Genomic DNA, 461373 nt, shown 5'->3' on the forward strand with positions numbered 1-461373 from the left:
GCCTTTTAAAAAAATCTATATTCCTCCGGCTGGACATGACGCCGGAACAGCTATCGGCGCAGCATTATGGGTTCATAATCAAATTAGAGGAAACGACAGAACTCCTCCTATGCTTCATGGATATTTTGGAAGCCGGTATAGCAATCAGGAAATTAAAAACTTACTTATAGAACGCAAGATAAATTTTGTTCAACCAGACGTAGACGATTATTTCGATCTGATAATTAATTGTCTTACAAACGAGGGAGTTGTAGGATGGTTCCAGGGCAGGGCAGAATTTGGGCCGCGTGCACTTGGCCATCGTTCTATTCTTGCCGATCCCCGAAATGCGAATGCAAAAGATATTTTGAACGCCAAGATTAAAAGAAGAGAATCATTTCGCCCATTTGCTCCATCCATTCTCTCTGAATATGTTGGAGAATACTTTGAGCAAATTGACGATGTTCCGTTTATGGAAAAGGTTTTTAAAATTAAGGAAGAAAAAAGATCTGAAATACCCGCCGTTACACATTTAGATGGAACTGGCAGATTACAAAGTGTTCATAAACAAACAGACGAGAAGTATCACAAATTAATTGAAAATTTCTATAAGAAAACAGGCACGCCAATTCTTTTGAATACCTCGTTTAATGAAAATGAACCGATTGTAAATACCCCTGAAGAAGCGCTCAACTGCTTTTTAAGGACAAAGATGGATATGATTGTATTAGAAGACCTAATTGTCATTAAACAAGCAGAATCTCTGCAACAATAATAGCTTTGGCGTTTAAAAATGTTATCCCCAAGTCTTTGCAATAGCAACTGTTGTCTCCCCAAAAGCATATTCTAGCCCAAAAAAGATTAATATAATTCAGTAGCAATCAATTTGGGCTAGTCATTCTTTTATTTTAACAATTGCTCTCTACTGTACTAATCCATTTCAGCTTTGTTCTGATATTCCCCAATTGTATTAAGGAAGCTATGGCATTTAATTCCTACACACAGATCTTTACTTTCAGAAATTATTTTCCCCTTCCCGAGAGCCCCTATCCGCATGGTATTCGAAAGCTGGTAATCCATACCGATTTCCTAACGGTGTTTATCGTTTGTGCAGTAACAATACCATCTTCTTTTCCTTATGGTCATTTATGGAAGAATTTCAATTGCAGGCTCGCAGTTTCTAAATGACTTCAATCTCTGACAAAACATAAATAATAAAACCCCCAACGATATTACACGCTGGAGGTTTTATTATTTATCCTCTACCCTTTCTTCCCCTTTCCTCGCTTTTACCGCCGTTATGTCCACGCCCTGAATTCGCGTTGTTTTGTTTAGCAGAATTGATTTTGCCATTATTGTAATTGCCAGAAGGTTTTGCTGACCGGTTCTGGGTTGTACGATTGTTTTGCGCCGGGCGAGCAGTTTGAGCGGGTCTTGAAGTTCTTGCATTTACATATTTACTATCTCTGCTATCGCGAATTAAAGGTTGTCTTGAATTACCTCCTTTATACCTCGAATATTGTGTAAGATGTGTATTGTGAGACAAATATGGCTTTGGCGTATTCATCACAACCTTATAGCCATTGTACAAATCATACCCGCTAAATCTTGATGGAAGACTATTTCTCCATACCCAACTGCCATTTAACAGATAAATATATTGCGCGCTTGGAACATAATAATATGCATCAACATCTGGTAAGTAGTAATAATCTACGTGATCATATCCTGTAGGTCCCCAAGCGGGCTGCTGACCAATATTTATACTTAAACTAACCTGCGCTTTTGTGCTAATGCTGTTCATGGAAGCTACTCCCAATAAAACAGCTACTACTAGTGTTTTCATGTTTATTTGTGCTTGTACAAGTAAGATTAATCAAACAGAGTACCATAAAACACCAAAAAGTGTCTCAATGATACCAAAGCGGCAAGTGTATCGACCAATCAGGAGGATGTCGCGACGAATGCAACGAGTAGAGGCTCATTTTTTATCATTTATGAATCGTAGGATGTGCTAAAAATTAAGCTGCAAACTATCAATACTAGTCAATTCCGTATCAAAATAACTTATAAGATACGGGCTTTGTAAAAAGCTCTTAAATAATTTAAATTGTTATTATGTCACTTCTTAAAAACCAACGGCTGAAGATGGAACTTCGTATTTCTGAAAGCTTTATCGCTTTGGTCTGCTTTGTGCAGCTTGCTCCATTTGACTCTGATCATTTTCACTAAAAATTTTCGTTGCATGCTCTGAAGATTGGGAAGGTGCAGATGATGCTTGTGCAATTTGATTTGTAGTCTGATAAATCGGCTTCATATCCAAAGTAAATAAATCCAAAACCTTGTGCTGAGGGTTGGCTCTGGTGAAAACTTGCTCGATTGCACCAGCATGATCAATAGGAAGCTGAATGAGATTTCCGAACCTCAGCGCTTTTATTGCGGAACTTTGCTGCTGAGCATCTAAATTTGCGAATGGATATTTTAAAAAGGTTTGCTCAAGATCAAAGCCATAACCGGGGTAAAACCGTAGCAATGGCCTGTTTCCGTTTTCATCCCGAACCGATCCATCTAGCTTAAACCAGACTTGCTGCTTTTCTGCGATTTGGCTAGAAGAGGATTTGACAGTAATTTCTTTCTGCAGGGATTGACCACAGAGCAATTTGTAAGCTTGCAAAGCGCTCATGCGATGGTGCCTTTCCAGAGAAAATTCCTGTATGCGTGCCGGGGAATTATCATATCGCTGCAGCGTAAGGATAAACCGGTCTAAAAAGTAATTTCCACTTTGCCCAGAGCGGTTGAAATGAAGTTGAAAATGCGCAAGGTCTGATTTAGCCTCTGTTCCTGGCTGGGATTCCGAAGGGATGTAGCTTTGATTAACACCTAAGGAAAAATGACTTAATTCACGGTAAACCGCCGAGGTGAGCACTTCATTCAAACGCGTTCCAAAACCAAGGTAATCGAGCGTCTTTTTCAAATATTCTAAATTATTTTCTTCCATGACATTTGCTTTAAAATGATCTATAAATATTTCGTATTCTGTTTTGCGCTGATGGCTGGAGCTGAACGCTATCGGGGGATATTTTCTGGTTATTCAAATTTGAATTCTGCCCCTTAAACTGCTCCATCGCGCGCGAGAATCCTTGGGTATTTTCTGGCAGTTGGCTCTTTTGAGGGTCAAGGGCGCCCAGTGCGCGGAGCAGCAGATAGGAAATCCCGCCATCAAAAAATATAGATAGTATTAATGCAGGACGGTTAGACAAGATCCCGCTGGGCGCATTAGCGCTGAAGCGAAAAGTGGTTCCATCATCTAAGCTAACCTCTTCACCTCGTTGAAAGGCTTGCTGCTGCTCTTTTGAAAGCAGGCTGGAGTTAACCCTATCGGGTGTTTGTACTGATGAGGGACGGTAAGAGACAAATTCTCTGCATAACAAATCATATTCATAATTCACCATTTCCCAGCGTCCCTGCTCAAGTTCAACGCGCTTACCTAAAACCTGTTTCTCACCAGAAACCAACATATCCATTTCTTTTTGAGTGAGCAAAGGGTGGATTTTGGCAGCATGGTAAATGGGGTGAAGCCGCAGTTCTAAATCTCCACGAGGATTTTTCTCCAAAGAAAGCTTGGCATCTAAACGCGATACATCCAGGCCCTGAACCTTCAGCTCCCGAAGTTCGATCAGTGCACTGCGGCGACCGCTCAGCATGGCGTTGAGATCTGAAGGCTCTAAGAGTAATTGGCCGTTATGATAAAGGCCAAGCTTTTTAAAATCTTCCATCGGAAGCTCCTTATGAGCAAATAGTGTTTTCATAATCTACTTGTTTTTATTGGTGATACTGGAATTTTGTGTTCCTCAGTGCGGTGCTGCTGCTTATTTCTTAATAAAGTTTCATACAGGCGATCCTGTGGGGATAAGGCAAAATTAATCCCGCTGGGCTGCTGCTCAATGCGAACCAAACCTGCTTTTAAGTGGCCTTTTACCTGGTATAAATTCCCTTTGTAGGCAATTTCATCTCCGGTAGATAAATACGGTAGCGCACGCTGCGGAATGGTTTCTAGCTTTTCGGAATTACTGATTAATCTTTTTTGTTCAAAAGAGGTGATAAAAGAGAAAATCGCCTCGGCATCTCGGCTTGCAGAGTGGATTTCAAAGGGGGTATTTTCCAAAATATCAACCCAGCTTTGAATGTAGGCCGCATGTTGAGAAAAGTCATGGCCTGTCTTTAATTCATCACCCAGCATGATCGAGGAAATTTCAGCCCTAAGTTCTTCCCGGGCATAAGAAAGGGAATCGCCAGTTAACATCTCATGGCGGTTAAGCCTGCTTTGATGACCGCTCCAGTGTGAGAGCTCGTGAAGCAGCGTTGCATAATACCCTTGAGCAGAAGAAAACTGTTCTTTTAAAGGCATACTAATTAGATCCGCTTTAGGCGAATAATAGGCCTGCGCTCCACTACTGTGCTGCACTAAAGCTCCGCAAGCTTGAATTAATTCCTCGGCTCTGGAATGCTGCGTCCAAAGGGGAGGCAATGATTCTTGGATTAAAGGATTAATACCTTTTACCTGAGTGGCATTAAAGACATAGGCGTTAGAAATAATCGGCCGGTTGAGCTGCTGGGATTTTGTGATCCACTCCCCCTTTTCATCCAAAAGCGGTTTTCCTGAATCATCCCTTGATTTTATCAGCTGATGGGTTTTTACAAACTGAATCATCGTGGCTTTTTCACCCGCCTTCACCGAAATCCCCGAAGCCTGAGCTTGCTTAAAAGTCATCCATCTGGGATCAGAATAGCCGCTAAGCATTAAGTGTACCGCATTAATTCCTTTATAGCGCTGCCCGCTTTGTGCGTTGTAGGGCATAGAAAATTGTTTTGCATTTTCCCAGGGCTGCTGCCAGGGGGAGGTACCTTGTTTCAATTGATCGAGCAGTTTATTTGCCACCTGCACATATAAAGATTTATCCATGGTCATGCTCTTGAGTTTCAGTTTGCGGTAATTCATCAATCAAATGCGTTCCATACTCCTGCGCCTGGTGCGGAGATAAAATCAGTTCATCGTTTTCTCCCATATGGCTTAAAAGAGTAGTTAGGGCTATTGTCTCATTGTGGTGTATCATAATTCTTTAGTGATTAAATAGAGTTTTAAAAGAAATTTTAGCGGATCGATCGTTTGGGCTTTGATGCGAACAGTGAGGTGAAGGTGTGCCCCGGTCAGCGTTCCTGAATCTCCTGATATGGCTATCACATCGCCGGCATTAATCTGCTCATTCCTCTGGCGAAGGATGGTTGAAAGATGTGCATAGCTGACTGAGAAACCATTATGTGAGATTTCAATAAATTTTCCACTCCGGGAATTTTCTCCTGTTTTAGCAACCCTCCCTTGCGCAATAGCGTAAACTGTGGCAAACCTGCAGCGCAGGTCTACCCCGTTGTGAAATGTATCCTTACGAAAAACGGGATGAATGCGCATGCCATATCCGCTGGTAATTACCAGGGTATCTAATGGCAGAGAAAACTGAGCAAAACTTGAGCTGAACTTTATGCTTATTGTCAGCAAAATTATTAACATCCTCATCTCTTGAATTCACTCGAGGGTCTCAACATCGCATAGTGCTCATCTAATGAGCGGGTAGCCTGTAGCGCAGCGGATGGAGAATTTGCCAGCATAGCGGTAGCAGAAATCAACTGATCTGTACTAGGGCTTTCCTGAAGCATGTTTACCCTAAGCAAAACTTTAAAATCCCTGGAGGAAATCTCCTTTGAATCTGGAGGAAATCTCCTTTGAATTTTGAAGAATATAGCGGTAAAGCTCAGCAGGATTTTTTAACAGTAATACCTTTTCAAAAGGCATTTCCAACACACTCAGATCTGAAAAAGCAATGCTGGCTCTGCGGTTATTATGGTCTATTTGTCGAATTGCCCCGATGCGAAAGGGATTTTCTACGCTATTTCCCTGCAGGGAAATGAGCACTAGATTTCCTATAAAATTTTCCATAAAATTGATTTTTAAAGATTTAGCCCGTGCAGTCGGCAACTATCTGGGATACCTGTAGATTAATTGCGACAAAATTTTCGCTCAGTACCTGATCTTTTCTTCCTTTAAAGTCATAGTATACCGGCATATCGATATAGCTGGATTCTTCCGCCTGTATGGTTTTTTGGTTAAGATTGATCCTGCATTTTACTGCTGAAGTGAGGTATTTTCCCTCGGAGCTTACAGGATGATCAGCGGCCAACATGCCAACGATCTCTCCTGTTGCAAGAGAGGCAATTTTACCTGCGGGAATTAATGCTTCCATGCGCTCGGATAAAGACACCGAGGTTTTACCGCGATCAATTGATAGGCTTTGCGAGGTTTGTTTGACTTTACCAAAAAGCTTTTCCAGCCAGTCCAGAGTTTCTTTATTGCGCACCGAGCCGCTTAACACGTTTCCCACTACCGCGCAGATGGTCGCAGATACATCCTTTCCATATTGCTGCTGAAACTGTGGAAGTTCTTGAAGGCCCATTAACACGGCAACCTTATTTGATCTGGCCGTAGCGATTAAATTTTCAATGCGGTGGACATAAATCGTAGGCAACTCATCTAAAATGATTGCGCTGGGCAGATTTCCTTTAGAATTGAGCAGTCTGGTGAGCCGGTTTAAAACAATGGAGTAACAGGCTGAATTGATATTTTGTGTATTTGGATCGTTCGCCAAAATCAAAATCGAGGGATCTAAAGGATCGCTAAGCTTTAAGTTGAAATCGTTCCCTGAGAATACCCAGTAAGTTTCCAGGGTAGCAAGTCTGGAGATGAAAATTTTTAGTGTGCCTACCTGCCCTTCCAACTGATCAAATGCCCGGGCGCGAAAAGCGCTCATAAAAGGAGAAAGCAGACTCGACAGCTCACTGTTGGTCACTAAAGTTGAAAAGATCTGTTCATATGAACAGTTTAAAAAGGACAGTACATGTGGAAGGGAAGAATAGCGGCCAGACTGATATCTTGAAAAAAAATAAATGCAGGCTGCAAGAAAATTCACCGCGCTTTGCGTAAAAAACTGATCACTTCCCCCACTTTTTTCCCCTTTTTTTAAGGCCTCTACCAATGCTTCGGCAGTCTCTGCGGCATCAGCCAAAGTTATTATGTATTCTTTTTTTAATACATTCACCCTTTGGCTTTGCTCAATGTTGTTCAAATTCACGACATGGAAACTGTGATTTCTTAAAACGCCCGAAGCCACCCCTTTCAAGTAATGGTAATACCCCAGCTGAGCTAAATCAGGATACTTAAAATCATACAAACACATCGAAAATCCCTTAGCGAGCAGTTGTCGGATTACCGGCATCACCACCCCATAACTCTTCCCCGATCCAGGCGTACCGATGAGCAGTGTGCCACGGAAAATATTGCCGATATTGACAAAACCCTTTCTTAGTTTTCCCTTAAAATAAAACAGCGAAGGTAGGCTAACTGCATAGGGTCCGCTAAGGGGTGTGGTGGGCTGCTCAAATGATTCCTGTTCAATATTCCATCTATCGCTGCCAAAGGTTGAGTGGAGAATTTTAGAAAGATTGTCTGCTGCGATATTGATCATCAGCGTTGCGCAAAAAAGGCTTAAAGCATAAGCGTGAGGTATGAGCTTTCCGCTGCAAAAATAATAGAGGAAAACATTTAGACTCATCAGCCCAACCCCACAAATCATGGGCAGAGAAATGCTGCGAAGGGTGTCCATTTGGACCTCTTTCTTTGCTACCGTACCCACTGATGATAAGCAAAGCAGCACGATCAAAAATAACCGCGAGTGTACTGGGCTATCCAATATCCAAAGCCTGGAAAATACCAGGTGTAAACGGTCCAGTAAATCATTCAGGCCCTTAAAGCCGGCAGATTGCAGGGGCCAAAAATAAAAGTAGAGACAATCTATTGCCACCCATAAATACAGCGCAAACCTGAACATTTTATGCAGCAGATGCTGCGCAGAGGTTTCTTCCATGATCTAAAATTTTAAGGTGTGTCAGCGGATAGCAGCTTTGCATAGTCCACTTTTAGCATCAGCATTCTCGATGAGGGCTGCTTTTCCTGCACCGAGATTTCAAGGACTCTGGAAGGGGGAAAACTTATTCGCTTAATCACGTAGATATTCCGGTAGAAATGCATAAAGCTGTTTCTTCGATCCAGGGAATACACAATTTTTAAATTCGTAGACTGGCTATTGGTTGCTTTAAGTGCTTTTTTATCTTGCAGGGAATATCCGATTGAATCAATTTCAAAAGGCATATTGGTAGGATTTTTTATCCCGAGGTCAACAAACAAGAGATCTCCCAGCGCATATACCGCGTAAAGCTCTGCCTGAAGACCATAGTTTTTTACACGCAGCAAAGGGCTTTTGGTCTTTTTTGCGCGGATTTGCCGGCAAACTTCACTGATCTGACTGATGGAAAATTCGGACTTTGAAGGCAGTAAGGGCAGCATATCCTCAGCAGAAATTTCCAGCTCACTCAAAGTTGCCTGGGAACTTGCTACCAGGTGATACTGAACAAAAAAACGTTCTGCTGCAATACTGATCACACCTAAATCCTTTTCTGTAGCGCAAGAATCGGTGAGAGAAATTTTTAAAAGGTTATCCAGCACCAAACTTCCCTTAATTGCCTTGGAAGAAAGATCCACATAGCGGATTTTTTCAGGAGAGCGCAAATGGATCCCCCGGGAAGGGGAGATGTAAATTGTTTTGGGCAGATTTTGGCCAGCACTGACCAGCGCCGCCAATAACAGCAGCGAACATGATAAAACGATTTTCATAATGATAAGAAGTTTAACGTGGAGAAATAGAAGATTTATTATTATCCACCAGATAAAGCCGGGTAGATGAACGAAGGGTTGCTTTATTTTCTTTTAAATACCGGTCGACTGCAGAGGCTGAAGATTGAAACATCCGGGAGAAAAGCCCCCGGAGCTGCTGCTGATCAATACCTGGATTTACCCCGGAAACTTGCTGGGATAAAGACCCCAAGTCTTTGGTATATTCCCGGAAAGATGAATTGGGAACATAAATGCCGGTGATTCCGTCAATGTCATAGGCTTGCAGGTTTACAGGAATAATTTCGCCTTGAAAGCTAACCGAGGACACCAGTAGATTTACCCGCTGCGCAGAGAAAGCACTGACCTGCGCGTATATGCTGCTGGCTTTGGGAATAATAATTCCCCCGGCAGAAATTTCACGAAGGAGTCTGAGCTTTACCCTTGAGCCTGCCCGCACTAAAACACTTTCTTCAATAACTGCGGGTATACCTTCTTCATGCTCCACTTCAGGGTACAGGATATTTTCACCTTTGGTAGGCTTTGCTGTGGCAGATACAGAAAATGAGCTTTTAGATGAGGATTCAGATTGAGTTTTCTTTTGTTTGGAAGCGCTGGAAATAGAATCTCTAAAGCGAAGCTGAGCGGTAAGGGAAGCCAAGGGATCAACTGCGTTTTGTTGCTGCTGAGGTTTTTGTTGATTTTCCCTATATGCGAAATTAAGCACTTTAGCGATTTCTTTATCGCTTTGATTGGCATTGTTGTAAGGGTTTTGCGTATAACCAGCTATCCGGGCTTTATGGCTTAATAAGGCTATTGAATCAGCCATTTTGTTGCTTTTTATTGAAAAGCTACGGTATTGCTCGAGTTCAACAGGTGAGTTAGATGGGATAAGTTCAACAGCTGAAGAGCCGTCCCCGGTTTTATAGCTTTTACGGTAAGCCTGGAGTTTTTCAGGAATTTCGTTGTGTTCTGATGAGCCAGGGAGCTGAGCAATACCACTATAAGAGGTTGGCTTTTCAGCCTGAATGGGAGAACCGGTGAGCTTGAGATAGAGGTAGAAAAAAATAAAAATAAATGGCAGAGCCAGCAGCGGAAGAATATATCTGGGCTGCTTGAGATTGATAAATTTCATATTATCGAAGGTTATGGTGTAAACTATCCAGCGATCTGGCGGTATGGATGATTAACGTCGAATCACTTATTGAACTATGGATATGATTTAGGCTTTGCGCCATAGAAAAAATTTCCCAAAGCGAAGAAACTGCACCTATTGGAAATTCTGGAAGGCCAATCAAGGAGTTTATTTGCTTTGAAGGCGGGGTTTTATTCGAATAAAGATATAGATTCACTCCAATTGATACGAGAAGAATTAAAGCCATTGCTTTTAAAACCTTTACCGGAGCGTGATGTACTAGGTAAGCAGCATGCTTTTTTAGGTTAAGGAAATAATCAGCGATTTGACGAAAAGTGTTTAGTAGCTTTTTCATAGCGGATTCCTTTCGCTAAGGGATAAATCCTTGTTTTCTAAAGTCTTCCAGCGGGTGATCAGCAGCGCATGTGGATTATTTTCACTCCTTGTACCTAAATCTTTAAGGTAGCCCTCGGTAATTAATGAGCGGATAATCAACCGGCTTCTCCGGTCGATGCGCTGAGAGGCGAAGTAGCGAAAATATCCGTTTTCCGGATTAACCTGTACAGAATCCACTTGCACAGAAATCACTGCTGAAGAAGAAAGCAGCGAAGAAAAAAAACCGCTTTCCTTTAAATTATTGTACTCTCTCACCCCACTTTCATCAATCAGGTACATTGCCCTGGACATTTGGGATTCTATAAACTTTTCATCGGGCACCATCGAAAAAAAAAGACTGTGAAACTGCACTACATGGGCTTTATATTCGGCAAGACGATTATCCAGCCCAGAAGATTTATGAGCCAGTAGCGGTAGAGATTCCTGATCCAAAACATAAATGTTTTTGGTGGATTCCTTGACCTGCAGATAAGCGATAATCCCGCTAAGGGCACATAGGGAGAAACTTAAAACAAAGCTCATAACCGATAGCCGGCCAGCAAGGCGTACCTTGCTTTCTATATTTGCAATCAGCATATCTCCTACCCTCCCAGTCCTGCTCCGGCTACCCGGGTTATTGTTGATGCGCCGCCACCCATTGCACTTGCCGCTGAACTTACGCCCGAAGTACTCACAATCCAGGTTGAAATGCTCGGAACAGCGAACATCGTGATCGCACCGATTATAAAGGTAATGATGACCATTCCAAAAGATAGAATGCCATTGGATGCAAACCAGCCCAGCTTTTCCAGATCCGGACTTCCATTGCCCAGGAGTTCGGTATAGCGCGTGATCTCCGCCTCAAGCGCAAAATGCTGAAAGAGTGAGGAAATATACATCACCAGATAGCCAATGCCCGAATAGAGGTTTACCGAGATGAAGCGGGCTATCCAGGAAGAAAATGAATCGCGAAATATTGGAAGAATGCTCGCAGCAGCACTAAATGGTCCTAAAATCAAAAGAATAGTCGAAAAAATAACTTGCATGATAAAAATGATATAAACACTGATCCTCAGAATCCACACCGCGAGCGTTTCCAAAAGGGAGCTGCCTAGCAGCTGCAAGCCCACTTGCAACCTGTTGCGCATTTCTATTACTGGATTCCATACCTGAGCGAAGCCATCTTTGACCGAACTTTTCACCTCCTGCCATGCATTTTCATACCAGGTATCTGCTTCTACCTTTGCCATTTCGCTATCGGCCTGAACTTTCAAAAGGGCATCGGCAACATCCACCATAAGTTTTGCCCTTTGGATGCGCAGATCATTAATTTCAGTCTGGCTGTCTTGAAAAAGCTTGTGGGTGCTTTGCTCGATGAGCTCGCAGGGAAAGGCAACAACTTTTGTGAAAGCTCCCCACCAGACAATAATCATAACCAGACCGAAAGGGCGAAGCAGGGGCATGATTTCAAGCTTGCGGTCTCCAGATATCAGCTCGTAGCTTTTAATGCCAAAGAACATCAGCATAAATATGCAGGCAAGGGCTTGAGCATCAGAAATAAAAACATCATAACTGGTCCAGACAGAATCTTTCATCTGTGCTAAAAAATGCATCATTCCATCTTCATAAACCCCGTTTCCCTGAAGAAAATTGAACGTGTCCTTGAATGAGTCTCCCGTAGTGACCTGGGCAATGGGGATTAATAATAGTGCTGCACTCATAATTTTGAAGCTTTAAGTATCCGGTCAGCAATCTCAATATCTTTCTGCGCCCATTTATCACTTGAGGGAAGCGCTGGACCTTGCCCGATGCGCTTGGTAGGCGAAAACACTCTGTGAAATGAGCTCTGGGAAGGAATAGAGGATAGCAGTTTTCTATACCGTTGCAGTATCGACTGATACAGTAATATCCGGTTACCCCTTTCCAAATCGGCTTGCATTGCCCGGTGAAGAGATTCAGAGAGTTCAGACCACTGGTCATTGTAGTGATCAAGCAGATTCATAGTTTTAAGGGTTTGCAGACTTTTTGCATCTAGAGAGAATAGGGCATCTATTGGCGAAGAAGAAAGCAAGGGGGAGAGTTCATTGCGGTAGTAAAGCAGCCATAATGGGTCTAGCGATGCATAAAGCGGGGAGTATAAGGCATACTTTTTCTCAGCGGTAGTAAAAGTTGTATCTGCATGTTTTTTTAGCGCATGATCTGACAAAGACATCTGAGCCATTGAAGCCAGTCGCATGGTCTGCGGACCGGTACGTCCTAATGGCCGAAGATCGGTTTTGGGATAATCCGGGTGCAAAGCCCAGGTCATCCAGTATTCTGGATTAAGGTATAAAAATCCCGGAGTGGGCGTAAATTTATCTTCATCCCATTGCTTAAATACCATCCGTTCCTGCTGATTGACAATATGCTTGTCAGTTATGGCCAACTGGCAAAAGCTGCTAAATCCACTAGCAGAAAAAGCAATAATAATTAGAAGTTTTTTCATTTTTTTAGGGTTTTAATTTGTTGAATGATCCGCCCGATGGCCCGCTCATCACTGGCAATCTGAGAAGAAAATGGATTTACTGATTTTAAAAGTCCCCTCTGGGATGCCCAAAAAATGCTTTTTTGGATACTATAAATTCCCGCACGAATCACCCGAAGCTCCAGCAAGACTTTTCCCAATAATGCTTCCCGTTTTTCCAGATCCAAAATGAGCGAAGATTGCTCTTTTAAAATGAGTTCAGAAAGTTCCATCGATAGCTTTATTGAGCGGCTATAAAGGGCATCTATAGATTGATTGGCAAACGGGATGAACTGGGGATGCTGCGCGGCTAAACTGGAAAGATCAGCACAGGAAGAGAAAATTTCAGAACACAATTGCCCCACCTGCGCAACGCGCAGCGAAGAGCGAAGGGCAGCATCTACCTGCGTTAATGAACGGTAAATAATAAGCTCAATAGCCGCGGTTGCAGCCAACTTGGTCTGAACGGCTTCCAGGTGGTCTTTGGATTCATCTAATAGGGCATGTCCGGATAGCTCGGCCGCTTGCCGAACAGTAGCATTTTCAATAACTCGGGTGAAGTGTTCGCGGTCAAAAACCGTTTGCTGAGCGGACACGCAGATAGTAATACTCAGTAGCCATAACTGCAAAATGATGGTTCTCATAGGCTAAAAGTTTTTGATTTTTTTAATGATTCCCTCAGCAGTGTGGCGATCTCTATTGGTCATATCTGAAAATACCCCGCCCCTGACTTTCCGCAAAGATGCTTTAGCGGTGATGAGCGTACCCTGACAAGCGGACCTTAGCCCCCGCAACTGAACAAGGATTTCCTCAAAGAGAATTTTGCGATCCGATGATTTCATCTGATTGAGTAACCCTGAGCTGATGGCCAGGGCATATAGATAAGAGATGAGGCTATCCATTTTAAAAAAAAGGGAGACCTGCAGATCTGCTACAATCGGGATCAGTTGCGGATGCGAAGCGCTCAGATCGATGAGCTGCTTTTCGCAGTTGTAGAGTTCTTCTATAATCGGAGAAGATTCCAAAGCAACCTCCAGGGCTTGTAACGCTAAAGAAATACTGGAGAATCTGGAAGTGATTTTTGCGTAACGGGTTTTAAGTTTTGATAATGATGAAGCATTAGTTTGAGCATTCAAAGAGGTGGTGAGCTGTTTACTTTTGAGCTCATCTTGCTGAGCATATTCGGATTTACTTTCAGAAATTAATTGGTGCAGCAACGCTACATTAAGCTGGGCAGATGTTTTGAGCGAGAAAAACATCAGCAGGAATAAAATTCGTTTCATTTCTTTAGCTGCTTTTGTTTAGATAGAATATCATCTGCAATCTTTCTATCCAGGTTAATAAAGGAAGCATAAGGATTTAAAGCATTCAGCAATCCCCGCTGTTTGGCCCAGTACATACTTCGGTACATTCCGTAAGCTATCCCGCGAAGAATCGCCAGCTGGGTAGAAATCATCCCCAGCAGCTTTGCCCGCTCTCCGGAATCCATCAGATTATCTCCCCCGGATTTCAGAACGAAGCTGCTTACCTGGGTCGAGAGGCGTACCGCCCGAGAAGAAAATTCCTTTGCGCCCCCTTCAGCAAACAAGAGTAGTACGGGACTAGATGCACCCAGAGCAATTGCTTTAGATAAGTTATCGGTGATGTCGCCGGAAATAGCATAAATATCGGAAATGGCCAGTAGTGAAGATAGTGCGGATGAAACCTCGCTGAGCCCGCGATACAGTTGGTTCTGAATGGTGTTGGCTGCAGCAAGCTCGGCGCTGATGGTGAGCTGTGCGCGTTGCAGGCTGCTGAGCTTTTCGGAGGTGCTGCTCATATCCCGGCTTAAAAGAGCGGAACCGCTTGCCATGGCCGCGGAGGTGAGCGGATCGACATAAATCTGCGCCGAAGCGCCTGCGCAGAGCATTAGCCCTGCGCAGAAGGAGATTGGTTTGATTTTCATAAAATTTAGTTTTAATTAAAGCTTACCGCGCGTTTACTCGGGAGACAAATGCATGAAGAGGCAATCCGGATTGCATGAACTCACGCAGGAAGCGCTGTAATCCCAGTTCAAAACTCTCTTCGAGTTGGGCATAATGCTCCAAAGCAAGCTTTTCAGGCTTTTCCGTTGAGAACGTTAAATACTGTGCAATTGATACCTCTACACCATAAACCTCTCCACGCTGTCCTCGCTTAATGTAAACCTCTTTAAACCGCGACCTGTTAGCGGTATTGTCGAGTTGATTGATGGTGAAAATCTTCTGCTGCTCGGTGTGGTCTAAAGATAAAAGGGCAGCAACATTTTGATAATTATCTCGAAATTTTGCCTGATCCAGCAAGCATATGGTATCGGAATTTGCAATAATGCTTTCTTTTACTATGGGATTGCCGAGGATATCGGAGAGTTCCTGGGTGACAACAATTGCCTCTCCCCAGAATTTACGTACGGTTTTATACAAATAAATTAAATATGAAGCCATCATCGGTGAGGCTATTGCTTTATCGGGTAGGTTAAGTGAATTACTCCACCTTTCCCCCCTAAGAACCGTACGTGAGCGTTTCCACTCATACGGCTCAAGCAGCTTTATAAGTCCAGTCTGTCCAGACCGGCTCATTATGGGTTTTTCTTCATTGCACTTATGCTAAGTTCATCACCTTTGGCTAAAAATATATGCTTTCGCCAATCAGATAAATTTTTTGAGCATGAGTTGAAGATTGGAATGAGCATCTTTTGCACCAAAAAGCCACTTCTTTTGACCTGTAAAGAAAAAATAGCGCTGATAAATCCACCTTGTACCTTTTTTGGGGTGCCTTCTTTTTGCCCAAGGCCAAAGCTTACTGACCAACAGGCGATCCAGTGCTTTTAATTGCTTTCTAGGGCAAGCGCTAAATACAGATGTATAAACGCAGATCTGCATATTAATGAGGCGTATTACTTTTAGCGCGCAGCTGGAGCGGTTATTGCCAAGGATTTCAGAAATTTTCCTCGAAAATGCGTTCCTCGCCTGTTTTGATGGTTTGACAACTAATTTTCCGCCGGCCGTTTGTGTGATGTGCAATCCGCGAAGGCTGATTCCACGATTCCCATCTACGATATCCAGGCTGTTAATAAAATTATGTTTTACACGTCCTTTATCATCTGAATCAATAGCACTGGTAACCCATCGGCCAAGCTCACGCTTTGCTCCAAGTAAAAATGTTTGCTGCCCCACTTTAGCCAGTATTGGTTGCAGTGATTTGGTGCAACCGAATCTCTTCCCGGCGCCTGAAAACGCTTCAGCAAAAAAAGAAAAGTTGAGTAACGAAGAGATCGCGCTTTCGAATCTGTGATTAATTAGAAAAGGCTGGCGATGCAAATCTGTCCAGAAAGGCTGCCTTCCATTTTTTTTATAGAGCATTAGCGCAGTCCGGTCTGCAAAAACTCTTGCAGCGAAAGATTTGCTTTCCAGCAGCTTTCTGTAAAACTTAAAATTCAGCGCAAGCATACTCTTATCAGAGCAGATCTGAGCATGACCCTGGGCATCGAATCTTCTTTGATTTTGCTTTAAAAATAAGGCATAGGCATTCGTTTTTAATATTGGCGCAATTGAAAAATAATATAGATTCATCATCGCCTGATCTTTATTGCTAACTTGTTTAATGGATAGATTTCTCTTCAGAGGGAGCCTGCGAATTTTCGTAGGCTGATATGCGCGGCGTTTTAATCCCCGGGCTAAACTCAAGTGCTGATCAAAATTATCCAGGGATTTTTCTTTAGGCCCAGAAAATATTCCTTTGTGTGGAAGACGGAGAAAATTTACAGCCTCCATCTTCGCATAAAACGAGTGAGTAAGTAACCATTGCAGCGCTTTAACTTTTCCATATTTCCCCATATTATGAGCCTTTACAATCCTATCCTGCAGCTTTCGAATCCCCGCTTGGCGAAGGTTGGAATTATTTTCGCTTCTTCTGTTGCGGGGAACAACTGATGCACACGTATGTATAAGTACGTTCATTTGCTTTTCAATTTTAAAAAGTTCTACAAGAGAATTGTAATTAAGCTACCATGCAGAAGTCTGCCTGCTTTCGCAGCGGGACAAAAATCCCTATCCGCCTTATTACCAGGCGGCATTTGCTTTTTCTGCACTCTTTTACCCGCAGCACCATGGGCTTTTTTTACAAAAAACTTTCCTAAAATTAGGAGCGCTACGGGCTTACCGGTTTTACTAAAAAAGACAATAAGTGGCTTAGGCCCTGTCTATCCACCGGCAGCATTTTCGTTCGTGTACCCCGTGCATAGAGAAAGGGCATCCTTGCTGCGCGCATTTTGCGCCGGGCGTAAAAGTATAATCAGCCCGCTGGAAATAACGATGGTTCAACCAACAGTTCACCTTAAGTTGACCATACCACTAAAAACCTAAATCCCCAACCCTAACACTTTCAGGTTCTCAATGTTTCCCTCACAGGAACAGTTCGCTAAAATATTTAAAGGGATTTATTTTCTCGGCAGCTTCACACCGCATCCTTACGGACGGCCGCATGTGCCGATAGGTTACTGCTGACGAAACAGCAGGTCTGATCTAAATATATCAGTCAGACAATCTTTTTAAGCCGCTTCCCGTCGCACCCATGCCTCTTCCAGAATCAATGCCTTTCGCTGGGTATTTCGAAGGCGCATTTTTTGAAGAAATACATCCATGATCACCAAGGTCAAGATTGGAAAAAGTACTTTGTGATCTGCTACAGCATCAATTTCAAAACAAATTAAACGCTGCGAAAACAAAGATTCGTCCATTTTTTTATTCAATAGCTCCCCGTATTCCTTGCCGGAGGTAAATTTGGATAGAACATAGGAATAGGTATGCAAATCAAAATGAATTTTGCGTTTTTCGATGAGCTTTTGTATTTCTTTTATGGAGTAGTGATAAAATACATCAAAGCTTAAGCTAAGCTGATCAGAATCAGAAAATGCCTGTCCATAAAATGAGGCAATAACTTCTGAAATCACGGAATCTTCAATCTGGGAAACTTTTTCGCCGCTTCCTTTAAAGAGTAAACAAATTAAGGTTTTCAAAAAATCGCGCTTTTCAATGTTGTATTCTTGCCTGGAAAAATCAAAGGGATTCATGGTAATGGGGTTCTGCTCACTATAGCTGATATAGCTTCCCTGATAATAATTGCATATCCCACTATAAGAGTGACCAGTGTCGATGATCACTACATCCATGTTATAACGTAAATACTGTTCTATGACCGCATTCATAAAAAAGGATTTTCCACTGCCCGATCCACCAAGTACGAACTTTGAGCGGTTCGATATCCTTCCGCTGCGCATGGGTTCATCGCTTAAGTCAATACCGATGGGAATCCCCTGACGATCGGTGAAGTATATTAAAAAATCTGACTGCTCACTCGCCGAAAGCCTTTCTTTAAAAAATAGGCACAAGGCTGCCTCGCAGCTAAGCAAAAAACAATCGTATGGTTTTAGCCCCACCGCATTCCCTGGCAGCACTGTCCGAAAAAGCTCCATCTGGTTGTATGCGTTTTTAGAGGGAACAATGCCTAAGGAAAATAATGAGGACTCTATAAAGGCAGTAGCTTGCGCCAGGTTTTGCTTTGGGCCCGCAATGCAGATGTTAAAATGAGCAAGTACGATTAAGCGGCCTTCCCTGGCCACCTCTTCCATCAGCGCATCAATATCCTGTACGCTCATCCGGTTTTCAGCATCAGAAATCCCCGAGTGCCGTTTACGCTTTAAAGAAAGCTTGGAAATGGTAGAACTCTGAAAAGGTACTTCTATGACCTGGTTGTAAAGAGTTGTTGTACTGGCAGGAATTAGAGATAAAAAACTTAAGTTGTCCACAGCAAATTCGCGAAAGGCTTTACCGTCTGTTTTTCTCTGATAAGCGCCTAGAACAGAGGGCAGCTCCATTCGGTCAGTATCCACCAGGGTAATATTTTTTACGGCCAATTCTCCGATTTCAACCTGATCGGCACTTACGCGGTAATTTTCAGCTGATGGACGCTCTGGGCTAAAATCCATCACTGCCACCTTTCCTATATATCGCTCAATAGCACCCTGATCAAGCACGCAAAGGTTTATCCCGGATGAGCGAAGCATATCCAAAGCCTTAGCAGCCCGGTCAATGAACTTGTCTAGCCGCTTCTGATCGAAAGAAAAAAAAGAATTTCTGGGCGCCTTACAGGTTAATATCATATAGCAATGATGCTCGATATATTCCCGGTTGTGAAAATGCGACCAGTAGCTTTGCTGCAGGAAATTTTCTGCTTCCTTTTGGCTGAATGCCTTTCTGGAAAAGATGTCTTGCTTTTGGATGATATGCCCTTCTCCCAAAATGTTTACCACCGCTTTGAGTTGAGATAAAAAATCATCATATCCCCGCTCATCCGCACTTAAGGCAAGAACCGGATTTTCAATGGAGATAAGTAAAGAAATGTCGCCCATTTCTCCGCACAGCAAATCAAACCCCGAACAGCTTGATATGCCCAGGTAGGGCCAGGATAATTCATGTTTTTGTTCCATAATTATAAAAGATTTTTGCCCCGGGAATATAAATCCCTTTATAACGGGTTTTACTGTGTAGCCCGTTTTTTTGGCGATTAGAAATAAAATAGAGCGAAGCAGGCAGGCATACGACCAGACTGCTGCAGCCTGAAAACATACTCAGCGAAGCACCGAGAACTCCTGCCAAAAGCAGCGATAATGCAACGCATGCTGCCCCCCATGCAATAAACTTTCCACGGAAGCCCCTAAAAGAAAGCGGGGACTGGAGGCCTTTGTATACCGAATATTGTCTCATAATGTTATACCCCGAAAAATGCTTTAATGACAACTGAGACAAGGACTAAAAATAAACAGGAGCCCCCCCAGCTCATCACCTCTTTGGAAATATCGCGGTCTCCGGAATTCCACTTAATGTACACCATTACCCCACCAATAATACCCACTACTGCGCCGATGGCCAGAGTCAAAGTTGTGACCGGATCGATATAGCTGGTTAGCGTAGAGGTCGCTGCATTAATTCCGGTTGTTCCGCCTCCTGCCTGCGCGGAGGCAGAAAGGGAAAATAAACTCATCATGCCTGGCAAAAGGAGTTTTAATTTGTTAGATTTATTCATAATGTTAGGATTTGATAATTTTAAAGCGAAAAAGTTCCACGAAGAAAAACGCCGCAAAGCAATAGAAAGATTGCGGAGAAGAACCATCCAACTACTTGTATATCCACGCGGTATTCTCTGTTTTGCCAGTTGATAAATACTCTAAGGCCACCCAGAATTCCCAAAATGGCCCCAAGGATTAATGAGAGATCTGAAAGCGCATAATATATTGACTTAATCTCTTCACTGGCTGAATTTAGTTCGCCAATACCGGGCTGGGCACTTCCATGGAAAGGAAAAAATATTAAGATCAGTGAGAGGCTTAGCGGATTTAGAAAGGGATTTTTTTCACAAACTCTATCGATTCGCTCTGACAGAGTTCTAAAATCTCCCCCAGGCTTACTCCTCCACTGGATTCACACCCCCCTGCGATCGCCCCCTGCTGCAATTCTTCAAAATGATGGCTATCTACGGACTTAACCTGAATTGATTTGGCAGAGATCTCTGGAGAAATCCCCGCAGACTGCTTTTTGGAATATAAGAAATCGTAGAACAGATTTGCTAAATAATACAGGCTGTAAAAAATAAGTACAGCCAGAGAAAACGTACTGAATTGATTCATAGATTTTAAGATTTGACAAAAAATGAATTATTTTAAAACATATTTGCAAAGTTCCTCTAGTGCTAAAAGGCACTTCTGAGTTAATAGATCGCCAACATTTAAACTTCTGAGTGAGGTGAGCTTTGCAGAGAAAGGAATGGGCTGGCTTACATACGCCAGCGAAGAAAGGGCGGAATTTAAATCATAGGAATACAAAAAACCAACTTTAGACTTCTCCACAGGAATAAATGCAACCCTTGAGCCTGGATTAATTCTGATACTTCTTAGCGCAGATTCCATTGCCTTGGTAACTGAAAACACATGACCATCAAATGGAATGAGTATACACGCACTCTTTCGTTGAATCTCTTCTGCCACCTTTGCACTTAGCGCGCAGGGAAAGTCAATAATCAAAATCTCCGAGCTGGACTCAAAACGAGAAAAAACTGCTGATAGCTGATCTATTGAACACGATAAGAAAGAAAACTCAGGATGATCATCAAGAACCAATGACCGCTGTTCTAACAAAGAGAGTTCTGTGGCTGGTTCCACTGAAAGAAGCGTTACTTTATTTTTCTTCAAACTCATAGAATAAGAGAGTAACAGTGAAAGCGTTGATTTCCCACTCCCCCCTTTTAAGCTGTAGATAAAAACAATCATAATAAAAAATTTTATCTCTTAAGCTGTAATGGCTTTTGCGTAGTTTGCATCTGCACTACAGGCAATGCATAAAGTTCACTGGAAGAAATTAGCCTTTGCGCTTTCTGATCATATAGGGTAAAACTGCTAACGCCAATAGCGTTGAAATGATAAATCATCTGCAAGCCATACTTTAATAATGCCTCAGAAAGATCTGAACGGTAGGCAATGATTTTTCTACGGTTTTTGTGAGCGATATTGCGGAATATTGGGGACGGCTCAGCGCTGTGTAACAGACTTTCTTTTTGTAATATAAAACTAATTCTATGTGCATATTCTTTTGGTAGCTTATGATTGATTAGTTTTTTAGATGCGGAAGAATATAAAAGCTTGATGAGGGTTTTACCCGATTTCTTTATGTAGTAATAATCTTTATGCTGAAAGCAGCTATACCCTTTTAACTTTAGCAGCGCGGAAAGAGAAGATAGCCCAGTGAGTTTTAAATGCTGCGCTTTAGATAAAATTGCATCAAGTTCTGCACGATCATCGATCCCGCATATCTTATTTAAGATATCAATAGCCCTCACCCGATCAAAGCTATCGGATATTTTCGAGCGGTTAGCTTTCACATCTGTAGATACAATATGAACGTGGTTATTATCTGAATCCTTATGAAAGAATATCAATACCGGCTGGTGGGAATATCCCATTTCAGCAACCCATTCAACAGCAATATGCTTTAATCCACTGCAGCCAAGGCTTCTTCCCTTAGCTGAAATCACAGCATGAAACTGATTGTTTTGACTTTTGGTATTTAGCGAAGCCTGGGCTAAAAAGTAGTTTTCGTAATCTTTAGCTCTAGGCGTCTGAAAATAATCAAGGATGCCAAATCCAGAGGTGTAAATCAGCTCAGCATCTCCTTTTTCAAGCTTCGAAAAATTATAGCTTACAGCAGGAAACCCCGCTGAACTGGTAAACAGGATCACATTTAATCTGCCCATATTGATTTTCGCTTTTATCTGAGTTCTTCCAGAAGTTTCCGCAAGAGGCTTTCTAATTGAGCCTGGATTTTTTCAACAGAATCTGTATCCGCTGGCGTGCGAGCATTTTGATTGTGATCGATTGCTGCCAGAGCAGTACAAATCTGATTTAAACTGATGAGTACCTGGGAAGCATCAGCATTGAAAAATTTATGCCCACATGTCATTTTTCTAATCAATTGAGATAGAGATAGCCCAAGCTGATTTGCTTTGTTTTCGAGTTTTAATTTTTCTTCCATGGTAAAAAAGCCCTTGATGGGCACGTTATGCCGCTGCACCTTTTTTTCTCTTCCCATAATTAATATTTTCTGGTGCCCTTGGTCTTATATCCCCTGATATTCTGTAGCCAGGATCGCGACTGCTTATCCAGAGCCATAATTTTACTATTGTAATCTGCATGGCCTTCATATAACCGGGAGCGGTCGCGGGCGGTTGGAACGGCTGCTAAAAATTCTACTGTGGCTTTTTTCCCCGCTGTATCGTGATCAAAAAACAGCTCAACAGATGATTTTTCTTTGCACAGCTCCACTGCTTTGGAAAGCAGCGAAACAGAGTTCAACACAATCACGGAAGCTTCAGAAGAAGGAAATTCTCTTTTATATGACAAATAATCCATTAGCCCTTCAAATACGGCCACGTGGTTTTCACTGCCAGAAAACACGCTCAGGTCTTTTTTACCCAGACACCCTTTAAAAAACTCATTTCTCACTTCCCAACCTTCACTTCTATTTTGCCACGCGGCAGCATAGCGCTGCTTTTTCTCCTCACCTCTGCTGGTAAAGTAGTATAGTTCGCTAATAATTCCCTGGGCTTGGGGAAGTATTCCCCTTGAATTTAAATAGGCTCTGATTAAAAGGTTAGATCCAAGCGGTCTGGATTCTTTAATCTGATAACTTGGAGTGCGCAGTGGTGTTTCTACTTTGCCGGATTGCTGGAATTGCGAGGCGGGTAGCGCTACTATATGTTGCAGTTTTTCCATTGCCTCTCTAAAAGAAAGTTCTGGCCAGTAGTGCATTGCCAAATCAATTACAGTTCCTCCTTTGCCCAGGCCGTGGTCATACCAAAATCCCAAACTTTCATTTACGCAGAATGAGGGGGTTCTATCATTATCTCTTAACATAGAAATATAAAAGAGCTCTCCGCCAGAACTACCTTTAGGGTAGTGCCCAAGCGCTTCCAAAAGTGAACGAAGGGATATCTGGTCTTTGAGGGTGGCAAGATTTACTTTTTCATTCTTCATCGCAAAATTTATTTACTGGATAACTAATCCTTTACTTTTAACTCATAAAAAAAGCAACCGAGCCGAACTTGCTTACCACATGCCGGCTGGATTGCTTTTCACCAGCAAAAAATACGCTGGTATTTTATTATCGAAGGTACTCACGTCAGTCCATACAGACCGGGCCATTACAGCCTGCCAATGCGTTTTCGTGGATAAGTCTACGCTTACCACTTCGCAAAATTTTTAGCTTTTGCCAAATAATGCTTTCCTTCCTAATGTCAAAGATCTGAGCAGGGTAAAACTGAAAATTTTCCAGCTTGTTAATACGTTTCTGCTTTTGTCCCAACTGGGACCACATTTACTTTTCATAGGAATAAAGTTATCAATTGAATATTTTCAGAGGATATTTTGAGCCATAATGATCTTATTATGAGCTAGTTTAAAACGTTCGAATACAGATTGAACTTGCGGGGATAATTCTATAATGCCGTTGAGTTGTAGCGGGTACTTCTTTTCCAGTTTTATGGACAAGTGCATGATTCAGGAGCCGGGAAATACCATAGAAAGGATAGTAGAAATTTTAGACTTGGATAAAAGGAAATGGTTGTTTATTCTCTGGTGATCGCTATTCTAAAACTCATTTATTGTTAATTGGAAACCCTTATACGGCTCGGCGTTAATAAATTTAAAGCGGGGCGGATAACCGAATACTAAACCTATCACCACCCATTAAAGATTAGCCTAGCTGATCTCACCGATTACATCTTAGAAAATTCACATGGTAAATTGATATTTTTTTCTTGATTCAATTTTGCCTGCTGTGTTACTGCTAATTCAACTACAGACGTTTTCAGGAAAAAATTTTTGCGCTAATTTATATCCGTCCCCTTCTAATACTTTCACGGTATTCTTCTTCCAATTGACTTTTATAATATCTGTCGCCACCAGGCATTTTTAGCGGCCTGAGCTTTCCCTCTTTCACTTTCCGCTTATAAGTAGCCTCGCTAATGTTGAGGTAATCTTTTACCTGCTGCCTGGTCATCTGCTCATCTAATAAGTGAATTTGTTTGCCTTCATAATTGCCGGTATGATGCAGCAATAGAAAATATATTTTATAAAGCACATCTAATAAAGCATCAATCTTATTCATAACTTTAAGCTTAAAGTTTATTGCTCTGAAGCAGTTTTTCCGCCACATGCACCGAATTTAAGCAAGCAAAAATTTAATCCTTAATCTTAAAATGAACCAAACTGGTTTTGATTGTAAGTGAATCTATTTGACTTCAATTGCTAAGGTCCCGAGGATATTTATGGGAATTGAATATTCAGATAAGAAAAACGCTCATCCTGATATCTTGATATCCCTGCCAAAGAACCATACTGTTGATCTATGCGGATTGAAACATATTCTATAGTTCTTTCCAGAAGCTGTGACTGCGATGCAATAGGATACTTTAGAAAAACGTTAATGCCAACCGATGATAAGGAAAATTTAAACAATGGTACCGATTGATCCTGATTTGGATACATCCTGGTTAAACTCTCAAATAAAGGAAGCAAAACTCCTGAAACGATTTTTTTAGATAGCACGGCACTTGGGCATTCAATTTCCGGGGCTAAGAAATCTGAAGAGCGGATTTTTCGCATCCGCACGCGCAGCTCCATCTGAGCAACTTCTTGCTGAATTGTTCGAGGCGCAGTAAAATCACTGCGGTTAGTCAGGTACCTAAGGGTATCGGCAATTCCAATTAACATTTCCCGTGAGTTATGATCATGTTGTGGAGTTTGACTCAACAGGTAATTTAGTGATCCATACAAAAAGTGTCCGTCCGCAATAACGTTGAAAATTTCTGAATTGCCGTAATGGTGCTTACCTCTAGCCTTATCGGTTAACTCTTGGTTAAATTTAAATTCAAGCAATTTATACCGCTGTTCGCGTTCATCAAAGAACCTACTTAAATAAAAGTAGGCGAACGCACTGAAAATATAAAAACTAAACCGGTAGAGGTAGCCGCATGCATCCCTAACGCTCAGACCCCCATCACTCCACTTGGTGTGGTAAAAGTAGTTCAATAAATAATCCAGCGAATATTTGGATAAAACATACAGGCCCAAAACGCCTAATAATGCCATCGGGATTTTGTAGATGGATATATATATATTCCGTGCAGCCCACGGGAGTGCAACACGGCAGAGAAAATAGAAGAAGACAATATTAACTGCATAATGAAACAATGAAAGAAAAAACGGTGGTGTTTCTGCTAAAAACCCAAGGGCTAAAAGCTGATCAAACAGTATATATATAATCCAGTAAACGTAATGCCAAAAAAATTGGGGCAACTTTTTAGTAAGAAGGTTATGTTTCATAATACATGTATTTAAATCCACTATCAAGGCAACTCATCCCAGATGTTAAAAATGCCATTCTTAGCTATCTAGGTTGCCGGGATGACACCAAAAATCAAGCTCAAGGTAAAGACAGTCTTTATCTTCAGGCCGCCACAGCATGTGAAGATTACTACCTCGACAGATCCTACCGTAACGACTTCATCTGTTCTGACGCATTAATTGTTTAGCCAGTCCTTAGGGACTGGTTGCTCATCTTTCTGGATACATAACCCATAAAACGCTCACGATAAGCAGTACCGATAACCACGGTCTGCGAAAAGAGATGAATCTGGTTGCCACTAATCTCTCTAACTGTATCCAGATTGATCATCTCGCTTCTGCTTACCCGCATAAAACGCGAATCCCCATCAAACAACCTTTCTACGTAGTCAAGGGTCGCACGTATTTTATAGCTTTGCTGATTGGTAAAAATTTCGAGGTAATTGCTTCCTTTTAAAGACCTTACCAGTTGAATGGATTCGATTTGCACTCTTGATATTTTCCCTTTGACTTCTATTGGAAGATAAAGGCTATCATCTGCAAATTGTTCACTCTTTTGAGGAATCTCGCTTTGCTTGGATAAAATTCTGATTATGGTGCTGTTGAAATCTAATTGTGAAATTGGTTTGAGTAGATAGGCATCTGCATTAACGGTATAACCTTCAACTGCATATTGATCATAAGCTGTAGCAAAGACCAGATATCTGAATTTATCCCGTAATTGCCGGGCAAGATCTATTCCGGATATACCAGGCATCTGAACATCAATAAAAGCAATATCGATGTGATCCGAAGAACTAATGTCTGCCATAGCTCTTAAAGAATCAAAATACCATTTGTAAAGGTATAGCCTGGGATGATCCCTGACCAATTGATGAATTAATTTGCCATCCGCGATTTCATCATCAACAACTACACACCTGAGCATTTTCTCCATATCTGTTAGTTTTGGAAGGCCATAAATTAAACAATTCAGGAATATCACCAAAGTTTGTATATCATTAATTTACATTCCGAACCTTTTTTAACATTATATTGAAATTTAGCTTTCATAAAAGAGCAATTCGCCCCACAATACAGCTGATTCATCCCAAAAGGCAATATTGGTTTGCTTTTTTTTATTATTTCATGCAAAAAATTGCGAAATCAAGTTAAAGTTGAGATTATTCAGCTGAATCCCGGCTGTCAAATTCTGGCAGCTGGTAATACCATTTTCCTGAAATCCTTTTGGCAGGGATCAAATTATTTTTCTTTATTCTATAGAGTGAGCTGTCGCTAATTTTGAGCAACTGTTTTATGTCAGCGCTATCTAGCCATTGTGATTTAATTGGGGGTATGCTGCTATTGCGCTCATCTACCTTTGAAAGGATTTGAACGAGCAGGTTTGTTAATTCGTCAAGTCTGTTGAGGAGTTCTTGGTACATAAACGATGAGTTTAAGGTGATGTGGAAAAGGTATGATCCGGCCGTACAACAAAGTTCCGCAGTTTCTTTAAAGAAAAAATTCACTTACCAAAAAAGGAACACCGATGGAGATCAAAATTTTTAAAGAATACTTAAGTGGCCTCGCGCAGCTTTCCCAGCAAAGCGAAACAAACCTGTTTTCCAGAATGAAAACACTACACCTGGATAAAGGTGCACAGATACTTTTTCCAGGTGAAATGTGTAAAAATCTATACTTTATCACTGAAGGCTTTTTCAGGATTTATTCCTATGCCAGCGGGCAGGATATAACAGTTGAATTTTTCGGTCCGGGAAGCCTGATGACCTCACTCGAAAGTTTCTACAACAGGAGGCGCGGTAATGAGGGAATCGTATGTGAACAGCCTGGAAAGCTACTACAATTCAATTATTACGACTGGCGGGCGATGGAAGATCAATCCCCTGATTTTTTATTTCTTTCCAATGCAATTCTTAAGCAAAATCTCCTTAGAAAAAACCAGGAGGTTTCCCAATTACGAGGGGGATCATCAAAGCAGAATTTTTTAGAACTACAACGCAGATTTCCGCAAATAAACCGTTTGGTCAGCCAAAAACATATCGCCTCCTATCTGGGGATTTCTGAACCGACCATGAGCGGTATTTTAAAGGATTTACTTTTTCAACGGAATTATTAGACCGAGTTTTTCTTTGATTGTCGATGTGCCAGTTTCCTTGTTCTCGAAGAACTTTGGTCAAACAAGGAGGATTTTATTATGCCATCCCACAATCAAAAGCTACAAGATATACTTTTCCTGGTCAAGCAAAAACGTCTGTTAAACGCCCGGCATGCCGCTATGATGCTTGGTTGCAGCGAGCGAACAATAAAATCCTATTTAAAACGGCTTAGGGCGTCCGGGTACGATATATCATATGAAAAATCTCTTGGACGCTATCACCTCGATCAAGAATGAAAAGTGTAAAAACCGGCCGATAGGGTGTTAAAAATAAATCAATATGAATAGTTCTGCTACAAAATCTTCAAAAAAATTTAGCCTGCCTGGAGGGAACCATGTGGCAGGTTGTAAAAGCATGCTGTGGCAAAAAGGACATCTAATAAAAAGGATTTTATTGCTATCATCCATTTACACACACAAAAAAATTATATCCCTGTTAAGCTGTGCAAATTGTCTGAGTGTTCACGACCGGAAACATACCTGCTTCACGGGGTACCCGGACGGAACCGCTTCCGCCCGGGAAAGGGATGACTATATAAATAAAAAAATACGTCTCCGGCATACTCCGCCTCAGGATAATCAAATTATTAATCACTTCTCAATTAAAAAACAATGAATAAGAATTTCAAAATAAAAAGAATCGCTGCAGCAGTGGTACTTTCATTAACCACCATCGTAGGCTTTAGTGCATTTACAGCAAATCACCAGTCCAGTAAGAATGCTCGGGTTGATTACTACTGGTACGATGCGCAAAGCGGAACATTGCTTTCTGAAACGCCAAGCGCGGTATCACCGAATGATTGTTTACAGGAGGGACCGATTGAATGTGCCAGGGGATTTTTGCAGCAAACCGATCAGCCGCAAACTGACACACCAGATCATATCGAATATAAAATGAACCCTTAGATTCGATAAATACTTATGCCCTGGAAGTAGGATGTTACCTTCCAGGGCATTATTTTTTTCAATTTATTCTCCGTAAAGAACAAGATAGGAAAGTGTCCTTTGTTCCTCTACAAACTCAATTCCATATTTTTTAAGTTGTTTGCGTACGTTATCCAGGTCATTGATCTTTCCTTTAAGGGAAATGTCAAAAGTGCCGTCATAATCTGCCTCGTTTAAAACGGGAAGACCATACTTTCTACCGGGATAACCTACAGTGGAACTAAAAAATTCGCGCATAGAGACATGCTCCAATTGATAATCAGAATCATCATCCACTTTGAAATGAATTACACGTTTGGTCTTTTCAGATTTAAGTTTACTCCTATCCACCAATTTTAAGACCAGTACCGGTGAGGTGCGTTCTTCAATTTTTGCGGATAGAGAGAAAAATCTTTTCATATCCATGAGCATGGATTCCTTGATTTCCTGTTCACTTGCGTTTTGGTGATAAAGTGCATAACAGTAGGAATGTTCCATCGACCATTCTTTACTTATTTTATCCGGAAACTTATATTCTTTTGCCTTTCCTTCCAGCACAACCCTTCGCCAGTCAGAGAAAGTATTTTTTTTATCCTGCATTGCTGCGATCAAAATGGTAAGCGGATTGCAGTTTCTAGCCTCATAACCTATAACTTTAAGGTTTATAGAGTCCCGCGTGTAACCGCTGGATGAGCCAGTGGCTTCTATACGTCTGGTTACAATAGAGGTATACAAGGGCTGCACAGAGGTTTTATTTAACTGTTTCCATATTGGCTGATTTCTTGAAAAATCTGTTATTCCCTTGCCCATAGTGACAGGGCGCTTCTGGAAGTATTGCTTTAAATTTTCAGCGTTGCTGCTTTCCCCGTCAGTTGCGTAAAGATAAGTCCCATTTTCATCAATCCAGATGTGGGTGGGTACCACCTGAAAAGGAAATAGTTTTTTTAGCTGCTTATCTGCTACGACCATGGGCAGGGTATTTTTTTTAAAGATGTCAGATGTCTTCTTTAAAGCTTCTACTTTTTCAACACCGTCAGAGGTCACCATGATTACTTCAAGCTGGTTTTTAAATTCATTTTGCAGGGCTTGCATTTTAGGAATAGCGGCAATGCATGGCACGCAACCGGTTGTAAAAAAATCTATGATAATCAGTTTATTCTTTTTTTCCTGGAAGTCAAAGGTATTTGTTGAACCATAGATTTCAAGCGGAGTGACTTCGGGCATTTTGTTACCAGTTTGCAAAGGGGATAATTCCTGGGAAAACAGGTTGATTGAAAGCAGCAAAGAGGCAAGCAGAGTTGTGATATTTTTCATTTTGATTGTATTTATAATTAATTGTAACCTGGATTTTGGGTTAAGAGTGGGTTTCGGATAAGTTCATTGAATGGGATGGGGTAAAGACTATAAGCGGAAAGCCAGGTTGACTTTATCTCCCTCATAACCGGATCGATAGTACCTGTTCTTTTTAGATCTAGCCATCGGTGTCCCATTTCGCAGAAAAATTCCTTTTGCCGCTCGATGAGAATCAGCTTAATTAATTCCTCTTTCGAAATTTCTGGTGACTGTACAGATGCCAATGGAGTTCCTGCGCGCTTTCTGATTAAGTTTAAGTCGGTTATTGCTGAAGATAAATTGCCAAGTTGAGCCGCGGCTTCAGCCCGAATAAGTAGTATCTCTGCATAACGCAAAAACATATAATATTCACTAATGGATGATCCATTTTTAACTTTGTATTTATAAGGGTAGCTGTAGCTCACGTTAGATACTACAGCAGAATTTATCCAAAGCGTTCGCCGCTGGTCACCGGCAGTAAATAAATTAAGTAAGCTAGCGCTTATCCGGTATTGCGGCACGGATCCGCTGGCAGGGATAAAGGTGTTACCATCCCAGGTATTTATAGTTGTTGCAGTGATTGCGCCGGTTGGAAGCAACTGAAAAATAGCCTCATTACTACCTGCTAAAAATACATTGTTTAAATTACTGACAAGGGAATATTGATTAGAAGCGATGAGCTCGTTGGATGCCTGATAAGCATCATCCCATTTTTCAAGGTATAGATAAACTCTCGAAAGCAGCGCAGTCGCAGCCCATTTATTCACCCGCACGCGTCCTGTGGATGCATATGTAGCGGACAAGTTATTTTTCGCATCCAGTAAATCCGATAGGATCTGTGCATACAATTCTTCTTTTGAAGATCGTCCAACAGCTGAGCTTTGTTTATATTCAATAGTGGTGATCAGTGGTACGGGCCCGAAAAGGTTGTAAAGATAAAAATGGTAAAAAGCCCTGATAAACTTTGCCTCGCCAGTGAGCTGGGCTTTAACGGCTACAGAAACAGACCCACTGTTTTCCAGGCCCTGGATAATGCTATTGGCTTGAAAAATTAGATTATACGCTTTATTCCAGATGTAAGTACTCAGCAGACTATTACTGCTGGTCAAGGCATTATTGCTAAATTCATCGTATACCGCAATAGAAGAGGTTCGCGATATCTCCCCTGCTGAGAGTGAAGGATATAAAGAGAGTCCAAAATTTCCGACTGCACCATTTAAATTGGTCATGTCCTGATAAAGGCCTAATACTGCCGAAGTCGCTGTTGCGTCATCAAGAAAAACTTCCTGCGCAATTATGCGGTCTTTGGGCGCAGATACCTCAACAATTTTCTCGCAGGATGAGGCAAAAAACAGGGTGAACAATAGCCCGCTAATGATAAAATTTGTTATGTGATTTTTCATGCTAAAATGTGGTTTGAATTCCGAAGGTTATGTTTTTTAATGGACCGGTTTTGAGTAGCGTTTGCGTTTCGGGATCGGCATATTGATATCCGGTAATCAAGAATAGATTCTGCGCATTTGCATATACCCTCACCCGGTCTACCCCTATTTTACCGGTCAACTTTTTAGAGAGTTCATACCCCATTGCTACGTTTTTTAACCGAACATAGGATGCATCACCTATTTTGAAGTTAGAACCGTATAAGCGGATGTTGTTGATTGCGGTATAAGCGGCAGATCCAACTGTGCTAGTATACCTGGGTAGCGTTGACTCAGGGTTTGAGGCTGTCCATCTGTCTAAAGCCAATACAGGTTGATTAAACATTGTTCCGGGATATGTGGCGTTGCTAAACATATTGCCCATTACCGTAGTCCCTAACTGCTTCTTAAACTCAAACAGGAAACTTAAACTAAAATTACCATAGCTAAATTCATTGGATAATCCGCCATAAAATTTAGGATCTAAATTTCCCAGGTTTGTATTTTTATCTGTGGCATAAACTGGGCTTGTAGTCAAAGTTCCATCTGCCTTTTTAAATTGAGGAATACCTGTCGAAGGATCAATTCCAGCATAATCAAATCCATAAAGGATGCTAAGGGGCTGACCGATTATTAAATAATTATAGCTCGAAGTGGTTAAATTTTCAAAATGGATCAACTTATTTTTAGGAATGGAAAAATTAACTGAGCTTGTCCATTTAAACTTACCCGATAAAACATTTGTACTTCCGACTTCTATTTCTACTCCGCTGTTTTGAACAGTTGCCGGAAAATTTGCAATAATGGAAGTCGCACCAGTTTGAGCAGGGAGGGCAAAACTCAAGAGCTGATTGCTGCTTCTGTTGTTATAATATGCAGTATTAACAGTCACTCTGTTATTAAAAAGTCCAAGTTCTAAGGCCACTTCAAACTTTTTATTTTTCTCCCAAACATAATCTGCATTTGGAAGCCCGGTTGGGTATAATCCAAATACGCCTTGAAAAGCAGTGGTTTTAGCACTATAGGTGTTCAGGTATGCATAGTCTCCAATTTTATCGTTACCAGTCAAACCAAAACTTGCCCGAAGTTTTCCAAAGCTTAAAAATGGAATTAGATCTCCCAAGGCTTCTTTTGAAGTAAAGATGTACGCCGCACCTAATGAACCAAAATTTGAAAATCTCCTGTTAGGTCCAAATCTTGATGATCCGTCTCTTCTTGCTGTGAGGTTTAAAATATAGGTATCACTATAATTAACATTTATCCTGCTAAACAGCGCAGCGTACTTATAATCTGCAGAAGAAGCGGAAACCGTACTACTTGCAGCTGAAGGAGATCCCAAAAGCAAATCATTAGTATAGCCCGTTGCAATTATTGAACTGGATTTATTGCTATTTACCTGATAGGTTCCCCCCAATAAAATATTAAGCTTTATTTCTCCAAAGGATTTACTGTAATCCAGTTGAGGTTCAAGGATTACTGAACTATAGCTGGCATCTGAAAATGCTGAGGAACCGGTCGGATTGGTGGATGGATCTAGTGAGCGGATTGGAATCCGGCTGTCTTCAGTACTTTGGAGCAAATTATATCCTGCGCTTGCTTTAAACCTCAGGGTTTCTGAAATCTTATAACCCGCTTGTAGATTAGAAACTAAATTTCTAGTGGTGCCTTTAAAAACCCGCTCTAAAAATGCCAACGGATTGGTAAAGCTGTAGCCATTTGACGACCAGTTCAGCTTCCCATCTTCGGTATATAAACTCGGCAGATTGGGTGGCAAATTTAAATAAGCGGCCAGATCGGTTGAAGTCAGGTTATTGCTGGTTGCTGTAAAATTCCCCGAAAAATTTAGGTCAAACTTTTTGTTGCCTGAAGTATGTCCTAAATTAAATAACACAGACCCTCTATTGTTTCCAAAATCACCGGGAATAACTGCGCCTTGTCTGTTATATGATCCGCTAAGCAAAAACTGCGTATCGTTATTTCCCCCAGAAATGGATAAATTGGCATTGGAGGTTTGTGCAGTTTTATCCATCAAAAGTTCTTTGAAGTTGGTGTAGCGCGTAGTATCCCAAACTAGAATATCATAAGCATTTGCCATAGTCATTGCTACATTATCATTCCTGAATGCTTCTTTACGCATTGATAGATACTGGCTGGTATTGAGCCAGTCGCTGGACCTTGTGATTCGGCTTAATCCATAGTTAAAATTTGCATCAATTTTAGTTTTGCCTGCCTTTCCTTTTTTAGTGCGAATGAGAATTACACCGTTTGAACCTCTACTTCCATAAATAGCTGTCGCATCGGCATCTTTCAAAATGTCGATTTGTTCGATGTCATCGGGATTTATGCTGTTGAAAGGGCTTATCGATCCCGCAGCATTCCGACCTACAACACTTAAATCACTATTATTAGCAGCAAAAGGAATCCCATCGACAATAAATAATGGATCATTTGAAATCGTAGAGCTAATGGATGTCCTCCCTCGCAATTGAACTTTTACATTTGCCCCTGGAAGTCCCCCAGTCGAGGTTACGATTAGTCCCGGCACTTTGCCATACATAGTTTCCAGCGGATTTGAAACAGGCTGCTTAGATATATCAGCGGCCGAAATTGTAGCATTAGATCCTGTGTTTAGTTTCTTGGTCGTCGTCCCATAGGCGATCACAACAACATCGTCTAATGAACCGCTAGATTCTTCAAGAGTTATATCAAATAAAGTTTTTGGCCCATAAGCTATAGTAACTGATTTATAGCCAACGCTAGACACTATAAATTCACCAACTGGCTTAGATGTGACGAGTTTAAACCTCCCGTCATTGTCGGTAATAATTTTATGATTGTTATCGCCATTAATGACAATAGTAGATCCGGAAATCGCTCGACCATTCGTGTTGGTTACACGTCCTGATAGTTGAGTTTGAATGGGCTGCGCATGGGCATAAAAGTTTAGGCAAAGCTCCGCCAGCAGAATAAATTGTAATATTTTTTTCATGATGTTAGTTTGTTTGGTAAAAGAAAACTGGTCGGGGGGGAATTAAGACAGGTTAATATCAAGAAATATTAAAAATTCCTGCCTTAATTGAATTGCTTAAACTGGATTTTTAGGCTTTAGCGCGTAAAGCCTATCAAATAAAAATTGTTTGTACAGGCTCATTATATAAGTTCGAAGGAATCTAAAAATCAACATTAAACCAGCCCTTCCTGCATAACCAAATGCAGGTATGATTTACCATACTTGGAATTAGGGAAAAAGATTACTACCTTGGAATTGCGAAAAACCATGTATTGCACTTTTGCCTAATCCGCAATAAAGGGCTGGTACCAAGCTAAATTATATCTAAAGAGGCATTGTCCGCTCTCAACAAAAAAGCCTCTACTGATTTGATATATTTAAACTTGGAATTCTATTAGCTCGCACTACGAGGGGGAACAAATAATGTTCTTAAATAATAGCTGTAAGGAACAATTACGGATCACTTCCTGGAGGTGAATCATTTTGTTGGCGCTTAACTTGTTCGTTTTCATAAATGGTTAATTTTTATGTAAAACGATGTGGACTCAATAAAAGCAAATAGGAAACCATATTGGAAGAAACCAATAGGGCGAAACTCAATGCTTTCGAGTGAGGTACCGCTAAGAACCACACAAACCTTAGTTTGTGTTCCACAAAAGACTGACATGAGCTCCGCCCTATTGAATAAGATATCACGAAGATAGCAAAACTCAATAGTATTGGCGAACTCACGATCGGCTCATGTGGAAATTTAGCGGTTTTCACTCATGAGAGACATCGTTAAAGCTAGGATATCCTAACCCTACTTGTCGCTATAAATAACTGACAACAAATATAATAATAATAATATAATTAAAAAATTATTTCTATTAATTATTGATGAATGACATGGATGTTGCTTTCGAGTATGCTCAACAATTGAAACGTTATATGAAACGCTTCGGCCTGCATAATGTAGATATCGCACATCTCGCCAAAACTAATAGTAAGGTTATATCGGGGATTTTAAAAGGACAAAAAGGAGCTGTTTTAAAAACGCTAGAAGGAATATCAAATATATTTGGTTTAAGGTATTTCGAGTTTGGTAATCCAGACTATCCTATTCCCTCTTCTGAAACCATTCCTGAAAATACTAAGCAAAGAATAATATACCGTAAAAAAGCGGGAACTCCGGAGGAGATCACTTATACTCAAAGCGATATTAACGAACGAATAAGACAGGTACTTGCCAACTATCATATTAGAAGTGAATTCTTGGGTCAGGAAATCGCCAATAGCATTTTAGAAAAATATGGAGAAAGTTACTCTGTAAGTGAAATAATAGACCGTCTTAAAAAAACATTTAAGGGAAATATTGAAAAGACGAATAGAAAACATACCGCAAGAAAAGGACGAGGACCAAAGCCTGTGTATTATAAATTAACCAAATCTGTTAAAAAATAAACGATGGCAAAAATTATTGTACAGTGTTGAGGAATACCCGTTTGGGCAACCACAAAGGTTTAGCGTTGGAATTAACGGCAGCTTGTTAACCTTCGGTAATGGCATGTACCCGGTCTGAAAGCGTTCTGTTAAGCCTGAATTCCAGTTGTTATGGATCTCAAGAAGCTGGATGATGTCCTGATCCACCAGCGGAATGATGAGACCGCGCTCATCGGCATAGGTATCCCGGCACCGGCGGATGAAAAGGGACATGTCCTGGATGGTTCTGCAAATAATAAAACCAACCTTTCCACGTCTCTGGGAGAACCGGCCGCCAATCTGATCGAGTTGGTGCAAAGAACGGGGTGTTATATTTACCTAGAAAAGTATACGAGGAGATATTTGTCGAGACTATTGCGGATGCTTACCAAAATCAGGTTGGTTCCATCCTATATGAACGAAAACTGGATTCTAAGCGAATACAAGATCTGAATAAAAAAAATGAGAGGGCAAGGGATTTACTATTAAATAATGACATAGATGCTGAAAATTTTAGAGCAATAAAAAACGAGTGCAGCGACAAAATCTCTATTGTAGAGTCTAAACTATCCGAACTCAACTTAACAAATAAGGCTGTATTGAACATCCGACCAGTTGCTGAACGGGCAATTGAAAATTTAAATAAACTTGATTTATTTTATGAAAATTCCAGCGTTGAAGACAAAAGATACTTAGTAAGCTGCCTTTTTTCTGAAAAATTGTTATACGATGGAGACCGATATCGAACACTTTTGTTAAACGAAATAGAAGAGCATATCTATCTGAAAAACAAATAATTAGTAGCAAAAAAAAATGGGGCAAAAATCTTCGAAAAAATCTTTGCCCCACTGGGGGTCCTTGGGAGGACAAATTTCGAATATTTTTATCGTTCAAATGGCTGCAATCGCAGATTTGCCATCAAAAATTGAATACATTAAAAACGATTTGTAACTTACTTAATTACAAACTTTGTTATCAGCCAGCGTCGCTAAGTGAATGACATGACCAACAAGAAAGGCATCAATCAATGATAGTGCATAATTGCGATCAATAGGTAGCATATCTTGATTTAACAATTCTTCGTCAATGTATCTCTCTGCATTCCACAGCAGAAGTGTCAATTCTGGATTCTCTGGTTCAATATCCATGAAAATCCGTTCAAATGACTGATTTGCTACGTCTATAAATTCCTCCCTATCTTCTTTAGTTAAGGGAAGTGAAGAAATTTTTACTACAGTGCTCTGCGAAACCGGAAGGTCTCTTTCCCATTCAATTTCTGCTTCTTCCTCTTTTAGAAGTCGATAATCTTCGTAATAAGTATCCTGTTCTTGATCTAAAAATCTCTCTTTAAAAATTTCCAATTTAGTATCATCATCAAGCTTGAAATTATTCAGATTTTCAATATCCGAAACGTACTCGTCCCAATCCCGAACTTCAAGCCTATCCATGTTGGTAAGCAGCAAAATCGATAATTCAATTTTCGCTGGTGATGCATCAGTTAATTCTTGCCATTTAGTCAATCCGCAGAGCTTTGCTATAACATGCTGGGCATTACCCAGCTTAAATTTTTCTTCATTAATGAAGAAATCAGTTATTAGCAAATCGATTTTAAAGAACTTTTCGTCGTAATGGTGCACATTCCGTTGAAGTTCAGAGTCAAATGAAGATGTTTGTGTTTTAAAATCTTTGAGAAGATTTTTTGCTTGGCGTTTTAAAAACTCAATAGGTGTCATAATACATTCCTGTTTATACCCACTTATTTACCCTGGAATTTGCGTTCGTAATCTTTTTGGATAATAAGCGAGCAGGTGTGCATTATTAAACAGTTAATGGCTGAATAGATCTTCGCACGAACGGGCTAGCTTGCCAAAAGCGTACGCAATTATAAGCATAATTGTTTATCGTGTCAATAGTTCAGACCTTTTTTCTCCCTTCATAAAACTCAGGCTAAATAATGTCTTTAAATCCTGGGGTAGTAAAAGGCTCAAAAATTAACTTAAAGCCCGTTAGGAGTAAGTTTAAATCATCCAAAAAGTACAATATTCGAGTGCACATTTTTTGGATCTGAAAGTAAAATCCACATTAACAACCCACTACACTTCTGTTATCATATTAAGTCCAAGGAAACATCATCAGTTTTTCGGGAAAAAATCTAAATTTAAAGATCTAAAGTTAATGCATGATATGAATAAAATTAATAACCCTGCTTCTTTTCCTTCTGCACGTGTCGTCCACTGGGAAAAATCCGATGGTGTCAATTTTGCAATTGCGCTCGCCAGAATTACGGGTTGGATGCTGCAGGTAGACTGGCTGACCGGTGAGCAGGAAGCCACCGAGAAAGACATGATTCCGGTGCGGGTATATGTGGAAACCAATCAGGATGTAGTTTTTGACTTCACGGGTAAAAAGGGCATATTCGCTTTTAATAAATATATTATCCAACCTGTAGCTGGTGGTAGAGTCAGGGCTGGTAAGACTTATATTTCGACTCGCTGTTACCAAGAGGAGGATTTACTATTGATGCCGTTAAGAGTTCAGGCAGATGAACAAGAGATCGAGCGTGCAAAGCGGGCTATCCTGGCTAACCTTCCGTTTCTTCACCAAATCCCTAAAAGGCAAAACCCTGAAATCCCGGCTTATCTGGCCTCCAAATATTCCCATGGTAACTGTATCCCTTTTGCGCAGGCCTTGTCAGATCTAACCGGGTTTCCAGCTATGGGCATTTCGGTCTCGCGTTTTCATCCTGACTGCGGAAATAATCCCGGTTTCTGTCACGCTATAGTGATGCATCCGGATGGGTCCGTGGAGGACTCGTGGGGAAAACAAACTTTACAGCAGGTACTCGATAGGTTTTATATCCTGGAATATACCATTTCAACAAGTATCTACCAGCAGCATAAGCTTCGTCAACAGATGCAATATGAAGAGCTATATCAACAGGCATTTACGACTGCAAAATCTTTACTCGAAACCGGGCACTGATATTCCTCGATCGGCAACGATGAAAATAAAAATCATAAAAAAATGATAAAACCTAAATCATATAGGCTACAAAACAGGAAGCAGCGGCTGGATAGGCTTAAAAAGCCATTGAGATTGGCGGTAAAAACTTTACTATTTATCATCGTCTTTGTCCCCTTCCTAATTGGTCTGTTTAAATTTTTCCTGCTGCTGGCTAAAGATGATGCTAAATTTGTTACGCTCACCGGTTATGGATTTGCGATTTTCCTCGGGGTTTCGACAATGCTCTTCAACTGGCAACGCAGTACCCAGGATAAGGCCTTGGCTAAAAAATTATACAGATATGCCGTAGATTCAGTTTTGTGCTGCTTTTGTTTTATAATGGCCATGGTTTGTAAATACCTCTTTTCAGAAAAGCAATCAATGGCTATTGTACTTTTTGATTTCTTGAAAAAATATTATTTTATCCTTAAGTGGACATCTTTTCTTTGGTTGATTGCTGTCATGTTACTTGCAAGCGATATCTTCATTAGTTTCTTCTACCTTTATATTAATGAGAGAAACAGTGAGGATGAAACAGGCTAACTGTTTCTCTCATTTTAACCGGAAAATACACCTGTGTGTTAATCTTCCCAAAACGAGTTTAACAACTTCATTGTCCTCCCCTATCCTGGATCTTAGTGAGTGGAAAAGTCTCAGGCATTCATGGTTTGATAGTTAACATATATATATTAACTAAAGCTATAAGTTTTTATCACTTTTGTTGTACCCCCGTTGCTTAGTGGATAACTTGTTTAGCTTGAAGGGCAGATTGTTATTAAATTCGCATCAAATGCTTTTCTAATGACAGATTATCCTAATTTACTGCAAAAACTACGAACCAAACTTGGCAACAACCAGATGTCGGTAATGGTGGGTTCAGGATTTAGCAAAAATGTCAGCAATTTATTTCCTACCTGGTATGAATTACTGCTAGATCTGATGCATGCACAGTATGGTGCAGAACTTTCACGTGAGTATTTCACCCTTCCCTCTTCAAAACGCAAAACGGTCAAGGAAAAAGCTTACATCGAACTTAGGTTTAAGGATTTGCTCAGGCAAAAAGGTTACCTGCAGGTAGTCTCAGAATATATCCGGGAGCACTCAATAGAATCTATCACCACCTATATCGAGCAAAGAACCCCTTTGGTCTATCAAGATGGTTCAGAGCTAATATTGTCTATGGGCGGACACAGTCAGTCCCTGGATTTCGAAGTTCTGGACTTACACAGGGCTTTAATTGGCTTGGGCTGGAATAATATCTACACGACCAACTATGATCATTTACTGGATATATGTGTCAGCGACCAACTTCCAAATGATCTCAGAAAGGATATCGAGTATTTAGAAAAAGAAGTTGCAATACTCTCCCGGAAATACAGTACTCTTGAGAAATCCCTCAACGAAGTTGAGGTTAAAATTTATGAACAGGAAAACAATGTAGCCATCCAGGGCACCACTGGCTTAACTATTCCGATCCCGGATGATTTGCAGTCCCTAAAGGAGGAGAAGAATGAGCTATATGCACAACTCAGATCAATCGAAAGGCAATCGAGTCTGAAAAGTATTCAAATTGATAAAAAAGAAAAGTTACTTAATGACTGTTTTACAATTGTTACTGAAGCTAGTAAACTTAAGATTAAACGGAACAAAAATATCATCAAGCTCCATGGTTCTTTACGGAGTCCTGATCAGATCGAAAACTTTGAATTTGGTTTCGATGGTGACCATAAATGCCAGTATGTAATTTCTCAGGAAGATTATGACCGATACCCAAACCTTCACGAACCCTTTACCCAGTTAATGCGAATTTCCCTCTTACAGGAATCTTTTTGTTTAGTTGGTTTTTCTGCAGATGATCCCAATTTCATTGCATGGATCACTTGGGTCAGGGATGTATTGCAAAGAGGCAACAAGAATGGAGAGCCAAGGGAGGTCAAGATTTACCTCATTGACGTGAATAGCGGTGAGATTGCACCAGATCGCCAGTTATTTTTTGAAAATCATAATATCAAGAGAATTCCTTTGCAGCACTCATCGGTCCAAAGCCTCTTTGCCCGTTTTCTGGAAGACAAAGCTGGCCCCTTGAGCTATAAAGATTATTTGAAAGCATTTGTTTCATTTCTGGCAGATGATGAGAACGCTGAACCTATGATCCCTTTAGCGGATACCAGTCATATTTCGGAATGGCGGGACATCTGGAAAGACAGGACGACTTTAAGGCATGAACCTCGTCAAGATCCGGATAAAATAAAGGAAAATTTAATGCGGCTGAAAGCACTCGCAGTTACCATCTCCATTCCGGATTTAAACTACACAGATACACAGCTCAGTTTGATTCAGTTTTATGACAATTACCGCCTTCGAAAAGAAAGTAGTAAGAAATCCCGTAAGGTTAAAGCTGTTATTGATCCTATTGAAATGGAGCTATTGGTTTTTGCATTCAAAGATTCCATGCTTCCACTTGATTATGCTTTCAGTTTGGATATTAAAGGTGATCTCCTAAACTCGGGCGACAATGCATCATTCCTGAAGGAATCAGTAGGGCTTTCTAATGCGATGAACAGGGGCGAAAGATCAACAGATAGTATAAGTGAAGAAATTTACGACCTGGCTTTCAGCTTTAATTTCAGACAACTAAAGAAAAAGCTTGATAACTGGGATGCAAAAGGAACGGAAATCCTTCAAAAGGCAGGTCTGTTATCACTTTGGGATAGATCAAAAGCTGATTCGTACATCAAAACAATGTTGAGCCCAAAGCATTCTCTTGAACCAGAGCTACGTCTATATTTATCTGAACTACTAATCTGCTGCAGTGATTGGCATGACAGAAAGAAGTTAGCTCAGATTGTTTCCGCATATTCCAAGCAAGGTTTTACCCAGCTTTCAAATAACTTTAAATATTTAAAAAATTCGCCCCAACCAAGTTTGCAAAAAATGGAAACTCTCGGTTCCGGCCGGTATTCTATTAGCCGTGACGATGACCATTGGGATAAGGTAAGGTACAGGGTAGCTGCGATCAGGTTACTATATTTGATGGTATGTAGCGGCACACAATTTAGCCATGCACCAACGCTTCAGTTGAAGGCAACTGACTGGTTTGAACTAATGCGCCATGGTTACGAAATTTATCCTGAAGCCTTTCTGTTTTACTCCCTTCAAGTAAATGAGCGGGATTTTTGTATTAGAGTAGCCCAGGAATATGCCAGTAACGAAAAAATCAGCCAACGGGTTAAAAACCGTATCGCGAAGAATCTTTTCGCGGCCATCTGGTCTGCACCAGAAGAAATGAGTGATAACATAATCGCCTTTCTATCAGCTTTCCTAATCGTTATTCCCCCCGCTGTTTGGCAGAACAGGTTTATGAAAGAGTGGAGGATGAACGTTTCTAAAAAACTGGCCTTTCGTGAGCAACACCGCAATCCATTATCAAAACTAGTTTACACCGCTCTCAGGTACATAGAGGATAAAGATTTAATATTGCAGCTTGTTTCAGATTGCCTTTCTGCTACGATTAATGAAAGCAACGAAATCCAGCTGAATTATACTTACAACATCCAACGGAACTATTTTTACAATCGCATTTCCAGAGAAGAAGAAAATTTTACAACAATTGATAATGATATATCTAAAATTATAGGATCCATCTCCAAAACACGACTAAATAGCCTGTATGTTTTAGCTAACTTGAACGCTATACTTACTGATGAGCAAGTAACTAAAATTAAAGGTGTGCTGGTTTCGATGGATTTTAGTCAAATTTCAGATAGCCGTTTCTGGGATGTTGTTGTTTACTTTTCGAGTGGAGATCAGTTACTAACTGAAAAAATTAAAAAGATTGTTCTTGATTCACCTAGATTATGGGACACAGGTTTTAGAGGAAAGAATGAAAACGGCCGTACCAGCTGGGGCCGTGCCGACCCAATCAATCTGAAGAATTTATCATTAGCACAAAACATATCAGGGGGTATAAACTGGAACGATACTGAGCTGACAAAACTGTCAGACATTTTACTTGGTAAGGAAGATGAACTTGACCTCATTATGAGTCAAAAGGAGCAAATGTTTAGTTATTTTAAGCTTTCAGAGGTGATGGATTGGTTCTTGTTCCAGTACCGGGAATTTCTCAGTACTTATAGAAATTATAATTCAATTAAAGCATTAGTAAAAAAATTTCACAGGTATAATTCTAATTTTGATGGTCTGGAAGATGGTCTGACCAGTCTTGAAAAAGCCGATGTGGTTTGGGCACTTGGAGATTTGGCTGCCAATTTCAATCGTGGGGAAGCAGAAGACAGGCATGTTGTGATGGTACTAAATAAAATTTTATTTCAAGCAGAGCCTGGTGTAGAGGCATCCCTGGGATACATGGTATACTGGATAGAAACAGAAGCGGAAGGTCGAAAAGAGTTTTGGAACAGCAAGGAAGTAATTCTGAATATTTTAAGAAAATACCGTTATCATCCCCTACCAAATACAGAAAAAGCGTTTAGTGATTATCAGCTTTGCAGGATCGCCCTGGCTCTTAAACCTTATTCCAAGAATGATGAAGATTTAGACTGGTGGATTGACCAAGCTAGAAATTCAGTTTATAATTCTATAAAGCAACTGGTGAACAGAAAAAATGACAAAATGGAACTGGAATAGTGAATTTCCCAATTATCAGCAGCTATTCTAATAGAGAGTCACAGAAAAGTTTATGATGTTGTTTAAAGGTCAGGGTGAAGGGAATCTGCCACCTTTCAATTTGGTGACCTAGATCAAGGTTTTTGCGCTTTGTCGATATAGTTTTGCAAAAAACTTAAGGAGGTTAAAATGATGTCTAAATACAAAGAGGGAAACATTGGAAAAAGTCTGCTAATAATTTTTTTATAGTGCTTTTTGAATTTCTGATTATGGGAATCTCCTTGGGTACACTTCCCAGTTTTATACATGAAAAATTGGGTTTGACAACCTGCTGTAGTCGGTAATAAGGAATGTAGAGTTTTTGGTAATTAGGAATACAGTATTTTTGGCAAGAATGGTGCAGAGAAAATGGCACTAATAAATACAGAGTCCGTTCAAAAGTAGGTTAATATTTTTACGATTCAAAAAAAGTTTGACGGTTCTGAAGCCTGAAACTATCACCTGTTAGATTCACCACTTCACACTTAAAAAGTAACCTGTCTAGCAGCGCGGTCGCAATAACTTCATCCTCTAACATTTTGGCCCATTCGGTTGGTTTTTTATTGGTTGTAACCACGATTGAAGTGGACTCATAAATGTGGTTTATAAAGTTAAAAAAAGCCACTGCCATATTTTTTTCCAGTGGAAAAAGCATAATGTCATCCAACACGAGCATATTGGCTTTAGCCAATTTGTTGTATTCAAGCATTTGAGATTTTACAAAGTCCTTTGTTCTGAGCGTATTTATAATCTCATCCATTGACCTGAAATAGGCCTTGTAGCCCGCTTTGACTGCATCCCGGCACAATCCCGCTGCCAAATGTGTCTTCCCTGTTCCTGATGGCCCCATTAATACCATATTGAACAATTGATCCATCCAGTTTAGCTCTCTGAGTTGTGCTAGCCTTTCGGTTCTAAGCCCATTTTTTTCCGGATCGTAATGTTCAAGATCACTGCTTCTGGGCAACCCTGCTGCCTTCATCCGCTTGGCTTCATCTTTTTGTTGACGGTGCTCCACTTCGCTCTTCAATAGACGCAAAGCGAACTCCATAAAACCAATCCCATTTTTTTCGGCATCATTTACGATGCCCTCCAGACTTGCACCCATGCCAGTCAGCATAAACTTGCTGCAAAGCTGTCTGATCTCCTGTTTCTGTACTTCCATGTTTTTTGCTTTTTTAGTTACGGAGCCATATCAAATGACTCCGCTTTTGTTATTTTTGATTAAATATTTCATCGTAATCATCCAGATCACTCTGTTGAGGAACGGTGTCCGCATTTCTGCGGCTTTCCCCACTCAATGGGTTGAGCTGGATTATTTTTACCTCAGATGCATCTTCAGATTTGTACTCCCGGAGCATACTCTTTACAATTGCCTTAAAGTCTGTTGCGCTCACAATGTTATGGCTGCATGCATAATCCAATGCACGTGAGGCAATCACAGGATCCAGACCAACTACTGTGGACCTTAACAACTGGATCTGATCCCGTATATAACGTGGCTTATGGTTTCTGATCTGACTAAGCCAGTTTATTGCTTTGAGTTTGTTTTCCATAAGATCACAGAAGTCCTCCATCATTTCCACGATAGCGGTTTCTTTATCCCGCCCATGGTCTCTTGAAAGGATTTTCTGTCCTTTTAGCCTGGAGAGCTCGTGCCTGCATATTTCGGTAAGGCTGTGGTCCATGATAATTATCTGCTCATAGGTAACTTTGACCAATACTGTTTTTGATTTTTTATAAGTCCCCAATGGAACACTGTAAACATTGCTTTTATAGGAGATCTTATTGTCCTTGTGAACGGTATAGGCAGGATATTCTATTGGCCTGGTTTGAGTTGGTTGCCAGGGGGTTAAAAAAGCTTGCTCAATTATGAATTCCTCCAGTGGAATAAGTTTGGTTGTGCCATGTTGCATTAGGTTTGCCGTTCTGGATAGCCATGCCAGCGCATCGGAATTCAATGTTTCCATATCTCTGAAAGAGCGGTTGTAAAGAAAGTTCTGTTTTACATACTTGACTACGTTTTCTACTTTGCCTTTGCTTTCAGGATCGGCCTTTCTGCAGAAGTGGGTGGTAAAGCCGGATGAGCGGACATACGCACGGAAACCAGCGGTCATAATGATATCACCCAGGTTTTCTGAAACTATAAAAAGCCGATCCTGATCATAAACGATCTCCAGTGGTTGCCCTCCAATGAACTGAAAAGCTTTTTCATGAGCATTTATAACCGATTCGGTGGTGAAAGGGGTATCACTGAAATAAATATATTTGTAACGGGACCGCGCCAGTACAAAAGTAAAGAACTGGACTTTTTTGGTTCTGCCCTGAGTGGTTGACATATTGTAGAAACCAAAGTCGACCTGTGCCTGCTGACCATAGGGCAGTTCCGGAACAGAGGAATAATCTCTTTGAGGTTCAGTCTTTGGAAGGTTGTACTTGTTCCTGACAGAACGCACAAAGTTGAAGGCGGTCTTTGGGCTAACACTTGGGAAATTTAGATTGTGCTCCTTCAACCAGTCATGCATCTGGGCGGCAGAGGTAGCTGGATACAGAATTAGCTTTTCCCGGACGAACTCCTCATACGCATCCAGGGAACATTTTCTGCCAAGTGGCGCTTCCAACTGTTCAAGGTAAGCTTCTTCACTCAGCAGTAATAGCCGTTTGACGGTACGCCAGTCCATAACCAGGTGCTCGGCAATCTTCTGAATGGAAAAACCAGCTCTTTCCATTTGGTGGACTTCATGATAGATCATAAGTTTGTTTAAATAATAGTTCATTGAATCCCTTGTATTTTGTGGTGAAAGACAAAGGTGTTCTAATCTTTTGGGGCTTCGCCCCAAAAGGTGAACTATGTATTTATTCTTACCAATTTCTCGACATCATTCTTGCCAATTTCCCTGTATTCTTGGTTACGAAAAATCCTGTATTTTTAATTACCGATCACACCTGCTGGTCGGGATTGTTATTGGCATTCAATACCTTTCGACCTTGCTGACAAGGCATCAAATATGAACAGGTTATGAGAAACGTTCGTTTTCTGAGTGCTATTTGAAATATGTTAATTATTATTAGCGACTGTAAAATTAATTACGTCTCCCCATTTTACTTTTCGGTAACCAACGAGAGCAATGATAAATAATGAACCTGTATTTAACTGGATAATATCGCCATTACTCGCAGATCTATTTTTTGAATCTTCCTGAGAAGCAGTATAAAGTTCGCCGATTGTCTTCACTGGATAGTCAATTGCTGAAAGGTAGTTCTCTTTTTTTAATATGTATCTTTCCTCTAAAATTATCAGGGGGTTGTATTCCTTAATAAGCAATAACTTCATTAATCATTTTTTTTAATATTAAATTCTTTCTGCCGATCGTTTTTTGAGACAAACCTATATTTTTGTAAAAATGCTAAAAAAAGAAATAAATAGATATTACACTGTTTTTAAAATAACTATTAATTAAAGAGAAAAATCAGTCTTTTAAATTTCTATTTAGCTCTTCTAGAAGTTTATATACTGTCGTACATGGACATTGGTCTGCATAATTTTTTGCGGACCCAAACTCTTGATGTAGTTTTTTTGCACGTCTTATAGCAAGTTTTTGTGATGCCCCGTTAACATCTAAAGGATCCAACATCAATGCCTGCTGCATTCGGATGGATAACCTTAAATGAATTGTCGTGCTTTCCCATAATTCATGGATTAAATAATTAATGACCTCAGGGAATGCTATCGATAGTTAAAAGTTTTCTGTACGGGATTCTCTTCCGAGATCACCAGTTTATTCATCAAATGTCCACCGAAATGGTGCACATAAAGCATCCGGCCCAGATTTTAAGAAGGACTCGTTAAGTACCATTAAAGGCGGGGGGCTCGCTGAAAGTCAGTTCAATTTACGGATTTTTGGCAGTTTGGTTGTATTGGCAATTCCACAGGTACTGACGCTCTAGAACGATTTTAATATGTCGCGTTCCATCTGTGTATCACGCAATTCCTTTTTTAGTCGTGCAAGCTCCTGCTCGGTCTCACTCAATATCACCTTGCCATTTCAAGGGAAGCTGCTACCTTGTTTCGCTGAATATTCCTTTCTCCAACGATATAATAGCTGGGGTGTAATATCTAATTCTTTGGCCAGGACCGTCAGATCAGTACGAGTATTACTCAATTCAACACTCATTAATTTAAACTCCTTCGGATATGTTTTTCTCTGTTGTGACATAATTTCTGTTAAGATATATAATTCTCTTAACTTACTGTCCGATCAAATGTAGCAACTCCACATCAACATTCCCATATTGTGATAGAAACGGCTTGAAATTAGTCTGAACTAAGAACTGATGGGCAGGAGTATGTCGATTACCTCCTTCTAATTTTTTGCATTCTTTGCAAATGCTCGGTGTATTTACTTCATCAATATTTGCCATTTTTCTTAATAATTATTGTTTTCTTGTTTTTTATTAAGAATTTTCTTTTATCCTGGCCATCCTCTTTCGCCTGACTCATTGCAGATCTAATCGAGGGCAGCAGGAAACAAGGTTCAGGTTATTAATCTTTATCTGGGACTGAATCTTTCAAATCTGAGATTTTTTCGGTATTGTTTTTATTATTTCACTGTTCTTCAAGAAAGGAATAGACATTCAAGAAGAAAATCAGCTTACCATTTAATTATGCCGATTGTAATTAACTTAGATATAATGATGGCTAATCGAAAAATGTCTTTTAATGAGCTTTCTCAAAAGGTAGAGATCACACCTGCCAATCTGTCCATATTAAAAAATGAAAAGGCAAAAGCAACACGCGTCAGTACACTTGAAGCAATATGTAATGCATTGAAATGCCAACCCGGGAATTTATTAAAATATCAGGAACACGAAAGTAAAAAATTATGATTATTATTTTACAACCTGAGTTATCAGGAAGTGTAGCCTTCCCTCTTAGTGATGAATACAAGAGATGCATGCTGAAAAATTAAATAAGCAGTCACATTACCTTCTTCTATTTATAAATCTGTCAAAAATCTGTATTAGATGTTTTGTATTATAAATTGTATCTTCTCTTAACTCGAATTCCATCTTTCTTCTTGGAGCATCAATATTGAGTCGTTTGTTGTGCGTAGGATTATAGATAAAGATCACCTTGTGAACTTTATAACCATTTTTTTGTTTTTCTAACTCCGAAGAGAAAGAATAACCAAAATTTGAATTGTTTTTTTTTAAATAAAAAATTGTGGTATCGGCGTAACTTTCGTCAAATTTCTTCCTGGGAACATAAAATTCTACATAGTTTTGGTCATTTTCTTTTCTTGTTAATACCAGCGAATCATTCTTCTGATCATAAAAATTAACACCTTTGTATGCATTTTTTTTGAGTAATGAGTCTACGTCAAAGATAGTAGTAATAGAGTCTTTGTAATTAGAATATTTAATTCCCGTTTCATCTCCATCCTTAAATACAAAAAGATTATGAGTAGTATCACTTTTAATTTTTTCATTTAAAATATCACCACTTCGATTTACTCGCACAACTGTTGCCTCGTTGTATAATGGAATCTCGTACATCTTTGTATTTTTAAAACAGTAGATGTTAACGGATTGCCGCAAAGTACTTATACTCGCCCCGTCAAGAAGTTCAATAGAGCTTGCCAATATTTGTTTAGTAGGGTTTTCATTATCTATATTCCTTCCTACGCAGCTTATTCCAATAAAAACAAACAAAATGAGCCATCGGAATGGCTTATTTTTCTTTTTACCTTCTGAAATCACCATTAGTCGTTAACGTAGAATAATTTGCTTGCCGAGTAATCATTGGAGGTTGTGATCGGAGAACCTTTGCATGCAATTGAGGCCATTAAATTAAATTTAACCTCCATTACTGTATTATAAATTCCCATTGTGGTTGTCGCGCTAATTTCGGTTATGGAAATATCCCCGCCAACAACCGCACCAGTTCTTGTGATAGACTTATGTTCTAAAGACTGCCACCTCCATTCGTTATTAGTAAAAGCATGTGTTCCTTGCTCATGACTTACATAAGACCACAAACCCAATTGTTGTTTTGCTATCTTCCAATCGTAGTTTTTTACTCGTGTCGTTGCATTTTGCCCTACAATCTCATTACCAACTGTTTCGTTTGTAATCATAAAACGCATACTATTTGTTTCCGAGCTACAATCAGTTGTTGGTGTAACGCCACCTGTCCCACCATAATCTGGAACAAATTCTTCAATGTCGCCGCTGCAGGTTACGCCAATGGTCTGCTCCGTTTGACCTACCCAAACACCATCTACATAATAATCAGTAGTCAGGACCCATTCTGTGCATCGTACAGCCATAGTTTTCTCTGGGATTGACATTATAGACTGTCGGTTGGATTGTGAGGTCGGGTAAGCAGAAATAGATGGATTTAGAAATGAAATTGATAGATTGGACATATCTGCGCTTGAAAACACTTGCTTATATAAAAATGAATAATTGATAGTATTCTTATTAGTTTCAGCTGCCAGATCGATCAATCGGGAAGAGAATTTTCCATTCTTTCGTTCAATCATCAATATCAGGTTACTACCTTTTTTGATAACGATATCAATGTTGCTTTTTACCGGTAATACGACTATATGAGTTTCTTTATTTATCAAAATGTCTTCTGCAGATTGCCAATCTGGAGTCATCGAAAATTTGATGGAATCTCCATAATTAGATTTTAAGAACATCTTGCTTGATTTTAGCTGGTTATCGAACCAATCTTTCGCTTGAGTAAGATCAATCGGGTTATTCATATCTCGATCTTTTTTGCAAGAATTAAGAACAAACAACATCAAAAGGAGGAAAAAAATTCCTTGAACGGGCATAATTATAGAGCGCTTCATATAAATGATTAGTTAAAGTAAGAAGCTAAATATAGATAAAAAATTTGCTTTTTATGTAAATAACTAAACAAAATAAAGACTTCTAAACAATTCTTCATCACTCTCGCAGACTTTAAAACAAACTCTTTTGTAACCCTACCGGATTTCGAACCGATCTGTCGACGAGAATCCAAATTTATAATATCTGTTCAAATTAATCCAAGATTAAGGATGACAACTCAACGATTCTGAAGCTTCGGGAACTGGCGGAAGAGCATCCAACTGAAGGGCAGGATTTGTATTATAGGAGTATCCGTAGAGAAGACTTGATATTGAATTATAAACGGGTACGCCGCATTTATCTGTTATTGGGCATGGACCGCCACAGGAAAGTGCGTAAGCGAATCCCAGGGCTTGTAAAACAACCCTTGTTGCAGCCTTAAGAGACAGGAGTAACTTGGTCCCTAGATTTTATGAGTGATGTATTAACCAACATGCGAAAGTTTAGGACATTTAATATTATAGATGATTATAACCGAGAGTCCGTTGCGTTGGAAATTGCTCATAGTATGCCCGCAACTACGGTAACCAGATTATTGGAAAGAATTACCAAGGAACAAGGGAAAGCAAAGCGTATCAGGAGAGATAACGGGCCAGAATTTATCAGTAAAGAATCTCGGGATTCGTGTGCGGGAAAAGATATTGTGATTCAATATATACAGCCGGGTAGGCCGATGCAGAATAGTTATATCGAGAGGTTCAATAGAACCTTCCGGGAAAATATTTTGGATGCCTATTTATTCGAGGACACCATGCAAGCACAGGTACTGGCCGAAGAATGGATGCATGATTACAACTATTGCAGACCGCATGAAGCGCTAAATGGTAAAACACCCATGGAATATAAAGCCCTGCCGGCGGCATGTTCAAATTACTCCAACGAGAAAAAAGTTCATTTTTTGAGACATTTATCACTTAAAATGGCCAGGTTCAAAAGCCATTACTTAAGACCAAAAGAATCAGTCATTTAAAATAATTATAATATTAATAACTTTGTGATTTAAAAATATAAATTATGAAATTAAAAAAATTAACTCTCTTATCTATCTTAAGTCTGTCAGTCGGACTTAGTGCCAATGCACAAGATGCAATAACTTGGAGTACATACCGAAATGGCAGCAAGGTTGCTGACACTGTTGCATTAGGTGATTATTTGCCTCTTAAAGATAACGAAGTGTATGTGGAAGCCATCGTCGAGTTACCAGGTATTTCTAAGGTGGAAATGTTTTCTCGTGCTAAAATAGCCATTCAAAAAACTTTCACCAGTAATAAAATGGGAACATCAAATTATGATATCGAAGCCGGTATTTGCAGCATAAATAACTTCTATGATATTAGTGATATGACTGCCTTAAGTGCGTTAGGATCAAACCCGAGTACAGATCAGTATTACTTTAATGCGCTGCTTTCTATTATAGTCAAAGATGGAAAATATAAGATCAAAATGGAAGTGCCAAAATATACATACGGTCAGACATCGCGATACAGATCATATTCTGACTTTCAATCACAAAGCATGCCTGTTTCAGCCCTGGCAAATGCTCGACAAAATGGCAAACGACAAAGAATGAGGGTTTTAAAAACTTTAAATGATAAAATGTTAGCAACCTTTAACTTGGTTCAGAGAGAAATGAGTAAAAAACTTGATAACGATTTTTAGTTTCTTTGACAACTCATTGGTAATTGCCAATGAGTTGCTTTTGTTCGTTTTGTGAGACTGATAATTATTTATTTTTGCTAGTCTAAGTACTACTGTAGTGTAAAAGAATATAAAATGGGTCGAAATACTATTAATTTCTGGCACCATCGAAATCTTCGCCTCGTGTGACATTTATTCTATTTACCAAAATTGGTGCTCATAAATTTACATCTGAAAGATTAATATACACCAGTGGATGGATACCTTCAACTTTTGTCCGGTGATTTTAACATTGTTCAAAAGGAAATGAGTAAAAAAATAGGTACAGATTTTTAGTAAAGCTAATACCTCAATGAAAAAATCGTTGAGGTATTTCTTTATTTGTTAAGATAATAAAGTCGTAAAGCTGTCACATTCTATTTATCAGAAACTTTCAAAATAACTTTATTCTTATCTAAGCTTTGAAATAATGTATTAACTGCGTCTTTCCCAAAGATGGAATTATTAAATTTTCCACTCATGTCTCGGTATAACCCCTGAAGTTTTTTCTCAATCTCCAATTTTGTTGTCGGCGTTAATTCACTTGTTTTGAAATTATAATAGTAAAGGATTTTCATCATTATCGAATATCTGAGTATTGGCATTTTGATAGTTGAAATGCTTTCTTGTATATATTCAATATTATGTATAAGGTCAATATCTGCCAATAGGTACAGTAGGATAAATCTCTTAAATTGATTTTCTTCACCAGGAGTATCTATATTTCCTTTTAGCTTTAGCTTTATTATTCCTTGCATATTACTAGCTCCAATCATATCAGAAATTCTTGTTTGAACAATAATGGGCAATAGTGCTTTCATAAGATTTACAAGTTTTATTAGATTTTGTTTTTCACCAGACTCTGAAAGCTCTTCAGGTTTGAATGACTGAAATAACTTAAATCCCCAGGCAATTGCTGTGTTAATTAAATAGTCAAACATCTCATCAATAAGCTGATTATTTTTTATGTCGTCAGCATTCTTATAAACTCTTCCTAGAATATAAAGAGATCTCTCTAATGAAATAACGTCTTCCTCATCAATTGGCATCGGCTGTTTTACTTTTACCTCACAATTTTCATTCAACGCTATGCCTGTGGATTGAGCCATTGATTCCTGAAAGTCATCCACTTCTTCTTCGGTAAAACTTTCTTGCAACAATTTTTTTGCTGTTGTATTCATTTGATTAGCAATATCATCAAAGTGAACCTCACTTAACATTTTGTCAATTAACATACGATCAAAAGTACTCGTCACATTATTAAAGATAGTTTTTGTCTTGTCAAATATTTTTTGGACAAAGTCTTCATCTCCTCTATTTGATCCAGCATACATTTCAAGCTCATTCTTGAAACTCAGATAGACGTTGTCATCAGAAATTATTGTATTTCTAAACTTTTCATCAAGTTTTAGGTAATGTGCTAGGAAATATTCAAAAACCCCATTTAATCTAAAAGTAAAATAGCCTGGTTGAATTTCTTTGATGATTTCTTTAGTTTCGACGTACTTCCATACTGTTGAAGCATCAGTATTGTTTCTAGGATTTTCAGCTAAATAAGTTCTTGTATAGTCTAGAATTTCATCGCGTGTTGCAGAATAAGCTGTATCTTTTTTAGAAAGGAGAAATTTGCTCAAATAAGCAAGGTATTGTTTATATTTTTCATAGCTGAATGAACCCTTATTCTTTATCAATTTCTCCCTTTCAAGGATAGACTCCACATACAAATCAACTAAGTCAACATCATTTGTGATATCTTTATTACTTTCTTTAAAGACCCACATGAATAAGGAAACACTCCAGAAATTGAAGGGTATTGCTAACATTGTAAATATGTCATTTATCCTTGTAAGAACTTCCTGCTTGCTATCCGAGTTTCCATAAAATTTTTCTGCTAATTCTCTTACTTGTTTCTTTTTAAGTGAGTGAAAATAGATATTAACTACATCCTCTCCCCCAATAGTTACATTTTGGTATTTAGATATTGAATTTTGTTCAGTACATATAATAATTTGTGGTAATGCAAAACAACGAATCAATTCTTCAAGCCACTCTTGCTCCTCTTGATTTTTTAGTTCTAGATTATCAAGTAATAGCATGAACACAGTTGAACTCATTAAAATTTGTGCACCAGCTCTGCTTGTTGCATAATATGTAATTATTTCCTTTTCTATTTTATTGACTATTGAAGCTGACTTGTCAATCTTTTTTGTGTCAATATAAAGAGGGATTTTTTCATAAATATTATAGTTATTAAAACAATCAAGTTGAATTTTTTTTAATAAAGATGTTTTTCCACATTTATCATCTCCCATTATCAAATAGCTTCTATTTGATTTAACAAATTCGTCGCAATTGAACTGGGTATATACACTTGCGTTTTTTGCCTCTTCAGGACTCTTAGTACTTATAACTGGGTTAGTCCAAAGATCCTTAAACCCTTTTCGATCCTTATTAGTTTTGCCACTTAAAAATAAGTCATCTGCGTTGTCAAGTTCCAAATCATGAAGTTCTCTCAACCTCTGTCTAAACTTATTTTGCTTTTCTTTTTCCTTAGAAACAGGGAGCTGAACGTCAATTTCCTTTCCCGTGTAAAAAAATTCACTTTGTCTATCATACCTATAATTATGTCCCCGTACTGCAAGGCTTTCTAGGTCGAAGTCCAATAATGAAAAACCTACGGTTGATCCATCAAAATCAGCAAGAGTGGCACCTGATGATAATTTTAAGATTCCATCACTATTAGTGAGCATTATAGATTTACTGTCTTTGTGTAGATGTCCACTGAAAGAAACATTGAAATTATTATAAATCATATCCTCTACTTCCAATTGATTATATATCGCAAGCTGTGATAATGGATGATGGTGTATAATAATTTTAAAATCACAACCTTTTACTTCAAACAGCGCTTCTTTAATATGTGAAAGAGGTAATAAAAGTCTACCTTCATCTTGGTTTCCCACAGCTCTCCAAGCAGTATTCGCACAAAAAATTCCTATTTTCTTACCATCTACTGTTCTTCTATGTGTTGACCAACCATTTCCAAATGTATTGCCACCTCCTCCTTTACCAAAAATTTGCGTTACAAATGATTGATAATTTTTTAAGGGCTGTAAACTATTTTGGTAATCTAGTTCTTTAGGAACAATATAATTATCTAAATCATGATTTGAATTGATTTTATCTAATTGACTAATAATTGCTTTACTGACAACCTTTCTACTGACATCATGATTTCCTGGGCATATAAATAATTGATTTGTATTAAGATCTAATTCCTTAAGAATTTTATCTATTAGAATTTTTCGAACCCTATCAAAGGCCCCCATTTCATCTCCATTAAAAACGAAATCGCCAGTAAATAACAACAAGTCGACTTTTTTAACTGATTCTTTTACTTGTTTAATTATGTCATCAATAATTTTGGTTTGTTGATGATCGTGCTGTTTTTGAAGCTTAAAGTGAAAATCTGTGAGATGTAGTATAATCATAGCGTTAATGTATTTTCTCTAAAATAGTTTTTTTTGGTTATAAGTTGATGAATATATATCATTCATTTTAATTTCGGAATTCTATGGTAATGCAAAGCTTACCTCATCAAGAGCGATGCAACTGTATGCCTTATTTTATTACCAAGCACTGGGTGAGTATTCCAGTTTATTCTCTGCCAACAAGTTTGCTTATTTTCTACAGAGAATGGGTGAAGATCTTAAACTCCAATTCAAGGCTAGCCATTATGATCCCTATGCACAAGGTGTCGGTTATGTTCTTTTCGCAATGAATGGCACCTATCTGAATGATTTGGAACAGAATTCCGCAGGTGTATTTGAGCCCCTGAAGCTTAATTATAAAAAGGTGGACGAAGTAAAAAAATATGTTCATCAGAACCTAACATATACCCAGACTACAAGGCTCAAATCACTAATTGGTTTTATCAAAGGATTCGAAACTGAACTTTCACTGGAAGTACTTTCTTCGGTGCCTTTTTGCTGAAAAAAGATCCAAACCAATCACTCCAAGACATTGTTAGCGGCATATCCGGCTGGAGTGTGCGAAAAAAAGAACTGTTCAAAGAAAAATACATCCAGATTGCCTATGACTATTTATAATCCTACAAGAACGAGACATATACACCAATCAAAATTGGGATTAATAAAAATAACCCAAAAACTATAATTGATTTTTCATTACTAATTGCAGTCTTTTAAGTCCATAAATTGTTGATATGTTACGACATTTCCATTTAATTCACTCAAAGAAGATTGCTTTTTGGCAGTTAATGCATAAATGAAATGTAGCGCATTGGATAGCCTTGCAGAAATGCAGGGCTTTTTAATATACTAATTAAAAAAGAAGGGATACATAACCGAAGTAATGTACCCGTATCTAAATTAACGCTCTCAATGGTAAAACTAAAAAAATATATAAATGTTTGAGTATTTTCACCTAAAAAATGCAAAAGCGAACTTTCTAAATTGAATGAATTTCGTTATTTCAATTGAATACTATTAAGCAGATCCTCCAAAGTCATTTTGGCTTTTTCAGCATCTTTTTGCTTAAAGGCGATATATCCTTCAACACCTTTTAACTCTTTGGATTCAGAAATAAACCAAATAAAAGATTCATCACCCTTAGATAATGTTTTTACGTAGAAATCCTGATACTTGAATTTTTGGATCTTTCCGCTCCAAACAATTTTCCTATTGTAATATGGCTCAGAAAGGTCATATGCTCTTTCTTCAAACGACTTCAAGGAAACGGCATAGGGCAATGTAAAATCCTGAAAAGAGACAAGAATATCTCCAATCTGATAAGTTGTGGACATTACTTTTGGAAATGGCAAAAGTTTAAAATTTGATGTAATATAACTTTGTCCCTCACTTTGCAAAAGAATCTTTGATTTTTTCGGACTAGCCAAGGTTGCAACTTTGCTTAGCGACTGTTGACCAAATGTGAGGGATGAAATAAATGTGAATATTATAAATAATATCTTTTTCATAATTTAATTATTACAGGGTTTATCAATAACGGCATTACTATTATTTAGTTGCAAAGGCGTGTAATCATTGGAACCAGGGTTAGATTTGTACAGGTTTAGAAAAGCTCCAAATTTTAACAGAAACCGAACTCCTGGTGCGACATTTCCTTCTCCACCGAGTGCAAGATATGCCGCATTATATTGCGTACTAGGTGTATTATTGTAATTCTGGTATGCAACTAAAAAAGCATCCCAATCCTTGACTGTAACTACATAATTTCCATATGCAGTGACAACTGTAGTAGACACGTTGGCTTTATAGTAATCAACCCCAACTCCACTATTTGCAACAGTTGCTAAATCTTGAGCCATGTGCATCACATCTGATGGAGACGGAGCATTCCCGTCAAGATGGGTATGAGCCTCGCCAATTTTAAATCCATCTGTCATATTCCAGGTAAAACTAGGTGCCTGCCATATTGTACCATTATTGGTGGTTATTTGTGTATTCTTGTATCCATCAGCAGAACCCAAGCCAGTCAATTTGAATGCTGTTCCACTTTCAGAAGCACCATCATCCAGACTCGTACCAACGATAGTTTTCTTCAAAGAATCCATTGCGATGGAAATACGGGCAATCATTGCTTTAGTTTTAATCTTGGCCTTTCCCACGCAAGGGTCTGTATCTAGCACTGGATCTGGACCTTGTACTGTTTCTTCATAACCGCCACTGGTATTCTCGCCGTAATCAGGTTCAAAACTCTGGATGTCACACATCTTTATGTCATAACCAATAATGCTATTGGTACAGATGTCGGCTCCACCATTCACATCACTAAAACAAAAGGTAGCATAACGAGGTGAACTGCCGCAAGGAATCATTACGGCCACTTTAGAGCCTGGAGTGGGTATTTCATACCGAGTATACTTGATGTCTATTTTTCCTTGTTTATAATGCCATCCTACATTATATTTCCCATTCAATTGGTAATACTGGACAATACCGGAAAAGCTTCCTACATTTTTGTAGCGAACGCTCGCGAAATCTTGAGTGGGACTATCAGAAACCAAATTCATGAAATTGCCAGTTATGTTACCAGTTTCAATGTTTTTCACAATGACCAGACGAAATCGGTTCCTCTTTTGATATTCTTCAATTTGCAATGTTTCAATTTCTGTCTCTGCTGTGATGATATGGTTTGGATTCAAAACTTCAATCTCATGGATAATGCTGTTTCCAGCATAAATTGTTGACATTCGATCCCAATCCGGCTGGATACCGGGTAATTGCTTATCTAAACCACTAGTTTTGTTTTTGAGGTACCAGGATTCAAGTTCGGTAAGTATTGGGCCTTTTTGGATTTCTTCAGAATTGTAGTTTTTCTTACATGCTGAGAATACCATAAGATACGCGAGCAAGCCAATACCGATTTTTTTCCAGTATAGACTGAAAGCCTTTTGAGAGTGTTTCATTTTTAATGATTAGTTATTTTTTGTCCAAATGTCGTTATTATTTAGCAAATAAATATGCTGTGTATTGGCATATAATCCTAATTATGATAGTAATAAAGCTCAAGCATTGGCACAAGGCGGGAGTATCGAAATGTCGACAAGCAATATGTTGTTAATACTCAAGAATGAGATACAACTAAACCAGGCTACACAGGTACTAAATACCCCTAGATATTGTTTTACATTTTTACGGTTTAATTATATGAATATTAAAATAACAATGAAGATATTAAGAGTAACACTATTTGTTCTGACTTTAGGTATTTCAAGCTCAACTTGGGCTCAAAAAACACCAATCGGTGACAACTCGACTATTGTCGGGCAAATTTTTAAATTGCTTGGCCACCAGTGTAATGTGTCGCAACTAAATGAATCTAAACAGATTTATATGTTTAATCTTAGCTATACTGTATCCAAAGTTGGTAACTCTATAAAGGTTACTAACTTCATCGCTTCTGGCGATCATGAAATGTTATCGGAGTTGTTCATCCAGATTTTAGTAAAATAAATCCATTTCATCATTGTTCTGTAACGTAAAAAAAATACAATCAAGCCTTCACATCCTCTTTTTAAATACTAAATCTGAGTTCGTACATTATAAATTCAATTTTTATCAGACTGGATTCTCTAAAAAAAATGATAAACGGTACCAGCTTAGATCCTGCTGCTTCTGAAAGTGGGACCGCGATTAAACTTACCGGTTTGGGATCGGCCGATGGATATAAGAACACGAGTATAACAACCAACACAGGCGCGAACTGGTTTGCACCAAATTTCTCTTGGAATGTAGCCAATGGTTTTAAAATTGGTGAAGCACATACCCACATGGATGGAAATGCTCCTTCACCATCAGACATCATGCACATGGCTGCAGACCTCGCTACGGTGGAAAACAGTGGTGTAGGCATTGCCTATTATAAGGCGATGGTATCCACAACAGTCGTGACTGCTTATGGAAATTATGTTGTGACAGTAAAAAATTGGCCCGGGTTTTTGGTTGAATATAACAATTACAAGAATTCCAATTCCAATGAGTATACCAACAATTATTACGCTCTAGGAGGCGAAGGAAATGTTGCACCCGGGGTCCGGTTTTTGCTGAAATTTGGAGCTTTTTTGAACTTGTATAAATCAGATCCAGGTTCAAATGATTACAAACCGCTCAAATTAAATAATAATAATGCTATTATTGAAATCCCTTGTAACAATTAAAACTATGAAAAAGATATTATTTATATTGCTCACATTCATTCCTTTTCTTTCACTTGCCCAACAGCCATTGAGCAAGGTAGCCCAACTACAGGTACCAAAGAAATCTGAAGTATTAACACAGAGCGCAGGAATAAGTTATACAAAATCAAACTTTAAGCTTCTCTCTGTACCTAATAATATGGCCAATACCTATCAGGTTGATAACGTAGTCGTTTCCTTTCAGGATTTTAAGCTACCTTATCCTGTTGATTTGGAACGGATAAAACAGAGTTCATATGGTGATCCGGAATACTATTTTAAAAGAAAAATAACCTTTTCCGGAAGCATCCAAAAGTTCAAATATCTCAGCTTCTTTGTAAAGACCGTGAGTAAGGATGATGAATCTTATTTCTGGTTTATTTCCGAATCTAAAAACTTAAAGGGTATTGAAGGCTGCATAGCTTTCAAGCTAAAGGATGCGGAACAAGCAAAACAAATTTTAGATAATTTGCTAAACAGTATAGAATTGAAATAATGATAACAAAGCTTCAAGTGTCACTAAGATTAAGTCTCTCAAAAATAACCTTAGTGCAGAAGCATTATTTCAAACATATTTCAAGAAGTAATAAAGCCGCTACCAATCGAAATAATAAGTGAAAACAGTGCTTTTAAATTAATTAAAAAATGTAGGTTTACTATCGTGAGTATGAGAAACTCACATCTCAAATTGAGAGCGTTAATTTCTAGAGGTAAGCATGTAAATATGCTTACCTCTTGTTAAAACTTTCTCAACTCCTTCTTCCTAATCCAGGATATAAAATTCAGTGCTCAAGTTGCTTAGCACAGTCCTATTACATTAAACCCAATAGCATTATTTTTATAAATACTACCCTCCCATTTTCTATTTGGCAGGGCACAACTTCGCTAGTCTCCCTGTCGATGTAATGCATTTGCTTGCCAGCAAAATCAACAAATAGCTTATCTCCGGCAAGGTGTTCCAGTGTCATACCGGGACGCCTGGCCACCAGTTGCTGCCTTAGATGGAAACAAAACTGGGCATAGCTGTATCCAGGCTTGCATCCAGCCTGGTATTCCTCATAAAGAAGTAGACGGGTCATCCCGACCGATTCCAGTTCCTTCGCATAATAACTTAGGTTCGCGCGAAGGTATTCGAACCGTGGATCTTTATAGGCAGGACTTCCGATATGGAATTTTCCCATTAATAATGGGTCTTCCATTTCCAGAAGTTCCGTAATTGGAATCTTTCCAGCCTCCAGCTTGGATATATATGCCTTAACAGTATTCTTGCTGATCCCAAGATTCCGGGCTATGCTTTTTATAGAATCACCCTGTTTGTGAAGTCTTAATAATTGTTCGATCTAACTCATTTCTTTCGATTTTCCGGCCATCCTATTCTACTTTAGGTAAAAGGTTATTTACCTAAGTAAGCCAAATCAAATTAAAGAATGGGGTCAACATGTTCCATTACAAAATCTTAAATACCCAAGGGTAGGGTCAATATCCGCCGGAATGTCAGTAAAAGCTTTAAATGGTTTTACCTTAAACCGAAATTAGGAAACATAATTGGGGGGTCAACATACTCCAGAATATCCAGATACAAAAGTTACGAAACTCTGTAGATAAATTGCTGGCAATGTAAACTGAAATCGTTTTAATTTGTCTTGTCAATCTTAATCTAATTGCCATTATTTGTATCACCACTAGGCAGATAATTTCCATACGATGGTTTAAAAAACAAATTATTATGATACTAATAGTATTATTTTTTATTTTTTTTTAAACTAGATTTTGGACTAGGTTTATTTTATAAGTATTTTTGATACTAATAGTATGAAAAATCAGTCTAAAATAAACAAGTTGCTTCACTCCCAGCCTTATGGTACAATATTTACCAGTGGTTGGATGTTACGTAACGGATATAGCCACGCACTCCAGCAAAGATATAAAGAAAGCGGTTGGCTAGTGCCTATCGGCAATGGAGCAAGCAAGAGGTCTGGGGATGAGGTCTCGGTAGAAGGCGCCTTATATACTCTTCAAAAGCAGATGGAACTTTCAGTACACATTGGAGGAAAGTCAGCCCTAGCAATTATGGGTAGGTCCCATTATCTGCAGATGGGTAAAAGTCGGTTGGTACTTTTTAGCAGAGCCGATGAAAAGTTGCCTAAATGGTTCGCTGAATATGATTGGAAGGTAACGATAGATTATAATAGCTCAAATTTTCTTGAAGATGAAATTGGAATGGTGGAGTCCAACATCCAGAATTTCAAAGTGAGGATTTCTGGTGAAATAAGGGCATTACTGGAATGTCTTTACCTTTCTTCGCGGGACCAGAATATCATGGAGTGCTATGAGATATTAGAGGGGATGTCAAATCTACGACCACAACTGGTTCAGAAACTTCTTGAGGGCTGTAATTCTGTGAAAGTGAAACGGCTGTTCCTCTTCATGGCTGAAAAAGCCGGTCACGCTTGGGTGAAATATTTAAAACAGGACTGTTTGGATCTGGGTTCAGGAAAAAGAAGTATTGTGCCTAACGGTGCTTATGTGAAGAAATACCAGATCACAGTACCTAAAGAACTAATGAAAAATGGAGAAAGTATATAAGAGCCAGGTCAAGCTTTTGCTTGACGTGCTGCCGCTGGTGGCTAGGGAGAAGTGTTTTGCGTTGCACGGTGGAACGGCGATTAATCTTTTTGTTCGTAACATGCCAAGGCTTTCGGTAGATATTGATCTCACCTATCTACAGATTGAAGACTGGGATACTTCGATAGGCAAAATCAACAATGCATTATCTAGAATTAAGTCGGATATCGAAAAGTCAATGAACGCTACCGCGGTCTTAAAAGCAGAAGTCTCCAAGTTGTTGATCAGTACAAAGCAGGCATCTATCAAACTCGAGGTGAGCAGGATGGGAAGGGGGGCATATGAAGAGCCAGAAGTTAGAGTGCTGTGCGAAAGAGCGCAGGAAGAATATAATACATTTTGTGAGATTGCAGTAGTGCCGCTAGGGCAACTCTATGGAGGAAAGATTTGTGCAGCCCTAGACCGCCAGCACCCAAGGGACGTTTTCGATGTAAAATACTTGCTTGAAAACGAAGGGTTTAATGATGAAATTAAAAAAGGATTTCTTTTCTGTCTGTTGGGTGCAAAACGCCCACTTTTTGAAATGCTCAATCCAAATTTTATTGACCAGAAATCTGCATTACAAAAACAGTTTAACGGCATGACATCGGAAGCCCTCAGCTATGAAGAATACCAGCAGATAAAAGTAAAACTTGTTGAGACAGTTACCAACGGACTTGATAAAATAGACAGGGAGTTTCTCCTTGCGTTTAAGAATGTGACCCCTAAGTGGGAAAAATACGCATACTCACATTTTCCGTCAATCAAATGGAAGATGAAGCATCTTCAGGAGCTAATGGAGAAGAATCCCAACAAACACAAGGACATGCTCGAGGAATTGAAAAAAGCACTTAAATTACCATAGAAGAATATGAATAATACATGCGCTCACTTACCATGTTTAAGGATTATGTTGCAACTTTCAATGCCAGTAATCCTCACGGCGATAGACCGATTTCTCCGGATAGATTTACTCCTTTTATAAAACACCTACAATCTCAAAATTTTTTATGCAACCTGGTCTGGTCGACGAACTAGGCTCTGGCATATTAAATTTGAATAAGTATTTAAAATATTATTCATCTGGAAAACCTGAGTTTATAGAGGAGAATGTATTTAGAGTTCCTATTCCGTTAGGAGACCAAAAAGGTGAAGGTACAAATGCAACAGTAAATGATCAGATTGTCCATGCTTTTGGGAAATAAATACAAAAGTGAGAGAAAGGCTAAGCAGGATAGTAAGTTTTATTGAGAATGAGCCCGGAAGTAGAGCGAATGCTATTACAGAAGGAGTTGAGTTGAGTTGAGTAAAAGTATTGTAAGAAGGGAGCTAACCAATTTAATTAATAATGATGTAACAGTTTTACTCAATATCTAATTGATTTTATTCGTTTTACAAACACTAGATTTGTTTTACTTAATGGAAGCTCTTTTATACTCATTGTATTGATTTTTTAATTATTTTACTGGCTTATATCGGTATTTTATTAAATTTACTGAAAAAATATACGTTTTACTGAAAAAAATGGCGAAGAACAAAGTAGGTAGTGAATGGTTAAAAGAACATTTGAATCTGGAAGGGTACGGAGTAACAAAACGGTCTTTTATTGGGACTCAAAATAAGATAGAGATGGCTGCTGATGGTACTATAGATCAGCAGTTTGGGCCGAAATACGCTCCTGGGGGCAATACGGTACCGAACCATCTAGAGTTCCTTCTAAAATATGAGGATATTAATTTTGACTTTCTAAGTGCGGTATTTGCACGTGCAGACCGAAAAGAACTGGATAAGTTTATTTCCGCCAGCCCCTCAGGTAAGTACAGCCGGAAGCTGGGGTTTCTTTATGAATGGTTGACTGGTAAACAACTTGACCTTACTACTGAACCCAGCGGCAACTACGTGAATTTATTGGATGAAGAACAATATGTTACAGGAAAGCAGATCAAGAATAGCAGGTGGAGAATTAATGATAATCTCTTAGGAGGACGAAAATTCTGCCCAATTGTCCGTCGTACAAAGGCCATAGAGGATGTATTAGATATTGATTATAGAGCAGAGATTGAAGAATTAAAAGAAGAGTTTTCACCTGAAGTCTTTAAAAGGGCAACCCAATATTTATATAGGAAAGAAACCAAGTCCTCATACGAAATAGAGAGTGAAAAGCCGTCGCCTGAAAGAATCGACCGCTTTATATCCATTTTGTATAAAGCTGGAACTACTCCGAGCGCTGAAGTGCTTGATGTCAAAAGCCTAACTGAATTGCAAAATGCCATTGTCGATCAACGCTATGCTCAGAAAGGTTTCCGAAATTTCCAGAACTTTGTTGGGCAAACCAACTATCGCATGGAGGAAATTTATCACTATATATGTCCTCCGCCTGATATGGTTAAATCTATGATGGAGGGTCTAATTGAGTTGGAAGAAAAAACAACTGGTGGGCCTGCTGTAGTGAGGGCGGCTATCATCGCGTTTGGGTTTGTATTTATTCATCCATTTGAGGATGGTAACGGAAGAATCCATAGGTTTTTAATTCATGACATGCTGACTCGTGATGGAGTGTCGGAGCATGGGTTAATCATACCTGTATCTGCGCATATGGTCAACAATATGAGAGATTATGATGCAGCGTTAGAGAATTATTCCAAACCTTTAATGCAGAGAATAAAGTTCAAACGGGACGAACGAGGAGAAATAATAATCACTAATCCCAATGAAGTCAATGCGTATTTTCGATACCCTGATCTAACTCAACAATGTGCTTATCTTGCTACTACTATACAAGCGACAATTAAGCAGGACCTATCTGAAGAACTTCATTTTTTAGAACGGTATGATGAGTTAAAGCGAGAACTGCAAAACCTAATAGACATGCCTGATAGAAGATTAAACGAAGTTATCATCTTCTTACATCAAAATAAGGGTGTTTTCCCAAAACGCAGGAAGAAAAATTTTGAGGAAATCACTGAGGAAGAGTTTGCGGAAATGGAAAAAATCTATAACGACATCTTTGATAACAACTAAACCAGGAATGCTTGAATTAGGCAGCATATATTCGGTATTTCACAATCTTATCTCCAGCGTTCAATTTAAAAGATTTTCAATTCGCGAATCGCGAATTGAGCCAAAAAAGGTAGTAGAAACTGTCACAAATATTTCATGGATTTGTGACAAAATAATTTATTTTAACAAGGAATATTCAGCACACAATCAGACAGTTAGTGTGATATTTAAGAATAAATACGGAAAGATATTTTTTCCATCCGAATTTTCAGATATTGGTAGTGCTGATGCGATCAGCAGCATCCTGTATTATAATGTTATTTAATATGATTATTAACCATAAACTAACAAAATGATATCACTTACATCTCCTTCAAAAGCACAGTCAAAAATTGCATATAATGTTCGAGCAAGACGTTTAGCAATGGAATTGACACAAGAGGAGCTGGCAAAACGCGCAGGCGTCCCCTTACCGACATTGCGGAAGTTTGAACAGAAAGGTTGGATATCTTTAGAATCCTTCTTTAAATTTCTCATGGTGGTCGGTGTATAGACGAAATGATTAATGCTCTAAAACCTTCAAAGCCAAATTTCAACTCGATAGATGATGTTTTAAAAGATTCAGATAGTAATTCACGAAAACGGGGACGTAAAAAATGAGCACTTCGTTAGCTGAGGTAAAAGTCAATGTTGTGACTGGCCTTGATTTTACAGTGACTCCTACCCAATGGCATGCCATAATCAGGTCGATATTCAGAGCTATGATAATGATGCATTATGGAAATACTTTTTTTTAAAGCTAATCTTAGCCTGACTGGTAGCCTGTAAGTTTTCTAAATTGGTAAAAAAAACGTTCAATCAAACGTAAGTCGTGTGTAACGATCTCGGCATTTCCCTTTAGCTCTTTATCGAAGGGAAGTATTTTTTGATAGGAAGTTTTCAAGCCCTTAGGCAGCAATACATCAAGATAGTAATTGCCTTTGTCATCAGGAGTGAAAGATATATTTTGAATTCTACCTTCAACAATACCATATTCCTGGAAGCGGTAATTGTCAAGCTTAATTAAAACTTTCTGCCCACGGGCGATTTTACCGGAATTGGCTGCTGCGACGAACATCCTTCCTATAAGCGAATGTTTCTGATGAGGTAAAATAGATAAAACAGGATCTCCACGTTTTACGAGTTGATTCTCACCCCAAAACTGCTGAAAACTTATTACACCATCTGTAGAAGAAATCACCAGGTAGTTTTGTTCCCATTCCCTTAGCGAACGTCGTAATTGTTCGAATAATTGTAAAGTCTGTGAAGCGAAATTGATTTTATCTTTCTCTGCATTAATGATTGTTCCACTTTTACTTTTATTAAGGTTAAAAATGGCTTCTTCAGTTTGTGAAAGCGAGATGTCAACGTTCTCTAAATTTTGTTGTGCCTGTAAAAATTTAATTCTTTCATTTTCGAATTCTGAAGCAGAAATCACCTTTTGACTGAACAAAAGCTGAGCACGGTTATAGTTTTTCTTTACAAGCTCGAACTTTAAACTTTCAAATGTTTTTTGCTTCTTCAACGTAACTATTCTGGCTTTGTTTGTTAGAATATTTTGAGCGGTCGCTACGTTTTCTGGCGCATAAGGTTTGAGTCTGTTAAATAACGCCTCATCCTGAAATGCCTTTGCAAATGCGTTATAATCGCCCTGCAAATCTCCCAGTTTAAATCTCGAAACCCGATCAACCGGAAACGTGAGTAATCCCGCAGGAGAAATAGAATCAACAATGGCTTTGAGGTGTAAAACATCGTTATAATTCGCTGTAGATTGTAAAACCATTAGTATCTGGTTTTTCTTTACCGCTTGATGGTCGGTGATGAAAATTTTTTCAATCTTTGAATCCATTCTAATCTGCAATTTTTCTGGCGGATTTTGTGAGGTAATCACAATTGTTGCAGGTACGAACTCCGGATATTTAATGAAATAACTCATCAGCAAAATCATTAAAATGATGAGGAGAATAACCATATTTCCCCAACGAATCATCCAGTGAGGTGGTTCAGATAAAATATCCTGCACACCTTCCGAGCGAAGCTGTAGCTCGTCTAGCTTATCTTTTTTAGTTTCCAAGTTCGAGCTGATTTTTAATTAGTTGATAATATTCCCCTTTTCTAGCGACCAATTCATTGTGATTGCCTTCTTCTACCACCCTCCCCTTGTCCAGCACAATTATCTTATCCGCATCTTTAACGGTCGATAACCTGTGTGCAATTACGACAGCGGTTTTTCCTTTAAAGAATTGGCCGAGGTTTTCGATAATTATCTTTTCGTTATTGGCATCTAATGCACTTGTGGCCTCATCGAAAAAAATATATTCAGGCGATTTATACACCGCCCGCGCAATAAATAACCTTTGTTTCTGTCCACCGCTCATGCCCATCCCTTCGTTACCAATTTTAGTGTTGTAGCTCAAGGGAAGCCGCTCGATAAAGTCCTGTATATTGGCAATTTCTATGGCTTTTCTTAATTTCTGTTTGTCAATTGAATCCTCGCCAATGGCGATATTATTGGCGATCGTATCGTTAAATACATAACTTTCCTGCATCACTACACCACAATGGTCTCGCCAGTATCTGGGAGAAATATATTTCATATCGGTATTGCCAATTTTGATTTCACCCTGATCGGGTTCATAAAATTTTGTCAATAACTTTAGAAGCGTAGTTTTTCCGCTACCACTAAGTCCTACTATAGCTGTTGTTTTTTGGAAAGGGATGGTTAGGTTTAAATTCTGGAAAACCAATGATTCAGCCCCGTTATACTTGAAGGAAACCGACTGAAGCACAATGTCTTTTTGCCCAATTTCCGATGCATATTCCGATTCAGTATTTTCTTCATTCTCCCGATCATGAATCTCCTGCAATCTTTCCAGAGAAATTTTGGCATCCTGTGTTTGTTTAATAAAATCTATGAGTTGCATTAACGGGCTGTTTAGCTGGCCAATAATATACTGTACGGAAAGCATCATCCCTAATGTTAGATTGCCGCTTAAAACCAGTTTTGCGGCCAGGAAACTTACCAGAATATCTTTTATCTGGTTAATAAAACTGCCACCAACAGACTGCCATTGTTCTAAAGAGAGTGCTTTAATTTTGATCTTGAATAACCTGATTTGCAAAAACTCCCAACCCCAACGTTTCTGTTTCTCGGCGTTGTGCAATTTTATTTCCTGCATTCCATTAATCAGCTCTATCACTGTACTTTGCTCCTGAGAAACCTGAGCAAACATTTTATAGTCGAGCTGTTTTCTTCTTTTAAGAAAAAAAACAATCCAGCCCGTATATAAAAGTGCGCCAAGCAGATAAACCATGAATAAGCGGTAATCGTAAATGAGCAGTATGATACTGAAAATGATCAGGTTGACCATCGAAAAGATGGTATTGAGCGAGGAGCTGGTGAGCAATTGTTCTATCCGATGGTGATCATTGATGCGCTGCATAATGTCACCTGTCATCCGCGTATCAAAAAAGCTGATTGGAAGTTTCATCAGCTTGATGAAAAAATCGGAAATGATTGAAATGTTAATTCGGGTAGAAAGGTGTAGCAAAATCCAGCTCCTAATGATTTCAATTCCCATTTTACCCACAAAAAGCATCACCTGAGCCAGTAAAACCAGGTATATAAAATTTAAGTCCTGGTTTTGTATGCCCACATCAACAATACTTTGGGTAAGAAAGGGAAAAATAAGCGACAATAAGCTTCCGGCCAACAGGCCAATAGCGAGTTGAAATATGAGCGATTTATATTTTAGTACATACCTGGAAAGAAAAGAGAAGCTGGTTTTGCTAGCTGTATCTTCAAATTGATTGTTATAAAATGCGGGAGTTGTTTCTAAAACAAGGGCAATTCCCTCTTCTGTATTTGAATCTGCATTTGCGCCAATCCAGTATTTTATAAATTCTGCTCTAGTGTAGGAAATCAGGCCGTAAGCCGGATCAGAAACATAGACTTTACCTGTATTATCAATTTTATATACAACCACATAGTGGTTTTTATTCCAGTGTACAATGCACGGTAGTGGTACATCGGCTAAAAGTGTATTAAAATTAATTTTAACACCCAGAGTCCTGAAACCTAAAGTCTCTGCGGCATTGCTCAAACCAAGCAGTCCACTTCCGTCTCTGGTTGTTTGGGCAAGGGTTCTTATTTGAGGCAAAGGAATGCTCTTATCGTAGTGTTTGGCAATTATGCGCAAACAAGTAGGCCCACAATCTTTAGCATCGGGTTGTTTATAGAACGGAAATTTTTTAAGCCCCATGTACCTGTACCGTTTGTAACAAATTATAATATTGCATCGCTTTTTGTTTAAGCGGATTCGTACTCCAATCTTCCCAATTATTTGTGAAAGGATTGTAGCCACATTTTAGTGGTTTAGATATATCTAAACCTGCAGCGTTGGTGTCTGTACGTTCTGTAAATGCCCTGCAGTCTGTACATACATTTCTAAATTCGCAAGACTTGCAAACCGCGATATCATTTTTAGTGATGTTCCAATACTTCCGAAATTCTGAATTATTTATTGCATCTTCCAGGGAAACCTCCTTAATATTCCCAAAAATTTCAGGCATTGCAGGACAGTTTTTAATGTTTCCATGTAGATCAATACCTATTTTTTTATTGAGGCAGGAATTGTGATTGAATGCTTCAGAAATCTTTAGGAGGTTTGTATCAAAATACTTGATATCTACTTTCCCGCAGGAATTAACTTTTAAATGCTGAGGGATAAAAACAAGATTAAATTTGAAAATATCGCTAACCTCAAAAGGAGCATTTTCACATTGATGAAAGACCAAACTGTAAATTCTCGCGCATTGTTCATTTAATTTGTTTATAAAATGCTCATCAATACCTGAATGGTATGGAGCAAAAATTTCAACACTTTCCACGCAAGAATTCCTCAACGACTCTTCTAAGCTCAGAAAAGCGGCTAACGAAAGCGGCTGTTCACAATAGATTACCAAATGCCTGATGCCCAGATTTTCGATAGATTGAATCAACCGCGGCAATAACAATAAATCAGCGCTTTCCATAAACATATTGGATATCGTGCTGGAATCTCTAAATTCAAGGCTTAGCGGCGGAAAGCTTAAATCCCAGTTATTTTCTGAAATAAACCCGTACTCTTTCTCCAGTAAAAAATCTAAATATTCTTGTACAAATTCTTTAGATCCTTCATCATAAAGGGCAAATACATCTTCAATAGAATCTGACTTCAACTCCTCAACTATGGTATAGAACTCTAAGGACTGCAGCTCAGAACTGTTTCTCTGCAGATCAGAAATGAGAACTCTGTTCGCTCCTTTTGTTATCAAAATAACGCTGAATAAATTAAAGTACCTCATAACAGTCTGCAAATCGGCTTGTTAGGTCTTACCAGCATTAGAAATTCAGTTTTATACCTGTCAGATGTACCGTAAAGCACATCATTAATTTTCTGATCAGTTTTATTGCCTCTGTATTCATCCACAAATTTGAACGTGAGTGGCAATTTATTTTTTTCTTCAATCTGGTATCTCATAAATATTCGGCTATTGCTTTCTCTGCTGCGTAATTGCATATAGAGGTTACTCCCAGAAATTGGCCAACGGTATTGACCTCTAAAAAATAAAATTTATCCCCGCTTTTGATAAAATCTATGGAACCACAATTCACATCAAGTAATAGCATCAATTGATGGGTTTTCTCCTCAATTTCTACAGGAAGATTGTATCTTATATTTCGGTTTGGTTTTTCGAGATTGTACTTTCTGAAATCTGTTTTGGTTCGTTCATCATTTTGAGACATTATGGCTGTGGAGAAGAACTTTCCGTTCAGATAAAAACTCCTGATCTCGAAATCCTTTTCAATTTTTTCTTGAAAAAATGTGATAAAAAAATCTGCTTCTTCACTATGATCTATAACATTGGTGTACATAATACTCTCTCCGTATTCTTTGTAGGCATCCAAAGTTATATTTCCGGTTAATGGCTTAATAATGGTCTTGTTCAACACCACTTCAGCGGTATCTTCAGCCAAATAATACGCCGGAACATCGAGCCCCAATTGTTTTGCCTGTTCCAAAACCCACAGCTTGTTTACAGCGCTTGTACTTTTCTTATTGATGTGCTTTTTAGATTCTATTTTTTTTATCACATAATCTTGCAGCCAGTGTTGATGCTCCTGCATGTGAATATTTACTGAAGGATTATCATATTGAAGGCTTTTAAATTTCAATCCACCCCTTCTATACCACACACTACTAATATCATCGATATAAAAACAGTTTCTCTGGCTTTCAATGTAGATGCGTTTTTCTTTGACTCTGATCTCAAACACTTCATCCTCATCTACCCGAATGAATTTTTTATCCATTGCTACAAGCCATTTTATAACTTCATTGGTTGTAGTCTCTTGCTTCTTGGATATAATTAATATCACTTTTTATACACTTTATACCGTGGAAGATGTAGTATGGGTGCTTGCATCAAACAAGCAGCCCATAGCTTTTTTCAAAATGTTTTTCAAATGAAGTTTTACCAGAATGAATGGCTAAAACTTTATTTAGGTAGATTTAGTAATTGTGGATAGGTTCTCCAGGTGCAAGACGACGGATTTCTCTGTAAATATATCCACCTGTACCATTTGCACCTTCATAGTGGTCATACTCAATACATCCTTCTCCTACGAAAACATTAGATTGAATTGAAGTATAGCCACCAAGAGCTCTTCCTCCGTTAATTGATGTCAAATCGTTAAGTTTTTGGTTTTCCAGTGAAGAAAATTCTTTCTTCATTCCGTTTAAATTTTTCATATTTTTTTAATTGATGTTTATGTTCGCCATCTTACCCTGGCGTTTAGGTTTTGTTATCTAAAATTCGACACAAACTAAAGCCTTTACAAATGGCAGTTGATATGCGGGCACTTTGAGGGTTTTTCCGTTAATTTTGCATGCATATTCGTAAAATATCAATTGCGATTAGAGATTTACTTCGGCCTCGTATAAGGAAATGACGTATTAAAATTTGCCGATATATTTAAAAGAATCTTCAGAAAAACATTAAACCCGTACAGATATAGAATGAAAGCCGACAGATATTTGTCTGCTGTTTTATTTAGGATTTAGTATTTATACTTTTAAAGAAATATTAATGCCTGTCATTTGGCGGTTTTATATGTATTATTAGCCAATCCCATATTTAATGAATGTCACTGCGAGAACACTTATACTTTGTACATTATGCTTTTCAATTGTTTTTGCCTGCAGGAATAAGAATGAAAATGCTAAGGTGGAAAAACCATTGGTTATAAAACCTGCATTCCAGGATAATTTATCGCTTATCTTGTCTTTCGACACCTTGTCGATCGCGGCAGTAAAAAAAATAGTGTATCAGCAAGACAGTGTATTGAGCAAGGATCCGGATAGAAATTCAAATCCATATTACCATTATTTTCGCGCCAGAAAATATATTTTCGAAAAGAAACGGGATAGTGGCTTAATTGCCTTTCAGAAAATGAAAGGGCTTAAAGCAAACGACGACATTGAGCTGTTAAAAACTTATCGCATTTTAACCCATAAAATGCCCCAGGGATCAATGGTAGAACCTGCTTTAATGAGCCAGATTTTTGCCGCTTTAAAAATTTCTGAACATAGCCACAGCCGGTTAACTTATTATTTTTATGATTTACTCGCGCAGGCCTATTTCCAGAACGGCAATGAAAAAAAATCTATTGAGTACGCGGCGAATTACTTTAAACATAATCCTTTTAACACACATCCCGTAATTAAACAGCGCTATTATGATATTTCATTTCTGCTTGCAACGCGGCTGGGCGACTTTAAAAAAATGATTTATTACAATACTCAAGCCCGGCGATTGGCTGAGCAACTTGGCGATAGCCTGGCAATGGCCCGCACTTATGATAACGAATCACAGATTTACAGCCGGCAGCAACAACCTGGAAAAGCGCTGTCCTGCAGCAGAATTTATTTCAACTTCCTTAAAAAAACCAACAACCTTAATGGCATTGCTTACAACAACCTTGCTACCGCATTCTCCCAAAATAATCAGCCCGATTCTGCCATTAAGTACTATAAAGCAGGAATCGCATTCGAAAAACGAGATCTCTCGGTCAGGCCGAAGGAATTTTATTACAATGGACTCATCGAAGCGTATAAAATAAAAGGAGATTTTGCACATGCGCTTCAGGCTGCGGATTCTGCATATTCTATCGAATTGAGCAACTACAAAGCCATCGAAGCGGTTAAAGTTGCGGAGATCCACGAAAAATATCAAACCGAAAAGAAAGATCGGAATATAGCAGAATTAAATAATCGAAACAAACTTAACGAAACCATTATAGAGCAGCAACGCTGGACGCTTGTATTAGCAATGCTGATGTTTATGATCATCGTCTTTTTCTTTTTTATAATCTACCGTCAGCAGCGACTAAAAGAAAAAAACAAATTACTTAAATCTGAAAACCAGAGGTTAGTTGTAGAGCAAAAAATGCTGCAGGCGCAACTTAATCCGCATTTTATATTTAATGCAATCGCCAATCTACAAAGCCTCGTAGCTTCTGGCCATATTGATGAATCGGTTTGTTATTTGCGTTCTTTCTCTGGTCTTTTGCGTGGTGTTTTGGAGCAAAACAGAAAAGATTTTATTGAAATTGAAGAGGAAATTAATTCGCTCAACAACTACCTTCAGCTACAGCAAATGCGCTATGCTGATGTTTTCGACTATAAAATTACGGTTGATGGCCGGATCGATCAGAATCAAACGCTTATTCCCCCTATGCTGGTTCAACCTTTTGTTGAAAATGCAATTGAACATGGTTTTAGAAATATTGACTATAAGGGTTTGTTAACCGTTTCCTTTGGCATTAAAAATAATCTCCTGGTGATTGAAATTGACGACAACGGAAGTGGTTTGACTAAAAAAACAGCAGAACATCATAAGAAACAATCCCTTGCCCAGATCATCCTCAAAGAACGGTTGGATTTGCTGTTCACTGCAAAAGGCCAGCAAGCTTGGTTTGAAGTAAAAAATAAAGAAACGGATACTGAATCAGGAGTATTCGTTGACATCATGATTCCAATAATTACCGATTAACTTATTTCTAATGAAACTCTATATTTTAGAAGACGAAATCCGGATTTTACAGCACATTTTACAAATTGTTAAAAAGATAGACTATCTGGAAGTAATTGGCACTGCCGCAGAAATTAAAGTAGCTTCGAAAGAGATACCATTATACAAACCTGATATTATTCTGGCCGATATCCGTTTGAAAGATGGAGATAGTTTTCATTTGTTTGATGAAATTGGCCTTCACGATTTTCAGGTCATTTTTCTCACAGCTTATGATCAGTATGCAATACAAGCGCTGAATTTGGGCGCGTTCGGATATTTACTTAAGCCAATTGATGAGGTACTGTTAACCATGCACTTAAATAAGTGTTACCATCACCGTGAACAGGAAACTTTAGGACAGCAACAGCTTGCCATTGCTAAAGAACATTACCTTGCGCAAGGTGTATCTGCCACGAAACGAATAGCACTAAAAAGTCTCGAATACATCGAAGTTGTAGCCATCGAAGATATTATGTATTGCAATAGCGATAAGGGTTATACCACATTTTATTTAAAAGGCGGCACCGAGATTCTGGTTTCGAAAGGGTTAAAGGAATATGAAAGTCTGCTCACGCCTTTTGGCTTTTTAAGATGCCATCAATCTTTCCTCGTCAATTTTAGATATGTCAAAAAATATTTCAGGGAAGGGTATTTACAAATGGAAAACAAAGAAAATATTTTGGTTTCCAGCAGAAAAAAAGAAGAGGTGTTGCGTTACCTAGAAAACATTGCATAAGTTAATTACGGCAAATTGGAAGAAGCATTATCCGGCGTCTCTTTAATATTTACCGCAGAGATTGAAGAGTAGTTTGGCGGATATTCTACACTTTAAAAATATCCGTATCAGGTTAAAATACACCCCCAGATACGGATAAATTAGAGTTTCTTAATCGGGAAACATTTATGAAATTTCCCGATTCACCAAAGCTGCCATTTAAATGAGTTCAGTCAATACAATTACTGGATTCTCCTGTAATTTCTCCTCAATTTGCTCAGCAAAGGCTTTTATGTAGGGCTGATTGTTGTGTAATTCCAGGCCTTCGGCACTTTTCCAGATTTCATAAAACACAAACACATTCTTAACCTCTAAACCTTGGTGAAGCGTATACAATTCACATGCTTCTTCTTTGCGTGTTTGCTCTACCATATTTTGGAGCACGGCACAGATATCCGCTCTGTATTGCTCTTTTGCTTTAATAGTGGCAACTAAATAAATTTTCATATCTCTGCATTTTTGAGTTCCAAAACAAATGTTTCTTCCAGATGATTTCTATAGCGCTCCATATCGCGGCTTACATCTGCATTTTTTTCTACATCATGAAAATGGAAACTCTTTAAAGGTTTCATTCCGGTAAAGGCATTCATACGATGAAAGCCGAACAAAGGTCCCTGATCTACACTACGCTGATCGAAAAATTCTCCCGGTAAAGTAAAAGCTGTTTCAGGAGCATTCCAACTTGTCGTCAACATATAGTGTTTTCCGTTCAGCATTCCGCCTGTTCCGTAATTGATTTCAGGGTTCTCAGCCGAGCGGCCGTCACTGTGGTAAATCCCTTTTTGATGCCCGGCAGTAAAAACCTCATCAATGTATTTTTTAAAACCATGAGGCAATTGAAACCACCAGATTGGTGTATGGTAAATGATTACATCCGCCCAAACAAATTTCTGAACTTCCTCATTACGATCGTATCCATTGGAGATAATGGTTTCCTTAACTGCAAAGCCTTCCTGATCTGCAAAAAAAGCAAGCGTCTGCTCAGTTATGGTATTGTTGAACTTCCCGCCAGAATGACCAAAATTTTGTCCAGCATTGATTATAAATATATTTTTCATCTTTATTTTATTCTGATTACGGAGCAAATTTACTTCGGTATTATGCATTATAAAAATTAGATGATTTATATATTTGTATCATAAAAATAATACTAAGCCATGGTTAATCTTGAATGGTACCGCACCTTTAAAGCAATTTATCATACCGGAACATTGACTGGCGCTGCCGGATCACTATTTATTTCCCAACCCGGAGTAAGCCTGCATTTAAGTTCTTTGGAAAACTATGTAGGCTATAAACTTTTTGAACGTTCTGGTCGGAAAATGTTACCTACAGAAAGGGGCAAAATTTTATACAATGCAATTGCTGAAAGTTTGAGTACGCTTGAGCAGGCAGAAAAAAATTTTCAGCGCAGTACAGAAAAACATACTCCCACAATAAGTATTGGAATGTGTTTCGAAACCTTTCAAATTACCCTGGAACAATATATTTCTTCTTTAGCATTTAACGTGATCATCCGCTTTGGCGATTACAATGAAATGCTAGACAACCTGGATAAAGGGATTCTGGATTTAATTATCACGCCACAGAAAGGAACTTCTGCAAGTATTGAGCATCAGGCATTTTCCTCAGAAACAATTGTGCTCGTTGCTGGAAATCAGTTCGACGATCAATCTTTCCAAAAACTTATCAAACAGAAAAAATATGCAGAGGCTGAAGAATTATTGAAGCAGGAAAAATGGTACGGTACCACCGGCGATATGGAACATCTCTTTCGCTTCTGGCAGCTGAACTTTGGCAATACCCCGGATTTCCGCCCCAATTATATTGTACCAAATTTGAATTCAATTGTCAGATGTTTGAGCAGTGGTAAAGGTTTAGCCGTAGTACCCGATTTTTTGTGCAATAGGGAAATTGAGAATGGGTCGGTCAAACTAATTTGGAAGGGACACAAGCAGCTCAAAAACACCCTTTATTTTGCCAACAAAAAAAACACTACACATTCCATCGAAATAGAAACTATAAAGACATTATTTAGGAAATTGATGAAGGAACCTTTATAGAAAATAAAGTGCGATTGCAATGGATGATGTCATTCATACGGCTGCAAACTGCCTCCAAGTTGGTTTAGTTTCTTTTGTAATTTTGATGTATCGTCTTGACAGAGAATTTATCCGGCATGAATGGAGAAATTATTTGGCTGCGTGACTTTAGTTTTCCATACAATATAGCCTAGTCTGCTGCAACGGTCTGAAATGAAGTTTTCAATGTGGAGTGAAACAGGATGTAAAATGCGGTAGCGAATTTTATATTTCGCATTGTAACTGAGCTGTAAATAGAGTTCACTGTTTTGAGATCTGATCTCGCTTAGTGCAACCAGATGAATATTTTGAAGTTCAGTTGCGGCGCGTTGCAACCTATTGTTCATAATTTTTGCTAAGGCCGGATCCCGATTAAACTCTGTTTCTATAACTGCACTTACCGTAACTCTCATGACACAAAATTATTCATCTTTAAGGCTTCTGCAATAAAGAATTTTTAACTTACTGGCAAACAGCTCCAATAGTTTTGAACATCAATTTATCTTCCCGGGGAAGTGATCTGATGCAGAGCTCGAAGCGTTTTTTTGAACAGAATGTGAGAAATAGTTTATGGTCAAATCACAGCTTGATTGTAAATATTCGTTGTCATAAATCGCACCGTAACATGTGTCAAAATGCTTTAAACAAGCTTTTTAGAATCTCATATACCATTATGACTTTACTTTGTCAAAACTATACCAGGCGTTAAGATCGAAAAATATTCTTTCTTCAATGCGAAAACATTCGCAAGTAAAACGTGTTGTACCCTTAAATAAAAAAATAACACTATGGGAAATATACTTTATTTAATTGCAGTGGTCTTAGTGATCATTTGGGCGATAAGCTTTTTCGGCGGCTTTTATACCGGTGGAATTATACATGCACTTTTAGTAATTGCAGTAATTGCGGTAGTGCTCAGACTCATAAAAAGCGCAGCTTAAATTATTTAAACCGGGGCAAACGTTCCGGTTTTTTTATTTGTATTTCATCTTCATGAAAGACATCAAAACACTCAAATTATAATAAAATAAACAATTAATCAAAAAGTGATGTTCTTGATTAAAACTACAATTATGAAAAATTTTCCATTTGCGCTAGCCATTGCCTTTTCAATTATATGTTTCTCTTGTTCTGGAGAAAAAGCAGATACAGCAAATGCCGACAGCATGTATAAATATACAGATACAACTAAAGTGATTGACTCTAATGCAACCGATAGTGCATCTGGAAAACTGCTTGCCGATACCATTTCCAACACCCCTGCGGGCGTAAAAAAATAAATAAAAAATGGCCGGATCTATGTTGATTCGGCCATTTTACATAAAAATTCATCATAGAATTTTTACGCTGCTGCTTTCCTAATTTTTTGTTGTTTCTTTAGTTTTACATATACTACTGCAGAAATTGCCGCCAGTATCAAAAACAGTACGTCTATAAAAAGGATGTCGTATTCGCCTCGCGCAAATGTTTTCCAGAACCAATTTCCGCGCCTAATTCCATCAAGTACGGGAAGTAACGCACATAACAAAACGGACAATAGTAAAGTTTGCGTATTGGTTACATTGAGATTTCTGCGCAGAATAAAATATATTGACAATAGCAGCCACGAGTAAAAGTAAAGATGATAAATATCTGCCTGACCAGCATTTTCTTTAAACAATAAAGCGATCATTGTAAAAGCGGTTACTGGCAGCATACTTAAACATACGGCCATAAAAATATTGGCTGTCCAGAAGTTAAAAATGCGTTTGTGCTTAGGCACATTATTTTTATCGCGCGCCACAAGCCAGATCAAAATTCCTGAAATAATAACCAGGCAGCCCATTGTGCCGAGTATGAAGAAAATAATTCTTAGCGGTTTTCCGCCAAAATCACCAAAGTGCAGATGGTAAATTAAACTTTTGACTTTATCCACGTAACTCGATTGCCCATTTGGCGATATGCTTTTAAGAATCTTTTGATCTTTTACGCGCATAATCAATTTGCCTGTGCCAGAAAAACTTTCTTGGGCAAGAGGTTTAGCCGTTAAAATCACGTGCATATTCTCATCACCGTAGTTTTTGATTTGCACTGAAGCAATGCGGCTATTTTCCCATTTTTTCCCGCTCTGATCCAGAAAAGTATTCAGATTAAAATCAGTTGATAGAGGCTTATAGCTATATGTAAATTTGGCGGTATCATTATATTCCAAATCCTGATATAATGCTGCACCATTGCCCTTATATACATATTGCGTAAATGGTGCAAGTAAAATTGAGTTCGCAATGAGCACCACGCCAGTTACCGCAAATACAAATTGAAATGGAAAACCAATTACCCCTATTGCCGTATGCAAATCGGTCCACACGTTTTTCCATTTTGCCCAGGGCCTGAACGTAAAAAAGTTGGAAATGATTTTATTCCAATGCAACATCAATCCGGTAATGAGCGCAAAAAGAAACAAAAACGACACTACGCCCGCCAGCAAATAACCAAAAGGAACACCAAGATGTACAGGCACTGCATTCAACTGCGCCAGGAAATGCAAACGGTATAAAAACTCGCCCATATCATAAGTGTCTTGATAATCTCCAGATTTCTGATTGGCAAAACTGTAAGTGAAGTACATCGAATCTCCGTCTCCGCCACGCCCGCGACCTCTTTTACCTTCGCCTTTTGGCTTTTCAATTTTCTTTTTTAACGTAGTATCATTGGATGCAGAAACGGAAACATATGCGCCCATATCGTGTTTTTGCATAAAGAAATCCAAATCACGCCCTTGCAAATTTGTTTTTTCGCCAAGTGAATCAATCACATGGCTAAAATCGCGTTTCACCGTTTTGCGGCTCTGTGCATAAGATGTATTTTTCTGCCAGGCGCTAATCTCTTCCTTAAAAAAAGACAGAGAACCTGCAAAAAAAATGACATACAATAGTGCGCAAATAATGATGCCACTTATGGTATGTGTATGAAAGTAAATATTGTATTTTCTATTGTCCATGTTTTAAACGATGAGATACAAACCCGTAAGTGCAAGGGTGATCAGGAAGTATAAGGCCAGAATTTTCCAAACATTTCTGGCAATAAATGCCATAAGCAGCAACACCGCCCAAAGGATATAACCGCTTATAAAAGCCGTTACAACCACATCTTTTGCCGGAAAAATTTTAGTGAGTAACAAATGAAAACTGAACATGACCGCATAACCGCCAATTGCGCCGGTAAGAATTTTTACCAGGCGAAGCCAGGGCGAGCGGGTTAAATGCTTTTTGTTGGCAGGCATAATAGTTAAATAAAAATTTCCAGGAGGAAGACACAGCCGTAGATTAGTATAATGTTGCCAGGTTTTAAATATGCGAACGGTTGCAAAACGACAATTAAACTGCCTGCAGCCATCAGCGAAATTACTGCCCCAAACAAACCACTTGCCCATCCGAAAATGATTACAAAACCAGTGGTAGCCAATAACAACAGCACCGCAGCACCTAAATGCGCATTTTGTTTGTTTGCCCGCAACTTTTGCAGATAAAGTCTCGGCTTTGATGGTTTATACTGTTCTGAGGTAACATAACAGATTTCAAATGCCAGAAGAAAAATTAAAAATAGGGTTGATATCATATCGAAACTTTTGGGTTAGAAAAATCTATTTTCTTTTTCCCAATCTTTCTGCAAATATAGAATTGAAACGGGTATATGACAATATTATTTATAATTATTTTAAATAATAACAGTGAAGCATATGCGCATCCTAATCTCATTATAGCAATTTCTATATAATCAGCGGCTTATGTTTCAATGCAGTTTTTTCACATTTTTTCAATCGATTGAAACTCTCACATCTCGTAGAAAAGAACAATTCTACAATGGTTAAATTTCATTTTCGGCAAATTGTGCCTAATATCGTTTCATTCTAACCGAATATTCTTAAAATGATACAACATCCCAACCAAACAGGCGCGGTATTTCCGTGCGAAGGAAAACTGTATTTAACAGCATATTTAGTACGCTTTATTGCAATTGGTATCTTTATTAACATATTCTTTGCTACCCTTACCAAAGCGCAGATTCCCGTTTTGATCAATGACAGCAATCCACACCAGATTTTAACTTTTGGGCAAGTAGATATCTTGGAAGATCGGGCTGGGAAACTTGAAATCGGGCAGATTTTAACCGCAGATATTCAGAAAAAATTCAGGCCCAATGCAAACAGGATCCCAAAAAACGATCACCTAAATTCTGTATACTGGTATCGTTTCAAAATTGGCCACAATTCTGCTTCATCAAAAAAATGGATTCTTGAATTTTTCGATCAATCCATTGCAGATTTGCGTTTATATGTTCCAGATGGTTTTAACAGTTACCAGTTAAACACATTTGGCACAGATTATAACTTTAACCAGCGCATTTACAACCACAAAAATTTCACTTATGATCTGGTAAACAAAACCGATAAACTGCTTACCTATTACGTGAGGATAAAATCTCCAACGCCTGCAAGTGCAATTTTTGTTGTGCGCGATTTGCGCTGGTTTGTAGCCTACGCACTCAGTGAATATTTCATTTTTGGTCTTTTCTACGGTATGATCATCGTTTTTTGTTTGTATAACCTACTGATGTTTTTCGCCATAAAGGGCAAACAATACCTGTATTATGTCGTGTATAATTTGAGCATTGGTTTATATGAAATGTGCAATGATGGCATCGCTTTTCAATATCTCTGGCCAAAATTGCCACAAATTAACTTATACGGTTTTGGTACAGCTTTGTTTTTAAGTAGTGTTTTCGGAATGCTTTTTACCGCAAAATTCCTTTATCTGGAATCTAAATCGCCACGTTTGTATACCGCAATTCTCGTTACAATCGCTTTGCGGAGTTTATTTTTCATCGCCTGCCTCATCAATCCATCTTTATTCAATTTTAAATTGTTAGAGTTTATTCCGCTTGTACTGGTTTTTTACGCTGGCATTTTGCTTTACCGCAAAGGCTACCGCCCTGCGTTATTTCTGGTGATTGGATATGGATTTCTGATTATTGGTTTCCTGGTTAAAATTTTGTTGCTGCTTAAATGGATTCCGTACGGAACATTGAGTTATTATAGTTTAAGCATTTGCTTTATTCTGGAAATGGTGCTGGTATCTTTCGCAATTGGCTATAGCATCCGCAGTTTGCGTAAAAAACAGGCTGGTGCACAAAAACGCATCATCAACCAACTTATCATCAATGAAAAACTAAATAAGAACCTCAATTCAGAATTGTCTTTATTGGTAGATCAGCGTACGGCAGAACTGAAAGCGAAAGCCGAAATTATCGAAAGGCAAAACGCCGAAATTTCTTCAATGAATGCCTTGCTTAAACAAGACAACCGCGAGCTGAAACTGAATATCGAAAAGGTAACCAAAGCGCGCGTAATGGCCAAAGTGGTAGATTTTGAAGAATTTTGCAACATTTACCCCGATAAGGACAGTTGTTTCAAATACATTTCTGAACTCAAGTGGAGCGATGGTTACAATTGTAAAAAATGCGGAAATGAGCATTATCTGGCCGGACAAACTTTATTTGCAAGGCGATGTACAAAATGTGGTTACGATGAATCTGTAACCGCATATACTTTGTTTCAGAACAGCAGAATCCCGATTAATAAAGCCATGTACATGTTGTTTCTGGTTTATAATTCCAAGGGTACAATCTCTTCTCATAAGCTTTCACAAATTCTGGCCATCAGACAAAGCACCTGCTGGACCTATAATTCCAAAATGCAGAAAGTGCTGGATGAACGAAAAGAGGAATTAAAAACTGTCGGCAACGGACAATGGAGTTTGCTGGTGCTGGATAAACAAACAAATCTAAATTACCAACGCAACGCAAGCTAAAATAATCGAAAAAAAATTTGTGTTTAAAGCGTATCAGTGCAGTTGTAATGTACAGCGCAAATGACATATAGAAAGCTTTTTAGCAAGTTTATCCTTGCGTATAAAGCGTATCATAAAAAATTACAACAAACTATATATCAGCGTTTTAAGTAATTTTTTATTTGTTTTTTGACGATAATTAAAATAGGTTTGCTTTATCTAATCATTTATAACCAAATAAAAAAATGAGTAAAAAACTTACACTATTTATCAGTATGGTGTGCTTTGTGGTTAACCTGTGTTTTGCGCAGGATATTAACGTCAAAGGAACCATCAAAGACAAAAACGGCGACCCGCTTCCTGGGGTTTCGGTAAAAGTTAAGGATTCAAAAATCGCTGTGTCTTCCGGCACTGCCGGAAATTTCTCCATTTCTTGTCCGCCAACAGCAACACTCATCATCTCTGCGGTTGGCTTTGCCACTCAGGAGGTTGCCGTAAACCGCAAAAACGAAATCAGCGTTACTTTACTGGAAGAGTCCAAAAACCTGACAGATGTTGTTGTAATTGGCTACGGAACCACAACCAAAAGAGATGCAACAGGCGCAATTTCCAGCGTAAAAGCCACTCAACTGGAAAATGAAAACCCCCAAAGTATTACCGATGTCCTTCGTGGAAATATTCCGGGTTTATCTGTTGGATTAAGCTCCAGTGCAAAGGGTGGCGGCGATCTTTTGGTTCGGGGAAAGTCTACGCTAAGTGCCGGAAGCTCTCCTTTAATTGTACTGGATGGCGTAATTTATAATGGTCAGCTGGCAGATATTAATCCGAATGATATTGATGGAATTGACGTTTTGAAAGACGCAAGTTCTCTTGCAGTTTACGGCGCTAAGGCCGCAACAGGGGTTATCGCAGTAACTACAAAAAAGGGGCGCGGCGAAACACCAACCATCACCATTAATACCAATGCAGGCTTTGCAGATGTAGCCAAAAATATGCGTCCGTACCAGGGCGAAGATTTTCTGGCCTGGCGTGCAGATGTAATGCGTAGCGGCGCCACAACACCAGAATATCTATACAATGATCCACGGGCTTTACCTGCAGGCGTAACGCTCAACCAATGGCTTAATGGCCAAAGCGGAGATCCTGTAGATTTATGGCTAAACAGATTGGGATTAGTTGCCAATGAAAAAGCAAATTATCTGGCTGGCAAAACAGAAAACTGGTACAATGACATTTTCAGAACCGGTTTCAGGCAAGACCACACTGTAAGTCTGGGCGGCAAAAAACAGGAAGTAACCTATTACATGTCGCTCAATTACCAGAAAAACCAGAATATTATTGAAGGTGGCGAGTATAGTGCAATACGTGCCCGGCTGAATTTAGAAGGAGAAGCCGCTAAATTTTTAACCCTTGGGATGAATGTTCAATTCGCTGATCGCGATGAAGCACGTACCGGAACGGGTTCATTAGAGGCAGACTGGTCTCAGCTCACTAACCTCTCCCCTTATGGCGATCGCTATCTTCCAAATGGCGAATTAAGAAGAATCCCGACAGATGATAGCGGACTAAATGCACGAAACCCATTTTTAAGCATGACTTACAATGAGCGTATGAACCGGCAAAATACCTTATTCGCCAGCTTATACGGTCGTTTAAAATTACCTTTCGGCATTACTTATCAGCTTAATTTTAGTCCGGGATTGGATTTTTACCGCACTTTCGACTATAAATCTTCCCGTAATCCGGATGTAGTTACGCCCGGCGGATCGGCAACGCGTGCTAATGAAACCCGTTACAACTGGCAGGTGGATAATCTGATTAAATGGAATAAAACCTTTGCTAAAATCCACAATGTGGATGTGACTTTATTGGCAAATGCCGAAAAATACCAAACCTGGTGGACACAGGCCGGAAATGAAGGCTTCGTACCCGGTGATGTATTGAGTTACCACAATTTATCCAGCGGAATAAAACCAACAACAAACAGCGAAGATAAAGTGTACACTGGCGATGCTTTAATGGCTCGTGTAAACTACAGTTTGCTTCAACGTTATATTCTTACATTATCGCTGCGCCGTGATGGATATTCTGTATTTGGTGTAAACTTTAAAAGAGCAACTTTTCCTGCTGCTGCTTTCGGCTGGATATTCACCGATGAGTCATTTATGAAAAACCAAAGTTGGCTCGGCTACGGGAAACTACGGATTTCTTACGGCGTAAACGGAAATCGAGATTTACGAAATCCGGATAATGGAACCGTTGATCCTTATGCGGCGCTTGCCCAACTGGTAAGCGGAAAATATCAAACCGTAACTCCCGGCGGTACCGCATCAGATGTAAATACCGTACAAATCAGTTCTAAAATGGCCAACGCGGATTTGAAGTGGGAACAAACTACGGCTTTTAACATCGGCTTGGATTTCTCGGTATTAAAGGATAGAATCAGCGGATCGGTAGATTTCTACGATAAAAAGACCAGTGATCTTTTGGTTAGGCAAACCCTTCCAAACGTAAGTGGATATTCAAATGTATATTCTAACCTTGCAAGAATCAATAATCGTGGTGGCGAGTTAAACTTAAATTCCAAAAATCTAATTAACGGTGCCGTTAAATGGAATACCAATTTCAACCTTTCTTTTAACCGAAATAAAATTGTAGCGCTGGCTTTACCAAGTGATGATCCGGGAAATGGATGGTTTATCGGGAAAGATATTGATGTAATCTGGGATTATAATGTTGTTGGCGTATGGCAGGCAAGTGAAGTTGCCGAAGCAGCAAAATTTACGAAAGCTGCAATTAAACCCGGAGATTTTAAGCTTGAAGATGTAAACGGAGATTACGCCTATTCTGATGCCGATAAAAAATTTCTCGGCTATCGCACACCGCGTTTCTTTTTAGCCATGCGCAATGAGTTTAATATCTTCAAAAATTTCGATTTTTCTTTTCAACTGCTTTCTAACTGGGGCCAGCTTAAACAATACAATCAGGCAAAAAACCAGCCTGGTAGCGTAGGTTTCGCGCGGGCATCGTCTTACGTTCTTCCGTACTGGACACCAAATAATCCCATCAACGATTATGCACGTTTAAACTCTGGTTCTAGCGGCACAAGTTTCAATGTGTATTGGAACAACTCTTTTATTCGCCTGAACACCGTTGCACTCTCTTATTCTGTACCGAAAGAAATTGCAGAAAAACTCCGTTTAAAAACCGCTAAAATTTACGCCAACGTAACCAACGCAGGCTATTATGCGCCAACATGGACATATTGGGACCCGCAGAACGATGGTCCGACACCAAGGTTTTACACACTCGGAATTAATGTTACCCTTTAAGCTCACAATTATGAAAATTATAAATCAAAATATATTTGCCCTGCTGGCCTTCCTATCGATGGTCGGTTTGGCAGGATGCAAGAAAACTTACCTCGATTCTGAACAACTATCGAGCTATGCTCCCGAAAACTTAAATAACCTTGTCGCGATGAAAGCGGCTTTAAACGGACTTGGTTTTGCTACGCGAAGAGAATTTTTCGGAGATTCTGCACCCATGCTTACCGAATCAATCTTCTCTGATGTAGCTGTTGAAGGAACTACAGATAAAAATACCCCAGCCCAGGATTTGGTTTCAAGGATTACTCCGGATGCGAACCTGAATAGCGACGATTTTAACAAAATTGGTTGGTATTGGGACAATGAATTTGTAGCCGTGCGTCAGGCAAACACTATTATTTCCAATATAGACAAACCAACTTACGGATCTGAAGCAGAGAAAAATGCGATATTGGGAAGCGCGTATTTTTACCGCGCATACAATTATTACAGATTGGTACACCAATTTGGTGATGTGCCTTTATTATTGCAGGATTTAGACGCGCCTAAAGCCGATTTTTATTCTACCAAACGCGAAGTAATCCTCCAGAAAATGAAAACAGATCTGGAATTTGCCCAAACCTGGGTTACAGACGGCGGCAATAAAGGCGATGTTAGCAAAGGTGCAGTTAGTCATCTGTTAACAAAAGTTAACCTTGCGCTCGGAAAATTCGATGACGCAGTTACTTCAGCCACAAATGTAATTAACGGCGGAAAATATGGAATGATGACTACGCGTTTTGGCAGCACCGCTTCTGATGCGACAAAAAATGTAATCTGGGATCTTCACCGTATGGATAATAAAGCCATTTCTACAAATCGCGAAGCGCTATTTCTGGTTATCGATCGCGAAGCTTTTGCCGGCTTTACTCCGCAAGGTTCTCAATTGATGAGAAATACTGTTCCAGCCTGGCATTTTGCCAATGTAAAAACACCGTCTGGTGCCACCGCAATTGTTGATGCTGTTACCGCAGAAATTCCTTTAACCAGAATGTATGGCAGAGGAATTGGCCGTTATCGTGGTACACCTTATAGCACCAAATACATCTGGACAGACAATACCGATTACCGCCATGCCAAAGGCATGTGGATGGATATGACCGATTTGGTTTACAATAATCCGGCATTAAAAACATCAAGTAATGCTGCAGATCGAGCGCTGTATGGCCAACCACTACAAGCGTATTCACAATCCAACTTATCTCAACGCTTTACAAACGGCGCATTAGATACCATTCGCCACTGGTTTGGCTGGCCGCATTATAAAGTATTCATCAATTCTACGAATGCTTTGGCAAATGATCCGTATTGGACACCTCCACGCGGAACCAATACCGATTGGTATGTATTCAGACTTGCTGAAACGTATTTGCTAAGAGCCGAAGCTTACTATTGGAAAGGCGATTTGGCTTTAGCAATGGCCGATTTGAATGTAGTGCGCAGCCGCGCAAATGCCGCTCTTTTAACTGATCCGAGTAAGGTAACTATTGGAACCATACTCGATGAGCGTGCAAGAGAATTGTATTGGGAAGAACCCCGTAAAACTGAACTTACACGCATTGCCTACATTTTTGCACAAACGGGCAAAGCGGCTTACAATGGAAAAAGCTATAGCCTGGCGAATTTTTCTGACAATAATTTTATGTACGACAGAATCATGGAAAAGAATGATTTTTACAAAAATCAGGTACCAACCTTACAAGGTGTAAATTACCGCATTGCGCCGTATCATGTACTTTGGCCAGTCCCGGCTAGCGCGCAAAGGTTTAACACCGGAGGAAGAATTAACCAAAATAAAGGTTATGCGGGTTATGAAGATAATGTGGCTCCGCTAGATAAACTGCCTTAAAGCTCATCACTTATGCGAACGGGTAACAAACATTTGTTACCACTATCCGCAGCCCGGCTCCGGGTTGCGGATTTTTTTTTAAAACCTAATTTTTTAAGAATACAAAATAGAAATATATTCCTGACAACCAAAAAAGCTGCCTAGGGTAGTTTTATGGTGGAAGCTAAAAAACCTAACCAAATTTTAATATAAACTTAAACCAAAATGAGTCAGAAAATCAATTTTTTCAAATTGGCAGCTATTGCTATGTTCTTTTTTGCCGCTGCATGTTCTAAAGACGAAACCAGCCCCGCAGATGAAAAACTTAATGCCGCGCACCTCGGCACAGCTGCCTATCCAAGCAATATCAACACACAGTTTAATCAACCAGATGGCCCCTATAGTTACGCTCAGGCGAGTGCAGATTTCGGAATGGCCAACCTAACGGGATGGAATCAAGACCGCGCATACATTTCAAGTGGATGGGCAAGAGCAACTTTGGCTCCAAATTCAGTATCTAACGGATTAATTGCGGGCGCAGACATTTCTGACGGATCCGCTTACGAAGCCACATTTAAAGTACGTTTTCACAGTCAGTTTGATTGGAGCCGTGGCGGTAAAGTGGGTTTTGGCTTTTTAATCGGTGAAGGGAACACAGGTTGTGATATTGCTACAGACGGCAACGGAGGCAGTTTACGCCTGATGTGGTACAACAGCGGAAGCCGTGTATATTTTCAACCTTATGTATACCATCGCGATATGGCTGGCCCTTGTGGAGATACTTTTGGCAAATCTTATCCTTCTAGCGGCAGTCTGGTTAAAGGCGAAACGTATACCGTACATCTGTATGTTAAAAGCAATACCGGTTCTAATAAAAATGGCTGGGTTCAGGTACTCATCAATGGAACCTCAGTACTTGACCAAGCCATTCGATGGACAACCAACGACGCACAACGACTAATTAACAGACTTTCTTTTCACAACTTCAGAGGTGGCAAAGATGTTGCCGTCTGGGGTTCAAGTCAAACCAGTTACATCTATTTCGATGATTTAGTGGTCAACAAAGTTCAGTAAAAAAAATGGTCATCAGTTGCTGAACTGATGACCATTCTATAATATGAGCTATGCCTGCTTAAAAAACGCCGGCATAATGATTATCTGTTTTATTGATCAATTTTGCACCTTTTGTTACAGCACCGGTTCTGCTATTTGATGATGTAAATATTCCGTCTTTACCAACTGGATTTACGGCAACAAAAACATTATTTTCATTAACCACAAAACCTTGATACTGGCCCCTGAAAACAGCGAAAGCATTTCTGAAATTTCACGAAAAAAGGGCTATCGTTATCCAACGCATTAAAAAGTATCTTGGTTACCTGCACAACAAATTAAAAAATTCCAGATTTGCATTATTGTTCTTTATGGAAGATATCTGGCTTTTGATGGAAATCTCCCTTAATGCCTAAAACACCCTGATGAAAGCAAACTCGTTATTTTTTCATTTAACCTGCAAGCCATAATTATCCCCATTTTCCACATTTGCTAATAGAATGCCACCAGAATTTTGTTGATGAATCTGATCTCAAAATGGCATATTAACGTAAAAGGTTATCGCCAAAAATAAATCCGATTACCCAATTCATTTTCAACAGGCTACAAAAATCAACAAGAAATACTCATAAATCTTCTACTGACAGAAAACAATTCTGGCATGATTTTGTATTGTAAGCATAAAAATTTTCCAGGCTTTTAAACAGCACTTAAAACGGGTAAATAAAGCAGTAAAAAAAGACTTACAACCGCCATACGGTCATAACGTCAAATCATTTTTTTTGCTTTTGTCTGTACGGATGTCGTGTTTAGATTGCTTGTAAAACAGTTGTTCGATTTCGTTTTTTAATCATTTAGAGTAAAAAAGGTCATTGTTTATTCAAATTCCAAATAGCGCTCAATGGAATGTTTTTTTTTAATTAACATCAGCAATAAATTAACTTGCGGTGGTTCAGGATCCGAACAGAACCAAAATACAGATGACAAAAGACAAAACTATCACAACGGGAGATGATCAACCAGAAAAACCTATTGGCAAATTTTCGTCCTGGTTTATCACACTATATGATGTATATCGCTTTATTGCGCGTTTTTTCAGGGAAGGTTTTTTGCCCCCTTATGAAATAAAGGAACTTATCCGCCAGTGTTACGAGATTGGTTACAGATCTGCACTTTTAATTTCTACCACCGGATTTATTACCGGCGTGGTTTTTACCAAACAATCCAGACCATCACTTGCAGAATTTGGTGCAACATCCTGGCTTCCATCTCTGGTTGGAATTGCATTACTAAGAACATTGGCTCCATTACTCACCGGACTTATTGCCGCTGGTAAAGTGGGCTCTAGTATTGGCGCAGAACTGGGTTCTATGAAGGTGAGCGAACAGATAGATGCTATGGAAGTTTCGGCCACCAATCCTTTCAAATTTCTGGTTGGATCGAGGGTTTTGGCTGCAACCATTACCATGCCTATTTTAACCTTCTACACTGCAATGGTAGGTATGTTGGGCGCATTGCTAAACGTATCTATGAGCGAAGGAATGAGCGCCGCAACTTTTTTTCAGAGCGCACTTGAAAAAATTACATTTTTAGATATTACAGCCTCAACTTTTAAAGCCATTTTATTTGGTTTTACAATTGCATTAGTAGGTTGTTATAAAGGGTACAATTCATCTAAAGGAACAGAAGGCGTGGGCCATGCAGCCAACTCTGCGGTGGTTACGGCAATGTTTCTGATTTTTATAGAAGAAGTAGTTTGTGTACAATTTTTTAGCTTGTTTAACTCTTAAAACCGATGGATATAGCTATGAACTTAAACGAACAGCGCGAAAAGGTTATCGAAATTAAAGGCCTTAATAAAGCCTTTGGCAATTACGTTGTACTGGAAGATGCTTCTTTAAATTTGTATAAAGGCGAAAATTTGGTTGTACTGGGAAAATCCGGAACAGGAAAATCTGTATTGATTAAAATCATCATCGGTCTGCTTCGCCCCGATTCTGGTTTGGTACGTGTACTCGGACAAGAAGTAGATCAGATTCCATATAACGAATTGCTTGCCTTAAGATTGAGGGTTGGGTTTTCTTTTCAAAACAGTGCATTGTACGACAGTATGACCGTGCGAGAAAATCTGGAATTTCCTTTAGTAAGAAATCAACGTTCCTTAACCCGCGGCGAAATTAATGCGACAGTAGAAGAAATGCTTGATGCAGTAGGATTGTTGCAAACCATAAATCAAATGCCTTCAGAACTTTCTGGCGGCCAGCGCAAACGAATCGGCATTGCCAGAACACTAATTCTGAGACCAGAAATCATGCTTTATGATGAACCCACAGCTGGCTTAGACCCAATCACATCTAAAGATATTAATGCGTTAATAAACGAAGTACAGGAACGCTATCGCACCAGTGCAATTATTATTACTCACGATTTAACCTGTGCAAAACAGGTTGGAGACCGTGTTGCCATGCTTTTTGAACGAAAATTTGACAGACAAGGCAGTTTTGAAGAGGTATTTACATCTGGTGACGCAAGTGCCCAGCCATTTTTTGACTATAATTTTATCCAATAACAATGACTGATAACAAAAAGAAAATCACGGTCGGAATATTTATCGCCATTGGCCTTTTTATATTTATTCTAGGCATCTTCACCCTTGGTGGCCAAAAAAAGACTTTTGTAAAAAGCTTTACCGTAAGTGTGGTATTTAATGATGCCCAGGGATTAAAAAAAGGGAACAACATTTGGTTTTCTGGCGTAAAAGTAGGAACCGTAAAAAGCATTGATTTCTTCGGCACTTCGCAGGTGAAAGTTCAACTGGATATTGAAGAAAATGTTCAGCGTTTTATCCACAAAGATGCTGGCGCAAGTATTGGTGCCGATGGATTAATCGGAAATAAAATTGTAGTGGTAAGTCCGGGGAAACCTCAATCTCCAATTATTGAAAATGGCGATCGTTTAAAAGTAGACAGTTCACTTTCTACAGAAGATATTATGAAAACCCTGCAGGTAAACAATAAAAATCTGGTAGAAGTAACCTCAGATTTCAAAACGCTTTCTCAAAACCTGGTTGACGGAAAAGGCGCAGCGGGTGCTTTGTTATCCGATGAAAAAATTGCGGCCAACTTTAAATCAATGGTAGAAAATTTAAACCGCACAACTGTTGCTGCTTCTAAAAGTGCGCAGGATTTGAACCATTTTAGCCAAACCTTGAATAACAAAGATGGTTTGATGCATAAAATGCTTACCGATACTGCTGTATTTTACAGTCTGCAACAATCGGCTGCAACTTTGCAAAAATCGGTGCAATCTGCATCTAACCTTGCCGCAAATTTAGATGCTGCTTCCGGAAAACTGACTAAAACCGATAATGCTGCCGGATTGCTTTTGAACGATCAGAAAACTGCAGACCAGGTTAAAGCTATTATGGCCAATTTGGAAAAAAGCAGCGCCACGCTTGATGAAGATTTAAAAGCTTTGCAAAGCAATTTTTTGTTTCGCGGTTATTTTAAAAAGAAAGCTAAATACTCACTGAAAAAAGCGAATAATTAAGCGTACAAAATAAACAACAAAACGGGGAGTAAAATCCCCGTTTTGCATATATAAAAATTTCGATGTTAACTGTTTTTAGTATGTCGAACAATGTACAGCTTGTTATTCAACTGAATAAATTTAACGGACAAGCGTTTTTCAAAACCGGCCGGCATTTTATAATACTGCAGTTCTGAATAGTAATCTGCATAATTAAACAGTAATGCATCATAACCAAAAGGCAATTTGAGTTTTAGAATACCATTCTCAAATTTAACATCGCAGTAAGCTGTTCCTTCCCAAATGCTCACCTTTTTATTTCCATTTATGCCACCAATACGGAATGGATTAAGTTGTGACAGGTTTACTTTCTTCTTTACAAAATGACGCACAAAAACCGGCGATGATTTTTCTTTCCAGCTTGGAAAGGGTTTCAACAAACCCGGCAATAAAACGGTATGCATAAGATGTTCTTCCGGTTTTATTTTCACATCAATATACGTTGCAATTAAAGTTCCGTTGCCAGTATAACTTTGTTGATTTATGTGGTAGTTATTGTTGGTTTCTACCGGTGTATATTTTTCTGTAGAGATAATTTCACCAAGCCGATTAAATGTTATGAAAGATGTTTCTTCGTTATCAGCATGCCCGGTATAGTTTTTCACGACAACTTTAAAGGTTAGCGCAAGTGTATCCAGATAAATTGAGCTCACATAATTTGCAGATGAATCTGTATGTTCAAAATCAAGTCTCCCCGAAAAAGGAATCTCATCAATTGCTACATTTTTCGATTTAACAGGGCTGCTTAATTCTGAATAAGAACGGTTTAAAATACCTGCATAAATGCGCTCGTATATAAATGGAACAAACAATACAGTTGCGACAATTGAGATTAAAACCAAGAGCATTTTCTTCTTTTTCATAGAGGTTTAAGAAAAGTTAATTATTAGATATTGCCATCAATCATTATATGTAGATCATATGCAATCAATTGCCGGCAAACTAAAGCTAACGAAAATACCAGAGGAATTGCTACTTAGGTTTTCTACTTCTCCAAACTGCTAAAATCTGAGCCAGAATACTAGTATGAAGCTTTGCCGGCAGATTGAAAAGAGTAAAAACCAGACCGAGAAACTTGATGTTGTACTCTTGATGATTATGCAAATCATTCCCTAAATCTTGAAAACATGAACAGTACAGAAAATACACCGAAAGAAGAAGAAATCATTAATCCAGAACAGTTTCAGGTTGGCCGTACACCGCAAGAAGATAAAGAGCAGGATGACAATGGCTACACCAGTGAGGAAATTCCTTTCGCCGATGGCGAAGGTACAGAACTGGATGAAAATATTGAGTTGGATGAAGACGACGAACTGGAAGCAGAGGATCCTGCAGGTGAAGAAGATTTTGACGATGAGGATGCGGATTTCGAAAATCCGGAAGACGATCCGGCATAAATTAAGAACCACAAAAAAAGCTCCACTTAAAAGTGGAGCTTTTTAACTAAGCGTTTGCCTAAACAGTTTAGTTTCCTGAATATTTTACAGTTTCTACAGCATCCTGAACAGATTGAGACAAATTAGAAAGCAAATTATAACCGGTTGCTTTCTCAATATCACGAACAGAAACAATATATTGTTTCCAATCGGCAAGAATAGAATTATTATTTGGTGTGTTGATGGCAATTATACGCGTACTTGCAGAAACGCGGTTCAAATCTCCGTTTCCTACCGGAAGAATTACTGCAACTTTCCAGACATTTGCCGGCACAGTTATTTTACCTCCATTAATGGTTGTTACAACTGCAGCACTTGCAGAACCTACACCTCCACTACCATAACTTCCCATAATGATATAAACTTCGTTACCACTTAACACCTGAGTGCGAAGATAGCTTTCGAAAGATTCCCATGTTTTTTGGTTATTATTTGGCGCCTGGGGAATCATATTGGTCATTAAAAACGTAGCCGAGTTGGCATCTACAGAACTTGTTCTGTCCCCACTTGGGCAATTGTGCCCACGGTCAAAACCAGATCCCGAATAACTGTTGTTCTGCACCTGGTACCAACCTGTCGGCAAACCAGAAAAAGCAGCAAAATTATCCTGACGAGTAGCCGCGCCGGTAATATTGCTTGCATCTAAGTGCCAGCTAACCCAGTTTGGTGTACCTTTAGTCATATTGTAGCTCTGCACATAATAATGCTGATCAATTAAATAATTGTCTGCAGTAACTACAGTAGCTTGTGCACCAGAAATATTCCCGAACAACAGGTTAGAATTGTCTCCCTGTGCGGGTGGTGCATCAACACCAGCAACAGGTGTACCTCTTCCAGGTGTAGCTGGTGTAGTTGTTCCTGTAGAATCTGCCGGATCTGTATCAGGTGCGCCCAGAGTTACACCAGATGCACCTGTACCTTTAAAGGTAATATCATCCAGGTTAACACGCGTTGTACCTGTTTTTTTAATCTGAAATCTTACTTTACCTGTAGCTGTAACTTTAAAAGAATCTGTTACAAGTGTGGTACTGGTTTCTGCAATATCGGTTCCAACTTGTGTGTATTTTACACCGCCGTCTGTAGACATCAGCAATTGCCATGTAGAGTTGGCATCGTTCCCGTATTTTGCGTGTTTAATATAAAGGGTATTTAAACCACTGATATCAAAGTTCATGGATATAAAACCGTTACGTAACCTGATCGATTTGGCTCCGTTTTTAGCATCTGCCGCTAAATTTCCGATCAAAGCATCGCTTAATGTCCATTTACCGGTATTTAGTTGAAGACTATCTACTGCATAAGAAGTTTTAGTACCCGACTCAAAATCTTCGGTAATTGTGTAAGGCGCAGGTGGCGTTGTAGGTTCTTCAATATCCGTAGTGGCTTTTTTCGAGCATGCGGCCATTACCAGCACAAATGCAGGTAAAAGCATAAATTTTCTAAATTTCATCATAATGATATAGGGAATTAATGATTACGTTCGAACTCCAACTGCCAGAAATAAGACATTTGCTTAGTCCTAACCAGAAGAATAAAAACGGCCACGAAGATAAGTATAGGATTTAGTCACTATGCTAAATTAACATTAACAATTTTGTTAAGATTGACTAAAAATAAAACTCCTGCAGAAAAAAAATTATTGAAGATGCTCAATATCATGCTTTGAACCAATTGCAATCAACTGTCCGTACTTTTCAAAACATCAACTTTAGGCAATCAAAATTCCCTATTTCATGATACCATTTTTTTTAAGCGACAAACTTTTTCAATTGTTCATCCGGTATTTTTCACTTTCCGTGGTTTTTCTTATTCTGTTTAGCCTTTGGGGCGAATACCGCTATTATGACTATTTTAACATCAACATCATCAATATTTGTGATCTGCCCGAATTGCTTTTTACAGAGCGTGCAATGTTCACTTCAGAAAAATTGACCGTGGCACTTGCCACGCCAATTCTTATTTTCTTGGTCCACGTATTGTACTGTTGGATGAGCGATGTTTTCGGCCATAAACTTTGCCACAGAGTGTTTTTTTTTAGTCTTCTTGTTTTAAACGTATCGATATTCTTGTCTATCTTCCAACCATTAATTTCTCTTTTTCCACTAATCTTCCTCATCTTAAACCTACTCGTCCTTTGGCTAGTTCTTTTCCAGGTAAAAAGATTTCACGGCAGAGGCATTCAGATCCACATTTTCATCACAATGTGCATTTACCTGTTCGTAACGGGCTTCAAACGCATTCAACAAGATTTTATCTGGCATTTGAACAGGCAACCTCGGGAAATTAAGACCGTAACCGAGCAACAATCAACCTCGTTCAATGCTCCTTTAATTTTAGTTGGCAGCACAGAAAATCTGGATATTTTTTACGATGCAGTAAATCGTCGCGGTATCATTTATCCAAAAACAAATCAATAAAACTGATCGAGACTGAAATCTGCTGGATACAAGTCTCAGAACAGATTTTTTACAAATTGACCAGCGTCAAAGAAACTATTGATAATTATCAAACTGATTTTCAATATTTTTTAGGAATTTTAAAAATTATCCAATTGCATCTGGCAGCAAACGAAGCATTAGTTTTAAATCAATAAACCCGGTTACCACCCGTAACAAACCGATGTTTAATAATGGCTAAAAATTGCATTTTATGCTTGCAAGGATAATCTTACCCAATTTGTATTGAAGCCGTTTTGTTCCCGGAAATGTTAAACATAACATCAACAAAAATGACTTTTTTTAACTTAATAAATCGATTTGTCAACGTAACGCGTAATATTCTATTATTTTTGCTGCCAGAATTAGGCAGTAAATCCAAGCAAACTATAGTGGACTATTTGCTTTTATTTTTCGGGCTCTCGCTATTCACTTACTTTCTTTTCAAAGGGATTCTCTATTCTTCCGCAAAAGAACTGTTCTTTAGCTAAAGGCCCTGAAACTGTATACAGCAAGTTTTGATTCACCTCAAATGGAAGATCAGACAAAAATGGGCGGCGGGATAAATATAAAAACTTGAATGGAAGGGTCTAAAATTTTGATCGTGCATGATGACTTTGAATTAAGGTCTAAGCTCTCCGACACGCTCATTCTCGGAAAATATGTTGTAGAGGCAACTTCGAGCGGAAAACAGGCTATGGATATTGTACGCAGCCGGCCGATAGACCTTTTGCTGTGCAGCGTTAACGTTGCTGAGATAGACGGCTTTGGCGTATTGCGTATGGTGAATAAATTTATGGAAACTGCCGGTATTGGTTTCATCATGTTATTGACCGATCATGATCCCATACATGCCCGCAGAGCGATGGAATTGGGTGCGGATGGCTACCTTATGCATCCTTACGACGACGGTGAGTTGTTAAACCAGGTAGAAGTACGACTTAGGAAAAAACGTTTCCAACATGAATTTTTCTTAAAACAACACATGCAATTCCGAACCTTACAGAACAGAAGCGACGAAGTAGCTTGGCTACGCAATAAGTTCCGGGAGCGATCACCTCGCAGATTAAAAAAAAATCAAATCTTATATTATCCAGGCGACCGTGCCTTAGGATTGCATTATGTATTATCAGGCCGCATTAAAACTTACTTGCGAGATGAAAACGGGCATACTATCATAACCGGAATTTACAACAAAGACGAGTATTTTGGTTTAAAAACGGTTTTACTGGGTGTAGAAATACAAGAAAGTGCAGAAGCCATAGATGTTTCTGAAGTGGCGACCCTGCCACTGGATGATGTTGAACGTATGCTATTGGACTATCCCGATCTTGCTCGTGTATTTAATCGGCACCTTGCCAGAAAACTGGTAGAACGTGAAGAACGTTTACTGGAGGCCGCGCATTATTCTGTCCGCAAACGGATTGCAAAGGTAATCCTCCGGCTTTGCCAGTCTAACCCAAAACTTTCGGCAAAAAACAGACTTAAAATATCCCGAAATGATTTAGCGAGCATTGTTGGCATTGCAACAGAAACTTTAAGCAGGGTTTTAAGCGATTTTTCCAGAGAGGGTTTGATTGAAAAAGATGGCAATGAAATCATTGTTCTTGCTCTTGATTTATTGAAAAATATGAAAAACTAAGTTTTATTTATTGCTTTCATCTACCTGTTTTATTTCTGCCGAAGATCAAGATATCTATTGTAGAACATCAACTTCTTTTGCGCATCATTTTCGCATTTTCGTTTACCTAATGAAACAAGATGATGCGCAAAAATGATAATTTTAAACTTGAAAGCCGGCAGATTACAGACCTTAAATCCTTTTTACAAATTTTCCAATCATTTGGCAAACAACAAAATGGTAGCGATGCTTTAAAATTTCTATATCAGCATACCTGCTTTCAATATTTAAATGCAGGTGAAATGTTGCATCATATTTCTGGCACATACAATGGTTCAATAATCATTGTGGTACAAGGTCTTTTAAACGGTTTTCTTGACAACGATCAACACATCGCGCAACAAAACATCTGGATTGGTGTACCAAACAGCGTTTTTTTAGTTAAAGGAAACTTACCAGCAAATAATGATGAAAAAATGAGCATTGAAGCACTCTCTCCCAGTTTGCTGATCATTATCCCATTTCAATTTATCGAGAAATCATGCGAAAAACATCCGGCATTAAATGCTATTTTCAATCAATTTCTTTATCCCAAAGCCATTAAAAGTTTAAATGACTTCACGCTTTTGCAGAAAATCACTGATCCGGGCACGCGTTACAACTACTTTTCCAAATTGTTCCCAGGTTTGTACAACATATTGCCCGTGCATTTACGTTACGCATACACCGGAACGGTAGCGAAGCCTTAATGTTAATAAGTTAAAAAGCGTAATGGGCGCAACTCCTATTTTTTTAACTCCACATATCTCATTAAACTGTATATTTGCCAAAGAGCAGTGCTTCTAAACCTATTGAGAATCCATAACTTATGAAACGTTTAATAGATCTTTTCCGCAATAAATATTTCCTGGCAACAGTTGCTTTTGCTTTATGGATGCTATTTTTCGATAAAAACGATATGATTTCTCAATATGAATATAGAAGTCAGGCGAACAAACTTCAGGAAGAAAAAGAGTATTACGAAAAAGAAACAACCCAGGTAAAAAAAGACCTGAACGAGCTGAATACCAACCTCAACACTGCTGAAAAATTTGCCCGCGAAAAGTACTTCATGAAGAAAGACAATGAAGATGTTTTCGTGATCATTCATGAAGATAAAAAGGATTAATCCTTAAAAAATATAATCATTTTTCCGGCCCATTTAAGTTTTCTAAAAACTAAACCAGTGCTGCACATTTTATATATTATTGCAATTACAGCTGAAGCAATGACGGCGGCCCTTTCTGCCGGGCGCCGCGAAATGGATTGGGTGGGCGTTTGTATTATTGCGTGGGTAACTGCGCTTGGTGGCGGCACAGTTAGAAATCTGCTTTTTGGTCACTATCCAATGAGCTGGGTTGAGCATCCGGAGTATTTGGTAATCACTGCAGCCGCAGCACTTGTTGCCGCATTAATTGCATCTGTGATGACTAAACTAAAACGCCTTTTTCTGTATTTGGATGCCCTCGGACTTGTAGTTTTCACCATAATCGGATGCCAGGTTGCACAGCAAATGCAATTGCCTCAACTTATTGTGCTTTTTAGCGGAATGATTACAGGCTGTGCCGGTGGCGTATTGAGAGACGTACTCTGCAATGAAATTCCATTACTTTTTCGTAAAGAAATTTACGCCAGCGCATCTATTGTAACCGGCGGTTTTTATATGGCTTTGCTGTATTTTGGCGCAAGTGATGTAGTTGCTACTTTTATTGCCGCCGCCGTAGGATTAGCATTAAGATTGCTTTCTATAAAATTTGCCTGGCAAATGCCAAAATTCGTTTATCGAGATGAATGGCATTGAACCTTATTGATAAAGTGTGGCAAGGAGAACTTACCTTGCCACACTTTACTTTACTATTTTTTCCCTTCTTTTATCTTTTCTTCAATAATTCTCCAATCGTAAAAATGGAAAGTTCTATCGGTACTCATGGCTACAAAAATGCCTTTTGGATATTGCGGACCTAAATTAACCGAAGTTGCATCCGCTCCATCTGTTTCCATCGCTTTTACAGGAATTTGTGCAAGTAACGGGTATTCATTTGCGTTTCCATTACTTCCTTCTCGCGGGTAAACCATGAATGTATGCGAACCTTGGTTTGATACCAGAATATAGCCGGTTTTATCGCCGGTTTTATAAATGGCAATCCCTTCATGATCTGCAGTGAATCCACTTTGTGCAAATAAAGCCAATTGATTGTCATTATGTGCATCAGGATCTGCCACGTACTTGCGTACGCCAGTTTGTTCATCAGAATAATAAATAAACCCGAGTTCATTATCCACTGCAATGGCTTCAATTTCTTTCTTACCACTATATTGCCCAAACTTACGCACAACCTTACCAGTAATGCCTCCGTTACCGGCATCGCTCAATTTATATTGCCATAAATAACCATCTGCGGGGCCAGTTTTACGTCCAACAATAGCAAAAATTGCATGATCTGTTGGTCTGGTATAAATAGAAATGCCCATAGGTGCACGCTCAGTTTCTCCTGTAAAAACTTCTATTCCGCCATTATCAATTGGCGTAAGGTCTGGCAAAGAAAAAATACGCAGTTTGTTGGTTTCGCGTTCGGTGGTGATGGCGATATCTACCTTCTTACCATGAAGCATAAATCCATATGCGATATCTACGTTATTTGGTCGTTGAATATTTGGAACGGTTTTCACTACCTTTCCAGCAAGATCGAACGCATACAATGCGCCGTCTTTATCTTTATCTGTTCCAATAATCAAACTTTTAGTTGCATCTTCCGGATTGATCCAAATTGCAGGATCATCGCTATCGTGCTTAACGGTCTCGGTAATTACAGTTGGCACAATACCATCTGGCCGAGAAACGATTTTACTTTTTTGACTAAAATTATTGTTGCAAGCAGAAAGAGCAATGGCAATTGCCGCTAAAAAAATCCGATTTGAATTGTTCATTTATTCTTTTTTTGATTGAGACAAAGTTGAATTTATCAACGTATCTGACCAAAATATTGGCGTTACAAATGGTTAACAAAGCAGCTTTGTGCGTAATCAAAAGGGCAACAAATGCGGATTAAAGTGTATTGACGCTATATTGATTGTATAAATGCCGTTAAACTGGAGCCTTGTTCCAGATTTAGCTTTTTCTTTAAACGGTATCTGGCAACGCGCAAACTATCTGTAGAAATGCCAAGTAAAGTTGCAATATCCGGCGCATTCATATTCAATTTAATCAGTGAGATAAATTTGATATCTGTTGCAGACAAACCAGGATTGATTTTCTGCAGTTCCTGAAAAAATTCCTGGTTAATTTCTTCAAAAATTCTCCGGAAATCATCCCAATAAACATCTTTATTAAAATTCTGATTGATCTTGTTCAGCAAACTGCGCAGCTCTTTTTTATAGCTCCGTCCATCGCTTTTAATCATTTCAGTTAGCGCTTCCCTGATGTCCTCAAGCAATTGGTTTTTTTGAATGGTCTGCAAGGTATGTGCGGTAATTTCTCTGGCTTTGGTTTGTAGATTTTCTTTTAGCTGGTCTTCCTGTAATTTCTTATTTTTCAGGTCTACCTCCATCAGCTGCTGCTCCGTTTTAAGTATCTGATTTTCTTTTTCGCGAATGGCACTTTCATTAATAATACGCTGCCGCTGATTTCTGATAATCACAAATGCAATTAAAATCAGCAAAACGCCAACAATTCCGGAGCTGACATATAAAACGGTAGAAATCTTTTTCTGCCGGGCCATTTCTGCAATTTGCATGTCTTTACGGTCTAAACCATAAATTACTTTTAGTAATGCTTCCTGGTTTTTAGTTTCTTCAGAATAAGAGTTTAGAAAATAGGTTCTGCTCAGTTCAAGGTAATAAAAGGTACTATCTGCTCTATTTAGAAAGTTGAAGGTTTTGCCTAAATCGCGGTATGCGCTGCTTAACCTGCTATTTGCCTTAACTGCACGTGCCAATTTTTCTGCTTTCCGGGTATACAGCAATGCTTCGCGATATTGCCCTTGTTTGCGGTAAACATCGCCCACATTGTTGTACGCATCTATACGCATTTCGGTATTATCACTTTGCTCAAACCAGCTCAATGCTTTAAAAAAATGAAAATGTGCTTTGGCAAATTGCCCTTTATCTTCATAAATGCTGCCCAGATTTTCATGAACTGAAGCAATACCTTCATCATCTGCAAGGGCTTGAAAAACCTCCATGGCCTTTTCCTGGTAAACATAGGCACTGTCGTAATTCAGTGTTTTTTCGTAAAAATGGCCAAGATTGGCATAGGTTTGAGCGAGGCCTTTTTTATTGTCTCGCTGTTGATAAATGGACAAAGCCTTGAAGAAATTTTGCCTGGATTCTTTTTCCTGTTTGGTAATTAAAAGAATTAAACCCAAATCATTCAGGTTTCCGGCCCGGAGTTCTTCATTATTTGCCGACCGGAAAGTTTCTTCTGATTTAAGGTGATAATTGAGCGATTGGGTAAATAATCCCATTTGGTAGCAAATCTGCCCCATGTTTTGAAGTGCTTTCGCCTGACCTACCAAATCTGAATTTAGTCTGGCTTTTTTATAGGCTTCATTTTCCTGAACAAATTGCGCATCCGATGGGCGCAGTGAACTGTGTTCAAGCCGGTCATTTATTTCTTGTATTGAAGCACCAGTTTGCGCATTGAGTAAATTACCCAATGCGCAAATCAGTGCAATGATTATTAAAAACCTTTGTTTACCCATATCGTAAACAAACTTAGATATTTTTCTAATCATACCCGCTTTTTAAGCGCTTTATGCCTAGAAATCAAATTTAACTCCCAAATTATACCGTGGGCGGTAGTATTCCATTTGCCTGGTTTGGTTTACCACGCCTTGGTAATAGCGTAAAGGCTGGTTGGTTAAATTAGTTGCTTCTGCAAAAATACGTGCAACTTTGGAAATTTTAAATGAGGCATTGGCATCAAGAAAAAACTGTTTATCGTAATAAACGTCGCCAAAAGGATCGCTACCCAATTCGTCAATATATGCAGCTGTATAATTTGCCGATAACCTTGCAGAGAAACGGCTGTTTTCCCAAGAAAGTGAAGCATTTAGCATATGCGGCGCTGTACCTGGTAATGTTACACCATCTCTTGGTTCTCCATCAGAGTTGGTGATTCCTTTGGCTTTTGATTTTGTATAGGTATAATTGGCATATACACCAAAACCTTTTAGAAACTTACCCGGTAGAAAATCCAGCTGCCGTTGAACGGCCACTTCCAGTCCGTATACATCTACACTTTCGCCATTTCTGTTTTGTGTAAAAGCCCATTGTGCGCCTGCCGGAATTGGATTGGCTAAATCTGGAAAGTCTGCAGCAAATTTTTCTGCTGTATACGCTCGGTCGCTATACGTGTAAATGAAATTTTTAAGACGTTTGTAAAAAACTCCTCCAGAGATAATTCCAACTGATTTAAAATACTGTTCTGCCATTAAATCAAGATTAAATGCATTTGTTGCATCCAAATCCGGATTACCTGCAGAAATTTCTTCATCGCCTGGTATTGTTCCAACAAATGGCGTTAGTGCGTAATAATTTGGTCTTGCTAAAGCTGTGGTTGCTGCTGCACGTAAAACCAAATCGTCATTTGCCTGGTATTTAAAACTTACGCTAGGAAGCCAGTCTGTATACGCATTTTTTGAACTCCGTACACCTGTCAGATCTTCTTCATTCTGGATAATATTTCCGGTATAGTTGATTGTAGTATGCTCCATACGTAAACCTACTATCGCAGATAATTTTGCATTAATATCCTGGTCCCAGCGCAGGTATCCTGCGTAAATATTTTCTTTAGCATTGTAATTCAAAGCTAAGTATTCACTTGCGGCGTCTTGAGCATTGAATACCGATGAGTTTGAAAGATTTAAACCAGCAAGGTAAGCGCGACTGGCAAACAGACCTGGTACATATTGATTTCCGGCCTGAAAATTACTTCCATTGAAATATGTATTTGGAATTTGGCCTAAACTTGGGATCAAATCTTCATTTACAGGCTCATATTCGGTAAAAGAGTTGTTTCTATTTTTATCTTTAATCCTTAATCTACCCCCGAAACGTAGACGCCCTTTTTGATCTTCGATTACCGAGAATGGAACACGGAAGTTTAATTTTGCACCAAACTCTGATTCTTTGGTTAAATCGGTATTTTCTGAAATAGTATTCAATCCGGCTGTACCGGCATCAAAATTACTGGCCGTAAAGTTTGGATAGTCGCTTGTTCCGGTAAAACTCAAATCCTGATCGCCTTCTCTGAAAAGCATGTAGCGTTCATTCGGGCGATATTCTCTGGCAGTAGAGTAACTAACGGACCAATCCATGTCTAAACCAGAACTGATCAAATGCTCGCCGCGAAGCGAATAATTCTGCACGCGTTGATCTTCTAACCTGGTCATCTGGTTGCGGTCATTATCTACGCCACCTTTAGTTTGCATACCAATACGGCCAGTGTAACCCACAATTTGGTTGCTTCCGTTATACTGTGGTTCAATATCATCTATGCGAAAACGGTATCTGTTTTCGCGGTCATCGCGCCAATTGTACATTGCATTGGCGAAAATGGTATGATTTTTTCCTAATTTGAAATCAAATGCACCTGCTACACTTCTTCTTATTCTTTGAACATTATACTGGCGGATGTCTTGCTCTTCGACATAGGCGTTTCCGAAATCGTCTTTTGCCCAAACAGCTTCTACGTTGTCAGATCCGTAAACATTATTGTTATAAGATCCGCTTAAAACCATTCCGATTGCATTGTTTGCAAAACGATTTCCGTAAACAAAACCGCCTGTATATAATGCTTTATCACGTATTGGATTGTAACCGGTTGATACCGTTGCAGAAATTCGCTCGCCATTTGGAGAAGCGCGGGTAATAAGATTTACAGAACCGCCGATGGCATCTGCATCCATATCAGAAGTTAAAGTTTTATTTACTTCAATGCTGGAAATCATATCTGAAGGAATTAAATCCATCTGAACGCGTCTGTTATCGCCTTCGGCAGATGGAATTCTATCGCCGTTAAGCATTACAGAATTGAGTTCTGGCGCCAAACCACGGATGATGATGTTACGCGCTTCACCCTGATCATTCTGCATAGTAACACCAGGAACGCGTTTTAAAGCATCTCCAATATTGGCATCTGGAAAACGACCTACCTGATCTGAAGAAATAATGTTTGTAATGTTTGCTTTGCTTTTTTGCTGGTTTAGTGCCCTTGCCTGTCCGCGTAAACGATCGCCCATAACCACTACTTGTTCCATCGCAATTGAGCCATCTTCAAGTGAAAAATTGATCACTGCATTTCCGTTTGCCTGCACATTTACGGTTTGTTTCTGGGTTTTATAACCCATATAAATTACCTCAATTTCATAGCTGCCTGCTGGCACACGTAGAAACTCATAATCGCCCGTCTGATCTGATGTGGTATACCGATTTCCGGTATTCAGCCTGATGGTAGCGCCGGGTAAAGATGCCTTTGTGGCCTTTTCAATAATTTTACCTGTAATTAAACCAGTGCCTTGTGCCCTGCAAATAACGACAGATAAAAGTAAAAGTACTGAAGTAAAGAGTGTTTTCATTTTTCGCAATTAAAACGGTTTGTATTGGAATACTTTTTTATCAGCACGAAATTGAAAAATCTCATTGCCTTAGCCCAATTTCAGCCGTTACAAAAAAGAAACCCCCGTGAACGGGGGCGTTAACACAAGAGATACAGAGACATAATATAAAAGTATAACAAACTGATAAACAATAACTTAAACTATATTAAATTATCCATTAAGCTTCTGTTTCCTAAACAATAAGAGAATGTTAAGCGATTATAAATAAAATGTTAAGCTGTTTTGTTACTAGCGTTCGCCGTTACGTTTGCGTAGAAACCATTCTGTAGAAAACAGTAGAAGAATCCCGAAAAACAAATACTTCATATTGATCAGTTCATCGTATTTGCGATCTTCATAACGGATGGTTTTAATGTTCTCGTTCTTCAAAATTTCATCGGCAATAGCAGAAATCCTATCAGCACTAAACATCTTTCCTCCGCTTTGTGCAGAAATGGTATGGAGCAATTGGTGATTGGCGGTAGTTTGCAGAAATTCAGAAACCAACGCATTTACGTAAAAGCTGCCTTTAGCTGTAAACTTCTCACCACCAAAAGTGGTATTGGCTATATAGCTGTAGTTGCCCGCAGGCATATCGCCAGCATTTAACTGGTAAGCATTCTCCGTTTTAGAAAATACGAAATTGAAAACCTTGCCGCTTTCGTTTTTCACCTGCAAACTTACTTCTGGCTCATTTACAGATTGATAACTTTGGTTATACAATGTTGCATTAAATTGAATTGGCTCATTTTCTTCAAATGCAGACTTGGAGGTAAATACCTTAAATCTTCTTTTATCGTCTTTAACAGATAGAAACTGAACGGCTTTAGAAATCAGATCATTTAACACAGAAGGTTGGATATTATTTTCGGCTTCAGAGAGTTTCCATCTCCATAAACCTTCTCCCATCAGATAGCCTGTTTTGCGGCCATTTTCTTGAGTAAAGAAAAGCAAAGGTTGCTGCGTAGTTATATTCCCAATCCGTTGGTAAAAAACGGTAAAAGAGTTAGCAGAAACGCTAAGTTGCCCAAACGGACTAAGCAATGGATCAAATTGGGCAAAACGCTTCTGATCTTCGTTTGTGAGGTTGAAGCTGGAAAAGTCTGTTGCATAAACAGGATAGGTTTCTTGAACTGTGCCGTTTGAAGAACTTAAACTAACCTGATTCTGAATTTGGTTAAATGCTGCAATATTACTTTGTGCGCCCACAATAAACCAAAGCGGGCTTTTAATATTTCTAAGTTTCTGCAGAAAACTGCTCGAAAAATTCTGTACATCCGGAATCTGATACAGCAAGATTAAATCAAATTTAGATGGTTCTGCGCTATTTAAATCGTCGCCAACTGCCAATTTGGCTTCGTAATGTTTATTGAGTGATATGGCTTCTTTCAAAACAGAAAGATCCGGATGTGGTCCGGCTGCAGCAATCAATACTTTCTGCCGCCCATCAATCACTTCTACATAAAAACTTTGAACATTATTTTTATTGGTAATCTCATTGGGTAAAGCATTCAACTGAACGTCAAATTTCTGAATACCAATTTTGCCCGCATGTAGTTTCAATGCAACAGTTTTAGTAAAGGAATTTCCGGTAATGGCAACACTTTGCTGCTGAATTTTTGAGCCATTCTGGCTTACCGACAAGTCGGCTTTTTCTCCGTTACTTTGAAAAGCCTGTATCTGGATTTCTACGGTAAAATCATCATCCAAATAAACGATATTATTGTAGTTGATATTAGAAATCAACAAATCGCGTTTCGGAATGGTATCGCCCAAAGCGACCGTATAAACAGGCGCATTAATCTGATCTAAACCATATAATGGATTACCACCGCGGTTAAAAATCCCATCGGTAGCCAATACGATTGCGCCAATATTTTGGTTTGCATATTCCTCTTTAACCCGTTCAAAAAACATAGAAGCATCGGTACGTTTGGCCTGATTTTTAAAATCAAAACCAGGTTCGACAGCATCGCCAAAGTGATATGTCTTTACTTCATATTGATCGGATAATTTCCCGGCAAGTGCGTTGAGGCCGTTTTGGTACGCACTTTCATTAAAACCTACTGCTTTCACTTGTGCTACAGAAGCAGAATTGTCTTGTGCAATTAAAATCAGTGGTTTTTGTAAAGTATAATTTATGATTTTCAGCAGCGGTGCAAAAAGTATCCAGGCAATAAGTGTTACAGAGAAAACCCGGAGAGCTGTTAAACCGTATTTCAGTTTCTGATTCAGATTGCTGTTTTGCCGGTAAAGTATCCATGCATACAAGATACCAAGTGCCAAACATCCCAGAAATGATAAAATTGTAGCGCCGGAAAACATACCAATCATAATTCATAAAGATGGTAAATTTGACGAGAATTTCAAGTTTTTAATCTCTAAAGCACATAAAGATATTACGTAAACCATAGGATTTGACAATAGATTTCTCCTTTTCGGAACTTTGTATTTTATCGAACAATGCAGCGTTTATATCATTTCCTGAATGAAATTATTTAGTTTTATAGCATAGAAATTTATGAAATTAATCGTCCTCGCATTTTTACTATTCTCGAATTTTATGGTTAATGCACAAAACAATTTTACCGGCACACAATTAAAGTTTGAGCGCGTAGAAAGTGCTTATCGCGAGAAATGGCCTGCAATACAGAAGAGTCTGCTTACACAGCACATCAATGGCGATTATGAGATGCTTGTGAATGCGTATAAGGCAGAAGGCAAATTGGAGGTTTGGTTAAAAGATAAAACGGCCAAACAGTTTAGCTTATTCCACACTTACGATTTTTGCGCCCACTCTGGAGTTTTAGGTCCGAAATTATATGAAGGCGATAAACAAACACCGGAAGGATTTTACTACATCAATATTTTTAACCCGATGAGCACCTATTATTTATCGTTGGGCATCAATTATCCAAATGCTGTTGATGTATGGCGAACCGGAGAAAAACGCTCGCCTGGAAGTGACATTTACATACATGGCAATTGTGTTACAGTAGGCTGCATTCCGCTAACAGACGATAAAATTAAGGAGTTATATCTTCTGGCTTTATTTGCTACCGATGCAGAAAACCACAAAATCCTGGTAAATATTTATCCTTTTAAAATGACTGATGCGAACCTAAGAAAATTTGGCAGTCAGTTCCCTGCAGAGCAAGAATTCTGGAAAAACCTCCAAAAGGTTTATCAGGCATTCGAGAAAAAGTATTTATTCCCCAAAATTAGTTTGGAAGCTGGAGCGTATGTTTTAAAATAGAAAGTTTTATATTTAAACTTTTTCGGCATAAAAAAAGCTACCAAGATATTTCCTGGTAGCTTTTCAGCTTCTAAAGAAATTAGATGCTAAATATTAAAGCATTCCGCCACAAACAGATAAAGTTTGTCCGGTTACGTAAGCGCTCATATCAGAAGCCAGAAAAACGCAAACATTTGCAATATCTTCTGTTTCGCCGGCACGTTTTAAAGGAATATCTTTTTCCCATCCTGCAACAACCGCCGGATCTAAAACTTCAGTCATTTCTGTACGGATGAATCCTGGAGCTACAACATTTGCACGGATATTTCTAGAACCCAGTTCTTTCGCAACCGATTTAGTAAAACCTATAATTCCGGCTTTAGATGCTGCATAATTTGCTTGTCCGGCGTTACCTTGTACACCAACAACAGAACTCATGTTAATGAAAACACCTTTACGGGCTTTCATCATCACTTTAGAAGCCGCTTTAGTTACGTTGAAAATTGATTTTAGATTGATGTTGATTACGTCATCCCAATTTTCTTCACTCATACGCATTAACAAACCATCTTTTGTGATACCTGCATTATTAACAACAATATCAATGGTACCAAATTCGGCAACAATATCATTGATTAACTGTTCTGCCTGATCGAATTTTGAAGCATCAGAACGATATCCTTTTACTTTTGTACCAAAGCTTTGCAATTCTTGCTCTAAAGCTTCTCCTTTTTCAACAGAAGATAAATATGTGAATGCGACGTTAGCACCTTGTTCGGCAAATTTTTCAGCAATTTTGCGTCCAATTCCTTTAGATGCTCCCGTAATTAAAGCTGTTTTTCCTTCTAATAATTTCATAACCTTTAAATCCCCTAAAGGGGACTTTTATATAATGTCTAAAAATTTAATTTCTCAAAGTTAATATTAATTGCCGTGTTTAGGCAATGTATTAAAGTGCCGGCTCTTGCTGGCTAAGACAATGGAAGCTTCCGAGTCCCCAAATAATATCTACAGAATTTATTCCGATGACTTTTCGATCCGGGAAACAACCTTGGATAATGTCTAATGCTTTCTGATCATTTACATCGCCAAAAACCGGAACAATTACCGCAGCATTGGCAATATAAAAGTTCGCATATGACGCTGGTAAACGCGTATCATCATAAATTACTGGCGATGGCATTGGCAATTCAACAATTTTTAGCGCACGGCCGTCTTTTAGTTTCATCGTTTTGAGCAACTTAAGATTCTCTTGAAGCAACAGGTAATTTTCATCTAATGGATTGCTTTCTACTACTGTCAAAACTGTATCTTCATTTACAAACCGGGTAATGTCATCTATATGGCCATCGGTATCGTCGCCTACAATTCCATCTCCTAACCATAAAACTTGTTCTGCACCATAATATTCGGTTAAATATTGTTCTATCTGATCCTGGTTTAAATGCGGGTTTCTATTCTCATTTAACAAACAAGCGGTGGTTGTTAATACTGTTCCTGCTCCATTAAATTCTACAGAACCGCCCTCCATTACAATATCTGGTGCAAAAAGTGGCAAATCGAAATGTTGCGCAATCTTAGTTGGTATTACATCATCCAGATCAAAAGGTGGATATTTTCCGCCCCAAGCATTATAACCCCAATCTACAACAGCTTTTACGCCGTCTTTTAAAACAAATGCCGGTCCATGATCGCGGCACCATGCATCATTGCTTTCATTGAAATAAAACTCGATCTGACTTAGATCTGCATCCACTTTTTCCAGTTCAGAGATTGCGAAAGCCTTCATTTCTTCATCTTTCACATTAATGCGAACTTTCTCGCCTTCGGCTACAGCTTTAATGAACTGGCAATAAGGGTTGTATATCGTTTCGATTTTACCAGGCCAACTTGCTTCTTTATGTGGCCAACTTAGCCAGGTAGCAGTATGTTTTGCCCATTCTGCCGGAAAGGAATAACCTTGTTTTTTCGGCGAATAATCGAATTGATTAAGGTTTAACGCCTTCTTTGGAGGAAAATTTGACATAGTTTTTAAGTCCGAAGTCGGGTGTCCGAAGACGGATGATATAAATTGTTAAAAAAAGTCCGACGCCGGTTGTCCGAAGTCGGATGATGCACTGTTAAAGCCTAAGGCCGTTGTTTGAAGTCAGAACGCGTTACCTCGAATTCAATTTAATGTTTTGATTAAAGCATAAATCATAACTAAAATCTCTTCGCATGTTTTTATAATGTTTCTGAAAAATTTCTTCTGTTATATAATTTCTTCTTTTGGCAAGATGTAAACAATTTACCACTTCTATGTCTGATCTTAGGGCATATCCTAAAAATCTTTTAAACTCTGGATTGGTTTGACCTGTACTTCCTTCGGCGATATTCATTGAAATCGAATCGGCAGCACGCTTTGCTTGAGATGTTAAAACATAAACCTCTTCTTTAGGAAAGGTTTTAGTCATTTTATCAATCTCGTCAGCTAAGTCTAATGCCTTCTCCCAAACTTTAAGTTTTTCAAATTTAAAAGCCATTTACCCACGGTTAAGTTCATTAAGCATGAAGATACTAATTTTGAACTATAATTAGACATCAAGTCTTCTGTCTCCGGTCTTCCGACCTCCGACTTATTTAATCTCCATCAATATACCTTTTGGTAATTGGTTGATAGGAATCAATTCGTCTATCGCGCAAAAATGGCCAATGTTTACGAAAGAAATCCGATTCTGAAAGATTCAGTTCTACAACTTCTGTTTCTTCCTGATCGTGGGACGCAAGGTACAATAACTTACCCTGTGCATTTGTAGCGAAACTACCGCCCCAGAATTTCATTGCGCCATCTTGCTCAAAACCTACACGGTTAACACTTATTACCGGAACGCCATTGGCAACTGCGTGTGAACGCTGAATGGTTTGCCATGCATTGTATTGATCTTGATTGGTTTCTTCGTCCTGATCTGTAGCCCAACCAATTGCTGTTGGGTAAAACATAATATCGGCACCCATTAAGGCTGTAATTCTTGATGCTTCCGGATACCATTGGTCCCAACAAATCAGAATACCAATTTTAGCGAATTTCGTTTCAAAAACTTTGTAACCTAAATCGCCCGGTGTAAAGTAAAATTTTTCGTAAAATGCCGGATCATCCGGAATATGCATTTTGCGGTATTTACCCAAGTAAGTTCCGTCGGCATCCAGAACAGCAGTTGTATTGTGGTACAAACCTTCTGCACGTTTCTCAAATAATGAAGCAATGATTACTACACCTAATTCTGCCGCAACAGTAGATAATGCGTCAGTAGATGGGCCGGGAATGGCTTCCGCCAAATCAAAATTATCATAATCCTCAACATCGCAAAAATACAGCGAGGTAAAAAGTTCCTGCAAACACACAATTTGTGCACCTTTAGCAGCAGCTTCCCTAACCTTGAAAATTGCCTTGTCTAAATTTTCCTTTTTATCTTTAGTACAGCTCATCTGCACCAAGCCAACTTTTACTTTCTTCATGTTTTTAAATTATTGAATTTGATCACGTGAATCAATGCGGTAATGTTCCATCAATACATTCCCAAATCTCCATTATTCAGATTTCGCCGCAAAGTTACTACTTTGCTAAAAAGAGAACGGCATATTTCTGTAATTGTTTTTGATTAAAAACACCAAAGCCAACTGCGTGTACAATTGGCTTTGGTATTACTTTTTATTTATCAATGCTTTCAATTCTGAACGTGTAACTGTTTTCATCGCTAACTGGCAGCTCATAGTCAGGTAGCGGACCTGGGCCGCAGCTGGCATTACCTATACCGCGTTGTTTATAATCCAGATTTAGGTAAGTTTCTGGCTGGCGATTTGTTTTTAATTTAAAACCATTTTTTAACTTCCACAAACTTTGGTTGGCAAAATGCAAAGCAGAAAAATTCAGATTTCCACCAGAACTAAATTTAAAACCACCCTCTGCACCTGTAACGGTAACCCAACGAATATCTTCCCGGTTGCCCATACTCTGCGCCCGAACGTAGTTTTCTTCCATTCCCGTTACCGTATTTTTATATATGCCAAGATTAGCGGATGTTTTTCTATCCACATAATTTTCTTGCGGACCGCGGCCGTACCAACTAAGATTTTCCATTTTTGGATCCATCACCAATTGAACGCCCAATACCGGTACTTTAAGTTTATCTTTTGTGTTATCTACCCTAACCTGCATATCTACTACGCCAGTGGTGTAAAATGTATAAACCAAAGTATAAGGAATGGCATTTGCGTCAGGGTCTGCAAAACGGGCCATCATTTCCATTTTTACTTTTATAGATTGGCCGTTGTTTACCAATGCATAATTAAAATCTTCCAGGGTAGTTTTTACCGCAAAATCCTCGCGCTGATCATTGTTGATGCTTCTGTACCAGTTTAATAAAAATCCCTTTTTATCGTATATCAATTCCCGGCCTTTAATTTTCAGGCTATTTAAAAATCCATTTTTTAGGTTGAAATCAGCATGGATCTGATCGCCCCTCACAGTAAACAAATCGTCTGTTCTATCCATTGTAAGCTGAACATCCGCATTAGCCGCAATCTCTGGCAAAGTGTTTTGTGGCGAGAGTTGAAATTGTATGTTTGCCACTTCTGTTCCGGCTTTTGCCCAACGCAAATCTTTTGCCAGCTCAAAATAGAGGTTTAACAAATATTCATGTCCCTGATTTTGGGTTATTTCTGCCGGAATGCTAACCTCAGCAGATTGGTTTGGAGAAAGATCCACCGTTGCAATTTCACCAGTTTTTACCGGCGAGCCATCTTCCAGAATACTGTAATGAATTTTGAAAGCATTCAGGTTGGTAAAATCGTATTTATTGGTGAGTTTAACTTTGAGTTTAGCCAAATCAACAGCATCTACTTTGATATATTGATATACCTTTTTTACTTCCAGCAATTTAGCCGTAATCTGCCTGTCTGGTGTCGTTAATCCATTCAGACAAAAATCACCATCATTGGGTTTATCGCCAAAATCCCCGCCCATATAATATTCGTTTTTCGGCGCGCCAAATTTGTTGATGCCCTGGTCTACCCAATCCCAGATACAACCGCCAATGGTTCCTTTAGAGTGGTTTTCAATAAAATCCCAATACTCTGCAAGGTTTCCAACCGCATTGCCCATCGCATGTGCATATTCACATAAAAAATACGGTTTAACGGTTTGGGCAGCATCTACTTTTTTCATATACTCAATGGTTGGGTACATATTCGAAACAATATCTGCCACATTATTTTTTCCTTCGTAGTGTACGGGGCGAATAGAATCCAGCTTTTTAATCGCTACGTAAACCGAATCGAAATTTGATCCGTTACCAGATTCATTTCCCATCGACCAGAAAATAACTGAAGGGAAATTTTTATGTTCCTGAACATTGCGGATATTCCGATCTAAATAAGCCGGCAACCAAGAAGCCATTCTGCTTATTGAATTGTTGCCGTGACATTCCAGATTGGCCTCTGCCATGGTATATAAACCATAATAATCAAACATGGCATACATCTTAATATCATTTGGATAATGACTGGTACGGATGGTATTGATATTGGCTTGTTTCATCATCAAAATATCCTGCTGCATAGATTCAACGGGCACCGCTTTCCCAAATTCCGGATGTATATCGTGTCGGTTTACGCCTTTAAACAAAACCTGCTCTCCATTGATCAATACATATCTGTCTTTAATTTCTATTTTTCTGAAACCGATTTTTGTAGAAAATACTTCAGTTGGCTTATCTGCACTCTCTGACAAAGTAAAAATCAATGTATAGAGATTCGGATTTTCTGCCGACCAGAGCAAAGGTTTTTCTACTGCCGTGGAAATGTTAACCGCATCAGACTGTGCGCCTTTAAAACTTTCTATTTGTTGTTGCAGCTTCGCGATTTCTTTCCCTTCCGGATCAATAACCGAAATCGTTAATTGAGCTTTTTTAGATCTTTTTTTCTCTGCATTGCGCAGAATTGTTTTGATTTTTAATGTTGAAGTAGAGAAATTGTTCCCCGCAAAGTCGGTCTGAATGGCAAAATCATTTATATGCGTTTTGGGCACAGCGTAAAGTGCCACATCGCGGTAAATACCGCTCAAACGAAACATATCCTGATCTTCAATATAACTTCCATCGCACCAGCGGTACACTTCTACCGCCAGATTATTGTCGCCAACGCGCACTTGATCTGTAATATTAAATTCGGCAATGCCATTAGAATCTTCGCTGTATCCAACCTTCATGCCATTTACCCAAACGTACATTGCGCTGTAAACACCATCAAAACGCAAGTAAATTGCCTTTCCATCCCAGTTTGCCGGAATATTAAAATTGCGTTTATAAGAGCCTACAGGATTGACTTCTTTTTCATTTGTATAACCTTCTTGCGGCCGAATAAATGGCGGAGAATTTTTGAATGGATAGGTAATGTTGGTGTAAATTGGCGTTCCGTAACCCAGCATTTCCCAGTTAGAAGGAACCGGAATTTGTTTCCATTGCGAAACATCATAATCTGCTTTATAAAATCCGATTGGCCTTTCTGATGGTTGTTTAACCCAATTGAAATACCAGTTTCCGTTTAAAAGCTGGTACAAAGTAGATTTATTTTTCTTCCAGGGCTGATTAAAAGATTCGTCGTTTTTCAAACTCTGCACATCCTCAAAAGGAATAATTGGCGTATGCGGTTTTTCTTTGTTGATTCCAAAAATTGCCTCATTTTCAATTTCTGTATCACCTACGCGCTTTTCGGCTATAATTTTTGCGGTAGACTCCCGAATATCCCAGATTGCGGCATTTGTTGTGTCTTTCAAATGGAATAATTTTCCGTCTTTCTCGCCAAGCGCATAATTACTGGCTTTAGAGATAATACTGAATTTGCCATTTTCATTTTTAGTAATTCTCCACTGCTGGTTGTTGTTGTAATTGTCATTATCCCATAAAACCGCGGCATTCCCGTCGCCCGTAGTTTTATTCGCATTGTCTATACTTTTAAAACCATCTGCGGTAGAAATGGTGTAAAACCCATTTCCAAGAGAGGAGAAAGACCAAGCCTGACTGGCAGAATTTTTGTCTTCTGGTTTTAAAGCTGGAGTATCATCATTCTGCGTATTTCCATTATGATCTACCGCAGTGCTTCCTTTAATCAGCTTATAGAAAACACCGGTTTGAAAATTTTGAGCGAAAATAAAACTTGGAAAGAAAAGCAGAATTGCGCTTAGAATTGAACGAAAATCTTTTACTGACATTTTAGGTTTGTTTGGTTAATGCTTATGGTTTCAAATATAACAAACTAAGCATAAAACGTTTAACTAAATCTTAAAACGCCAATAGAATTCTATTAATTGATGGGGTTCAAATTGAATCTAAAGATAGAAAAGTGGAAATTAGACAGACTTAAATTCTGCCAGATACGCAACAGAAAGATGTTTGGAATTACACACCAATATCCTCTCTATATTCTTGCTGCAGTTCAAAAAGGCACTTTGCACAGAGGCAGCCGTCGTATAATTCTGAAATATATTGAACTTCATTAATGCTTAATTGTACCACACTGCATTGGCATTTTGTATACGAATTGGCCTTGCATTCTATAGCAGTTCCGCAGCGCTCGCAGGGAATAATTTCGTGTTTGCTATGTTTTAAAGGATTGTTCATTTGTTCACTCGTTCATTAGTTCATTGCTGTTTGGCGCTTGATAAAATGAACCAATGGCCAATGAACTATTGAACTAAAACAAAAGTAAGGACAAAAAATAAGGTTTTGAGCGTTTGCCCAAAACCTTATCTGTTTTATTGCTTTATCGTGAAAAGGCATTGACTGTTGCAATAAGATTGCCTCGTCGGCTGAAAAAGCCTTCTCGCAATGACGACCTTCAGCCTTCCGCTCCGCTACCTTAACCAGAACAGCTGATACAGCCTTCTTCCATTGAACAAACTGGTCCGTCAACGATTTCTTCTGCAACCTGATCTTGAGTCATTTGAGCAGGAATTACCGCTTCTATAGCTTTGCCACCTTGATTTTCTACCGTAAATTTAACTGCTTGAGAAGCTGCTTGTGTACGCAAGTAATACATACCTGTTTTTAAGCCTTTCTCCCATGCATAAAAATGCATTGAAGTTAATTTTGAAGTATTTGGTGCGTTTACGAAAAGATTTAGCGATTGCGATTGACAGATATAAGCACCGCGATCTGCAGCCATATCTATAATGTTACGCATCTTGATTTCCCAAACTGTTTTGTACAATTCTTTGATATAATCCGGAATTTCTGCAATGGCCTGGATTGAACCGTTTGCCAATATGATTTTGTTTTTCATATCGTTGTTCCAAAGGCCTAGTGCAACTAAATCTTTTAACAAATGTTTGTTTACGACAACAAATTCTCCACTTAGTACACGACGGGTGTAAATGTTTGAAGTATATGGTTCAAAACATTCGTTATTACCCAAAATTTGCGAAGTTGATGCCGTTGGCATTGGCGCAACAAGTAAAGAGTTGTATACACCATCTTTCACTACTTTCTTACGTAAAGATTCCCAATCCCAACGTCCGCTGTCTGGCGTTACGTTCCATAAATCAAACTGGAACTGACCTTTAGAAAGTGGCGAACCTTTAAAAGTTTGGTAAGGACCATTTTGTACTGCCAAATCATGCGAAGCAGTCATTGAAGCGAAATAAATGGTTTCAAAAATATCTTTGTTCAAACGTTTTGCTTCATCACTTTCAAAAGGTAAACGCAATAAGATAAAAGCATCAGCCAAACCTTGTACACCTAAACCAACTGGTCTGTGGCGCATGTTTGAATTTTCTGCTTCCTGAACAGGATAATAGTTATGATCGATAATTTTATTCAGGTTTAATGTAGCCTGATACGTTACTTCGTATAATTTTTCATGATCAAATTGTCCATTAATGACGAAACGAGGCAAAGCCAATGAGGCCAGGTTACACACCGCAACTTCATCTTTAGAAGTGTATTCTATAATTTCTGTACACAAGTTAGAACTTTTAATCGTTCCAAGGTTTTGCTGGTTAGATTTGCTGTTTGCAGCATCTTTAAACAACATATATGGTGTACCGGTTTCAATTTGAGAATCTAAAATGGCGAACCAAAGTTCTTGTGCTTTAACTGTTCTACGGCCACGTCCTTCAGCCTCATAAGAAGTATACAATTTTTCAAATTCAGCACCAAAGCAATCTGCAAGTCCTGGTGCTTCATGTGGGCAGAACAATGTCCAATCGCCATTGTCTTTTACGCGTTGCATAAACAAATCGTTGATCCATAAAGCGTAAAATAAATCGCGGGCGCGCATTTCTTCTTTACCGTGGTTTTTGCGCAAGTCTAAAAATTCAAAAACATCTGCATGCCAAGGTTCAAGATAAATGGCAAAAGCGCCTTTACGTTTACCTCCGCCCTGATCTACATAACGTGCAGTATCATTAAATACACGCAACATTGGGATAATACCATTACTGGTTCCGTTGGTTCCACCGATGTATGATCCTGTGGCGCGGATATTGTGAATACTTAAACCAATACCACCAGCACTTTGCGAAATTTTCGCCGTTTGTTTTAATGTATCATAAATCCCATCGATGCTGTCATCTTGCATGGTAAGCAAGAAACACGATGACATTTGCGGTTTTGGTGTTGCAGCGTTGAATAATGTAGGCGTAGCGTGCGTAAACCAACGCTCGCTCATTAAGTTATAGGTTTTGATTGCGCTTTCGATGTCTTCTTTATGGATACCAACAGAAACGCGCATGAATAAATGTTGAGGGCGCTCAACAATTTTTCCGTTTACTTTTAGCAGATATGATTTCTCCAGGGTTTTGAAACCGAAATAATCGAAACCAAAATCGCGGTCGTAGATAATAGAACTGTCTAATATATCTGCATTTTTTGTAATGATCTCATAAACATCGTCTGCAATAAGTGGAGCTTCTTTCTTTGCCTTCGGGTCAATATATTCGTACAACATTTTCATTGTACCCGAAAATGATTTTGTGGTATTTTTATGCAAATTGGAAACCGCAATTCTGGATGCCAACAAAGCATAATCCGGATGTTTTGTGGTTAAAGATGCTGCTGTTTCTGCTGCAAGGTTATCCAATTCTGAAGTGGTTACTCCATCAAATAAACCTTCGATTACTTTTTTTGCAACATCAATTGGATCTACCAGATCTGCATTAAAACCATAGCACAGCTTTTGAATACGGGCGGTGATTTTGTCAAATTGTACCGCTTCTTTGCGGCCATCTCTTTTCTGTACGAACATAATTTATGAGATTTAATTTTAGTATCAAGTAGCGAGTATCATATTCTGATATCCGCATTAATTATTGTTAATTATATTTCAAGAGCGATAAAATTGCTTCGTGCCTCGCAAAGACGAACAGGCGAATGCTTTCTGCTTTGGTCGTTTTACTTTAAGTTTTCTTAAAAGTCTTCGTCTAAAGAAAATGCCTGGGCTTTATTGTCTGCAGCGGTTAACACACCACTTTTTTGATAATCGCCAACACGTTTTTCGAAGAAATTGGTTTTGCCTTGCAAAGAAATCATTTCCATGAAATCGAAAGGATTTGTAGCGTTATACACTTTTGAATAACCCAATTCTTGCAACCATCTGTCGGCTACAAACTCTATGTATTGACTCATTAGCTTGGCATTCATTCCAATTAATGCAACAGGCAATGCATCGGTAACAAATTCTTTCTCAATTTCTACTGCATCTTTAATAATGCTGTGTACTTGTTCTTCAGATAATTTATTGCTCAACATGCTGTACAATAGACAAGCAAATTCACAGTGAGAACCTTCGTCTCTTGAAATGAGCTCATTACTAAAAGTTAAGCCAGGCATTAAGCCGCGCTTTTTCAGCCAGAAAATAGAGCAGAAACTTCCACTAAAGAAAATCCCTTCTACTGCAGCAAAAGCAACCAGACGTTCAGCAAATGTTCCATTATCGATCCAGCGTAAAGCCCATTCTGCTTTTCTTTTTACTGCCGGAACAGTATCAATAGCGTGAAATAAGCGGTCTTTTTCTTCAGGATCTTTGATATACGTATCGATTAATAAGGCATAAGTTTCCGCATGGATATTTTCCATCATAATCTGGAAACCGTAGAAACAACGGGCTTCTGGCAATTGTACTTCACTCATGAAGTTAACAGCTAAGTTTTCATTTACAATACCATCACTAGCAGAAAAGAAAGCCAGAATATGTGAGATGAAATGTCTTTCACCATCATTCAGGTTATCCCAGTGTTTAAGGTCATCAGAAAGGTCAATTTCTTCAGCCGTCCAAAAACTAGCTTCAGTTCTTTTGTACATTTCCCAAATTGCCGGGTATTTAATTGGCAATAACACAAATCTGTCTTTGTTTTCTTGTAATAATAACTCCTGTTCCATAAGCTGATTCTTTAATGTATTCAATTCAATTGGCGCAGACAAAGCACCCCATCCATCATTTTTTGGATCATGGTTGTAATGTTTTGTTATTAAACGCTGTTGTGAAAGTGCTAACTCCCTTTGGCTGGCAAACAACTGAATTTTTAGTTTGGAATTTTAACGGTTTAATCAGGAAGATCACATGTATAAACTACTAAAAATTAAGCTTTTGTATCTGTTTTTAAGCGCAAGAAGTTAAAGAACTTTGTTGAAACAAATATAGAGATGGATGGTGCTTTTTGTGAATCAAAGTTGTTAACACCCTTTGGCTTTTTATGTCAAAAACGATCAGTCGATTCTAATTTTCTGGCGAAAAAAAAGCTAACGATTTCTTTTATAAGGTTTAACAAACAATTTTGAGTGTTAATAACTTAAATTTCGGACAAAAAAAAGGCCCGAAATCGGGCTATTGCATATTTTTATTCAACCGTATAACTGAGCTTGACTTTTGCTATTCCAAGACGATATATTCCAATCTTCTTGGCAGCACTTTCTGATAAATCAATAGCTAGTTTTTTTGAATATGGACCACGGTCATTTACCTTTACCACGACAGATTTTCCATTTACTGGATTGGTAACGGTTACCATTGTACCCATTGGCAAAGTGCGGTGTGCGGCGGTTAATTTTTTCGCTCTGTATCTCGCGCCGCTTGTTGTTCGATGGCCTTCGAATTTTCTGTGGTAATAAGTAGCCAGCACGCTTTTGGAGGTACTGTCTGCAACGCTTGTACTGTCTTGCAGGATGAAATTGCTTTGTAAAAATAAGAATACGCTACTGATTAACAGAAGGGACTTCATAGGCTAATTTTTTGTTTAACAGCCTGCAAATATAATCATTTAGTTTATTATCAATAATTTGTGGAAAAATCGGTGTTTTGATGGATAATGAAAGTGCCGATTTTGGCCACAAAAAAAGGCGTACAACTTTGCTGTACGCCTTCTCCTAACCCAACTCTATCGCCTTATTTTTTATCGGGAACAAAATTCATGGAAATAGAATTTACGCAGTGACGGGTGTCTTTATTGGTAAATCCTTCGCCCAAAAATACGTGCCCTAAATGAGCACCACAGTTGGCACAAACAATTTCTGTACGCGAGCCATCCGGATCTGGGATTCTTTTTACTGCTCCTTTAATTTCATCGTCAAATGCCGGCCATCCACAATGTGCATCAAATTTACTTTCTGATCTGTAAAGCGCTGCGTTGCAACGTTTACAGGTATAAGTTCCCTTTTCTGTAGTGTGTTCGTACTTACCGGTACCTGGATACTCTGTGCCTTTATTAACAATTACGCGTTCCTCTTCCGGAGTTAATGGATTCCAATTCATCTTATTTGTTCCTTTTATAGTTGTTGCCTCTGTTGCTTGCTTTTTATCGCCTTTGTCTTTTTTCTGCGCGCAAGCAGATAAAGATAGTGTTAGCATAACAGAAGAGACTAAAAATAGTTTATTTAACATCGCTTTCATGCATTAACATACGCAAAGATCTAAGTTTTGGTTTGTAACGCTGAGGCTTGGAATTAGTGTTTACAAATCAATGATATTGCACCACTGAATATGGAATGTTGATTCCATAAATCAATAAGAACTCCGCACAAAAGAGTAGCCACGGAAGGCACGGAATTATTATGTTAGAAAACAACGCGTTTTATCCCTAAGCTTGCCTAACGACATTTATAATTCAGTACAAAAAATAGCCACGGAAACACAGAAGGCACGGAAATTATTATGTTAGAAAACAACGCGTCTTATTTCTAAGGGTGCCTGATGAAATTAATTAATCAGTGCAAGAAAATAGCCACGGAAACACGGAAGGCACGGAATTATTATGTTAGAAAACAACGCGTCTCATTTCTAAGGTTGCCTGATGACATTAATCACTCAGTGCAAGAAAATAGCCACAGAAACACGGAAGGCACGGAAATTATTATGTTAGAAAACAACGCGTCTTATTTCTGAGGGTGCCTGATGACATTAATCACTCAGCGCAAGAAAAGAGCCAAGGAAACACGGAAGGCACGGAACTATTATGTTAGAAAACAACGCGTCTTATTTCTAAGGTTGCCTGATGACATTAATCACTCAGTGCAAGAAAATAGCCACAGAAACACGGAAGGCACGGAACTATTATGTTAGAAAACAACGCGTCTTATTTCTAAGGTTGCCTGATGACATTAATCACTCAGTGCAAGAAAATAGCCACAGAAACACGGAAGGCACGGAAATTATTATGTTAGAAAACAACGCGTCTTATTTCTGAGGGTGCCTGATGAAATTAATTAATCAGTGCAAGAAAATAGCCACGGAAACACGGAAGGCACGGAATTATTATGTTAGAAAACAATGTGTCTCATTTCTAAGGGTGCCTGATGACATTAATCACTCAGCGCAAGAAAAGAGCCACGGAAACACGGAAGGCATGGAACTATTATGTTAGAAAACAACGCGTCTTATTTCTAAGGTTGCCTTTCCAAAGTTCAAAACCAAACCTACCTTACACCCAGAGCATTTTAGATAGTTGATGGTTTGCGCTAGGTCTTCATTCGCTAGTGCGCTCTTACTTTTGATCTCTAAAATAACAGCATCAAAAACTACAAAATCGGCATTAAAGCTATGGGGCAGCAATATATCTTTATAATAAACTGAGTATTGTTTTTCTCTTTCAAAAACGTATTCTCTAGCACTAAATTCAATAGAAAGCGCATCTTTATAAACAATTTCAAGAAAACCACTACCTAAGTGCTTATGAACTTCAATAGCAGCATTAATAATTAAATCTGTTTCATTTTTATAGGGAAGATTATCTTGTCGTAGTTGATAATCCATTTCGATATTTTTTTTAGCTAATTTAAAGAAAATCCCGAAAACCTTCTTCTTATCTTTCCGTGTCTTTAGTGTTTCCGTGGCAAAAAACAAAAGTCACAACCTAAGTGCTTACAAACAGTTAAAGAAAATCCCGAAAACCTTCTTCTTATCTTTCCGTGTCTTCAGTATTTCCGTGGCAAAAAACAAAAAAAGCGTTTCGAACCAAATCGAAACGCTTTCCTATTATGTAAATTGTAAAATCTTATTTAGCCAATTCTTCTGCCATAGCAGCACCGATTTCAGCCGGACTTTCTACTACGCGAATACCGCATTCTGCCATGATTTTCATTTTAGCTGCAGCTGTATCATCAGCACCGCCAACAATTGCACCAGCATGTCCCATTCTACGTCCAGGAGGCGCAGTTTGTCCGGCGATGAAACCAACAACAGGTTTAGTTCCGTGTTCTTTAATCCAACGTGCGGCTTCAGCTTCCATACCACCTCCAATTTCACCAATCATGATGATACCGTGTGTTTCAGGATCGTTCATTAATAATTTAACAGCTTCAACAGTTGGTGTTCCGATAATTGGATCTCCACCGATACCAATTGCAGTGGTAATTCCCAATCCTGCTTTTACTACCTGATCAACAGCTTCATACGTTAATGTTCCTGATTTAGAGACTACACCAACATTACCTTTTTTGAAGATGAAACCTGGCATGATACCAATTTTCGCTTCATCAGCAGTAATAATACCTGGGCAATTCGGGCCGATTAAGGTTACGTCTTTGTCTGTAATATATTCTTTTACCAGAATCATATCTTTTGTTGGGATACCTTCTGTAATACAAACAATCACTTTAATACCACCTTCGGCAGCTTCCATAATTGCATCAGCAGCAAATGCCGGTGGTACAAAAATGATCGATACATTGGCGCCAGTCTTATCAACGGCATCCTTAACAGTATTAAAAACAGGCTTTTCTAAATGAAATTGCCCACCTTTTCCAGGTGTAACACCACCAACTACGTTTGTACCATAAGCCAACATTTGCTCGGCGTGGTAAGTTCCTTCGTTTCCGGTAAAACCCTGAACGATAACCTTAGAATCTTTATTTACTAAAACGCTCATGTATCAATTTTTTTTGTGCAAAGCTAATATTATTGAGTTGTAAATCAAACCTAATCTTAGAAATTTTGACCTTAAAATCTCAAGAAAATTTAAGGAAATTAAATCAAGGACTTACTTTTTCCATTTTTTTGTCCACTCGGCCTGAGCATCATCATCATGGAAAGTCCAGGCAACAAAGCGGCTTATCTTCTGCCCTTGTGACATCTGTACCGTACGCACTTCAAAAGCATTCGCTTTTACTAATGCATTATAAATGCTTTTTAAATTCGCGCTTTTGGATACCAATGAAGAAAACCACAAACATTTTTTTGCAATTTGTGCGCTCTGAACAATTATTTGTTCCACAAAAGCACGTTCGCCACCCGGAAACCAAAGTTCGGACTTATTGCCACCAAAATTTAAAACATGTTTAATTTCTGCTTCGCCTTTAAGGTTGCGCCATTTCTGGCGAGTTCCGTGCTCTGCTTCTTTTAATGATGCATGGAAAGGCGGATTACAGATTGTTAGATCAAATTGCTCATCAGCGCCAACAATACCTCTAAAAATACCCATTTTTGAACGTTGCAAACGCGCATCTACCGCACCTTGAAGTGGTTTGTTTGCATCAACAATCCGGTTTACTGATTCTATGGATATTGGATCTACATCAGAACCGACGAAATTCCAACCGTATTCCTGATGGCCAATAATCGGATAAATACAGTTTGAACCTACGCCAATATCCAGAACCTTAATTCCAGAACCTGTAGGAATTACTCCTTTGTTGCTCGATCCCAATAAATCTGCAGCATAATGAATATAATCGGCACGGCCCGGAATCGGCGGACACAGATAATCTTTAGGGATATCCCACTGGGCGATACCGTAAAACTGTTTTAACAATGCTCTATTGAGCGCACGTACGGCCTGTTGATCTGCAAAATCTATAGATTCTTCATTGTGATCATTTAAAAATACGTATTTCTTAAGTTCTTTAGAAACCGAAACAAGTTGTTTAAAATTGTAGCGCGAACGGTGTTTGTTCTTTGGATGGAGTTCGTTCTTCTCTGAACGGGAATTTTCTTGTTGAGCCAATGTATATATGCATTAACGAAATCGCTGTGTGCTGATCTCTGTTGCAAAGATAGTCAAATTGTTTAAACGATTAAGGCTGAAGATGTAGGGATTATACGTCTAACGACGTAGGCTTATCAACCCTTTCCTAAATAAACCAAGGCTTAAATATCAATTATCCTAACTTTCTTCCGTTTTTTCAATCATTGCCGGCTGGATGGCTTTCAAATATTTTTCCTGATCAAATTGATTTTCACTTTTAGCAATTACAACTGTGGCAATTCCATTGCCGATTACATTGGTGATGGCGCGAGCTTCACTCATAAAACGATCTACACCAATCAAAATAGAAATGTGCTCGATCGGCATAATTTTCATTGCAGTTAGTGTAGACACCAGAACGATAAAACCGCTTCCGGTTACACCTGCGGCACCTTTTGAAGTTACCATCAAAATACCCAGAATAGTTAGTTGCTGCCCAACATTCAAATCGACGTCAAATGCCTGACACAAAAAGATTACAGCCATTGCGAGGTAAATTGCAGTACCATCCAGATTGAATGAGTATCCCGTAGGAATAACCAATCCGACAACGGATTTATCACAACCGAAAGCTTCCATTTTTTGCATCATACTGGGCAAAGCCGATTCTGACGATGAGGTGCCTAATACAATTAGTATTTCCTGCCGGATGTATTTCAGATATTGCCAAAGGCTGAATTTATAATAACGGGCAATTCCATTTAAAATCACAAAAATAAATAGAATACAAGTAAGATACACCGATCCCATCAATTTGGCCATTCCAAAAATACTCTGCAAGCCATGGGTTCCAATACTAAAAGCCATCCCACCAAAAGCGCCAATTGGTGCCAAACGCATTACTACTTTCATAATTTTGAACAATACTTTCGATATTTTATCGAAAGCATTAAGTACCGCAGTTCCTTCGCCGCCCAGTTTATTTAAACCGTAGCCAAAAAGAATTGCAAAAAATAGAATCTGTAAAATATTTCCTTCGGCAAATGAGGCAATTACATTGTGTGGTATAATATGCAAAAAAAATTCCGCCCAGTTCATACCTTTAGCCTGCTCTGCATATCCGGCAATTTTATTTCCGTCTGTATTCCCGGTTGCCACACCAGCGCCAGGTTTGAGAATATTGGCAACTAGCAGTCCAATGGCAATAGCAACTGTACTCACAATTTCAAAATATAGCAAGGCCTTTCCACCAACGCGGCCAACTTTTTTCATATCGCCCATATGGGCAATACCCAATACAATGGTAAAAAAAATGATCGGCGCAATTAACATGCTGATCATATTGATAAAGCCCTGACTAATTAATTTCGCTGTTGAAGCAAATTGCGGAAAGAATGCACCAACCAGAATACCAATTGTTATGGCAATTAGCACCTGGAAAGTTAGATTAGAAAAAATTGATTTCATTTTGCTTGTTTGAAGCTGTAATATATGTTTTTTTAATTTATCAATATACAGTTACTGAAGTGGGCAAGCATGTGCACATACTATTTATAAATAAACACTTCAATTTTTCCATCTTCAGTTATTGCGCCGCGGTACATGCCTTCAGTATTAAAAGGCATGGTCATATTTCCTTTTCTATCTAAGGCAATCAATCCGCCGTCTCCGCCCATTTTACCAACTTTATCCAAAGCGGTTTTAGATGCTTCCACAACAGATAAACCTTTATATTCCATTAAATCTGAAATGGTTTTGGCCACCACATTTCGAATGTAGAATTCGCCCCAACCGGTACAGGAAATTCCGGCAGTTTCATTGTTGCAATAGGTTCCGGCGCCAATTATTGGTGCATCGCCTACCCTTCCATATTTTTTATTGGTCATACCTCCGGTTGATGTTCCGGCAGACAGATTGCCGTCTTTATCGAGCGCAACACAACCAACAGTACCAAATTTGTAATCGTGATTCTCTGTTCCCAGAAGTGAAGTTTTTTTGTTGCCATGATCCAGAACTGCTTTTAAAGAATCTTGCTTAATGGCTTTTTGTAATCCATCCCAGCGTTCCTTTGTCCAGAAATATTTCGGATCTACCAGTTCCAGTCCGGCTTCTTTGGCAAATTCTCCTGCACCATCTCCAATAAGCATTACATGTTCAGATTTTTCCATTACAGCACGCGCGGCAGAAATTGGATTTTTAATGGTGGTTACACCAGCAACAGCTCCGGCCATTAAATTTTTACCATTCATTATAGCAGCGTCTAGCTCATTTCTCCCTTCATGTGTAAACACTGCACCTTTACCAGCATTAAAATGAGGATCATTTTCCATTACATGAATGGTTGCTTCCACCGCATCTAAACTGCTTTTCCCTTCCTGAATTTTTGCGTAACCTGCTTTAAGTGCCTGTGTAAGCACAGTAATATATTCGGCTTCTTTCTCGGCCGACATATTCTTTTTCAAGATTGTTCCGGCACCGCCGTGAATAACCATTACATATTTTTTCTGTTGGGCAGATGCAGTTAGCCAAAGGCCAAATGCAAAAAGAAAGGGAAGTAGTTTCAGGGCTTTCATTATATTTTGTTTGAAGGCCTTAAAATAGTCATTTCTGATGGATTATTGTTTAGAAATTCCTTCTGAGGAGAATTGCAGATCGTACAGTTTTTTATAGTATCCATCAAGTTTTAGAAGCTCCTGGTGCGTACCTTTTTCTTTGATTTCGCCTTTATCCAGTACAATAATCTGGTTTGCTTTTTGAATAGTAGACAAACGGTGAGCAATAACAATTGACGTACGGTCTTTCATTAAACTGTCTATCGCTTTCTGGATCAGCAATTCAGTTTCGGTATCCACAGAGGAAGTGGCTTCGTCCAAAACCAAAATGGCAGGATTATGTACCAGCGCGCGGATAAAAGAAATCAACTGTGCCTGTCCGGCAGAAAGTGTTGCGCCCCGTTCCATCACTTCATATTGATAAGCTCCGGGCAAACGCTCAATAAAGTCATGTGCGCCAACTTTTTTAGCGGCGTCTACCACATCTTCCAATTTTATATCTGGATTATTGAGTGTGATGTTATTGAAAATGGTATCAGAAAACAGGAACACATCTTGCAACACCGTGGCAATATTGCTGCGCAGATAATCGAGCTCAAAGTTCTCTATGTTTATCCCATCAACGGTTATCGTTCCTTTTTTAATGTCGTAAAACCGGTTTAAAATATTTATGGTTGATGATTTCCCTGCACCTGTTGCCCCAACAAGCGCAACGGTTTCGCCCGCTTTGACAGAGAAACTCAGGTTTTTAAGCACAAAACTTTCGTCATTATATGCAAACCAAACCTCTTTAAACTCGATGTTGCCATTTAATACTGCTGGCGTTTCAGTTCCGTCGTTTAGCGTTCTTTCATCCGTATCCAGCACTTTAAATACACGTTCTGCACCAACCATTCCCATTTGCAAAGTATTAAATTTATCTGCCAATTGGCGAATAGGCGTGTATACCATACCCAGATAAATAATAAAATTCATGATGGTACCTGGAGATACATCTAAAGGATGATTAAGGATTTGTTTTGATCCGTACCAAATCAGTAAACTAAGCGAAAAGCCAGAAATTAATTCTACAACCGGGAAAAATATGGAATAATACCAGTTAGATCTGATGTTTGCATCGCGATAGCGTTTGTTAATGGTTTTAAATTTTCTAAACTCCTGATCCTCACGTGCAAAATATTGAATGATAGATACTCCGGTAATATGTTCCTGAAGAAAGGTATTCAGATTACTGACTTCTGCACGGATTTGCTGAAAAGCAACTTTAATCGATTTTTGAAACTTACGTGTAGCCATTACAAGTAAAGGCACGGGCAATAAAACCACCAATGTGAGTTTCCAATCAATCCACAGCATCCAGCCAATAATGACCACAACCTGTAAAGAATCTCCAATCATGGAAATCAATCCTTCAGAAAAGATATCGGCAATGGTTTCCAGATCGGAAACGGTACGTGTAATGAGCTGGCCAATTGGTGTGCGGTCAAAAAACTTTAGTCTTAACCGGGTGATGTGGTTAAATACATTTATGCGCAAATCGCGAATTACCGATTGGCCAAGTGTATTGGTAGCCAGTGTTTGGCTGTATTGGCAAAGGGTTTGCAGAACAAGCACCACAATAAGCAATATGGTCATACGCTGCAAGCCGCTATAATCGCCACTTAATATAAATTTATCAACTGTATAGCCGATTAAAAACGGACGTACCGGCGATATTGCCGCCAACAGTACAGTCAAAACCACCGACCAGATAAAAATGCCACGATAAGGTTTTACATATTTAAAAATACGTTTTAATAACCCTGTGTTGTATACATCGCCCGTTACTGCCATCTTTTTCTAATTTTGGTTGAGTGCGTTTTAAATGCCTGAGTTTTTGCGAAAGAACGCTGCTGTTCCAAATCTTTTCTGTTTTAGAATTGGCGCACCATCTTTCCAATGCTTATTCCTCATTCCTTTATATAAGGATATGCTACTTTTACTAAAAATAATCCGCAAGCGGGAACAGATTGTCCGGCCTTGCTTCTATTTTTACTTTCAATTATATCTTTTAAATCGTTAAGATCAATCTCTGCTTTTCCAATCTGCACCAATGTACCTACAATTGCCCTAACCATATTGCGCAAAAATCTGTCGGCTTCAATCGTAAAAACCAAACCGTTGGCAACCTCTTCAAAATACGCTCTAGTAATTTTGCAGTTGTTTGTAAATGTTTGCGTATGCGCTTTGCTAAAACACGAAAAATCTTCGTAGCTCAATAGTAAATTTGCCGCAGTATTCATCAGTTCCACATCCAGTGTATCTTTCAAAAGCCACGATCTGTTCAGTTTAAAGGGATCTTTATGAAAATGCATGTAATATTTGTACGCACGTGCTTTTGCGTCAAAACGCGCATGTGCATCGGCATGTACCAAAATAATCCGTTTTGCTGCAATCTGATATGGAAGTAATGCGTTTATGCCAGAAAGCGAAGTATCCACTTTATTGTCTTCTACATTTTCGAGATCAAAATGTGCAAAAAACTCTGTTGCATGCACGCCGGTATCTGTGCGCCCGCAACCTAAAGTTTCTACCGGTTGCCTGAAAACTGTCGACAATGATTTGTCTAACAATTCCTGAACTGTTAATGCATTGGGTTGTGTTTGCCAACCGTGGTAAAGTGTACCATCGTAAGCAATCTCTATGAAATACCGTTTTTTAGTCAAAGCGTTGCAAAAATACTTTTTTCATTGTATTCTGTAAGGTGATTGTGGCGATTAAAATATATTCACACTGTAAATATTTTATTATTTGTGGGGTTTCTGGCCGCAAAACAATGCATTGATGAAATTTACAGAAACCGAAAAACAAATACTTCCATTTGTATTTATAAAGTAGAAATGTATTATAATGTAGAAATACATCGGCTTCGCCGGATAACCTGGCGGCGAAAAAACACAGATATATAGCCTTTGCAAGCAAATGCAATTTTAGCTAAGTTTGCGCAAACATAAATTGACATGATACAAAGAGTACAATCCATCTGGCTGCTTTTGGCCACACTTGTTTTGGTTTTAATGTTGTTTTTTCCAATTGCCTCAAAAGAGGTAAATGGCTCAACCACCCAGGCGTTTACCAACGGTCTTCATTATTATGATACAACAAAAGCCGGCAAACCTTTAACAGTTGATGTTTTCTTACCTCTGATCATTATTCACGTTGCCATTATTCTAATGTGTTTCATCAACATATTCAACTTTAAAAGAAGAACTTTTCAAAAAAGAGCCTCAATTATTACCATAATATTTATTGGCGGATTTGCTTTTTGGTGCAGCATATTTGCTAAAGATTTGCCTGGCGGAGTTGAAGGTGCAACTTTTGGCGTTGGTGCTTACCTACCTGCCGTAGCCATTCTATTTATTGTATTGGCCATTTTTGGTATTAATAAAGACGAGAGATTGATTCGTTCTGCTGAGCGATTAAGATAAAAGCACAACAATTCGCAGCTTTTTTCGAGGCACAATCAAACGTTACAATTGCATTCTTATGTTAATATGTAAAATCTGTGCGTAACGTTTGAACAAAATTCTACAAGCGTCTGTAACAAAATGACAAAACCCCACAAAAAAAATTAAAAATTTCTGCACATTTAATCTACCCGGAGAATAGCATTACGGCACATTTAAGCGAGAGCAGCGCGCGCAAAACTTTACTAACTCGTTTTCAAATAGTTAAACCAAAAAACTATTTATTTGATTATCTGTAAAATACGGATTATTAACCGTACCTTTGCGGCTCAATTAAAAAATAAAAGACGAATGACAAACCCATTTCAATTATTGGGGATAAGTGATGACGTCGTTAATGCCGTAAAGGACCTTGGATTTGAAAATCCAACGCCGATTCAGGAGCAAAGTATTCCTGTACTGTTAGAAGGCACTAATGATTTTGTTGGTTTGGCCCAAACAGGAACAGGAAAAACAGCCGCATTTGGTTTGCCGCTGTTAGAACTAATCGATTTCAAAGTAAATAAACCACAGGCATTGATTTTATGCCCTACACGTGAGCTTTGTTTACAAATCGCTAACGACCTTAAAAACTTTTCTAAAAACATTGCTAATGCCCACGTAGTTGCCGTTTACGGTGGTGCGAACATTATGCAACAACTACGTGAAATACGCAATGGCGTACAAATTGTAGTGGCCACGCCCGGCCGTATGTTGGATATCATTGGCCGTAAAGCCATTGATTTTTCAAACGTTAAATATGTTGTGCTTGATGAAGCTGACGAGATGTTAAACATGGGTTTCCAGGATGACATCAACGATATTTTATCAACTACTCCTGATGACAAAAAAACCTGGTTATTTTCGGCAACAATGCCTGCAGAAGTGCGCCGTATTGCTAAAAAATACATGCACGAACCTGTAGAATTAACTATGGGCACAAAAAATACAGGTAACGTAAACATTGAACACGAATATTATATTGTACGTGCTCGTGATAAATATGCTGCTTTAAAACGTATTGTAGATTTTAATCCTGATATTTTCGGTGTTGTTTTCTGTAAAACAAAACTAGATACTCAGGATATTGCTGAGCATTTAATTAAAGATGGTTACAATGCCGATGCTTTACACGGAGATTTATCTCAACAACAACGTGATAAAGTAATGCAACGTTTCCGCGAGCGTAATATGCAATTGTTAATTGCAACTGATGTTGCTGCACGTGGTATCGATGTAAACAACGTAACACACGTAGTGAATTATTCATTACCTGATGAAATTGAAAGTTATACGCACCGTTCTGGCCGTACCGGTCGTGCTGGTAAATCTGGTATTTCAATCTGTATCATCAACTCTAAAGAACTAGGTAAAATCCGTCAGTTAGAGCGCATCATTGGTAAACAATTTACCAAAGCTGAATTGCCAACCGGATTTGATGTTTGCGAAAAACAACTGTTCTCGTTAGTACATAAAGTACATAACGTAGAAGTTAACAACGAACAAATCGATCAATACATTCCGCGTATTATGGATGAGTTTGCTGATTTATCTAAAGAAGATGTAATCAAACGTTTTGCTTCATTAGAATTTAACCGTTTCTTAGATTACTATTCTAAAGCACCTGATTTGAATGCAGCTGCTGGAGATGATCGTGGTGAAAGAGGCGAACGTGGCGAAAGACGCGGACGCGGTAGCGAAGGTTATACCCGCTTATTTATCAACTTAGGTTCGGTAGACGAATTTACACGTGGCGATATGTTATCTTTCATCTGCAATAACGGTAAAATTGCTGGAAAAAGCGTTGGCAAAATCGACTTAAAAGGTGTTTTCTCTTTCTTTGAAGTTGAAGACGATGTTGCTGATAAAGTTTTTGAAGGCTTTAAATCTGTTGAATTTAATGGTCGCCAGGTACGCATTGAAAAAAGCGGCGATGGTGGTCGTGAAGGCGGCGGCGAAAGACGCGGCGGCGGACGTAGCTACGGTGGTGGCGGCGACAGAAGAAGTGGTGGCAGTCGTGGTGGTTTCGGCGGAGACAGACGCAGCGGAGACAGACGGGAAGGCGGAAATCGCGAAGGTGGTTTCAGAGATTTCTCTGGCCGCAAACGTGAAGATCGCGGAGAGCGTGGCGGAAGTCGTGATGGCGGTGGACGCAGAGAAGGTGGCAACCGTGAAGGTGGCCGCAAAAAATGGTAAGATCATCCAACCAGATATATTTAAGCCAGTTTCGAATATTCGAAACTGGCTTTTTTTATTTCCGTTATTTTACATTCCATTTGTAACAGATTAGGCAATCAGACTTAAAAAATTAGCAATTACGTTTAATTCATCATCCCTCAAAATGGGATATATTTACGTTCAACTAAACCGCAAAACATGCCTGTAAAGAAATCATTCCTAACCGCTATCCTATTCCTCCTGTTATTTCAGCTTAATGCACAACAGAAAGAAAATAAAATGAATTGGTTTGCCGATGCAAAACTTGGCATTTTTATCCATTGGGGAATTTATTCGGTAAATGGAATTTCTGAATCCTGGTCATTTTTCAACAACTACATCAGCTACCCGAATTATAAAAGCCAACTTTCGGGTTTTACCGCAGCAAAATACAAACCCGAAGAATGGGTAAAACTCATTCAAGAAAGTGGTGCAAAATATGCGGTAATCACCAGCAAACATCATGATGGTGTAGCGCTTTGGAACAGCAAAGCGAAAGATGCTTTAACTATCCCACAAAGTGGCGCAGCAAAAAAAGATGTACTTACTCCGTTTGTAACAGCCCTGAAAAAATCTGGCCTGAAAACCGGAATCTATTTTTCATTACCAGATTGGTCTTATGGAAATTATGACGTTTTTACCAGAGAACGCAAACGCTACGACAGCAAAAAAGACCCTGAAAAATGGAATGCTTTTCTAAAATATCAGCAAACACAACTCAAAGAATTAGCCGAAAATTACAATCCGGATTTGTATTGGTTTGATGGCGATTGGGAGCATAGCGCCGAAGAATGGCAAGTACCCACGATTAAAAATATCCTTACAGGGAAAAACAAGAATGTAATCTTCAACTCGCGTTTGGGCAATTATGGCGACTACGAAACACCAGAGCAAGGTATTCCGGTTCTTAAACCGAAATCGCCTTACTGGGAATTGTGTTACACCATGAACGATTCCTGGGGCTACCAACCTTATGATACACATTACAAATCTGCAAATATGATTATCCGCACATTGGTTGACTGTATCAGTATGGGCGGAAATCTTCTTTTAGATATCGGGCCAAAAGCCGATGGTACAATCGCACCAGAACAACAAGAAATTTTAAAACGTTTGGGCAAATGGACAAACAAACATGCTGAAGCCATTTATGGAGCAGTTGCAGGTATTGACGGAGATCATTTTAATGGTAAAACAGCACAATCTAAAGATGGCAAAACACTTTTTCTTTATGCAGATTACAAAAGCAAAAACGGTTTTGAATTAAAAGGGATTGAATCCGTTGTGAAAAACATGGAAATTGTTGGCTACTCTGGAAAAATCAATTACAAAAAAATCGGCGAAGGCAATTATCTGATCGAAATTCCAGATGCAGCAAATGATTCTGATGTAACCGTAATTGCAGTACATTTTAATGAAAGATTAAAACGCAATCTCCCGAAAAAAAGTACAATTCCACTAGACTCTTTACTGGCAGATAAAAGGCTTAATTCTACGCAAAAAATATCAGCTATAATCAATCAGGTTGCGGAGCACAATAATCCATTTGATCGGATAAAACTTAATGCAGATGGAAGCCAATTTCAATTAAAAAATCCAGAAACTGATAAGATCAGCTATCAATGGATCTTAAAAAATGCAGAAGCATTATCTAACACACAGAATGGCATTCCAAGTGGACATTTTCAGGGTAAAACTTTTTTATCGGCCGATAAACAAAATCTCTATTTGGTGGTAGAAGGTAAACCCAGCGGACCAATTGCTTTAAAAGGATTGAAGAATAAGATTAACCGCATCCGCATTGTGGGCGAAGGGACAATTTTACCGTACGAGATTTACAATAAATTGTACTGGAGCAAAATTCCGGGTATTGTGTACATTCCACTTCCGTCAGATCGTTTAGATCCAGATTTTACGATCATAAACGTATTGTTGGATGGCCCTGTTGACCTTTATCGGGAATATGTTGGTGTATTGGATCAAAATAATTAAACTTCGCCCTTGCGCCATTTTATCTATCCTTTGTAAAATATAGTTGGTAAAAATAATTTCTGATTAAATTTACCTTAATTCGCAAATTATGCAGGCAAAGTATATTTCGTATCAGGAAACAGGATCTTTTTCTAAGCTTGTTCTCGATTACATTAACAACAAAACAGAACTTCATCCTTTCTATTCTTATCGGCCAGATATGGACGGTTTGGCAGAAGCGATTGAGAAAAGAAATTTTCTGGGCAACCGCGAGGTTCTGGTCAATGTTCTTCACCAACAATATCAAAAACTCAACGTCAATAAATCGGTATCGAAAAATATAGATTTGCTGGCCGATGCAAATACATATACGATAACAACGGGCCATCAACTCAATTTATTTACCGGTCCGCTGTATTTCATCTATAAAATTGTAACGGCAATTAACCTCGCCATTGAACTGAAAATTGCACATCCGGATAAAAATTTTGTACCTGTTTATTGGATGGCAACAGAAGATCATGATTTTGATGAAATTAACCACGTAAGTGTTGATGAAAAAAACATCAGCTGGATTCAGCAAACCAATGGCGCAACCGGCCGTTTAAGTACAAAAACCGTTGCCGCTGCTGTTTTGGCGTACAAAGGTTATCTGGGTATTTCTAAAAACGGCAAACACATTGCCAAATTGGTAGAACAAGCTTATCTGGAACACGATAACCTTGCCGATGCAACGCGTTTTCTGGTAAATAACCTTTTTGAAAAATACGGACTGGTGATTGTAAACGCCGACGATCATCAACTGAAAAAACAATTTGTACCAATCATTCTTGCAGACATTACAGAACACAACAGTTCAAAACTGATTGAACAGACATCCGCAAAGCTTGAAAATGCCGGTTATAAATCTCAGGTAAACGGCCGCGACATTAATTTCTTTTACCTGAAAGATGATTTACGCGAGCGCTTAATTTTTGAAAACAATGCGTATACTGTAAACCATACCGATATCCGTTTTTCTGCTGAGGAACTGAAACAGGAAATTGAACAATATCCAGAACGTTTTAGTCCGAATGTAGTGATGCGACCAATGTACCAGGAAGTGATTTTACCGAACATTGCTTACATTGGTGGCGGCGCCGAAGTTGCCTATTGGATGCAATTGAAGGCCAATTTTGATTTCTACAAAGTTGACTTCCCGGTATTGTTGTTGCGAAACTCTGCATTGCTGATAGATGAGCGCAGTGCGCAAAACATTTACAGTTTAGGTTTTGATCTGGCTGATTTTTTCCTTCCGGTGGAAGAATTAAAAAACATCTGGGTACGCAAAAACTCGACTATGCAGTTGAGTCTTGCCGATGAAATCCGATCCGTAAACAGCATTTTCGATCAGATTAAACTAAATGCATATAAGATAGATAAAACACTTTCTATCTCTGCAGATACGGCCAAACAAAAAACGGATAAATTACTCGCCAACTTGGAAAAGAAACTTTTCCGGGCAGAAAAACGCAAACATAAAACGGCACTAATACAGATTGAAAACGTTAAAAAGAGGTTATTCCCGAATGGAACCCTCCAAGAACGGATTCTTAATATCGCACCAATGTATGTAAATTATGGAGAAGATTTTCTTTCGTCTTGTATAGAAAATTTTGAACCGCTTGGAGGCGATTTTACTCTGCTTTTACCATAAATAATAGGTTCTTGTGAGGCACGAAGCAATCCTACAACACTTGCTGACCTACCTCACAATTACGATAAACGATAGAAAATGAACTTCATAACTTTCACCGAATCTCATCTCAGAACATTTACCTACAACGTTTTCAAAAAAATGGGTTGTTCTGATGCGCATGCACACCTCGCAACAGATGTTTTGGTACGCTCAGATTTACGGGGAATTGATTCGCACGGAGTGGCCAGATTAAGTGGTTATGTACGTTTATGGGAAAAAGGCCGCATCAATCCTACGCCAGATATTAAAATCGTTCACGAAACGCCTACAACAGCAACTGTAGATGGAGATGCCGGATTGGGTTTAGTTGTTGCGCCATTTGCGATGCAAATTGCTATTCAAAAGGCAGAAATGTATGGAAGTGGCTGGGTTTCTGTGAAAAATTCTAACCATTTCGGTATTGCAGGTTACCACGCATTAATGGCTGTAGAAAAAGATATGGTCGGAATTAGTATGACCAATGCCAGTCCGCTGGTAGCGCCAACATTTTCAAATGAGCGGATGTTGGGTACAAACCCGATGTGTTATGCTTTTCCGGCAGGCAAATTTCCGCCGGTTGTGGTCGATATGGCAACTGCTGCTGCTGCAAACGGTAAATTAGAAATTGCACAACGTGCCAATAAAAGCATTCCGGAAGGATGGGTACAAGGTCAGAATGGCGAAATCTCCAGTGATCCGAACACATTAAAAACTGGCGGATCTTTGCTGCCACTTGGAAGTGATAAAGACCACGGCAGCCATAAAGGTTATGGTTTAAGCGCAACAGTAGATATTCTTTCTGCTGTACTTTCTGGCGCCAATTACGGCCCTTGGGCGCCACCATTCGTGGCTTTCCTTGAACCCTCGGCAAATCCGGTTGGCGAAGGATTAGGACATTTTCTGGGTGCAATGCGTGTAGATGGATTTCGCCCTGCAGAAGATTTTAAAAACCACCTCGACAACTGGATCGATCGTTTTAAAAACGCGACTACATTTGATCCGGAGAAAAAAGTAATTATTCCCGGAGAACCGGAATACAACTTTGAACAAGAAAGAAAATTACAAGGAATACCGCTGATTGATGTTGTGATAAATGACCTGAATGAACTTGCAGGCAAACTACAGATTTCGCCATTACAGTAAACAAAAACTCCGGAAACTAATGAATTTCCGGAGTTTTTGACAGACAATAATTACTTTGAAACAGTAAGGTTTTCTTTGAGATACAAAGCCTTGCTGGACGAACCGATCATAAGCCGATATTCGCCAGGTTCAACGTTCCATTTGTTCTCATCATTGAGCGTTTGTAGTATTTCTTTATCAATTTTAAACGTTACGGTTTTACTTTCACCTGCTTTAAGGTGTACGCGCTGAAATCCACGTAATGCAAGAACGGGCTGTGCGCGTTTACTCAAAACCGGCCGCATATAGAGTTGTACAACTTCATCACCATCAACCGTACCAGAATTGGTTAACGTAAAACTCATTTCTGTTGAGCTATTTTTTTGGATATTTTTCTTCGCCAGCAGAAGTTTATCATAGGTAAAAGTGGTGTAACTTAAACCGAAACCAAAGGGAAAAAGTGCTTCTCCGCTCAGGTTATTATAATCATCACCTCTTCCTGTAGGTTTATGGTTGTAAACCAACGGAAGCTGCGCTTCATGAATGGGATACGTAATTGGTAGTTTACCAGAAGGATTTGAAATGCCGAATAACGTTTCTGCAACTGCAGCTCCGCCAACTTCTCCCGGATACCATACATTCAGTACCGCATCAACTTTATGCAACCAAGGTTGCATATTTATTGCGCTTCCACCAACCAAAACAACTACAACAGGTTTACCGGTTTTTGTCATTTCATGAATTAATTCTTCTTGATTTCCGGGTAAATTTAACATCGCACGGTCTAAAAATTCACCTTCTTTTATTCCGGCAACGACCACAATAACATCACTTTTTTTGGCTGCATCTACAGCTTCTTTTATTTCGTTGTTGGGCTTAACCAGATAATCCCAGATCAGTTTTATTTTCGCATTGCCTTTAGGTTCATAAAATTCTATCCTGATGGCATATTTTTCATTTTTATTAAAATGAAAAGGAACCATTTGCGTACTGAATGATTTTTTCTCCCAATGATCAATATACAATTTATCGTTTAGATACAGCCGAAAGCCATCGTTTCCTTGTAATCCGATGTTTACGTCGGCATTTTCAGGTAGGGAGATTTCGCCTTTCCAGCGAATAGAATAATCATCTAAAGCCAATTTTGAATCGGCTGGATAAAGTGTCCAGCTAAAATCTACAGCTTTATCTATACGATTTAAAACAGCTTCTTCTTTTAAGTTTAAGCCCTTAAAATATTCACCATTTAAACCCCGCTGACCATTTGTTTGTAGATACTGACTATCTACAACTAAGTAGGATTTTGGCTCGCGACTATTTCCTTTCAGGTAATTGATTTTTGAATCTTTGCCTGCCAATTCTTGTAAGCCTTGAAAAATGCTGATCTTATTATTCCCGGTGCCGCTGTAACCGCCTAAACGCGCTTCAGCAGCATCTTCTCCAACAAGAAGAATCTTTGCAGAATTGATTGGCAGCGTTTGTTTATCATTCTTCAAGAGTACAAAAGACTCTAGTGCCGCCTTTTTTGCCAATTGACGTGCATGCTGATCTTTTAACAAACTGGCTGCAATACTTTCATCTACATAAGGATGTTCAAAAAGCCCGAGTTCAAATTTTGCAGTTAAAACGCGTGTTAAAGCATCGTCAATACGTTTTTTTGAGACGCTACCGTTTAGAAAGGCAGGAAGAAAAAGTTTATAATGATTGTAATCTACCTGAAAAATAACATCCAAACCACCATTCATGGCAGCAGCCGTTGCATCGGTATAATCTTTGGAAGTCATGTGCAGTACATTAGCTCCGCCCACGGCACCTGCATCAGAAATCACAAACCCCTTAAATCCCCATTCCTTTTTCAGTTTTTCTGTGAGCAACCAGTAATTAGACGTTGCAGGCGTACCGTAAACGCTATTATAAGAAGTCATTAAAGAACGTGCACCAGCCTTTTGTACAGCATCCTGAAACGGCGGAAAGTGAATTTCTTCCAGAAAATGTTTATCCATTTCTATGGGATAACTGTCGCGACCACCATCGCCAACATTGGCAATAAAATGTTTCGGTGTAACCACGATGTTTTCTTTTTCTATGGCTTTCATAAACGGATGCCCCATTCTGGTGGTCAGAAAGGGATCTTCTCCATAGGTTTCTTCTACCCTTCCCCAGCGTACATCTGTTGCAATATTGATTACGGGTGCAAGCAAATCCCGCAAACCACGCGCTTTCGCTTCTTTTGCAACTGCCAAACCAATTTCTGCCATCATTGTGGTATCAAAAGTGGCGGCCAGACCTATAGATTGCGGAAAAGCCGTGGCACCCTGGCGCACCAAACCATGCAAAGCTTCGTCAAAAGGAATAATCGGTATGCCTAAACGGGTTTCTTCAATAAAATATTTTTGGGTTTTATTGATCTTTTTAGCCAGTGATAAGGCATCTTCAGACGTGTTGTAGGTAAGCATTTGCTGTGCATTGCCACTACCTTGCGCAGCAGCACTCACCTGCAAACCAAAAATACCATGTTTAAATTGTGCTTTGTTCTGCTCGGTTACCTCTCCAGGAATCATAAATAACTGCCAGAATTTTTCTTCGGGCGTCATTCTGGCAATTAGATCTTTTACCCTTGCCGGCACCGCCGCTTTAGGATTTTTATAGGTTGGTAATTGTGCCTGAACTTGCAAAGCGATGCCCATGAATGCGGCCACTACAGCGTATTTTGCAGTATGTTTAATCGACATATTTTTACAGCTTTTCTGGGGTAAAAGAAAAAGCAATTGCAACCTGCCCGGCATTTTTAGGCAACTGCAAGGTTGTTACGCCATCTTTTGAAGTCCACCTTGCTTTCGCTTTGCCATTTAGTAACGTAATTGCCGAACCCTTTTGGGGTGTATTGCCTTTCCAGGAAATTTCATTAACCTGATTGTCTTTTACCAGAAAGATTCCGAAAATTGTTTTACCGTCTTTACTTTGTGTAAACCAGGTATCGCCATCGTGATAGTTTTTAGTGATGCGGGTGTTGTAAATTGCATTTTCATTTACGCTGGTCCATTCTCCGATTTCGTTTAGGCGCGAAATGGCACCTTCATCCATTGTTCCATCTGGTTTTGGGCCAACGCCCAGCAATAAATTTCCGCCTTTGGCTGCAACTTCTACCAGTTTATGTACCACGTCTTTCGCTGTTTTATATGGATCATTGGGTACCCAACCCCAATTTCCATTTAGTGTTAAACAACTTTCCCAAGGGTAATCCAATTGTGTTTCCGGGATTTTTTGTTCTGGTGTCTGATAGTTTTCATACTGACCGTGAACGGTACGATCTACCATAATTAAGCCCGGCTGTGCTTTTCTGGCCATTCCGGCAATTTTGGGCATATCAATATCCTGACTCCATTTCGGGATAGGCGCGCCCCAGGATAATACTTCTTCATTTACAGATGCCAATGGACGAACCCATCCGCCATCTAGCCAAAGAATATCAATGCTTCCGTAATTGTTCATCAATTCGCCGATTTGATTGTAAGTGAATTTTTTGAACATATCCCAGCGCCATTTATTCTTTTCAATATCATAATTGTTATTGCGGTTGGCGGTTGCATATTTATCCCACCAATAATATTGCGAATGCCAATCTGGTTTTGAAAAGTAAGCGCCAATCATAAAATTTTCTTTACGGAAGGCATCAAACACGTATTTGGCTACATCTTTTTTTGGATTGCTGGAAAATGGCCCTTTTGCAATACTGAAATCACTTTCTTTGGTATCAAACATGGCAAAACCATCGTGGTGTTTTGTTGTAAAAACCATGTATTTCATCCCCGCATTTTTACCGGCTTTTGCCCATTGTTCGGGATTAAAATTTGTTGGGTTAAATTTTTCGCTCAAACCCCAATACCATTTTTTATAGTCTTCATACTTTACAGTACTGTCTCTTTCTATCCAATCTTCAGAACAAATAGACCAGGATTCGATTATTCCGGGAACAGCATATAAACCCCAATGCAGGATCATGCCAAATTTTTTATCCTGCCAGCTGTCCAATTTAGCTTGTACTAAAGGATCAGTTGGAGCCTCGTATTTAGAAGATTGTTGAACGATATCATCCCTTTGGGCAAATAACGAATGGGAGCAGCAAATTGAGATGAGTAAGAGTAAGGTGCGAATTTTCATAATTTAAGTATAATAAAAATCCCGGTATTTTAAGCCGGGATTTAAGGTTCGATGTTTAAGGCATCCAGAATAATTTTGTAGTTCGGGTATCTTTAGAAACAACCGCCTGATAGTTGGCTGCGTTGTAAGTTTTTTCTCCTGAGGGATAGATCAAACGCGTTGGCGGAGTAGAATATCCACTAAGTTTCCCATCGGATGGAAAAGTTAAAACAGGGTATCCTGTTCTTCTGTACTCAGACCAGGCCTCAGTAGATTGAAGAACGCCAAAGTGAACCCACTTCTGATTATAGATTAGCGAGAGTTTATTTGTAGCAGAACCTGTATAGGATGCAGTTGATGAGTTTACCCAGCTATCAATCACTGAAGTTGCCGGAGCAGTTACGTTAACATACCCATTACCAACATTCAGATTATTTAAATAATGATAGAAAGCTACTGACTGTCTTAGCGCATTATCATATGCAATTTTAGCGTTTGCTGATGTTCCCCACCTTTCATAAGCTTCTGCCTTCAGGAAATTTACTTCAGAAGCTGTAATCAAAATACCAGGTAGTTTAGGATTTAACAAGAATGTAGCCGAATCTAAAATCGAATAATCTGCAAAGCTCGACTCTTGCTGCGCAGTTGTAAAAGTAACTGGCATAGCCTTATACTCTTTATTTGGAACGAAAACATCAACATTATTTTGTTTTACTGTACGCCCAAATTTGTCATATATTACCGGAATACGCGGGTCATTTGCCGGAAGCATTACCGTATTTAACATATAATCTGTAGCATACCAAGAACCTTCCAAGAAGGCATCTTTAAGTGTACTTGTACTGTTGGTTAATGGTTGAAGTAAAATATCTGAAGCACCTGGGTTGTATGTACCAACATTTCCTCCATCAACTAACGGAAAGTTCGTCGGATCTGCGAGCATGGCCAAAACAGCGGTTCTGGCAGTAGTTTCATCCGTTTTGGAGATTCGCATTAACAAACGCAAACGTAAAGAATTTGCGTAGCTCGCCCACTTCGTTACATTACCTTGAAGTAAAATATCCGCTTTTGAAAAAGTAGAATTTGTAGTCGCGGTTTTAAAATACGTTCCTAAGGCAGCCAAATCACTGATAAAGGTGGTGTAAAGCGCTTTTTGTTCATCGTATTTAGGAAGCTTTATCGAACTTGACACTTCAAGGCTTCCAGCCTCAGAGTATGGAATATCTCCCCACAAATCAACCATTTTAGCAGCTTGCTCTATCAAAACCACTTTAGCTGCTTGTGTAATTACTTTTTGAGCAGCTTGCTCTGAGGCAGATAGTGAGTTAAATTTCACGTCCATTGCACGATAAAGAGCCATTACTCCACTTCCGTTTCCTCCTGTAGAATAAAAATCGTCCCAATATTGTTGTGAATAAGAATCACTTTGTTGGTAAACCGTATTGCCATTTGCGATATATGCTGTTTGTGCGTAAACACCAGGCATCTGGGTTAAAAACGTACGGACATTCCAATATTTGGCAGCAACACGATCATTGTTTAACATCCCTGTAAAAAGGCCAGCTACACTGGCATCAGTTGCTTTTTCTGGATTTATATATTGTTCTTCTAAGGACTTTTTACAACCAACTATAGTTGTGATGGCCATTATAAAGAAGCTCACATTTATGATTATTTTTTTCATCTTGATATTTTTTTAATGAAAATCAGATTTTCTCGGTTAGAAATTAGCGGTTAATGAGAATCCAAAGTTTCTTGATGCTGCAGTAGAGCCCACATCAACTCCTTGTGACCACCATTTGTTACCCAGTGGTGCTTCAGGATCAAGATCTTTAAGCGTACGATAGATGTAGAACAAATTACGCCCGATCAAAGAAAACCGTAAATTGGTAATGTTTAACTTTTTGGTAAATGATGATGGAATTTTGTAACTCAATACCACTTCTCTCATTTTCACATAGTTATTTTTGAAAATTTCGCCTTCTGTCAATGATCCTTCGCCCCAGTTATAGGTGGTCAGGTAGTAATCAGCAGCAGATAAAACTTTCGTATTTGCCAATCCGGTATTTTCATTTACACCGGTCAATAAAACACCATCTGTATAGGTTTTACCGCCAGAAGTATATGTTAAACCGCCATTGGCTGCATCTCTAAATTCCATTGAATTTTCTAACATACCAGCACCACGCATGTATTTTAAGTTAGGTGCAATCATACTTCCACCAATCCGGTAATCAATCGTGAAATCAAGAGACAGATTTCCATAACTAAATGTGTTTGAAAAACCACCGACTACTTTAGGCATAATATTTCCAGCTTTTACATACGTAGTATTATCCATCACATAGTAACCATCATCATTGATCAAGTAGTTTCCGTTTGCATCGGTTTTACGTGGGCGGATATAGATATTGCCAAGTTCTTCTCCTGCTTTGGCTACAATTTTTGCAGTAGACTGATCCGATTGATAAAAGTTCAGCTCGGTCATTCCTTCCATTAGAGAAATTACTCTTGATTTATTTGATGAAATATTAAAACGGGTATCCCAACGAAATTTACCGCTGATTGGTGTTGCGTTCAAAGCGAGTTCAACACCTCGGCTTCCAATCTCACCAACATTTACAATCTGGCTTTTTGCACCAACTGTAGAACTTACTGTCAATGGAACGATTTGATTTTTAACACGATTATCATAATAACTTACATCTAAACCTAATCTACCTTTTAGAAAACGCGTTTCTAAACCAAATTCTGCTTCGTGTTTTTTCTCAGGCAAAAGTGAATTATTACCAAATGCACTAGCTGTTAGCAATGATGGTACTGATCCGTTGATGGATTGTAATGAGCTCTGAGTATATACAATATTCGATTCATAAACCGGAGGTGCATTACCTACAACACCATACGATGCGCGGATTTTTCCATAATCCCAAAAGCTTGGTAATTTCCACAAATCACTAAATACAAAACCACCATTTAGTGAAAAATAAGAGTACTGATTGTTTTCAACTGGGAGTGTAGATACATATTCACGTCTTCCGGTTCCTTCAAGGAATAAGAAGTCTTTATAAGCTAAGTTTAAAATACCTAAATAAGCATACTTCAATTGCTCTTTTCTAGTGTCAGTTGTCTCTACAACACCAAACGAATTGCTTAAAGAAAACCAGTTTTCAGAAACCAGACCATCTCTGGTATTTGATTTTTGATCCTTATATTTTTCCTGTCTGCCTTGATATCCACCACTTAACGAAACTGCTAAGTCCTTCCCAATTTTATTTGAATACGTCAATAACGCATCACCATATAAAATTGCATACTGACCTTGAGTGGTAACATATGCACCGCTACTAGTGGTTCCGTTTAAAGCAATAGGGTATTCGTTGTACTGATTATTTTCTGTTCTTGCACCTGTATAATCATTACCAATACGACCTCTGAATTTTAGGTTTTTGGCCACATCATAATTTAGCGTGAAACTAGACATCAGGCGATTTTCGTTCTCCGTATACGTGTTTTTTAACTGTTGCCAGTAAAAATCAAGCAAGTTTGTTGCGCGAATATTATACAAAAATGGCTCAGGACGAGTGGTTTGATCAAAAGTTGCATATTTATATCCATTGCTGGTTTGGAACTTTTCTTTCATCAGGCCCATATCTTCGGCACGACTAAAAAATCCGCCAAAAGACCCCAATACCTGTCCCAACTGATAAGGTCTATTGTTGGTAATGGTATTCACATAACTCACAATTACATCGGCAGATAACCTCGGTGCCATCTTGATTGTAGAATTCAAATTGAAACTATTTTTTGTACCGGTATTCCCTGGCTGAGTTCCCTTATAATCTAATCTTGATGCAGAGAATCTATAATTAACGGCATCAGTTTGATTAGAAATTGCAATGTTTGCGTTAGAAGTATAGCCTGTTTGATAAACATCCTTATAGTTATCCGGCTGAGGAGAATAAGAACGGATAGATCCATCCCACCATCTTACTTGTTGTCCTTCCATTTTTGGGCCGAAGTTGGCATAAGCACGAAAATATGGTCGATAACCTGAAGGCGAAGTTGCATCTGCAATCCATCCTTCTTCTGTTGCGCCGTTCGCAACGTTGGTTGCCCTGTCATAACCTGGTCCATACGTATTTTGGAAGTTAGGTAAAAAAGCAACCTGGTCTACAGATCCCTGATAATTAAAATCAATTCCTAGACCTCTGGCTTTTGAACCTTTTTTGGTTGTGATTACCACTACACCGCTACCCGCATCTGATCCATATAAAGCAGAAGCACTTGCGCCTTTCAACACGGTAAGACTCTCAATATCTGCAGGGTTAATATCTAAAATACCATTTCCGCGAATCCGCTGATCGTCCCAGTAATTGTTATTATTTGCACCTGCTGCACCATTTTGTCCATCGTTACGAATCATTACCCCATCTACGACGTATAATGGTTGTTGATTGTAACTGATAGAATTGATTCCACGGATTTGAACATTTACTGCACTACTTGCTCCACCTGGTGCTGTTGTAATTTTAACACCTGCTGCTTTACCATATAAAGCAGATGCAAAATTTGTGTTTCCAGCCTCTGTTAATTGTTTAGCAGAAACTGTACTTACGGCATATCCAAGAGATTTTTCCTGTCTTTTAATGCCAAGAGCAGTACTGACTACTTTCACTTCTTCAAGATCATTAGCACTTTCCTTTAAGCTGACAGAAAGGGTTGTTTTACCTTCTAAAGGCATTTCGAGCCTGGAATAACCAACTGCTGTGAATACCAACACATCGGTTGGGTTTGCAGAAATTGAAAATTTACCAGATCCATCGGTTTGGGTAACTTTAGCTGTTCCTTTAACCGAAACACTTACGCCCGGTAGTACGCCAGATGCGTCTCTCACCGTGCCGGTGATGGTTGTTTGTGCATAAGCTGCTACTGTAATTATGGTTAGTAATAGCACGCTTAAACACCTCATGTAGAATTTTTTCATGATTGTTTAATTTTGTTTAAGATTTAAGTTGTTGGTAGCTGTTGGGAGTCAGAGTTTGGTTGTTATCCTCTCATTTGGTTATGGGTTTTTAATTGGTTAGTTTATGTATAGGGTTGTTTATTCGATGTGGTGATGTTCCATCATTAAACTGGCTGCAGCGAGTAACTCTGCGCCGTCTGTTAAAGTGGAAAGTTTAATGCTGGTTTGTTCGGCTATTCTTGGAATACAAAATTCGTTTATGGCCTGTTGTATTGGCGGAAGCAGCATTTTGCCCGCTTTTGCACCTCGGCCGCTCAATACAATACACTCTGGATTTAATATGTGGATCAACGTTGCCAACCCTTTTCCCATTTGAAACGCTGCCTGCGCAAGAATAGAAACCGCAGCGGGATCTTGCTGACTTACTGCTTCTAAGAAATGATCGCTGGCGTGCCGACTTTTATCTTCAAACAGTTTTTTCAAACTTGACTCCGTTCCTGCTGCAACAGCCTGCTCCGCTTTTTGAGACATAACAAGAAGCGAAGTATCCAATTGTAAACAGCCTCTTTTACCACAAGAACAAAGGTTGCTGCTATTAGAAAGCGGAATGTGGCTAAATTCACCTGCATTACCGCCACTGCCGCGGTAAAGTTTTCCGTTCAGAATCATGCCCAAGCCCGTTCCCCAACCCATGTTGACAACCAGTACATCTTGCATACTTTGCGCTTCACCAAAATTAAGTTCGGCTAATGCAATCAGGCTCGAATCGTTATCGATAAAAACCGGCAACTCAATTCCCTGAGTCAAAAAATCTTGTATGGTGGTTTTTCCATGAAGCTTTAGATAGGTATGGTTTACGCCGGCTTCTGCATTTACAAAACCTGGCATACCAATTCCTGCACCAAGAATATCTTTTTTATCAATTCCCGAAGTTGCTATACACCCATTAATAAACGCAACCAAATCATCTGCACTGCTCTCATCAGCAGTCAGATCGAAATCCAGTATCTGAACCGGGATTACCATTTTGCGCGATAGGTTATAGATCGTTAACCGGGTGGTTAGCTGATCCATCGCAATGGCCACAATATATTTTTTAAGATTAGGATTGATGAGGAACATCAATGGGCGTCTTCCACCTGTAGAGGGCGCAAAACCTTGTTCCATAATATAGCCTTCAGAAACCAATCCGTTGACTACCGATGTTACCAAAGGCAAACTTTTTTGCGTCAGCTTACTTAAATCGGTAAGCGATAACACTTGTTTATAGTATAAATGTTTGATCACGTCAGCTTTAAGTCGCTGACTTTTCTCCACAATTATGGACATAAAGTTTGTTTATAAATCAAACTTAATAAATAAATTTAAAACATGTCGTAACTTTTTAATTTTTTTTAAAAGATAATTATCAACTGCTTTTAAAGCATGAAGGCGAATAATCTTTCGATTATTCGCCTTCATGTAGTTTATTGTTATTTTATTTAGTGAATACCTCTAAATAATCTGCTCCATCTTATTTTGCTAAAGAATGACGCATTGCTATCCCAACTCATCCAGATAAATAGTGCTTTTCCTACAACGTGATCTTCAGGAACAAAGCCCCAATAACGCGAATCTGCTGAGTTGTGACGGTTATCTCCCATCATCCAGTAGTAATCCATTTTGAAGGTATAGCTTGTTGCAGGTTTATCGTTGATGTACCATATATTGTCTTTTTTCTCCACTTTGTTTCCTTCATAAGTACGAATTGCACGATAGTAAATCGGCATAGTTACGCTATCGATATTAACAGTCCATCCTTTCGCCGGAATTTTAACCGGTCCAAAATTATCCCTGTTCCAGGCACGATTAGGATCATGTGGAAATATACCACCAGATTCCGGCCCAACGGCATCAGGTGCTAAAGCCACAGATTGAACAAAATCCAATGCTTTCATTTTATCAGCCATATCAGACGAAGCATTGATGATAAATACTTTTGAATCGCCGGTAGAAGAAATATCACCCGGACCGAAATTAAATTCATCCAGTACAGACATATTAATGTCTGTTGTTTTAAATTGTACACGGTAAGGCATCATACCGGTATTTTTTAAAGGTTCATCTTTTCCATTAACGTTTACAATACCATTTTTCATGCTGATGACATCGCCGGCAATTCCTATACAACGTTTAATGTAATTTTCTCGTTTATCAACCGGACGGTCTATAATTGTAAAGTTCTGTCGAACGCCATCATGTCCGTATGCACGTTCTAAATCATAATAACTTGCATTTTGATTTTCAACTGCTACAGTATCTCCTTCCGGGAAGTTAAATACCACAACATCGTTTCTTTTAATATCTGAAAGACCAGGTAAACGATGATACTTCCATTGTACGCCGTCCCAATACGCTTTTGTCGATGTTGTTAATGGCATAGTGTGGTGTGCAAAAGGAAAAGCAACAGGTGTCATTGGAATCCGCGGACCGTAATTTACTTTACTCACAAACAAAAAATCGCCAATAAGTAGTGAGCGTTCCATTGATCCTGAAGGAATGGTATAAGCTTCTATAAAAAATACGCGGATAATGGTTGCGGCTACAACAGCAAATACAATTGCATCTACCCACTCGCGTGTTTTTGTTTTTTTCTTTTTAGGGGCATCCTTTCTCTTCTGCCAGAATTTATAATTCATATCTAATTTGCTTGGTTAACGGTTTATTTTAGTAAACCGGCTAACTATTATCTGCTATTTAATGGGGATGTTTGTTTTGATAAATCTATTCAAAAATATCGGTAATACTGTAAAAACCAGTTTTATCTTTCAACCATTCTGCTGCTACAACGGCGCCTAAAGCGAAACCTGCCCGGCTGTGTGCTGTATGTTTTATTTCAATATCATCTACTTCACTACTATAGATTACGGTATGCGTACCCGGAATATTTTCAATTCTGAGCGATTCGATAAGCAATTGCTCGGCAGTTATACTTTGCTGAGTTTCGGCACCAACTACTTGGTTTAACCATTCGCCTTTTCGTTCTATATTATCTACAATACCTTCTGCCAATGTAATTGCGGTTCCGCTTGGTGCATCCAATTTCTGTGTGTGGTGAATTTCTTCTACCTGAACTTCATAAGCCGGATAATTATTCATCAACTTCGCCAAAGTCTGGTTCAATTTAAAAAACAAGTTAACGCCAATACTGAAGTTAGACCCATAGAGCAAGGCATTGTTACTACTGTTGCATTCATTTTTTACCTCTTGCAATTTACCATACCAGCCTGTAGTGCCTACTACAATTGGTACATTTGCATCAAAGCATACATTTATATTATGTAAAACGGAATCAGGTGTACTAAAATCTATTGCCACATCCGCAGATTTCAGGTTCTGGCGAGTTAAATCATCTAAATTATCTACAGAAATTTTCAGTACAATTTCATGGCCACGCTCTAAAGCAAATCTTTCTATTATTTGCCCCATTTTGCCATATCCTAACAGCGCTATTTTCATATTTTTAAAAATTTAAGGAAAGTTTTAATGCCGGACTCAAATTTAATCCGTACATCGAATTTGTGGGTAGAACAGACGGACTAATTTTAAAAGATAAATTATCGTCTATATTAAAGAAATGCAAACGTGCAGCAACATATGCATCTACGATATTGGCAAAATAAACCAAACCGTAAGAAAATATAACAATTTGATAGTTACGCTTATAGGTGCTTTTTGCATTTAAGATACTGCTTTCATTGTATCTAATTAGTGTCTGATCCAAATCTGCAGTTGTTGCTGTACCGAGCCGGATTTGTTCGTAAATCTGTCCTTGCCGTAAAAAGATTTTATAATTTTTTCTGTTGCTGATATATGCCGCTGTGAGTGCACCCAAACCACCATAAATTGCCGCAATTTTTGCTCCGGTATAGATTTTTTGAAATGTCTGACTTTTGCCTGCCCGTGTTCCATTGCCATCATTCAGGATTTGCATATTATACAATTGCCCCCATCCCGGAATAATCATCGAACGAAATACGGCTTTTCTACCGGCAACTTTGCCAGGGTTTACATATTTCGCTTTCATAGAATCGCGTCTGCTCATTGGCTTAATTTCTTCTACATTAGCCGGTTTTACAGATTTTAAAGAATCTACAGGTTTAGAAACAGAATCTGCTACTTGCGCAAATGCGCCGAGTGCAGAACAAAGAGTCAGTGCAAAAAGCAGTATGATTTTTTTACTTTGCAGCATTACCAATCCAGTAATTCCAGGATTCTGTTCAAATCTTCATCGCCCAGGAAAGGAATTTCTATTGATCCTTTTCCACCCTGGCCAACTTTAAGTTTTACACGCGTAGCGAATTTTGAAGCCAGATCATCCTGAAGTTTTTGATATTGAAAAGAAACACCACCAGCTTTAGTTTTATCTGCAGCTTTAAGCGGTGCATGTTGTAAATTCCGAACCATTTCTTCTACTTTACGTACAGAAAGGTTTTTATCCAGAATTTCCTGAAAAATAAACAACTGTTTGTCTACCCCATCCACATTAATCAATGCGCGGGCATGGCCCATACTAATCCGTTGGTCGCGAATAGCGGCCTGAATGGCTGGCGGAAGTTTCAATAAACGCAAATAATTGGTTACGGTAGTTCTGTTTTTTCCTACGCGTTCGCCAAGTTGTTCCTGTTTCAAACCAACTTCATCAATCATCCGTTGGAAACTTAATGCAACCTCAATCGCATTCAGGTTTTCGCGCTGAATGTTTTCAATCAGTGCCATTTCCAGCATTTGCTGGTCATTTGCACTTCTGATATAAGCCGGAACTTTGGTTAAACCAGCAAGTGAAGAAGCACGGAAACGCCTTTCTCCGGAAATTAACTGGTATTTATTTGCTGATAATTTACGTACAGTGATGGGCTGTATTAATCCCTGAACTTTGATTGAATCGGCAAGTTCTCCAAGCGCAACCTGATCAAATTCTGTACGTGGCTGAAATGGATTGGTTTCAATTTCTGATAAATTTACATGACTGATGCTTCCAACCTGTTCGGTTTCACTAACCGCAGTAACACCTTGTTTGGGTGCGTTGGCTGCCTCATTATCATCTAAAAGCGCACTTAGCCCTCTTCCTAAACCTGTTTTTCGCTGAAAAGATGTCATCTATAATTTATAATGTTGCCGTTCCAATATTTTCTTCTTCCCTGAGTAATCCGTTTTTCTTAACGATTTCACGAGCCAGGTTCAGGTAATTTATTGCGCCCTTACAGTTGGCATCGTGCATAATTACCGATACACCATAACTTGGTGCTTCACTTAAACGTGTATTTCTTTGTATAATGGTTTCAAAAACCAAATCCTGAAAATGTGTTTTCACTTCTTCTACCACTTGGTTAGACAAACGTAAACGCACATCGTACATCGTCAATAAAATGCCTTCAATTTCCAACTCCGGATTTAAACGGTTCTGTACAATTTTGATGGTGTTAAGCAATTTACCCAAACCTTCTAAAGCAAAATATTCACATTGAACAGGGATAATTACAGAATCGGCGGCTGTTAACGCGTTGATGGTAATTAATCCCAACGAAGGCGAACAATCGATAATGATAAAATCGTACTGATCTTTTATCTTCTCCAAAACCGCTTTCATTTTATATTCGCGATTGGTCAGATTAATCATCTCAATTTCTGCACCTACCAAATCGATATGCGCCGGCAACAGATCTAAATTTGGTGTATCTGTTTTCTGAATGGCATCCGCAGGATCAATATCGTTAATAATGCACTCGTAAATGCTATCTTTTATATTTCTTGGATCAAATCCAATACCAGAAGTTGAATTTGCCTGAGGATCAGCATCTACCAACAATGTTTTATATTCCAATACGGCCAAACTTGCAGCCAGGTTTATAGAGGAGGTTGTTTTACCAACGCCACCTTTTTGATTTGCTAATGCAATTATTTTGCTCATCTATGTATCCGAAATTTACTGAACGTTTATTTTGGCTGTGTATTTCTTTGTGCTTTAATCCGTAAAAAGTGCTATTTTTGCTTTGTTTACGGCCTTTTTCTTAATCAGCTAAGATACAAACTATAAAGCAATTTTAGCAATAAGCGTTCTTGGGTTTTAAACATCTTATCCACAATTATCCATGATCACGATTATCGCTGCTACCAACAGACCCAATAGCAATACGCTAAAAATAGCAAAATATTACCAGTCTCAGTTTAAATTAAAAGGCGATGACGCTTCTGTCTTTAGTTTGGAACATTTGCCTGCCGATGTATTAAATACCGATATGTTCGGGAAACGCTCTGAGGCTTTCCAATCGATTCAGGAAATGATTAACCAGACCGAAAAATTTCTTTTTATTATGCCAGAATATAATGGAAGTTACCCTGGTGTGTTAAAAGTATTGATTGATGCCTGCAATTATCCCGATAGCTTTGCCAATAAAAAAGCGGCTTTGGTTGGACTTTCTTCCGGCAAATATGGAAATATACGTGGCGTAGATCACTTTACCGGCGTTTGCCATTACATCCATTTGCACATTTTGCCATTGAGGATTCATATTCCAAATATCAAATCAGAATTAAATGCCGATGGGCTTTTGTACCAAGAAGATACCGTGAAGTTTGTAAATGAGCAAATAGAAAAGTTTATTGCGTTTTGATGCTCTAGCTATTTAATATCCTGAAGATTTAGGTTTCTCTTTGCGCTGCGCTTCGTTCGAAAGGACGCGCGGGCTGAAATTTAATTATCCACCAAACCTAATCCATTTATCGCCTTCATGACCGAAAATGAACGATCCGGGATGTAGCATTTCTGAAATATCTTCAATAAGTGCAACAGCGCTTTCTGCGTTGCGTAAATTTTCGGCATTATCATTCAGTAAAATGATGCGGTTATTGTTCACAGCTTGCCAATCCGAATCGAGTACCGAAGGCACTTCCCGCATTAAATCTGTAAGCGTTTTGCCTGGTTGATAATAAATTACAAAAACAGCACTCCTGATGTCTGTCTCAATCATTCCGCCAGCCAGCGAAATTTCTTCAATTAAATCATAAACCGGATGGTTATTCACATCTAAACAAGCCACAGGCACTCTGTCCATAAATTTTATTTTATGTTCAACAATATCCAAACGCTCTTGCAAATCTTCCTGTTTAGCATCATCAAGGCCAATAAATAACTCGTTTAAAAAAGACATCTCCATTTTAATTATTAATTTGTGCAAAAATAACAATCCTTCCCGCATGCTTCGTTTATTTAGTTACATATTTTGTTTTTTCTGTGCTGCTTCAATCCTGTCTTGCACAGAAAAAACGCCAAACGATACACGAAAAGTGTTTAATATCAATCTCGATCAGGGATTAACTTCGATGGATCCCGCTTTCGCCAGAAACCAAAATGCCATCTGGATGACCAATCAGATTTTCAATGGTTTGGTACAGATTAATCCGCAGCTGCAAACTGTTCCGTGTATTGCCAAAAGTTGGGAAAAAAGTGCCAATGGATTAACCTACACTTTCCATTTGCGTAGCGATGTTTTTTTTCATGACGATCCGGTTTTTAAAAATGGTAAAGGCAGAAAAGTGACTGCCAACGATTTTGCTTACAGTTTTTACCGATTAATTGACCCAAAAGTAGCCTCATCAGGTGGTTGGATTTTTAGCGATAAAGTAAAGGGAAAAGAAAGTTTTGTTGCCATAAATGATTCTACTTTTAAGATAGAACTGCTTCGCCCTTTCCCGCCATTTATGAGTATGCTTACTACTCAATATTGCTCTGTAGTGCCCAAAGAAGTGGTAGAGCATTACGGAAAAGATTTCAGAAGTCATCCGGTTGGTACCGGCCCGTTTAAGTTTAAATACTGGAAAGAAGGCGAGATTTTGGTCCTACTGAAAAATGAAAAATACTTTGAACGGGATAAAAACAATGTTTCAATGCCTTATCTGGACGCCGTGAAAGCCAGTTTTATAACCGATAAACAAAGTGGATTTATGAGTTTTTTGAAAAAAGACCTCGATTTCTACTACAATGTAGATGGCAGCTATCGCGATGATATCCTCACCAAGAGTGGCAACATGACCTCTAAATACAAAGGAAAGTTCCAGCTCATTAAAAGCCCTTATCTCTGCACCGAATATGTGGGCATTCTGGTAGATACAAACCTGGCTTTGGTGAAAAATTCGCCATTAAAAATTAAAAAAATACGGCAGGCAATCAATTACGCAATTGATAAGGATAAACTGATTAAATACCTCAGAAATGGAGTTGGTATTCCGGCCGGTTCTGGTTTCGTACCACAAGGCATGCCTGGTTTTGACACCACTAAGGTAAAAGGCTATACATACAATTACCAAAAGGCAATAGCTTTGCTGGCCGAAGCGGGTTTTCCAAACGGAAAAAATTTGCCAGAGATTACCTTAAACACTACACCAACATATAAAGATTTGATAGAATTTATCCAGGGAGAACTTACCTCCATCGGCATTAAAGTAAAGGTAGATGTTGGCCCAAGTACCAGCTTGCGCGATCTGATTTCCAAAAACCAGGTAAACTTTTTCAGGGCCTCCTGGCTATCGGATTATGGCGACGGAGAAAATTTCTTATCCATGTTTTATTCTAAAAATAAAGTTCCTTTTGGCCCCAATTATACTGCTTTTTACAATCGCGAATTTGATAAATTGTTTGAACAAAGTTATTACGAACCCAATGACGAAAAGCGCTTCGCACTGTACCAGAAAATGGATCAACTGGTAATGGATAATGCACCTGTAGTTCCTTTATTTTACGATCAATCTGTAGTGATGCTCCACAACAATATTTCTGGTTACGTTACCAATGCGCAAAGCCTGATGATACTTAAAACCGTAAAAAAACGCTAAAAGAGTCCTTTCACAAACGGAGCGAAATTGCTCAAAAAAATAAGCCCCGACATATATTTGCCAGGGCTTTATTAAAAATTTAAATCTGGATTTTACTGATCCCACCAGAGCTTAGTGTCTCTTGGTACCTCTGTAGGTACATTTGCACCGTTTTTACTTCTTTCGCCTTGCGGATAATCTAACCGACGGATAAAATTAGACAGCACAGCGTTATCCGGTAAGGTAAAATTCTTGTATTTGTAATCGTATCTGCGGGCATCGTTCCAGGCTTCAGGATTCAAATACATTGCAACGTATTTCTCCTTTAAAATCAGGTCTCTTGTTAGTGCCGATGCACCAACGGCAACTCCAGGTTGCGCCAGGTAAGTTGCTTTATCAGTAGCGGCAACCTGCAATTTATCCATGTTGGCAGCAATACCTGCGAGATAAGCTGTATAAGCCCGTGTTGGATTTGTAGCCAATGCTGCTTCAGCTTCTATAAATTTAAGTTCGGCAAAGGTAATCAACAGAATCGGTGCGGTATCGCTTGTCCACGGCGAATTTCTGGAAATGTAACATTCATCTTTTGTGGTATTGCCAGCCGGGCCTTTATTTCCTGCACCATTCACTGTTCCAACATAGGTATTGTTAACCGTACGGTCTGTGATTTTTGCAATTCGTGGATCTGAAATCGCATAAGTTACACCATTCAAATGATCAACAAGTTGTTCGGAAAGCCAGCCGCCTAAAGATTGATTGGCATTGTTAAAAGCGACGGTTGCCCAGAAGTTGCGTAAAACAAAAGTACTCATTCCGGCGTCGTCTGCATTAGAGGTGTAAGAATTATCTAGGGCAGAAAGTACCGCCGCAGGATTATACGTTGCAGTTTTACTTACTTTAAGCAACAATCTTGCTTTTAGCGCATAAGCCGTTTTTAACCATTTTGCTCTTTCATCTGCACCTGCTGTTCCATAAATCAAATCGCTGGTTGCGGCGAGTTTAACTGCCGAGTTTGTTTTGGCCAGTTCAGCTATCGCCTCATCTACCAAAGCCATACTTTGCGTATACACTTCTTGCTGAGTATCGTATTTCGGCCTGAAATTGGTAACGTCAAAATTTTGAGAAAAAGGAACACTTCCCCAAAGATCGTTCGCCATGATCAGATTATAAGCAATTAACACATCGGCTACGCCATTATATTCGCTTGAATTTTGTGTAATGGCCAGTTTTTTCATTTCATTGGCATCGGCCATAGCGAAATATAACGCATCCCAGGTTGAACTAAAATCAATAGATTGGTAAGTATCTCCGGCACCGCTGGCCGCAGGGTTTGCAGTATATTGTACATAAGGTACAATAACGCTACCAACATTGAAATTGTTAACGCCTGCTTTTGTTGTTGATGTTGCCAATAAAGATGCTAAAGTTGGTACAGTTACCTGATTGGGATTATCTGCTAATTTATCAAAATAGCTATCCTTACAACTTTGCAAAGTGACAGTTGCCAGCAAAGCTGCATAAAAAGTATATTTTATAGTTGAGTTCATGATGATTTCTTTTAAAAGCCCACATTAATTGAAAACATGATGGTACGCGCCGATGGATAAGTAAAACCCGCAGAACCATCATTGTTACTTCCTGAATCAAATGAACTCGATTCTGGATCTACGCCATAGTATTTTGTCCACAGCCATAAATTATTTCCGGTTACCGATAGCGAAAGGTTTTTGATTGATTTTGCCGGAAGCCATTTTGCCGGAAGCGCGTATGTTAAACTAGCAGAGCGCAAACGAACCCATGAGGCATCGCTTACGAACGGCTCAGAAACATTTCTGTATAACAGGCGATAGTAACCTTCGCCATAGTTTACACCATCTGGCGCTACACCTTGCCCCATCCAAACTTGTTTGGTATTGGGTTGTCCATTGGCCAATACACCGTCAAAAACCCGGAAACTTCTACGATCTGCAGTATAATCTGGCAAGCCAAATGCAGAGTAAAAATCTTCCAGCCAGTTGTATTTTTCAAAACCTAAACGGGCATCAAACAATACGTTTAAACTAAACTGTTTATAACTGAAAGTATTTCCCAAACCAATAATATAATCTGGCTGCGAATTTCCAAGCAGCTTCTGTTGCCCACCAGAAATTGTAGGGAAACCATTTGCTGCAATCAACAGCGGTAAATTTTTATCAAGAAAAACCGGATCAACTGGCTGACTACCGTAATACCTGTTAAAGTAACTTCCGTAAATATTTCCATATGGCTGCCCTTCAATCAGTTTCATCGTAACGCCGGCATTTCCATAACCACGTGCGGCACCATAAACCAATTCGGTTAATCCGGCAGGCATTGTAAGCACTTTGTTTCGGTTTGCAGATAGGTTCATATTTACATCCCATTTGAAGTTTTGTGAAACGATTGGTTTACCGTTAATAACCAATTCTACACCTCGGTTTCTAATGTCTCCTGCATTAATAAATGTACTTACATAACCCGTAGCAGAAGTAAGCTGCGCTTGAACAATCTGATCTTTACTTAAAGAATAATAATAAGTAAAATCAAAACCTAAGCGGTTTTTGAAAAAACTCATCTCCAAACCGGCTTCATACGTATTGGTAAATTCCGGGCGTAGTTCCGGATTACCGAGTACTGAACCAATGGTTAATCCGGTTGTTCCGGTAGGAAGAGAACCATAATTGGTAAACCCGGAAGATGTCACATATTCTGATGCATCTTTACCAACCTTGGCATAAGACAAACGCAACTTCGCCTGATTGATCACTTCTGGCAATTTGAACTGATCGGAAAATACATAACTTAAACTCGCAGATGGATAAAAGAAAGATCTGTTTTGTTTAGGCAAAGTAGAAGTGATATCATTTCTGCCCGTAAGCGTCAGGAAAAGATAGTTTTTGTAATCAAAAGTTGCCTCACCAAAATAACCTACAAGACGTTTTTCTTTGATGGTTTGAGAAGGCGTAAGTACTTTTGAATTGCCTAGATTAAAGAAATTGTAAATAGAAAGCTGACTTCCAAGTACACCAATGTCTTTTATTCTTCTGTCATAAATTTCTTGTCCTAACCGTACAGTCGCGTTGAGGTCATTTGCAATTTTGGTGTTGAAGGTTGCCAAAAGCGTACTGTTCAGCGTTCTGAATTTGGTATTGTATTCGCCATAAAAACCTTGTTCGTTGTCGTACATCGGCTCTCCAATATACATTGGGCCTCTTGCCGTGCGTACCCGGTTGTCGTTATACGTATCTACACCAAAGCGGTAAGAAAAATTTAACCATTTGGCGGCCTCGTAACCAAAAGTTGCACCACCAATAAAGCGGTTTAGATTTCCCTTTAACTGATTGTTTGCCGTACCCCAGATTGGATTATTTGTACCCAGAAATACCTGTGAACCGTCTGGATTCTGATAATTGGATACATCGTAACGCGGCGACCAATATGCCAGACTTTCTCCGAAACGATCGGCACTATATGTATACCCGCCAGAATTGGTAAAATTCATATTTACCGCTGCTTTAAATTTCGGGCTAATGGTAAAATCTGTATTTAACCTGCCGGAAAAGTTTTTATTATCCGTATTCGGCATCATGCCTTTCTGGTACAACTGTGAAACTGAAGAAAAAAACCGAACCACATCATTACCACCGGCAGCAGAAATAGAGTTTTTAACCTGCTGTCCAGTACCAAATGCCTGGTCATAATTATTGAATAACTGATCCGGATGTGTAGGATCTAACAATTTTGCTTCTGCTATGGTGGGGCCCCAGGCGGGTCCAATTCCTAAAGGTGGATTCGTATAAACCCCAACTATTCCCTGTGTATATTCCGTTTGCACGGCCGGGCTTTTTAAAACCTGATCAAACCCATAGCTGCTATTTAGGTTAATACTCACACCACCTTGTTTACCGCGCTTTGTTGTAATTACAACAACTCCATTTGCACCACGCAAACCATATAAAGCTGTTGCTGCACCACCTTTTAAAATATTGATGGTTTCAATGTCATCCGGATTAATGTCAGATGCCCTGTTGGTTACTCCGCGTGCGCCATAAGCCGTTCCGCCCGGATTTGCGCCAACGGTAGAGGTAGAATTATCAATCTGGATACCATCAATTACATATAATGGATCACTTGGAATATTTGGATCGATTGAATTTATACCCCGAACACGTATGCTTGCGCCCTGACCCGGACCACCACCTGTACTGGATATTGTGGCACCTGCAACTTTACCTTGTAGCGCATTAATTAAATTCGGTTGGTGGTTAAAGTTTAAATCTTCAGATTTTACAGTTTGCGCTGCATAACCCAATGATTTTGCCTGCCGGTTAATGCCCAAAGCAGTAGAAACCATAACTTCTTGCAATTGTTGCGCATCGGTTTGTAGTACAACGTTTATAGTGGTTTTGCCATTCACGTTAACTTCCTGAGCAACGTAGCCCAATAAACTAATGTTTAATGTAGCATTTGCCGATGGAACATCAATAGAAAAATTTCCATTTCCATCGGTGGATGTTCCTTTAGTTGAACCTTTAATTTTGATTGTAGCACCTGGCAATGGCCCTGAATCGTCTGCTGATGTAATTTTTCCCTTAACATTTATTGTTTGGGCATACAGATTCTGCCCCAGAAATAATGTTAGAAGAAAAATTATTGAAGTAAAAATTTTTCTCATGTTAGTAAGATTAGGTTGTTAATAATAGCTGATGCAATATAGCTGATTTGCATGATATTAAGCTGACAAAAGCCTTACGTAACTAAATTTTGATGCTGCTTCAATACATAAAAAAAGCCTTCCCAAAATTCTGGAAAGGCCTAATTAATGATTAATTATAGGAAATATTATTGTTGTACGCCACCCATACCGCCAGCACCTTGTTGCTGATCTTGTTTAATGTCATCATTTTTAATCTTCTTTTTCTCCGTAAATTTCAACTTACCAAAAGAGTAACTGAAGTTTACGCCAAATGAGCGGAGCGGGTAGTAAATGTCCATCGTTTGAAATACTGTACTGGTTCCATTATTTGCGTTGTTAACCGTTTTGATGTGCAAATTTTTGGTAAACGGATTTAAAACGTTAACTCCGATACTTCCTTTTTTATTCAGGATATCTTTCTTAAATGATGCACCGTAGATATAAAAAGGATCTGTATATCCTTGATATGTTCTTCTTTTAGATGTAATCACATTGAATAACTCTGCATTATAACCTTTTCCAAATCCATAAGCCGAACGGAAAAACACACTGTAATTCATAAACGTTCCGGTGCTGATATTTGTTGCATTGTTGGAAACCTCGTACGTATTGGCTGCAAAATTACCCATCACTGTCCACTTTGGTTTGATGTTGTAAGAGCCAAACAAGTTTAATCCATAAGTCTGCGCAGTACCAACGTTAATATAAGTTGTTAACGTTCTGTTGTCAGAACCATTATTTGTAGCCAAAACTGAACTTTCTATTACACCGCCAGTTCTTCTGTAATACACATTTGCACTGATCATTGATCCTTTAATGAACGTTGAATAACCCAGTTCTACGTTGTGGCTTAACTCTGGCGCCAAACGCGGATTACCTTGCTGAATATTATATGGATCGCTGGTATTGCTAAAAGGATTCAGATATGCTTCACTTGGCCTTTGCACGCGTCTGTTATAACTTAGTTTCAATGTGGCACCTTTTTTCATGGTTTGAGAGACCACAAAACTTGGGAATAAATTCAAATAATCATTTTTCTCTACACCTGTATTGTTTAGCGTGTTAAAACTGATTGCTGTATATTCTGCACGCAAACCACCTTTGAATTTAATTTTATTCGTCAGATCGAAACTCAACACTCCATATGCCGCCGCAACATCCTGACTGTAATCGAAATCAGAACCTGTAGCACCTGTTCCGTACTGACTTGTTACATTCCTAAAAATTCCTTTTGCACCGACTTCTAGAATGGTTTTTTTAGAAAAAGGATAAGTATAATCTGTTTGAGCAGTATATTCTTTGTTTTTTACGGTATTGTCACTATTGGTAACTACCTGGTTAACCGGATCGCCTATTGGAGCAAGAATATTGCTAAATGCAGTCGGACTTTGACCCGTAGAAAGCTGGCCGGAAATTGTAAATTCCTCGCCCTCTTTTTTTGAAGTTTTCCGGTAATCCACATTCCAATCTACGTTGCCTCTAGACATATCCATCCTACGGATATTATCAAAATTTAAACCATTAACAGTATACATTCCCGTACCCGGACCTCCATTATAAAAATGATTGTATTTTATTGTAGAGCTAATGTTATTGTAGGCATTAAAATCATAATCAACGCCTAAACTACCGTTATAACCGTCTCTGCTCCATCTGGAAATTCCGTCTTGCCCGATGTTATTAACCGTTGAAGCGCCAGTTTGCGCATTGGTAACCGTTGTATTGTTTACCATAAGCGTTCTGGTATCTTGCGCATAAGCGAAGTTTCCACCAAGAGAGGTATTTACACTTAAACGCCCGCTTTTTGCAGTCAAATTAAATGCACCATTGTTTTGACGCGTACCGGCAGTTGTATTGATTGATCCACTTACGCCTTCTGCATTTGATTTTTTTGTGATGATGTTGATGATACCACCAGAACCTTCTGCATCATATTTTGCCGATGGACTGGTAATTACTTCTACACTTTTGATCTGCTCTGCTGGAATCATTTTCAAAGCATCCGAAACACTTGCAGCCATTGTACCAGAAGGTTTTCCGTTAATCAAAACCCGAACTGAACCGCCTTTTAACTGTACGTTTCCATTCATATCAACAGATAACATTGGCACTTTACGCATTACGTCTGTTGCATCACCACCAGCATTTGTACCATCTGCTTCAGCATTGTATACCATGCGGTCAATTTTATTTTCAATAACCGCTTTAGTGCCTTGTACCTGAACATCAGCAAGTGTATTTTCATTAGATACAATTACAATATTCCCGATGTTCTGATCTGGTTTTTCTGGAGTAGTTGTTACGTTTACAGACTTTGTTTTGTAGCCAATAAACCCAATCATTAACTTATACGCATCCGGCGCTACATTTTGTAAACTCAGTTTTCCTTTTGCATCGGTTACGCCACCGTTTACAGATTTATTTGTTTTGATAGAAATTAAAGAAATTGTAGCGTAATCTATAGGTTGTTTTGTTGCCGAATCTAATATGGTTGCGGTGATTCGCCCCAATACTGCCGGTTTTTTTGCTCCACCACCAAATCCCGTTGGAAACTGCGCCCATGCACCGTAAAACGAAAATAAAAGGAGGATTAAAAGTAGATTTCTTTTCATGTTTAATAGTTAGTCATTTGTTGTTTAGTCTGCACAAGTTGCATTTTGTTACAACTCAAAAAAATATTTTAGTGACAGACTATTTGGTTTCGTCGGCAAAGATGCGAGTTTTATCGGCGAAAACACAAACCTAACAACAATTGACTAATAGAATTTATCTCTATCGCAGAAATAAACCAGAATAAACTTTTAATAAAATATCAGTAAGTAGAAACTAAAATTACCTGTTGGTATTATTTGGACGCGTGTATACCATTTGCATGACGTTAATGTTGCGCATCGCAAATGCCGCTTCGCAATAATTCAAATAATAGTTCCATTTACGCACAAACGTTTCATTAAAACCAAGTGCCTTTACGCGATCGAGGTTTTTATTAAATTCCAGCCACCAAAGGTGAAGAGTTTTGGCATAATCTAATCCCATATCTTTTAAATCTACAAGAGTCAGATCGCCGGTATTGTTAACAGCCTGATTTATGGCCGCCACAGAAGGCAACAAAGAACCAGGGAAAATATGTTTCTGAATCCAATCTACACCGCCACGAAGCTGATCATAACGGCAATCCGGAGACGTAATTACTTGTATTGCAAAAATCCCTTTAGGTTTAAGTAACGATTGGCATTTTTCAAAATAGGTTTCTAAAAACTGATGCCCAACCGCTTCCAGCATTTCTATAGATACAATTTTATCAAAGCGTCCTTCAATTTTTCTATAATCCTGAATAATCACTTCTACTCTATCTTCAAGCTGTTCAGCTTTTACACGTTCCATAGCCATTTTTTGCTGCTCTACAGAAATGGTAACAGAAGTTACTTTACATCCGTAATTTTTGGCCATAAAAATTGCATTGCCACCCCAACCGCTGCCAATTTCCAGTACATGATCTGTAGCTTTCAATTTAAGTTGTTTGGCCAAACGATCGTATTTTGCATATTGCGATTCGAGCAAGCTGGTATGTTCGTTAAAAAAATAACCACTAGAATAGGTCATTGTTTTATCCAAAAATGTAGCGAAAAAATCATTGTTCAAATCGTAATGTTCTGAGATATTTTTTTGTGAACCCGCCAACGTATTTGACCGTCTAACATGATAAAGTTTGTTCACCACTTTAAAAAGATTTAAAGCGAGTGATTTCACTTTGCTCCCACTTACAGACGGTGCATTTTCGATATTCAATATCACCCATTTAATTACATTCGTGATATTTGATGTATCCCAAAGTCCGCTGGTATAACCTTCTCCAAAACCAATATCGCCGTAAAGTGCAATCGATTTAAAAAAATCAGGATGATTAATTTGTATGTTGGCTTCAATTTTATCTTCGCCATTGCCAAACAACAACACTTCTCCGTTGGGCAAAGTGAGTTCCAGTTTGCCCAGGTTCATTTTAGAAAGCGTGTTTAACACAATTCTTTCAAAAAATCCGGTCGACATTTTTGTAGCAGCAATAGTATTCATAAAATTAAGCGTGGTTGTTTTTATATGGTTTATATACGTTGCGTTGCAGCTCTGGGTTTTCGCCTTTTTTGTGAAAATGGATTTTTTTAAGCCACAACCTTAATGCCTGCCAATGAATCATTGCCATAACCTGTAATGGAATAAGTGGGATAGCCATAAAATACCGAAGCAATGCTGCGTTTGTAAGCGCCACTTGTTTTCCTTTTAAGGTGCTGATAAAAAATCGTTTACCTTGTTTGTCCAGATCATCAATCTGTATATCCAAAATATCATTGGGCACAGTTAGTTTGAAATCGAATGCATCATCATGATCAATAAATGGCGAAACATAAAAATATTTGGTCACAATTTTTTTAAACTGATTATTGTGTAAATCGTCCTTTCCAAAGAAAAACAATTTCATTTCGCGATAGGTATTGCTGATTTCTGCTACACAACAAACAATCTGATCTTGCGCATCAAAGCAAAAATAAAATGAAACCGGGTTAAAGTTATACCCCAAAACATTCAGATTGGTTAATAATTTAATGTGAAGATTGGCGCCATCAACTCCATTTTCCTTCAAATAATTGATCAAATGCTGGCGCGTATTTTTGCTCTTGTCTGGCTTTTCCTTAGGAAGCTGCAAATGTTCTGCATCTCTGAAAGAAAAAAGATTGAAACCGTTTAAACTAAATAGCCGTATTTTTTTGTCCAAAACTTCCAGTTCATCCAAATCAATATAAAACATGTAAACCCTGTACCAGAACGAATGCTTTTTGGGCGCAAGGCGATGATGCATTACCTTGGCAACGTATATAGACGATTGTAAATCTGGTTTAGTAGAGCTTTTGGCAAACATGGGGATGCATTAGAAACAGTTTAATTTACGTTTTTGAATCTATATTAAGAAATGTACTGAAAGCTGTTCTGGTTTTTATGAAGACAAGTTGAGGCATTACAACAAGGTTTGGCACAAATCTACCGCACTTTTATAGGCATCTTCATGAAAGCCATATTTAAAATAACTTCCGCAGTAATATACTGGGCCGTTTTCGTTTAATTTATGTAAATCCTCTTGTGCCTGCATTGCCGGAACATCAAATAAGGGATGGTGGTAATCAATTTCTTTAATTACTTTTTCCGGATTAATACTTTCGCTTGGGTTTATAGAAACAAAATAATTTGTTTTTTCTGATACGCCTTGCAAACTATTCATCCAATAAATGGTGCTTGGCAAAAGTTGTTCGCCATTTTTTTCTACGCGATAATTCCAGCTACTCCAGGCCAATCTGGCTTTTGGCATCTGTGCTTCATCGGTATGCACCACAGCTTTGTTTAATTGATATTTAAACTTGGATAATAATGCGTTTTCCAGAGCTGTTTTATCTTGTACAATTTGAAAGGTTTGATCAGCGTGACTGGCCATAATTACCTGATCAAACTGTAAGGTTTCGCCTTTAATGGTTTGCACCTCAACTTTGCCGTTGTCTAATCTTTTAACAGAAATTACTTTACTGTTGGTTCTGATTTTGTGTTTAAACGGTGCAATTAGTTTTTCGCGGTAAGACTGACTTCCATTTTTTAGTGTATACCACTGGTGTTGTGTATTTAAACCTAAAAAGCCATGATTTTTAAAAAACCGGATTAGTGTTACAGCCGGAAAATCTAAAATCTGCTCCATAGGCGCACTCCAAACTGCAGCACTCATCGGAATCAAGTATTGCCACAACATATCTTCACTGTAGCCAAATTTTTTAAAAAACTGGCCCACAGAATAATCCTGATATTCCGGTTTATCTAAAATTTCTACGCTTTGTTGGTTAAACCGGTTAATCTGCATCAACATCTTCAAATAAGAAATATTGAAAATATTCTTGCGCTGAGCGAACAGATGATTTAAACTAGAACCGCTATATTCAAGCTTTTTTGGCAGATATTGTACGCTGAAAGACATATCGGTTTTCATTACCGGTGCATCAATTTCTTTAAATAATTTACACAGGTTTGGATACGTTTCGTAATTAAAAACCATAAATCCAGAATCCAGATAAATTGGTTTTCCGTCTTCTTCTAAAGTGATGGTATTGGTATGCCCGCCAATGTAATCCAGCTCTTCAAAAACTGTAATTTCATATTTATGCTGTAACAAATGGGCGCAACCCATTCCTGCAATTCCTGAACCTATTATGGCAATTGTTTTCATGTTTCGAAATGGAAATTTGAGAAATTAGATGTAAAAAGACTTAACCTTTCGCTTTCGTCTCTACTTTTTGCTAAATAAATAATGACACACCATCCATTCGTTTCCTTTATTGTAGTTAAACAACTCGGCACAAGAAAGATAAAACAAACGCCAATATACCCACCATTTTACGGCCTGTTCTTTGCCATAGGTATTTTCAAGAATAGGCATAATTTCTTTTCTGTGCTTATCCATATTGCTTAACCAGGCTTCAGATGTTTTACCGTAATTTGTTCCGTTAACTACCCAATGTTGATCAATTTTTAAATCGTCATTAAAATAGAAAAACAAATGGTTAGAAGGCATAATACCGCCAGTAAAAAAATATTTGCTCATCCAATCGGTTTCATCAATTACTTCAAACTTGTACGCAAGTGTTTTATGCGTAAAAATATGTACGAACAATTTGCCATCGGGTTTTAAAAAACCATTTACTTTTGCCAGCAACAATTGGTAATTGCGCATGTGTTCAAACATTTCTACAGATACCACACGATCAAACTTATCGGCAATGCTGAACGTATTCATATCTGCGGTAAGCACAGTTAAGTTTTGTATGCCGCGTTGTTTTGCTGCGTTATCAATATAAAGTTTCTGTGTTGCAGAGTTGGATACAACGGTAAAAGTACTTGAAGGAAATTTTGCAGACATGTACAACGACAGAGAACCCCAGCCGCAACCCAATTCCAATACATTTTGTCCGTTTTGCAAATCGGCTCTTTTACAGGTTAACGCAAGCATATCATCTTCAGATGTATCGATATCTTTTACGCCGGCCTTCCAGTAACCGCTGCTGTACTTTAAATTTTTCCCCAAACAATACTGGAAAAATTCAGTCGGCAATTCGTAATGCTGCTCATTTGCATCCGCTGTATTTACAGCGATATCGGAAGATTTTAGCTCTGCAATCAAATCCATAAACTTCTCTTGTTGCAATTCTTCATTGCCCAGAGTTTCATCCTCTAAACGTTGTTTAAGTAATTTACGGATTCCCATACGCAGCGCTGCATCAGGAAGTTTATCGTTTTCTAAAAGTTTATCGTACCACATAAAATTGAGTCGTAAAAATGGAATGGAAAAAAGAGTTTAATTATTGTAAACTGGCTAATGTACGTGAGATGCAGAGCTCTGGATTTTTGCATCCAGGGCTTTGTTATGCTATTTTTTAGCCCAGGGAAAAAAAGCACTTGTACTTCGCTGGTATTCTTTATACGCATCTGGCTTACTTCTAAGGTTTTGCTCTTCATTATTTGGCACACCGGTAACGCGAGTAAGTAAATAATAAATTATAGCCGGACTAACCACTGCCAAAATTCCCCACGGAGAAGACAAAGCGAAAATAAAATAAGCCATCCAGCCAAGCCATTCAAAAAAATAATTTGGGTGGCGACTGTAATACCAGAGCCCAGTTTGGCAAACCTTCCCTTTATTGTCTGGGTTTTTCTTAAATGCCGCGAGTTGCCTGTCGGCAATCATCTCACCAATAAAAGCAATGGTCCAAATGATTAAACCTGCAATCTCCCAAACAGAAATTTGCGGATCTGTATTGGCCGTTATAATAAAAAAAGGAATGGCCAGAATGACATTAGAAATGGCCTGAAACTGGAAAAACCAAAAGAAATTTCGGTCGGCCTTTTCGCCCCACTCGCTTCGCAATTGTTTGTATCGCCCTTCTTCTTCATCAATATGGCCAATAACACGTTGCCAAAGGTGTAAGCCCAGGCGCAATTCGGCCAATAAAAACATACCGCAAATCAGCAGCTTTCGCAGTTCAAAACCATCCGACAGGAAAAATGTGATTAAAGTGATTACGGGGAAATTGAGTGCCCAAAAAACATCTACAATACCGGCATTATTGATTTTTTTGGCCCATAACCAAACCAAAAACATAATTAAGCAGCATGCAATTAATGAAAGAAGCGCAATATAAAATGGCATAATTTTCTGATTTAAAACATTGGAAACTGCTGGCAAAGCTGCACTAACCCAACACCCTAAACCTTAGCCAGCAAGTCTTCAACACCTTCGCCATGTTTTAGTTTGAAGAGTTTCAACAAAACATAGCCCAAAGTGCCAATGCTACCCAGACATACGAATAAAATTAGCCAAACGATTTTAGCGAAAACGTTTTTCTCTTTATAAAACATCCAAAGACTGATCATGAAGATGTTGGCATAAAAATCCCAAAGGGTGGCGCGCATCCAAGGAATGCTGCCTAGAAAATCCCATTGTTCAAACAGATTGCTTTCTAAACTGGTCGCAATCACTTTGTAACACATAAACAGGAAAAGGGCGGAAAAAATTACTTTTAGAGATGTAATCATAACAAAATGGGGATTATATGAAATTCATTTATAACAATCGTATTCGAAAATCAGGTTTCTCCTTAATCGGCAAATTTGCCCCGCTTTCCCTACAAGCCCAATAAAAATTGGGGCTTTTGGTACAATCGGGTTTAAAAAACAAAACTCCGGCTCTTTTAGGTAAAAGCCAGAGCGTTTAAAAACCTACTGTATTTTTCTGATTTTTATAATGCGCATCCAGTGCAACACTTTCATTACCGGATACGTTGGATCAAACTCCCACCATTTAGTAGCAAAATTTGGGCTGTTCGGTTTCTTGTGGTGGTTGTTCTGAAACAACTCGCCCATCAAAAGGAAATCCCACGGTAAAGAGTTTTTACTATGGTCTTCATTATCGTGGTTAGAATAACCGTACTTATGCCCACACCAGTTTACAATTGCACCGTGCAACGGTCCCATTAAAAAATGAACAGGCAAAAGCAAATACATCCACCAGTAATTGGCAAAAGCAACGTAAAAACCAATGTAAAACAAACCACATCCAATTCTCCAGATCCAGGAATCGCCAATACGATCTATTAAAGGCCACTCAGGATAATTGCCGCGAAAAGCAGGTTCTGGCTCTATCTTAAAATGCAGATAGTTCATGTACATGTTTTTTGTAGCGATCATCATTCCAAATACATCTTTAAAGAAATGTGGAGAATGCGGATCTTTTTCGGTATCGCTATATGCGTGGTGCATACGGTGTAAAATTGCATAAGCTCTCGGATTTAAAAAAGATGATCCCTGAGAGAAAAGCAAAACAAGGTAAAAGAATTTTTCCCAGAATGGCTCCATTTTAAACATCTTATGCGATGAATACCGATGTAAAAAAAAGGTTTGGCTAAACAGAGATAGAAACCAGTGTGCCAAGAAAAAAATTAAAATTACCATGTGTGTTTTTGTATAAGTATAAACGGTTTTTCTACCCGTTCAGTTTTCCTGTATCGTCTTTTGCTGGCAATTACCCCCAATTGCCAGAACGATTTAAAAAGAGGCACGACAGATTTTCTGCCGTGCCTGCTTTCTTATGTATTATAACGTACTATCTTCCGAAATCGTCTTGTACGCGTACAATATCACTTTCATCTGACGGGTTTGAAGCATCTGTATGTTGCCAGATTTCGGCTACAACGCCCCAATCTTCTAAACCGATTAAACGGTGACGTTCGCCTTGTTGCAATTTGATCTGGTCTTTCGGACCATAAGTTTTCACTTCACCTTCTTCATCAGTTTCACTTGTTTTGATCCCTACAGTACCGTTAACCACTTGCCAGATTTCTGCTCTGCGGTGGTGGTATTGCCAGGATAAACGTGTGTTAGGTGCAACAATTAGAATTTTAGGACTTAATTTGCCACCAATTTTAAGATCTTCTACGTTTAATCCGTCAAAATAAGTATCTGCAAATTGTTGAGCCTGTTCCTCATCAATTACAAAAAAACCTCCCCATGGGCGGGTTTCATCGCGGTTTACAACGTTAAAGCCTTCAATGTTTAAACGTTGGGCAACGCTTTCGAATATTTCTTTTTTATCGTTCATCATCGGTAAAATCTCTATTTTCTAATGGTTATTTAAGGTTTTGGGCTATTTAATTTCTCCAAGGGGTTTAACAATTCGGGCAAAAATAACGCTAATAAATTAAAAAAAGACACCTAAGAATTTTATTTTTTCCTGCACTATCCGGAATACTTTTAAAAGCGTAGACACTGAACAGCTGTGCCAGTACTTAGAGCGAAACATCTGTTTAACACATCCACATTTTACACGCAGTAGCCTAAACTTAATCAATTATCGTTTAGGTGTACTTTCAACTTATCATTCAAATTTTTATCACGTAAAATATTGATGAAGTTCCTTGCTCAGTACTAAAAGTAATTGTTCTGGTTTTTCTTCTTCATTGTAGGAAAATTCATTAATTTGGTTTTCAAAATTTAGTTTTTCCCAGTTATCAATATACTGCTGTAAATGTTGCAGTACTGTATTTAAGTTCTCTTTCCAATCATCTGATTCCCGCATTTTAACCTGTAGAGAAAGCGCCGCAATGTGCCCGTTAATTTGGTAGCAAATCCGTTGAATGTGCAACAAACTTCTAATATCTACCTTAGAAGAATGCGGTTCTTTTTTTAACGATTGTATAGCTTCTGCCAGTGCGGCAAATTGTAAATACGCAGCCTTTCTGGCCAACCTTACCTGATGAATGTCTTTTTCATCTTCTGCCTCCATCACTCTAAGTAAGTAATCGCGATTTGCAGAAACGGTAGCGCGAATCAGTTTTTTTAATCTCGGGGTTTCCCAGATTGGAAAGAGAAATGCAGCCGCAAAAGAAAGTACACAACCCAGAACGGTAAAAATTAGCCGGTCGCCAATGATTAGTAACAGATCTCCCCGATAAACATTTAAACATAAAACCACCATTACGGTTACACAAACCACACTAAAAGTATATTGCGTACGATTAAAAATAAAAAAACCAAGTAGAGCCAATACTCCGATCCACAATTGTGGCACCTCGCCTGGTAAAACATACACCAGCAAAACACCTGTTAACAAACCCAAAAGTGTACCTCTCAAACGCTGGCCATTGCGCTTGTGTGTTAAACCAAAACTTGGCCTGTTTACAATCATAATGGTTAATAAAAGCCAGTAAGTGTAATGTGTAGAGGGCAGCCAACGGTTTAAAACTACGGCAATAAGGCATAAAACAGACAACCTTAATGCAAACCTGAATGTTGGCATCTCTAGCGAAAATTGTGGCTTAACTGTAGACCAGGAGAAGTTTTGTTCTGATAGAAAATCCCTGTAATCAACCTCGTTTTCTAAATTGTCTTGCGCCCGTGTATCCGTAACTGGTTCGTCTAATTGCCGCACCAACAAGACAATATTATCCAGGTTTTCCTGAATGTTTTTTAACAAAGAAAAATGTTTGCCGGAAACAATTGCCATAAAAGCACTGCGACTTGTCTCAAACTCTGCAGATAATATGGGTAAGCTGGATTTTTTCGGGTTTAAAAAACGCGTACTGCAACGGTCTAAAGCATCTGCCAGTTCGGCAATCATTTTACGCACCAGATGCAAAGCTTTTACATCGCTAAGTACTTTTCTAAGTTGTGCATAATCGTGATGTATCGCCGCCACTTGTTCGTATAAATCTATCGTATCTTGCCCAACGCGTAGCAAACGTTTTCCCGTTTCATTATCACCGCGCATAGACAATTTATCCCGCAGCAATAAATTGCGCATTAACTCTTGCCGGGCATTTAATTTCAGGTGCAACAGAATATTTTGCTCTTCAAAATCATCCAGTTCAACCTGCGGATTATATGCTTTCTCTCGTACGCGGAGTAAAGCTGCAGTTCCGCTTAAACATTCGAATATCGCATGGTGAATAGAGCGATAAGGCCAGATCCAAACTTGAACCAAACTGATCAGGTAGTACCAAATACTGCCCAACAAAATGTAAAAAGTAAACAATAAAGGATTGGCGGGCCGCAAACCCAAAATAAAGATGGCCAGAACCGTACTCATTAAACCAATCAATCCAAGCCTCGCACCCAATACACCAAACATGGCGAAAACGAAAGTGAATACCACAATGCAACATGCTGCAATAAGCGGAATAGGTAAAGTGAACGTAGTAATTAACGAAACCAGTAGAAAAAGTACGATGCTTATTACAGCACTCCGAAATTTATCGCCTCTATTTCCGGGCAAATCCGTTAGTCCAATTAGCAAAGTTCCTACGCCTACGCCAACTGCCATTAAAGGAAAGTGAAAATAAAAAAGTAACGATACCGGAACGACAATAGCCAGCGTGTTTCTGATTCCGTCTGTAAAATATTCACTAAACAAACGCTGTACTACTTTTGTCCAAACTTTGTTAATGAAATTTTTGGCTAAAGGATAATTTTTATTGGCGACAGACATGGATTGCAAAATTAATGAAATATTATGGATATGCTCTTTAAAGAAAAAATCATCAACTCTTAGCAAGAATAACTGGCATTATAGAAAACCACAAAAAAGGCCCTAAACACAACTTAAAGACAGTTCTTGGCACCCAAATTGATCATTTTCTGAAAATAAAATATTATGAAAAATATGTATGTAATGGCTTGCCTGGTTGCAGCTCTACTGTTTAGCGGATGTTTTGCTGGCAGACAAGGAAATGGCGGAAAAAAATCGCCGAAAAAAGAAAACAGAGGTTCGGATAGAGGTCGGCGGAATTAATAAGTTTTCTTTTTTACTGATGTATAACATCATCCTTTTTTATAGATCGCACCCATAAATTCTCCCATTTATCGCTCCAGCTTCGATTATTTTTTTGGACAATCGTTAGATATCCTTACTTTAGACGACAAGATTAGCCGATAAACGATTATGATAGTGACCAGTCCGAATGAGATTGATGTATTTGTAGAACAGATATTGGACAAAATTAATGCTGAATTTGATCCTGAAATAATTCCTGTACGCATTGAAAATTTTTCAAAACCATCCAATTGTTTTTGCAATGTAGAAGAGAAAGTAAAGCGCGATGGAGGCAACATTCACCTCGGCTGGGTCGTTTTAAAAACAGAACTTTTATACGAGGCAGAACAGCACGCCGTATGGGAAAATCCTGATGGTGATCTGATTGATATTACGCCGCGAAACATTCCTTTTCAACAGGTAATGTTCATACCGCAAAATTTTGAGTTCAATGGTCATTTGGATATTGTTTTGGTTAACGCATCAAATGATCCGCTTATTGATGATTTCATCCGTATTCATGAAGTTTGCGAAAAGCTTTACCGCTTAGGGAATCGCATTAATGACGATGAAGTTCAGGTTCCGCCTTACATTATCCCTTATATTAATCAATACGAACAAGCACGCACAGATTTTAATGCATACATTGCCAACGGAGGCCGTTCTGGAGCGCCTTGCATTTGTGGTGCCTCAAAAACATATAAAAACTGCCACGGAAAATTGATAGGCCTGCAAGCGAATGCTGATCTGGCTGCTGCAATATCTCTTCACAAAAAAAATAGTTCGTTGCCGTCAACATAAATTTAAACGTTTCATAGCTACTGTATTTTGCGCCTTAAGAAGTGTTGTTTACATAAAAAAAGGCCAAATGGATGCAACTGGCGTGTATTCCTCAAACTTTCATGATGTGATTATGTTATCAGGTTTCACATACTTATATAATATTTATCATGAAAAAGATTTTTATTTCTACTTTATTTTCAGCAGCATTAATGATTGGCGCGGCGAATGCCCAGATCCAAAAAGGAAATGTTATGGTTGGGGGAAACCTGACAAACATTAACCTTGGACTGGATGATCCGAAGATTTTTAGTGTAGACATTACGCCAACAGCCGCATGGTTTGTTCAGGATAATGTAGCAGTTGGTGCTTATGTAAACTTTGGCCTGGAAACGGCAAAAAACTCTGCAACCACAACCAGTTATGGAGTTGGCGCCTTGGGCAGATATTACACCGGTAAAGATGTTGAAATTGTAAAACACGGAAGATTCTTCGCCGAGGCAACTGCAGGCATTGGTGGCGTAAATGTAAGTCGTGGCGGCGGTAACACTAACGGACTAAATTTAAGTATAGGTCCAGGTTTTGCCTATTTCGTAACGCCGAATATCGGACTGGAGACTTTACTTAAATACAACGGCTTAGTTGGTTTCGGCAGCGCCACAACCCAAAGCAATCTGAATTTATCATTTGGCTTTCAGATTTATTTACCCGGACAACGCACAGCCAAAAAAATTAAGAGCGACCTGAATTAATTTCGTCCAAATTAAAAAGCCGGATCATTTGGTCCGGCTTTTTAATTTTGTAAGCTTATTTCCCTGATTTCATCGTTATGGAATAATCTTTAATCTGCATTTTAATCTTCCCTTTTTTCGTTTCCATACTGCGCATCTTTTTCCGATCTATTGCAGTTCCCTTTCCCATAAAATTTAAAGGAATTTTTAGTTTCTCTATAGCAAAACCAGCTTCTACGTAATTGGGTAAAATATCTTTAAGCGTCGCGTACCTCATAGCCAAAGTGTAAGAACCCTCTTTTTTTGTAGTAATTTCTAACTCCGCAATGCGCACAAGTTTCGTGTCCATATAAAGCGTAGCCAAAGCCATCTCAGATTGATTGGTGGTGGGTATTACGTTAATTACTTTCAGGTTTCTGCCATTGCGCACTTCTGTTCCTCTATCTACAGTAATAAATGGATATTTAAAAATTTCTGAGAGCGAGAAATCCAATCCGCGTTTGGGCAGCATAACAAAATCTTTTGAGGCAAACTCCATCTTCTTGCCTGTAGCATATTTAACCTGCGCACGTTTGGTTGGCATTTTTATAAAGGGCACATCCAAATCCAAAATGATATTTGCTGAAAACTGTTTCACAGAATCCATCCGGTTTTTTATCGCCTGCAAATCTTTGTCAATCTGCTGGGCAAAAATAAGTTGCGGAATAAATAAGAATAAGATAAATAATTTCCGGATCATCCGATATCGTTTTTATGAAATACAAAGATACCCAGGCCACCAAAACCCAGTGTATATAAAATGAGAACCGCGTTATTCACGATAATTTGTGCCCAATCTGGCTGGTAATCGAAAAGCTGTTGCCAGGAATCAATCAGTTTAGGAAAAAAGAAATCATTCAGCAGTGCAATTCCGAAATCAACTTTGAGCAGCAAGGTGGTGATGATTAAAAAAAGTGCAGAGGCAATCCATGTTTTGGACGCTTCTTTAATAAAAACTGCCAAAGAAAGACTTATAACAGAATAAAAAACCATAGAAATTGTGCCAGATGCAAATGCCCAGCAAATTCGGTTAAAGGCATCTGCAGATTTAAAGAAGTTTAGTGTACCCAAATACACTACAAGATCTCCATTACCAAAAATAGAATAGGCCAGAACAAACGTGCTGAGCATCATAAATGCCAGAACAAAAAAAGTAAAAAGTATGGCTGTAATGTATTTTGCAGCCATAAATTTCCATTTTTTTACGGCTTGTAGCATAATCGTTTGCATGGTGCCATCTTTGTACTCATCTGTGACCAAGCCAGATGTCACAATCATCAAAATAAGGGGTAAATTAAACCAGAGTGAATTGAGCACAATGTACATCATCAGGTTCCCGTTCAACAGATTTCCTTCAAAATAAAAAGATTGTTTCAGGTTATCCAGCAGTAAATCTAAAATGGTACTTCCCTGGTAATACGCGGTAAATAAGATAAGCAGTTCTATAATTAATATTGCGGCAAACGCATAATAGGTTTTGCTTTGCTTGATGAGTTTTAAAAATTCTGCTGCCAGAAGACGTTTCATTAATGTTCGGTTTTCGTAAGTTCTTCTAAAGTAATAATTGGCGTACAACCTGTTACAGCAATTCCTTCTGCAAGCAAAGCATGAAGTAAAGCCGGAATTTCATCTGCTTTGCAGCTTACTTTTGCATCGCTCAACCCATATTCTACCGCATAATTCTGTAGCGACTTTGCACCAACAATATTTCTGGCCATAATACTATAACTGGTGATGTGTTGGGCAATAAGCTCACTCGTTGAGCCTGCATTTACAATTTCTCCTTTTTCAATTACATAAATGAAATTGCAACATCTGGTAATTTCGCCCATAAGATGTGAGGAAAGCAAAATGGCAATATTATCTTCTGTGGCAAGTTTGGTAATTAATGTTATGAGTGATGAAACACCAATTGGATCTAAACCTGAAAAAGGTTCGTCCAGCACCAGGCATTCTGGCTGGTTAATTAATGCGATTGCAATTCCCAGACGTTGTTTCATTCCGAGGCTAAAATTCCGGACGGGATCTTTCCGATCAACTGGCAAACCTACTTTGGTAAGCGTTTGCGCGATAAACTGGCGGTCTGTTGGCGCACCTTGAATGCCGGCAAAAATTTTGAGGTTATCTTGTGCACTTAAATAATTGTACAAACCCGGCCGTTCTATAATTCCGCCTACAGGTTTTTGCCGTTGCGATTGTATAGTTACTTTACCTTCATCAGCTTTTACCAAACCGCATAAAATGCGAAACAAGGTCGTTTTACCCGCTCCATTTCGCCCAAGCAAACCACAAATCTGACCTGCAGCAATATCAATAGAAACATTGTTCAATACTTTACCTGATGGATAACTCTTGCTTAAATTTTTTCCGGAAAGCATTACTGGGCGATTTTATAGTGAATATAAGGTTGATGAAAATCAAACTTAGGACGGTAATATTTTTCAAGAAAAGTACGCGAAACGAAAGATTTGCGAAACAGAAACCACGGATCCTGAATCATAAATTTCGGAATAAAATGATACCATTTTATGCCAATCCTTTCGTAGAAGTTGAGTACTTCTTTCTCCATACCCAATTCTTTTGCAGCAACCAAAAAAGCAGTACGCTGGCATTTTGAACCCATATATGGATAGGCAATTTTAGGACTAAAGCCATGTACGTATAAATTGTCTTTAATGCGTTTATAATTCTGAAACCTGGACCAGGCATCCATAATAACCAGAAAAATGTGACTAAAAGCGAATAAAACAGATCCGAACCAGAAAATGGCAAACACAATACTTTCTGCATAATATGCATCGCGGAGTTTTGTCCAGTAAAACCAGGATTCGAGAACAAAAATAATCACCGATAGGTGCAATAGAATCCCAACATTCCAATAAGAAACCCAAATACCGGGCTGTTTGGGTATTCTTTGAAAATCAACTTCGCTCTGCTCTGTATCTCTTGGGCTCCTTACCTGCATGTAATACGCTATCTGTTTTGTGAATTTGCTAATATACTGTTTATGCTTTTTACCGTTTGCAAAACGGCAACCATATCATGAATTTTACGGAATAGGGAGAATGTGATGCAATATAAGCATTATATTTCTGATCGGATCAGCATAGAATTTTAAAGAAAATCTTACTCATTTAAAAGATCTTTCTCGAGAGAATATTCTAATGATACAAAAACCGCATCTACTAATCGTTTCATTCTATATCTTTACTGTGTGAATCGTTTTTATCTCTCAGAAATTTACATTTATCCTATTAAATCATTAGGCGGAATTTCACTTGGTGAAGCTTGGATGGAAGCGCGCGGACTGCAATACGACAGGCGTTGGATGCTTATTGACCCTGAAGGTGTTTTTATCACGCAACGCAAATATCCACTACTTTCTCTTCTGAAAGTGAGCCTAACAGAAACCCAGATCACCGTACAACAAACCACAACGGGAAAACAAATTTCTTTCGGTTTGGACGAGCAACTCCAGCTGCCAATCGCCGTAAATATCTGGGACGATTACTGCAATGCGTTTGAAGTAAATGCGGCAGTTAGTTTATGGTTTACAGAAGTTTTGCAAATGCCGGTTCGGCTAGTAAAAATGCCTGAATTTGAAAGAAGAGAAGTTGATCACAGATATGCGCTAAAACAAGAAATTGTGAGCTTTGCCGATGGTTACCCAACTTTGTTAATTGGCCAATCCTCTTTAAATGGACTTAATGAACGTTTGGCGAAACCTGTTTTGATGAATCGTTTCCGCCCAAATTTGGTATTTACCGGCGGAGATCCACATATTGAAGATTCTTTTCGAGATTTCTCAATTGGTGAAATTCATTTCTCTGCTGTAAAACCTTGTGCACGTTGTGTATTGATTACAGTAAATCAGGAAAGTGCTGTTAAAAGTGCCGAACCACTAAAAACACTGGCCACATATAGAACCATAAATAAAAAAGTGATGTTCGGCCAAAATTTGCTTCACCACGGCAATGGAATACTTCGCGTTGGCGATGAACTGAAAATCGACACCTGGAAAGTTTAACAGGAAAAAATTTCTTTAACAAAAATCAACTGTCTCTTATACAAAATACTCCATTTAGGGTATTGATCTCCAAAGTCTAAAACCCGACTTTCGACGGCAGATAAGTGGTATAGCGCACACGGCAATACCGAAACCAAACCATTATTATGAACCTAATTTCTCTGCTAAACATTGAATATGGATTTATAAGGATCGGAAAACATTTTAAACGATTTATAAATGAAAACTAAACTGACATTTTTGTTGTGCCTGTTTGTGGCGCAAATTTCTGCTTACGCACAAACGGTTGAAGTTTCGGCTTCTGAAGCCGATGCAAAAATTATTGTTGATGGCCAGAGCTTAGGCACTGGCTCACTTAAAGTAAAAGTACCCAAAAACTCTTGTGTAAATGTCAAAGTCACAAAGGCAGGTTTCCTTCTGTACGAGCAAACCTACTGCAATAAAAAAGGTATGACAGAACCGCCTAAAAAACAATTTTTCGCATGAAAAAAGATGATGCAGAAGAAGCCTCGATTAAAACAGATCAGGCAAACATCGATTTTTCTATCGAAATCAATAAAAAACTTGATCCCGCAGATGTTTAATGCTCATCACCTCTTTAAACCTTCAGTGTTCCTGAAGGTTTTTCTATTGTGGATTACAAATTTTTTAGCCAACTAACCTGAAATAAGTTTAGGCTGATGAATTGCAATGTCTCATTTCCGGATTTTTCGCAAATCAAAGTGTACCTTCGTAATGCTTTACATCCATGTCAGATTTACTTAGGAAACATATAGAAAAAACAACGCATTTGAGCGATGCAGAATTTGCATTTGTAGAAAGCCATTTCATCCCTAAGAAATATAAGAAACATCAGTTTATCATTCAGGAAGGAGAGCCCGTTGCTTATTCCTATTTTATCCTTTCGGGATTAACCAAATTGGTACATTATGACGATTCTGGCAAAAGTCATATCGTTTCTTTCGCGATGGAAGATTGGTGGGAAAGTGATTTTTATGCCTACCTGACGGAAACAAAAGCAACTTTATCTTTAGAGTGTATTGAAGATACCGAAGTGCTGTGCATAACGTTGGCCAACTATCGGAAACTTTGTGCCGAACTGCAAAAAGTTGAAGCTTTTTTTCTCGAAAAAGCCCATTTTGGAAATATTGCGGCACAACGCCGGATTTTATCTCTGCTTACATCTAACGCGAAAGAGCGCTACAATCAATTGTTACAACAATATCCGCAGTTGGTTCAGCGTGTTCCTAAATCGCTTTTGGCCGCTTATCTGGGTGTGTCAAGAGAAACCTTAAGTCGTTTTTCTGGTTGAAGTGACAAAGCGCACATGAAATTTGTGCGGATGATCAACAGCAGGAAAGAACGGTTTTCTTCAACTTTGTTATTCAAAATTTAATCAGATAACAATGGAAAAAAGAGCAATTAATCCCTGGAAATGGCAAGACCATAGAAATTATGTGCAAGCGGTTGAAGTAACAGATGTTAAGGGCACATTGTATTGTTCCGGACAAACCGCGATTAGCGCTGATGGAATATCAAGCAATGCAGATATGGGCATTCAACTGAAAGAAGCCATTCAAAACCTGCATAAGGTTATTACCGATGCGGGTTATGAGACTAAAAATATTGTAAGACTAAATGTTTTTCATACCAATACGGAAGCCTTTTTTGAACATTTTTCCTTACTGCAAAACTGGGTAATTGCAAATGGTGTACAACAAGCTACAACGGTAATGGAAGTGAAAACACTTTTTGAAACTTTACAAGTTGAGCTGGAAGCAACCGTTGTGCGTTAGAATCCACAAATCGTTCGCGCGCTAAACTACATGCAGAAAGTCTTTCAACAAATTACTGGAATGGCCTTCTGCATTAAAAAATTTATTTCGGACCTGAGTTCTGATTTTAGCTAAATCTTTTACGACGCCAAACTACGCTATTGCCAATTTTATATTGCTCAACTGTACCGTCTTCTTCCAATTGTTCCAATGCACTTTTGGTTGCAGAAATTGTACCTAAACTGTTGATCCACCAATTGTGGATTCCTTCTACAGTATCTGTTGCATTTGGGCGTTCTAACAGATAATTTTCAATCTTCTGGGCGGTTGTTGTTATTTCAAATACATTCATAAGCGGAGATGTTATACTTAAAACTACACATTTTAACTTGTAAAGTTTTAAGAAATGAGGATTAATCCTGAAAGCTAAGCCTCAACTCTCTTCTTAATTTCCTCATAAGTTTATGATTTTATGGGCGCTTCCTATCCCCTTTTGAGCAACCAATAAATTCAACAAAACGGATCAACAGCACAATTTAGCTTTAGATTTTACATCACCGAAGCGGGAAGAACTTCTATCGATCAACCGATATGTTTTCTCCAATTAAGTAGTTAAAATTTATGATTTTATTCATTTCCTGTTCATTAGGAAATCCTTTCATTTGCGAGCGGTAAACATCTGCGTACAAGAAAACGTGTGACTGATCTACCTTGTAGTATTTTAGATAGAAAAAGGATAGGATCATGGCTTGTTTAGTTTCCTCGTCAAAGCTTAGGTGGTACCCTAAGAGCTTATCTTTTTCTTGTTTTAACAATACGAAATTTGGATGATCAGCAATATAGCGATCCATGCTAAAAGCATTTGAATCCGTAGAAATATAAACGGTAAGCTGTTTCAATCCGTAATTCTGTTCCGGATGTTTTAAATCGTAAACAACGGAATTATCCTTAAAGGTTCCTATGATAATTTTATCGAATTTCTCGGTTTTGATATCTCCAGACTCCTTTATTTTTATTTCCTGCGGGATATTCAGTCTGATTTCCTCACCCCTATTGTTTATGAATGTATCTGTTTTTAAGGATAGTTTTTTAACAGGCGTTATCACCATTTGTGGTTTCTGCTGCAGCTCATCTCTCAACTTGTTTATTTTTGCCACAATTTCCTTTTGCTCTTTTATCTCTTCCTGAATATCGCTTTCATATTTTTCTTTCGAGATCCTAGCAAATTCTATAATTGTATTTTTTGATGGTGAAGAGGTTGCATTATCCTTAAACTTAATTTGAAAACGATCTCCCGAAAAAGTAGATTCGTACATTTCATAATAGTCTTTACCGAAAATTTTTAGCTGTTTCAAATTTTTGAGGTCTTTAGCATCTACAGTAAATTTTTCCGGCAAATCAAAAAACAAGCTGTCATTTCTTTTTATGAAGTGAAAATTGAAATCGACAATTTCATCCATATTTGCCGAGGTTAATCCAATAAAAGGTTTTTTATCTTCCCGATATATGCTACTGATTTTCCAATAAGTTTCCTGTTTTTTTGCATTGCAACCCAGGTTAATGAGTATTACGAATACCAGCGGTATAATGTATTTGATTTGAGGCATAATGAACGATTTAGATTTTATATCTGTAAAATAACAAATAATTAAAAGGAAGATCGTCTTCTTTTGAGAGATATTAATTTTTAGCGGCATTTGGCACACGCGTGAATTAGAAATTCAATGAAAAGAATCACAATCTTCACTAAACCAAACTTCAGCACAACACTTATACGTGCCCATCAATCTGACAACTGTCTTATCCAGATACTCAAGCTTGTTAGACTTAACTGTATGCTTGAACATATTGTAAAGCATCCCCCCATTGTGTGGTTTCTACTCCATCAACCTCCTTAACGTTTTGTACCTCCCTGTCTGGCCTCTCGGACTTCTGCATCACCTCATGATCTTCAGGCTGAATAGACGGTAAATCCTCGTCAGGTCTTGCGTCACGGATCTTTTCAATAAGCGTTTTTGGATCAGAAAGAAGGTTGGTAAGGGTAGATAATTCCATATACTACAAATTTAGCCTTGTAGGTTATGAGGGTTCTTATTTTTGGTTTATTAAAGGGAGTTAGTAATTTTATTTATCTGTATCAAATAATTTGCTTTCATTATAAATTGAAATATTTCTAAAACTTTCCAGTAATTCGTATGCCATTTGTCGGATGGATGGTGGAACTGGGTTTAGTTGTTTTTCATTTCCATCGTTTGTTTTAACTACCCATCCAGAAGTTTTTGCCCTCGTTAAATCGTAATAGTCACGATCAAGTCCATCGTCTACGTGAGCACCACCATCCTTGTTCGCGATGGCTTTAATAATTTTAGATCTAGTAAAATATTACCTTCTGAATCCACTATTATTTTTTTACTATTCCACCAGTTTTCAATACTAACCTTTGTTGCCCTAGCGAGTTTTAAGTCACAACCGTAATCCCATCCATAGCCAACCTGATGAGTTAAATTTGCTAACCCTAAATGTGTTTTAATTTGGTTTTTAGGATCGTATGAAGTGCAGGTGCAAAACATACTTATGTGGTTTAGTTTCAATAAATGCATTAAGCTCTTTGAATTTGAAGTATTGTGAAATATTACTCTAATTTTTACAGCTAAATCCTGAGCAAGATATGTTTTATTGCCCTTATCATACATCTCACAAATATCTTCAATAGCGGAAAGTTGCTTTTTTAATTGTAGAACTAATTCTTTTTTTGAGAAGTTAACTTTTGACATTTATAAAGATCACACTAAATTTAGTGATTTACCGAATCCCACTCAGAACCCCAATACTAGATTTCTTTTTGCTTAAGAATATTTTATGCTCCCCAGCAAAAGCTGTCGTAATAATATAGTGATTTGCATCACTGGCGTGGCCAAACTCTTCATAAGTTACGCCAGTAGTTTCATTTTTCTTTTTGGTTTTCTTTATCGTACCATCCGAATCTTCAAGTGCGTATTGATAATCAAAGATTGATTTTTTGCAGCGTTCTTGAATGCCGATGGTGTTACCTGATGTTCCGGTACCATCGTAAATTTCTTTAATGAAGTTGCCGGATTGAACAAGGGATGGATTTCGTGACTGCAAGCGCAATGCGGGTACTCAAGTCCAAAGAAAATTTATCAAACTCTTGTTCAAAAGAACGCGTGTTTATTCTTAGACCTGGTTGATACCAGGTTTACACCAACATTACCCTTTGTTTACCCCTTGTTTACCTATTGGTTACCTAAGGGGTAATGAATAGGTAATAAAAAGGTTAACAAAGGGTAACCAACTAGCCTTTTTTGGGTCAATCTGGGTAATTTCCAGTTTTTTCGGGAATCAACTTATCGCAGCACATTTTAAAAATCACAGGTTCTTAAAAGAATAAACCATACGCGCATTACGAAAATATAAATAATTAAATATCAATCAGTTAAAGACACATCCTCTTAACACACTTCCGTTATGTTTAACTTCCCCGGTTAAGAAATCGTGCCGGAATCGCCACGCTCAAAACACGTATACCAACAATAGAGAAAATAAAAACAATTCTGAGATTCAGTTCGATATTCTATTAATTACAATTTGAAGATGAGAGAGTCGAGGAAAATCTACATTAGTTTTCATGGTCAGATTTTAGTCGGACAATAGTATGAAAAAATCGAATAAGTTGAGATAAGTTTTTAATTAAACTATGCTACAGTAAGTCAAAACAAAATTTAAAAAACACTGTTCAATGCTGTCAGAACACAAAAAAAGCCCCTAATGGGGCTTTAAATAAGGGTGGAGAATATCGGATTCGAACCGATCACCTCTTCACTGCCAGCGAAGCGCTCTAGCCAAATGAGCTAATCCCCCTTTTGTAAGGTATGGCAAAAATAGCAATTAGTTCCTGTATACCAAATTAAAGTCAAAATTGCTGAATATTTTTTTTTGCGCCCCGTTATGCACAGAAAACAAGCCAGATTAGGTTACCTTTGCGGCTTTCAACATCCCTTATTCACATGAAATCCCTCGCCTTTATTGTCCTTTTTTGCTGTTGTTTTGCGGTGCAAGCACAAACAAACTGGAAACTGAGTACAGAAAAAGACGGCATACAAATTTATACAGGCATTTTACCAAATTCAAAACTAAAGGCTGTACGTGTTTTATGTACGGTAGATGCAACTGCAACACAAATTACCGCGCTTATCATTGATGTAAATTCTGGCGCCGACTGGGTTTACGAAACAAAGTCATCTTACTTGTTAAAACAAGTATCGCCAACAGAACTTTATTACTATTCTGAAGTCAATTTGCCCTGGCCGCTAGAAAACCGCGATTTTATTTCGCACTTAAAAGTACACCAAAACCCGCTAAGCAAAGTTGTCACCATTGACGGACCTGTAGAAGCAGATTTCATTCCGGAGAAAAAAGGCGTTGTCAGAATCCGTTCATCTGTAGGCAAATGGATCATCACACCATTGGCAGCGTCAAAATCTAAAATTGAATATACGATACAAGTAGATCCGGGAGGTAGTATCCCAACGTGGTTGATTAATCTCTTCGCTACAGAAGGTCCGCTGCATGTGATTCAGAAATTAAAAACACAAGTTGAGTTACCGAAGTATCGAAACGCCGTATTGCCTTTTATTGTAAAATAATCAGATTTTAAGGTTCACCGTAAACAGCGCAATTAAACAGCAAACCGACAAAGCGGAAGGCAATGGATACCGAATAAAGAGAAATAAAATGAAGGTGGCAATGAGCAGCAAAACGACAAACATACAGGCCTTAAACAGCGAATCCATATAAAACATCGCTATAATGCCAAGTATGTAGGTGGGGATGATGATCACGGCTAGAAACATAGCCTAAAATAACAGCCCGGTGTTAAATAAGTATTAAATTAATTGTAGCTTATTTACCGCATGCGCATTTAGCAGTTGCTGATAACGTTCTACAAATTGCGAAACATGAAAACCATCAACTAAAGCATGATTAACATGGATAGAAATTGTCATCCATTTTCTATTGTCGCGTTCTTCTACTTTTCCAAATGAAATTTTCGGGCAGCTATCGTGAATGGAAAAGCGTCTGGCATGAGATAAAGATTGAAAATTAAGCCACGGCAAAGCCGAATAATGGATTACATTGTCGCCTGCAGCCGAAGGGATTAATCCGGTTGAATTGCGTACTTTTTCCATTTCTGCGGTAGCAGTCTGGTTGAATTGTTCAAAATCAGGATTGAAATCCAGATAGCCAAATCCAAAAGTACCGTCTGGTCTGTTTACCGTTGTAGCTGCATGCACATCGTTATACATCCAAACTTCGCCTTCCAGAATCCGATACCGGAAATTTTCGATTTCATTTGCAGCTTGCAGCGACTTATGTAAATACAATAAGAAGAATGAAACTTGTTTCTCTTTCGCTTCGCGATAGGTTTCTGTACAATCTAAAGCAATGGTAATACCGAAAAAGGGTTCCTCAAACGTATTGAAGAAATTAAAATGGTCTTTTCTGACCCAGGTGTTTATATCTATTTTTTTTCTCATCTAATTAATTCGGGCAGCAAATCTGCCAGTTTTTCCACTTCATAAAAGTTTTGATGTTCAATCGTGTGGTCTATATGTTCGTGTACCCAGGTTGTATGGTAAGGTACGTGTACTGCTGTACCACCAATATTCAATACCGGAAGAACATCAGATTTCAAAGAATTTCCTATCATTAGAAAATGTTCTGGTGCACAATCCAGGTGTTTCAGTAATTTCAGATAATCCTGCTCTTTTTTATCGCTCATAATTTCGATATGATGGAAATAATGATCAAGTCCCGACTTTTTCAACTTACGTTCCTGATCAAGCAAATCGCCTTTTGTTGCCACCACCAAACGGTATTGACCATTTAAAGCCTGCAGTACTTTTTCTACATCATCCAAAAGTTCTATGGATTTATTCAGCATTTCCTGCCCCAAATTAATGACCTGAGCGATTACATCGGCACGGATATTTCCATCGGTAATGCGCAAAACGGTTTCTACCATACTCAACATAAAACCTTTAATCCCATAGCCATAAAGTGGCAGATTGGCAATTTCGGTTTTATACAATTCTGCAATAGTACTGTGTTGTGGGAGGAAATCTTCCAGCAATTCGGCAAATTTGGTTTCCGTTTCACGAAAGTATGGCTCATTTACCCAAAGTGTATCGTCTGCATCGAAAGCAATTACGCGGATATTTTCCATCATTTGTTTACTTTTATGCCACAAAAGTACCGGAATAGTTTTGCGCCGGAAAGGACATTTGTCCGAATTGAAAAATATGTTACGCACCAACCTTGATTTCCTTTCATTCATTGAAAATTATTTCCTTCAGGAAAACGAAGACCATATTATTTTACTAAAAGATTTTCCTTCGGGATACCGTTTTATTGAACAAGGCGAAAACATCCGAAACATCTACATTATTAAGGAAGGAATGACCAAATGTTTTATTTCAGAAGAAAACGGGCGTGATTTTATTGTAGAATTTCTGGGTAAAGGCGAAATTGCCGGCGAACTGGAAGCCATTAAAAAAATTGAATGTTTGTGCAATGTAGAAACCATTACGCCGGTAAAAGCCTACGTAATTCCAGATCATTTTTTCATTAAACTGGTAGAAGAGAACATAGCCTTCTGCCGTATTTTGTTGCAAGAGCTTTCCACGCGCATTATTCAAACGAGCACGCGTGCATCTTTTCAACAATCTTACACGTTAGAATATGGCTTACAGAAGCTGCTTCAACTACAGGCAGACGTACGTGTTCCCATTTCTAAAGAGGACATGGCTGCCTATCTAGGCATCTCTTTGCGTAGTTTGAATAGGGCACTCAAACAACTTCCAGTTAGGGTGTAGAATCTACACCAAGTTAAAAAAACAGTAGTTTTTATCAACAAATCCGTCTTAAATCTTAAAAAATAAAACACTAACAATCAACAGATTAAAACAGTATTAATGTTTTTCTTTCGCTTGCCATGTCGCGTTTCACCTATTTTTTTCGTTTTCAATTGGAAAAAATTTGAATATGGTACGTATTTTAATCATCTTTGAACAATTTTAGTTTAACCTCTCAAAGTGTTAAAAGTCATCCCGTATTTCATAATCTACTTGAGGCATTTCAGTGCGCTTACATTCCAACACACTGAAAAAAAACTAATTAGAATAGTGTATTAACAATATGAGCAATGGTTAATACTACATTATTTGCTGTTACCAAAATATGAAACGATGAGTAAATCAATTAACATATACTACAATTCATTAACTGACGATTTGATTCCCCAAATTTTTGATCGTTTGAATGAACATGAAACCGTTAAGGAAATCAATCCCGTTTTCTCTTTTAAAAATCCCAATGGTTTTTTACCAATTGTTTTCCAATGGGAAAACCCTTCTTTAGAACTTTTCAGGGATAAAGACATCAATCGTAGTTTTAACGTATACAATAAGCCTTTTGATCTTAAAGCGTTTAAAAGAAGTCTTTTTAAGAAAAAAGTTGTACAACAAACCTTCATTCAAAAACTTTTTAAAAAGAAGAAAAAGGTTAAATATGAAGCTATTCCTTTAGATGCGGCAATAGAAAATCAGTTAAAAAACTACAATAAAGTACTCACCATTAAATATTTCCCCGGAGATGCATTTGAGAACAAACATGCCACATTATTTGCTGCTATTGTGACCGAATTGTGTGGTGGTTTATGTTATTTCGGTATGGAAAACATTTGGTATAACCATAAAAACATTATGGGCGAATGTTTATCTAAATTGTATAATCTGGATGAATTGCCTGCACACATTAACCGCAAACCAAAAGAAACCATTTTGAGAAAAGCGGTTGTAGCAGCCTAAATCTTAATCGTTTAAACTTTTACCGGCTTATCTTGTTTGAGGATGTAAACATGAAATGTAATGTCCGAGATCTTGATTGTTAATGGAAGCGCGCGCTTAAACGGGAATACCCAAAAAATTGTTGGCCGACTAACCGAAGGCGTTCCTTGTAAGATTTTGAATCTGGCAGAACACTACCTTCTGCCCTATTCTTACGAAAACAATTATACACCGGAAGATCAGTTTGAACAGTTTGGGAAAGAGCTTTTATTTCATCAGCACATAATTTTTGCCACACCGGTTTATTGGTACTCAATGAGTGGAAAGTTGAAGAATTTTTTCGACAGAATTACAGATTGGGTAAGCAGCAATACCGAAATTGGCCGCAATCTTAAAGGTAAATCTATGCAGCTCATTGCTGTTGGTACCGATGGTGATCTGCCTGACGGTTTTACCACTCCTTTTTTCATGACTGCAAACTATCTGGATATGCAATATCGCGGGCATTTATATTTCAATTCGGATAAAACACCTGGCAACGAAGAAATCGCAGAAATGCGAAAATCTTTTTTTAGTTTTAGTGCTGATTAGCACTTTTAACCTCAATTGAACATAAATTATACTTAAAAATACAACACATGAAAGTAGAAGAAGTATTCAAAAACAATGAAAAATGGATAAGCGATAAATTGGCTATTGCTCCAGATTATTTTACTGAATTATCTAAAGGTCAAAGTCCTGAATTTTTATATATCGGTTGTTCTGACAGTCGCGTTACAGCAGAAGACCTAATGGGAATACAACCCGGACAAGCTTTTGTACACCGCAATGTGGCCAATTTGGTTAATAATGTGGATTTGAGTGTAATGACTGTATTGAATTATGCAGTCAGACACTTAAAAGTAAACCACGTTGTAGTTTGCGGACACTACAATTGTGGTGGTGTAAAAGCGGCTATGCAACCGGCAGATATGGGCATTTTAAACCCTTGGTTAAGAAACATACGCGATGTGTATCGCCTGCACCGCGATGAACTTAACGCCATTGAAGATGAAGATAAAAGATACAACAGGCTTGTAGAACTTAATGTTCAGGAACAATGTGTAAACCTGCTTAAAACTGCCGCTGTTCAAGAGGCCGTTGTCAAAAGAGGCTTAACTGTACATGGTTGGGTTTTCGATATTCATACCGGTAAATTAATCGATCTGAAAATTGATTTTGATGCCATTCTTAAAGACATCACAGAAATATACAAACTGTACTAAAACTAAAAAATCCGGATTCTACGCAGAATCCGGATTTTTCTTTTCTATCGTAAATTAGATTTAGCGGCCCATCCAACCACCATCAACCGTTAAAATCGTTCCATGCACATAATCGGCAGCTTTTGATGCCAGAAATAGTGTAGGTCCTTTAAAATCTTCGGGCGTTCCCCATCTTCCCGCCGGAATACGATCTAAAATAGATTTACTGCGATCTTCATCCGCACGCAAAGCGGTTGTATTATCCGTTGCAATATAACCGGGCGCAATGGCATTTACATTGATGCCTTTTGATGCCCATTCATTGGCAAAAGCTTTTGTTAAAGAAGATATTGCGCCTTTACTTGCCGCATAACCAGGCACAGTAATTCCGCCTTGAAATGAAAGTAATGAAGCGGTGAAAATTACTTTTCCGCTTCCGCGTTCAACCATAGCACGCCCAATTTCACGTGTAAGTATAAATGGTGCGGTTTGGTTTACAGCAATTACTTCGTCCCAATACTCATCAGGATGTTCTGCAATAGGTTTTCTCAATATTGTACCTGCATTGTTTACCAGAATATCAATCACTGGGTGATCTTGTTTAACTTGTTTTGCAAACAATAAAGTATCTTCGCGCTTGCCAAAATTACATTGGTACGCGTAAAACTTCCGACCTAAAGCAAATACTTCTTGTTCTATTTCGCTATCCTGCAATTCCAGGCTTGCAGAAACGCCTATAATATCTGCCCCGGCTTCTGCCAGTGCAAGTGCCATGGCTTTTCCAATTCCTCTTTTACAGCCTGTAACCAGTGCTGTTTTTCCACTTAAATCAAATTGAGTTGACGACATTTTTATTTGGTTAGGTTATTCTGCACCGCAAGCGATTCAGAACATGATGATTATTATTTTACTAAAACTTTTAATGGAAATTTTAACGCCTGTTTAAAGTTTTTCAAATAGGCAAACCAAGCGTCCGCATCGGTAATTTTACCTGCATTATTCCACACGGCGCCTGCATAATACACATATGGAACGTTATTTTGTACTTCTGTTATTCCAAGTGCTTGTTTTGGAGCATTGTATGCTGCTTGTAATGGTTTAAGATCTACAACACCAACACCGGTAATTCCATCGTTTCCGTGTATAGGTTCCCAGTAACCCAATAAGCCATTTTTATCTAAAAGCAATTTCTTATCGGCTTCATTACGTGTAGCTAAACCAATAGCCACCGGCAAATTACCAGTTGTAGAAAAGGTATACAAATTTTCAATTCTATTTAACTGAGATCCGGCATCTATTGATATTGTTTTAACCACTTTTACCTTTATACCTGCAGCATTCCATGAATCATAAGTAAGCTGAAAAGTTGAGCGTAAAGGCCCGTTATCAAGCACTTTTGAAGAACGGTAATTGCCGGAATAGCGTACGCTATCTTTAACAAAAGGCGCCATACTGCCTGCGCCTAAAGTAAAGCCAACACTATAATAATCCAGTCCATCGCCGTGGTCTTTGTGGTAATCATTTTTTCTATAGCGCTCATCAACCACCATTTTTGGTGTATTTTTTACCCAAACATCAATTCCATAGGCATCTTCAGAGGTTTTTTCTAAGGCTTTGCCATACATCCTGAAAGCAATTTTGTCGTTTTCCCAGGCGAAATCATCTTTGCGTTCCGGAACATATCTTGCGAAAGTTTTAACGGTAACAGGCAATGGTTTTCCGGCTTCGATATTCAGCTGAACAGTTTTTTTAGCGGGCACAGAAACTTGTATTAAAAGGTTTTGGATATCTGCTTTACCTCTATGCTCTATCTGAAATGGAATCTCGTTACGGCTGTTCCGATCTACGATTTTAAAATTTAATGTATCTATTTCCGGGTAAACTTTAACGATACTGCTCCATGGAATACTAACTACCGCCTGTTTTCTGTCTAAAGTTGATGCATTGCTGATGCTGATGGTTTTCTGTTGGGCGAATACCGCAACAGTACTAAGTACGAAAGGGAGAATCAGTTTCAGTATTTTCATAGTAGATTTTTTATTTAACTATTTCAGGTCTGTAATGGCACAACGATCCATATCGTCATAATCCAGATTTTCACCTGCCATTCCCCAAATAAAAGTATAATTGCTGGTTCCTGCTCCAGAATGTATAGACCAGTTGGGCGAAATAACCGCTTGCTCATTTTGCATCCAGATGTGCCTGGTTTCTTGCGGCTGGCCCATAAAATGGCAAACGCTTTGACCTTCTGGCACCTCAAAATAGAAATATGCTTCCATTCTTCTATCGTGTACATGAGCAGGCATTGTATTCCACACACTCCCAGATTTTAGTTCTGTCATTCCCATTTGCAACTGGCAAGTCTGAACTACCGTATTGATCAGCAATTTATTGATGGTTCGATGATTTGCGGTTTCAGGGCTTCCGAGTGTAACCACATCTGCTTCATCTTTATTTGTTTTTTTGTTGGGATATTTATGGTGCGCAGGTGCAGAGTTGATGTATAACTTGGCAGGATTAGCTGCATCAACAGATTCAAAATAAACATCTTTTGTTTCTTTCCCCAGGTATAAAGCTTCTTTAAAATCTAAATCGAAATCTCCATCAGCAGTGTAGATTTTTGCTTTTCCTCCAACATTGATAAAACCAATCTCTCGGCGTTCCAAAAAATATTCTGCTCTTAAATCGCTGGGATTAGGAAGTGCTATTTTCTGATCAACAGGCATTGCGCCACCAACAATATAGCGATCAAAATGAGATAAGGTAAGATTTACCTGATTGGCTTCAAAAAGGGTTTCAATTAAGAAATTTTCACGGAGCGAAGCGGTATCCATGAGTTTAACTTCTTTGGGACTTTGAGCGTAACGGCTTTCGAATTTGTTCATGCTTAAATTTGAGTTAGAGTTTTTAAGAACTATCCCCAATAAGATTGAAGAGTGTTCATTCCGACAAATATATTTATCCCTAACCGATTATTTCAATTAATACTCAACTTTATAGTCCTTTTTTAGGGGTTGCCCTGTCCAGGCTTTTAATCCTGTCCACGGTGCTGGTGCATCCGTCCAGAATTTATGATTTGCAGGTAATCCCAATGTGAGAAAACCAAGTGTGGCCATATACAAACTTCCTGTAGAAGTGTATTGATCTGCAACTGTTGGCTGATGTCCATTAAATCCCAGAACCAACCAGCCTTTTTCGTCGAAGTTCTGATTGCCATCATACAGGTTATGCATTACTTTCGTTAATCCGCAGCGAACCTGCGCGGGCAATACATATTCTGGCAGTTTTTCCATTAAAGCAGTTTGGGCCAATGCCTGGAAAGCAGCAGTTCTGTAAGTTATTGAGCGGCCATATGCCGGATAAGTGCCTTCCGGAGAAATTACCCGTTCCAAATATTCGGAGAAACGTACCATGCGTTTTAACGCCAGATCATACTCTTCCTGTTTGGCCTTTTTATGAAAAACCATGACCCCTAAAAGATCAACCAGCATAGGGTGAATCACGTAAGAATTATAATAATCCATACTGAATTTTTCTCCATCGCTGTACCAGCTATCGCCAGCATACCATTCTTTCATTTTATTTATAGAAAACTGAATCCGTGCGGGATCATATTGTTCGCCAATACTGAGCAAAAATCCTTCTGTTAATCCTGAAAACAGCAGCCAATTGTTGTAAGCTCCATTTCTGGTACGTAAGTTTTTAAACTCCTGTATAAATCTTTTTTTAGTTGTTTCATCCAGTGGTTCCCAAAGTGCTTTTGGCGCGCGTAGAAATGCATGGGCTACATATGCAGCATCTACAATTGGTTGCTGTTCCGATGTATAATTCATATAATCCGGATTGGCGGGATCAACAGAATTGGCAAGACCTTTAAGCAATTCTATACGTAAAGTTTTTCTCATTTTACCTTCGTCAGTATTGTCATCGGGCAAAGCCAACCAAGGTGCCACACCTGCAATTGTACGCCCAAGTGCTTCGAGATACGTCACTTTTTCGACAGGCAGATAATAAGAGGGGCCAACTTCTTTAGGCATATTTTTCCTTAATGTGCTATTGGCCAGGTTGTGAATAACAGGGTAAGAAATCCTGTAAAGTGTTTTAGACCAGAATGCCCTGTCTTCTTGTCCGCTTGTTTTTTTTTCCTGAGCCTTGCTGCCAAGAAATGTTAAGATGAGCCCGGAAATCAGGATTGCTTTTTTAAAAATTTTCATTTTTGAAGAAAGATTTAGTGGTTTACAAATACCATTTTTTATAACGTGAAAGCGCTTCGAGATAATAGTAATCTGCATAAATCAATGGAACATCAATTTCAATATCTAATGGAAAAGCACCGGTACTATGCAGCAGTAAAAAGCCTCCATTTGTGCCTACTTTAGCCCGATACTGTTCACTCGACAACGACCGAAGCATTGTTTCCGATGCATGTTTAAATTCCGATTTTTCCTTAGCGTCTACATATTGTCCAAGCTCCAGAAGAGCCGAAGCAATTAAAGCACCCGCAGAAGCATCTCTTTTAGCATAAGGAATCAAAGGGGCGTCAAAATCCCAGTATGGAATTTTATCCGCGGGTAGATTAGGATGATTTAAAATAAAATGTGCAATTCCCTGAGCTTGTTTCAAGTAGGTTTCATTTTTCGTAAAACGATACATCATCGTGTAGCCGTATAGAGCCCAGCCCTGTCCTCTTGACCATGCAGAACAATTGGCTGCACCTTGCCATGTTGCTTTACGCAATACGTTTCCACTCTCAGGATCGTAATCAACAACATGGAAAGAACTAAAATCAGGTCTGAAATGATTTTTTAATGTCGTATTCGCATGTTCTATGGATATTTTTTTAAAATCAGAACTTCCTCCGTTATCGCTAACCCAATTCAACATTTCCAAATTCATCATATTGTCAATGATCACCGGTGCGGTCCAATACTTGTTCTTTTCCCAAGATTGAATTGCTTTCATTTTTGGACGATACCGTGTAGCTAAAGCTTTGGCAGAATTATCGATGATCTTTTTATACTCCGGATTTCCAGAGATTCGGTAAGCATTCCCAAAGCTACAAAACATCATAAAACCAAGATCATGATTACCCGTATAGGTTTGATTGGGTTTAAGTATCTGAAGAGCCTTCTCCGCCTCTTTTTTAATACTTTCGTCTTTGGTTTGTTCAAAAATATACCAAAGGCTACCTGAATAAAAACCACTACACCACCATTTAATATCCATGTTTATGGATTTACCTTTTTCAAAGCTTTGTGGTGTTTTCCCTTCAGGAATATTTTTAGCCAAATATACATACTGTTTTTTTGCAAAGCTGAACTCATCTTCGATAAGTTTGTCCATGGTTTTTTGCATAGGGACCTGTGAAAATGCAACCGTATTAAACGATAGTAATGCAATAAACAGTTTAACTTTTTTTATCATATTATTTATTATTGTGGATGTATTTACTGTGTTTTTTTTATTTCAAGAAATATAGGCCGAATTCAGATAATAATGGATTTTTTCGAGAAGACGTTATTCTCAACCGGACTTTTTGGGCAGTGACGCTGTCGAACCGTATAATTCTTTTAAAGCCAATAGTTGTGCCGGACGCAAATTTCTTCCATTCCTGACCGTCTAAATATTCGGCTGCAAATTTTTCTACTCTTTGTCCATGAGCGATGTTTTCCTGCATTGCTATTACATTGAATATCTGAGGTTTTTCCCAATCAAAATTGATTGTGAGTGTGGTATCTGTGGAAGGCGTTTCCAACTGTGTTTCAACATTACCATCCAAAACAGCATCCAAGTTTGTTGCCCGATCTGAATTTAATTTTGCTTGCTTAACCACATTGTGTTTAAAAGTTTCTTTCATTTTTTTAGCGAATCCCTTCAAACTCTGTACATCGGCTTTCGAAATTCTACCATTTGTATCGGGAGGTATATTTAAGAGCAACACGCCGTTTCTACCTACCGAGGTAAAATAGATGTCGAGTAGCTGCTCGGCGGTTTTTACTTTAACGTCTTCTGAAGCATGATAAAACCATCCGGGGCGAATACTCACGTCAGTTTCGGCTGGATACCAGACCAGGCCTCCGGCACCTTTTAATTTTGAACGGCTTCCTCTATCCTGATCTTTGTAACTTCCTAATACTTTAGGAACTACATTTACATCCTGTTGAGATGAAGCTGCTATTTTCTCCTGGCTTTGTTCTCCAATTGGCAATACACTCCATTCGGTTTCCCTACCTACACCAGTTTCTGTTCCCACCCAGCGTACATCTGGTCCCTGAACGGCAATCACGGCTTTTGGTTGCAGCTTTCGAATTAAAGTATACCATCTGTCAAAATCATACACTTGTTTTTTACCATTCGGACCTTCTCCATTTGCTCCGTCAAACCAAACTTCATCAACCTGACCATACTGAGTAAGTAATTCGGTGAGTTGATTGACAAAATAATCATTGTAGTCATCGGTTCCATAAGTTGGCTCGTGCCTATCCCAAGGTGATAAATATATTCCAAAACCTACTTTTAATTTTCTGCAGGCTTCGGCAACTTCGCAAACAACATCTCCTTTACCCAATTTGTATGGTGTATTCTTTATGCTGTGCTCGGTATACTTGCTAGGCCATAAACAAAATCCATCGTGGTGTTTCGCCGTCAGGATAACCTGTTTAAAACCAGCATCTCTTACAGATCTGACCCATTGTTCAGCATCGAGGTGTTTTGGATTAAACTGATGGATATCCTCTTTTCCATCTCCCCACTCCCTATTTGTAAATGTATTAATTCCGAAGTGGAAAAAAGTAGTTAGCTCAAGTTTCTGCCACCGGAGCTGCCGTTCGGAGGGTACGACATTGGCAGCTTTCGTCAAAATGGTATCTTCACTGTCTTGGGGATTAATTTTTACAAAGCTGGATTGCTGAGCAAATACACCAGAAGTAGAGATAGCTAAAAATAAAATAAAGATGATTTTTATCATATTGGACTAAAAATATGTGAAACCGCAAATGCGATCTGTTTTGAGTAGAGAGCTGGTCAATATTGCCATCAGCAAAAGGGAGCGCCACGACCAAATGGCGCTCCTTAACCAACAACAAACGATCCTAATCACCAAATTTGGTTCTCATGATGCAAAGATTTTCCTATTTTCTACATACAACAGAATTCTATTAATTGTTAAAAAATCCAATTTCCGCGATCTGCGCATAAGGTTGTCCGTCCCAACTACTCTGAGGAACGATTTTAAAATACCTGAAGGTAATTGCAGATGGAAAAGTAAAATTTTGTTTGGAAGAGGCTTTTTGTACCACATAACTCGCTTGAGTTGTAAAATTAACTCCGTCAGAACTATAGAGCACATCTGCGTCTTTAATGGGTCTTGATGCACCATTTTGAATCGTAAATCCGTCAACTGTTTTTGCCGAACCCAAATCAATAGTCACATAATGTGGGTATGTTGCGATCGGACTTACAGAATACTGACTGTGCCAACCGGTTCCTGTGTTATTATCGATGATGGCTGTTGCAGGTGCTGTAGTTTGCTGTGAACTATATGCTGCAATGCTCCAACCTGTTTTACTAATTTCATTTTTCGTACCAAAAGTAAAGACAGGCAATTCATTTACCCAATTGTAGTTATAAATGGTTTCTTTAACCGTCCCGTTCTGTGCAACCAACTTCACCTTCATTTCATATGGACTTGCATCACGGTAAACAAAATCGGTAACGGGCATTTCAACATAAAAACTATCTGTGCCAATCACTTTCGATTCCCATGTAATTGCATTATAGTCTTTATTCGTCCCTGTTCCTTCATTGTTAACATTGGGGTCATTATAATAAATTACACTATTTATCGGTAGCGTGCTGGTAAAACGACCGGAAACTACTATTGCGTTCTTAGACGCAGAGTAACTCGGATAAATTTTCGTGATGCTGGAGGTTACAGATCCGTAGTAAGTATTGGTATTGTTATTAAAAATCTGATTGACGTTTAGTATCGCACAGTCGGCAGCGGTCAAAAACGTTGGGGATTTCCCTAATGTTCCATTTCCAGCCCACATCAAGGCCATACCCAGCGTGTTATTTTCGGATACCTTTTGCCTGTTGTGTGGTAGGTTCAATCCATGACCAAGCTCATGTACCATTCCGCCAAACCACGTACTGAAACGGTTACCTTCAGTGTCAGTTTTTCCCAAGTTCACGATATTCAATCCCTCATAATCCAAAGCATAACACCATTTCCCTGTGCCATAAAAAGGACCTCCGCTTGGTGTTCCGTTTGACGTAAAGCTGTACCTAGGTAGGATAACCAAATAATGATCACTTGTACGGTCGGTAGGGTGCGCATTGAAATAGGCGTCCACTTCAGATTGTACGGCACCACTTCCACCAGTATATGGATAACTTGATTTGGGTAGTGCTCCTCTGATGGTGATGATTTTAACACGGTTCATCAGCGTATTTTTTAAAAGACCGAAAGTTTTATTCCCATATCCATTTCGGTTCATTTCACTTCTGAAAAATTCCTGGGTCCAAAGCATCAACTCGCTTAAACGTTTTTCATAACCCGCCAAAGTATCCAAATCATTCGGCACGAAATAAACCAGGTTTAAATTTCGTGGAAGATCACTGCTATACAAAGAATCTCCAGTTGCAGCCAATGTATTGCTCAGCGTAAGCGACTGATTGGATTCTTCTGTCTTTTTACAGGCAGAAAATGCGATTACCGCAAGCGCAAAAAACTTAAGTAGATGTTTGATTTTCATAGGGCTTAATTACTGATTATTAAAAGGCTATTTTATTCTGTTAAACGAAAACACCATCATGCAACGAACCATCAAAAGACCATTCTTAATCAAATGGTCTTTTGATGGGAAAAAAAATTAATTCCAACCTGGGTTTTGTGTAAGATTTGGATTTCTTTCTCTCTCCGTTTGTGGGATTGGCCAAGTGTTGATATAATCACCCAAATATGTATACGTCACGACATTGGTTCCCCATACCTGTTTAAGGCCTGCGCCAGCAGGGAAAACTTTTTCTCTCCATGTACCCCACCTTAGTTCATCGAAATAATCTATTCCCTCGTTTATAAACTCTATACGACGTTCGTTGCGGATACGTTCTCTCAATCCTGCCTGGTCGGCAACAAAAGTTGGTAAAGATGCATTTGAGTTTTGAACGGCGGGTATTCCCGCTCTGGAACGAACTTCGTTTAAGCGGGCTAAAGCTTCGGTGGTTTGGCCTTGTTCGTTTAATGCTTCTGCCCACATCAACAAAACATCTGCAAAGCGAATCAAAGGGAAATCGGTCGGACCGTACGCACGGTTCACAATTTCAGAAATCCCTTCATATACAAATTTGCGGTGTAAATAATAGAAACGATCTGGCGTATCAGTACGCAGATCGCCGTTAACCGCACTTTCTAAACGATATGGCCATCTGCTGGTAAGTGTTGCGGTTACGCCAGCATACGTGCCGGCAAATGTTGAATAAGGTGTAATTACACTGGATGCCAACCTAGGATCCCTATTGGCATAGGCGCGTAAAATTCTTGCTTCATTTCCAATAGGCAAATATAAACTCATTCTTGCTCCTCTGGCCGTTGCGGAGGAAATTTCAGCGGCAGTCAGATTATCACGTAAAAAGAAAACTTCTCTCTCATTATTACTCATTGAAGAATAACCCGGCAAAATAGTATCCCAATTGAATTTGGATCCATCTATATTCTCATAAAGATCAACCAAATTGGGCGATATCAGATAGGTATTCCAATTGGATCCAAAAGCAGACCTAGATCCGCAAAAAAATTGTGTTGTAGATCCTAAGCCTGATTGACCGATATTTTGGATTGAAAAGATCATCTCCGGACTTTGCTCATTTGCCGTTCGGAAAAGCTCTCTATAGTTGTTGAATAAAGAATATCCAGCTGCCCTAACGCTTGTAAAATCAGCGATTGCTTCTGCCCAACGGCGCTGGTACATATATACTTTTCCTCTGAGGGCGTAAGCGGCTCCTTTTGTAATGTGTCCATAGTTTGCATTTCCGGCCGCATAAAAATTTGGAAGATTGGATTCGTTGATTGCAACTGTTAAATCCGCTACAATTTGATCCCAAACTTGTTGTTCAGTAGAACGTGGCCTTGTTGCTTCTGCAGGTAAATAGGGTTCCAAATAGATGGGTACGCCCTTGAACACCTGATTGAGTCGAAAATAAAAATATGCCCTTAAAAAACGACATTCGGCAACATACCTGCCCTTAAGTTCATTTGAAATGGGAGATTTCAGAGGAATGTTTAAAATTCCATCATTTGCACGTTGTACACCTTCATATAACTCCTGCCAAGTACTAGAAAAAAGTCCACTGGTTGAATTTATGGTTCCACTGGTAAATGCATCCGTATTTCGCGTTTGTCCGCCAAATGAATAACGATCATATTGGTACAGTTCACGGCCAGATGCATCGCTTGTATTTTGACCAAGCCGAATTGCCGAGTAAACGCCGGCTAAACCTAAGTCTGTCAAATCAGCAGTTGTCCACATATCTGCTGAAGAGATTTGGGAATATGGCGTGGTATTCAGTAAATCTTTCTTGCAGCCCATGCCCAAGATCAGGACCAGGCATAAAATATATAATTTTTTCATTGTTCTCTTTTTAAAATGTAAGATTAAGACCTAAAGAATATTGGCGCATGGTTGGATAACCAAACGTTGCACCTAACTCAGGATCTATGCCGGGATATTTCGTTATAGTTACCAGATTTTCCCCCAATAAGTAAACCCTTAACCGACTAAGTGCTAATTTTTTGCTTAATCTGTGTGGAAATGTATAGCCGATTTGAAGGTTTTTTAACTTGGCATATGATGCATTGTATAAATAGAAATCACTTGCAACATCCCGATTTTGATTGTCATTATCTACCTTTAAACGTGGAAAAGTTCCATTAACGTTGTTAGCTGGATCATTTGGATTTCGATCATTATAATAGTAATGATCATTTGCAACCATGCTACTGATTGAAAAACCTGTTCTGGTCACTGAAGAGTTAAAGCCGTCTGTAGCATAGTAATACCACATACCAGCAGCTCCTGACCAGATCATAGATAGATCGAAGTTTTTATATTGTAGGTTTAAAGAAAGACCAAAAGTGAATTTTGGCACCGATGATTTTCCGGTAAAGCTTTGGTCATAATTTCCCCCATAAGTTCCATCGCCATTGTTATCTGCATATATAAAATCGCCATAATACAAACCCGCTTTATTTGGTGTTCCATCTGTGTTATTACTTCTGGTAACCGGACCGAAACGATAACCAGCAGCAATCATTCGGTTCACCCAATCTAAATCTGCGGGGGTTCTGATCATGCCGTCTACTGGTCCTCCGTTAATGTTAACAGAACCATCCGGATTATTGTAAGTGCCGGTTCCCCGATACACATTGTATAAATAGAATTCATTTAAAGAATGACCTTCGATTACCCTTTCATTTGTTCCTGAAGAAACGATTCCTAAGTTAGATGTAAATACCCTATTGCCATTTGCATCAGTAACAAAACCTTGTGAAAGTGTCCCTCTGAAGTTTTCTACTTTATTCACATTATATGCGCCGTTTGCAGAAACTGTTAAAGATAAATCGCCAATTTTATTGGTATGGCTTAACATCAATTCAACCCCTTTATTATTCACATCCATTGAATTTACTGTAGGTGCAGAGGCCGTGCCTGCAGTAAGTGGAATGGTTGGCTGAGTTAAAATATCGGTAGTATATCTACGATAAAGATCCAATTCGAACTTTAATTTTCCTTTAAACAAACTTCCGTCCAAACCAATATTCGTAGAGGCACTTTCTTCCCAAACTAAACCTGGATTTGCAAAGGTAGTTACTGCCAATCCATTTGCTAACGCGTTATTAAATGAATACCTGCTTGTACCGTACGTTGCGAGATAATCATAGTTTCTCTGAGAATCATCAGTACTCATTTTATTGTTTCCTGTGATGCCATATGATAATCTCAATTTCAAATCGTCAAGGAAACTGCGTGTTCCTTCCATAAATTTTTCTTCAGAAATTCGCCATCCTGCAGAAACCGCAGGGAAAAATCCCCAACGGGTATCCGGAGCAAAACGACTGGAACCGTCATATCTCCACACACCTTCTATCAGATATTTTCCTTTATATCCGTAATTTAAACGGCCAAAGTAAGAACGCATCGCCCAATCGTACTCACCACCTGTTATCGACTGCATCGTAGTTGCAGAATTAAATGTAGTTACATCTGGAGCAATTAGCCCAAGCATGGTTTCACTGGTGTTGTAAAAGTTATAATAGTATTGGTTGTACCCCACCATAGCACCGATCGTGTGATCTTTTGCGATAACGGTTTCATACCGAAGTACGTTATCAAAAGTTAACATATAATCTTTATCAAATGCATAACTTGTTGTCAACGTAGAAGGAACGGCAGCGGGAGCCGATAAAACATTTGTTGCAAAATTCCATCGTTCCAAAGGGATAGTATAAGTTGTTTGTTCTCTATAGCGATTTTGATAATTTACTTTACTTTCTAAACTCAATCCTTTCATCAAATCCAACTTTAAAAAAAGTGTGGAGTTTAATCGATTTTCCTGATCTTTTCCACCTGTTCCATCAAGGTAAGTAAGCAAGCTATTTGACGCTCCATCTTGTGAGGCAGATGAGAAACCATAACGTCCATCATAATATGGATAAACGCTTGGAGATGTTTGTTTCAAATAATTGAAAGCATTATCGGTATTCGCTTTTCCATTCTCTCTTAGTGAGAGAAATGTTTGTGTGCCTACAGTAATAAACTTCGCTACTTTGGTTTGTAGATTCATTCTTAACTGATAACGTGTAGAACCAGAATTATTCATAGTTCCGGGATTATTCAGATAGTTTGCAGAAACTGCATATTGCGTAGCCTCCGAACCTCCATTTAAGGCTACATTATGTTGTTGCAAAAGATTTGTCGAAAAGATTTCCTTCCCCCAATCCGTGTTTGGATAAGCAACATAGTTAGGAATACCCTGCGGTGTAAGTCCATTTGGATTTGCATTTGCAGCTGCCCAATCATTGAAAGTTTGTTGAGGATAAATTGCTGCCTGCCCAACATTTGCTGCAGCTTCATTACGCAGAGAGGCATATTGAATGAAATCGCTCACATAACCTGGGATATTAGTGGGATTTGTAATTGAAACAATTCCGGTATAACTAAAAGTCGGCGTTTTATTCGCACCTTTTCTTGTTGTGATCAAAATTACCCCATTAGCAGCGGCAGAGCCATAAATTGACGCGGCGGCCGCATCTTTTAAGATAGAAACCGATTCTACATCATTTGGATTTACAGCATCCATTGTTCCTATAATCCCATCAATAACAACAAGCGCATTGTTATTATTGATGGTTCCGGTACCCCGTACGCGAATTGTTGCCCCATCTTGCCCTGGCCTTCCATTTCCCTGTCTAACATTCACTCCAGATGCCAATCCTGCTAAAGAAGAAGACAAATTGGTGACTGGCCTATCCTCTATTGATTTACTTGAAATGGTTGCTACAGATCCAATCACATTCACCTTTTTCTGCACACCGTAACCAACTACAACTACCTCGTCTAGGTCATTATCATCTTCGATTAACGTGACGTTAAGAGTAGTGGCATTGCCTACAGGCACTTCTTTGGTCGAATAGCCTATATAACTAAATATCAAAACACTTTGATTACCGGGTACTTGAATTGTAAATTTCCCTTCAGCGGAGGATAGTGTAGCCGATTGGCCGATTTTTACTTTAATACTTACTCCAGGTAGTACACCTCCATTTTTGTCTTTTACCGTACCGGTAATTTTTATTCCCTGTGCAAACACACCTATCGAAGATAATATCAATAGGCAGAATAGAATTGGAATTTTTGCTAGATGACTTCTAGCAGAGTTGGATATTTTCTTACATCTTGCTTTGTTGTAAAGTTTGTTCATTTTACTCTGGTTTATAGTTGGCAATAATTTTCACAACCATTTCAACACTGTAGCAAATAAATAATGTTCTTCGCCGTGGAGTTGTTTGGTTATTCCAAAGTTGTTTTATTACGGCGAGTGATGAGGGATAAAATTCTTAAAGAATAGGGGTAAAATTTAAAAAGAGTGTATTAAAATGCACTATAAAAGTTAAAAATTACCCAACTCATGAAAATTTCATTTCACTTGTAGAATCGATTCCATTACTAAAAACATTTTGTACTTTAGCATTAAACTTCCCTAACCAAACTTAAAATCCTGCCGAGTTTTGCATGAAATATCTTTTAAATTTTGTGTTACTGTTGATTTGTTTTTCAGCGCGTGCACAAAGCGAGTATGTGTTTAACCACCTTAATGTAGAAAATGGACTGGTTCAGAGTTCAGTGCTGTCAATTGCACAGGATGCCAGGGGATTTATCTGGCTCGGTACCCGTTTCGGTTTAAGTAAATATGATTCCAGAACCTTCAAATCGTATCAATATACAAAAGGTGATCCACATGGATTAACGTCATCCGAATATATTTCTTCAATACTTTCAACCCGGACAGGCGATTTATGGATTGGAACATCTCATGGCTTGAATAAATACAATGAAACACATGACAACTTCGATCAGATTTTGGCTAAAAACGCAGATCAACGTGGCCTTAGCGATTCTAAAATTAACTGCATTTACGAAGACCGTGAAAAAAGATTATGGATAGGTACCGGAAACGGTCTGAATTTACTGACGTCAAAAAAAAATTACCAATTCCAGCAGTTTCTAAATCATGGAAAATTTAAGCGGCAAGTGTATGTCACTTATGAAGATCACAATGGAACACTTTGGTTAGGTACTTCAAGTGGACTTATGAGCCTTAAAATCAAAAATAATCAGGCACACTTCAATTATTTCAAGTCGTTTAGTGATCAACTGAATCGCCATATTGATAACCACGTCACCAGTATTGTTGAGGACGCAAAACATAATTTATGGATTGGAACCAAACAGAGCGGGCTGAGCAAATTCAATTTACAAACTAAAAAAATAACGACTTATACAAATTCTAACCTGAATCAATACGGTATAAGCAGCAACAATATCAGAAAAATCATCATAGACAGTGATGATAAAATTTGGATAGGTACACTCCACGGAATTAATGTATATGATCCAAATACAGGAAGATTTACGGCTTTACAAACTGACCCAGGGAATCCATCAAGCCTAAGTCAAAACTCTGTATATGACATTTTTCAGGATCGGCAAAAAATCATTTGGGCTGGTACCTATTATGGAGGGGTTAATATGATTTACCCCAATTACAGTGCCTTTAAGCTCTATAAAAGTTCCAAAAACAAAAATGGCTTGAGCAGCAATGTAATTAGTGCAATTACAGAAGACAATAAACATAACCTTTGGATTGGAACCGAGGGAGAGGGCGTGAATTACTATGATAAAAACAAGAAAGTTTACACACACTATCGCTATAATCCAAATGATGCCGGCAGCTTGAGTTCAAACCTGGTTAAGGCCATCATACAAGACAAAGACGAAAGGGTTTGGATTGGTACGCATTTAGGCGGTCTAAATCTCTTTAACCCGGCAACAAAAAAATTCATTCATTTTAAAAGCCGTAAAAATGATCCGCAATCGCTTAGCAATGATGAGATAACTTCCCTTTTCGAAGATAGTTTTGGTCGATTTTGGGTCGGTACCAATAATGGCTTAAATAGCTTTGACCCTTCCAAAGGCACATTTGTCCGAGGTAAAATCCACAATGTTTTACACGCAATTTCCTTCATATTTGAGGATCGTGAAAAGATTTTGTGGGTAGCCACAAATTCGGGTTTATATGAACTCCGGCCCGGAGAAAAAGATTTCAGAATTAGGAAAGCTAAAAATCCGGGAGAATTGCCATATAATGACGTGAGTTGTATGCTACAGGACAAAAGGGGTTTCATCTGGATCGGAACATTTCGAAACGGGCTTTTTAAACTTGATGCAAAGCGGCATGCTTACAAAAAAATCAGTACCAGCGAAGGTCTTCCAAGCAACAATATTGTCGGTATACTGGAAGACGACTTGCATATGCTTTGGATCAGTACGGATAATGGTCTTTGTAAATTTGACCCTAATCTAAATTCTTTTAAAAATTTTAATATAAAAGATGGTTTGCCCGGAAATGAATTCAATTATAAATCGGTACTTAAAGATTCGAAAGGTGAATTTTTCTTTGGTAGTTTAAAAGGGCTCATCAGTTTTCATCCAAATGAAATACTTGAGAATAAAAATACGCCTCCTGCAGTTTTCACTAACCTTAAACTCTTCAATAAGGAGATTGCGTTAAATGGAGAAGAAGGAATTCTTAAACAAAACATTAGTTTAACAAAAAAAATAACCTTTAAAGCAAGTCAGAATATATTTACTCTAGATTTTTCTGTGCTAAACTTTATCAAACCCAGTAAGAATCAATATGCTTACAAACTGGACGGATTTGAGCGCAACTGGAATTACGTTGATTTACCATCTGCAAGTTATACCAACTTGTCGCCGGGAAACTATACTTTAATGGTAAAAGGAAGCAACAACGATGGGGTCTGGTCCAATCAAATCAGCACTCTAGCAATTGAGGTTCTGCCGCCCTACTATCGTACCTGGTGGGCATATATGTTCTACATAGCAGTTTTATCTGCCGTTTTATTACTCGGATTAAGGTATCTGCTGATCCGGGCTGTATTGAAAAAGGAAAAAGAGATTAATGAACATAAGTTAGAATTTTTCACCAATATCTCACACGAGATCAGAACTCCTTTAACTTTAATTCTCGGTCCGCTGGAAAAATTACTCGATGAGTCTCAAGATCAGCCAGTTCTAAACAGAGCTTTGCACCCCATAAAGAATAACGCAGACCGCCTGATGCATCTGATAACCGAACTTATGGATTTCAGAAAAGCGGAAAGCGGAAAACTGGCATTACATGTAAGTCCGGGAAATATTGTGAAGTTCTGTCGCGAGATTTTTATAGCTTTTCAAAACCTTGCGGCAATGCGGCAAATTGAGTATAGCTTCCAATCATCAGCAGAAGATATTGAACTGTATTTTGATAAAGTTCAGCTCGAAAAAGTACTGTTTAACCTGCTCTCGAATGCATTTAAGTTTGCACCAAATAACGGCTACGTACGTCTGATCATCAATAATGAACATTCCGGATTGACCATTTGCGTATTGGACAATGGCCCCGGTATCCCGAAAAACGAACAGACAGATCTTTTCCAGAATTTCTATCAGGCAGGAAACTCTTCAGGAATTGGAACGGGTATTGGCCTCGCCCTATCTAAAAGTATAATGGAATTGCACCATGGAAAAATATGGTTTGAGCGCTACAACACAATGTCGGAAGACAAAGCTGAAACCTGTTTTTCTATTCTCCTGAAATTCGGAAAAGAACATTTCTCTAAATCAGAATTTATTGCAGATTACGTTTACTATGATGATGTATGCCATTACACTGAACATCTGGAAACGGAGCATACGTATGTCCAAGCTTCCCCCGAGGATACACATTCTTCAGCAGTAAAACCAAATATTTTACTGGTAGAAGACAACACTGAAGTACGGAATTATTTGAAAACCATTTTAGATAAAGATTATAAAATCATAGAAGCCGAAAATGGCTTAGAAGGCTTAAAAAAAGCGGTAGATTTTATCCCCGATCTGGTAATAAGCGACGTTATGATGCCTGTTATGGACGGTTTAGAATTGTGCCGAAAGCTGAAAACAGATGAAAGAACCAGCCATATTCCGGTAATTTTACTTACAGCAAGATCAGCTTATGTACACCAGGTTAATGGCCTGGAACATGGCGCCGATGTCTATATACTAAAACCCTTTAACACCAAAATTTTGCGTTTGAATGTCGAAAATCTAATTACAGGAAGGGAAATGCTTCGCAAAAAATTTTCACAGTTAATTGTTCTTGAACCCAAAAGTGTGTTGATTAACGAAACTGAGCAATTGTTTCTGAATAAAGTAATAGGCATTATTGAAGCACATCTATCAGACTTAAATTTCGACGTCGCCAAACTGGCTATGGATGTAGGTATGAGCCAGCCGGTTTTATATAAAAAAATCAGAGCCCTAACAGATTTATCAGTAAATGATTTTATGAAATCAATCCGTTTAAAATCGGCAGCAAAGATGTTTAACAACGGATTTATCAGCATTGCTGAAGTGGCATATGCTGTTGGGTTTAATGACCGGAAATACTTTAGCATAGAATTTAAAAAATACTTTGGAAAAACACCTAGCGAATTTCTTCAGGAGCAATCAAAAAACTAAATTAAACCTGCGTAGCATTTAAAACAATTTGAACCTCAGTACGCTTTTACTTAGGGTAATAATTCCATTATCCGGATTTTTAGTTTAGGATATGAAAATTTTAAAAGCACTTCTGGCTGGTTTTTCCGGTGCAGTTGCATTAAATATTTTGCATGAAACGGTTCGCCATTATGATTCTGATGCACCTCGTATTGATCTCTTGGGTGAAGAAGCACTATGCCGATCATTGAATAGTTTAAATCTCGAATCGCCAACGGGAAAAAACCTGTATCTGGCAACACTTGCAAGTGATGTTTTAAGCAACACACTCTATTTTAGCGCAATTGGTATGGGCAATAAAAAAAACCTTTATCTGAAAGGTGTAGCCGCGGGAATAACCGCCGGACTTGGTGCCATAAGTGTTCCAAATCAAATCGGGCTTGATGAAAAGCCAGTAACTAAAACGGAAAAAACTAAAGTTTTAACTGTTGCCTGGTATCTGATTGGTGGCTTAGTAACTGCCGCAGTGTTAAAAAATATGAAAAACAGCTAGAATGCTCAACAAAACCCATTTACTCCCAAAGCTCATCATATTGCTATTTACGGCCGGTTTTTATTCATGCAAATCCGGAAGTGTGAATTTGTTTAAAGCGGCCAGTCCACATGAACAATATCAGAAAAAACTTTCTTCCAGCGGATTAGACAAAACCGCTATGGGTTTAGCCTGGATAGAAAATTCAGTTCAAAGTATTCAGAAAGCATTGACGATTTCCGTCCCTTACCGCGAAACCGGGTATTTTTCAGCAGAAAAAGTTCGGGCCATTGCTTACCAGTTCTCCGCTGTAAAAGGGCAAAAAATCACTGTAACCACACTTAAAAAGCCTGAAAATTCTGCATTATATCTGGATATCTGGAAGCAAGACGAAAAACTGGCTTTAAAAAACATCGCATTTTCAGATACCCTGAATAATCCGGTTGAGTTGGAGATTACTGATAATGGTAAATATTTTATCAGAATACAACCGGAACTATTGCAAGGAATTGAATACACGATTTCAATTGTTTCCGGACCATCATTATCATTTCCGACAGGTACAAAAAAAAGCAGCAGTATTCAAAGTTATTGGGGCGATAGCCGCGATGCAAATGCACGCAAACACGAAGGGGTAGACATTTTCGGTGCATTCAGGAGTCCGGTTTTAGCCGCAGCAAACGGAACTGTAACAAGAGTTAACCAAAATAATCTGGGCGGGAAAGTAGTTTGGCTCCGACCAGAGGCCAAAAATTATAATTTATATTATGCCCATTTAGATGAACAGCTCGTTATTGAAGGACAATCTGTCAAAGTAGGCGATACACTTGGCCTGATGGGAAATACAGGCAACGCAAAAACAACCCCAACTCACCTTCATTTCGGGATATACGAATCCGGGGGCGCGACAAATCCTCTTCCTTTCATAGATTTGGTAACTAAAACTCCGCCACAGATTAAAGCATCTGTACTCAACCTGAATAAAACATTGAGAACACGAACAACAACTCAAATATTAAACGCTCCAACAGAAAATGCCCTTCCATTACATACGATTCCACCGGCGACAATTGTTAGCGTAATCGCCGCCACGAAAAACTATTATCACATCGAAATGCCAAATGGCCAGACTGGATTTTTATTAAGTGCTGTACTTGTAGCAACAGACCATCCTATACGTAAGCTAAAAGTCGGAGAATACCAGGAAGTCGTATACGATAAACCAGAACAATCTGCTGCTGCTAAAATGGTGTTAAAACCCGGAGAAATGATAAATTTGCTTGGTAATTTCGAAAATTTTCAATTGATAAGTAATCAGCAGGCGGAAATTGGCTGGATTGTTAAACGATAATTATGAACATTTTTCAACAACCCATTAATCTTCGCGCACGCAGACGCGGGTTTCATATAATCACAACAGAAATTGAAGAGGCAATGCCTCAAATCAAGCAGATAAAAGCGGGTATTTGTCAGGTATTTATACAACATACATCTGCATCGCTCACCATAAATGAAAACGCAGATCCCACTGTGCGACAGGATTTTGAAATGTTTTTCAATAAAACCGTTAAAGAAAACGATCCGGACTACGAACATGATTATGAAGGATCTGATGATATGCCGGCGCATTTGAAATCTTCGCTTTTAGGGAGTTCTGTGAGCATTCCCATTCGTAACGGTCGATTGGCTTTAGGCACCTGGCAAGGCATTTACCTTTGCGAACACAGAAATTATGGAGGTTCACGGAGTTTAATAATCACTGTTTGGGGCGAGTAAACTGGTCATTTTCGAGCGTTTGAATGGGTAACCAAAAGCCAAATACAGAGCCTTCACCTTCAACAGAGTCAACCCAGATCATACCATCTAGTCGTTTCACGATTTCTGCAGAAATATATAAACCCAAACCCAAGCCCGGAAAAGTATGTTGCTTGGTTTCATTGACCCGATAAAACTGCTCAAATACGTGATCTTTTAAATTTCTGTTAATGCCAATACCGAAATCCTCTACCAGAATTTCTACGCCGTTATCACGGGCATTTGCTTTTATGATAATCTGATCTGCTTTGGGCGAATATTTTATCGCATTGGCGATTAGATTGGTTAGTACCTGACAAATCCGGTCGCGATCACCATTTATAGTTCCGTAAAAACCTATTTCCTGAACAATAGAGTGCGTTGCAGAAAGCCGTGACATATCTTCGATAACTTCGTTCAACATCTCATTAAAATCAAAATTCTGCCGATCAAAACTTAACTTACCGGAAGTTATTTTAGTCACGTCGAGCAAATCGGTAATCAAATTCGTAAGCCGGTCTACCTGTTTGTTCATTTTAGAAAGGAGGTCGGCATTTTTCAAATCCCCTGATTTTATAAAAATAGACTCAAGCACCTGCGCATATGCTTTTAAACTGGTAACTGGCGTTTTCAGCTCATGGCTTGCAATACCTAAAAAATTATCCTTCTGCCGCTCAAGTTCCTTTTGGTGGTGAATATCGGTATTGGTGCCATACCATTTTACAATCTCATTATCCGCATTTTTTAGGGGCAAAGCTCTAACCAGGAACCAGCGGTATACGCCTTCCCTATCTAAACATCTAAATTCTGTTTCATAAGGTTCACCGCTGTTTAAGGCTTTATTCCATATTTTTTTTGCTTTCTCCCGATCATCTGGATGTACGGTTTCCGTCCATAATGTATTAATAATTTCAAGTTGTGGCCGCCCGCTTTGATCATACCAACGTTTATTGATATAATCGATTTGTCCGTTTGGTTTGCTGGTCCAAACAATAGATGGTACAGTATCGGCTAAAAACTCAAGTTCATCTACCACATTTTGCAACGTTGCATTTTTTTGGTTTAAAATATTTCGGATACTTAATTCGGGTCTTAAATCTCGTGCGATTCCGGCAATAGCTACAGGAACATTTGTGAGTTCCTCCCGGATCATATAAAATTGTTTATGGATAGGAATAATTTCTCCGGTATGCTGATGGATCAGTTCAAGCTCCCCAGACCATCTGCCTTTCTCGAATAAAACCGGAAAAATTTCATCTTTTATTCGCTTGTTAGCCTCTGTACTATGGTAATCGAATATACTTTTCCCAAAAATTTCAGTTTTTTCTATGCCTATAAGCATAATACCCGAGGGGTTAATGTATTGCGTATGGCCTTCAATGTCACAGTAGTTGCAAAAATCCTCGCTGCTGGAAATTATGGCAGCCATTTGTTCGAGTTGTGCCTTTGCTTTAATTTCAGCACGTAAATCTCTGGCCGTTGTTCCTCTTCCAATTACTTCTCCGGTTGTCGGATCTTTAATTAAAAGATAACTTACCCAACATGGAATTTCTTCATTGCTTTGTATATTTTTAAGTTTGAAGTATCCCTGCCAACCATTTTCTTCATTAAGATTACGGAGTACTTCCTGTTGAACACGATGGTATTCTTCTGGCGAATAAAACTGCTGAGCATTAAGTCGGCTTACATCCGCATCTGGCTGAACGCCGAGCATTTGTCTGGATGCCTGATTCATATAAATCAATTCACCATTCATCTTTGCAACCGTCATATGATCGGTATTATTGTTTACCAGCGTGAGTAGTTGACGTTCACTCCGTCGGGAACGGATTTCTTCAGAAATGTCTTGCGCAATTCCTGCAAAGCGGAAAGCTACTCCACGCGCATTAAAATATGCCCGACCTTTACAATGCACCCATCTTACAACACCATCAACCGAACTGACTGTCCGGTATTTGATATCATAAATACCTTCATTTTCTGGATCTATGGCCATTTTTACCGCCTGATCCACGCTGTTCTTATCGTCCGGATGAATGCAGTTTAACACATCCTGATACAATACTTCACCATTTTGGGGAAACCCGAATAATACGCGACAGCGAATATCCCACTCTACTGTATTTCTAATCGGATCGAGATTCCAGGTGCCAATTCCTGCAGACTGCAATGAAAATTTAAGGCGCTCTTCGGTTTCAATAATCTGCTCGCGTGCCAGTATGAGTTCTGTAAGATGTGCGGCTGTATTGATAATGGCATAAACTTCTCCCTTTTCATTTCTAAGTGCCTTGTAGGTAAAAGTAAAATAAAATTTCTGCAGCATTCCATCAACCACGAGATCAACACGTGCCTCTTTAGAATGAAACGTTTCTCCACTTATATATACTTGCTGTAAAATTTCGAGAAAACCTTGGTCTTTAAGTTCAGGCAAAGCCGCAAGAAGTGGCTTTCCGATTACAGAATGGTCTTTACCCCACAATTGGATCATTTCCGTATTGGCAACCTCGATGATCATGTCTAACCCAGTATAGATCGCCGTTGGCATTGGAGAAGCCTCTATCAGTGATTCAAATTTGCTGTTCATATTGTGGTTGTCCGTTCAAGGGTTTTTAAAGATATAAAAAGTAGGCCTTAAAATTAGCTCTGTTTGAGTAAATTCCGGATGTGTGATAATACAGACTAAAAAAGCCCCAAAATAACAAAGAATTTTGGGGCAATAAATTTTAAAAAAGAACTTAGTTTATCTATTTTGTATTGATCCAGGTGGCAATATCATTTATTACAGTTTCGGAAACATTTGCAGGCAATTGGTATTGCGTCATGTTTCCTTTTTCCGTTTGCGTGGTCATCAGGTGATTTAATTCCGGATAAAACTTCAGCTGAACAGTTTTTTTCTTCCCAAGCGCTGTATTCCACAAGTCGAAATCCGTTTTAGGAACCTGAAAATCGTTACCACCTTGCAAAATCAGTATGCGCTTAGTTAGTTTTTTAGATTCTGCGACCTGATCATTACTGTTTAAATCTGTCCAATATTTAGCCGGAAGACCTAAAATAACAGAATCCGGTTTTATGGTTGTTCCTAATTGGGTTAGTTTGGCTTGCTGGATAGCGGTAATTGCCTCATTCAGTTTTACTTTATTGGTTTCACTTGTGTCTTTCGCCAAACTGAACATGTATTTCGTCTGATCGGTAATGACATCGGCAAGTTTCCTGGCTGGTGCTGCAGCAAGGATTATACCCGCAACATCCGGAGAAGTGACTGCAATACGCGGCGCCAACATACCGCCCAAACTATGGCCGTAAACGTAAATTGCTTTAGGGTTTACGCCTGCAATAGATTTTGCGGTAGCGATAGCAGATGCTGCATCATCCAGAACTTCTTCTTTAACCGTAAACACACCTTGAAATTCATTGGCGTAAATTAATGTACGTTTTACATATCGAACAGAAGCGACACCTTTGGCTGCCAAACCTGCGGCCAAATCTTTGAAGGGCTTATTGGCGCCAATACTTTCGTCCATATCACTCGGACCAGACCCGTGTACAAAAACGACTACAGGAAAATTCTTCTTCCCTTTAGGTGTGGTAACAACGGCAGCCAGCTGGTGCTTTGGAGAATTCAGGTAAACAGATGTTTCAGTATATAAATTTGTATCTGCGTAAAGCGGTTTTTTATATTCTGACGCAGTTTTTCCAGGAATTAAGAACAAACCCACAATTTTCTGCGCCTTGTTAAATCCTAAAAGGAAATTCTGATCGCCATTGGCAAATTTTCCTTCAACGGTTACAGCAAAAAATTCACCTTGTGCTTTGCTTTGTATCGGATCTAATGATTCAGCTTTACCAAATTTGGCATTTACTTCTGTCCACATTTTTTTCAATCCGTCTTCACTGATTTTAGTTTTTAAGGTATCGTCAAAAAAGCTATAAGCTTCCGGATATTTGTCTTCCTGAAGAAATTTAAAAAAATCACTTGCACCGTTAAACAGCTGAATAACATTCTGGGAAAAAGCCGTTGTGGTAAAAAGTAAAGCAACAACAAATAAAATAGTTTTTTTCATGTATAGGGTTTGTTTGTCAGTGTATGCTTCAAAGTTAACAATATTTCAATGCCATGAAATCAAATGGTGATTATCTGCAAGAGGCTTAACTTTTTTTAACATTTGAAAGATAAAGAATGTCAGGAGCTATTTTACGTTTCTTTTTTAGCCGACACAATATTTTTTATCCTGAACGTTTATATACCTGAGAGCGTTAATTTAGATGACGGGGACATAGCTTAAGGCAATGTCTCCGTTTCTTTTTTTACAGCATTTTTCTAAAAAAAAAATCTACTCCCACACAATATTTTCTATACAGGACGTTTATATACCTGAGAGCGTTAATTTAGATGACGGGGACATGGCTTAAAGCAATGTCTCCGTTTCTTTTTTTATAGCGTTTTTCTAAAAAAAATCTACTCCCACACAATATTTTCTATCCAGAACGTTTATATACCTGAGAGCGTTAATTTAGATGACGGGGACATAGCTTAGGCAATGTCTCCGTTTCTTTTTTTTACAGCATTTTTCTAAAAAAAACTACTCTGATACAATATTTTCTATCCAGAACGTTTATATACCTGAGAGCGTTAATTTAGATGACGGGGACATAGCTTAGGCAATGTCTCCGTTTCTTTTTTACGACAAAGAAAGGACACCGCTAGATGTCCTTTTTCTATTATATGATGGAGTTGAGAATTTTAAACTTCGAAAGATGAAATTTTTTCTTTTTTAGTGAAATTTTGGTCAGCGGTGTATTTTTTAGGTTTTAAAACAAGATACAGTCCAAGGCCGATTAGCACAAAAGCGGGTGTGATGCTCGAAAATTGAAAATCAAAAATCGCTATATCTTTAAATGTAAAGATCCCACCGATAATGGTTAACCACAACCATTTACGCCCTTCAAAATTATTGTTGTACCCAATCCATAATCCCGCCGCAAGCATTATAGTGTGCCAGCTTAAAATCCAGTGTGGTAAACCCAGCCCTGCATTTCTCAAAAGCAGTACGGCGCCTATTGTTACAATTAAAATCCCTAAACCTAAATGTTTATCAGCGTTGTTTTTTTTGATGAAATTTTCCATGACCTTTGTTTTTTATTCAAATGTAGGGCACATTATACGTTCAGGACATAGACAAGGGCTTAACCGATTGAAAACCTCGGCGAAAGAATGGAAAAGGTCGGTAAAATAAAATGTGTTTTTTTTGAGAATATTATTTGGTCGGTAGAAAGCGCGTCGGAATACGTTATTCAAAAATTTGGATGCCCTTGCTGCTGCTCATAATTACGCGTTTAGTCAACCCGATAAACAAACCATGAGCCAAAATACCTTCAATTTGATTTAGCGTTTTGGCCAGTTCTTGCGGATCTTCTAACAAGCCGAAATTGGCATCGATTACCCAGTTGTTATTGTCGGTTACAAAAATCTGTTCATCTTTTGTTCTGCGTTTAGAATTGGCAGAAAGCAAACTCAATTGATCTAAAACATATTGATAGGCAACAGGCACGACTTCTATCGGGATTGTAAAAGCTCCCAACCGATCTACTTTTTTACTTTCATCGGCAATTACGATTGCATTTTTACTTAATGACGCCATAATCTTTTCTCTAAAATGTGCGCCGCCGCCGCCCTTGATTAAATTAAGTTGCTCGGTAAACTCATCTGCGCCATCAATACTTATATCTATAGAAGAAAGTGTGCCCAAATCTACCACCTGGATTCCAAGTGATTTTGCAAGGTCTTCAGAGTTTTTTGAGCTGGATGTGGCGGTAATCTGCATTCCATCGGCAACTTTTTTCCCCAATTCATGAATGGCAAACGTTGCGGTTGTACCGGTTCCCAATCCAACCAAATCTCCATCTTTAACATACATTACCGCTTTAATCGCTGCTTCCAGTTTTAAAGCATCCTGATTTTGTTTTGTAAGAGTTCCCATCTCGTAAAGATAAAAAACAAGAAGGTATGATTGGCCATTTACTAAAAAATATGCAATGCGGGCATCTGGGAACAGAGCGCTTTAAAAACAAAAAAATTATTGCTTGCACAATAATTCTGTATTCTGGCGTTTGTATATATGAGAGCGTTAATTTAGATGATGGGGATTCTGCTAATATGTGGAATCCCCATTTCTTTTCGATCTTATTTTGGGTTAAAATCGGCCGGTAGCTGGAGTGCTTCCGGCCGATTTTTTTTATTTCTCAGTAGACAATGAGTATGGAAAATCTACGGGATTTGAACCTCTTGTTTTATTTGGCGTTGCAGACATACCGAAGTTTAAAACGGCACCTTTTTGCAATCCGCTGTGGCTGATCCAGTTTTTAGAATATGGTTTTCCATTCATCTGCAGAGATTGTACATATCTGTTTGCATCGCTGTTTGCAGGTGCATTAATCAATACAGTTTTACCATTATCAAGCGTTAAGATTACTTTTTTGAACAATGGAGCACCCAATACATATTGATCTGTTGCCGGTGTAACCGGATAAAAACCCATTGCAGAGAACACATACCATGCAGAAGTTTGTCCGTTGTCTTCATCACCACAGTAACCATCTGGCGTTGCTCTGTACATTCTGTTCATAGTTTCCCTAACCCAATACTGAGTTTTATAAGGTGCACCACCATAATTGTACAAGTAAATCATGTGCTGAATTGGCTGGTTTCCATGTGCGTACTGACCCATGTTTGCAATCTGCATTTCGCGGATTTCATGAATAACACCACCATATGCACTTTCATCAAATACCGGAGGCATAGAGAAAACTGAATCCAGTTTGGTTACAAATTTCTGATGTCCACCCATTAACTTAGCCAAACCATCTACATCCTGAAATACAGACCAGGTATAATGCCAGCTATTTCCTTCAGTAAATGCACCGCCCCATTTAAACGGACTGAAAGGACTTTGGAAAGTTCCATCCTGATTTTTTCCGCGCATTAAACCAGAAGCCGGATCGAAAAGATTTTTGTAATTCATTGCTCTTTTCTTGTAAATCTCAATTTCTGATGCTGGTTTACCTAAAGCTCTACCCAACTGATAAATGGTAAAATCATCATACGAGTATTCTAAAGTTTTAGCCGCATTTTCGTTTTTCTTAACATCAAAAGGAACATAGCCCAATTTGTTGTAATATTCTACACCATCACGACCAACAGCTTCCATTGGGCCTTCATTATTTGCTCCATGTTTTAAAGCTTCCCAAAGAGTTTGAATATCGTAACCACGCAAACCTTTAATGTACGCATCAGCTACAACAGATGCAGAGTTATTGCCCACCATAATATTTGCATAACCCGGACTGCTCCATTCTGGCAACCATCCGCCTTCTTTATAGTCGTTGATTAAACCTTCTTGCATCTCTTTATTTATCGAAGGATAAACCAGATTCAGGAATGGATACAACGCACGGAAAGTATCCCAGAAACCTGTACCAGCAAACATATAACCCGGCAAAACCTGACCATTATACGGGCTCCAGTGTACAATTTTGTTTTGTGCATCTACTTCATATAATTTATTAGGGAAGAATAACGTGCGGTACAAACAAGAGTAGAAAGTACGTGTTTGATCAATTGTTCCGCCTTCAACAGCAATTTTGCTTAACGTTTTATTCCACGTTGCCCGTGCTTTTGCTTTTGTTGCATCAAAACCATCTGTAGACAATTCCCTTTTCAAGTTCAATTCTGCTTGTTCAAAACTAATGAAAGAAGAAGCTACTTTTGCTAAAACCTGCTCCCCTTTCTTCGTTTTGAAACCAATTACAGCACCGCTATGGTCGCTTTCCAATTCAAGCTCATTGTCTTTAAGGTTTTTGCCACTCCAGGTTTTTGCCAGATCAAAATCTTTATTAAAATAAATAACAAAGTAATTTTTGAAATTCTTAGGCAATGGACCACGTGCATATTTAGAGGTATACCCGATGATTTTACGCTCGGCCGGAATGATCTTAATATAAGAACCTTTGTTTTGTGCATCTACTACTACGTAAGAACTATCGGTTTTAGGAAAAGTAAACCTGAATTGCGCAGCGCGTTCTGTTGGTGTAATTTCTGTAGTTACATCGGCATCTGCTAAATAAACACTGTAGTAATATGGTTTGGAAACTTCCGCTTTGTGGCTAAACCAGCTTGCGCGGTCATCATCTGTAAATTTTAGTTTTCCGGTAACGGGCATAATGGCAAATGCGCCATAATCGTTCATCCACGGGGAAGGTTGATGGGTTTGTTTAAAACCACGTATTTTATCGGCATCATAAACATATGCCCAGCCATCGCCCATTTTACCTGTTTGTGGCGACCACATATTCATTCCCCACGGCAAACCAATTGCGGGATAGGTATTTCCATTAGATAAGCTTGGTTTAGATTGGGTACCCATTAGCGGATTAATCCAATCTACCGGATCGGTAATTTTACCTACAGTTTGTGCAAAGCTGGATGATGCGGCTAAGCTCAATAAGGCGATAAATAATTTTTTCATTTTTGTTTTCTATTTCCGTTTATGTGTTGTGAACTATGGGATTTTAAATCTCCGGATTTTTTACATAATCTGCCCAAAGTGCATCCAAATCTTTACCTGTTAGGGTTGTCCAAATTTGGTTGATATAACGATGATCACGTAACGATGCATCTATTGTTTTAATGGTTCCGGGTTTCACATTTTTTTCTATCCAGGCGAAAAAACGCGCCGTAATACGGTAACTGTTTTTATAACTGTGTTCTGGTTTTAAAGCGGGTAAAGCCCATTTTGCACCGGCGTTATCGATACCAAATTTGTAACGTGCATAGTCTGCAATACCTTCGGTAAGCCATCCTGGACCAACGCTATTGCCGTAATCCTGTACAATGTGCATCACTTCGTGTGTAACTACATCGATGTCTTCAGGATGTTTTTCCATCCAGATTGAGCTGTACGTTACTTTTCCGTTCGCAGTTGCAGCTACACCTTTGTAAGCAGTATCGACAGAAAAAGTAACCTTTTTTAAGGTCTTTGGATTGTATTCTTTTGCCAGTTTCGGATAAACATCAAAAAAGGTCGAAATCAATCGTTGCTTTAATTTGGGATCAAGCGCCGAAAAATTGTTCTCGAATGTCAATTGATAACCGTTTTTTTTGATTACATCCTGTGCTTTAAGCGCCGAAGGCAGCATAAAGGCGGCAGACAATAAACCGATGATTGTGGTTTTTTTCATAAACTTTCTGATTATGGGTTGGCCTAAAATACAAGGCAATCTAATTAATTTTATAAATCGTTTTACCAATTGGGTAGCAAAATTGGCGTTAATTGTTGTTTGATGCTTCCTGGTAATTGTAATCGAAACAGCTGGCTGCGCCAATTAATGCGGCATGTTCTTTCAATTCTGATATTTTAAGCGTTGCATCAACCTGGTTTCCTTTTAAAGTAGCGGTTAATTCTGGTGCAAATTCATTAAATGCCTGTGCGATATTGCCGCCAATAATCACGGTATCAATCTCATTCTCGTTAATAATCGGAATTAGAAACTGAGCCAAATTGTTTCCAAACTCCATAAAAACCCGCGTTGCGGCATGACTTTCCGGAAGCAAAGTCACCAATTCTTTTACCCCGGCAAGTTCTTGTTGGGTAAGTTCTTTGTATCGTTTAGTAAACCACTGGGTGGATAGATATTCTTCGGCAATGCCACTTAGAAAAGGCGAATCCCACAAGGCAGCATCGGTTGCTTTAAAGTTAATGCAAAATGCAGAACCTAATCCTGTACCTAAAGTTAATCCCATTACACCTGTTTTTCCTTTCGCTGCACCGGCAAAAACTTCGCCCTGCAGAAAACCCGCAGCATCGTTAATGAAGCGAATATTTTCTGCAGAAATGCCTAAACGTTTTGCCAGCTCCTGCTTAACATTTATCTGGTATAAAGATTTGAATTTATCCTGATCTTTAATCAGCGATATGCCCATTTTATAATCAAACGGACCGGGCATCGCAATACCAACCGTAATTTCTGAAGTGGAATGTGCTGCATACGATTCGCGGATGATGGCGCTCCAGCCATCTAAAATATCAGCTGATGCTGCTTTAGAATCTATAAACTTTCTTTTGATAGATCCTTCAATCAATTGTTTATGATCTAAATCTACCAAACCTGTGGTAATATGAGAACCACCAATATCTACGCCTAAAGTTAATGTGGTAGATTTTGCTTTGTCAATGTCTTCTTTCATTAATGTACTGAATGCCGCTGATGCGATTTTTTATCAGACTTATTTTATAATTGTCCCTGGTATAATTTACTTTTACTATTTCCCGCATCTACAAACCACATAAAGACACATACAGAGAAATATATTCTGAAATGAAGATCAATATCTGGCTCATTAGATAACCGCTAATTTAGATTAATAAAACGTTTTTCCAAGTAACAACATTGCTAAACGAACGAAATGATTAATGCTTTTTTTATAGAGGTTGCGGTTTAAAATGTGTAGCCGTAAATATATTCTACCGCATACAATAAAACAAAGTTTTAAGCGGTTATTGGCGTAAAAACAATTTGGTTTACAGCATGAAGAAACCAATAGTTGCTTTGCTATGCTTTTTTTCCTTTTTTATCGCTGTATTTAAGATCTAACGCTGCATTCTTACTGTAATCGGCCCAAAGCTGGTCAAGAGTTTTCCCGGTAAGGTTTTCCCATGATTTTTCTGTGTAAGTATGCGCCCTCAATTGCTGATCTAAAGTTGGGATTAATCCGGGTTTTACCTTTTGCTCCAGGTATTCAAAAAAGCGTGCAGTAATTCTGTAGCTATTGGTATAACTCTGTTTCTCATTGTAAGCGGGTAAAGCCCATTTAGAACCCACATTATCTACACCATATTTATACCGTACATAATCTGCAATACCTTCCGTTAGCCAAACCGGACCAGCGCTGTAACCATAGCCTTGTACAATGTGCATGGTTTCATGCGTAACCACATCTATATCTGTTGGATGCGCTTTCATATAACCCGCACTAAACAAAATTCGGTTTCCGCTGGCTTCAGCAACTGCTTTATATGCTGTATCTACCACAAAAAGTACATCTTTTGTAGATTTGTTGTTGAACGTTTTAACCAAAGTGGGGTAAATCTCAAAATAGGTATCAATAAGGTTTTGTCTGACTTCGGGATCAAGATTTGGATCTTTGCTGATGAATGTTAACGTATACCCTTTCTTTTTTTCTTTACTAAAGTAAGACCAGTTTCTTTTGAAAGCTTCTTCCAGTTCGTGTTCAATTTTACTTTGCGATTTGTCTTTAACCCAATCCGGATTTACTTTAATTTCTCCGGCTTTTGCCAGAATGGTTGCAGCCTCATTGGTAAAAATCAGTTCTGCATCTCTTTTGGTTCTATAACCATCTGCAGATGCAAACCACGGATATACATTGTAAAATGCCGCAGTTAAATTAGCCTTTACTTTAGGATCAATAGTGTTTTCTGTATCTGCGATAGAAATTTGATACGCTTTTTCTTTTTTCTGGGCGAATGTGGAGTATACCAAAACGCTAAGCAGTAAACTGAGTAAAACTTTTTTCATCATGGTGGTTTATTTTTATAATATTTTTTATTCGATATCTTTGATTAAGACTAAACTAAAACGTTTAATTAATCAATTATAAGAATTTTAATATTTCTAAAGTGTACCATATATGTGACATATAGATAAAACGAGAAAATGTTAAAATTACCCTAAAATTTATAAATTGATTTATCTCACATTGCTCAACGAAAATGGCTTATCATCTACAGTAAGACCACGGCTTTTGTTAGCAGTTTTAGACATTTCGAGGTTAAGCATGCCGCCATTTAGAATTTGCTGGTGCGTAATGTAATTGCGGGTAAACGCTGCACCGTTTAATGTAGCCGATTGGATATACACATTTTCATCAGAATTTCCACTTGCATTTATAATGAATTTTTTACCGTTCTCCAGGTTGATTGTTATTTTTTTAAACGCCGGACTCCCAATTACATATTCACCAGTTCCGGGTGTTACGCTGTAAAAACCCAAAGCACTCAAAACATACCATGAAGAAGTTTGCCCTTGATCTTCATCGCCGGGATATCCATTTTCTGTAGCATTGTACAATTTTTTCATTACATCGCGTACGCGAAATTGCGTTTTCCAAGGCTCTCCGGCATAATTATACAAGTATACCATATGCTGAATGGGTTGGTTGCCATGTGCATATTGCCCCATATTGGCCATCACCATTTCGGTCATTTCATGAATCATGCCGCCGTATGATCCGGTATTTACCGTATTGGGTTCAGAAAAAACAGAGTCTAATTTTGAGACAAAATTTTTGTTGCCTCCCATCATATTAACCAGTCCTTGCACATCTTGAAAAACTGACCATTGCCAATGCCATGCATTTCCCTCTGTAAATGGCCCGCCCCACTCTGTCGGGTCAAAGTTTTTGGCCCATCTTCCACATTCATCTTTTCCGCGCATAAAACGCGATGAAGGATCATACACATTTCTATAATTATACATTTGGCGTTTAAAAATATCACTGTAAAATGGCTTTCCGGTCATTTCTGCCAAATGGTATCCGCAAAAATCGTCGTACGCATACTCTAAAGTTTTAGCTGTTGCTTCTCTGTACTTTGGATAAGGCACGTAACCAAGTTGATAATATTCACGCCAGCCATCACGTCCGTTTGCCGGCCCCCAAGGTCCTTTTTCTGTTGCTTCGTGCAAGTAAGCTTTTAGTGCTTTTTCGGGATCGAAGGTGCGAATGCCTTTTGCCCATGCATCTGCAAAAAGTGAAATGGCATGATTTCCAATCATACTTCCTGCTTCGCTGGGAAAAGACCAGGAAGGCAGCCATCCGCATTGATCATATGCATCTAACATGGCTTGCATATAACGGCCATGCATTTCTGGCTGCATTAAAGTATTCAAAGGAAATTGCGCTCTGAAAGTATCCCAAAATCCGGTGTCTGTAAACATATAACCGGTGTGTACAGAACCGTCATACGGACTAAAATAAACCGGTTTTCCTGCCTGATCCAGTTCATAAAATTTACGCGAAAACAAACTTGCTCGGAAAAAGCAAGAATAAAAAGTCTCCAGATCTGCTTTATCTCCGCCTTCAACTTCTATTTTACCGAGCGATTTATTCCAGACTTCTGCTGCTGTTGCTTTGGTTTGTTCGAGGTTGTTTTGAGCCCCAAGTTCACGTTCGAGATTTAAAGCGGCTTGTTCTTCACTAATGTAAGATGAGGCCGTTTTCACTTGCACTTTTGCCCCGGTTTTAAACTCGAGATATAATCCTTTACCTTTTCCGTCTGCCGAAGTAGAATCTGGTTTTACGCTATTACTTTGGTTTTCCCAGGTTCCATAAGCTTTAAAGGGTTGATCAAAAACAGCTACGAAAAAACTTTTCCATCCTTTTTTAAATCCCTCTCCGTTATTTACATAACCGGTAATTTTCCGTTGCGCGGGATAAATTTTTACGCCGCTTAAACCGGTATAACCATCAAGCACCAAAAAACTTTTTTCGCCTTTCGGGAAACTGAAACGCAGGTGTGCACCGCGCTCAGTTGGTGCAATTTCTGTATTTATGCCGTTATCAAATTTCACCTGATAATAATTCGGTTTGGCTGTTTCATTGGCGTGAGAAAATTTGGTTTCTCTTTGGTTTTCATTTACAACCAATTGACCGATTTCTGGCATGAAAGAAAAAACAGCGTAATCGCGTGTCCACGAACTGCATTGATGCGCTTGCTGAAAACCGCGAATTTTATCTTTAAAATACTGATATTTCCAGCCATCACCATTTTTTCCGGTTTGTGGTGTCCAGGTATGCATTCCAAAAGGCAAAGCAGTTGTTGGATAGGTATTGCCGCGCGTAAGTTCATGTTTGGAATTTGTGCCTTGAAGCGTATTTACATATTGCACGTAATTGTTTTTCTGGGCATAGAGCAAGGCAGAATAAAATACCAATAAGAAGGTAAATCTGATTTTCATAAAGTGCTTTGGTTAGATTGGCTTTTCAATACATCAATAGCGGGCAGTCGCCATTTTTGCTAAAAAGCAGGAATTGTGAAGGGAATTTAATTTAGCATAGGCCAAAACCAGCGCACAATGAATAGTAGAAAGTATCTGTACGCTGGTTATTAATTATTTTCTTATTGAATGTTCCATTTATCGGCAAGCATTTTGATAAAATATCCACCTACAACACTTCTCGCCTGAAAACCAACTTTTTTACCATCGGTTGTTTCATGCCAATCGCTCAGTGGAACTTTAGTTGTGGTTTCATTCAAATATTTATGTACGGGGTGAACAAATTTTTGAAAATCTGTTGGGTTATCCGTCAGCGTTGCCGTCCATAAAATCCAGTCCGATTTTGTATAGGTTTTGCGGCTATCTAGAGGCAAACCATATTCGTTTTGTTTGGTTAAATAATATTTAATCTCCTTATCGTACACCGCTTTAGGAAATAAATTTAGTTTCAATAATTTATCCCACACCAAATTGTATTTCTGGCTCCAGGTATTTTTATCGTCAAATGTCAATGCGTAATGATCGCCTGCATCTGCTATTTGCTGCCATTTTGCAGCCATATCTAAAGCGATTTTACGGTATTTAGATGCGACATCTTTTTTGCCCAGCACATCTGCCATTTGCGCATAGGCGCCAATACCTACAATTGCTTTTACCGATAAATTTGCATTTCTGGCTAAATGGCCTGCAAAATCATCTGTACACAATTGGTTTGCCGGATCAAAACCCTCTTTAACCAAATAATCTACCCATGTAGATAATGTGTTCCAATGTTTGGCGGCGTAATTTCCGTTTCCATCGGCTTTAGTTAGTGCACCGGTTAGAATAATCATGTTTCCACCTTCTTCCACTGGCATGTCTTCACCGTAAATCTGTCCGTTTGCTACAGGATAAGTACCCAAATCGTGCGCAGGATAATTCTTTTTCCATTTTCCGCTTTCTGCATAATAGAAAATACCATTCAACATTCCTTTTAACAATTCTGGATTGTAGAACAAATATTGAGGTGCAGATGGGTAAGTTACATCTACAGTGTTGATAAAACCACCGCTAAAGTTTTCTTTAGAAAGGAAAAGAATTTCGCCATTTGGTGCGTAAACAATTTTATGCGCGCTGATACTTTGTCTATAAGCTGCTTTACATAAATCTGCATATTCTTTACCGCCAGATTTCACCGCTGCATTGTATAGCTGGGCATCAAAGTCTTTGGTTTTATCTTTTAGTGCGGAGTAATCTTTTGCCGCTTGTGCCAGCTGATCTTCAAATTTTCCGGTTCCGTTTTTCTTCCAGATTGGCAATAACGCCTCACCGAAATACTCTACAGATTTCTGATCATCATAACCCAACATTAAATGGCGTTCTACCTTGTTACCAGACACATTTCCGAAGGAAATTACACTTGCCAAATCAAGGCCTTTGTTGTTTAAAATTTCAGTTTGTGTTGGATATTTCTGCGCCATAAAGGCGGATACATTTTCTTCCTGATGACCGAGAAACTGCTTTGCTTTAAAATCAGCCGGAACGGCCACATACAAATATCCATAATCTATGCGCACACCATCTCCTTTCTTTTGCAAAATGGGCTGCTCTACAGTTCCGGTTTTCAAAATATTTAGATTTCCGGCAGTGCTTTTCCAGGCAGAAACCGGTTGATCAGGTGTATTCACCGCAATATCTGAAGAAGCGCTGAAATACAATTCTACCTGGTGCGTTTTTCCATCATTTGCTTTTGCAGCATACGTGATGTAACTGATTGGCCTTGCAGTTAATTCAATATTATCCAACAATAACGGAGAAGTGAATCTGACATTCAAATCTACCGTTCCGCAAGTAAATGCATAAGTGGTGTTGGTAGCGTCAAGTTTTACATCTTTCTGCGTAGCCAGTTGCATTTTTATCTTTTGCGGCACTTCTTCTACAATTCCGGCATCTAAGAAACGGCCGCCGGCAGTGTTTTTACAATGAATGGACAAGGTATTTGTGCCCGTTTTTAAAATGCCTTCTGCAATAGGAATATAGATATATTCATGTACCCAACCTTCTTTGTTGTAGATGGATTTTCCGTTAAGAAAAACTTCTACATTGTCATCGTGATTAAGTTTAAGATATTTTTTTGATGAGGATAATTTTGCAAGCGTAAATTTCCGCTGGATGTAAATGTTATCGCTTTCCCATTTCGTTTTAGCCTGATTGTCATCGCCGAAAGGCGCAATTCCACTTTTCCAAGAACTGGCATTGAATGCGGGTTGATTCCAGTTGTTTGCGGGTTGATCAAAGCTGTAACTGGCGGTATATTTTACTTCGTCTGAAGCGGGCAATATGGCTTTGTAGTTTTTTCGCTCTGCGCCCATAAACCGGTAATATTGTCCGTCTACTTTTAGAATCCCCAAAAGAGATTGATCCTGGCCGGTCCAGTGTTTGGTTGCCGATTCATTAAGTTTGTCTCCGAAAGACCAAATACTAAAATAGGTATCGTGTGCAATAAGTGGATAAGCCGGCGCATGATCTTGTGCACGCACGCCAATGGAAAACAATAGGGCTAAAGCTAGCAGGTATTTTTTTTTCATGGTATATTGGTTAGAAATGATCAATCGCAAACATATTATCTGAACAATCAAATAAAACGTTTTACTTAACCAATAATAGAAAATAAATCAGGAAAAAAACTACCTCAAGCGAAACATTTTCGTTACCGAGTTTAGTTTCTCAACACCAGTTTTGCAGGTATAATCACCTCTTCATTTACAATGGTTGTTTTGGCTGTGAGCTGAGAAAGGATAAGTTTAATAATGGCTTCTGCAATTTCTTCAAGCGGCTGGTGTACCGCAGAAATACTTGGTGTATGCAACTCAAACGCTTCATGATCATCATACGCAATTACAGAAAAATTTTCACCAATAGTTTGACCAATCTCCTTTAAAACTTTAAGTCCGCTTATCGCGAGATAATTGGTTGCAAAAAGTACAGCATCAATTTCATTTTCTTCAAAAAGTGTCTTTATTTGCTGTCTGGTTTGCTCTTCACTTTGATTAAAATGTATTTTCAAAACCAGTTGATCATTTGCTGCAATTTTATAATCTGCAAGCGCTTTACTGTATCCTTCAAAGCGTTGCTCAATTTGTTCAACGCTAACATCTGTGGTAACAAGAGCAATTTTTTTTCTGCCGGCTTTGATAAAACTTTCTATACATTCATAAGACGCTTTTAAGTGATCTGCACCAACATAGTTGCTTTGCAGATTAGGTAGGTTTCTGTCAAAAAGAATTACGGGTTTATTTTCTGACAAAAGCATTTTGATATCGTCTTCAATTCCTTTTATTGGCGAAATGATATATCCATCAACCTTGCGCGATTTGAATAAATTGATCAGCTCTTTTGCTTTATCTACATTATTTTCTGTGCTGGAATAGATTATTTTGTACCCTTTTTTATAGGCCTTATCTTCTATCAAACGCGCAATTCTGGAGAAAAAAGAGTTGGAAATATCTTCAACAATTAACCCAATAATATTTGAGTTCCCGGTACGTAAACTTCTTGCAATCTGATTGGGTTGATAACCGCTCTCTTCTATAATTTTCTGAACTTTTGCAATTACAGCTTCGCTGATGGATTTGTCTTTTGCCTTGCCGTTAATGATAAAGGAAACAGTTGTGATGGACACATTGGCTTTGGTAGCGATATCTTTTATTGAAAGAGGTTTCATGGTTAGGTGATTATATTTTATATCTCGGAATACGGCCAGCACGCGGCTATTTCGGCTAATATAGCGGATAAAAGTTAATATTTTATTCAACTATATAGTCTTAAAGTTAAGTTAAATTACCATTCAACTGTTATAAATGAAGCCTGTATTTATTAAAAAAGGGACTTTGAAACACTGTTCAAAGCCCTCTCCAACAACTTACCTCTAACTAGTACCCCGGATTTTGAGCCAGGTTCTCATTTAAAGTTCTTTGTACTTGTGGTATTGGATACAACTGTCTGAATGCTGCAGACGGTACGTGATCCCACCAGGTTCCCGTATGGAATTTACCAAAACGGATTAAATCGTCACGTCTGAAACCTTCAAACACAAATTCTCTACCTCTCTCATTCAACAACTCATCAAGTGTTAAAGTAGAAGTGGTATATGCATTATTGGTCCAATCTGCCGCAGAAAATGCGCGTTTTTTGCAGTCATTAATCAATTGAACCGCATCTGCAGTTGCCACGCCATTGTTTTTGCGCATTAATGCTTCTGCTTTTGCAAAGTATACCCATGTTAAACGGTATAAGTTCCAGTCTGGGCAATTGTAATTGATATCAATTGCAACCGGGGTTCCATTAACTATACCAGCAACGTTATTACCCAACTTATATTTGTTAAAACGTACCCCACTGTTCTCTTCGCCCTCGCTCATATTAGATACTGTGGAGTTCGCTTTCGCACGGCGTATTTCATCAACAAATCTAATTTGTTCGCCACTGTATTCATTCCCTCCGGAAGCAAGTGCAGGCTGGCCATTATCAAATCTTACCTGCGGACCGATAGACAACCAATTGCTTCTACGCAAATCGGCACTGTTGTATTTGGTATAATTTCCCGGTACCATTACCACTCCATTGTTTCCATTACGTGAACCGCCGTAAATTATTCCCTGTTGAAAGTGGAAAAATTCGCCAGTCCATGAGGGTTGAGAATTGGCAATTCTAAATTCATAAGCGATTGCAAAGATTACTTCTTTTGAAAGATCGTTGGTTGTTTTAAACTGATCTGTAATGTTTGGATCTAATGCCATTGCACCGTTTTGTCCGCCAGCTTCATTATTAATCAGCTTATTTGCTGCCGCGATACAATCGTCCCAACGTGCTGTTCCAGTCCAAACCTCAGCATTCAAATAAAGATCTACAAGCATTGCGTATCCGCCTGCTTGCGACATACGGCCAATCATATTTCTCGAAAGCTTTGGTGCTTTCTCTACGTTTTCTTTGATTTCTTTTTCGATGAAAGCAAAAACTTCTGCACGTGGTCTGGTTTCTGGCTTCGCCGGAATACCTACCTGGGTAACAATCGGAATATTTCCAAAAAGATCCATCAGTTTCAGATAGTGATAGGCTCTGAACAGCTTTAATTCTGCAATAAACGCATCCTTCTCTACCTGAGTAATTCCCATTTGGCTTAAACTGCGTTTTTCCAGATTTTCAATAGGGTCATTACATAAACCCATTCCCCAATACATTAAAGACCATGCATTATTTAAGGGGCCATCATCTACCAACCAGTTGTGGTAGTGTAGTCGTTTCCATTTTCCACCATCTTCACCGTGGCGCCCTTTTGTTGGCCATGCCAACTGATCGCCAGAAAGTTCTGAAGGTCTCCAATAACCATCTTGTCCGGATGGAGTTGCCCAGGCATTTGCATGGGTATATGGTCTTAAGACAGCAGATACAACTTCGTTTTTATTGTTGTAAAAGTTGTTGGTTACCAACTCGCTGTATATAGTTTCGTCAAGCTTAGTACATGCATCAAATAAAATTGGAGCTGCAACAAGTGCTGACAAGAGAATTTTTTTCATTTTTTTCATTTCTGTCCTGTATTAAAAGCCAAAATTAACGCCGAATATAAATTGTCTGGTGGTTGGATAAGGGCTACGTGTATCGATACCTAAACTTCTTCCATTGATTTCCTGACCCAATCCGATATCCTGAATGGTATCCGGATCATTACCGCTATAACCAGTTAAAAGGGCTAAGTTTTGTCCAACAGCATATATCCGTAAGCTTCTGAACGCTTTGTCTTTAAACTTGAAAGTATATCCTAGAGTAACTTCATCAACTTTTAAGAAACTTCCTTTTTCCAGATAGTAATCTGAATACATGTAGGTATCATTGATTTCTGAGTATTTGGTAAATGCACTGTTTAGCAAGTTGCCCTGAGTTCCGAATTTATTGCCGTAAGAAAGTGCAACGGTATTCAATACATCGAAATCGAGTTTACTTCTTAAAAACACAGTTAAATCAAACTGTTTATATGTGAAAGTGTTGCCTAAAGACAAATAATACCTTGGAACTGCGTTACCCAACAACTGGAAATCCGTCTGATCGCGGAAAACGGAAGTATTGATTTGTCCATTTGATACGGCCTGCCCAGCGCGGTTTGTAAATAACCATTTTCCATCAGGTGTAAAACCTGCGAAACGTTTACCCCAAAATTCTCCAACATTACGACCTTCATAAGTACGAAATGCATCGCCCAAGGCACCAGCACCACCGATAGAACCAAAAGTTTTCATATCACGTTTATACTCATCGTTTGAGTACGTATCCAACTTATTGTCCAGTGTGCTTCCCGCGAAGTTGATATTCCAGCTAAAATCTTTCTTTTTTATCGCAGTATAACCTAAAGTCAGTTCTATACCCTTTGCAGACATGGTACCTACATTGGTATAAATACTACTTTGTACAAATGGCGGCTGAGGAGAAGTATAATAATCAATCAAATCGGCAATAGTACGTTTGTACACATCAATAGATCCTGTTAACCTATTGTTTAACATCGTAAAATCAACCCCGATATTCGATTCTTTTTTTGTTTCCCATCTTAAATTTGGATTTGGATTTCTGGTTGGTCCATAAGTTTGTTGCCAACTTCCGCTTGGGAAAGGGTATAAGTTACCGGGTCCGAGTGTAACAAGTGACATATAGTTACCAATACCTGAATTTCCGGTTTCTCCATAACCTACCCTAAACTTTAAAAAGTTAAGCCATTTGGCATTCTCCATAAACTTCTCACGCGTCAATTCCCATGATGCGGAAACTGCCGGGAAACTTGCCCATTTGTTATTGTCCCCGAAGCGAGATGAGCCTTCTCTTCTCATTACCGCTTCAAAATTTATCTTTCCATCAAAAGTATAATGAATACGACCAAAAAGTGCGATTAATCTATTGTCGTTTTTATTACTGGCAATACCAATTTGGTTTAACGCTACAGGCACACTACCCATATTATTCTCTTCAAATATGTCGTTGGTATAACCTCTGTTGTTTGCACTGAAAGATTCATTTACCTCGTAACGATATGAATAACCCATCATAGCAGTAAACCTATGTTTGGTATTGATGGATTTGCTGTATTCAATTGTTGGCTCAAAGTTGAAAGTCTGGCTGAGTAAAGTGCCTTTTGATGCATAACCACCGCCGGCTCCATTTTCACTTTCTAAAGAATTCTGACTTGCCAATAAACGGTATTGGTTATCGATATACTGATCGCGCTGATACGATACAAATGCAGATGCTTTCAGGCCTTTAATAATGTCGATATCCACTTTACCATCCAGAGAGTTTGTTTGCTGACTTCTTTTATACTTTTCCTGCTCTAATCTGGCAACCTCATTGGTTATGTTTCTAGTAAAAAGGAATGAGCCATCTGGGTTATAATAGGACTCTGTAGGGTTTTTAGTGAGCACATTTTCCCATCCACCGCCACCTAACAAATTGGCCTTATTTATATTTGTAGCTACGTTAAACAAAGCAGTCACCCTGTCTTTGAACCCTTTTTGGGTAAGGCTCATTCTAAACTGATATTGCTCTCTGCTGTTTTCGCGAGCAAAACCGTCGAAATTATTGTACGATAAGGATGCACGATAGTTGGAGGTTTCCCCGCCTCCAGATACGTTTAAGTTGTGATAATTGGTTAAATTATCTTTATTGATGATGTCATAGAAATAGTCATAATCGCCACCATAATCTTGCGCACGATATTGCCCGCTGGCCAGTTTTTCTCTAAACTGCGTCGCGTTCATGAAATCCGGGCGCTGATACAAAGTTTCGTGTTTGGCGTAACCATTGTAATTAAACTGAGATGGACCTTTACGCCCTTTTTTTGTTGTTACTAAAATAACACCTGCATTAGCTCTTGTACCATAAATTGCGGCTGCAGAACCATCTTTCAGAACCGTGAATGATTCTATATCGTCTTGTTGCAAAAGATCTAAGTTACCTCCTGGGATTCCGTCAATAACAATAAGCGGACTCTGCGTTCCGGAAATTGAGGTAGCACCACGAAGTTGAACGCTTACGCCAGAGTTTGGATTTGTGCTACTTCTACTAATTTGCAAACCAGCTACTTTACCTTGTAAAAGATCTAAAGCATTTCTGGCTCCACTTTGACGAAACATTGACGTATCCACTTTAGTAATGGCCGATGTCAGTTCGCGTTGGCTACGTGAACCATATCCTACTACAACCACATCGTCAAGTTTGTTATCGCCATCTACAATGAGTTTAACACGCATGGTTTTACCAGAACCCACTGTAGACGTTTGAGTTTCATACCCGATAAAAGTAAAACGGATCTGATCTCCTGTGCTGGCTTCAATAGAGAACTGACCATTCACATCGGTTACGGCACTTTTACCAGAAGTCACATTCCGTACACCAACACCCGGAACCGGTTGATTGGTCTCATCAGTTACCGTTCCGGTAATTACATCTTGTTTTAGAACGTGCCTGATGTGCATGTCCAAACCGGAGAAATCTTTAGAACCTCCCCAATCCGTGTTCATTGAAAATGTTGGACCATTCAGCAATACGATTGCAGCAGATAGCCCAGTAATTTTGAGTAAATTAATTTTCATTAGCGGCTTTGTTTATATTAATTGATTAGTTTGTTTTTCTTCTTATCTGTGTTTGATAGCCAAAAAATCGATTTACTATATCGATAACACATTGCTCTGGTCATTTTGCTTTGTACAGCCAAGTCCCTTCAGAAACGTGTAGTATTTTAGTTTCTCAAAATTTGTTACTCGAAAATTTTGTAACTGATGATCCGAAACATCAGTTGAAACAGCATGAATCCTGCTCATCCATCACCCGCTAAGGTGGTTCATCCTGTTGAAATTTGCCTGGTTTTATATAATGATTAGTTTTCCTTTTTTATTAAATCTTCATGATCTGACACATCAAAATTTAATTTCTTTCCCGGTTGATTGTTAATTCGTAATGATACCTGCATCTTGCCGAATACGCCAAATGCAAAGTCAGCGCAATGGTTAAACCCTCCAATTATTTTTCAAAAACACACTCTGTTGTGCTTTTTTTCACTTGCTAACTAAACATTTACATGATGTTAAATGCTATTGATATGCTTTAAATGCAGGGAATTGTTGTCTAATTTGGGAGGTATATTTCCTGTATGTTCATAATTTAGATTTGATTAGTTTGTTCCGTTTACGATTTGAAAATAGATTTTTTCTAAGAACTTAAAACGTTTTAGTTTGTAAAATAAAAGTTACAATACAATACATCGCATTTAGAAAGCCCTAAACCCATTTTTTGAACAGAAAACCAATTTGATATTTTTGACCGAATGAAACTAAATCATTTTAGAAAGCGTGGATCAGGAAATAACTTTTGTACTTTAACAGATACAACCTTGTAAACCAAACAAAGGAGATTAAGAAAATAACCCGTTATCAACTTGTTAATTTTTTTTAAAAAAAAGGGATTTTGCCAGATGGCAAAATCCCTTTTCCAAAAAAAATATGGTTTGTTTAGTAACCCGTATTTTGAACAAGTTTTTTATTGAGATCCAACTGCTGTTGCGGGATCGGAAATAAAGTTCTGAATGCACTTGATGGATTGTGATCCCACCAGGCAGAAGTTGTGAACTTACCGAAGCGAATCAGATCATCTCTTCTAAATCCTTCAAAAATAAATTCTCTTCCGCGTTCAGCCAGAAGTTCATCTAGGTTAAGCGTTGCTGTGGTATACGCTTTTGAAGGCCATACCGCAGCTGTAAAACCTCTTTTTTTACAATCGTTAATCAACTGAACAGCTTCTGCATTGGCCACGCCACCATTCTTACGCATAATGGCTTCTGCTTTTGCGAAATAAATCCAGGTTAAACGGTAAATATTCCAGTCGGTATTGTTGTAATTTTCATCTGGCTGTACGGCTGTAGTATCGGTTCCATTTACGATAAAACCTGCTACTGAATTTCCAAGTCTGTATTTATTGAAACGTACACCACTGTTTTCTTCTCCTTCACTCATGGTAGAAGTGGTTGAACCGGTTTTATTTTTACGGATATTGTCTACAAATACCAAGGGTTCTCCGGCATATTCCACTGTTCCAAAAACAGGTTCTTTCGGATTGGTAAATTTATATTGCGGCCCGATCAATAACCACTCTTTACGGCGAAGATCAAGCGAATCGTATTTCGTATATACGCCCGGAATTAAAACCACGCCATCATTTCCATTTCTTCCTCCACCGTAAATCTCTCTTTGATTAAAGTGAAAGAAATCTGCAGCAAAACCTGGCTCAAAATTAGCGCGTTTATAATCATATGCCACACTAAAAATTACCTCTTTAGAAAGATCATTTGTATTCACAAACTGGTTGACAATGTTGGTATCAAGCGCCATTGCTCCATTTTGGCCTCCAGCCTGGTTAGAGATTAATTTATCCGCAGCAGCGATACAATCGTCCCAACGCGGAGTTCCTGTCCAGGCTTCTGCATTGAGATAAAGTTCTACCAACATAGCATATCCGCCCGCCTGCGTCATTCTTCCCAACATCGCTCTTGATAGTTTTGGCGCTTTATCAATATTTTCTCTGATTTCCTGTTCCACAAATTTGAACACTTCTGCCCTGCTTGTGGTTGCCGGATAACTGTCTGTTGGCGCAGTACCTTCAGGAATTGCAGTGCTGATGGGCACATTTCCCCATAAGTCCAATATTTTCAGGTAATGAAATGCGCGCAACAACTTTAACTCAGCAATAAACGATTCTTTTTCTGCCTGAGTAATTCCCATTTCGGCAATGCTGCGTTTCTCTAAATTTTGAATCGGGCTGTTGCACAAGCCCATTCCCCAATACATCAGGTTCCAGGCATTGTTAAAGTTGTCTTCGTTTACATTCCAGGAATGGTAATGCAACCTTTTCCACCGGCCGCCATCTTCACCATGCGGGCCTTTCGTTGGCCATGCCAATTGATCGCCAGAAAGTTCAGACATTCTCCACCATCCGTTCTGTCCGGCTGGCGCAACCCATGCATTTGCATGAGTGTACGGGCGCAATACCGCAGATATTACTTCATTTTTATTTGAATAAAATTCATCTGCCGGAATTACATCGTAGGCATTTTCATCCAGTTTGGTGCATGAATACAGCGCACTTAAAGAAAGGAATAATGCTATATATTTTATATTTTTTTTCATGATGGTAAATTAAAAGCCAAGGTTTAGACCAAATAGGAATGAGCGGGTACTTGGATAAGCATTTCGGTTGTCTACACCCGGACCTAAACCTGTATCCAATACGAAATCCGGATCGTTACCTGTATATCCGGTGAGCGTAACCAAATTCTGTCCGGTTGCATACACACGTAAATTGCGGATTACCTTGGTTTTCAATTTGAAATTGTAACCGATTGTAACCTCGTCTATTTTAACATTTGTTCCGTTTTCCAGATAGTAATCTGAGTACATAAATGTATCGTTGATTTGGCTGTATTTGGTAAAAGCCGATTTCAGGTAATTGCTTCCAATAATAGACGGATTTCCATACGTGAGTGCCGTTGTATTTAGAATCTGATAATCGAACTTACCTCTCAAAAACACTCTGAAATCCCAGTTTTTGTACGTAAAATTGGCTGTATATGAAGCATAGTATTTTGGAATAGCGTTACCAATTCGTGCAAGATCTGTTACGTTCGGATCTTTTGAGTTGTTGATCTGATCGTTGTAAACAGCCGCTCCGTTTCTATTGTAAAAAAGCCATTTTCCATCTGCATCAAAACCGGCAAAACGTTTGCCCCAGAACTCGCCCAATGCGCCACCCTGATAGGTAGTAATGGCATCTCCAAGATCTCCGCTTCCACCAATTGGTGCAAATGTTTTACTTAAAACACTAAACACATCGTTAGAATATGTATCTAACTTATTGCTCAAGGTACTTCCCGTAAAATCCATGCTGAAGGTAAAATCTTTGCCTTGAATGGCTTTATAACTTAAGGCCAATTCAATCCCTTTTGAGGATATCTGACCTACGTTTGCATAAATTGTAGATAGTGCATACGGTGGTTGAGGCGTTGTATAAATATCAAGCAAATCTTTAGTTGTTCTGTTGAAAACGTCTATTGCACCAGTCAGTCTACTGTTAAACAAAGTAAAATCTGCACCGATGTTTAACTCACGTTTGGTTTCCCATTTCAAATCCGGATTGGCGTTGGTTGTTGGCCCGTAAGTTTCGCGATAGCTTCCATCCGGATACAAATAACGCCCGCCGCCACCAAGTACAACTCTCGATGCATTATTGGCAAAACCAGAGTTACCTGTAACACCGTAACCCGCTCTCAATTTCAGATAATTTACCCATTTCACATTTTTCATGAAATCTTCGTCAGAAATATTCCAGCCCAGTGAAACTGCGGGGAAACTTCCCCATTTGTTGTTTACACCAAAACGAGAAGATCCTTCACGTCTTAAAATCAATTGAAGTAAATATTTATTATTTAATGCGTAATTAATCCTTCCGAAAAAAGCAATTAATGTATTGTCGTTTTTGAAGCTGGTCATTACCGCTCGGCCATCGGTTAAGGCAATTCCGGTAGTCAGATTATCCTCGTGAAATTTATCGTTAATAAAACCTCTGTTAGACGCAAACTGACCTTCTTCTACATTATAGCGGTAACTGTATCCGGCTACGGCAGAGATAGAATGTTTTTCATTGATAACCGTGTTGTACTGCAATGTTGGCTCAAATGCGAAATTTTGAGAAAGGAAATTTCCTTTACTTGCATAACCGCCACCCGGATAATCAGCATCTTCGATAGAGCGTTCTGAAAATACAGATGCCCATTCACTGTCAATATAACTGTCTCGTTGTACGGATCCGAAAATAGATCCTTTCAAACCTTTTGCCAGTTCAATATCGGCTTTAATATCTGCAGAACTGGTTTGTTGTTTGCGTTTACTTGTACCTTGCTGCAAGCGCGCAAACTGATTGGTACTTTGGGTATCGTAATAAAAACTTCCGTCAGGATTGTAAATTCTCTTAGTTGGGTTTTTTGTCAGTTCTTCTTCCCATCCGCTACCACCAACAACCAAATCCTGATCCAGGCCACTACCACCTAAAGTATTTGCGTTGTTGAAATTTGTAGCCAAATTCATTTGAACATTTAATTTATCGTTCAGGCCTTTTTGGTTTACATTTAAACGTGCGCTATATTCTTTCCGCCCGTTTTGCAATCCAATACCTTGTAAATCGCGATAGTTTACGCTGGCGCGATAATTTGTTTTTTCTGTTCCGCCAGATAAAGAGAGATTATGGTTTTGAGACAAGTTGTCTTTATTGATTAAACTTCCGTATAAATCTTCATTTCCTCCATAATCGATGGTTTCCAATCTTCCGGAATTGATCAAATCACGAAACTCGCCAGCGTTTAGAAAATCGAGGCGATTCTGGATAAATTCTTTACGGATATAACTGGAATAACTGAATTGCGGTGCACCGGGCTTGCCTTTTTTAGTGGTAATTAAAATTACGCCGGCATTGGCGCTTGTACCATAAATTGCAGCTCCAGAACCATCTTTCAATACATCTACAGAAAGAATATCATCCTGTTGCAACAGATCAGGATTTCCGCCAGGTATTCCATCAATTACAAAAAGCGGGGCAGAACTGCCCTGAACGCTGGTTGCACCTCTTAACTGCACATTTACAGCAGAATTGGGATTTGAGCCTCCTGTACGCGTCAGGTTTAAACCGGCTACTTTACCTTGCACGAGATCTAACGGACTTCGCGCACCACTTTGCCTGAACTGTGCGGTATCTACGTGAGCTACGGATGAAGTCACTTCTTTAGTCTTCATTGTTCCGTAACCAACAACCACAACTTCATCCAGTTTCTGTGATTCTGATGGAACCATCGTTACCGCAAGTGGCGTAGCACCAGAACCAGCTGGCATAGATTTAGGTTGATAACCGATGTAACTAAATTCCAGAATATCGGTGGCAGATCCCACTTTAATGCTGAATTTTCCGTCTTCTTGCGTTACACTCCCGCCGGTTTTTCCTTTAATTTTGATACCAACACCAGGCAAGCCGATTTTTTTCTCGTCTAATACAACACCTGTAATGGTTTTCTGGCCAGTACTATCGGCGGGTGTTGCACTTGCTTTTGTCGGTGCAGCTGCTGGCTGTGCGGCCGGCGGCGCGGCAACAGGGTTAGAATTTCCCAGAGGATTTACAGGTTTTTTAACGGTGTCTGCTGGCACCGCGACAGGCGTTTTCTTCGTCGTGTCTCGTTTAGTTGTGTCTTGCTGTTGAAAATAAAAGGCACGGGAATTTGTCATTCCCTCCTTCGTTTTAGCAAACAACTGGGGGCTTGAAATTAGGATCAGGCATAGGAAACCCATGATCCCGGGTAGAATGTTTTTCATTGGCACTCACTAGTTAGGTTTTATATAATTAGCATTTGCGATCACATTTTACATCGTAACCGGTCGGTAGAAACACGGTTCACAGCAAACGGGGATTTTTCGCAAAACGATTTAGTAACACCCAAACGAGTGATATGTTTTAAAAAAATTACTTTTTTGTGAAATAATGTTAAAACAAAAATAAATCCCAGCTGGTTTTTTTAAGTTTTTAAAGATTGAGTTTTGGGTTCAATTATTGGCCCTCGGTAAATTGAACTATGATTTTTGCCGCTTTATCTGACGCACCTGGCTTGCCCATCAGTTTAAAAAGATTGCTGTAATTATTTAACATTTTTTCTCGGCCTTTGCCCGCTACAATTTCTTTTAATTCTGCAAAAATACGCTCGGTATTACAATCTTCCTGAATAAGTTCAGTTACGATTTTCTGGTCTACTATAAGGTTTACCAGCGAGATAAATTTAATTTTCACCAACATGCGCGCAATTGCAATAGAAATTGCGCCGCCTTTATATACCACAACCTGCGGAACATTAAACAAAGCGGTCTCTAATGTTGCGGTTCCTGATGCAACCAGCGCAGCATGTGCATGGTGTAACAGATCGTAAGTTTTGTTAAAGACCAAAGTTGTATTTCCTTTTCCCAGAAACTGCTGGTAATACTTTTCGCTGAAACTAGGCGCAGCAGCAATTGCAAAATGGTATTCAGGAAATTGATTTACAATACTCAACATTACGGGCAACAACCGCTCAATTTCCTGTTTTCTACTGCCAGGTAACAACGCTATTATTTTCTTTCCTTTTAACTCTTGCTCATCAAGGAAATTAGGATTCGGCTTGAATTGATCAATTTCATCCAGTAAAGGATTTCCGATGTAATCCACTTCCATTCCCCATTTTTGGTAAAAATCTACTTCAAATGGAAGAATACACAACATCTTATCTACAACTTTTTTAATCTTGAAAACCCTTTTCTGGTTCCAGGCCCAGATTTTCGGCGAAATGTAATAGCAAACTTTAAATGATTTCTGTTTCGCGAACTCTGCGATTTTCAGGTTAAAACCCGGAAAATCAATCAGAATAAGTACATCTGGATTCCATTTTTCAATATCTTGTTTGCATTGCTTCATGTTTTTGAAGATTGTATTCAGATTCAATACAACTTCGGTAAAACCCATAAAAGCCATTTCAGAATAATGTTTTACAAGCGTGCCGCCTTCTGCCGCCATTTTATCGCCACCAAAAAACCGAAACTCTGCCTGCGGATCGCGCATTTTAATTGCCTTAATTAAGTTTGCTCCGTGTAAATCGCCGGAAGCTTCACCAGCAACGAGATAATATTTCATAAAATTAATGCGTGAAGATGAAAAATAACATTGATGTCATTTGTATTTGCGGCATTTTATAGTGTTTTATATGCAAAAAATATAAATGCACAGAGAAAAGTAGCCGCTAAAATACCTCTGCCAATATTCTCTTTATTGTATTTAAAAAAATATTGCATAGTGAGCGCATTAACGCCAATACCCCCAATATAGAGTAAATCGGCTTTTCTCAAAAAAGCGACATGATGAATAAGATAATAAGCTACGCTGCATAAAATTGCCGGCGTAGCTAAGCCAATTGCCAAACCAATCCAAACGGAATTGTTCCACCTTTTAATACGCCCTCTGATCCGGTCTTGAATACGCTCTTGCATATTAGCCTAAATTAATTCCATCTGGCGCAGAAATGCTTTGTTTTGCATCGGTGTGTGTATCTGTTGTACCTAAATCCCAACCGTTAAGCGTTTGGATAGCATGATGTGCAGTTAAATCAAACTGAACCGGAACAACAGAAACATAACGATGTTCTAAAGCCCAAACATCAGTATCTTCTCCTTTATCAAAATTCTGAAAAACTCCTGTTAACCAATAATACGGTCTTTTGTATGGATCTTTACGTTCTTCAAATTCTTCCATCCATTTGGCATTTGCCTGGCGGCAAATCTTAATGCCTTTAATGTGATCGCCTTTCGGGAAGTTTACATTCAAAAGCGTTCCTTCTGGCAAACCATGCTGTAAAACCTGCTCGGCAATAATTTTAATATATTTTTTAGTGAAGCTAAAATCAGCATCTGCTGCAAAATCATCCAAAGAAAAACCAATTGATGGAATTTTTTCAATAGCGCCTTCTACTGCTGCAGACATTGTGCCGGAGTAGATAACATTGATAGAATCATTTAATCCGTGGTTAATTCCAGACACGCATAAATCGGGTTTCTTGCCTTTAAAAATTTTATTAACGGCAATTTTCACACAATCTACAGGTGTGCCGCTGCATTTGTACATTTCTACACCGGGGTATAAATCTACTTTATCAAAACGGATTGGTTTTCCAATGGTGATGGCATGTCCCATTCCACTTTGCGGACTGTCTGGCGCAACCACCACAACATTCCCAATTTCTTGCATAACCTCCATCAAATTCTTAATTCCCAATGCGGTAATTCCGTCATCATTTACCACTAAAATATTCGGCTTTGTATTTTGCTTCGTCATAGCTGTAAAAGTAAGGATTAATAAATGCAGGGCAAAAAAACAAAGCTAAAACGATTAAAAACATCAGGGAGAATTTCTCCTTTCAGGAAAATTAAAATGCATTTCATTAACTGCTTAAAAGCAAATATATTTGGGAAAATAACTTATTCAGGGGCTGGCTTTTTTATTTCTATTTTTTGATATTTAAAGCACTATCCACATAAAAAAAACCAAACATTCAATGAAATTCAAGATCTTAACACTGGCGTGTTTTGTTTTAACGGTTTCTGTTGCCAAGGCGCAAACAGTTTACCAATGGAAAACAGGAACTTCTGCAGGTTACACATATAAGTATGTGACCAACGACCCAACAAAATCCCGTTTTTACACGCTGAAGAATGGCCTAACCGTCATCCTATCGCAAAACAACAAAGAACCCAATATCACCTACAAAATGGCTGTACGTGCGGGTAGCAATACAGACCCAAGAACCAATACCGGACTGGCGCATTATCTGGAGCATTTGTTATTTAAAGGTACCGACAAATTTGGTACCATGGATTATGCAAAAGAAAAGCCATATCTGGATAAAATTGAAGCATTGTATGAAACCTATAATAAAACAACCGATCCCGAAAAACGGAAGCAGATTTATAAGGAAATAGATCAGGTTTCTGGCGAAGCTTCAAATTATTCTATCGCCAATGAGTACGATAAAATGATGAAAGCTATTGGAAGCAACACGACCAATGCACACACATCTGTAGAAGAAACTGTTTATGAAGAAGATCTTCCTTCTAATGCCATTGATAAATTTCTGGCTTTGCAGGCAGAGCGTTTCCGCACACCTGTTTTCAGAATTTTCCATACGGAGCTGGAAGCAGTTTACGAAGAGAAGAACAGAAGTTTGGATAACGATGGAAGTAAAATGTATGAGGGAATGTTAAAAGCATTATTCCCTACGCACAATTACGGACAGCAAACTACAATTGGTACTATTGAGCATCTGAAAAACCCTTCATTGGTAGAAATCAGAAAATATTACAACAAGTATTATGTACCAAATAATATGGCATTGATCATGTCTGGCGATATCAATTATGATGAATTGATTAAAAAAATCGATAAAGATTTCGCCTACATGACGCAAAAACCACTTACGCTTTATACGCCGGCACCAGAAAAACCACTTACGCAAATCCAGAAAGTTGACGTGTATGGCCCAAGTGCAGAAAGTTTATTTATCGCCTACAGAGGTTATGCACAAAATAGCCACGAAAGTTTGTTGCTCGATTTAATATCAAGCATTTTAGCCAATGGAAAAGCAGGTTTGATGGATATCAACATCAACAAACAGCAAAAAATGTTGCGCGCCGGTGCGGGTTATAATCAAATGAAAGATTATGGTGTCTTTATTTTAACTGGCGCACCAAAAGCTGGTCAAAGTCTTGAAGAAGCCGAAAAGCTTTTGTTGGAGCAGGTAGATTTATTGAAAAAAGGCGAGTTTGATGAAACTTTAATCAAAGCAACTGTAGCCAACACTAAGCTTTCAGAAATTCAAGCGTTTGATAATAATGACGTACGTGCAAATGCAACCATGAATGCTTTTATTTTAAATCGTGGTAATGGATGGGATAAAATGCTGGCTTCTACAGATGCGATGGGAAAAATTACCAAAGCAGAAATTGTTGCTTTTGCCAATAAATTCTTCATCAACAATTATGCGGTTTTATTTAAACACAAAGGTGAAGATAAAACCATCAGCAAAGTAGAGAAACCAAGCATTACTGCTGTAAAAACCAATACAGATGAAGTTTCGCCTTTCACTAAAAACATTGTTCAGGCACCTGTAAAACCAATTGCGCCAAAATTCCTGGACTATAGCAAAGATCTAAATTTTGGAAAAGCAGGCATTGCCGATGTCATCTCTGTTCAAAATACAGAAAACGGTATTTTCCGAATGACTTACCGCTTTGATATGGGTTCTTACAACTATAAATTGCTTCCATATGCGGCACAGTATTTAAGTTTCTTGAGCACCGATAAATATTCTGCAGAAGAAATCAGCAAAGCGTTTTACAATATTGCGTGCAGTTACAGCGTAAATGTGGGTACAGAAGTAACCACCGTTTCTATTAGCGGATTGCAAGAAAATTTTGATAAAGCGGTTGCCTTAGTTGAAGATGTCTTGGCGCATTGCAAACCAAATGAAAAAGCACTTGAAGATTTAAAAGGTCGTATTTTAAAATCGAGAGATAATGCAAAACTGAACAAATCGTCTATTCTTAGCGGTCTAATGAGTTACGCACAATATGGAGCAGACAATCCTTTCAACTACGGATTAACGACAAATGAAATTAAAAACTTAAAATCATCTGATCTGATTTACATCTTGCACAATTTAACCAACTACAAACACGCCATTACATATTACGGGCCAAAAACATTGGTTGCTTTTAGTACGGATATTGAAAAACTTCATCCTTTAGCTAAAGAATTTACGCCAGCTGCGCCGATGAAGAAATTTGTGTACACCAAAACCGATTCTAACAAAGTATTTTTTGCAGATTATGACATGGTTCAGGCAGAGATTCGGTGGTTAAGAAACGGTGGTTTATACGATCCATCAAACTCAGCAAAAATTGCATTATTCAACAATTACTTTGGTGGCGGTATGGGTTCTGTAGTATTCCAGACTATTCGCGAGTCTAAGGCACTTGCGTATTCTACTTTTGCTGTGTATTCTTCTCCAAACAGTAAGGAAAAAGAAAACTCTGTAATTGCTTATGTAGGTACACAAGCCGATAAAATGAATGATGCCATCATCGGAATGAACGAGTTGCTAACGGTTTTACCGGAATCTGAAAAATCATTCGACTTGTCAAAAACAAACTCTTTAAATGGAATAGAAACATCAAGAATCACTAAAGATGACATCATTTCGAGTTACATGGCGGATAAAAAACTTGGTTTCGATCACGATTCAAGAGTAGATGAATATGCAAATCTTAAACCGTTAACCTTTGCAGATGTTAAGGCTTTCCATAAAGATAATCTTTCTGCAAAAGCATATGATTATTGTATTGTGGGTTCTGAGAAAAAAATAAGCATGGCCGATCTGCAAAAATATGGCCCGGTTACCAAACTTAGCCTTGAGCAAATTTTCGGTTACTAAATCATAAAAAAACACTGCGAAAACGGGCGGTTCTTAAATCCAGAACCGCCCGTTTTTTTATCTGTATACCAGCATCTGTAATATTTCTTGAATGGAAAACCTGGCGCCGCAAACAAATTCATCGGCTGCGCCATAATAAATGATTAGTTCATCACCATTTACGATATGCCCGTTGGTAAAAACCACATGTCCAAAAAAACCACTCAGTTCATATTCCTTGAGAGGGAACATGATGGGATTTTCCGTTTGCGCAATAACCTGATATGGATTATCAATATCCATTAGAAAAGCGCCCAAAGCGTACTGATGGTTTTCATTTGCGCCGTGATAAATTTCTAGCCAACCAGCAGACGTTTTGATTGGTGCTGCGCCCGCGCCTACTCTGGCACTATCCCAAAAATGACTTCTGGTCTTGATCAGACATTTATGTTTACCCCAATGTATGGCATCATGTGATTCGGCAATCCAGATGTAGTTTCCTCCTAAATCTACGCTACTTGGCCGGTGTAAAGCATAATATTTTCCATTTATTTTCTCGTCGAAAATTGCGCAATCTTTATTGTGTGGCGGCAAAATTAAACCTTGTTTCTCAAAATTCTTCCAGTCTGTTGTTGTACGCAAACCAACTGCTACACCATGTGCAGAAACGGCTGTAAATGTCAGGAAATAAGTGCCGTCAATTTGCGCAACTCTACAATCTTCTATACCAAAATATTCATCCTCATCAGAACCATACAACGGCGAATACCCTTCCGGCTCGTAAAAATTTAATCCATCTTCGCTGCAGAGCAACCTTAAATGCGATAAGGTTGTGAGGTAATCGGTATTTTTATATCGAATAATCCGCGGATCTTTTGTGTCTAATTCCGGATCACGCATCTCGATTTGCATAATTTGAATGCCATTTGCACTCAAAACCGGGAAAGATAAAATGCCTGTTTGTTGTTTTGGTCGTTCTGCAACACGTACCAGCAACCAGATTTTCCCATCGAAACGAAACACGCCCGGATTAAGCAAACAAGCAATCTCCAATCCATCTACACTGGGTTTTAAATCTATTGGTTTAAGAATTGGATTTTGATCGAAACGTTTTGCCAAATCTCTCATACAGCAAAAATTGAATGGGTTTAGTTGAAACTAAAACGGCAACCTTATGGCTGCCGTTTTAGTTTCAGAAATCTGTGTTTATAAAGAATTGATCCATTTCACAAGCTCATCTCTTCCTTTTCCGGTTTTTTGCTGAAGTTTTCCCAACAACTCATCATCTTTTCCGTCTTCATGCGCTAAATCATCATCAGTTAAATCACCATAAGCCTGTTTAACTTTTCCCTTGATTTCGTTCCATTTACCTTTAATTTCTAACTTATCCATGTGTATATATTTTATAATAATGAAGTCTTAATCTATAAACATGGCGGCCCACTTAAAGTTTTAAAAAGATTAAATTGCCTCGTAGAAAAACCAAATCAAATTCCACAACCCAATTTTAAAGTGCTTTTGTGGCCTGGATAATTTCTTCTACCACAGCTGGATCAAGCAAAGTAGATGTATCGCCCATGTTGGCTGTATCACCTTCAGCAATTTTCCTCAGGATTCTTCGCATAATTTTTCCAGATCTGGTTTTTGGTAAGCCCGATACAAACAGAATTTTATCTGGTTTGGCAATTGGCCCAATTACACGACTAACCGTTTGTAAAATATCCTTTTTGGATAGCTCTGCTTCGCCATGAATTTCAGGATAAATAACAAAAGCAAAAATCCCCTGACCTTTAACATCGTGCGGATAACCGACTACTGCACTTTCTACTACTCCGGCATGCATGTTTATAGCGTTTTCTACTTCGGCTGTTCCAATTCTGTGTCCAGAGACATTTAGAACATCATCTACGCGGCCGGTAATTCTATAATATCCATCTTCATCCCGCAAACAGCCATCGCCCGTAAAATACATATTTTCATAAGTTGAAAAATAGGTTTGTTTACACCGTTCATGGTCGCCGTAGGTGGTGCGCAAAATACCTGGCCACGGAAATTTAATACAAAGGTTTCCGCTAACACCATTTCCTTCCAGTTCATTTCCATTTTCATCAACCAATACAGGCTGAATGCCTGGTAAAGGCAAAGTAGCAAAACTAGGCTTGGTTTTGGTTACTGTAGCAATTGGCGAGATCATGATACCTCCAGTTTCCGTTTGCCACCAGGTATCGGCAATTGGCGCATTACCTTTACCAACTTTTTCATCAAACCAGTGCCAGGCTTCTTCATTAATCGGTTCGCCAACTGATCCTAAAACCCTTAAAGTACTTAAATCTTTTCCTTCCAAAGGTTGATCGCCAAAACCCATTAATGAGCGGATGGCAGTTGGTGCTGTATACAAAATGTTTACTTTATGTTTGTCTACAATATCCCAAAGGCGCGAGGGATTCGGGTAAGTCGGCACACCTTCAAACATTAATGTAGTCGCACCTTGAGACAATGGGCCGTACACAATGTACGAGTGGCCGGTAATCCAGCCGATATCTGCCGTGCAGAAATATACTTCGCCAGGCTGATAGTTAAACACATTTTTAAATGTGTAACCCGCATAAACCATATATCCACCGCAAGTATGTACAACACCTTTGGGTTTGCCTGTAGAGCCAGAAGTGTATAAGATAAAAAGCATATCTTCTGCATCCATTTCTTCTGCTTCGCAAACATCATTTACGTGCTTCACTTCATCTTCCCACCAAACATCACGGCCTTTAAGCATGCTTACAGGCGTACGTACATGTGTTAAAACGATTACTTTTTCTACCGTAGGACAGCCGATTAATGCATCGTCTATTACGTCTTTTAATGGAATAGGTTTGCTGCCGCGATAAACACCATCTGCAGTAATTACAACTTTACATTCTGCATCGTTGATCCGATCTGCGATAGATTTTGCAGAAAATCCACCAAAAACAACGGAATGAACGGCTCCAATACGTGCGCAAGCTAAAACTGCAATGGCGAGTTCTGGCACCATTGGCATATAAATACAAATACGATCGCCTTTTTTTGCACCATTTCTTTTCAACACATTTGCGAAACGACAAACGCGCTCGTGCAGCATTTTATAGGTTAATGTAACACTCTCTTCTTCAGGGCTATTTGGCTCCCAGATGATGGCTGGTTTATTTCCACTTTCTGCCAAATGCCTGTCCAGGCAATTTTCTGTTATATTTAGTTTTGCACCTTCATACCATTTGATATCAGGCTCGCTAAAATTCCATGACAATACCTTGTACCAGGGTTTGCGCCACTGAAAATCCTGTGCAACCTCTCCCCAAAATTGCTCTGGGTTTTCTACACTCTTTTTGTAATCTGCTTGGTACTGCTCGAATGAAGTAATCTGCATTTCGTATACGTTTTGTTAGTTATTATATTGGTTTTTGATCGTCTTTTAAGCTTGAAATTCAATTCAAATTTAACTTTACGGATAGGTTTTTACGTATTGCCTATCGCAAATTTTACCTAAAGGTAATCAGTTTCAAATCAAGAAAATCAACTTTTAATATCTTTAACTTTGGTTAGAAATCATCAGGCTACTGTCTTCAAGCATTAGTATCGAACAAAAAGCTCGAAATTGCAATTGAACTGGAGTTCAAATTTCTGAAGACAAGCCTAAAGTTTTTCCATTTAAAAGTATAGCACAATTGTCTTAACTGATGGATAAATTGAAGTGCAATCTAACGAAACGAAGTGAAAACTGCCTGTAATTTGATCAAAGTTTAATCTGTACATCATCAATTCGATCAAAGACAAGAGATTGTATATAAAATTCGGCCGCACTAAAAAAATATTTTAAAAATTTATAGTGGGCTAAAAATCAATTTTATTAGGTAGGCTTGACTTTTAAAACCCCTGTTTTTTATGCAGAGTCCTTTGTTTTGGTTTCATCCATTTCAGAAAAGAAGCAAAAAGCCACGCGCCAACGCCGAATTATTGAAAAGATTTATAAAAATAAATTGCAACGGTATTGTCTTTTTGAATTATTATTCAGATATTTGCACACTCTTAAAAAAATTAAGCGACGATATTTAACAACTATATTTACAAGTCATGTCAAGAGTTTGTGATTTAACAGGAAAAACGGCAATGAAAGGTAATAACGTTTCACACTCAAACGTTAAGACTAAACGCAAATTTTATCCTAATTTAAAGCTTCAGAAATTTTATATCCCTGAAGAGGACCGTTGGATTACGTTGAAAGTTTCGACTTCAGCGATTAAAACCATCAACAAAGTAGGAATTAGCGAAGCGATTAATCGTTTCGTAAAAAAAGGATTTTTGTAAAAACATTAACTGTTGAGATTAACAGTTTAAACTAATATTAAAATGGCAAAAAAAGGTAACAGAGTTCAGGTTATTTTAGAATGTACTGAGCACAAAGAAAGTGGCATGCCAGGTATGTCTAGATATATTTCTACCAAAAACCGTAAAAATACTACTGAGCGTTTAGAGTTGAAAAAATTCAACCCGGTATTGAGAAAAGTAACCGTTCACAAAGAAATAAAATAAGATTGATGGTTTAACGGTAGAAGTTTAAGGGTAAAACCATATTCTATCAATCTATCATTCAATCATTTAAAATTATAAGAACATGGCAAAGAAAGTAGTTGCAACCCTGAAAACAGGAACTGGTAAGGAATACTCGAAAGTAGTTACAATGGTTAAGTCTCCAAAAACTGGTGCTTACTCATTCAAAGAACTTATCGTTCATAATGACCACGTAAAAGATGCTATTGCATCTAAATAAGGTTAATATTTTTAACGAAAAATATTAAAGGCCGTTCCGTTTAACCCGGAAGGGCTTTTTTTGTTATCAAATCTGGCCTGGAAATATTTGACTATCTTTGAGAAAAGCATAACCATGGAAGCGTACAAATTCAAAACTAAAGTTTCTGAAAATGGAACCATTGTTGTTCCTGAAGGATTTGATGTCAAAAACAAAGAGGTTGAGGTTATTATTAAAGAGGTTGAGGTTATTATTTTAGACAACCCGATCAAAATTCCTGCGATTGAAAAAATGACAGGAAAGGAATTTGTTAAGAAATATGCAGGGATGTTTAATGACAGTGAAGCAGATCAGGCCAAATGGGAGTATCTTAAGGAGAAGCACAATTTATGATGCTTTTGTTTGACACCAATATCATCATAGATATTATCTTGACAAGAGAACCTTTTTTTAATGATTCGTCTAAGGTTTTTGAATTTATTGATGGTGAAAAATTTAAAGGTTGCATAACCGCTTCTTCTTTGACTGACATTTATTACATTGTGAAAAAGAAGTCGGATCATGCAACTGCAATTAATTTTATCGAATCTTTAATCCTTACCGTCGAAATTTTGAATGTAAATAAGGATACCATAATCCTTGCGTTGCATGCTAATTTCAAAGATTTCGAAGATGCCGTTCAAAATGCAGCTGCAGAGCTAAATCATATAGATCTGATCATTTCCAGAAATACCCAAGACTTTACCGACAGCAAAATTCCAGTACAAACCCCTACCGATTTTTTAAAACAACATAATTAATGGGCTTATTTGACTTTTTCAAAAAGAAGGAAACCGCACCTGAAGCACAAGAAGCTTTAGACAAAGGTTTGGAAAAAACTAAAGATGGCTTTTTCAGCAAAATAACTAAAGCTGTAGCCGGAAAATCATCAGTAGATGATGAAGTACTGGATAACCTGGAAGAAGTTTTGGTAACCTCTGATGTTGGTGTGAAAACCACATTGAAAATTATCGAACGTATTGAAGACCGCGTTGCCAAAGATAAATATCTGAATGCATCTGAACTTAATCATATTCTTCGTGATGAAATTCAATTGCTCCTTTCTGAGAACAACAGTAATGATTTTCGGCAGTTTGAATATGGAGATCATAAACCTTATGTAATCATGGTAGTTGGTGTAAATGGTGTAGGCAAAACCACAACTATTGGAAAACTGGCGCACAAATTAAAACAAGAAGGCTTAAAAGTCGTTTTAGGCGCTGCCGATACTTTCCGCGCTGCAGCCGTTGATCAGATAAAATTGTGGGGCGAACGCGTAGGTGTACGTGTTGTAGCACAATCAATGGGATCCGATCCGGCATCTGTCGCTTTTGATACTTTACAATCTGCAGTAGCCAACGGCGAAGATGTGGTAATTATTGATACTGCCGGCCGTTTGCACAATAAAATTGGCTTGATGAATGAACTCGGAAAAATTAAACAAGTGATGCAAAAGGTTATTCCGGGTGCACCACATGAAATTCTTCTTGTTTTAGATGCATCAACCGGACAGAATGCTTTTGAACAATGTAAACAATTTACTGAAGCTACAGACGTTAATGCACTTGCTATTACAAAATTAGATGGAACAGCGAAAGGTGGCGTGGTAATTGGAATCTCAGATCAATTTAAAATTCCGGTAAAATATATTGGAGTTGGAGAAAAAATTGGAGATTTGCAACTCTTTGATAAAAAAGAGTTTGTAAATAGCTTGTTTAAGTAAGCACTCAACCACATTCAAAACTAAGTAAAAGATTAAGTGTAAAAGATGAATACCAAGATAGCAAGAAGTAAATCGGCAATTAAACAACCCAAAATAAATGTAATTACATTGGGTTGCTCTAAAAACATATACGATTCAGAAGTTTTAATGGGCCAGTTGCGTGGCAACAACCTGAATGTTTCGCATGAATCGGATAAAATGGGTAAAGATGATATTGTAGTAATCAATACCTGCGGATTTATTGACAATGCAAAGCAAGAATCAATCGATACCATTCTACAATTTAGCGAGTTAAAAGAAGCCGGAAAAATTGGGAAAGTTGTGGTTACTGGCTGTTTATCTGAACGGTATAAACCAGAACTGGAATCGGAAATCACAAATGTAGACGCGTATTTTGGTACAAATGATCTTCAAAATATTCTTCATGAACTGGGTGCAAATTATAAACACGAGCTTATTGGAGAACGTTTACTTACCACACCTTCACATTTTGCTTATTTTAAAATTGCTGAAGGTTGCAACCGTCCATGTTCATTCTGTGCCATCCCGTTAATGCGCGGAAAACACATGAGTAAACCAATGGAAGAATTGGTAAATGAAGCAAAAATTCTGGCTAAAAACGGAACTAAAGAACTCATATTAATTGCACAGGATTTAACCTATTACGGATTGGATCTGTACGGTACGCGTAAACTGGATGAACTGATGCGTCGTTTATCTGACGTGCCGGGCATTGAGTGGATTCGCTTGCAATACGCTTATCCTTCTGGTTTCCCTATGGAAATTCTGGATGCAATGAATGAACGCGATAACATTTGTAAGTATCTGGATATGCCGCTTCAGCACATTACAGACAACATGCTTAAATCGATGCGCCGTGGAACGACTAAGCAAAAAACCATTGATCTGGTTAACCAGATTAGAGATAAAGTTCCCACTATCGCGATGCGTACCACTTTAATTTGTGGATACCCAGGTGAAACCGAACGCGATTTCGAAGAAATGAAAGAATGGGTAGCAGAAACGAAATTTGATCGTTTAGGCTGCTTTACTTACTCTCACGAAGAAAAAACACACGCTCATACTTTGGTTGATGATGTTGCAGACGAAGTTAAACAACAGCGTGTAGACGATATTATGGAAATCCAGCAGGGAATTTCATTCGATATTAATCAAGAAAAAGTTGGCAAAACTTTCAAAGTATTGGTAGATAAAAAAGAAGGCGATTTCTTTGTTGGCCGTACCGAATTTGATTCGCCTGAAGTAGATAATGAAGTGCTAATCGATGCTACAACAGGCTACGCTGCAAACGGTAGCTTTGTACAGGTAAAAATTGACAGAGCAGAAGATTTTGATCTCTACGGACAAATCGTATAACATAAACAAAAGCCGGAATTAACCTCCGGCTTTTGTTGTAGATTATTGTTGCGGCTGTAGCGATTTTAAATGATGAACCGTTTTGTATAAAAACCTTAACATCATTATGAAAAAAACGCTTATCGCCTTTCTGGCCCTTTTTGTAATCAGTATGGGCTGCAAAAAAATTATGGACACAGATCCACTATGCGCCTGTTCGCCTGTTACCAATCCTTATTTCAGTTTAGTAATAAAGAATCTAAATGGCGTAGATTTACTTGACACAACAAAACCTGGTTCGTTCGATCACTCTCAAATTCAATTGTACTCGAAAGATGCTAATGGCAACCCAAAATCAATTTCCTTTGTAGTTAGACCGCCGTTTTCTTATGGATCAGATCAGTTTATATACAATCAGTTATTGGCTCCAGATATCTCTATGTTAGCCAAAAGTATTGATGACGTGTTTTATTTAAAGTTAGGAAACAACGCAGAATTTGCACTTAACCTCAAATTTAACAACTTCAGACTTGAAAAATTGTTGTTAAACGGAGTGGAACTCCCACTGCAACAACCCGGAACAAATTATACTTATGTAGATGCAATTTATGCGTTGATTATATAAACAAAAAAAGCAGTTGAGGTAGTTTCAACTGCTTTTTTGCCTTTAAAAAGGTGTGCTATTTATCCTTCGGTTTGTCCTTAATCTGGCTTGCTTTCAACCAAACTTTTGCACCTTTTTTATTTACATAGTACTTTTCATTTTTATTATTGATGTGAACATTGGAGCCATCTGGTGCCATCTTGCCTTTCCAGACTTTATCTGCAACTTTCGATTCTCCTTTTACTGCAACCTCAGCAGTTTTATTGCCTACTTTTTCTATTACTTTGCCTGCTTCAGTTTTTTTCTCCTGTGCACTTACGCTTAAAGAGATGCCTCCAATTAAAGCGACTGTAAATAATCCCGTTAAAAATTTCTTTTTCATATCCTTGAATTTCTCTTGATAACACTTTTGAAAGTTTTTTTGTTTTAATGCAAATCGTTAAATAAAAAACTAAATCATTCTGTATCAATTACCGATTGCGGTGGATGATGAAGATGTTGCTGTTTAATTTTACATGTTTTGTAATACGTGTTGTAAGCAGATTCCATTTCGGCTAAATTTCTTTCGCCAAAATATTCCTGATAAGAAACATCAACGGTCGGTTTAAAATTATCCAAAAAATCAATCAGACTAACTGCGAATATGATTTGAATTGGTTTTTTAGTTTTTTTTAGAATATGAGAAAGGCCGGTTTCGAAATGAATTTTGTTGAGGTGCATCGAAAACAATTCGCCCTGCGGAAAAATAGTGAGCAGATTTTTTGGATCAGACAGTAACTCTGCAGCGTAATTCAGCGAATCTACTAATGTTCTTGATTTTTTATTTACAGAAAAGCAACCGATGTACTTTAGCAATTTGAACGCTTTCAATTGTGCTTCAACAGACATCGACTTAAAGTCTTTTCTGATGTATTTTCTGCAAAATCGATACACAACAGCACCGTCATTAAAGCCCACGTGATTCATAATCAATAATACGGAACGATTAGGATCTACATTTATTTCGCCCGTATAACGAACTTTACTAAAACGGCTGAGCAGAAATTTTTCTACTCCAATCATAAAAACCCGTATGTATTTATTCGGTTTGTCTTTAATCATTACAGCCATATTCTTTCAGTTGTTTTTCTATTAAGGTGTTTAAATTATGGTTAACCAGCTCGTGCCCTTCTTCAAAAATATGCAATCTTGGCCGATTCAGTAATTGCGCAAAATCCTGTCCTATTTTCGCCGGGAAAACCTTATCTTTTTTCCCGAAATACAAAAATGCATCTATGTTGTATTGGTTAATTAATGCTGCAAGTTTTGTTTTATCAAATCTGAATTTAGAATTGTAGGTAATTGCATTGTAGCAAACCAAACGGGTTTCCGTAGAGCCAAATTCTTGTTTCAAGATCCGATGCAGGTCCTGATCAATATATTTAAACTTCTGAACGGAGTTAAGTAAAAAATTTACCGTTTTCGGACTGTGAACAAGCTTGTAAGCAAGTCTATTCACCAATCGGTTATTGGATAAAATACTCACCATTTTATTTACCTGAATACCATCTGGCGCAACAAAGAATAGTTTATCTATCTTTTGCGGCATTTCTTCTAAAATTGCCCAAGCCATACATGCGCCCATACTATAAGATAAAATAGAAATCTGAGCTTCTCCAAACTGTTTTTCTTGGAGGAACAGATGAATATATTCCAAAAATTCTTTTGTACTCAATCCTTTTCTAACTTCCTCAACAGAAGAATCATTCAGAATGGTTTGTCCGTGAAAAAATAAATCGAAACTAAAAATCCTGAACTTATCTGCCAGAGTAGGCATCAAAACATCAAACTGCCTTGCATGCATACCAAAACCATGAAAAGCAAGCATTATTTTACTGCCTGTCCCATACTCGCGGTAATGTATTTTGGCTTTTGTTGTTTCCAGAAAACCCATTGGCAATTAGTTTAGCTTTTCTGCCAATAATTTCATTTCGATTACGGGAGAGTGGCGCTCGTATAAAATCCGGTAAACGGCTTTACAAATTGGCATTTCTACATCATACTCCAGATTTTTCAGGTGAATGCATTTTGCAGCATAATACCCTTCTGCAACCATATTCATCTCTAACTGTGCAGATTTAACGGTATAACCTTTTCCTACCATATTGCCGAACGTTCTGTTTCTGCTGAACTGCGAATATGCCGTAACGAGTAAATCGCCGAGATATGCAGATTCTTTAATGTCTCGATCTATCGGATGAACTGCATCAACAAAACGCTTAATCTCACGGATTGCATTGCTAATTAAAACCGCCTGAAAATTATCGCCATAACCAATTCCATGACAAATACCGCTGGCCACGGCATAAATGTTTTTCAATACTGCAGAATATTCAGTGCCAAAAATATCGTCTGAAACATTGGTTTTGATGTATCTGGTATTCAGAAATGAAGCAAAAGTTGTTGCATGATCAATATTGGTGCAAGCAATAGTTAAATAAGATAGTTTTTCTAAAGCTACTTCTTCAGCATGGCAAGGACCACTAACTACCAAAATATCGGAATAAGGAACCTCAAACTTCTCATGCAGAAATTCACCAATAATAAGGTTGTCTTCTGGCACAATGCCTTTAATTGCCGAAATAATCTTTTTGTTTCTAAAATCTTCCGGAAGTAAATCTTTTACTGAATCTTTTAAAAAAGCCGCCGGAACGTTCAAAATAATGTATTCCGCCTCCCGAAAAATTTCTTTAATATCTGATGAAATATGCGCTTCGCTGATTTTTATTTCTACAGAACTCAGATAATGTGGGTTATGTTTAAATTTTTTGATGTGGTCAATTGCTTCCTGATTTCTCATCCACCAGAAAATGGATTTATCAGTTAAATTGTCTGATAGCATTTTTACAATGGCGGTTGCCCAGCTCCCGCCCCCAATCATTGCTATTTTAGGTGCCATGTATATAAAATAAAAAATCCCGGTTTAATGTTTTAAACCGGGACAATTTAATTATTTAATGTCGTTATCTATAACCTACTTCTTACCGTCTTTGCTAAAAAGCTGGTCTTTAGAGGTTTTTTCTACAACCATTCCGTCTTTCAATTTGTTCTGAATCGCAGAATATGGCCCTGTAACCACTTCCTGTCCAGCTTTTAAACCAGAGTTTACAATAATAAACTGATCGTTCTGTATGCCGGTAGTAACTTCGGTTTTCTTAACAGTAGTTCCATTCAATACATAAACAAACTGCTTAATCTTTTTATCGGTAAGTTTCGATTTTTGCTTATCGCTGTTTTGATCTGCAGATGCATCAGCAGATGAATTTCCTGAATCTGTAAACACAGATTGAATCGGAATGGTTAATCCTTTCTTAGAATTACTTTCGATATCTACAGTTGCAGACATCCCCGGACGGAAAATTGATTGTTGTTTACCGCCTAATCCTTCTTTGATTCTGATTTTAACGGAGAAATTAGTCACCTGATCTACAGATGTTGTTGTAGTGGTGCCCACTGCGGTTGAAGAACTTGCAATTTCTGTTACCACACCATCAAATTTACGGTCTGAATAGGCATCTACTTCAATCGATGCTTTATCGCCCACTTTCACTCTTGTGATGTCGTTTTCATTTACATCAACATTCACTTCCATTGATGAAAGGTTAGAAATACGCATAATTTCTGTACCAGCCATTTGTGAAGTTCCCAAAATACGATCACCAAGTTCTATAGATAATTTAGATACCACCCCATCAACCGGTGCGTAAATAGTTGTTTTGGCCAAATTCGCGCCGGCTTCTTTTACGCTGGAATTTGTTTGTTCCAGTGTAAATTTAGCGCCTACAACATTTTCTTTAGAACTTTGTAGGGTTGCCTTAGCGTTTAAATACGCGGCTTTAGCGGCATCAAACTCAGAGGCCGAAATTACCTTTTTACCGAACAATTCTACATTACGTTTATAGGTTGATTCCTCGTTTGCAAAAGTGGCCTGGCTTTGAGCCAGTTGCTGTTGTGCCGCTGCAACACTTGCTTTTTGGGCATTATAGGTTGCCACGCTGCGCTCATAACCCGATTGTAAAACATCTGGTCTAACTTTACACAGCAATTGGCCGGCTTTAACAATATCGCCCTCTTTAACTTTAAGTTCCACAACCTCTCCCGAAATTTCTGAACTCAATTTTACTTCAGTTTCCGGTTGAATTTTACCACTTGCCGTTACCGTTTCAACAACGGTTTTATCTGACGCTTTTTCTGCTGTTACCTTTTCAGTTTTGCTGCCGCCAATAACGCCGCCGACTTTCAGTCCGATTAATAGAACGATGATTACAACAACGGTAATGATAATATGCTTCAGTTTCATAATGTATTTTGTTTCTTGTCTGGTTATATTTAGAAGGTAATTTGCCTGCCCAGGTAGTAATCAATTACTTTGGCTCTAAACAGCAAATCGTATTTTGCCTGTATAAAATCTATTTCAGCTTTGTTTCTATTGGTTTGTGCGGTACTAAAATCAAGTGAATTCACTAAACCCACATTGTAGCGCTGCTCAATAACATAAAAAGCATCTTTTTGCGCTTGAAATGCATTCTGTGTAGATTCAAAACGACTTTGTGCGGCAACTAAATCTGCTACAGCCTGACTGATCACCTTATTTAAGCTATTTTTTGCGAGTTGCTCTTCGGTTTTTCGTTGCTGTAAATTAATTTTTGCAATACGAACGCTCGATCTTGTAGAAAATCCATTTAAAATTGGAATGGAAATACTCATACTTACAAATTTACCAAAGTTGTCTGCCAATTGATTAAAAAATGGACTATTGCTGCCAAAAACATTATTAAATTGATAGTAGTAAGCCGAGCCCAAACCTCCACCAATTGAAACTTTAGGAAAGTAATTGCCTTTTGCAACGTCTATGGCTTTCTCAGCTGCTTTAGTACTTAAACTTGCCACCTTTATATCTGGAAAAATACCGAGAGCTTGATTATAAATATCGTAAGCGCTATATTTTTTATCAATGTTTGCCAAATCGTTAACTAATGGGGGCTGAACTTTGAAATTCATCGGAGGTTGAAACTCCATTAATTGACCTAATGTTAGATAAGCGATGGTTAACGTATTTTGCGCGTCTGTTAAATTCAATTCTGACGTTGCTGCAGTTGATTTTGCCTGAGAGATATCTGCAAGTGTTTTATTTCCAACATCAAGCAAAGCTTGTTCTCTTTTTAATGTGGCATTAGATACCTCCAGTTGCTGGCGGGTAGCTTTAACCTGATCTTCCGCTGCTAAAACCTGTAGGTATGACGTAACGACCTGTAAAATCAGGTCATTTTTAACTTTTTCGACATTACTCTGGTCAACAGCAAGTAGAATTTTGTTTCTTTTAATTTGGTTAATTTTTTCACCGCCACCAAAAAGGGCAAGATTTGCACTAAGATTTGGCGATAAATTATAGTTTTGGGTATTTTGGAATAAACCAGACAATTGCTGGCTCCGTCCCCATTGCATGCTCTGGCTCACGCTACCACTTATCGTTGGCAACAGCGCATTTTTAGATTGCTTAAGATTTTCATCGGTTACCGCAGCATTAAACTGCGCCTGTTTAATCTGTAAATTATTGTTTAAAGTATTTTCTACAGCCTGTTGGATCGTGATCACTTCCTGAGCATTGACATTTTGACCCAGGCATAAGGCTAGCAGCAAAGCAGATCCAGTAAAAAATTTATTCGTGGTAAACATTTTCATATTTTGTTCAAATCTAGTATAAACGACTTCTAATTATTTCAATCTGTTTTGGCAATTGTTACCTTTGGGAACAATGTACCTGATCAAATCGCCCTTGCTGCTTAAATGGTATTATCCATCTTTATTATGGAATAAATCCCGTACCGAAAAAGTCATTTATCTGACCTTTGACGATGGACCTATACCCAATGTTACAGATTTTGTTTTAAAAACTTTAAAAGCTTTCAATGCACAGGCAACTTTTTTCTGCATAGGCGATAATATTCAAAAACATCCAGATGTTTTTGAAAGGGTGAAGAATAACGGTCATCGTATTGGAAACCACACCTTTAATCACCTAAAAGGATGGAAAACCGACAACGAGACTTATGTTCAAAACACGCTAAAATGCCAGGAGCTCACTTTATCCAATTTGTTCAGGCCTCCATACGGCAGAATAAAAAAGAGCCAGGCAAGCTTGCTTAAATCAACCATAAAATTCCCTTCTCCTGCTACTCAACTGGAGATCGTCATGTGGGACGTTTTAAGTGGTGATTTTGACACCAGCCTCGCTCCCGAAAAGTGTTACCAGAACGTAATCAGACACACGGAAAATGGCTCTATCATTGTCTTTCACGACAGTTTAAAAGCTTTTGACCGATTGCAATATGCCTTACCCCGCGTCCTGCAGTATTTTTCGGAAAAAGGTTTCTCTTTTTCTGCTTTGTAGCGATTAGCGATTGTTATGCCAATGTAGTCAACTGTTGTTATTCGCAAGAAAATGACCTAAAAGCCGTAGGTCATCCAGTTCATCCGTTCAAAACCGAACACTACTGTTCAATAATGAACGTTATCAAATACGCTGCTGATTTTTGCACGTACATATGTTTGCTGAATAAATTATCCATTATTTAATCGCAAGGTTCCTCAATACTTATCCCTCCTAAAAAAATTGGCTTTTTCGATACAGGTAAACCTCACCTACTTAAATCACGAGATATTCGCGCTAAAATTTCGATGGTTTGGATGACTATAAAATCATAGTGATTTTGCGTAGTTTAGAACTATTCCAAATTACTTAATCGCCTGCCCAAATTGCATTTGAGGGTTGTTTTTTGCTATTTTTGTTTCAACCAAAAAATTGAGCTTTGTTGGTTCAATGAACACAAATTAATATACAAAAAACAGTATTCTATGGTAACGGGCACGCACATAGTTTGTCGTATGCGAGTATAACCAAAGAATAACAAATCTAAGATGAGTATTTACAACGATTATATCCAGGAGATTGAAGAAAGGAAAACCCAAGGTCTTCATCCTAAACCTATTGATGGCGCAGACTTATTGAGTGAAATCATTACTCAAATCAAAAATCCAAATAATTTTAACAGAGAAGAGGCTATTAATTTTTTCATATACAACACTTTGCCCGGTACTACAGGCGCAGCTGGTGTAAAAGCGGAATTTTTAAAAGAAATCATCTCAGGCGAAACCATTGTTGCGGAAATCACACCTGATTTTGCTTTCGAATTGCTTTCCCATATGAAAGGTGGACCGTCTATTAAAGTATTGCTGGATATCGCTTTAGCTGATAATGGCGATAAAGCCAACAAAGCTGCAGATGTACTTAAAACACAAGTTTTCTTGTACGATGCCGATACAGATCGTTTAAAAGATGCGTACCACAATGGCAATGAAATTGCCAAACAAATATTGGAAAGCTACGCTAAGGCAGAGTTTTTCACAGAATTACCTGATGTTGCAGAAGAGATCAAAGTGGTTACTTTTATTGCGGGTATTGGTGATATTTCTACAGATTTACTTTCACCAGGCAACCAGGCACACTCGCGTTCAGATCGTGAATTGCATGGTAAATGTATGATCACTCCTGAAGCTCAGGAAGAAATCAGGGCGTTGCAAGCTCAACATCCTGATAAAAGTGTTATGCTTGTCGCCGAAAAAGGCACAATGGGTGTAGGTTCTTCACGTATGTCTGGTGTAAATAATGTTGCACTTTGGACAGGCAAACGCTCTAGTCCGTATGTTCCTTTTGTAAATATCGCACCTATTGTTGGCGGAACAAATGGCATCTCTCCAATTTTCTTGACTACGGTTGATGTGACTGGCGGAATTGGTGTCGATCTTAAAAACTGGGTAAAGAAAACAGATGAAAACGGCAACGTTATTCGTAATGAAAATAACGAACCAGTTTTAGAAGAAGTTTATTCTGTTCAAACAGGAACAGTGCTTACCATAAATACAAAAAGTAAAAAATTATATAATGGCGATCAGGAGCTGATTGATATTTCAAAAGCTCTGACACCTCAAAAAATGGAATTTATCAAAGCCGGCGGATCTTATGCAGTCGTTTTTGGTAAAAAAATGCAAACTTTTGCAGCAAAAACTTTAGGTATTGAAGCACCAACAGTATTTGCACCAGCAAAAGAAGTATCTATTGACGGACAAGGTTTAACTGCAGTAGAAAAAATATTTAACAGAAATGCTGTTGGTTTAACACAAGGAAAAGTTTTACATGCAGGTTCTGATGTTCGTGTTGAAGTTAACATTGTAGGTTCTCAGGATACTACTGGTTTAATGACAGCGCAGGAACTAGAGGCAATGGCGGCTACCGTAATTTCTCCCATTGTTGATGGCGCATATCAATCTGGTTGCCACACCGCATCTGTTTGGGATAAAAAAGCACAGGCAAACATCCCGAAATTGATGAAATTTATGAACGACTTTGGTGTGATCACAGCACGTGACCCCAAAGGCGAATACCATTCAATGACAGATGTTATTCATAAAGTACTGAATGACATCACGATTGATGAATGGGCAATCATCATCGGTGGCGATTCGCACACACGTATGTCTAAAGGTGTTGCATTCGGAGCTGATTCTGGTACTGTAGCTTTAGCACTTGCAACTGGCGAGGCTTCTATGCCAATTCCAGAATCCGTAAAAGTTACCTTCAAAGGCGAAATGAAAGCACACATGGATTTCCGTGATGTGGTTCATGCTACGCAATTGCAAATGTTGCAACAATTTGATGGCGAAAACGTATTTCAAGGCCGCATCATCGAAGTGCATATCGGCACTTTATTAGCAGATCAGGCATTTACTTTTACCGATTGGACTGCAGAAATGAAAGCAAAAGCTTCTATCTGTATTTCTCAAGACGATACGCTGATCAAATCTTTAGAAATTGCTAAAAATCGCATTCAAATTATGATAGACAAGGGTATGGATAACCATAACCAGGTTTTACAAGGATTGATCAATAAAGCAAACAAACGTATCGAAGAAGTTAAAACGGGTATTAAACCCGCTTTGATGCCAGATGACAATGCTAAATATTATGCGGAAGTAGTGATTGATTTGGATCTGATTGAAGAACCGATGATTGCCGATCCGGATGTAAACAATGCAGACGTTTCTAAACGATATACGCACGATACGATACGGGATTTAACGTATTACGGTGGGGATAAAAAAGTAGATCTTGGTTTTGTGGGTTCATGTATGGTACACAAAGATGACTTGAAAATCGTTTCTCAAATGCTGAAAAACGTAGAACAGAAAACCGGTACGGTATCTTTCAAGGCTCCATTGGTAGTTGCTGCACCTACCTATAACATTATTGACGAATTGAAAGCAGAAGGCGATTGGGAATATTTGCAAAAATACTCTGGTTTTGAATTTAGTGATGCACTTCCTAAAAGCACTGCCCGTACCGAGTATGAAAATATTATGTACCTGGAACGCCCAGGTTGCAATCTATGCATGGGTAACCAAGAGAAAGCAGCCAAAGGCGATACTGTAATGGCCACGTCTACACGTTTGTTCCAAGGTCGTGTGGTAGAAGATAGAGATGGCAAAAAAGGTGAGTCCTTATTGGCCTCTACACCAGTGGTAGTTCTTTCCGCAATTCTCGGTCGTATTCCAAATATAGAAGAGTACAAAGTAGCTGTAGAAGGCATTAACCTTACAAAGTTTACGCCTATATCTATGAAACAATAAGAAACAATTAGGCGCATAATTTGTTAACAATATTACCAGGCTATCTGATACATCAGGTAGCCTTTTTATTTATGCAAAAGCTGCATAGAATGGTTTTAAATAACATAATTTGACAAATCTCAAAAACAAGTATGTCAAAAATTGTTTAATTTAGTTAGTATCGTTTATTTACAATAAATAAAAAAAAATAGAGTATGGCTTTCGATATAGACATGATTAAAAAGGTTTATTCAAATTTTCCGGTACGCGTAGAAGCAGCCCGTAAAATTGTTGGCAGACCTTTAACATTATCAGAAAAAATATTATACGCTCACCTTTGGGATGGAGACCCTAAAAAAACCTTCTCTCGCGGAACAGATTATGTAGATTTTGCTCCAGACAGAGTGGCAATGCAAGATGCAACCGCACAAATGGCTTTATTGCAATTTATGCAAGCTGGCCGCCCTAAAGTGGCTGTGCCATCTACGGTACACTGCGATCACTTAATCACTGCCAAAGAAGGTGCTGCAATAGATCTTCCGCATGCGAAAACAGAAAGTGCCGAAGTTTTTGACTTCTTATCATCGGTTTCCAACAAATACGGAATCGGTTTCTGGAATCCAGGAGCGGGTATTATCCACCAAGTGGTTTTAGAAAACTATGCTTTTCCGGGCGGGATGATGATCGGAACCGATTCGCATACCGTAAATGCTGGTGGTTTGGGTATGGTTGCCATTGGTGTTGGTGGTGCAGATGCCTGCGATGTAATGGCCGGATTGCCTTGGGAACTCAAATTTCCTAAATTAATCGGAGTTAAGTTAACTGGAAAACTAAATGGCTGGACTGCAGCAAAAGACGTAATTCTTAAAGTTGCTGGTATTCTAACTGTAAAAGGTGGAACCGGTTCTATTGTTGAATATTTTGGCGATGGAGCTACATCAATGAGTTGTACAGGTAAAGGAACCATTTGCAATATGGGCGCAGAAATTGGTGCAACCACATCTACCTTCGGTTACGACGAAAGTATGGAACGCTATTTACGTGCCACAAACCGTAATGAAGTTGCAGATGAAGCCAACAAGATAAAAGAATATTTAACCGGGGATGCTGAGGTTTATGCAAATCCAGAGCAATATTTTGATCAGGTAATTGAAATTAACCTGGATGAGTTAGAACCTTATCTAAATGGTCCATTTACACCAGATTTAGCGACGCCAGTTTCTCAAATGAAAACTGAGGCAGAGAAAAATGGGTGGCCATTAAAAGTAGAATGGGGATTAATCGGTTCTTGTACAAACTCGTCATATGAAGATTTATCAAGAGCAGCATCCATTGCAAACCAGGCAATTGCAAAAGGTTTAAAAACCAACGCAGATTTCGGGATCAATCCAGGATCTGAACAGGTTCGGTATACGGCAAACCGTGACGGTTTCCTAAAGACCTTTGAAGACTTAAATGCCACAATCTTTACGAATGCCTGTGGGCCTTGTATTGGAATGTGGGATCGTGTAGGTGCAGAAAAAGCAGAAAAAAACACGATCGTTCACTCTTTTAACAGAAATTTTGCAAAACGTGCAGATGGCAATCCAAATACTTTTGCCTTTGTAGCTTCGCCAGAAATGGTTGCAGCAATTGCTATTTCTGGCAATCTTGCTTTTAATCCTTTGACCGATACTTTAACCAATGCAAATGGCGAAGAAGTTAAATTAGATCCACCAACAGGAGAAGAACTTCCAACAAAAGGATTTGCCGTAGAAGATGCTGGCTTTCAAGCTCCGGCAGAAGATGGCTCAAAAGTAGAAGTTTTGGTTTCTCCAACTTCTCACCGTTTACAATTATTAGATCCGTTTGCCCCTTGGGAAGGAACAGATTTAAAAGGTTTAAAACTTTTGATCAAAGCAAAAGGCAAATGTACAACCGATCATATTTCTATGGCGGGCCCGTGGTTGAAGTTCCGTGGTCACCTGGATAATATTTCCAATAACATGTTAATTGGTGCTGTAAACTATTTTAACGAGAAAACCGACAACGTTAAAAATGAATTAACAGGCGAATATGGCCCGGTTCCGGCAACACAACGCGATTACAAAGCGGCAGGAATTGGTTCTATTGTAGTTGGTGATGAAAATTACGGTGAAGGTTCTTCCCGCGAGCATGCTGCAATGGAACCTCGTCATTTGGGTGTTCGTGCGGTTTTAGTAAAATCGTTTGCCCGTATTCACGAAACGAATCTGAAAAAACAAGGTATGTTGGGATTGACCTTTGCAAACAAAGACGATTACGACAAAATTTTGGAAGATGACACCATCGATATTTTAGGTTTGACAGAATTTGCACCGGATAAACCATTAACATTGGTATTGCACCATGCAGATGGCACTGAAGAATCTTTCCCGGTAAACCACAGCTATAATGCACAACAAATTGATTGGTTCAAAGCTGGTGGCGCGTTAAACATTATCAGAGCTGAAGCTGCTGCAAAAGCAGAAAATTCTTAAAAAGAAGCAGAAATCGGCAATCCGAAATACAATAAATCCCGTTTTGATTATACTCAAAACGGGATTTTATTTTAAAGAATAAAATAACATCTATCTATTCAAAAATTCTTGCCACCAATAGCCAGAACTCTTTATTGTACGTTTCTGTGTTTTAAAATCATTATGAACTAAACCAAAACGGGCATTAAAACCTTCAGCCCATTCAAAATTATCCATTAATGTCCACGCCAAATAACCAGTAACGTTTATTCCATCTTGTTTAGCTTTAAGTAAAGCTTGCAAATAGAGCTGAAAGTATGCTATTCTTTCCGGATCCTCAACATTTTGCTCTACAAGTTTATCATGATAAGCTGCACCATTTTCAGTAATCATAATATTTTTTACCGATGGATACGATGCAAACTGTTTGATGATATTGTAAAAACTATCTGGATTAATCTCCCAGCCCATTGCTGTATGCGGTTTTCTTTTGCTTTTAGCCTTTACTTCCCAAACCTGAAGAATTGGAATAAAAGGATTGTATTTAACCGTAATCGGAAAATAATTCTGCAAGCCGATATAATCAAAATCAAATTTCATGCGTTCATTCTGGCGCCAGGTGCCGTATTCCATTTGAAATTTGTCGAGCAAATCCCAATCACCTGTCGGGAATCCCATTCCAAGTGCAGGTTCAACAAAAAAACGGTTCACCAATGTGTCTACCCTTTTGGCAACCATAACATCATTATCGCTCTGCGTAAAAGGCAATATTTCTGAACAGGAATACGTTGTGCCAATATGTGCACGATTCACTTCAGCACGGATAATTTTGCCGCCTTCAGCCTGTGCAATTGCGGTATGTAAGGCTGCAGAAAAGAAATTTCCGGTGCCGGTGCGGCCTGGCGCATGAACGCCAAGCATGTAACCAAGTGAAGTATAGCCGAAGGGCTCGTTTAAGATAATCCAGTTTTTTACCTTATCGCCATATTCTAGCGCGCAGATGCTTACAAAAGTATTAAAGGCAGCATTGATGCCAAAACTCGTCCATCCGCCTTCGTCTTCCAGCGCTTGTGGCAAATCCCAATGGTAAAGCGTAACGTAAGGTATAATATCATTTTCGAGGCACTCATCAATTACATTGTGGTAAAAACGAATCCCTTCTTGATTAATTTCGCCAGTTCCTGTGGGCAAAATACGTGTCCACGCAATAGAAAAACGGAACACCTTAAAACCTAAAATTTTGACCAATGCGATATCTTCCGCATAACGATGGTAAAAATCGCAAGCAACTTGCGGTTTATGGCCTTTTTTGATCTTTCCACTTCTGGCCGAGAAGGTATCCCAAATGGATGGACCTTTCCCATACTGATCGGCTGTACCTTCTACCTGAGCGGCGGCAACCGCTACTCCCCATAAAAAATCTGGTCCGAAATCGCTTGCTTTAATCATAGTTAACTTGCATGCATTTAAGATGCAAGTTTAATATTAACAAATCATTAATTGTCTTAATTATCGTAAAAACAGAGATTTTTAATAGTTTTATAGCATGCGCTCATTCTTAATCTCTTTTGTTTTAGCTGCCTTTTTCTATTCTGGCACAGCTAAGGCTGCCGCTCCCTTAAACGATGAACTTCAAAACGCCACAACTATAACCAATATTTCCGCTTTTTGCAGCGCAGATGCCGCATTTAATAACCTTGAAGCAACGTCCAGTAGTATAACAATACCCAGGCAATGGCCTTCGATTGGGAAAGATGTTTGGTTTAAATTTACCGCAACTAAATACGATGTAAATATTTCTGTGGCCGGTTTGGTAAATGCATCAACCACAAATACATTAATTAACCCGTTAGTAGCTTTATATTCCTTTGAAACTACAAACAACACACTCGGAGAAATGGTTGGCACCAGTTTCAGATCAAATAATGTGACATCTTTATACAAAGGTGCACTTGTTATTGGCCAGGTATATTTAATCTGAGTGAGTGCTGCAAATGATGCGACGGGTACTTTCAAAGTCTGTGTAGATAATTATTTTCCGCCGATACGCGCTGGCCAAGATTGCTCTACAGCATCAATTTTATGCTCAAAAGAAACCTTCACACAATCTAATGTGACGGGAACCGGACTGAACAATCAGGAATCTGCCGGCACTTGCCTCTGAACAGAATCAAACTCGGCCTGGTATAAATTTACCGCATCCAAATCCAGAGATTTTACATTTACCATCACACCCGCGGTGACCACAAATGATATTGACTGGATTTTCTACGATTTGGGCATAAATGGCGATTGCAATATGATAAATGCGACGAATGCCATTAGATGTGCTGCCGATAGCGGTGTAACCTGTTCTCCCTCCTATTACAAAACCGGTTTAAGCCTCACGGAAACCGAATTGACAGAATCTTCTGGCTGTCCTTTTGGTCAAAATGGTTTTGTTAAATATGTAGATTTAATTGAAGGCCACATATATGCGTTATTGATCGATAATTTCTCTAGCGGCAATAACGCTTTCACAATAGAATTTGGCGGAAGTGCGGAATTTGCAGGTCCGAGCGCTGAAATTCTGGTCGAAAAGCTAAATCCTTGCACAGATGCTCAGGCTTATATATTTAAAACCGAAGCAAAAAATTATGCAGATCTGAAATGGAGTTTTGGCGAAAATGCCAGTTTAAGTTCGGCTACAACAGAAGGCCCGTTCACCGTTACATACAGCTCGCCCGGAGAAAAAGTGATAGTTTTAGAAGCTACCGCATCTAACGGCTGTAAAGTAATTACAACACAAACGTTTATGGTTGGAAATACGCCGGCTAAACCAAATATTTCTGCTTCAGAAAGTAATCTTTGCCAAGGCGATGTTTTTCTTTTGGAAACACCACCGTTAGACTATGCCACTTACCATTGGACGGGGCCAAATGGTTTCAGTTCTAATGAGCGAAACCCATCATTTTCTATTACAGGAAATGAAAATATTGGCGTGTATAGTTTATTTGTGCAGGTTGGCACATGTGTAAGTGAAATAAATACCTTCGAAGTGCTTTCTGTTGATTTAAAACCGAATGCCAGTTTTTCGATCGTTGTAAACAACAAATGCGAAAGCAACCAAAGCTTTTCTTTTGAAAATGCATCTACCAACTATTCTAAAATTAGCTGGGATTTTGGCCCAACGGTAGCAAGCCATTCCAACCTTGCTAATGACGGTCAACTTATCTCTTTTAATAACCCTGGATTAAAAACCATCACCTTAACAGTAGAAAGCAAAAATGGCTGTACATCTACAATGACGCAAAATTTGCTGGTTGAAGTGAAAGCCGATCAGCCAACCATACAAATTAACCAACCCTTATTTTGCCTTAAAGATGTGATTAAAATGTCTGTACCAGAATTGGCCGGAGTGACTTATGCCTGGACCGGACCTAACAATTTTACGGCAACAACCAGCAGCGTAGAAATACCAGTTCTCAGCCAAACTCAGGCTGGCTTGTATACAGTAATTTTAACTTCGGGAAGTTGCGTAACAGATCCGGCTACAATTACCATTCAGCCAATGCGAAGATACCCGTAGCCAGTTTTAAAACCGATCCTTCATTTAACATGAAATTTGCTGTGCCCGCGCCAATAAATTTCATCAACTCTTCTGCCAATGCAGACTTTTATGAATGGGATTTTGGCGACGGACAAACATCATCAGAAATTCATCCCAGACATATTTACACACAAAATGGAATTTTTAAAATAAAACTCACCGCCTTTTCCAATAACGGCTGCTTTAATTCTGTTGTAATTGGCGATCTGTTAATTAAAGATGACGCTGCCGTATTTACCTTAAATGCATTTTCGCCAAACGGAGACGGTGTAAACGATGAACTTGTTGTGGGGATTACCAATTTGAAGAAATACCGCATTTCTATTTACAACAGATATGGAACGGAACTCTTTGCCAGCAATGACATTTACCAAAACTGGAAAGGAACACATAAAAATACCGATGTCCATGTTGGTGTTTATTATTACGTAATAAACGCGGTAAACCTAGATAACGAAGCAATAAAATATAGCGGTTCTATAACCTTAATCAGATAAAAATTAATCTAGTTTGAGGCCAATTTGCTCAAGCAGAATGGCCGCATTAAATGTGGCACAAGGACCGTGTTTCAGTTTATAATCAAATTTCATTTCGCGGTCAATCAGTTGAATATCGAAATGAAAATTACGGAGTGTATCTGCATATTTTTCTTTTAAATCTGCCAGTTGAAGATCATGTGTGGCAAAAAGTGCCGGCGTGCGCTCGGCAATTAATTTCTCTACAAATACTTTTGATCCGAGATATTTGTCTCGACTGTTTGTACCGCGGAGCATTTCATCAATTAAAACAAAAGTCGTTTTATCCCGAACAACCAAATCCAGAATCATTTTTAAGCGATTCAATTCTGCTTTAAATGTTGATGTACTTTCGTTTAAAGAATCTTTAATCCGCATGTAAGTTACTAAAGCAAAAACCGAAGTTTTCATCTGTTTAGCACAAACCGGCGCTCCCGCGTACGCCAATGCCAGATTTATGCCTAAAGTTCTTAAAAAGGTACTTTTGCCGGCCATATTAGAACCGGTAACAATATCAACCGTTGGTGCATCGGCAAGAACATAATCATTATTTATCCGTAAATGTTCAGGAATTAGAGGATGGCCAATCTCTGCAGTTTCTAGTGTGAAATTATCTTCGATCGTTGGAAAATTCCAATCGGGTTGGTTGTAAGACAAAGTTGCGAAAGAGATCAACTCTTCAAAATCGCCAAGATGATCCAGAGCAGCACTTACATTTTTAGACGCAGTAGAATACCATTTATCCAGGTTTATACTGCACCGAAAATCCCAAAGCAATAGAGCATTTAGTAAGCCACCAACTAAAAAATTCAAGCGAGCATCGAAATTCTGGATAATTTTGGTCAGGTTACGAATCTCTGTACTTACCGGCCTTTCCGAATCAAAAAATGATTTGATGTAGGCCGCTTTCCATTCCTGGTTTTCTGTCCAGTGAATGGCAGAAGCATAATTATTCAATAAATTCGAGTTTCCACCAAAACCGTAAAAAACCTTACTTACATCTGCCGCACGGAAAACAGTCAACCCGATATTTACAATGGCCAGAAAAGTCAGAACTTGCCATAGTATACCGCCCATTGCAATTGCAGCAACAATTAAAAGCAACGAAACGTAAGGCATAATTGCAACATAAATCCGAAGAAACCGATTTCGGGTAAATTCAAGGCATGCACCAAGTTGGCTACCCAATTGTGTTTTTATGGCATCAATTTTTGAATTGTCTGTGCCTTGCAAATACGCCCTAAAAGCGAAAGTTTCCTGTATTTTCTCTCTAATTTCTACAATTGCAGACTGGCGAAGTAAAATGGTCTCTTTTTTAGATTTTACGGATAACCTTTGTGCCAGCAAATCATCTCCATTTTTTGTAGTACTTCTGTTAATTAAGTTGAATAGCGAAGATTTGCCAAAGATATCCAAATCAGAACTGTATGGATGCCATTCCAGCTCATGATCTTCTCCATTATTGTACCCGTTCTCTTTTCCCTGTAAAACATTAAGTTCGTTTTTAAAAACCCAAAGCAATTTTTCTTGGAAAGACACAACTTCATCAAGCTTACTTTGTTTGCGTACAATAAAAATAAACACCAACACAGGACACAAAAGCGCAAGTTCAATAAAACTGCGCCAGACATTGTCTGCAGAGCTTACCAGGAGTACAAAAAACAAGATTTCTAAACCAAACATACCAATCCTGGCAAAAGACAATTTATCTATCTCACGTTTTGTTAACCGAATGGTATCGCCAGCTTGAGCAATTTTTTTTTTATAATCTGCTATGATTTCCGCCTGAGAATTTAACATGATGGGCAATATATTACGGTAAATGAATTAATGTTAGAAATAGATAAGCCGTTTTTTGTACATTTTATCTAAGTTTGAACTGAAAAAAAGCTAAGATAGGGAAATAATACATGAAGATTACTTTAATCGCCATTGGGAAAACTGAAGATAAATACTTGATTGAAGGTATTGATAAGTATATCAACCGACTAAAGCACTATATCAATTTTACTTTCCTGGCTTTAGCTGATGTAAAAAATGTAAAGAACCTGAGCGAAGCGCAACAAAAAACAAAAGAAGCAGAACTACTGCATAAACAAATTAACAATGGCGATGTTGTTATTCTATTGGATGAGAAAGGTAAAAAATATACTTCGGTAGCTTTTTCCAACTATCTGAATAAACAAATGATTGGTAGTGTACAACACTTAATTTTCATTATTGGTGGCCCTTATGGATTTGACGAGACGATTTACAAGCGTGCAAATGGTTTAATTTCTTTGTCTGATATGACTTTCTCTCACCAAATGATCAGACTTTTTTTTGTTGAGCAGTTGTATCGTGGTTTCAGTATTCTAAAAGGAGAACCTTATCACCACGCGTAAGCAAAAATAAAATATGGAATTAACGCTTTGCTATCATCCTTAAATTAAAAGACAATTATGTTATTAGATAAATATAAAAGAGAATACAAATACAAAAGCCGCCAGGGCGGAAGCGATAAATATCTGTGGATTGGAATAGTTGTGGCACTGATTATTGGTGGCCTGATTTGGTATTTCGGATAATAACCGGCAAAAAAAACACCGGTTTAAGCCGGTGTTTTCTACTAAAAAAAAACGTTTAGACGCCTTTTTTACTGGTCATATTTGCTTTTTTAGCCGGAGCCGAAGTTTTGGTAGTGGCTTTAGCATTTGCAGGTTTAGCTGCAGCTTTAGCTTTCTTTTCTACTTTTTCTTCAATTTTTCCTTCTGTTTCTGCAGTTTCTACAGCCGGAGCTTCTTCTGTAAACAAAGGCAAATCTTTAATAATGTTGTACCAGGTAATGATTTTTTTCATATCAGAACCATAAACTTTATCTACATCATGGCCAGGTGCAACTTCAAAGAAAAACTCACGTAAAGCATTTCCGTCCGCTTTTGGATCAGGAGTACTTCCTTTTTCAGATATCTTGGTAAAAATATCAATCAGTTTAATTTCATCGTCTTCGCCATAAACCGTAATATCTTCTAAAGATGCCAACTTGGTGTTGGTCATATTGGCTACAACTTTAGCTTTTTGATCGTCAAGGCTTTCTAAAATATAGCCAACCTTATTCTGTCCAACAAGTTTAAATAAACCAGGGCGACCAGAAACAGCAACAATTCCTCTTAAATTCATATCAAGTGTGGTTTGCGGTACGCGTTTGGTGTTTAGCATTAAAAATGCAATCTGCCAAACGCATAACGTTTTTATTAATCTTCTAAAACTTCAATGTTCACAATTTTATCGCCTTGACGGATATCGTCAACAAGATCAACATTCTCGATAACTTTACCGAAACAAGTATGATGGCGATCTAAATGTGCTGTATTGGCTCTGCTGTGGCAGATGAAAAATTGTGATCCGCCAGTATTGCGGCCTGCATGAGCCATAGACAATACGCCACGATCGTGAAATTGGTTTTCACCATCCAATTCGCAGTCGATTTTATACCCTGGGCCACCTGTACCTGCCAAATGTGCTTTAGCCGGATCTTTAGAGTTTGGACAACCGCCCTGAACCATAAAATTAGGAATTACGCGGTGAAAAGTCACACCATCATAAAAGCCTTCTTTAGCTAATTTTTTAAAGTTTGCAACTGCTTTTGGTGCATCATTATCGTAGAACTCTACGGTCATATCACCTTTTTCGGTCTTTATTATTGCTTTACTCATTTTAATCGTATTAACTGTTTACAAATTGTACCAAACGCATAATGCTATTTTTGGTAGAGGGCAAAAATAGCAATTTTACAGAACTTATAACACCATTAATTTTTCTAAACAGGATAAATGAGTATTTTAGTCCTTTAAGCCCAAAGATGTATACAAAGAGATATTACCTTCTGATTATCATGCTCCTGCTCAATCTGGTTTCCAGAGCATCTTCCATTCTTATATATATGGATGAAGATCAGAAAAATCATCTCAAGGCATACGGAATTGCATACTGGACTATCGCCAAACAAGTAGAGGTAGACTGGTTACTTAATTACCGGGGCGGAAGCTTTCTGGTGAAATACAATAAAGCTGTTGAAGACGAGTGTAAAATACGCGGCGTATCTTATGAAGTTGTAGCGGATGGAAAAGTAGTTAATCTACTGAATGAAATCAGTGATCCGGCAGTAAATATGGAAATGGTGAAATTAGAAAAAACACCAAAAATTGCGGTGTATTCGCCTAAAAGTAAATTACCCTGGGATGATGCTGTGACTTTGGTCTTAACTTATGCCGAAATTCCGTACGATGTAATTTACGATGATGATATTGTACAAGACAAACTGAGTAAGTACGATTGGCTGCACCTGCACCATGAAGATTTCACGGGTCAATATGGCCGTTTTTGGTCGGCATTTAGGTTTGCAACCTGGTACCAGGAAGATGTTAAAAACCAGGAAGCATTGGCAAAACGTTTGGGTTTTAAAAAAGTATCTGAAATGAAACTTGCCGTTGCCAAACACATCAAAGAGTATTGCGCTGGCGGAGGTTTCCTTTTTGCCATGTGCTCTGGAACAGACAGTTTTGATATTGCCCTCGCTGCCGATGGCGTTGATATTTGCGCACAAATGTTTGATGGCGATCCTGCTGATCCGAATGCACAATCTAAACTCGATTTTAATAAAACCCTCGCCTTTCAGAATTTTAAACTGGACAACAATCCTATGAACTACGAATTTTCAGATATTGATGCAACCCAAACCAGAACACTAAATCAAAGCAACGATTATTTCACTCTTTTCGATTTTTCTGCCAAATGGGATTTGGTGCCAACTATGCTTACTCAAAACCACGATAAAGTAATTAAGGGTTTTATGGGGCAAACAACTGCTTTTAAGAAAAGTCTGGTTAAAACCAGTGTTACCGTTTTGGGCGAAAATAAAGGTGCCGCAGAAGTCAGATATTTACATGGTGAGATAGGCAAAGGTCAGTTTACTTTTTATGGAGGTCATGACCCGGAAGATTATCAACATGCAGTTGGCGATCCGCCGACCGATCTTAATTTACATCCAAACTCTGCAGGTTATAGATTAATTTTAAATAATGTATTGTTTCCGGCGGCCAAAAAGAAACCACAGAAAACCTAGTTTTTGCAACCTTTTCTTAAAATATCCAGAAAATTCCACTTATCTATACAACTTGGCATGTTAAAAATCTTAACATTCCTAACAAGAGTTAACACTAAAATTAACTCCTAATCAACTTGTATATCAACACCTTACAAGCATAAACTGTAACACAAATAATACTTTGGCACAGCTTTTGGAAATGAGCTTGATAATTAACACAGGGTTAACCTGATTAAAAACAAGATTTCTACTAAAAGAAGAATATTATGAAAAAGTTACTATTTGGTGTAAGCGCATTATTATTAACAACTGGTGCATTTGCACAAAACACAATGTCTGGTTCCAGTACTAGATTCGGACTTAAAGCCGGTGTAAACCTGTCGAGCTACAGCGGTAGCGGTTTTTACGATCAAGATTACAAAAGCAATGTAGGATTTAATGTTACAGCGTTTGGCGATTTTGGTGTGGGCAATAATTTCTTTATCCAACCAGGTGTGTCTTTGCAAAATAAAGGTGCCAAACTGGAAAGTGTAACCACAGTTGGCTCAACAACTACAACTGGCACAATGAAACAAAATGTTATGGCCATCGAAGTTCCGGTAAATGCTGTTTTAAGAATACCAACTGGTGATGCCGGAGCGGTTCAAATTAGTGCAGGGCCATATATTGGCTTCAATATTTCGGGTAAAAACAAATACGAAGGTACATTTACTACTCCAGGAACTACAGCAACATCTACAGGAGAAGAAGACTTAAATTTTGGTAGTTCAAATACAGATGATTTATCAAGTACAGACTTCGGCGCAAATTTCGGCTTAGCTTATCGCACAAACTCAGGTTTCTTAGTAGGCGCAAATTATGGTTTAGGATTGTCTAACCTTGCACCGAAAGATTCAAGAGGAAGCAACGATAAATTGAAAAACAGAATCTGGGGATTCTCGGTTGGTTATTCATTTTAATCCGCGAATTACTGATACTAAAAAGGCTATCGTTTCAAAACGATAGCCTTTTTAGTATCAAAATATAATCTCTTCGAAGATTAATCGTAAAAGTTCCAGGTTACGCCAAATTTCAGTAAAGCATCTTGCATTGGGTAACGGTTAACTGTATAATATCCATTTGAAAGCCAGCCCTGATTGATGTAGTCATATTTAATAAATAGGTTTGCCCGCTTAAGGTTTGCTTTTAGGAAAACGTCCACAATTGGTTTGGAATCGAATACTTCATTGCTGCCAATGTAAAACTGACCTAATGCAGGCGAATAAGAATAATTTGCATATTTTGAATTGTAGCGTACATCAAATCCCAAATTCATTTTCAGCACTTTGGCTAATGTCATATCTATCGATACGCTATTAAAAGTATATACTTCTGGCGTTCGCAATACGGCATTATTATTGTTTTTTTGATAGGCGATGTAATTTTCGACAATAAACCTACCCAAACGCCATTTTTTGGAAACATCAAGCCTAATCAAACTAATATCTGAACTTTCTTGGACAGGCGCTATATTTTCTATTCCATCACCAGCCAGATACAGATAATTGCTGGTTAAAAAGTATTTGGCACCTGCCTGCAAATTAAGCTTGTCATTAATATAATCAAATGATAAATTGGCGACTTTGGTATTGTTTAGTCCCGACAAACTCCATGAGTAGTGATTTCCGTTGTAGTAATTGTACAACTGCTGAGGTGATTTATTTTGCAAATATGCACCCAACGCTATGCGGCCAATTGTTTTAGACAATAAAATGTTACTTTTTGCCTCATAAAGAAAATCGCCGGCATTTCTACCCTGAAAAATCTGCTGAACATCAAGATTAAAATCAATATTACTTGAAAAGCGATAACCCAGATTCCCAAGCAAAGTTACATTTTGAAAGTTAAGCTTAGAATCTTCGTATAAACTGCCGTTTGAACGGGTTCCAAGCGTCTGATAGGTGTATAGCTCATGCCTGATTCCAGCATCGAGTTTCAATTCGTTTTTAATTACCGAAGAGTTTTTTGCTCTCAGGAAAAAGCTATACAAAAATTCATTTTTAAGGCGTGTTACCGTTGTGGAATCATTTGTGTAAGTAAAATCTTGTAAACCATCACCTTTAACAAGTGCCCGCGCAATTGCCGTACTATCGTCTGCGGCATTTTTTGTAAAATTATATCCGCTTTTATTATACGCTAAAATATAACTGATTTTATTGGTGGGCAAAACCGCACTTCCGTCCTTTGAAGAGGAATCAATACGTCCAACATAGTAGGTTTGCTTTAAAAACAAGCTGCTTTTTCTGTACAAAGTACGGGCATTTGATAGTCTGATGGCCTCTGCATCTCTGGTAATTTTATCGTAATTCGGATAGTAAATACTGTCTGCTCGGATAGATCCATTTTCGTAAGCGCGCATGGTATTCCAAATGGCAGAAGCCCACATATTGTACCGTTTACTTGGCGATTGATACCAGGAAAACAACGCAACATTCAAGTTGTCACCTCTTTGGCGCGAATAAAAGCCTTTAGAATCTGCACGGTTAAAATTCAATCCTACATTCCAGTTTTTCTTAATATTCTGAGAATGTATTGCTCTGAAAATCTGCTCTTTCTGTCCGGCGCTTACAAAATACAAACTCGTAAAAGGTGATCTGGCCTGATAATAAATAATATCTTCCGGGGTCAATGCGTAATAATCCAGTACATGATAACCTTCGTCAAAACCAATGCTTTTAGAGGGCTCGTAAAGTAAAGATTTGGCTGCTAGCCCCATATTTCCCAGTCCAAGTGTTGGATGTTTTGGTTCCAAAATCGGGCTATAATGCTGAATATTGGTTGTAGAAGTATCCAACGGAAGCAATACAATACTGTCTTTACTTAATGCGAGTTTGGTAAATTTGATGTATTTGGCGCTATAAATAATCGTATCCTGCGCGCCTTCTTCCCGCTTGCGTAAAGAATCCAGTTCTTTATTTGTGCCTACCGAAGTCTTCAGATCTTGTGCGAAAGCAGAATTTAAAGCAAAACCGCAAATGAAGAGCAAACAGGTTAAAACAATTCTACGCATTTTACAATTCAGAAATTAAGCGTGTCAGAATTTCAGTCATTTTTGGTTCCGCTTTTGCAGCAGCTTCTAAAATTTCATCGAGGTTAAAAGGTTGTAAATCTTCCGGGAAACCTTCATCCGTAAGTACAGAAATGGCAAATACCGGCAAACCGGCGTGGTTGGCTACAATAACTTCCGGAACGGTACTCATACCCACCGCATCAGCACCAATTAAGCGCAGGTATTTGTATTCTGCCTTGGTTTCCAGATTTGGACCAGAAACCGCAACATAAACACCTTTATGGCATTTAATATCTACCGTTTTTGCAATCTCCAATCCTTTCTTAATGATAGAGCGTTTATACGGTTCGCTCATATCCGGAAAACGCGGACCTAAAGAACTTTCAATTAAACCGCGTAATGGATTATCAGGCTGAAGATTGATGTGATCTTCAATAATCATCAAATCGCCTTTTTTAAAATCTGGATTTAATGAACCCGCAGCATTAGATACAATTAGGTTTTCTATGCCTAAACCTTTCATTACCCGAATCGGGAAAGTGATTTGTTGCATACTATACCCTTCATAATAATGCAAACGGCCTTGCATGGCAACAATATTTTTTCCGTTTAACGTTCCAAAAATCAATTTCCCACTGTGAAATTCAAGTGTAGAAATCGGGAAGTTGGGAATGTTGGAGTACATCAATTGATATGAAATTTCAATCTCTTTAACTAAACCGCCTAAACCCGTTCCCAAAACAATTCCGATTTCGGGTTTAAAGTTTTCAGTTTTGCGTTTTATATATTCAACGGTTTCTTCTATTGCTCTTAACATAGTTTAAAATAAGTGCATCAAAGGTAACTTTATCTTCTTCAAATAAATCAACCTCGATGGGTAAATAATATATGGGTAAATTTACCAGTAAATCTTCAAATCCGGTAGCCTTTAAACGCTTGCTGTCCTTTTCTGTTGTGATGATAATTTTATCTTTTTTTAAGCCCGCATTAAAGTTGGAAACAAAACGCTCTATATCTGATCTTTTAAAAGCATAATGATCCGGGAATTCTTCATGTTTAATGGTTTTAGAGTATTTACCCAATTCTTCAATTAAAGGTTGTGGATTTGCAATTCCTGTAAGCAAGAAAATTTCGTACGCTTTAACGCTATCCAACTCAATCAAATGATTGTCATACACATGAATCAAATTTCCGTATTTGAGATAAGTATGTAATACTTTTTGATTTTGATTGGCCTGCAGTTCATTGATCGAAGCTTGCTGAGCCACGTGCAAAAGTGGAACAGGCGATTTCGTCACCATTAGTACATCAGCTCTTTTACGCGAGCTGAATAAATCACGTAAATTCCCGGCCGGAAGCAAAAACTGTAAGGTACCTAGTTTTCTAAATTCAAAAAGCAAAATATTGAACCCTGCGCGTACGGCACGGTGCTGGAAAGCATCGTCAAGAATGATCACATCGTGATTTTGTTTAAGTTGCTCAATCCCTTTTACCCGATCCTCACAAACGGCAACTGTAACCTGTTGAAATTTCTGATAATACTGTAAAGGCTCATCGCCAATGCTTTCTGCAGTTGATTGTACATCGGCAAGAATAAATCCTTTCGTTTTACGCCCATAACCGCGACTCAAAATTGCAACTTTATAATCAGCCAGCAGCCTAACCAAATATTCTGTTGTAGGTGTTTTACCAGATCCGCCAACGGCGAGGTTGCCTACACAAATAACAGGCAAATCAAATTTAACTGATGGCAAAATGCGCCAATCGTATAATTTATTGCGAAGCGTAATGGCCAATGCGTAGATGAGCGTAAAAGGGAGCAGTAAAAGACGTAGATAGTTTAGTAGCATACCAGTTTTCAAAAATACAGATTATTTAAAAAAGAATGACATCGCACCCCGCGATACCCTATAAAGCAACCAAATCACCAACAAATGGTTTTTATGAATTGGTGCAGAATGGTTTTTAAAACTTGTACCGAATTTGGATGTTTATGCGCAAACAAAAGCCACTTTTTAGAGTTTATTACACATTCTATCCCAACAAATTAATTTTAAAAATTTAGTTATAAGATGTCCATCTTAATTATCTGTTACTACGCAATCGCTGCATTGGCTGTTCTTTCGGTAGGTATTCCATTGATCAGATTTGATTCCTGGATTTTTAGAATCTTCGATTACCCTCGCCTGCAAAAACTGGCTATTCTGATTTTTTGTATGATTTGCTTTTTATTTATCAATCATCCGGCACCGCAATACAGCAATATTCTTTTTATTCTAATGGCTGTGGGTGTGTTCTATCTTGCATTCTTAATCTGGCCTTATACCTTGTTTGGGCAGAAAATGATTAAAAAAGATCAGCTATTACCTAATGAAAAAGCACTAAATATTTTGGTGAGTAATGTATACCAGGAAAACCGAAAATATGAAGATCTGATTGCTTTGATTCAATCTTCGCAACCCGATATTATTTTTTTATTGGAAACCGATAAAAAATGGATGGATGCCATACAAGTTGCAACAAAGCAGTATCCATTTAAAATCGAGGTCCCTCTAAACAATACATACGGTTTACTATTTTATTCTAAACTGCACGTCGTTAAACAAGAAGTCAACTATTTAATCGATTTGGAAATTCCGTCAATTATTGCGGATGTTGCTTACAACGATCAAATAATTCGTTTATATGGCATACACCCAACACCACCCGTTCCGCAGGAAAATCCTGAAAGTACCGAGCGCGATGCAGAAATTTTAATGGTTGGTAGAATGGCAAAAACGTACAATAAACCTTGCATCGTTTTTGGAGATTTGAATGATGTAGCTTGGTCCAGAACAACAAAACTTTTCTTAAAGTCAAGCGGATTATTGGATGCCCGCCGCGGCCGCGGGATGTTTAATACTTTCCATGCCAAATACTGGTTCTTACGCTGGCCATTGGATCACTTTTTTATAAGTGCACATTTCAGGTTGATTGACATGAAAGTAGAAAAGCATATTTCTTCCGATCATTTTCCCATTAGTATTTCGCTTGTATTGAGAAACCAGGATAAATCTCAGGCTTTCGATATTTCCGCCGATGAAAAAGAGAAAGTTAATGAAAAGATAACAGAAGGAATTAAAGAAGGAGACGCCAAAACACAAAACGCATAAATAAACAATACGCCCATTAAACACGTTAAAAATAAAAAGGTGCCACAAAATGCGACACCTGTCAGGATGTGGAGCTTTTCTATGTATATAGGGGACTGCTAATTTTATTCCTGGCCGGGCACATGTATTTTTGGCGGCATAAGTTTATACACTACCGGTGTAACAATTCTGGACAATAAAGTAGAACTGATTAAGCCACCAATCATTACAATTGCCAGTGGCGATATAAGTGGATTACTGGAAAGTGCAATAGGTAATAATCCGCCAATTGCGGTAAAAGTGGTTAAGATAATGGGTAAAAACCGTACTTCTCCGGCTTCTTCAATTGCCGCATTCAAAGCCTTTCCTTCTGCGCGCAACTGGTTGGTAAAATCAACCAGAAGAATCGTATTTTTTACTTCTATACCGGCTAATGCAACAATCCCGATTGTTGCAACAAAAGACAGAGAATTTCCGGTAACTAACAAAGCCAGAACTGCACCAACAATTCCCAAAGGAATAACAGAGAGCACAATTAATGTACTTTTAAATGTTTTAAACTCCAGAACCAACACGGCAATAAACATAAATAAGGTGACCAGAAGTATGCTGCCAAAACCTCCGAAAGATTGGTTTCTACTTTCAATCTCTCCGCCCATTTCAAAACTGTAACCTTCTGGCAGTTTCAATTTCTTCATCTGGTTTTCAACATCCTGAATAACTTTATCGTTTAAAAATCCTTTTTGAACAAATGAATTAACTGAAATTGTTCTGGTCTTGTTGTGGTGATTGATGCTGAGCGGAGAAGTTTCTAAACGTAATGAAGCCAGCTGCAATAAAGGAATTGCCGCACCTTGATTATTATTCACATACAGATTATCAAAAATAGACAGATCGGGATAAGACGGTCTGTTTGTGGTGAGCAAAATATCATAATCATCGCCTGTAGATTTTGGATTGATAAACTTTCCAACTTCCAAACCGGCAACTGCCATGCGAACAGTTCTGTCAATATTTACTGTAGCCACGCCAAGCGCCTGTGCTTTATCTTTATCAATATCTACTTTAATGTCTGATTTAAGGTTTTTCAAAGGATTGTTCACATAAATTGTTCCTTTGGTTTTCAACAGCATATTTTCTACATGAGCAGCTAAACTGCGCAAAGAATCCAAATTATCGCCAAGTAAACGGACCTCTACCGGCGAAATGATGGGCTGCCCTTGTTCAAAATCTTTTACTTCTACTTTTGCTCCGGGATACGGTGTCCATTTGCGGCGCAGCATTTCGATAATTTCAATTTTGCGGTCCGATCGGATTTCTGGTTTCAGCAGTACAAACAATTCAGAAAAATCACTCCGTTCATTTTGTTGAAGCACATTGTAATAAATCCTCGGATTTCCTTTGCCTACATTAGAAGCAAAATATTTTACTTCCGGAATTTTCTTTAGTTCTTTCTCAATTTCGCGCGTAACCGAATCTGTATAGTTCAAATTTGATTGTAAAGGTGTAGAAATATTGATCAGAAACTGAGGTTTTTCTGAAGCTGGAAATAAACTGAAACCAATTACAGGAATCAGCATTACAGAACCTGCAAAAATCAGAACGGCTATAACAATGGTTAATATTGGCTTTGCAAGAGCTTTATCCAATAGTTTCGCATATGAACCATGAATAATTTTTTGAAGTGTACGCAAAAAGATATTTCCTTGTTCATGCTGGTGTGGTTTCAGGATTTTGCTCGATAAAAATGGAACAACCGTTAAAGCAACCAACATTGATGCAATTACAGAACAAATTACGGCAACTGGCAAACTGCGGATAAATTCTCCGGAAGCTTCTGGTAAAAACATTAAAGGCATAAAAGCGATGACCAAAGTTGCGGTACAACCGATAACTGCCATACCAATTTGCGTAGTCGCTTTTAAAGTTGCATCTAAGCGGCTGTGGCCGTCACGCATCCATCGTTCTATGTTTTCTACAACAACAATGCTATCATCTACAAGTAAACCTAGCGATACCACTAAACCCACAATACTCAACTGGTTTAAGCTAAAGCCAAGTGCATTGATGAGAATAATTCCAATACCCAATGAAAGTGGAATACTAACCATGACCACCAATGATGCGCGCGTACCTAATGGTAAAAGTGTAAATACTACCAATAAAATCGCGATGAGAAAATCCGTTCCGAGTCCGCCTAAACGGCTATTTACATTTTCAGCCTGATCAAACATTAACTGCTGGTCAATATTAGCCGGAAGCGTTGTTTTAAAACGATCAATTACCGGCAAATACGCTTCTTGTGCCTGTGTTATATTGCCGCCACTTTTTTGTGCAGCCACTACAAAAACGCATCTAAATCCGTTTAAACGCGTAATATCCTTATCTTGTGCATAATCAAAATATACCTTCGCAATATCTTTTAAGCTGGTATTTTTTCCGTTTGCGGTATAAACGACTGTATTCTTTATTTCATCAATATCCTGATAATTTCCACTGGTTTTGATATTGAATGATTTGGTGCCCACATTTACGCTTCCACCAGGAATGTTGGCTACTTCACTTTGAATTGCATTGGCAATAAAAGTTAAAGGAATGTGCAACTGTGCAATTTTTTCCAGATCTACATCTACTCTAACCTGTTGATCTGGCAAACCAACAATATTTACATTTTTTAAATATGGAATTTTCTCTAAGGCAGTTTGCAAATCTTCTGCTTTTTGTTTCAGCTTATCTCTGGATGCATTTTCAGAAATCAATGCAATTTGCAACACATTCACATCAGAAGGAGAAACCTTCTGAACTTCCATACTATAAATTTCCTGAGGTAAAGTGGCACGTGCGCTGTTTACTTCGCGCACCAATTCCTGGTATTTATCATCTACATCAGAACTGTATTTATATTCTACAATGAGTACAGCTAAACCATCGCGAATGGTTGTTTTGATGGATTTGATATTGTCTAAACCATAGATGTTTTTTTCCAAAGGTTTTACCACCAGATCTTCCATATCTTTCGGACTTGCGCCAGGATAAATAACTACGACAGGAAAGTTGGGTGCATTCATATCCGGATCTTCCGATCGTGGCATATTGAAAATTGTAGTAATGCCCAGCGCCAGAACCATTAGTACCATAATTAAGGTAAACTGATAATTTTTTACGGCATATTCTGATATTTTCATGCTTTCTGAATTTTGTTAGAAGCTTATTTTACAATTTTAATTTTCGACCCTTCAGTTAAATAAGCACTTCCGGAAATGATTAACGCCGATGCATTTTCCAACCCACCCGTAATATCGATCTGATCATTTTGAATATTGCCCAGTTGCACTTTTACTTTTTGCGCAGTTTTATAATCATTAGTAATAAAAACGTAACCTGAATTTTCGCCGCCATCTAACAGCGCATCATAAGGAATAGAAAACCCTGAAGTTTTTTTTGTGGGGATAATTGTGGCTTTACCGAAAAGACCGGCGGCAAGACCAGGAATTTTGCCATCTGCGAGTTTTAGTTCTACAGCAAATGTTCCGCTTTGCGGATCAATACCTTCTGCTTTTCTACTTACAACAGCTTTAATTTTCTTACTTCCCAAAGCATCTGTTGTAACAGTTGCACCATCGCCAATTTTTAAAATTGCCCATTGCTGATCGCTTAAACCAACCTTTAAAACCCAGGTTGTTTCACTTGCGCCGTTAACTTGCAATACTGGTGTCCCCGGACCAACAATTTGCCCATCATTAGCCATTTTTCTCAAAATATAACCATTGGAATTTGCCCGGATTTCAGCATAATTCTGGTTAAATTTAGCTGCTTCTACCTGTTGTTTCGCAACTTGCAATGCCGTTTTTGCATTCTGCATTTGCTCAAGCGTGGCCACACTATCTTTATACAATTTACTGGCTCGCTCAAAATCACGTTGCGCTTTTTCGTAAGAAAGTTTTACTTGTTGTACCTGCGCAGAAACTTCTGTTTGGTTTACAGATGCCAGCAATTGACCTTTTTTAACCGCATCGCCTTCTTTCACATATATTTTCTGAATGACGCCGCCATTTTTGAAAGACAGAAAAGTTTCATCATTCGTGGTAAACTGTCCCGACGCTGAGATGGCATGTGCAGTATCTTCACTTTTCAAAGCCAAAACCTTTACTGGAATTGTATCTTGATCACCAATAGCTGTATCTTCGTTTCTATGCCCGCCGCATGCTGAAAAACCAACAATAAACAATAGAAGTGATATATAAATAAATGTCTTTTTCATAATATTAAGGTATTGGATAGGTTGCTGTTTCGCGTTCAACATCGGCAAAAGCCGATAACACTTTAAAGCGATTAATATTGGCCAACAATTTTGCCGAAGTGAATTGATTTCTTGCATCTACAGTTTCTATAAAAGAATTGCTTCCTGCGCGATAACCTTTCTCAATTAACCGTTGATAACTGGAGGCTGCCTCAAGCTGTTTTAATGACGATTGATAATTTTGATAAGCAGCCCGCAAATTATTTTGGGCAGTTTTTACAGCCAGATTTAATTGTTTGGTGGTTAAATCTGCATTTAAACGTGCATTCTGGAGATCAAGATTTGCCTGTTTAATTTTAATAGTGTTTCGGTTTCCGGAAAAAATGGGAATATCCAACTGAAAACCGAACATGTAATAACGTGTATTTCCATTAAAATTAAGCCCTTCTGATTGCGAACCCAAATCTACAAACGCGCCCAATTTGGGAACAGCAAACTGACGGTTCATTTTCTCTACAGATTGATTAATGGATATCACCTGATCTAAAGCTTTTAACTCTTCACGCCCGCTGTTGAGATCTAACTGCGTGAGTAAACTTTCTGTTTGTGTAAGTGCCTGCTTTTCATCAAAAACAGTTTCGATAACTTCAGCCTGTTCGCGGTTTAGAAGAAAATTGAAATACATATTTGCATTTACAAGTTGCTGCCGCGCAGCTGTTACTTGTGCTTCTGCATTTTCTACTTCGCTTTTAGAGCGCAAAACATACGCTGGCAAACCTTTACCGGCTTCTAGCAATTTCTCATTTACCCTTAAACCTTCTTTTGCAAGTTCCAAACCCGACTGATACACTTCAACCGCCTGTTGTGCATTTAAAAAATTATAATAAGCCGTTTTTACGTCTTTTACCAATTCTCGTTTATAAATAGCAACCTCAAAGCCTTGCAAAATCACTTGCTGTTCAGAGATTTTCCTGTTGTTGATCAAATCAGAATTGAGAATCGGGATGGTGGTGCGCACTTTTGCATCGTAATAATTCTTGGGTAAAAAATTGATGCTCTGATTTTCCAGCAATGGAAAATTATTGGTTGCCGTAAGCTGGTTTAGGGTAGAATAAACTGGATTTAACAAATCGCCTAATGGTAAAGGAATATTCCGCCCGCCATCCGCCGTAGACCAGGTTCCGGAGAAAGCAACAGTAGGCAAAAACAAACTTTTTGCAGATTTTAGCGCATACTGTGCTTTTTCTAACGATACATTTTTCTGTTGCAGCACAATGTTGTTTTTCAGCGCCTCACCAATATATGCATCTAACGATTGCTGCGCCTTCACCAATGGAACACACATCCAGAGCATAAGTAAAGTCAATCTATATTTCATCATTAACAGTGTTAATTTTTTACTTCAAACTATTTAGCATAGCGATAAAGCCAATAAAGGTTTGCTCAAGCCAATCGCCCTCTTCCAGTTGTGTAAGTTTTGTGCTTGCCATGTGATCTAAATGGCCCTGAAGTTTTAAACTACACAAACCATGCATTAATGACCAAACGTTGAGCGCAAAAGTGGTGGTGTCGAATTTCAGGAAATATCCCGCAGTCTTACAATCGTCTACAGTTTTAGTTAGCGCAGCGAAAGCTTCATCGCCTTCCAGCCACTCCATATCACCACAATGAGTCTTTATAAATTCAATCGGTTCTTTCATGATGAACATAAGTTCATAAAAATCAGGATTTTCTATTGCAAAACCCATATACACACGCCCCATTGCTTTTAGGCGTTCAAATGGATCACTTACGTAACGCAAAACAGAAAACTGCGAAGCCAATACTTTAAAACCTTCTTGATGAAGCGCATACATGATATCTGCTTTATCTTTATAGTACAAGTAAATCGTTGTGGGGCTAAATTCTATTTTCTCCGCTATTTTTCTGATAGATGTTGCATCATATCCATCTTTCAAAAACAAATCTTTTGCTGCATCTAAAATCCGCTGCCGAAGATCTTCTTTGTGTTTTTCTTTACGTTCTTTGATTCCCATGATAACTAATAACATCGCAAACTTAATTAACAGTGTTAATTAAATAAAATATTTTTACATAAATTTTTATTTTTTTCTTGGAATACAAAAATCCACTCCAAATAAAAAAGCGCGTTTTGTTTCCAAAACACGCTAACTATCCAACAAGACTAATGGCATTTAACTGCAGAATAGCCTTGATTTTATTTTAAAAATTATTCTTCTATATAATTGAGATCTTTATTAAAACTTTCTTTTAACTGGCTCACAGCAAACAAAGAAATGATCGTTAAAACGACCATAATTCCTAAAACGGAATTAATAATCCCAAATTTTGGAATTAAGTAATTGTAAATTAAGGTAATTGGAATCAGGCAACCTCTAACAATATTCGGAACTGTTGTGGTTACTGTTGCGCGCAAGTTGGTCCCGAATTGCTCAGCAGAAACGGTAACAAATGTTGCCCAGTAACCGGCACCAATTCCCATAAAAAATGCGAGATAATTAAACTTTGTTTGTGTAATGCCCTCGCTGTTCAAGTATACAACCGAAGTAATTAAAGCACATATATACAATACGACCAAAGTTAAACGCCTGGACTTGGTGAGTTGTGCAAAAAAGCCGCCCAATACTTCCCCTATAGTTACACCGATATAGTGATACATTAACCCTAAGCCTGCAATTAAGGTTATTGGCGAGCCCAGTGCGGCTCCAATTTCAGGACTTTGTGTAAGCATTATACCCATCACAAAATAAGAAGTAATTCCCAGACAGATACAATATAAATAGCGGAGAAAACGCTCTTTACTGGTAAAAATAAGTTTCAAATCTCCTCTGGAGATTCCCTTGTCTTTTGTTTTTGAATACAGTTTAGGTTCCAAAATACCAACTCTCATGATCAATAATATTAAACCTAAGCCCCCACCAACAAAATAAGCCGTGCGCCAGTCAAACCAATCGGATGTTAAAAATGCAGCCACAGTGCCCAACATTCCTACGCCGCCAACAATCATTGTTCCGTAACCTCTTTTATTTTTTGGCATGCTCTCGCTAACCAACGTAATGCCCGCACCAAGCTCGCCGGCTAAACCAAGTCCGGCAATGAAACGAACAATTGCGTAACTGTTTACATCGTGTACAAAACCACTGGCAATGTTCGCCAGAGAATAAATCAATATTGAACCAAACAATACTTTCAGTCGCCCGAATTTATCGCCAATAATTCCCCAGATAAAACCACCTAAAAATAAGCCACCTACCTGCATATTGATCACGAATTCACCTTGTGTTCGCATCTGTTCTCCGGTTACACCTAAATCCGTCAGGCTTTTTACCCGAACAATGGAAAAAATAATGAGATCATAGATATCGACAAAATACCCTAAAGAGGCCACGAGAATAATCAAAGGCAAATTTTTAGGAGATTGAAAAGAGTCGGAAGCGATTTTCGCATCCGTTTGAAGAGTTTTAGTCGTCATAATTGTGCTGTATTTAATTTGATTTTTGGTTAGAAAAAGAATATTGTTACAAAATGCCCACGCAAACTGGCTACGCGAATGCTATTTTCAGTCCCCGTGCCGGTCATTTCTGCATCTACATAATTTACATTCATATAATCGGCCTCAACCCTAAAGAGTAATTTTCCAAAACGGAGATCTAGTCGCGGAGTTATTTTAAACATATCTCTTGCCGTTTTAGCCGTAGGGTTTGCTGAAAAACCTCCCCAATTTGCAATTAGACCGTATGCCGTTGCAGATTGGGCTCCAATAGGAATGTCTTTTGCGCCATGATTTATCCCGTATCCCAAAAACAGACCGGGATAGATTTTCTTACCGGTAAATTGAAAATCCAACCAGGTTGTATTGCTGTTCATCGTTCTGAACTGTTCAGGCGTTCCATCTGCCATGATATAACCGACGTAACCACCAAAAGCAGTGTAAGAAGATGCGTTTTGCATGGCTGTAATTTGTCCGGTAATAGCCAAAGGTTTAGTAATGACTTTTGCGTATAACATTGCACTAAAACTGGATAAATCTTCATTTGTGGCAACTGCCGGGCTCCCGGAAACGATATTTGGCTGAATTCGTTCATACTGAAAAGTTGCACCAATTATCGCATTTCCACCGCGAAAAAAAGTGTGAAAATTAAATGCCGGCATGGCAGCATTACGGTAGGCAATTGTACTCGGCGTAAAATCTCTTTGAGACATCACTGTAACATAGCTGGTCAATTTTCCGATCGTATGTGTAAGCCGGATTTGCGGATTTCTGTTAACCGGGAAAAATGGGCTTCCAGTTGTATAATTAACGGTATTTGGCAATGCGAGCAGGTTAATCAATGGATGGAAATATTGCCCGATTCCGAGTTGCGTGTTTTTCCAGTCCAATTTAATCCAGGCATGTCTTAGTCTAAATTCATTGATAGACACATTGCCCCCGCTATTTCCAAAAAATTCGGCTTCCAATATACCAGAGCTTTTTGCTCCAAGGATTTCTCCGCCAGTAACATCGAGCGATAAACGTGAAATAATGGACGCCATTTGAAAGCCTGGTGCATTATTAATATCGTTGCCGTTGGCGTCATAAGATGGTGCTTTCGGCATGACTACAGCAATTAATTCGCCGGCGCCCATCATTTGGCGGCTGTCGTAATAGGCATCAGTTCGTAAAAATCCGGATATTTTAATCCGGGTATTTTCATCGCTGGTTTGAATATACCGCATTGGGTTTACCGGCATATTCCGATACAATAGTGAACTGTCTACTTTACGAGATATCGTATCGAAAACAGATTCAGGAATTTGTGTGAAGGCCTGCGATGTCATAAGTAAAACGAACACTCCTCCCAACAGTGTGCGTTTAAAAAATTGGTTCTTTCTCATAATTTTGGTTTTTGGTATAGTTGATTTTGACTTTTTTGCTCGCCCTTTCAGCAATACAGTTGAAATGTATTTGCTGAATACAGCTTGTTGTGCTTTTTGAATACCATAGAATTTGGGGCTTCGAGGCAATCATCAGGTACTTTTTCGCAATTAGCGGATTAAAATGGTTAGAATTATTGGGATAGGATGACGAATGTAATTTCGCGCACGGATCAGAGTAAACCGCTCAACAAGGCTTATCACAAAAACACTAAGAAAAATTACAATAATGGAAGAAAGGCTTTATCAGAACCAGAAGGAATGGGATTAATATTGTGCGAAAACAATTTTTGAAATTAAGGCCCGAACAAAATTGCTCATACCAAAATGTACATGTCCGTCTGATAAAATGCTCATAATTGATTGCTCAATGAATATTTGGTTATTTTCAGTCAGTACCAATAATGCGAATTGGGCTCTCGGACATCATTGGTTTCGCCATCCGGTTTTATTCCGGCTTCTACCTATTTGGGGATTAAATAGTTTTTTAGCGAATTGACATATTGAAGATAACCATTATTCCTTAAAGTTGTATTTATTTTTTTTGTTTTTTTATTACTGTCCTCTTAGTTTTACTTAAAACTAATCAGTTACCCATCTTCAATATTGTTAAGGCAGAGGTCTTATAGTTGCTCTGAATTACGCCATTTTCTTTACAGAATTATAGAATTGACTTGCCTGAAAAGCCCTATCTTTGCAGCAAATCATAAAAAAAACATCATGCTTAAAGGATTTTTCAATGTACCGGCTCCGGTAAATGAACCTATTTTAAATTATGGTCCGGGAAGTAAAGAACGTACGCTTTTAAAAGAAGCATTGGCAGATGCTCGTTCACATCAACAAGATATTCCAATGTATATTGGCGGAAAAGCTGTTCATACGAATAAAAAAGGCAAAGTTGTTCCTCCACACGATCATCAACACATTTTGGCGCAATTTAGCATTGGCGACAAAACACATATCAGCAATGCAATAGATGCTGCATTAGCAGCCAAACAAGACTGGGAAAACCTGGCTTGGGAGCATCGCGCAGCAATCTTTTTGAAAGCAGCAGATTTAATTGCAGGCAAGTACCGTTATAAATTAAATGCAGCAACGATGCTTGGCCAAAGTAAAAATGCTTACCAGGCAGAAATTGATGCGGCATGCGAACTGATTGATTTCTTACGTTTCAATGTGAGTTACATGTCAGACATTTACAAGCAACAACCGCCAGTATCACCGCGTGGCAGCTGGAACCGTGTTGAGCAACGCCCTTTAGAAGGTTTTGTTTTTGCTTTAACACCTTTCAACTTTACTGCAATCGCAGCGAACCTTCCGGCATCTGCAGCAATGATGGGGAATGTTGTCGTTTGGAAACCTGCAGATACACAGGTATACGCAGCGAACTTATTGATGGAAATTTTCATGGAAGCGGGTTTGCCATCAGGTGTTATCAATTTGGTTTACGCAGACGGGCCAGAAACCGGAGATGTTATCTTCAGTCATCCTGATTTTGCTGGCATTCATTTTACGGGTTCAACAAAGGTGTTTCAGGAAATCTGGAAAACCATTGGTACCAATATTCACAAATACAAATCTTATCCACGCATTGTAGGCGAAACCGGAGGTAAAGATTTTATTTTAGTACATCCATCAGCGCAAACAGATATTGCAAATACAGCAATAGTTCGCGGTGCTTTCGAATATCAGGGGCAAAAATGCTCTGCTGCAAGTAGGGTGTATATCGCAGAAAGCCTTTGGCCGGAAATAAAAAAACAAATGCTTCGTGATTTGGCTACGTTTAAAATGGGTGGAACTGAAGATTTCGGTAATTTCATCAATGCAGTAATTGACGAACGTTCATTTGATAAGCTCGCAAAATACATTGATCAGGCCAAGAAAGATGCTGGTGTAGAGATTATCGCCGGTGGTAATTACGATAAAAGTAAAGGTTACTTTATAGAACCAACAGTTTTGGTTGTTCAGGATGCAAAGTATGTCACTATGAGCGAAGAACTCTTCGGCCCGGTTTTAACTGTTTATGTATACGCAGATCAGGATTTCGATCAGATTTTAGACATCATCGACACGACTTCTCCTTACGCATTAACGGGTGCATTAATTGCTCAGGACCGTTATGCAATAGAAAAAGCATCGCACGCATTGCGTAATGCAGCGGGTAATTTCTACATTAATGATAAGTGTACTGGTGCTGTTGTTGGTCAGCAACCTTTTGGCGGCGCGAGAGGTTCTGGTACAAATGATAAGGCGGGTTCTATGATTAATCTTTTGCGTTGGGTTTCTCCTCGTACGATTAAAGAGGTATTCGAATCTCCAACGGATTATCGTTATCCATTTTTAGCGCAAGATTAATCTGCGGTTTAATTAAAATCTTGAAAACCTCCGGCAAAACCGGAGGTTTTTTGTTTTGTATTTGTTTAGCCTAAACGTCCCTGCGATCGAAATGAAATGACGAATCGGTGATGACCTTGGAAATTATAAAACCATCCAGGCAAAACGACTGTTCTATTTAAAAAATCAAAAATATATCCCATGGAAAACACAGATCAAGAAAACAAAAATCTGGGCAACGAAAAAGCCGACAATGCTGCGGATCGATCTAATCTACCGGAAAATCAGGTTCCACGGCATAGAAGTAATGACAATGAAAAGAAAAATGAAGTAAAATCTGATGCCGGATATTTAGGAAGAAACTTCGGTAAAGGTGATTTTGGCTCGGAAGAAGCCCGCGAAGATGCCGATAAAGGAAATAAAGGACATGCCGGCAATATGCCCAACTCAGAAAGCAAATAAAAAAAATGCCCAAAAAGCGAAACACTTTTCGGGCATTTTAATAACTAAGTACAGTTTAAATATTAACTCACTTTAAATGCGGGTGCGACATCGTCTAACGTAGAAGATGTTACTTGCAAATCTTTGATTATACCAGTTTTTAAACTGTATACCCAGGCATGAACAGACAATTCTTGTCCGCCAGACCATGCGCTTTGTACAATAGAAGTATTCATCACATTTCTTGCGCCTTCAATTGCATTCAACTCCACCAAACGATCAAACTTTTGATCTGTATTGGTAATCGCATCAAGTTCGCCATCATGCGTACGGTAAACGTCGCGTATATTGCGCAACCAATTGTCTATGATTCCAACCTGCTTATTGCCCAGTGCTGCTTTTACGCCACCACATCCATAATGTCCGCAAACAATTACATGTTTTACTTTTAATACATTCACAGAATAATCCAGAACAGATAGTAGATTCATATCCGTATGTACAACAACATTTGCGATATTGCGGTGTACAAAAATATCTCCAGGTCTGGTATTTGTAATCTGGTTTGCCGGCACCCGGCTATCCGAGCAACCAATCCATAGTACCGGCGGACTCTGTCCCGAGGATAGTTTGTCAAAAAACTCTGGGTCGTTGGCAATCATGTCTTTTACCCAATCCTGGTTGCCTTGCAACAAACCATCGTAGGTAATATCTTTTGTCTCTATAGTTTTAGCACACATAATTTCTTTTTTTTAATTGTTAATTTCCTCTGCAATTCTGATGTTTAATTTCGGCACATTGTATTGCTTCTGTACGTTTTCTAGCGTAACCATGATGCCCTTTGTAAATGCATTGTGTTTAAAGTTGTATATGGTTTCTAATACATCAGGATCAATATACCTGGAGTTTGTAGCATCAATAATCACATTGGTTTCTGCAGGAATATTAGTTAAAACAACCTGAATAGCTGCCTTATTTAGAAAGGAAACTTCTTCTGATAGTTTTATTCTAACTTGTTTTTTATCGCCTTCGTTAGAGATACGATAAAAGAAAGGGTTTCTCATATTGGTTCTGAGCATATAGAATATAGAAATGGCCATTCCTATACCTACGCCTTTTAACAAATCGGTTAGTAAAACAGCCAGAATTGTTGCCACAAAGGGAATGAACTGATCCCATCCCTTATGATACATATGCCTGAAGAGTGAAATTCGCGCCAGCTTGTAGCCCGTTACCAATAAAATTGCAGCCAGGCATGCATAAGGAATCATATTCAAAACCTTTGGTATAAATAAAAGAGTAAGCAGTAAAAAACAGCCATGAAATATAGCCGACATTTTGGTGCGCCCACCGGCATTCACATTTGCAGAACTGCGCACAATGACCGATGTCATTGGTAAACCGCCCAGCATTCCACTAATCATATTTCCTACGCCTTGCGCCATTAATTCTTTATTGGTTGGAGTTACCCTTTTTATCGGATCAATCTTATCAATGGCCTCAATACTCAATAATGTCTCCAGGCTGGCTACAACTGCAATAGTAGCAGCCGTAATCCATACTTTTGGATTATTTATGGCAGAAAAATCAGGCAGACTAAATAAGTTGAAAAATTCCTGCGCATTGGATACTACGGGAATTACAACAAACTGTTCTGATCTTAAAGCGGCATCTGAAGATGAAAATACTAGAGCTCCAAAAATCCCGATTAACACTACGATTAATGGTGCAGGCACGGCACTAAGTTTTCTAAATTTTGGCCATAAGATCAGTACGGTGATGGATAAACCGCTAATTATGACAGCGCCTAAACTTAAATGATTGAGCGCAGCAGAAATTGCCGTAAAAGTATTTTCATGGTCTTGTTGAAAAAAGCCTTCATCGCCGAAAAAATCAGTGTCTACGCCAAATGCATGAGGCAATTGTTTCAGAATTAACGTAAGTCCGATGGCAGCGAGCATACCCTCGATCACACTTGATGGAAAATAGTTACCTATTGTTCCGGCTTTTATTACACCCAGTATGAATTGCAAAACACCCGCCAGAACAACTGACAAAAGAAATACCTGAAAACTTCCTAATGCACCAATAGCACTTAAAACAATTACAGTGAGACCTGCGGCCGGGCCGCTTACACTCAATTGAGAACCGCTGATTGAGGCAACAACAATACCGCCAACGATACCGGCAATCAACCCAGCAAATAATGGCGCTCCAGATGCCAATGCAATACCTAAACAAAGTGGCAAAGCCACTAAAAAAACAACGATACTTGAGGGCAAATCCCGTTTGAGATTCTTTTTTAAGAAATATTTTCTAACATCCGTATAGGCTGCAGAAGGTTCAAAATTTCGCATAACAACATAATTAATTAGATAAAAATTAATGAATAAACTGTGGTGTTACTGCGCTGTTTTGAACAAGCGACTGGCCATAGCGAATTGCAGGCCATCATGATACGAAAACCCTTCTAACACCTTAAAATCAGGCGATAAAATTTGGAGGTGGTGTGGGTACAGTTGGATGATGTGGATCTACATACCTTCTAAAATGCTCTATAAAGCTATTGTTCAGTATAAAATGGCTGGAAGAAAATTCATAAGAAAATATTGGATGATTAAGATCAACCAGTTTAAGGTCTGTAAATTTGGCAAGATTTTTACCTGCATCTTTTCCACTTTCGTGCTCTTGCTCAATCTGCATAATTACAGCCTTCAAAATTTCCTTATCTGCGCAACTGCAAAACACGGGAGCGCCAGAAATTATCATCTTTCCTAAAAAGATGAACATAAATGTTGCAACGATGATATACTTGTATTTGCGCAGAAACATAATTTTCTAATGCTATTTTAATCTCGTTTTACAAAAGTAAACGGATAATTGGTTTTTCATGTATGTCTCATTAAAAAAACATTAGAATTTTTTAGTCTCAAATTTTCAGATTAAACCTGTAATTCACACATTTTTATCTTCTGGCCAATAACTTGTAAGTCCATATCGCTCTGTGTGTTATATACGACCTCACTTTCGGCACTAAAAATACAGCTTGCAATACCACCGCGATTTTTTAAATTTAAAATCTGATAACATCGCTATGGAAAAAAAAATCGTTCAACTTAAACAAAAAGTAGATCAGGCCGCAATCGGTGGAGGTACTGCCCGTATTGAAGCTCAGCACAAAAAAGGCAAACTTACCGCCAGAGAACGGATTCATTTCCTAATGGATGAAGGAAGTTTTGAAGAAATTGGAATGTTTGTTACGCATAGAAGTACCGATTTTGGAATGGAAAAGGAAAAATATCCTGGCGATGGTGTGGTAACTGGTTATGGAACAATTAATGGCCGACTTACCTATGTTTTCTCGCAAGATTTTACTGTTTTTGGCGGTTCACTTTCTGAAACGCACGCGGAAAAAATCTGTAAACTGATGGATATGGCGATGAAAAACGGCGCACCTCTTATTGGTTTAAATGATAGTGGTGGTGCTCGGATTCAGGAAGGCGTGGTTTCTTTAGGTGGTTACGCAGATATTTTTTACAGAAACGTACAGGCATCTGGTGTAATCCCGCAGCTTTCTGCAATTATGGGGCCTTGCGCCGGCGGGGCGGTATATTCTCCGGCAATAACAGATTTTATTTTGATGGTAGAAAATACCTCTTATATGTTTGTGACCGGCCCAAATGTGGTAAAAACTGTAACGCATGAAGAAGTCACGTCTGAAGAACTTGGAGGCGCCACAACACATGCAACAAAATCTGGTGTTACACATTTTGCCTGCGCCAATGAAATTGAAGCTATTGACTATTTAAAAAGATTGCTGAGTTATATGCCTCAAAACTGCGAGGAAATTGCAGATGCCTTGCTGTATGAACAAGCGGATGAAAACCGCCCGGAATTAAATACCTTTTTACCGGAGAATGTTGCACAACCTTATGATATCCGCGAAATCATTTCTAAAGTTATCGATACCGATTCCTTCTTAGAGGTACATGCTGCATACGCAGAAAATATAGTTGTAGGCTTCGCCAGATTGGCAGGCAGAAGTATTGGAATTGTTGCCAATCAACCCGCTTATCTGGCAGGCGTATTAGATAGCAATTCTTCAACTAAGGCTGCGCGTTTTGTCCGTTTTTGCGATTGCTTTAATATTCCTTTACTTGTTTTTGAAGATGTGCCTGGTTTTCTTCCCGGAACAGATCAGGAGTGGAACGGCATTATTTCAAATGGCGCCAAATTGCTTTATGCCTTTAGCGAAGCAACAGTTCCACGTATTACAGTAATCACCAGGAAAGCCTACGGCGGTGCATACGATGTAATGAACAGTAAACACATTGGTGCCGACATGAATTATGCTTGGCCAAGTGCAGAAATTGCAGTGATGGGCGCTAAAGGTGCCGCGGAAATTATCTTTAAAAAGGAAATCACAGCCGCAGAAAATCCGCAGGAAAAATGGCTTGAAAAAGAAAAACTGTATTCAGATATTTTTGCAAACCCATACAGAGCAGCAGAACGTGGCTTTATAGATGAGGTGATTGAACCTTCACAGACCCGTTTAAAACTCATTAAAGCTTTTAAAATGCTCGAAAATAAAGTTGTCAATGCTCCCAGAAAAAAGCATGGAAATATACCTTTGTGAGCGAAGAACGTGGAGGTTTGTATAATAGCGATTAACCCCAAACGAGTACGTTTCGCTCCAAACGCCCTGCGCTATACTAATACAAAATTTTATGCTTAAACGGATAGATATTTTATTAATGGCTTTTTGCACCGGCCTTATTGTTGCAAACATATACTATTGCCAACCCCTGGTTATTCTTGTGGCTAAAGATTTCCGCATTAACGAAACAGTTGCCGGCCACATTACCTATCTCACACAAATTGGTTATGCACTAGGGTTATTTTTACTGGTGCCACTTGGCGATATGTTTGAGCGTAAGAAGCAAATCTTACTCATTACAGCATTAGCCATTGTTGCCTTATTAATAGCAGCCGTTTCCAAAACCTTTTTTTTATTAGAATGTGCTTCAGTTTTAATTGGCGCATGTTCTATTGTTCCTCAGTTAATTTTGCCGTTGGCTGCAAATTTAAGTACTGATGAAAATAGAGGAACAAACATTGGGATGATTATGAGCGGTTTACTTGTAGGTATTCTGGCTTCAAGAGCTGTAAGCGGCAGTATTGGTTTCTGGCTGGGTTGGCGTTCTGTATATTATATGGCTGCAATCATCTGTGGTTTGCTCATTGTGCTTATGGCAAAACGTTTCCCGCAAAGTTTCCCTGGTTTTAAAGGAACTTACAAGCAACTGATGCGTTCTATGTTTAGCTACATTAAAACGCAACCTGTATTGCGCGAAACTTCGCTGATTAATTTTCTGGCTTTCGCCATCATCAGCGCATTCTGGACAACTATGGTACTTTTTCTCGCCAATCCACCGTTCAATTTTCAGACTTTGCAAATCGGTTTATTCGGTATTGCCGGCGCAGCTGGTGCACTGGCTGCACCTTTGGTAGGTAAACTAAGCGATGGAAATAATCCACGTAAAAACCTGATGATTGGGTTTATCCTACAAATCGTCAGCATTGCGCTTTTCTACTTCACCGGTCAACAGCTTTACTTATTTGTAATTGGTATTGTATTGATTGATATTGGCCAGCAAGCGATACATGTAACCAACCAAACCCGCATTTACACCCTAATTCCTGAAGCTCGAAATCGCTTAAATACGATATTCATGTCCGTTAGTTTTATTGGTGCAAGCTGCGGCTCGGCGCTGGGCTTATTCCTTTGGAGCAAAGGCGGCTGGAATTTATTTTGTTACGGCATTGCTGCCATAGTTGTGCTTAATATTTTAATCTATCGCTTTTATGGTGCTAAAAAACCGATTATATAAACATGGATTCATCAGAACCTCTAATACAAATTGAACAGATATTTCCATCTTTAACCTGGCGCATTCGCCATGAAGTGATGTATCCCGATATGCCGTTTGACAGCGTAAAACTTGGCGATGATTTTGATGGCGTACATTTTGGCCTTTACTTAAATCATGCACTGACGGCCGTAGTTTCCTTATTTCATCAAGGAGATGTCTATCAGTTTCGGAAACTGGCAGTTTTATCAAATGCGCAAAAACTGGGTTTAGGTTCTAAACTTATGCAACATATCTTAGATTTCTGTCATATTCAAAAAGCAACAAAGATCTGGTGCAATGCACGTGTTAATGCTAAAGAATTTTATTATAAATTTGGCTTCCACGAAACCGAAAACACCTTTTTTAAAGATGGATTTGATTTTGTGGTAATGGAAAAAGAACTTTAAATTGAGCGCCATTCAATGGCAGATTCCAAAGGCAGCTCAATTGGCCTTATAAAAGTTGCCGTTCAGTCAAGTAAATCACAATTAATCATAGTACAATATGGCTAAGAAAAAAGAAGAAGACAAAAAGAAACATACAAAAGTGGTGACGGAAAAATCGCTGCAGTTTCTTGAAGAATACATCAACAATCCTGCTCCAACCGGCTATGAATGGGAAGGGCAAAAACTTTGGTTAAATTACCTTAAACCTTATATAGACGATCATTTCGTAGACAATTACGGTACTGCAGTTGGCGTAATCAACCCAAAAGCCGATTTTAAAGTTGTGATAGAAGCGCATGCCGATGAGATTTCCTGGTATGTAAACTATATCACTCCAGATGGTTTAATCTATGTAATCCGCAATGGCGGTTCAGATCATCAAATTGCACCTTCAAAACGTGTAAACATCCATACAGAAAAAGGTTTGGTTAAAGCCGTATTCGGCTGGCCAGCCATTCATACACGCCACGGTGAAAAAGAGCAGACACCAGAATTAAAAAACATCTTTTTAGATTGCGGTTGCACTACGAAAGACGAAGTTGAAGCTTTGGGCATTCATGTAGGCTGCGTAATTACATATGAAGATGAGTTTATGGTATTAAACGATCGTTATTATGTAGGCCGCGCACTCGACAACCGTGTTGGTGGTTTTATGATTGCCGAAGTTGCCAGATTACTAAAAGAAAACAAGAAAAAATTGCCGTTCGGTTTGTACATTGTAAACTCCGTTCAAGAAGAAATTGGTCTTCGCGGAGCAGAAATGATCGCCCAAAGAATCAAACCAAATGTGGCCATTATCACAGACGTTACGCATGATACCACAACGCCAATGATCAATAAAAACATTCAGGGCGAACTTTTGGCAGGTAAAGGACCTGTAGTTTCTTATGCTCCGGCAGTACAAACCAATTTGAATAAACTGCTGATTAAAACTGCAGAAAAACACGATATTCCTTTTCAACGCCAGGCATCATCACGTTCTACCGGAACCGATACCGATGCTTTTGCATACTCAAACGGCGGTGTACCATCGGCATTAATTTCACTTCCGCTGCGCTATATGCACACCACTGTAGAAATGGTGCACAAAGAAGATGTAGACAATGTAATTCGCTTAATTTACGAAAGCTTACTCAACATTGAAAACGGTCACGATTTTAGAGAATTTAAATAAATACAAATAAAATTGCCATTTTATTTTAGGCCTGGGGAAATTTCTCCAGGTTTTTTTATTTGTAAAGCAACTTCTGTAACACAGATTAAAGCCGTTTCCCGCCAATGCTGCAAGGCCCGCGGCAATACCAGATCCAAACATGCCGGGCGCTTTCCGCGTATGTCAGGTTTAGTTAACTTCTGTTCTGCAAGAAACAGCGGTTCTGCTTTTCCCTCATCGTGCAAAAAACTTTACAATTCTTTAATCACTTTCTGCAAAGCATTTTTCAATTTCAATTGTTGTGCTTGAGATGAAAAAACTCGTTTTAATACGCCATGGCGAAAGCCTGTGGAACCAGGAAAACCGGTTTACCGGCTGGACCGACGTAGAACTCACAGAAAATGGCGCACTCGAAGCGCGCAAGGCCGGCCAGATTTTAAACCTTCACGGATATAATTTTGATATTGCCTTTACATCGATGCTGAAACGCGCAATTAAGACGCTACACATCGTTTTAGAAGAATTGGATCACCTTTGGATCCCGGAGTATAAAAGCTGGCATCTCAATGAACGTTTCTATGGCGCATTGCAAGGCTTGAATAAAGACGACACCATCGCAAAATATGGCGCAGAGCAAGTTCAGAAATGGCGCAGAAATCCGGATGAAGAACCGCCTGCAATTGATTTTGAAGATCCGCGAAACCCTGTAAACGATGCCCGGTATTCATCTATGAAATCCGATGAAATTCCTTTAACCGAAAACCTCAGTGATACCATTAAACGTGTTCTGCCATACTGGAATGAAAAAATTGTGCCGGCAATGAGCCAAAATGAACGCGTTATTATTGCAGCGCATGGGAATAGTCTGCGTGCACTTATTAAGTACATTGACGGCCTTTCTGATGAAGAAGTAACCGCACTTGAAATCCCAACAGGTAGCCCGTTGGTATATGAATTAGATGACGATTTGAAAAAAATCCGCCATTATTACCTTCAATATGAGCATTAATTACCTTATAGCGATTCATATCAATTTTAAAAAAATAAAAGTGAATTTATACTTATCCACATTTTCCACAGAGTGTGTAAAATTATTTTCGGCAACGAAACTAACTTATGCCTAAATTGTTATCAACAAAACAAAGATAAAAAAGTCCTGTGAGCGGGATATCCGCGGAGGGCAGGCACACCATAAAAAAGATCAATTCTTTTACAGCAATAGCCACCCCAAAAGTGGCTATTTTCTTTATCTCCAGCGTTATGGCAAAAAATAAAACCACAGAAAATACGCTAAGCGTAACAGATTTTTTAAATGCCACCCAACCAGATGAAAAAAAAATCGATTGTTTTGCCCTTTCTCATTTGATCACAGAACTTACCGGCATGCAACCTAAAATGTGGGGAACAGCTATTGTGGGCTTTGGTACATACCATTACGTTTATGAAAGTGGTCACGAAGGTGATGCACCTTTGGTTGGCTTTTCGCCCAGAGCCAATGCCATTTCCCTTTATCTTTCTGGCAATTTTGCCAACCGGGAAGAATTGCTTAAACAGTTTGGTAAACACAAAACCGGTAAAGCTTGTATTTATATTAAAAAACTGAGCGATGTAAATCTTGAAGTACTGCGTACAATGATCAGCAACGCTGTTGATCACATTAAAAATCAATACGGTTAGTTAAATAAGATGTCCGCATACGGAGTCTATCTGACGCCCTGATGAGGATTTTGTCAACTCTCGCGAATGCGAGGAGAAACGAAGAAATAATTTTTCTGACAAGAACTTCTATTTATTCTTTTCTTCCACTTGTAAGTAAGAAGTTACGCACTAAAAGGTCAATTTTTGCAATCTTTGGTTATCCATAATTTACTAACCTAAGCTTTATGATTAAAAAAATACAACTTTACCTGGTTATTGCCGGGGCGTGCGCATCACTCAATAGCATGGCACAAGATGCAGTACGTTATCAAACTCCGCCAAAAGAAATTGCAGATTTGCTTTTGGCCAAACCGACACCTGCAACTAGCATTGATGGAAAAGCAGAATGGATTTTATTTAGTGAACGCAATTCCTATCCTTCTGTAGAAGAATTGGCTATGCCAGAATACCGCATCGCCGGACTTCGACTAAACCCAAACAATTATGCCTTAAGCAGACAGACTTTCATCAACAATTTGAGTCTGAAAAACATAAAATCAAATCAAACTTTTCAGGTAACCGGACTTCCTGCTCCTTTATACGCAGGAAACATCAGCTGGAATCCATCCGAAAATAAGATCGCTTTTACCAATACTACGCAAAAAGGTGTAGACTTATACACCATAGATTTGGCTACAAAAAAAGCAACTAAAATTAACAAGGCATTTTTAAATACCGTTTTAGGTGGTGGAATTACCTGGTTAACGGACAACACCATTATTTATAGAACAGTTACCAAACCCGCAAGTGCTGCGCCGGCAAAACCACTTATGCCAACCGGGCCAACCATTCAACAAAATTTAGGCAAAGCAGCACCAAGTGCAACCTATCAGGATTTAATTAAATCGCCATTTGACGAGCAATTGTTTGATTTTTTTGCCACTTCTCAACTGGTAAAAAATACTGGTGGTGTAGAAACTCCGATTGGTAAGCCAGCAATTTATGCTTCAGCGCAATTATCACCCGATAAAAAATATATTCTAACAGAAACCTTACATAAACCATTTTCTTACCTGGTTTCTGCAAGAGGTTTTCCCTCTACAATTTCTATTGTTGATGTTACTGGAAAAATCATTAAAAATGTAGCAGATTTACCATCATCAGAAGGTACACCTTCGGGCTATGACAATACACAAAATGTTGCCAGAGGTTTTGATTGGCGCGATGATGAACCTGCAACGCTGATATGGGCGAAACCTTTAGATAGTGGCTTAATAAAAACCAAAGTTCCTTTTCACGATGCGATCTATTCACTTAGTGCACCTTTCACTGGATCAGAAAAAGAACTTTTCAAAACCGAAACACGTTACCGAGGCGTACAATGGGGAGATGCAAATCTGGCACTTGTGATGGAAGGCTTACGCAGCAAACAAACCAATAAAGTAAGTGTCTACAACCCTACAACCGGCAAGATTGAAGAGCTTTACAGCAGAAACCAAACAGATGCTTACGGAAATCCGGGAACACCTGTTACAGTAAAAAATAAATTTGGTCGTTCTGTAATTAAAACCGTAGATAACGGAACCAAAATTTTGATGAACAATACTGTAGGTTCTTCAGAAAAAGGCGATTTACCATTCCTAGCCAAATTTGACCTCAAAACCAAAGAAAATGAAATTATTTGGCGCAGTCAGGAAGGAACTTTTGAATATGTGAGTGATGTAATCGATCCGGAGAAACTGGTATTGTTAACCAGAAAGGAAACGCAGAAAGAGGTTCCAAATTATTATATTAAAAACCTGATCTTACGCGTCGCCGATCGCCCGGTTACTAACTTTGCAAATCCATATCCATCGTTAGAAGGCATTACTAAAGAGAAAATTTCTTACAAACGTGCCGATGGCGTAGATTTAACCGGCGATCTTTATTTGCCTAAAGGCTACAACAAAGGTAAAGACGGTCCGTTGCCAACTTTAATCTGGGCATATCCACGCGAGTTTAATTCGGCAGCAGATGCAGCGCAGATTCGCGGTTCAAAAGACAAATTCACTGCAATTGCCTGGGGCTCTCCTATTTATTGGGTAACCCGCGGTTATGCCGTGTTGGACAATGCAGAAATGCCGATTGTAGCTAAAGACGGCAAAAGACCTAACGATACTTTTATTGAACAATTGCAACAAAATGCAGAGGCGGCAATTAATAAACTTTCTGATTTAGGTGTTGGCGATCGTAAACGTATGGCAGTTGGTGGCCACAGTTACGGCGCTTTTATGACCGCGAACCTATTGGCGCATACTAACCTTTTTGCTGCCGGAATAGCCAGAAGCGGCGCATACAACCGTACACTTACTCCTTTCGGTTTCCAAAATGAAGAACGTACTTACTGGCAGGCGCCACAATTGTATTATGAAATGAGCCCGTTTAGTTATGCCGATAAAATTAAAACGCCTTTGCTTTTAATTCATGGTGATTCTGATGACAATCCGGGTACTTTTCCGATAAATAGCGAACGTTTGTTTAATGCAATAAAAGGTGCTGGTGGCACCACACGCTTTGTATTCTTACCATTCGAGGCGCATGGTTACCGCGGCAAAGAAAACATTTTACATGCACTTTGGGAGCAAGACCAATGGCTTGAAAAATATGTGAAAAACAAAAAATAATACCTTTCTCTCCCAATATCTGATGCCCTGGTTTTTCCGGGGCATTTTTTATTCGCAAAAAAATAGTTCGGCGTTCGGTTTCGTTATTTAATGAAATAAAGTAAATGCCGTTTTTGTTTACTCAAAAAATTTGCAGCAACAGTTCTATTCAGAAAAATGATTCTCCTTATTTCGTGCATTCTATTTGCTTATTGCCGCATATCGGCTTATTTTTAAGCGAAAAACAAAAGCATTTTATTTTTACTGTCCATCGCCTTTTTTGGTATCGCTTTTGAACATTTTTTAACCTCATTTTGTTACGTACACATGGAATATATAGACTATTATAAAATCCTCGATCTTAAAAAAACCGCATCTACGGATGATATCAAAAAAGCATATCGTAAACTGGCCAGAAAATATCATCCAGACCTGAATCCGAATAATGACGAAGCCAATAAAAAGTTTCAGCAAATTAATGAAGCGAATGAGGTTTTAAGCGATCCGGATAAACGGAAAAAATACGACAAATACGGTAAAGACTGGCAACATGCCGATCAACTGGATGCGCAACAAGCACAACAACGCAGATATCAATCGCAAAGCCGCAACGGCGGACAACAAAGTTATTCTGGTGGTTTTGATGGCGGTGATTTTTCGGACTTCTTCTCGTCCATGTTCGGCGGTGCCGGGAGAAGCAGCCGCAATTCTCCGTTTAAAGGCCAGGATTACAACGCAGATCTTACACTCAATCTAATCGATGCCTTTACAACCCACAAACAAACCTTAACTGTAAATGGTAAACAAGTACGCATTACGGTTCCGGCGGGCGTGGAAAACGGACAGAAAATTAAACTTCCGGGTTATGGTGCGCCAGGCGTAAATAATGGCCCTCCAGGCGATCTGTTTCTCACTTTTAACATTACAGAAGATGCGAAGTTTAAACGCAAAGGGAACGATATTTTTTTACAGGAAGATATTGACCTATACACTGCAATTTTAGGTGGCGAGAAAATTGTAGACACACTAAATGGAAAAGTAAAACTGAAAATACCAGAAGGTACTCAGCCAGATACCACACTTCGATTAAAAGGAAAAGGTTTCCCCGTATATAAAAAAGAAAACCAGTTTGGCGACTTGTATGTCAAATGGCAGGTAAAATTGCCAACTAAACTAAGCACAGAACAAAAAGACCTTTTTGAGCAATTGTCTAAACTTTAGCTTTATGGAAAATACATTAATATCGGTAGAGGACATCTGTCTGCATCATAAAATCGAAATTAATTTTATACAATCTTTGGAAGATGTAGGCCTTATCCAAACCACCAGAGTTTCCAGATCAAGTTTCATTCATGTTGATGAGTTGTCTAAACTGGAACGTTATTTACGGCTAGCAAATGATCTTGAAATAAACATTGAAGGTTTGCATGCAGTTTCGCTGCTTTTATCTCAAATACAAGAAATGCAGAACCAGCTAAGTGCCCTTAAAAATGAGCTGCAATACTACCGGCAAATCACTTAAATTTTTGAAATACAATCTGGTTACTTTGCAAAAGGCTAATGTAAAAAGCCTTCTTTTTTAAGATTAGTTTCTTAAATTGGGCATTCTAAACATGTAACTATGAGTGAGCTTTCAAATGCATTTATCGAAAAAATTAAGGCCTCATATGCACCCAGTGGTTCATACATTTATTTAGGTGCAGGTATGTTGGATGGGCAAGTTTGTGCCGATGCGGAAATTAACCTGTCGTTGAAAATGATGAACAGGCATGGCTTAATTGCTGGTGCAACAGGTACGGGTAAAACCCGCACATTACAACTTTTGGCAGAGCAACTCTCCGATGCTGGTGTACCTGTTTTTATGCTCGATGTTAAAGGCGACCTTTCTGGTCTGAACCAACCTGGCGCTATAAATCCAAAAATTGAAGAACGTGCAAAACAGTTGGGAAAAAATTTTGAACCATCTGGCTTTCCTGTAGAAATTTATTCACTTTCCGGAAAATTAGGTGCGCAAATGCGTGCCACCGTTTTAGAATTTGGGCCCACTTTACTCGCAAAAATTCTAGATTTAAACGATACACAAACCGGCGTATTGGCTGTGATTTTTAAATATGCCGATGACAATAAACTGCCAATTATAGATTTAAACGATTTAAAGAAACTGCTATCCTATCTATCTGACGGGCCTGGTGCAAAAGAAATTAAAAGCAGTTACGGAAGCATTTCTACCGCAACATCCGGAACGATTTTAAGAAAAATTGTCGCCATTGAACAACAAGGATTAAGTGGCTTATTTGGCGAAAAATCTTTCGATATAGAAGATCTTTTTGAACGGATTGATGGCAAAGGTGTAATTAGTCTGCTAAACATCGCCGATGTACAAAATCAACCCGTTCTGTATTCAACTTTTTTACTTAGTCTGCTTGCAGAAATTTTTGGAAGTCTTCCGGAAGCCGGCGATTTAGACAAACCCAAGCTGGTATTCTTTTTCGATGAGGCACACTTACTGTTCAAAAACTCCTCTAAAGCATTTCTGGAACAGATTGAAACCATTATCCGCCTAATCCGCTCTAAAGGTGTTGGCGTCTTCTTCTCTACGCAAGCACCGACTGATGTTCCGGAAAGTGTTTTAGGCCAATTGGGCAACCGCTTTCAGCATGCATTGCGTGCGTTTACACCAAATGATGTGGATGCGCTGAAGAAAACCGTAAATACCTACCCGAAATCGGATTTCTATACCATTAACGAGGTATTAACCGGATTGGGAACCGGACAAGCACTAATCACGGTATTGAATGAGAAAGGAATCCCTACGGAAGTTTCTGCAACCATGCTTACCTCGCCACGTGCGGTGATGGGCCCTTTAACCGCTACAGATTTAGACCAGTTAATTCAAGGTAGTCCGATGTTTGCAAAATATAAAGATGCAATTGATCCTGAAAGTGCTTACGAGATTTTAACCAAAAGAATTAACGACCAGGAAGAGGCAGCAGCACAAGCAAAAGAAGAAGCACAAATAAAAAAGGAATCCGAAACAGAAAACAAACCCAAATCTGATGAAAAGAGTATAGTTGAGCAAGTTATGGGCGCAACTATTACCAGACAAATCGGAAAAGAGATTGTTCGGGGCATTTTTGGCATGTTAACAGGAAAAAAAACCAGAACAAAAAGCGGCGGCGGCTTGTTTGGCTTTTAATTATAAAATAAAAAATTAAAAAAACGCTCTAATTAGTATTTTCGCAATATGAAACCAACATTATTAATCTTGGCTGCCGGGATGGCAAGCCGTTACGGGAGCATGAAACAAATTGACGGTTTCGGTCCTAATGGTGAAACAATCATCGACTATTCAATATATGACGCGATCAATGCCGGTTTTGGCAAAGTTGTATTTATCATCAAAGAAGAGTTTGTAGATAGCTTTAAAGCGATTTTTGAACCTAAGTTGCAAGGTAAAATTGAAACAGATTATGTATTCCAAAACTTCGACCTTAAACAGTTCGGAATTGAAGAAGAAATTTATAGAGAAAAACCATGGGGAACGGCTCACGCCATTCTTTCGGCCAGAAATACCATTAAAGAACCTTTTTGCGTAATTAATGCAGATGACTATTATGGTTTTGATGCCTTCAAGAAAATGGTCGATTTTTTAAATGATGAAGTAACAGACAGTAATTTCTCGATCATTGGTTACGAAATTGGCAAAACACTTTCTGAGCATGGTTCAGTTTCGCGTGGCGTGTGCAAAGTAGATGCTTCTGGAAATCTGGAAGAAATTATTGAACGTACAAAGGTTTACCCTAAAGATGGTAAAATTTATTATGAAGAAGATGGCGGAGAATTTCCGCTGGAATATAACACACCAGTGTCTATGAATTTCTGGGGTTTTACACCAGCTGTATTCCCAATTACAGAAGAGCTCTTCAGAGAATTTGCCATTGCCAATAAAGAAAAGCCTAAGGCAGAATTTTTCATTCCGCTGATTGGCGAAAATTTGGTTAAATCTAATACAGCAACTTTTAAAGTGGTACCAACATCAAACAAGTGGTTTGGCGTAACGTATAAGGAAGATAAGCCTTTTGTTCACGCTTCAATTGATCAGTTAATCAAGGAAGGAAAATACCCGGAAAATCTTTGGAATTAAAATATTCCGATTCTTTAAAAAGAAAAGGTTCAGTTAATATGCATAACTGAACCTTTTTTGTAAACAAACTTTTAGTTTATAGAATTAAAATTTTGAGAGAAGTTTAAATATTCTCCCTTAAATTCACCAACCATATATGAAATTGAAGAAAATATAAAATGAATTTTCTTCAATTTTCCTTTTAAAAGCATGGAATGGTTAACAACAAAAAAGCGTTTCTGAACTGAATCAGAAACGCTTTCTATTATTGAGCCTTTCGGCCTGATTATTTAACTTCTTCGAAGTCTACATCAGTAACGTTGTCGCCACCTTGCTGAGGCTGACCTTCGCCTTGAGGCTGTTGTTCAGCACCACCTTGAGGTTGTTCACCTGCTTTGTACATCTCTTCAGAAGCTGCATTCCAAGCGTTTTGCAATTCTGTTTGAGCTGCATCAATATCAGCAAAGTTACGTGAAGCATGTGCTTCTTTCAACTTAGTTAAACCAGCTTCAATTGGCGCTTTTTTATCCGCAGATAATTTTTCACCAAATTCTTTCAACTGTTTTTCTGTAGAGAATATCAAAGCATCAGCGCTATTGATTTTATCTGCTTCTTCTTTTTGTTTAGCATCATCTGCAGCGTTAGCTTCAGCTTCTTGCTTCATTTTCTGAATCTCAGCATCTGTCAAACCTGAAGAAGCCTCGATACGGATTTTTTGCTCTTTACCAGTTGCTTTATCTTTTGCACTTACGTGTAAGATACCGTTGGCATCAATATCAAAAGATACTTCTACCTGAGGAACACCACGAGGTGCTGGTGGAATACCATCTAAAATGAAACGACCAATTGTACGGTTCTGACCAGCCATTGGACGCTCACCTTGTAAGATGTGAATTTCAACAGACGGTTGGTTATCAGCAGCGGTAGAGAACGTTTCAGATTTTTTAGTTGGGATAGTTGTGTTAGACTCAATTAATTTAGTCATTACACCACCCATAGTTTCAATACCTAATGATAAAGGCGTAACGTCTAACAACAATACATCTTTAACATCACCAGTTAAAACACCACCTTGAATAGCAGCACCAATTGCCACAACTTCATCAGGGTTTACACCTTTACTTGGCTCTTTACCGAAGAAAGCTTTAACAGCTTCCTGAATTGCAGGAATACGAGTTGAACCACCTACCAAGATAATTTCGTCGATATCGCTTGTGCTTAAACCAGCATTTTTCAACGCAGATTTACAAGGATCAATAGTACGTTTAATTAAATCGCCAGCCAATTGCTCAAATTTAGCACGAGATAATGTACGCACTAAGTGTTTTGGTCCACTAGCATCAGCAGTAATATAAGGCAAGTTAATTTCAGTTGAAGTTGTGCTAGACAATTCAATTTTAGCTTTCTCAGCAGCTTCTTTCAAACGTTGTAACGCCATAGGATCTTTAGAAAGATCCATGCTGTTTTCAGATTTGAATTCATCTGTTAACCAGTCGATAATAATGTGGTCAAAGTCATCACCACCTAAGTGAGTATCACCATCGGTAGATTTCACTTCAAAAACGCCATCACCCAATTCTAAAACAGAAACGTCATGTGTACCACCACCACAATCAAACACAACAATTTTCATGTCTTTGTGTGCTTTATCCAAGCCATAAGCCAAAGCCGCAGCAGTTGGTTCATTAATGATACGTTTTACAGTTAAACCTGCAATTTCACCTGCTTCTTTCGTAGCCTGGCGTTGTGCATCATTAAAGTAAGCAGGCACAGTAATTACTGCTTCTGTAACTTCCTGACCTAAGAAATCTTCAGCAGTTTTTTTCATTTTCTGCAAAATCATTGCAGAAATTTCCTGTGGAGTATATTTTCTATCGTCAATCTCAACACGTGGTGTGTTGTTATCACCTTTCACAACTTTATACGGTACGCGAGCAGCTTCTTTAGCACTCTCGTCATAACTGTTACCCATAAAGCGTTTCACTGAATATATGGTTTTAGTTGGGTTTGTAATAGCCTGACGTTTAGCAGGCTCGCCAACTTTACGCTCACCGTTCTCTGCAAATGCAACGATAGACGGTGTAGTACGTTTACCTTCACTGTTCGCAATAACTACAGGCTCGTTACCTTCCATTACCGCAACGCAAGAGTTGGTTGTTCCTAAGTCTATTCCAATAATTTTTCCCATTGTATTATGTATTTTCTTTCTTTTTTAAGTTAAATCTACACCTGTTAAACAATGCTTGTGCCAATTGGTTTTTGTCATATAAATCGGCATAAAGCCTGAAAAAATGTAAATAAAATGCTCGAAGTATACTGACAGCATGACAGAATTCGGGCGAGTTGTAGCTCCAAGGTTGAATATTATTTTTGAAAACCAGCGTTACTACCCTGTGGCTGCTTCACTCCCGCTTTCCGCTAGAGCCCGGCAAAAAAAGCCGGGGCTACCGCTACAATCGGGTTTATCATTTAATGTTAGTGACAATATAATACCAACAATGCATCCGTTTAAAGACTCCAACAAAACAACTTTACATACATTGCTTTTATCAGGTTAAAGTTGATTTTTGCGTTCTTCTCTGATTCCGTGGAAAACCGTTTCAAAATATTCTTCAGAAATTAGAATTTATTGTCTGTTCTGTGGCTGAAAATATTTTTTACCTTTAACACATTAATATTCTAAGCCAAAATATATGGAGTTAACTGCCCAACTCATCATCGGACTCATTGCAATCATTCACCTTTACATTCTTTGGCTAGAAATGTTCGCCTGGACAACTAAAGCACCAAAAGTATTTAAAAGCCTACCGAAAGAGTTGTTTCCGCAAACCAAAACTTTAGCCGGAAATCAAGGCCTCTATAATGGCTTTTTAGCCGCTGGTTTAATCTGGTCGTTATGTATTACCAATTTAGAGTGGAAACACAATGTTGCCATATTCTTTCTTGTTTGTGTATTTGTTGCAGGTATATATGGCGCGGCAACTGCCGGCAAAAGAATTTTATTTGTACAGGCTGTGCCTGCCGCTATTGCGCTGATCTTGCTTTTTCTGGAAAACTTTGTACATCCACAGTTTTAAGTTTTTCGGTCGGTGGAGACACCAACCGATAGATAAATCTCGTCATTGCGAACTGAAGTAGGGGATTTTTTTCGGTCGGTGGAGACACCAACCGATAGATAAAAGAATTTTATTTGTACAGGCTGTACCCGCCGCTATTGCACTGATCTTGCTTTTTCTGGAAAACTTTGTACATCCACAGTTTTAGGTTTTTCGGTGGAGACACCAACCGATAGATAATGACAAAAGCGGCAAAATCTCGTCATTGCGAACTGAAGTAAGGGATTTCTGCGAATTCGTGAAGCAATCTATCCTATAAAAAATATAATTCTAAATGTAAAAATTGTTTCATCGTCCCTCCTTGCAATGACGAAGCATCAAGAATTGACAATACCTTTTAGTAAGTAAATCGTAATTTCTAAATGTCCAATAAGCGTTCGAGATGATGGTATCCAATTCCGAAAAATTCCTTACTTGCCTTAATTTTTTGTAAAACTTCTGCTTTGCGTGCTTCGCTAAGTGTTTTACCTTTAATTCCTACAACCAAAACATTTTTAGGCGTATGCGCATCAGATATGAACTCAAAGACTTTGGTTTTGTATCCGAAATATTCCAGTATCAAAGCCCTAATACCATCTGTAACCATTTCTGCCTGTCGTTCCAGAAAAATCCCATATTTGGTTAAGAACGAAACCTCATTAGCCACCTTATTTTTTTCCATCTCGCGGCGAATTTGTTTATGGCAGCAAGGTGCCACTACAATCAGTTCTGCATCGGCTTTTATACCTTTAAAAATCGCATCATCGGTAGCCGTATCACAGGCATGCAGCGCAATTAACAAATTCACTTCCTCTGCTACATAATCTTCAATAGTTCCCTGAACAAATTTCAATCGATTAAAACCTGCATTCTGCGCTACAGTGTTGCAAAGGTCAACCATATCTTGCCGATATTCGACACCTACAATTTCGCTTTCCAGCTTTAATACTGCGTGTAAATAATCATAAAGTGCAAAAGTGAGGTAACCTTTTCCAGATCCCATATCGGCAACTTTTCTAATTGTTCCGTCCGGTAATTCTTTAATAAGCGAACTTAGAATTTCTATATAATGATTAATCTGGCGAAATTTGTCTTGCGCATTCTTAAACACATTACCATCGGCATCAGTAATTTTAAGTTCTGTTAGATAAGATTTTGCATCAGACTTAATAATTCTATTTTTTTGTTTATCGTGATTCGATTCCGGTAATTGTGTGCTTGATGCATTTACTTCGCGTAAGACCAGTTTTCCATTATTAAGCTCTTCAATAATTAGATCCCGTTCTGTAGTAAATAGTGTAGCAATTTTAAATCCCGAAGCCAGATATTCAGAAATTAGCGTTACAGCTTCATCCATTCCAAAATTCTTAACAACATCTCTGGTTTTATACCGAAAAGTGAATGCCACTTTCTCTTCGCGCTTAATCGTAACTTTGCGAATAAGAATCTGTTTTAATGCCTCTTCCGCTCCTTTATAATTTCCCAAAGAAATTTTAACAAAGGTCTTTGCATTTAAACTTTCTTCTAAAGCAGAAATAAATTGTTCTATATGTTCTGAAAATATCATCGGCAAATTTAAAGCACAAAGATAAACCAAATTATTTGTTAGTACACCGCACGAAAATATTGTAACATTAGAGCGACTTTTTAAATAAAAAAATCGTAATAACCGATAAAAAACTCTTTTGTTGGCCGATCACAGCGATATTAATTAATTCGATTTAGTAAAGCTTAAATCAAGATTGATGAAAATCATTCTAAAAAAGGAAAATCACTTCGCTTTAAAAAAATTAAAGATTATTTTAGAATAAAATAATCAGCTAACCAGATTTCATGAACGATTTTCAAATTAAAAAATCACCAACAGTTTACGATGCCATTGTAGTAGGTTCGGGTGCGGGTGGAGGCATGGCTGCGTATGTACTCGCAAATGCCGGACAGAAAGTTTTAATGCTCGAAGCCGGTCAATATTTTGACCCCAGATTAGATTCACATCAATTAAAATGGCCCTGGGAATCTCCCCGTCGCGGAGCAGGAACTGTTCGTCCATTCGGAGATTTCGACGCTTCTTATGGAGGTTGGGAATTGGAAGGAGAACCTTATACGCAAAAAAATAAAACTGAATTTGAATGGTTCAGATCGCGTATGCTCGGTGGAAGAACCAACCACTGGGGAAGAATTTCTTTAAGGATGGGCCCACAAGATTTCAAACCAACAGACGGATTAACAGATAGCTGGCCAATCACATATAGCGATGTAAAACCTTTTTACGATAAAGTAGACCGCATGATTGGAATCTACGGCACCGTTGAGGGAATTGAAAGCGAACCTGACGGAATATTTATGAAACCACCTAAACCACGATTAAACGAACTTTTCATCAAAAAAGGAGCAGAAAAAGCTGGTGTAAGAGTCATTACCGGTCGTGGTGCGGTTATGACAGAATCCATCAAAGGTAATAATGACCGTGCACCTTGTTTTTATTGCGGGCAATGCGGCCGAAGCTGTAAAGTTTATGGCGATTTTTCATCCTCTTCTTGTTTGGTTATTCCCGCGGTTAAAACGGGAAATTTAACGGTAATTACCGATGCAATGGTGCGAGAAGTATTGACGGATAAAGATGGAATGGCAACTGGTGTTTCTTATGTAAATAGAAAAGATTTGCAGGAATACCAGGTAAAAGGAAAACTGGTTATTTTAGGCGCCAGTGCCTGCGAATCTGCGCGTATTCTATTAAATTCAAAATCATCTGCTCATCCGGGTGGTTTGGCCAACAGTAGCGGTGTAGTGGGAAAATACTTACACGATTCTACCGGAGCTGGTGTTTATGGTTTCTTGCCGCAACTGGTAGATAGAAAACGTTACAATGAAGATGGTTTGGGCAGCGTTCACATCTATTCGCCTTGGTGGCTAGACAATAAAAATTTGGATTTTCCGCGGGGTTATCATATTGAATACGGCGGCGGAATGGGAATGCCATCTTACGGATTTGGAAACGGCGTGGCAAAAATAAACGGAATGGTTCCGGATAGAAATGGAAAAATGAAAACCGCTGGTGGATATGGAAAATCATTAAAAGAGGATTACCGCCGCTTTTATGGCACAAGCGTTGGAATGGCTGGCCGCGGAACGGCGATTGCAAGAGAAAACAACTATTGCGAAATAGATCCGAATATGGTCGATAAATACGGTATTCCGGTACTGAGGTTTAATTACACATGGGCAAAAGAAGAAATCCTGCAGGCCAAACATATGCAAGAAACCTTTTTATCTATCATGAAAGAAATGGGCGCCGTTGTTACCTCAGAAATTCATGGAGCCGATACCAATTATGGTTTATTAAATCCAGGCAAAATTATTCACGAAGTTGGCACAATCCGCATGGGCGATAACCCGAAAAAATCGGCATTAAATAAATATTGCCAGGCGCATGATTGTAAGAATCTTTTTGTTGTTGATGCGGGTCCGTTTGTACAGCAAGGCGATAAAAATGCAACCTGGACAATCTTAGCTTTATCTATGAGAACTGCCGAATATATTTTAGCCCAAAAGAAAAAACAAAACATTTAGTATGAATAGAAGAGATTCATTAAAGGCAATTGGCCTTACCGCAATAAGTACTGCTGTTCTTGTTGAAGCTTGTAAACAACCTGAAAAAGAAGTTGAAAAACCTGCTATTGCTGAAGAACCACAATCAAAAGCAGGCAGAGAACAATGGGAACTGGATAGAGATAAACAGCTAAAGGCAGAAACATTTTTTAACAAACATGAAATGGCTACGATAACGCTTTTGGCCGATATTATAATCCCGAAAGATGAGGTTTCCGGAAGCGCATCAGATGCTAAAGTCCCAGAGTTCATAGAATTTATTGTAAAAGATATTCCTGAACATAAAGTGCCCATGCGCGGCGGTCTGAAATGGCTCGATGTATATTGCTTTAATACGTTCGGAAAATCATTTGTAGAAAGCTCCGAAGCCCAGCGTATTTCTATCATTGATGATATCGCCTATCCAGACAAAGCAAAACCTGAAGTGAGACCTGGAGTAATGTTCTTTAACCGAATGCGAGATTTAACTGCATCGGGATTTTATACTACAGAAATAGGCGTAAAAGACATTGGTTTTGCCGGTAACGCACCTAACCAGTGGGAAGGGGTTCCGGCCGATGTACTGAAACAGTACGGAATGGAGAACGTGAAGATTTAGATTTATAAACCGTCATTGCGAACGGAAGCGTTGATTTGAGCGTTGGAGTGAAGCAATCTTTGTGAAAAACTCGAGCACGAAAGATTGCTTTATCGTTCCTCCTTCCAATGACGGATTTTACTTGGTCGTCATTGCGAACAGAAGCGTTGATTGAGGGTTGGAGCGAAGCAATCTTTGTGAAAATTCAAGCATGAAAGATTGCTTCGTCGTTCCTCCTCGCAATGACGGATTTTACTTGGTTGTCATTGCGAGGAGGCTTTTCCTGCCGACGAAGCAATCTTTCAGTTTCTTCAAAATTGTGTTACGCTTGGATTTGCCACGGAAACACAGAACGCACGGAACTTCTGCTCCGAAATCTTTACAGCAATGACGAAATGTATAGAACATTACTCAATATCGTTCTCGCTTTTAAATGTGAGTGAGCGACAAGATTAACTGCAAACCTAAATAACATTAAAATTATTCCACTACCAAAATCAAGCCTTTTCCCTTCTCTATACGAATAGATTTTCCCCCTGAGTAATTTCCAGATGTCTGGAATTGATCAATTTCCGGAGCAATAATTTTAGCTTTTTCAGCACTCAATCCTAATTTGTTCCAATCTATTTCCAGATTCACGGCAACATTTTCATCTGCCCAACTGGCTAAAGCAACCATAGTCTTGCCTTTTCTTTGATAAACAGTGGCGAGCACTTTTGAATTATCGGTTTTAACCGGGCAGTTTTCACTCCAGTAACCAATCATTCGGGAATCTTTCATTCCGAAATCCTGCCATAATTTCCATAATGGTTTCGGATCACTTTTATCAGACCAACCCAAACGGCTCGTCATTCCATAAATCATTCCTCTCCACGGATTTCCGTCATTTTGAAGCATTTCTCCCATCAAACCAAAAGGAATACCGCTAACTTCAGTCAAAAAGAAATCGGGATTATTTTCTTCATAATCGAAATATTCGCCAAACCATAAGCGGTTTAAATATGGGAAATGCTCCATATATAAAATTGCGCTGTTGTTAAAACCGTCGCTTTTATTAAATTGATTGGCAGAGTGCAAATCAATAATTCCAGGATGATCATCTTGCGTAAGCACACGTTTTATACGTTTCATGGTTACGCGATCAAAAGCAACATCATCGAGATAAACGCCATCTATCCCCACATTTTTAACCAACCAATTCATGCCCTCAACATAATAATTGTGCCAACGGTTCATACCACTATTTATGATCGCTGCATCTTTAATTTCGGGTACAAACCAGGCTGCAATATAATTTGAATCGAGATGTTCCTGCAACCAACTAAATCCGCCGCCTTTTCCTGGCGAGTACACTTCTGTTCCTAAACTTCTTAATGCAGGCAGTTCATATGCATGGTTAGAAAGCTCTCTTACTGTATTGTAAATTTTCACTTTCAGTTTTTTGGAATGTGCCTCATCCACATAATTTTTCATTTTTTTCCATTCTATGAAAGGATAATTAATCCATGGATTTATAGGCGTAGCATGATGAATATTAACAACTGTTGCGCCTGTTGCTTGGATTGAATCGAGATTTCCATATTTATGATAAAAACGATTTTCCCACTGAAAATCCGTATCGAGCAAATGAAAAGGTGTAATTAAAAGATTGAAATTGTAATACAATACCTCGCCTTTCTTCATTTCCCTTTCGCCGGTAAAATTATCGGCAAGCATAGAACTTCCTTTTATGTTAACCTGAATGCCGCCTTTATTTTCATTTCCCCAAGATTTCGGCATCACTAAAGGCTTTTGAAGATAAAAGTTGGTATTTAAAGGCCGCACGTAATTTTCGTCCCGAAGGTTGTAATACAAGCCGGCATTTACATTTCCAATCCAAACCGCATCTTGATTTTTATGGGCTACATCCCATTTCCATTTGACGGTATCGGGTCTTATCCCACCTTTTTCGCCCAAACCCATGAGATACTTGGCAGAACCTTTATCAAATGGAATATGAAAATCTACATTGCTAAAATGCACCTCATTTAACGCGGTAACTTTTACGGTGTAATGGACGTATCCATCAAATTCTAGCACACCTTCTACTTCCATTTTTAAATTCGCAGAAGTATTCGTGGCCATCCATTTTATTGTTCCGGCATCTCTACTTAAAATCTCAAAATTACTGACCGAAAATTTCTCTTGTGTTTTGGGTGTGTTATAGAAATGGAAATGAATGGGTTCTGCCAACAAATTATTTGGTTTTTCTGTATAACCCGTCATTTCTGAATTAAAAAATGTTTGGATTTGTTTCGGAAAGCCATCCGTATTAATTTCAAACTTTCTGCCCAGTAAAGCGATTACAGAACCCTCAATCTGTAGCGGAATATACGGTTTAACAACGGTATTTTCTTGTGCAAGGTTAGAATTTAACCAGCTTAAACGGGTCTGATTTTTAGGCATATCAACACCGCCGTCTGCTAAAATTTTATTGGTTACTGTGAGATTAATATTGATTTTTTTCGATTTGCCACCACCATTAACAGTAAATATTCCATTGTAAACTCCAGCAACAGCACTTGACGGAACATTGATGATTAGCCACAAAGGCTGTACCTTGTTTTTTGCTACAGATAAAACTTTGGTCAGTTTTTTATTGTCGTAGCTAACGCCATCTGTATTCAGGCAGCTGATATTTTCGGAAGAAATTTTTCGGCCGGATGCAGATTTTAAATCGGTAAAAACGATTTGAACTTTTTCGACATTTTTCAGTGCATAAACGCCGAGTTGCAGGGCATAATTTTCACCTCTGTTTGCTGTACCTGAAAAAGAATTTCCGCTGCCCTTTTCTATCCATCTATAGGGAAGATCATTTTCCATTTTTATTGGAAACATGCGGTCTTCCGGGAAAATTATAAAAGGTTCGTTAGTATGTTTTGCTTTTAATGCCAAAGTCTCTTTTTGCGTTGCAATTACTTCCATAGGAAAAAAAGAATTGAAATCATCTACAGATTGTACTTCCAATACAGAGGTATTGATCAAAACGGATTTCGCCTTGCTCCACCAATTTTGATCGGCAACGATCGGTTTGGGATAAATGCCTTGCGGATAATTGCTTCGACCTTCATTTTTATAGGGCATGTAATATACGTAATATTTGCCCGCAGCATTTGCGCTAAAAAAGATGTCTCCGCTTTCTCTGCTGATGTTTTGCAACGCCACCCGTCCAACACGCTCGCCAGAACTATTTTGAACAATAATCTGTTTGTTTTCGGGATGCATATCCCGTCTTCGCCAGGCAATTTTAACATGCGCAATATTTCCAGGCCCCTTAAATTGAACAATTGCACGGTGATTGCCTAAAGAATCGGGATTCCACGAATTATTCCCGTTAGTATATTTTAGAATTTGTGCCTGAACCTGCAATTGGGTAAAAAATGCTGTCATCAAAAGTAGCCAGTATCTCATAGGTTGATATTTTCTACTAATGTATACATCACAATTCGATTTCGGCATTTGTAATGAAAATATGTGGCAAACGTTTGTTTAAGTTATCCATACAAAGCCACGAGAGATTGTTTTATCTCCAGATTCTGCTACCAAAAGAAATGGTGCGCGCAAGAAGAATGAATTAAAATGCCAGACTCTTTTCCAAACAAAAAAAAGGGATATGCTTTATGCACATCCCTTTATAATGTATTTATAATCGGCGCCGAAACATCCGTCTCCGGACTCCCAGACCTCCGACTTTCTTAGTAACGATATTCGTTAGATTTGAATGGTCCTTCTACAGAAACACCAATATAATCTGCCTGATGTTGGTCTAAAACTTCTAATTCTACACCAATTTTTTCAAGGTGCAAACGAGCAACTTTTTCATCTAAATGTTTAGGCAAAGTATACACTTTGTTTTCATACTGATCTGTATTTACCCAAAGTTCTAACTGCGCCAAAGTTTGGTTGGTAAATGAGTTACTCATTACGAAACTTGGGTGCCCTGTTGCACAACCTAAGTTTACCAAACGGCCTTCTGCCAATACAATTACATCTTTACCATCAATAGTATATTTATCTACCTGTGGTTTAATTTCGATTTTAGTATTGCCATAGTTTGTATTCAACCAAGCCATATCGATTTCATTATCGAAGTGACCGATATTACAAACGATTGCTTTGTCTTTTAATGCTCTGAAGTGTTTTTCGCGAACGATATCACAGTTACCAGTCGTGGTTACCACAATGTCTGCTTCTTTAATCGCTGTATCTAAACGCTTAACTTCATAACCTTCCATTGCAGCTTGCAAAGCACAAATTGGATCAATTTCTGTTACAATAACGCGTACACCTTGTGAGCTTAATGATTCTGCAGAACCTTTACCTACATCGCCATAACCACAAACCACAGCTACTTTACCAGCTAACATTACGTCTGTTGCACGACGAATAGCATCTACCAATGATTCGCGACAGCCGTATTTGTTGTCAAATTTAGATTTGGTTACAGAATCATTTACATTAATTGCTGGCAAATGCAATGTTCCGTTTTTCATTCTCTCGTACAAACGGTGAACACCAGTAGTTGTTTCTTCTGATAAACCTTTAATTGCCGGAATTAATTCAGGGAAACGATCAAAAACCATATTGGTTAAATCGCCACCATCATCCAAAATCATATTTAGTGGTTGTTGCTCTGCACCGAAGTGTAATGTTTGTTCAATACACCAGTCAAATTCTTCTTCATTTAAACCTTTCCAGGCATAAACCTGAATACCCGCAGCAGCAATAGCAGCAGCAGCGTGATCTTGAGTAGAAAAAATATTGCAAGATGACCAGGTAACTTCTGCACCTAAAGCCACTAAAGTTTCAATTAAAACAGCCGTTTGGATGGTCATGTGCAAACATCCGGCAATACGTGCACCTTTTAAAGGTTGCGTAGGGCCAAATTCTTTGCGTAAACTCATTAAACCAGGCATTTCTGCCTCGGCCAATTCAATTTCTTTACGGCCCCATTCTGCCAGTGAAATGTCCTTAACTTTATAAGGAACGTAAGTTGTCTCTACTGATGACATATTTATTTTTTTTAAGTGTCTATTATTAACGGATTGTGCAATTTAATGTTTTCTCACTCAAGAAATTTCTAGGTGGTAAAATCATTTTTTGCGCAGCAAAATTACACAATAGTTTGGCGAATATCAAAAGGTTGAAAGTTTATAGCAATTCTGCAGCATTATTTTTGCCGCGCCCAAATTAGTGGTGTGTTGTGTTTTGAACTGTTTTGCCGCCGACGGTTGTTACATAACAACCGGTGTAAGTGAGCCGAGAATATATTATATCCCAACAACCGGCACAACACAACCTAGACGTTTTTTTTCGGGGTCGGCCTACTATTTATTAAACTGCACGGCTGGGAGCTCCAGCGCTCGTCAATATGCATCAAATGTTGGCTCACCTATGCCTTCTGTTAGTCCTAATCGCTGCTATGCCAACTATACTGGAACAGGAGGAGGATTGGAACATTCTGGAAATTATTCACTTAATGGAACTCCAGTTTCTTTTGATGTGACAAATTGTCCAATTGATAAATACATTCCCATATTATTTTTGGGGGCTGGTGGTCTGGCATTTTTGACTTTAACGCGCAAGTTTAGTAATTGAAAATAAGTAGCCAAAAGCGAATAACAAACAGAAATATACGCTGCTGGCTGATTTTTTTAACAAATGTAAAATCTGCTGAGTATTTTCATAGGTATTTTTGCTTTCATAAAATGATGGAAAATATAACAATCAAATCGGTCTCGGTAGCAGATTATAAAACAATACAAGCTATAGCGAAGCAAACCTTTCATGAAACTTTTGCCGACAGCAATTCTGAAGAAAACATGCAAAAATATCTTTCAGAAAGTTTTAGTGATGACAAAATCATTGGCGAACTGGAAAATATAGATTCTATATTTTTTATTGCTGAAGTAGATAATCAGGTTCTCGGCTATCTTAAATTGAATACCGGAAATGCGCAAACAGAATTACAAGATTCCGAAGCGTTAGAAATTGAGCGTATTTATGTTTTGCGTGCGCATCATGGAAAAAAGGTTGGTCAATTGCTTTATGAGAAAGCGGTAGAAACTGCTGTATCAAAAGCTAAAAATACCATTTGGCTTGGCGTATGGGAAGAAAACAAAAGAGCAAGGCGATTCTATGAAAAAAATGGCTTTGTGCCTTTCGACAAACATCTTTTTAAAATGGGAGACGACGAACAAACAGACATTATGATGCGCAAGAATTTGCTTTTGGATAACCAATAATTTAAAAGGTGTGATTTAAGCACAAAACTTCAAATCACACCTTTCTGTATATTATCGTTTAACAAGTTGTACTTTACGTTATCGTAAAAGTAAAATCTTACAGATGCGAAACACTTACTCAGGCGCAATTAAAAGGCAAAGCCTATACCTATTGCTACAACACGATTTGTCCAGGTTGGATCTGGTGTCGTATATGGGTCAATCATTTTTAAGCCCAGACCGTATCCGGCATGAATATTCCAGCCATTTGACAACTGATATCCCGCAAGGAAATTAATCCCGAAATCACTTCTTTGTACATCTTTATTGTCGCCAAATTCCAGATCCCGCTTTGATGATTCTGGCGTAGATACCGAATTACGAATAGAAAAACCATCTATTTTTACGCGACCACTGATGGCAACAGCATAATATGGGCCGGCACCAAGAAAAATTTCCCCTTTTCCGACGTTAAAATTAAACACGGCATTTACAGGAATTTCCAGATACATGGAGCTGATTTTCACATTTCCTTCATAAGTATTGTAACCATCTGCAGGATCTGGGCGCAAATAGGAAAATGGATACTTACCTCCTTTTCCGATTAGAGTTAAGCCCGGTTGGATGGAGAACAATTCAGAAATCGGAAGATCTACCGTTCCACCGATGTACAGCGATGTATTTGTTTTGAACTCCAAACCCGAAGGCCCATCATAAATACTGGCATCGCCCTGGGAAGAAATTGTGGGTAAAGAAACTCCAGCTTTAATACCGAAAGTTACGCCTTTTGTTTGAGCAAATGAAGTCACACCAAGGGCTAACAAGAACGTAGTAATTAATATTTTTTTCATAGCAATTTAGATTTCCAGATGATTAAATTTAGGAAAAACTAGTTGCTAAACGAAAAATATAGTTGATTTAATAAACATTTAATACAGCAGAAAAACCTGAGCTGATAAACCAATTAAACAGAAAAAGCCGCTTGTTGGGCGGCCAATATATATAGGGATATAGAACTTCTATCTTATCTGAGCGATAATTGTTTTATTATCGTCGCCTGGCAGATTAATAACTTTGCTTTTCGAAAGCGTAATTTCAATAGCTGTAGAAACATCATTTTTATTTGCCATAGCAGCTACTTTAGCCGTAATGTTTTCCAGAAGCATTAAGGTTGAAAAATAATTTCTATCAAGTGTTTTGATATATGCCAAATCTCTATTACTAAAAGCGTATTGTTGATTTGACTTCTCTGTATAATACACTTGGGTACGATCCAGTAATAATAATTTCTCTGTGATTGCGGCAAGGCAACTTTGAGATAAGTTTAAGCCTTTTATTGCCACAATACTATTGTCTTTAATCTCATAATCCAAACCATTAAAATGAACGGTAGTGAGGTGTTTTCTATTGAAAATGGCTTCAGATTTTGGTAGATTTTCCAGTTCCGATGCGCCGTTTTTGATAAGCGCTTTGTTAAACTTATAACGCTGAGACAATAATTTTTTCATCAAGGCATCTCCATCGACTGTATGCATCTGAGCTTCCTGCGCCTGTAACGGTTGAAAAGACAGACTTGTTAAAGTAACGGTAAGAACGAGCAGTGATGATATTATTGTTTTCATGGCAGCAAATGTACATATAATAAATTCATTTTAACGTAAAACTGTCTAAGTTATAATACACATTTTTAATCATTATGTGTTTTTTAGATTGACAATTATCAACAGTCGAACGTCATAAAATCAATAATCATTTATAAGAGTTTAACAAGGAGGCTGATAGCGCAAAACATCGTTATAATTATAATAGATATTGAAGCAGACAAGAGTGTAAAAACGAAACCAGAAAACAGCCTGCAGATAATTTACTAACTTTGTCTCATGTCAATCGAAGAGTTAGAAGAATGGTTTAAAACCGCACCACGCCCGCAAATGCCGGTAATTATTGGCCCCGCAGAGCAAGTTAACGACTATGATCACTTTCTTGAATCACATTTTACTCCTTTGAAAGCAAATCCGGATAGTAAGGTGAACATGCCTTTATTGCACCGCTTAAAAAAAATGAAATTGATTATCGAAAGCAATCAATAAGACGGCGTTTAACACCATTATTTGTTAAAAAAACAAATAAGTATTTGATTTTCAGATTTTTATTTATTAAATTCATAAACCAAATATATCGGTTATGAAAATGATTAAACATCTGCTGGATACCAAATCTGCGTTGATTATTGCTGTATCTCCTCAAACCTCAGTGTTCGATGCACTGAAAGTGATGACAGAGCAGAACATCAGTTCTGTATTGATTATGGAAAATGCAACACTCCTTGGAATATTTACAGAGCGCGATTACGCAAGAAAAATTATCCTTCAGGGAAAATCCTCAAAAGATACATTAATTACAGAAGTAATGACGGAAAATCCGATCGTGATTGGCCTACGAGATTCTATAGATGATTGTATGAAAATTATGACAGCGAAACACATCCGCCATTTACCGGTTGTGGTAAATGATGTTGTAACCGGAATGGTTTCTATAGGCGATGTCGTAAAATTTGTTATTGAAGATCAGAAACAAACCATTTCTCAACTCGAAAGCTATATTAGCGGATAAAGCAAATTGCTTTCCTCACTATTTTGAAATTATGCTTTTGCCGTCGACTTTTCTTCGGCTTTGACTACTTGTTTCATTTCCAACTGTCCATTGTACTGCGCACCAAGTTCAATCTTTAATGTATCGGTCTTAATATCGCCGTTTACCTTTCCTGTACTTTTAATTTCCAGTTGAATCACTTTTACATTTCCGTTTACGGTACCGTAAATTATTGCAGATTTAGTATCAATATTTCCTTCAATTATTCCCTTCTCACCCAAAATAATGCCCTTGTCTGTTTTTACGTTGCCTTCAATTTTCCCATCAATACGAATTACTGAATTTCCGGAAACTTCACCTGTAATCTGAATATCAACGCCAATAATTGTAGAAATTTCATGTTGATTGAGGTCTAAATGCTCGGCTTGTTTATTTTTCTTGAACATATTATTCGAGTATTAAAAAAGATCGTGGACTTATAGGTTTTCCGTTTTTATGGATTTCGTAATGAAGATGCGGACCAGTAGAACGCCCCGTGGAGCCAACTTTACCAATTTTATCACCAGCGGCAATGTCATCTCCAACTTTTACCAATATTTTAGATAAATGCCCATAATAAGTTTGAAAACCGTTTGCATGGTTAATTACGATACAATTTCCGTAACCGCCCCGCCGACCAGCAAAAATGACTTTTCCGTTAGCGGTAGATTTCACAACATCTCCAATAGAACCGCGAATGTCTAAACCCTTATGATTTTCTACATTTTCTCCGGTAAATGGGTTTTCTCTATGCCCAAAAGTTGAAGTGATTGTACCATAATGCGGATATCCCATTGGAGTAAACGCCACATTACGCACCATTTTATCCAGGTAATTTTCGTAAAATGTACTGGCTTCTTCTATATCAAAAATATCATCGCCTTCTTCACCGCCAACATTGTCTTTTATAACAGGTTTGATTCCTCTGGCTTTCAAATATTTATTGATCGCCAGTAATTTTTGATCGATAGCTTCATAACGCTTTTTCAACGCTGCAGTGTCTAGCTGCGAAATTGCTTTCTTGCGTTTCAATAAATCTAGTGCGATTTTATTTCGTGAGGATTCTAAGATAGTTTTGGAATAATTGAGGTACACAATTACAGAAATTAAAACTACGAAGAGTACAATTAAACTCAGCACGTATTTTTTCCAGTGCTCAATATAGAAACTTGGGATTTGAATGGGCTTACCGGCATTTTGATTTTTATTCACAAAAATGACCGTTGTTTTAGCCTGTTTTCTCGGCATAATTACTACACTTGTTTGCTTGATTGCGCAAATATAAAGCGTCAAAAAACATATGAAAATTAGCAACAAACTTGATACAAAGCACATTACATAAAAATCCGGTTTCCAAATATTTGCTTGTAAAACAAAACGGACTTAAACGCCGAAAATTGTACAGCTTGTAATTTGTATGTTGGATTTGCTTAAAATTGAGCAGATTTTCGTTCATCACGATGCGCAAAAATCTATTTCATACGATCCTTTTCATCAGAATTTCCGCTATTAATCTGGCGGTTTTTGAAGGTCTTTCCAAGATTGAGATTATACGACAGATTTAGAGAAACGCGACGGGTAAGATATTTCTGGTACGCATCGATATTCAAATTACCTGTTGAAGAAGTATAATCTAACACGCTGGTATTGAAAATATCTGTAATCAGAAAACGTGCATTTAACTTTTTATTGAAGAAAGATTTGCGCAGTCCGAAATCAATTGAATAATTGGCAACGTAAGTTAAGTTAGATGCTATAAATGGCGACAAATATGTTCCTGAAAGATCAGCTTGCCAACTATCTGAAATTTTAAATACATGATTTGATTTTACCTGAGCAATGAATTTCATGTTTTTCTCTGTTACAAAATCGAGCATTTTATAAAATCCAAGTAAGTTATTGGTCGTATTCCACCATTTGGTAATGGTATATGGAAGATAAATGTTTAGTCCGTATATGGTTTGTTTACTTACATTTTGCCAAAAGTAACGCGCTACCAAATTTTCAGGACCTGCAGGTAATAACACAGTGGAGAATACATCGGTTGAAAAAGACGATATGAGGGTAAAATCATATTTATTGTTTAGCGAGTATGTTAGTTGCAGCGAATTCGAGTATTGCGGCAATAGATTTGGATTTCCTTGTATGTAGGTATAATCATTTACACGCCACTCAAAAGGATTTAATATATTGAACGATGGCCTGTTAAACCTTCGGGTATAATTAAAAGTCAATGTTTGATCTGTATCCCACTTTTTTTTGATCAAAACAGAAGGAAAAAAATTGATATAATTTCGATCGAAAGAAACTGCATTGGTAGATGAAATGCCAATAGATTTTGTCCACTCGCTCCTTAAACCTACTTGTACCGAAAAGTTTTCCCAGTTTTTTAAATATTCGGCATATGCAGCGCTAATATTTTCAGTATATCCAAATTCATTGGAACGACTGGTATCATAAACGTAATTTCCACCAGTCATGTAATCATACCGAACGTTATTTTGTGTAGTGGTTCTGGTAAATTTCAAACCAAATTTAAGATGATCTGTATTTTTGTATTTTTTACTGAAGTTGCTTGCCAGGCTGAAATTGCGCACATCTACAGGGATATAATTTCGGTATAATGAATCTCTGACAAAGTTCCCGGCGGCATCGGTATATCTTGAATTAAAATCTCCGCTTCCATTACTCAAAGATCGTGTTAAATCTGCCAGAACATTTAACTCAGAGCCTAAGGAATCCAATTTCCAACTATAATTTAATGAAGAATTGTAAAGTTTGTTTTGTGTAACATTTAAGAAGACACCTCTGATGTTGTTAGTCAATATGTCATTCGAATAAAGCGTGCTGATCGAACTGGTTTGTACATTTGCGTTATTTACATTACCATTAAATTCTGCAGCAATTGAATGTTTTGCGTTAATGTCATAACTGCCACCAATCCGAAAGTTCTGGCTGGTGTTTCGAATATCATTTACATTTTCTGTTGTATATTGGTTGCCCAGAGAATTTCGATGGTCGCCGAAATATGTATTTCGATTTTTCTCTTCGGCATTATAACTTCCAAACAATTGAAGCTTTTTATAATTATAGTTTAACTGTAGATTACCAGAATATGAAGGCCACATTGGTGAAGCAATTTCTCCACCAATAATTGTTGTTAACCCTGCTGAATGACTTTTTTTTAATACAATATTTAAAATCCCACCAGCACCTTCTGCATCGAATTCAGCTCCAGGATTTGGAATTATTTCTATAGAAGCAATATTTTCTGATCGCAAGCTGGCTAGATAACTTTCCATTTGTTCCAGACTCATTCTTAGCAACCGGCCATTAACCATAACCTTTGTACCAGAGCGGCCGTTAATGGAAATATCTGTTCCGTTTACAATAACTCCGGGTGCGTAATTGAGTAATTCCGTTACATTTCTGCCTGCTGTTAAAGAGGTTTCGCCAACGTTTAAGATATATCGGTCGGTTTTTCTGGTAATGAATGGTTTAGTTGAGGTAATTTTTACTTCTTTTAAAAGTTCTGCAGAATCATCCAGTTGTATTTTCCGCAATTCATTTAAACCTGGTTTGACTGTGATTGAAACATTTTTACTTTTATACCCCAACAAAGAAATTTCCAGGTTGTAATCCTTCGCTTCCAAACGATCAAAACTAAAAACCCCAAGTGTATCGGCTACTACACCTTTGACAAATACTTTATTATTGAACAAACGAATCGATGCAAATGGTGCACCCTGCTGTGAAGAACTCAGAATAACCTGTCCTTTTATTGTAGCGGATTGCGCGAAAATTTTGCTCGCAAATAGAATGGAAATTACAATTGTGTACAATATGGCAGAACGTTTTTTTGTCATAGATTTGAGTAGATGCATTAAAATACAATTTCTAATGAATCAACAAAACTATTTTCGACGAGTCTTAGGTATTTACAGACAGAAATCTTTAATTAATAGACAGATTAGTATTCTGGAACTGTTCTTAAAAGAATATTACGGAAAAATCTGAAATACGAAGCCACAATTAACCGTAAAATTTAATACGCGTATTCTAGACTTTAATCTGATATCGCTACCATTTCCACTCGCCTGCAATTTGCAGTGGTTCTTTCAAATTCTGAGATTCTAGAAATGCCTTTAATTCCTGGCTACCCAAAACCGCAACCGGAATTTTGGTTGTATTTGCAAGTGCATAAGTAAGCATCGCACTGTATCTTACTGTATTTTTAAGTTCTTGTTCGTCTACTAATTGGAATGAATCGCCATCAGAATGGTAAAATGGTCCGGAATTGTTGGGAAGCTTACCGCCAAAACCCCCTCCGGTTGGAATACCTTCTAGCATGAATGGCTGATGATCGCTGTGTAAACCTGCACCTGCATTAAAAAGGTTCTTAAAACCAGAATCAATCTTCACAATATCTGCGCCCCAGTCTGTAAACAAGGTTTTCATTTCGGCCCGCGAAGTAGAAAATCCTTTCGGATCGTTGGTCATATCATAATTAAGCATAAACTTAACCTGATTCAATGTACCATCTTCTTTCGCATTTTCTATATATGCTTTTGAGCCCAGCAAACCTTGTTCTTCTCCCATAAACAGAACAAACTCTACGGTTCTTTTGGTCTTTAAGTTTAGTTTTTTAAATGTGCGTGCCATATCCATAATGGCGAAAGATCCGATACCATTATCAATTGCTCCGGTTGCCAAATCCCAACTATCCAAATGGCCGCCAACAACAATTTTATCTTCTGGCAAATCTGTTCCTTTAAAAGTTGCAACAACGTTTCTGGCTTTAATCATTCCGGAGAAATTGGTCATAATAATATGTGCAACCTGCGGCTGATTTTTCAATTTTTCTTTCAGTGCCATTCCATCTTCCAAACCTATACAAACTGCCGGGATTGGAATCAATTTTCCGGTAACAGAAGCCGTTCCCGTTAGCAACACACCGTTTTTAACTGTATTGATGATAATCACTCCTTTTGCTCCGTACTTGGTTGCGATAGCCGTTTTTTCAGATCGGTGTAGTGATTTTGTTCCTGCCGGAGAGCCGGGCAATACGCCCAGATAAATTAACGCTATTTTGTTTTTAAATTGATTCGGCTTTGCCTGATAATCGGCTTCCAAACCATTTCCTGCATCTACAATATCGCCTTCAACATCTGCCTGTACAGGAGAATGTGCAAGGGTTACGGCTTTCATCGACTTAAGATTTGTACGATTTTCGCCAATTTGAACATTAATAGTTTTCCTACTCCAGCTTTCTACTTCAAAAGGTTGAAATTTTACATCGCATCCGTAAGATTTCAACAAATCAAATGCATATTGTTCTGCCTTTGCCCCATTTTCAGAACCCGTCAAACGATGTCCTATTGTTTCGGTTTCGTATTTTAAAGTTTGATACGCTCTGGAGTTTTGCTGAACATCGGTATTAATTTTTTGAAAAACATCTCTGAACTGATCTTGCGCCTGCACAAATAAAACAGCGCAGATAAAGGCTGCTGAATATAAATATTTCATTAAAGTTTAGTTTGATTGCACTGAAAGTAAACAATTTTAGCTTCCTAGCAGTGGCTGTAACGTATATTTTGCTTATCTAAACAAATTCCTGCGTTATTACGTTCAGGCATTCAACATCTATACAATTGGAGACATCAGCTAATGAGTCAAGTAAATCTTAGTAATCATCAAAAAAATCTCAAATTCCAGATATTTAGATTATCGCTTTAACGGGGAATAACCATAATTTCGATCCTATTGGGTTTCAAAAAGTTCCGATAATTTTTTACCTAACATATCTCCACGGAGATCTTGCGCAATAATTTTACCGCTTGGATCTATCAGAAAATTTGAAGGTATGACTTTTATATCAAAAATGGATTTCGCTTTTCCGTTGAAGTCACTAACATTTTGCCAAATTTGTATGCCATCCTGATATAACGCTTCCAGCCATTTATCTTTGTCTCTCTGACGATCCACGGTAACACTGAGAATGTGAAATCCTTTTGAATTAAAATTTTGGTAAGCCTTTATCAAGCTAGGATTTTCATCCCTACAAGGCTTACACCAACTGGCCCAAAAATCAATCAGTAAATACTTCCCTTTGTAATCCGCAAACGCTATCCCTTTCTTGCCTGTTGTATCCATTAAAGTAAGTTCCGGGAGATATTTCTTTCCATTTGCAATTGCTTTTGACGTTCTTATTTTGGTGAGTAAAGACTTGGCAGATGGTAAACGTCGTATCTCTTTGTCTAACATCTGATATAACGTTTCTATGTAAACTGGTTTAGACCTAATCCTAGGACAATCTGAAGGAGACATGGCATATTTCCACAAAGAATATAAACCTAGTGGAGACGCATTAAACTTTATCACATTATCCTTAAAAATATCTTCTTCGATATTGGTATTAAGAGAGTCTTTTATTCTAGTTATCTCATTCTGTGCCATTTCAAACGACTGCCTTTCGTAATCGATATTTTTCAGTAACGAGTCTCTCATTTTCATGGTATAGTGGATGTCACTCTCCATCTCGGCAAATTCACGACTATATTGAAACTTAGTTTGAATCTTTGGCTGCAAATAACTATCGAATTGAAATTCATAATTAGAAGCGCCAGTCCAAAATTTTATAAGGGTTGATTTTGATTTTTTCCAGAGAAAGGTAAAATTCAAAAATTTGGGCTCTTTTACATGGGTGATGAACGATAATTGACCGCCTTTAATACTACAAGTATCATAGGAAGTTGTCCCATCAATACTTAAAATCATAACACTAACCTTTCTGGGAGAGTCTTTAAGATTTTTCAAATCGGCTGTAATTTTTAAAACATTATCGTCACTTTGTTGACCAAATAAAAGTCTAGCTTGAAAAAACAATAAAAAAAATATAAATCGCATACCAGTTTATTTATCAAATAGACGACTTATTCTGCTATTTAAATCCCTTGCATATTTTGTAGACTTTAGTCTGTCTGAAAGCAACTTATAATAAACTCTTGGATCAATCCCTTCGCTTTCCATGCTGGCTCGTAATGGGAGTTCATACATTTTTACAACATATTGCAATTGGAAAAGGCTCATTGGTGAGTCGGAATATTTCTGATAAAAACTGATTTCGTTTCCATCGTTTAATATTTTGTAATATTCATCTAATTGCTTTGTTAATTCTCCCCCTTCAAGTATTTTTGATGTCTTAACTGAATCGACATTTATCACTCTAAACGTAACATCTTCTATAACAATATTCTTACTTTTTAAAGACCAGATACGTTCTCTAATTTTAGAAATTGTCTCAGACATTGTGATATTCGATCTGTCATCAACAAAGATATAGCCCGTTTTTAAAATATCTTCTCCAAGATCCAAAGTACCTTTAAATTCTGCGATTCCATTATGAAACGGAGTAATCAGGAATTTTCCTGTATCTTGTAATGAACTTAGATCTTTTGGCAGGGCTAAGTAAGCGTACTTCACTTTAATACTCGAATCAAGAACTGCCTTTATATAAAACGTAGATTGGGCATTACCAAATAAAGGGAGCAAGATCAAAATTAAAGCTTTAACAATTTTTAAATTCATACTCTTGATACCATGTATAACAAAACAGAATTAATTACGCCTAATATTTTATTTTACATTTTTCATTACAGGTTATTATTATAACCCGTAATGAAAAAATAAACTACTTACTGTGGAACAAACGTTTCCTCAGTGGGACAATATTTTCCACAAGCATTTTCTGCTCTATCTGGTGGAATACCGTAAGAGATGCTACAGTTATAGCAGACATCATAACTAGACCAATTTCCTTCATCACATACCCCACCACCCATTACTTGTTTCATCTCAGCTTTACTGAGTAGATTTTTCTTTTTCATTTTTCTGAGTTTAACTTAAAAAATTTTACACTTCTCCTTCACGCAGGATCAGCTTAAGCGATGCTGGTAACGCCAGCATTCGTTTTGGATTGCTTTATTGCAATTCACAATCCGTTTTTGCGCAAATTTTTATTCTAATCCAAAATATATTCTAGATCTTCCAATTTATATGCAAGGGGCAATACGTATCCATTAACTAAAATCGTTGGAGAATAAGAGATATTTGCTAAATCACACCATTCTCTCTGTTTTTTTATTGCTTCACAAGCATTAGATTCGATACTGACAGGATACTGGAGTAACCATTCTTCATAATTTTTTTTTCTTGAATACCAATGCGCAAGGGCTCGACCAGCAAGATTACTATCCTTTTCAAAAGTAAGCGCTACCAAATGTCTAACAATCTTGGTTCGAAAGTCATCTTGTGAATTGCGAACTGAAAAAAGCACTTTAATGGCGATATCATTTCTAGTTTTTAGTAAATTTTCGATACAAGCATGAGCTCGTGCACATGGGTCACAATATGGATTGCTAACCATAGTAATTACTGTAGATCCAAATGGATTACCAAATTTAACAGGTGCAAGCTCATCACTGACATCGTAATAAGGTTGGCTTACTAATATTTGATTGAAGACTTGGTTATTGTATTTAAATTTGCCTAATTGTCGACTAAGCGGTAGAGTAACTTGTTTATAAAATTGTGAAAGTATCGATCTCAATAAAATAGGTATCAAAAAACAAATTGGGACTAAATAGAATAAGATTGGCTCAAAAATTAATTCTAATGTTTTGGAGTTTATACAAATCAAAAATTCAAACCAAAGAGCCATCTGAATGCTACAGCATAATATACACCAAGTTCTAGCTTTATACTGATAAATAATAGACCATATTGTATATGGTAGCGAAACTAAATTTAACCAAGCTAGGAAATTGATCGATTTAGGATAAATAAGTAGCAATATTAACGAACCAGAAAAATAAAAAAAACCAATTTCACTCCAGCTTAACCAAGGAGTTAATTTAGATGCCTTTGAGGTTAATATTTTATTGCAACTATACTTATCTGTAAAAGTGCAAATGTCTACTGATAATGTATTTTCAGGAACTGTAGTTTGAATAATTAATAACAGACTTATCATACTCCCAAAACATTTAACTATCACAATTAATATGCTAGATGTGGGAACCTGATTTGACAAAATGGTTAAACACAGAATAACTAAAAATATAATCAATGCAGTGGGATAAAGCATTTTATTTAGAATGGCGTTTAAATATTGCAAGAGGTAGTCCTTCTCTATACTTTTTTCCGTTTTTTCAGCATATAATGCTATGCCATCCCACCTTCTCAGAAAAACATCTTCTTTCATTAATAATTCACGACCGCCATCCCTATAGCAAACAAGATCTCCTTTAATATTATTTACCAAAATATATTTCCCTCCGTCGTCATATAGATGTGCGATAAATGGGAATAATAACTCTGCGCGATTGTACTCGGCTTTATCAATTTTGTAAACTTCGTTGATAATGTTCCATTTATCTAAACAATCGCTCAACGATAAAATACTTGGATACTCATAATGCTCCTCGATACAATTTGCGATTGATATGCTGCTAACATTCACTTTAAGATCTCGTAATAGCATTGAAGCAACATTTTTCAGTTTTTGTCTATCTATACTAAATAAATTCATCGGAAAAATAAATCTGCATTTTGGTTAGGTTACTAATCGATTACAAAATATTTTTTTTAAGAAACCTATCTCATTTTGAATTTATGTAGTTTTTAGGACTACTCCAAACATTTGAAAAGCTGTTTACATAAAAAGTAGAACATATTAAACAACTGTCTACACAAATTTAAATGTATGGCGAAATGAATGAAAATATCTCGTAAATGACATATTCAGATTTAGTTAAGCTAAGTCAAATTGATTTTTTCTTTTAGAAAGGAAAGAATATTCTAGAGTGCAGAGATGGGGATTTAACGTATATTTAGTATTTGAATCAGTTCTGATATTATCTTCCTAAGATCGAAATTCGACGCAGCAACAAGATGATGTATCAATTGTAAACCTAATCACTAGTTTTCTTCTTAGGAAAAACCAACGACGCCACTACGCTGATAAGTAATATGGCCACAATTACAATTAAAGAATGTTCTGTTGTGAAACCAAGTTTTTCCAGATAAACATGTGCCAGCATTTTAATACCGATAAAGGTTAAAAGAACTGCAAGTCCGGTTTTTAAGTAATGGAATTTGTGGATAATATTAATCAGAAGAAAAAACATGGACCGTAAGCCCATAATGGCAAAAATATTGGAGAAGAACACAATATATGGATCTTTCGTAACGGCAAAAATTGCCGGAATAGAATCTACAGCAAACAAAAGATCTGTAAATTCTACAATCAATAGCACTAAAAACACCGGCGTAACATAACGCTTGTGGTCTATTTTTACAAAGAAATTCTTGCCTTCATATTTTGGATGGATAGCAAAAATTTTGGAAGCCCATTTTACAACCGGATGTTTTTCTGGATCTATTTTTTCATCCTCATCTTTATTAAAAAACATTTTCACGCCTGTAAACACCAGAAATGCGCCAAAGACATATAGAATCCAACCAAATTTTGTAATTAATGCAGCGCCAACAAAAATGAAAATAAACCGCATGATAATGGCACCTAAAATCCCCCAGAATAAAACGCGGTGATAATATTTCTCTTCAACAGAGAAGGCCGAAAAAATAAGTACAATGACAAAAATATTGTCGATAGAAAGTGCATATTCAATCACATACCCGGTAAGGAACTCAACGCTCAGATTGTTGCGGTAAACATTCAGGCTTTCTTCAAAATTTCCTGGGATGAGTTTAATATTGTGTTTATGTTTTTCTACAATTTCACTTAGATGCGCAAAATCTTTAATGCCGTGTAACTGATGACCTTCAATGCGTAACAGAAAATAAAAACCGAGTGCAATGGCAATCATTACCACACTCATAATTCCGGCTTGTTTTAGACTTACCACATGATCTTTTTTACTGAAAAGACCAAGGTCTAACGCCAGGATTCCGGCAATAAATACCAGAAAACCTAAACTGAAAATCAACTCATTGCTCATTATTTTTTGCGTTCAGTGGTGTAGAGAACGAGTTCTTCTAGTCCCGTTCTGGCTTCACCAGGTTCAAATTGGTGTAAAATATCAAAAGCGTCTTTTTGAAATTCGAGCATTTTTTGGTTGGCATAATGCACACCTTTTTTCTCATTTACAAAATCGATGATCTGCTGTATTTTGCCGGTATCTTCCTGATGGTTTTTTACGAGATTAATAATTTGTTTACGCACTGCTTTATCAGAATTATTCAGCGCATAAATCAAAGGCAAAGTCACTTTTTTCTCTTTAATATCAATCCCTAAAGGTTTGCCTACATCGTCTGTTCCGAAATCAAAAGTATCGTCTTTAATTTGAAAAGCCAATCCAACTTTCTCGCCAAACAGGCGCATTTTTTCTATAATTTCATCGCTTGCCCCAGCAGATGCTGCACCGGCGGCACAACAGGATGCAATTAGTGAAGCTGTTTTCTGACGGATAACTTCATAATAAAGTTCTTCAGAAATATCCATACGCCTAACTTTTTCAACCTGTAAAAGCTCTCCTTCACTCATTTGTTTTACCGCTTCTGATACAATTTGTAACAAGCGATGTTCATTATTGTTTACCGAAAGCAATAAACCTTTTGCCAAAAGAAAATCGCCTACCAAAACTGCGATTTTATTTTTCCAAAGGGCATTGATAGAGAAAAATCCGCGGCGTTCATAAGCGTTGTCTACAACATCATCATGAACCAGCGTTGCTGTATGCAAAAGCTCTACAAGTGCGGCACCGCGATGCGTAGATTCTGTAATTCCGCCACAAAGTTTCGCGGCAAAAAACACAAACATTGGCCGCATTTGCTTGCCTTTTTGTTTTACTATATAATGGGTAATCCTATCCAGTAATGGAGCATCACTGTGCATAGATTCTTTAAAGGTTTTTTCAAACGCTTTAATGTCAGCAGCTATAGGTTTTTGTATCTGATCGATTCCCGGCATTAAGTCGAAAAATTTTGATTGCAAACTTAAGCTAATTTCGCTTAAAATGAGCATTCATCGCATCCTTATAATTCGCGCCAGCTTATTTTAAACCTCAATTGCATCGAAATTAGCCAATTAACCCATACTGCTAACAAATTACTTCGGATTGATTTTTATAATCGGCTCAAAACTTTACATTTATTCCAGGTTACTGCCGATACATTATGATTAAAACACTGATACAAAAAGTTATTCCTTCAAAAAAAAGATATCAGGTTTTGCTGGGTTTGGCGGCTGTTTTGGTTTCTACATATCTTTTAGGGCCGCGGCCAAAAAAACCAATTTTCCATACTGATCTTCCCCATGTTCCGGATCTTGATGAATTAGATCATTTTGTTAGCGAACATGAATCACAACTGAACATTAAAGCAGGAAACGAGGCTGAAATTGTTTGGGCCGATCAACAAAATCAGCAAACAGAATACGCAGTCGTATACCTCCACGGATTTTCTTCATCAAAAGTAGAAGGTGATCCTATTCATAAACAGCTGGCCAAAAAACTACACGCAAATCTATATTTGCCACGACTTGCAGAACATGGATTAAATACATCTGGGCCTTTACAATATTTCACCGCCGATAAACTTTGGGAAAGTTGCAAACAGGCTTACGCCATTTCCAGAAAACTCGGAAAAAAAGTAATTCTGATTGGAACATCTACCGGAGCAAGCATGGCCTTAAAACTTGCCGCTACCTATCCTTTTATTCACAGTTTAATTTTGATTTCGCCCAATATTGAAATTAACGACAGAAATGCATGGATGTTGAACGATCCGTGGGGATTACAAATTGCGCGACGTGTTTTGGGCAGCGATGAACGTACAACAGACGGCAGAACAGAAGAATTTAAGAAATATTGGTATACCAGTTACCGCATTGAAGCGCTTGTAGAATTGCAGGAGCTGGTAGAAAGTACAATGAACAGAAAATTATTCCATCTGGTAAAGCAACCGGTTTTGATGCTCTATTACTATAAAAACGAACTGGAGCAAGACCCAACGGTACGCGTAAAAGCCATGTTGAAAATGTTTTCGCAACTCGGTTCTCAGGTTAAAAGAAAAGTAGCGATTACAAATGGCGGTCATCATGTTCTTGGTTCATACGTTACCTCCAAAGATTTACCGGCAGTAAAATCTGCGATCGATCAATTTGTCGATTCAATTCTTTAAGATTTATCTAAATCTCCAATCTATCCCTCAAGCAGTTTACATCACACAAAAAGCGCACAGAAATCATTTCCTAAACTCATTTACTCCATGAAACTCAAGATCTTTTGTCTTCTCTTATTAACCGCATTTGCGCAACTATCATTTGCACAAAACCAAGCTTTTAATTTAGGACAGGTTGTTAAAATTAACTCGTCAATTTTATCGGAAACCAGAATATTGAACATTTATCTGCCAGAGGGATATTCGCCGGATTCAGGCAAAAAATATCCTGTAATTTATTTGCTGGATGGTTCTGCCAACGAAGATTTCATTCACATTACCGGCCTGGTTCAATATTTGACTATGATTGAGTTTATGCCAAAATCGATTGTGGTGGGAATCGCTAATATAGATCGTAAAAGAGATTTCACTTTCCCTACGCAGATTGCAGACGATAAGAAAGATTATCCTACTACCGGAAAATCAAAACATTTTATCCAATTTATGGAAAATGAATTGCAGCCATTTATCCAGCAGAATTATAAAACAACTTCAACAAAAACCATTATCGGGCAATCGCTTGGTGGTCTACTGGCTGCAGAAATCTTACTAAAAAAGCCTCAGCTGTTTAATCAATATATTATTATTAGTCCGAGTTTCTGGTGGAATAATGAATCATTAATCAACGATTTTCAGCATACTTTTAAACAGCCTAAAGTGGCAACAAAAGTATTTATTGCTGTAGGCGCTGAAGGAAAAATTATGGAAACTGATGCAAAAAAGTTTGCAGAAACCCTGGAAAGTAAAAAGTCTCAGAACCTTAAAATCGATTTTGTACCGATGCCTGCAGAAAATCATTTAACCATATTACACAATGCCGTTTACAACGCTTTAAAAGCTTTAAATTATCAAAAACCATAATCGGAAAAAACAGACTGCTTTCTGAATGTGAAATTAAAGAGAAATCTGCTCCTTTGTTATTATGTTTTGAATGATCATTTCTGCGTGTACACGCGAATTTTCAATAAACAATTTATGCGTATCCAAACCACCGCAAACCACACCAGCAAGATACAGTCCATCAACATTGGTTTCCATGGTTTCTTCATTGTAGGCTGGGCAAAGACTTTCTGGTAACTCAATGCCGAACTTCCGCAGCATTGCAAAATCTGGCTGATAACCGGTCATCGCAATTACAAAATCATTTTTCACTGTAATCAACCCATCAGGTGTTTGTACATCAACTTCGCCTTCACGGATATGTACAACTTCAGAATTAAAATGTGCAGCGATACTACCTTCCTGAATCCTGTTTTCTATATCCGGCCGCACCCAATACTTTACATTTGGACCTAATGTTCCGCTTCGGATTACCATAGTCACATTTGCACCTTTTCTATAGGTTTCAAGTGCGGCGTCTACACCAGAATTGTTTGCACCTACAACAAGTACATTTTGAAAAGCATACAAATGCGGATCTTTATAATAATGTGTCACCTTTGGCAAATCCTCTCCCGCAACTTTCATTAATAATGGAACATCGTAGAAACCAGTGGCAACAACTACGTTTTTTGCCGTATAATTTGATTTGGAGGTTTGAATTTCAAAAAGAAGGCCAGCTTTCTTCACGTGATTAACACGCTCAAACAAGTTGATTTTTAAATCGAATTTTTCCGCCACACGGCGATAATATTCTACCGCTTCATTTCTGTTTGGCTTCGGACTGATTGTTACGAATGGAACGCCACCTATCTCTAATTTTTGAGAGGTAGAAAAAAAAGTCATAAACACCGGATAATTGAACAGACTATTTACCAGTGCACCTTTTTCTATAATGATATAACTCAAATTTGCTTTTTGAGCTTCAATTGCACAAGCCATTCCAATTGGTCCGGCGCCAATAATCAATACATCAAAATGTTCCATGGGCGCAAATTGCACAATTGGCGCCAAAATTTGTTCATAGAAAAGTTTTATTTTGGGATTTACCCCAAGTAGAAACCGGATTTAGAGTGATTGGTTTTTTAGCCTTTCATTGCTTTACTCGGACAAGCAAAATCAGTACGTGTTAAAGCGGTATTTTTTATTGCACCATATCCGCCTGCAATATCAATCACTTGTTGTATACCTCTTGCTTTTAAAATAGATGCGGCAATCATAGAACGGTAACCACCTGCGCAGTGTATGTAATAAGTCTGATCTGGCAGAATTTCCGGCATCCAATCGTTGATAAAATCCAGCGGACGGCTTAAAGTAAATTCAAGATGTTCAGATTCATACTCGCCAGGTTTGCGCACATCTAAAGCAATAATTTCTCCGTTAACTGCAGCTTCTTCAAAAGCTTCAGCAGAAATCGATTCTATTGTATCGATTTCCTTATCCGTAGAAATCCAGTTTTCAAAACCACCCTTCAGATAACCAATCGTATTGTCGTAACCCACGCGGGTTAGGCGTGTTATGGTTTCTTCTTCTTTACCTTCGTCTGTTATTAGTAAAATAGGTTGCTGCAAATCGCTAATCAAAGCACCTACCCAAGGCGCAAACTGTCCGTTTAAACCAATATTTATTGCATTTGGAATGAATCCTCTGGCAAAAACCTGAGGATCGCGCGTATCCAACAACAGCGCTCCGGTTTGATTGGCTAGATCTTCGAATTCTTGAGGACTTAAAGCGTTCAAACCTTTTTCGTAAACCTGCTCAATACGCTCAACTTCGCCTTTATTCATTGCCGCATTTTTTGCAAAATACTGCGGCGGAGGCATAATTCCATCTGTTACTTCTGCAATAAACTGAGGTTTTGTTTCGGCCTTTAATGCATAGTTCACCGCTTTTTGATGCCCAAGTGTATCAAAAGTTTCTTTACTCATGCTTTTGCCACAAGCAGAACCCGCGCCGTGAGCCGGATATACAATGACGTCATCTGCCAATGGCTTAATTTTTTCGTTCAATGAATCAAAAAGCATACCTGCCAAATCTTCCATTGTAAGTGCGCCTTTTTGTGCCAGATCTGGCCGACCTACATCTCCGATAAAAAGCGTATCACCACTAAAAATGCAGTGGTGTTTGCCTTGTTCATCCGTTAGTAAATAGGTAGTTGATTCTAAAGTATGGCCCGGCGTATGCAACGCCGTAATGGTTAATGCACCTATTTTAAATTGTTCGCCATCGTGGGCAATATGAGATTGAAATTCCGTTTTCGCCGTTGGCCCGTACACAATGGTAGCGCCAGATTTCTCAGATAAATCTACATGGCCGGAAACAAAATCCGCATGAAAATGGGTTTCAAAAATATACTTGATTTTGGCATTTGCCTTTGCTGCACGTTTTAAATACGTATCAACTTCTCTAAGCGGATCAATAATCGCAGCTTCTCCATTACTTTCTATATAATAAGCAGCTTCGGCCAAACATCCGGTATATATCTGTTCAATTTTCATATCTGAGTTTCATTTTCGAAACAGATCTCTGCAATGAGATACCGTTTCAATTTTTTCCATCCAAAAATACGTCTAAAAGTATATAAGCAGAATGATATTACTCATAATTGCAGAACTTTTACGCATTCGGTATTGTGCGATGGCAAAGATTTATTGGCGCTATTGGCCAGTTTCTACAGTGAGCTCACCGCGGATGGATTTCTCCATGAGTTTACAACTTTCTTCGTTTGAAAGGCCGAGCCCCATAACAAACATGAGTTTAGTTACTGTAGCTTCGAAAGTTAAATCGTAACCGCTTAAAATGCCCATTTTTTGAAGGTCTCTGCTGGTTTCATACCGACCAAGTTGAACCGAACCTTTTTTGCACTGAGAAATATCGACAATAATTTTTCCGCTATCTGAAGCCATTTTAAGACAATCAAGAAACCAGGTTGCTGTGGTGGTATTTCCAGAGCCAAAAGTTTCCATAATAATGGCATCAACTTCTGATTCTGTAATTGCTTTAACAGCTTGTGGTGTAATGCCTGGATATAATTTCAGTACGCCAATATTGGAATTAAAATTCGTTCTCAGCATCAATTTACCTATCGGAACAGGTAGAATGTAGTTTTTATGAAATTGCAGATGTACGCCTGCTTCTGCAAGAACCGGATAATTAGGCGATCGGAAGGCCTCAAATTTCTCAATGTTGTATTTAATAGAGCGGTTTCCTCTAAACAACTGGGCATCAAAATAAATACAAACTTCTGGCACTAAAGCTTTTCCATCTTCTTTGGATGCTGCAATTTCTAAAGCTGTGATAAGATTTTCTTTTGCATCCGTCCGGATTTGTCCAATAGGTAATTGAGAACCTGTCAACACCACGGGCTTTTCCAAATTCTCTAGCATAAAACTTAATGCCGATGCCGTAAACGCCATCGTATCTGAACCATGCAGCACAACAAAACCATCATATTGGTCGTATTTGCGATAGATTAATTCTGCAAGTGTTTTCCAGATTATCGGGTCCATATTGGATGAATCCAAAACGGGATCAAAGGAATGTACGTCCATTTCGTAATTCAATCTGGACAGTTCTGGCACGTTATTCTTGATTTGCTCAAAATCAAAAGGAATCAGCATTCCGTTGGGGTCGTTAACCATACCGATTGTGCCACCGGTATAAATTATTAGTATTTTAGTCATTTGGTAAAGTTGCTCTCAGCAAAAGAACGCAAAAGATTTAGATTTTGAAGAGTTGTTTAAGGAGAAAGGCAATTCAGTAATGCAATTAATCTTTTAACTAAAAGTTAAACCCGATATCTTCTAATCAAAAACAAAAAATTCTGACTTGCTGCCAGATATAATCAAAGATGCCTTAAACTCCAAATATCTTCTTTGAATTTTCCGTAGTTATTTTTGCAACTTCTTCTACAGAGACTCCATAAATATCTGCAATTTTTTGTGCCACATAAATGAGATAGCTGCTTTCATTTGGTTTCCCCCGAAATGGAACGGGCGCCAAATATGGAGAATCGGTTTCCAACACCAGTTTCTCTAAGGGAATCTCCGTTAACACCGCATCTAAGCCAGCTTTTTTATAGGTTACAACACCACCAATCCCCAGATAAAAATTTAGATCTATTGCTTGTTTTGCCTGAGCAACATTGCCTGTGAAGCAATGTAATATCCCTCTAAGTTTTTCGTCTCGTTCACTTTCCAATACTTCAAAAACCTCATCAAAAGCTTCTCTGCAATGAATTACGATTGGAAGCTCCATTTCTTTTGCCCATTTGATTTGTTCGTGAAAGGCATCTTGCTGAATCGCCAAAGTGGTTTTATCCCAATATAAATCTATCCCGATTTCGCCAATTGCATAAATTTCCCGACCTGAAATGCCTGTGTAAATTTGTTGTAAAACGTCTTGGTAACCTTCTTTAACATCACATGGATGCAAACCGGCCATTGCAAAGCAGTTTTCGGGGTATTTTTTAACCAAAGCATCAATCATTGCAACAGATGCGACATCTACATTTGGCAAGAATAAACGGTTAACATCATTTTCAAAACAGCGCTCCATTAATTGTGCCTGCTTTTCTGCATCTTGCTCGTAATATAAATGTGTATGCGTATCGGTAAAAATCATGGTATTATAATGGTATCAGGTAGTTCGTAATATGTATCAAGAATAATGGATCATTTGAATCGGCTTCGTTCTTTCAGATTACCGCTTGTATTTTATTTTTTACTTGTTTTTTTAGGCTTTTTAATTTCAGGTTTTTCTTCTCCAGATTCCGGACTATATTCCATTTCCTTTTTCAAAAATTTCCCGGTCAGGCTAATTGGATTTTGAATTAGACCTTCTGGTGTTCCCTCAAAAAGTATCCGTCCGCCGCCAGCACCGCCTTCTTCGCCAAGATCAATTACCCAATCGGCTACTTTCACTACGTCAAGATTATGCTCGATAACCAAAATTGTATTTCCGCGATCTACCAATTCATTCAATACACCCAATAACACATTAATATCTTCAAAGTGTAAACCTGTAGTTGGTTCATCTAAAATATAGAAAGTTTTACCTGTATCTTTTTTAGACAATTCTGTTGCCAGCTTAACCCGTTGAGCCTCGCCGCCAGATAAGGTTACAGACGATTGACCTAAAGTAATGTAGCCAAGTCCAACATCTTTTAGCGTTTTTATTTTTCTGTAAATGATTGGAATGTGTTCAAAAAATACGCAGGCATCTTCAATACTCATATCCAAAACATCGCTGATGGATTTTCCGCGGTAACGCACTTCAAGCGTTTCACGGTTGTATCTTCTGCCACCACATTCTTCACAAGGCACTTGCACATCTGGCAAGAAATTCATTTCAATCACTTTCATTCCTGCACCCTGGCAGGTTTCACATCTTCCGCCTTTTACATTGAAAGAAAAGCGGCCGGGTTTATAACCGCGAATTTTTGCTTCCGGAAGTTGTACAAAAAGATTACGAATATCTGAAAAAACCCCGGTGTAAGTAGATGGATTAGATCGTGGTGTTCTACCAATCGGCGCCTGATCAATCTCAATTACTTTATCAATTTCTTTAAGTCCACTGATTTTCTCATACGGAAGTGGCGTTTTTTTCGCTCTGAAAAAATGATGGTTTAGAATTGGGTATAAGGTTTCGGTGATCAAACTTGATTTTCCACTTCCGGAAACTCCGGTAACAGCAATAAATTTTCCTAAGGGAAAATCTACAGAAACCTCTTTTAAATTATGTCCGCTTGCTTTAATTATAGAAAGTTTTTGCCCGTTTCCTTTTCTGCGTACTTTGGGCACTTCTATTTGTTTGCGGCCATTTAAGTAGTCGGCGGTTAACGTATTCGATTTCAAAATTTGTTTAGCGGTACCTTCTGCAACAACTGTCCCGCCGTGAATCCCAGCGCCCGGCCCAACATCAATTACCCAATCCGCTTCCAGGATCATGTCTTTATCGTGTTCTACAACTAAAACGGTATTACCTAAATCGCGCAGATTTTTCAGTGCGTTAATTAAACGCTCATTATCTCGCTGATGCAGACCAATACTGGGTTCATCGAGAATGTACATTACATTCATAAGTTGCGAACCGATTTGAGTAGCCAACCTGATCCGTTGTGCTTCGCCGCCAGATAACGTACGCGATGTTCTGTCTAAGGTTAAATAAGTTAAACCAACATCAGTTAAAAAACCAATTCTTGCTTTAATTTCCTTTAAAATTTCTTTAGCGATGATGTTTTGACGATCTGAAAGTCTTTGATCTACATGTTCAAACCAAATATTCAGATTTGTAATATCCATTGAAGACAAATCAAAAATATTTTTGCCATCAACTTTAAAATGAAGACTTTCTTTTTTCAAACGAGCGCCATTACATTCCGGACAGGTTTTCACTTTACGGAAAGCTTCCAGATCTTCAGTTGCAGATTCGCTTCGTTTCTCATTCTGCTCTTCAAGCATTTTAATAATGCCATCGAAAGTTATGTTGTAATTCTGAACGTTCCATTTATTGTATTCTACCGCAACGCTGATCAGATCTTCTGATCCATTTAAGATAATGTTAATCACTTCATCGCTCAATTTTTCTATCGGCGTAGACAATGAGAACGCATATTTCTTAGCGAGAGCCTTTAGAACCTGGAACATCCAAATGTCTCGATATTCGCCCAGCGGGGCCAAACCACCATTCAAAATGCTCAATTTCGGATTGGGAATAACCGATTCTTTATCTACCACGAAAATATAACCCAATCCATCACAACGTTCACATGCACCATAAGGCGAGTTAAAAGAAAAACTATTGGGTTGTGGTTCATCGTAAGAAATCCCTGTTGTGGGGCACATCAAAAATTTACTAAAATGGGCAACATTATTGTCTTTATCACTAATCTTAATCACACCTTTACCCATTTTCATCGCGGTCTGAACAGAATCCAATAACCGTTTACGGTCTTTGGTATCAACCATTAACCGGTCTATAACAACTTCAATATCGTGGATTTTATATCTGTCGACCTGCATTTTTGCAGTAATATCTTTTATTTCTCCATCTACCCGAACTTTTACATAACCTTGCTTACGAATTTGCTCAAAAAGTTCGCGGTAATGTCCTTTACGGCCTTTTACAACCGGAGCAAGAATATTAACGGGCATGCCCTCAAACTTATTGAAGATGTTTTGTAAAATCTGATCTTCACTCATGCGCTCCATTTTCTCACCCGTATTGTAAGAATATGCGTCTGCAACACGTGCAAACAATAAGCGCATAAAGTCATAAATTTCGGTTATGGTGCCTACCGTAGAGCGCGGATTTTTACTGGTTGTCTTTTGTTCAATTGCAATAACCGGACTTAACCCAGAAACCTTATCTACATCAGGGCGTTCCATGCCGCCCATAAATTGACGGCTATAAGCGCTGAAAGTTTCCATGTAGCGGCGTTGGCCTTCTGCATAAATCGTATCAAAAGCCAAAGATGATTTTCCACTTCCGCTTAAACCAGTGATTACAACCATCTGGTTACGTGGAAAAGAAACGTCAATATTTTTCAGGTTATGCACCCGTGCACCATAAACTTCTACTTCTTTTTGCTCGCCTAAATCGACGGTATGTTTACTCATATCTTATAAATGGAAAACGGCTGAAATTTGTTTTGGAACCGACCAAAATTTCAACCCGCAAAATTGCTAAAAATTTTATCAAAATGAAAGGTTAAGCGCTTTTATATTGAGAACTAAGTGTCATAATTTTTGAGGATAAGCATGAGCGATCAGACTGATGTTTCTGCCCCCACATCGGCATTTGTAAGCTTAATCTTAAATTTATCTACCACTCTATTGTGGTTCCATTTTCTGTAGGATGACCTGTGCAAACCAAAACTCTGCCTTTAGCAAGTTCTTCATCAGTAAGTACTTCATTATAATCCATGCGAACGCCGCCTTTCGTACAATTTGCTACACAAGTACTACACATGCCCGCGTGGCAACTATAAGGCAATTTGATTTTATGTTCTAGCGCCACATCTAAAATTCGTTTCGGCCAGGGAATTTCCAGATGATGCACTGTACCTTTAAAATTCAACACTACAGAGTAGGTGTTCTTATCCACAAATTTCTCTGCAGAAGAATCATCTTCATCCAATTCATCTTCTGGCAAAACAAAAGTTTCTCTTTTAATCTGACGAATATCGAATCCCATGCCCAGCAAAGTAATCCGGCAGAGATCCATATAAATGATTGGCCCGCAGGTATAGAAAAGTGCTTCTTTTCTATCCAGATCTAAATATTCATGAATAAGTTTCTCGATGTAAAATTTGTTCAGCCGTGCAGTCATCAGGTTTTTGCTGTTGCTAAATACCCAAACAATTTTTAAGCGATTGGGATATCGGCTTTGCCATTCCGTTAACTCGGCATAGAAAAGTGCATCTTCCATAGATCGGTTACTATACACGAGAATAATTTTCGACGTTTCTTCTGCAACTAACGCAGTTTTTAAAATCGAAAATAAAGGCGTAATGCCCACACCCGCAGCAAAAAGAAACACATTGCGCTGAAGTTTTTTCTCTGGCATATACGTAAACATACCTTGTGGCTCTTGTGCATTTAGGATATCGCCAACAGAAGTTTTATGATGGAGCAACCTGGAGATTTCTCCATTTTCTACACGTTTTACCGTAATAGACAATGGCTCATTCACCAACGGAGAACTGTTAAAAGAATAAGATCTGCGAATTTCCTTGTGTTTGCCTTGAAAAACCAATGAAATAAACTGACCTGCAATGTATTTGGGATACGGCCCATTTACAGGTTTAAAGCGGAGTGTGATATTTTCTCCGGGCTGATTGATGATCTCTTCTATTTGTAATTTATGCATGAACAATGCTAAAATAGATTTTGCCAGATATAATAGCAAACCGATTGCAGATTATGATGGCGAAACAACATACTGTTTAGCAACAAAAAGCGCCCCGATTAAAATCGGGGCGCTCTTACCAAATGCTTGTCTTTTATATATTATATATTATTCTGCGTTGTACGCCAATAATGTCTTCGGTTTTTCGTATCCGTAACGTACTGGATGCTCCATAATCTGTTTCATAGAAATTAATTTATAGACATAGCCACCGGTTTCGCGGTTTAACTTCATCTTATAATAATTATCCTGATTTTGATTATCGATCTGGCGGCGCAATCTGCCATCGCCAACATTGTATGCCGCTGCAACTAATGTCCAGCTTTCTAATCCTCTATACATTTCTTTAATGTATTTGCAGGCCGCAACAGTAGATTTGCGCAAGTTATAGCGCTCATCATTTTTACCGTTCACTTTCAAGCCGTACATGCGGGCAGTTGCAGGCATAAACTGCCATATACCCGCAGCACCTTTAGGTGAAACACCACCTTTCATACCGGATTCTACCAATGCAACATATTTGAAATCATTGGGAATTCCATACGCAGCCAGAATCGGCTCTATAATCGGAAACCATTCGGCGGCCTTTTCATGCAGGCGGTGCGTTTGGGTGTTCCGGTAGCTGTGGGCTGCAAGGACTTTGCGCATTTTGCGTTCTACTTTCCTATCGCCTAAGGGTAGGGTTTCGTCTGCAAAGCTTAACTGAGCAATTAAAGATTCTGGTTTGTTTTCCGCCTCTTTTACAGTGTCAGTTGTTGTTATTTTAGTGTTTAAATTTTCTTTTTTTAAAAGACTCTTTTTTGCTAAGGGCATTTGGTAAGCGAACACTTCTGCCATCAAAAATAGTGCTGCCACTATCGTAAATGGTACTATGTGTTTCTTTAACATCTTCCTCCTTTTTTTGGTGAAACTTATAAAAAACGTTGGCAAAGGTAAAAAATAATATTCAGATTGTCAAGCAGTTACAAGAAACAGGTAAAATACCGGCCTTTAAAGTGCTTTAAACGTGGGTTTTAAATTTTGATTTTCCGTCTATTTTCATTACTTTAGAGGCTATTTTTTGATCTAATTTTTCCGCGCTCAAAATTGTAATGTTCAGGTATTTTGCATAAATTTGCAGCCCGCATTTTCGATGTGGATAAAAGCGTATCATGGTAAATAAAAACAACAGGAACAGTCGGGATGACAAGTCCAAATCCGGAAGCCGGAAAACTGAAGGAAGAAGCAATTCTACAGGATCAGACAGCAGAAAGTCTGACGGCAAATTCAGAAAATCATCCGATTCAAAAGAAGGCTTCAGGCCTAGAAACTCCGAAGGCAAAGATTTTAAACCAAAATCATTCGGAAACAAAAAAGATTTCAGATCCAGAGAGGAGGAACCACAGAGTTTCAAATTCGGAGATCGCGAATTCAAATCAAAAGACCCAAATCCAAGATCAGAAGAACGCAGTTTTAAAAAAGATGGCGGATCGAGAGATTTTAAACCCAGAACCTCAGACCGCAATTTTAAATCAAAAGATGGTGGATCAAGAGACTACAAACCAAGAACAGGAGAGCGCGACTTTAAATCTAAGGATGGCGATTCGAGAGATTTTAAATCGAAATCTGGCGAACGTGGATTTAAACCAAGAGGTGGAAAATTTGATGATTTTAAACCAAGCGCAGGAAGCTCAAGAGACGTAAAACCTAGAACAGGCACAGACTCAAGACCTTTCCGCAAGCGCGAAGATAGCAAACCCAAAGATCGCGAGTTCGAATACGACCGTGAAGAACGGGTACCCGCGAAAGCTGCACGCAGAACAAATGAAGATAAAGGCTTAATTCGCCTTAACAGATATATATCAAATGCCGGAATCTGTTCTCGCCGTAAGGCCGATGAGTTGATTGCTGCAGGCATTATCACCGTAAATGGTGAAGCAATTACAGAACTTGGCCATAAGGTTGATCCTTCAAAAGATCAGGTTAAATATAATGGTGAGTTATTAAAACGTGAAAAGAAGGTATATGTATTGCTAAACAAACCTAAAGATTACATCACCACAACTGACGACCCTCAAGAGCGCAGAACGGTAATGCAACTGGTTGATAAAGCCAGCAGAGAAAGGATTTATCCGGTAGGAAGACTTGATAGAAATACTACTGGCCTGATATTGATGACTAATGATGGTGATCTTGCGGACAAACTTTCTCACCCAAGAAACGGAATTACCAAAATTTATAACGTAGAATTGGATAAAAACCTTTCGCAAGGGGATTTAAACAAGATTGCTTTCGGTTTGGAATTGGAAGATGGATTGATTAAACCAGATAACATTTCTTATGTTTCTGGTGGAACGAAAAAAGAAATCGGAATACAGATTCACAGCGGAAAAAACCGGATTGTAAGACGTATTTTTGAACATTTGGGTTATGCAGTTGAAAAACTTGACCGCGTAGTTTATGGCAACTTGACTAAAAAAGATTTGCCTCGTGGGAGATGGAGATATCTGGAAGATCATGAATTGATCCAGATAAAACATTTAATAAAATAAAAATTGAAGGCAATCGGCAGATTGCCTTTTTTCGTATAAAAAGGGGTACCATCCGGCAGCCCCTTTTTCTTAATCATTAACTCAGCAAGAAAACATAAGAAATCTTGCTAAACCAACAATAGCATGCAAGCGGGCAAACGCATTTGCAAAGTATTTAAGATCCGGCGGTGCTAACTTCCAAATAAAGGCAAATCAAAATCTCTTACTATCCTAGCCAATAATTTAAAAAGAATAAGCTTAGCTTCCGGTTTTATTCTGCCATTCTATAATCCGCGCTACGAAAATTTGAACAGTGAAAAACCTTCGGTTCAAGCCATCATCACCACAGTAAAAAATCTAATTTTGGTTGAAATAGTTTGTTTGTCAAGAACTAATGTAACATGTAAAATACAAAAAACCAAATTTCAATAAAAGATAATTCTCTACAAAACAAACACATACAAAAAAACAGTATGATTACGACAATGGTTGATCAGTTTTTTACTACAATTAATGTACACATGGATGATATGCGGACAGACAAACGATTTACAATAGTTTAGCCTCGAGTTTAAATATTAAACGCAATTGTGTAGGGCTAAAAACATATTGAAACTTTTTCAGGTTTCATATCTGAAAGCAAAATTTCATCTAATCGCCAGAAAAACCAGCTCATAAACACGATTTTTTATGCAAAACACTCATTTTTACCCATATTTGCTCCATACAAATCACAATTCAGAAATGAAAAAAAGACTGTCCCTAATATTATTATCGATCATATCTGCCGGAGCATTCGCGCAAAAAACGGATTATAATCTCTTGATCGGAACATATACAAATACTGGAAAGAGTGAAGGAATTTATACCTACACCTTCAATACTAAAACTGCAGAAACCACATTAAAAAGTATTACCAAAGGCGTAGAAAACCCAAGTTATGTAGTTGTTTCTCCGGATGGGAAGTTTGTTTATGCTGTAAACGAAACTGGAAATACAAGTACATTAAGTGCTTTTAAATACGATACAAACTCTGGAAAACTGACATTGATAAATAAGGTTGACAGCCACGGAGCAGATCCTTGTTTTCTGACTGTTGATGAAAAAAATGTGATTGTTGCGAACTATACAGGAGGAAGTCTGGCTGTTTTCCCACGGAAATCAGATGGTTCATTATCTGAGGCGACTCAAGTGATCAAACACACAGGCAAAAGCATAGACCCAAGAGGAAGGCAGGAAAGTGCACATGTGCACATGGTTAAATTTACACCTGATGGGAAATATTTAATTGTGAATGATCTTGGTGAAGACCAAACTTATATTTACGACTATAACGCAGCTGGAAAAGCAAAAACCCTTACGCAAAAAGCCGTAATTAAAACCAACGCAGGTACAGGTCCGCGCCATATCGTTTTTAGTCCGAATGGAAAATCAGCCTACCTTGCACACGAGTTTAACGGGAGCATTTCCGTGTTCAATTACACGAATGGTACACTAACCAAAACGCAGGAAATTGGGACGGTAGAAAAAGGATTTAATGGAAAAATTGATGGAGCAGATATCCATGTTTCTCCCGATGGAAAATTTGTATATGAAAGTAACAGAGGCGATGCCAATACAATTTCTGTTTTTAGAGTAATCAAAGACGGGAAATTGCAATTTGTAGAAACAGTAAGTACTTTGGGTAAAGGCCCTAGAAATTTCAGTATAGACCCAACAGGGAATTTCCTTTTGGTTGGCCATCAGTATACTGATGAAGTGGTGATTTTTACACGGAATAAAACTACAGGAAAGTTAACAGACAGCGGTAAAAGAATTAAACTCGGCGCTGCAGTTTGCCTGACTTTTGATAAATAATTTGTTAAATTTTCCGATGGAATAGCCATGCGTTCCATCGGAAAATTTATTTTAAACCTGTTCGGTTGCTTTGACTACATTACGGTAAGTAAAATCGCTGAAGATATGTCTTCTGGCAAATCTTCCTGGAGAATCTGCATTTACCAGTTTCACATAAAGTGCTTTCGGTACATCAAAATACTCCCAGGTACTTCCATCATAAAACTGAACATTTAAAACTTGTTGTTTATATTCAAAATCCATGATGTTGGAGTTGGTGATGGTTTGCGTGTAAATTTCCAAATTTTGTGTCCTGGTTTCAGGGGCAATACTCACCAAAAAATGATATGCTTCAATAATCTCTTTACTTCGAGCTTCTGCAGCTAATTTCTCCTCCTCTTGCTGAAATTTATCTGGGTGGCAATCTTTCATCAGTGTTCGGTAAACCGACTTAAGTGCCGAAAGCTCAGCATCTTTTTCCACATTCAAAAGCTTTCTATAATCAATTATTTTTTTCATGGCCGCAAAGGTACGATTTATAATGAATTGATTTTGAGAAAGTTTTTAAAAAATCGGATAGCGTAATACTATCCGATTTACAGATTATTTGGCACCATTTTCAGGCTTCAGATTTTCTAAAATTGGTGTATTTAGCGACTTAATATTTTTGTGTATGGAATCATTTCTCTGTTCAAAAATTACAATTGTATTTTCGCCTTCTTTAAGCCAGCAACCCGGTAAATAAAGTGTTTGTTGAGGGCCTACATTCCAGTATCTGCCAATATTTATTCCATTTACGAAAACAATTCCCTTGCCCCAATCGCTCATATCCAGAAAGGTATCGCCCGTTTTTGTAAGCTTAAAGCTACCTTCATAAACTGCTGGCTTTCCGGCTGTTGCCGTATTTTTAAAAGAAGATAAATTAGGGACAACATCCATTGGAAGTTTGTACATTTCCCAATTTCCGGTGATATTTTCGCCGTTAATGACAACCGGGGAAATAATTCCTTTTGTACTCTCTATTATTTTTGATCCATAATTGATGCGGCCCATATTTTCTACTACAATATCTAAAGTTGCGTTGAAGGGAATATCAATATCGCAATCGTATTTTTTGTAATAGCTGTTCAATTCGGCAACTTTAACACCATTTACATACACAATGGCAAAATCGCGCAAACCTGCAAGTTCAAGTTTACCGTTTATTGGCTGATTGAACTTTCTACTATACCAAACGTAACCATGACCTTGATTCAGTTCTTCAAAAGTTAACGGTTTATCATCATTGACCGGAGTAAGTTTGTTTTTCAGATCTTCCAAATCCACCGCTTTAGTCAATAAAATATCTGCAATTTCAATAACAGGTATTTTGGCCGGCACAGCAGGTGTTTCTCCTGTTTTAAGCAATGTACGCAAGGTATCGTATTTTTTTGTTGCCCAACCAGCTTCGCTAATTGGCGCATCATAGTCATAACTAGTTAAATCTGGCTGAATGTCATGCTTATTATCGTAGTTTGCACCAGAAGTAAATCCAAAATTTGTTCCACCGTGAACCATATAGTAATTGAATGAAACGCCCCCGTCTAAATATTTTTGGGTTTGTTTGGCCACGCTTGCTGCTGAAACTTTCGGAAAAGGTTCAGCCCAATGGTCAAGCCAACCTGGATAAAATTCTGCAACCATGTATGGCCCTTTTCCTCCATTAAACTTGTTTACAACTTCTTTAAGTTTGGCTACATCACCTTCTCCATTTGCAGTAGGCAAAGCACCAAGCAATGCGCCCCCTTCAAACAACCAGCTGCCATCAGATGTAAAAAACGGCACATTAAACCCAACATCTTTCAGTTGTTGAAATACTGCTGCACTGTACTTTTTATGGTCTTCTAATGAAATATCTTTGCGTTGAGCAACGTAAGAGCCAAATTCATTTTCGCCTTGCACCATAATGATTGGCCCGCCGTTAGATACCAAAAGATTTTTAACTTGTCCGTACAACGCAGTAAAATAACTCTTTGTTGCTGCAAGGTATTGCGGATTATTTCCGCGAATTACCATTCCCGGAACTTTAGATAAAAACCAGGGATAACCCCCAAATTCCCATTCCGCACAAACGTAAGGCCCCGGACGAAGAATTACAAAAAGTCCTTCTTCTTGCGCAATCTTTATGTATTCGGCAACATCACGATTTCCAGATTTAAAATCCCAGATTCCTGGCGAAGTTTCATGATAATTCCAAAATACGTAAGTGGCAACGGTATTTAACCCCATTGATTTCATCATCTTTAAACGATGACGCCAGTACGGTTTCGGAATACGGGCATAATGCATTTCGCCGCTGTGGATCTGAATTGCTTTACCATCAAGCAGAAAATTCCCGTCTGCAATAGCGAAAGAATGTTTTTGTGGTTTTGTTGTCGATTTCTTTTGTGCATTTACCTGCGTGGCAAATACAGCAATCAAAATCAAACCGAGGAGTTTGGTTTTCATTTGTATTTTATTGGTTCAAAAAGCTTAGTTTCAGGCTTAAAACAAGCCTCGATTTTGTGAATATTTTTTTTAAAAAAATAAATTTCAGTCTGGATTTTTCAAAAACCAGACTGAAATTTAAATATTTAACCTAAAAACCAGCGGTACAAAACAAACGTTTGATCTTTGTCTATTTTGCGCAAGCTGAACTTTTTTAGTTCATAAAAATTGCTCACAGCTTTAAATATAAGCGATTTTGACACAAAAAACCAAACATCTTTATTTTGCTTGCATGGCATTTGCAATCACTTCACGGTAGTAATCTACGTAAGATGGAAGGATTTTTTTAAGATCGAAATCTTTAGCTCGGGTAAATGCATTTTCTTTAAATTGTTTTAGTACTTCGTCATCTTTCAAAATACTAATGGCTTGTTTGGCCATGCTATCTACATCGCCCACATCACTCATAAATCCGCAGAAACCATCTACATTTAATTCTGGTAAACCGCCGGCATTTGTAGTAATAATCGGAACTTTGCAAGCCAATGCTTCTAATGCTGCCAAACCGAAACTTTCAGATTGTGATGGCATTAAAAACAAATCAGAAACAGAAAGAATTTCTTCAACAGCATCCTGTTTACCCAAAAAACGTACATTTTCGCATATGTTTAGTTTACGGCAAAGTTGCTCGTCATAAACCCGTTCCGGGCCATCGCCAACCATTAACAATTTAGAAGGAATAACTGATTGTACTTTTTCGAAAATGCGAATCACATCCGAAGTACGTTTTACTTTCCTGAAATTACTGGTATGAATTAAAATCCGCTCATTATTTGGCGCAATTGCCTTCTTAAAATGATCTTTCGCTTGCAAACTAAAACGGCTAAAATCAATGAAATTCGGGATTACCTTAATGTCTTTAGTAATTTCAAAATGATTATAGGTGTCTTCTTTCAAATCCTGAGAAACAGTTGTAACGCCATCGCTTTGGTTGATAGAAAACGTAACTACGGGTTTATAGGTTGGATCTTTTCCTACAAGTGTAATATCGGTTCCGTGTAAAGTAGTGACTACCGGAATATGGATACCATAACTAGCCAGAATTTGTTTGGCCATAAATGCTGCCGATGCATGTGGAATGGCATAATGTACGTGCAAAACATCCAATTGTTCAAAACGCACAACATCTACCAGTTTACTGGCTAAAGCAGATTCATACGGTGCATAATCAAACAATGGATAATCCCGAACTGAAACTTCATGATAAAAAAGATTTTCAGAAAAAAAATCGAGTCGGGCGGGTTGGCTATAGGTAATAAAATGAACTTGATGCCCTTCATTGGCAAGTGCTTTACCGAGTTCTGTGGCAACTACTCCGCTACCGCCAAATGTGGGGTAACAAACAATTCCTATTTTCATTTATACTTGCGTTGTTGTATCCACAAATGTACCCTATTTCTGTTTAAAAAACGTGTAAGGCAATTGCAATAAAAATGCGCAAAAAAGATCTTTCAGAAAATGATTTTTATGCTATAAAATTAAAAAAAAAGACTAATTGAGCTTACTCATTTCGTCTTTGATAACCAGAAAAAGTTCGTTGGGGCGTTGCGTACCTATGAAATATTCCAATCCATCGCGATCGGTTAAAACCACAGCATCTTTACCTGAAGAATAAAAACGAATAGTGCCTTTAGTATGCAGATTGTAAACAGGATTATTGAAAAAATAGCGACTATAAGTAGCTTTACGTACATCAACGATACTTTGAAGATCAATTTTGACTTTCTTGGTTGTCCATAAACCATCTAAAATAATGCTTCCGTTTTCTACGACAGTTTTATATTGAACCAAAAATAGCAACAACATAGACACGCCGATAATTCCGAAACCCACCACGAGAAAAAGATCTTGCGTATTGTCTCGGTCTCGTTCATACACATAGGCAGCGAAACAGAATGATGCCATGATCAATCGGATAAAAATGCGAACATAATCGCGGCCAATGTATTGTTTCTCGATATAGGCGTATTTGCTATCCACTTAATTTATTTTGAGTTCGAATATAACAACTTTTTTCGTTGCCTCGTTTATTTTATATCGGTTATCCTGCCGCATTCCGGCAATCCAGATCACTTCTCCATTGCCGTTTACCAATATTGGGATCAGCTTTTTTAAGTGTACGGGGATTTTCTGATCGATAAAAAAATCGCTGACTTTTTTAAAATTATTCATACCCATCGGCTTAAACTTATCGCCTTGCGCCCAACTGCGTACAATTAATGGATAGATTAGCTGTTGAAAATCTACATGAGCTTTAGTTGCGGTAGTATCCAGCATGGTTTGTTCTGTTAGTGAGATCGAAATGCTGTACGTACCAAACCTAACAACATCTGTTGACGGATGCACCAATTCATGATCTTGCACATGTAGATTACGCACTGTAATAATTACATATTCGCGATCTATAATAGCCTTATGGCTCTTGCTAAAAAACAACTTTCCACTCTGTTTGCCCAAACCTTCTAACAAAGAAATGACAACATCAGCTTCAAAATCAAACGTTTTTAACAATTCTATCATCAGCATTTTTTTGCTGGCCAACTTTTCAACTTCATCTATAGAAATATAAATGCCATCCGCTTTTTTTACACACAAGCGTGTTTTCAGCAGTTCAACCTGTTCACGCAAAAAGGTTTCTATTTCCGCAAAGCGGGATATATTTTCTGCAAAGGTCTGCGCCAAATTGGGATTAATTTCCTGAAGTTGAGGAATTACTTTCAAACGTATTTTATTGCGTACATAATCACTGCTTAGATTAGAACTGTCTTCAACAAAAGCCAGCTCGTTTTCTTCTATTGCTAAATTGATTTCATCGCGATTTAAAAACAGCAATGGCCGGATCAGTTTGCCGCGCTTAGGCAAAATACCATGTAAACCGCCAATTCCGGTGCCGCGTGTTAAGTTAATCAGTACGGTTTCTGCAGCATCGTTTTGATGTTGTGCCAAGGCTATATAGTCATAACCTTCCTGCATGCGCAATTCCTCAAACCAATGGTAACGCAATTCTCTGGCTGCCATTTGCGTAGAAATTTTATGTGCATGCGCATATTTTTTAGTCTCAAAATGCGTTACATAAAAAGGAATTCCGAAGCTGGCACAAAGTAAACGTACAAAGTTTTCATCGCGCAAAGCTTCTTCTCCGCGCAAATTAAAATTGCAATGTGCTACACCAAAATCAACGCCAATCGCTTTAAACAGATGCAACATTAATACCGAATCTTTACCTCCACTTACAGCAAGCAATAGCCGATCACTGTTATTAAACAGCTGAGCATTCTGGATAAAATCCCGAAATTGTTGTACAGGTAACATCCATCAAAATTATTTAATTTTAACAGGTATTCCGAACGTTCGGAACAAAAAACTAACTTTGTAGCGTGCAAAAAACAATTGTCTTCATACTTTTCCTTTTCATTTCTTTAACAACCTTCGCTCAGCAACCTGCATCGAAGATCAAGATTATTTCCTATAAACACATCGAAGGAAAACAGGCCGATAATGCCATTTACCTGAACAACCCTGTTTTCCAACAAGATAACGCGACTTTAACATGTGACAGTGCCGTTTTTTATAGTAAGAGAAATTATTTTGAAGCTTTCCGGAATGTGCATATCAACCAGCTTACAACCGATATTTATTCGGATCAGCTGGAATATGACGGAAATAAAAAACATGCACACCTAACTAAAAATGTGCGGATGATTGATCCAAAATCTGTTTTAACTACAAATGTCTTGGACTACAATACATTGAGCAAGATTGGTACGTATACCACAGGCGGCAAAATTGTTAACCAAGATGTAACCTTAACCAGTCAAAACGGTTATTATTTTAGCAACAGTAGTGATGCTTATTTCAGGTACAACGTGGTTGTGGTTACACCGCAGGTAACCGTAAAATCTGACACGTTGCGTTACAACATGGATACCAAATGGACATATTTCTATGGGCCAACCAACATTAAAGGTAAAGACGATAATATGTATACCGAAAACGGTGCGTACAATACCGCTACGGAAGATGCTTATTTTGGCAAAAATAACCTGTACACGCAAGGAACACGTACATTAAAAGGCGACAGCTTATACTATTATGGCAAACCCGGATATGGAAAAGCCGTAAAAAACATTGTGTATGCAGATAAAAAAGACGGTATGAAAATGTTTGGGCAATTGGGTTTTTATTACAAGGCAGATCAACGTGCGCTTGTAACAAAAAGTGCTTATCTGGCCATGATGACTAAAGATTCTGTAACTGTAAATGAAAAAAAGCGGCCAGACAGTTTGTTTTTGGGTGCCGATACGCTCGAAACTCAGATGGTGTTGCAAAAAACTTTAAAACTGATACCAAGAATTACCGTTAGGGCAGATAATGAAATTGAAGTTGGTGATGATGAAAGCGATAGCGGTAGCGATAAGTTGCAAGCAGGAGAAGAAGGCGCGCCGACTAAAAAGCCTGCAAAAGGCCAGCCTGGCGGTAAAATGCCTCCGAATAAACCTGGTACGGACAAACCAGAACCAAAGAAAAAAGAAGATAAAACGGGCGACAAAAACGTAAGCAATAAAACCCTTCTGGCAGATAGTACGAATGTAAAAACAGATTCGCTCACAACTCTAAAAACAGATAGCTTAATTAAAACAGCCGTCACAAAAGCTGTTAAAGACTCGTTATCTATATCTGCGCTGACTGCGAAAACAGATAGCCTGAAAAATATAGAAACTAAACTTACCAAAAAACAAAAACGGGCGATAAAAAAAGCCGCTGCAGACTCTGTAAAAGCAGCAGAAAAAAAGGCTGAAGCACTGGCAAAATCAGATAAAAAAACAACGGAGGCTTTGGTGCAGGATAAACTACCTAAAGTAAACTCTGATTCTTTAACTCAGCTTGCTCAAAAAGTAAAAACAGATAGTTTAAAAGGGAAAATTATAAAGTTGACAGGAAAAGACAGTTTGAGTTCAGCTTTAAAAAAATTAAAGCCCGGACAAAAGAAAGACACCATTATCAACAGAATGGATACCTTGCAGGCGCGCGCCATCAAAGCGTATCACGGCGTAAAAATTTTCAAAAGCAATATCCAAGCAAAAGCAGATAGCCTTTTCTATACCAGCGCAGATTCTACTATGCGTTGTTTTATCAACCCGATTGTTTGGTCTGAAGGATCTCAGCAAATTGGTGATACCATTTATGTTCAGCTAAAAAACAATAAACTGAACAATATGCAAACCTTCAAAAATGCATTTTTGGTTAATACCCCAGCAGATTCGCTCCGTTTTAACCAAATTAAAGGTAGAGTTATGACGGGTTTCTTTAGCGACGGAAAACTAAAAACGTTGTATGTGGATGGCAATTCTGAAAGCATTTACTTTACACAGGATGACAGTACAAAAGTGTACAAAGAGATGAACCAAACGCTGAGCGGGAGGATAAAATTCACTTTCAACGATAATGACATTGAAGATATTGTCTATATTAAAGGTGTTGAAGGCGCATTAAACCCGGAAGAAACAGTTGCAAAAGACAATGTACTGAAAGGTTTTTCTTGGAAACCTGCAGAACGTCCAAAAAGTAAAAAAGATGCGATTGGCTCCACCGGAAAATCAAAAGTAAAACCCAAACCAAAAGTGCAACCTAAAAGTGCGGCATCAAAAATAATTGCAAAAGCTGCAACCATAAAACCTTCTGATGTGAAAGCTGTGGTAAAAGAAGCTACTGCTGTTAAAGATGCTTTAGAGCGCAATAAACTTTTACCAGATACCAGTAAATTAAATCTTAAAAAAGTTTTGCCTGCGGCAGATACCTCACGTATTAAAAAAGCAGTTCTGAATTAAGCCTGTTGTTTTAAAAAGGAGATCATTTTTCCAAGTGCTATTGCGCGGTGACTGATTTGATTTTTCTGTTGCATATCCATTTCTGCAAAAGTAATGTCGTATCCATCAGGTTGAAAAATTGGATCATAACCAAAACCCTCTTTACCGCAACGTTCTAACCGAATTACACCATTGATTGTACCTTCAAACAAAAAATGTTGTCCGTTCTGAATCAATGAGATTACTGTTTTAAAACGTGCATTCCGGTTTGTTGCTCCGTGTAGTTTTTCCAGAACCAGGTCAATATTATTTTCATTGTTTCTGGAACCAGAGTATCGTGCAGAGTAAACGCCTGGTTCGCCATTCAATGCTTCAACTTCTAAACCGCTATCATCGGCAAAACAATCCAGTCCGAAGTGTTCAACAACAAATGCGCTTTTTAGGTGTGCATTTCCTTCAAATGTATCTGCTGTTTCCGGAATATCGTCTACACAACCAATATCATTAAGGTTTAAAACCTCATATTCTCCATTAAGCGCAAGTCTGATTTCTGCAGTTTTATTTGGGTTATTTGTAGCGAAAACGAGTTTCTTCATTAGGGAAATTCTAGTAAAATTGAGGGTTAGATTTTTTTGAGATTGCCCCAAAGTGCTTTTTTTCCATTTATATCCGCATCAAGCGCATGTAAATTAGGTGCAAAAATCATTCGAACTTCATCGTGCAGAATAATTTCATTTTGCCAGCTGAGGTTTAATTTCAAGGCACTGATTTCTACACCAAAAGACAAGAGCAATTTGGGTTTAAAAAAGGATTTAAGTTCTGCAAAATCCACACCACTGTAATTTGCATAATTAAGCAAGGCGAAATCTGGCGTTGCCAACTCTACAGACTTTACAATTTTACGCAACAATTCTCGTCCTTCGGCAGTGCTCACATCATGATCAGAATCGTTAACCAGTATTAAAACAGATTTCTGATTTCCACCTAAATATTTGAAAATTCTTGGTGTTATTGGTTCCTCCAAAACGGGATTTTCCGAGGTATTTGGCGAATATGCCCTTGGAATTACTACACTTTCAGTGGTTTTTTCTGTTAAACTATTTTTTTCTTCAGCAGAATCTTCATGACCAGAAACCGCCTGAAATACAATAGAATCGGGAATTTGAACATCTTTATCCTGCACCAGAAAAACATCCTCGTTAAAAAATAAACGTAATGCTTCGGGATTGTTGATAAGCTGATTTTCCATTCGTATTTTTGTAGTAGAATAATTTCTGTTAAAATTAGTTAAATATCTTATAATAGACCTGCTTATTGTTACTTTTATCCATTAAAATTTATAGAAACTGCTCTGTGAGAAAAGCATATTGCTTACTGTTTATTGGCTTGATGTATAATGGCGCTTTTGCTCAAAATGTGGCCACAATCAATGGTAAACCTTTAACCAGTAAAGAGTTTATGTGGGTTTATAAAAAAAGCCACAATGGCAATTCTACTACAGATTACAACAAGCTACAAGAGTATTTATGGCAATACATTAATTTTAAACTGAAGGTTTTGGATGCCCGCGAGATGGGAATGGATCAAGACAGCAGTTATAAAACTGAAATTAAAGTATATGAAGATGCAGTTGCCTCGCACAAAAAGCCGGGAAATAAAAATAAGGAAAAAGATTATCTGCTTACAGAATACCGTGAAGGCGTATTGATGTTCAATGTTTCTGAAGAAAAAATCTGGAATAAGGTGCAGCAAGATGATGACGGTATCCGTGATTTTTTCGACAAAAACCGCAAAGAGTATGGCGATAAACCCTTGAATGAAATCCGCGGACAGGTAATGACAGATTACCAACAATTTCTGGAAAACAACTGGATTCGATCTCTTCAGCAGAAGTACCAGATTAAAATAAATGAAAATGAACTCAGAAAGTTAACCAAGCAATAACGCTTAACTTTTTGGATCGTAATGTTAAATTTGCAACATATAATAAATTAGAATGAAGAAAGTATTTTTAGTAGCAACGGCTTTAATGGGCTTATTTTTAAAAAGCAACGCCCAACAAAAGCACACTGTAGATAAAGTTGCTGCTGTAGTTGGAGGAAACATCATTTTAGCATCAGAGGTTGATCAGATATATACACAATATGTAAGTCAGGGTGCAAACGTTACTCCAGATGTAAAATGTAAAATTTTACAGAATAAACTCACTGAAAAATTATTGAAGCAACAGGCAGAAATCGATTCAATTATGGTTGAAGACGGCCAGGTTGATGAAGAAGTAAACAGAAGAGTGCGTTACAGCATGCAGAGAATGGGCGGACAGGAACGTATGGAGCAATTCTTAAACAAATCTGTTCTTCAATTTAAAGATGAAATGCGCCCGCAGATTAAAGATGAACTTGTGGCGCAAAAAATGCAACAAAAAATTACTGAGAATATTAATGTGACACCACTTGAGGTGGAGAAATATTTTAAATCTCTTGGTGATACCATTCCCGAGTTTAATACAGAAGTGGAAGTGGGAACGGTTACACTTTTTCCGCAGCTAACGCGTGCAGAAAAACAGAAATTCCGTGAGAAAATTGAAGCACTTCGCGAAAGAGTTAAAGCCGGAGAAGACATGGGCGTTTTAGCCAAAACCTACTCTGAAGATCCGGGATCTGCATCTGATGGTGGTGATTATGGCTTCATTGACCGCAATACGATGGTTAAAGAATTTACTGCATGGGCTTTTAAACTTAAAGCCGGAGAAATTTCTCCAGTTTTTGAAACCGAGTATGGTTTTCACTTTTTACAAGTATTGGAACGCCGCGGCGAACAAGTACACGTAAGACACATTCTGATTATGCCTAAAACTACTCCAGAAAGTTTAACTAGATTGCAAAAACATGCAGACAGTATTTACAACAACATTCAGAGCAAAAAATACACTTTTGCTACTGCAGCAAACTTATTCTCTGACGATAAAGAAACCAAATACAACGGTGGTATGATGATGAATGCCGAAAACGTTCAATCTAGAACTACTTTTATTCCAACAGATAAATTAGATCCTTCTGTGTTTGTGGTAATTGATACGATGAAAGTTGGTGGCATTTCTAAACCTGCCGGATTTACCGGAGCAGATGGCAAACAAGGATTCAGAATTTTATATCTGAAATCTAAAATCCCGCCACACAAAGCCAATCTGGTTCAGGATTTTCCAAAAATTAAAGAAGCCGCGCAATCTGATAAAATAAATCGTACCTTAAGCGAGTGGTTTGAGAAACGTCGCGAAACAACATATATCAGAATCGACGACGAATTTAACAGCTGCGATGAATTAAAAATCTGGACTAAAAGTACGACAGCCGCAAAATAAAAAGAATGCAGTTTAACAACGAAGTAGAAGCCGTAAATGCCCTTCATCAATCCTTCAACAAGATAAAAGCCGAAATAGGAAAAGTTGTAGTTGGACAAGATGACATTATTAAATCTGTATTAATTTCTATTTTTAGCAATGGACACTGCCTTTTGGTTGGTGTACCAGGCCTGGCAAAAACCCTACTCGTTCAAACCGTTGCTTCTGTTCTCGATCTCGATTTTAACAGAATACAATTTACACCAGACTTAATGCCCAGCGACATTATAGGCGCTGAAATTTTAGGAGAAGACAGGCACTTTAAATTTATTAAAGGCCCTGTCTTTTCTAATATTATACTTGCGGATGAAATAAACCGCACCCCTCCAAAAACGCAGGCTGCCTTGCTTGAGGCCATGCAAGAAAAATCTGTTACCGCAGCCGGACAAACACATGTTTTACCAAAACCTTTCTTTGTTTTGGCTACGCAAAACCCAATTGAACAAGAAGGAACTTATCCCCTTCCTGAGGCTCAGCTGGATCGTTTCATGTTCAACATTCAATTGAATTATCCTGCATTTGCAGATGAAGTAAACATTGTAAGGAACACTACAAGCAACAAAACTGTTCAGCTTGAAAAAATCATCCATGCCGATGATATCGTTTATTTTCAGAAACTCATCCGCGATATTCCTGTAACAGACAATGTATTGGAGTATGCCGTGAAACTGGTTGCAAAAACACGTCCCAATGGGGAGTTTGCCACAGAAGCAGTAAAAAAATACATCAGTTGGGGTGCAGGCCCCAGAGCATCTCAATTTTTGGTTCTGGGCGCTAAATGCCATGCGGCCGTTACCGGAAAATATGCGCCTGATATTGAAGATGTACAAGCGGTTGCAGAAGCCATTCTTCGCCACCGTATTGTAAGAAACTATCGAGCTGAAGCCGAAGGTTTATCTATAGAAAAAATCATCAAAGATCTTTTATAATTTTTTTGTACCGGAGGATTTCTAATGTTAAAGAAATTTATTTCGAAGGATATTGAAAAACTATTAACCATTTGGAAAATTTTAGAAATCGCTTCAGTTGCACAAATTCATCTTAAATCTTGAATGTTTAAAATTGTTCTTATCTTTATCACAATTATAAAAACGTCAATATTAAAATAAAATCTCAAAGATATGTCAGGTCACGATTCGCACCATCCGCCACAAGAAACCAAAGGCATCTGGGCATTGCCTTTAACCGCATGGATCATTGTTATTATTATGGTTTTCTTCTTCACAATCGATCGTTCTAAAACAACAACTGCCGAAGGACACGGGGAAGGCCATGAGAAAACCGAGGCACACCATTAAAAAATAGTATAAATAAAAAAGGCGCTTAATGCACTGCCCCCAAAAAGTTAGACACTTATTGGGGGCATTTTTATGTTTAAAAGAAAAAAGTACAATTATGAATTTCGGCTTCAATGCGTAGAGGCTGTGCTGGATGGCAAGGGATCAGTAAAATCAATAGCCAAGCAAAAAGGTATAGAACACTCGAATCTTCGATTATGGTTAGGCTTTTATGAAGCTTACGGAAAGCAAGGACTGGAACCCAGGTAGGTGCAGCAATATACCTCAAGTTTTAAACTATCAGTTTTAAAAGCTATAGACAAGGATTTATTATCTTTACGAACGGCCTGTGTTCGGTTTAATATACCGAGTGAATCAGTTATAATAACCTGGCAACGTGCTTATGAATCCGAAGGAGAATCAGGCTTGATCAGGAAACCAAAAGGTCGCCCTATGAAACTACCGGTAAAACGCAAAGCAAAGAAACCAGCCCACCCCTTGACCCGTGAGGAGGAGCTGCTGAAAGAAAACGAGTATCTGAGAGCAGAAAATGAACTACTAAAAAAGCTTCAAGCCTTAGCTCAAACCAAGAAAAAACAAAAGCCATAATGGAGCTAAGGCATAAATATGATTTGGCAATACTGCTCAGCTGTATGCGTATGGCAAGAAGCAGTTATTATTATTATGTAAAAACATCCTCTGCTGACAAGTATTCTGAGATTAAGGTGATGATTCAAAATATCTATCATAGGCACAAAGGCAGATTTGGATATAGACGTGTTACGTTGCTACTGAGTCAAAAAGGCCAGATCATTAATTATAAAACAGTATTGCGGCTAATGCGATGCTTAAATCTAAAGAGCGTTATCAGGGCGAAAAAATATAAATCATATAAAGGAGAGCAAGGCCGAATAGCTCTTAATCTTTTGAACAGGAGTTTTAAAGCAGAACGGCCGAATCAAAAATCGGCTACCGATGTTACCGAGTTTAATGTGTCGGGGAAGAAACTTTATTTATCACCTGTTATAGATCTATATAACCAGGAGATCATCAGTTATCAACTTTCCGAACGGCCCGACTTTAAAAGTGTAATGAGCATGATGGACAAAGCGTTAGAAAAAGTAAAACATACCCAATCTTTGCTCTTACATTCAGATAAGGGATGGCAGTATCAAATGAAACAATATCAACATCTACTACAACAGCATGGAATTATTCAAAGCATGTCCAGAAAAGGGAATTGCCTGGATAATGCAATAATTGAAAACTTCTTCGGAATACTTAAATCAGAGTTGTTTTATATTAAAAAATACGACTCTATTGATCAACTAAAAAAGGAAATAAAAGAATATATAAACTACTATAATCACGACAGAATAAAACTTAATCTAAAAGGAATGAGCCCGATACAATATCGAGCTCATCATTTCAAAAACTAATCTTAAATTCGTCTAAACTTTTGGGTTCAGTCTAATTTGGGCAGCTTTTTTTATTTTTGAATTTGCCCCATTATATTGGGATAATCTGTCTGAATTCCATCAACACCCAATTCCATGAAGTATTTTACTTCTTTCACAGAATTTACTGTCCACGGAATAATTTTCACACCCATTTCATGGCAACGTTCTACTAACCCCTTCCCTACCAAAACAGAATACGGACTATAAATTGTAGGTTTAAATCCTAATTTTTCGATATATGTTTCAAACGGTTCTTTCTCATCAATTAAAAGTGATGTCTGCACTTTTGGGAATTTCTCATGCAAATACTGAAGTGTTCGCATATCAAACGATTCAATAATTACTCTTTTCGCCATTTTCTTTTCATTGATTACTTCCATAATCAAATCAACAAATTCTCCCGGCTCAGGATGAAACTCATTATCACCGTTTTTAATTGTTTTTGTTTCAATGCTATACATTGGCTTTGGCAATTTATTCTCTTTCACATAAGCTTCTACAGAATCAATCACATTGGCGAGTAGAGGTTTATAAACCTGAAATTTTACCTGGCCCGGAAAACGCGGATGCACTTTACTGCCAACGTCAAATTTCTTGATCTGTTCATAATCCATTTTGTAGATATTAAACTTCTTCTGGTCTTTGAAAGTAATGGCTTTGCCATTAGGCTGTAAAGAGATTTCGTTGTTAAAATAAGGCTCTTGAGAAAGTACAACCTTTTTATCTTTAGAAATTACTGCATCCATTTCAATGGTCGTTACGCCCAGTTCAAGAGCTTTAATCATTCCTTCAATGGTATTTTCCGGCATAATGCCGCGAGCACCAGCTTTGCCCTGAACATCGAACTTTTGTTTCTGTGCCGATACTTCAGTGAACAGTACAATCAGGAAAAGAAAAAGCGGTAGTGTTTTACGCATGATATTAAATTTGGTTTGCTTCGGAAATGTCTGTATTTCAAAACCGAAAAGACAATAAAAAAGGGCTTCTTTTTAATTAAGCCCTTTTTAGATTCACATTATAATTTATCTTTCTGCAGGAACAAATGCCTGGACAATCAAATTCCAGCTCGCATCTGCTGCTTTTTCATATATAAAAACGTAGTTGAAACTTTCTCTCAAATCTGCCTTATAATCAATTGTTGCCACGCCATAAGTATAAGCAAGATCACTACCTAAAGCTTTGTCTACACCAGTTGTTTTAAGGCTGATTTTACTGATCATTCCATTATAAAAGGCCAGAATTTTGCCTTTACCCTGAATCAGCTCGTTACCCGGAAACAGTAACCTTGCATCTTCTGTTAAGAAACCTCCGAAAGCGGCAATTCCGTGGGTTTTAAGTGTTGTATTTAGAATTTTCTCTGTAGTCGAAATTACATCTTTACTGGCTTTAATATCTTTCTCATTGGTAAACTTAGGCGTGTAATGGTCTTTAGGCTCAACAAATTCAGGTGTTATTTTTGAAAGCGGTTTGTTGCTTTCGGTACCCAAATCAAGTGCAAGTTTCCATTTGCCATTTTCAGATTTCCAAATCGTTAAATACTGGCCATATTTTTTTTCTTTGCCACCAAATTCATACGGACCGGTTGTAAAACCCAAATCTCCACTTCTGGAAACCTTTGCGAAGTTTGGTGTCCAGCTTACTTCACTATCACCTTTAGCCTGTGTTGCATAAAAAGTCTTGGCATTTACAGGGTTTGGTCTAAAAACCAACGTGCTTGCTGAAGAATATTCTGTATATGCATCTTTATCGCCATTTTTGGCTATTGTTTTTGCAAAGTCCTTTTCGGCATTCACCAATGATTTTGTGGTTCCGTCGTTCTTCTGTGCAAAAGCGCCAATGGCGAGCAGAGAAGCTATTGTGGTTGATAATAAACGTTTCATTATGATTTGAGCTAATAGTTTTGGCGAATATAAAATTTTCTGCGGGGCAAGTGTTCAAAAGTAATTAACAATTGCACATTTTATTTTTCGCGGTACAGCGTTTCCAGTACGGTTTGTCCGGTTGCTTTTAACGTATTTTTATCTATGTTGGCCATATTATCCAGCTGAGTATGCCAGTTGATATAAAATCCACTGTTGTCGTTATAATGAATTATATCTATTGAAGGTACACCTGCTTTATTCATCCAGAAATGGTCGTCTACCAACTTTCCACTTGGAATAGCAACAAAATAAGATGCATAACCAATTTCATTACCAATGTTCCAAACTTTACTAACCACGTCTGGCGCGGCTTGCCTGGAAATTTCATCTTGTGAGAACTGAGCATTTCCACCACCAACCATATCGAGGTTGATACCGTATTTTGCCTTATAACCAGAGGCAATGGCTTGTTTGGCCCAATATTGAGAACCCAAACACCAGGTTACTTCATCTGGTGTATCGTCATTTGCTTTTCCATAATCTTCCAAATCCCATAACACAAAATCAACACCTACATTTGGCTGTTTTTGTTGAATCTGACGTGCCATTTCTAAAATAACAGCAACGCCGCTGCCACCGTCATTTGCTGCATCAAAGGCTTTATCGTGATTTTTCGGATCGGTATCCTGGTCAGAAAACGGCCGCGCATCCCAGTGCGCAGAAACTAAAACACGTTCTTTTTTATCCAAACCAAATGATGCCTGAATATTTTTCAATTGAAAGGTTTTGCCGTCATAGGTTGTGGTTTTTTCACCCTGTACTTTTACATCGGCACCAAATTCTTTCAGTTTCGCAACCAAATAATCGGCGCATTTCTGATGTGCAACAGTACCCGGAATCCGCGGGCCAAAATCTACCTGCGCTTTAGTATATGCGTAAGCACTATCGGCATTAAACTCTGGCGAAACCAATTTAACTTCAGTTTCAGTAACATTATTTTCTTCTGCCTTTTTATCGTTTTTACATGCTTGAAAAGCTATTAAAGCGAGCAATGGTAGTATTACTAGATATTTTTTATTCATTTTTACCATAATTGATGGCAAAGCCTACAGACTTTGCGTAATAAAATTTAGTGTCGGTTCGGACTAAGCTTTAGACCAGGTTGTACCATCTTTACTATCTTTTAGTTGAATGCCCAATTCTTGAAGTCCAATCCGGATTTTATCAGAAGTAGCATAATCTTTATTTACTTTCGCCTCCGTGCGTAGGTTGATTACCATATCTAGCACACCGTTCAAATCTGTATTGCTGCTTTCTTCGTCTTTCAATCCAAGAATATCGGTTACAAAATCGTTCATCATGGTTTTAAGCTGCGAAAGCGCCTCGGCAGAAATTTTGCCTTTGCCATCGTAAACAGTATTGATAATTCTTACCGCTTCAAAAAGTTCTGCAATTAACACCGGACTGTTAAAATCGTCGTTCATTGCTGCGCTGCAACGCGCTTTCAAAGCATCAATATCAAAATCATTTTGATCGGAAGCCGATAATTTTTCCAACAATCCAACAGCAGACATCAATCTTCGAAAACCCTTTTCAGAAGCATCTAATGCATCATTCGAAAAATCTAGTGTACTTCTATAATGAGCCTGAAGCATGAAAAACTTTACGGTCATTGGGCTGTAGCCTTTTTTCAATAATGGATGTTCACCGGAAAATAGTTCTAACGGAAGAAATCCGTTTCCGGCAGATTTAGACATGCGTGTTCCATTGACTGTAAGCATGTTGGTGTGCATCCAGTAACGTGCAGGTTGATGATGACTGCAAGCTTCAGATTGTGCAATTTCATTTGTATGGTGTGTTGCAGCCAAATCCATCCCGCCGCCATGAATATCAAATTCTGCACCTAAATATTTAGCACTCATTGCAGAACATTCTATGTGCCAACCCGGAAATCCCATTCCCCAGGGCGATTGCCACTGCATTAATGTTTCTGGTTTGGCTTTAATCCACAATGCAAAATCCAAACGGCCACGTTTTTCGTCTTGTCCGCCCAATTCTCTCGTATTGTTTAACATATCTTCCAGGTTTCTGTTGGTCAATATGGTATAATTATATTCCTGACTGTATTTTTCTACATCGAAATAGACATTGCCACCAATTTCATAAGCATAACCATTGGCAATGATGACTTTAATCATTTCAATCTGTTCAATGATATGACCGGTTGCTGTAGGTTCTATACTTGGTGGCAAGGTGTTAAACATGCGCAACACATCATGAAAACCAAGTGTATACTTTTGCACAATTTCCATCGGCTCAAGCTGCTCCAATTTTGCTCTTTTTGCAAATTTATCATCCCCTTCATCTCTATCGCCTTCCAAATGGCCGGCATCGGTGATGTTGCGCACATAGCGCACTTTGTAGCCTAAATATTTCAGGTATCTGAAAATCAAATCAAAGGAAACGAAGGTCCGGCAATTGCCTAAGTGAACATCACTATATACAGTTGGACCACAAACATACATCCCAACATTGGGCGCATTTAAGGGTTGAAACAATTCTTTTTTGCGTGAAAGCGTATTATAAAGCTGTAAGCCAGTATTCATATTGCAAATGTAAGATTTAGTTAGATAGTTGAAATGTTTTACTAACGGAATTTGAGGCTTTGAACGGACTATGATTTTTCTGTAACAATCTAAATAAAAAAGCCCCGCCAAAATGCGATAGCATTTAGCAGGGCTTGAATCAATATGTGTTAAGAAAAGCTTAGTTCTTTAATTTAGCCTTGAATATTTTCTCCAGCTTTTCAATTTTTGGCTGAATAACCAATCGGCAGTATGGTTCTGCACCATTTTTGTTAAAATAGTTCTGATGGTAATTTTCTGCAACGTAAAAAGGTTTTGCCGCCTCAATTGCAGTAACTACTTTTTTGCCATATGCATTGGTACTGTTTAACTCTGCCTTATATTTTTCGGCAAGTGCTTTTTGCTCGGCATTGTGATAAAATACAACCGACCGATATTGTGTACCACTATCTGCACCTTGTCTGTTTAATGTGGTTGGGTCGTGGCTTTTCCAAAATACTTCCAGCAACTCATCGTATGAAATTACTGCCGGATTGTAATTAATTTCCAAAACCTCTGCATGTCCAGTTCTTCCGGTACAAACCTCTTCATATGTTGGGTTGGTCAATTGTCCGCCTTCATATCCCGATCGTACGGAGTTTACGCCTTTTAAGCGCTGAAAAATAGCTTCTGTACACCAGAAACAGCCCATTCCAAATGTTGCTTTTTCTGTTTTTTTGCCTTGTCCGTAAACATGGCTCAAAGTCAAAACTGATAGTAAAACTAAAAATATTTTTTTCATGTGTGTTGATTTAAGGCTGCAAACCATCTTTTCGCTTGCGTTTTCTTATATGATATTACGAAAATATTGAGCGCCTAGTTTCTATAAACATAATAATGGATTTTGGATGACATAAATGGAGGTTGCCTTCATATGTGTGTAGATTTATTAACCTCACCCGATGAGAGTAACTGCTAATCGTGATTTTTTACACTTCCTTTCCCAGAGGAGAGTTAAATTATCGTTCAGTGATTTAAACCTAAAATGAAATAATCAATGTGCAGTTTGTGTATCCTGCCCCTCTCCTTTCATGAGAGGAATTAAGGGTGAGGCTTCTACCCATGTTAATAACTTAATAATTTGAATTTCAATACTTTAAATACACATCAAAACACAAAATTATATTTATTAACAATTCTTTATATAAATTCGTGGAACATTAAATTTAAAATTATGTCAACACCGTATATTCCATGTTTGGATTTAGGCTCTTATATTAATGGCACTGAAGAAGAACGCAAAAAATTTTCTGACGAACTTGGCCGTGCCTTTAATGACTCTGGCTTTGTAACCATTACAAACCACGGTTTGAGCCAGGAATTGATCGACAAATTATATGAAAATATAAAAAGTGCATTTGCGCTTCCGTTAGAGATAAAAAAGAAATACGAGAAACCTGAACTGGCCGGACAAAGAGGTTATACCAGTGCAGGAAAAGAAACAGCAAAAGGCGCAAAAACACCTGATTTAAAGGAGTTCTGGCAAATTGGACAGGAAGTTACAGATGGTGATCCAGTAAAAGAACAATATCCGGACAATGAAGTATTGGAAGAATTACCTGATTTCAATCAAGTAACAGGCGATATTTATAAAAAGCTTGAAGAAAATGGAACGTATCTTCTTCGGGCAATTGCAACCTATTTAGAACTGCCGATTGATTATTTCGACAAACACGTACATAACGGAAATTCAATTTTAAGAGGAATCCATTATTTCCCAATTGAAAATCCGGAATTGATTGCCGACGATGCTGTTCGCGCAGGTGCACATGAAGACATCAACCTTATTACTTTATTAATTGGGGCGAGTGCAGATGGCTTAGAAGTGTTAACGCGCAGCAATGAATGGTTGCCAATAAAAGCACACCATACAGACATTGTAGTGAATGTTGGCGATATGTTACAACGTTTAACCAATAACAAGTTAAAATCTACAACACACCGCGTCGTTAATCCGCCTCGCGAATTGATGAAAACTTCGCGTTTTTCAGTTCCTTTCTTTTTGCATCCGCGCAGCGATATGGATTTAACCAGTTTACCTTCAACAATTGATGAAAACCATCCTAAAGCCTACAGCGATATGACCGCTGGCGAATATCTGGATGAGCGATTACGAGAAATCGGGCTTAAAATGTAAATTTAGTCTTCCTATAATAACGAAAAAACGGGAACTGAAAATCAATCAGGACCCGTTTTTTGTGTTTTAAATCTTTGTTTTTAGATTTCTCTAACTACTCTGAATCCCCACATATTTGTTCTCACTTCTGATGAGAAATAAGCATTTCTATATGCACTTCTGATATTCATAGCTTGGTAGTTCCAGCCGCCGCCACGTGTAACGCCAAACATTGGAACACCTCCAGTTGTAGCACTTTCATCAGATGGCGCACCTACATAAGAATCGCTCCAGTCGCCAATTGTCCACTCGCGGGCATTACCCAAAACATCGTACAAACCAAAACGATTCGGCGCATAAGATCCAACTGGAGCAGTATTTCCATATCCATCAGAACAATCTAATGCGCTAAAGAACCCGGTTAGGGTTTGAAAATTGTTTAAATTTTTACTCATCTGATCATAAGAATTTGCATATGAACAGGCTTCGGTAGGCGCATCTCCCCAGAAATAAGTTGTTGTAGTGCCTGCACGGGCAAAATATTCCCACTCAGTTTCTGTTGGCAGGCGATAAGTTTTTCCTGTTTTTTTAGAAAGCCATTGAGTATATAAAATAGCCGTTTCTCTTGTTACACACAGTACCGGATCGTTATCTGTTTGGGTAAAACCTACATTTAGATAATCTCTTCCTGCAGTTACAGGGAGATCAGAAGCCTGGTTCGGAATCCAGCAGCGACAACCATCAAGAGGTTTGTAATTGGTTTCCTGAGCAAACTGTTTAAATTGCCCTAAAGTTACTTCAGTGGCACCCACGGCGAATGATTTACTGATCGTAACCGGATGCGCAGGCAACTCGTAATGCCTGGAGGTTGCCGGAACATTCATACGCCCCTGTTCGGCCAGGTTTCCACCCATTATATAAGAACCCGGCGGTACAACAACCATCCTTGGTAAATAACTTTCTGTTCCGTCCTGAAAAACCGAACCAGCAGGTGTTGCGGCATTTATGGTTACACCTGTAGGCGTTGCTAAAGAAATATTGGTATTTGTTGCATCTTCAGTAAGGAGGTTTGCACGAATGTAATCGATCCTGATTTTCCATTCTGCCAATGCTGCTGTTATCCTTCCCGAAGTAATTTGATCTGTTGCCACAAAATTCTGATCGGCACAAGCATTCATGATGTAAGTAGCCTCATCTTCCAGATTATTAAAGCGCTTTTCAAAATCTGCGGCTTGCGGCAACTGCACATTTTGTTCTGTTTTGAGCGTTTCAAATGCCGTTTTCACTTTTTGGAGATCGGCCAAAACTTGTACATACGTAGTATTACAATTTTCTACCAATGTTAAATCGCCACTCAGTGTATCCAGCGCAGCGCTAAGTCCGGCTACAGCTTGCGAATTTAAATCCAGTGCAACGCCGGTCTTTTGGCATGATGCACTCAGTAAGAAAAACGAGAGAAGTATCCCCCAGATTCCCAGTTGTTTGTTTTTTTTCATAAGTAAGATAAATTTTATGCTTCAGAAATCTGAAGCGTTTTTCATCTCACAAAAATAATTTCGGTAGTCACAGACAAATGATTCAAACAAGTCTAAGGAAGGTAAAAAAAAGAAAACGAAAGTTTTTGAAATTAAGATGACTTTTTAATTCCAAAACAAACTTCAATTTATCCGATTAATTTTTTTTCGATTCATCAATGGCACGGTTAACTACATCCTGTATTCTTCCCCTGATTTTAAGCGTAGAAAGCTTATCGGTTACGGTTGGGTTGACCCGATTAGATAAAAATATATACACTAAACCCCGTGACGGATCAACCCAAACACAAGTTCCGGTGTAACCCGTGTGGCCATACGTTTGGGGAGAAGCTAAATCTGACGGATAATGTTTGGTTGTATCCGGATCCCAGCGATCGAAACCTAATCCTCTTCTACTCACATTAGATTGTTTTGAAGTAAACATATCTACCGTTTGAGGTTTAAAATATTCTTCACCGCCATAACTGCCTTTATTCAACAGCATTTGATAAATAATTGCCAGATCATTTGCACTGGCAAAAAGGCCCGCATGGCCAGAAACACCTCCCGCTAATGCGGCTCCTTGATCGTGTACATAACCTACAAGTAAAGTTTTTCTGAAATAAGTATCTTGTTCAGTTGGTATAATCTGATCGGCACTGAAGCGGTTGCGTGGTAAAAAACCTGCTGTCTGCATACCCAGAGGTTTATAAAAATTTTCGTATGTATATTGGTTTAACGGCTCCTCACTAATGCGTTCTACAATATCCTTCATCACATACATGCTAATATCGCTGTACACATATTTTCCTCGTGTACGAATTGGCGAGTTCAACATCTTTGGCCACATAAAATCCTGAAAAAAACCTTTTTTGATGTAGTAATTGTCTGCCACTTTTGTTGGGAAAGCTGCAGATGAGTCGCGACTGTAATCGCCCGCTTTCACATAATCATGAAAAGGAATATATGGAATAAAACCCGCCTGATGAAGCATCACTTCGCGCACCTGAATGGGATTCATTGGCGTTGTTCTTGCTTTTGGAATATATGCGCCAATGTTTGTATCGAGCTTTAGTTTTCCTTCATCAAAAAGACGCATCACAGCCGGTGTGGTTGCAGTAACTTTAGTAACAGAAGCAAGATCGAAAATATCAGTTACTTTATCTGGCAAGTTGCTGTCATACGTATGCGTGCCGTAAGCTTTATTGAAAATTACTTTTCCATCTTTCGCCACAAGAACAACCAAACCAGGCGTAGCTTTAGCGCGTATGGCTTCTGCTGCGATATCATCAATTTCTTTAAGATTGTTGGAGTTGATGCCGGCATCTTCCGGAACAGTATACTTTAATCGCGTTGCAGCGGTTACAAATCCAGAGCCGGTGGTGTAACGTGCAGAATATACTGTAGGTAATTTATTTACCGCGGCAATACCTCCAAAAATATACTGAGGAACAATTGCTGCTGCATCTGCGGTATTTTGACCTGTCCAAACAATCGGAGCGGAAATGGCATCAAAAGATTTCAATCCGGGTCCATTGCCAAAATAAGAAATAATAACTTTTTTACTTCTACTGATGTTGTTGATGAAACCAATGTAACGGGCCTTGTTTACATTTTGTTCATCAATAGAAACCAATATGGTATTGTAATATTTTAAATCATCTTCCAGATCATTTAAGTTCGTACTGTCTTTATAGTTAAGCGCAGAAAAGGATGTTACCTTATCATATTTATTGGCAAGACTATCAAAAACAGAACCAAAAGAAAAACCCAAACTTACCGATGCAATCGTTTTTTTATCTAATTTTTTCAGCGGAATGATGGAGTCTTGATTATTGAGTAAAACCGTAGCTTGTGTAATGGCATTGTTTACAGACAACTTTTTTTCATTTGCAGTATGATCTTGTGCACAAGCCGTTAAACACAATACATTAACCAGGCTTGCTATGGCTGCAAAAAATACTCTATTTCGATTCATATACTTTTTCTCCGTTCAGATAAGTTTTTAAGACTTTAGTTTTTAATACATTTTGAGGTGATGACTGCATGATATCGTGATCAAGAATAACAAAATCGGCCATTTTTCCAATTTCGAGACTTCCCTTCTCTTTTTCTTCAAAGTTTGCTTTCGCAGCCCAAATGGTCATCCCTTTTAAGGCTTCCTGTGCACTTAGTGCATTTTCCATTTGAAAACCTCCTGCTGGAAAACCTTCTGCGTCTTCACGCACCGTTGCAGCATAAAACGTTAATAAAGGATTAATGTTTTCTACCGGAAAATCTGTTCCTAACGGAAGCCAACCATTCTGTTTTAGCAATTTTTTATAGGCATAAGCAGTTTTCAAACGTTTTGTTCCCAAACGTTTTACCGCCCAATACATATCAGAAGTGGCGTGCGTAGGTTGTACCGAAGGGATTACATTGGTTTTTGCAAACAAACTAAAATCAGCCGGATCGATAACCTGCGCATGTTCAATTCGCCAACGCCTGTCATTTTTACCTTTCAGAATTTTATTGTAGATTTTCAAAATTGTTCTGTTTGCAGAATCGCCTATGGCGTGAGTACACATCTGAAAATGTTTTGTTGCAATTTTTTTCGCCACATCTTCAAAATGTTTTTGATCACTCAATAAGAAGCCGCTTTTCCCCGGCATATCGCTGTACGGATGAATAAGCGAAGCTCCGCGAGAACCCAATGCGCCATCTGCATAAACTTTAAAAGAACGTACATTTAATCTAGGCGTTTTAATAATGCCTTTTTTAAACAAATAATCGAAATTTTTAGGTTTGTCAGACAGCATTACATACAATCTCATTTTCAGTTTTTTCTCTTTTTGCAATTTGCTGATGAAGTCTACCGCTTCAAAATCGAGTCCACAGTCGTCAATTGTTGTTAAACCGGCAGCAAAACAATTTTGCTGTGCATCTAAAAAAATCTTTTCGGCCATTTTTGCATCTGGAGACGGGATTTTATTTTCAACCAAAGCAACAGCATTGTCAATTAGTACGCCGGTAAGTTTTCCATTTTCGGTAAGCATATCTCCGCCAATTAATTTTCTTGCGGAAAGAATACCTGCCGCATCCAAAGCTTTTTGATTGGCAATTGCCGCATGTCCATCAATCCGGTTTAAAAATACTGGCCTGTCTGGAAAAAGCTCATTTAGTTTTTTATTGGTCGGGAAATTTTTATCTGTCCAATCGTTTTGGTCCCAACCATTACCGATTAGCCAACCTTGCGGATGGGACGTTGCAAAATCAGAAAGGCGTTTTAAAACTTCATCCCAAGATTTTGTTCCTCTCAAATCTGCGGTTTGCAAACTTTGTCCGTATCCAAAAAAATGAGCGTGCGCGTCTATAAAACCAGGATAAATTGTTTGTCCGCCGGCATCAATCTCTTCCTTTGCTTTATATTTCTTCCGAATCTGGTCTGATTTCCCAAGAAAAAAAATCTTCCCGTTTTTTACGGCAAAAGCTTCTACGGTATCAAACTTCGGGTTTACAGTATACACTTTTGCATTGTATACAATAAGATCTACATCCTCTTTTAGCGTACAAGAGGTTAAAATGAGTGCCAACATCAAGGCAGAAAAAAGGCTTTTCATATGGATAAAGATAGAAAAAATGCCTACATGCCCTGATGAAATTGCTATTGATTTTCTGTGTTAATTGTACAACCTTAGTTTTCTTGGCTTTAAATATCTGCACTTCCAGAGCCAATCGAAAAACAATTTAAACCCAACAGGTTTCTCAATTGCTTTATCGTGGTATCCATCAGTCATTTACATGTTGAGTTTTAAACAAAGCCGCTTCATTCAGCTTATTTTCCATATTTTAGCAAATTCACATTGTCTAACTACATGACTGATATCATCCAATTATTACCCGATGCTGTTGCCAATCAAATTGCTGCCGGAGAAGTTGTACAACGACCTGCCTCTGCAGTTAAAGAATTGTTGGAAAACTCCATCGATGCCGGCGCCGATAAAATTCAGCTGGTAATAAAAGATGCGGGAAAAGCTTTGATCCAGATTATTGATAACGGATCTGGCATGAGCGTTACCGATGCCAGAATGTGCTTTGAAAGGCATGCAACTTCTAAGGTGAAAAAGGCTGAAGATTTGTTTGCAATCCGCACGATGGGCTTTCGTGGTGAAGCGATGGCTTCTATCGCGGCAATTGCACAGGTTGAAATGAAAACGCGCAGGCATGACGACGAAATTGGAACTTGTATTTCTATTGAAGGATCTCAGGTTACCAATCAAGAACCTGTTGCAACACCTGCCGGAACACAAATTTCTATAAAAAACTTATTCTACAATACACCTGCCCGGCGAAATTTTCTGAAAAGCAACCCCGTAGAAATGCGCCATATTATTGATGAATTTCAACGGGTTTCCCTGGCACATCCAGGTATTTTTTTTAGTTTACACCACGATGGAAGTGAAATTTTCAATCTTCCGAAGGGAAATCTAAAACAAAGAATTGTACATCTTTTTGGAAACAATTACAACGAACGGCTGGTGCCGGTTGAAGAAGATACTACGATTATCAATCTACGTGGTTTTATCGGAAAGCCTGCTTTCGCAAAGAAAACGCGTGGCGAACAATTCTTTTTTGTAAACAATCGTTTTATTAAAGATCCCTATTTAAACCATGCGGTGAGTTCTGCTTTTGAAGAATTGTTGCCAGAAGACAGTTACCCTTTATATGTATTGTTTATAGAAATTGATCCATCTAAAATAGATGTGAACGTTCATCCAACCAAAACTGAAATCAAATATCTGGATGAAAAATCTATCTACGCCATTATAAAATCGGCGGTTAAGCGTTCAATTGGTCGGTATAACATTGCGCCAACCTTAGATTTTGATCAGGAAACGGGTTTTAGTAATATGATTTCGCCTAAAGCGGTAGAAGATATTGTACCGCCGAGTATCAATTTCAACCCTGATTTTAATCCTTTCGCCAGCGATGCCAGCGCGCCGTCTGGTTTAGGTTACACAACAAATGCGCGCGGTTATGAGCCTAGAAGCAATTACGAACAAAAATCCAATACTAAAAACTGGGGTTCGTTATATGAAATAACGCAACAATCAGAAGCTCAGCAAACGACTATTTATGCAGATGATGCTATTCTGGAAACGAAGCAAAAACAATATATGCAACTGCATAACCGTTACATTGTTTCGCAAATAAAATCTGGTTTAATGGTTATCGATCAGCAAATTGCTCATGAACGGATTTTGTATGAGCGTTTTCTTGTACATCTTGAAGACCGTAAAGGCGCATCGCAGCAAAGTTTGTTTCCGCAAACCATCACGCTGAACGCCACTGATTTTGAATTGGCTAAAAGTCTGCTTGACGATATAAAAAGTTTAGGTTTTGATGTACGGGAATTTGGTAAAAACACGTTGGTTGTAGAAGGTGTTCCAGTTGATCTGGGCAGCAGCAATATTAATGAAACGCAGCTTTTTGAACAGTTGATTGAAGGCTTTAAAAACACCCAGCAGGAACTGAAGTTGAACAAACGAGACAGTCTGGCCAGAAGTTTAGCAAAAAACAGTGCTATTAAAGCCGGAACCGCACTAAGCCAGGAAGAAATGAATACATTAATTGATGAATTATTTGCCTGTAAAACACCTAACTTTAGCGTAACCGGTAAACCTATTATCCAGACGATTACTTTATTGGAACTGGATAAGAAGTTTGAAAAATGATCGGAAATTTACGATACACACAAACATTTGAGCACACAATTTGCTTTAAGAACATATTTAGGAATTAACCAGAATGAATAACATATATATACCACCAGTAGTTAAAAATCTACTGATTATAAATGTCCTATTTTTTATTGCCACGTATTTACTTCCTTCGCTGGATCTGGAAACCCGTTTAGCCGTATTCTATTTCAATTCGCCAAAATTTCAAATCTGGCAACCGATTACGTACATGTTTATGCACGGCAGCATCGGCCATATTTTTTTCAATATGTTTGCGCTATTTTCTTTCGGAAGTGTATTGGAATCGCGTTGGGGTGCAAAGAAATTTATTCTCTTTTATCTGATTACCGGTTTAGGGGCTTTAATATTGCAATGGGCAGTACAAGCTTTCGAGGTATCTCAGATTATCGGCCAAATCACACTTTTTGAAGGTTGGCAAAACCATGTTCAAAATCAGGAACAAATGTCTACACTTGCTGGTGTTTATGGTGGCGGAATGTTGGGCGCTTCTGGTGCTGTTTTCGGCTTACTAACGGCCTTTGCAGTATTGTATCCCAATGCAGAATTGTTGTTGTTCTTTATTCCCATCCCGGTAAAGGCAAAATATTTTATCCCATTTTACATCCTTATCGAACTGTCATTAGGTATTGCACAGATTCAAGGTGATTCTATTGCCCATTACGCGCATCTTGGTGGCGCGCTCATCGGTTTCATCCTGGTAAAAATTTGGAAAGATAAAAACGATACATTTTACACGCTTTATGAATAATACATTCAAGGATCTAAAATTCAAGATTTTTCAATCAGGAAACCCTTTGTTTCTATACATCGGGATAAATATCATCATTTTCCTGATCACTGCCATTATTGGCGTTTTTGCTTTTTTAAGTGGAACTGGCTTTAGCGTCAACAATTTCTTACGGGATTTTGTGGGTTTGCCGGCGGCAATAAATCAGTTGCGGACTCGCTTTTATACCTTATTTACGTACATGTTTTTTCACGATGGGATTTTTCATATTCTGTTTAACATGTTGGGTTTATATTGGTTTGGCAGCATTTTCATGAACTTCTTAAAACCAAGGCAATTTCATGTAGTTTACCTTCTGGGAGGAATTGTTGGTGGTCTTTTCGCTATTGCTGCCTTAAATATTTTCCCGGTTTTTGCTGCGAACATTCAGAGTGTAACCATTATTGGTGCATCTGCCGCAGTTATGTCCATCATTTTTGCTGCAGCGACGCTGGTGCCCAATTATACGCTCATGCTGATGTTTATTGGTGAAGTGAAAATCAAATGGATAGCAGTAGTGTATTTCATTCTTGACTTTTTGGCCATTGGTTCTGTAAATGCTGGCGGCAGTCTTGCGCACATCGGCGGTGCCCTGTTGGGTTTTGTGTATATAAAAAACCTGCAAAGTGGCCGCGACTGGAGTAAAATATTTGAGCGCAAGGCAAAAATGAAAGTGGTAAAAAATGAGAAACCAGTAAAAAAACCAGAATTTAACTCTATTTCGCAACAAGAAATTGATGCTATTTTAGACAAAATTTCTACTTCAGGATACGATAAACTTACAACAACAGAGAAAGAAAAACTGTTTAAGGCCAGCAAAGATTAATGATCAGAAAGAAAAAGAAATATAATTTTTTAGATAAGCTGATCTTGCCGGTTGCTGTGGCTTTGGCCGTAGCTTTAATTATGGGTACGCTTGCCGGTAAAATGGATCCGCGCCAACATGCCATCATTGCCTTTTTCGGTTTGGCTTATCCGTATGTTTTATTGGTTAATTTAATTTTTCTTGCCTGGTGGCTCACCAGTAAAAAATGGTTGTTCGCTATTTGTACGGTAATTCTTATCGCCATTGGCCACAAAACTTTAAAAGCAACTTTCTCTTTAGGCGGAAACGAAGGATCAGCAGAAAAGGCAGAAAATACAATTAGAATGATGACCTGGAATGTTCACAATTTTAAATTGTATGGAGAAGGAAATGATGAACGCGTAAAAGAGAAAATGCTCGATGTTATTAAAGGCCAAAACCCTGATGTAATTTGCTTTCAGGAATTTTACACCCGATATAAAGGCTCTTTTGACATTGTAGACAGTTTAAAAACATTATTGAAAACCCGCCATTATTATTTCGTTCCGACCAACAAAAACGAGTATGAAGCAATTGGCTTGGCTATTTTCTCAAAATTCCCGATTCAAAGTGAAGGCAAAATTCCTTTTGTAGAAGGTTATCCGGGCAATATGAGCATTTACACAGATTTAAATGTAAAAGGAAAAACGATGCGCATTTACAATGTTCATTTCCAATCGATCTCTTTCGAGAAACAAGATTATGATTATCTGGATAAAGTGAAAGAGATGAATACCGAACTGAAACCCTCTAAACGGATTTTGCGGATGCTTAAAAATGCTTTTCTGAAACGCAGCGGCCAGGTAGATATTATGAAAGCCGAAATGCAGAAGTGCAAAACGCCGTTTTTAATTGCTGGCGATTTTAATGATACACCGGCATCTTACGTGGTTACACAAATTACTAACGGACTTAACAACGCATTTATTGAGCAAGGTTCTGGTTTTGGTAAAACGTATAATGGTAAATTTCCAAATTTCCAGATTGATTATATTGCCACATCAAAAAACTTCGAAATCCTGAATTATAAAATTACCCAGGCAAAACTTTCCGATCATTTTCCGGTGCGAAGTGATATCAGATTTATTACAAAAGGAGAATAAATCTGTCCATAAATATTTCAGCTGACAAACATTTTCTTACCTTATATCAACGAATTCATGGGTCGAATTTTTGATATTTGCGACATAACATTAAAAATAAAATCTCCAGAATATGAGTTTAATTGAAGCATTAAAATGGCGTTATGCTGTTAAAAAAATGAACGGACAACCCGTTGAACAGGAAAAAGTGGATAAAATTATTGCAGCCGCACACCTGGCACCAACTTCTTCGGGTTTACAGCCATTCAAAATTATCGTGGTAACCAATCAGGAATTGAAAGAAAAAATTGCACCGATTGCATTTAACCAGGCGCAGGTAATAGATTCTTCACATCTGTTAGTTTTTGCTGCTGAAGTAAATTACACAGACGAAGGTATTGATGCTATTTTTAAAAATATGAACGCGGAACGCGGCTTACCTGAAAATACAACCGATGCCTATAAAGCTCAGTTGAAAGGTATGATCTTATCTCGCTCTGCAGAAGAAAACTTTAACCACGCCGCCCGCCAGGCATATATTGCATTTGGTATTGCTATTGCAGAAGCTGCCGCAATTCAGGTAGATTCTACGCCAATGGAAGGTTTTAATGCTGCAGCTTTAGATGAGTTATTGGGTTTAGACAAACAAGGTTTGAAAAGCGTTACAATGTTACCACTTGGCCATAGAGACGAAACTGGCGATTGGTTGGTAAATCTTAAAAAGGTACGCAAACCTTTGGAGCAGTTTGTGATTGAAATGAAATAATACATTTCAAATTATTGAAAAAAAGCAGGTTCTTTTAAGTGCCTGCTTTTTTGTTTTAAGAGGTTTTAAAGTGCTTTTAATCTTTTTCTTTGAAGATAGGACAGCACAGAATTTGCCCACATTCCAAAACGCTCATAGGGTGAGGTTTAGCAAAAACAAAGTGAGTTAGCGTCTAAAAACCTCACCCTGTGAATGGCAGTGAATTTCGTAACGCCTGTGCATCCCTCTCCTCGAAGAGAGGGAAACTTGAAGCTGTGGTTGCACCTAAACGTTTAAGAATATTTAACGCAATGCATTTCATACTGTCTTTAATCCCTCTCTTCAAGGAGAGGGACAGCACAGAATTTGCTCACATTCCAAAACGCACATAGGGTGAGGTTTAGCAAAAAACGAAATGAGTTAGCGTCTAAAAACCTCACCCTGTGAATGGCAGTGAATTTCGTAACGCCTGTACATCCCTCTCCCCGAAGAGAGGGAAACTTGAAACTGTGGTTGCACCTAAACGTTAAGAATATTTAACGCAATGCATTTCACACTGTCTTTAATCCCTCTCTTCAAGGAGAGGGCCAGCAAAGAATTTGATATTGAACTAAACGCTCATAGGGTGAGGTTTAACAAAAAACGAAATGGGTTAGCGTCTAAAAACCTCAGCCTGTGAATCTCAATAGATGTTATGCGCCCGCATTGTAACGAAGATACTGAGTTTGTAAAAAAATGTTAAAGCGCTTATCTATTTAGGCGCTCTATCTTTTATTGGATATATTTACAAACTAAGTATTTAATTTCCTATACATGAAGATTTTTAGACTATCGCTTATTCTTATTGGTTTCATTTTTATTTCAAACTTCAAAGCATCTGCACAAACCGATACCATAGGCATAAACACAATTATCAGTAAAACCAATAAAGTTCTAAACGATTATCCTACAGAGAAAATATATCTTCATTTTGATAAACCTTACTACGCAGTTGCAGATACAGTTTGGTTTAAAGCCTATGTAACCGAAAACCAGAATTTCCTTTCTGAAATTAGTAAAATTGTTTATGTTGATGTGATCAACCAGAAAGATTCTCTGATTCAAACAGTAAAATTACCAATTGTTGGTGGTGTCGCTTATGGAAATTTCCCTTTAGATCCGATCAACTACGCACAGGGAAATTATCACGTTCGGGCATACACCATGTGGATGTTGAACTTTGGTGATAATTTCTTTAATAAAACTTTTTATATCGGCGAAGCCATTGATAAAGAAGTTAAAACACACATCACGTATAAAAACAGTTCTACGGACAAACAGGAAAAAATTGACGCGCGCATACAGTTTAAGGACATGAACAACAAACCTTATGCAAACCGTAATGTAGCCTGGCAGGTTGTAACCAGCTATACTGTAATTGCCAGAGGAAAGGGAACAACAGATGCAAATGGATATTTAACCGTTTCTATGACTGCCAATCAAAAAGCAGAATATCAATTGCAAAAAGGCGAATTGTATACTTTCATAAATACCACGGAAAAAGATGTAGCCAGTAGCAGTTTTCATCTTAAAAATGCAATCATTGACAAAGATTTCCAGCTGTTTCCTGAAGGTGGAAACCTTATTGCAGGCATTGTAAATAAAGTAGCTTTTAAAGCACTTAAAAGTGATGGTCTGGGTATTGGCAGTAAAGGAAATATAACTGATGCTTCAGGCGCCGAAGTCGCTACATTTTCTGCACAGCACCTTGGAATGGGGAGTTTCAATTTTACTCCGGAAAATGATAAGCGTTATAAAGCAAACGTATCCTTTACAGACGGCACTTCTAAAAGCTATGATTTACCAGCAGTTTCCCCATCGGGAATTGCCATTCAGATAAACAATACCAATCCGGAAAATATCTCCTTAAAAATTAGTGCCAACGATGCCTTTTTTGCTGAAAATCAAGGAAAAAAATTCTATATCATTGCGCAAAGTAAAGGCGTAATTTGTTACGGTGCGCAAACAGCACTAGCCAATAAAGATTACAATACAACTATTCCAAAATCTAAATTCCCGATGGGAATTGCTCAGTTTACCATCTTTGCCGAAAATGGCAAACCTTTAAGCGAAAGACTGGTTTTTGTGCAGAATAAAAACATTTTACAATTGGGTTTGAGTTCGCCAGCAACTACATATGGCATAAAAAAGAAAGTTAAAATTAATTTATCAGCCAAGAAAGATGGAGCGCCCGTTGCCGGAAATTTTTCTGCATCAGTAATTGATGAAACAAAAGTTCCTTTCGCAGAAGATGGCGCTACTACCATTTTAACCAGTTTACTGTTGAGCAGCGACCTGCGCGGATATATTGAAAAGCCGAATTATTATTTTAACGGCATTGACGCTAAAAAAAGCGCAGATTTAGATGTTTTATTGCTCACCCAAGGATACAGAAGTTTTGCTTATACAGATATATTGGCTAACAGGTTGCCAAAAATTACGGTTCTGCCTGAACAGGGAATTGAAGTTTCAGGAATATTACGTCTAAATAATGGAATTCCTGTAAGAAAAGGGACTTTGTTGCTAACCATTCCCGATAAACGTTTCAGCCTGGAAGGCACAACCGATCCGGTAGGAAACTTCAAATACAAAGACCTGGTACTTAATGATTCGTCTAAAGTTACCATAACGGCAAAATATAATCCCAATTATAAAGGAATGACGATCTCACTAAATGGGATTCCTACTCCATCTATAACGCAAAGCTTTACCGCTCCGGATGAGGTACTGAATATAGACAGTACCATGAACAGCTATCTGGACAATAGCAAACGTCAATATGCATATCTGCATACGCTAAAAGATGTCACTATTAAGGCCACAGCCATTCCAAAAGTTACGCACCGGGATTACCCTGCATTGACTGGATTAAGTTCTATTGCAGACCATGAAGTAACCGGCGACCGTTTAACAGGATGTAATTTATTGATTAACTGTTTGCAGACCATGTTACCAGGTGTAACATTTCAGGACAATAATTTCTATGTAAGCCGCGATTATAATCAAGGCAAACGTATACCAATGGGTATTTTTATTAATGGAATGAATGTAGATGCCAATCAGATCAATACGTTAAATCCTGCAGAGATTGACAACATTGAAATCTTTTTAAGAGATGAATTGGGGCTGGTAAACCGCGCGTATAATGTGAATGGTGTAATCGTTATCAACCAGAAAAAAGCACCAAAAGGAACTAAAATTTCTAAAGCCCAATTGCTGGATATGTTACCTAAAAATTATGAGGTTACGTTTTCTCCCCAAGGATATAATAAAGAAAGACAATTCTATTCTCCGAAATACGAAACTCCAGCAAGTTTAAATAGAAATGACTTGCGCACAACCATTTACTGGAATCCAAAAGTTATAACGGATGAAACGGGTGCGGCTACTATGGAATTCTATAACGCCGACGGCAAAGGAAATTATAAAGTTGTAGTAGAAGGTATTGATGCAAATGGAAATATCGGGCGCTCCATTATGCGTTACTCGGTTAAATAATCCAAAAGAATACTTAGGAAAAGCGCCAGAGTTTAACTCTGGCGTTTTTGTTTTATATTTATACCTGGTGAGGAAGAGGTTCTCCCCGTAAACCAGCAATGATATTATGGGCAATGATTTCTGCCATGGCGCCACGTGTTTCGACCGTCGCAGAACCTATATGCGGGAGTACAGCCACATTACTCATCTGCAGCAAAGCATTACCGGGCAACATTGGTTCCGGGTTCGTCACATCTAAACCAGCTCCCCAAATCAGCTTGTCTTTAAGCGCTTTTATCAAATCTTCTTCTTGATGAATTTTGCCACGTGCAGTATTGACAAAAATAGAATCGGGTTTCATTTTCTCAAAAACCGCGTAATTAAATTTCCCCTCAGTTTCTGCAGTGAGGGCAGTATGTACAGATATAACATCACTTTGTGCCAGCAATTCTTCAAATGAAACGTATTGTGCACCAATCTGCTTTTCCGCATCAGTATTTCTGGATCTGTTATGGTAAATCACTGGCATCTGGTACAGTCCGATACATTTTTTTGCTAAAGCAAGTCCAATTTTTCCCATCCCGAAAATACCGAGCGTTTTGCCTTGCAATTCTATTCCAAGTTCAGGGTTTGGATCGTATTTTTTCCATGCACCTGCTTCAATCTGTTTGTGCAGATAAAATGCTTTTCGTGCTACAGCCATCATTAACAGCAAAGCCGTATCGGCGGTTGCCTCACTTAATACACCAGGTGTATTGCCAATTGGAATATTGAGTTTGCGTGCTTCTGCAATATCTACCTGATCAAAACCAACAGAATGCAGCGCAATTACTTTAAGGTGTTTGCAAGCATTTAAAAAATGTGCATCGAGTTTATTTGGGCCAACACTAACCAATGCATCCTGATCTTTGCAGGCCTCTATTAGTTGTTCTGCAGTAATTTGATGATCTTCTTTCCACTGGGTAATTTGAACCCCGTTTTCCTGTAAAATCCGGATTCCTTTTTCCGAAATATTGCCACTGATAAAAACTTTCATAATGTATCAACAAGTTATCTTTTTAGGTGTTTGTCTATAGATAAAAAATTATCAGGGCACTGTAATTACTCTGCGTTGTACAGTCTGTGCACTGAAATAGCCCAGTGCTTTGTTGCTCAAATTAGAGGGCGGATTGGATGGCGTTGTACCTTGATTTGGCCCGTTTCCGCTTTGCTGGCTTAATGAATACCAGTAATCAAAAATATTGGCATCCGTACAATTCATTTCTACACTTACCCGATCGCCCGTTTTTAGGTCTTCTACGCCGTCATCATCTGTATTGTAATAAAACTGAACACGAATATTATTTCCGTTTGTAAGCCTGTCGTTATTTACATAGATGCGTTTGATAAACAAGCTGTTAACAAAAACTGTAAAGTGATAGTAATTGCTTTCTGCCGCGGGATCTTTAAAATAAGCGGCAGCAGTTAAAGTTTCTTCACCGAAAAAAGAGTTTTTAACAACGCCAATAGAATCTAAAGGGACGCGTGTAGGCATAGTAGAACTTGCTTCATAAGTTTGCCCTTCTGCAAGTACTTTTAAACGATAGGTAACGCCAGGTACGCCGGTCATCCGATTTACATAGGTACCAGAAACGGTTTCACGAAAAGTATAATTGTTCCCGCGGCTGTCGGTTACCGTTACCGTTGCACCAGAAATTTTCGGGTATACACTGGGTTCGTTTAAAGCAACAGATTTGCTGAGCTTAATGGTCTGATCTGTAAGTTGATTTACAATTTTACCTTCAATTACCATCTGTGATGTTGCATTATCTATATCTACATCAATTATTTTTCTGCAAGCAGAAAAAACCATGGCTAGCAAAAATATAGGAAGTAATATTTTTTTCATCAGATTAAAATTTAAAGTTCCAGGTTACAGACGGGATAATTCCGAAAAGAGATGTTTGCTCTGCTACAGTTCGACTGGCATCGTTCGGATCATTAATAAACTCGATAGAATACGGATTTTTACGTGCCAATGCATTGTATACACCAAAATTCCAGCTCGATTGATATTTCCCTTTTCGTTTACCTTCCAATGTAGCACTTAAATCCAAACGCATATTATAAGGCATTCTTCCGGCATTGCGCTCTGTGTAATAGTACATGGTTTGGTTGCCAACTGCATATTTTCCTGCCGGAAAAGTAACTGCATTTCCCGTACTGTAAATAAAGCTGGAAGAAAATGTCCAACGATCGGTAGCTTTATAAATCCCAACTACAGATAAATCGTGTGTACGGTCTTGTCTGGCCGGAAAATAATTTCCATTATTCAATTCGTTAAATTTCCGTTCAGTACGGGATAACGTGTAGCCAATCCAACCGTTTAGTTTTCCAAACTTCTTTTTAAAGAACAGCTCAAGTCCGTACGCTCTGCCAACGCCATAAAGCAATTCAGATTCTATGTTGGCATTGGCGAGTAATTGTGCAGCATTTCTGTAATCTATTTGGTTTTGCATCCATTTGTAATATACTTCTCCACTAAACTCATAATTGTTTTCGGCGATATTTTTAAAATAACCCAATGCCACCTGATCGGCAATTTCTGGTTTAATATTGTTGCTGCTTAACACATATTGATCTGTTGGCGAGCTAGACGTTGCGTTAGTTAGAATGTGTACATTTTGTGTATTCCGACTATACGATGCTTTTACAGAATTTTGTTCGTTAAAGGCATAACTCATAGAAAAGCGCGGTTCTAAGTTGAAGTAATTTTTATAAAATGTACCGTTTGAAACTGCTGTGGTAGAGGTAATATTCTTGTATTCATCGTAGGTACTAAAATTGCCCGGTCCCAATAAGGAAAAGGCCGCTAAACGCAATCCGTACAAAATATTTAGTTTTGGCGAAACTGTCCAATCGTCAGAAATATACAGCGCGCTTTCCAAACCGTATCGTTTTTCCTGTTCAAGTGAATTGACCTGCGAATCGCCGTCGCTTTCAATCCCGATTGGAGAAATACGATGATGTGTTGCATTTAAACCAAAGTGTAAAGTATGCGCATTGCTGAAATACTGAAAATCTTGTTTCAGATTAAAGTCGCGCACCAAAGATGTTGCTTTAAAATTGGTTACATCATTCAGCAACTGAACAGTATAATTGTAATTGTTGTAAATGAGAGAAGTATTTGAAAACAACCGTGCGTTAAAAATATGATTCAATCGAAAAGTTGTCGTTACGTTGCCCCAATTGTTTTCAAACAAATCTTTAACGCCAATATTGTCTTTTCCGAAATAACCCGATAAATAAATCGTATTCTTATCATCAATTTTATAATTGGCTTTGGCGTTTATATCGTAAAAGTTGAGTGTACTTCCGTTGATAGATGAATCTGGTGATGCACGCAGAAACAAATCGATATAGGTTCTGCGGAAACTCACCATAAACGAACCTCGATCTTTTACAATTGGCCCTTCTGCTTTTAACCGCGATGCAATGAGACCAATGCCACCCTGAAATTTATATTCTTTATTGCTTCCATCGTCCATTTTCACATCCAGAACAGAAGATAAACGCCCGCCATATTGCGCTGGCATACCGCCTTTATATAAACTTACATCTTTAATGGCATCTGCATTAAACGTAGAAAAAAAACCGAGCAAATGCGAAGAATTGTAAACCACAGCTTCATCAAGAAGGATAAGATTCTGATCGGCAGCGCCACCACGAACATAAAAACCTGTATTTCCTTCTCCGCCAGATTTCACGCCGGGCAGCAGTTGAATGGTTTTTAAAACATCTTTTTCGCCAAGTAAAACCGGTATAGAATTTAAGGATTCCATATCAATACGATCTAATCCCATTTGCGCACTTTTCACATTTTCATTTTTACGGTTCTTCGCACTAACAATTACATCGCCCAAATCATTGGCACTTTTCAGTTCTATGTCAAGCTTTGTATTTTTGGTTAGGTCTATTGTTTTGGTAAAAGACAGGTAACCCGTATAACTCACGGTAACTTGATAGCTACCAGAAATTTGCGATACAGCGTAGTAACCGTAAGAATTGGTTAAGGTGCCAACCGCCGGTTCTGCGGCAATTCTAACCGTTGCGCCAATCAAAGTTTCCCCTGTTCCGGCATCGCGAACGGTGCCGCTTAATGTAAATTTAGATTGCGCGATTGACAGCGAAGAAACTATTGTAAACAGAACCAGAAAGCAATAACTTTTTAAGAACATAACTAAGACTTATCTTTTTTTGCGATGAGATAAGGTTGAACGGCTTTCTTCCAGATTTCATATCCGGTTGCATTCATGTGCAACATATCTTCTACAAAAAGCTCCGGTCGTAATTTTCCGTCTTTTGCCATCATTAACGGATAAATGTTAATAAACCTGGTATTTTTCTCTCCGGCAATGAATTTCTGAATCAGCAAATTCGACTCAATTGCTTTTTGCCTGAATTGATCTCTGCTTGGACTTGGTTTTATCGAGATATAAGCAATAGGAATATTTGGCAATTTCTCACGAATGGCTTTATACAACCTAACCGTTCTGTTCAATACACTATCGGCAGTGGTTTTTTCATCAGGCAAGTCATTTTCGCCTACATAAATAATAATTTGACGTGGTTGATAAGGGAAAACAATATCATTAAGATAACGGGTAATATCGTTGGTAACTGCTCCGCCAATGCCGCGATTTAAAGCATTGTAAGCGACAAAATCCTGCGTTAAAGTATCCCATTTGCGAATGGATGAACTGCCGATAAACAATATGGGATTAACCGGCGGTTTATACATTTGATCGTACTTTTTAATGGTTTGAACATCATCCCAAAAAGCGGGCTTGTTCTGGGCATTGGCAGATAAAATGATAACTTGAACGAGGATCAGTATAAAAAAGTATTTTTTCATGTTATGTAAATTAGGATTTTGCTAATGTACATATAACAGGTAAGTATCCTTAGAAATATTGGATAAAATTGATCTGAACCAAAAACGAAATCGGAAAAAATAGCGACCTGCTACACAGCTTTTGACACTGGTTTTTTCTTGGTTTTTTTTTGACGTCCAAGATAAATCAACAAACCGGTTATCGGCAGAGATGCTGTAATTAATGTGGTTAAAAGCGCCAAAATTTTAGTTGGCCAGCCAAATATACTGCCGGTGTGAATGGATTTATTCAACTTACGGATTTTGCTCCCCAAGTTAAGATGATCAAACGGATTGGATTGAATAAACTGAGCTGTTTTAGCATCAAAATAAAGCTGATCGGCACCTGTTGCCAATTCCGCATCGTTTTCTTTAGCCACCAAAATAGCTTTATCTTTTTTATCTGGAAAAGTGATGGTTAACTTGCCGGAATGTGGATATTTCAAATTGGTTGCAGACACAACCATTTCATAAATTCCTACCGTTTTTTTGGCTTGCGGATTTTGGTTTTTAACAACCTCTACTTTTTCTATCTTACTATTGGTAAGCGTAAACAGTAAGTTTTCTACCCAATCGTAACTCCAGAGTAAACCGGTTAGCGTAATGATCAGCAAACCCGTCATCGCATAAAAACCTCCTACGCCATGTAAATCCCAGTTCACTCTTTTGAATGAAGCATCGGTTTTTACTTTTAAACGCTGTTTTAATACTTTTTTATTGTTCGGCCACCACAGGTATAAACCACTTAGCGCCAGGAAAAATGTAATGGCGCAAGATATTCCGGTTATAGTTTTACCTGTTTCGCCCTTTAGTAAAAAGCGATGAAGGTTAAGTACAGTCGGGAAAAACCTTTTTTGTTCCTCACCTTTTGAAAGCACTTCTCCGGTATATGGATTGATAAAAACATATTTGTATCCCTTCTTTTTGGTACCAAATGTAGCCTTGGCACTTCTATTGGCTTCAACTGCAAAAGCGATTCTAAAAATTTTCTCTTTTGGATAAACAGACTTTGTAATGGCAACCAATGAATCGGCAGATAAACGATTTGGCATCAGTTTAACCTGTTGCTCTTTTGGATAAAGTATTGGCGTTAAATCATCTTCGAAAGTTAAAATTGCACCTGTAACGGCAACAATAATGAGCACAATCCCAGCGACAAGACCAAGCCATAAATGTAAAAAGGATAGGATTTTAACAATTACCGGCGGAACAATGCCTTTTTTGGCTTTTTTATTTAGAGGTGCCTGAGATTTCATGTATGTTTTGCATGTATCATTTAATGCCTCATCAATTGCCGCATTTGAATTTAACGCACAAAATTACGCTTATTTAAAACAAATAAAAATTAGCCAGGACTTTGTATCAAAATAAATGCAAACGCGAAAACAGCGAGCAAAAAAAAGACCCGCAGCATTTGCGGGTCTGAAAATCTGTCTTAATGTCCAGATTTCATACTGGTTTGCTCTATACCTTTCAATCGCTTTGCGCAGTAAATTCCAAAATACAGAATGAATACATAACACAATAAAGGCAATACAAAGGAATGGTGAACGCCAATTTTATCGGCAATTGCCGCTTGAATTAATGGCATAATTGCACCACCTAAAATAGCCATAACCAAAAGTGATGAACCTTGACTGGTATATGCGCCCAACTTGGCTATCGCTAGTGTGTAGATGTTGGAGAACATAATGGAATTAAAAATACCAATTCCCAATATGCTGTACATTGCTAAATCTCCGGTGTTAACCATTACAGAAATCAACAAGAGGACATTTATTGCAGAAAATATAGCTAAAGTTCTTGCTGGTGCAGATTTCCCGATCAGGAAAGCCACAAAATTCATTGCGATAAATACCAAAAAGAAACTGATTTGTGCAAAGGTCAGATCTACAATAAAGAAAATTAACACGAAAACTAAAATAGACGTTCCAAGCATGTAAACAATTTTCTTAGACTGACTTAAAGTATGGTTTAACGAAATTGCACCAACGAAGCGGCCAATCATTGCGCCACCCCAATATAACGACAAGTAATTTTTGCTGATCGCTTCTGGAAGGTCTTTAATTTCTTTTAAAAAGCTGATGATGAAACTACCTACAGCTACTTCAGCACCAACATAGCAAAAAATTGCCGCGATACCCAGTTTAAGGTGTGTAAACTTTAATACGCCAAATCCTTTAACCTGATCTTCTTCTTCTGCTGTGAAAGATGGGAGTTTTACATAAAAAATAAGTAAAGCCACCAGCAATAAAATACCTGCAAAAATAAGATATGGAATGCGCGTTGCAGATGCACTGAAACTTCCATCGGCTTCTGAAAAAAGCTCAAAAATTAAATGGCCGCCAAGAATTGGGGCAATTGTAGTTCCGAAAGCATTGAAGGCTTGAGTTAGATTTAAACGGCTGGAAGCGCTATCTTCTGGCCCGAGTAAAGATACATAAGCATTCGCGGTAATTTGCAGCACGGTAAAACCGAGACCTAACACAAATAAAGCCCCAAGAAACAGTGGATAAATAGAATAAGTGGCTGCTGGAAAAAACAATACACATCCAAACGCAGCTAAAAGAATACCAAAAAGGATACCTTTTTTATACCCAACTTTGTTAATTGGATCGCCTTTGGTGTAAGAGATAATAAAATAAATTAACGACCCTACAAAGTAAGCCCCAAAGAAACAAAATTGTACAAGAAGTGAGCCTACATAACTCAACTGAAACAGTTCTTTTAAATAGGGGATTAAAATATCATTCATGCAGGTAATAAAACCCCACATAAAAAATAAAAGCGTAATGGTAACGAGCGGAACGGCGTAATTTGTTTTGGTTTTGCTTTGGGCAATTGGACTATTCATTGTTGCTGAGGATAATTATTTTACTAATATTCTTTTAAGTAATTTTGGTTTAAGCATTGGGAAATCGTTTTACGTCCCAATCTTCAAAGAAACGGTTTTTTCTTTACTTCTTTGGTATCATTGCGATTGCAATATTTCTAATCAAGACTTCGGAATGCGATTGCTTGTCGTTTTACAACCAAGCAACCTGTAAATCAGCAGGATAAACAACATCCGGATTTTACGCAATCTTCAACTGCTTTCGAAGCATTGCATTTGGGTTTTGAAAAATGACGCACGGCTTTCAAAAACGGATAATTTTTTTAAGGGTAAGTTTAATCTGCGCAAACAGTTGAAATGCACCCGCCTATTCAGGATATTTTTTTGCACTTCTGCGTAAACCTGCCGAAAGTTTCAAAATTGTGTTTAAAACTTCCGGCAGATGATACGTGATAATCATTTGAAAGGTTTTTATTTGCTTTTCAACTCATCAAATGGGGCAGTCAAAGCAAATGCTTTATGTACTTTTTCTACCGCTAAAGCTTTTGGTAAAGAAAAGTCTGCACTTTGTTTAATGTTTAGTGAGGATGCACCTACAAGTACCTTGTACGTACCTTGCTCGGCAAACCAGGCACTTTTGCTTTCAATAAAAGATGCAAGATCTTTAGCGGTTAAGGTAAGTATAACGGTTTGCGATTCGCCAGGTTTTAACGCTTTTGTTTTGGCAAAGGCTTTCAATTCTTCTTTTGGCTTATCTATACTTTGGTGTGGTGCAGAAAGATACAATTGAACAATTTCCTTACCGGCCACTTTTCCGGTATTTTTTACGGTTACAGAGGCTGTAATTTTACCATCGAAAGTTTTGCTGCTTAATTTTAAACCGCTATAAGCAAACTGCGTGTACGATAAACCGAAACCAAATTCATAAGAAGGTTTCACATTAAATGTATTAAAATACCGGTAACCCACATAAATGCCTTCTTTATACGTTACATTTTGTGGATCATTTGCTGGTGTACCCAACCAGTTTTTCGCCGATGGGGTATCTTCATACTTGGCCGGGAAAGTCATCGTTAATTTACCCGATGGATTTACTTTACCATCAAAAATATCAGCTACAGAATTACCACCTTCCTGGCCAGGTTGCCAGGAAAGCAAAATTGCATCTACTTTATCTTTCCAGTTTGCTGTTTCTATTACCCCGCCGATATTAAGAATAACCACTACTTTTTTTCCTTTTGCATGGAAAGCATCAGTTACATTGTTAATCAGGTTTACTTCATCTGCAGCTAAATTAAAGTCGTTATCTACAGTTCTGTCGCCACCTTCTCCAGAGTTTCTGCCAATGGTGATAATGGCCAATGCTGTAGATGCGGCTTTTTGTGCAATCGTCTCTTTACTTAATTCCAGTTCTGGCAGGCGTTGTGGCAAAGCCAAAATGCCACGTTCTTTTCTACTTGCCAGTTCTGCAGCTTTTTCTTTCGCAGCAAACGGTGTGTATAAGTCAACCAGTTCTTTATCCAACTTGTAACCTGCTTTATTTAAACCTTCTGTAAGTGAAACCGTATATGCTTCATTTACATCGCCGCTTCCTGTACCACCAGCAATAAAATCGTAAGAAGTTACGCCGAAAGCGGAGATTGCATTTTCTTTGGCCGAATAAGGCAAAAGATTTGCATCATTTTTAAGCAAAATCATTCCTTCTGCAGCAGCAGAACGTGTAATCTCTGCATTTGCTTTCAGATCGGGTTTATCTGTATACTTATATTTTGCCATAGTAGGCGATTTAAAAACCAATACCAGGATGTTTTTTAAATCTCGATCAACCACTTCTTTACTCAACTCACCAGATTTGATTCCTTTTAAAATGGCTTCTTTTTGCGCAGGTAAACCAGGCATCAACAAATCATTTCCGGCGGTAAGCTGCTCTACAACATTACTGGTTCCACCTTTTAAAGAACTGAAACCGGCGTAGCCACCAAACCAATCGGTCATTACAATTCCTTTAAATCCCCACTCATCGCGAAGGATATCAGTTAACAAATCTTTTCTGGCCGAAGTATATGTTCCATTTATCAAATTATAAGAGGACATGATTGTCCACGGTTGAGATTCTTTTACCGTAATTTCAAAACCTTTCAGGTACAACTCTCGCATGGCGCGTTCAGAAATATGCTCGTTGATAGACAAACGATTGGTTTCTTGATTGTTCGCAGCAAAATGTTTAACTGAAGTGCCTACGCCATTAGATTGGATTCCTCTAACCATTGCCGAAGCAATTTTGCCAGAAATTAATGGATCTTCTGAATAATATTCAAAATTTCTGCCGTTTAATGGATTTCTGTGAATGTTTAATGCTGGCGCCAAAAGTACATCTACACCATATTCTTTCACTTCATTTCCCATGGCTTTACCTACAGATTCAATCAATGTAGGATTCCATGTAGAAGCTAATGCTGTTCCAACCGGAAAAGCAGTACAATAATATGTGTTTTTGTCATTATTGCGAATGGGTTTTATCCGCAAACCTGCCGGCCCATCAGCAACAATAATTTCTGGAATACCAAGACGTTTTATCTCATAAGTTCCGCCTGCAGCGCCCGGCACCCGACCTTCTATTGCACCAACAACTGGCGTTAAACCATCAAAACCTGGCATCCCTGTGCCCATTAACATGGATGCCTTTTCTTCGTCCGTCATTTTGGAAATTAAATCTGCTATGCGTTCGCCAATTGGCAAACGGTAATCTTCATATTTATCCAATTTCCCATTTCGGTTCAGATCGGCAAAGCGGAAACCATTTATATTAAGCATTGGTGCAGCATTATTCTCTTCTGCTTTCCAGCTCGTAATGGAAAGTACAATAGCGCCCGACAGCAATATGGATGCCATTTTATTGAAGTTTTTTTTCATTATATATAGACTTTAAAAAAGTTGCGGTAGAAATTCAGCTAAGTAATCTCGCCAGTTAGACCAGGTATGTCCGCCCGTGCTTTCTTTGTATGTGTATTTTAGTGGAATTGCATCTAACCTTTTGCGGTAATCCTGAACGTTTTTATACAGAAAATCGGTATTTCCAATGCCGATCCAATACAACTTAAAGCCATTTGAAGCCTGAGTTTTAAGCTTCGCATCTAGTTGTTGGTAAATTGCAGTTTTTGTGGTATCGGGAGGAAGAACTGCAGGCGAGAACAAACCTACATAATCAAATTTGTTGACTTCATTTGCAGAAATATAAAGAGAATGAAAACCGCCCATAGATAAACCCGCGATTGCACGGTGCGCTTTATCTCTTTTAACGCGGTAATTTTGTTCAGTAAATTGGATAATCTCTGGGAAAAATTGTTCCATATCTCCACTAAAAACATCAGGCGTCATCATTATTGGTTTGTAAAATCCTTTGCTTGATTCTCCCGGTGCGGCAGTGTTACTGGTGTGACCGTTTGTCATTACTACAATCATGGGTTTAGCTTTTTTCTGCGAAATAAGGTTATCCAAAATCTGGCTGGCGCGACCAAGCTGCATCCAGGCTTCCTCATCGCCACCAACACCGTGAAGTAAATACAATACCGGATAATCTGTTTTAGTACTTTCATAACCTGGCGGGGTGTAAACGGTTAACCTTCTGGTTGTATGTAAACCGGCAGATGTATACCAGCGCTTCGCTACTGTTCCATGTGGCACATCGGTTACTTTGTAAACATCGGCTTTGCCATTTCCAATTAGGAAAACGTTAACAACAGAAGCTACGTCTCTAATGAGATATACATTATTCGGATCGCGGATTTTTAAGCCATCTGCAATAAAAGAATAACTGTACAATTCTGATGGTAAAACGGCGGTGGTGTACGTCCAAATGCTATCTGCGCCTAAGCTCATATCTACAGAACCAGCGGCATAACCTTTAGCAGGTAACCAATCGCCTGTAACTTCTACTTTCTTAGCATTCGGTGCTTTAAGTTTGAATGTTACCCGATTATCTGCGAGAATCTCTGGCGAGACAATTTCTTTTTGTTTACCAAAGTTCAGGTTTTCCTGCGCATAGGTGCCGAAAATATTCAGCATCAGAAAGGTGATTAAAATCTTTTTCATGGATTATTTTTTTGATTAGGATGAATCAATTTCGCTAAAAAACGTCAAACATGCATTACTGCAAAAGCTAAAAAATTACCTGTTTTAAAAACAATGTTTCCAGAGTGACTGCTCGTTAGACTCAAATGTTCGTAGGTATAATAAAGATGAAACCCGCTGGATAATTTTGGTTAGAAAAATCTAAGAGATTTCATTGCTTCCTTATGAAGCAATATTAATATCTTTAAATAAGAAAAACAAATTATTAATTTAGGCCGATAGCAAAACTTACATTTGAGCGATGGTGATCAATGAGATTTTAGAGGCAAGTAAAGAATTGTGGCAAACTGCATTACCGCATATTTCTGTTGATTGTGTGGTATTTGGGTTTCACAATAATACTTTGAATGTACTTTTATTGCGGATAAAGGGAGAAAATGCATGGATTTTACCTGGTGGATATGTAAAAAAAAACGAATCGTTGGATGATGCAACTAAAAGAGTTTTATTTGAGCGCAGTGGCGCCGAAAAAATTTTCCTGAATGTATTTGGTGTTTTCGGAGATTTAAACCGATCAGAAGAGTTTTTTAAAGATTATCCAGACGATTTGTGGAACAAACAACGCTTCTTAACAATTGGTTATTACGCTCTGGTAGACCACTCACAGGTTACGCCCGTTAAAGATATTTTTTCTGACCGCTGTGAATGGATTCCGGTTGATGATTTACCAGAAATGGTGATGGACCATAAAGAGATTTTGAAAAAAGCACTGACAACACTCCGCGAAAATATCAGTCACAAACCAATCGGCTTTAATCTGATGCCACATACTTTTACAATGCCAGAACTGCAGTCTTTGTATGAAGCCATTTTAGGCCAGAAATTAAACCGCGGAAACTTTTATCGAAAAATGATGCGCTACAATATTCTCATAAAATTAGATGAAGCCAGAAAAGGCGGCGCGCATAAAGCGCCAGATTTATATCGCTTTGATGAAGTAAATTACAAAAAAGCGCTAATGGAAGTAAACTGGTAAACATTCACAAGCATAAATTTGTATGTTTGATATGCCCTACCGTGATATCTTAGCGAAAACCCATACGTCTGTCTGATTAGATTTGCATTTCTACTTATCAAGAATCATACATTCCTAAAAACTCTTTTTTTTATCGTTCATTTTGTTCAAAGCCTTAAAGCTAAATAGAACACAGTATCTTTATAATACCAAATCCCGGATGGGTATAGGTGATGACTTGATGTGGAATATTGCATATTCCACATCTTTTTTTTGATCATTTTTGCCGGAAAAGAATGGCATTTTTAGGATTTCCTGCCAGATTTATATGGATAATAAATAAAATTTGCCCCTTCGGGAACAATTACAAACACACACATATAGTCTTCTGGCTTTTTATATGCTTTTAGAAACGGTTCTTTACGTTCTTTATTGATAATTCCTTTTTCCACAAACTCTTCCAAGGTAGAAGCCTGTATTGTCCAATCTGTATTCAGCTCTTCTTTATTCAAAATCATTTCGCCAATACTAACCTCGTGTTGATGGGCAATAAAAACAGGATGTGCAGAAATGCCTTCAACCATAATTTCTACAGCAACCTCACGGATGGCATCTGCATAAAACTCAAGGTCTTTTTCCAGACTTACCAACGGACTTTCTTTTTTCTTCTCTGCGCCACTATCTTCTGGCGTTGCGCCAAGTAATTCTTCTCTATCCATATTCAAATCAATTTTGATGGTTGGTTTAAAAAATTCTCCAACCACCAATCTCTACTTATCCAAAAACTGTTTTCAGTTTTAACAAAACTACATTCTCTACATGTTGTGTATGTGGAAACATATCAACCGGTTTAATGCGGACTACATCGTATTTTTCGTTCAGCAATTCTAAATCGCGCGCCTGAGTTGCTGCATTACAGCTTACGTATACAATTTTTTCAGATTCCATTTCCAATAGACGTTGTACAACATCTGCATGCATACCCGCACGCGGCGGATCTGTAATCACAACATCTGGTTTTCCATGTGCCAGAATAAAATCTGCTGTTAAAATATCTTTCATATCTCCGGCATAAAAGATGGTATTGTCAATTCCGTTTAATTCAGAGTTGAATTTTGCATCTTCAATAGCCGTAGGCACATATTCTACTCCAACAACTTGCTTAACATCTTTAGCCACAAAATTTGCAATTGTACCTGCACCGGTATATAAATCGTACACCAATTCATCGCCTTTAAAACCTGCAAATTCTCGTGTAATTTTATACAATTCAAAAGCCTGGTCAGAATTCGTTTGATAAAAAGATTTCACCCCAATTTTAAACCGAATACCGTCCATTTCTTCAAAAATATGATCGCGACCGGCAAATACCTGAACGTCCTGATCAAAAATGGTATCATTTTTCTTTTGATTGATGATATATAAAAGTGAAGTTATCCGCGGAAATTGTTCTTGCAAAAAACTCATCAATCCATTTACCTGACCTTCTTCCGGATAGGCAAAAACAACTGCAACCATAATTTCGCCGGTAGATGATGTGCGAATAATTAAGTTGCGCAGCGTGCCTTCGTGGTTGCGTAAATCATAAAATGACAAAGCATTTTCTAACGCGTATTTACGTACGGCATTACGGATTTGATTGGAAGGATCATCTTGCAAATAGCAATGTTCGATATCCAAAATTTTATCAAAACGTAATGGAACGTGAAAGCCAAGCGCATTCATATCAAAATCCTCATCTCGATCAATATCAGTTCTATCTAACCAACGTTTGTTGGAAAATGTGAACTCAAGTTTGTTGCGGTAATATCTATTTTTTACTGAACCTAAAATCGGTTCGGCATTAGAGGTATCAATTTTTCCGAGGCGTTGCAAAGCCGCTTCTACATTTTTCTGTTTAAACTTCAACTGAGATTCGTAACCCATGTGTTGCCATTTACAACCGCCACATGTACCAAAATGCTGACAGAAGGGATCTGTTCTAAGCGATGATTTTTGATGAAATTGTTCTATAACCGCTTCCGCGAAATTTTTCTTTTTCTTGGTTAAGCGAACATCTACAACATCGCCAGGAACGGCTTTGTCTACAAAAATCACTAATTCATCGGCTTTGCCCACGCCTTTTCCTTCTTCGGCAATATCAATAATTTGTACGTTTGGAACGATTGTCACCACGCCTGGTTTTCTTCTACTCATTATGGCGCAAATATACAGGTTAAAGCTGAAACACAGAAAGCCTAAGCGGAAAGCAAAATTGGTAGCCGAATCTGGACGATGAAGACATCTAAACGGAAGACCTACAGAAATAATTTTGCAGAAATTTTTAGTTAATACCTGAACTCCCGGACAGAAACTACCCGTTAAAGTTTGATATTACGAAGCTGTTATTTCCAAAAAATACGTGCGGCAGACTCCCAAAAACCGTCCAGCCAGTTAAAATTCAGATCAAACTTCTCATCTACCAGTACAGAAAATTCTAATATTTCTTTACTCATGACTAAAACCAATTTATTTAGACAATAGTAATGAATTTTGAACTAAAAACCAAAACGGTATATATTAAATTTCAATTAAATAAATCAAAAAAATATCTGACACATTTGGAATATTGACGCAATTATTTCCGTAACTTAATATACGTATTACATAAAAAAGGAGGTTCATCATGAACGTTATCCGAAAAATTGAACATTGGGGAGATGTTCATCAAGCAAAATGGCTGGATTATTTGCGTATAATCCTTGGCCTGCTCATCTTTAGCAAAGGTGTTTCATTTATTAGTGACACCAGCACTTTACAAAACCTGATTCTGGACAATAATGTATTCGGATTCTCCGGAATGATGATTACGGTTGCTATTCACATTGTTGCCTTTGCACACTTAGTGGGTGGTTTGCTTATTATTCTGGGTTTAGTAACCAGATTTGCAGTCGTCATCCAAATTCCAATTTTAGTGGTCGCTGTTTTCTTTGTAAACTTAACCAGAGGTTTCTCTAGTTTGAACTCAGAATTATGGCTTTCGGTCATTACGCTGTTTTTACTGGTTTTGTTCTGGGTAATCGGTTCCGGACCACTTTCTGTGGATGAAGGTTTGAAAAACAAATCCGGAAAACGCTATAACTAATTTAGCGGTTAATTTTTCTTAGTATCTTTCGGCATGAAAACCAAGGTACTTTTTGCACTGCTTTTAGCGGGATGTTCCAGTTACGCCCAAAATACAATAGAAAATAATTTTACACTCACACGAACCGGATTTAATGCGCAAAATGCATACAACACCACTTCATTTGTAGAGAAATATTTTCGCGTTCCCGGAAATACGGGTTTTAACGCGAGCATTCATCATGTAGAAGACATTTTAAAAGCCGCAGGATTTGTAGAGCAAAAACGGAATGAGCAAGAATTACCTCTTACTTACAGAATAGAAAAACGCGCGCTAAAAAACAATACCTGGGAACCTCTTGATGCGAAAATTGAAATCGAGGGAGAATCTGCTCCACTGATTTCATTTAAAACCAACCGCAATATGATTCCTATTAATTGCAGTTCTACTCCACCAGACGGTATTGCTGCAGAAGTTGTTTATCTTACAGATCTGAATCCGGAAACTCTGGCAAAAAAAGACCTGAAGGGCAAAATTTTGTTTTCAGACAAAGAACGTGGTAAACTTACAGCGGTTGCCGCTCAAGTGGGTGCAATTGGCATTTTATCTTATGCTATGCCAGCACACACCCAACCAGAAATTCATCAAAGTTCTATCCAGTTTGGCAGCATGCGCCCATCAACCATTTGGAATCTATTCCTGTCTTACGCCGCAAAAGAAAGATTGAAAGCCACTTGCTTAAGAGGGGAAACAAAACTGAAAGTAAACATACAGACCAAAATTTATCCTTCAGAAGAACTTACAATTGTGGCCAATGTGCGCGGAAGCGAGAACCCGAAACAGCGGTTTGTTTTTAGTGCACATGTTCAGGAACCTGGAGCAAATGACAATGCAACTGGCGTGGGGACACTTGCAGAAATGGCGAGGTTAACCGCAGAACTTTACCAGAATAAAAAAATTGCACCAAAAAGAACCCTTACTTTTTTATGGGGCGATGAAATTGTATCTACACGCCGCTACATAACAGAAGATACCGCACGGGCGAAAGATATTTTATGGGGAATGAGTCTGGATATGGTTGGCGAAGACACCAAAAAAACAGGCGGCTCATTTTTAATTGAAAAAATGCCAGATCCATCGGCAATATGGACACGTGGAGAAGATAAACATACCGAATGGGGCGCTAGCGAAGTAAGCGAGAAAAACCTTTTCCCGCATTACTTTAATGATTTCATTTTCGACATCTGCAAACAACAGGGAAAATTTGCAAACTGGACCGTTAACTTTAATCCATTTGAGGGCGGAAGCGATCATACGCCTTTTCTGCAAAATAAAATCCCCGGCTTGTTAATGTGGCATTTTACAGATGTTTTTTACCATACCGACAATGACAGATTAGACAAAGTTTCTCCAGAAGAAATGAAAAATGTGGGCATAAGCGCATTAACCGCAGCATACACTTTAATTTCTGCTGATGAGAATACGGCATCTGCAACAGTAAGACAAATCAAAAATGATGCTTTGATCAGGATTAAAACTGAATTTGAATTGAGTAAAAAAGCCATTGCCGAAGGCAAATCTGCAGCCGATGAAAAACATATTCTGGAAGTTTGGTGCAAATGGTATTTAGACGCACTGGCAACGATAAAAAGTATGCCGGTAAAATCAGATGCTAATGCTATCGGCAAAGCCATTAAGGAAGCAATGCTCACTGTAGAAAAACAGACCCAATTGTATGCCAAAGCACTAAAATAAGTTTGACACGTTAAACCAACCAAATGCCAAAAGCAATCATTATTGGAGCCGGAATTGCCGGAATTGCCACTGCAATTCGTTTAACAATTAAGGGTTACGAGGTTTCCGTTTTTGAAACCAATGCAACTCCAGGCGGAAAACTTTCTGAAATTGAAAAAAATGGTTTCCGTTTTGACGCTGGACCAAGTTTGTTTACCATGCCGCAATATGTAGACGAGCTTTTCAAATTAGCGGGCAAAAAACCATCAGACTATTTTAAATACACTAAACTCGATGAAATATGCCGGTATTTTTATGAAGATGGATTGCAGCTCACCGCAACTTCTGATCTGGATGCATTCGGCAATGAAATTGAACAAAAAACAAATTCTAACACAGCTGAAGTGGCTACTTTTTTACAAAAAAGCAAAACCATTTACGACGTTACACACCGCGTTTTCTTAGAACGTACTTTACATAAAATTAAAAGTTACTTGCATTGGGATACTTTAAAATCCGTTTTCAGGTTTGGCCAAATTGATGCATTCAGAACGCAGTCTGCAGCTAATGCAACGTTTTTCAGCGACAATAGAATTGCCCAATTGTTTAATCGTTATGCCACGTATAACGGTTCTAATCCTTACCAGGCGCCAGCAACGCTCAATGTAATTCCTCATTTCGAATATCATTTCGGCGCATATCTGCCGGAAAAAGGCATGTATAATATCACCAGGTCACTGGTAAATCTGGCTGAAGATTTAGGCATAAAATTCAACTTCAACCAGAAGGTAGATGATATTTTATATAACAAAACCCGGAAAGTAAAAGGCATTCTCTGTAATGGCAAAGCTTACGATGCTGAGGTTGTGGTTTCTAACCTCGATATTTGGTTTACTTATAAAAATCTGCTCAAAGATGTTCAGGCACCAAAAAAACTTCTTCAACAAGAACGGAGCAGCTCTGCATTGATTTTCTATTGGGGCATTAAGGGGCAAAACAATGCACTCGGCTTGCACAACATTTTGTTTAGCGAAGATTACCCATCAGAATTTAATGCGATCTGGAAAGAGGAAAAAGTTTATCATGACCCAACTGTATACATCAATATCACCTCCAAAATTTTGAAAGAAGACGCACCTGTGCAATGTGAAAATTGGTTTGTTATGGTTAACGTACCCGCCAACAAGGGGCAAAACTGGCCGCTTTTGATTGCAGAAGCGAAAGCAAATATCTTGAGTAAAATTAAAAGAGTTTTAGGTATTGATATTTCTGAGCAAATTTTATTCGAAGAAATTCTCGATCCACGAAGTATTGAACAGAAAACTGGCGCATACCAAGGTTCATTGTATGGCAACAGTTCTAATAACCAATTTGCTGCATTTTTACGGCATGCGAATTTTAGTAAAGACATTAAGAATCTGTATTTCTGTGGAGGAAGTGTTCATCCCGGAGGCGGTATTCCGCTGGCATTGCTTTCGGCAAAAATAGTAGATGAAATGATTGGTTAATTTAATGCCAAAACATCTTTCGAAATCGTTATGGCTTAAATTTAAAACCAATATTTACGCTTGGCTGAACAATGGCCAGATTCAAAAAATTACATTTGCAGACATTGGTTATTAAAATTAAAACTTGAAACATGAATTTTCACACACGTAAATGGATAAAACCTGAAGATCTTAACCCAAATGGAGGCTTATTTGGTGGTAGTTTATTAAAATGGATTGATGAAGAGGCCGCAATTTATGCTATTGTACAACTTGAAAACCCCAAAGTGGTTACCAAATATATGTCCGAAATTAATTTTGTGAGTTCAGGAAAACTGGGCGATATTATTGAAATGGGCATTACTGCAACTGCATTTGGCACAACTTCTATTACCATGTGTTGTGAGGTAAGGAATAAAATAACTCGCAAAAGTATTTTAACGATTGATAAAATTGTTTTCGTAAATATCAATGATTATGGAGAACCGGCACCACACGGCAAAACAAAAATCAAATATATTGAAGAACAATTTTCTGAAGAAGATATTAAGAAGAATCAGGATTAGCAATTAATCCTGATTTCTTAATGCATTTTCTAACTTTTCTCCATCCAGATCAAATGCATTTACAATAACTTTTGCTTTGGTGTAAAAAGGGTCTCGTTCGGTAAGCTTCACTTTAATGAACTCCAGCAATTGTTCATCATCAAAATCTTTAATTAAAGGCCGTTTCTCTCGTTTATGCAAACGTGATACCAGTTGTGCAGGTTCCATATGCAGATAAACAGTTGTTCCGTGTGCATTCATCCAATCCATATTATCGAAAAAGCAAGGCAAACCACCGCCTGTTGCAATTACACAATTTTTAGGATAATCAAATGTTTTAAGCAATTCACTTTCGAAATTTCGAAATCCACTATCTCCAAACGCTTCAAAATATTCGGCTATAGTTTTACCAGATTTGGATACAATTTCTGCATCTAAATCAAAAAGCGGATAATCTAACCGATGTGCAAGTTGTTTTGCTTTGGTACTTTTTCCACAACCCATAAAGCCAATGAGAAATATAACCCCTAAATCCCCTGAAGGAGACTTTTCCATTCCGTCGTTCATGTTATATCGTATTATTAAATCTTAATTCTGAAGGATTTTTTTGTGCCAATAGTTTTCACCTTGTCAGGGATTAAACCTTAACTCTCGGATCGATATAGGCGTATAAAATGTCGACTAAGATATTAATTACCACGAAAACAAATGCAATAAATAATATAGAGCCCATTACAACCGGGAAATCTGACATTTCTAGCGCAGCTACTGTAGTTCTGCCTAAACCGTTGTAGCCAAAAATATATTCGACAAAAAACGAACCTGCCAACAAAGACGCAAACCAACCAGAAATGGCGGTTACAACCGGATTCATCGCATTGCGAAGAGCATGTTTATAAATAATTTTGTTTCTGCTTAATCCCTTAGCGCGCGCAGTTCTGATATAATCTTGCGCAAGTACATCAAGCATTGCGCTCCGTGTAAGTTGTACAATTATTGCCAATGGGCGTAATCCAAGTGTAATCATCGGCAGCCATAAATTTCTTAACGTAAGCACTTCGCCCTTAAACGGATTATAACTGTATAAACTACCGCTCATTTTTAATCCGGTTAGGTCGCTCAATACAAAACCGAAAAGCCAGGCGATAATAATTCCGGCAAAGAAAGATGGTGCCGAGATTCCCAAAATGGCAAAGGCATTGGCTGCTTTATCAATCCAGGTATCTTTATAAACCGCAGAAAGAACACCGAGTAAAACACCGATTATACTGGCGAAAATCATTGCTGTACATGCAAGAATAAATGTATTCGGGACGGTTTCTGCCAAAATTTCGGTTACATCTCGTTTGGTTTGATAGGAACTGCGTAAATAAGGCCACTTTAGCACCAGCGCATTCTCGCCATTAGAAATAAGTTTTAGGTATTTATATTTCGCCTGGGCAGTACTGTCGTTTGGCAACACGCTTACCGGCGATAGATCGTTTACATATAAAACAAATTGCATTGGTTTAGATCTATCCAAACCAAATTCCTTACGCACCGCTTCTAATGATTGTACATCGGCGCGCTGCCCCATAGTCATTCTGGCGGGATCTCCCGGAAGGATATTAAACAGTATAAAAACCACCAATACAACACCGGCCATAACCAGCAAACCGTATAAAAATTTCTTTACTGTGTAATTGAACATTGTTATTTTTCAAAATACGTTCTGGAAAGCTCTTCAAAAGAAGGAACGGTATTGTAATGCCATTTGTTAATGACAACGCCGTTTTTCATCAGTAAAATTCCCGGATTTGCGCGCACCATGCTTTTAAGCGGAACAGCATCAGCATAAAAAACTTCAGAAAAAATATTGTTCTTTTTTACAAATGCCCCTGCATCCTGCGCAGAATTAGAAGTCAGCAATACAGTTCTAATATTAAATTGTTGTGTAGCGTTAAGTGCCAAAGCATTTAGATTTCCAATTGCTTTTTCATTGGTATGGTTCAAATCATACGCAACAAAAATCAAACTGTAATATGGATTTTCTACAAGCTCTTTTGTATAATCTGTACCTGAAGCATCACTAATCACCAAATCTTTAATTTTCGGCTCAAAACCTTTTTTTACCAAACGTTTTGTTGGTTCACCTACTATTTCCCAATTTTCATCCTTCCAGATTTCCGTTTTGAGGTAATCTTTATCGCTCATATCTTTCTCATCTTTGGTTTTTTTATTTTTAAGATGATACATGATTTCAAACTCATCAGGTTTTTCTCCTGGAGGGATAACCATGAGCGAGGGAATATGTGCGCCAACTTTGTAAGGAAGAAAATCTACAATTGGTAAAAAATTGTAGGTATACAAACCAAATAACAATGAAACCAGTACAACGGCTATAGAAATTCCTCTTTGTGTAGATTCTTTACTAAAGAGCGGTGTGATGAGTTTTTTGTTGACGAAAATAAATATAATCAACAACAGTAGAATAACATCTTTACCAAATGATTGCCAAGGCGTTAGTGGAATTGCATCGCCAAAGCAACCGCAGCTGGTAACCACTTTAAATGCTGCAGAAATAAACGTAAGCAGTGTGAAAAATATGATGAGCAACAGAAGGCCCCAGGAAACTTTTTTGGCCCAAAAACCTAAAAGTAAAAGCGCGCCGAGTACAATTTCTAAAGTACAAAGCAAAATGGCAATTCCGGTTGCCATTCCACTGAGAAAATCCATATGGAAAACTTCAAAATATTCTTGAAGTTTATAGCCAAAGCCTAGGGGATCATTAGCTTTGATTAATCCTGAAAAAATAAATAAAATGCCTACAAATAATCTTGCAAAACCTAAGCCCCTAACTTTCATAACTATTTAACTCCCAATTTAATTAATGCAAATACTGAATAATTTAACATATCCTGATAATTGGCTTTTACGCCTTCTGATGCAAGGGTCTGCCCTTCATTGTCTTCAATTTGTTTTACACGGAAAATTTTCATGAGGATAAGATCTGTAAGCGAACTGATGCGCATATCTCTCCAGGCTTCTCCATAATCGTGATTTTTGGCAAACATTAAATCTTTTGTTTCCTGAACGCGCGCAGCAAAAATTTCTTTCACCTGGTCATAAGGAAGTTCATTCGGATCGTTAGCCGTAAGCTCAAGCTGCATCATCCCGATTACACAATAATTGACAATACCGATATATTCTGATGTTACATCTTCGCCCACTTTATTCACTTTAGTTTCTTCCAGAGTCCGGATGCGCTGCGCTTTGATGAAGATCTGATCGGTAATAGAACTGGGCCTTAAAATGCGCCAGGCTGTTCCATAATCTTTAGTTTTTTTTAAAAATAATGATCTGCAAATAGAGATCACTTCATCAAATTCTGTAGCGGTATTTGTTTGTGCCAAAGCCTGTATTTTATCTAGTTTTAATGTATTTTTGCCGTAAAAAGCGCGAAAGCTAAAGATACATTTTTATAGCGAAACCCAAATCCCGAAAGGGCGTATTATGTCAGAAAAAAACTTTTTTGCGGCCAGGCACACTTTAAATATCAAAGGGAAACTGATCGATTTGACCGAGGCCAAAGTAATGGCAATATTAAACATCACGCCAGATTCTTTTTACAGCAATAGCCGAACAGCAACACTGGATGACGCACTGACAAAAATCGAGAACTTTCTGAAAGATGGGGCAACATTTATTGATGTGGGCGGATATTCATCCCGGCCTGGCGCTAAAGATATCTCGGAAGAAGAAGAAATAGATCGGTTAATTCCGGTTATTGAAAAGATCTCTGCAGAATTTCCACAAGCTATCCTCTCCGTTGATACCTTCAGAGCCAGAGTCGCGGAAGAAACCATACATGCAGGCGCGCATATTATTAATGACATTGCCGCCGGAGATATGGATGATAAAATGCTTGAAACGGTAGGCAAACTACAAGTGCCTTATATTTTTATGCACATGCAGGGAACGCCACAAAACATGCAACAAAACCCCGTATATACCGATGTAACTTTAGACATTGTTGATTATTTTTCGAAAAAAATTAATGCCTTTAAGAAATTCCATATTCATGATCTAATACTTGATCCTGGTTTTGGCTTTGGGAAAACCATTGCACACAATTACAGCTTGCTTCAACAAATGGAAGCTTTCAAAATTTTCGAACTTCCAATACTTGTGGGGTTTTCCAGAAAAGGCATGATTTACAAAACCCTTGGTACAAATGCTGCAGAAGCCCTAAACGGAACTACAACTCTAAATACCATCGCCTTACAGAAAGGCGCAGGTATTTTACGTGTGCACGATGTAAAAGAGGCTGCAGAATGTGTAAAGTTGGTGCACAAATTAAACAATCCGGAGTTGTAGCAACACAACTTACAAGTAGTATTGATGAACATTTCTTATATTGTGGCTGATGAATGATTTTGATTTTGATTTCCTTAAAGTATCTGTTACAGACATCGTAGACATTGTTCTGGTAGCTCTGTTAATTTACTATGTCTATACCCTAATTCGCAATACTTTAGCTGTTAATCTGCTGGTAGGCATGTTTATTATAACCGTGTTTTACTGGGTAGTAAAAGGTTTGCACATGGAATTGCTTACCGCCATCATAGAGAAATTTATGAGTGTAGGCATCATTGCATTGATTGTAATTTTCCATCCGGAAATCAGGCGGTTTTTACTTCTGATTGGGAAGAATGCTTTCCTCCAAAAAAACAAAGCCTGGTGGGGATATCTTTTCGGCAGAAAAGAAATTGAACGCAATAACCTTGCACGCATTAAACCCATTATTGATGCTTGCAAAAGCATGAAAAAAACGCGTACAGGCGCTTTAATGGTTTTTGTTAAGTTTTATGACGAGCAATTTTTCGCCAATAGTTGTGAAGTTGTAGAGGCAAAAATTTCTAAAAGACTGCTGGAAAGTATTTTTCAGAAAAATAGTCCACTGCATGATGGTGCTGTAGTTATTTCGGAAAACCGTATAAAAAGCGCCAGCTGTATTTTGCCTTTAACTGATAATGATAAATTACCGCCACAATTTGGATTAAGACATAGAGCAGGTATTGGCGTTTCTGAAACTACTGATGCAGTTGCGGTAATTATATCAGAAGAAACCGGTGAGATTTCTTACGCTAAACAAGGGCGTGTTCGGATGAATGTTTCTTTCGGAGAGCTAGAGAAGCTCCTGAATAAAGATTTTTAGAAACATAGATTCAGGAGATTTAAAAAGATTACACTGATGCATGTTATTCATCAATGTAATCTAGTTATCTGTGTAACCTTACAATTAGCAATATTGTTCAAATGCACCGATTAAATTATCGGCAATCATTTGCGCCGGACGGCCTTCAATCTGATGACGTTCGATCATATGAACCAACTTACCATCTTTAAACAAAGCCATTGCCGGAGATGACGGTGGAAAAGGCATCATATAGCTTCTGGCTTTATCTACAGCGTCTTTTTCCATACCAGCGAAAACAGTAACCAATTTATCTGGATGTTTTTCATGTGCTGCTGCTGCTCTTGCTGCCGGACGTGCATTTGCCGCCGCACAACCACATACAGAATTCACTACAACAAATACGGTGCCTTCACCTTTAATTGCTGCATCTACTTCTTCCGCACTTTTCAGTTCTTCAAAACCTACGTTGGTCAATTCCTTACGCATTGGTTCTACTAAATATTCTGGATACATTATGTTGAGTTTTTTATTTACAATTTAACCGTACAAAAATAACAAAATCGAACGGCACAAACCGTTCGATTTATATTTTTAAGGTAAAATTATATTACTTACTTATTGAAGCCCTTTTTCCTGAAGGATTTGCTTCATAAGCTCAGGATCTTTCAATGCAGCGAATCCAAAAATTGCCAAACATGCAATTAATGCGATTAAATACAAGGCGCTTAAAATAACACCAATAATTCCGCAAACTTTACCTGCTTTTGCATTTTTGTAAGAAGATAAAGAATATTGATTGGGGTTTAAAACATATTGTTTGGAATCTTTACCACCCAAAACCCATGCAATTACACCCAATATCAATCCAAAAATACCGTAACAGCAACAAGCAGGAATTGATAAAATCCCTAAAACTAAAGCAATTGTTGCATTAGGAAGATTTTGTTGTCCGCCACCAAATGGCGCAAATGGAGCCGGCTGAAAAGGCGGTGGTGTTGTAGTCCCATCATTTACCGGAGGCGTTGCCGGAGTTTCATCCTTATTAAGGTTTATGGGTTGATTTTCTTGCGGAGTTTCTTGATTTTCAGACATGTTTAATTTTAGATAAATAGTTGGTGATTGTATATTTTGTAAATGTAATGGATTAGAATAATTGCCGCAATACCTGTAAAAAGGATTTTAATTAAGCGTGCGCCGAACAGAAAATCAAACTTCAGGTGTAGAATTGTGAACAAAAAAATAAATAGAATTGGCAAAGTTGCCGGATATAATTTGAATGATGAGATTACATCACCACGCAGAAGCGCCAACACAGAACGCTGCAAACCGCAACCCGGACAATCCATCCCGAAAGTTGCCTTTAGCGGGCAACTCAATAAGTGATGACTTAGCCAATCCAGGAAATTATTATGCTGATGGGACATCTAAATGGATAATGTGTTCTTGTTTATCTTTCCAAATTTTATACGCTTCCAAGTCTTTTACAACTTGTTTGTATACCAAATTTAGCACAAAAATATCGTCGATAAAGCCGAGTACGGGAATAAAATCTGGCACAACATCAACCGGAGAAAGAAAATAAACTAAACCACCCAAAATAGCAACGATCGACCGTTTTGGAATATGCGTATAATTGCCTGCAACATAATCCTTAGAAACAGCAAAAAGCAGCAATAGCTTTGCCCAAACCCCGTCAAGCTCACCTTTATTGCTAACAGCCTTTCCTAAAGCGTCTTTAATAGTTTTACTGGCTTTTGTTTTATCATTTAAAATTGCCGATGCTTTACTTTCAGACTTTCTAAAATAATCCAAAATTCTTTTTCTATCCACTTTCATAGTTAATGCTTTACAAATTAACGGCCAAAAGTATCGTAATTGTCTTCAGCGTATTTAATAAAGCGGTCTATCAGTTTTACATTTTTGTTCTCAATAGCGGTTAAATCATTATCTACATTTCTTGAAATCGGCACATACCACTCAATCGGTTCAAAAAATGCTCTGTATGTATCTTTTGTAAACGCATAGCCGTGGCGCGCAAAAATGGTATTTTTAATAATCTGCAAATCCAGTTTACGTAGGTTTTTTAGTTCTGCTTCATTTAGTAAACTTTTAGAAGCATTAAGTTCGAAAATGGCTTTTGAGGCACTTCTGAAAAAAGTATTGCTCGTAGTGTCTACTTTTCCGTCGTCTAAAGTATCCAATTGTTCTTTTACGGCATGTTCGCTCCAATCAACATAACTCCATTCGCTTGGCAGCATCAAATCTGGGTTATACACAAACTTTCGTTTCAATAATTTGAATACTTTTTTGGGATTGGGCATTTTAGTATTGTAGGCATTCCACTCCCCTTTTAAGGTATCTCCATTCAATTCAAATTCAAAACGCCCGTCGTTTTCCTTTTTTCCTGTTGCATCTAAAACGAAAGAAATTTTAGTTCCATCTTCGTTCATTTTCCCAATTAACGGACGATTGCTTCCCAAAACTATACTTTGCGCGATAACCGTATCTTTTGTGATTTTTTTAATGATGAGGTTTAATTTCTTGACATAGTCATAATCGCCACCTTCAAAACCCTCAGCGTCATAATCGACAAAATCACCTACCCAAAATCCGTAAAGTTCTGTATGAATTTCTGGCTGTGCGATAGTCTCTTGGTGGTTTTCTGCATTTTTTTTCCCGGTATCTTTACAAGAGTATAAGGCCAGAGACACGAGAGAGATTAATAAGATGTTTTTCATAGCGTTGATTGTTTTTTAATGATCCATTCTGCAATAAGTAAATTGGGTATCCAACCTAACCAAGCGATGATTTGATACACATCCATTGGCGCCGGATGAAATAAATATACTAAAATTACTTTCCAGAGGCGTAACGTGATTGCCGATAGTGCGAGCGCAAAACTCCTGTACATAAATGCTTTGTGTGCTGTAAAATTTCTTTCGAGAGCTCTTTGCACTGCTTTAAGCGTAAACCAAAACCAGAGCATGCCAAGCAACATGAAAGAAATTTTGGCGAACAAACCACCGTTGGCATAATACCCGATAAATATGCCAGAAGGTGCAGCAAATAATACAACAACGATGGCGTACAAATATCCCAAAAACCGATGCAATTTGGGGTAACGAGACAATACCGAGGTATTAAACTGACTAAAACCAGCCAACAGAACAAAAATGGCGGTGTACACATGGAGATAAAAAACCGGGAGATAAAGGCTTACCTGTGTAACCTCTGTTTGTTTAATTTGCAGAAACGATGCTGTTTCTGATGTTGGAATATACTTTATCGTAATTTGAAGCATCAGCAAGAAGAAGAATGCGAAAATCACGAGCAAAAAAAAGCGAATGTAATTAGAGCGCTTGTCCACATCCCGCTATTTTATTTGAATAATTTTTTATTCTCTTATCTATAAAGGCAAAAGAAATAGAAAAGGTTGAAAGAATTGAAGCAAACAGATTTTTCACGAGCGTTGGTTCTATATGATTAGCTTGCGTTCATCATCTCCAGAATATCATCTACATATTTACGTTCATTGGCCAATCTTGGCACTTTGTGCTGTCCGCCCAATTTACCTTTTGCTTTTAGCCAATTGTAAAAAGTATTACAAGGTGCAACATGTACAGTTGGACGAGCTAATGCCATATTCTTAAACCGTTTTGCATCGTAGTCTGAATTTACTTCTCGTAAAGTTTGATCCATGACGTCTATAAACTTCTCAAAATCATCAGGATGCTTATCAAATTCAATAATCCACTCGTGGCCACCGGCGTCTTCGCCTTTAAAGTAAATCGGGCAAGCGGTGTAATCCTTAATCTCTGCAGAGGTTTCCATACACGCACGTGTAAGTGCCTGCTCTGCATTATCGATAATGACTTCTTCGCCAAAAGCATTGATAAAATGTTTGGTACGCCCGGTAATTTTGATTCGATATGGGGCAAGTGATGTGAACTGAATGGTATCGCCAATCATGTAACGCCACAAACCGCCGTTGGTAGAAATGACGATTGCATAGTTTTTATTCAGCTCTACCTCTCCAAGCAACAATGCTTTCGGATTTTCATCGCCAATGTTTTCAAGTGGAACAAATTCGTAAAAAATTCCATAATCCAGCATGAGCAGCATTTCTTCTGAATCGTCCTGATCCTGAATGCCGAAAAAGCCTTCAGAAGCATTATACGTTTCCAGATAATACATGTATGGCGTTGGTATAAGCTGCTTAAACTGTTCCCGGTAAGGCCCGAAGTTAACTGCACCATGAATGTAAATCTCCAGATTTGGCCAAACCTCTAAAAGATGCTTTTTGCCCGTAATTTCCAACACTTTTTTGGCCAAAACAATTGTCCATGTAGGCACTCCGGAAATACTGGTTACATTTTCATGAATAGTAGCTTCGGCCATTCTATCCATTTTAATTTCATAATTATCCATCAGGGCGATAGACATATCTGGTGTTCGGTAAAACTCTGCCCAAATAGGCAGGTTTTTGATGAGTACGGCAGATAAATCACCATAAAAACAATCTTCATTTAATTGATTTACCTGATGACTGCCGCCCAAAACCAAACCTTTTCCGGTAAACATTTGATTTCCGGGGCGGTTGTTGCAATAAATAGACAACATATCTTTGCCGCCTTTAAAGTGGCATTCTTCCAGACTTTCTTGCGAAACCGGAATGAATTTACTTCTATCGCTGGTTGTTCCGGATGATTTTGCAAACCATTTAATATCCGATGGCCACAAAATATTCTGTTCGCCATTGAGCATACGCTCTATATATGGTTTTAAGGTATCATAATTCTGAATAGGCACCCGTTCCTGATATTGTTGTACAGTAATAATGGTTTTGTATTCATACTTCTTTCCCCATTCTGTATTTTCGGCACTATCAATTAATGTGTGAAACCATTCCTGCTGAACATCATGCGGATATTTCATAAAAAGCTCAATCTGGTGAATGCGCTTTTTCATGAGCCAGGTAAATATTGAGTTTACAATTGCCATGGATGGATGTTAAACGTCAAATTTCTTACGTTTCAAAACAAAGTTTGAGCCGAGGTACACTTTTCTAACCATTTCATTTTCTGCCAGCACTTCCGGAACACCTTGTTCCAGAATTTTACCTTCAAAAAGCAAATACGCACGATCTGTGATAGACAGTGTTTCCTGCACATTGTGATCAGTAATGAGAATACCGATATTCTTATGTTTTAGCTTGGCTACAATACTTTGAATTTCTTCTACCGCAATTGGATCTACACCGGCAAACGGTTCATCTAAAAGAATAAAATTTGGGTTTGCCGCTAATGCACGCGCAATTTCCGTTCTACGGCGTTCGCCACCAGAAAGTAAATCGCCTCTGTTTTTACGTACTTTGTGTAAGCTAAATTCGTTAATCAATTCTTCTAACTTATCTTTTTGCTCTGCCTTACTCATATTGCTCATTTCCAGAATAGACAAAATATTGTCTTCTACGGTAAGCTTACGAAATACAGAGGCTTCTTGCGCCAGATAACCAATGCCTTTTTGCGCACGGCGATACATAGCATCTTCAGTAATGTTTTCTTCTTCAAGAAAAATCTGGCCTTCATTGGGTTTAATCAAACCTACAATCATATAAAATGACGTTGTTTTCCCGGCGCCATTTGGGCCAAGTAAGCCAACAATTTCGCCCTGACTTACATTAAAGGAGACATCGTTCACTACAGTGCGTTGCTTGTATTTTTTAACCAGATTTTCGGCTCTTAATATCATATTATGATTTAAAAAACAGTTTGATTTAGTATTATATCGCATCAGCAAGTAAACTCCCTGATGCCTTAAGTTGTTGCCATTATAGACAAATGTCTTATTGGCTTTTAGCTGTCTTTAGCTAATTTTATCGCTTTAATATTCAGTTGCAAACGTCGCTTTTCCCGCCATACATTTTCTTCTATCGTATAACAAACAGAAAAGGGAACTTTTGGTTGCAAAAGATTTTCAAATTCAGAAAGCCCGAAAGCAATGCCTTCAAAAATAGGCGAATTTTGTTGTTTTATATTAATTTTTAAATGATTTGTACCTACCACAGCTGCACGTTGTGCCAGAAATACATTGCGTGTAATAAACACCGGCGCCATATTTTCTGGTCCAAATGGTCCCATTTGAGATAAAATTCTGAAGAATTTTCCATCAATCTGAGCGAGATCAATTTCTGCATCAATTTTGATCATCGGCGTAAGCAATTCTTCTGTAATGGTAGAAGATACAATTTCTTCAAATTTATTGGCAAAAGCCTCTACATTGTGTTGCTGCATGGTTAATCCGGCGGCAAACTTATGCCCGCCGTATTGATCCAGCAAATCTGCACAACCGCTTAATGCTTCATACAAATCAAAACCCAAAACAGAACGGCATGAGCCTGCTACATGTCCGTTTGATTTGGTTAGAACAATGGTTGGGCGATAATATTTTTCGGTTAATCTCGATGCAACAATACCAATTACGCCTTTATGCCAGTTTTCATTAAAGACAACGGTTGTTTTTTTATTGATCAGGATTTCGCTATCGCCAATTAAAGCAAGCGCTTCTCTGGTAATATCCTGATCATATGTTTTTCGTTCAGTATTCTTCAGATTAATGGATTCGCTTTGTTCCAGCGAGTTGCTATTTTCTTCGCACAACAACATCGCAACAGCATGTTTTGCATGATCTATACGCCCGGCGGCATTAATACGCGGGCCTAAAGAAAATACGACATCAGTAAGTGTATAATTGTCTTTTTTGCCAGATATTTCCATCAAAGCACGAAGTCCTTCACAAGGATTAGTATTTAATTTCTTGAGTCCATAATGCGCCAAAATGCGATTTTCGCCAACTACAGGCACAATATCTGCGGCGATACTAACCATTACTAAATCCAGAAATTGCAAGTAGGTATCATCCGGCAAATAATTTTTTTGCGCATAAGCCTGTGCCAATTTAAAACCAATACCGCAACCTGCAAGTTCTTTGAAAGGGTATTCGCAATCATTCCTTTTTGGATCGAGAATGGCAATAGCCTGGGGCAATTCATCGCCCGGCAAATGGTGGTCACAAATAATAAAATCGATTCCAAAACCATTGGCATATTCAATCTTATCTATAGATTTTATTCCACAATCCAGCGCAATGATTAATGAAAATCCATTTTCGCGGGCATAATCAATTCCGGTGCTTGAAATGCCATAACCTTCCAGATAACGATCTGGAATATAGTATTCGATATTTTTAGTTAAACGAGAAAAAAAACTAAAAGCTAATGCTACAGAAGTTGTACCATCTACATCATAATCTCCGTAAATCAGAATTTTTTCATCGCCGGCAAGCGCCTTCTCTATACGGGAAATGGCCAGATCCATATCTTTCATTAAGAAAGGATCGTGTAAGTGTGTTAAATCCGGACGAAAAAAATACCTGGCTTGTTCAAAATCACAAATTCCGCGCTGCACCAATATTTGCGCCAGGGCACGGTCTATATTGAGTTGTTCTGAAATTGCATCTATTGTATCTTCATTGCACGTTGGTGCAAGCACCCATCTTTTTTCCATTATTCTATCTCCGAACAGTAAATATACAGTTTAATTGCATATTTGATAAAATATGCGCCTCTGCCGCGTTGGGGGCAAATGTTTTTTGTACTTAAACAGAATGTTTGCAGAATAACTATTTATCTGATTTTCATTTGCTATTGCCCGGATATTGGGAAAAAAGCGCCAATAAATATTCTTTCTGTTTGCTGTACAATGGATCATCAACCAGATTAACACGTTCGGATGGATCCCAGGAAAGATTGAATAATTCTACCTGTTCTTTTTCGTCTGTTTTTGTTACGCGAAGTTTCCAATCTCCGTCTTTTACACCTTCCAAAACGTAGTTGTGGTAATAAATAGGTTTATGTTTTCCGGTATATTTTGAATTGGTTAACAGTTCTGAAACAGATTCTCCATCCAATACTCTATCCGGAAGCGGAGATTTTGTCCAGTCAGATAATGTTGGCAATATATCTAAATTGGAAAAAGGTTTTAGAAACTGATCGTTTTTCAGCGTATGGTTTTTCCAATATACGATAAAAGGAACGCGGTGGCCGCCCTCATAAGAAATCGCTTTAGAACCTCTGAATATTCCGGCAGAACCAATGTGATAAAACTTTGTTACTCCATCATCATACATTCTTTGCGGGGCATTTATCCACGGCCCGTTATCACTGGTAAAAATAAAAATGGTATTATCGGCTTCGCCAGCAGCAATTACAGCTTGCCATACTTTGGCCAAACTGGCATCCATATCTTCAATCACATCACCAAGCGGGCCGCCGGCAGAAGGTTTTGCTCTATTTTTCTGCGCAGCAAATGCAACTGGTAAATGTGGCATATTTTGAGCCAGATACAAGAAAAAGGGTTTCTTTTGTTTGGTACTGTTTTCAATAAATTTAATTGCCTCACGCTCGTAAGATTTGATCAAAATACTGTCTTGCGGTTTATAAACTTCTGGTTTTTCATTGCGGAAAATCTTAATCACAGAATCTGTTTTTACGTAAGGCGCACGATAATCGTGGCTGTACAACATCCCGTAAAACTGATCGAAACCTTTTTTATTGGGTAATGATTCACCGTGATCACCTAAATGCCATTTCCCTACCAACGCAGTGATATAACCCGTTTTTTTAAGCATCTGAGCGATGGTAACTTCTTCTACAGGGATTCCGCGTGTATCGCCAGGACCAATTGGCCGTGGCAAGTCCATTCTGCTACAGTACCTTCCGGTTAGTAAAGACGCGCGAGATGGCGTGCAGGTTGGCGATGTATTTACAAAGTTGGTCGCCTTTACTCCGGAATTAGCCATTTTATCTAAAAAGGGCGTATGAATTAATGGATTTCCATAGCTGGAAATATCACTATACCCCAAATCATCTGCCAATACAAGTATTACATTTGGTTGTTTTTGGGCTTTCGCAGCAGTAAACATCAATATGCTGATAACGAAAAGGAAGTGCAATTTTTTCATTCAAGTATTTTTAAGCAATTTAGTCATCCTGTGTTAAAATAGCATACCAAAGCCCGATTTTAAGAAACCGTTTACATAAATAGATTGTTAACTTTGCAATAAATATTAAATGACTATACTTTGCAAGTTTATACATTATTTGAAGGTACCTACTCTGTAGATGCGAGTAAGAAATTTATTCCTTTTGATTCTTCAATACATAGTTTTAAAGATCGGCCGGCATCATTATTTATTAATGTACAGCCATTTTTGGTAGAATTGAAAAATGACCTGATCCTTTTTGATACAGGTTTGGGATTTAGTGACGATCATGGGGAACTGATTTTGCATAAAAACATCCGGAATGTAGGTTTCGATCCAACGGATGTAACTCAAGTTCTAATGTCTCACTTACATTATGACCATTCTGGCGGGATGGTACACCAAAATGGAGATAAAATGGAAGTAAGTTTCCCCGATGCAGAATATGTGATTAACCGAGGCGAGTGGGAAACGGCTTTTAGCAGCACCTCATCTTCTTATAGAACAGATATTTTTGAGTTTTTACAACGCAATGCACAATTAAATTTTATTGAAGGAGATGGTTCTCTCACAGAATCCATTCAGTTTGAATTTACTGGTGCACATTGCCCAAACCATCAGGTGTTTTTGCTTTCAGAGGACAAACAAAAAATATTTTTCGGTGGCGATGTTTTGCCTGAACCTGAAGAATTGATTAAAAATTTTATTGCTAAATACGATTTTGATGGCCGCAAAGCGATGGAGTTGCGGAAAGAGTTTGGCAAACGAGCGGCAGAGGAAAATTGGGAGTGTTTATTCTATCACGGCAAAAGTGCTTCTATCGGTTTTATAGAAGAAGTTGACGGTGGTTTTAAAATTAGGTAAGTTTCTTTTTCCTATATAACGCGCACAACTGCTGTAATCACAGAAAACGAAATCACTCACTCCAAACCGCAGGGCGCACAAGAAAACGCTGAGTTGGAGGCGCAACTTTAGAAAAAGTCTCAGTGCACCTGTGTGTAAAACTCGGCGATCTCAGTGGTAAAACTAAAAAGCCCCGACAAATGTCGAGGCTTGTAACTTATACAGTTCCCATCTGGGAAAAGAGTTTCTAGTTAATTATTTTTTAGCAACCAATTTAACGGCAATTTCAAACTCGTCGTTAATTGCTTTGTCGCCAATGCTGTCAAAGAAAGATTTAGAACCGTATTTAATATCATATTTAGTTCTGTCCACAACAATTTTACCTGCCAACGCAGTTACTGTACCATCTGTACCAACAGTCACAGTAGCCGGGAAAGTTATAGGTTTAGTAATTCCTTTGATCGTTAAGTTACCTGCAACAGTTGCATTAGCACCAGAACCTGTAACTTTAGTAATTACGAAAGTTGAAGTAGGGAATTTTGCAGTTCCGAAGAAATCATCTGCTTTTAAGTGACCTTCTAATTTTTCGCTTCCGTCTGCATCTTTAATGCTGTTCATGTCAATCACAAATGTACCACCAGTTACATTTTTTCCATCAACATTTATTGAACCTGATTTCAAAGCAATTGTACCATTGTGCGATCCGGTTACTTTTTTACCAATCCAGGTAACAGTTGATTTTGCAACATCTACAGTATACGTTACTGGTTTAGTAGGGTTTTTAAAAGCTGACAAAGCAACTACAGCTACTAATAAAAAAATTGAGCTAATTTTTAATTTCATTTTCTAGTTTTTTAAAATTGTGATACAAATATATATCAAGGAAAGATCAGTTGTTGTTGACCTATGTTAACTTTTTTCAAAATAAGTTAGCGTATCGGTTTAAATCGTTGAATGATCATTTTATGAATCGATTTAAGAGCTTCTTGTTGGCGTTTTGCAAACAATTTTGAAACAGATGTGTACTATTTTATGAATTGCGCATACATGTCCGAAGATCAGTTAACTCAAAACAATGAACAAATTTTTATCAACGTTATTATTTCTACTTATTTCATTTGCTTCATTTGCCCAATTTACAGATAGCACCCAATATAGAATACAAGCAACAGTTGGCGGAAATATTAACCGCACAGATGAGTCTAAAACTTACCTATTGAATAACGCTCTTAAATTTGGAATTGGGAAAAAACGTTTTGCACTAAACCTAAATGCTGGCTGGCTTTATGGAAACCAAGATGACAATTTAACCAATAATGATGTAAATACCACGCTCGATTTTAACCTTTACCATAGCGATTCGCGCAGTTTTTACTATTGGGGGCTAGGAAATTATCTGAGCAGCTATTCTTTAAATATCAAAAATCAAGGTCAGTTGGGCGCTGGGGTTGCTTATAGCTTTATAGATACAGACAAAAATTACCTGAACGTTAGCAACGGAATTTTATTTGAATTGACCAACCGTTTGATCAATGATTCCATTTCTGAAGAATATACCACCTTTAGAAATTCTTTCCGTATATCATTTAAATGGACACCTAAAGAGTTTATAGTATTATCCGGAATGGGCATGATTCAAAATTCACTTCAATACAAAGATGATTACATTTTGAAAGCAAATTCTGCCATTACTTTCAAGGTGTTTAAAACATTGGGTTTAACGTCTGCATTAACCTATAATCGCTTTAGTGAAACCAGACGCGAGAATTTTCTTTTAACATACGGCCTCACCTTTGAAAAATACTTCTGATTAGATTTATCGGCAATAAATCCACAAAAAAAGGTTTAAGACTTTCTGCCACGTACTTGCAAAAAGCCTTAAACCTTAGATATTTATTTTAGACCGTTTTAAGGAACGATCTCTTCAAGATAACTTTCTATCGGAGGACAAGCACAAATCAATGAACGATCGCCGTGACTGTCATTTACACGTCCAACAGATGGCCAGAACTTACGTTCTAACACATATGGAAGTGGGAACGCCGCAGTTTGACGGCTATAGGAATGTTCCCAATCATTTGCAGTAATTACTGAAACTGTGTGTGGCGCATTTTTTAAAGGATTATCAAGTTTATCCAATGTACCGTTTTCTACTTCAGAAATTTCTTTTTTGATGGCAATTAATGCATCACAGAAACGATCCAATTCATGTTTAGGCTCAGACTCTGTAGGTTCTACCATCAAAGTACCTGCAACCGGGAATGAAACCGTTGGCGCGTGGAAACCGTAATCCATTAAACGTTTTGCAATATCTGTAACTTCAATTCCAAAAGCTTTGAATGATCGACAATCCAGAATCATTTCATGTGCGCAACGCCCTTGAGCACCAGAATACAACACCGGATAATGTTGCTCTAAACGCGCTTTCATGTAGTTCGCATTTAAGATTGCATATTTGGTTGCATTCGTTAAACCTTCGCTACCCATCATGGCAATATATGCGTGAGAAATAATTAAGATTGATGCAGAACCCCAAGGTGCAGAAGAAACTGCAGAGATTGATTTTCCTTTATCAATATCTACTACAGCATGACCTGGAAGGTAAGGAACCAAATGTTTTGCAACACCAATCGGACCCATACCCGGACCGCCACCACCATGTGGAATACAGAAAGTTTTGTGCAGGTTTAAGTGACAAACATCGGCACCAATATTCGCCGGGCTGGTTAAACCAACCTGAGCATTCATATTTGCACCGTCCATATATACTTGTCCGCCGTTGGCATGAATAATTTCGCAAATCTCTATAATGCTTTCCTCAAATACACCATGTGTTGAGGGGTAAGTAACCATTAAACAAGATAAATTATCCTTATGTAATTCGGCTTTTGCTTTTAAATCTTCAACATCAATGTTTCCATTTTCTAAAGATTTAACTACAACAATTTTCATATCGGCCATGGCTGCAGAAGCCGGATTTGTTCCATGTGCAGAAGCCGGAATTAAAGCAACGTTACGATGGAAATCGCCTCTATCCTGATGATATGCACGAATAACCATTAAACCAGCATATTCGCCCTGCGCACCAGCATTTGGCTGCAAACTCATTGCGGCGAAACCAGTAATTTCACTTAACCATTTATCCAGTTCGTTAAAAACAGAATAATAACCCAAAACCTGGTCTGTTGGTGCAAATGGATGAATACGACCAAAATGCGACCACGTAACCGGGATCATTTCTGCCGTTGCATTCAATTTCATGGTACAACTGCCCAAAGCAATCATAGAATGGCAAAGTGAAAGATCTTTTGCTTCTAATGATTTAATGTAACGCAACATTTCATGTTCTGAATGGTGCGAATTAAAAATTGGGTGTGTTAAATATGCAGATGTACGTTGCAAAGCAGCAGGAATTACCGTTTCTACGTTTTCTACAACTTCAACCTGATCGCCGGCAAAACCTTTTGCTCTTGCAAAAATTTTCGCAATTAAAGTAATGTCCTCAAAAGTGGTTGTTTCATCAATAGAAATACTTACGGTATTGTCTACATAATTCAGGTTTAATTCATTGTCTAAACAATATGCATGAATACCACCTTTTAAATGGCCTAAATCAAATCGAATGGTATCAAAATATGCCGAATTTAGTTGCTCATAACCCAGATTCGTTAAAGTAGAGGCTAAACTTACGGCCAAACCGTGTGTACGTTCTGCAATTGCTTTTAACCCTTTTGGACCGTGATACGCAGCATAAAAACCAGCCATAATAGCCAATAAAGCTTGAGCCGTACAAATATTTGACGTGGCTTTATCTCTGCGGATATGTTGCTCACGTGTTTGCAAAGCCATACGCAAAGCATAATCGCCATGACTATCAATTGTAACACCGATAATTCTTCCGGGGATTGAGCGTTTATACTCGTCTTTAGTTGCGAAAAAAGCCGCATGCGGCCCGCCAAAACCCATCGGAATACCGAAACGTTGTGTTGTACCAACAACAATATCTGCACCCCATTCGCCCGGAGGCGTTAACAATGTTAAGCTCAGAATATCTGCCGCAACAGTTAGTTTAATATTTTTTGCATGTAAATTTGCTGCAAAATCTTTATAGTCGAAAACCTGACCATTACCAGCCGGATATTGTACAATAGCACCAAAAAATTCATCTGTAGCTACAAATTCCAGGTGATTGCCAATTACGAGCTCAATACCGTAAGGATTTGCACGTGTTTTTAGAATATCAATAGTCTGTGCAAACAACAATTCAGAAACAAAAAATTTCTTCGCTGTTTGCGTTTTACGCGTACTGTATTGCATAAACATTGCTTCTGCAGCTGCCGTACCTTCATCTAAAAGTGAAGCGTTAGCAATTTCCATTCCGGTTAAATCAATCACCATCGTCTGGAAATTCAAAAGAGCCTGCAAACGACCTTGTGCAATTTCTGCCTGATATGGCGTGTATTGTGTATACCATCCGGGATTTTCAAAAACGTTACGCAAAATTACACCTGGCGTAATGGTATCATAATAACCCTGTCCGATAAAGCTTTTGAAAACTTTGTTCAATAATGAAGTCTGTTTTAAAGCACCGAGATATTCAGTTTCTGATTTTGCTGCAGGCAAGTTCAAAGGTTGTTTTAAACGAATGGCCTGTGGTACAGTTTGCTCAATTAACTCGTCGATAGAATTTACGCCAACGGTATGCAACATTTCTGCGGTATCCGCTTCATTCGGCGCAATATGACGGTTTTGAAAATCTTCCTTGTAATGGATATTTAAGCTCATGCGGTATGAATAATAAATTTGCGCAAAGGTAACAAAATCGCAAAGATTTTACGGCATGAAAATCATCACATAAAGTCATATTTTAAGTGCAGAACAAACTGTAAAACCTATGTTTTTAGTAGAATAAATGGATTGTTGGTTATAGCCAAATTTGACTTGAGCGCTGTACAAAGAATCCTGAAAATATCCAAACTGATTGTTCGAACTAAATGGCGACGTTCATGATTAACCAGAAAAATTTTCGGAAAAGCAAAATCAGCATAAAAATTAACGTGTGCTCCCGTTATCCGATCTATCTTTTGGCAGAAAAAACAAAAAATATACCGCTTCTACCGGGTTTGGTTACCCAAACCTGTACGATAAAACTATTTCCGCACTTTCCAGCCCTCGTCTTTATTCAGCTTCAGTTTATATGTTTTGGTAATGAAACTACTGTTTTGATCTGCTTTTTTATCAAAAGGCTCAAAATCGGTATCCACTTTTTTAAGTGTAACTGTAACTTTTGCCGTTGTAGAATTTACTTGCGAGAAATCTACCGGTTTTTCATCCGCTAGTAAATATTCGACAACTTTTACGGTGGCTTTATCTTTTTCTACCTTTAAAACCAATGGCCTGGCCAAATCTGTTAAGGCAATTTGATACACATAACTGCTGTCTTTTGAAAGGAATTTCTTTTTGGCTTCTTTCAGATTTAGTGTAATCAAACCCTTGGTTGCTAATGTTTTGTATTTACCAAGTTCAAATAAATCATTTGTGCTGCTAAATTTAATCTCTCCAAAATCAAACCGACTGGTTTTATATTCTGGATTAGCTTTCAGAAAATCGGTAATTACTTCTCCCGCCTCATCCTGATTTATGCTTGTTTTGCTTTTGCAAGCGGCAAGTCCTATAAATGCAATTGCCAGTATATAAAGTTTAATGTGTTTCATCTGAATATGTTTTATGCTTTTAAAGATATTTAATTTTAGTTTAACCGCAAATGCACTTTACTGTTTGATTCAGAATGTATTTTTAATTGATATTTGATTAGCAAACTAAACTATCGCCGACTTAAATATTTCAGGTTTGGCAAAATCATCGCCGATAGAATTACGGCTACACCAAGCCAGCGCAAGACTGAAACCTGTTCATGCAAAACAAATCCGGCCATCATTACTGCAACAGGCAATTCTGCAGCACTTAATATGGAACTTAATGCCGTTCCTACCCGCGGTACGCCTTCTGCATAAAACAGCGGTGGGATAACCGTTCCAAATATTGCGATGATTAATCCCCATTTTAATAAACTGCCCAATAATGCACCATTTACTAAAAATACAGGCGGGAAAAGGATAAAAATAAGTAAACATGCACCGCTAATCATTAATGCACTTTTTTGTAAAGGCGGATATTCTGTACCAATTTTTCCGCTCAGCATCAGAAAACCAGCATAAGAAACAGCTGCCAGTAAGCCAAAACCGATGCCTTTAACATTAATATCGCCAATACTGGTTTCTAACATTCCACTGGCCAAAATCGTTCCGCCAAGTACCAAAAAAATCGCAAGAAACTGCAAGGCAGTTGGCTTTTTGCCGAAAATGAAAAAATCCATTAAAATACTCATCCAAATAAATTGCATCAATAAAATAATAGCAACGGAATTTGGAACCAACTTAACACTCTGATAGTAAAAAATACTTACCAAACCGGTACATACGCCAGCCAAAACCAATTTCCACCAAGGTGTGATCCGTTTTATATTTCTGGCCTTATGTTGTTTTGTTCTGCGTTGAAAAAGGTATAAAACCCAAAGAATTACTGCGCCAAAAAAAGCCTGAACGCCAGTTACATCGGCTAATGTATACCCTTCATGATAAGCAAGTTTGACAAAAGTAGACAAAATGCCAAAACTGCATGCGCCTAAAAAAACGAGGATAATTCCTTTTAACATATATAGGGATAAAAAGCTCAAAGCGGAGAGGTTAAAGCTTTTATCTTTGAGCTTTGAGCGCTTTCTGCTTGTTTAAACCAATTGCGCCAAATATTTTTGAATAGTCGTTTCCAATCCTAAATACAAAGCATCACTAACCAATGCATGCCCGATAGAGACTTCCAGTAAACCTGGAATACTTTGTGCAAAATAATGCAGGTTATGTAAATCCAAATCGTGCCCTGCATTAATCCCTAACTTTAGTTCATTTGCTTTATGTGCCGCTGCGATATAACTGACAATGGCTTTCTCCCGATCTGCAAAATAATTGTGCGCATATGCCTCGGTATATAATTCAATACGATCGGTTCCGGTTTCAGCAGCATGTTCTACCATCTCCACTATTGGATCAACAAATATAGACACACGGATGCCTGCATTTTGAAAAACAGCAACCATCTCTTTTAAATAGTCTTTATGTTTATTGGTATCCCAACCGTGGTTAGATGTAATTTGCCCTTCTGCATCGGGCACCAGCGTTACCTGAGCGGGGGCATTTGCCAAAACAAGATCTACAAATTTCTCTTCGCGGCAGTTTCCTTCAATATTAAACTCAGTAGAAATGGCCGCTTTCAGATCATAAACATCCTGATAGCGGATATGTCTTTCATCTGGCCGCGGATGAACAGTTATTCCCTGCGCACCAAATTTTTCGCAGTCTAACGCAACCTTTACCAGATCTGGATTATTGCCGCCTCTGCTGTTTCGCAACGTGGCAATTTTATTGATGTTAACCGATAACTTTGTCATGCAGCAAAGATATAGCTTTGCGCTTCTTAATCCAGCGTCTTTCCTAAAATTGACTTTTTTATCTCATATTTGTCTCGCAAATGAAGTTAAAAGAAACCACCACCTACAAAATTTTAATCGCTGCAGTTATTGCTGTTAGTACCATTGCATTGTTTGGCGGAATCATGGAGCCAGACTCATCTTTATACGCCTCTATTGCCAAAAACATGGTTTTGAGAAACGACTGGGGCAACTTATATGTACGCGGATTAAACTGGCTGGATAAGCCACATTTAACTTTCTGGATAGCTGCTGCTTTCTTTAAGTTATTCGGAATTACAGCTTTTGCCTATAAGCTGGCTTCATTTTTATTCGGTTTAATTGGCGCGTGGTATACTTATAAATTGGCAAAATCTATTTACGATGAGAAAGTTGGATTACTTGGTGCATTATTATTTTTAAGCGGTTTACATGTACTTGTATCCACTTTTGATGTTCGTGCCGAAATCTATATCACCACATTTACACTGGCTTCAATTTATCATTATTATAAAGCACAACATTCGTCTATTCGCCACATCGTCATCGGATCTTTTTTTGCCGCATGCGCAATTATGATTAAAGGCATATTTGTTTTAGTAACCATTTTGGGCGGAATAATATTGTATTGGCTTTTCACCAAACAGTGGAAACAGTTTCTTAAACCAAAATGGTGGCTGGCATTTTTACTGATATTTATCTTTATCCTTCCGGAGTTGTACACGCTGTACGTACAATTTGATCTGCATCCAGAACGCATGATATTTGGCAAAACCAATGTGTCTGGCATAAAATTTTTCTTTTGGGATAGCCAGTTCGGGCGGTTCTTTAACAATGGCCCGATTAAGGGAAAAGGCGACTTAACTTTTTTTCTGCATACAACATTGTGGGCATTTTTACCTTGGTCTGTTTTGTTTTATGCCGCAATTGCAAACCTATTTAAAAGAAGTAACAGAGCGAAACATCCAAACGAAAGCATCATCATCTGGGCGAGTGCAGCAGTTACATTTTTGATGTTTTCCTTATCTAAATTTCAGCTTCCTCATTATATATTGATTATTCTACCACAGTTTGCCATTGTAACCGCCTTATACATCCGTAATCTAAATGCAAGCCAAATCAAAATATTTACGATTATCCAAAACATAACTTTTTTTCTTGTAGCCGCCTTACTTACGGCCGTGGCAATCTATTTTAACTTTGAGGCAAAGTATATTGCAATTGCATTCATTTGGTTGGTTTTAGGCGCTGCATTTTATCTTTTTAAAGGCGTAATACTAGAAACGATGATTGCGCGAAGCGCGATGATTTCTGTTGCCTTGATGATTTTCCTTTCGGGATTCTTTTATCCGGCAGCATTAAAATATGAATCTGGTATGCAAGCCGGAATCTGGTTAAAAGACCACTATCCACAATCTAAAGCCGCAGTATTGATGCATGGTGAAGCCTTTTCTTTTGACTTTTATGCGCAAGGAGAGCCAAGCTATTTCTGGAGCCATGACGAATTGGAAAAATTTGCTTTACCAAAAAACACCATACTTTACGCACCCGAAGCAGAAGTGGAATACCTAAAACAAAAATACAACGGTACCGTGCTGAAATCTTTTGAATATTTCCATCTGACTAAATTGACACCAAAATTTTTAAATGTTAAAACCAGAAATGAGGTTTTAGAACGTTATTACCTTGTAAAAATAAACTAACATGGAACTGATTTTCCGCATTTTAAAATTTGGATTAACCGGACTTCTCGGAATGGCAATAGATTTCGGTGCAACCTGGTTGTTTAAAGAGAAAATCAAAATAAATAAGTACCTGGCAAATGCGGTGGGTTTCTGCTTAGCGGTGACGAACAATTATGTGATTAACCGGATCTGGACTTTTGAAAGTACAAACAGCCATTGGGGCGCTGAATTTACAAAATTTGTAATTGTAAGTCTTGTAGGGTTAGGTTTAAATACATTCATCATTTACCTTTTCCATCAACGTAAAAATGGAACCAATTTCTATGTTGCTAAATTCTTTGCAATCGTCATTGTATTCGTATGGAACTTCCTGGCAAATATGTTTTTCACATTTAAGTGAAGTGCTTATCAAGTCACGTTTTTACCAATAAAATAAAAGACAACCAGCCAGATTAATCCCTTAATCAGGAAGAACAAAAAGCCGATCAGCCCTACCCTTTTAAACCATAATTTAACTTTTTCTTTATTCATTGTGCTATTTGTAAAGATAGATGATTTGAATTAAATTAGAAAGATTTTAAATAAGGAATATGAAAACTTCTGCGGGCAGTTGGGTTGCTTTTATTGGATTAAGCATTTTAGTTTCTGTAGAAGCTACAGCACAGTCTTTTATGCAAATCAACAAATATCAGGTAAACTATGCTTTAGCCAATGATGGGAATCGGCAATTTATCGCTCTTCGAAGCTTTTCTGATAGCGGAATAAAGTTTCTCTTACTTCTTGATCCCATTTCTTTACAAACGAAAGTAGATATAGACAAACGTTATCAGAAACACACATTGGCTTGGGCAAATGTATTGGCAATTTTTAAAAACACGACTTATGTAAAAGCACTTGAAGCTGCGGCAGCAAAAGACCAGCAATTGCAAAATGCGGGCATAGACCACGCAATTCCTAATGAAAATGGAATAACACTTACGATAGATTTATGCCCATCACACAGGCCTTTAGATCGCGTTATATTCCATGATGTTTTTGAAGCTTTTAAGACCATAGAGAAAACATCGCCACTGGCAATTTCCCTTTCAGGAAAGTGGATGCTTAAACATCAAGCCGACTTAGATTGGTTAAAACAACTGGCTCTGGAAAAAGAACTGGACATTACCTGGATAAACCATTCCTACAATCATGAAGTGAATACCCTTCCGCTTGCAGAGAATTTTCTGTTGGCAAGTGGTACAAATCTGGACATTGAGGTGTTAAAGAATGAAAAGTCGATGCTTAAAAATGGACTAACGCCTTCTATATTTTTCCGTTTCCCTGGTTTGGTATCCGATCAATCAATTGTTGGAAAGATAGAATCTTATGGATTGATACCAGTTGGGAGTGATGCTTGGCTGGCTAAAGGGCAACAACCTGTTGGCGGAAGTATTGTTTTAATACATGGAAACGGAAATGAAGAACTCGGAGTTCAGGATTTTATCCGGTTACTAAAAAATAAATCAGCTGAAGTGAAGAATAAACAATGGCTGTTGTTTGATTTAAGACAAGGTTTAGAAAAAGAATTTCAATAAACCCAGCCTTAAATTATTATTGTTTTGCAGGCAGTAATGTAATGGTTTTAGCTTTGAACCTACCCTTTACAATTTCGCCGGTAACTTCTGCCTTTCGGATGGCATTGCAAAAACCAACCTGCCCGTGTGCATCACCAAAATCGTCAATACCTTTTCCGTCTACAAAATAACTTTCGCCATCAATACGAACGGCTAAGTCGCAGTCTTTGCCTTTCATCTTAAATTGACATTCGCCGCATGCTATTTCCACAACCTTATTTTCAATAGATTTTTTAAGCTGCTTATCCTGTGTTTGAGCAAACATTATGGTACTAAAAAAGCACAGCACTGAGGTGAATAAAAAAGTCTTCATATCGTTTTGTGTATGATAAAATAAAGTCAGTCTTTTGAGAAACAAATTGTAAAATGCATAAAAAAAGCCTCGTCGAAACAAGGCTTTTCAAAAACTTTAAAGTAGAATAAATTATTCTCCTTTTGGCTCTTCTGTAGCAGGAGCTTCTTCAGTAGTTGCTTCAACAGCTGGAGTTGCTTCTTCAGCAGCATCAGCTTTCGCGTCAGCAGCTTTAGGTGCAGCAGCTTTGCTTCTACCACGACGAGTTGTTTTCTTCTCTTCTTTAGCTTCTACGTTTTTACCGTAAATTTCATTATAATCTACCAATTCAATTAAAGCCATTTCAGCGTTATCACCAAAACGGTTGTTTAATTTAATGATACGAGTATAACCACCCGGACGATTTGCAACTTTCTCAGCGATTTCGCGGAATAAAATAGTTACAACTTCCTTATCTTGTAGATAAGCGAACACTGTACGACGTGAGTGAGTTGTATCATTTTTTGATTTCGTAATGATTGGCTCAACATAGCTACGTAAAGCTTTAGCTTTAGCTAAAGTTGTAGTAATTCTTTTCGCTTTGATCAGTGATGTAGCCATGTTAGCTAACATTGCTTTTCTGTGGCTGTCGGTTCTGCCTAAGTGATTAACTTTTTTACCGTGTCTCATTTTGTTTTGATTAAGTGTATACCGTCTCTGTCTCAGAGGGAATTATACACTGTTAAATAATAATTTATTCAATGCTTTGCGCTAAACGCTTAGCGCCATGCGTGTTACTCTTCGTCTAATTTGAATTTAGACAGGTTCATTCCGAAAGACAAACCTTTAGATTTTACCAGTTCCTGAATCTCAGTTAGAGATTTTTTACCGAAGTTTCTGAATTTTAACATGTCAGCTACATCGTAAGAAACAAGATCAGCTAATGTACGGATATCAGCTGCTTTAAGGCAGTTTAATGCACGTACAGAAAGATCCATATCTACCAATTCCGTTTTAAGGATTTTACGCATGTGCAAAATTTCCTCGTCCACTTCTTTAGTTTCTTCTTTAGCTTGAGATTCCAATACTAAGTTCTCATCAGAGAACAACATAAAGTGTTGGATTAAGATTTTAGCTGCTTCTTTCAAAGCCTCTTCCGGATGGATAGAACCATCTGTAGAAATATCTAAAACCAGTTTCTCATAATCTGTTTTTTGTTCAACACGAAAGTTTTCGATCGTGTATTTAACATTTTTCATTGGCGTGTAGATCGAATCGATAGCGATAACACCTACAACAGCATCAGCAACTTTATTTTCTTCAGCCGGCACATAACCACGTCCTTTATTGATGGTTAATTCCACTTCCAAAGTAACAGATTTATCCATATTGCAAATTACATGCTCAGGGTTCAATACTGTAAAGTTGTTAGAGAATTTAGTGATATCACCTGCTTTAAATTGGTCTTGACCATTTACGATGATGAACACTTTCTCAGAGTCTCCAGATTCACCAGTTTTTTTGAAACGTACCTGTTTCAAATTCAAAATGATATCAGTTAAATCTTCTACAACACCTTTGATGGTAGAAAATTCATGAGAAACACCAGAAAAACGAATAGTAGTAATAGCATAACCTTCTAATGAAGAAAGTAAAATCCTTCTCAAGGCATTACCAATTGTTACACCGAAACCGGGCTCTAAAGGACGAAATTCAAATGTGCCATCGAAATCCGTAGATTTCTGCATGATCACTTTGTCAGGTTTCTGAAATGCTAAAATTGCCATTTATATTTTTTTAAATTCGTTGATTGAATATTTGTAAACGTAAAAAAGTTAATTGCCATTTTCAGGCAATTAACAATCTTATTTAGATTACTTAGAGTATAACTCGACGATCAGGTTCTCCTTGATGTTCTCAGGAATCTCGTCACGCTGAGGATACGTTAAAAACTTACCACTCAATTCGCCAGCGTTCCAATCCAACCAAGTATATTTGTTGATTGCTCTTCCAGCTACTGAATTTGTAATTGCTTCTAATGATTTAGATTTCTCGCGAACTGCAATTACATCGCCTGCTTTTAACTGATATGATGGGATATTTACAACTTCACCATTCACGGTTACGTGTTTATGGCTAACTAACTGGCGTGCACCAGAACGGGTTGTTGAAATACCTAAACGGTAAACTGTATTGTCTAAACGTGCTTCCAATAACTGCAATAAGTTATCACCGGTAATACCTGCACGTGAAGATGCTTTTTTAAACAAGTTACTGAATTGTTTTTCCAATACACCATAAGTATATTTTACTTTTTGCTTCTCCATTAACTGGATTGCATATTCAGATTGTTTTCCTCTTCTTTTTGAAGCACCATGTTGCCCAGGAGGATAATTTTTTCTTTCTAACGCCTTATCAGGACCGAAAATTGGTTCTCTGAATTTACGGGCGATTTTACTTTTGGGGCCTGTATATCTTGCCATTGTGTTTGTTTTAAAGTATCATTCGATCTGTAACCGAAGATTCTTAGCTTTAAAAATTGTGATTAAACTCTTCTCTTTTTAGGAGGACGACATCCGTTGTGAGGAAGTGGAGTAATATCTTTAATAGATGTTACTTCAATACCTGCTACCTGTAAAGTTCTGATTGCAGACTCGCGGCCTGAACCTGGACCTTTAACGAACACATCTACTTTACGCAAACCTAAATCAAATGCTACTTTACCGCAATCTGAAGCTGCTTGACCAGCTGCATACGGCGTGTTCTTTTTAGAACCTTTAAAGCCCATTTTACCAGCTGAAGACCATGAAATGGTTTGACCGCTGTTATTAGTTAAGGTAACGATGATGTTGTTGAAAGTAGCATTGATATGCGCCTGACCAACAGGCTCAATTACAACGATACGTTTTTTTGTTACTTTTTTACTCTTAGCCATTTTCTTTTATTAGATGCTAGATATGAGAATTGAGATATGAGAGTTGCTCCATCCCGGTACTTTATATCTAATTATTATCTTTAATCCAGATTGAGTAGAGCTAAAGATATGATCTCATATCTAAAATCTCAAACCTCATATCTATCAATTACTATTTAGTAGCTTTTTTCTTGTTAGCAACTGTTTTTCTCTTACCCTTACGAGTACGTGAGTTGTTTTTTGTGCGCTGACCACGAGAAGGTAAACCTTTTCTGTGACGCAAACCACGGTAACAACCAATATCCATTAAACGTTTGATATTTAACTGAACCTCAGAGCGTAAAGCACCTTCTACTTTAATCTCATCGTTAATCATTGTACGGATTGCCGATAACTCATCATCAGACCAATCTTGTACTTTTTTGTTTAAATCGATTCCTGCCGTAGTTAAGATACGTTGTGCAGTAGTTCTACCAATTCCGTAGATATACGTTAAACCGATTTCACCTCTTTTGTTTCTTGGTAAATCAATACCTGAAATCCTTGCCATATTTATGTATGTTTTTGCGTAATTCCGAACGGCGGGCCACCGTTGTGCGGTTGATTACTCTATTTTCTAATTACCCCTGACGTTGCTTATACTTAGGATTCTTTTTGTTAATTACGTAAAGTTTTCCTTTACGGCGAATTACCTTGCAATCAGCGCTACGTTTTTTGATTGATGATCTAACTTTCATTTTATTTATATCTATAAGTGATGCGTCCCTTTGTTAAATCATAAGGAGACATCTCTAATTTTACTTTGTCGCCAGGAAGAATTTTGATGTAGTGCATCCGCATCTTTCCTGAAATGTGAGCAATAATTTCATGTCCATTTTCGAGTTCAACTCTGAACATCGCATTAGACAATGCTTCTCTTATTACTCCGTCTTGTTCAATTGAGGCTTGTTTAGCCATATTTTATTGATTGTTACTTAATTAGCTGCTTATAAACAGGGACGCAAAATTAAATAAAAAAAATTAATTATTTAGTTTTTTTTATTTAAAACTTCTTCTATTAAAGAAAAGGTCGATAAAACGTCTGCTTTGCCCTTTTTTACGGCTACTGTGTGTTCAAAATGTGCAGAGGGTTTATGGTCTTTACTGGTAACTGTCCATCCGTCTTTATGAAAATTGATCCCGGCAACGCCGGCATTGATCATCGGTTCTATCGCAATCACCATTCCTTCTTCAAGTTTTGGTCCGCTTCCCCTTTTTCCATAATTTGGAACTTCTGGTTTTTCGTGAAGTTTAATACCCACTCCGTGTCCTACTAATTCTCTTACTACACCGAATCCATTGGCTTCTGCATATTGTTGAACGGCAAAGCCGATATCACCTATACGCATGCCAGCAACGGCTTTTTCTACGCCTAAATCCAGGCATCGTTTGGTTACCTCAACCAATTTTTGTTTTTCGGCATCCACTTCTCCGATTGAAAAAGTATAGGCTGAATCCCCAAAAAAATTGTTTTTGATAACGCCACAATCTACAGAGATTAAGTCGCCTTCCTGTATCACGTAGCTGCTCGGAAAACCGTGTACAACTTGTTCGTTAGGCGAAATACATAATGAGTTGGGAAAGCCATTGTAATTCAGAAAAGCAGGTATTGCGCCATGGTCACTAATAAACTCGTAAGCCAATTTATCGAGTGCAAATGTCGTAATACCTGGTTTAATAACTTTAGCTACTTCTGCTAATGTTTGTGAAACTAGCAAAGAACTTTCTCTAATCAATTCAATCTCTTCCAGAGATTTATAGTAGATTTTTGACATTCTTAAGAACTACAATGCTGCGTTGCTACTTGCAGCAGGAACTCCTGTTCTGCCAGTAACCCGACCGGTTTTCATCAAACCATCGTAATGACGCATCAATAAATAGCTTTCTACTTGTTGCAAAGTATCCAATACTACACCTACCAAAATCAATAGAGAAGTACCACCGAAGAAATGGGCAAATTCCTGTTTAATCCCGAACTTTACAGCAAGAGACGGTAAAACAGCAATAATGGCCAAAAATACGGCACCTGGAAATGTGATCTTCGAAATTACATCATCAATAAAAGTAGACGTTGCAAAACCTGGTTTTACACCAGGGATGAAGCCCCCATTTTTTTTCATGTCATCACTCATTTGAGTAGGGTTGACAGTAATTGCAGTGTAGAAAAACGTAAATGCAATAATTAAGAAAGCAAACGTTAAGCTATAAGCCAATGATGTAGTGTTGCTGAACTGAATCAACCAAGATCCTTGCAATGAAGGTACTAAAGACATCAACGCACCTGGTATAAACATCAATGCTTGTGCAAAAATAATGGGCATAACACCAGCAGCATTCACCTTTAAAGGAATGTATTGGCGCACACCACCAAACTGGCGGTTACCTACTATTTTCTTAGCATATTGTACAGGAACCTTACGTACACCTTGAACAATTAAAATGGTAAACATAATAACTGCAAAAAGGGCAACAATTTCCAATACCAGGGCAACTGGGCCTCCGCCTTCACTAGAAGCACCTACACGTGCACTAAATTCTTGGCTAATGGCTACAGGTAAACGTGCAATAATACCCACCATAATAATAAGTGATGTACCATTACCAATACCTTTGTCTGTAATTTTTTCGCCCAACCACATTACAAATAATGTACCAGCAGTCAATACGAATGTAGATAACACCAAGAATAATGTATTCGGCAATAAAATTGCTTCGGCCGGAACCTGAGTTTTAACATAACCAACCGATTGAACGATGGTAATCGCTACCGTTAGGTAACGTGTAATCTGGTTCATTTTTTTTCTACCACTTTCGCCTTCTTTCTGCATTTTTTGGAAAGAAGGAACAGCAATACCCAATAATTGCACCACAATAGATGCAGAGATATAAGGCATTACGCCCAATGCTAAAATAGAAATACGAGAGAAAGAACCGCCGGCGAACATATCTAGTAAGCCCAACAATCCTGATTTCTCATTATTTCCCATAGCGGTTGGATCTACACCTGGCAAAACCACGTGAGATACAAAACGGTATACCAAAAGAATTAAGAGCGTAAACAAGATACGCTCTTTTAATTCTTGAATTTTCCAGATATTACTTAAAGTAGTAAATAGCTTCTTCATTTAATAATTACAATTTTACAATAGAACCACCTGCGGCTTCGATAGCTTTTTGTGCGGTTGCAGAGAACGCATGTGCTGTAATTTCTAATTTTGCAGTTACTTCACCACGACCTAAAACTTTTACTAAGTCGTTTTTAGAAGCTAAACCGTGCTCTTGTAAAGCAGCGAAATCAATTTTTGTTAAGTTGAATCTTTCGGCCAATCCTTGCAATACATCTAAGTTTACACCAACATATTCAGTACGGTTAATTGGTTTGAAACCAACTTTAGGTACACGACGTTGTAAAGGCATTTGACCACCTTCGAAACCCACTTTAGAAGAATAACCAGAACGTGAACCAGCACCTTTGTGACCACGTGTAGACGTTCCGCCACGGCCAGAACCTGTACCACGACCAATTCTTTTTCTGTTTTTGATTGAACCTTCTGCAGGTTTTAAATTACTTAAATTCATTTTTTTTGAATTTGTGTTGCCCTTCGCTTTCACTAAACAGGTACAACGATTAAACATATATAAAGGTAGTACACCTTTAACGTGCACTACCTTCAATAATTATTAGATACTTTCGATTGCTACCAAATGATTCACTTTGCGAACCATACCGATAATTTGCGGAGTAGCTTCAACCTCTACACTTTGGTTAATTTTAGATAAACCCAAAGCCTGAACGGTTCTTTTTTGACGCTCGCTTCTGTCGATAACGCTTTTTACTTGTGTTATTTTGATCTTAGCCATAATATTATCCGTTAAATACTTTGTTTAAATCTACACCACGAGTTTGAGCTACTGTATATGCATCGCGCATTTTAGTTAACGCATCTACAGTTGCTTTTACCACGTTGTGCGGGTTGGATGATCCTTTAGATTTTGCCAATACGTTATGAATACCAGCACTCTCTAATACTGCACGCATTGCACCACCAGCAATTACTCCGGTACCTACTGCAGCTGGTTTGATTAAAACAAAACCACCAGAGAATTTACCAATTTGCTCATGAGGAACAGTACCATTCAAAACAGGAACTTTAACCAAGTTCTTTTTTGCATCGTCTACACCTTTTGCAATTGCTTCAGTTACCTCTTTCGCTTTACCTAAACCGAAACCAACAACACCATTCTCATCACCTACTACTACAATTGCAGAGAAGCTGAAAGTACGACCACCTTTGGTTACTTTGGCAACACGTTGTATACTAACCAAACGATCCTTTAATTCGATATCGGTGGTTTTAACTCTTTTTATATTGATAGTTGACATCTTACTTTTTCTTCAGATTAAAATACTAAACCAGCTTCGCGGGCACCCTCTGCCAACGATTTTACACGACCGTGGTATAAATAGCCATTTCTATCGAAAACAACTTCTTTAACACCAGCAGCAATTGCTTTTTCAGCAACTAATTTGCCTACTGCAACTGATTGGTCGCTTTTGCTTCCAGTACCTGCAAAATCTTTAGATAATGATGATGCTGAAACTATTGTTTTACCTGTAACATCGTTAATTACCTGAGCATAAATCCCTTTATTGCTTCTAAATACAGATAACCTTGGACGCTCTTCCGAACCGGTAAGTCTTTTTCTGATCCCTTTTTTAATACGATCTCTTCTTGATAATTTTTTACCTGCCATGATTACTATTTTTTAGATGCTGATTTACCTGCTTTTCTTCTTAACACTTCACCCACAAACTTGATACCTTTACCTTTATACGGCTCTGGTGCACGTAACGAACGGATTTTCGCTGCTACTTGTCCAATCAATTGTTTGTCGATACTCTCCAAAATAATTTTAGGCGTTTGTCCTTTTTCTGATGAAGTTGTTACTTTAATTTCTTCCGGCAATTGGAATACATAGTGGTGAGAATAACCCAAAACTAAATCTAGTGTGTTGCCTTGGTTTGATGCACGGTAACCAACACCTACTAATTCTTGAGTTAATTTATAACCTTCTGTAACACCAACAACCATGTTGTTAAGCAATGAACGGTATAAACCATGTAATGCTTTGTGTTTCTTTTGATCTGAAGGGCGAGTTACAGTTAATACGCCTTCTTCTTGACTTACAGTGATATCTTTATCAACTGCTTGATTTAATTCACCTTTAGGGCCTTTTACCGTTACAACATTATCGTTAGATACTGTGATGGTAACTCCTGCAGGGATTGTAATTGGGGCTTTTCCTATTCTTGACATTGTGTTGCTCTCCTAATGATTAATAAACGTGACACAATACCTCACCACCAATGTTCAATTTGGCTGCTTCTTTATCAGTCATTACACCTTTAGAAGTAGATAAGATTGCGATACCTAAACCGTTTAATACTCTTGGCATATTTTCTACACCTGCATATTGTCTCAAACCTGGTTTACTTACTCGCACTAATGTACGAATAGCAGGAATTTTGCTTATCGGATTGTATTTCAAAGCAATTTTGATTATGCCTTGAGCAGTAGTCTCCTCAAATTTATAATTCGCGATGTAACCTTTATCAAAAAGTACTTTTGTAATTTCCTTTTTAAGGTTTGATGCAGGAATTTCTACAACTCTGTGGTTGGCCTTAATGGCATTCCTTACTCTTGTTAAATAATCTGCTATTGGATCTGTATTCATTATTTATTGTTTTTGATAGTGGTTTCCTTCCGCTACCCAGCGGTGGGACCTGCTATCGGTTAAAATTCTTTTTTGTAGCGAAAAGCAAAAAGACTAAAGCCTAAAGCGGGTTTATTCGCTTTAGACTTTAAGCTTTCAGCTCTAGGCTATATTACCAAGATGCTTTTTTAACACCTGGTATTTTACCGTCTAACGCCATTTCGCGGAATGTTACCCTTGAAATACCAAAGGTACGCATATAACCACGAGGACGGCCAGTTAATTTACAACGGTTGTGCAAACGTACCGGAGAAGAGTTTTTAGGTAATTTATCTAAACCTTCAAAATCTCCTGCTGCTTTTAATGCAGCACGTTTTTCTGCGTATCTAGCAACCAATTTTTGGCGCTTAACTTCGCGTGCTTTTACACCTTCTTTTGCCATTATTGCTCTGTTTTTTGATTTTTAAATGGTAATCCGAATTGCTTCAATAATTCTAGGGCTTCAACATCAGATTTTGCCGAAGTTACGAAAGTAATATCCATACCTAAAATTTTATTGATTTTATCGATATTAATCTCTGGGAAAATGATTTGCTCAGTAACACCTAAAGTGTAGTTACCTTTTCCATCAAATCCTTTGTCGTTAATACCTTTGAAATCGCGGATACGAGGCAAAGCTACAGAAATCAAACGATCCAAGAACTCATACATATTGTTATCACGCAAAGTAACACGTACACCTACAGGCATACCCTTACGCAATTTAAAGTTAGAGATATCTTTCTTAGATTGCGCCTGAACAGCTAACTGACCAGTAATCGTTGTCAATTCTACAATTGTAGAATCTACAATTTTCTTATCTGTAACAGAAAAACGACCTACACCCTGATTGATACAGATTTTTTCCAATTTAGGAACCTGCATTACAGTTTTGTACTGGAATTTCTCTTTCAATGCATTTACAACTTCTTCTTTGTATTTGCTTTTTAATCTAGGTGTAGCCATTATTTAATTTCCTCCCCTGAAACTTTAGCAACTCTAACCAATTTACCTTCTGCATTTGCTTTACGGCCAACGCGGGTAGCTTTACCAGATTTTGGATCAACCAACATCAAGTTAGAAATATGAAGAGCGGCTTCTTTTTTAATAATACCACCGTTAGGATTAGCTGCGTTTGGTTTAGTATGTTTAGATACTAAATTCACACCTTCTACTACGGCTCTGTTTTTATCTTTAAGTACTTCAAGTACTTTTCCTTGTTGACCTTTTGAATCGCCAGCAATGATTTTTACTAAATCACCTTTTTGGATCTTCAGTTTAACTGGTGTATTTACTTTGTTTCCCATTTTATAATACCTCCGGTGCTAATGATACAATTTTCATGAATTGTTTTTCACGTAGTTCTCTCGCAACCGGGCCAAAGATACGTGTACCGCGTGGCTCATCCTGTGCGTTCAATAATACAGCTGCATTATCGTCAAAACGGATGTAAGAACCATCTTTACGTCTGATCTCTTTCTTTGTTCTAACCACAACTGCTTTAGAAACCGTACCTTTTTTAACATTACCTGATGGTAAAGCGCTTTTTACGGTAACAACTACTTTATCTCCAATAGAAGCATAACGTTTACCAGTTCCGCCTAGTACACGAATTACTAATACTTCTTTCGCGCCGCTGTTATCAGCAACGTTTAATCTTGATTCCTGTTGTACCATCTTATTTAGCCCTTTCTAAAATTTGTACCAATCTCCAGTTCTTATTTTTACTCAAAGGACGAGTTTCCATAATCAATACGGTATCTCCAACACCGCATTCGTTTTTCTCGTCGTGAGCCATAAATTTGGTAGTTTTCTTCACGAACTTACCATAAATCGGGTGTTTTACTTTACGCTCAACCGATACCACAACAGATTTATCCATCTTGTTGCTTACCACTAACCCGGTTCTTGTTTTTCTTAAATTTCTTTCCATTTGGACTCTAAAATTATTTAGTTTCAGTAGCTGACTCAGCATTAACAACTTTAGTCAGTTCAGTATTTAAACGGGCTATATCTTTCCTTACTTTTGAAATTCGTGAAGGATTTTCGATAGCTGAAATGGTATGAGCGAACTTCAATTTCGATAAGTTCTCTTTTTCCTCCGCAATCTTAGCTACTAATTCTTCTTTTGAAAGCCCTGTGATTTCTGAATTTTTCATTTCTATTTTTCTTTTACAATTGAGTGTAGCGGTTATAAAAACAAGTATTTACAACATTCATCTCAATAATTCCTATGCTTCTACGTAATCTCTACGTACTACAAATTTTGTTTGGATTGGTAATTTTTGTGCAGCTAAACGCATAGCTTCTTTCGCAACTTCTAAAGGAACTCCTTCAGCTTCGAAAATTACACGGCCTGGTCTAACTACTGCTACCCAGTACTCAGGAGCACCTTTACCTTTACCCATACGTACCTCAGCAGGCTTTTTTGTTACCGGTTTATCCGGGAAAATCCTGATCCATACTTGACCTTCACGTTTCATAAAACGTGTTACGGCGATACGGGCAGCCTCTATCTGGCGACTTGTAATCCAAGTGGCTTCTAAAGATTTGATACCGAAAGATCCGAATGCCAATTCAGCTCCACGTGAAGCTAAACCTTTCATTCTGCCTTTTTGCATCTTCCTGAACTTCGTTCTTTTTGGCTGTAACATTTTATTTTGTTCTAATCGTTAAACGATGTTAATAAATCAATTATTTACGAGGACCTCTGTTAGCGCCTGCGCCACCACCTCTGTTTGCACCACCTTGACCCGGACCGCGACCACCTTGGTTTCCACCACGTCTGTCTCCACCGCCACGGTTATCTCTTCCACCGCGGTTATCTCTACCACCGAATGCTGGTTTTTCTGATTGGCCCTTTGGACCGTTATTTGTTGAACCGATGTTCGGAGACAAATCACGTTTTCCATAAACCTCGCCTTTACAGATCCAAACTTTGATACCTATTTTACCATAAGTAGTCAACGCTTCTGCTAAAGCATAATCAATATCAGCACGCAATGTATGCAAAGGAACTCTTCCTTCTTTGTACTGCTCAGTACGCGCCATCTCAGCACCACCTAAACGACCAGAAGTCATGATTTTAATTCCTTCAGCACCCATACGCATAGTAGATGCGATAGAAGATTTCATTGCTCTACGGAATGAGATCCTTGCTTCTAATTGTTTTGCAACACCTTCTGCAACTAATTGTGCATCAAGCTCTGGGCGTTTAATCTCGAAAATGTTAATTTGAATTTCCTTTTTAGTCAATTTCTTTAACTCTTCTTTGATTTTATCAACCTCAGCACCTGCTTTACCGATTACGATACCCGGACGAGCTGTGTGAATTGTTACAGTGATACGTTTTAACGTACGCTCGATAACAACTTTTGCAACACCGCCTTTTGCAATACGGGCAGAAAGGTATTTTCTGATTTTTTCATCCTCAACTAATTTATCGGAGTAGTTGTTGCCACCGAACCAGTTAGAATCCCATCCTTTGATGATACCTAACCTGTTACCTATTGGATTTGCTTTTTGTCCCATTTCCTGATATTAGTTTTGAGTTTCTGTATTTTTACTGTCTACAACCAAAGTTACGTGGTTAGAACGTTTGCGAATTCTGTATCCACGACCTTGAGGTGCCGGACGTAAGCGTTTCAACTGACGGCCACCATCTACCATAATTGTTTTAACAAATAATTCGCTACCATCAGAAGTCTTACCATTTTTAGCTTCCCAGTTGTTGATTGCTGATACCAGCAATTTTTCAACTCTGATTGCGGCTTCTTTATTGGTAAACTTTAAAATGCTTAATGCTTTCTCTACACGTTCACCTCTGATAAGATCTACAACCAAACGCATCTTACGCGGTGAGGTTGGACAATTGTTTAATTTTGCTATTGCTTCCATTGTCTAATTATTTTTTCTTTTCAGCGTGTCCTCTGAATGTACGGGTTGGAGCAAATTCTCCCAATTTGTGACCAACCATGTTTTCTGTTACATACACAGGGATAAATTTATTACCATTGTGTACTGCAAATGTATGACCAACGAAATCTGGTGAGATCATCGATCTGCGAGACCAAGTTTTGATTACAGTTCTTTTGCCTGAATCATTCATAGAGTTCACTTTTTTCTCTACGTTATGGTCAATATAAGGTCCTTTTTTTATCGAACGAGCCATTATTTCTTCCTTCTCTCTATGATGTGACGATTAGAATATTTTTTAAGTTCTCTGGTTTTGTAGCCTTTAGACAACAAACCTTTTCTTGAACGTGGGTGACCACCTGATGATCTACCTTCACCACCACCCATTGGGTGATCTACTGGGTTCATCGCTACCGGTCTTGTTCTCGGACGACGGCCCAACCAACGTTTACGACCTGCTTTACCTAGAACTTCATTTGCGTGATCTGAGTTAGATACCGCACCGATAGTTGCTAAACAAGTTACCAGGATTAAACGGGTTTCGCCTGAAGGCATTTTCAAAGTCGCATATTTACCATCACGTGCAGCTAACTGTGCATAAGCACCAGCACTACGCGCCAATTGTGCGCCTTTTCCAGGGTGGATTTCCACATTGTGGATAATAGAACCTAGAGGAATGTTCGATAATTTTAAAGTATTACCTACTTCTGGAGCTGCAGTATCGCCAGAAACAATAGTCTGACCAACTTGCAATCCTTCAGGAGCAATAATATAACGCTTCTCGCCATCTGCATAATGTAATAAGGCAATGCGTGCAGTACGGTTTGGATCGTATTCTACAGTTGCAACTGTAGCAGGAATATCAAATTTATCGCGTTTGAAATCGATAAGACGATATGATTTTTTATGACCACCACCCATGTAGCGCATAGTCATTTTACCTGTGTTGTTACGTCCACCAGACTTTTTTGATGATACAACCAATGATTTTTCGGGCTTGGTTGCTGTAATCTCCGTAAAGCTAGCACCAACTCTAAAGCGGGTACCCGGAGTAACTGGTTTAAATTTTCTTAAGCCCATAGTTATAATTAATTATTCTTAAATTAAAGATTTGCGTAATAATCTATTGTTTCTCCGTCTTTCAACGTTACAACTGCTTTTTTGTATTTCGGGCTACGGCCAGAAACAAAACCTGCTTTTGTGTAACGAGATTTAGCTTTACCATCAACAACCATAGTATTGATTGCTACGATTGTAACACCATACATTTTCTCAATTGCAGATTTGATTTGCAATTTGTTGGCTTTAGGGTTTACGCTAAAAGTGAAACGGTTAGATTTCTCAGTTAAAGCTGAAGCTTTTTCGGTTAATATTGGTTTTTTTAAAATTTCCATATTACTTGGCAAATGCCTCCTCCAAAGTTTTAACAGAATCTGCAGTTAACACAAGTACACCAGCGTTTAATACATCATAAGTATTCAAATCTGCTGCTGAAATTACTTTAGTTTTCTGAACGTTTCTGCTTGATAAATAGATATTATTATTTTGTGCAGGTAAAACCAATAAAGTTTTTTGAGTACCTACGTTTAACGCAGCCAATAAACTTGTGTAGTTTTTAGTTTTAATTGTATCAAAAGTAAAGTCTTCTAAAACAACAACGCTGTTGTCTTTTGCTTTGTAAGCTAAAGCCGATTTACGTGCTAAAGATTTTAATTTTTTGTTCAATTTGAAACTGTAATCACGTGGTTGAGGACCGAAAACACGACCACCACCGTTAAATAACGGAGATTTAATGCTACCAGCACGAGCACCACCTGTACCTTTTTGCTTGTATAGTTTGCGTGTAGAACCTGCAATCTCGTTACGTTGTTTAGACTTATGAGTACCTTGACGTTGGTTAGCCAAATACTGTTTTACATCTAAATAAATCGCGTGGTCGTTAGGCTCGATACCAAATACCGATTCAGGAAGTTGCACCTTGGCACCTGTTTCTTTACCTGAAATGTTTAATACTTTAACTTCCATCTGATTACTTATCTAAGATTACGTAAGAACCCTTAGCTCCTGGAATGGAACCACTAACTACTAATAAGTTTTGATCAGCGTAAACTTTCAAAACCTGTAAGTTTTGAATTTTAACTCTGTCTCCACCAGTTCTTCCTGCCATGCGCATTCCTTTGAATACACGTGATGGGAAAGATGATGCTCCCAATGAACCTGGGGCACGTAAACGGTTATGCTGACCGTGAGTCTGCATACCTACACCACCAAATCCGTGGCGTTTCACAACACCTTGAAAACCTTTACCTTTTGAGGTTCCAACAACATCAACAAAATCGCCTTCCGCGAATGCATCAACAGTTACTACATCACCTAAATTAAGTGAAGTTGTAAATGAATCAAATTCTACCAGTTTGCGTTTTGGAGTTGTGTTCGCTTTAGCGAAATGGCCTTTTAACGGTTGAGTTGTGTTTTTCTCTTTTGCTTCATCATAACCCAACTGGATTGATGAATACCCGTCTTTTTCTTCGGTTTTTACCTGTGTTACTACACAAGGCCCAGCTTCGATTACAGTACAAGGAATGTTTCTTCCTTCTGCATCGAAAATACTGGTCATTCCTACTTTTTTTCCAATAATTCCTGACATTTTATCTTTTAATTTAACACCCATCGAAGCAGTAGGGCTTCGTTCAAGGTGATTGTACATCCCCCGAAAGGGACGGCAAAGATAGAGAAGAATTATTAATTTTCAAATAGTTAGCTAAATATTTTTTCAAATAATTTGCTGATAGTTGGGGAGTTAGCTAAAAAGATGGCTAATGTGCCAAACCACCATTTAAACTAATGGCAATTATAAGCAATATAAGTAAGCCAATGAGCACATAAAGATAATCGCGCTCTATCAAAAAACTGAACAGCGCAAATACGATACGCGCTATTGGTGTAAAGATGAGCATTAAGATACCAAACTGAACCACAGCATCTCCACGCAGCGTTAATACGCCTTTAAAAATAGCTGCAATACTAGAAAAATTGGAAATTTCTGGTTTGAAAACACTGTAATCTACAATCAAGCCTTTATTATGAATCAGATAAATAACGCCACCAATCAATACAATCCCCATTGATAACATTACACCGGCACGTAAGAGTGTGCCCAGAATGAGCTGAATATCTTTATCGTTTAATTTTTGCTTTTTCGTCCTCTCCATTACATCATCCCGCTTATACCTTTATAAATCATTTGAACCGCAAGCACCACAACAACAATTGCAAAAACAACCTTTAGTTTATCTGTTTTGGTATGAATAAGCACTTTTGAGCCTAAACTTGCGCCAGTTAATACACCAACACAAACCGGCATCGCAATTCCTGGATCAATTTGGCCGCGGTGCAGATATACAATTGCACTTGCAGCTGCTGTAACGCCCATCATAAAATTACTGGTTGTTGTAGATACTTTAAAAGGCAATTTCATAATGTTATCCATAGCAATCACCTTTAATGCGCCGCTGCCTATACCCAACAAACCCGAAAGTGTACCTGCAAAAAGCATCATAAAAAAACCGCCCGTTACATTTCTAACTGCATAAGGATGATCTATTCCTTTATCAGGGAAAGAACCATTTAATTTAAAAAACCCTGCAAGTTTGCTGGAGCCTTCCGTTAAAGAATGATCTGTTTTTTTGCGAAGTGTCATCGCGGCAGAAAAAATTAAAATGCAACCAAAAATAATTGCAATATAATCTGGATTTAGGTAAACCGCTACAATAGCTCCGGTTATTGCTCCGGCAGTAGTTGCAATTTCCAGAAACATACCTAGTCTGATATTGGTGATACCTTCTTTTACATAAGCCGCAGCAGAACCAGATGATGTGGCAATAACCGACACAATAGACGCACCAATAGCGTAATGAATATCTACGCCAAGACCCAAAGTTAATAATGGAATAATAATTACACCGCCGCCCAAACCCGTTAATGAGCCCAGCAAACCCGCTAAAAGCGAGCCCAATAAAAGAATAAAGGTGAACAGCAATACCGACATAGCGGCAAATATAGCGGACTTAATTGCGCTAAACGAAGGATGAAACCAATAAAATAAAGCCTATATATTATATGGATTAAACCTTTATTGCAACAGAAACTTCCCCTGCGGCACAAATAAAATCCGACATATTTAGCAATGCCTATAAGGGACGATTCACAAATAGAATCATCCCTTACAGGCATTAATCGATTTTTACGGCAAAAGTAAATTAAATAAATAGTTGGCTAATTTGCGAACTGATAAGTTTTAACATAATCGAATACAACACTATCGGGATAAGTGCCGGCTGCGTAGTTACCTCCAAATCCAGTAAGTTCGGTACTTAAAATCATATATTCTGCAATGCCGGATAATCCGCTCGAAGTACGCCATACTTCCACTCCATCCACAAAGAACACGTAGCCTTTACTGGTCCACAACAAACCGAAAACGTGGTAATTTCCATCATTAATGGTTGCATTTGGAGCAGTAACGCCATCTTTTTTATATGTAGCGCCATAACCGCCCCAGTGCACCGTATGCCATGTTGAAGTTGGTGTAAGTTTATGGTATTCAAAAACATCAATTTCTGCACCAACGTTATAAGGATCATTGGCCGCATTTCCCATGGTGTTGGACTGAAGCCAAAAAGCGATATGCGGACCAACAGATGAATTCATTTTTGCCCGGGTTTCAAAATATCCGTAACGTTGAAGATATTTCCCGTCGGTACTCAATTGACCAACATAATATTTACCATCGGGATCTTTAATCACCTGTATCACTAAATTTCCATTGCCATCCAATGAAATCGTACGATCAGAAACGGTGGCATAACCCCGTACAGAATTTAGCGCCCGATATCCCCATTTGGTCATATCAATAGAAGTTCCGTTAAAATCTTCTGTAAATACCGGATTTAACGTAGATAAAAAATCGGATACGTGCATAGGCGCGGCTGGTAAAGGATCGGTAACATTTACGCTTGCCTGATTAAAACCATTACCACTTAGCAAAGATTTTTCATCGTTTTTTTTTGAGCAGGACACAAAAAGGAATAGCCCCAAGAGGATAAAAATGTTTCTCATAATTTGATATTTAGTTAGATAATAATGACAATCAGCTTGAATATCATTCTTACCTCAAATATACTTATGATAACTAACCTGACAGGGGCAAAATCCTAAACAAATAGGTGTGCAATCCTTTCAAAAAATCCCCGTTTTTTGAGAAAACAGGGATTAAATTATCTAACCACATTTAGAAGAGCCGCAATCACTGCAGGTTAAACAACCTTCCTGATAATGCAAGTTGGTTGAATTGCAATTGCTGCACTTTTGCTTATGGGTTTCGGTACCATCCGGAATAAAACGTTTCAACGCGCGTGCTACTCCATTTTTCCAGGTATTAATAGATTCATCCAACTGCAAACTGCCAATTAAATCTACCACTTTCTCTATTGGCATACCATGGCGTATCGTACTCGAAATCAGTTTGGCATAATTCCAATATTCAGGATTGAATTTATGAGATAAACCTTCGATGGTTGTTTTATAGCCGCGTTGGTTTTTGAACTGAAAATCGTAACGAGAACTTCCATCTGCATCTTTATTTTTGATGATATAACCATTATTTACCCACCTCGGAATCAAAATACCATCTTCATCATCAGATAAACCAGTAAAAATTTCATAAGGCTTGCCATCAATTAATCCGATAAATGCAATCCATTTATCTTTATTGTTTTGAAAACGCACCACATCTGCTTCCAATACAGCTGGCCGATTGGTTGGGAAATAAATTTCACTATTTACCTCGTCGGTAGAGGCGTCGGCTTTTTTCTCATCAACAGCAATTAGAACACCTGACCGAGAACCATCGCGGTATACCGTAACGCCTTTACATCCGGCTTTCCAAGCTTCCATATACAATTCGCCGACCAATTCTTCAGATACATCGTTCGGCATATTAATGGTTACGCTAATCGAATGATCCACCCATTTCTGTATTGCACCTTGCATCCGCACTTTTTCTAAATAATCTACATCATTAGAAGTTGCTTTGTAGTATGGTGATTTACTGATGAGCACATTGAGTTCTTCCTGACTATAATTTTTCTCCAAATCATGTCCGTTCACTTCCATCCAGGTTTTGAATTTATGGTGAAAAACAATGTATTCTTCCCATGAATCGCCAACTTCATCCACAAAATCTACACGTACGTTTTGATCATTCGGGTTAACTTTACGTCTTCTTTTATATACCGGCATAAAAACCGGTTCAACTCCAGATGATGTTTGAGACATTAAACTGGTTGTACCCGTTGGCGCTATGGTAAGTAATGCAATATTGCGACGGCCGTATTCTGTCATTTCATAATACAACTGTGCATCTTCTTCCTTTAAACGCAACATAAAAGGATTTTCTTTCTCGCGTTCGGCATCGTACACTTTAAATGCACCACGTTCTTTCGCCAAAACTACTGACGAGCGGTATGCTGCCAAAGCCAGTTGTTTGTGTACTTCTATAGAAAATTCAGAACCTTCTTTACTTCCATAACGCAAATTTAACGCCGCCAACATGTCTCCTTCAGCAGTAATTCCAACACCTGTTCTGCGGCCTTCATCTGCCATTTTACGGATATTAATCCAAAGGTTTTTCTCTATGCGCTTTACTTCTTCATCTTCCGGATCTTGTGTAATTTTTTCCAAAATTCCATCAATTTTTTCCAGTTCCAGATCTATAATATCATCCATGAAACGCTGCGCCAGTGCTACATGTTTTTTGAACAAGGGCCAGTTAAAAGATGCTTTTTTCGTAAATGGCTTATCTACATAAGAATATAAATTTATGGCAAGTAAACGGCAAGAATCATAAGGACATAGCGGAATCTCGCCACAAGGATTTGTAGAGACGGTTTCGTAACCTAAATCTGCATAACAATCTGGCAAAGACTCACGAATAATGGTATCCCAAAATAAAATTCCGGGCTCTGCAGATTTCCACGCATTGTGTACAATCTTTTTCCAAATCGCATTTGCTTCAATTTCCTTAGTGAAAACCGGGTTATTCGATTTTACAGGATATTGTTGCACGTAACTTGTACCATTTTCTACAGCTTTCATAAAGCTATCGTTTATACGTACAGAAACATTTGCACCAGTTACTTTTCCTTGCTCTAATTTCGCATCAATAAAATCTTCAGAATCGGGATGCTGTATAGAAATAGACAACATCAGCGCACCGCGTCTGCCATCTTGTGCTACTTCTCGGGTCGAGTTAGAGAAACGCTCCATAAACGGGATAACGCCGGTTGATGTTAGTGCTGAATTTTTTACAGGAGATCCTTTCGGGCGGATGTGTGACAAATCATGACCAACTCCTCCTCTTCTTTTCATCAACTGAACCTGTTCCTGATCAATTTTCATAATCCCTCCATAGGAATCGGACATACCAGAGTTCCCAATCACAAAACAGTTGGACAAGGATGCGATTTGATATGGATTTCCAATTCCCGTCATCGGACTTCCTTGCGGGATGATGTATTTAAACTCTTTAATCAGGTCGAAAATTTCTTGTTCGGAAATCGCATTCGAGTATTTCTTTTCTATACGTGCAATTTCTGATGCAATGCGTTTGTGCATATCATCTGGAGATTGTTCATAAATTTTACCAAAAGAATCTTTGAGTGCGTATTTATTTACCCAAACCCGCGCAGCCAAATCGTCTCCTTTAAAATATTCTAAAGCAGCATTATAAGCTTCGTCTTGTGTATATGTAACCTGTTTTTGTATATCTGTAGATTTCATGTTTTTTAAATTTGATGAATAGAAGGAATGTCCCAAACTTACAAAAAAATACAACCGAACCGAAAGTTAAATTTTAAATTGTTTACAAATTTTTATATTCAAAATATTGATTATATGATATTTACATTTTTTAAAAAACAAAAAAGTTTACAAAAAAATTAAATTAATTAAACACAAAGTGAGAAGCATCATAAAAAAAAGCGACCGAGGTCGCTTTTAAATAATCATGTAAAATGTTGATTTTATTTTCCTAAACGCTTGATCATCTCTGCACTTAGATTTTGCCCGTCGCGCAGGCGATTGGCAAAAAAAGATTTGGCTGCTTCGAAATGCGATTTATATCCATTTATATCTCCGTAACCAATAATAGAAGCCCACTCATGCACTGCTGTATGAAACTCTAAATCATCGCCGCGGATAGATTTGTCATACAATGCGGTATGAATAGATTCTTCCAGCATTGCTTCATTTTTAAAGAGATATTCGGCAATGCCTAAGCGCAACTTGAACGGTGGCGTTTGGCAAATTAGATTGTCATACGGATTTACACCCATTTTATACCATGAATAAACCATACTCAACAAACTTAAATGAGAATTTGGTTTTTGTTTGTGCTCGGAATCAGAAAGACTAAACTCTTTCATAATGTTGTCATCCAGCAACAACAGGTTATTTTTATCGTGAAATACGAAATCGCGCGCAGCATAAATTTTCGCTCTAAATTCCGCTTCATTTTCACAAATCATCAGCTTAAACAATTCTGATTCTGCCTGTGCGTAATATTTCACCTGTTTTTGCGCATAAGGATTAAGAATAGCCAAACCTGCATATATATGAGATTTGTAACTAAAAATCCGCAGTGTAGTCAGAATTTTCACATTGTCAATTCCGCCGGCATAAGCCGGATTATCCCATGGGAAAAAACCTGCATTTTTCCATGCAGAACCCATACTTTCAAAACCCATATGCGTTACGGCCTGCGTATCTGCAACAATGCTATCGTGGTCTTTATAATCGTCCATTTCAATAATAATGGATTTTAATGACCGATACACCTCTAAAGCTTGCTGATAAATTTCGTCTGTCGCACGATGACGGATAACAACAAGTGTTTGTCCTTCTGTACTGAACGCCGGCCCGTGCAACGAATGACACGTGACAATATGTACATCTTCTGGCAAATGCTTGTCAAAAGCTGCAATTTCGGGGTGTTTTACAGATGTTTGACCGGAAACAATTGCGCCGTATTTTGTTGATCTGGCGAATGCCGCAACCACTTCATCTATTTTTTCTGCTTCTACACAATAGATGATAAAATCAGATTTACGGGCAACTTCATGGCCATCAATTAATATTTCAATTCCTTTGGGTTGAAGCTCTGCTTTTAAATCGGCAAAGCGCAGCGGCATATCCGCGCCACACACTTTGTAGCCAGAATTTGCGAATGAAAGGGCATATAATTTCCCCATATCACCCAAACCAATTATTCCTATTTGCATGTTGCAAATGTAGCTGATCAAGATTTAATTCATAATAAAACGTGTATAAAGTTGTTATTTCATAAATTAGCAAAAAGATAAGTATAAACTTTAACGTTTATTAAAATACAACACAGAACTAAACGTTAACATTTTTCATTACCTTAAAACAATACTATGCAAAAATCCAAACCCCTTTTCTTGTTCGCAATTGCAATGCTCTTTATTTCATCGGCATTTGCACAAATTGCGCAAGATACTTCTAAAAATGCCGATCCTTCTTTAAAAGGACAATATGAATTTATGTTGTCTAAATCTAAAAACCTCAGTGGCGCCAAACTGATTAATCCCTACAGATTGTCTACTTTATGGAAAAGTGTAAGCGATACATTAAAGAAAGAGCGCAAACAATTGGAAACCGCAAGGCGTGAAATTTCTGCACAAAAAGAAATCATTAACAATCTTCAAAAAGAAGTTTCCGGAAAAGAAAACTCACTGGCCAGCACCACTGCAATTGTAAATGAAATTAATTTTTTAGGCATTTCTTTTAATAAAGGAACCTACAATACAATAGTCTGGACCATTATTATTATACTGGCAATTGGACTGGCAATTGTTATTTTAAGTTCTGGAAAATACAGGCGCGAGGCTGTTTATCGTACACAGCTTTACCAAGAAGTTGCTGATGAGTACCAGGCACACAAAGTGAAAGCAAAAGACAAAGAAATGAAGCTTGCCAGAGAATTGCAAGACGAAAGAAATAAATGGGATGATTCTCCCGGCCGATAAACTATAAATAAAAAAAGCGCTATTTCATCATTAGAAACAGCGCTTTTTTTATTAGTTATTACCGAAACTATACTTCAGACCAACCTCAAACTCGCCGTTACTATAACTTTGCATTTGCGCCGTGTTTGTGGTGTATTGAAACAGCAGAGAAAATGTACTTTTATAATTGGCGCCCAAACCAATTGTCATACTATCGGTACTGTGGTAAACGCCACTCAACATTAACTTGTCTTCAAGAAACTGAAGATTAGCAGCTACATCAACAATCCCTCGATAGTTTTGTACGCCGCGATATACAATTTTCGGTTCAATAGAACTCAGTACATCTTCTGAAGTAATCTTGTAGCCAGCGGCGAAATAGTAAATAGACCGATCAATTACATTCCGGATTTCATCTCGCTTTAAAAAACGCTTTAAATTTGGCAATGCAGCCTGCAGCGTTACATTTTCATTACGATATGCTACACCAAAATCTCCATCTAAATACATTCGCCTATCGTTAAAACTACCCAGAACTTCATCAGAAAGATCGCCTCTCGCTTTTCCAATATCAACCCACTCATTCATTAATCCGGCAGACAAACCAAAGTCGATAAAATCTGTAGAACTGTTTAACGACAAATGATATGCGTAAGTAGCTGTAAATCGGGTTCTGTTGATTATGCCAGCACTTTCGTTATACACCAGCAAGCCCAAACCAACCTTTTCATTTGACAAACCATAATCTGCCGTGAGGGCTTGTATTCTGGGCCCACCTTCTACTCCCGTCCACTGTGCTTTCATTGCACCGTTTAAATGCCCGCCCGGTTCAATTCCTGCCATTGACGGATTTGCCAAAAATTGATTTTGGAAATATACGGTGCCCATTGGGTTAAGCTGTGCATTTGCCACTATAGGCAATACCAAAACCATCAGCACTGTAAAATATGTTATTAAGCTCTTTTTCACGCAACTATTTCTTAATCAAAACTGAAACAAAACCTTTTACTGCATTTCCTTTTCCCAGATCAAGGATATAATAATAGGTGTCTTCTGCAAGTACTTTTCCTCTGAAATAACCATCCCAGTTGTTCTGGTAATTGCGAACAGAATACAACAGCCTTCCGCCTCGATCAAAAATTGAGAATTTATTTTCGGGATAATTCTCCAAACCTTCAAAAAGCAAAACATCGTTTTTACCATCGCCATTTGGCGTGATAAAGTTATTTACCACAAAAACATCAACTCCGGTTTGCGTAACAAGATAAGGCTGAAGAAAACCTTGAGTAAGTACAATACCATTCGCCTCAAAAGTCTGGATCAGCAACATTTCACCAAAACTAAAATCATACAATTGATTGTTGATTTTCCCGAAGTTTCCGGAAGCACTTAAAACATATGGCAACATAGGAACCGTTTGCGCCTTTAACACAGAATTTATTGCAAAAAGCATTACCGAAATGAATATGATAATCCTGATTTTCATATCAATCAATTGATCACGATCCAAGCTGTACCATCACTTTGCACCTGATAGGTTTTTGCACCGCTAATGGCAGTTGCGCTTGTTCCATCATTTAGTAATAGTGGCAGATTTAAAGAAATATCTCCGGAACCAAGTACCTTAACAAGAACATATATCCGGCCTTTACAAGTATTTGCAGCCGGAAGGTTTATTGTAGAAGACACAGCTGCATTACTAATCCGCACCGTATAATGGCTCGCATCTAAATTTAGCGTATTCGCAGTAAGAGTTAAAAAACTCGCAGCGATTGAACCATTTACATTTAATGTGCTTGAACCAGCCGGCGCAGTAGCACCAGACGATGCTGCATTTGTATTATTTACAGTAAGCACACCGCCGTTTGCGCTCATAGTTCCGGCGATTAAAGGGTACGAAGTATTGCTGTTTGCAATAGATAGATTATTGCTCGCAGCCGTTAGTAAAGCGCCTGCTTTGTAGCCGATAAAAATATTTCCGTTGCCGTTGTTGTTTGTACCGGCATCATTCCCGATGAAAACATTTGCCGATCCGGTTGTATTCTTTGATCCGGCAGAATAACCAAGCGCCGTATTGCTATCGCTATTGCTGGTTTCTAATGCCAAACTGCCAACCGCAGTATTGCCAACACCTGTTTTGTTAGACATTAAAGCATGCGCACCAACTGCACTATTATTAGAACCAACGGTATTGGCCGATAAACTTTGTGAGCCAAAACTACTGTTATAAATGCCACTGAAATTTTTCTGCTGCGCGATATATCCGAAGGAACTGTTCTCATAACCTGATGTATTGAGCGATAAGGCTTCGCGCCCAAAAGCGCTATTGTAGAAACCAGAAATATTGGTTGTGATTGTTTTGTAACCGAATGCGATATTGGTTTCGGCAGAATTTCCCAATCGACCAGATTTTTGTCCATTCACAAAGAAATTAACTGCAACATCATCTAAAGTCCCAAAAAAATTATTGCTTTGATCAACTGTTCCGGTGTTTCCTTTTAGCGACCAGGAATTTGAGCTTGCGAAAGCATCTCTGCTTACTAACTCTGGAAAGCCAGTACTCACATTGGTCACATAAACTTTATTTGCATCCGCAATTCCGGCAGTTTTTAATTTAACTACAGTAACTGAAGAATCGGCAAGATTAACGTTCATTACCTGGTTGGTTCCAATTTTCTGCGAGGTAATTGCAGAATCTGCAATCTTCGCTGTGGTAACTGCAGCATCTGCCAATTTCACAGAAGTAATTGCCGCCGCTTTCACATCAATAACCACGTCTTTTAATAAAGCCGAGCCTCCATTCGCGCTTATACTTAAATCTGTAGATTGCAAGGCTTTCCCATTGCCGATGTTTGCAGCGTCAAGCGAAACTGGCCGCCAGGCCGCCCCATCAAACAAAAGTACCTGATTATTGATTGGCGTAGCTGCAGAAACCACTTTTCCTTGTATAAAACCAATAGTTGGATTTGGATAATTGCCTAGTAAATCGCCTCCGGCAGCGCCAGTTAGTGGCCCAATCGGGCCCGTTTCTCCGGCATCACCTTTGTCGCCTTTATCGCCCTTGTCTCCTTTTTCACCTGTTGGTCCGTTTGCTGCATACAATGCGTAAGGCACGCTTAACAATTGCGATGTTCCGGCAAGGGTAAAAACAGATCCGCCATCGGGATCTACTTCTACTTTTACAAACTTCAAGCCCGATGCCCAAGTAACCGCAGCAATAGTACCCGTAGATGATGTGACACCAACACTTCCAATCTGAATGGCATACAAACCCAAACTGTTCGTGGTTACATTTCTTATCTCAGAATACTGCACTGTTCCAGATGCAGAACCATCAAGTATACTTACACGTATACTGATATTTTTATTAGATAATGGCGTACCATTGGCATTGCGCGCGGCGCCCTGATAATTAAACTGAAGTGGCGATTGTGCTTGCACAGAGAAAAAAGCGCCAAGGCACAGCCATGCTATAAGTAATAGTTGTTTCATGAAAACGGGATATCTAACAGTTTGAGCGAAGATTAGAAAGCGGAGAGCAACGATCAAATCTAAAAATTATTACAACTCAAAAGATTAGCTTTACACAAAACATCCTTCAACAAGGCAAAACAAATCGTATACAACTGTAAATAAGATATTTACAAACGAAATGTATTTGTATTTTTTACATAAACATAGGAAAATGGGCGTATAAATGATTAGGTTTCTGAAGGGAAAGAAATGCCTTTTATATTCCGGTAAAGATCCACAGCATATAAATCTGTCATACCCGAAACAAAATCGAGCACGCTCTGAATGATAGAATAAACATCTGTACGGTCGGTGTGGTATTGTTTAGGGATGAGCTTTACTAGTTTTTTATAATAGTGAGTATTGTTATGAATAAGTGCTGGCACAAACTCTTCAAGCAAACCTGCCATAATTTTGTATCCGGCAACTTCTTTTTGAATCACTGAGGCAGAATTATAAATCCGATCTATAGAGACTTTCTCTATAGCTTTCCAGGCCTTGAAGTAAGGTTCGGGAATTAAATCGGTTAAACTCTGATTCAAATCTCCTTTGAGCAGACTATCCTGTTCGCGATAAAAA

General features: G+C 38.3%; 406 protein-coding genes, 1 tRNA gene and 3 pseudogenes (2 of these 410 cut by a window edge). 136 read left to right on the forward strand and 274 right to left on the reverse strand.

The genetic code is table 11. The features are described from left to right. A protein-coding gene (locus ACJVDH_RS15125) for a carbamoyltransferase family protein (protein WP_443944240.1) crosses the window boundary here: on the forward strand, positions 1-754 show its final stretch. The gene continues 992 nt to the left of window position 1, outside the view; only the last 754 of its 1746 coding nucleotides appear in the window; the start codon falls outside the window, past its left edge; the stop codon is at positions 752-754. A 480-nt stretch (positions 755-1234) separates the two neighbouring features. On the opposite strand, the gene ACJVDH_RS15130 is transcribed toward ACJVDH_RS15125, so the two are convergent. From ACJVDH_RS15130 to ACJVDH_RS15275, 30 genes are all read right to left on the reverse strand, one after another. Beyond that, positions 1235-1825 (reverse strand): hypothetical protein, encoded by a 591-nt coding sequence (locus ACJVDH_RS15130; protein WP_443944241.1) that lies wholly within the window; start codon positions 1823-1825, stop codon positions 1235-1237. 327 nt (positions 1826-2152) lie between these two features. Continuing rightward, on the reverse strand, positions 2153-2977 hold the full coding sequence (locus tag ACJVDH_RS15135; RefSeq protein ID WP_443944242.1) for a hypothetical protein: 825 nt from the start codon (positions 2975-2977) through the stop codon (positions 2153-2155). Between the two features lie 10 nt (positions 2978-2987). Continuing rightward, positions 2988-3788 carry a DUF4099 domain-containing protein gene (locus ACJVDH_RS15140; RefSeq protein ID WP_443944243.1) on the reverse strand — a complete coding sequence of 267 codons (801 nt, stop codon included), beginning with the start codon at positions 3786-3788 and terminating at the stop codon, positions 2988-2990. After that, complete coding sequence (locus ACJVDH_RS15145) at positions 3785-4942, reverse strand: ArdC family protein (protein WP_443944244.1); 1158 nt, start codon at positions 4940-4942, stop codon at positions 3785-3787. Before ACJVDH_RS15145 ends, ACJVDH_RS15140 begins: the two co-directional genes overlap by 4 nt. A 147-nt stretch (positions 4943-5089) precedes the next feature. Further along, a complete protein-coding gene (locus tag ACJVDH_RS15150; protein WP_443944245.1) occupies positions 5090-5545 on the reverse strand; it encodes a M23 family metallopeptidase in 456 nt (151 codons plus the stop codon). A 165-nt stretch (positions 5546-5710) separates the two neighbouring features. Next, positions 5711-5971 (reverse strand): hypothetical protein, encoded by a 261-nt coding sequence (locus tag ACJVDH_RS15155; RefSeq protein WP_443944246.1) that lies wholly within the window; start codon positions 5969-5971, stop codon positions 5711-5713. A 19-nt stretch (positions 5972-5990) separates the two neighbouring features. After that, entirely contained in the window at positions 5991-7952 is a 1962-nt protein-coding gene (locus ACJVDH_RS15160) for a type IV secretion system DNA-binding domain-containing protein (protein WP_443944247.1), read from the reverse strand. Between the two features lie 11 nt (positions 7953-7963). Beyond that, the gene (locus ACJVDH_RS15165) at positions 7964-8758 is read right to left on the reverse strand and encodes a DUF4138 domain-containing protein (RefSeq protein ID WP_443944248.1); all 795 of its coding nucleotides are present in this window, start codon (positions 8756-8758) and stop codon (positions 7964-7966) included. 13 nt (positions 8759-8771) lie between these two features. Continuing rightward, a complete protein-coding gene (gene traM / locus ACJVDH_RS15170) occupies positions 8772-9890 on the reverse strand; it encodes a conjugative transposon protein TraM (RefSeq protein ID WP_443944249.1) in 1119 nt (372 codons plus the stop codon). A gap of 1 nt (position 9891) precedes the next feature. After that, on the reverse strand, positions 9892-10245 hold the full coding sequence (locus ACJVDH_RS15175) for a hypothetical protein (protein WP_443944250.1): 354 nt from the start codon (positions 10243-10245) through the stop codon (positions 9892-9894). After that, positions 10242-10862 (reverse strand): conjugative transposon protein TraK, encoded by a 621-nt coding sequence (gene traK, locus ACJVDH_RS15180; RefSeq protein WP_443944251.1) that lies wholly within the window; start codon positions 10860-10862, stop codon positions 10242-10244. The genes ACJVDH_RS15175 and traK overlap by 4 nt, the downstream gene beginning before the upstream one ends. A gap of 5 nt (positions 10863-10867) precedes the next feature. After that, positions 10868-11986 carry a plasmid transfer protein gene (locus ACJVDH_RS15185; protein WP_443944252.1) on the reverse strand — a complete coding sequence of 373 codons (1119 nt, stop codon included), beginning with the start codon at positions 11984-11986 and terminating at the stop codon, positions 10868-10870. Continuing rightward, the gene (locus ACJVDH_RS15190; RefSeq protein ID WP_443944253.1) at positions 11983-12750 is read right to left on the reverse strand and encodes a hypothetical protein; all 768 of its coding nucleotides are present in this window, start codon (positions 12748-12750) and stop codon (positions 11983-11985) included. The genes ACJVDH_RS15185 and ACJVDH_RS15190 overlap by 4 nt, the downstream gene beginning before the upstream one ends. Then, positions 12747-13412, reverse strand: coding sequence for a hypothetical protein (locus ACJVDH_RS15195; protein ID WP_443944254.1), 666 nt, complete (start codon positions 13410-13412; stop codon positions 12747-12749). The genes ACJVDH_RS15190 and ACJVDH_RS15195 overlap by 4 nt, the downstream gene beginning before the upstream one ends. A 3-nt stretch (positions 13413-13415) precedes the next feature. Then, positions 13416-14051, reverse strand: a complete 636-nt coding sequence (locus ACJVDH_RS15200; protein WP_443944255.1) for a hypothetical protein — start codon at positions 14049-14051, stop codon at positions 13416-13418. Beyond that, the gene (locus tag ACJVDH_RS15205; protein WP_443944256.1) at positions 14048-14713 is read right to left on the reverse strand and encodes a hypothetical protein; all 666 of its coding nucleotides are present in this window, start codon (positions 14711-14713) and stop codon (positions 14048-14050) included. The genes ACJVDH_RS15200 and ACJVDH_RS15205 overlap by 4 nt, the downstream gene beginning before the upstream one ends. Before the next feature lie 22 nt (positions 14714-14735). Beyond that, a complete protein-coding gene (locus ACJVDH_RS15210; protein WP_443944257.1) occupies positions 14736-15365 on the reverse strand; it encodes a TraG/VirB4 family ATPase in 630 nt (209 codons plus the stop codon). A gap of 69 nt (positions 15366-15434) precedes the next feature. Then, on the reverse strand, positions 15435-16745 hold the full coding sequence (locus ACJVDH_RS15215) for a reverse transcriptase N-terminal domain-containing protein (protein WP_443944258.1): 1311 nt from the start codon (positions 16743-16745) through the stop codon (positions 15435-15437). A 590-nt stretch (positions 16746-17335) separates the two neighbouring features. Next, positions 17336-19273 carry a TraG family conjugative transposon ATPase gene (locus ACJVDH_RS15220; RefSeq protein WP_443944259.1) on the reverse strand — a complete coding sequence of 646 codons (1938 nt, stop codon included), beginning with the start codon at positions 19271-19273 and terminating at the stop codon, positions 17336-17338. Positions 19274-19554: 281 nt separating this feature from the next. Continuing rightward, positions 19555-19869 carry a DUF4134 domain-containing protein gene (locus ACJVDH_RS15225; RefSeq protein ID WP_443944260.1) on the reverse strand — a complete coding sequence of 105 codons (315 nt, stop codon included), beginning with the start codon at positions 19867-19869 and terminating at the stop codon, positions 19555-19557. 20 nt (positions 19870-19889) lie between these two features. Beyond that, positions 19890-20264: a DUF4134 domain-containing protein gene (locus tag ACJVDH_RS15230; protein WP_443947629.1), complete on the reverse strand. Its 375-nt coding sequence runs from the start codon at positions 20262-20264 to the stop codon at positions 19890-19892. Then, entirely contained in the window at positions 20180-20470 is a 291-nt protein-coding gene (locus ACJVDH_RS15235; protein ID WP_443944261.1) for a hypothetical protein, read from the reverse strand. Before ACJVDH_RS15235 ends, ACJVDH_RS15230 begins: the two co-directional genes overlap by 85 nt. 27 nt (positions 20471-20497) lie before the next feature. After that, complete coding sequence (locus ACJVDH_RS15240) at positions 20498-21109, reverse strand: nucleotide-binding protein (RefSeq protein WP_443944262.1); 612 nt, start codon at positions 21107-21109, stop codon at positions 20498-20500. 11 nt (positions 21110-21120) lie between these two features. Beyond that, positions 21121-22089, reverse strand: coding sequence for a relaxase/mobilization nuclease domain-containing protein (locus ACJVDH_RS15245; protein WP_443944263.1), 969 nt, complete (start codon positions 22087-22089; stop codon positions 21121-21123). 14 nt (positions 22090-22103) lie between these two features. Further along, positions 22104-22424, reverse strand: a complete 321-nt coding sequence (locus ACJVDH_RS15250; RefSeq protein ID WP_443944264.1) for a plasmid mobilization protein — start codon at positions 22422-22424, stop codon at positions 22104-22106. 2 nt (positions 22425-22426) lie between these two features. Further along, a complete protein-coding gene (locus ACJVDH_RS15255; RefSeq protein ID WP_443944265.1) occupies positions 22427-23368 on the reverse strand; it encodes a toprim domain-containing protein in 942 nt (313 codons plus the stop codon). A gap of 856 nt (positions 23369-24224) precedes the next feature. Beyond that, entirely contained in the window at positions 24225-24500 is a 276-nt protein-coding gene (locus tag ACJVDH_RS15260; protein ID WP_443944266.1) for a helix-turn-helix transcriptional regulator, read from the reverse strand. Positions 24501-24658: 158 nt separating this feature from the next. Further along, positions 24659-25483: a hypothetical protein gene (locus ACJVDH_RS15265; protein WP_443944267.1), complete on the reverse strand. Its 825-nt coding sequence runs from the start codon at positions 25481-25483 to the stop codon at positions 24659-24661. Positions 25484-25922: 439 nt separating this feature from the next. After that, positions 25923-26675, reverse strand: coding sequence for a LytR/AlgR family response regulator transcription factor (locus ACJVDH_RS15270; protein WP_443944268.1), 753 nt, complete (start codon positions 26673-26675; stop codon positions 25923-25925). A gap of 226 nt (positions 26676-26901) precedes the next feature. After that, a complete protein-coding gene (locus tag ACJVDH_RS15275) occupies positions 26902-27162 on the reverse strand; it encodes a hypothetical protein (RefSeq protein ID WP_443944269.1) in 261 nt (86 codons plus the stop codon). A gap of 104 nt (positions 27163-27266) precedes the next feature. Between ACJVDH_RS15275 and ACJVDH_RS15280 the strand changes: the two genes are divergently transcribed. From ACJVDH_RS15280 to ACJVDH_RS15290, 3 genes are all read left to right on the forward strand, one after another. Beyond that, the gene (locus ACJVDH_RS15280; protein WP_443944270.1) at positions 27267-27854 is read left to right on the forward strand and encodes a Crp/Fnr family transcriptional regulator; all 588 of its coding nucleotides are present in this window, start codon (positions 27267-27269) and stop codon (positions 27852-27854) included. Positions 27855-27932: 78 nt separating this feature from the next. Further along, complete coding sequence (locus tag ACJVDH_RS15285; protein ID WP_443944271.1) at positions 27933-28130, forward strand: HTH domain-containing protein; 198 nt, start codon at positions 27933-27935, stop codon at positions 28128-28130. A gap of 375 nt (positions 28131-28505) precedes the next feature. Further along, positions 28506-28799, forward strand: coding sequence for a hypothetical protein (locus tag ACJVDH_RS15290; RefSeq protein ID WP_443944272.1), 294 nt, complete (start codon positions 28506-28508; stop codon positions 28797-28799). A 63-nt stretch (positions 28800-28862) separates the two neighbouring features. Here ACJVDH_RS15290 and ACJVDH_RS15295 read toward each other — a convergent pair whose 3' ends face one another. Genes ACJVDH_RS15295 through ACJVDH_RS15305 form a run of 3 tightly spaced genes read right to left on the reverse strand, consistent with a single transcriptional unit; the run spans position 28863 to position 34559 of the window. Beyond that, the gene (locus ACJVDH_RS15295; protein ID WP_443944273.1) at positions 28863-30131 is read right to left on the reverse strand and encodes a TlpA family protein disulfide reductase; all 1269 of its coding nucleotides are present in this window, start codon (positions 30129-30131) and stop codon (positions 28863-28865) included. Between the two features lie 17 nt (positions 30132-30148). Beyond that, the gene (locus tag ACJVDH_RS15300) at positions 30149-31552 is read right to left on the reverse strand and encodes a RagB/SusD family nutrient uptake outer membrane protein (RefSeq protein WP_443944274.1); all 1404 of its coding nucleotides are present in this window, start codon (positions 31550-31552) and stop codon (positions 30149-30151) included. 1 nt (position 31553) lies between these two features. Next, positions 31554-34559, reverse strand: coding sequence for a SusC/RagA family TonB-linked outer membrane protein (locus ACJVDH_RS15305; RefSeq protein WP_443944275.1), 3006 nt, complete (start codon positions 34557-34559; stop codon positions 31554-31556). 900 nt (positions 34560-35459) lie between these two features. On the opposite strand from ACJVDH_RS15305, the gene ACJVDH_RS15310 reads away from it, so the two are divergent. Continuing rightward, positions 35460-36023 (forward strand): hypothetical protein, encoded by a 564-nt coding sequence (locus ACJVDH_RS15310; protein WP_443944276.1) that lies wholly within the window; start codon positions 35460-35462, stop codon positions 36021-36023. Between the two features lie 344 nt (positions 36024-36367). Then, positions 36368-36838 (forward strand): hypothetical protein, encoded by a 471-nt coding sequence (locus tag ACJVDH_RS15315; RefSeq protein WP_443944277.1) that lies wholly within the window; start codon positions 36368-36370, stop codon positions 36836-36838. A 159-nt stretch (positions 36839-36997) separates the two neighbouring features. Here the strand turns inward: ACJVDH_RS15315 and ACJVDH_RS15320 are convergent, their stop codons facing one another. Continuing rightward, positions 36998-37774, reverse strand: a complete 777-nt coding sequence (locus tag ACJVDH_RS15320) for a hypothetical protein (RefSeq protein WP_443944278.1) — start codon at positions 37772-37774, stop codon at positions 36998-37000. A 325-nt stretch (positions 37775-38099) separates the two neighbouring features. Between ACJVDH_RS15320 and ACJVDH_RS15325 the strand changes: the two genes are divergently transcribed. The 3 genes from ACJVDH_RS15325 (at position 38100) to ACJVDH_RS15335 (ending at position 43688) form a co-directional block, all read left to right on the forward strand. Further along, complete coding sequence (locus ACJVDH_RS15325) at positions 38100-39023, forward strand: hypothetical protein (RefSeq protein WP_443944279.1); 924 nt, start codon at positions 38100-38102, stop codon at positions 39021-39023. Between the two features lie 42 nt (positions 39024-39065). Beyond that, positions 39066-39587: a hypothetical protein gene (locus tag ACJVDH_RS15330; protein WP_443944280.1), complete on the forward strand. Its 522-nt coding sequence runs from the start codon at positions 39066-39068 to the stop codon at positions 39585-39587. A 258-nt stretch (positions 39588-39845) separates the two neighbouring features. Further along, a complete protein-coding gene (locus ACJVDH_RS15335; RefSeq protein ID WP_443944281.1) occupies positions 39846-43688 on the forward strand; it encodes an SIR2 family protein in 3843 nt (1280 codons plus the stop codon). A 433-nt stretch (positions 43689-44121) separates the two neighbouring features. On the opposite strand, the gene istB is transcribed toward ACJVDH_RS15335, so the two are convergent. The 4 genes from istB to ACJVDH_RS15355 form a co-directional block, all read right to left on the reverse strand. After that, positions 44122-44871: an IS21-like element helper ATPase IstB gene (istB, locus tag ACJVDH_RS15340; RefSeq protein ID WP_443944282.1), complete on the reverse strand. Its 750-nt coding sequence runs from the start codon at positions 44869-44871 to the stop codon at positions 44122-44124. 49 nt (positions 44872-44920) lie between these two features. Beyond that, positions 44921-46483, reverse strand: coding sequence for an IS21 family transposase (istA, locus tag ACJVDH_RS15345; protein ID WP_443944283.1), 1563 nt, complete (start codon positions 46481-46483; stop codon positions 44921-44923). Positions 46484-46764: 281 nt separating this feature from the next. Further along, positions 46765-47040 carry a hypothetical protein gene (locus tag ACJVDH_RS15350; RefSeq protein WP_443944284.1) on the reverse strand — a complete coding sequence of 92 codons (276 nt, stop codon included), beginning with the start codon at positions 47038-47040 and terminating at the stop codon, positions 46765-46767. Positions 47041-47752: 712 nt separating this feature from the next. Next, entirely contained in the window at positions 47753-47923 is a 171-nt protein-coding gene (locus ACJVDH_RS15355; protein ID WP_443944285.1) for a transposase, read from the reverse strand. 448 nt (positions 47924-48371) lie between these two features. Between ACJVDH_RS15355 and ACJVDH_RS15360 the strand changes: the two genes are divergently transcribed. Then, positions 48372-48593 carry a helix-turn-helix domain-containing protein gene (locus ACJVDH_RS15360; RefSeq protein WP_443944286.1) on the forward strand — a complete coding sequence of 74 codons (222 nt, stop codon included), beginning with the start codon at positions 48372-48374 and terminating at the stop codon, positions 48591-48593. A gap of 96 nt (positions 48594-48689) precedes the next feature. Here ACJVDH_RS15360 and ACJVDH_RS15365 read toward each other — a convergent pair whose 3' ends face one another. Then, a complete protein-coding gene (locus tag ACJVDH_RS15365) occupies positions 48690-49469 on the reverse strand; it encodes a hypothetical protein (RefSeq protein ID WP_443944287.1) in 780 nt (259 codons plus the stop codon). Then, positions 49469-50479, reverse strand: coding sequence for a hypothetical protein (locus ACJVDH_RS15370; RefSeq protein WP_443944288.1), 1011 nt, complete (start codon positions 50477-50479; stop codon positions 49469-49471). Before ACJVDH_RS15370 ends, ACJVDH_RS15365 begins: the two co-directional genes overlap by 1 nt. A gap of 536 nt (positions 50480-51015) precedes the next feature. On the opposite strand from ACJVDH_RS15370, the pseudogene ACJVDH_RS15375 reads away from it, so the two are divergent. After that, positions 51016-51579 (forward strand): annotated as a pseudogene (locus tag ACJVDH_RS15375) (transposase); the annotation flags it as partial. A gap of 44 nt (positions 51580-51623) precedes the next feature. Next, the gene (locus tag ACJVDH_RS15380; RefSeq protein ID WP_443944289.1) at positions 51624-52268 is read left to right on the forward strand and encodes a DUF4468 domain-containing protein; all 645 of its coding nucleotides are present in this window, start codon (positions 51624-51626) and stop codon (positions 52266-52268) included. Positions 52269-52663: 395 nt separating this feature from the next. Here the strand turns inward: ACJVDH_RS15380 and ACJVDH_RS15385 are convergent, their stop codons facing one another. Then, positions 52664-55777 (reverse strand): metallophosphoesterase, encoded by a 3114-nt coding sequence (locus tag ACJVDH_RS15385; RefSeq protein ID WP_443944290.1) that lies wholly within the window; start codon positions 55775-55777, stop codon positions 52664-52666. Between the two features lie 115 nt (positions 55778-55892). On the opposite strand from ACJVDH_RS15385, the gene ACJVDH_RS15390 reads away from it, so the two are divergent. Beyond that, the gene (locus ACJVDH_RS15390; protein ID WP_443944291.1) at positions 55893-56279 is read left to right on the forward strand and encodes a hypothetical protein; all 387 of its coding nucleotides are present in this window, start codon (positions 55893-55895) and stop codon (positions 56277-56279) included. 496 nt (positions 56280-56775) lie between these two features. Here the strand turns inward: ACJVDH_RS15390 and ACJVDH_RS15395 are convergent, their stop codons facing one another. Together ACJVDH_RS15395 and ACJVDH_RS15400 are read right to left on the reverse strand one after the other, a co-directional pair. Beyond that, a complete protein-coding gene (locus tag ACJVDH_RS15395) occupies positions 56776-57285 on the reverse strand; it encodes a hypothetical protein (protein ID WP_443944292.1) in 510 nt (169 codons plus the stop codon). A 3-nt stretch (positions 57286-57288) separates the two neighbouring features. Continuing rightward, entirely contained in the window at positions 57289-58737 is a 1449-nt protein-coding gene (locus ACJVDH_RS15400) for a hypothetical protein (protein WP_443944293.1), read from the reverse strand. A 64-nt stretch (positions 58738-58801) separates the two neighbouring features. On the opposite strand from ACJVDH_RS15400, the gene ACJVDH_RS15405 reads away from it, so the two are divergent. The 3 genes from ACJVDH_RS15405 (at position 58802) to ACJVDH_RS15415 (ending at position 60502) form a co-directional block, all read left to right on the forward strand. Next, positions 58802-59284: a hypothetical protein gene (locus ACJVDH_RS15405; protein ID WP_443944294.1), complete on the forward strand. Its 483-nt coding sequence runs from the start codon at positions 58802-58804 to the stop codon at positions 59282-59284. A 128-nt stretch (positions 59285-59412) separates the two neighbouring features. After that, the gene (locus tag ACJVDH_RS15410) at positions 59413-59988 is read left to right on the forward strand and encodes a hypothetical protein (RefSeq protein WP_443944295.1); all 576 of its coding nucleotides are present in this window, start codon (positions 59413-59415) and stop codon (positions 59986-59988) included. A gap of 4 nt (positions 59989-59992) precedes the next feature. Then, entirely contained in the window at positions 59993-60502 is a 510-nt protein-coding gene (locus ACJVDH_RS15415; protein WP_443944296.1) for a hypothetical protein, read from the forward strand. Between the two features lie 316 nt (positions 60503-60818). Here ACJVDH_RS15415 and ACJVDH_RS15420 read toward each other — a convergent pair whose 3' ends face one another. After that, the gene (locus ACJVDH_RS15420; protein WP_443944297.1) at positions 60819-61205 is read right to left on the reverse strand and encodes a hypothetical protein; all 387 of its coding nucleotides are present in this window, start codon (positions 61203-61205) and stop codon (positions 60819-60821) included. A gap of 48 nt (positions 61206-61253) precedes the next feature. After that, positions 61254-61346, reverse strand: a pseudogene (locus ACJVDH_RS15425) (helix-turn-helix domain-containing protein); the annotation flags it as partial. Positions 61347-61818: 472 nt separating this feature from the next. Here ACJVDH_RS15425 and ACJVDH_RS15430 point away from each other — a divergent pair. From ACJVDH_RS15430 to ACJVDH_RS15450, 5 genes are all read left to right on the forward strand, one after another. After that, entirely contained in the window at positions 61819-62592 is a 774-nt protein-coding gene (locus ACJVDH_RS15430) for a type IV toxin-antitoxin system AbiEi family antitoxin (protein ID WP_443944298.1), read from the forward strand. Beyond that, positions 62576-63475: a nucleotidyl transferase AbiEii/AbiGii toxin family protein gene (locus tag ACJVDH_RS15435; RefSeq protein WP_443944299.1), complete on the forward strand. Its 900-nt coding sequence runs from the start codon at positions 62576-62578 to the stop codon at positions 63473-63475. The genes ACJVDH_RS15430 and ACJVDH_RS15435 overlap by 17 nt, the downstream gene beginning before the upstream one ends. Positions 63476-63665: 190 nt before the next feature. Continuing rightward, entirely contained in the window at positions 63666-63815 is a 150-nt protein-coding gene (locus ACJVDH_RS15440) for a hypothetical protein (protein WP_443944300.1), read from the forward strand. A gap of 319 nt (positions 63816-64134) precedes the next feature. Beyond that, entirely contained in the window at positions 64135-65631 is a 1497-nt protein-coding gene (locus tag ACJVDH_RS15445; RefSeq protein WP_443944301.1) for a Fic family protein, read from the forward strand. A 403-nt stretch (positions 65632-66034) separates the two neighbouring features. Further along, positions 66035-66163 carry a helix-turn-helix domain-containing protein gene (locus ACJVDH_RS15450; protein ID WP_443947630.1) on the forward strand — a complete coding sequence of 43 codons (129 nt, stop codon included), beginning with the start codon at positions 66035-66037 and terminating at the stop codon, positions 66161-66163. 252 nt (positions 66164-66415) lie between these two features. Here the strand turns inward: ACJVDH_RS15450 and ACJVDH_RS15455 are convergent, their stop codons facing one another. From ACJVDH_RS15455 to ACJVDH_RS15475, 5 genes are all read right to left on the reverse strand, one after another. Continuing rightward, positions 66416-67723 carry an HlyD family secretion protein gene (locus ACJVDH_RS15455; RefSeq protein WP_443944302.1) on the reverse strand — a complete coding sequence of 436 codons (1308 nt, stop codon included), beginning with the start codon at positions 67721-67723 and terminating at the stop codon, positions 66416-66418. Further along, positions 67713-69911, reverse strand: coding sequence for a peptidase domain-containing ABC transporter (locus tag ACJVDH_RS15460; protein WP_443944303.1), 2199 nt, complete (start codon positions 69909-69911; stop codon positions 67713-67715). The genes ACJVDH_RS15455 and ACJVDH_RS15460 overlap by 11 nt, the downstream gene beginning before the upstream one ends. Then, positions 69901-71007, reverse strand: coding sequence for a grasp-with-spasm system SPASM domain peptide maturase (gene gwsS, locus ACJVDH_RS15465; RefSeq protein WP_443944304.1), 1107 nt, complete (start codon positions 71005-71007; stop codon positions 69901-69903). The genes ACJVDH_RS15460 and gwsS overlap by 11 nt, the downstream gene beginning before the upstream one ends. A gap of 160 nt (positions 71008-71167) precedes the next feature. Next, entirely contained in the window at positions 71168-72070 is a 903-nt protein-coding gene (gene gwsG / locus ACJVDH_RS15470; protein ID WP_443944305.1) for a grasp-with-spasm system ATP-grasp peptide maturase, read from the reverse strand. A gap of 133 nt (positions 72071-72203) precedes the next feature. Next, positions 72204-72443 (reverse strand): TIGR04139 family peptide modification target, encoded by a 240-nt coding sequence (locus ACJVDH_RS15475; protein ID WP_443944306.1) that lies wholly within the window; start codon positions 72441-72443, stop codon positions 72204-72206. Between the two features lie 475 nt (positions 72444-72918). Here ACJVDH_RS15475 and ACJVDH_RS15480 point away from each other — a divergent pair, with 475 nt between their 5' ends. Together ACJVDH_RS15480 and ACJVDH_RS15485 are read left to right on the forward strand one after the other, a co-directional pair. Further along, on the forward strand, positions 72919-74745 hold the full coding sequence (locus tag ACJVDH_RS15480; protein ID WP_443944307.1) for a tetratricopeptide repeat-containing sensor histidine kinase: 1827 nt from the start codon (positions 72919-72921) through the stop codon (positions 74743-74745). A 10-nt stretch (positions 74746-74755) separates the two neighbouring features. Next, a complete protein-coding gene (locus tag ACJVDH_RS15485) occupies positions 74756-75502 on the forward strand; it encodes a LytR/AlgR family response regulator transcription factor (protein WP_443944308.1) in 747 nt (248 codons plus the stop codon). Between the two features lie 198 nt (positions 75503-75700). On the opposite strand, the gene ACJVDH_RS15490 is transcribed toward ACJVDH_RS15485, so the two are convergent. Together ACJVDH_RS15490 and ACJVDH_RS15495 are read right to left on the reverse strand one after the other, a co-directional pair. Further along, the gene (locus tag ACJVDH_RS15490) at positions 75701-75988 is read right to left on the reverse strand and encodes a putative quinol monooxygenase (RefSeq protein ID WP_443944309.1); all 288 of its coding nucleotides are present in this window, start codon (positions 75986-75988) and stop codon (positions 75701-75703) included. Then, positions 75985-76599 carry an NAD(P)H-dependent oxidoreductase gene (locus ACJVDH_RS15495; protein WP_443944310.1) on the reverse strand — a complete coding sequence of 205 codons (615 nt, stop codon included), beginning with the start codon at positions 76597-76599 and terminating at the stop codon, positions 75985-75987. The genes ACJVDH_RS15490 and ACJVDH_RS15495 overlap by 4 nt, the downstream gene beginning before the upstream one ends. Positions 76600-76698: 99 nt before the next feature. Between ACJVDH_RS15495 and ACJVDH_RS15500 the strand changes: the two genes are divergently transcribed. Then, on the forward strand, positions 76699-77604 hold the full coding sequence (locus ACJVDH_RS15500; RefSeq protein ID WP_443944311.1) for a LysR family transcriptional regulator: 906 nt from the start codon (positions 76699-76701) through the stop codon (positions 77602-77604). Positions 77605-77711: 107 nt separating this feature from the next. On the opposite strand, the gene ACJVDH_RS15505 is transcribed toward ACJVDH_RS15500, so the two are convergent. Next, on the reverse strand, positions 77712-78035 hold the full coding sequence (locus ACJVDH_RS15505; RefSeq protein ID WP_443944312.1) for a hypothetical protein: 324 nt from the start codon (positions 78033-78035) through the stop codon (positions 77712-77714). A gap of 375 nt (positions 78036-78410) precedes the next feature. On the opposite strand from ACJVDH_RS15505, the gene ACJVDH_RS15510 reads away from it, so the two are divergent. Both ACJVDH_RS15510 and ACJVDH_RS15515 read left to right on the forward strand, forming a co-directional pair. Next, entirely contained in the window at positions 78411-78563 is a 153-nt protein-coding gene (locus ACJVDH_RS15510; RefSeq protein WP_443944313.1) for a lmo0937 family membrane protein, read from the forward strand. A 132-nt stretch (positions 78564-78695) separates the two neighbouring features. Further along, positions 78696-78902: a hypothetical protein gene (locus tag ACJVDH_RS15515; RefSeq protein WP_443944314.1), complete on the forward strand. Its 207-nt coding sequence runs from the start codon at positions 78696-78698 to the stop codon at positions 78900-78902. A gap of 62 nt (positions 78903-78964) precedes the next feature. Here the strand turns inward: ACJVDH_RS15515 and ACJVDH_RS15520 are convergent, their stop codons facing one another. The 3 genes from ACJVDH_RS15520 to ACJVDH_RS15530 are packed head-to-tail and all read right to left on the reverse strand — an operon-like array spanning position 78965 to position 81219. Continuing rightward, entirely contained in the window at positions 78965-80602 is a 1638-nt protein-coding gene (locus ACJVDH_RS15520; RefSeq protein ID WP_443944315.1) for a PepSY-associated TM helix domain-containing protein, read from the reverse strand. Positions 80603-80605: 3 nt separating this feature from the next. Beyond that, on the reverse strand, positions 80606-80884 hold the full coding sequence (locus ACJVDH_RS15525) for a hypothetical protein (protein WP_443944316.1): 279 nt from the start codon (positions 80882-80884) through the stop codon (positions 80606-80608). 5 nt (positions 80885-80889) lie between these two features. Further along, positions 80890-81219, reverse strand: a complete 330-nt coding sequence (locus tag ACJVDH_RS15530) for a hypothetical protein (RefSeq protein WP_443944317.1) — start codon at positions 81217-81219, stop codon at positions 80890-80892. Positions 81220-81530: 311 nt separating this feature from the next. Between ACJVDH_RS15530 and ACJVDH_RS15535 the strand changes: the two genes are divergently transcribed. The 4 genes from ACJVDH_RS15535 to ACJVDH_RS15550 all read left to right on the forward strand — a co-directional run bounded on the left by ACJVDH_RS15535 (position 81531) and on the right by ACJVDH_RS15550 (position 89720). Next, complete coding sequence (locus tag ACJVDH_RS15535; RefSeq protein ID WP_443944318.1) at positions 81531-83471, forward strand: 7TM diverse intracellular signaling domain-containing protein; 1941 nt, start codon at positions 81531-81533, stop codon at positions 83469-83471. 224 nt (positions 83472-83695) lie between these two features. Continuing rightward, the gene (locus ACJVDH_RS15540; protein ID WP_443944319.1) at positions 83696-86782 is read left to right on the forward strand and encodes a SusC/RagA family TonB-linked outer membrane protein; all 3087 of its coding nucleotides are present in this window, start codon (positions 83696-83698) and stop codon (positions 86780-86782) included. Between the two features lie 10 nt (positions 86783-86792). Then, the gene (locus tag ACJVDH_RS15545) at positions 86793-88667 is read left to right on the forward strand and encodes a RagB/SusD family nutrient uptake outer membrane protein (protein WP_443944320.1); all 1875 of its coding nucleotides are present in this window, start codon (positions 86793-86795) and stop codon (positions 88665-88667) included. 204 nt (positions 88668-88871) lie between these two features. Beyond that, complete coding sequence (locus ACJVDH_RS15550) at positions 88872-89720, forward strand: polysaccharide lyase (RefSeq protein WP_443944321.1); 849 nt, start codon at positions 88872-88874, stop codon at positions 89718-89720. 58 nt (positions 89721-89778) lie between these two features. Here ACJVDH_RS15550 and ACJVDH_RS15555 read toward each other — a convergent pair whose 3' ends face one another. Next, positions 89779-89925 (reverse strand): hypothetical protein, encoded by a 147-nt coding sequence (locus tag ACJVDH_RS15555; RefSeq protein WP_443944322.1) that lies wholly within the window; start codon positions 89923-89925, stop codon positions 89779-89781. Positions 89926-90679: 754 nt separating this feature from the next. On the opposite strand from ACJVDH_RS15555, the gene ACJVDH_RS15560 reads away from it, so the two are divergent. From ACJVDH_RS15560 to ACJVDH_RS15570, 3 genes are read left to right on the forward strand one after another with little or no spacing between them, the layout of a single operon-like run. Beyond that, entirely contained in the window at positions 90680-91489 is an 810-nt protein-coding gene (locus ACJVDH_RS15560; protein ID WP_443944323.1) for an MlaE family ABC transporter permease, read from the forward strand. A 17-nt stretch (positions 91490-91506) separates the two neighbouring features. Then, positions 91507-92268 carry an ABC transporter ATP-binding protein gene (locus ACJVDH_RS15565; RefSeq protein ID WP_443944324.1) on the forward strand — a complete coding sequence of 254 codons (762 nt, stop codon included), beginning with the start codon at positions 91507-91509 and terminating at the stop codon, positions 92266-92268. A gap of 2 nt (positions 92269-92270) precedes the next feature. Beyond that, positions 92271-93248: an MlaD family protein gene (locus ACJVDH_RS15570; RefSeq protein ID WP_443944325.1), complete on the forward strand. Its 978-nt coding sequence runs from the start codon at positions 92271-92273 to the stop codon at positions 93246-93248. Positions 93249-93313: 65 nt separating this feature from the next. On the opposite strand, the gene ACJVDH_RS15575 is transcribed toward ACJVDH_RS15570, so the two are convergent. Next, positions 93314-94150, reverse strand: a complete 837-nt coding sequence (locus ACJVDH_RS15575) for a hypothetical protein (protein ID WP_443944326.1) — start codon at positions 94148-94150, stop codon at positions 93314-93316. A gap of 264 nt (positions 94151-94414) precedes the next feature. Here ACJVDH_RS15575 and ACJVDH_RS15580 point away from each other — a divergent pair, with 264 nt between their 5' ends. After that, the gene (locus tag ACJVDH_RS15580; RefSeq protein WP_443944327.1) at positions 94415-94684 is read left to right on the forward strand and encodes a hypothetical protein; all 270 of its coding nucleotides are present in this window, start codon (positions 94415-94417) and stop codon (positions 94682-94684) included. Positions 94685-94751: 67 nt separating this feature from the next. Here the strand turns inward: ACJVDH_RS15580 and ACJVDH_RS15585 are convergent, their stop codons facing one another. Next, complete coding sequence (locus tag ACJVDH_RS15585) at positions 94752-96176, reverse strand: DNA/RNA non-specific endonuclease (protein ID WP_443944328.1); 1425 nt, start codon at positions 96174-96176, stop codon at positions 94752-94754. A 280-nt stretch (positions 96177-96456) separates the two neighbouring features. Between ACJVDH_RS15585 and ACJVDH_RS15590 the strand changes: the two genes are divergently transcribed. The 5 genes from ACJVDH_RS15590 to ACJVDH_RS15610 all read left to right on the forward strand — a co-directional run bounded on the left by ACJVDH_RS15590 (position 96457) and on the right by ACJVDH_RS15610 (position 100619). Beyond that, positions 96457-97140 (forward strand): hypothetical protein, encoded by a 684-nt coding sequence (locus ACJVDH_RS15590; RefSeq protein WP_443944329.1) that lies wholly within the window; start codon positions 96457-96459, stop codon positions 97138-97140. 598 nt (positions 97141-97738) lie between these two features. Further along, on the forward strand, positions 97739-98800 hold the full coding sequence (locus ACJVDH_RS15595; protein ID WP_443944330.1) for a helix-turn-helix domain-containing protein: 1062 nt from the start codon (positions 97739-97741) through the stop codon (positions 98798-98800). Positions 98801-98919: 119 nt separating this feature from the next. Continuing rightward, positions 98920-99528, forward strand: coding sequence for a hypothetical protein (locus ACJVDH_RS15600; RefSeq protein ID WP_443944331.1), 609 nt, complete (start codon positions 98920-98922; stop codon positions 99526-99528). Between the two features lie 119 nt (positions 99529-99647). Then, positions 99648-99947, forward strand: a complete 300-nt coding sequence (locus ACJVDH_RS15605) for an FtsB family cell division protein (RefSeq protein ID WP_443944332.1) — start codon at positions 99648-99650, stop codon at positions 99945-99947. 57 nt (positions 99948-100004) lie between these two features. Further along, the gene (locus ACJVDH_RS15610; RefSeq protein ID WP_443944333.1) at positions 100005-100619 is read left to right on the forward strand and encodes a trimeric intracellular cation channel family protein; all 615 of its coding nucleotides are present in this window, start codon (positions 100005-100007) and stop codon (positions 100617-100619) included. A gap of 53 nt (positions 100620-100672) precedes the next feature. Here ACJVDH_RS15610 and ACJVDH_RS15615 read toward each other — a convergent pair whose 3' ends face one another. The 4 genes from ACJVDH_RS15615 to ACJVDH_RS15630 all read right to left on the reverse strand — a co-directional run bounded on the left by ACJVDH_RS15615 (position 100673) and on the right by ACJVDH_RS15630 (position 108750). Beyond that, the gene (locus ACJVDH_RS15615; RefSeq protein WP_443944334.1) at positions 100673-101746 is read right to left on the reverse strand and encodes a phytase; all 1074 of its coding nucleotides are present in this window, start codon (positions 101744-101746) and stop codon (positions 100673-100675) included. Positions 101747-101880: 134 nt separating this feature from the next. Then, on the reverse strand, positions 101881-103551 hold the full coding sequence (locus ACJVDH_RS15620) for a tetratricopeptide repeat protein (RefSeq protein ID WP_443944335.1): 1671 nt from the start codon (positions 103549-103551) through the stop codon (positions 101881-101883). A gap of 24 nt (positions 103552-103575) precedes the next feature. After that, positions 103576-106395: a TonB-dependent receptor gene (locus ACJVDH_RS15625; protein WP_443944336.1), complete on the reverse strand. Its 2820-nt coding sequence runs from the start codon at positions 106393-106395 to the stop codon at positions 103576-103578. 270 nt (positions 106396-106665) lie between these two features. Continuing rightward, positions 106666-108750 (reverse strand): hypothetical protein, encoded by a 2085-nt coding sequence (locus ACJVDH_RS15630; RefSeq protein ID WP_443944337.1) that lies wholly within the window; start codon positions 108748-108750, stop codon positions 106666-106668. Positions 108751-108937: 187 nt separating this feature from the next. Here ACJVDH_RS15630 and ACJVDH_RS15635 point away from each other — a divergent pair, with 187 nt between their 5' ends. After that, positions 108938-109672: a L,D-transpeptidase family protein gene (locus ACJVDH_RS15635; protein WP_443944338.1), complete on the forward strand. Its 735-nt coding sequence runs from the start codon at positions 108938-108940 to the stop codon at positions 109670-109672. 93 nt (positions 109673-109765) lie between these two features. Here the strand turns inward: ACJVDH_RS15635 and fabG are convergent, their stop codons facing one another. The 17 genes from fabG to truA form a co-directional block, all read right to left on the reverse strand. After that, the gene (gene fabG, locus ACJVDH_RS15640) at positions 109766-110509 is read right to left on the reverse strand and encodes a 3-oxoacyl-[acyl-carrier-protein] reductase (protein ID WP_010599469.1); all 744 of its coding nucleotides are present in this window, start codon (positions 110507-110509) and stop codon (positions 109766-109768) included. A 91-nt stretch (positions 110510-110600) separates the two neighbouring features. Next, entirely contained in the window at positions 110601-111677 is a 1077-nt protein-coding gene (locus ACJVDH_RS15645; RefSeq protein WP_443944339.1) for an agmatine deiminase family protein, read from the reverse strand. Between the two features lie 130 nt (positions 111678-111807). Next, complete coding sequence (locus ACJVDH_RS15650; protein WP_443944340.1) at positions 111808-112173, reverse strand: four helix bundle protein; 366 nt, start codon at positions 112171-112173, stop codon at positions 111808-111810. Positions 112174-112270: 97 nt separating this feature from the next. Then, positions 112271-113146: a carbon-nitrogen hydrolase gene (locus ACJVDH_RS15655; protein WP_443944341.1), complete on the reverse strand. Its 876-nt coding sequence runs from the start codon at positions 113144-113146 to the stop codon at positions 112271-112273. Between the two features lie 193 nt (positions 113147-113339). Then, a complete protein-coding gene (locus ACJVDH_RS15660; protein WP_443944342.1) occupies positions 113340-116897 on the reverse strand; it encodes a glycoside hydrolase family 2 TIM barrel-domain containing protein in 3558 nt (1185 codons plus the stop codon). A 187-nt stretch (positions 116898-117084) separates the two neighbouring features. Continuing rightward, complete coding sequence (locus tag ACJVDH_RS15665) at positions 117085-117306, reverse strand: cysteine-rich CWC family protein (protein ID WP_443944343.1); 222 nt, start codon at positions 117304-117306, stop codon at positions 117085-117087. Between the two features lie 238 nt (positions 117307-117544). Then, the gene (locus tag ACJVDH_RS15670) at positions 117545-119929 is read right to left on the reverse strand and encodes a ribonucleoside-diphosphate reductase subunit alpha (protein ID WP_443944344.1); all 2385 of its coding nucleotides are present in this window, start codon (positions 119927-119929) and stop codon (positions 117545-117547) included. Positions 119930-120090: 161 nt separating this feature from the next. After that, on the reverse strand, positions 120091-121062 hold the full coding sequence (locus ACJVDH_RS15675; RefSeq protein ID WP_443944345.1) for a ribonucleoside-diphosphate reductase small subunit: 972 nt from the start codon (positions 121060-121062) through the stop codon (positions 120091-120093). A 458-nt stretch (positions 121063-121520) separates the two neighbouring features. Continuing rightward, the gene (locus tag ACJVDH_RS15680; protein WP_443944346.1) at positions 121521-121901 is read right to left on the reverse strand and encodes a septal ring lytic transglycosylase RlpA family protein; all 381 of its coding nucleotides are present in this window, start codon (positions 121899-121901) and stop codon (positions 121521-121523) included. 164 nt (positions 121902-122065) lie between these two features. Continuing rightward, the gene (locus ACJVDH_RS15685) at positions 122066-122569 is read right to left on the reverse strand and encodes a methionine-R-sulfoxide reductase (RefSeq protein ID WP_443944347.1); all 504 of its coding nucleotides are present in this window, start codon (positions 122567-122569) and stop codon (positions 122066-122068) included. Between the two features lie 966 nt (positions 122570-123535). Beyond that, positions 123536-123928 (reverse strand): GxxExxY protein, encoded by a 393-nt coding sequence (locus ACJVDH_RS15690; RefSeq protein WP_443944348.1) that lies wholly within the window; start codon positions 123926-123928, stop codon positions 123536-123538. Positions 123929-124169: 241 nt separating this feature from the next. Further along, positions 124170-125042 carry a succinate--CoA ligase subunit alpha gene (gene sucD / locus ACJVDH_RS15695; protein WP_443944349.1) on the reverse strand — a complete coding sequence of 291 codons (873 nt, stop codon included), beginning with the start codon at positions 125040-125042 and terminating at the stop codon, positions 124170-124172. A gap of 111 nt (positions 125043-125153) precedes the next feature. Beyond that, positions 125154-126116: a 23S rRNA (adenine(1618)-N(6))-methyltransferase RlmF gene (gene rlmF, locus ACJVDH_RS15700; protein ID WP_443944350.1), complete on the reverse strand. Its 963-nt coding sequence runs from the start codon at positions 126114-126116 to the stop codon at positions 125154-125156. A 159-nt stretch (positions 126117-126275) separates the two neighbouring features. After that, entirely contained in the window at positions 126276-127544 is a 1269-nt protein-coding gene (gene dctA, locus ACJVDH_RS15705; RefSeq protein ID WP_443944351.1) for a C4-dicarboxylate transporter DctA, read from the reverse strand. A gap of 80 nt (positions 127545-127624) precedes the next feature. Continuing rightward, complete coding sequence (locus ACJVDH_RS15710) at positions 127625-128650, reverse strand: isoaspartyl peptidase/L-asparaginase family protein (RefSeq protein WP_443944352.1); 1026 nt, start codon at positions 128648-128650, stop codon at positions 127625-127627. Between the two features lie 42 nt (positions 128651-128692). Further along, on the reverse strand, positions 128693-130462 hold the full coding sequence (locus tag ACJVDH_RS15715; protein WP_443944353.1) for an ABC transporter ATP-binding protein: 1770 nt from the start codon (positions 130460-130462) through the stop codon (positions 128693-128695). A gap of 116 nt (positions 130463-130578) precedes the next feature. Then, the gene (gene truA, locus ACJVDH_RS15720) at positions 130579-131334 is read right to left on the reverse strand and encodes a tRNA pseudouridine(38-40) synthase TruA (RefSeq protein ID WP_443944354.1); all 756 of its coding nucleotides are present in this window, start codon (positions 131332-131334) and stop codon (positions 130579-130581) included. A 294-nt stretch (positions 131335-131628) separates the two neighbouring features. Here truA and ACJVDH_RS15725 point away from each other — a divergent pair, with 294 nt between their 5' ends. From ACJVDH_RS15725 to ACJVDH_RS15745, 5 genes are all read left to right on the forward strand, one after another. Then, positions 131629-132096: a DUF4293 domain-containing protein gene (locus tag ACJVDH_RS15725; RefSeq protein ID WP_443944355.1), complete on the forward strand. Its 468-nt coding sequence runs from the start codon at positions 131629-131631 to the stop codon at positions 132094-132096. A gap of 330 nt (positions 132097-132426) precedes the next feature. Then, entirely contained in the window at positions 132427-134310 is a 1884-nt protein-coding gene (locus ACJVDH_RS15730) for a DEAD/DEAH box helicase (RefSeq protein WP_443944356.1), read from the forward strand. A gap of 180 nt (positions 134311-134490) precedes the next feature. Further along, positions 134491-136323 (forward strand): alpha-L-fucosidase, encoded by a 1833-nt coding sequence (locus tag ACJVDH_RS15735; RefSeq protein ID WP_443944357.1) that lies wholly within the window; start codon positions 134491-134493, stop codon positions 136321-136323. Positions 136324-136411: 88 nt separating this feature from the next. After that, positions 136412-137998, forward strand: coding sequence for a bacillithiol biosynthesis cysteine-adding enzyme BshC (gene bshC, locus ACJVDH_RS15740; RefSeq protein WP_443944358.1), 1587 nt, complete (start codon positions 136412-136414; stop codon positions 137996-137998). Positions 137999-138076: 78 nt separating this feature from the next. Then, positions 138077-139162, forward strand: coding sequence for an Ldh family oxidoreductase (locus tag ACJVDH_RS15745; protein ID WP_443944359.1), 1086 nt, complete (start codon positions 138077-138079; stop codon positions 139160-139162). A 50-nt stretch (positions 139163-139212) separates the two neighbouring features. Here ACJVDH_RS15745 and ACJVDH_RS15750 read toward each other — a convergent pair whose 3' ends face one another. The 10 genes from ACJVDH_RS15750 to ACJVDH_RS15795 all read right to left on the reverse strand — a co-directional run bounded on the left by ACJVDH_RS15750 (position 139213) and on the right by ACJVDH_RS15795 (position 154197). Next, the gene (locus ACJVDH_RS15750) at positions 139213-141873 is read right to left on the reverse strand and encodes a glycoside hydrolase family 3 N-terminal domain-containing protein (RefSeq protein WP_443944360.1); all 2661 of its coding nucleotides are present in this window, start codon (positions 141871-141873) and stop codon (positions 139213-139215) included. Between the two features lie 4 nt (positions 141874-141877). Beyond that, the gene (locus tag ACJVDH_RS15755; RefSeq protein ID WP_443944361.1) at positions 141878-143302 is read right to left on the reverse strand and encodes an alpha-L-fucosidase; all 1425 of its coding nucleotides are present in this window, start codon (positions 143300-143302) and stop codon (positions 141878-141880) included. A 55-nt stretch (positions 143303-143357) separates the two neighbouring features. After that, positions 143358-144965, reverse strand: a complete 1608-nt coding sequence (locus ACJVDH_RS15760; RefSeq protein WP_443944362.1) for a SusD/RagB family nutrient-binding outer membrane lipoprotein — start codon at positions 144963-144965, stop codon at positions 143358-143360. A gap of 36 nt (positions 144966-145001) precedes the next feature. Then, a complete protein-coding gene (locus tag ACJVDH_RS15765; protein ID WP_443944363.1) occupies positions 145002-148268 on the reverse strand; it encodes a SusC/RagA family TonB-linked outer membrane protein in 3267 nt (1088 codons plus the stop codon). A gap of 117 nt (positions 148269-148385) precedes the next feature. Then, positions 148386-149576 carry an ROK family protein gene (locus ACJVDH_RS15770; RefSeq protein ID WP_443944364.1) on the reverse strand — a complete coding sequence of 397 codons (1191 nt, stop codon included), beginning with the start codon at positions 149574-149576 and terminating at the stop codon, positions 148386-148388. A gap of 152 nt (positions 149577-149728) precedes the next feature. Beyond that, positions 149729-150925 carry a signal peptidase I gene (lepB, locus tag ACJVDH_RS15775; RefSeq protein WP_443944365.1) on the reverse strand — a complete coding sequence of 399 codons (1197 nt, stop codon included), beginning with the start codon at positions 150923-150925 and terminating at the stop codon, positions 149729-149731. A gap of 85 nt (positions 150926-151010) precedes the next feature. Continuing rightward, positions 151011-151745 (reverse strand): 4-hydroxy-tetrahydrodipicolinate reductase, encoded by a 735-nt coding sequence (gene dapB, locus ACJVDH_RS15780; protein ID WP_443944366.1) that lies wholly within the window; start codon positions 151743-151745, stop codon positions 151011-151013. A gap of 4 nt (positions 151746-151749) precedes the next feature. Continuing rightward, entirely contained in the window at positions 151750-152478 is a 729-nt protein-coding gene (locus tag ACJVDH_RS15785) for a DUF5683 domain-containing protein (protein WP_443944367.1), read from the reverse strand. Continuing rightward, positions 152478-153386 (reverse strand): ParB/RepB/Spo0J family partition protein, encoded by a 909-nt coding sequence (locus tag ACJVDH_RS15790; protein WP_443944368.1) that lies wholly within the window; start codon positions 153384-153386, stop codon positions 152478-152480. Before ACJVDH_RS15790 ends, ACJVDH_RS15785 begins: the two co-directional genes overlap by 1 nt. Before the next feature lie 7 nt (positions 153387-153393). Continuing rightward, positions 153394-154197 (reverse strand): ParA family protein, encoded by an 804-nt coding sequence (locus ACJVDH_RS15795; RefSeq protein WP_443944369.1) that lies wholly within the window; start codon positions 154195-154197, stop codon positions 153394-153396. A 181-nt stretch (positions 154198-154378) separates the two neighbouring features. Here ACJVDH_RS15795 and ACJVDH_RS15800 point away from each other — a divergent pair, with 181 nt between their 5' ends. Further along, the gene (locus ACJVDH_RS15800; RefSeq protein ID WP_443944370.1) at positions 154379-154900 is read left to right on the forward strand and encodes an NADPH-dependent FMN reductase; all 522 of its coding nucleotides are present in this window, start codon (positions 154379-154381) and stop codon (positions 154898-154900) included. An 84-nt stretch (positions 154901-154984) separates the two neighbouring features. Here the strand turns inward: ACJVDH_RS15800 and ACJVDH_RS15805 are convergent, their stop codons facing one another. Next, positions 154985-155437, reverse strand: coding sequence for a hypothetical protein (locus tag ACJVDH_RS15805; protein WP_443944371.1), 453 nt, complete (start codon positions 155435-155437; stop codon positions 154985-154987). Positions 155438-155483: 46 nt separating this feature from the next. Between ACJVDH_RS15805 and ACJVDH_RS15810 the strand changes: the two genes are divergently transcribed. Beyond that, positions 155484-157118, forward strand: a complete 1635-nt coding sequence (locus tag ACJVDH_RS15810) for an ABC transporter substrate-binding protein (protein ID WP_443944372.1) — start codon at positions 155484-155486, stop codon at positions 157116-157118. Positions 157119-157210: 92 nt separating this feature from the next. Here the strand turns inward: ACJVDH_RS15810 and ACJVDH_RS15815 are convergent, their stop codons facing one another. The 12 genes from ACJVDH_RS15815 to ACJVDH_RS15870 form a co-directional block, all read right to left on the reverse strand. Then, on the reverse strand, positions 157211-158644 hold the full coding sequence (locus ACJVDH_RS15815) for a SusD/RagB family nutrient-binding outer membrane lipoprotein (protein ID WP_443944373.1): 1434 nt from the start codon (positions 158642-158644) through the stop codon (positions 157211-157213). Positions 158645-158655: 11 nt separating this feature from the next. Beyond that, the gene (locus ACJVDH_RS15820; RefSeq protein WP_443944374.1) at positions 158656-161790 is read right to left on the reverse strand and encodes a SusC/RagA family TonB-linked outer membrane protein; all 3135 of its coding nucleotides are present in this window, start codon (positions 161788-161790) and stop codon (positions 158656-158658) included. A 167-nt stretch (positions 161791-161957) separates the two neighbouring features. Next, on the reverse strand, positions 161958-164423 hold the full coding sequence (locus ACJVDH_RS15825; RefSeq protein ID WP_443944375.1) for a TonB-dependent receptor domain-containing protein: 2466 nt from the start codon (positions 164421-164423) through the stop codon (positions 161958-161960). Positions 164424-164643: 220 nt separating this feature from the next. After that, positions 164644-165882: a class I SAM-dependent methyltransferase gene (locus tag ACJVDH_RS15830; protein ID WP_443944376.1), complete on the reverse strand. Its 1239-nt coding sequence runs from the start codon at positions 165880-165882 to the stop codon at positions 164644-164646. Between the two features lie 4 nt (positions 165883-165886). Further along, positions 165887-166723 carry a DUF1365 domain-containing protein gene (locus tag ACJVDH_RS15835; protein ID WP_443944377.1) on the reverse strand — a complete coding sequence of 279 codons (837 nt, stop codon included), beginning with the start codon at positions 166721-166723 and terminating at the stop codon, positions 165887-165889. A gap of 96 nt (positions 166724-166819) precedes the next feature. Continuing rightward, on the reverse strand, positions 166820-168067 hold the full coding sequence (locus ACJVDH_RS15840; protein WP_443944378.1) for an NAD(P)/FAD-dependent oxidoreductase: 1248 nt from the start codon (positions 168065-168067) through the stop codon (positions 166820-166822). Positions 168068-168127: 60 nt separating this feature from the next. Next, a complete protein-coding gene (locus tag ACJVDH_RS15845) occupies positions 168128-169156 on the reverse strand; it encodes an SAM-dependent methyltransferase (protein WP_443944379.1) in 1029 nt (342 codons plus the stop codon). 108 nt (positions 169157-169264) lie between these two features. Then, entirely contained in the window at positions 169265-170044 is a 780-nt protein-coding gene (locus ACJVDH_RS15850; protein WP_443944380.1) for a DUF1295 domain-containing protein, read from the reverse strand. 56 nt (positions 170045-170100) lie between these two features. Next, positions 170101-170430 (reverse strand): DUF1475 family protein, encoded by a 330-nt coding sequence (locus ACJVDH_RS15855; RefSeq protein ID WP_443944381.1) that lies wholly within the window; start codon positions 170428-170430, stop codon positions 170101-170103. A gap of 183 nt (positions 170431-170613) precedes the next feature. Next, a complete protein-coding gene (locus ACJVDH_RS15860; RefSeq protein WP_443944382.1) occupies positions 170614-171345 on the reverse strand; it encodes an acyl-CoA desaturase in 732 nt (243 codons plus the stop codon). Positions 171346-171496: 151 nt separating this feature from the next. Next, positions 171497-171994, reverse strand: coding sequence for a phosphoheptose isomerase (locus ACJVDH_RS15865; protein WP_443944383.1), 498 nt, complete (start codon positions 171992-171994; stop codon positions 171497-171499). A gap of 288 nt (positions 171995-172282) precedes the next feature. Beyond that, positions 172283-174376 carry an FUSC family membrane protein gene (locus tag ACJVDH_RS15870; protein WP_443944384.1) on the reverse strand — a complete coding sequence of 698 codons (2094 nt, stop codon included), beginning with the start codon at positions 174374-174376 and terminating at the stop codon, positions 172283-172285. 165 nt (positions 174377-174541) lie between these two features. Here ACJVDH_RS15870 and ACJVDH_RS15875 point away from each other — a divergent pair, with 165 nt between their 5' ends. The 3 genes from ACJVDH_RS15875 to ACJVDH_RS15885 all read left to right on the forward strand — a co-directional run bounded on the left by ACJVDH_RS15875 (position 174542) and on the right by ACJVDH_RS15885 (position 176232). Continuing rightward, a complete protein-coding gene (locus tag ACJVDH_RS15875; RefSeq protein WP_443944385.1) occupies positions 174542-174679 on the forward strand; it encodes a hypothetical protein in 138 nt (45 codons plus the stop codon). Positions 174680-174829: 150 nt separating this feature from the next. Then, positions 174830-175501: an SEC-C metal-binding domain-containing protein gene (locus tag ACJVDH_RS15880; protein WP_443944386.1), complete on the forward strand. Its 672-nt coding sequence runs from the start codon at positions 174830-174832 to the stop codon at positions 175499-175501. Between the two features lie 149 nt (positions 175502-175650). Continuing rightward, positions 175651-176232: a hypothetical protein gene (locus ACJVDH_RS15885; protein ID WP_443944387.1), complete on the forward strand. Its 582-nt coding sequence runs from the start codon at positions 175651-175653 to the stop codon at positions 176230-176232. 55 nt (positions 176233-176287) lie between these two features. Here ACJVDH_RS15885 and ACJVDH_RS15890 read toward each other — a convergent pair whose 3' ends face one another. From ACJVDH_RS15890 to ACJVDH_RS15905, 4 genes are read right to left on the reverse strand one after another with little or no spacing between them, the layout of a single operon-like run. Next, positions 176288-176950, reverse strand: coding sequence for a hypothetical protein (locus ACJVDH_RS15890; RefSeq protein WP_443944388.1), 663 nt, complete (start codon positions 176948-176950; stop codon positions 176288-176290). After that, positions 176947-177777, reverse strand: coding sequence for an ABC transporter permease (locus ACJVDH_RS15895; protein WP_443944389.1), 831 nt, complete (start codon positions 177775-177777; stop codon positions 176947-176949). Before ACJVDH_RS15895 ends, ACJVDH_RS15890 begins: the two co-directional genes overlap by 4 nt. After that, positions 177777-178628, reverse strand: coding sequence for an ABC transporter ATP-binding protein (locus ACJVDH_RS15900; RefSeq protein WP_443944390.1), 852 nt, complete (start codon positions 178626-178628; stop codon positions 177777-177779). The genes ACJVDH_RS15895 and ACJVDH_RS15900 overlap by 1 nt, the downstream gene beginning before the upstream one ends. Then, on the reverse strand, positions 178628-179215 hold the full coding sequence (locus ACJVDH_RS15905) for a hypothetical protein (protein WP_443944391.1): 588 nt from the start codon (positions 179213-179215) through the stop codon (positions 178628-178630). The genes ACJVDH_RS15900 and ACJVDH_RS15905 overlap by 1 nt, the downstream gene beginning before the upstream one ends. Before the next feature lie 249 nt (positions 179216-179464). Here ACJVDH_RS15905 and ACJVDH_RS15910 point away from each other — a divergent pair, with 249 nt between their 5' ends. The 4 genes from ACJVDH_RS15910 (at position 179465) to ACJVDH_RS15925 (ending at position 182073) form a co-directional block, all read left to right on the forward strand. After that, positions 179465-180277, forward strand: coding sequence for an MOSC domain-containing protein (locus ACJVDH_RS15910; protein ID WP_443944392.1), 813 nt, complete (start codon positions 179465-179467; stop codon positions 180275-180277). A 219-nt stretch (positions 180278-180496) separates the two neighbouring features. After that, a complete protein-coding gene (locus ACJVDH_RS15915; protein WP_443944393.1) occupies positions 180497-180763 on the forward strand; it encodes a hypothetical protein in 267 nt (88 codons plus the stop codon). Between the two features lie 262 nt (positions 180764-181025). After that, positions 181026-181589 (forward strand): Crp/Fnr family transcriptional regulator, encoded by a 564-nt coding sequence (locus ACJVDH_RS15920; RefSeq protein WP_443944394.1) that lies wholly within the window; start codon positions 181026-181028, stop codon positions 181587-181589. A gap of 94 nt (positions 181590-181683) precedes the next feature. Then, a complete protein-coding gene (locus ACJVDH_RS15925; RefSeq protein WP_443944395.1) occupies positions 181684-182073 on the forward strand; it encodes a RidA family protein in 390 nt (129 codons plus the stop codon). A gap of 106 nt (positions 182074-182179) precedes the next feature. On the opposite strand, the gene ACJVDH_RS15930 is transcribed toward ACJVDH_RS15925, so the two are convergent. From ACJVDH_RS15930 to ACJVDH_RS15955, 6 genes are all read right to left on the reverse strand, one after another. Beyond that, the gene (locus ACJVDH_RS15930) at positions 182180-182404 is read right to left on the reverse strand and encodes a hypothetical protein (protein ID WP_443944396.1); all 225 of its coding nucleotides are present in this window, start codon (positions 182402-182404) and stop codon (positions 182180-182182) included. 223 nt (positions 182405-182627) lie between these two features. Further along, positions 182628-183659, reverse strand: a complete 1032-nt coding sequence (locus ACJVDH_RS15935; RefSeq protein ID WP_443944397.1) for a hypothetical protein — start codon at positions 183657-183659, stop codon at positions 182628-182630. 220 nt (positions 183660-183879) lie between these two features. After that, entirely contained in the window at positions 183880-184107 is a 228-nt protein-coding gene (locus ACJVDH_RS15940) for a hypothetical protein (protein WP_443944398.1), read from the reverse strand. Positions 184108-184373: 266 nt separating this feature from the next. Further along, a complete protein-coding gene (locus ACJVDH_RS15945; protein WP_443944399.1) occupies positions 184374-184826 on the reverse strand; it encodes a hypothetical protein in 453 nt (150 codons plus the stop codon). Positions 184827-184854: 28 nt separating this feature from the next. Continuing rightward, positions 184855-185178 carry a hypothetical protein gene (locus ACJVDH_RS15950; RefSeq protein ID WP_443944400.1) on the reverse strand — a complete coding sequence of 108 codons (324 nt, stop codon included), beginning with the start codon at positions 185176-185178 and terminating at the stop codon, positions 184855-184857. Positions 185179-185857: 679 nt separating this feature from the next. After that, positions 185858-185931, reverse strand: a tRNA-Ala gene (locus tag ACJVDH_RS15955). A gap of 146 nt (positions 185932-186077) precedes the next feature. Between ACJVDH_RS15955 and ACJVDH_RS15960 the strand changes: the two genes are divergently transcribed. Then, positions 186078-186716, forward strand: a complete 639-nt coding sequence (locus ACJVDH_RS15960) for an START domain-containing protein (protein WP_443944401.1) — start codon at positions 186078-186080, stop codon at positions 186714-186716. A 240-nt stretch (positions 186717-186956) separates the two neighbouring features. Here ACJVDH_RS15960 and ACJVDH_RS15965 read toward each other — a convergent pair whose 3' ends face one another. Together ACJVDH_RS15965 and ACJVDH_RS15970 are read right to left on the reverse strand one after the other, a co-directional pair. Beyond that, entirely contained in the window at positions 186957-187607 is a 651-nt protein-coding gene (locus ACJVDH_RS15965; RefSeq protein ID WP_443944402.1) for a CatA-like O-acetyltransferase, read from the reverse strand. Next, a complete protein-coding gene (locus tag ACJVDH_RS15970; protein WP_443944403.1) occupies positions 187604-188299 on the reverse strand; it encodes an HAD family hydrolase in 696 nt (231 codons plus the stop codon). Before ACJVDH_RS15970 ends, ACJVDH_RS15965 begins: the two co-directional genes overlap by 4 nt. 73 nt (positions 188300-188372) lie before the next feature. On the opposite strand from ACJVDH_RS15970, the gene ACJVDH_RS15975 reads away from it, so the two are divergent. The 4 genes from ACJVDH_RS15975 (at position 188373) to ACJVDH_RS15990 (ending at position 191182) form a co-directional block, all read left to right on the forward strand. Continuing rightward, entirely contained in the window at positions 188373-188945 is a 573-nt protein-coding gene (locus tag ACJVDH_RS15975; protein WP_443944404.1) for a Crp/Fnr family transcriptional regulator, read from the forward strand. 372 nt (positions 188946-189317) lie between these two features. Further along, entirely contained in the window at positions 189318-189938 is a 621-nt protein-coding gene (locus ACJVDH_RS15980) for a hypothetical protein (protein ID WP_443944405.1), read from the forward strand. Between the two features lie 60 nt (positions 189939-189998). Further along, the gene (locus ACJVDH_RS15985) at positions 189999-190508 is read left to right on the forward strand and encodes a flavodoxin family protein (protein ID WP_443944406.1); all 510 of its coding nucleotides are present in this window, start codon (positions 189999-190001) and stop codon (positions 190506-190508) included. Between the two features lie 47 nt (positions 190509-190555). After that, positions 190556-191182 (forward strand): carbonic anhydrase, encoded by a 627-nt coding sequence (locus ACJVDH_RS15990; protein ID WP_443944407.1) that lies wholly within the window; start codon positions 190556-190558, stop codon positions 191180-191182. 60 nt (positions 191183-191242) lie between these two features. Here ACJVDH_RS15990 and ACJVDH_RS15995 read toward each other — a convergent pair whose 3' ends face one another. The 9 genes from ACJVDH_RS15995 to ACJVDH_RS16035 all read right to left on the reverse strand — a co-directional run bounded on the left by ACJVDH_RS15995 (position 191243) and on the right by ACJVDH_RS16035 (position 205141). Continuing rightward, entirely contained in the window at positions 191243-192010 is a 768-nt protein-coding gene (locus ACJVDH_RS15995; protein ID WP_443944408.1) for an SDR family NAD(P)-dependent oxidoreductase, read from the reverse strand. 53 nt (positions 192011-192063) lie between these two features. Beyond that, positions 192064-193188 carry a DUF4861 family protein gene (locus ACJVDH_RS16000; protein WP_443944409.1) on the reverse strand — a complete coding sequence of 375 codons (1125 nt, stop codon included), beginning with the start codon at positions 193186-193188 and terminating at the stop codon, positions 192064-192066. Between the two features lie 18 nt (positions 193189-193206). Further along, positions 193207-194046 carry a 5-dehydro-4-deoxy-D-glucuronate isomerase gene (gene kduI, locus ACJVDH_RS16005; RefSeq protein WP_443944410.1) on the reverse strand — a complete coding sequence of 280 codons (840 nt, stop codon included), beginning with the start codon at positions 194044-194046 and terminating at the stop codon, positions 193207-193209. 96 nt (positions 194047-194142) lie between these two features. Beyond that, the gene (locus ACJVDH_RS16010) at positions 194143-195375 is read right to left on the reverse strand and encodes a DUF2264 domain-containing protein (RefSeq protein WP_443944411.1); all 1233 of its coding nucleotides are present in this window, start codon (positions 195373-195375) and stop codon (positions 194143-194145) included. A gap of 22 nt (positions 195376-195397) precedes the next feature. Beyond that, the gene (locus ACJVDH_RS16015) at positions 195398-196585 is read right to left on the reverse strand and encodes a glycoside hydrolase family 88 protein (protein WP_443944412.1); all 1188 of its coding nucleotides are present in this window, start codon (positions 196583-196585) and stop codon (positions 195398-195400) included. A gap of 37 nt (positions 196586-196622) precedes the next feature. Further along, entirely contained in the window at positions 196623-198128 is a 1506-nt protein-coding gene (locus ACJVDH_RS16020; RefSeq protein WP_443944413.1) for an alpha-L-fucosidase, read from the reverse strand. 190 nt (positions 198129-198318) lie between these two features. Next, positions 198319-199917 carry a discoidin domain-containing protein gene (locus tag ACJVDH_RS16025; protein ID WP_443944414.1) on the reverse strand — a complete coding sequence of 533 codons (1599 nt, stop codon included), beginning with the start codon at positions 199915-199917 and terminating at the stop codon, positions 198319-198321. Positions 199918-200034: 117 nt separating this feature from the next. Continuing rightward, entirely contained in the window at positions 200035-201792 is a 1758-nt protein-coding gene (locus ACJVDH_RS16030) for a RagB/SusD family nutrient uptake outer membrane protein (RefSeq protein ID WP_443944415.1), read from the reverse strand. A gap of 10 nt (positions 201793-201802) precedes the next feature. After that, a complete protein-coding gene (locus tag ACJVDH_RS16035) occupies positions 201803-205141 on the reverse strand; it encodes a SusC/RagA family TonB-linked outer membrane protein (protein ID WP_443944416.1) in 3339 nt (1112 codons plus the stop codon). Between the two features lie 311 nt (positions 205142-205452). Here ACJVDH_RS16035 and ACJVDH_RS16040 point away from each other — a divergent pair, with 311 nt between their 5' ends. The 4 genes from ACJVDH_RS16040 (at position 205453) to ACJVDH_RS16055 (ending at position 211789) form a co-directional block, all read left to right on the forward strand. Beyond that, a complete protein-coding gene (locus ACJVDH_RS16040; protein WP_443944417.1) occupies positions 205453-209502 on the forward strand; it encodes a hybrid sensor histidine kinase/response regulator transcription factor in 4050 nt (1349 codons plus the stop codon). A gap of 91 nt (positions 209503-209593) precedes the next feature. Continuing rightward, complete coding sequence (locus tag ACJVDH_RS16045) at positions 209594-210034, forward strand: hypothetical protein (RefSeq protein WP_443944418.1); 441 nt, start codon at positions 209594-209596, stop codon at positions 210032-210034. A 1-nt stretch (position 210035) separates the two neighbouring features. Next, a complete protein-coding gene (locus tag ACJVDH_RS16050) occupies positions 210036-211364 on the forward strand; it encodes a peptidoglycan DD-metalloendopeptidase family protein (RefSeq protein ID WP_443944419.1) in 1329 nt (442 codons plus the stop codon). Positions 211365-211366: 2 nt separating this feature from the next. Further along, a complete protein-coding gene (locus tag ACJVDH_RS16055) occupies positions 211367-211789 on the forward strand; it encodes a secondary thiamine-phosphate synthase enzyme YjbQ (RefSeq protein ID WP_443944420.1) in 423 nt (140 codons plus the stop codon). Here the strand turns inward: ACJVDH_RS16055 and ACJVDH_RS16060 are convergent. The 18 genes from ACJVDH_RS16060 to surE all read right to left on the reverse strand — a co-directional run bounded on the left by ACJVDH_RS16060 (position 211770) and on the right by surE (position 242836). Beyond that, entirely contained in the window at positions 211770-214391 is a 2622-nt protein-coding gene (locus ACJVDH_RS16060; protein WP_443944421.1) for a PAS domain S-box protein, read from the reverse strand. The two genes, ACJVDH_RS16055 and ACJVDH_RS16060, sit on opposite strands and share 20 nt — an antisense overlap. Positions 214392-214551: 160 nt before the next feature. Then, positions 214552-215868 carry an alpha/beta hydrolase gene (locus tag ACJVDH_RS16065; RefSeq protein WP_443944422.1) on the reverse strand — a complete coding sequence of 439 codons (1317 nt, stop codon included), beginning with the start codon at positions 215866-215868 and terminating at the stop codon, positions 214552-214554. 680 nt (positions 215869-216548) lie between these two features. Continuing rightward, positions 216549-216932 carry a LiaF transmembrane domain-containing protein gene (locus ACJVDH_RS16070; protein ID WP_443944423.1) on the reverse strand — a complete coding sequence of 128 codons (384 nt, stop codon included), beginning with the start codon at positions 216930-216932 and terminating at the stop codon, positions 216549-216551. 163 nt (positions 216933-217095) lie between these two features. Then, positions 217096-217785: a ribose-5-phosphate isomerase RpiA gene (rpiA, locus tag ACJVDH_RS16075; RefSeq protein WP_443944424.1), complete on the reverse strand. Its 690-nt coding sequence runs from the start codon at positions 217783-217785 to the stop codon at positions 217096-217098. 255 nt (positions 217786-218040) lie between these two features. Then, positions 218041-220329 carry a GH92 family glycosyl hydrolase gene (locus tag ACJVDH_RS16080; protein ID WP_443944425.1) on the reverse strand — a complete coding sequence of 763 codons (2289 nt, stop codon included), beginning with the start codon at positions 220327-220329 and terminating at the stop codon, positions 218041-218043. 43 nt (positions 220330-220372) lie between these two features. Continuing rightward, positions 220373-221041 carry a basic secretory protein-like protein gene (locus ACJVDH_RS16085; protein ID WP_443944426.1) on the reverse strand — a complete coding sequence of 223 codons (669 nt, stop codon included), beginning with the start codon at positions 221039-221041 and terminating at the stop codon, positions 220373-220375. 88 nt (positions 221042-221129) lie between these two features. Beyond that, complete coding sequence (locus ACJVDH_RS16090; RefSeq protein ID WP_443944427.1) at positions 221130-222047, reverse strand: ROK family protein; 918 nt, start codon at positions 222045-222047, stop codon at positions 221130-221132. Between the two features lie 365 nt (positions 222048-222412). Then, a complete protein-coding gene (locus tag ACJVDH_RS16095) occupies positions 222413-223399 on the reverse strand; it encodes a basic secretory protein-like protein (RefSeq protein ID WP_443944428.1) in 987 nt (328 codons plus the stop codon). Between the two features lie 168 nt (positions 223400-223567). After that, entirely contained in the window at positions 223568-225835 is a 2268-nt protein-coding gene (locus ACJVDH_RS16100; RefSeq protein WP_443944429.1) for a GH92 family glycosyl hydrolase, read from the reverse strand. Positions 225836-225996: 161 nt separating this feature from the next. Then, complete coding sequence (locus ACJVDH_RS16105; protein ID WP_443944430.1) at positions 225997-228441, reverse strand: glutaminase domain-containing protein; 2445 nt, start codon at positions 228439-228441, stop codon at positions 225997-225999. A 131-nt stretch (positions 228442-228572) separates the two neighbouring features. Next, a complete protein-coding gene (locus tag ACJVDH_RS16110; RefSeq protein ID WP_443944431.1) occupies positions 228573-229577 on the reverse strand; it encodes a LacI family DNA-binding transcriptional regulator in 1005 nt (334 codons plus the stop codon). A 208-nt stretch (positions 229578-229785) separates the two neighbouring features. Beyond that, positions 229786-231429: a RagB/SusD family nutrient uptake outer membrane protein gene (locus ACJVDH_RS16115; RefSeq protein ID WP_443944432.1), complete on the reverse strand. Its 1644-nt coding sequence runs from the start codon at positions 231427-231429 to the stop codon at positions 229786-229788. 21 nt (positions 231430-231450) lie between these two features. Next, positions 231451-234489 (reverse strand): SusC/RagA family TonB-linked outer membrane protein, encoded by a 3039-nt coding sequence (locus tag ACJVDH_RS16120; protein WP_443944433.1) that lies wholly within the window; start codon positions 234487-234489, stop codon positions 231451-231453. Between the two features lie 915 nt (positions 234490-235404). Then, on the reverse strand, positions 235405-237075 hold the full coding sequence (locus tag ACJVDH_RS16125; protein WP_443944434.1) for a RagB/SusD family nutrient uptake outer membrane protein: 1671 nt from the start codon (positions 237073-237075) through the stop codon (positions 235405-235407). A gap of 9 nt (positions 237076-237084) precedes the next feature. Beyond that, the gene (locus ACJVDH_RS16130) at positions 237085-240213 is read right to left on the reverse strand and encodes a SusC/RagA family TonB-linked outer membrane protein (RefSeq protein WP_443944435.1); all 3129 of its coding nucleotides are present in this window, start codon (positions 240211-240213) and stop codon (positions 237085-237087) included. A 319-nt stretch (positions 240214-240532) separates the two neighbouring features. Then, entirely contained in the window at positions 240533-241642 is a 1110-nt protein-coding gene (lpxB, locus tag ACJVDH_RS16135) for a lipid-A-disaccharide synthase (RefSeq protein ID WP_443944436.1), read from the reverse strand. 56 nt (positions 241643-241698) lie between these two features. Beyond that, on the reverse strand, positions 241699-241995 hold the full coding sequence (locus tag ACJVDH_RS16140) for a stationary phase survival protein SurE (protein WP_443944437.1): 297 nt from the start codon (positions 241993-241995) through the stop codon (positions 241699-241701). Between the two features lies 1 nt (position 241996). After that, on the reverse strand, positions 241997-242836 hold the full coding sequence (gene surE / locus ACJVDH_RS16145; RefSeq protein ID WP_443944438.1) for a 5'/3'-nucleotidase SurE: 840 nt from the start codon (positions 242834-242836) through the stop codon (positions 241997-241999). 220 nt (positions 242837-243056) lie between these two features. On the opposite strand from surE, the gene ACJVDH_RS16150 reads away from it, so the two are divergent. Further along, positions 243057-245990, forward strand: a complete 2934-nt coding sequence (locus ACJVDH_RS16150) for a M16 family metallopeptidase (RefSeq protein WP_443944439.1) — start codon at positions 243057-243059, stop codon at positions 245988-245990. A 57-nt stretch (positions 245991-246047) separates the two neighbouring features. Here ACJVDH_RS16150 and ACJVDH_RS16155 read toward each other — a convergent pair whose 3' ends face one another. The 3 genes from ACJVDH_RS16155 to acs form a co-directional block, all read right to left on the reverse strand. After that, entirely contained in the window at positions 246048-247097 is a 1050-nt protein-coding gene (locus ACJVDH_RS16155; protein ID WP_443944440.1) for a glycoside hydrolase family 130 protein, read from the reverse strand. A gap of 78 nt (positions 247098-247175) precedes the next feature. Then, positions 247176-247361, reverse strand: a complete 186-nt coding sequence (locus ACJVDH_RS16160; protein ID WP_443944441.1) for a CsbD family protein — start codon at positions 247359-247361, stop codon at positions 247176-247178. A 115-nt stretch (positions 247362-247476) separates the two neighbouring features. Beyond that, entirely contained in the window at positions 247477-249372 is a 1896-nt protein-coding gene (gene acs, locus ACJVDH_RS16165; protein WP_443944442.1) for an acetate--CoA ligase, read from the reverse strand. A gap of 704 nt (positions 249373-250076) precedes the next feature. Here acs and rpmB point away from each other — a divergent pair. The 8 genes from rpmB (at position 250077) to ACJVDH_RS16205 (ending at position 254495) form a co-directional block, all read left to right on the forward strand. Then, on the forward strand, positions 250077-250310 hold the full coding sequence (gene rpmB, locus ACJVDH_RS16170) for a 50S ribosomal protein L28 (protein ID WP_090884816.1): 234 nt from the start codon (positions 250077-250079) through the stop codon (positions 250308-250310). Positions 250311-250352: 42 nt separating this feature from the next. Then, positions 250353-250535 (forward strand): 50S ribosomal protein L33, encoded by a 183-nt coding sequence (rpmG, locus tag ACJVDH_RS16175; protein WP_010599807.1) that lies wholly within the window; start codon positions 250353-250355, stop codon positions 250533-250535. An 82-nt stretch (positions 250536-250617) separates the two neighbouring features. After that, the gene (locus ACJVDH_RS16180; RefSeq protein ID WP_443944443.1) at positions 250618-250773 is read left to right on the forward strand and encodes a DUF4295 domain-containing protein; all 156 of its coding nucleotides are present in this window, start codon (positions 250618-250620) and stop codon (positions 250771-250773) included. A 114-nt stretch (positions 250774-250887) separates the two neighbouring features. Next, complete coding sequence (locus ACJVDH_RS16185) at positions 250888-251145, forward strand: hypothetical protein (protein ID WP_443944444.1); 258 nt, start codon at positions 250888-250890, stop codon at positions 251143-251145. After that, the gene (locus tag ACJVDH_RS16190) at positions 251142-251552 is read left to right on the forward strand and encodes a type II toxin-antitoxin system VapC family toxin (RefSeq protein ID WP_443944445.1); all 411 of its coding nucleotides are present in this window, start codon (positions 251142-251144) and stop codon (positions 251550-251552) included. Before ACJVDH_RS16185 ends, ACJVDH_RS16190 begins: the two co-directional genes overlap by 4 nt. Further along, positions 251552-252514: a signal recognition particle-docking protein FtsY gene (gene ftsY / locus ACJVDH_RS16195; RefSeq protein ID WP_443944446.1), complete on the forward strand. Its 963-nt coding sequence runs from the start codon at positions 251552-251554 to the stop codon at positions 252512-252514. Before ACJVDH_RS16190 ends, ftsY begins: the two co-directional genes overlap by 1 nt. Before the next feature lie 45 nt (positions 252515-252559). After that, the gene (gene rimO / locus ACJVDH_RS16200) at positions 252560-253891 is read left to right on the forward strand and encodes a 30S ribosomal protein S12 methylthiotransferase RimO (protein ID WP_443944447.1); all 1332 of its coding nucleotides are present in this window, start codon (positions 252560-252562) and stop codon (positions 253889-253891) included. Between the two features lie 106 nt (positions 253892-253997). Continuing rightward, complete coding sequence (locus tag ACJVDH_RS16205; RefSeq protein ID WP_443944448.1) at positions 253998-254495, forward strand: hypothetical protein; 498 nt, start codon at positions 253998-254000, stop codon at positions 254493-254495. Between the two features lie 55 nt (positions 254496-254550). Here the strand turns inward: ACJVDH_RS16205 and ACJVDH_RS16210 are convergent, their stop codons facing one another. The 6 genes from ACJVDH_RS16210 to ACJVDH_RS16235 all read right to left on the reverse strand — a co-directional run bounded on the left by ACJVDH_RS16210 (position 254551) and on the right by ACJVDH_RS16235 (position 260195). Then, positions 254551-254856: a hypothetical protein gene (locus tag ACJVDH_RS16210; protein WP_443944449.1), complete on the reverse strand. Its 306-nt coding sequence runs from the start codon at positions 254854-254856 to the stop codon at positions 254551-254553. A gap of 74 nt (positions 254857-254930) precedes the next feature. Further along, positions 254931-255575 carry a 1-acyl-sn-glycerol-3-phosphate acyltransferase gene (locus tag ACJVDH_RS16215; protein ID WP_443944450.1) on the reverse strand — a complete coding sequence of 215 codons (645 nt, stop codon included), beginning with the start codon at positions 255573-255575 and terminating at the stop codon, positions 254931-254933. Beyond that, the gene (locus tag ACJVDH_RS16220) at positions 255568-256407 is read right to left on the reverse strand and encodes an alpha/beta fold hydrolase (protein ID WP_443944451.1); all 840 of its coding nucleotides are present in this window, start codon (positions 256405-256407) and stop codon (positions 255568-255570) included. Before ACJVDH_RS16220 ends, ACJVDH_RS16215 begins: the two co-directional genes overlap by 8 nt. Positions 256408-256413: 6 nt before the next feature. Next, positions 256414-257412 (reverse strand): NAD(P)H-dependent glycerol-3-phosphate dehydrogenase, encoded by a 999-nt coding sequence (locus tag ACJVDH_RS16225; protein ID WP_443944452.1) that lies wholly within the window; start codon positions 257410-257412, stop codon positions 256414-256416. Positions 257413-257487: 75 nt separating this feature from the next. After that, complete coding sequence (locus tag ACJVDH_RS16230; RefSeq protein WP_443944453.1) at positions 257488-258813, reverse strand: efflux RND transporter periplasmic adaptor subunit; 1326 nt, start codon at positions 258811-258813, stop codon at positions 257488-257490. Between the two features lie 29 nt (positions 258814-258842). Next, a complete protein-coding gene (locus ACJVDH_RS16235; protein WP_443944454.1) occupies positions 258843-260195 on the reverse strand; it encodes a TolC family protein in 1353 nt (450 codons plus the stop codon). Between the two features lie 73 nt (positions 260196-260268). On the opposite strand from ACJVDH_RS16235, the gene ACJVDH_RS16240 reads away from it, so the two are divergent. From ACJVDH_RS16240 to ACJVDH_RS16250, 3 genes are all read left to right on the forward strand, one after another. Beyond that, the gene (locus ACJVDH_RS16240) at positions 260269-260904 is read left to right on the forward strand and encodes a polysaccharide deacetylase family protein (RefSeq protein WP_443944455.1); all 636 of its coding nucleotides are present in this window, start codon (positions 260269-260271) and stop codon (positions 260902-260904) included. Between the two features lie 527 nt (positions 260905-261431). Next, a complete protein-coding gene (locus ACJVDH_RS16245) occupies positions 261432-264197 on the forward strand; it encodes a bifunctional aconitate hydratase 2/2-methylisocitrate dehydratase (protein WP_443944456.1) in 2766 nt (921 codons plus the stop codon). 194 nt (positions 264198-264391) lie between these two features. Continuing rightward, positions 264392-266674, forward strand: coding sequence for an aconitate hydratase (locus ACJVDH_RS16250; protein WP_443944457.1), 2283 nt, complete (start codon positions 264392-264394; stop codon positions 266672-266674). Positions 266675-266764: 90 nt separating this feature from the next. On the opposite strand, the gene ACJVDH_RS16255 is transcribed toward ACJVDH_RS16250, so the two are convergent. Then, positions 266765-268102, reverse strand: coding sequence for a GH1 family beta-glucosidase (locus tag ACJVDH_RS16255; protein WP_443944458.1), 1338 nt, complete (start codon positions 268100-268102; stop codon positions 266765-266767). Positions 268103-268199: 97 nt separating this feature from the next. Here ACJVDH_RS16255 and ACJVDH_RS16260 point away from each other — a divergent pair, with 97 nt between their 5' ends. From ACJVDH_RS16260 to ACJVDH_RS16275, 4 genes are all read left to right on the forward strand, one after another. Beyond that, positions 268200-268634 (forward strand): hypothetical protein, encoded by a 435-nt coding sequence (locus ACJVDH_RS16260; RefSeq protein ID WP_443944459.1) that lies wholly within the window; start codon positions 268200-268202, stop codon positions 268632-268634. Further along, positions 268635-268817, forward strand: a complete 183-nt coding sequence (locus ACJVDH_RS16265; RefSeq protein ID WP_443944460.1) for a hypothetical protein — start codon at positions 268635-268637, stop codon at positions 268815-268817. 75 nt (positions 268818-268892) lie between these two features. Further along, the gene (locus tag ACJVDH_RS16270; protein WP_443944461.1) at positions 268893-270221 is read left to right on the forward strand and encodes an immunoglobulin domain-containing protein; all 1329 of its coding nucleotides are present in this window, start codon (positions 268893-268895) and stop codon (positions 270219-270221) included. Next, the gene (locus ACJVDH_RS16275) at positions 270167-270739 is read left to right on the forward strand and encodes a gliding motility-associated C-terminal domain-containing protein (protein ID WP_443944462.1); all 573 of its coding nucleotides are present in this window, start codon (positions 270167-270169) and stop codon (positions 270737-270739) included. Before ACJVDH_RS16270 ends, ACJVDH_RS16275 begins: the two co-directional genes overlap by 55 nt. Positions 270740-270742: 3 nt before the next feature. Here ACJVDH_RS16275 and ACJVDH_RS16280 read toward each other — a convergent pair whose 3' ends face one another. Beyond that, entirely contained in the window at positions 270743-272557 is a 1815-nt protein-coding gene (locus tag ACJVDH_RS16280) for a MutS-related protein (protein ID WP_443944463.1), read from the reverse strand. Positions 272558-272667: 110 nt separating this feature from the next. Here ACJVDH_RS16280 and rlmH point away from each other — a divergent pair, with 110 nt between their 5' ends. Then, positions 272668-273141 (forward strand): 23S rRNA (pseudouridine(1915)-N(3))-methyltransferase RlmH, encoded by a 474-nt coding sequence (gene rlmH, locus ACJVDH_RS16285; protein ID WP_443944464.1) that lies wholly within the window; start codon positions 272668-272670, stop codon positions 273139-273141. 57 nt (positions 273142-273198) lie between these two features. Beyond that, a complete protein-coding gene (locus tag ACJVDH_RS16290; RefSeq protein WP_443944465.1) occupies positions 273199-273324 on the forward strand; it encodes a hypothetical protein in 126 nt (41 codons plus the stop codon). A 55-nt stretch (positions 273325-273379) separates the two neighbouring features. Here the strand turns inward: ACJVDH_RS16290 and ACJVDH_RS16295 are convergent, their stop codons facing one another. After that, positions 273380-273955 (reverse strand): DUF5606 family protein, encoded by a 576-nt coding sequence (locus ACJVDH_RS16295; RefSeq protein ID WP_443944466.1) that lies wholly within the window; start codon positions 273953-273955, stop codon positions 273380-273382. A 35-nt stretch (positions 273956-273990) separates the two neighbouring features. Next, a complete protein-coding gene (locus ACJVDH_RS16300) occupies positions 273991-274452 on the reverse strand; it encodes a peptidylprolyl isomerase (RefSeq protein WP_443944467.1) in 462 nt (153 codons plus the stop codon). A 227-nt stretch (positions 274453-274679) separates the two neighbouring features. On the opposite strand from ACJVDH_RS16300, the gene ACJVDH_RS16305 reads away from it, so the two are divergent. After that, complete coding sequence (locus ACJVDH_RS16305) at positions 274680-275861, forward strand: asparagine synthetase B (RefSeq protein WP_443947631.1); 1182 nt, start codon at positions 274680-274682, stop codon at positions 275859-275861. 248 nt (positions 275862-276109) lie between these two features. After that, positions 276110-276802, forward strand: a complete 693-nt coding sequence (locus ACJVDH_RS16310) for a porin family protein (protein ID WP_443944468.1) — start codon at positions 276110-276112, stop codon at positions 276800-276802. An 80-nt stretch (positions 276803-276882) separates the two neighbouring features. On the opposite strand, the gene ACJVDH_RS16315 is transcribed toward ACJVDH_RS16310, so the two are convergent. Genes ACJVDH_RS16315 through lpxK form a run of 3 tightly spaced genes read right to left on the reverse strand, consistent with a single transcriptional unit; the run spans position 276883 to position 280742 of the window. Beyond that, positions 276883-278892, reverse strand: a complete 2010-nt coding sequence (locus ACJVDH_RS16315; protein ID WP_443944469.1) for a putative porin — start codon at positions 278890-278892, stop codon at positions 276883-276885. Position 278893: 1 nt separating this feature from the next. After that, positions 278894-279709, reverse strand: a complete 816-nt coding sequence (locus ACJVDH_RS16320) for a purine-nucleoside phosphorylase (RefSeq protein ID WP_443944470.1) — start codon at positions 279707-279709, stop codon at positions 278894-278896. After that, on the reverse strand, positions 279681-280742 hold the full coding sequence (gene lpxK, locus ACJVDH_RS16325) for a tetraacyldisaccharide 4'-kinase (protein WP_443944471.1): 1062 nt from the start codon (positions 280740-280742) through the stop codon (positions 279681-279683). Before lpxK ends, ACJVDH_RS16320 begins: the two co-directional genes overlap by 29 nt. 222 nt (positions 280743-280964) lie before the next feature. Here lpxK and ACJVDH_RS16330 point away from each other — a divergent pair, with 222 nt between their 5' ends. Continuing rightward, positions 280965-282044 carry an endonuclease/exonuclease/phosphatase family protein gene (locus ACJVDH_RS16330; RefSeq protein ID WP_443944472.1) on the forward strand — a complete coding sequence of 360 codons (1080 nt, stop codon included), beginning with the start codon at positions 280965-280967 and terminating at the stop codon, positions 282042-282044. A gap of 104 nt (positions 282045-282148) precedes the next feature. Here the strand turns inward: ACJVDH_RS16330 and ACJVDH_RS16335 are convergent, their stop codons facing one another. From ACJVDH_RS16335 to ACJVDH_RS16360, 6 genes are all read right to left on the reverse strand, one after another. Then, on the reverse strand, positions 282149-285208 hold the full coding sequence (locus ACJVDH_RS16335) for an efflux RND transporter permease subunit (RefSeq protein WP_443944473.1): 3060 nt from the start codon (positions 285206-285208) through the stop codon (positions 282149-282151). Positions 285209-285231: 23 nt separating this feature from the next. Next, positions 285232-286284, reverse strand: a complete 1053-nt coding sequence (locus ACJVDH_RS16340) for an efflux RND transporter periplasmic adaptor subunit (RefSeq protein ID WP_443944474.1) — start codon at positions 286282-286284, stop codon at positions 285232-285234. Positions 286285-286288: 4 nt separating this feature from the next. Beyond that, entirely contained in the window at positions 286289-287644 is a 1356-nt protein-coding gene (locus ACJVDH_RS16345) for a TolC family protein (protein WP_443944475.1), read from the reverse strand. A 16-nt stretch (positions 287645-287660) separates the two neighbouring features. After that, a complete protein-coding gene (locus ACJVDH_RS16350; protein ID WP_443944476.1) occupies positions 287661-288314 on the reverse strand; it encodes a TetR/AcrR family transcriptional regulator in 654 nt (217 codons plus the stop codon). A gap of 179 nt (positions 288315-288493) precedes the next feature. Continuing rightward, positions 288494-289756: an MFS transporter gene (locus ACJVDH_RS16355; protein WP_443944477.1), complete on the reverse strand. Its 1263-nt coding sequence runs from the start codon at positions 289754-289756 to the stop codon at positions 288494-288496. A 29-nt stretch (positions 289757-289785) separates the two neighbouring features. After that, positions 289786-291159, reverse strand: coding sequence for a DcaP family trimeric outer membrane transporter (locus ACJVDH_RS16360; protein ID WP_443944478.1), 1374 nt, complete (start codon positions 291157-291159; stop codon positions 289786-289788). Positions 291160-291918: 759 nt separating this feature from the next. Between ACJVDH_RS16360 and pruA the strand changes: the two genes are divergently transcribed. Together pruA and ACJVDH_RS16370 are read left to right on the forward strand one after the other, a co-directional pair. After that, positions 291919-293553: an L-glutamate gamma-semialdehyde dehydrogenase gene (gene pruA, locus ACJVDH_RS16365; RefSeq protein ID WP_443944479.1), complete on the forward strand. Its 1635-nt coding sequence runs from the start codon at positions 291919-291921 to the stop codon at positions 293551-293553. Positions 293554-293733: 180 nt separating this feature from the next. Next, entirely contained in the window at positions 293734-293994 is a 261-nt protein-coding gene (locus ACJVDH_RS16370) for a hypothetical protein (RefSeq protein ID WP_443944480.1), read from the forward strand. Between the two features lie 62 nt (positions 293995-294056). Here the strand turns inward: ACJVDH_RS16370 and can are convergent, their stop codons facing one another. The 3 genes from can to ACJVDH_RS16385 all read right to left on the reverse strand — a co-directional run bounded on the left by can (position 294057) and on the right by ACJVDH_RS16385 (position 296805). Next, positions 294057-294713, reverse strand: coding sequence for a carbonate dehydratase (can, locus tag ACJVDH_RS16375; protein ID WP_443944481.1), 657 nt, complete (start codon positions 294711-294713; stop codon positions 294057-294059). A gap of 12 nt (positions 294714-294725) precedes the next feature. After that, positions 294726-296330, reverse strand: a complete 1605-nt coding sequence (locus ACJVDH_RS16380) for a SulP family inorganic anion transporter (protein WP_443944482.1) — start codon at positions 296328-296330, stop codon at positions 294726-294728. Positions 296331-296457: 127 nt separating this feature from the next. Then, positions 296458-296805, reverse strand: a complete 348-nt coding sequence (locus tag ACJVDH_RS16385) for a hypothetical protein (protein WP_443944483.1) — start codon at positions 296803-296805, stop codon at positions 296458-296460. A gap of 262 nt (positions 296806-297067) precedes the next feature. On the opposite strand from ACJVDH_RS16385, the gene ACJVDH_RS16390 reads away from it, so the two are divergent. The 11 genes from ACJVDH_RS16390 to ACJVDH_RS16440 all read left to right on the forward strand — a co-directional run bounded on the left by ACJVDH_RS16390 (position 297068) and on the right by ACJVDH_RS16440 (position 309908). Further along, positions 297068-298609: an acyl-CoA carboxylase subunit beta gene (locus ACJVDH_RS16390; RefSeq protein WP_443944484.1), complete on the forward strand. Its 1542-nt coding sequence runs from the start codon at positions 297068-297070 to the stop codon at positions 298607-298609. Between the two features lie 91 nt (positions 298610-298700). Beyond that, positions 298701-299864, forward strand: coding sequence for an MFS transporter (locus tag ACJVDH_RS16395; protein WP_443944485.1), 1164 nt, complete (start codon positions 298701-298703; stop codon positions 299862-299864). 2 nt (positions 299865-299866) lie between these two features. Continuing rightward, positions 299867-300292: a GNAT family N-acetyltransferase gene (locus tag ACJVDH_RS16400; protein WP_443944486.1), complete on the forward strand. Its 426-nt coding sequence runs from the start codon at positions 299867-299869 to the stop codon at positions 300290-300292. A gap of 97 nt (positions 300293-300389) precedes the next feature. Further along, positions 300390-301505, forward strand: a complete 1116-nt coding sequence (locus ACJVDH_RS16405) for a M42 family metallopeptidase (protein ID WP_443944487.1) — start codon at positions 300390-300392, stop codon at positions 301503-301505. 289 nt (positions 301506-301794) lie between these two features. Then, on the forward strand, positions 301795-302493 hold the full coding sequence (gene gpmA / locus ACJVDH_RS16410) for a 2,3-diphosphoglycerate-dependent phosphoglycerate mutase (protein ID WP_443944488.1): 699 nt from the start codon (positions 301795-301797) through the stop codon (positions 302491-302493). Positions 302494-302744: 251 nt separating this feature from the next. After that, complete coding sequence (locus tag ACJVDH_RS16415; RefSeq protein WP_443944489.1) at positions 302745-303161, forward strand: DUF1801 domain-containing protein; 417 nt, start codon at positions 302745-302747, stop codon at positions 303159-303161. 206 nt (positions 303162-303367) lie between these two features. Continuing rightward, on the forward strand, positions 303368-305785 hold the full coding sequence (locus ACJVDH_RS16420; protein WP_443944490.1) for a prolyl oligopeptidase family serine peptidase: 2418 nt from the start codon (positions 303368-303370) through the stop codon (positions 305783-305785). A 306-nt stretch (positions 305786-306091) separates the two neighbouring features. Beyond that, positions 306092-306985: a DnaJ C-terminal domain-containing protein gene (locus ACJVDH_RS16425; protein WP_443944491.1), complete on the forward strand. Its 894-nt coding sequence runs from the start codon at positions 306092-306094 to the stop codon at positions 306983-306985. 4 nt (positions 306986-306989) lie between these two features. Beyond that, positions 306990-307286 (forward strand): chaperone modulator CbpM, encoded by a 297-nt coding sequence (locus ACJVDH_RS16430; protein WP_443944492.1) that lies wholly within the window; start codon positions 306990-306992, stop codon positions 307284-307286. Positions 307287-307385: 99 nt separating this feature from the next. Beyond that, on the forward strand, positions 307386-308960 hold the full coding sequence (locus ACJVDH_RS16435; RefSeq protein ID WP_443944493.1) for a helicase HerA-like domain-containing protein: 1575 nt from the start codon (positions 307386-307388) through the stop codon (positions 308958-308960). 48 nt (positions 308961-309008) lie between these two features. Next, positions 309009-309908: a nucleotidyltransferase family protein gene (locus tag ACJVDH_RS16440; protein ID WP_443944494.1), complete on the forward strand. Its 900-nt coding sequence runs from the start codon at positions 309009-309011 to the stop codon at positions 309906-309908. Between the two features lie 265 nt (positions 309909-310173). Here the strand turns inward: ACJVDH_RS16440 and dnaK are convergent, their stop codons facing one another. After that, positions 310174-312075 (reverse strand): molecular chaperone DnaK, encoded by a 1902-nt coding sequence (gene dnaK / locus ACJVDH_RS16445; RefSeq protein WP_443944495.1) that lies wholly within the window; start codon positions 312073-312075, stop codon positions 310174-310176. 505 nt (positions 312076-312580) lie between these two features. Here dnaK and ACJVDH_RS16450 point away from each other — a divergent pair. Then, complete coding sequence (locus tag ACJVDH_RS16450; RefSeq protein WP_443944496.1) at positions 312581-312964, forward strand: DUF1304 domain-containing protein; 384 nt, start codon at positions 312581-312583, stop codon at positions 312962-312964. Positions 312965-313361: 397 nt separating this feature from the next. Here the strand turns inward: ACJVDH_RS16450 and ACJVDH_RS16455 are convergent, their stop codons facing one another. Further along, positions 313362-314549 (reverse strand): class I SAM-dependent methyltransferase, encoded by a 1188-nt coding sequence (locus ACJVDH_RS16455; protein WP_443944497.1) that lies wholly within the window; start codon positions 314547-314549, stop codon positions 313362-313364. 266 nt (positions 314550-314815) lie between these two features. Between ACJVDH_RS16455 and ACJVDH_RS16460 the strand changes: the two genes are divergently transcribed. Next, positions 314816-316552: a GMC family oxidoreductase gene (locus ACJVDH_RS16460; RefSeq protein WP_443944498.1), complete on the forward strand. Its 1737-nt coding sequence runs from the start codon at positions 314816-314818 to the stop codon at positions 316550-316552. A gap of 1 nt (position 316553) precedes the next feature. Continuing rightward, a complete protein-coding gene (locus ACJVDH_RS16465) occupies positions 316554-317189 on the forward strand; it encodes a gluconate 2-dehydrogenase subunit 3 family protein (RefSeq protein WP_443944499.1) in 636 nt (211 codons plus the stop codon). Positions 317190-317648: 459 nt separating this feature from the next. Here the strand turns inward: ACJVDH_RS16465 and ACJVDH_RS16470 are convergent, their stop codons facing one another. Next, a complete protein-coding gene (locus ACJVDH_RS16470) occupies positions 317649-320618 on the reverse strand; it encodes a glycoside hydrolase domain-containing protein (RefSeq protein ID WP_443944500.1) in 2970 nt (989 codons plus the stop codon). A gap of 284 nt (positions 320619-320902) precedes the next feature. Beyond that, a complete protein-coding gene (ahcY, locus tag ACJVDH_RS16475) occupies positions 320903-322219 on the reverse strand; it encodes an adenosylhomocysteinase (protein WP_443944501.1) in 1317 nt (438 codons plus the stop codon). A gap of 696 nt (positions 322220-322915) precedes the next feature. Here ahcY and ACJVDH_RS16480 point away from each other — a divergent pair. Beyond that, the gene (locus ACJVDH_RS16480) at positions 322916-323452 is read left to right on the forward strand and encodes a GNAT family N-acetyltransferase (protein ID WP_443944502.1); all 537 of its coding nucleotides are present in this window, start codon (positions 322916-322918) and stop codon (positions 323450-323452) included. A 128-nt stretch (positions 323453-323580) separates the two neighbouring features. Here the strand turns inward: ACJVDH_RS16480 and ACJVDH_RS16485 are convergent, their stop codons facing one another. Together ACJVDH_RS16485 and ACJVDH_RS16490 are read right to left on the reverse strand one after the other, a co-directional pair. Continuing rightward, entirely contained in the window at positions 323581-324282 is a 702-nt protein-coding gene (locus tag ACJVDH_RS16485; protein WP_443944503.1) for a porin family protein, read from the reverse strand. A gap of 168 nt (positions 324283-324450) precedes the next feature. Further along, positions 324451-325053 (reverse strand): hypothetical protein, encoded by a 603-nt coding sequence (locus ACJVDH_RS16490; protein WP_443944504.1) that lies wholly within the window; start codon positions 325051-325053, stop codon positions 324451-324453. A 258-nt stretch (positions 325054-325311) separates the two neighbouring features. On the opposite strand from ACJVDH_RS16490, the gene ACJVDH_RS16495 reads away from it, so the two are divergent. Together ACJVDH_RS16495 and ACJVDH_RS16500 are read left to right on the forward strand one after the other, a co-directional pair. After that, positions 325312-325521, forward strand: coding sequence for a DUF6965 family protein (locus tag ACJVDH_RS16495; RefSeq protein WP_443944505.1), 210 nt, complete (start codon positions 325312-325314; stop codon positions 325519-325521). Positions 325522-325615: 94 nt separating this feature from the next. Continuing rightward, positions 325616-326044, forward strand: a complete 429-nt coding sequence (locus tag ACJVDH_RS16500; protein ID WP_443944506.1) for a CBS domain-containing protein — start codon at positions 325616-325618, stop codon at positions 326042-326044. A gap of 29 nt (positions 326045-326073) precedes the next feature. Here ACJVDH_RS16500 and ACJVDH_RS16505 read toward each other — a convergent pair whose 3' ends face one another. The 10 genes from ACJVDH_RS16505 to ACJVDH_RS16550 all read right to left on the reverse strand — a co-directional run bounded on the left by ACJVDH_RS16505 (position 326074) and on the right by ACJVDH_RS16550 (position 338054). After that, positions 326074-326469, reverse strand: a complete 396-nt coding sequence (locus tag ACJVDH_RS16505; protein ID WP_443944507.1) for a bactofilin family protein — start codon at positions 326467-326469, stop codon at positions 326074-326076. A 1-nt stretch (position 326470) separates the two neighbouring features. Beyond that, positions 326471-327274: a M23 family metallopeptidase gene (locus ACJVDH_RS16510; RefSeq protein ID WP_443944508.1), complete on the reverse strand. Its 804-nt coding sequence runs from the start codon at positions 327272-327274 to the stop codon at positions 326471-326473. 260 nt (positions 327275-327534) lie between these two features. After that, positions 327535-329928 (reverse strand): TonB-dependent receptor domain-containing protein, encoded by a 2394-nt coding sequence (locus ACJVDH_RS16515; RefSeq protein WP_443944509.1) that lies wholly within the window; start codon positions 329926-329928, stop codon positions 327535-327537. 214 nt (positions 329929-330142) lie between these two features. Continuing rightward, entirely contained in the window at positions 330143-331588 is a 1446-nt protein-coding gene (locus ACJVDH_RS16520; RefSeq protein ID WP_443944510.1) for a M20/M25/M40 family metallo-hydrolase, read from the reverse strand. Positions 331589-331822: 234 nt separating this feature from the next. Then, positions 331823-332968: a TlpA family protein disulfide reductase gene (locus tag ACJVDH_RS16525; protein WP_443944511.1), complete on the reverse strand. Its 1146-nt coding sequence runs from the start codon at positions 332966-332968 to the stop codon at positions 331823-331825. 6 nt (positions 332969-332974) lie between these two features. Next, complete coding sequence (locus ACJVDH_RS16530; RefSeq protein WP_443944512.1) at positions 332975-333649, reverse strand: hypothetical protein; 675 nt, start codon at positions 333647-333649, stop codon at positions 332975-332977. A gap of 107 nt (positions 333650-333756) precedes the next feature. Continuing rightward, the gene (locus ACJVDH_RS16535) at positions 333757-333948 is read right to left on the reverse strand and encodes a hypothetical protein (protein WP_443944513.1); all 192 of its coding nucleotides are present in this window, start codon (positions 333946-333948) and stop codon (positions 333757-333759) included. 134 nt (positions 333949-334082) lie between these two features. Next, positions 334083-335651, reverse strand: a complete 1569-nt coding sequence (locus ACJVDH_RS16540; protein WP_443944514.1) for a vitamin K epoxide reductase family protein — start codon at positions 335649-335651, stop codon at positions 334083-334085. 382 nt (positions 335652-336033) lie between these two features. Continuing rightward, on the reverse strand, positions 336034-337083 hold the full coding sequence (locus ACJVDH_RS16545; protein WP_443944515.1) for a TerC family protein: 1050 nt from the start codon (positions 337081-337083) through the stop codon (positions 336034-336036). Further along, a complete protein-coding gene (locus ACJVDH_RS16550) occupies positions 337083-338054 on the reverse strand; it encodes a polyprenyl synthetase family protein (protein WP_443944516.1) in 972 nt (323 codons plus the stop codon). The genes ACJVDH_RS16545 and ACJVDH_RS16550 overlap by 1 nt, the downstream gene beginning before the upstream one ends. Before the next feature lie 206 nt (positions 338055-338260). Between ACJVDH_RS16550 and ACJVDH_RS16555 the strand changes: the two genes are divergently transcribed. Together ACJVDH_RS16555 and ACJVDH_RS16560 are read left to right on the forward strand one after the other, a co-directional pair. After that, positions 338261-339265 carry an alpha/beta hydrolase gene (locus ACJVDH_RS16555; RefSeq protein ID WP_443944517.1) on the forward strand — a complete coding sequence of 335 codons (1005 nt, stop codon included), beginning with the start codon at positions 338261-338263 and terminating at the stop codon, positions 339263-339265. An 87-nt stretch (positions 339266-339352) separates the two neighbouring features. Continuing rightward, positions 339353-340165, forward strand: coding sequence for an alpha/beta hydrolase (locus tag ACJVDH_RS16560; RefSeq protein WP_443944518.1), 813 nt, complete (start codon positions 339353-339355; stop codon positions 340163-340165). A 33-nt stretch (positions 340166-340198) separates the two neighbouring features. Here ACJVDH_RS16560 and ACJVDH_RS16565 read toward each other — a convergent pair whose 3' ends face one another. The 7 genes from ACJVDH_RS16565 to ACJVDH_RS16595 form a co-directional block, all read right to left on the reverse strand. Continuing rightward, complete coding sequence (locus ACJVDH_RS16565) at positions 340199-341170, reverse strand: YpdA family putative bacillithiol disulfide reductase (RefSeq protein ID WP_443944519.1); 972 nt, start codon at positions 341168-341170, stop codon at positions 340199-340201. 98 nt (positions 341171-341268) lie between these two features. Then, a complete protein-coding gene (locus ACJVDH_RS16570) occupies positions 341269-342681 on the reverse strand; it encodes an MBL fold metallo-hydrolase (RefSeq protein ID WP_443944520.1) in 1413 nt (470 codons plus the stop codon). A gap of 159 nt (positions 342682-342840) precedes the next feature. Further along, the gene (locus tag ACJVDH_RS16575; protein WP_443944521.1) at positions 342841-343866 is read right to left on the reverse strand and encodes an asparaginase; all 1026 of its coding nucleotides are present in this window, start codon (positions 343864-343866) and stop codon (positions 342841-342843) included. Between the two features lie 172 nt (positions 343867-344038). After that, on the reverse strand, positions 344039-344806 hold the full coding sequence (locus ACJVDH_RS16580) for a TatD family hydrolase (protein WP_443944522.1): 768 nt from the start codon (positions 344804-344806) through the stop codon (positions 344039-344041). Positions 344807-344898: 92 nt separating this feature from the next. Continuing rightward, positions 344899-347802 carry an excinuclease ABC subunit UvrA gene (uvrA, locus tag ACJVDH_RS16585; protein ID WP_443944523.1) on the reverse strand — a complete coding sequence of 968 codons (2904 nt, stop codon included), beginning with the start codon at positions 347800-347802 and terminating at the stop codon, positions 344899-344901. A gap of 205 nt (positions 347803-348007) precedes the next feature. Continuing rightward, a complete protein-coding gene (locus tag ACJVDH_RS16590) occupies positions 348008-349054 on the reverse strand; it encodes a 2Fe-2S iron-sulfur cluster-binding protein (RefSeq protein WP_443944524.1) in 1047 nt (348 codons plus the stop codon). A gap of 147 nt (positions 349055-349201) precedes the next feature. Continuing rightward, complete coding sequence (locus ACJVDH_RS16595; protein ID WP_443944525.1) at positions 349202-349981, reverse strand: lytic transglycosylase domain-containing protein; 780 nt, start codon at positions 349979-349981, stop codon at positions 349202-349204. Between the two features lie 263 nt (positions 349982-350244). Here ACJVDH_RS16595 and ACJVDH_RS16600 point away from each other — a divergent pair, with 263 nt between their 5' ends. Next, positions 350245-351624, forward strand: coding sequence for a pseudouridine synthase (locus ACJVDH_RS16600; RefSeq protein WP_443944526.1), 1380 nt, complete (start codon positions 350245-350247; stop codon positions 351622-351624). 723 nt (positions 351625-352347) lie between these two features. Further along, positions 352348-353460: a lactonase family protein gene (locus tag ACJVDH_RS16605; protein ID WP_443944527.1), complete on the forward strand. Its 1113-nt coding sequence runs from the start codon at positions 352348-352350 to the stop codon at positions 353458-353460. 51 nt (positions 353461-353511) lie between these two features. Here ACJVDH_RS16605 and ACJVDH_RS16610 read toward each other — a convergent pair whose 3' ends face one another. The 5 genes from ACJVDH_RS16610 to tilS form a co-directional block, all read right to left on the reverse strand. Beyond that, positions 353512-353958, reverse strand: coding sequence for a KTSC domain-containing protein (locus ACJVDH_RS16610; protein ID WP_443944528.1), 447 nt, complete (start codon positions 353956-353958; stop codon positions 353512-353514). An 84-nt stretch (positions 353959-354042) separates the two neighbouring features. Beyond that, positions 354043-355926: a beta-galactosidase gene (locus tag ACJVDH_RS16615; RefSeq protein WP_443944529.1), complete on the reverse strand. Its 1884-nt coding sequence runs from the start codon at positions 355924-355926 to the stop codon at positions 354043-354045. Between the two features lie 258 nt (positions 355927-356184). Beyond that, positions 356185-357324: an N-acetyl-alpha-D-glucosaminyl L-malate synthase BshA gene (gene bshA, locus ACJVDH_RS16620; RefSeq protein WP_443944530.1), complete on the reverse strand. Its 1140-nt coding sequence runs from the start codon at positions 357322-357324 to the stop codon at positions 356185-356187. Positions 357325-357456: 132 nt separating this feature from the next. Then, positions 357457-357945, reverse strand: a complete 489-nt coding sequence (locus ACJVDH_RS16625; protein ID WP_443944531.1) for a hypothetical protein — start codon at positions 357943-357945, stop codon at positions 357457-357459. Next, positions 357946-359277: a tRNA lysidine(34) synthetase TilS gene (gene tilS / locus ACJVDH_RS16630; RefSeq protein ID WP_443944532.1), complete on the reverse strand. Its 1332-nt coding sequence runs from the start codon at positions 359275-359277 to the stop codon at positions 357946-357948. A 65-nt stretch (positions 359278-359342) separates the two neighbouring features. Between tilS and ACJVDH_RS16635 the strand changes: the two genes are divergently transcribed. Further along, positions 359343-361793, forward strand: coding sequence for an OstA-like protein (locus tag ACJVDH_RS16635; protein WP_443944533.1), 2451 nt, complete (start codon positions 359343-359345; stop codon positions 361791-361793). Here the strand turns inward: ACJVDH_RS16635 and ACJVDH_RS16640 are convergent. Then, positions 361790-362368: a non-canonical purine NTP diphosphatase gene (locus tag ACJVDH_RS16640; protein ID WP_443944534.1), complete on the reverse strand. Its 579-nt coding sequence runs from the start codon at positions 362366-362368 to the stop codon at positions 361790-361792. The genes ACJVDH_RS16635 and ACJVDH_RS16640 overlap by 4 nt on opposite strands. Before the next feature lie 26 nt (positions 362369-362394). Continuing rightward, on the reverse strand, positions 362395-363021 hold the full coding sequence (locus tag ACJVDH_RS16645) for a hypothetical protein (protein ID WP_443944535.1): 627 nt from the start codon (positions 363019-363021) through the stop codon (positions 362395-362397). A 104-nt stretch (positions 363022-363125) separates the two neighbouring features. On the opposite strand from ACJVDH_RS16645, the gene ACJVDH_RS16650 reads away from it, so the two are divergent. The 8 genes and pseudogenes from ACJVDH_RS16650 to ACJVDH_RS16685 all read left to right on the forward strand — a co-directional run bounded on the left by ACJVDH_RS16650 (position 363126) and on the right by ACJVDH_RS16685 (position 367888). Then, a complete protein-coding gene (locus ACJVDH_RS16650) occupies positions 363126-363716 on the forward strand; it encodes a hypothetical protein (RefSeq protein WP_443944536.1) in 591 nt (196 codons plus the stop codon). 52 nt (positions 363717-363768) lie between these two features. Next, the gene (locus ACJVDH_RS16655) at positions 363769-365133 is read left to right on the forward strand and encodes a foldase protein PrsA (protein ID WP_443944537.1); all 1365 of its coding nucleotides are present in this window, start codon (positions 363769-363771) and stop codon (positions 365131-365133) included. Positions 365134-365138: 5 nt separating this feature from the next. Then, entirely contained in the window at positions 365139-366101 is a 963-nt protein-coding gene (locus tag ACJVDH_RS16660) for an AAA family ATPase (protein ID WP_443944538.1), read from the forward strand. Between the two features lie 192 nt (positions 366102-366293). Continuing rightward, positions 366294-366470, forward strand: coding sequence for a hypothetical protein (locus ACJVDH_RS16665; RefSeq protein ID WP_443944539.1), 177 nt, complete (start codon positions 366294-366296; stop codon positions 366468-366470). Positions 366471-366542: 72 nt separating this feature from the next. After that, a complete protein-coding gene (locus tag ACJVDH_RS16670) occupies positions 366543-366719 on the forward strand; it encodes a transposase (RefSeq protein ID WP_443944540.1) in 177 nt (58 codons plus the stop codon). Next, positions 366720-366890 (forward strand): annotated as a pseudogene (locus ACJVDH_RS16675) (helix-turn-helix domain-containing protein); the annotation flags it as partial. It abuts the gene before it with no gap. Positions 366891-366902: 12 nt separating this feature from the next. Then, entirely contained in the window at positions 366903-367058 is a 156-nt protein-coding gene (locus tag ACJVDH_RS16680) for a hypothetical protein (protein ID WP_443947650.1), read from the forward strand. Next, positions 367058-367888, forward strand: coding sequence for an IS3 family transposase (locus tag ACJVDH_RS16685; protein ID WP_443944541.1), 831 nt, complete (start codon positions 367058-367060; stop codon positions 367886-367888). Before ACJVDH_RS16680 ends, ACJVDH_RS16685 begins: the two co-directional genes overlap by 1 nt. A gap of 50 nt (positions 367889-367938) precedes the next feature. Here the strand turns inward: ACJVDH_RS16685 and ACJVDH_RS16690 are convergent, their stop codons facing one another. The 5 genes from ACJVDH_RS16690 to msrA all read right to left on the reverse strand — a co-directional run bounded on the left by ACJVDH_RS16690 (position 367939) and on the right by msrA (position 373137). Beyond that, positions 367939-368826: a glycerophosphodiester phosphodiesterase family protein gene (locus tag ACJVDH_RS16690; protein ID WP_443944542.1), complete on the reverse strand. Its 888-nt coding sequence runs from the start codon at positions 368824-368826 to the stop codon at positions 367939-367941. Positions 368827-368931: 105 nt separating this feature from the next. Continuing rightward, a complete protein-coding gene (locus ACJVDH_RS16695; protein ID WP_443944543.1) occupies positions 368932-369789 on the reverse strand; it encodes a nuclear transport factor 2 family protein in 858 nt (285 codons plus the stop codon). A gap of 80 nt (positions 369790-369869) precedes the next feature. Then, positions 369870-370853, reverse strand: coding sequence for a M28 family peptidase (locus ACJVDH_RS16700; RefSeq protein ID WP_443944544.1), 984 nt, complete (start codon positions 370851-370853; stop codon positions 369870-369872). Between the two features lie 63 nt (positions 370854-370916). Further along, a complete protein-coding gene (gene cysS / locus ACJVDH_RS16705) occupies positions 370917-372377 on the reverse strand; it encodes a cysteine--tRNA ligase (protein WP_443944545.1) in 1461 nt (486 codons plus the stop codon). A 160-nt stretch (positions 372378-372537) separates the two neighbouring features. Continuing rightward, a complete protein-coding gene (gene msrA / locus ACJVDH_RS16710; protein ID WP_443944546.1) occupies positions 372538-373137 on the reverse strand; it encodes a peptide-methionine (S)-S-oxide reductase MsrA in 600 nt (199 codons plus the stop codon). Between the two features lie 432 nt (positions 373138-373569). On the opposite strand from msrA, the gene ACJVDH_RS16715 reads away from it, so the two are divergent. Beyond that, the gene (locus tag ACJVDH_RS16715; protein WP_443944547.1) at positions 373570-374532 is read left to right on the forward strand and encodes an isopenicillin N synthase family dioxygenase; all 963 of its coding nucleotides are present in this window, start codon (positions 373570-373572) and stop codon (positions 374530-374532) included. 80 nt (positions 374533-374612) lie between these two features. On the opposite strand, the gene ACJVDH_RS16720 is transcribed toward ACJVDH_RS16715, so the two are convergent. The 3 genes from ACJVDH_RS16720 to ACJVDH_RS16730 all read right to left on the reverse strand — a co-directional run bounded on the left by ACJVDH_RS16720 (position 374613) and on the right by ACJVDH_RS16730 (position 379624). Continuing rightward, positions 374613-376007, reverse strand: coding sequence for a formylglycine-generating enzyme family protein (locus tag ACJVDH_RS16720; RefSeq protein ID WP_443944548.1), 1395 nt, complete (start codon positions 376005-376007; stop codon positions 374613-374615). Positions 376008-376182: 175 nt separating this feature from the next. Next, complete coding sequence (locus tag ACJVDH_RS16725; RefSeq protein WP_443944549.1) at positions 376183-378003, reverse strand: serine hydrolase domain-containing protein; 1821 nt, start codon at positions 378001-378003, stop codon at positions 376183-376185. Beyond that, a complete protein-coding gene (locus ACJVDH_RS16730) occupies positions 377990-379624 on the reverse strand; it encodes an amidohydrolase (protein ID WP_443944550.1) in 1635 nt (544 codons plus the stop codon). The genes ACJVDH_RS16725 and ACJVDH_RS16730 overlap by 14 nt, the downstream gene beginning before the upstream one ends. Positions 379625-379879: 255 nt before the next feature. Here ACJVDH_RS16730 and mutL point away from each other — a divergent pair, with 255 nt between their 5' ends. From mutL to ACJVDH_RS16760, 6 genes are all read left to right on the forward strand, one after another. After that, complete coding sequence (gene mutL, locus ACJVDH_RS16735) at positions 379880-381739, forward strand: DNA mismatch repair endonuclease MutL (RefSeq protein WP_443944551.1); 1860 nt, start codon at positions 379880-379882, stop codon at positions 381737-381739. Between the two features lie 73 nt (positions 381740-381812). Next, positions 381813-382514 carry a rhomboid family intramembrane serine protease gene (locus ACJVDH_RS16740; protein ID WP_443944552.1) on the forward strand — a complete coding sequence of 234 codons (702 nt, stop codon included), beginning with the start codon at positions 381813-381815 and terminating at the stop codon, positions 382512-382514. Continuing rightward, positions 382507-383358: a rhomboid family intramembrane serine protease gene (locus ACJVDH_RS16745; protein WP_443944553.1), complete on the forward strand. Its 852-nt coding sequence runs from the start codon at positions 382507-382509 to the stop codon at positions 383356-383358. Before ACJVDH_RS16740 ends, ACJVDH_RS16745 begins: the two co-directional genes overlap by 8 nt. Further along, positions 383358-384479: an endonuclease/exonuclease/phosphatase family protein gene (locus tag ACJVDH_RS16750; protein ID WP_443944554.1), complete on the forward strand. Its 1122-nt coding sequence runs from the start codon at positions 383358-383360 to the stop codon at positions 384477-384479. Before ACJVDH_RS16745 ends, ACJVDH_RS16750 begins: the two co-directional genes overlap by 1 nt. A 112-nt stretch (positions 384480-384591) precedes the next feature. Beyond that, positions 384592-385224: a nitroreductase family protein gene (locus ACJVDH_RS16755; protein WP_443944555.1), complete on the forward strand. Its 633-nt coding sequence runs from the start codon at positions 384592-384594 to the stop codon at positions 385222-385224. A gap of 792 nt (positions 385225-386016) precedes the next feature. After that, positions 386017-388740 carry a carboxypeptidase regulatory-like domain-containing protein gene (locus tag ACJVDH_RS16760; protein ID WP_443944556.1) on the forward strand — a complete coding sequence of 908 codons (2724 nt, stop codon included), beginning with the start codon at positions 386017-386019 and terminating at the stop codon, positions 388738-388740. A gap of 58 nt (positions 388741-388798) precedes the next feature. On the opposite strand, the gene ACJVDH_RS16765 is transcribed toward ACJVDH_RS16760, so the two are convergent. The 8 genes from ACJVDH_RS16765 to ACJVDH_RS16800 form a co-directional block, all read right to left on the reverse strand. Then, positions 388799-389755 carry a 2-hydroxyacid dehydrogenase gene (locus ACJVDH_RS16765; protein WP_443944557.1) on the reverse strand — a complete coding sequence of 319 codons (957 nt, stop codon included), beginning with the start codon at positions 389753-389755 and terminating at the stop codon, positions 388799-388801. A 51-nt stretch (positions 389756-389806) separates the two neighbouring features. Further along, positions 389807-390607: a DUF4249 domain-containing protein gene (locus ACJVDH_RS16770; protein ID WP_443944558.1), complete on the reverse strand. Its 801-nt coding sequence runs from the start codon at positions 390605-390607 to the stop codon at positions 389807-389809. Positions 390608-390611: 4 nt separating this feature from the next. Further along, positions 390612-392936 (reverse strand): TonB-dependent receptor, encoded by a 2325-nt coding sequence (locus ACJVDH_RS16775; protein ID WP_443944559.1) that lies wholly within the window; start codon positions 392934-392936, stop codon positions 390612-390614. A 2-nt stretch (positions 392937-392938) separates the two neighbouring features. After that, on the reverse strand, positions 392939-393613 hold the full coding sequence (locus ACJVDH_RS16780) for a GDSL-type esterase/lipase family protein (protein WP_443944560.1): 675 nt from the start codon (positions 393611-393613) through the stop codon (positions 392939-392941). A gap of 110 nt (positions 393614-393723) precedes the next feature. Beyond that, a complete protein-coding gene (locus ACJVDH_RS16785; RefSeq protein ID WP_443944561.1) occupies positions 393724-394887 on the reverse strand; it encodes a PepSY-associated TM helix domain-containing protein in 1164 nt (387 codons plus the stop codon). A gap of 179 nt (positions 394888-395066) precedes the next feature. Then, complete coding sequence (locus ACJVDH_RS16790; RefSeq protein ID WP_443944562.1) at positions 395067-396485, reverse strand: sugar MFS transporter; 1419 nt, start codon at positions 396483-396485, stop codon at positions 395067-395069. A gap of 450 nt (positions 396486-396935) precedes the next feature. Further along, positions 396936-399377 carry a glycoside hydrolase family 3 N-terminal domain-containing protein gene (locus ACJVDH_RS16795; RefSeq protein ID WP_443944563.1) on the reverse strand — a complete coding sequence of 814 codons (2442 nt, stop codon included), beginning with the start codon at positions 399375-399377 and terminating at the stop codon, positions 396936-396938. Between the two features lie 12 nt (positions 399378-399389). Further along, positions 399390-400556 (reverse strand): alpha/beta hydrolase-fold protein, encoded by a 1167-nt coding sequence (locus ACJVDH_RS16800; RefSeq protein ID WP_443944564.1) that lies wholly within the window; start codon positions 400554-400556, stop codon positions 399390-399392. A 280-nt stretch (positions 400557-400836) separates the two neighbouring features. Between ACJVDH_RS16800 and ACJVDH_RS16805 the strand changes: the two genes are divergently transcribed. Next, positions 400837-401571, forward strand: coding sequence for an NUDIX hydrolase (locus tag ACJVDH_RS16805; protein ID WP_443944565.1), 735 nt, complete (start codon positions 400837-400839; stop codon positions 401569-401571). 284 nt (positions 401572-401855) lie between these two features. Here ACJVDH_RS16805 and ACJVDH_RS16810 read toward each other — a convergent pair whose 3' ends face one another. The 3 genes from ACJVDH_RS16810 to ACJVDH_RS16820 all read right to left on the reverse strand — a co-directional run bounded on the left by ACJVDH_RS16810 (position 401856) and on the right by ACJVDH_RS16820 (position 404045). Continuing rightward, positions 401856-402269, reverse strand: a complete 414-nt coding sequence (locus tag ACJVDH_RS16810) for a hypothetical protein (protein WP_443944566.1) — start codon at positions 402267-402269, stop codon at positions 401856-401858. Positions 402270-402324: 55 nt separating this feature from the next. Beyond that, positions 402325-403746, reverse strand: coding sequence for a 23S rRNA (uracil(1939)-C(5))-methyltransferase RlmD (gene rlmD, locus ACJVDH_RS16815; RefSeq protein ID WP_443944567.1), 1422 nt, complete (start codon positions 403744-403746; stop codon positions 402325-402327). 188 nt (positions 403747-403934) lie between these two features. Further along, positions 403935-404045, reverse strand: a complete 111-nt coding sequence (locus ACJVDH_RS16820; protein WP_443944568.1) for a phenylalanyl-tRNA synthetase subunit alpha — start codon at positions 404043-404045, stop codon at positions 403935-403937. Positions 404046-404215: 170 nt separating this feature from the next. On the opposite strand from ACJVDH_RS16820, the gene ACJVDH_RS16825 reads away from it, so the two are divergent. The 4 genes from ACJVDH_RS16825 (at position 404216) to ACJVDH_RS16840 (ending at position 408440) form a co-directional block, all read left to right on the forward strand. Beyond that, positions 404216-404674, forward strand: a complete 459-nt coding sequence (locus tag ACJVDH_RS16825) for a DoxX family protein (protein WP_443944569.1) — start codon at positions 404216-404218, stop codon at positions 404672-404674. A 33-nt stretch (positions 404675-404707) separates the two neighbouring features. Then, the gene (locus tag ACJVDH_RS16830) at positions 404708-406408 is read left to right on the forward strand and encodes a M28 family peptidase (protein ID WP_443944570.1); all 1701 of its coding nucleotides are present in this window, start codon (positions 404708-404710) and stop codon (positions 406406-406408) included. A 23-nt stretch (positions 406409-406431) separates the two neighbouring features. Beyond that, the gene (gene crtD, locus ACJVDH_RS16835; RefSeq protein ID WP_443944571.1) at positions 406432-407895 is read left to right on the forward strand and encodes a 1-hydroxycarotenoid 3,4-desaturase CrtD; all 1464 of its coding nucleotides are present in this window, start codon (positions 406432-406434) and stop codon (positions 407893-407895) included. A 131-nt stretch (positions 407896-408026) separates the two neighbouring features. Further along, entirely contained in the window at positions 408027-408440 is a 414-nt protein-coding gene (locus ACJVDH_RS16840) for an acyl-CoA thioesterase (RefSeq protein ID WP_443944572.1), read from the forward strand. Between the two features lie 3 nt (positions 408441-408443). Here ACJVDH_RS16840 and ACJVDH_RS16845 read toward each other — a convergent pair whose 3' ends face one another. The 4 genes from ACJVDH_RS16845 to ACJVDH_RS16860 form a co-directional block, all read right to left on the reverse strand. Next, a complete protein-coding gene (locus ACJVDH_RS16845; RefSeq protein WP_443944573.1) occupies positions 408444-408986 on the reverse strand; it encodes a shikimate kinase in 543 nt (180 codons plus the stop codon). A gap of 70 nt (positions 408987-409056) precedes the next feature. After that, on the reverse strand, positions 409057-410109 hold the full coding sequence (locus tag ACJVDH_RS16850) for an ABC transporter permease (protein WP_443944574.1): 1053 nt from the start codon (positions 410107-410109) through the stop codon (positions 409057-409059). Between the two features lie 2 nt (positions 410110-410111). Next, positions 410112-411263, reverse strand: coding sequence for a BT_3928 family protein (locus ACJVDH_RS16855; RefSeq protein ID WP_443944575.1), 1152 nt, complete (start codon positions 411261-411263; stop codon positions 410112-410114). Positions 411264-411265: 2 nt separating this feature from the next. Continuing rightward, a complete protein-coding gene (locus tag ACJVDH_RS16860) occupies positions 411266-411811 on the reverse strand; it encodes a DUF1599 domain-containing protein (protein WP_443944576.1) in 546 nt (181 codons plus the stop codon). A 100-nt stretch (positions 411812-411911) separates the two neighbouring features. On the opposite strand from ACJVDH_RS16860, the gene folP reads away from it, so the two are divergent. Continuing rightward, positions 411912-412775, forward strand: a complete 864-nt coding sequence (gene folP / locus ACJVDH_RS16865; RefSeq protein ID WP_443944577.1) for a dihydropteroate synthase — start codon at positions 411912-411914, stop codon at positions 412773-412775. A gap of 49 nt (positions 412776-412824) precedes the next feature. Next, positions 412825-413616 (forward strand): diadenylate cyclase CdaA, encoded by a 792-nt coding sequence (gene cdaA / locus ACJVDH_RS16870; RefSeq protein WP_443944578.1) that lies wholly within the window; start codon positions 412825-412827, stop codon positions 413614-413616. Between the two features lie 84 nt (positions 413617-413700). On the opposite strand, the gene ACJVDH_RS16875 is transcribed toward cdaA, so the two are convergent. From ACJVDH_RS16875 to ACJVDH_RS16920, 10 genes are all read right to left on the reverse strand, one after another. Beyond that, the gene (locus tag ACJVDH_RS16875; RefSeq protein WP_443944579.1) at positions 413701-414111 is read right to left on the reverse strand and encodes a BrxA/BrxB family bacilliredoxin; all 411 of its coding nucleotides are present in this window, start codon (positions 414109-414111) and stop codon (positions 413701-413703) included. A gap of 102 nt (positions 414112-414213) precedes the next feature. Further along, the gene (locus tag ACJVDH_RS16880) at positions 414214-414690 is read right to left on the reverse strand and encodes a CCC motif membrane protein (RefSeq protein ID WP_443944580.1); all 477 of its coding nucleotides are present in this window, start codon (positions 414688-414690) and stop codon (positions 414214-414216) included. Between the two features lie 8 nt (positions 414691-414698). Next, positions 414699-415022 (reverse strand): DUF2752 domain-containing protein, encoded by a 324-nt coding sequence (locus ACJVDH_RS16885; protein ID WP_443944581.1) that lies wholly within the window; start codon positions 415020-415022, stop codon positions 414699-414701. Next, entirely contained in the window at positions 415006-415434 is a 429-nt protein-coding gene (locus tag ACJVDH_RS16890) for a YkvA family protein (protein WP_443944582.1), read from the reverse strand. Before ACJVDH_RS16890 ends, ACJVDH_RS16885 begins: the two co-directional genes overlap by 17 nt. Positions 415435-415451: 17 nt before the next feature. Continuing rightward, positions 415452-416336, reverse strand: coding sequence for a YARHG domain-containing protein (locus tag ACJVDH_RS16895; RefSeq protein WP_443944583.1), 885 nt, complete (start codon positions 416334-416336; stop codon positions 415452-415454). Beyond that, positions 416333-416965: a DUF2306 domain-containing protein gene (locus tag ACJVDH_RS16900; RefSeq protein ID WP_443944584.1), complete on the reverse strand. Its 633-nt coding sequence runs from the start codon at positions 416963-416965 to the stop codon at positions 416333-416335. Before ACJVDH_RS16900 ends, ACJVDH_RS16895 begins: the two co-directional genes overlap by 4 nt. A 116-nt stretch (positions 416966-417081) precedes the next feature. Continuing rightward, positions 417082-418599, reverse strand: a complete 1518-nt coding sequence (locus ACJVDH_RS16905; RefSeq protein ID WP_443944585.1) for a GH3 auxin-responsive promoter family protein — start codon at positions 418597-418599, stop codon at positions 417082-417084. A 9-nt stretch (positions 418600-418608) separates the two neighbouring features. Beyond that, a complete protein-coding gene (gene lptB, locus ACJVDH_RS16910) occupies positions 418609-419349 on the reverse strand; it encodes an LPS export ABC transporter ATP-binding protein (RefSeq protein WP_443944586.1) in 741 nt (246 codons plus the stop codon). A gap of 104 nt (positions 419350-419453) precedes the next feature. Further along, positions 419454-421163 carry a single-stranded-DNA-specific exonuclease RecJ gene (recJ, locus tag ACJVDH_RS16915; RefSeq protein WP_443944587.1) on the reverse strand — a complete coding sequence of 570 codons (1710 nt, stop codon included), beginning with the start codon at positions 421161-421163 and terminating at the stop codon, positions 419454-419456. A gap of 130 nt (positions 421164-421293) precedes the next feature. Then, positions 421294-422619 carry a sulfatase-like hydrolase/transferase gene (locus tag ACJVDH_RS16920; protein WP_443944588.1) on the reverse strand — a complete coding sequence of 442 codons (1326 nt, stop codon included), beginning with the start codon at positions 422617-422619 and terminating at the stop codon, positions 421294-421296. A gap of 120 nt (positions 422620-422739) precedes the next feature. On the opposite strand from ACJVDH_RS16920, the gene ACJVDH_RS16925 reads away from it, so the two are divergent. Next, the gene (locus ACJVDH_RS16925) at positions 422740-423504 is read left to right on the forward strand and encodes an MBL fold metallo-hydrolase (protein WP_443944589.1); all 765 of its coding nucleotides are present in this window, start codon (positions 422740-422742) and stop codon (positions 423502-423504) included. 234 nt (positions 423505-423738) lie between these two features. Here the strand turns inward: ACJVDH_RS16925 and ACJVDH_RS16930 are convergent, their stop codons facing one another. Further along, the gene (locus ACJVDH_RS16930) at positions 423739-424326 is read right to left on the reverse strand and encodes a YceI family protein (RefSeq protein WP_443944590.1); all 588 of its coding nucleotides are present in this window, start codon (positions 424324-424326) and stop codon (positions 423739-423741) included. Positions 424327-424558: 232 nt separating this feature from the next. Between ACJVDH_RS16930 and ACJVDH_RS16935 the strand changes: the two genes are divergently transcribed. Beyond that, positions 424559-425293, forward strand: a complete 735-nt coding sequence (locus tag ACJVDH_RS16935; protein ID WP_443944591.1) for a DUF481 domain-containing protein — start codon at positions 424559-424561, stop codon at positions 425291-425293. A gap of 98 nt (positions 425294-425391) precedes the next feature. Here ACJVDH_RS16935 and gcvP read toward each other — a convergent pair whose 3' ends face one another. The 4 genes from gcvP to ACJVDH_RS16955 all read right to left on the reverse strand — a co-directional run bounded on the left by gcvP (position 425392) and on the right by ACJVDH_RS16955 (position 430987). Continuing rightward, positions 425392-428268, reverse strand: coding sequence for an aminomethyl-transferring glycine dehydrogenase (gcvP, locus tag ACJVDH_RS16940; protein ID WP_443944592.1), 2877 nt, complete (start codon positions 428266-428268; stop codon positions 425392-425394). A gap of 365 nt (positions 428269-428633) precedes the next feature. Next, the gene (locus ACJVDH_RS16945; RefSeq protein WP_443944593.1) at positions 428634-429197 is read right to left on the reverse strand and encodes a hypothetical protein; all 564 of its coding nucleotides are present in this window, start codon (positions 429195-429197) and stop codon (positions 428634-428636) included. Between the two features lie 110 nt (positions 429198-429307). Beyond that, positions 429308-430198, reverse strand: a complete 891-nt coding sequence (locus ACJVDH_RS16950; RefSeq protein WP_443944594.1) for an EamA family transporter — start codon at positions 430196-430198, stop codon at positions 429308-429310. Positions 430199-430270: 72 nt separating this feature from the next. Then, positions 430271-430987 carry a pyridoxine 5'-phosphate synthase gene (locus ACJVDH_RS16955; protein WP_443944595.1) on the reverse strand — a complete coding sequence of 239 codons (717 nt, stop codon included), beginning with the start codon at positions 430985-430987 and terminating at the stop codon, positions 430271-430273. An 80-nt stretch (positions 430988-431067) separates the two neighbouring features. Between ACJVDH_RS16955 and ACJVDH_RS16960 the strand changes: the two genes are divergently transcribed. The 3 genes from ACJVDH_RS16960 to ACJVDH_RS16970 all read left to right on the forward strand — a co-directional run bounded on the left by ACJVDH_RS16960 (position 431068) and on the right by ACJVDH_RS16970 (position 434264). Further along, a complete protein-coding gene (locus tag ACJVDH_RS16960; RefSeq protein ID WP_443944596.1) occupies positions 431068-432708 on the forward strand; it encodes an ArnT family glycosyltransferase in 1641 nt (546 codons plus the stop codon). A gap of 1 nt (position 432709) precedes the next feature. Continuing rightward, a complete protein-coding gene (locus ACJVDH_RS16965) occupies positions 432710-433090 on the forward strand; it encodes a GtrA family protein (RefSeq protein ID WP_443944597.1) in 381 nt (126 codons plus the stop codon). 190 nt (positions 433091-433280) lie between these two features. Then, positions 433281-434264 carry a polysaccharide deacetylase family protein gene (locus ACJVDH_RS16970; RefSeq protein ID WP_443944598.1) on the forward strand — a complete coding sequence of 328 codons (984 nt, stop codon included), beginning with the start codon at positions 433281-433283 and terminating at the stop codon, positions 434262-434264. A gap of 16 nt (positions 434265-434280) precedes the next feature. On the opposite strand, the gene ACJVDH_RS16975 is transcribed toward ACJVDH_RS16970, so the two are convergent. From ACJVDH_RS16975 to ACJVDH_RS17145, 35 genes are all read right to left on the reverse strand, one after another. Next, positions 434281-434616 (reverse strand): DUF6370 family protein, encoded by a 336-nt coding sequence (locus tag ACJVDH_RS16975; RefSeq protein ID WP_443944599.1) that lies wholly within the window; start codon positions 434614-434616, stop codon positions 434281-434283. Positions 434617-434727: 111 nt separating this feature from the next. Further along, positions 434728-435264, reverse strand: a complete 537-nt coding sequence (gene rplQ / locus ACJVDH_RS16980; RefSeq protein WP_443944600.1) for a 50S ribosomal protein L17 — start codon at positions 435262-435264, stop codon at positions 434728-434730. A gap of 104 nt (positions 435265-435368) precedes the next feature. Beyond that, entirely contained in the window at positions 435369-436361 is a 993-nt protein-coding gene (locus tag ACJVDH_RS16985) for a DNA-directed RNA polymerase subunit alpha (RefSeq protein WP_443944601.1), read from the reverse strand. A gap of 87 nt (positions 436362-436448) precedes the next feature. Further along, the gene (rpsD, locus tag ACJVDH_RS16990; RefSeq protein WP_443944602.1) at positions 436449-437057 is read right to left on the reverse strand and encodes a 30S ribosomal protein S4; all 609 of its coding nucleotides are present in this window, start codon (positions 437055-437057) and stop codon (positions 436449-436451) included. 62 nt (positions 437058-437119) lie between these two features. Further along, entirely contained in the window at positions 437120-437509 is a 390-nt protein-coding gene (gene rpsK / locus ACJVDH_RS16995; RefSeq protein ID WP_443944603.1) for a 30S ribosomal protein S11, read from the reverse strand. Positions 437510-437660: 151 nt separating this feature from the next. Continuing rightward, complete coding sequence (gene rpsM / locus ACJVDH_RS17000) at positions 437661-438038, reverse strand: 30S ribosomal protein S13 (RefSeq protein ID WP_010599886.1); 378 nt, start codon at positions 438036-438038, stop codon at positions 437661-437663. Between the two features lie 70 nt (positions 438039-438108). Continuing rightward, complete coding sequence (gene rpmJ / locus ACJVDH_RS17005; protein WP_107214554.1) at positions 438109-438225, reverse strand: 50S ribosomal protein L36; 117 nt, start codon at positions 438223-438225, stop codon at positions 438109-438111. A 1-nt stretch (position 438226) separates the two neighbouring features. Then, positions 438227-438445, reverse strand: coding sequence for a translation initiation factor IF-1 (gene infA / locus ACJVDH_RS17010; RefSeq protein WP_010599888.1), 219 nt, complete (start codon positions 438443-438445; stop codon positions 438227-438229). A gap of 71 nt (positions 438446-438516) precedes the next feature. Next, positions 438517-439302, reverse strand: coding sequence for a type I methionyl aminopeptidase (gene map / locus ACJVDH_RS17015; protein ID WP_443944604.1), 786 nt, complete (start codon positions 439300-439302; stop codon positions 438517-438519). A 9-nt stretch (positions 439303-439311) separates the two neighbouring features. After that, a complete protein-coding gene (gene secY, locus ACJVDH_RS17020) occupies positions 439312-440652 on the reverse strand; it encodes a preprotein translocase subunit SecY (RefSeq protein WP_443944605.1) in 1341 nt (446 codons plus the stop codon). A 7-nt stretch (positions 440653-440659) separates the two neighbouring features. Further along, a complete protein-coding gene (rplO, locus tag ACJVDH_RS17025; protein WP_443944606.1) occupies positions 440660-441106 on the reverse strand; it encodes a 50S ribosomal protein L15 in 447 nt (148 codons plus the stop codon). 102 nt (positions 441107-441208) lie between these two features. Further along, complete coding sequence (gene rpmD, locus ACJVDH_RS17030; RefSeq protein ID WP_443944607.1) at positions 441209-441388, reverse strand: 50S ribosomal protein L30; 180 nt, start codon at positions 441386-441388, stop codon at positions 441209-441211. A gap of 4 nt (positions 441389-441392) precedes the next feature. Beyond that, positions 441393-441911, reverse strand: coding sequence for a 30S ribosomal protein S5 (rpsE, locus tag ACJVDH_RS17035; RefSeq protein WP_443944608.1), 519 nt, complete (start codon positions 441909-441911; stop codon positions 441393-441395). Positions 441912-441928: 17 nt separating this feature from the next. Further along, positions 441929-442282 (reverse strand): 50S ribosomal protein L18, encoded by a 354-nt coding sequence (gene rplR, locus ACJVDH_RS17040; RefSeq protein ID WP_316831291.1) that lies wholly within the window; start codon positions 442280-442282, stop codon positions 441929-441931. Positions 442283-442287: 5 nt separating this feature from the next. Continuing rightward, the gene (gene rplF, locus ACJVDH_RS17045; protein WP_443944609.1) at positions 442288-442845 is read right to left on the reverse strand and encodes a 50S ribosomal protein L6; all 558 of its coding nucleotides are present in this window, start codon (positions 442843-442845) and stop codon (positions 442288-442290) included. Positions 442846-442864: 19 nt separating this feature from the next. Beyond that, complete coding sequence (gene rpsH / locus ACJVDH_RS17050) at positions 442865-443263, reverse strand: 30S ribosomal protein S8 (RefSeq protein ID WP_443944610.1); 399 nt, start codon at positions 443261-443263, stop codon at positions 442865-442867. A 151-nt stretch (positions 443264-443414) separates the two neighbouring features. Next, positions 443415-443684 (reverse strand): 30S ribosomal protein S14, encoded by a 270-nt coding sequence (rpsN, locus tag ACJVDH_RS17055; RefSeq protein ID WP_039475193.1) that lies wholly within the window; start codon positions 443682-443684, stop codon positions 443415-443417. Then, positions 443684-444250, reverse strand: a complete 567-nt coding sequence (rplE, locus tag ACJVDH_RS17060; RefSeq protein WP_443947632.1) for a 50S ribosomal protein L5 — start codon at positions 444248-444250, stop codon at positions 443684-443686. Before rplE ends, rpsN begins: the two co-directional genes overlap by 1 nt. After that, positions 444247-444588, reverse strand: a complete 342-nt coding sequence (rplX, locus tag ACJVDH_RS17065; protein ID WP_443944611.1) for a 50S ribosomal protein L24 — start codon at positions 444586-444588, stop codon at positions 444247-444249. Before rplX ends, rplE begins: the two co-directional genes overlap by 4 nt. Position 444589: 1 nt before the next feature. Further along, complete coding sequence (rplN, locus tag ACJVDH_RS17070) at positions 444590-444958, reverse strand: 50S ribosomal protein L14 (RefSeq protein WP_090886529.1); 369 nt, start codon at positions 444956-444958, stop codon at positions 444590-444592. Between the two features lies 1 nt (position 444959). After that, on the reverse strand, positions 444960-445214 hold the full coding sequence (gene rpsQ, locus ACJVDH_RS17075) for a 30S ribosomal protein S17 (RefSeq protein ID WP_443944612.1): 255 nt from the start codon (positions 445212-445214) through the stop codon (positions 444960-444962). Between the two features lie 13 nt (positions 445215-445227). Beyond that, positions 445228-445440: a 50S ribosomal protein L29 gene (gene rpmC / locus ACJVDH_RS17080; RefSeq protein ID WP_443944613.1), complete on the reverse strand. Its 213-nt coding sequence runs from the start codon at positions 445438-445440 to the stop codon at positions 445228-445230. 72 nt (positions 445441-445512) lie between these two features. Further along, positions 445513-445935 carry a 50S ribosomal protein L16 gene (gene rplP / locus ACJVDH_RS17085; RefSeq protein ID WP_443944614.1) on the reverse strand — a complete coding sequence of 141 codons (423 nt, stop codon included), beginning with the start codon at positions 445933-445935 and terminating at the stop codon, positions 445513-445515. Positions 445936-445975: 40 nt separating this feature from the next. Then, entirely contained in the window at positions 445976-446812 is an 837-nt protein-coding gene (gene rpsC / locus ACJVDH_RS17090) for a 30S ribosomal protein S3 (RefSeq protein ID WP_443944615.1), read from the reverse strand. A 9-nt stretch (positions 446813-446821) separates the two neighbouring features. Further along, entirely contained in the window at positions 446822-447178 is a 357-nt protein-coding gene (gene rplV, locus ACJVDH_RS17095) for a 50S ribosomal protein L22 (RefSeq protein WP_443944616.1), read from the reverse strand. Positions 447179-447185: 7 nt separating this feature from the next. Continuing rightward, a complete protein-coding gene (gene rpsS, locus ACJVDH_RS17100) occupies positions 447186-447452 on the reverse strand; it encodes a 30S ribosomal protein S19 (protein ID WP_316799884.1) in 267 nt (88 codons plus the stop codon). Then, positions 447452-448276, reverse strand: coding sequence for a 50S ribosomal protein L2 (gene rplB, locus ACJVDH_RS17105; RefSeq protein WP_443944617.1), 825 nt, complete (start codon positions 448274-448276; stop codon positions 447452-447454). The genes rpsS and rplB overlap by 1 nt, the downstream gene beginning before the upstream one ends. Before the next feature lie 23 nt (positions 448277-448299). Then, positions 448300-448590, reverse strand: coding sequence for a 50S ribosomal protein L23 (gene rplW, locus ACJVDH_RS17110; protein ID WP_443944618.1), 291 nt, complete (start codon positions 448588-448590; stop codon positions 448300-448302). A gap of 1 nt (position 448591) precedes the next feature. Beyond that, positions 448592-449221 carry a 50S ribosomal protein L4 gene (gene rplD, locus ACJVDH_RS17115; protein ID WP_443944619.1) on the reverse strand — a complete coding sequence of 210 codons (630 nt, stop codon included), beginning with the start codon at positions 449219-449221 and terminating at the stop codon, positions 448592-448594. Positions 449222-449225: 4 nt separating this feature from the next. Further along, positions 449226-449843 carry a 50S ribosomal protein L3 gene (rplC, locus tag ACJVDH_RS17120; protein WP_443944620.1) on the reverse strand — a complete coding sequence of 206 codons (618 nt, stop codon included), beginning with the start codon at positions 449841-449843 and terminating at the stop codon, positions 449226-449228. Positions 449844-450012: 169 nt separating this feature from the next. Continuing rightward, on the reverse strand, positions 450013-450408 hold the full coding sequence (locus ACJVDH_RS17125; protein ID WP_443944621.1) for a DUF1634 domain-containing protein: 396 nt from the start codon (positions 450406-450408) through the stop codon (positions 450013-450015). Then, complete coding sequence (locus ACJVDH_RS17130) at positions 450408-451244, reverse strand: sulfite exporter TauE/SafE family protein (RefSeq protein WP_443944622.1); 837 nt, start codon at positions 451242-451244, stop codon at positions 450408-450410. The genes ACJVDH_RS17125 and ACJVDH_RS17130 overlap by 1 nt, the downstream gene beginning before the upstream one ends. Before the next feature lie 227 nt (positions 451245-451471). Beyond that, positions 451472-452314 (reverse strand): glycoside hydrolase family 16 protein, encoded by an 843-nt coding sequence (locus ACJVDH_RS17135; RefSeq protein WP_443944623.1) that lies wholly within the window; start codon positions 452312-452314, stop codon positions 451472-451474. A 162-nt stretch (positions 452315-452476) separates the two neighbouring features. Continuing rightward, positions 452477-455035 carry an adenosylcobalamin-dependent ribonucleoside-diphosphate reductase gene (locus tag ACJVDH_RS17140; RefSeq protein WP_443944624.1) on the reverse strand — a complete coding sequence of 853 codons (2559 nt, stop codon included), beginning with the start codon at positions 455033-455035 and terminating at the stop codon, positions 452477-452479. 242 nt (positions 455036-455277) lie between these two features. Next, positions 455278-456534, reverse strand: a complete 1257-nt coding sequence (locus ACJVDH_RS17145) for an NAD(P)-binding domain-containing protein (RefSeq protein WP_443944625.1) — start codon at positions 456532-456534, stop codon at positions 455278-455280. A 156-nt stretch (positions 456535-456690) separates the two neighbouring features. On the opposite strand from ACJVDH_RS17145, the gene ACJVDH_RS17150 reads away from it, so the two are divergent. Beyond that, positions 456691-457302 carry a hypothetical protein gene (locus ACJVDH_RS17150; protein ID WP_443944626.1) on the forward strand — a complete coding sequence of 204 codons (612 nt, stop codon included), beginning with the start codon at positions 456691-456693 and terminating at the stop codon, positions 457300-457302. A gap of 51 nt (positions 457303-457353) precedes the next feature. Here the strand turns inward: ACJVDH_RS17150 and ACJVDH_RS17155 are convergent, their stop codons facing one another. The 4 genes from ACJVDH_RS17155 to ACJVDH_RS17170 form a co-directional block, all read right to left on the reverse strand. Continuing rightward, entirely contained in the window at positions 457354-458250 is an 897-nt protein-coding gene (locus ACJVDH_RS17155; protein WP_443944627.1) for a PorP/SprF family type IX secretion system membrane protein, read from the reverse strand. A 4-nt stretch (positions 458251-458254) separates the two neighbouring features. Continuing rightward, complete coding sequence (locus ACJVDH_RS17160; RefSeq protein WP_443944628.1) at positions 458255-458767, reverse strand: gliding motility-associated C-terminal domain-containing protein; 513 nt, start codon at positions 458765-458767, stop codon at positions 458255-458257. A gap of 5 nt (positions 458768-458772) precedes the next feature. Then, a complete protein-coding gene (locus tag ACJVDH_RS17165) occupies positions 458773-460773 on the reverse strand; it encodes a hypothetical protein (RefSeq protein ID WP_443944629.1) in 2001 nt (666 codons plus the stop codon). Positions 460774-460982: 209 nt separating this feature from the next. Further along, positions 460983-461373, reverse strand: partial view of a deoxyguanosinetriphosphate triphosphohydrolase gene (locus ACJVDH_RS17170; protein WP_443944630.1) — the 3' portion only. It continues 953 nt past the right edge of the window; the window shows 391 of its 1344 coding nt (coding positions 954-1344); its start codon lies beyond the right edge, outside the window — the gene reads right to left on this strand; it ends in the stop codon at positions 460983-460985.

This window comes from Pedobacter terrestris (assembly GCF_052343045.1).
Taxonomy (GTDB): Bacteria; Bacteroidota; Bacteroidia; order Sphingobacteriales; family Sphingobacteriaceae; genus Pedobacter.

Coding starts and splice junctions, on each gene's coding strand:
- ACJVDH_RS16685 (WP_443944541.1), top strand. CDS start 367,058: ATGGAGCTAAGGCATAAATATGATTTGGCAATACTGCTCAGCTGTATG.
- ACJVDH_RS16890 (WP_443944582.1), bottom strand. CDS start 415,434: ATGAAAGTGGATAGAAAAAGAATTTTGGATTATTTTAGAAAGTCTGAA.
- ACJVDH_RS16535 (WP_443944513.1), bottom strand. CDS start 333,948: ATGAAAAAGAAAAATCTACTCAGTAAAGCTGAGATGAAACAAGTAATG.
- ACJVDH_RS16395 (WP_443944485.1), top strand. CDS start 298,701: ATGCTTAAACGGATAGATATTTTATTAATGGCTTTTTGCACCGGCCTT.
- ACJVDH_RS16085 (WP_443944426.1), bottom strand. CDS start 221,041: ATGAAAAAAACCACAATCATCGGTTTATTGTCTGCCGCCTTTATGCTG.
- ACJVDH_RS15815 (WP_443944373.1), bottom strand. CDS start 158,644: ATGAACTCAACTATAAAATATACTTTTTATGCAGCTTTGCTGGCAACT.
- ACJVDH_RS15690 (WP_443944348.1), bottom strand. CDS start 123,928: ATGGATTATCAACTACGACAAGATAATCTTCCCTATAAAAATGAAACA.
- ACJVDH_RS16035 (WP_443944416.1), bottom strand. CDS start 205,141: ATGAACAAACTTTACAACAAAGCAAGATGTAAGAAAATATCCAACTCT.
- ACJVDH_RS16805 (WP_443944565.1), top strand. CDS start 400,837: ATGGTGATCAATGAGATTTTAGAGGCAAGTAAAGAATTGTGGCAAACT.
- bshA (WP_443944530.1), bottom strand. CDS start 357,324: ATGAAAATAGGAATTGTTTGTTACCCCACATTTGGCGGTAGCGGAGTA.
- ACJVDH_RS15205 (WP_443944256.1), bottom strand. CDS start 14,713: ATGAAAATCAAACCAATCTCCTTCTGCGCAGGGCTAATGCTCTGCGCA.
- ACJVDH_RS17165 (WP_443944629.1), bottom strand. CDS start 460,773: ATGAAACAACTATTACTTATAGCATGGCTGTGCCTTGGCGCTTTTTTC.
- dctA (WP_443944351.1), bottom strand. CDS start 127,544: ATGAAATCAATTTTTTCTAATCTAACTTTCCAGGTGCTAATTGCCATA.
- ACJVDH_RS15500 (WP_443944311.1), top strand. CDS start 76,699: ATGGTTAATCTTGAATGGTACCGCACCTTTAAAGCAATTTATCATACC.
- ACJVDH_RS15490 (WP_443944309.1), bottom strand. CDS start 75,988: ATGAAAATTTATTTAGTTGCCACTATTAAAGCAAAAGAGCAATACAGA.
- ACJVDH_RS16610 (WP_443944528.1), bottom strand. CDS start 353,958: ATGAAAAAAATAATTGATTATAGAAAGCTTTTGAATGTGGAAAAAGAT.
- ACJVDH_RS15390 (WP_443944291.1), top strand. CDS start 55,893: ATGCAACTGTATGCCTTATTTTATTACCAAGCACTGGGTGAGTATTCC.
- ACJVDH_RS16570 (WP_443944520.1), bottom strand. CDS start 342,681: ATGAAAATTGAACAGATATATACCGGATGTTTGGCCGAAGCTGCTTAT.
- ACJVDH_RS15360 (WP_443944286.1), top strand. CDS start 48,372: ATGCCGATTGTAATTAACTTAGATATAATGATGGCTAATCGAAAAATG.
- ACJVDH_RS16225 (WP_443944452.1), bottom strand. CDS start 257,412: ATGGCACCTAAAATAGCAATGATTGGGGGCGGGAGCTGGGCAACCGCC.
- ACJVDH_RS16465 (WP_443944499.1), top strand. CDS start 316,554: ATGAATAGAAGAGATTCATTAAAGGCAATTGGCCTTACCGCAATAAGT.
- rplB (WP_443944617.1), bottom strand. CDS start 448,276: ATGGGCTTAAGAAAATTTAAACCAGTTACTCCGGGTACCCGCTTTAGA.
- ACJVDH_RS15825 (WP_443944375.1), bottom strand. CDS start 164,423: ATGAAAAGAAATCTACTTTTAATCCTCCTTTTATTTTCGTTTTACGGT.
- ACJVDH_RS16050 (WP_443944419.1), top strand. CDS start 210,036: ATGCTCAACAAAACCCATTTACTCCCAAAGCTCATCATATTGCTATTT.
- ACJVDH_RS16660 (WP_443944538.1), top strand. CDS start 365,139: ATGCAGTTTAACAACGAAGTAGAAGCCGTAAATGCCCTTCATCAATCC.
- rpsD (WP_443944602.1), bottom strand. CDS start 437,057: ATGGCAAGATATACAGGCCCCAAAAGTAAAATCGCCCGTAAATTCAGA.
- rplV (WP_443944616.1), bottom strand. CDS start 447,178: ATGGAAGCAATAGCAAAATTAAACAATTGTCCAACCTCACCGCGTAAG.
- rplC (WP_443944620.1), bottom strand. CDS start 449,843: ATGTCAGGAATTATTGGAAAAAAAGTAGGAATGACCAGTATTTTCGAT.
- ACJVDH_RS16750 (WP_443944554.1), top strand. CDS start 383,358: ATGATCAGAAAGAAAAAGAAATATAATTTTTTAGATAAGCTGATCTTG.
- ACJVDH_RS16260 (WP_443944459.1), top strand. CDS start 268,200: ATGCGCTCATTCTTAATCTCTTTTGTTTTAGCTGCCTTTTTCTATTCT.
- ACJVDH_RS16875 (WP_443944579.1), bottom strand. CDS start 414,111: ATGTATCCAGAATATTTAGTAGAACCAATGCGTAAGGAATTGACCAAC.
- secY (WP_443944605.1), bottom strand. CDS start 440,652: ATGAAGAAGCTATTTACTACTTTAAGTAATATCTGGAAAATTCAAGAA.
- acs (WP_443944442.1), bottom strand. CDS start 249,372: ATGCAGATTACTTCATTCGAGCAGTACCAAGCAGATTACAAAAAGAGT.
- ACJVDH_RS15545 (WP_443944320.1), top strand. CDS start 86,793: ATGAAAATTATAAATCAAAATATATTTGCCCTGCTGGCCTTCCTATCG.
- fabG (WP_010599469.1), bottom strand. CDS start 110,509: ATGAAATTATTAGAAGGAAAAACAGCTTTAATTACGGGAGCATCTAAA.
- istB (WP_443944282.1), bottom strand. CDS start 44,871: ATGGAAGTACAGAAACAGGAGATCAGACAGCTTTGCAGCAAGTTTATG.
- ACJVDH_RS16070 (WP_443944423.1), bottom strand. CDS start 216,932: ATGGAAAATTTCATCAAAAAAAACAACGCTGATAAACATTTAGGTTTA.
- ACJVDH_RS15200 (WP_443944255.1), bottom strand. CDS start 14,051: ATGAAACGAATTTTATTCCTGCTGATGTTTTTCTCGCTCAAAACATCT.
- ACJVDH_RS16335 (WP_443944473.1), bottom strand. CDS start 285,208: ATGAAAATATCAGAATATGCCGTAAAAAATTATCAGTTTACCTTAATT.
- ACJVDH_RS16725 (WP_443944549.1), bottom strand. CDS start 378,003: ATGAATCGAAATAGAGTATTTTTTGCAGCCATAGCAAGCCTGGTTAAT.
- bshC (WP_443944358.1), top strand. CDS start 136,412: ATGCAGGCAAAGTATATTTCGTATCAGGAAACAGGATCTTTTTCTAAG.
- ACJVDH_RS16110 (WP_443944431.1), bottom strand. CDS start 229,577: ATGAAACCTCTTTCAATAAAAGATATCGCTACCAAAGCCAATGTGTCC.
- ACJVDH_RS15875 (WP_443944385.1), top strand. CDS start 174,542: ATGAAAAATATGTATGTAATGGCTTGCCTGGTTGCAGCTCTACTGTTT.
- ACJVDH_RS16010 (WP_443944411.1), bottom strand. CDS start 195,375: ATGAAAATTTTTAAAAAAGCAATCCTGATTTCCGGGCTCATCTTAACA.
- ACJVDH_RS16555 (WP_443944517.1), top strand. CDS start 338,261: ATGATTAAAACACTGATACAAAAAGTTATTCCTTCAAAAAAAAGATAT.
- ACJVDH_RS17145 (WP_443944625.1), bottom strand. CDS start 456,534: ATGCAAATAGGAATAATTGGTTTGGGTGATATGGGGAAATTATATGCC.
- rplD (WP_443944619.1), bottom strand. CDS start 449,221: ATGGAAGTTAAAGTATTAAACATTTCAGGTAAAGAAACAGGTGCCAAG.
- ACJVDH_RS16520 (WP_443944510.1), bottom strand. CDS start 331,588: ATGAAATATTTATATTCAGCAGCCTTTATCTGCGCTGTTTTATTTGTG.
- traM (WP_443944249.1), bottom strand. CDS start 9,890: ATGAAATTTATCAATCTCAAGCAGCCCAGATATATTCTTCCGCTGCTG.
- ACJVDH_RS16130 (WP_443944435.1), bottom strand. CDS start 240,213: ATGACAAATTCCCGTGCCTTTTATTTTCAACAGCAAGACACAACTAAA.
- ACJVDH_RS16330 (WP_443944472.1), top strand. CDS start 280,965: ATGTCCATCTTAATTATCTGTTACTACGCAATCGCTGCATTGGCTGTT.
- istA (WP_443944283.1), bottom strand. CDS start 46,483: ATGAACTATTATTTAAACAAACTTATGATCTATCATGAAGTCCACCAA.
- ACJVDH_RS15855 (WP_443944381.1), bottom strand. CDS start 170,430: ATGATTACATCTCTAAAAGTAATTTTTTCCGCCCTTTTCCTGTTTATG.
- ACJVDH_RS16565 (WP_443944519.1), bottom strand. CDS start 341,170: ATGGAACATTTTGATGTATTGATTATTGGCGCCGGACCAATTGGAATG.
- ACJVDH_RS15925 (WP_443944395.1), top strand. CDS start 181,684: ATGGAAAAAAGAGCAATTAATCCCTGGAAATGGCAAGACCATAGAAAT.
- can (WP_443944481.1), bottom strand. CDS start 294,713: ATGTGTGCTAAAACTATAGAGACAAAAGATATTACCTACGATGGTTTG.
- ACJVDH_RS16290 (WP_443944465.1), top strand. CDS start 273,199: ATGTTATTAGATAAATATAAAAGAGAATACAAATACAAAAGCCGCCAG.
- rpsK (WP_443944603.1), bottom strand. CDS start 437,509: ATGGCTAAGAGTAAAAAAGTAACAAAAAAACGTATCGTTGTAATTGAG.
- ACJVDH_RS16390 (WP_443944484.1), top strand. CDS start 297,068: ATGGAAAAAAAAATCGTTCAACTTAAACAAAAAGTAGATCAGGCCGCA.
- ACJVDH_RS16400 (WP_443944486.1), top strand. CDS start 299,867: ATGGATTCATCAGAACCTCTAATACAAATTGAACAGATATTTCCATCT.
- ACJVDH_RS15655 (WP_443944341.1), bottom strand. CDS start 113,146: ATGAAGAAAGTAAAAGTTGGCTTGGTGCAGATGAGCTGTACTAAAGAT.
- ACJVDH_RS16785 (WP_443944561.1), bottom strand. CDS start 394,887: ATGAAATCTCAGGCACCTCTAAATAAAAAAGCCAAAAAAGGCATTGTT.
- ACJVDH_RS16385 (WP_443944483.1), bottom strand. CDS start 296,805: ATGTTTCTGCGCAAATACAAGTATATCATCGTTGCAACATTTATGTTC.
- ACJVDH_RS16100 (WP_443944429.1), bottom strand. CDS start 225,835: ATGAAAATCAGATTTACCTTCTTATTGGTATTTTATTCTGCCTTGCTC.
- ACJVDH_RS15350 (WP_443944284.1), bottom strand. CDS start 47,040: ATGAAGTTATTGCTTATTAAGGAATACAACCCCCTGATAATTTTAGAG.
- ACJVDH_RS15225 (WP_443944260.1), bottom strand. CDS start 19,869: ATGAATAAATCTAACAAATTAAAACTCCTTTTGCCAGGCATGATGAGT.
- ACJVDH_RS15795 (WP_443944369.1), bottom strand. CDS start 154,197: ATGAGCAAAATAATTGCATTAGCAAATCAAAAAGGTGGCGTTGGTAAA.
- lepB (WP_443944365.1), bottom strand. CDS start 150,925: ATGAATTATAAATTCTGGCAGAAGAGAAAGGATGCCCCTAAAAAGAAA.
- ACJVDH_RS16105 (WP_443944430.1), bottom strand. CDS start 228,441: ATGAAAAAAAAATACCTGCTAGCTTTAGCCCTATTGTTTTCCATTGGC.
- ACJVDH_RS15985 (WP_443944406.1), top strand. CDS start 189,999: ATGTCCGAGATCTTGATTGTTAATGGAAGCGCGCGCTTAAACGGGAAT.
- ACJVDH_RS16575 (WP_443944521.1), bottom strand. CDS start 343,866: ATGACTAAAATACTAATAATTTATACCGGTGGCACAATCGGTATGGTT.
- ACJVDH_RS15575 (WP_443944326.1), bottom strand. CDS start 94,150: ATGAAAAAGAAGAAAATGCTCTTGGTTTTAATCTCAATTGTCGCAACT.
- ACJVDH_RS15940 (WP_443944398.1), bottom strand. CDS start 184,107: ATGGAATTATCTACCCTTACCAACCTTCTTTCTGATCCAAAAACGCTT.
- ACJVDH_RS15385 (WP_443944290.1), bottom strand. CDS start 55,777: ATGATTATACTACATCTCACAGATTTTCACTTTAAGCTTCAAAAACAG.
- rpsS (WP_316799884.1), bottom strand. CDS start 447,452: ATGGCTCGTTCGATAAAAAAAGGACCTTATATTGACCATAACGTAGAG.
- ACJVDH_RS16655 (WP_443944537.1), top strand. CDS start 363,769: ATGAAGAAAGTATTTTTAGTAGCAACGGCTTTAATGGGCTTATTTTTA.
- ACJVDH_RS16305 (WP_443947631.1), top strand. CDS start 274,680: ATGGATGAAGATCAGAAAAATCATCTCAAGGCATACGGAATTGCATAC.
- ACJVDH_RS16490 (WP_443944504.1), bottom strand. CDS start 325,053: ATGAAAACAATAATATCATCACTGCTCGTTCTTACCGTTACTTTAACA.
- ACJVDH_RS17160 (WP_443944628.1), bottom strand. CDS start 458,767: ATGAAAATCAGGATTATCATATTCATTTCGGTAATGCTTTTTGCAATA.
- ACJVDH_RS16115 (WP_443944432.1), bottom strand. CDS start 231,429: ATGAAAAAAATTCTCTTGTCAGCACTTGTTGCAGCTCCAATTTTATTT.
- ACJVDH_RS15990 (WP_443944407.1), top strand. CDS start 190,556: ATGAAAGTAGAAGAAGTATTCAAAAACAATGAAAAATGGATAAGCGAT.
- rpsC (WP_443944615.1), bottom strand. CDS start 446,812: ATGGGACAAAAAGCAAATCCAATAGGTAACAGGTTAGGTATCATCAAA.
- ACJVDH_RS15530 (WP_443944317.1), bottom strand. CDS start 81,219: ATGATATCAACCCTATTTTTAATTTTTCTTCTGGCATTTGAAATCTGT.
- ACJVDH_RS15140 (WP_443944243.1), bottom strand. CDS start 3,788: ATGAAAACACTATTTGCTCATAAGGAGCTTCCGATGGAAGATTTTAAA.
- ACJVDH_RS16825 (WP_443944569.1), top strand. CDS start 404,216: ATGAACGTTATCCGAAAAATTGAACATTGGGGAGATGTTCATCAAGCA.
- ACJVDH_RS15760 (WP_443944362.1), bottom strand. CDS start 144,965: ATGAAAAAAATAATCATAAATGTGAGCTTCTTTATAATGGCCATCACA.
- ACJVDH_RS16645 (WP_443944535.1), bottom strand. CDS start 363,021: ATGGAAAATCAGCTTATCAACAATCCCGAAGCATTACGTTTATTTTTT.
- ACJVDH_RS16600 (WP_443944526.1), top strand. CDS start 350,245: ATGGTAAATAAAAACAACAGGAACAGTCGGGATGACAAGTCCAAATCC.
- map (WP_443944604.1), bottom strand. CDS start 439,302: ATGTCAAAAATCTACTATAAATCTCTGGAAGAGATTGAATTGATTAGA.
- ACJVDH_RS15445 (WP_443944301.1), top strand. CDS start 64,135: ATGGCGAAGAACAAAGTAGGTAGTGAATGGTTAAAAGAACATTTGAAT.
- rpsE (WP_443944608.1), bottom strand. CDS start 441,911: ATGTCAACTATCAATATAAAAAGAGTTAAAACCACCGATATCGAATTA.
- ACJVDH_RS16060 (WP_443944421.1), bottom strand. CDS start 214,391: ATGAACAGCAAATTTGAATCACTGATAGAGGCTTCTCCAATGCCAACG.
- ACJVDH_RS15905 (WP_443944391.1), bottom strand. CDS start 179,215: ATGCAGGTAAGGAGCCCAAGAGATACAGAGCAGAGCGAAGTTGATTTT.
- ACJVDH_RS16140 (WP_443944437.1), bottom strand. CDS start 241,995: ATGCAAGAGCGTATTCAAGACCGGATCAGAGGGCGTATTAAAAGGTGG.
- ACJVDH_RS15450 (WP_443947630.1), top strand. CDS start 66,035: ATGGAATTGACACAAGAGGAGCTGGCAAAACGCGCAGGCGTCCCCTTA.
- ACJVDH_RS15535 (WP_443944318.1), top strand. CDS start 81,531: ATGATACAACATCCCAACCAAACAGGCGCGGTATTTCCGTGCGAAGGA.
- ACJVDH_RS16425 (WP_443944491.1), top strand. CDS start 306,092: ATGGAATATATAGACTATTATAAAATCCTCGATCTTAAAAAAACCGCA.
- rlmH (WP_443944464.1), top strand. CDS start 272,668: ATGAAGATTACTTTAATCGCCATTGGGAAAACTGAAGATAAATACTTG.
- ACJVDH_RS15820 (WP_443944374.1), bottom strand. CDS start 161,790: ATGAGAAAAATTTTTACTTCAATAATTTTTCTTCTAACATTATTTCTG.
- ACJVDH_RS15605 (WP_443944332.1), top strand. CDS start 99,648: ATGAAACGTTTAATAGATCTTTTCCGCAATAAATATTTCCTGGCAACA.
- ACJVDH_RS15130 (WP_443944241.1), bottom strand. CDS start 1,825: ATGAAAACACTAGTAGTAGCTGTTTTATTGGGAGTAGCTTCCATGAAC.
- msrA (WP_443944546.1), bottom strand. CDS start 373,137: ATGAAAAAAATATTTTTAGTTTTACTATCAGTTTTGACTTTGAGCCAT.
- ACJVDH_RS16580 (WP_443944522.1), bottom strand. CDS start 344,806: ATGATTTTTACCGATACGCATACACATTTATATTACGAGCAAGATGCA.
- cdaA (WP_443944578.1), top strand. CDS start 412,825: ATGAATGATTTTGATTTTGATTTCCTTAAAGTATCTGTTACAGACATC.
- ACJVDH_RS15285 (WP_443944271.1), top strand. CDS start 27,933: ATGCCATCCCACAATCAAAAGCTACAAGATATACTTTTCCTGGTCAAG.
- ACJVDH_RS16780 (WP_443944560.1), bottom strand. CDS start 393,613: ATGAAAAAATACTTTTTTATACTGATCCTCGTTCAAGTTATCATTTTA.
- ACJVDH_RS15515 (WP_443944314.1), top strand. CDS start 78,696: ATGAAAAATTTTCCATTTGCGCTAGCCATTGCCTTTTCAATTATATGT.
- uvrA (WP_443944523.1), bottom strand. CDS start 347,802: ATGAGTAAACATACCGTCGATTTAGGCGAGCAAAAAGAAGTAGAAGTT.
- ACJVDH_RS16495 (WP_443944505.1), top strand. CDS start 325,312: ATGTCAATCGAAGAGTTAGAAGAATGGTTTAAAACCGCACCACGCCCG.
- rpmG (WP_010599807.1), top strand. CDS start 250,353: ATGGCAAAAAAAGGTAACAGAGTTCAGGTTATTTTAGAATGTACTGAG.
- gcvP (WP_443944592.1), bottom strand. CDS start 428,268: ATGAGCTTAAATATCCATTACAAGGAAGATTTTCAAAACCGTCATATT.
- ACJVDH_RS16230 (WP_443944453.1), bottom strand. CDS start 258,813: ATGAAACTGAAGCATATTATCATTACCGTTGTTGTAATCATCGTTCTA.
- ACJVDH_RS15980 (WP_443944405.1), top strand. CDS start 189,318: ATGAGTAAATCAATTAACATATACTACAATTCATTAACTGACGATTTG.
- ACJVDH_RS16945 (WP_443944593.1), bottom strand. CDS start 429,197: ATGAAACACATTAAACTTTATATACTGGCAATTGCATTTATAGGACTT.
- ACJVDH_RS15585 (WP_443944328.1), bottom strand. CDS start 96,176: ATGATGAAATTTAGAAAATTTATGCTTTTACCTGCATTTGTGCTGGTA.
- ACJVDH_RS16300 (WP_443944467.1), bottom strand. CDS start 274,452: ATGAGTAAAGCAATAATAAAGACCGAAAAAGGTGATATGACCGTAGAG.
- ACJVDH_RS15890 (WP_443944388.1), bottom strand. CDS start 176,950: ATGATCCGGAAATTATTTATCTTATTCTTATTTATTCCGCAACTTATT.
- ACJVDH_RS15145 (WP_443944244.1), bottom strand. CDS start 4,942: ATGGATAAATCTTTATATGTGCAGGTGGCAAATAAACTGCTCGATCAA.
- ACJVDH_RS16790 (WP_443944562.1), bottom strand. CDS start 396,485: ATGAATAGTCCAATTGCCCAAAGCAAAACCAAAACAAATTACGCCGTT.
- ACJVDH_RS16515 (WP_443944509.1), bottom strand. CDS start 329,928: ATGACAAAAAAACGTTCTGCCATATTGTACACAATTGTAATTTCCATT.
- ACJVDH_RS15265 (WP_443944267.1), bottom strand. CDS start 25,483: ATGGCATTATTAGGCGTTTTGGGCCTGTATGTTTTATCCAAATATTCG.
- rlmD (WP_443944567.1), bottom strand. CDS start 403,746: ATGAGTAGAAGAAAACCAGGCGTGGTGACAATCGTTCCAAACGTACAA.
- ACJVDH_RS16250 (WP_443944457.1), top strand. CDS start 264,392: ATGGCTTTCGATATAGACATGATTAAAAAGGTTTATTCAAATTTTCCG.
- ACJVDH_RS15600 (WP_443944331.1), top strand. CDS start 98,920: ATGATGCGCAAAAATGATAATTTTAAACTTGAAAGCCGGCAGATTACA.
- ACJVDH_RS15730 (WP_443944356.1), top strand. CDS start 132,427: ATGACAAACCCATTTCAATTATTGGGGATAAGTGATGACGTCGTTAAT.
- ACJVDH_RS15550 (WP_443944321.1), top strand. CDS start 88,872: ATGAGTCAGAAAATCAATTTTTTCAAATTGGCAGCTATTGCTATGTTC.
- ACJVDH_RS16690 (WP_443944542.1), bottom strand. CDS start 368,826: ATGCGTAAAACACTACCGCTTTTTCTTTTCCTGATTGTACTGTTCACT.
- ACJVDH_RS15570 (WP_443944325.1), top strand. CDS start 92,271: ATGACTGATAACAAAAAGAAAATCACGGTCGGAATATTTATCGCCATT.
- ACJVDH_RS16765 (WP_443944557.1), bottom strand. CDS start 389,755: ATGAAAGTTTTTATCAGTGGCAATATTTCGGAAAAAGGAATCCGGATT.
- ACJVDH_RS16065 (WP_443944422.1), bottom strand. CDS start 215,868: ATGAAAAAAACTATTTTATTTGTTGTTGCTTTACTTTTTACCACAACG.
- ACJVDH_RS16255 (WP_443944458.1), bottom strand. CDS start 268,102: ATGATTAAAGCAAGCGATTTCGGACCAGATTTTTTATGGGGAGTAGCG.
- ACJVDH_RS16040 (WP_443944417.1), top strand. CDS start 205,453: ATGAAATATCTTTTAAATTTTGTGTTACTGTTGATTTGTTTTTCAGCG.
- ACJVDH_RS16950 (WP_443944594.1), bottom strand. CDS start 430,198: ATGTTAAAAGGAATTATCCTCGTTTTTTTAGGCGCATGCAGTTTTGGC.
- ACJVDH_RS15525 (WP_443944316.1), bottom strand. CDS start 80,884: ATGCCTGCCAACAAAAAGCATTTAACCCGCTCGCCCTGGCTTCGCCTG.
- ACJVDH_RS15915 (WP_443944393.1), top strand. CDS start 180,497: ATGAAAACTAAACTGACATTTTTGTTGTGCCTGTTTGTGGCGCAAATT.
- rpmJ (WP_107214554.1), bottom strand. CDS start 438,225: ATGAAAGTTAGATCATCAATCAAAAAACGTAGCGCTGATTGCAAGGTA.
- ACJVDH_RS15960 (WP_443944401.1), top strand. CDS start 186,078: ATGAAATCCCTCGCCTTTATTGTCCTTTTTTGCTGTTGTTTTGCGGTG.
- dapB (WP_443944366.1), bottom strand. CDS start 151,745: ATGAAAATAGCGCTGTTAGGATATGGCAAAATGGGGCAAATAATAGAA.
- ahcY (WP_443944501.1), bottom strand. CDS start 322,219: ATGTCATCAGTAGAGACAACTTACGTTCCTTATAAAGTTAAGGACATT.
- ACJVDH_RS16755 (WP_443944555.1), top strand. CDS start 384,592: ATGAGTTTAATTGAAGCATTAAAATGGCGTTATGCTGTTAAAAAAATG.
- ACJVDH_RS16595 (WP_443944525.1), bottom strand. CDS start 349,981: ATGTTAAAGAAACACATAGTACCATTTACGATAGTGGCAGCACTATTT.
- ACJVDH_RS15590 (WP_443944329.1), top strand. CDS start 96,457: ATGATACCATTTTTTTTAAGCGACAAACTTTTTCAATTGTTCATCCGG.
- ACJVDH_RS16310 (WP_443944468.1), top strand. CDS start 276,110: ATGAAAAAGTTACTATTTGGTGTAAGCGCATTATTATTAACAACTGGT.
- ACJVDH_RS15650 (WP_443944340.1), bottom strand. CDS start 112,173: ATGGCTTTTAAATTTGAAAAACTTAAAGTTTGGGAGAAGGCATTAGAC.
- ACJVDH_RS16280 (WP_443944463.1), bottom strand. CDS start 272,557: ATGTTAAATTCTCAGGCGGAAATCATAGCAGATTATAAAAAAAAAATT.
- ACJVDH_RS15595 (WP_443944330.1), top strand. CDS start 97,739: ATGGAAGGGTCTAAAATTTTGATCGTGCATGATGACTTTGAATTAAGG.
- ACJVDH_RS17150 (WP_443944626.1), top strand. CDS start 456,691: ATGCAAAAATCCAAACCCCTTTTCTTGTTCGCAATTGCAATGCTCTTT.
- ACJVDH_RS16505 (WP_443944507.1), bottom strand. CDS start 326,469: ATGTTCAAGAAAAATAAACAAGCCGAGCATTTAGACCTCAATCAACAT.
- lpxB (WP_443944436.1), bottom strand. CDS start 241,642: ATGAAATATTATCTCGTTGCTGGTGAAGCTTCCGGCGATTTACACGGA.
- ACJVDH_RS15155 (WP_443944246.1), bottom strand. CDS start 5,971: ATGGAAAATTTTATAGGAAATCTAGTGCTCATTTCCCTGCAGGGAAAT.
- ACJVDH_RS16435 (WP_443944493.1), top strand. CDS start 307,386: ATGAGTGAGCTTTCAAATGCATTTATCGAAAAAATTAAGGCCTCATAT.
- rpmD (WP_443944607.1), bottom strand. CDS start 441,388: ATGGCTAAGATCAAAATAACACAAGTAAAAAGCGTTATCGACAGAAGC.
- ACJVDH_RS15895 (WP_443944389.1), bottom strand. CDS start 177,777: ATGAAACGTCTTCTGGCAGCAGAATTTTTAAAACTCATCAAGCAAAGC.
- rplP (WP_443944614.1), bottom strand. CDS start 445,935: ATGTTACAGCCAAAAAGAACGAAGTTCAGGAAGATGCAAAAAGGCAGA.
- ACJVDH_RS15975 (WP_443944404.1), top strand. CDS start 188,373: ATGTTACGCACCAACCTTGATTTCCTTTCATTCATTGAAAATTATTTC.
- ACJVDH_RS15475 (WP_443944306.1), bottom strand. CDS start 72,443: ATGAAAAATTTAAACGGAATGAAGAAAGAATTTTCTTCACTGGAAAAC.
- ACJVDH_RS16360 (WP_443944478.1), bottom strand. CDS start 291,159: ATGAGAAAGAACCAATTTTTTAAACGCACACTGTTGGGAGGAGTGTTC.
- ACJVDH_RS15840 (WP_443944378.1), bottom strand. CDS start 168,067: ATGAAAACAATTGCCATAATAGGTTCAGGAATTGCAGGAATGGGTTGC.
- ACJVDH_RS16955 (WP_443944595.1), bottom strand. CDS start 430,987: ATGACAAAGTTATCGGTTAACATCAATAAAATTGCCACGTTGCGAAAC.
- ACJVDH_RS16440 (WP_443944494.1), top strand. CDS start 309,009: ATGAAACCAACATTATTAATCTTGGCTGCCGGGATGGCAAGCCGTTAC.
- ACJVDH_RS15790 (WP_443944368.1), bottom strand. CDS start 153,386: ATGACATCTTTTCAGCGAAAAACAGGTTTAGGAAGAGGGCTAAGTGCG.
- ACJVDH_RS15860 (WP_443944382.1), bottom strand. CDS start 171,345: ATGGTAATTTTAATTTTTTTCTTGGCACACTGGTTTCTATCTCTGTTT.
- ACJVDH_RS16405 (WP_443944487.1), top strand. CDS start 300,390: ATGGCTAAGAAAAAAGAAGAAGACAAAAAGAAACATACAAAAGTGGTG.
- ACJVDH_RS15810 (WP_443944372.1), top strand. CDS start 155,484: ATGCTTCGTTTATTTAGTTACATATTTTGTTTTTTCTGTGCTGCTTCA.
- ACJVDH_RS16885 (WP_443944581.1), bottom strand. CDS start 415,022: ATGTCCCATCAGCATAATAATTTCCTGGATTGGCTAAGTCATCACTTA.
- ACJVDH_RS15930 (WP_443944396.1), bottom strand. CDS start 182,404: ATGAATGTATTTGAAATAACAACAACCGCCCAGAAGATTGAAAATTAT.
- ACJVDH_RS15485 (WP_443944308.1), top strand. CDS start 74,756: ATGAAACTCTATATTTTAGAAGACGAAATCCGGATTTTACAGCACATT.
- ACJVDH_RS15540 (WP_443944319.1), top strand. CDS start 83,696: ATGAGTAAAAAACTTACACTATTTATCAGTATGGTGTGCTTTGTGGTT.
- ACJVDH_RS16695 (WP_443944543.1), bottom strand. CDS start 369,789: ATGAAACGTTTATTATCAACCACAATAGCTTCTCTGCTCGCCATTGGC.
- ACJVDH_RS16080 (WP_443944425.1), bottom strand. CDS start 220,329: ATGAAAAAATTATTTATCGCCTTATTGAGCTTAGCCGCATCATCCAGC.
- ACJVDH_RS15725 (WP_443944355.1), top strand. CDS start 131,629: ATGATACAAAGAGTACAATCCATCTGGCTGCTTTTGGCCACACTTGTT.
- ACJVDH_RS15835 (WP_443944377.1), bottom strand. CDS start 166,723: ATGTTTGCCAAAAGCTCTACTAAACCAGATTTACAATCGTCTATATAC.
- ACJVDH_RS16220 (WP_443944451.1), bottom strand. CDS start 256,407: ATGGGTTTTCTGGAAACAACAAAAGCCAAAATACATTACCGCGAGTAT.
- ACJVDH_RS17140 (WP_443944624.1), bottom strand. CDS start 455,035: ATGAAATCTACAGATATACAAAAACAGGTTACATATACACAAGACGAA.
- ACJVDH_RS16320 (WP_443944470.1), bottom strand. CDS start 279,709: ATGTTAAGAGCAATAGAAGAAACCGTTGAATATATAAAACGCAAAACT.
- ACJVDH_RS15800 (WP_443944370.1), top strand. CDS start 154,379: ATGATCACGATTATCGCTGCTACCAACAGACCCAATAGCAATACGCTA.
- ACJVDH_RS16820 (WP_443944568.1), bottom strand. CDS start 404,045: ATGAGTAAAGAAATATTAGAATTTTCTGTACTGGTAGATGAGAAGTTT.
- ACJVDH_RS15665 (WP_443944343.1), bottom strand. CDS start 117,306: ATGAACAATCCTTTAAAACATAGCAAACACGAAATTATTCCCTGCGAG.
- rpsN (WP_039475193.1), bottom strand. CDS start 443,684: ATGGCAAAAGAAGGTGTAAAAGCACGCGAAGTTAAGCGCCAAAAATTG.
- ACJVDH_RS15670 (WP_443944344.1), bottom strand. CDS start 119,929: ATGTTCGTACAGAAAAGAGATGGCCGCAAAGAAGCGGTACAATTTGAC.
- ACJVDH_RS16245 (WP_443944456.1), top strand. CDS start 261,432: ATGAGTATTTACAACGATTATATCCAGGAGATTGAAGAAAGGAAAACC.
- ACJVDH_RS15830 (WP_443944376.1), bottom strand. CDS start 165,882: ATGAATACTATTGCTGCTACAAAAATGTCGACCGGATTTTTTGAAAGA.
- ACJVDH_RS15355 (WP_443944285.1), bottom strand. CDS start 47,923: ATGTCACAACAGAGAAAAACATATCCGAAGGAGTTTAAATTAATGAGT.
- ACJVDH_RS16560 (WP_443944518.1), top strand. CDS start 339,353: ATGAAACTCAAGATCTTTTGTCTTCTCTTATTAACCGCATTTGCGCAA.
- ACJVDH_RS15255 (WP_443944265.1), bottom strand. CDS start 23,368: ATGAAGAATGAAAAAGTAAATCTTGCCACCCTCAAAGACCAGATATCC.
- rpmB (WP_090884816.1), top strand. CDS start 250,077: ATGTCAAGAGTTTGTGATTTAACAGGAAAAACGGCAATGAAAGGTAAT.
- ACJVDH_RS15970 (WP_443944403.1), bottom strand. CDS start 188,299: ATGATGGAAAATATCCGCGTAATTGCTTTCGATGCAGACGATACACTT.
- ACJVDH_RS16740 (WP_443944552.1), top strand. CDS start 381,813: ATGAATAACATATATATACCACCAGTAGTTAAAAATCTACTGATTATA.
- ACJVDH_RS15220 (WP_443944259.1), bottom strand. CDS start 19,273: ATGGAACAAAAACATGAATTATCCTGGCCCTACCTGGGCATATCAAGC.
- ACJVDH_RS16605 (WP_443944527.1), top strand. CDS start 352,348: ATGAAAAAAAGACTGTCCCTAATATTATTATCGATCATATCTGCCGGA.
- ACJVDH_RS15370 (WP_443944288.1), bottom strand. CDS start 50,479: ATGAATAACCCGATTGATCTTACTCAAGCGAAAGATTGGTTCGATAAC.
- ACJVDH_RS15435 (WP_443944299.1), top strand. CDS start 62,576: ATGGAGAAAGTATATAAGAGCCAGGTCAAGCTTTTGCTTGACGTGCTG.
- ACJVDH_RS16210 (WP_443944449.1), bottom strand. CDS start 254,856: ATGAAAAAGAAATTTTTAACGGGATTATTTACAGTCGCTTTAATTGGA.
- ACJVDH_RS16550 (WP_443944516.1), bottom strand. CDS start 338,054: ATGCCGGGAATCGATCAGATACAAAAACCTATAGCTGCTGACATTAAA.
- ACJVDH_RS16190 (WP_443944445.1), top strand. CDS start 251,142: ATGATGCTTTTGTTTGACACCAATATCATCATAGATATTATCTTGACA.
- ACJVDH_RS15235 (WP_443944261.1), bottom strand. CDS start 20,470: ATGAATCAATTCAGTACGTTTTCTCTGGCTGTACTTATTTTTTACAGC.
- ACJVDH_RS16380 (WP_443944482.1), bottom strand. CDS start 296,330: ATGCGAAATTTTGAACCTTCTGCAGCCTATACGGATGTTAGAAAATAT.
- rplX (WP_443944611.1), bottom strand. CDS start 444,588: ATGGGAAACAAAGTAAATACACCAGTTAAACTGAAGATCCAAAAAGGT.
- ACJVDH_RS15580 (WP_443944327.1), top strand. CDS start 94,415: ATGAACAGTACAGAAAATACACCGAAAGAAGAAGAAATCATTAATCCA.
- ACJVDH_RS15330 (WP_443944280.1), top strand. CDS start 39,066: ATGATAAAACCTAAATCATATAGGCTACAAAACAGGAAGCAGCGGCTG.
- ACJVDH_RS15745 (WP_443944359.1), top strand. CDS start 138,077: ATGAACTTCATAACTTTCACCGAATCTCATCTCAGAACATTTACCTAC.
- ACJVDH_RS16970 (WP_443944598.1), top strand. CDS start 433,281: ATGAAAACTTCTGCGGGCAGTTGGGTTGCTTTTATTGGATTAAGCATT.
- ACJVDH_RS16500 (WP_443944506.1), top strand. CDS start 325,616: ATGAAAATGATTAAACATCTGCTGGATACCAAATCTGCGTTGATTATT.
- ACJVDH_RS15755 (WP_443944361.1), bottom strand. CDS start 143,302: ATGAAAATTCGCACCTTACTCTTACTCATCTCAATTTGCTGCTCCCAT.
- ACJVDH_RS16180 (WP_443944443.1), top strand. CDS start 250,618: ATGGCAAAGAAAGTAGTTGCAACCCTGAAAACAGGAACTGGTAAGGAA.
- ACJVDH_RS15715 (WP_443944353.1), bottom strand. CDS start 130,462: ATGGCAGTAACGGGCGATGTATACAACACAGGGTTATTAAAACGTATT.
- rplF (WP_443944609.1), bottom strand. CDS start 442,845: ATGTCAAGAATAGGAAAAGCCCCAATTACAATCCCTGCAGGAGTTACC.
- ACJVDH_RS15210 (WP_443944257.1), bottom strand. CDS start 15,365: ATGAGCCGGTCTGGACAGACTGGACTTATAAAGCTGCTTGAGCCGTAT.
- ACJVDH_RS15410 (WP_443944295.1), top strand. CDS start 59,413: ATGATAAACGGTACCAGCTTAGATCCTGCTGCTTCTGAAAGTGGGACC.
- ACJVDH_RS16345 (WP_443944475.1), bottom strand. CDS start 287,644: ATGATGAAATATAGATTGACTTTACTTATGCTCTGGATGTGTGTTCCA.
- ACJVDH_RS16480 (WP_443944502.1), top strand. CDS start 322,916: ATGATGGAAAATATAACAATCAAATCGGTCTCGGTAGCAGATTATAAA.
- ACJVDH_RS16985 (WP_443944601.1), bottom strand. CDS start 436,361: ATGGCAATTTTAGCATTTCAGAAACCTGACAAAGTGATCATGCAGAAA.
- lpxK (WP_443944471.1), bottom strand. CDS start 280,742: ATGCTACTAAACTATCTACGTCTTTTACTGCTCCCTTTTACGCTCATC.
- lptB (WP_443944586.1), bottom strand. CDS start 419,349: ATGATATTAAGAGCCGAAAATCTGGTTAAAAAATACAAGCAACGCACT.
- ACJVDH_RS15615 (WP_443944334.1), bottom strand. CDS start 101,746: ATGAACAATTCAAATCGGATTTTTTTAGCGGCAATTGCCATTGCTCTT.
- ACJVDH_RS15150 (WP_443944245.1), bottom strand. CDS start 5,545: ATGTTAATAATTTTGCTGACAATAAGCATAAAGTTCAGCTCAAGTTTT.
- ACJVDH_RS15430 (WP_443944298.1), top strand. CDS start 61,819: ATGAAAAATCAGTCTAAAATAAACAAGTTGCTTCACTCCCAGCCTTAT.
- infA (WP_010599888.1), bottom strand. CDS start 438,445: ATGGCTAAACAAGCCTCAATTGAACAAGACGGAGTAATAAGAGAAGCA.
- ACJVDH_RS16370 (WP_443944480.1), top strand. CDS start 293,734: ATGGAAAACACAGATCAAGAAAACAAAAATCTGGGCAACGAAAAAGCC.
- rplO (WP_443944606.1), bottom strand. CDS start 441,106: ATGAATTTAAGTAATTTAAAACCTGCAGAAGGTTCAATCAAAAACAGA.
- ACJVDH_RS15870 (WP_443944384.1), bottom strand. CDS start 174,376: ATGTCTGTCGCCAATAAAAATTATCCTTTAGCCAAAAATTTCATTAAC.
- ACJVDH_RS15965 (WP_443944402.1), bottom strand. CDS start 187,607: ATGAGAAAAAAAATAGATATAAACACCTGGGTCAGAAAAGACCATTTT.
- ACJVDH_RS16120 (WP_443944433.1), bottom strand. CDS start 234,489: ATGAAAATTAATTTACTCAAAATTACTGGGCTATCTGCTGCAATCGTA.
- ACJVDH_RS15770 (WP_443944364.1), bottom strand. CDS start 149,576: ATGTCCATAATTGTGGAGAAAAGTCAGCGACTTAAAGCTGACGTGATC.
- ACJVDH_RS16000 (WP_443944409.1), bottom strand. CDS start 193,188: ATGAAAATACTGAAACTGATTCTCCCTTTCGTACTTAGTACTGTTGCG.
- ACJVDH_RS16640 (WP_443944534.1), bottom strand. CDS start 362,368: ATGAAGAAACTCGTTTTCGCTACAAATAACCCAAATAAAACTGCAGAA.
- ACJVDH_RS16795 (WP_443944563.1), bottom strand. CDS start 399,377: ATGAAAAAAAACTTCAATAAAATGGCATCCATATTGCTGTCGGGCGCT.
- ACJVDH_RS16905 (WP_443944585.1), bottom strand. CDS start 418,599: ATGGCAATTGTAAACTCAATATTTACCTGGCTCATGAAAAAGCGCATT.
- ACJVDH_RS16235 (WP_443944454.1), bottom strand. CDS start 260,195: ATGAAAATGTTTACCACGAATAAATTTTTTACTGGATCTGCTTTGCTG.
- ACJVDH_RS16160 (WP_443944441.1), bottom strand. CDS start 247,361: ATGGATAAGTTAGAAATTAAAGGTAAATGGAACGAAATCAAGGGAAAA.
- ACJVDH_RS16025 (WP_443944414.1), bottom strand. CDS start 199,917: ATGAAAATCAAACATCTACTTAAGTTTTTTGCGCTTGCGGTAATCGCA.
- ACJVDH_RS16215 (WP_443944450.1), bottom strand. CDS start 255,575: ATGATTAAAGACAAACCGAATAAATACATACGGGTTTTTATGATTGGA.
- ACJVDH_RS15365 (WP_443944287.1), bottom strand. CDS start 49,469: ATGGTGATTTCAGAAGGTAAAAAGAAAAATAAGCCATTCCGATGGCTC.
- ACJVDH_RS16730 (WP_443944550.1), bottom strand. CDS start 379,624: ATGAAAAGCCTTTTTTCTGCCTTGATGTTGGCACTCATTTTAACCTCT.
- ACJVDH_RS16155 (WP_443944440.1), bottom strand. CDS start 247,097: ATGAGAGATTTGGCAAAACGTTTCGATCAAAATCCAATTCTTAAACCA.
- rplR (WP_316831291.1), bottom strand. CDS start 442,282: ATGGCAGGTAAAAAATTATCAAGAAGAGATCGTATTAAAAAAGGGATC.
- ACJVDH_RS17125 (WP_443944621.1), bottom strand. CDS start 450,408: ATGGAGAGGACGAAAAAGCAAAAATTAAACGATAAAGATATTCAGCTC.
- ACJVDH_RS16590 (WP_443944524.1), bottom strand. CDS start 349,054: ATGCATAAATTACAAATAGAAGAGATCATCAATCAGCCCGGAGAAAAT.
- ACJVDH_RS16930 (WP_443944590.1), bottom strand. CDS start 424,326: ATGAAATTAAAAATTAGCTCAATTTTTTTATTAGTAGCTGTAGTTGCT.
- ACJVDH_RS15395 (WP_443944292.1), bottom strand. CDS start 57,285: ATGAAAAAGATATTATTTATAATATTCACATTTATTTCATCCCTCACA.
- ACJVDH_RS16485 (WP_443944503.1), bottom strand. CDS start 324,282: ATGAAAAAAATATTAATTACTACGTTCTTGTTAGCCCTTGGTGTGACT.
- ACJVDH_RS15865 (WP_443944383.1), bottom strand. CDS start 171,994: ATGATGAACGATAAAAAAGAAATATTCGAAAGCGTTGCCCAACGTTTA.
- ACJVDH_RS15415 (WP_443944296.1), top strand. CDS start 59,993: ATGAAAAAGATATTATTTATATTGCTCACATTCATTCCTTTTCTTTCA.
- ftsY (WP_443944446.1), top strand. CDS start 251,552: ATGGGCTTATTTGACTTTTTCAAAAAGAAGGAAACCGCACCTGAAGCA.
- ACJVDH_RS15135 (WP_443944242.1), bottom strand. CDS start 2,977: ATGGAAGAAAATAATTTAGAATATTTGAAAAAGACGCTCGATTACCTT.
- tilS (WP_443944532.1), bottom strand. CDS start 359,277: ATGTTACCTGTACAACAATTTCGGGATTTTATCCAGAATGCTCAGCTG.
- sucD (WP_443944349.1), bottom strand. CDS start 125,042: ATGAGCGTTTTAGTAAATAAAGATTCTAAGGTTATCGTTCAGGGTTTT.
- ACJVDH_RS15560 (WP_443944323.1), top strand. CDS start 90,680: ATGACAAAAGACAAAACTATCACAACGGGAGATGATCAACCAGAAAAA.
- ACJVDH_RS15250 (WP_443944264.1), bottom strand. CDS start 22,424: ATGGGAAGAGAAAAAAAGGTGCAGCGGCATAACGTGCCCATCAAGGGC.
- ACJVDH_RS16055 (WP_443944420.1), top strand. CDS start 211,367: ATGAACATTTTTCAACAACCCATTAATCTTCGCGCACGCAGACGCGGG.
- ACJVDH_RS16775 (WP_443944559.1), bottom strand. CDS start 392,936: ATGTTCTTAAAAAGTTATTGCTTTCTGGTTCTGTTTACAATAGTTTCT.
- ACJVDH_RS15175 (WP_443944250.1), bottom strand. CDS start 10,245: ATGAAAAAGCTACTAAACACTTTTCGTCAAATCGCTGATTATTTCCTT.
- ACJVDH_RS15900 (WP_443944390.1), bottom strand. CDS start 178,628: ATGCTTTCCGGAAAAAATTTAAGCAAGAGTTATCCATCAGGTAAAGTA.
- dnaK (WP_443944495.1), bottom strand. CDS start 312,075: ATGGGAAAAATTATTGGAATAGACTTAGGAACAACCAACTCTTGCGTT.
- traK (WP_443944251.1), bottom strand. CDS start 10,862: ATGCTGATTGCAAATATAGAAAGCAAGGTACGCCTTGCTGGCCGGCTA.
- ACJVDH_RS15735 (WP_443944357.1), top strand. CDS start 134,491: ATGCCTGTAAAGAAATCATTCCTAACCGCTATCCTATTCCTCCTGTTA.
- ACJVDH_RS15280 (WP_443944270.1), top strand. CDS start 27,267: ATGGAGATCAAAATTTTTAAAGAATACTTAAGTGGCCTCGCGCAGCTT.
- ACJVDH_RS15680 (WP_443944346.1), bottom strand. CDS start 121,901: ATGAAGTCCCTTCTGTTAATCAGTAGCGTATTCTTATTTTTACAAAGC.
- ACJVDH_RS15935 (WP_443944397.1), bottom strand. CDS start 183,659: ATGCCTCAAATCAAATACATTATACCGCTGGTATTCGTAATACTCATT.
- ACJVDH_RS15620 (WP_443944335.1), bottom strand. CDS start 103,551: ATGATTAGAAAAATATCTAAGTTTGTTTACGATATGGGTAAACAAAGG.
- ACJVDH_RS16090 (WP_443944427.1), bottom strand. CDS start 222,047: ATGAAAGAAGACATTGACAAAGCAAAATCTACCACATTAACTTTAGGC.
- ACJVDH_RS15630 (WP_443944337.1), bottom strand. CDS start 108,750: ATGATTGGTATGTTTTCCGGCGCTACAATTTTATCATTTCTGGGATGT.
- ACJVDH_RS15335 (WP_443944281.1), top strand. CDS start 39,846: ATGACAGATTATCCTAATTTACTGCAAAAACTACGAACCAAACTTGGC.
- ACJVDH_RS15290 (WP_443944272.1), top strand. CDS start 28,506: ATGAATAAGAATTTCAAAATAAAAAGAATCGCTGCAGCAGTGGTACTT.
- ACJVDH_RS16530 (WP_443944512.1), bottom strand. CDS start 333,649: ATGAATTTAAAAATTGTTAAAGCTTTAATTTTGATCTTGCTCCCTTTA.
- ACJVDH_RS15765 (WP_443944363.1), bottom strand. CDS start 148,268: ATGAAAAAATTCTACATGAGGTGTTTAAGCGTGCTATTACTAACCATA.
- ACJVDH_RS15320 (WP_443944278.1), bottom strand. CDS start 37,774: ATGACACCTATTGAGTTTTTAAAACGCCAAGCAAAAAATCTTCTCAAA.
- ACJVDH_RS16965 (WP_443944597.1), top strand. CDS start 432,710: ATGGAACTGATTTTCCGCATTTTAAAATTTGGATTAACCGGACTTCTC.
- ACJVDH_RS15885 (WP_443944387.1), top strand. CDS start 175,651: ATGAAAAAGATTTTTATTTCTACTTTATTTTCAGCAGCATTAATGATT.
- ACJVDH_RS17130 (WP_443944622.1), bottom strand. CDS start 451,244: ATGTCGGTATTGCTGTTCACCTTTATTCTTTTATTGGGCTCGCTTTTA.
- ACJVDH_RS15880 (WP_443944386.1), top strand. CDS start 174,830: ATGATAGTGACCAGTCCGAATGAGATTGATGTATTTGTAGAACAGATA.
- ACJVDH_RS15805 (WP_443944371.1), bottom strand. CDS start 155,437: ATGTCTTTTTTAAACGAGTTATTTATTGGCCTTGATGATGCTAAACAG.
- ACJVDH_RS16920 (WP_443944588.1), bottom strand. CDS start 422,619: ATGAAAAAATTGCACTTCCTTTTCGTTATCAGCATATTGATGTTTACT.
- ACJVDH_RS16760 (WP_443944556.1), top strand. CDS start 386,017: ATGAAGATTTTTAGACTATCGCTTATTCTTATTGGTTTCATTTTTATT.
- ACJVDH_RS16460 (WP_443944498.1), top strand. CDS start 314,816: ATGAACGATTTTCAAATTAAAAAATCACCAACAGTTTACGATGCCATT.
- ACJVDH_RS16975 (WP_443944599.1), bottom strand. CDS start 434,616: ATGAAGACTTTTTTATTCACCTCAGTGCTGTGCTTTTTTAGTACCATA.
- ACJVDH_RS15295 (WP_443944273.1), bottom strand. CDS start 30,131: ATGAAAAATATCACAACTCTGCTTGCCTCTTTGCTGCTTTCAATCAAC.
- ACJVDH_RS15195 (WP_443944254.1), bottom strand. CDS start 13,412: ATGAGAACCATCATTTTGCAGTTATGGCTACTGAGTATTACTATCTGC.
- ACJVDH_RS16960 (WP_443944596.1), top strand. CDS start 431,068: ATGAAGTTAAAAGAAACCACCACCTACAAAATTTTAATCGCTGCAGTT.
- ACJVDH_RS16205 (WP_443944448.1), top strand. CDS start 253,998: ATGAAAAAAACGCTTATCGCCTTTCTGGCCCTTTTTGTAATCAGTATG.
- ACJVDH_RS16670 (WP_443944540.1), top strand. CDS start 366,543: ATGTTTAAAAGAAAAAAGTACAATTATGAATTTCGGCTTCAATGCGTA.
- ACJVDH_RS15660 (WP_443944342.1), bottom strand. CDS start 116,897: ATGTCAGTAAAAGATTTTCGTTCAATTCTAAGCGCAATTCTGCTTTTC.
- ACJVDH_RS16745 (WP_443944553.1), top strand. CDS start 382,507: ATGAATAATACATTCAAGGATCTAAAATTCAAGATTTTTCAATCAGGA.
- ACJVDH_RS16770 (WP_443944558.1), bottom strand. CDS start 390,607: ATGAAAAAAATATTACTTCCTATATTTTTGCTAGCCATGGTTTTTTCT.
- ACJVDH_RS15920 (WP_443944394.1), top strand. CDS start 181,026: ATGTCAGATTTACTTAGGAAACATATAGAAAAAACAACGCATTTGAGC.
- ACJVDH_RS15510 (WP_443944313.1), top strand. CDS start 78,411: ATGGGAAATATACTTTATTTAATTGCAGTGGTCTTAGTGATCATTTGG.
- ACJVDH_RS15645 (WP_443944339.1), bottom strand. CDS start 111,677: ATGTCAAATTTTCCTCCAAAGAAGGCGTTAAACCTTAATCAATTCGAT.
- ACJVDH_RS15240 (WP_443944262.1), bottom strand. CDS start 21,109: ATGATTGTTTTTATCTACAGCTTAAAAGGGGGGAGTGGGAAATCAACG.
- pruA (WP_443944479.1), top strand. CDS start 291,919: ATGCTTAAAGGATTTTTCAATGTACCGGCTCCGGTAAATGAACCTATT.
- ACJVDH_RS16880 (WP_443944580.1), bottom strand. CDS start 414,690: ATGTCTGAAAATCAAGAAACTCCGCAAGAAAATCAACCCATAAACCTT.
- ACJVDH_RS16420 (WP_443944490.1), top strand. CDS start 303,368: ATGATTAAAAAAATACAACTTTACCTGGTTATTGCCGGGGCGTGCGCA.
- rpsQ (WP_443944612.1), bottom strand. CDS start 445,214: ATGGAAAGAAATTTAAGAAAAACAAGAACCGGGTTAGTGGTAAGCAAC.
- cysS (WP_443944545.1), bottom strand. CDS start 372,377: ATGAATACTGGCTTACAGCTTTATAATACGCTTTCACGCAAAAAAGAA.
- ACJVDH_RS15685 (WP_443944347.1), bottom strand. CDS start 122,569: ATGAAAGCGATGTTAAATAAACTATTTTTAGTCTCTTCTGTTATGCTA.
- ACJVDH_RS15270 (WP_443944268.1), bottom strand. CDS start 26,675: ATGGAGAAAATGCTCAGGTGTGTAGTTGTTGATGATGAAATCGCGGAT.
- ACJVDH_RS15160 (WP_443944247.1), bottom strand. CDS start 7,952: ATGGAAGAAACCTCTGCGCAGCATCTGCTGCATAAAATGTTCAGGTTT.
- rpmC (WP_443944613.1), bottom strand. CDS start 445,440: ATGAAAAATTCAGAAATCACAGGGCTTTCAAAAGAAGAATTAGTAGCT.
- ACJVDH_RS16350 (WP_443944476.1), bottom strand. CDS start 288,314: ATGTTATTAGTTATCATGGGAATCAAAGAACGTAAAGAAAAACACAAA.
- ACJVDH_RS15785 (WP_443944367.1), bottom strand. CDS start 152,478: ATGCTGCAAAGTAAAAAAATCATACTGCTTTTTGCACTGACTCTTTGT.
- mutL (WP_443944551.1), top strand. CDS start 379,880: ATGACTGATATCATCCAATTATTACCCGATGCTGTTGCCAATCAAATT.
- ACJVDH_RS16525 (WP_443944511.1), bottom strand. CDS start 332,968: ATGCGATTTATATTTTTTTTATTGTTTTTTCAAGCTAGACTTTTATTT.
- ACJVDH_RS15400 (WP_443944293.1), bottom strand. CDS start 58,737: ATGAAACACTCTCAAAAGGCTTTCAGTCTATACTGGAAAAAAATCGGT.
- rpiA (WP_443944424.1), bottom strand. CDS start 217,785: ATGGGAACTCTTACAAAACAAAATCAGGATGCTTTAAAACTGGAAGCA.
- ACJVDH_RS16540 (WP_443944514.1), bottom strand. CDS start 335,651: ATGAATTTATTTAGTATAGATAGACAAAAACTGAAAAATGTTGCTTCA.
- ACJVDH_RS16810 (WP_443944566.1), bottom strand. CDS start 402,269: ATGGATAGAGAAGAATTACTTGGCGCAACGCCAGAAGATAGTGGCGCA.
- ACJVDH_RS16470 (WP_443944500.1), bottom strand. CDS start 320,618: ATGAGATACTGGCTACTTTTGATGACAGCATTTTTTACCCAATTGCAG.
- ACJVDH_RS15945 (WP_443944399.1), bottom strand. CDS start 184,826: ATGTCAAAAGTTAACTTCTCAAAAAAAGAATTAGTTCTACAATTAAAA.
- ACJVDH_RS15215 (WP_443944258.1), bottom strand. CDS start 16,745: ATGAACGTACTTATACATACGTGTGCATCAGTTGTTCCCCGCAACAGA.
- crtD (WP_443944571.1), top strand. CDS start 406,432: ATGCCAAAAGCAATCATTATTGGAGCCGGAATTGCCGGAATTGCCACT.
- ACJVDH_RS16045 (WP_443944418.1), top strand. CDS start 209,594: ATGAAAATTTTAAAAGCACTTCTGGCTGGTTTTTCCGGTGCAGTTGCA.
- ACJVDH_RS16700 (WP_443944544.1), bottom strand. CDS start 370,853: ATGAATAAAAAATATCTAGTAATACTACCATTGCTCGCTTTAATAGCT.
- ACJVDH_RS15245 (WP_443944263.1), bottom strand. CDS start 22,089: ATGGGCAGATTAAATGTGATCCTGTTTACCAGTTCAGCGGGGTTTCCT.
- ACJVDH_RS16850 (WP_443944574.1), bottom strand. CDS start 410,109: ATGTTCAATTACACAGTAAAGAAATTTTTATACGGTTTGCTGGTTATG.
- ACJVDH_RS16240 (WP_443944455.1), top strand. CDS start 260,269: ATGTACCTGATCAAATCGCCCTTGCTGCTTAAATGGTATTATCCATCT.
- ACJVDH_RS16150 (WP_443944439.1), top strand. CDS start 243,057: ATGAAATTCAAGATCTTAACACTGGCGTGTTTTGTTTTAACGGTTTCT.
- ACJVDH_RS16125 (WP_443944434.1), bottom strand. CDS start 237,075: ATGAAAAAAAATATAAAATATATAGCATTATTCCTTTCTTTAAGTGCG.
- ACJVDH_RS16830 (WP_443944570.1), top strand. CDS start 404,708: ATGAAAACCAAGGTACTTTTTGCACTGCTTTTAGCGGGATGTTCCAGT.
- ACJVDH_RS16840 (WP_443944572.1), top strand. CDS start 408,027: ATGAATTTTCACACACGTAAATGGATAAAACCTGAAGATCTTAACCCA.
- ACJVDH_RS16415 (WP_443944489.1), top strand. CDS start 302,745: ATGGCAAAAAATAAAACCACAGAAAATACGCTAAGCGTAACAGATTTT.
- ACJVDH_RS16615 (WP_443944529.1), bottom strand. CDS start 355,926: ATGAAAACCAAACTCCTCGGTTTGATTTTGATTGCTGTATTTGCCACG.
- ACJVDH_RS16455 (WP_443944497.1), bottom strand. CDS start 314,549: ATGATATTTTCAGAACATATAGAACAATTTATTTCTGCTTTAGAAGAA.
- ACJVDH_RS15495 (WP_443944310.1), bottom strand. CDS start 76,599: ATGAAAAATATATTTATAATCAATGCTGGACAAAATTTTGGTCATTCT.
- ACJVDH_RS15565 (WP_443944324.1), top strand. CDS start 91,507: ATGAACTTAAACGAACAGCGCGAAAAGGTTATCGAAATTAAAGGCCTT.
- folP (WP_443944577.1), top strand. CDS start 411,912: ATGTCAGAAAAAAACTTTTTTGCGGCCAGGCACACTTTAAATATCAAA.
- ACJVDH_RS15380 (WP_443944289.1), top strand. CDS start 51,624: ATGAAATTAAAAAAATTAACTCTCTTATCTATCTTAAGTCTGTCAGTC.
- ACJVDH_RS15275 (WP_443944269.1), bottom strand. CDS start 27,162: ATGTACCAAGAACTCCTCAACAGACTTGACGAATTAACAAACCTGCTC.
- ACJVDH_RS15675 (WP_443944345.1), bottom strand. CDS start 121,062: ATGGAACAGGAGTTATTATTACAAGAAAACAAAGACAGATTTGTGTTA.
- ACJVDH_RS15995 (WP_443944408.1), bottom strand. CDS start 192,010: ATGTCGTCAACTCAATTTGATTTAAGTGGAAAAACAGCACTGGTTACA.
- ACJVDH_RS15710 (WP_443944352.1), bottom strand. CDS start 128,650: ATGAAAGCCCTGAAACTACTTCCCTTTCTTTTTGCATTTGGCCTTTGG.
- ACJVDH_RS16665 (WP_443944539.1), top strand. CDS start 366,294: ATGTCAGGTCACGATTCGCACCATCCGCCACAAGAAACCAAAGGCATC.
- ACJVDH_RS15420 (WP_443944297.1), bottom strand. CDS start 61,205: ATGGAAGACCCATTATTAATGGGAAAATTCCATATCGGAAGTCCTGCC.
- ACJVDH_RS16295 (WP_443944466.1), bottom strand. CDS start 273,955: ATGCTAAACACCAAACGCGTACCGCAAACCACACTTGATATGAATTTA.
- ACJVDH_RS15460 (WP_443944303.1), bottom strand. CDS start 69,911: ATGGGGCTTAAAAAATTTCCGTTCTATAAACAACCCGATGCTAAAGAT.
- ACJVDH_RS16800 (WP_443944564.1), bottom strand. CDS start 400,556: ATGAAAAAGATTTTAATCACCTTTCTGATGCTGAATATTTTCGGCACC.
- ACJVDH_RS15750 (WP_443944360.1), bottom strand. CDS start 141,873: ATGTCGATTAAACATACTGCAAAATACGCTGTAGTGGCCGCATTCATG.
- ACJVDH_RS16355 (WP_443944477.1), bottom strand. CDS start 289,756: ATGACGACTAAAACTCTTCAAACGGATGCGAAAATCGCTTCCGACTCT.
- ACJVDH_RS15185 (WP_443944252.1), bottom strand. CDS start 11,986: ATGAGTGCAGCACTATTATTAATCCCCATTGCCCAGGTCACTACGGGA.
- ACJVDH_RS16185 (WP_443944444.1), top strand. CDS start 250,888: ATGGAAGCGTACAAATTCAAAACTAAAGTTTCTGAAAATGGAACCATT.
- ACJVDH_RS15505 (WP_443944312.1), bottom strand. CDS start 78,035: ATGAGAGTTACGGTAAGTGCAGTTATAGAAACAGAGTTTAATCGGGAT.
- rplQ (WP_443944600.1), bottom strand. CDS start 435,264: ATGAGACACGGTAAAAAAGTTAATCACTTAGGCAGAACCGACAGCCAC.
- ACJVDH_RS16340 (WP_443944474.1), bottom strand. CDS start 286,284: ATGAAAAAGACATTTATTTATATATCACTTCTATTGTTTATTGTTGGT.
- ACJVDH_RS16095 (WP_443944428.1), bottom strand. CDS start 223,399: ATGATGAAAAAAGTTTTACTCAGTTTACTGCTTAGCGTTTTGGTATAC.
- rpsM (WP_010599886.1), bottom strand. CDS start 438,038: ATGGCAAGGATTTCAGGTATTGATTTACCAAGAAACAAAAGAGGTGAA.
- ACJVDH_RS15845 (WP_443944379.1), bottom strand. CDS start 169,156: ATGTGGTACGATAAACTTTTAGAAAACGATAAACTTCCTGATGCAGCG.
- ACJVDH_RS16545 (WP_443944515.1), bottom strand. CDS start 337,083: ATGAGCAATGAGTTGATTTTCAGTTTAGGTTTTCTGGTATTTATTGCC.
- ACJVDH_RS15305 (WP_443944275.1), bottom strand. CDS start 34,559: ATGAAAAAAATATTACAATTTATTCTGCTGGCGGAGCTTTGCCTAAAC.
- ACJVDH_RS16030 (WP_443944415.1), bottom strand. CDS start 201,792: ATGAAAAAATTATATATTTTATGCCTGGTCCTGATCTTGGGCATGGGC.
- recJ (WP_443944587.1), bottom strand. CDS start 421,163: ATGGAAAAAAGATGGGTGCTTGCACCAACGTGCAATGAAGATACAATA.
- rimO (WP_443944447.1), top strand. CDS start 252,560: ATGAATACCAAGATAGCAAGAAGTAAATCGGCAATTAAACAACCCAAA.
- ACJVDH_RS16315 (WP_443944469.1), bottom strand. CDS start 278,892: ATGCGTAGAATTGTTTTAACCTGTTTGCTCTTCATTTGCGGTTTTGCT.
- ACJVDH_RS16680 (WP_443947650.1), top strand. CDS start 366,903: ATGAAACTACCGGTAAAACGCAAAGCAAAGAAACCAGCCCACCCCTTG.
- ACJVDH_RS17135 (WP_443944623.1), bottom strand. CDS start 452,314: ATGAGAAACATTTTTATCCTCTTGGGGCTATTCCTTTTTGTGTCCTGC.
- rplW (WP_443944618.1), bottom strand. CDS start 448,590: ATGGAAATTTTAAAAAAACCAATATTAACCGAAAAAGCTTCAGCTTTA.
- surE (WP_443944438.1), bottom strand. CDS start 242,836: ATGACGAAGCAAAATACAAAGCCGAATATTTTAGTGGTAAATGATGAC.
- ACJVDH_RS16855 (WP_443944575.1), bottom strand. CDS start 411,263: ATGAAAGTTAGGGGCTTAGGTTTTGCAAGATTATTTGTAGGCATTTTA.
- ACJVDH_RS15850 (WP_443944380.1), bottom strand. CDS start 170,044: ATGCCATTTTATATTGCGCTTCTTTCATTAATTGCATGCTGCTTAATT.
- rpsH (WP_443944610.1), bottom strand. CDS start 443,263: ATGAATACAGATCCAATAGCAGATTATTTAACAAGAGTAAGGAATGCC.
- ACJVDH_RS16845 (WP_443944573.1), bottom strand. CDS start 408,986: ATGAACGACGGAATGGAAAAGTCTCCTTCAGGGGATTTAGGGGTTATA.
- ACJVDH_RS16015 (WP_443944412.1), bottom strand. CDS start 196,585: ATGATAAAAAAAGTTAAACTGTTTATTGCATTACTATCGTTTAATACG.
- ACJVDH_RS15300 (WP_443944274.1), bottom strand. CDS start 31,552: ATGAAAAATCACATAACAAATTTTATCATTAGCGGGCTATTGTTCACC.
- ACJVDH_RS16935 (WP_443944591.1), top strand. CDS start 424,559: ATGAACAAATTTTTATCAACGTTATTATTTCTACTTATTTCATTTGCT.
- ACJVDH_RS15165 (WP_443944248.1), bottom strand. CDS start 8,758: ATGAAAATCGTTTTATCATGTTCGCTGCTGTTATTGGCGGCGCTGGTC.
- ACJVDH_RS16430 (WP_443944492.1), top strand. CDS start 306,990: ATGGAAAATACATTAATATCGGTAGAGGACATCTGTCTGCATCATAAA.
- ACJVDH_RS16450 (WP_443944496.1), top strand. CDS start 312,581: ATGGAGTTAACTGCCCAACTCATCATCGGACTCATTGCAATCATTCAC.
- ACJVDH_RS15310 (WP_443944276.1), top strand. CDS start 35,460: ATGAATGACATGGATGTTGCTTTCGAGTATGCTCAACAATTGAAACGT.
- ACJVDH_RS16715 (WP_443944547.1), top strand. CDS start 373,570: ATGTCAACACCGTATATTCCATGTTTGGATTTAGGCTCTTATATTAAT.
- ACJVDH_RS15260 (WP_443944266.1), bottom strand. CDS start 24,500: ATGAATAAGATTGATGCTTTATTAGATGTGCTTTATAAAATATATTTT.
- ACJVDH_RS15635 (WP_443944338.1), top strand. CDS start 108,938: ATGAAATTAATCGTCCTCGCATTTTTACTATTCTCGAATTTTATGGTT.
- ACJVDH_RS16720 (WP_443944548.1), bottom strand. CDS start 376,007: ATGAAAAAAAACAAACAACTGGGAATCTGGGGGATACTTCTCTCGTTT.
- kduI (WP_443944410.1), bottom strand. CDS start 194,046: ATGAACAAATTCGAAAGCCGTTACGCTCAAAGTCCCAAAGAAGTTAAA.
- rplN (WP_090886529.1), bottom strand. CDS start 444,958: ATGGTACAACAGGAATCAAGATTAAACGTTGCTGATAACAGCGGCGCG.
- ACJVDH_RS16895 (WP_443944583.1), bottom strand. CDS start 416,336: ATGAAAAACATCTTATTAATCTCTCTCGTGTCTCTGGCCTTATACTCT.
- ACJVDH_RS15625 (WP_443944336.1), bottom strand. CDS start 106,395: ATGAAAACACTCTTTACTTCAGTACTTTTACTTTTATCTGTCGTTATT.
- ACJVDH_RS16020 (WP_443944413.1), bottom strand. CDS start 198,128: ATGATAAAAATCATCTTTATTTTATTTTTAGCTATCTCTACTTCTGGT.
- ACJVDH_RS15190 (WP_443944253.1), bottom strand. CDS start 12,750: ATGAAAAAACTTCTAATTATTATTGCTTTTTCTGCTAGTGGATTTAGC.
- ACJVDH_RS15520 (WP_443944315.1), bottom strand. CDS start 80,602: ATGGACAATAGAAAATACAATATTTACTTTCATACACATACCATAAGT.
- gpmA (WP_443944488.1), top strand. CDS start 301,795: ATGAAAAAACTCGTTTTAATACGCCATGGCGAAAGCCTGTGGAACCAG.